Origin of the sequence: Anabaena sp. 90, assembly GCF_000312705.1 — a bacterium.
Taxonomy (GTDB): domain Bacteria; phylum Cyanobacteriota; class Cyanobacteriia; order Cyanobacteriales; family Nostocaceae; genus Dolichospermum; species Dolichospermum lemmermannii.
Window position 1 is genome coordinate 3,970,385 of sequence record NC_019427.1, and the last position, 358,880, is coordinate 4,329,264.

A 358,880-nucleotide genomic window follows, 5' to 3' on the forward strand; every position below is an offset into this window, starting at 1 on the left:
TGATGGGTGTGATGGCAAAATTGACAATTATTCAATTGAGAATGAGAACATAAAAAATAGTCTAAGTATGAATACTGGTACAGCCTTAAAAGAAAATTTGGCTTCTGACCCATCACAACCCATCACACAGGTCGTTGCAGAAGTGTCTAAAACTACTGCTGTAATTGAGGTTGAAGCTACTGTGATGGATGAATCTGTACCATCACAATTACAAGAGTTTCAACAATCAGAAGAACTTGCCAATACTGAGACACAAAAAGCAGAAGAACTTCTTGTACTGAGCGAAGTCGAAGTAATCAATATAGAGGCTGTAATTGCTGAAAGAAACAACAAATTCCCCATCGGTTCTTATGTTTACTACAAGGATTCCAGGTTTAAAGGATTTGGGGACTTAGGAAGCAAAAGACTATGCCAAGTAATTGCACATTTAGATTGGTGTCCAGAACATATTCAAGTTAAAGGTAAAGGCGTTGAAGGAATCGTAGCCTGTGCTGACTGCAAGCCTCTAACCCGGTATGAAGAATTAAAGCTTGGTTTGTCTAGAAAATAGCTTCATTTTTTACCTTCATATTCAATTTTTATTTTTCTTTCCTCCCTCCCATTCCCTACCCCCTATTCACTATTCACTAATAACAACAACAAATATCCATGAAAGAAACTTTTCCAGAATTACTTAGAAGGTTAGCTATCGCTCATCTCCATAAAAAACTCAAACAAGAAAACTTTGTCCTACCAGAGAACCTACAAATCATTCAATTACCAAAGGCATCTTGATGATGAAAAAATGTGTAAATGAAAATGAATTAATGAGGCACAGACAAGAATTAAAAGCTCACTGTCATGAATTAATTGATTTGATATTCCGACACCGCTACGGAATTAAATTACTCTTGTCTGCTAGTAAAGCCTTAGAAATGATTGCTGATTACAAAGCTAATCGTCATGGGAACTACGTTAAAAAATTCCCCCTGACTGTGCAGGATGCAGACACATTACCAACGGTGGTTAAGGAATAGTTTAGAATCAGAGAATACTGATAAATAATTCATACAAAACAATATGAGATTCTTGATTCTTGAGAAACAGAAAACTTGATTTGATATTTAATTTTGTGTCTGAATAATAAATTTGTTCATCATAAACAGACAAAAATATCAAAAAATAGCTAAACTAGTTATAAGACTTCATCTATTATGATATGCAAGAAACAGCGACTCAAGTATTGATTCGTGTCTCTAAAAAATGGTATAGGATTCGGTATTTAGATCCTGATACCAGAAAGAGATTAATGTTATTATCAGAAGAAGAATTTGAAGTAGAACTTCAAGGGCTGCTTAAACCCGCAGCTTGACTTCTTTGATTTCACCATTGGCAACTTTTACGTAATCAACTAATTCTTTATATATTAAGGATTTATCCGCCCAGGGTGTTTCATCCCAAAAATTAATATTGCTACAACAAAACGCAAGAATATCAAATAGTTCGCTGTTGATTTTGTTAACTACCGTTTCTTTTTGTTTGATTTTATTGATCTCTAAAATTGTTTGGTCAATGGCATCTTGAATGATTGGGTTTTTAGGTAAGCGTCTCAGTGCTTTTAGTTGTTCTTGCCTAGCAATCAATTCGGGGCTATCCTGTGTTTCTACATTTGAACTTGTAATTGCATATTCCTTAATTTCCCTGTGCCGTTCTACTAAGGTTTGATCCACTGCTGAAATAATATCTGGTAGATAGGTGCTAATTTTGTTGCTACAAAAATTATTTCCCATGTTTTCATGTTTTTTGCAACGGACTCTATATGTCGAATTTCGTTTCTTACAAAAACATTTATAGCCGCAGTCAGCGCAAATAATCTGCCCCGCTAGTGGGAAAATCTCTGTTTCCTTTTTTTCTCTACCGTAGCTGTATTTAGATTTATTTTCGTCAAGTTTTGCAACTATCCGTTTGAAGATATTTTCACTAATTAAAGGTTGGTGAGTATCTTCATGAATATCCCAATTCTCAGGTTTATTTAAATTGTCTTTGATATTGTAGGCGGTACAGCCTCTCAGTACAGGGTTTAAAAGCCAGTAACGCAGTCCGGCAGCAGTCCACTTGAGATGATAAGTTTGCAGTAAATATTGCGCCGTACTCCTCAATGTAGCCCCATCACCGAGGAAATATTCAATCATCTTGTGAGCGATCGCCCATTTACTAATTCCATTCATCTCAGATAAATCAGGAGCATACTTTTCATCCACGCGACAATACCCAAAAGGTGGACGGGGAGAAGCCTTTTTCTGCTCTCTAAAAAAGTTCATGCCATTTTTGATCCGATTAGCAAGTAGCCTAGATTCAAATTCAGCCAAACCAGCCATCTGATTCACAGAAAACCACCCAAAGGGGGAAGTTGGGTCAACGGGGGCATCCAAAACCGTGAGTTTGACCTTATACTCCTCAAAGATAGCGATCGCTTTGTGAATCCCCACCACGCTGCGTCCTAGTCGGTCAATTCTCGTACAAATGACTTCAGTGATTTTGCCTTGTTTGCACTGAGCAATCATTTTATTAAATTCTTTCCTCTTGTCGCTGCGACCGGACTCAACATCTGAGAAGATGACAATAGCACCAGCCCTTTCTACTCGTGCTGTTTGTTGCTCCAAAGCATTGCCTTCATCCTGTTCACGGGTGGAAACCCTCACATAACCTGCTTTCATGATCATTCCTCATACTGCCCATATTGTTAATATAACTCTACTCGTTTGATGCTTCACTCTAAGGCTCAAACAACCGTTCTTCACTTGGCTGCTGAAAGAGGATCTGTTGAAGACCTAGAACTTCATGAAGTAATGCTCAAAGGTTTCCGCGATGTTAAATGCGTGGAATCCGGTGGTCCAGAACCCGGTGTAGGTTGCGCCGGTCGTGGTATTATCACCGCTATTAACTTCCTAGAAGAAAACGGTGCTTACACAGACTTAGATTTCGTATCTTACGACGTATTGGGTGACGTTGTATGCGGTGGATTTGCTATGCCTATCCGTGAAGATTAAGCTATTTTGTCTAGGGTTTTTGTGAATGCAATTGGTTGGGAATTTTTATTTTTTTATGCCCTATTTTTGCCCTGGGAAATTTTAGAGAAATGGGATTTTTGTGAGGATTTATTCTTTTATTTACCCTATTTTGTCCCTAGCGTCAAGGGGGATACATGATTTTTGATAAATGTGTTACTGATTTTTTACAACAGTTCTAACAGTTGATTACAAATACCCTATCATAATTTTAGCTAATAGCTACTACAACATTGATGGGTATTTGATAACACATGATATCACTCTACTTTTTTGGAAATGTTCTATAAGTTAAGTCCCAACTTCCATTTGGCATGGTGGTAAAGTCTTCTCGACAGTTGCGATTGGAAAACTGACGCAAAATTTCACCGCTGATAAATTGAGTATTCATCACAAATCTTCCTAGATCCAATCGTGAGAAGTTCTGAGCCTCGTACCGACTTTGAACATATTTTGGTAAATCCTGAACCACGAATAGGAGTGTTTCTCTGTTGAGATTGGGTAGATGATCAGCCGTTTTATTCACTAGATTTTCAAGATTATGCCCGTAGTCCTCCTTATTATTTTTATCTTTTTTATTTTTAGGTTTTTTATTTGCCAAAGTTTCTTCATCAAAACCAAAAGTTATTAAAGCACCTTTTAAAAGTAGCTCAGTTGCAATACAACAGTTTTGGATTACGGCGTATTTATTGAATGAGCCTAAAAGTGTTGCTGCTGCTGCTTCAAGCTGCTGTTTTGCCAAATACCACCATTCCACTGTTTTATTTGGCAGGTTCCCCATTTTTTCAACATCATCGAGTCCATACGCAAAATCCATCAGATCGATAACCTGGTCAAAGAATATTAAGCCAGTCTGTTGATCATTAAACAGCCATTGTTTTTGTATATCAGGTACGTCTATTAGAAAATCTACTGGATTAATTGCTGGTAAGCTAGAAAGTGGAATACGTAGCGGAAAGAATACATCTCGAAACATAAATACTCCCATATACATAGGTGGCATTACCAAGTCTGTTAAACGATATAGTTTTTTGTATATCTGATCAACAGCCTTAAATAGGGGATCATAGTCCAGTATGAAATTGCTGCCTGGTTTTAACTTTTGTGCAATTATAAAGTAGGCAGATAGAGGACGTTGAAAGGGTTCTGCCCCTTTTTGAATAAGCTCATCATCTACTTCGATTACAAGTTTCATCAAATCAATTTCTTCTGTCACTTCTGCACTCCGACCAAAAATTTACACTACACATTATAATTGTATATGATGTTGCAAGTAAGTGTTTTCTTACAGTTGCTTCGAGAAATTTGATTATATAGGTGATTTTTGGTCTATCCTATTTGTCAAATTAAAGTTTTTAGTAAACATGAGGATCTTTTGTTATGTCACTTCTAAAGTTGCTACAAACATTCATTTCTGGTACTCATAATCCTGAATTGGATGCGGGACGAATAAAGCATGATAACTTGCCTGAAAGTGAATATTTTCAGGATGAGAAACTTTCAACAGATGAATTAAATAAGGATAAACAGATAACTTTCCAGAGAGGTTATGAGTTGGGGCAGATTTTGAGGGCAGCTATAAAAGAACATTACTCTCCGGCAGAAGAACAGCGAGTTATTGATAGTCTCATGAAAGCGATGGTATACCTTGGTAATAACGCCAGGATATTTCCTGATATGGACTATGAGAATATCTGGTACACAGATTACTATGACCTAATTGAATTAGCGAAAGATATGGGCTTAGGAGATAAAACCTTACCTCACTGGCCTGAAGAGTCAAATCTCTTAAACCGCTATCTAGAACTGACTACTTCTGATCTGCTTCAAATATTTCTTGGTTTTTTAGAAGAAGCTTTGCTTGATGAGTATAAATTTGGCGCAGATTTGGATAGCTGGGTTAGGTACTTGTTAAGAGAAACTTTGAAGTCGAGACAGCGGTTGGCTCGTGAACGACAAAAGCACGATGAAGCTTTCCGTTTTTCCCCTCAAATTCTAAAGACAACTGAGCAGAATAAACGCGATAACAGTAAGATATTTGAACGTTAAAAGCTCTTCCGGTGTTGTGGGTTATCGGAGCGATCGCATTTCCGGTGTGTGGTTTAGTGCGATCGCTTCTACTAAAAACGGTATAATACTTTTATTCTCAAGGATAATACTCATGGAAATCCAAGAACTTAAAGCAATAATCAAAGAAAGCATCCGCGAAGTTTTGCGAGAAGAAAGAATGTTACTTTGTCAAGTCCTCATACCCTATGTAAGTGACGAAGAACAAGAAGAACTAGATGAAATATTTGGTTCACCATCAGATTATCCAGATGAAGAATTAGTTGATATGACAGAGTGGGTAAAACATGGCCATAAAATTTCGTAAGAATGCTATTAAGTTTTTAGAAAAAGCCAATCTTGAAGATACTGAGAAAATTCAGGAAAAAATATCTCAACTTCTACTTTTTGTCGAAGAACAAGCCATTATTCCCTTTACAGAATTTGATATTAAAAAAATGAAAGGAGATTGGGAAGGATTTTATAGATTACGTATTGGTAAAATCAGAATTGTCTTTACAGTTAATACCCAATCTGGTGAAGTTGAAATTTTCACAATTGGTGCAAGAGGAGATGTTTATAAATAAAAGTTTTTAAATTAATAAAGATGTGCATTGTGGGGATGCGATAGCGTTCGCGGTAGCGTCCCGGAGGGAACTAGCGCGACCTAGGAATCATATTTAGTGTGTCCAAGTAAGTGATTTAATGCTTTAATTAGGATTAAGGATATAACTTTGAGAATTGTTATCAATTCAAAGATAAGGAGATAAAGATGCAAATTGCAGTCAAGCCAGATCAAGAAAAATACATTCTTGAAAAACTACAACAAGGTAAATATAAAAGCATTGATGAGTTATTATCTATAGCTTTTCAACTTTTAGAACAACATGATGAAAAAGAAAAACAACTCAGTGAATTAAGACGAAAAATTGCTGAAGGAACAGAACAAATTCGTCAAGGTGAAGTAATAGAAGGTGAATTAGTTTTTCAACAACTACCACAAAAGTTAAAATATGACTAAATTACTACAAAATCACAGTTTTTCAAATGCACATTATTATTCGTAAACGACTAAATGAATTTGCTAAACTTTATCCAGATACAAAAAATGCTCTATCTCAGTGGTATCAATTAATAAAGGAAAATGAATTTATCTCATTTGTAGAACTCCGTCAAATATTTCCATCAGCCGATCAAGTTGGTAAATTGACAGTTTTTAATATTGGTGGTAACAAAGTTAGACTAATTGCAGCAATTCATTATAACCGCCAAAAAATCTATATCCGTGCTGTGCTAACACATTCAGAATATGATGAAGGAAAGTGGAAAGAATAATGCAAACTTTAAACTTTGAAAAAACCATTAATGCTTGGTCATCCATTGCCGAAAATGTCTTTGTTCCTCACACAGAACAGGAATATGAACACTTAGTTGATATACTAGATTCTCTGATAGATCAAGTTGGTGAAGATGAAAACCATCCCCTTGCTTCACTCATGGAAGTCATCGGAGTTTTAATTGAAAACTATGAAAATGAACATATTCCTGAACTAGAGGATATAGATTAACTATTGGGAAGTAATTTTTAATTACTGAATTAACCCCCATTTTGCATCATCCAAACTAACATACCCAAAATTTCTTCCACAGGAGGTAGAGAATAATCCATTAAATCAATAGTAACAAGATCATTTTCCAACTTCAGGAAACGCCATTGTGTACCACTACTAATTACACCATAAATAACACGAAGGGGATTATTTTTAGCAGCATTAAATCTTTGCGCGGCCACCATCTCTGCAATACATTGTCCAAACCCAGTTCTTAAATCAGCCTTTTTTGCTTCAACAATGACAATTACAGGGGCTTCAATTTCTAACACTTCAGGAGAACTACTTAATAGAAAATCGCAAATTCCATTAAGTCCCACTGACTCATCAACTGTAAAATCTTCACCCGAAAATAAGCTAATTTGCCGATTTAAAATTCTTCTGACTTCTAACAAAACTGGGTAAATAATCCCTTCCGAACGGGCTTTTTCACTAGCAGAACCAGCCAGCGGTAAACTTTCTTCAAGATATGCTTTTAGCGTCACAGATGGTTCAATTTTTTCAAGAATAGGAATAAAACGCCCACCTTCCTGAGTTTTTAAACCAAAAGCTTCTTTAACCTTACCAATAGATGTAAATTGACTATAAGACATATCTTGTAACATTCCTAGTTTTATAAAATTACTCTTTGCGCCTCTGCGTCTTTGCGTGAGGCTAACTCTTATCCTAACTCAATTTTCATCAAACTGTGTCCCATCTGCAACCTCAATCTTTCATTGTCAATTCTCAACCTTTCATTTTCCTGTTCCAATCTAATCACCATATCCTGTAAATCTTCCACCTTTGATTTTTTCTTAATCGCTTCCTCAATTGCAACCTTGCGATTTTCTAAACTAAACCACTTTTGATAAATGGATGTGTGCATATTCACAGAATGACCCAAATTATCAGCAGCAGCTTTAATAGGAATCCCCATCAAATGCGCTCGAATTGCCCAAGCATGGCGTAAATCGTAAGGTTGAAAGGGAATCCCCACAAATCTAAACCATCTATCTGTACCATGTCGTACAGCGTTGATTTCTCTACTGGTAATTTTATTTTGGATTTTTGCTTTTAATAGTGCGATCGCTTCGGTATCCGTGGTTAAATTAAAAGTTTCTACCCAACGGGGATATAATGGTAAAGCTTCCCTTTCTCCCGTTTTACATTCTTCATTTACGCGCCATGTATTCATGACATTATCTGATGATAACCACCAATTTAAATCAGGATTAACAAAAATTTCAATGGGTCTTAATCCATAGGTTGCTAACATCCCATAAACCCATCTCCACAATTTCCAATTATTTCTATCTTCCCTAGTTGTTAACTTACTAGAACGATTAATAGCATAATTTTCAAACTTGAGATATTCCTGTTCTATGTCTGCATCAGTGGGTATATCACGTTTACGTTGAGAAATAGCCTTAATTTTTAAATTACTTAATTCTGGAACTTCTAAACCAGAGCATTTACATAAAACCCGAATTACCTTAATTAACTCATTTTTCACACTATCCGAAGATGGGCAAAATTTCACAGCATCAATAAAATTGGCATCTATAGCTAGTTTATCCTTTGGCAAATGTTTGTTAGCAATATAAAAATAACTATTAAAAGTATTATTACTTTTGAGAGTGCGTTTCCTAGTTTGGAAATAGTTGTTTTCAAACTCAGAAACCAACTCAAACATGGTGAGTAACTTAGCTTTAAATCTAGTTTTGCCTAAATATTTATCAGTCCAAATAAATTGTTTTCTGGCAATTAATTTTCCCAACTCATTAGCTTCTTCTTCTGCCGTATTTAACCCATCAAAACTAAAAGGAATACCCAAAGAAATATCATATTGCTTTGTGCTGCTACCGTTTTTATCAATATCACCTGGTTTAATAGGTAAGGTAGTTCTCAACTGTAATGAATTGCCGGATTTTCTGACAGAAACACTCACCCTAGCGGCTCTTAGTCTAGCATTAATTGCCTTTAATTCTGTGGTCAGTTTTGCCGTTAAGTGATTTTCTTGATTTTCTACTGCTTGCATTCTGCCTAAATATCCCCCGTCGGTAATAGCTGTTTGGTGAAAATCGGCAAATGCTTCCTGTGTTCTGTCCATACCCTAGATTTACCCTAATAAAAAAACTGTTCACTCCAGACAATGATTGCGGCAAACATAGTTGAGAATGAACATTTTCCGGCTTTTAAAATTATCTTATTACTCTTTCCCGTGAAGGTAAAGCACAAGAAATCTACATCGTTACATCAGGTGAAATGATGGCGATGTATGCTGCAAACAACATCGCTCGTGGTGTACTTAAATATGCTCACTCCGGTGGAGTTCGTTTAGGTGGTTTGATCTGTAACAGCCGTAACACAGACCGAGAAATCGAATTAATCGAAACCTTGGCAAAACGGTTGAACACCCAAATGATTCACTACGTTCCCCGCGACAACATAGTTCAACACGCTGAATTACGTCGGATGACAGTGAACGAGTATGCGCCTGATAGCAAACAAGCTAACGAATACCGCGCACTAGCTAAGAAGATCATCAACAACAAAAACCTCACCATTCCTACACCTATCGAAATGGAAGAGTTGGAAGAATTGTTGATTGAGTTCGGTATTCTCGAAAGCGAAGAAAACGCTGCAAAAATGCTGGCTAAATAGGCATAATTCGCTACGAAGAAAGAATTTTCTAGTACCAGGAAAAAGGCAGAGAGCAGCACATCAAAAGCTCTCACCTTTGACCAACATTTCCCTATCGCTACAGGGGACTTCATGTCCCCAAACACCTCATCCCTATTTCCGTTCCTTTAGGAGCAAGAGAGATTAACAATGACTTCGACCGACGACAAGAAGATTGTTGAACAAAGAAAAGAACTAGTTAAAGAAGTTCTCAAAGCTTACCCCGAAAAAGCTGCTAAGAAGCGTGAGAAGCATTTAAACGTATTTGAAGAAGGTAAGGCTGATTGTGGTGTTAAATCTAACATCAAATCCTTACCTGGTGTAATGACCGCTCGTGGTTGTGCTTACGCAGGTTCTAAAGGTGTGGTTTGGGGTCCTATCAAGGACATGATCCACATCAGTCACGGTCCCGTAGGTTGCGGTTACTGGTCTTGGTCTGGTCGTCGTAACTACTACTTAGGTACAACAGGTATTGATACCTTTGGTACTATGCACTTCACCTCCGACTTCCAAGAACGCGACATCGTGTTTGGTGGTGACAAGAAACTGACTAAATTAATTGAAGAATTAGATGTATTATTCCCCTTGAATCGTGGGGTTTCTATTCAATCTGAATGTCCTATCGGTTTGATTGGGGATGACATCGAAGCAGTAGCTAGAAAGACATCCAAAACCATCGGTAAGCCAGTTATTCCCGTCCGTTGCGAAGGTTTCCGTGGTGTGTCTCAGTCTTTAGGACACCACATCGCTAACGACATGATTCGTGACTGGGTATTCCCCAAAGCAGATCAAGGTAAGAAAGACGGTACATTGAAGTTTGAAGGCACTCCTTATGACGTAGCCATTATTGGTGACTACAACATCGGTGGTGATGCTTGGGCCAGCCGGATTTTGTTAGAAGAAATCGGTTTGCGCGTTGTTGCTCAATGGTCTGGTGACGGTACAATCAACGAAATGTTGATGACCCCCAACGTGAAGATGAACCTCATCCACTGTTACCGCTCGATGAACTACATCAGCCGTCACATGGAAGAAGCTTATGGTATACCCTGGTTAGAATATAACTTCTTTGGTCCTACCAAAATTGCTGAATCTTTACGCGAAATCGCTTCTAAGTTTGATGCGAAGATCCAAGCAAATGCTGAAAAAGTAATTGCTAAGTACCAACCTACTATGGATGCGATCGTTAGTCAATATCGCCCCCGTTTGGAAGGTAAGACAGTTGCAATGATGGTTGGTGGTTTACGTCCCCGTCACGTTGTTCCCGCTTTCCAAGATTTGGGAATGAAGATGATTGGTACTGGTTATGAGTTCGCTCACAGTGACGACTATAAACGTACTACTCACTACATCGAAAACGGAACTATCGTTTATGACGACGTTACCGCTTACGAATTTGAAGAGTTCATCAAAGCATTGAAGCCAGACTTAGTTGCTTCTGGTGTGAAAGAGAAGTATGTCTTCCAAAAGATGGGTCTTCCTTTCCGTCAAATGCACTCTTGGGATTACTCCGAACTTGATTATGTTGGTGGAAAGGTGCGGTAAATTTAGGTTTTTTGGTTTACTGATTATGAGAGTTTAATTTTTAGACTAAGTGAAATTTATATAGTTTGTGAGTAACATTGTTTGTTAGATACTGAATATAGTATAATTCTGATTCAGTCTGGTTTTGAAATTTGGCTTAAATTTGGCTTAAATCAAGAATGTTAAATGGAAAACTTTTTTATTGGGAATTTTTTTAGACTAAACTGAGTTTAACTTGAAAACCATAGTTTTTTGTAATTATGGTAAATCAACGGATATTGCAAGGGTTTAGCAATGCTCAACCCCTACGAAAGATGTAGTTTTTTACCATTATGTATAATAAGCCAATTAATATCTATTTAGACCTTTAGTGGTTGACAATATCCAATTGTTTAACATATTCCCTAAATACAGGAGATAAATTAAACAAAGTTTTCTCTCTTTCTATTAATGTAAATAAATAGCGTCTATTTAAAGACTGTAAACCATTAATCAAATCTGTAGAAGATAAAGATAAAGCTTGTTTTAAATCTTCTCTTGATATTGCTTCATTAGCTTTACTCATTTTTAAAATAATCTGTTTCTCTATGGATGATACTCGGTTAAATAATTCATTTAATTGAGATTTCATATTTTCTGTTAAGAGTAAATTATTCTCACTGATAAATTCTGAAGTCTTACCTTGAAAAATATTCCTAATCAAATTAGCAATATCTTGTAAATAGACTGGATTACCTTCATATAAATTAATGAGTTTTGACCAGCTTTCCTCATCTTTTAGTTTTTGATTTTTCAAAATATCTGTATTATCTAAACCTTGTAATTCTAAGCATTTAACCGGATACAACTCTTCATCTATGCAAATCATCTCTTGACATTGTTCTTGGCTAATCAAAATCAAATTACTTTGATGTTCAATTTCTGTGATCATGGTTAAAAAGGTTTTATAGTCTTTATATTCAGGTTTATACTTTCCAGCAAGTTGTTCTGGGGTAAATAGTTCTTGGATATTATCAATAATAATTAAACATTTTTGCTGACGGAAAAGATTGAAAAGTTGAGTTAGTTTATTTTCAGTTTGAATAATTTCGGAATTAATCGCTTTAAAAATTTCAGCGATAATGGAATCTAAAGAATCGGATAATTTAATATTTTTCCAGATGATGATATTGAAATTTTGTAAGTTTAGGTCAACAAATCTTTTAATTAAGGTAGTTTTGCCAATTCCGGGTAATCCCACAATGGAAATGAGGCGGGTGTTTTGATTAATTAACCAATGAGATAGGGTTTGTAGTTCTGTTTCGCGTCCGTAAAAATGGGTGATTTTTGGTGCAATTGTTAACTCATGATAAGATTTTTCGTAAGAGTCTTGTTCCCTATCTTTAGAAGAATTTTGAGGATTATTAGAACACCAATTAATATGACTGTTATTAATTAAACTAACTTGCTGTAAGGAATTATTGTATGAATTAGCTAATCTTTCTATAGTCCAACAAAAATTAGATTTATTAATATCTTCACCTAACTGTTCCGATAGAATTTTAAATAACTTACGACTAACATCTCCAATATAGTTTTGACTATTGTATCCCGATTCGTCTGCTATTTGATTGTAAGTTTGACCTTGCCAAAGTCCTTTGAGAATAGCTTTTTCTAAATCGTCTAGATGTTCTCCCGTTTGTTTCTGGACTACTTGATCCACAAATTGTAATAACTCTGTAACATTCATATATTCTAGGCTGGGTAAGTATTACAGCAACAATTATAACTTAATTTCAACCATGAAAATCATACTTTTTCAGTGTTTTTCGGGTTACTGAGTTTATATTTCGTTATATAAATGCGAGAAAAACAGGTTTTTTTGGTGTAGAAAGTTGAAAAGAGAACATTTAGTATAAGAACTAGCTAAAACATAAGTACGGATATAAATTTATGGCTGACAATCAGGGTGTAACCTATGCAGTGGACTTAGTAATGTGTATTGATGGCACAGGTTCAATGGGTCATTTAATTGAAGAGGTGAAATCAACCGCTCTGAAGTTTTATGAGCAGCTAGAAGCCAAAATGAAGGAAAAAACTAAGAAAATTGACCAACTTAGAGCTAAGGTAATTGTATTTCGGGATTATTGGGCAGATTCACCAGAAATTGCGATGCAATGTTCAGAATTTTTTGATTTGCGATCGCAGTCCCCAGATTTTGCTAATTTTATCTCTGGAATTAAGGCTGAAGGTGGTGGAGATGAACCTGAACATGGCTTAGAAGGATTGGGGTTAGCACTTACATCTGACTGGGAAAAAGGGAATTTTAGCAAGCAAAGATATGTTGTAGTTGTTTACACAGATGCCAGCGCCCATAGTTTAGAAAAAGGTGAAAAACCCAGTAACTACCCTGAAAATATCCCAAAAACCTTTGATGAATTGACAGATTATTGGCACGAAATGCCACAAGCAGCTAAACGATTGGTACTATTTGCTCCTGATGCTTCACCTTGGACAGTTGTAAGCAGTTGGGAAAATACAGTTCATTATGTTTCTCAAGCAGGTAATGGATTAGAAAAAGTAGACAAAGATCAAATATTAGATGCGATCGCTAACAGTATATAAGCAATGACAGTTAACTTAATCATGAAAATATGAGTGGTTAAGTTAAATTTCTTAATTAAAATAAAAACTTCAACAAGGACTTTAGTAATGGTTATGACAAAATTTCAGTTCGTAGTAAATTTAGAAGTAGCTGAAAATAAAGGTGAAGATGATAACCTAATCGAATATTTTGAACGAACACAAATTTATTTGATGGGAGTATTTGATGGTTTAGGAGGTCGTTCTGCTGGTTATGGTGGTCAAACTGGAGGACGGATTGCTTCAGAAATAGCATCGAAAATTAGTAAAGAATTTTTCAAACAATGGAATGGTAAGATAACTTCAGAAAATGCTATAGAATTACAAAAAAAAATTTGTCAAGCACTAAAAAAAGCCGCAGATGATAATAATATGCGAACCACTTCATCTCGGCTTAAAGGTTCTTTAATAGAGCATAAACTTTGCACAACAATTGCCTTAGCTAGTATTCCTAAACAACAAACTCAGGATAAAATTTTTGAAGCTAATTTAGCTTGGATGGGAGATTCACGAATTTATTTTCTTAGTCCCACTAAAGGATTACAGCAATTAACTAAGGATGATTTAGTAACTTCCAAAGATGCCTTTGAAATGCTCAGACAAGATCCACCTATGTCCCAATATTTAACTGCTGATATTAATCCCAAATGGCAAATCCATTTTCAGAATTATAGATTTGAAGAAGCTGGCTGTTTTCTAGCTTGTACTGATGGTTGTTTTCAGTATTTTTCTGCTCCTTGGGAGTTTGAAAGATTGCTGCTAGACACACTTTTTAATTCAAAAGGCACTACAAAGGAAACGAATACTTGGGAAGACTTAATTGAGCAAAAATATACTGAAATTAAACAAGATGATGTTTCTTTAATTATTTATGCGGCTGGTTTTAATGTAATAAAACATCTTAAAAAATCTTATCAAGAGCGATTAAAATATCTCCAAAGTAACTTTATTGCTGATACAAATAACTATGATAGCTTAAAAAAGCTATGGGAAAATTATAGAATTGATTATGAATATTATCTACAATTTATTCAAGATATTCCACCTATTTCTCATGTAACTGGTATAGAAGATAAATCTTATATACCAGTTACACCAGTTACTATAGCTATTGCAAATCCAAGTACAAATAACCTGTTTGAACAATTTAACGAATTGTCTAAACAAAAAGCAGATGAAGAAGTTAAAAAGCTTTATGATCGTGCTAACTATTGTTATGAACATTCTCAGTTTCAAGAAGCGCGAAAATTATGTAACCAGGCTTTACAAATAAGACCAGACGAAATTAATCCTAAATATCTATTAGGATTAATTTACTATGAATTAGCAGAAAAAGAGTATAATTATCAAAAGAAAAATCAATTTTTAACTGATGCTGCCTTTCATATTAAAGAAGTTATTAACCGTCCACCAGAAAAGTCAATGGAAATATTTGTAGAAGCATATCAAATTTTAGGTGGAATTTACTATAAATTAAAAGATTGGAGAAAATCGGTTGAATTTTATGAGGACTTTTTTAAATGTGAAGGTTCGGAAAAATATGTAAATTCTACGGATTTTGATCAGCACTTAGAGTTTTTTGTTGCTTCTCTTATTCAATCAAGGGTTGAGCAATGTCAGCCAGCCAATACAGCAATTCAGTTCTGTCTACGTATAATTAATAGTAGTTCAATTTTACCTTATGGCAAAAAACCTTCGATTTACTATTTTATGGCAAGTTTACAAGAAATAAAAGGAGAGTTTAACGCCGCATTAAATAGTCTAGAAATACTCTTGGAATTAGATTTGTATTCAGAGTATCGAATGGAACGAAAAGCAAAGGAAAAACATCAAAATATTTTGAATAAATTAAATAATAGGAGATATTAATCAATGTCTTATAAAACAGGTGATCTAATTGCTGATAAATATTTAGTAACCCGTGAATTTGACAGCGCTAATGGTGGGCAATGTCAATGGGGTTTTGCTGTAAATATAAATGATGGTAATGAGTATTTTGTGAAAAAATTTCTGAGTCCCGTATATCCAGGAGAAAAAGCACCAGGAGGCGAAAAAAGTAAACAAAAGCGTCGTGATCAATGCGATAAATTTGCTAGAAAACAATTACTAATTCAAGAAGCACTATCTGCTTGTGGTTCTGGTGGTTCAGTTGTTGTCACGGTAGACTTTTTTAAATATGGTAATGAAAATGGTGAACATTTTTTTAAAGTTTGTCAAAAAGTAGATACTAGCTCTTTATCAAAAGTCATACATACATTAGAACCAGAAAAGCGTTTATTTGTCATGCTAACAGCGGTAGGAGCGCTTAATATCTTACATTACAATGGCATTGTTCATCTTGATTTGAAACCAGATAATATCCTAATTCAAGAATGGGAAGGAAAACAAATTGCCAAAATTATTGATTTTGATAGCAGTATTATTGAAGGAGAATCAATAGCAGTGGAATTTTTAGTAGGTGATCCAGTATATTATTCACCTGAGTTTGCTAAACATATTTCTACAAATGGAGAAACACCAGCACCAAACAAGAAATCTGATATTTTTTCCTTGGGGTTAATTTTATGTGAATATTGGACCGGTAGTCGTCCATTTTTATCAGGAAGCTATACTTATGCCCATGAAGCAGTTCTAGATGGAAAAAAACTTGAATTACCATTACCACAGAGTAAAAGTAAATTACGGGGAACTATGATTCAAACTCCACTGGATATAGAAGTGCGTCATCTCATAGGAAAAATGTTAATTTTAAGTCCTGAAAAAAGACCTCAAATAACTGAAGTACAGCAACAGATTAAATATCTTTATAATAACGGTACTTTACCTAAAAATAAAGATGCCAAAAATAAGTTAATTATGAATTTTTAACTTCCATGAAAAAAACATACAAATGTAAAAGTTGTGGCTGTGAAGTTGTATCTCTGATGAAACCTTCTGAATGTCAAGTTTGTGGGGGAAGAGAATGGATGATGCTAACTACTACTAAAACCGTTAATTTAGGAGATGAACCAATGGCTATTGATAAAGACTTATTATCTTCATTCAAATTTCGATCAACAATACAGAATTTCTGCCAAACTGTTGGCTGGAATCTTTATAGTATTGATGATACAATAGCTATCCTGAGATTTAATATGGATTCAGGCAGCACACAAACTGTATTTATTATTAAATACGATTCAACTCTTGAATTTTCTTGTCCAAGTAGCTTAAAATTGGATGATATAGATGATATACCGCATAGGTTATCTACGTTACTTCTTAAAAAAAATGCAGGTTATAAATTTGGTTTTTGGTCTATAAAAGAAATAGCAAATAAGCAGATTTTTTCAATTATTCATAACGCAGAAATGAGCTTAATTGATATTAATTATTTCTGTAAAATAGTTGATAGACTAATACAAGAATGCGATGAATTTGAACAAGCAATAGCAAACATAATGAATAGCTAATAATAATTATAGGAGGCGAGGCGATCGCTACCAATTAATGATCTTCAAACTGTTGATCTTTGCAAATTCTTGATCAGCAGTCACTAAGCTTGCTGAATTTTGGATTGTTATTGCAGCAATTACTGCATCAGGTAATTTTAACCGATATTGCTGACGAATTTCGATAATCTTGTCAACTAATACCGGATCACCTGCTGCCAAACCAACAATTTCCACTCGCTGAATAAATTGTTGAAAAAGTTGGAGATCGCTTTGGGTTAGCCCAGAAAAAACCAAAAATTCAATCTGGCTAATAATCGAAATCCCAATCCAATTAGCATTTTGAAGTAATTGAATAAGTTGGGTATTACCTTGTAACAGGGCAATGATCGCATTCGTATCTAGCACATAGCGATTACCATTCATCTCTTAATGTCCTTTGCATCACTACTGCATCTCCTTGCCAATTTAACCGTCCTACCAAATCAGAAAAATCATACTTGAGATTTTGATCTTTAGATGGGACAACTGGATTAATTACCAGCACAATACTTACTTCTCCCGGATCAAGTTGTGTGGGAATGTCAAGATGCAAATGACCTGATGAATCCACTATCGTTGTAAGTTGAAGAACTTCCATTTTGATGTTAATAATTGGATATCAATTTTATTTTAGTCCAAACTCAAGTAACAATCATCATAAATGATAAATAAAATTCTGTAAATCCTAAAATCCTGGATATCCTGATAGCGAAGCGTGGCGTTAGCCATTTCAGACAATTAATGCTACAATAAACAAATAATTACTTGGTATCATATCATGATGATTACTCAAGCACTGGAATTACAACCTAACATCTTAGAAGATATATCAGAAGATATCATTTTCCCCCCCAGTGACCTATATAGTGATGAACCTCCCGTGGAAACAGAACTGCATCTCGAACAAATAATGCTCTTAATAAAATCTCTCAAATGGTTATGGAAAGAGAGAACTGATTTTTATGCTGTTGGAAATCTGAGTATTTACTATAGTCCTCATCAAAAGAAATCAGAAGATGTGAGAGGTCCAGATTTTTTCGTAGTTTTAGGAACAGAACGGAAAACTAGAAAAAGTTGGGTAGTGTGGGAAGAAAATGGTAAATATCCTAACCTGATTGTGGAAATTCTCTCACCAACCACAGCTAAAACTGATAGAGAAACTAAAAAAGAACTTTATCAAGATACTTTCCGCACACCTGAGTATTTTTGGTTTGATCCCTATACTTTAGAATTTGCAGGTTTTTATTTAATACATGGTAAATATCAACCTGTAGAACCGAATGAAAAGGGACATTTATGGAGTCAAGAATTAGGTTTATATTTAGGAATTGTTCAGGGTTTATTAAGGTATTTTACATCTACTGGATCTTTAGTTCCTACACCGGAAGAAAGTGCAGAATTTGAAACCCAAAGAGCAGCAATTGAAACCCAAAGAGCAACAATTGAAGCCCAAAGAGCAACAATTGAAGCCCAAAGAGCAGCAATGTTTGATGAAAAAGCTCAACGGTTAGCAGCAAAGTTGCGAGAATTAAATATTGATCCAGATACAATTTAATTTAGATCCCATTTAGATCCCCGACTTCTCAAAGAAGTCGGGGATCTAGTTTGTGGTAAAATTTCCTAATCAGAGATGAAATCTCTAAACTCACTTCTGCATTTATCTGTTGAGTAGAAAGAAGGAAACGCCTTTTTAGGGATTGAATACTACTAACTATTGGCTCATAAACCTGATAACTATTTTCCAGTTCACTTAGTAAAACTGACCCTTTTTGACTGGCTATAAAATCCAGTAATTCTACTTCTGATGCAGGTAAGATATCTAAACTTTGCTCTAAAAAAGCCGTTAATTCAATATCTAAAAAAGGTTGATCTAGCTGCAAAAATTTATTGGTGTCACCTGCAAATAATTCTTGAATAAGATAACCAATTATTTGTAAATATTGGGGAGTTCCTTGATAAATATTCAGCAATTTTCGATAATTTTCCTCATTTTTCAAGCCAAATTTTTTAAGAATGTTTACACCATCATCATCTAATCCCAATAATTCCAGGGTGAAAACATGACTATGATCATTTTGTGGTTTAGATAATTCACGAATTTCCTCACTACTATTAATAATTAGACAACTTCGATGTTTGGTTGTTGATAATAATTTAAATAGATTCCCGTATTCTTCATATCCTGGTTGATATTTACCTGATACTTGATGCTTTGAAAAAATATAGTTAACATCGTCAATGATAATCAGATAAGAGTGTTTTTCTATGGCTTTTTTAAATTGTGAAAGTTGATGAGGTGAATTATCTGGAATAAGCTGATTATTAAGGTAAATTATCTCTGTGATTAGTTGTGTTAAACTGGGTAGAGATTTTAAACTTTTATAAATAACGAACTCAAAACTTTCTTTGATATGATCAACTAATTTTAAAGCTAAAGCAGTTTTTCCAATACCTTTAATACCCAGTAAAGTTATTAAATTACATTTTCCTTGGAGGATTTTTTGTTGTAGTAATGATAATTCTACTTTCCGTCCATAAAAATCACCGATTTCAGGTGCATCTTTTAAGTCTAAATGAGAGGTTATCTGTTCTTGTTTATGGATAATTTCATCATTTTCTGATGATGGTGCAGATTCTTTAAATATATTACCACTATTGATTTGTATTCCTTTGAAAATATTAGTTGAAGAGAAACTACATTTACCTAAAGTTGACTTGACATTAAATTTATTAACTTTTTTTCCAACTGCTTGAGATAAGGATTTCCACAGTTTACTGGCGCTATCCTTGATGTATTTTTCGCTGTGTTGGTGTTCCTTGGCGATATCTGCGTAAGTTCTACCCTGTAGTGTCCCTTCTAGGATAGCTCTTTGTAAATCATTGAGATGCTGTCCTTGATGCTCAAAGACTTGGTTATCTGCAATTTCAATTATCTCTTCAATATTTAACACTACTCCCCCCCTTCAAGTCAAGACTTTTTGATATTCTATCATGCTTTTAATACGTCTTCTAGCGAAACTACATAGGTAAAAATCATCTGCGCTGGTTGTAAACTTGTTAGCCTGGCGACTGGAAGTCACGGTTACACAGACAAAACCCCCCTTTGCGGGTTTAGTGCAAGAGATAAATTTTTGACTAATGGCATTTGTGAAGATTTTTATGGGTGACATAATATTACGTTTAAAGACTTTTATATTACTTCCACATACCTTTGAGGGCTTTACATCTTCTTTTGGGCATATTAAAGTAAGTATGTTTGATCACTATCGTAATTTATTGTGGGTCGGGTAGTGAATTTCATATTTATCTACATTTAGTCCCAATAAGAATTTGTACGTTATTTAAACGGGGGAATTGACATGAATAAGATCATATCATCTGCGATCGCTGTTTCTGCCATTACTGTATCTACTGTCTTTGGTTTAAGTTTAGTTAATGTTAACTCTTCCAAAGCCGATCTAGAGTCTAAGCGTGAGATAGCACAAGGTTTGGGTCAATCGGGACAACTACCACAAACAGTCGTGTTGCAACTAGACACAAAGTCTCTCAACAATTTAACTTGTGAAATTACTACAATTCCTGCAAACCCATCTTCTTATTCCCAAAGGAGTAAATATGACCGACAGGTTTTTGAGTGTAAAAGTAGATTGAGGTAACAGCACTAACAGGTACTTTAGGATCTAATAACTTTTATTGTCATCAATTAATTACCGTCCAATTAGCCACTTTATTTTGGTGTGATCGCTCATCAATAGAGTTATTCAGATACCCGACTTCTCTAAGAAGTCGGGTATCTAAGCGATGATAAATCACATCCTGAAAATCCTCATATAGCTTGCGCCACGCTATCAGATAAATGCTACAATTAATTAGTAACGACAAACAGTAAACAAAATGGAAAGTAGAATAACTATTCATCCAGATATTTGCAATGGACGACCTATTATTACTAATACTCGAATTTCTGTACAAACAATTATGGAGTTTTTAGGCGCTGGTGATTCAATTGAGGAAATTCTGGAAGAGTACCCCTCTCTACAACGAGAAGATATTTATGCTTGTATTCAATTTGCAGCAAATCCAGAGTTTGGCCAGAAATTGAAATTTTAGTGGCTGATCATCAGTTAATTAATATTTATTTGGATCAGATTGAAGCTTTTAAATAATTAATGTTTGATACTAGAAAGCGATCGCTTAAAATGATAAATCACATCCTGTAAGTTATCAGACAATTGACCACAGCGATCGCTCACCAATTAATCACCGTCAAATTAGCAACCTCATCCTGTAAATCCTGAAATCCTGGAAATCCTGATTCAGACAATTAACCACCGAATACCTCATCCTGTAAATCCTGAAATCCTGGAAATCCTGATATGGCTTGCGCCACGCTACGCTATCAGACAATGTACCACAGCGATCGCTCGAATTAACCACCGAATCCTTCATCCTGGAAATCCTGATTCAGACAATTAATTACCGTCAAATTAACAACCTTATTTTAATGCGATTAGAGTTATTTCATATCCCCGACTTCTCTAAGAAGTCGGGGGTCTATTTCATATTTATTTTGGACTATAGGGCAGAGAAGAATGGTGTAGAATAATACGCAATTTACCATCACCACCTCTAACAAACTGCCAGGTTTTATCTACCGTTGTGACTTTACCTGTTTTATCAGTTATGGAAACATTACCCATAGTGGTAGCAGTATTACCAAGAATAAAAATACCAGCGTTGCGAATTTCCACCTTTCGCCATCCTTTGAGAGCAAAACCAGTATCTTTAGGGAAGGAGGAATCACCACCCACAAAATAAGACAAAGCTCCTTTGTGTGTCGTGCGGAAGGTCTGGTCTCCAGTTGTCAAGGTTGGCTTGAACAACACCAATCCCGATTGATAAGCATATGCTTTATCTATTATATTGTCAGCCAATGCTCTAGCAGCGGCTATCCCCTTTTCATCATAGGTGGTACTGATGGAAACCAGTGCTTCACCCCAGGCTTTTTGAGCAGCCAGCACTTCAGCCTCAGTAATGGATATATTAACTACTGATGTCTTAGAATTTGATGAGGTCGGCTTAGTGGTGGTACTATTAACTTGACCATGAGCCATTGATGGCGCAGTAACCAACAAGGCTATAGTAGCAGCGGTTACAGAAAGATTGGCTTGTAATTGTTTAAAGGGGTTGGTATGCATACTAACAGGAAATATCAAAGGGGAAGTTAAAAAACGTCTCAACAATATTTAACAACCTTGTGCCAACTCAGTCCAATAGTTACTATAAATAGTTACCATAAGTAATCATCTATGCTATTATCTAATGATCTAGGATTAGCCATTTCAATGTGTGTTAATTTTCTGCTTAACGAGTGACAAGGCGGTTGATGAGATATGGGGCTTGTTCTTAAGGTAAGTTCCTTTTGGTCGAGCAATTTTTAGATCGCGTGGATGACGGCAAAAAGCTATGGCAAATGTTTAAGAGATTTGCGATAATTCAGTGAAAGTAATTGACAATTAATGCTACAATAAATCAATAATTACTTGGTATCATACATGATGATTACTCAAGCACTGGAATTACAACCAAACGCCTTAGAAGATATATCAGAAGATATCATTTTTCCACCCAGTGACCTATATAGTGATGAACCTCCCGTGGAAACAGAACTGCATTTACGTCAAATTATTCTTCTTTTCAAATGTTTAGAGTGGTTATGGAAAGACAGAACAGATTTTTACGCTGTCGGAAATCTGAGTATTTACTATAGTCCTCATCAAAAAAAATCAGAAGATGTGAGGGGTCCAGATTTTTTCGTAGTTTTAGGAACAGAACGAAAAACTAGAAAAAGTTGGGTAGTGTGGGAAGAAAATGGCAAATATCCTCATGTCATTGTCGAAATTCTTTCACCAACCACAGCTAAAACTGATAGAGAAACTAAAAAAATACTTTATCAAGATACTTTCCGTACACCTGATTATTTTTGGTTTGATCCTTATACATTGGAATTTGCAGGATTTAATTTAATCAGTGGCAAATATCAACCCTTAGAACCTAACAAAAAAGGACATTTATGGAGTGAAGAATTGGGGTTATATTTGGGGATTCATGAGGGTTTATTAAGATATTTTACATCATCAGGAGTTTTAGTTCCTACACCGGAAGAAAGCGCAGAGATGGAAACAACAAGAGCAGCAATGGCAGCAGAAAAGGCGAAAATATCAAATGAAAAATCCCAAAGGTTAGCCGCAAAATTGAGAGAATTAAATATTGATCCAGATACAATTTAATGAAATCTAAAATCCAATTGTGTTTGTTTTCATTACCCCAACTTTGTATATTAGGAGGATGATTTTATGTTAATTATGACAATTAAAGATGTAGAACAAGTCCAAACCGCTTTTAGTGAAGCTGGTTTAGATTACGATGTTGAATTAACAAACGGGAGAATTTCTATCGTGGGTCCATCGGATATTGTATCTAGTGAAGTTGGTATTCTTTTTAGTCGGCTATTAGCTAATTGGGTTTATCCTCGTCGTTTAGGAAGAGTATTTGATTCTGCTGGTGGTTTCATTTTACCTGATAGCAACCTCACCGCACCAGATGTTTCTTTTGTGCGGGCTGCACGTCTGCGTCAAAGTCCCCGTTATTTTGGCGAACTTGTGCCAGATTTAGTAGTAGAAATTAAATCTCAAAGTGATAGAATTAAACCTTTAGTTACTAAAATTCTCAACTTGATCAAATTAGGTGCTGTGATGGGAATTTTAATTGATCCTGATGAGGAAACTGTTACAGTTTATCGTCATCAAGGTGAACCAACTATTTTAAATAATGGCGATATTTTAACTTTACCAGAACTTTTTCCCGGTTGGGAATTAGCCGTTTCTGAATTATGGCCTCCTATTTTTACTGAAGAAGAAACTCAAAGTTAGTTTGTTTGATCGGATTAGTTTTTCTGTGGAGTTCTTGCATGGGAAAGAGGGGATTTTGCCTGAAGATAGCGGTGTGCGGAGAAACCTCCGCACTAATCCTTGAGTTTATTCGTTGATAGTCACTTTGATCATTTTAACAGGTGTTTTGGGGCGATCGCCTGATCCTGTGGGAGTAGTTTCAATGGCTTTTAATACATCCATCCCTTCAGTAACTCGACCGAAAACAGGATGCTTAGATTGACCAGGTGTAAACCAATCCAGATAGTGATTGTGGACAGTGTTGATGAAAAACTGGCAACTGCCACTATTAGGTCTTCCCGTATTAGCCATAGATAGAGTTCCTGGTTCGTTAGAAAGTTTCCCGTCTTCAGGATGCTCATCTTGAATACACCCATCAGGACCATTACCAGTTCCTGCACGAGGAGAGCTAGGATCTTTACTGTGAGGACAACCAAACTGCACCATGAAGTTTTTAATTACACGGTGGAAATGCAGACCATCATAAAACCCACTTTTAGCCAATTTGATGAAATTTCCCGCCGTTATGGGCATAACATCGGTGAATAGCTCAAGAGTAATCGTACCAAGGGAAGTTTCTAGAGTTGCGGTGGGATTTGCCATGAATATTGAATTACTAATCTTTGTAGTGGGTTGGTTTGTCGCTTCTAGTTTACCTAAAATATTGAAAATAATGTTCACCAAAATCCGCAATTAACCCAAATCCGCATTACCTACTGTCAAATCAACAACCTCCACTCGTATCAAGCTGAGGTTGTTTTTTCGGCATTCTAATCAGGAAAAGCTAAACCAGTTCTCGGATCTCTGATATATAATCCTAGTGTCAAACTCCGCATGACTTCATCCCAAATCGGTATTAATTGCTCTGCTTGATCTGCCCAATAATCAAAGGTAATTAAACATTGAATATTTGAACCCAAACCCACACAAGTCCGAGAAAAAGCTTCTCTGGGTTCAGTTTGAGTGTCAATAAATTTAATTTGACACCACATAATCCGGGCTGTTTGTCGCTTAACAGTAATTACTTCTCCTCTTTCAATCACATCACGGCTATCATCTTCCATGATTTTCTTCAAAGTGTGTTTAAGGGGAAACAGTGTCCAGTCATTCGGGGGTAAATGATTGTAAGATACCTCTAAACAACAATCATCATCAGGTGGTTTTTTGTCCATGAACTTGAAAGATTTTTCTTGTGGTTCAAATACCCAATTTTGGGGAACATTGAAGCGAACCGCACCCCTCCCAGCTACAAAAATTTTATAATCATCAGGTCCTTCCCAGCGATGATCTGGGCTTAATTCTAGGGTTTCTTTAATCCATTGAAGATTGCTTTTTTTCCGCTTTGTCATAATTTTAATAAGGGATTAAATTTTAGGTGACATTAATCTGATTTATTTGGGAAATGTGATTTTATGTTTCTGTTTCCAATCCTACACCATCATAAAGCATTTCTATGGGAAATTCAAATGCAATACTTGAGAAGGTGATTATGTCTCCTATTGTATATTGATAATAAAGCCATAATCTTCCTTCTCCTCGACAATAACGTTCAACGGAGATTTTTTCAGAATCAATCAAGATATATTCTTGTAAACTGGGTATTGTTAAATAATATCTAAATTTTTCCCCTCTATCTCTACCGCTTGTACCAGGAGAAAGAACTTCAATAATTAATTTAGGATTTTGGATAAATTTACGGGCATTGATGTCTTCAGGGTGACAACTGACAATAAGATCAGGATAGAAGTATGGGCTTTTAGGGGTAACTTGCACTTTCACATCTGACACATTGACTCGACAACCACTAGGACGAAGATGAGAATATAGAGGTCTGTAAAGATTTAGAGCAATATCATTATGGGGGATTGTACCACCAGTCATGGCAAAAACTTCACCGTTGATGTATTCATAGCGAATATCCTGGTCAAGTTCCCATGGGAGATATTCCTCAATGGTCATTTTTGCTGGTTGTTGGGGAATGGCTATCATATCATGATTTTTTCAAGTTTGTTTTGATTATAGCAACTGACAAAAAATAGTTCTTAATCAGACACAATAATTGCAGCTAATCGTTCCTCGACTTCACAGATATAATCTGTCAAACCTGTATGAACTCCTCTTTCTCGTAGATGTTTTAATTTTGTCTTTTCCCAACATAGCTTTTCCCGTTCCATATCGTTTCCTGTAAGTTGTTCAACTACTACTTTTACATTTCTGATTCGTTCAGGTTCTTTCTCTGAAGTAGCACGTAATCTGTGAGACTCTATGGAAGGATCAAAACTCAATTTATTTTTAATTTCTTCTAGAATTTGTTTCTCTTGTTGATTAGATGGAATAAAGCCATTTAAAACCCATGCTTCACGTTTTGGATCAGCAGCACCAATGACAATTTCTAATTTCGGCGTTTTATTAATATGTTCTGAACGTGCTTGTTCAATTCCTTCTTTACGTTCCGGTTGATTATCTAAATCACGGATAAATAAAACAGCTTTAATCTGTCGTATTCTTTGCAGAAAACGTACCAAATTAAGAACTTTAATAGATGCTGCTCCATCAGCTTTTAAAGGCACACTCTTACTATGATGACCTATAAATCTAGAATGTTTATATTTTATTTGTGATTTTGCATCATCAATTATTTTTCTAATGTCTCTCCAACAAGAATGTTGTGTTCCTTCCTCTAACCCAGTCCACTGAAAATGATATTGAAGACTATCATCATCTAACCAATCGAATTTTTCTTGTAAAACTCGCTCGGCTAATTTAGTAGCTGTTCTGGCATCTGCACCACTTTCAACTATGACAATAAACTCAATCACAGACTTCTCCTTCTGTTACCCAATCTTCACCTTCAGCATCCCAAAATTCACCAGTTGTCAAGGTTTCCTTTGCCCATTCTACATCAGGATGTTCATCCAAACGTTTAGCAATTGTAAAACCTGATTTACTGTTATTTAATATGTGAACTTGAGAAGGAGCAAGTGCATCAATAATATAAGGGGAATGAGTAGAGAAAATAATTTGCAGGTTGGGATTTTCGGCAATGATTTCTTTAAAAACAGTCATTAACTCTCGTTGTGCTTGAGGATGAAGTCCCTGTTCCACATCATCTAATAAAACTAAATTAGGTTGATTAGGATTCATTAGTACAGTTAATAATCCTAAAGTTAACATTGTTCCTTCGCTAATTGCATGGGCTGGAATACGTTCACCTGTATTCATGTCTAGTACCACCTCTTGTCCTGTCATTTCCTGAGTTTCTTCATAGGAAATAGATTTACCATCTACTTCGATTAAACGTTTGCGAATGACTGGAACTTTTGCTCGTTTTATGCCAACTTTGCGGACATTTGGGACAATTCGACTCAGCTTTTCTTCTATTAATTGAAATTTATCTGGAGCTTCATCACGCAGAAAATCTAAGGTAGGTGCTAATCCTGATCCGTCAAATTCAACTTTTGGCGTAATTTCTTCACTGTAAGCTGGTTTAGCAAGATTACTTGCAACTAATTTTAGGTAAACAGTAGGCTTGAAAAAATTAGATGGTAAAGGTGGATCTTGTGGTGAGTATGAATATGAACCATATAGTTTTTCATTTGTCCAATTACTTTTATTACCATCTATATTCCATGATAATTTTGCAATCCAATTATGAGTATTTTTGTTCTCCAAGCTATAGGAAACTTGGCAATTTTTTTGATTGTCCCAATAACCACTCGCAGTAACAGACATATTTTTTTCGCCAATTGTTGTAATGAATTGAGGTGATCTATCATACTCAAATATTTTTTCAAAGGATGTATCAGAAATCATGCTTAGATAATGCAATGCTTGGAGGACTGTTGTTTTACCGGCACTGTTTTTTCCTACAATTCCATGTAATCGGGAATTATCAAAATTGAATTCTGTTGATTTATGGCTTTTGAAATTATGAAGGATTAGTTTTTCTAGCATATTTTTAATATGTAATTATTTTCTCCAGATAATATCATACTTTAAAAACAACATCGTCTATAAAAAATGGATTAAATAAAACAAAACTAAAATCCTGCTTGTTTTTTCATCATTTTATCATTACCAATGTGTGTTTTAATCTTCATACTTTCCATAGACTGATCTCCTGGTTTATTATGTTCTCAGCAGTTGGGATAAAATTTTTGATGGTTGTTCACGAATTAATGATAGAAATTAGTTTAGAAGGTAGAGGAATTTGTTTTTTACCACTACAATAAACAGTTTCTATCCATAACTCTCGCGCTTCATTAATATTTTCTATTGCTTCTTCTAAATTGTCTCCCTGACTCATACAACCTGGTAAGTCAGGAATAATTACTGTATATCCTCCGTCCTCTTCTGGATAAATAGACATGGGATATTTTAAAGACAGATAATATTCCAAAGATTGATGCTTAAGTTGAGAATTAGTTTTCATCTTGCCAATTTTCCAAGTCTAGTAATCTAATCGTTTCTTCAATATACGATAGCATTTTTTTGGCTAGGTGGTTGAGATAATTATTCATTGACCAGTCATACCACACTTTACAAAAAAAATATTCTTAGTTAACCAAACTTAACTCCGTTTATAAACCATTTCCATCCTCAACTTCTCCACCTCAATCTTCAAGCGTTCATTCTCCATTTTCAACCAACTGTCATTTTGTTTTGATTATAGCAACTACAATTACAACTATTTTGAGTTTATTCAAATGTGCTTTCATGAAAATTTCGCGCTAAGATGCAAAGGAAACAAGAATGCGATCGCTCTCAAAGACTCTAATAGACATCTCCGGTAATTAAATGTGCGTGACTTATAACCCTTGTAGAGACGTTCCATGGAACGTCTCTACAATATTTTTCACCAGATGTCTAATGGAAGTTGATTCTGAAATATCTTTATAGATATTTAATATTCCGTAGTGTTGTAGTGAATGATCAGACATAGTAGAATACTGATAAACTTAGTTTTTACAACATCTGGTCAATGAAAACAATCTTAAATTCTCAGCATCCCCTGATACTTAAGTTGGCTGCAAGTGTTTTAGTGTTTTTATCAGTTTTCATAACTGGTATAAATTCTGAAAGTTTCGCAGCTGCTGAAAAAGTAACTTTTGCAGCCTATGGTGATATGCCTTATTTCGCAAAGTCAGCAGATGGTAGAACTGATGAGCAAGTTTTGATCCAAGATATTGCGCCTAAATTCCGCCAACGTGAAGATATACCCTTTGTAATTCATTTGGGTGATCTTGGTCGTCCCCAGGATACTTGTTATGATACTTGGTTGGAGAAGAATAAGACGTTTTGGAAAAGCGATATAGTTAAACCTGTGTTTTTTACACCAGGAGATAATGATTGGACTGATTGCGATCGGGAAGGTCTAGCTGTTAGAAAATCAGAGTTGGAAAGACTAGACGCAATTAGAAAGGTGTTCTTTAGTCAACCTAAAACTCTCAATCCTGAATGGCGATATGAAGAACAAGCCACTTTACCTGAAAATGAAACTTGGTGGTATAAGGGTGTCCGTTTTGTAACAGAACATATCGTCAGCACTGATAATGGACGCACTGAGATATTTCTTGATGATCCTATCAAAGTTAATCAATTAGTTGATGAACGAGATAAAGAGAATGCTATTTGGCTGAATCATGCTTTTGAAATGGCAAAAGATAGTGATACATCAGCTGTAGTTGTAGCGACTCAATTAGATCCTTTTGCTCCTGATGGTAGTACAGGTGATGTTTTTAGCAGATGTTTAAATAATCATGCGTACAAAGGTTTTTGTGAACAATTGCAGACATTGGCGGCAAATTTAGATAAACCAGTGTTATTAGTTCACGGTGATACCAATGCTTACTGTTTTGATCAACCTTTTCCTGTAGGTAAAACTCCGAAATTATGGCGCTTGAATGCACCTGGTGATTTTAAAGTGATTGATGCTTCTTTCATCTCTTTTGATCCTAGCAATTCTAGCAAACCTTTTGAAGTTACCGGACTGTTATCAGGTAAAGAACCTCCGCAAATCTGTGATTACAGTAGATAATAGGTGATTAATTGATGATGCAATATCTGTTAAAAACACAGCGATCGCACATCATATAATTCTTTTTGGCGTTGCTGATTTAATTTCAGCAACACCAAAAAATGAGATTCTTAACTAACCAAACTTAACTCCGTTTATAAACCATTTCCATTCTCAACTTTTCCACCTCAATCTTCAACCGTTCATTCTCCATTTTCAACCCCGTATTTTCATCCTTAATCAACTCTACCTCATTCCGTTTACTCAAAGCCTGATTAATTGCCAACTTCCGCATATCCAAAGAAAACCAACGTTGATAAGTTTTTGTATGAATCTGCACACTATGACCCAAATTATCTGCCGCAGCCTTAATAGGAACTCCCAAAATATGCGCTCGAATTGCCCAACCATGACGTAAATCATAGGGTTTAAAATCTAAACCAATTTTTCTAAACCACCAACTTACCCTTTGAATTAAAGCCGTGATTTCTGCATGATTATTTTGGTCTTTTTTACTAATTGCTAATGCCAACATTTCCAAATATTTAGGATTTCTTAAATCAAATTCATCTATCCATTCCTTATATAAAGGTAAGGCTTCTCTTTCACCAGTTTTACAATTTTTATCAACCTTCCAAGTTAAATCTATATTTTCATCACTCAACCACCAATGAATATGAGGATTAACAAAAAGCTCACGGGGACGTAAACCAAAAACCGCCAACATTCCATAAGTCCACCGCCAAAGTTGCCAGCTATCTTTCACATCTTGATTAACTTGTTTACCTCGATTATTTAGATATTCATCAAACTTGTAAAATCCCGTAACTATGTCCTTATCTGTAGGTACATTCCGAGAATTACTTTCAGGAACTTTAGAATAATTAGTTAAATTAATCTCAACTTTAAAAAGTTGGCAAAATACAGAAATAGCCCTCACCGCATTATATTTAGCCCATTCCTTATCTATCTTATTAATCGCATTAATCAAAACTTCCCCAATTGCCAAATCATCAGCATTTGTATAACGCTTAATGCGAGAAAAATAATAGAAAAAAGTATGTTCACTTTTAGTAGTGCGTTTATGGGTTTTAAAATATTCATCCTCAAACTTTTCTAATAACTCACCAATAGTTATTAACTCTTGTTTAATTGCTTCATTTCCTAAATATTTATCATTCCAAACAAAACTTTTTCTAGCAATTAACTTACCTAACTCATAAGCTTCTTCTTCCGCAGTTTTCAAACCTAGTAAATTTGCCGGAATATTCAAACTGAGATTATATTGTTTTTTACTTCTTCCAGTTTTATCCTCATCTCCCGGCTTAATAGGTAAAGTTGCCCGTAATTGCAGACATCCATTGGATTCCCGAATTGTTACCCTAGCCTTTGCAGACTTCAACCGCAGATTTACCTGCCCCAATTCCCATAATAGCTCTTCTTTCATTCTTTGCGCCTTTGCTCCTCCGCGCCTTTGCGCGAAACTTAACTCTGAATCTTTCAGACTATATTTAGACTGAAAATAAATGAGTTAACTGCAAACATAGTTTATCCCTGACATTGCTCACTGCACACATAGCGAAGTTAAAAGCTATTAAACCAGCAATATAAATACTCCGGACCTTATCACGGTTACGACGGATTCGCAATCTTCGCTCGTGACATGGATTTAGCTCTGAACAGCCCAACCTGGGGATTAATCGGCGCTCCCTGGAACAAGAAAGCTCAAGCTAAGGCTAAAGCTAAGGCTGCCGTCTAGGGGACAAAAGATAGTCTGGGGTTTTACCCCAGGAGAGTTGGGAAGTCAAGATTCAAAATTAAAAATTTCATTGTTCTGGATTTTGCATTCTGAATTTTGAGGCCCATTCCCGACTCTCCACCGAACGCAAACATAATACACAGCAAGCTTGGAGATATAGAAATGCCTCAAGATCCCAATAAGATTCAGGACCACGTTGAGTTATTCCACCAACCAGAATACCAAGAACTGTTTGAAAACAAAAAACAGTTTGAAAACGGTCACACCCCTGAAGAAGTACAACGAGTTTCCGAATGGACAAAAAGCTGGGAATACCGGGAAAAGAACTTTGAACGGACAGCTTTAACCGTTAACCCAGCTAAGGGTTGTCAACCTTTAGGTGCTATGTTTGCGGCTGTGGGTTTTGAAGGTACTCTTCCCTTTGTTCAAGGTTCTCAAGGTTGTGTAGCTTACTTCCGTACCCACTTAACCCGTCACTACAAAGAACCATTTGCTGGTGTTTCTTCTTCCATGACAGAAGACGCTGCTGTGTTCGGTGGTTTACAAAACATGATTGATGGTTTGGCTAACTCCTACAGCTTGTACAAGCCAAAAATGATCGCTGTTTGCACCACCTGTATGGCAGAAGTTATCGGTGATGACTTACAGTCATTTATCGGTAATGCTAAAGAAGCTGGTTCAGTTCCTCAAGATTTCCCCGTACCTTTTGCTCACACACCTAGCTTCGTTGGTTCTCACATCACTGGTTACGACAACATGATGAAGGGAATTCTTTCTACCTTAACCGTAGGTAAAAAGACAGCCAAGAGCAACGGTAAAATCAACTTTATCCCTGGTTTTGATACCTACGTAGAAAACAACCGCGAAATTAAGCGGATTGCTTCTTTAATGGGTATTGACTACACCTTGTTATCTGACAACAGTGATTATGTTGATTCACCTTGTGATGGTGAATACAATATGTATCCAGGTGGTACTAAGTTGGAAGATGCAGCAGATTCCATCAACGCTAAGGCTACTATTGCTCTTCAAGCTTACTCTACCACCAAGACCCGCGAATACATTGCTAAGGAATGGAATCAAGACGTTAGTGTTGCTCGTCCTTGGGGTATCAAGGGAACTGACGAGTTCTTGATGAAACTCAGCGAAATGACTGGTAAGGCTATTCCTGAAGAGTTAGAAATCGAACGTGGTCGTGCAGTTGACGCAATGACCGACTCCCATGCTTGGTTACATGGTAAGCGTTTCGCTATCTACGGTGATCCTGACTTAGTTTACAGCGTAGTTGGTTTCATGTTGGAAATGGGTGCTGAACCAGTACACATCTTGGTTCACAACACCAATGAAGTATTCGAGAAAGAATTGCAAGCATTGTTAGATTCTAGCGCCTTCGGTAAGTCCGCTAAAATCTGGGGTGGTAAAGACTTGTGGCACTTACGCTCCTTGTTATTCACCGAACCCGTAGACCTATTGATTGGTAACTCCTACGGTAAGTACCTGTGGCGCGATTGTGGTGTACCTTTGGTAAGAATCGGTTATCCTATCATGGACCGTCACCACTACCACCGTTATGCAACTGTTGGTTACAAAGGTATCATCAACTTGTTGAACTGGATCGTTAACACAGTATTTGAAGAAATTGACCGCAGCACCAATGTTGCTGGTAAGACCGACATTTCCTACGACTTAATTCGTTAAGAATGTCTGTAGGGTGGGGTTTCCCCATCCTTAAAAATAGACAAAGGGGATTGGGATATAGGCAATTTACCTAACATCCTATCCCCTATCTCCAGTTCTTAATAATTAAACGCAGATAAACGCAGATAAACGCAGATGAATTAATTTTTTCTCTTTTCTCTTGCAAAACCAAATGTTATGAAAATCCCACCCCTAGAAAATACAGATAAATACATATCTTTTTTGAAAGTTTATCTGTGTAAATATTAAGTTAATCAGATTTTGCAGAAAATCTATAAATCAATCCAAACTAAGTATAAAAACTTGGTTATTTTCGGGGAATTAGAATTATTATATTTAATATATCCTGTGGTAATCCTAAATTATTTGTGAGATATTTCTCACTTATTCTCTATTACAGCAAGTTTCTATGATCTTTTCTGTAGAGACACAAACCCAGAAATAGATAATGCTGTAAATAGTTCCACAAATAATTTTTATTAATTTGCAATATTTTTCTCGAAGTCATCATCTTGATGATTAACTTTAAGCAAGATTTGTCATGGTTGTAAACTCCATCTAGCACAAGAATAAAAATGAAAGTCACCCAAAGCAAAATTAACGAACTTCTGAGTGAATCAGGATGCGAACATAATCAACAGAAACAGGGAGAAAAGAAAAATAAATCTTGTACCCAACAGGCTCAACCAGGTGCGGCTCAAGGTGGTTGTGCCTTTGATGGGGCGATGATTGCTTTAGTTCCTATTACCGATGCTGCTCACTTGGTACATGGTCCCATTGCTTGCGCTGGCAATTCCTGGGGAAGTCGTGGTAGTTTATCTTCTGGACCAATGCTTTATAAGACAGGTTTTACTACCGATGTGGGTGAAAATGATGTCATTTTCGGTGGTGAGAAAAAGCTTTATCAGGCGATTTTAGAAGTTAATGAAAATTACAAACCTGCGGCAGTTTTTGTTTACGCCACCTGCGTTACAGCCTTAATTGGTGATGATATTGATGCAGTTTGTAAGGTAGCAGCCGAAAAAATTGGTACTCCGGTAATTCCTGTGATTGCTCCCGGATTTATTGGCAGTAAAAATTTAGGTAATCGCTTTGGTGGTGAATCTCTACTAGAATATGTAGTGGGAACTGCTGAACCTGAATATACTACCCCTTATGATATTAATTTAATAGGTGAATATAATATTGCTGGGGAAATGTGGGGGGTTTTACCTTTATTTGAAAAGTTAGGAATTCGGGTTTTATCGAAAATTACTGGTGATGCTCGTTATGAAGAAGTGCGTTATGCTCACCGGGCTAAATTAAATGTGATGATCTGCTCACGGGCGTTATTAAATATGGCGCGAAAAATGCAGGAACGTTACGGAATTCCTTACATTGAAGAGTCATTTTATGGAATTAAAGATATTAACCGTTGTCTGCGAACTGTAGCTGCTAAATTAGGTGATGCTGATTTGCAGGAACGCACAGAAAAACTCATTGCTGAAGAAACTGCGGCTTTGGATATTGCTCTTGCTCCCTATCGAGCCAAGTTGAAAGGAAAGCGCGTTGTTCTCTATACTGGTGGTGTGAAAAGTTGGTCAATTATTTCTGCTGCGAAGGATTTGGGAATTGAAGTTGTGGCGACTAGCACGCGCAAAAGTACAGAAGAAGATAAAGCGAAAATCAAAAATTTGTTGGGTAATGATGGCATTATGTTGGAGAAGGGGAACGCCTCCGAACTCCTGAAATTAATTGAAGAAACTAACGCAGATATGCTTATTGCTGGCGGTAGAAATCAATATACTGCTTTGAAAGCGAGAATTCCCTTTTTAGATATTAACCAAGAACGTCATCATCCTTATGCCGGTTATGTGGGCATGGTGGAAATGGCGCGGGAGTTGACTGAGGCTTTATATAGCCCTGTGTGGGAGCAAATTCGTAAGCCTGCTCCTTGGGAGTAATTTAGGTGACAGGTGATGGTAAGGGCGAAGCATTCGGAAAATAATTTTCGAGAAAAACCGATAATTTATCGCTCGAATGCTTCGCCCCTACGACTTCTGACAAATTATTTTGAGATTATAGTTATTATGGCGATCGCAATTATTCCAGAAAAGTCTCTGACTGTAAACCCCCTCAAACAAAGTCAGGCTTTAGGCGCTTCTTTGGCTTTTTTGGGGTTGAAGGGGACTATGCCTTTATTTCATGGTTCTCAGGGTTGTACGGCGTTTGCAAAAGTGGTTTTGGTTCGACATTTTCGGGAAGCAATTCCTCTTGCTACTACTGCAATGACGGAAGTTACTACGATTTTGGGTGGTGAGGAAAATGTGGAACAAGCTATTCTCACCTTGGTGGAAAAGGTACAACCGGAAATTATTGGTTTGTGTACCACTGGTTTAACAGAAACTAGAGGTGATGATATTGAAATGTTTTTGAAAGATATTCGAGAACGTCATCCTGAACTTAATCATTTAGCCATTATTTTTGCTCCCACTCCCGATTTTAAAGGTGCATTACAAGACGGTTTTGCAGTCGCAGTAGAAAGTATTGTTAAAGAAATTCCCAAAGCAGGGGGAATTAAACCAGAACAAATCACAATTTTAGCTGGTGCTGCTCTCACTCCTGGAGATGTCCAAGAAATTCGAGAAATGGTCACAGCTTTTGGTCTAGAACCAATATTTGTACCTGATTTGGGAGCTTCTTTAGATGGACATTTGGAAGATGGTTATACTGCTATAACTGCTAGTGGCACAACTCTCAAACAATTACGTTCCCTTGGTAGTTCGGCGTTTACCTTAGCATTAGGTGAAAGTATGTTGGGGGCGGCGAAAATTTTAGAGGAACGGTTTGGAACTAACTATCAAGTATTCAGAGATTTAACAGGATTAGAACCTGTAGATAAATTTCTGCAAAAGTTATCTTTATTAAGTGGAAATCCCATTCCTGAAAAATATCGCCGTCAACGTCGTCAATTGCAAGATGCAATGTTAGATACTCACTTTTATTTTAGTTCCAAACGAGTATCTTTAGCTTTAGAACCAGATTTGTTGTGGACAATGGTGGGATTTTTGCAATCAATGGGGGCGGAAATTCACAATGCTGTCACCACAACTCGTTCCCCATTACTTGAACTACTTCCTATCAATAATGTCACCATTGGTGATTTAGAGGATTTTGAAAACTTGGCGCAAGGTTCTGATTTATTGATTGGTAATTCTCATGTAAATACCATCTCTAAACGCCTTTCAATTCCGCTCTATCGTTTAGGTATTCCTATCTATGACCGATTAGGAAACGGGCTATTTACCAAAGTAGGCTATCGCGGTACTATCGAACTTCTTTTTGGCATGGGAAACCTATTCATAGAACAAGAAGAATCATCAATGATGCACCAATGGTCATCAGTAATCAACAAATAAAAACTGATCCCATTTCCTTCCAAAGATACGCCAAAAATTGTGATATTTTCTATCTCTGTGTCCTCTGTGCCTCTGTGGTTCGTTCATCTTAATTCAGAATAATTAGTATGACAACCGACCACCAACAACTGACAACTGACAACCAACAAAGGACAAATGAAAGTGAAAATTGCTTTTACGACAACTGACCGAATTCATGTTAATGCTCACTTTGGTTGGGCTAAAGAAATTGATGTTTATGAAATTTCCGACAACGGATATGAATTCATAGAAACCCTCAAATTTGAAGGTGATCTCAAAGAAGATGGTAATGAAGATAAAATTACCCCCAAACTACAAGCACTGAATGATTGCACAATTGTTTATGTTGTCGCTATTGGTGGTAGTGCAGCCGCTCGTTTAATTAAGAAGAGTGTAACCCCAGTTAAGGCTAAATCTGAAGAGGAAAAAATTGAAGATATTCTCAACAAATTAGTCAAAACTCTCAAGGGTAATCCTCCACCTTGGTTACGGAAAGCTTTAGGACAGAAAAAACTTAGTTTTGCTGAAGAACTTGAGAACGAAGCAACATTATGAGTACAAATAATCTAAATGGAACTGGTAACAATTCAGAGGGGGTTTTAACTCCTTTCCATAAATCATTAGTTCAACAAATCCGGGCGCAAGATAGTTATGGTTTTTACCGGAGTTGGACTGATGAATTAATCCTCAAACCCTATATTGTTACTAAACAAAAGAAACGGGAAATTTCCGTAGAAGGTGAAATTGATCCCGCCACTATTTCTCGCATCAATGCCTTTTTTCGGGCTATAGCATCCAGTATTGAAAAGGAAACCGGACTCCTTTCTAATGTGGTTGTGGAATTAGGACATGAGGGTTTTGGCTGGGCTTTAATATTTTCTGGACGCTTATTATTAACTGTAAAAACCTTACGTGATGCCCATCGTTTTGGTTTTGATTCCTTCGAGAAATTGGACGAAGAAGGCGCAAAGTTTGTTGAGAAAGGCATTGATTTAGCCAAGCGTTTTCCCGAAGTTGGAAATCTTTAATTAGAGACTCTCAAAGCCAAAGCAAAAATTCCCTCTATTTATTCCCTCTGTGTCCTCTGTGCCTCTGTGGTTCGTTTATCCAGATAATTAAATATGACCATAGAAGAAATCACGACCAAAATTAAAAAGCTAAATAGCAAAGCAGGTCAAATGAAAATGGATCTGCATGATTTAGCGGAAGGTTTGCCCACAGACTACCACAAACTAATGGATGTTGCTGCGGAAACTTACGAAATCTACTGTCAGTTAGATGGACTCAAGCAACAACTCAAAAAAATGGAGAATTCTAAATGAGTACCAATATTGATGAATTCAAGAAGTTAGTAGATGCAGAAGAATTTTTCATCTTCTTTAATCTGCCCTACGACCAAAAATTTGTAAATGTTAATCGTTTACATATTTTGAAAAAGTTTTCTCAGTTCATGAGTCAAATTGATGATACTTATCCTCAGATAAGTGACGAAGAAAGATTAGAGAAATATTGCACAGCCTTGCAACAAGCTTATCAGGTGTTTATAGAATCTACACCCCATGAACAAAAGCTGTTCAAGGTGTTTAATGATAAGCGAAAAAATGTTGTCACCCTGACAGAAATCACCTCAGATTAGGAGTTAAAAAGTGATCAACCTAACGCCTACCGAATTAGAACGCTATAGTCGCCAAATGATGCTTCCTAATTTTGGCGAATTAGCTCAAAAGCGCCTAAAATCAGCGACTGTTTTAGTGTCAGGTGTGGGTGGATTAGGTGGTACGGCGGCGCTTTACTTAACAGTAGCAGGCGTTGGGCGGCTGATCCTAGTCCGAGGTGGTGATTTGCGGCTGGATGATATGAATCGTCAGGTTTTGATGACTGATGACTGGGTGGGTAAACCCAGAGTATTTAAAGCCCAAGAAACCCTCAAAGCCATCAATCCTGATGTTCAAGTGGATGTAGTTCACGATTACATTACCGCAGAAAATGTGGATGGGTTAGTACAGTCGGCTGATATGGCTTTGGATTGCGCTCATAATTTCACTGAACGCAATTTGTTAAATGAAGCCTGTGTCCGCTGGCGCAAACCCATGGTAGAGGCGGCCATGGACGGTATGGAGGCTTACCTGACCACGATTATTCCCGGTGTCACCCCTTGTTTATCTTGTCTGTTTCCAGAAAAGCCGGATTGGGACCGACGCGGTTTTTCTGTGCTGGGGGCTGTTTCTGGGACCTTGGCCTGTTTGACGGCTTTGGAAGCGGTAAAGCTGATTACTGGTTTTAGTCAACCGCTGTTATCAGAATTACTGACCATTGATTTGAACAGAATGGAATTTGCTAAACGTCGTTCTCACCGCGATCGCAATTGTCCAGTTTGCGGTAATACAGCCCCTTGGAGATATTCCCAATCTCAAACTGCAACGGTATAAAGTACCTCTTTTTTCAAATCCACATTCCAAATCAGAATATTCGCTACAGAATAGGAAACAAAATGACTGTTACTTTAACAGAAAAGGCTGAATTTCGTCTGCGGGCATTTTTAAAAGGTTCTGCAACCGAAGACGCTAAAAAGGGTGTCCGCATCTCGGTTAAAGATGGTGGTTGCAGCGGCTACGAGTATGGCATCGAAATTACCAGTAAGCCCCAACCTGATGATGTCGTATCTCAACAAGGAAATGTGTTGATTTACGTTGATGCTAAAAGTGCGCCGTTATTAGCAGGTGTGGTAGTTGATTTTGTTGAGGGAGTAATGGACAGCGGTTTCAAGTTTTCCAATCCCAATGCAACTGATACCTGCGGTTGTGGCAAGTCTTTTAAAACAGATGATGGTACTCCCACTGGTGTACCTTGCGGCCAATAGTTCAAAGTTCAAAAAATAAGCCTTTCATTTTGAATTTTGAACTCAGCCGGGGAAACTTAACTAACTCAAAAACTCACTTCATTCACGTTTGAGGAGAATTAAAAAATGGCGACCTACCAAGTAAGATTGATCAGCAAAAAAGAAGACTTCGACACCACAATTGAATGTGACGAAGACACCACAATTCTAGATGCAGCAGACGAAGCTGGGATTGAATTACCTTTCTCCTGTCACTCCGGTGCTTGTTCTAGCTGTGTAGGTAAGGTTGTTGAAGGTGAAATCAATCAAGACGATCAATCCTTCCTAGATGATGAGCAAATTGGTAAAGGATTCGCTCTATTATGTGTTACCTATCCTCGTTCTAACTCTACAATCAAAACTCACCAAGAACCTTATCTTGCTTAATACAATATCTGTAGGGGTTTAGCAATGCTAAACCCTTTCATTTTCAACAATGATGGAGGATGTTTATCATCTTTCATCATTTCAATTTTCACCGTTTATTTTTATAATCCAATGTTTACCCCTTTTACTATTATGGGCTGTTCTTTAGAATTGATGAAAGCAGGCGATTGTGGGATAGTTACTATTTGTCAAAGTCAAGATGAGATAATTAGGAAAAAGCTGATATTAATGGGAATTAAAACAGGGAATACCATTACTGTAGAACAGCAATTTCCGACTTTTGTAATTAAATCTGGTGGTTTATCTATGACTATAGATCGGGAAATAGCACGGGCTATTTATGTGCGAGTGATTGAGGGGTGAAAGGATTGATTATTAACTTTTGTTTAAATTGTGATTTTTAGCACCAAAACTCTGTATAGTATTTAATGCAGAATTTAAATTTATAGACTTAAACCTAAGAGGGTGTTTGAAAAGTTATGGTTGATGTATCAAATATTTTTTACCCCACCCTAACCCTCCCCTTGTAAAGGGGAGGGAACTGGATTTTTATTGTTTCCCCCCAAAGCATAGGGGAAAGGGGGGTAGCAATGTGATGAAAATTACGGAATACCACTTTTCAAACATCCTCTAAAGCAAAAGATGTTAAAATACTATAAAGTTAGAGAGATTAAATAATATGAGCTATCAAGATATTATTACCATTGAGCCAGATAAGCGGGGTGGGAAACCTTGTATTCGCCGGATGAGAATCACAGTTTATGATGTTTTAGGTTGGTTAGCATCTGGTATGTCTTATGCAGAGATATTAGAGGATTTTCCCGAATTAACAGAAGACGATATTAGAGCTTGTCTAGAATTTGCTGCTGACCGTGAACATCGTTTAGTTGCTACGGTAGGTGCTGCTTGAAATTGCTTTTTTACCAAAATTTGAGTCGTAAATTAATAACTCGATTAGCAGATATTTTTTCTGATTCTAGTCATGTTCAGCTTCATGATTTAGCAGAAAAAACTGATACTGAAATTTGGGAATTTGCTAAGATAAATGATTTTTGTATAGTTACTCAAGATGTAGATTTTGCAGAGAGAAGCCGTTTGTATGGTTCTCCACCTAAAGTTATATGGTTACGCTGTGGAAATGCACCAACACAAGTAGTTGAATCTCTACTGCGTTCTGGGGTGGAAGCAATTCAAAAATTGCTTGATAATCCCAATCTGGATTGTTTAGAATTGTACTAATTTATTCTATAACTAGCTTAATTTAAAAAAATGTCATCTGGGGTGAGTTGTGGTTCGGTAATGCACCAGTAAGTACAAAAAAGGTGCCTTATGCTATTGATAACACACCCTACAAGGCTATCGCCTAACCGAAATTATTTTTGAAGACACACCCAAGAAAAAGGATCACGCTCGTTTTTGGTGTGTGACTTAGCACCCTGGTTGTATTGAAATCGGCAAACATTATCCATTGAGATAGTTACCAAATCTTCTCTTATACGGCAGCGCCATCCCCAGGCTGTTTCTTCAGCCCTTGCTGATTCTGATCCAGGACCAAACCTATCTTGGCAGTATTTATCAATATCAACGCCACCGAGAACAGTAGCACCATCAATAGTCTCTGCTTGTGCTGTCATCGGAAATAAAACGGAATTAATTGCCAAGACATTTACAAATACTATAATTTTAGAGATTTTCATTTTTGTTGCTCTAAGTCAATTTCACCGTTTTTACTTCTAAACTCTGTTTATGCTGTAATTGCGGCATAACCCACGCCACAATTACTAGCTATTTACAGCATTCCTTTTCCTCTGAGATAACTTAGGGCAACAGCAACAATTTCATTTTCACCAAAGCGACTGCCATGACGTGAATCCGAAGAGTGAAAGCTAACAACATTTCCACTACTGTCAAAACTGCCCATAAAGTGAGGATAATCATCATTTGCAGGGTATTTGCCAGCATCTCGAATCATAACCTTACCTTTATTCGTCACTTTTGCCTCTAGTCCATTACCAACTAATTCCCATCCGCTCATAACTTTACTCCTTGGTTTATTTCCGAAGACTTGTATTATCTCTAACGAAGCTACACCACTTACCTAAACCTGAAAAGCGGAAAAAAGCGGATTGCAAAAAAAAATTACAAACAGACGGAAAAAGTCTGAAATATACGGATAAAGTCTGCTATCATTACTTGTGTCGCGTTACATTTTTAACTATGCAGGTTCACGAACTACTACAACTTGTGGATGAGGCTGTCTATCTCAATACAGGCAAACGTCTCAATGACTTGCAACGTGGAGTTATTGAGGGAACACTAAAGTATCAAAAGTATGCTGATATTGCCGAAAATTGTGGCTGTAGCGCGGGTCATGCAAAGGATGTAGGTTACGAACTTTTAAAAATGTTATCTGATATTTTTGATGAACCAGTTGATAAAAGTAATCTTAAATCAGTTCTAGAACGACAGGGAAATGTGAATATTTCTTTGGGTGATAATAGTAATAATTTATTTGTAAATGGCTGTGTAAATATTAGTTCTAAACAACCTAAAACTAAACCAGATAAAAGTCATGCTGGTAATTCTAAACTAAAGCAAAAAGATCAGAATAAAACTCAGATAGAAAAAATTGATAAATTACGGTATTTTGGCTTAAATGATGAGCAAATTGCAGAGGTATTAGAGTTACCTTTAGAGGTAATTAAACAAGTGGAATCAGATAATTGACCAATAGTAGTGTACATAAAATATTAACGCCATAATAACTGCTTGCCATTTCGACCCATTGCCACAAACTCGAAGAGAGATTATATTTATCCAAATAGGCGGAAAGTCCTGCATCATAGCCGTAAAAATTGGTCAGGGATGTTACCCTAATGATAAAGTTGCCAGAAGATTAATCGCCAACTTTCCCCGTGAGACACTAGGCAATCAGTGAGTATCAATGTTCAAAAAACTACAGAAAACACAAATTTATCTACTTGCGGGCGCTGGACTATGTGCCTTTTTAGCCGGGGCAATGGTGTCAGCCCCCCAAGTTGGCAAAACCGTGAGTCAATGGTTGAACTTGAGTCAGGGTAAGCCGGAAAAACTATCTGAGGCTACCAAAGTTAAGTCAGTTGTATTTTCTCTATTGTCTCAATCTGTACCAGAAAGATTAACAAAACTCACGGAAATTGCTCAAACAGGTAGTTCCCCAGATCGAGAACGCGCCCGTTATTTGCTCTCTTGTGATTACGTAGAAACTTCTCAAGGGAAAAAAGCCCTGAGTTTATTGACAGGACTGGAAAAAGATTATCCTGTATTAGCACCTTATATTTTACTTAAACAAGCCCAGGCTCATGATATTTTGGGCGAAGATAAGCAAGCTTCCGATTTGCGCCGCAGGGTGTTAAAGGAATATGGTAAAGAAGCAGCCGCAGTTAAAGCTATATATGCGATCGCTCAACCAAAATTGTCTGATCAAGCGATCGCTCAATTTCCCTCCCATCCCCTCACTTGGGAAATTATCCGCAAACGCTTAAAAGATAATCCTAATCAGCCTAAGTTACAATTAATCTTAGCTAAATACGCCGCTGACGAACCAGGAATTGTGGGTGTATTAAATCAGTTAATAAAACAGCCACAACTCAAACCCGCAGATTGGGAACTGATTGGTTCAGTCTATTGGGATAACAATGAATTTACCAAAGCTAAAAATGCTTATATTCAAGCACCAAAAACCGCTACCAACCTCTACCGCATCGCCAGAGGATTACAATTAAATAAAGAACAAGATCAAGCCATTGCAGTTTATAAACAACTACTACAAAAGTTTCCCACAGCCAAAGAAACAGCTATAGCCCTATTAAGATTGTCCGACATAGCTAAGGGTAAAGACTCTATTACCTATCTCGACCAAGTAATTAGTCAATTTCCTGACCAAGCACCTCAAGCATTAATTAAAAAAGGGACTTTGCTGGATAGTCTCAAAGATAATCAATCAGCTAACACAACATGGAAATTATTACTAGGTAAATATAGTAGCAGTGATGAAGCCGCTGAATTTCGCTGGAAAATTGCCCAAACTAAAGCTAAAAACAACGACTATCTAGGTGCGTGGCAATGGGCGCAACCAATTACTATTAATAACAAAACTAGTATTTTAGCCCCTAGAGCCGGATTTTGGGTAGGTAAATGGGCAACGACACTAGGCAAGCAACAGGAAGCTATTACTGCTTATAAGTCTGTAATTAGTGAATTTCCTTACTCTTATTATGCCTGGCGTTCTGCGAGTATTTTGGGTTTAAATGTGGGAGATTTTAACAATCTGCGCGTGATGAATCCGGCAATTATCCCCCCGCAACGTCCTGTTCCACCAGCGGGTTCTGAGACTTTTCATGAATTGTATTTGCTGGGGCAAGATCGTGATGCCTGGTTGCAATGGGAAACAGAATTTAAAAATAAAAATCAGCCTAGCGTCGCGGAACAATTTACCGAAGGGTTGATGAAATTAACTAAAGGTGAATATCTCATTGGTATTGACAAAATTGCTAAATTAGAAGACCGAGAAACACCCGCTGAAAAAGCCGAATATGCAGCTTTAAGTCAACAAGCTATTTATTGGCAAGCCCGTTATCCCTTTCCTTATTTTAAAGAAATTGAAAAATGGTCTACTTCCCGGCAACTTAATCCCCTGTTAGTTACGGCTTTAATGCGGCAAGAATCTCGCTTTCAGGCGAAAGTTAAATCCCCCGTTGGTGCAACTGGTTTAATGCAAATTATGCCCAGTACAGGGGCATGGATAGCCCCACAAATCGGTTTAGATTTTAAAAAAATCAATCTAGAAAATCCCAGCGATAACATTATGTTGGGGACTTGGTATTTAGATTATACCCATCAACAGTACGGCAATAATTCCATGTTAGCGATCGCTAGTTATAATGCCGGACCTGGTAACGTTGCCAAATGGTTGCAAACCATCCCTAAACAAGATCCAGATGAGTTTGTGGAAGGAATTCCTTTTGATGAAACTAAAAATTATGTTCGGCAAGTTTTTGGTAATTATTGGAATTATCTGCGACTTTATAACCCAGAAGTTTCTGCTACAGTCAGTAAATACTCGGAAGCACACCCCAAATTACCACCCAATTGATATCTATGATTGCAACTCCCAGCTATAACTATCTTTCCCCCGTCGAATATCTCCAAGGGGAAGAAACCAGCCCTATTAAGCATGAATACAGAGACGGAGAAGTGTACGCAATGGCAGGGGCTAGTAATACTCATGTCATTATTACACTCAATATTGCTTCTCTGCTGAGAAATCATCTGCGTGGCCGTGGCTGTCAAGCTTACATTGCCGATACCAAGGCACATATTGAATCAATTAATACCTATTACTATCCTGATGTCATAGTCAGTTGCGACCAAAAAGATAAAGCCTTTAATAACTTTTTGCGTTATCCCTGTTTAATTATCGAAGTTTTATCTCCCACAACAGAAGCCTTTGATAGAGGTGATAAATTTGCTGACTATCGAAATTTAGAATCACTTCAGGAATATGTGTTGATAAGTCAAACGCGGGTAAATGTCGAAATTTTCCGGCGTAATTCCGAGGGACAGTGGGGATTTTACAGTTATGGACAAGGGGAAAATGTGCATTTAGCAAGTGTAGATTTTCACTGTCCGATAGAAGATGTCTATGAAGATGTGAATTTTGAATCTCCTACTGGAGAAAATTGACCTAACTCCTGACTCCTGCTGTTAAATTTCAACTTTCAGAGGGAACAGAAAAAACTCATGTTTAAAAACATGAGATGGAAATAATGACACTGTTTTTTTTGGGCTACCCATCTTTTAAAAAGAATACTTTCTATTCCCTATTCTCTAGCACCTATTTAAGGATCAATTATCAATTGTTTACCACACCTTTTACAAAATCTAGCATCTGTATCATGAAACGCTAAACCGCACCCTTGACAAACAGTTTCCACCTGATTTGCAGTTTTTACCAATCGTCTAATTAAGTCGCCAATTTGCCACGGAATCAGAGCCACTCCTGTTAAAATCATCAATACTGTTAGTAACCGACCTAATTCAGAAATGGGAATCACATCACCAAATCCCACCGTTGTCATTGTGACAACAGAGAAATAAAAGGCATCTAAAAAAGTATCAAAATTCTGAGGATTAACTGGATGTTCAACTTGATAAATGAAGCCAGAAAAAATAAAAACTATAGCAAATAAAGTAAATAATATTCTGGCAAAAATTACACTATCTTCATTACTAATACTACCAAATAAAAATTTTTTATCAATAAATCTCAGTAAACGGAGAATTCTCACCCAGCGGAATAACCGAATAAAACTAATATCTACCAATCCGATAAAAGATGGCAAAATTGAGATTAAATCAATAATTGCATAAAAACTCAGAATATATTTAATTCTATTTTTTGTACTCCATAAGCGGAGTAAATATTCCCCAGCAAAAATCATTAATATGCAATCATCTAATCCTCTTAACTGCCAGCGAGCTTCTTGAGAGAGATCATAGGTTTCCGCGACAAAAATTCCCGAAGATACTAAAACCAATAAAGCAATAGTTACACTAATTACCTTACCTACAGGAGTTTCTATATCTGTTAAGTAAAACTCTAATTTTTCTCGGTTCATCTCGGTTCAGCACCATCTTTTCAAGAACTCAAAAATTAAAAAATTCTTACCAATGACAAATGACGAATTAAAACCTTAACCCAACTCCACCTTGTAAAGATAAAGCTGTACCACCAGTATTCCGGTAGGCATCAAAAGCAATAATAGCATTACCAAAAATCACAGTATTACTATTAGGAATAACATAATCAATGCCTGGTTGCAAAGCAAAGCTAATTTTATTACCTACAGGAGAAGCTGTATCACCACTAGTTAAGACTAAACCAGCACCTAAATAAACATCAGTTTGCCAGTTGAGAGGGAGGTCATAGGAAACAGTCGGGACTATGGCTGTGTCTTTACCAATTAACGTTTGAGCGCGGAAAGAAATGGGTGTTTCTAGTAACTTGTAACGAAAAGCCAGGACTCCACCCAATTGCGTACCATCTGTCAATCCCACAGTTGGACCAATACCAACATAGCTACCATAAGCTACCTGAGCTTGTACTGGTTGAGAGTTTACAGCTAAACTCAAAACGGTTCCCATTCCCATTACCCCAAGCCAACACTGAAAATGCTTCATTACCCTACTCCTGACACAATCTGTATTTAATATAACTTAGCAATACCTTCGCTAAATTGAAAAAAGCCTTGATTCGTAGGTTGGGTTGAAGCATGAAACCCAACGCATTTGTTGGGTTGCGCCTCATCCCCTCATGCCATTATGGACAACGAGAATGTAGTCCACCTTGAGTACAAATAAATGCCAATTGTTGAGGATCTAAATTTTTAGCTTTAGTAAAATCTACTCCTTTGATTGAGGCATTTTGAGAGCCAATATCAGGTGTTTCCACAAACTGATCTGCGGGATTTTGTTTACCGACAAAGAGGATTGTACCTTGAAAATTTGCTCCGTCCACATTTGCTTTTCGTAAATCAGCCCGACTTAAATCAGCATTTTGCAAATTGGCGTTTTCTAAGTTAGCGGAACGCAAACTAACACCAGTCAGCCGAGTAGCAGTTAAGTTAGCATCGCTGAGATTAGCATAATCTAAATAGGCTTCAGATAAATCTGCACCTTGCCAATCAGTTTTGGTTAAATTTGCATAAGCTAATTGTGTCCCAATAGCAGAAACACGCACTAAACGAGCAGCATATAAATTTGCTTCTGTTAAATTAGCATTGCTTAAATCTGCATTTATCAAGCTGGCATTTTCTAAAATCGCATTTCGTAAATCTGTACCTACTAACTGGGTACTACTGAGATTAGCAGCAAATAAGCGGGTGTAGGATAAGTTGGCTTTGTTGAGATTAGCCCGACTTAAATCACTCCGACTCATGGAAACACGGCTCAAGTTAGTATTACTTAAATTAGCTGCCTTTAACTGGACGTTGTTTAAATCTGCAATCACATCATCGTAAGTATCCCAACGTCCATCTTCACCGACGCTGCGAAAACGGCTACCTTGGAAATTAGCTTGGTTAAGATTTGCCGATTTCAAGACAATTCCTGATAAATCAATGTTGTTTAATACCAGGTTAAATAAGGACTTTCCCCCAGATGCTTGAGAACCTAATTCAGCTTTACTCAAGTCAATATTGTTAATTTTGCCACTATAGACAGCCAGAATTTTATTAATTACCTGCTGAGTCAGAATTAACTGGTTTTGTCTAATGTCCGAATTAGGACTTTTACCCATAGATGCTAGTTCTTCCACGAGAAACTGATTCATCCGGTTTAATTCCGGGATAGCTTTAAAACCAGTATTAGTTAAAGCTTGTTGAATAGTATCCAGGGTTTTGGGGTCTGTTTCCTTGACTAATAAGTCAATTAATAATTTGATGGATTGTTTATCATCTATAGTCCCCAAGGCTAACACTGCTCTTTGTCGATCTTCATTAGTAACACCGCTGCTGGGATTTAGTGCTTTGATGAGTTCGATAAACTTTTGACTATTAGTTTGTTCGCTTCTCCGTTGGCTTTCTTGGGTTTGGATATAGATTTGTGTACCGACTAAAGTTGATAGTACAGCAATCATACTAGTCAGCCCTACCAAAAACAGACTGAGATAAGAATTATTTTTGGGGACTGGAGTGGAACTAGATTTTTGAGTTGCAGCACTATCTACATCAGCTTCGTTTATTGTTGACTGCTCCCCAGGATGACTAACCGTGCTGGTTGCATCTATTGTGTATGTTCCTGCTATTTGATCATGGAAAGAGCGGCGATGCTTTTGGACAGGCCAGCCCTTAGACTCTGCTAGGATCATTAACATCGTTAAAGATGTAAACAGAGCTAAGTTGGGGAAAATAAAGCTGTAACGCCAGAGTAGATAAGCGGCAGAAACTGGTACTGTCCAACGCCCTAATCCTTCTCTAACTATGATTGCACCTAAGCCTGGGGCTGTTCCGGCTTCGTTTACTACTCGCACTCTAAACCACCGTTTGGGAATGGTGCTGCCAGTTTTAGCTAATAAATATAATTGCCAAGCACCGAAGCTGGTGGGTAATAATAGGGCTAATGTCCATAAGATATTAGTCGGCCAAGCGACGTTGCGAATACCGTAACTGACAGGTAATGCGAGGGGTCTAGCGATCGCTTTTTCTGTGACTACGAGAACAGGGTTAAGAGGAACTCGCTGGATCTCACTCCGAGAATTTACATACACGCCCAAAGCATAAGGAACTAAACCACTGACAATAAAGAGGGTGATTTCCACCGTCCAAGCCACAAAACGCCTGGTTGATAATGGTGTAATTTTAGCTTTTTTCGGTTCTTTGGAGCGGCTAGACTGACTACTACTTTTGCCGATCATTGGATTAGCCATTGAATAATTACCTGTGATTTTTTTTACGCCACTATTGGCATGATTAAAATAGGCTATTGCTTATTTTGCCTTTCTATTAGCAATAAAAAATTTGTATCCAAGATACACTAACACTGCCAACATCGCTAGACTCATAACAGAAGCAACTAGAGCAAATACTGTTTGCACCATCCAAACAGTTAACAACATGACAATACCTGTGACTGCCAGCTTTTTAATTGTTGATAAACTATTAAACCAATTTCTGGATCTTTGTAAATACAAGTTCCATTGAGAAAACCCTGTCAGAGGTGTCTGTGCTTCTGGTTGCGGAGGATTAACACTAGCAGATTTAATTTCTGCTGCTAGATTTTGGAGACGACGCTGCAAATCTTCTTCTGGTTGAGAGTTCATAAATTTTTATTGATCATGATCAATGAATTTAACATCGGATTCTGTTTTAGCTAAAAAAAAGAAATATTCAGAAATTATGACTGGTACTCAGGGAAGATGGTAATAGGGCATTGATTTTAGAGGGAAAGTTAGGCAGATTTTTCTGATTTTGGGAAGTTAATTCCGGATATTTTACCGTTGAGTCGAGAACTTTTCTCGCCAAAACAAGCTCTTTAAATATCACCCCACTCCCAACCTCCACCTCGAAGAGCAAGGAGGGGGCTATGATGTAGTTTATTCAAGTGCATACCGCCATATCGCACAATATTTCATCAGAATCAAAAACCGTTGTCATAAGACCTCGCGGTAAGTGGGAAACGAGCGCGTCTTTAGACCTGAGAGGGAAACGGCACGAGGGATTTTAATCCCTGTGGTATGTTAGAATTAAATTGTGAGTAAGAACAAAAAACATCTACGTGTTGAAGCATCCTAGTACGGAGAAATTCCGGCTCATAAGAAACAACGGTTAGGTTTAAGTCCTAACGGCAGTATTGACTTGAAAGAGCGAGTAATGGCAGGTTGTGGAGCGTACCGCGTCTTGGCTTAGTGATGGATTCTAAAAACACTGAAAACCATAAAAGTAAGCGCAATTTCGACGCCTTGATTGGCAGTTGTTTTGAGCGTTTAGGCGGCGTTTGACGGTCGCAGCGAGATTAGATTGAGCTAAACTCTTAATTTAATTCTGTCAGTAGAATCTCAGTGGCTTGGCTCCCTGAGAGTGTCAAAATAGGTCAGGAGTGTGGATTAAATAAAGTGTAAAAGATAGGGTGTGTAAAGCTATGCGACCATGGCTACGCTAAAGCAAAGCCTAATGCACCATTTCCGATCAAATCAGAATTGCAGGTTATTAAATTTGCGTTCCTAAGAGTGCTATAACCCAGTTAATTATCTGCTCATTTAAGACTGAAAAACCCTATGTTAGCAGGCACAATTTTGCAGAATGGAAAATATACCATCCTCCAGGAAATAGGGCGGGGCGGATTTGGTGTTACCTTTAAAGCTATGCACCACTATTTAGGTCAAGAAGTGGTGATGAAAACTATCAATGAGAGGTTGCGACAACATCCCGATTTCCCTAAGTTCCAGCGCCAATTTCAAGATGAAGCTAAAAGATTAGCCGCTTGTGTTCATCCTCATATTGTCCGGGTAAGTGACTTTTTTGAGGAAGATAGTTTACCTTATATGGTGATGGAATACATTCGCGGAGACACCTTATGTGCAGCATTTGTTTTACCAGGAATACCCCTACCGGAAGCTACAGCCATTCATTATATCCGTCAAATAGGCGCGGCATTGCAGGTGGTACATAATAATGGTTTATTGCACCGAGATATTAAACCAGATAATATTATTTTGCGTCAAGGAACGCAGGAAGTAGTGCTAATTGATTTTGGCATTGCTAGAGAATTTAATAACGGAGCAAAACAGACACATACAGGTTTAGTCAGTGAAGGTTATGCACCCATTGAACAGTATCTAACCCAAGCACAACGAACAGCAGCTACAGATGTTTATGGTTTAGCAGCGACTTTATATGCACTGTTAACTGCACAAGTTCCTATACCTGCATTACTGCGAGATCGGGAAAAAATGCCCTCTCCCCGTGAATTACAACCTCATTTGAGTGGGGCTGTTAATCAAGCAGTTAGCCGAGGAATGGCTGTAGAACCTCAGTTTCGTCCGACAACAGTAGCAGAATGGCTGCAACTACTACCGGGAAATGGGCTAAATGTGACATCATCAACTTTAGCGACTCAAGCAGTACAGACTATTAATTTATCGGATTTAAAATCCAAAAATTTCCTCAAAAAAGCTACTCCCCGTCCTATTGCTACACCACCAAAAGTCGCAAATACAGGCAAAAAAGCAGGTGTATCGAAGGGAATTGTGAGCATTAGTATTGCCTTAATTGCCGCTACGGCAGGTTTTAGTATGACGCGGATATTATCAAAACCTAATTTACAATCATCACCTAAACCAGTTATTAAACAATCTACTTCCGAATCTATTCCACCCAAACCTGTCGTGGAAATATCACCATCATCTCCAAATCAAAAAATTCAAAATTCCTCTTTTAATGAATCTGTACCACTGAGAGTCAGGAGAAAACGCAAAAATACTCCTGTTTCCCCAGAACCAACCCCTACTAATAATAGTAGTGATGAAGAAAAAGCCCCTGAGAATAACAACTCTCAGCCCACTCCAACCCCGAATACTACAATTAATAAATCAACACCGGTTGTGACTTCTTCACCATCCTTAATGGATACCCTGCGTGACGCTAAAGAATCCCAGAAAGCTTCTCCACCTCCAGAAAATACTGCACCGGAATCTAATCCCGTAGTCACCCCACCCCAGGAATCTCAACCAGAAAATTCTTCGGCTGTAGTAGTTCCAACTGTAGAAATAAACCAAAATCAAGTGCCGGAAAGTCCGCAGCAAAAGGAAGAAAAACCGCAATAATCATTATTTGCATCAACGGAGAGGGGGGGATTCGAACCCCCGTTGAGTTTCCCCAAAACGCATTTCGAGTGCGTCACCATCAACCACTCGGACACCTCTCCAACATCAACTGTGAAATAAAAACTTCACTAGTAGTTTGTCAAGATAAAAATGATGGACTGTAGTGTGAGCGTCTCGCTCACGCGGGCAAGATACCCGCACTACCAAAAACTCGTCAAAATAAATTTGACAGACTACTAGCATCACCAATAATTATAACACAACCTGTTGAAAATATCAAACTTTGCGTCTTTGCTCCTTTGTACCTACCCTGCGGGATCTCTCTTAGAGATTGCGCGAAACATAAATTCATTTAACTTAATCGTCCATAACGGGCTGTCATCACAGTTTCGGGATGAGATTGATTATATAACCAAGCCCACATTTGATCACCAAAAGAAAAATGCCACCATTCTCTAGGATTGCGTTGAAATCCAGCTTTTAACATTACATCCCGTAATAATTGCCGGTTAGCATTATAGCCTTGATGACTATGAATATAATATTCTGGATGCGATCGCTCGGACATCTCATCAATGGGTGAACCCATATCCACAATTGCCCCAACATCATTGACTAGAGTAATATCCACCGCAGCCCCCGTACTGTGGGGAGGAGGGGTGTTCATATCTAAACTGGGTACAGCCCAAATTTCATAAACCGCCTTCCATACATCTTCCCGTTGCTGGGGTGATAATTCCTTTTCTGTCAAACCCCGTTCTCGCAACGCTTCCCCAAAGCTGTAATCTACCATAAATTGCTGGACAGCCACAGGCCGATAAGCATCGAATATCTGAATAGACCAATGGGGATGTAGTAATTGTAAATGATTTTGCGCCTGAATTAAATTTTCAACAACACTTTGACGCAAGTAATAAGGTGAATTTCCGCCATAATTAGCACCTAACTTTTGATAAGGGTGAGGAGATGCCACCGCAAACAATTCTAGAGGAATCTTAACTAAAGGTTCACCACATTCAATAATGGGGATTTGGTAATAAGGTCGCATTTTAATTGCTAATTTTTAACTCTTTTTTAACGCTGGTGCAATTCTATGTATTTATCAAAAATCTTGATATCATATTTATCAAAAAAGGCTTGACCCAGTAAACCAATTTGAGCTTTAGGCGCAACAGCAACTTTAGGATTATTCACAACCAAACCACCAACACTTACTGATGAAATTGTCCCCGTTTGCAGTTCTATTATACTACCATCGGCAATACTAGCTTTGATTTTTTCTCCAGCCTTGAGTTTGAGGACATTTGCCATTTGTTGAGTGATCAAAATACCACTTGCACCAGTATCAAAAACCATCTCAAAAATCTGATTACCATTAAATCTAACATCTATAATCGGAGTCTTCGCCGCCCGACGTTTAATTGGTATCCGCAAAACAGTTTCTATGGGTTGTTGGACTTTGCACATTTCCCCTAAACTGATCTTTTTCCCAGAGGATGTCACAATGAAACAAAGACCTGGATCATTAGCTTTAGCAACAGATGGCATCGTGACAAAGATTAAGCCCAGTATAATACCAATCCATGTACTGTTAAAAGGCTGCATTTTTTTAGTTATTTTAAATGACTATAAAGTATTATACAACTAAGTAGGTAGACATTAAAAATTATTGTTATGACAAGGGAACAGAGAACTTACAGCGATTTCCAATCATATAAGGTACATCTTAGCCCCCCTCATCGCTTGCGGGGAGGGGTTGGGTTTCGCTATCGCTCAACCCAACCTACATTTCCTTAACTTGTATATCTTCAACAAAGTATCCGTGTAATCCAGTAATCCCTTAAATCCGTGTTCACTCTTCATGTTCACAACAAGATTTTTCTTTCAGATCTGGAACAGGATCATAACCTCCTGGATGAAAAGGATGACAGCGTAAAATCCGCATAATAGCCATCCAGCTACCGCGAAATACCCCAAACTGTTCAATAGCTTGAATCGCATACAGAGAACAAGTAGGTTGAAAGCGACAAGTTGGGGGAAACAGGGGAGAAATAAAGAAGCGATAACCCTTAATTAGCCAAATCAATAATATTTTCATGTCCAAAGCTCATAAAGTAGAATTAAAGTTAAAAATACCTCTATTCCCTCATTGTTTAACACATTCCTCAGCTTAGAAAACCTTTCCCCATTGTCGCTGCAAATTGCCCCCGCTGCGGCTTGGGTAGGATTAATTATCTGCATTGCTTGGGTAGTTAGTCGTTTTACTGATAGTGAACCGGAAATCATTCGTAAAATCGTGCATATTGGCACAGGTAACGTAATTTTAATTGCTTGGTGGTTAGATATTCCCTCTTTTGTGGGAATTACTGCGGCAATTTTTGCGGGTATTATCACCTTGTTATCTTATCAATTCCCTATCCTTCCTGGTATTAATAGTGTCGGTCGTCAAAGTTTGGGAACATTTTTCTACGCTGTGAGTATAGGTGTTTTAGTGGGTATTTTTTGGTATTTACACCAACCCCAATATGCTGTTTTAGGAATTATGACTATGGCTTGGGGAGATGGATTAGCTGCTTTAATTGGGAAACGGTTTGGTAAACATAAATATGTGGTTTTTGGTTCTCAAAAAAGCTGGGAAGGTTCTTTAACAGTGACTTTAATTAGTTATTTTATTTGTGTAACTCTTTTACTGGTTACTCAAGGTAATATTTGGCAAACTTGGATGGTTTCCTTAATTGTCGCCGTAATCGCCACGATTTTAGAAGCCTTTTCTTTTTTGGGCATAGATAATTTAACAGTTCCTATCGGTAGTGCTACCTGTGCTTATCTGTTAAATCAGTTACTCTCTCATTACTGAATAATTCCTGATCTAGCAAAATGATTTTTCTGAAATTAGAGATATCTAAAAACATAGATATTTAATTTTATGTTGAGTAGAAATCCGAATAAATTCATATATTCAGAGTTTTCTGTAAAAACAACAAATATACATTGTGCAGATTTTATGTGAGCTAGGATTAATCTTTTAATAATACTATTCTAGTAATTAAAAACTATTTTGTCTCTACTTTTAGAGGTAAATTTGCAAACTTTATTTTCTACCCGTAGGTTTATGAATTCTTAGGCAACAATGCTTATAGTTGAGTTGTTAGGTGATGGAACACCTAATTACGTAAGTGAGGCTAATAATTGTGTTAAATCAAATCAACGCATCCGATTTGCTTGTTGCTTTATCTGATCAACAACAAGAAATAGTGACTGGTGGGGCTGACTTTGAACTAGCTGCTAGTAACTATGCTAACAAGGGATCGCTCTTAATGGGAACAAGCGTCTCCGGTCCTCAAGGTAGCAGTGCTACTTCCGCAGGTAAGGCTAATACCATTCTAACTGCGGGACAAGATTTCTTAGGTTTAGGTGCAGACCTTCCTGCTGGTGTAGGGGCTTTAGGTCCAGCCGTATTACCAGGCGACGGCGGTGGCCGCGGTGCTGTACCTGCAATTGCCACCCCACTACCCCTACCTCCAGTTGCAAACGCAACTGGAACCGAAGCGATTCTTGCGTAAGTATGGGCTAGTAAGCCTATAAGTTTCCTTCCAAGCAGGACTCAACTAGTACCGCAGAGTGGAATTGAAAATAAACAACTGAAAATCAAAAAAGCAAATTACACCAGCTTTTTAAAGATTTTTAATGGTTAGTTATTTTCGCCGCTCTGCACTGCTAGTCAACAACTTTTTTAAACAACAAAGGGGGTTAGAGGAGATGAGAATAACTTGCTCAACGTAAGTGAGGACTTTGAGAAAGTTTGATTCTTCTCCCCCATTTTCTTCACGCTTAATCCGCGTCGAAGATTTGAGAAAGATAATTCCCACAACTAGGGCATAACCATCTCTACCCCCTCCACTAAATTATAACCGATGATCAAATTAATTTCCACAATGTGAATAGAGAAATTTAATTGTTTTTATTGCTGTCAATTTATTACCTAAGATAGTTACTTTTCGGCTGCATGATAGTAGTAATTTCTATCTTAGGTGAGACTATTTTAGTCCTAATCAAAGGTGTAATCCCGTGAACTCCTTACAGAGTCAAAATAACAATTCTCCCTATAATTTAAATAACTCGACTACAGAGGATTTGCATATACTAGAAGCTAATGAGTTTCTCCCCCATATCGGTAAATGGATTCATATCGGTGGGGGGGTGATGATTAGTATGTTTGTAGTGGCTGTGAGTCTTAGTTCTGTCCTCTATTACAACATCACAGTTAAAGTTCCTGCAACTATCCGACCATTGGGAGAATTACGGTTAGTTGAATCTGGCATGACAGGAACTGTGAAAAGAATTGTCGTTAAAGAAGATCAGCTAGTAAATAAGGGAGAAATAATTGCTTATATTGATGACTCCCAACTGCAATCTCAAAAAAGACAACTGCAAAATACTATCCAGCAAAGTCAATTACAACTTATTCAAATTGATGCTCAAATTAATCAGGTCAATACTCAAATAATTTCTCAAACCAACTTAAATGAGCGGACAATTATAGCTGTACAAGCTGAATTGGCTGGAACTAAGCGCAACTATAACGATCAGCAAATTAAAGCTGGTGCGGAAATGACACAAGCTAAAATAGCGATAAATTTAGCAAATGAGCAACTAGCAAGATTACAAAAAGAAAGGGTGTTAATAGCCACTGTCCAAGAAGCAGAAGCAGCATTAAAACTGGCTACTTTACAGCGCGATCGCTTACAGAGTATAGTTACATCAGGAGCAATATCTCGCAATTTAGTTGAAGAAAAAGAACAAGCTGTTAAATCGGCTCAAGCCAAATTGGAACAAGCTAAATCTAGCACTAAAAATCTCCAAGAAGAAAAAGAACAAGCTGTTAAATTAGCCCAAATAAACTTACAAAAAGCCAAAATTGCCGTTAATCCCAGTAATGCAAATGTGACAATTGCCTTAGAAAAAATTAGGCAGGAAAAAGCCAGAGGTGAAAGCAATTTAGCCGCTTTAAAAAAAGAACGAGAAACATTAATTCAGCAACGGTTAGAATTACAAAAACAACAGATTCGCACTCATCAAGAATTACAACAGTTAGACAATGAGTTAAATAAAAGTGTGATTCGTTCCCCAGCTAATGGCACACTCATGCAGCTCAAACTTCGCAATCCTGGACAGGTTGTCCAACTCAGTGAAGCTCTTGCTCAAATTGCTCCTGTGGATGCTCCTTTAATCATTAAAGCTCAAGTTTCTGCTAAAGATATTGACAAAGTAAAACCTGGTCAAATAGTACAAATGCAGGTTTCAGCTTGTCCCTATCCAGACTATGGAACTCTCAAGGGAACTGTAAAAACAATTGGAGCAGATGTTCTAGCAATTCCCCAAAATAATTCCATTATTAGCACAACCCAGGTAGCTACTTATCAAATAAATATTGAACCACAAAATCTATTTTTAGCAAAAGGAAATCATGTATGTGATCTCAAATCTGGTATGGAAGGACGCGCGGACATTATTTCTCGTCAAGAAACTATCATGCAATTTATTCTCAGAAAAAGTAAATTAATCACCAATTTATAAATAAGGATTGAGGTTTGGTTAAGTAATAGCACAACCCGACAAAAACAGCACAATAGAACAAAGACTTGCATAAAGTTGGGTTTCCTATCGTCAACTCAACCTACTAAACTTTTTTGGATAATTATGTTCAATATCTTTAAAAATCATCAAAATTATCAGTGTACTTTACAGTTAAGTGAAGAAGACTGTGGGGCAGCTTGTTTAGTTTCTATTACCAAGCACTATGGACGCTTTTTAAGCATGATTAAAAGCCGAGAAGCTGTGGGGACTGGACAATTAGGAACAACATTATTAGGTTTAAAACGAGGTTCAGAAAATCTCGGTTTCAATGCTAGAGCGGTCAAAGCTTCTCCAGAAATCATAGACAGAATTACAGAAATTACATTACCTGCAATTATCCATTGGCAAGGCTATCATTGGGTAGTTTTATATGGTAAAAAAGGCAAAAAATACGTTATTGCCGATCCGGCTGTGGGACTTCGTTATCTGACCAAAGAAGAATTAACCAATGCTTGGAATGGCGTAATGCTCTTATTAGAGCCAGATCCAGACCGCTTTTTTGAACAACCCCAAGAACAATCAAAAGGTGGTATCACGCGGTTTTTTTACCGGATTTTACCATTTCGTGGTTTGTTAACTCAGGTTTTAATGATTAATATTGTCCTGGGTTTACTAGCTTTAGGAACTCCTGTTTTAATTCAATTATTGACAGATGATGTTCTCGTGCGTGGAGATGTGCAATTACTCACTGTTGTAGTTTCCGCAGTCGTAGTTATGAGTTTATTTAGTGGAGGTTTACAAGTATTTCAAGCCTTAATGATTTCTCATTTTGGGCAAAGATTACAATTGGGTTTAGTCTTGGAATTTGGTCGTAAACTGCTGCAATTACCTTTAAATTATTATGAATCTCGTCGCAGTGGGGAAATTACTAGCCGACTCCGAGATATTGGCGAAATTAACCAATTAGTATCCCAGATTGTGATTGTTTTACCCAGCCAATTTTTTATTGCTGTGATTTCTTTTTGCTTAATGTTATTTTATAGCTGGCAATTAACAATAGCAGTTTTATTAATTGCTGCTTTTATGACTTTATCAACCTTACCTTTCTTACCAATTCTTCAGCAAAAAACCCGCAGTCTCTTAGTTTTAGGAGCAGAAAATCAAGGTGTTTTAGTCGAAACATTTAAGGGCGCACAGGTAATTAAAACTACAAATGCTGCTCCTCAATTTTGGGATGAATTTCAAAGTCGGTTTGGTCGTCTAGCAAATCTGGCTTTTAGTACGGTTCAAATAGCAATTATCAACGGGACTATTGCTAAAATTATATCTACAATTGGTGGTGTTATCTTGTTAGGATTGGGGAGTATGTTAGTAATTAAAGGCAATTTAAGCATTGGACAAATGTTAGCTTTTAATACTTTGCAAGTCAATGTTTTAGCTTTAATCAACTCATTAGTTGGCTTTGTTGATGAATATTTTCGTTCCCAAACAGCAGTTTCTCGATTATTAGAAGTTATTGATGCGACACCGGAAGTGGTGGGAGGAAGTCAAAAGCCAACTGCACAAATTTCTAGTGTGGCAGATATTAATTGCTCTCATCTTCAATTTCATCACGCAGGTAGAATTGACTTGTTAGATGATTTTTCTCTTCAGCTTCCTGGAGGAAAAACTATTGCTTTAATTGGTAAATCTGGCTGTGGTAAAAGCACTTTAGCTAAATTATTAGCTGGTTTATATGTCCCAGATTCTGGTAATATTCGCATCGGCTTTTTTAATATTCAAGATATTGCTTTAGATTGTTACCGACAGCAAGTAGTTTATGTTCCCCAAGAACCTCATTTTTGGAGTCGGACAATTTTGGAAAACTTCCGTTTGGGTACACCTAATATTTCTTTTGAAGACATAGTTGAAGCTTGTGATATTGCTGATGCAGATGGTTTTATCAGTCAATTACCGAATAAATATCAAACCGTATTAGGGGAGTTTGGTGCAAATCTTTCTGGGGGACAAAGACAAAGATTAGCGATCGCTCGCGGAATTCTCACAAATCCACCTATACTTATTTTAGATGAAGCTACCGCCGGACTAGACCCCATGAGTGAAGCTCATGTTCTAGATCGTCTTTTGGAACATCGTACAGGTAAAACCACAATTTTAATTACCCATCGTCCTAGCGTCATTCATCGTGCTAATTGGATTGTTCTCATCGAAAAAGGTCAAGTACAAATTCAAGGGACTCCGCAGACATTCCTCTCAAAACCCGGAGAGCATTTACAGTTTTTAACTGTATAAATCAATATTGTCAAAGTTTTTATTTTCCTATTCCTTAGAGGATGTTTGAAAAGTGGTATTCCGTAATTTTCATCACATTGCTACCCCCCTTAGTCCCCCCTATGCTTTGGGGGGAAACAATAAAAATCCAGTTCCCTCCCCTTGTAAAGGGGAGGGTTAGGGTGGGGTAAAAAATATTTGATACATCAACCATAACTTTTCAAACACCCTCTTAGCCAAACTTAATTACTGATGTAAGGAGTAATAATATGCTGAAAAATACTCAATTATTTAGATATCTTTCCGATACAGAACAAGAATCTGTAGTTGGTGGGCAAATATTTCCCATGTTAGGTTTATTCAGTGAAGGTAAATTATTCTTCCAAAAAACCGATTTAGAAACTGAAGGAAAAAGTGATTTAAAACTTGCTTCAGGTGACTCTACCTCACAAACTAGCAAATATAAATTATCCCAAATTACTATGGCACTTTCTTTTACTTTTGGGTTAATAACTATTAGTTCTGGTGCTGATAAGTTAAGTAATTTATTTTCATAAAATAGCCAGATTTAAATTTAAATATTTTCTTGTAGGGACAGCTTTATTTTCTGCTCTACATTTTTTTATCTGAGTTAATAAATAACTTTTTTAAAATAAAATAAAGTATATAATTGTCTATTTTGAATTAAATAAATAAATAAATAAAATAAACAAACATAAATTAAAAGAGAGGAATTTATCTAAATATATATAACCTAAGAGCAATTCAAACTCTCAAAACCTGATAACTACAGGATCATTTATTTACGATAATAAATAGTTATAAAATAAGCATGAGTGATCATTAATTTTTAAATTGGTATTTTTGTTTATTTTTAATGATTAAAAAAGTCCAACTCCGCAGTGGGAATTAGACTATAAGTTGATTAACAAGGAACTGAAAACTCGATGAAAATCTATGGTTCATTAAGGTAGGCCAGTAACTCTTACATTGATAGTAGCTGGATAAGTTCTACCACCATAGCGAAACCTACCATTAGTCGTTATTGTTCCTACTTTACCTCCAGATATAAGTTGTTGTTCCTCTGTAGATAAATCAAAAAGTAAATCAGATTGAATCGTATTAACTGACATCACTCTACCTCATTTTTAACACTGATTTAATTAGCATTAGCTGGTTTACCAGCTAACAATTCAAATATAACTATCATGTATGAGAAAATCATGCTTCTAAAGTTAGAGAATATATCTATTTTGCATTGTCATTATAAATATATAATATTAACACTTAATACAGGAATAATATTCACAAAAAACGCGTTTTTTTATGGAATTGACTATAATTTATTTCAGCCTAAAGTATGAGATAGTAATTCATACTTTTAGTTCTTTGATTTCTAACTTCAGGAGAAGTTAATTCTCTCACAATAGATTTATAAATAGAAGATAGGATTGCACACAGATAATACTTTCGTTTATTTAAGTGTGTAAAGTCTAACTATTTATTGAGGCTAACAATCATGTCAAATCAAGTCATTCAATCTGATTTAATTGTTGATTTATCTACAGAAGAACAGGAGATTTTAGCAGGAGGAAACTCTCAGCTATGCCCTGAAAAAGGCGGCAGTAGTCGAAATAAAGGCGGTAAAGATGGTGGGTTTTCCCCATCGGAAAAAAACGAAGATGACAAACCAAATAACGAAAATGATGGGGATGGATCGAAGTATAACTTTTTAATCAACCGTCCTATCTTTTATCGCCCCACTTATAATGTCAAACTCTAATTATTTATCTCTTGTTGCTGATTCCAGAATCCAGAAATAATTTTGAATTCTTAACAAGCGTAGAGTTCAAAAAACCGTCAAAATTATAGTCTAATTTTGCACCTGTTAAGGTATATCAATACCATAGGTGCATTTTATTTATGAATAAACATTATTTATAACAACGAGATTCTATCCTTATATGTATTTAAAAATTAATAGTCCAAAAGAAATAAAAATATCTTCTTTAAGATTCGCTTTATTTATAGCTAAGGGAGAATTAAAATTCTAGAAAACATAGTTATAAATAAAGCAATAGGTTTGCAAAACCTATGTTAAATAAATGAGGCTAATAATCATGTCTACTCAAATGACCACATCTAATTTACTTGTCGAATTATCCACCGAAGAACAGGAATTTTTATCTGGAGGAAGGAAAAGATGTTACAAGAAATGCTATTGGGTTTGTCCGAAATCTGACGATAGAGATAGAGATGGAGATGGAGGTCGTGGTGATAATGAAAATATGAGTGAGGAAGAATGATACAGCTAATCTCATCAACTCGGCAATTATTAAGTAGAGTTTAATAAATATATAGCTCCCTCAAAAATAATCAATTTTTGAGGGAGTTTCTTGTAACAGAGAAATATTAAATATTTATTTATAAATACTATGATAATTTTGATGTATTTATACTTTCAATCATTAAAAATTAATATATAAATCAAAAGATAGAAATTATGATTATTAATTTCCAACTAGGGAATCATTAAAAATATTCAGATAAAGCTTATAAAAGGATTAGGACTGAATCATATCGATCCTATTAAATAACGGAGGCTAATAATCATGTTTAATCAGAATACCAAATTTGAATTATTTGTAGAACTATCCGCAGAAGAACAACAACTTTTATCTGGGGGATGTTACCAATCACCTCCTCCTTCTTGTAAACCTAAAAAACAAAAATGTGGTTGTGACTCCCAAAAATATGATCAATATCCAGCTTCTGAAAGGGATGAGAGCTATCCTGAATCGAACTCTATGCCAAATTGTTAATACTCTTTTTTAGTGGGTAAAGTCTATAGACTGAGCTATTCTTAATAGTCTTAGTTTTCTAACCTTGTAGTTATAGGGTGAGGAGAAATTTTCAGATAACTTGCTTGATATCAAATATCAACAGTATCTTCTGCCAAAATTCGGGCGTAACTTTCTCCTCTCACCTTTTTTTACATGGCACTTTAGAATTGCCATAGCCTATCTATAGTTAGAAAATAAACTTATTTATGTGAACCAAAAGATATAAATTATAAACTGATATTTATAACTATAGAATCATTAAATTAGTGATAAATATCTTTATAAAAGAAGCATGGTTGTCCGAAGCCTAATAAAAAATTAATTGAGGTTAACAATTATTATGTCAAAGCAAAATATTCTATCTCAAAAGATTCCATCTGATTTAGTTGTAGAACTATCCATAGAAGAACAGCAACTTCTATCTGGTAGTGGTGGTCATAGACCTCGTAACTGGAGTCGGGGCTGGGTCTGGGGACGGAGACCCCGCCGTCACTGGTAATAAGTTAGCCTAATTTATTTAGATTTTAATACTCATATAGCTCATTCAAAAATAATCAGTTTTTGAGTGAGTTTTTTTAACAGACAAAAATTAAATATATATACGTCAAACAATGGAAATTCTAATTATTAGTTTATAACTATAGAATGATTACATTGATTGAAAATACCTTTATAAAATAAGCATGGGTGGATAGCACTCAATCAAACAATTGAGGTAAACAGTCATGCCAGGTCAAATTATCTCATCTAAGTTGTTGACAGAATTATCAGCAGAGGAACAGGAAGTTTTAGCTGGCGGATATCGCTGGTGTCGTCGTCCTTACAGACCCTACTACGGCTATGGCCGCCCCTATTATGGTTCTGGTGACGGCAGGGGCAGCCCCTACTATCGCTGCTAAACGAATGAAATCCCATTGTAAGATCAGCTAGTACAGTACAGCGTAAGTAAGATAACCATTAAAAGTCCCTAAAAAGCTTATACAATCTGCTTTTTAATTTTTAATTGTTAATTTTTAATTCCGCCCTGCGGTACTAGTTGCTTATTCTTGAAGGTTGGGGATAGATTGATATTGATCAATAATCCAATCCAGTAAAATAGGATTAACTAAATCAGGAGCTTCATCTTGAGGACAATGTCCCACACCTTCTAAAGGAATAAACTTTTGAACTTGGGGAAAATTGGCTAACTCTTGGCCTAAATCAATAGGTTCCCAAGGGTCAGCCGTTCCCCATAAAATAATTACTGGACAGGATAATCTAGGTAATAAGTCTTCCGGTAAAGGACCACTAGAATAAGCAGTGAACGCCAAAAATACAGCAGCAGCCCCAGGATCTTTTGCTGGTATCATCAAAATGTCAACTAACTCATCTGTCACCGTTTCCCCGTTAGCATAAGCCTGTAAAAGAATCTTTTTAACTGTTTGTGGTTGAGCTAGGCGATTGAAAAAGAAATCACCTATTGGTTTAATCGCCAAGAAATTTTGGAGAATTGGCGTACCAAATCGCTTTAGCCAAGGTAAATTTACGCGTTTACGATCATGTAATAACCGCAAAGAACAGTTAAGCAAAGCAGTTCCCAAAGCCATATCCGGGTTAATTACCGCCGCTTGCATAGCCACAATACAACCAATAGAATTACCTACTAAAAATGCAGGTTCACCCACCACTTCCCGACAAAAATCTGCTACTTGTTGTCCCCAAGTTTCTAGGGTATAACTAATTTTTTCCCCTGGTATGGGTTTAGCTGAACCACCAAAGCCAATTAAATCAATCGCATAAACTCGGCAATTTGCCGCTAAGGCTGGAATGTTTTTGCGCCAATGTAACCATGACGCACCAAAACCATGAATCAAGATCACAGCAGGTCCAGTAGTACCTTGAGTTTGGTAACAAATAGAGAAATCTTGCCAAGTCCAGGTTTTTGGAGAAGTTTTCATGGTAAATGCAATATTAATAAATGAAAGTTTTTGCCGAGCGTCATCACTTAAATTTCCCCTATATGTGGGACTCAACTCAAGATGTTACCCGCAGTTTTGGTGTAATTAGTCCACCTACAGCCTTTTCGATAGATAGCAATGAGATTATTCGCTATCAAGGGCAAATAGATGAACACACCCAAACAGCATCAGCGCAGGGAGTGGATTATTTAGGAAATGCGATTATACTCAAAACGGTTGGGACATGGACTTTTGTAAAATCAGGAAAAACCTAGATTGGTAAGGCTTTAGCATTGCTAAACCCCTACCCGCTTAAATCAAATAATTAAGCCGTGTTGAGTATACTTGTTTATTGCAAGATTAGCAAATACAGCCAGCCCAAACCGAACAAATGGGAACTTTATATAAATAACAGGCAACCTAAATAGAGACAGATAGTCACTGTACTGCTATCTTAAATTGGAGGCAATTGCAACTTTTTTGATAAAGCAGAACTTCATGGGAACGAATTACCGACGGGTTTTACTTAAACTGAGCGGTGAAGCCTTAATGGGCAACTTGGGCTACGGCATTGATCCAGAAGTGGTCGAGGGAATAGCCAAGGAAATAGGAGAGGTGATAGCCACTGGTGTCCAGGTGGCCATCGTTGTTGGTGGTGGCAATATTTTTCGAGGCATTAAAGCAGCATCAGCAGGTATGGATCGGGCAACCGCTGACTATATCGGCATGATTGCCACAGTCATGAACGCCATGACCCTGCAAGATTCCCTAGAACGGATGGGAATTCAGACAAGGGTACAAACCGCCATTGCTATGCAAGAACTAGCAGAACCATACATTCGCCGTCGTGCCATTCGTCACCTTGAAAAAGGACGGGTGGTAATTTTTGGGGCTGGTTCTGGTAATCCCTTTTTTACCACAGATACGACTGCGGCCTTACGAGCAGCAGAAATTGAAGCAGATGTGATTTTTAAAGCTACTAAAGTAGACGGCATTTACGATGCGGACCCCAAACTCCATCCTGAGGCCAAGCGTTTTATTACTCTTACTTACGCCCACGTTTTGGCTAAAGATTTGCGAGTCATGGATAGTACCGCAATTGCTCTATGTAAAGAAAATAATCTCCCTATTTTAGTATTTGACCTAACGGTGCGAGGTAACATCCACCGGGCAGTCATGGGAGAATCCATTGGTACTCTTGTGGGAGGTTCTTGTGAAATTAGCTGAAGCTGAGAGCATGATGCAAAAAACCGTTGAGTCCACTCAACGGGCTTTTAATACAATTCGTACTGGTCGCGCCAATGCGAGTTTATTGGATAAGGTACAAGTGGAGTATTACGGTACACCAACTTCCCTAAAAGCACTGACAAACATTAGCACACCAGATTCTTCAACCATCCTGATTCAGCCCTACGATAAGGGCAGCTTGAATATCATTGAAAAAGCTATCTCTCTGTCGGATGTGGGTTTAACTCCCAGTAACGACGGTAGTGTGATTCGGTTGAATATTCCCCCACTAACTAGCGATCGCCGGAAAGAATTTGTCAAACTTGCGGCTAAGTACGCAGAAGAAGGTCGTGTAGCAATTCGCAATATCCGTCGTGATGCTAACGATTCCATTCGCAAACAGGAAAAAAGTGCCGAAATCTCCGAAGATGAATCACGAGATCAACAAGACAAACTCCAAAAACTGACCAACAAGCATACAGAAAAAATCGACCACTTGCTTGTAGAAAAGGAAAAAGAGATCACCACCGTCTAAGAAAGGCAAGAGGTAAAAGGCAAAAGGCAAGAGGATTGTAATTTTTATTTCTCTTTGCCCCCGCTTTCCCTCTTCCTCTATTCTAGAAGTTAGAAGTCACCGAGTCAGGAGTTCGATAAATGTTTCAATTGTATGATTGGAATGACCAATAGTGAATGTTTTCATAATTTGTTATTATGGGGAATAACACTGAATTACAATTATTTACAGGCATTTTAACGGTTATAATGTCAAAATGCAAATATACTTTTTACACTGAACTAGGCAACTTGCAACGGTTTTGTAGGAAGCATTCTGGGTTCTGGTAATACTTGATTTTCTTGAGTAAGCATCTCAACAAAAGCCTCAATTACTTCCTGACCATTTCTAGCTGCTTCTTCGTAAGTTTTACCATGTGTATGAAACTGTTGCCAGGGAAATTCAGGTAAGTGAACTAAAAAAAGTTGATCCTCTTGTGACCATTGAATTACCATGCTGTAGTGATAAATCATTCTTCACCTTCCTTATTTTCTAGTTCTTCCAGCTTTTTCAGCACCCGCTGAATGTTTTTTTCTAAATATAACGGAGCATCATCTCCATCTTTTTCCGGTATATTTAAAATCATAGTCAACTTCCTTTTTTACTCTTAATTTTGGTGAGAATATTACCCAAATTAGAGTAATATTCTTTGTTTAATATTCTACAAATCTATGGCAACTATTCCTCTATTATTCATGTTCTTATCTTTTTGAAAAGATTCTAAAAAAGTATCATAATAGTTAGCACAAGCTGATGCAGGAAAAATTTCACCTCCATAGATTTTCTTTTGTGACAATCTTTTATTCCTACCAGCATCTAATAAGTTTATATCTAAATTAGATATAATGATCATGCTGTTGTCCTGAAGACGTGCATTCATAATTATTTATTGATTATCTCTCCAATTCTCCAAAGAAAAACCAATTACAGTTTGGATTCTGATAAAATCAGTATCAGCCGAAACTAACGTTAATTGATTACGAATTGCTATTGCTGTTATCCAAAGATCATTTTCATCAAAACCTAATTGAGTGATTTTAGTCGTTTGCCGTTTAGTTTTTTGCTTTGGTCCAAATTTGTTAATTAATCCTGCTTTTATTTGTCCATAAATTTTAGCAGTTACATCATCTACATAATAAATTCTAATATCTGCGATAAATTGCTCAATACGAGTTAAATTTTCTTCCTTATAACTAGAATTTTCTGCCATATAAGTTAGCTCACCTACTGTTATGATAGTAGTAGCTATATCGGTTTCTCCAACTTCCTGTATATAATCCAGAACCGTCTGATTTTTCAGAAAAATTAAACTACAATGATTAGTGTCTAAAAGATACATCACTCAAAAGGATTAATACGATTATTAATTTTCACTTTACCTCTAGTTTCAGAGACTAACTTCAGACATTCTTCCAAGTCGTCTCCTACCCACGTACCAGCATGACGTAAAATTGAACGTCCTGAAGCTGGCTTATAGTTAGTGTTTTCTGATAAACTTGTTTCTTGTTTATATTTAATAAATTCCACAAATTCATCAATAAATTTCAAATTTTCTGGTGAGATAGTTAATAAATTTTGTTCGATTTTTTGTCTTAATTCAAGAGAGTTCATAATTTTGACCTCCTAATTACAATTAATATTTTTTACTTTTATAAATACTGATTGTGATCCTATAGAATTTATAGCATAAATTCGGGTTTCTGAAAACTTTATTGCAAAAATTATTTGTCTGAATCAGGATATCCAGGATTTGAGGATTTACAGGATGTATTTCAGATTTACTACTTGACCAATTGTTTAATCTCCTGCTTTCTCTCCTGACGTTTATTCTCAATTTGAGTTAATATCTCATGTTTAGACTGGTCAAAATTCCTCAATTATTGCTGATTATTTTCAATTATCATTTAATTCCTCATTATAGAAATTTATAGCTTCATCAATAAAACAGGTGTAGAATTGTTGAGGATAATATGGTTCTATAAATGTTTCAATTGCATGATTGGAATGACCAATAGTGAATGTTTTCATAATTTGTTATTATGGGGAATAACATAAAATTAAATAACTATAATTAACTCGGTTGAGCATAATATACACACATTAATAAGCAACTTGGGTTATTATTAGGTGTTTTTTGCTACTTGGGTCGAAAATAAAAAAATCCTTCCTTCAAAAATAACCTACTTCTAAAACATTACTCTCATCTAAACCTTCATTTTTTAACAATTTACGAATATTATTGATAAGGTGCTTAAAAACTTCGACTCTAAATGGATTATTTTTCAAGTATTCGATGTAATAATCTCGATAATCGAGACGGCCTTCATAAGTAGCAAAATTTCCTCTAATATTAGAATTAAGCCTTTTGGCTTTTCTTAAAAGAATCACCTCATCAATATCCGTGGGAGCAGTGCTGATAGGGGACATATCTAACCATTCACATAAAAGAAAATATTTTGCTCCTGGAACTGCGGTTTTTACATCATGTGCAGTTGCACATCCTTCTTGAAACATTGTTTTATCAAGATTAGTCTTACACTCTACAGCAATATAGGACAGATTAGTAATTATACTTTTTTCTTGTGTAAAATCAGGAAAATGAGATGCTTTTAAATATAGTTTTCTAGTAATTGCAAAATCTTGGTTTTTACTTCTGACGCTTAAACCACCTCCTAAAGCTGGAAAAGTTAAACTGGACTCAAAATAAACAGATGAAAATGTCTTAATTGGTCCAATATCTACTGCTAAGTTTTCTATCTCTGGTACGATAACGGGGTTAATTAGATAAGGGAGAAATTCCTCAATTATAGTATTATCTAATTTTAATTGTCCTTTATTTCTATATAAAAAATCATTAGGGCTATCAAAAATAAAATCAACATCTATATAGTTTTTATAATCAATGAGCAACTTTACTAAAACATTTAACATTTCATCGGCTGTAAGTAACGATTTTACAGTTTTTGTTAAATTATTAAGCCATTGGTAATAAATATCAATTGTTTGAGCAACTCTAGGTTTATCATTAACTGGAAGTTTAGAATTATTAAGTAATGCGTTTAGTTTTTCTATATGAGGGTTAGGATACTTTTTCATGAGAATTTAAGTGCAATTTAATGGAAATTATCAATTTTTAATATAGGTGATTTATGAACCAATTTAGCACGTATTTTGGCATCAATTATTTCTTCATAAATATCTCCTTCTGCATTTGGTAAAACTGCTGTTAAAACCTCTGTTGCTACTTCAATCGCAAAATTATCATCTGCTATTTCATAATTGTTGATGGGTAATAAATGTAAAATATCTTCAAAAATTATTTCTCCAAATTTATTTTGAAATTTTCTTTCTTGCAGTAAATCAAGTTCAAACCCAGCACCACCAATAGCCAAAGCCGCAACTAATTTACTATTTTCAAATCTCACACCACGTACACTAGATTCTCTCCCAATAACAATAATTACTCTACCATGTTTACTAATTAACCTACGAATTTCTTTAAGAACATCCAACATATCTAGAGCGTATTGAACAACAGTTAAAAACCTATTTTGACGATGTTTTCTATTTGCACCTATTTCTGATTTAGCTATTTTCAATAAATCCCATCCTAACATCTCCATTACTATACGATTATTTTGATGGTAGTTAAATACATTAATATAAGGAGGAGATGTGATCACAATATCTACACTATTATCTGTCAAAGGAATATAGCGTGCATCCTGATGAATTACCTGGCATAGCTGTGGAGAATAAGGAAGAGATTTGATAATATTTATATGTTTTTTTAATGACTTTTTAAAATCAAGTAAATTTCTTGGTTGTCTTTGCTGGCTATAGTTAATAATGGCATTAATCAGTAAATTGTATAATAGTTCTTCACTACCAGCTTGTTGTAATATTTGAAAAATAAATTTTTCTTCTAGTTCATGCTGCTGTAAATGTTTTTGTTCTTCAGCAAAACAGTAAAAAAATAAATCTCCTGTAAAAGGTAATAAGTTTTCATCAACAATTTTTTCTGCTAACTTAATCAACCTTTCCCGTTCAAGAGTTTTGAGATTTACAAAATGAGCAGTTTTAGCCATTTCTATAGCAGCAGGATTTATATCAGTGCCATAACAAGATAAACCTTGACGTGCTGCTTCAAATAAAGTTGTTCCACTACCTGCAAATGGATCTAAAACTACACTATCAGGATAACTGTAAACCTTTAAAAATAACTCTACTAACTCTGGTGAAAACTGACCTCTCCAGGGTAAAATACTTGTTCTAGTTTTATTTTTTAAGTCCAGTTTTTCTTGGGAAATATATTTTTTATCATAGGAAATCATATTAATTCTATTAAAAATATCAACTATTGAACTTATGGCTGTTGACAATTTTTTATCCTCCAATCTTTTGCAAAAATGTTTTTGATGCAGTATATAGTATACTACACCCTGACCGAACTCTTTACCCTCTGGCGCGAAACTCCATAAAAAAAGCGGGCTAACCGCTTATTAGAAGGTTAACCCGTTTCACTTTGGGAACGCGCTAGAGAAATTGTTACTGCAATACCAACTTAACGTTAGCGTTTTGCAGACCGCGCTGTTTTACTTCAGCCAAAGTCTTGTTAACGGCATATTTTTGATTGATAGAGTTGATCAACTCGGTCTGGTTGTGCTTCTTAGCAACACCCCATAAGTCAGCAATGAGGTCAAAAGAACCGTCACTGTTACGAGACCAACCTAGATCGTACTCGCCTTCCAATACAGCAACGATGTCGGAACGGAGACGCTGACCATTATAACCACGAACATCAGCTTCAGTCTTGACGCTGATACCTAAGTCGCGCAAAGAAGACTTGAGAATTTCGGCATCGGTGATCTTGGTACGCAGAGTGCTAAAGTGAGACATTTGGGTTTCCTCCAATAAGAAGATTGATGAGAAAAACGACAACGGTTCTTTTTCAGCGAAGCCGCATTAATTGGGAACGGCTTTTTTCTATCTGTTAGCCTTGTGACTAACCTTTCCCCCCTGACATTTCAGAGGAAAGCTTTTAAAACTCCATGCGCTGATATTCAGCAACAGAGGAGGCTGCGGGTCTAGCACGCTGTCTGGCCCAGTCTCTTAAAGCTGTGACCTGTTCTTGCATCGTTCGTGACAGCGGCAAAGTAGACTTCAATGCAGCAATAATATCTAATTGGGTGAACTCCCGATCTTGGGCGAAGGCTTCATACATAGCCGCCACTATCGCTTGTTCAATTTCTGCCCCGGAGAAGCCATCGGACATTTTTGCTAGTTGTTCTAGGTCAAATCTAGCAATTTCCTCCCGACGTTTGGTCAGGTGAATACCGAAGATATCCTGACGTTCTTCCGGTGTGGGCAGATCCACAAAGAATATTTCATCAAAGCGACCTTTCCTTAAAAACTCTCCAGGTAGGCGTTCTACGCGGTTAGCAGTCGCCATTACGAAAACTGGAGATTTCTTTTCCTGCATCCAGGTGAGGAAAGAGCCGAAAATTCTGTTTGATGTCCCCCCATCAGAATCGCCAGAACCACCGCTACCCGCAAAGGATTTATCCAATTCGTCAATAAACAGAATCGTGGGGGAAATTGATTCTGCTGTTTTCAGGGCGTTCCGCAGGTTGGCTTCACTTCGACCCACCATTGAGCCGTCGTAGACCCGCCCCATATCTAATCTCAGAATTGGTAAACCCCATAAACGGGAGGTAGTTTTGGCAATGAGTGACTTACCACAACCAGGAACACCGAGAATTAACATTCCTTTTGGTTGGGGCAACCCATACTCTCTCGCTCTTTCTGTAAAGGCGTTGGAGCGTTGGGTGAGCCAGGTTTTTAATTCTTCCAAGCCACCCACAGCATCAATGGTTTCATCTTCTTCGATGTACTCCAAGATACCGTTGCGGCGGATGAGTTGCTTTTTCTCGGATAAGACAATATCAACTTCATTTTCCGTTAATTGCCCAGTTGTTACCTGTGCTTTGCGGTAGACTTTCTCAGCTTCATCTTTAGTTAGACCTAAAGCGGCTCTGAGTAGCTTTTCTCGCGCCTCGGTTGTCAGCCGTCGTCCACGATTTTGCTCTTGATGGGCGGTTAAAACTTTATTTAACTCAGCCATGTCAGGCAATTGAAAATCTAAAACAACAACTTCTTTTTCTAGTTCGATAGGAACTTGTTGCACAGGGGACATTAAGATAATGTTCTTTTGCGTTCCTTTGAAACTAGCGATCGCGTCCCGGAGCGATCTGGTTGTTGCCGGCGCATCAATAAAGGGATGTAAATCTTTAAGAATAAATATACTGGGTTCTTTTTGCCGAATAATCCAATCAATGGCTGCTTCGGGAGAGACAGTATTGTGTTGAGTGGTATTTCGGGGTTGACCGTACTCGACGATACCGTGAGTTACTGTCCAAATATATACTCGTCTTTGGGGTTTTAAATCTTGGGAGACTTTAAAAATTGACTGCTCTGCCCGCTCTTCCTCGGAGGTCACAAGGTAGATTAAAGGGTATTGAGCTTGAATTAAAATATTGAGCTCTTCTTTCATACTATCGACCTACTTGAGACCTTATAGAGACAGTACCGATCAGCGATCGCATGGCGTTAAGCCAGACTATTAATCATCATTAATTCCTATCTAACAAGGAACTAATTCTTCCTCACCCTTGGGATGGGTTTCTTCTTTTTCTCTACCATCAATGGATAGATGGTCTTGTCCAATGATTCCTGGTTGGTTGCCCAAGTTCACGAGTTCACCATCACGCAGTACGAGTGAAGTTTCACAGGTGGGACAGGAATAAATCCGGTGAGTTCGCCCATGAGCAGACGCTTCTATTTCTTCTACTAATTCTGAGTTGGTCAGGTAGAAACTGAGCGCCCGTTCTGCGAGGTCTGACATGGGTTCTGAGTCAACAGCAGAACGAATTTTAAGTCTTCTGTGCAGTTCCGGTGATAAATATAACGTAACCTTTTGCTTAGTTTGCATACAACTTTCTAGTGGTCTTACCCGGGTATGTATACCACCTTATCGGCTCTTTTCTCAGTTGTCAAGATGGTAAAGCGTTTTAACCGCAATTTTGTTACATTTCGTAATATAGCTAGGTTGACTACGTTTTTCTGTCTGATAGCGTAGCGTGGCGCAAGCCATATCAGGATGTCCAGGATTTAGGGATTTTCAGGATTTTTGTGGGGATTTGGATTTTGTCTGGATATATTTCACAAAGCGGTATGTACTCTTTGTGATAATCTGGTGAAAATATTAGACCTCTTGCAAAATTACTTTTATGTTATAGTTGGGGGTTGGCATTTTGGAACTGCTAAATTTAACTCATAGTTATAAATTGCTGCTAGTAAATTACAACGCAGACCATAACGACGACGGCGATTACGATATCTATCACCAAAAATCTTCAAAATTTTCAGGCGGCGATTGACGTGTTCAATGCCAATTCTTGCCTTTGCTAAAACACGATTATAGTCTTTTTCTCAAGTGGAAAGTTCCCTCTTTTTAGGCTTTTTCTTGGGAGTGTAACTGTTGCTATGATAGTGGTTAATTCCTTGATAACCACTATCGTGTAAACCTTGTATTTCTGGATGAAAATGAACCCCACTAGCTTTGAATAAGGCAAAATCATGACAGCGCCCCTTACCAAAAAAAGTACAAATAATTTCTCCTGTTTCTTGATTAATAATCAATTGGCTTTTAAGGGTGTGACGTTTTTTCTTTCCTAAAAAAAATTCCTGTTGTTTTCTTTTTGGACGTTCAATAGGTGTTTCAGTTACATCCATTACCACTACTTCAGGTTGGCTCAAACCACCTGATAGTTTGAAATTCTTTGAGAGTTTTAACCATTTTCTTAAAAGTCTTTCTTCTCACTCCAAAGCGACGCTTAAATGCTCTTGGTTTTAGTTGTTGGATGGATTTATAGTTCATTTTTTCATCACCTCAGATTCTGATAATGACAGAATTTGATTTTATCTTTTTTTGGTGATGTTTTTTATGTCAGACGTTCCGCGATTACAACTATCGCTACAAATACCCCAGGTATCAATCTTTTTAGTTATCTCACCCCATTAAGATTAAAAAAATCAACCATCATAACACAAAATCAATTCTGCAAGAGGTCTAATGAATAGTAATCTCAAAACTGGATTTTTGTTATTCGTCTTAATTCGACAAATATTTTTCAGACGATAACTAGTTTCAATGCCAAATCTTTTTCGATAATCTTGATAGATATAATTTAAATTTGTTTTGACCTTATGAGCAACATAAACAAAGTATTGAACTCCATGCTTTTTATGCTTTCCCTTTCTATATTTACAGACAATCCATAAATCAAATGTGACGAAATCATCTTTGTCTCTTGTAATGGTATACAGCACTTCCCGGTGTTATGAGGTACATATCTAGCGGGCAAGACTTGTACTGAGCTTGTCGATAGCGCAGCGTGGCGTTAGCCATAGTATGCCCGCACTACAAGAGTTTCATGATTCAACTTTGTACCTCATAAGAGCGGAAACCGCTGTAACTTGTCACCAATGTCGCAGGTTAGTGTTTATTGTGGAGCTAATTTATACAACTCTTATGTTTGTACTATCTTTATAGTAATGCTTATACTGTTCATATTAGATAGCTACCAAACTCCATTAGCAATGAGTTCTATCACGCACGCCGCTACTGTTGCTGTACAACGCAATTTAAAACAACTGTTTCCTAATTTGATTAAACGTAATTCAAAAACACCTATCTGTAAATACCTCTAAAACAGCCAATATCACCTTTGCATGACTGTCTGTACCTGAAACTCAAAAGAGAGGCATTACAGGTCAATATAGCGTGAGTAGTTAGCTGATGGCATGATGAAACTACAGAATAAGGTATTTATATAAGGCTATCTTATAGATAAATGTTACTTAATAAGTATTCCTGTTATGCAACTACTATGCAAGTTCCCATCTGTAATGAGATACTGGTAGAGTACAGCCAACTTATGCAAGCTACCAGAAGTATTGAATTCCCGTCATTTTAAAAAGCCCGTGACGAGGATTGAACTCGTGACCTCACCCTTACCAAGGGTGTGCTCTACCACTGAGCCACACGGGCGAAATAGAAGCTAAAAATAAGATTTAAAATGCTGTACATTTGTTTATAGCACAGCATTTATAATTCTTAATTTCTGTAGGATATGGGCCGAGCTGGATTTGAACCAGCGTAGGCGTAAACCAACGGATTTACAGTCCGTCTCCATTAACCACTCGGACATCGACCCGTTTGTGTCCCACGCTTAACTATAATAGCAGTAGTCTCTGGGTTTGGCAAGGGGTTGGAGAAAATATTTTTGGATAAAGTCTGAATCCTTTACTCCAAAGTAGTTTCCGAGATTTACGCGATTAGTTCTCCATTTTTTTGTAGAGAGTACAAGCGGGTTAGAAGTTCAGCTTGGGGGAAAAAATTCTAGCCGATACCGATATAAAGCCACTGGTCGAGAACCTGCGGTAAAATAATCAGGATCTTGGGGGGAAAGGTAGACAGCAGTTACTTGATCTGCGGTAATGGCTGGAGATGGTGTAGAAAGCTTTTGATAGGCTGTGGTTGATTCTACAGTATTCAAATATGGACGATAACTGCCTTTAAATAATTGTTGGAAAACTTCTGTGGTGATGAATTGATTATCTGCTGTTGTTTCTGTGGCGCGATCGCTGATAATAGAAATTAATTGCCGTTCACCCCGCAAAAATGTAATTTGACGATTGGGAGATTGAGGATCTACTTTGGATGATAAAACAGCCTCATTCCCTAAATAAGCTCTGGATAGGTTTAAACTATTAAATTCTCTATCTGCAACTAATATTGATGCTTGCTTTTGGAAGTTAGCAAAAATTTTTAACCCCGAATTAGTTGGTTTAACTTTTATGAATTTAACTAAAAAACTAATTGGTTGATTTAATTGACTACGATTACCTTCAAAGCCTGGTGTCACTATATCCGGTGCTAAAGGTGCGGCTAAATCTACTAATGTGCTGGTAACTTTCCAAGTCCCAGACATCCATTCTGGGTAAACTAAATCTCCTTTGGCTGGTTTGACTGATGTTAATTTTTCCCATTGGGGGAATTTGGCTAAATGTTCTGCTAATTCTCCAGCCTGGGCTTGATTATTTCCTAAGAACAAAAAAAGCATTAAGCAAAAGCTAATAATTATTTTTATCACCATATTCAACAATTAATAACATTTATTTAGTTTAGATCCCCGACTTCTCAAAGAAGTCGGGGATCTAGGGATTTCAAAATTATAAGGTTTCTAGGGCTAAAGGTTGCCAAATTTCCCCATACTTTTCTTTTAAAGTTTGCCAAGCTTCTACTTGTCCTGGTTCGTATTCTCCTGGTTTACCCCATTGCAGAAAGAGGCTTAATGCAGGTTTTTCTTCTGCATCTAAAAACCGAATTGCATAGGTTGTAAAATTCCCTCTTTTAGCTTCACCTGTTTCAAATTTCACTTGTTGAATCATATCCATATTCAAATGAAATTCAAAGCCTTCGGTGTGCATATTCGCATATTTACCTTTTGGTAATTCGGCGTAATATAGCTTTTCTATTTTTCCTCTAGCTTCTAAAACAGCGGCGCTACTGGTGACAATTAGGCGCAAAGTTCCCAAGGTTTCACAAGCTTCTAAAAATTCTTTCAATGTTGTTGTCATCATTTATGTTGAATATGAATTAGTTGACGTGATGGAAAATGAATAAATAACTTCTGGCTATAAAAGTTTATAACATGATTGGACTCAAATTGCTATCATGAATAAATATGATAAGTAGGTCGGCGTTAAAAAATCAATCTATGTAACGAAATATAAATTAACGAATACCTTATAAATAGGGTGTTTCACGGTTTTTACAAAACTAAACATATATCGATTTTATTGGGCCGACTTACTTATGGTAAATTGTTCTCTTGAACATGAGATTTATTTATGAAAATTCAAAGCCTTAAACTCAAACATTTTAAGAAATTTCGAGATCAGGAATTAGATTTTACTGATCCAGAGACAGGTTTAGCACAAGATTTAATTGTTCTCATTGGGATGAATGGGGCTGGAAAAACCAGTATATTACAGGCGATAGCGGCAATACTAGGTACAGCCACAGGAAGATTGAAAAAACCTGCTGATTTAGATTGGCCAGGGTTTAACTATGACTTGCTGGGTAGAAATTGGCGGGGATTTCCATCTCATGTGACTATAAATATACAATTTTCTAAATCAGAACTACAAGCTGTAGGCGAATTTCAACAAAAATTACAAGAAATGGGTCGTGATTTACTTCCTCCTGCCCAAAAGCATCTTGTTACTTTAAAATGGCAAGGAGACGATGTAAAAGCAGATAGCGCGGCTGAATTATTTCAATTTAAAGGACGAGAATATGCTAAACAATTATTTCGTTCTGAAGGGTTTCCAGTGTTTGAAAGAGTGGGTACGGTTTTTTGGTACACAGAACAGAGAACTGCAACTAGTTTAACTCCTGAAGATCCAGAAAACAAATTAGAAATTACAGAGGATCTTCTCCGCGCTCGTCTAGCAAGGTGGCAAACTGTTCATCAAAAGAATGGTAAAAATTTTCGACCTGGACAAAAAGATTTATACGCAGAAATGGAAAGAATTTATCAAGCAGTTTTTCCAGGGCGTGTATTTCAAGGTGTGGAAATACGAGATAATATTGATGAAATTTTTAGTAAAGAGCCTTGGTTTTATCTTTATGATGGTAAAAACTACTATGAAATTTCTGAAATGTCTGGGGGAGAACGTGCTATTTTTCCTATGCTTATAGATTTTATGAGTTGGAATATTCACAATTCAGTTATTTTAATTGATGAAATTGAATTACATTTACATCCACCGATGCAACAGGCATTATTGAGAGCTTTACCGAAATTAGGTAAAAATAATCAGTTTATTATTACAACCCATTCTGATTATGTAGCTCAATTAGTACCTGAGTCATCTATTATCAGAATTGAGGAGTAATTGCATTGTGGGAGTAGTTAATAATAAAGTTATTTTCTGTGAAGGTACGCTCGACAAAGACCTTATTAATCAGCTATTAGGAAATTTATCAAATCAGATCACTATTGTTCCTACTGGTGGAAAGTTTAATTTTTCAAATTTTGTTCCAGGTTATTTATATCAAAATACAAATATTGAAAATAATAAAAATAAGCATGAGAAAAAGGAAAATACCCAAAATTACCTAATTTTTAGGGATCGTGATTTTGATATTGAACCTACTTCAGAAATTAAATTACTACAAATAGATAAACTAAGAAATCGAGCTTTTCTTTCTCATCGTACCTGTATTGAAAATTATTTACTTAATCCTGAACTTATTCATGAATATTGGTCAACACAATATGCAAATAATTTAGAAAATCCTATTTCTAATAATAAGTGGGGTCATAAAGATTCCCCTGGAGTTGATGTTATCACTAAATGGATAGAAGATGCTGCTAGGATTTTGCAAGATTATCAAGCTGTAAGATGGGCTTTGGGTAATTTATGCCAACTTACCGCTAGTAGAAAACAATTAAAAACGAGATGGATTAAAGGTACAATCCCCAATTCTCTAACCTTATCTGACTGCGAAGAAAGGGCTGAGTCTTTAATTAAAGACTTTACAAATACAGTTCAAGAAGTCACAATAGATAAATTTAAAAACAATCTTCATAAATATTTACAACTCTTTGATCAAGAGGAATTTTGGATACAAAAACAATATTTAATTTGGTTTGATGGCAAAGATATTCAAAAGGCAATGGACAAAGTTAGCAAAGATAAAAAACTCCCATATAGATCATATAATAGATCCTATATTTCTATGGATCATTTTTCTAAATGGGCAATTAATCATATTGATATTAATCAATATGATGATTTAATTGAATTAAAAAATAAAATAGAACAGCTATAGGTGGTCAATAACCATTGACTACTAACTACTGACTACTAACTAGTATATAACTAATTTACTACGTTTCGTATTTCTCATACGCAGCAACAATTCGTTGCACTAAAGGATGACGCACCACATCTTTTTGGGAAAATTCGCAAATCGCAATTCCTTCCACGTTTCTGAGAATTTGCAAAGCTACATCTAAACCTGATTTTTGATAATGTGGTAAATCAGTTTGGGTAACATCACCTGTAATCACCATGCGGGAGTTAAAACCCAATCGGGTTAAAACCATTTTCATTTGCGCCGGTGTGGTATTCTGGGCTTCGTCAACGATGATAAAGGCGTTATTTAATGTCCGTCCTCGCATATAAGCTAATGGTGCGACTTCGATGATTTCCCGTTCGATTAAGTTGGGGACTTTTTCGGGGTCTATGAATTCATTAATGGCATCATAAAGAGGACGTAAATAGGGATTGACTTTTTGCTGTAAGTCTCCTGGTAAAAAGCCGAGTTTTTCCCCTGCTTCCACTGCGGGACGGGTTAAAATCAGCCGTTCAAATTGATTACTGAGTAGGGCTTGAACGGCGATAACTACCGCGAGATAGGTTTTTCCTGTTCCCGCAGGACCAATACAAAAGGTTAAATCCCGTCTGCGAAGTGCGTCTATATATTGGCGCTGGTGAAAGGTTTTAGCGCGAATTTCAAAACCTCGGCGAGTTTTGGCGAGGATATCGCGCTGTAGGTCTTGTAATTGGTCTTCTGTATTTGTATCCAGGGCTTGACGGGCTGTGAGAATATCAGCACTAGAGATATTATTACCTTTACTCCACAAATTTTCTAGCGATCGCACTAATCGCTTTACTAATTCTACCTGTTTAGGTGTTCCCGAAATTAATAATTCTTGTCCCCGCAGAACTAAGTTAGCTCCTGTTTGTTGGCATAATAACTTGATATTTGCCTCACCATATCCAGCTAGAGCGATCGCACTGGACATACTAGGCAGTTGAATTATGGAATCATCTGCCATATTATTGCTGAATTGGGTAAAAAGTAGTTGTTAACAAAATTAATATTTTCCGATTAAATGTAAATTGAAAATTATATAATTTTCTGTTAATTAGTATTTGTATGATTGGGAAATGGGCTGACAACATTTGTTAATTCTTGGCTGGTAAATCCGCCATAAAAACGGAATTATTCGCCAAGATTTGACAATGCTGTTGTCCCTGTCTCCATCTTTCCCAGAATTCAATCTGTCACCAACCATTTAAACTAACTAGGAGAGTGCGGCAAAAATCACTAATTATTAAAAACCACTAAAAAGCTTTTGTAATTTGCTTTTTCAATTTTTAATTTTTAATTTTTAATTCCGCCCTGCGGTACTAGCGTAAACGTGGTTTAACAACAGGTTTGGGAATATTGTTCTCTCGTTCTTTCGACTTGGGTGGTAGTATCCGCTCTTCCTGTTCTTCATCAAAAGACACACTTTCCCGACTTTGGGAACTGTTGCCATAAATATCCAGGTATACTGATTGCCCAGCTAGTTCGGCTGCGGCGGCAATTACAGTGCGAATTGCCTGGATATTTCGTCCCCCTCGACCAAACACTTTTTCTTTATCTGTGCTATTAAAAGCAATGCGAACCCAAGCCCGCTTGAGGGTTTGAGACATTTCACAATCAACGCTTAAAGATTCTGGAGATTCTAAAAACGGCTGCACAAGAAACTCTACCAGCCCAACATAATTGGGACTGGTTGCTAGGGATTTCATCTCAAGACTATGATGCGGCTGTTGCACTGACCTGTTCAAAAACGTTAGCTTTTACGAGGATACTACGAACTGTATCGGTAGGTTGAGCGCCTTGTTGTAGACGCTTAATGATACCAGGAATGTTTAATTTTACTTCATCAGTTCTGGGGTTATAAAATCCTAGTTCTTCTAGGGGGCGACCGTCACGACGGGCCAGGTTGTTAATAGCAACAATCCGGTAACTTGCTTCGCGCTTTTTGCCAAATCTTTTTAAACGCAATTTGATCATGTTGAGAACTGTTTCTCCTGTTCCTAGTGAGTGAGTTTGTAACTGATTGATAAGGAAGTGATGGGGATATTATACCCGCCTTCACAACTTCCAACACTGAAATGCTAATTTTAGCACTTTTTAGCCGTGAATGGCTATTAGTTTAGTTGTCAGTTGTCAGTTGTCAGTAAGAAAGATATTCTTTTTGCCCCCTACTCCCGTGGTTTCGGGATAAAACAGTTGTAGTACCTTAACCTTTCCTCCATTACCTGCACTAATTCATTATAAACAATTTTGATAAATTATTGATCAGAGCATATACTACTAGTTTGTTAAGATAAAAATGATGGACTGTAGTGTGAGCGTCTCGCTCACGCGGGCAAGACTTGTACTGAGCTTGTCGAAGTATGCCCGCACTACCAAAAACCCGTCAAAATAAATTTGACAGCTCACGGGGGCAAGACTTGTACTGAGCTTGTCGAAGTATGCCCGCACTACCAAAAACCCGTCAAAATAAATTTGACAGACTACTACGTGCTTACTTCCGCACAGACCAAGAGCGAACTTGACCCAAAGTTACAGGAATTCTGTCACTAACATCAATGGTAAACAAAAACACCTTTTTAGCTCTGCGGCCATTTTCCGGGTCAAAAAACTTTAATTTCACATCCCAACAATCACTATTAATCCGACAGAAAGGACTTTTTTCCACTTCAATACTATCAAGCTGCATCCCTGTAGAAATAGCTTGAGAAAAACTAGAAGCAGCTTGGAAAGCATTAGTTACAGAAAAATTCAACGCTCGATCTTTTGCCAATTGTCCTAAATTTTGCAAATCATAGTATACTCGATTTAAGAAACTACTCAAAGCCTTTCTCATAGCTATTTCTTGGGCTGGTGCAGTTTCTCCCGTAATTACAGTTTGCAAAGCCGCATCTACCAAACTGTTGACTTTCCAGCCATACATTCCCCTAGTATTAGTTAGAGTAATTACAGGCACAACCTGACCAGAAAATAACTCCACAGTTCTATCTGTTAACCTTGCAGGTATACTTACCCGTTCCACAAAATCATCACTGTTTTCTGGTTGAATTTGTCCCTGTAACATCAAAATCAGGGTTTCATAGATATCTGCGGCAAAACCGCTTACAGGTTCTAAAGCATAAATAGGAGTTAATTCTTGGTTGAGAGTCCAAATTAAAGGTTTAGCTTCGGCGGGATTTTCTGATAGATAATTCACCATTTGCTGGCTATCATAGGGATTAGCGGGAATAATTGCCCCGTCCATATTCACTGCTGGCATTAATTGTTTAAAGGAGTCTCTTCTGGCTTCATTACCAAAATCATAACCAATAGTTCCTAAAGCATATACCAATTTAGAAGCTGCACTAGGGGTAATAGAATCAGTTGAGGAATTAATTCCCTGGCTAATAACTAAAGTTTCTCGTTCCCAGTCTCCGACTGGGAATGCCGTCTCCAAGGCTCTGCCTGACGGTATAGTGAGAGGCAGAGCCTCTAATGTAGCATTCCCAGGTAGAACCTGGGAACGAGAGATTCCTGCTCCTCTCTCCTCGTAGGAGAGGGGTTGGGGGTGAGGTTCTTGCACTCCCTTATAGGAGAGGGGTTGGAGGTGAGGTTCTAACCTTTCTCCCGTCAATAATTGAAACGCACCGGGAATATTCAACTTACCTAATAAACAGCGTTCCGGTTCTTCCACTTCTTCGGGGTTACAGGGAATAGCACTATTTAAAATTGCTTCCCGCACTGCTTCGGCGTTGGGTTGTTCTCCTCGTTGCAATTGCAGACTCATTAATAAGGCAGAAATACCTGTGACAATGGGTGCAGCGCAACTAGTCCCTTTTTGTCTAATAGGTTCTTCTGTTCCCGGTTGGGCGCCTAAAATATTTTCACCGTTAGCCATTACCCCTTTATTTTGATATTCTCCCCCATAATTACTAAATTTAAACGGTTGGCCATCATCTCGCATTGCACCCACTGTAATCACACCAGGAAGAATAGAGGGAATACACCAACATTCCCCTTTATCGTTACCACCTGGGGCAACAATTAACATATTATTATCTTGGCATTGTTTCACAGCACGGGCAAATAAATCTGGTGCTACTCCGGTTTGGGTAGGGTGACAAGCAGCGATATGGATAATATTCGCTCCCCATTGCCAAGCGGTATTAACAGCGTGGGTAAGGTTGATAGGGGAAATAAAATCATCATTAGCGAAGGAAATAGGAATATTTAATGCTGTACATAAAGGGGCAATACCAGGGGCTGGTGTACCGTGTTGTCCTAAGATAGTGCTAGAAATGTGAGTAGCATGACCGGATAATTCAATGCGTTGTCTAATAGCTGGAGGGAAAGGTGCAAAAAATGCCTCTCGTTCTTTTTTTGATTCTTCTTTATCGTGGTCGGGGTCGTCTTTTTTGTCTTTTTGTTGTTGGTTAAAATCTAAATATAAATTGAGATAATAATAGTATTCATCGTTAAGTTCAATATCTTCTGACCAGTAGGGTTTAAATTGACTAAATTTTGCCCCTTGAAAACAACTGCGTTCTAAGTCTGCTGCACCATCAAGGATAGCAATTTTAATGCGGGGGTCGCCTTTTGTGCGTGTCCAAATTTGAGAAATTCCGGGGATGTCGGTAAGGTTAGGCATGGTTTTGATTGTGTTGTTGTAATTGATGTTATAATTGTGGGTGAAAAGTCTAATTTTTTATAAAGTTAATGCCAGCTAAAGATGTTTTTCATGATGCTGTTAGGATAGGGTTAGAAAAAGAAGGTTGGGTGATTACAGATGATCCTTTAAGGATAGAAGTCGGTGATGTGGAAATGTATATTGATCTCGGTGCGGAGCAAGTTTTAGCTGCTGGAGAAAAAATAGCGGTGGAAATTAAGAGTTTTATTGGTACATCTAATATTTCATCAAGCCATTGGACAATTTTTTAATTATCATTTGGCATTAGAATAACAACAACCAGAACGAGTTTTATATTTAGCTATTCCTTCAGGAATTTATTACTCTTTCTTTCAATTGCAGTTTATTAAAACAGTTGTTCAGCGTTCCCAACTTAAAATCATGATTTATGATCCAGTTCAGGAGGTAATTGTAGCATGGAAAAACTAGAACAATATCGCAATTATGTCAAACAAGTGATCACAGAATATGCTCAATTAGGTTCAGCTAAAGATGAAATTGAACAACAATTGATTTTTGATAGTTTTGGTGATCATTATCAATTGATGTATGTGGGTTGGAAAAACAGAAGACGGCAGCATGGTTGTGTTTTGCATTTGGATATTAAAGATCAGAAAATTTGGATACAACATGATGGAACTGAAATTGGTATAGCAGATGAGTTAGTTAAATTAGGAGTGCCAAAATCAGATATTGTTTTAGCATTTCATGAACCTTTAGTGCGACAATATACAGATTTTGCTGTTGGTTGATTTTCACATAGATTTTACATCATTTTTGGAAATATTTACATTATGTCATATAGTGATTTTACTCTCAAAAAAGTTAAGCAAACCTTTGGCATAAATACCGTTGAAAATAAAAAGTTTCTGCCAGAAATCCAACCAATTGCTGCTAGTGCAACCCTGACTGATTTTTTAGCAGAAAGTTTGCCATTAGCTATAGCGACGGGAAGTGAAAAAGCTCGTTCTGAATTAATCATTAGTCCGGTTTTACTAGAAGTACGTAAGATTTTAGAAAGAAAAATTAGTCTATTCTCTGGTGCGGATTTTACTGTAGATTCGGCTTTAGGATTGAATGGAGTTTGTGATTTTGTTCTCAGTCTTTCAGCAGAACAGTTAGAAGTTGAAGCACCAGCAGTTATGATTGTGGAAGCTAAAAAATCAGACTTAAATCCGGGTATTGGCCAGTGTATTGCGGAAATGATTGCTGCTCAAAAATTTAATGAAATTAATAATCAACCCATTCCTACAATTTATGGTAGCGTGACTAATGGTACTGTTTGGCGATTTCTACAATTAACCGAACAAACTGTAACAATTGATTTTACAGATTATCCACTTCCTCCTGTTGATGTCATTTTAGGAATTTTAGTTTGGATGGTAACTGCTGCTAACTAGATAATTGTCACCAATAGGGGTTTAGCAATGCTCATAGGTGTCAACTTAGGCTAAAAATGTCTTATCTGTTGGCTGACAAACCCGCCCAGAAATGAATTTACGGGCTAATAGCGAAACTAAACTAAAGTTTACTGAAAATTTTCTGGGTTATTTAGTCATCTTTAGATGACTTTTGCTATGAGACTGGGAATTCATTCCCAGTCGGGCTATTAGGGGTTTAGCAATGCTTATAGGCAACTTAGGCTAAAAATGTCTTATCTGTTGGCTGACAAACCCGCCCAGAAATGAATTTCCGGGCTAATAGCGAAAGTAAACTAAAGTTTACTGAAAATTTTCTGGGTTATTTAGTCATCTTTAGATGACTTTTGCTATGAGACTGGGAATTTATTCCCAGTCGGGCTATTAGGGGTTTAGCAATGCTTATAGGCAACTTAGGCTAAAAATGTCTTATCTGTTGGCTGACAAACCCGCCCAGAAATGAATTTCCGGGCTAATAGCGAAACTAAACTAAAGTTTACTGAAAATTTTCTGGGTTATTTAGTCATCTTTAGATGACTTTTGCTATGAGACTGGGAATTCATTCCCAGTCGGGCTATGGATTTTACGTTAAGTTGACACCAAAAATCCTGGATATCCTGATTCTGACTAACTAGATAATCTACTAATAAAATTCTCATGTTCTGGACTTGCTAAACCCTGCTGCAAAACAGCTAATACTGTACCTAAATCTCCTCCTAATAATGCCATTTTATCTAACCATAAACCGGGGAATATTTGGGAACAAATTATATTATCTGCATTGGGTTGAAGTTGAATATACTCCCCTTGTTGTAACCTAAACCAATCAAATTGATAGTCATAAACTCGCCAGATTAAATATTCTTGGACTTGATTACGACGATAAACTTTGAGTTTTTCATGTAAATCATAGGAAGCACTAGAAGCAGCAATTTCTACTATTAATTCTGGCGCACCTTCTACATAATCATCTTTATTTATTCTTGATTGTCCTCCTGTTTCAATTCTTAATAAAGCATCCGGTTGTGGTTCGTTATCTGTATCTATTAGCACTGTGGCATTATCGGCGAAACCTATGCCCGGTGTAGCTGCTTTATAAACTCCCAGCCAAGTCATAATATAAGCATGGGGTTCTCCATGACTTTTGATTCTTAATGGTGATGCCACGTAAACTACTCCTTCAATTAATTCGGCTTCTTTGAGATTCGGCATGGCATGATAACGCCGTTCAAATTCATGACGGGTTAATTTGTCGCCGTTTTCTAGGGGAGGAATAGTTAAGATGGGAGAAATTGCAGTAGTAGATATCATAAAATTTGCTCGAATTTTGCAGAAAATGAAATTGTCACCAATCAGGATGTCCAGGATTTCAGGATTTACAGGATGTTACATGAGTAATTTTGGTTATGGTAATAAAGGAGTTTTTATTCCCCGTTTGACAGCTTCGGCTAAACCTTCAGATTTTCTTAATTGTCCCATTTGATAAAGGGACATTAAAATTAATAATTCATAACGTTCTCCTGCTGTTAAACCGGTATTTTTTCCTTTAGCTTGTAGTTCTCCCAAGCGTTGATTTTGCACTACATCCATTTTTAAATTAGCTAATTCTAGAACTTCCTCATCGGAAATATCAGGAATGCTTGAATTAATGCTCATTTCTGAGAGATTATCTAAGGTAGGTAATACTATTTCTAGGGTGTCAAGTAAAACGTCTGATATCTCTCGCGCTGTTGCTTCTCCAAGACGCTGGATAGAAGCAGCTAAACTTTCGGGTAAGTTAATAGTTATGGGAATTGTCATAGAAAATACGATGGTTGATTACAATTCTAGTTTAGATGATGTTTGGGATGAATTTCTTTGTTATTTTTTTGTCTGAATCAGGATGTTCAGGATTTCAGGATTTACAGGATGTCATTTAAATTCTGTAGGTTGGGTTGAGGGATGTTACCCAATATTTCGGTGATTTTGTGATTTAATTTTGTTGGGTTGCGCTGTTGCTGAGAGATTAGTTGAAGAATTTATAATAGTAAAGTCTAACATTTTCGATTCTTGTTTTTTCTAACTCTTTTTGGACAGTACCTACCCACATATGAGGTAAAATATCCTGATTTTGATAAAAACTGTGAACTCGTTGGGCTGCATCGTTGAGTTTGAAATAATTAGCTAAATCTTGCTTATTTTTCAGATTATAATAGAGAACTGGATTAGGATTAGCTTTTGAGAAGCCAACTAGAAATGATCCGGTAACTTCTAGAGGGTCTAAAACGAACTTCGGAAAATGTCTCCATACCAAATTTTGGGTTTCTGATTTGGCAAAATCTTCTGCTTGAATTTCGGGATAAAGCTCAATTTCACTGCGACCGTTGAAATAGAAATCAAAACCAACAAGAGAGAGAAACGGACGTACGGAAATCAAATCCTCAGCGTTGCTGGCTAGGGATAAAGCTTGATCTAACTTTTCGGGATAATCTTTGATTCTAATGTGCATTTTTAAACTAGATTCAGCAATATTGCTTCTTAAATCAATCCCCGCAGAAAGAACGGTAACTTTACGAAAATCAAAGTCAGATCCTAAAAACTGCCGCAATAGAGAGTAGTCAACTTGCACACCAACAAGGTTTTCTACTCGATTGAAAAAAGTGAGGGATTGATGAAGATATTTTTGCCATTGTTGTGCCTTATCTTTGAAAAAGAACATAAATCTTGAGGCAATCAATTTGTCTAATTCTATCTTACAAGAAGCTTCAATGCTACAGTCTCCTTCTACATTCATCACAAAGTCTTCAAACAAGGGGAGTGGATAAATAGGCTCAACATCAAAGGCTTGTTGATGATTGCGAATAAACTGTAGTTTTTGTTCTTGAAATCTGTCTTTCTGGGTTACATTAGCTATCATAAACGGCTGGTTTTTATATTGTTGTTAAAAGATATGCCTAGAAAACCTCGAAATTTAAAGTCTGGATATTCTTACCACATTACCATCCGTTGCAATAACCGTGAATTTAAGCTATCACGGCGTGAATGTCGGGAAGTGTTTCTTTATGCGATAAAAAAGGCTTTGGACAAATACAATTTCCAGCTTTATGCTTTGTGCATTATGTCAAATCATGTTCATTATTTGATTGCACCTAAACAGCCAGAAGAGTTACCCAAAATTATGCACTTCCTGAATTGGTACACGGCGATGTGTTTCAATCGGATGTTAAGAAGAACAGGACATTTTTGGGAGAAACGATATTACTGTGATGGATTTCCTGCTTCAGATAGAGACAGAGCATTAAATACTTTACGCTACATTCACGCTAATCCTAAAGCTGCCAAAATGCGCCAGAGTTTTTTCTATGACTTCAGCAATTATGGCAGTTATGAACGCTTAACTGATGATGGTTTAACTCAATGGCATCCGGCTTTTTTACGACTAGGAAACAGCTTAGAAGAATGTGCCAAAAAGTATAAAGGCTTCTGCCAAAAGTATAAACCCAAGGAGAAGACCCCAACCAGATGCTACTGGGGTAGTAAGCTGTTGGCTGGGGTTCATCTCACAAATCAGGGTTCAACCACCAACCCCAAAAAATCCAAGTCCGGTTTTCCGCCACCCCTGTGCCAGGTATCAGAAACCCCCGAACTGACAAGGGTTGTCCGTCAATTCATCCAGGCGAACCGTGCGCCAAGGGATACAGAAACAGACTTTTGATATTTTTTGAGGTGAGTGGTAGAATGGGGTGAGTTACTCCGCGTCGTCGCCCGCAAAAGGAACCGGACTACCCCAAATTTGACTGGTCTGGGCTTGAACCTGACCGCTTTGATCCTTAGCGGTAGAGATGGTTTCGCGTTCTACGGGAGCAACTTGTTGGGGGCGGATGTTCTTCTTAGTCATGGTGTGTTTTTCCTTTTTGTTTGTTCGTTTAACTTCTTCATTATGAAGAAGACTGGTTTGGTGAAGGCGTTAAATTGGCGTTGAAGGGTAATTTAACGAGTTGTGATTCACCAGAAGCTTTATATAAAACCTGTTTCCTTGTAGGAAAGAGGCTTTAAACTCTTTAAATTCTCAAGTTTTTTCCTGTTCCCTCTCCTCTTAGGAGAGGGTTAGGGAGAGGTAGAGTTTTAGTATTAACTAATGTGAATTTTTAAGAATAATCAATGCAACTGCCTACCATGAGACGATAAAAAGTGCAATTACTAATCAGTAGGCTAAGTGAAGCTACCCTGATTCTCATCATACGGACAATTATGATTCAAGGCAAGACCTTATCAATAAAAATTACTTATAATAGATCGGGTTATCGACATTCCTGTTTACTTGATATTTCCGTGAAGCGGAAATCACTATCTCCTCCCGTCAAGTATTTGTAAATACTGATTTTCATCCACAGCACAGAAGAAAATAAACACTTACTAAAACCGTTTTTTTTTTTGACATAAGAAAAAATTATATCAGTTAAAATATGTAAATTGAGTTGACATTTCAGCCGAATAATATGACAATTACTTTTGTGTTTTAGAAGCACAATCGTAATAAAAATGCCATAAAATAGATATTTATGGCGCAAAATAGATATTTAAGCAGATAATTAACAAATTAAATGCCAAAATCTTCAATTAAAACAGAAATACAGGAATTATGGGACTTGACACAGGGTGATTCACAAATATGTGTAGCCGTACTCGACGGATTGGTTGATCAATCTCATAATTGCTTTAATGCAGCAAATTTAACAAGATTGCCAACACTTATCCAGGGAGAAGCTACTGCTAATGGATCTATGTCTGGACATGGAACTCATGTCGCAAGCATCATATTTGGTCAACATAATTCCTCAGAATTACGGGGAATAGCTCCCCAATGTCGAGGGTTAATCGTCCCTATTTTTGGTGACAATAATAGGAAACTTTCCCAACTAGATTTAGCTCGTGCCATAGAACAAGCCGTCAATGCCGGGGCGCATATTATCAATGTCAGTGCTGGACAACTCACTGATAATGGTGAAGCAGAAGGCTGGTTAGATAGGGCTGTGCAACTATGCAAAGATCACAATGTTTTAATTGTGGCTGCTGCTGGTAACGATGGTTGCGAATGTTTGCACGTTCCTGCATCTTTACCCACCGTATTAGCAGTAGGGGCAATGAATGACCAAGGTAAACCCATAGACTTTAGTAACTGGGGGGAAAGCTATCAAAACCAAGGCATTCTTGCACCGGGAGAACACATTTTAGGAGCAAAACCGGGGGGAGGGACACAAAAACTCAGTGGTACTAGCTTTGCTACTCCCATTGTTTCCGGTGTCGCTGCTTTACTCCTAAGTCTGCAAGTTCAGCGTGGTGAAACACCCGACCCCGCTAAGGTGAGAGCGGTTTTATTAGAAACTGCTATACCTTGCACAGATAAGGATACAGACGATATTAGTCGCTGTTTATTAGGTAAATTAAATATTTCTGGTGCATTGGCATATTTTACAGGAGGAACAATGTCCGAAGAATTAGATACAGTAGAAACCGTTGACAGTATTGAAGCTGCTGGTTGCGGTTGTGCAGAGATTACAAATAGTGCTGAACCAGAACCCAACCCGGAAGAATTTATACCCCCTGAATTTTTCCCAGTAGTTCCTGCTGTGACAACTTCCGCACCTTTCACAAATTCATCCAATTCTCAATCTACTACCATGTCAAATCGTACATCTAATTACATTACTGCTAGTCAAGCGCCCAGCGACCTCGCTCAAGTTAACTTAGTGTATGCTTTAGGTACACTGGGTTACGATTTTGGTTCAGAAGCCAGAAGAGACTCTTTTAAACAATTAATGCCGGGAGTACAAATAGACGGAACAGCGATTCCCGCTAACCCTTATGATGCGCGGCAGATGGTAGATTATTTAGGAGATAATCTTTCTGAGGCTAAGTCTTTAATTTGGACATTGAATTTAGAATTAACTCCTGTCTATGCAATTGAACCAGGTGGTGCTTTTGCCAGAGATGTCTATGCTATTTTACAACAATTATTATCAGGACAAATTCAAGCAGAAGACAGCGAGAATTATGTAGAGAGAGTCAGTATTCCCGGTATTTTATCAGGACGCAGTGTGAAACTATTTTCTGGTCAAGTTGTGCCAGTAATTGAAGTTCCCAACACTCGCGGACTTTATGGTTGGAAGGTTAACACCTTAGTTCAGGCTGCTATTCAGACAGTGCAAGCGCAAGCTACAGAAGCCCAAGAAGAGTCTATTCGTCGGACTTTGGGTAGTTTCCTCAGCCGTATTTATTATGATTTACGGAATTTAGGGACAACTTCCCAAGATAGGGCGTTGAATTTTGCCTCTACGAATGCTTTTCAAGCGGCTTCTACCTTTGCGGAAGCTGTGGCTACAGGTATGGAGTTGGATAGTATTACAGTGGAGAAAAGTCCTTTCTGTCGTTTAGATAGCGATTGTTGGGATGTAAAATTGAAGTTCTTTGACCCTGAAAATAGCCGTCGGGCGAAGAAGCTATTCCGGTTTACAATTGATGTGAGTGATATTATTCCTGTTACTTTGGGCGAAGTCCGTTCTTGGTCTACTCCTTATTAATAGTGGTAGGTTGGGTTAAGCAACAGCGCAACCCAACAAAGTCTTTTATCTCGTTATCTCGTTCCCAGTCTCTGACTGGGAATGCGGTTACAGAGGCTCTGACTCTGCTTTAATAGAAGGCAGAGCCTTCTAGAATTCATTCCCATACGGAGTATGGGAACGAGAAATCATGTTGAGTTTTTTAATGTTGGGTAACATACGTCAACCCAACCTACAATCTAAAATTGATTATGAGATTACCCAAACTTTCCCCTCCGGTAAAAAGACCAGATATTATTTATCCTCATCGGTCTGTTGATGTCATTCATGGTAGAGTCGAGGACTTAGTTAGCATTCGTATGGATTTATTACATGGTGCTAATTATAATGACCCCGCTGCATTTCAAAATCGTAGTTATCAGCAAATTAAATCTTCTTGCAGTTGTGTAATTTAGGAGTTATCAATATTATGAGTAAACAAAAGAAAACCCCCGCAAATTCTAGCGAACTAGAACCTAACCCACCAGCAGAAATTGAACGTAAATTATTATCTACTGATTTGGAAGATTATGGTTTTTGGTCACAAGAAATGGCTAAACAAAAAGCCCAACAAACTGAACCTGATAAACCTTTTCGTCGTGGTCGTATTTGGTGTTAATTTTCAGATCCCCGACTTCTTTAAGAAGTCGGGGATCTAGTTTTTTAAACTAAAGAGTCCCAAAACCTTTTTTCTTTTTCTCCTTCTTTTTCTTCGCTGGTGGTGCGCCACCGGGGTAGCCACGCCAGCCGGGTGAAGGACGATTACCACCTGCTGCTAAAGGATTTCCACCGCCAAACATTCCTCCCATACCGGGAATGCCACCCTGTCCCATTTGCTGCATGAGCGATCGCATTTTTTGGAAGTCCGCTACCAGTTTGCTTACATCCGCTTCTCTATACCCAGAACCAGAAGCTATGCGGCGGCGACGACTGGGAGAACTTGATAATAAATCTGGATCACGGCGTTCTTTGCCCGTCATGGAATTGATCATAGCTTCACAGCGTTTTAGCTGGGTTTCTCCCTGCTTTAACTGATCCTCAGAAAGCTTGTTCATGCCCGGAATCATCTTCATAATTCCGCCCAAAGAACCCATGTTTTTCAACAACCGCATTTGCTTGAGAAAGTCAGTAAAATCAAATTTTGCTGACAGGATTTTCTCCTGCATTTGCTCTGCATCTGCCAAATCTATCTCTTCTTGGGCTTTTTCTACTAAAGTAAGAACATCCCCCATGCCCAAAATCCGCGAAGCCATGCGGTCAGGATAAAACGGTTGTAGAGCCTCGACTTTTTCCCCCACACCCACAAATTTAATCGGCGCACCGGAAATTTGCCGCACTGACAACGCCGCACCACCTCGGCTATCCCCATCCATTTTGGTCAGTATTGCCCCAGTAATGCCGATTTGGTTATGGAAGGTGCGAGTCAGATTTGCTGCCTCTTGCCCGGTCATTGCATCCACAACTAACAGGGTTTCATCGGGCTGGACTACTTCTTTGATGCGGGCTAATTCCGCCATCATATCTTCATCTATTTGCAAGCGTCCGGCAGTATCAATAATTACTGTATTTATGCCTTCGGCTCTGGCGCGTTCCACACCTTGACGGGCAATTTCTACGGGGTCTGCTGCAATTCCCAGTTCAAATACGGGGACATCAATTTGCTTACCAAGGGTAATTAATTGGTCAATAGCTGCGGGACGATAGATGTCTGTAGCCACTAATAAGCAACTACGGTCTTGTTTGCGTAAATGCAAAGCTAATTTAGCGGTGGCTGTGGTTTTACCGGTTCCTTGCAAACCAGCCATTAACACAACGGTGGTTTTCCCCGCAACTTCTGCGAGGGGAACATTTTCTTCCCCCATCACCTGCACTAATTCATCATAAACAATTTTGATGAATTGTTGGTCAGGACGTACACCAGCGATAACTTCAGCCCCCTGGGCTTTGGTTTCGACTTCGCTAATAAAATCTTTGACTACCTGGAGGTTAACATCTGCTTCCAATAAAGCCCGACGCACTTCCCGCAAAGCGTCTTGTATATTGGATTGGGAGATTTTATCCTGTCCTCGCAGTTTTTTCCAGGCGGATTCTAAACGGTCAGATAGTGCATCAAACATAATTCAGTTACAACGTAGTTAGTCAGTTGTCAGTTGTCAGTAGGGGCGAAGCATTTGGAAGATAAATTATCGGTCATTGCCAAAAATAGTCCTCCAAATGCTTCGCCCGTACAGTGGTTAGTTGTCAGTAGGGGCGAAGCATTTGCAAGATAAATTATCGGTCATTGCCAAAAATAGTTCTCCAAATGCTTCGCCCGTACAGTTGTCAGTTGTTAAGAACAGATTACCAATGACTAATGACAAATGACAAATCATTAAATAGGTTTAATGACAACAACACCATAAGCATCTGGGGAAAGATAATCTTTTGCAGCTTGGATTAAATCAGTTGCTGCCTGTGCTTGAATATATTGGGGATAATTAAAAGCTGGTTCTAAATCACCAATTAATGACTGATAATAACCATACAACCCAGCGCGATCACTTGGTGTTTCATTCCCAAATATAAACCGATTGGCTACACGTTGTTGAACACGGGCAATTTCTGATTCTTTGACAAATTCTGTTTGTAATGTGCGAAGATGTTGAATAATACCTGCTTCCACAACCGCTAAATTTTCGACATCACATTTAGCAGAAATCGAAAACACACCTTGCAATAAATTACTCATATTACTCACAGAAATTGAAGATACTAATCCCCGTTCTTCCCGTAAATCTCGCACTAATCTAGATGTTCTCCCATGTCCTAAAATTCCTGCTAAAACATCAAGTGCATAAGTTTCATCTAATTCCATCAATCCAGGTACTCGCCACATCATTACTAGTCTGGCTTGTTGAAGAGTTTCATCAACAACTTCCCTGCGGACTATTTCTGTAAATGCAGGTTCAGGAATTGCTGCTATTGATGTTAGTTTGTTGGTTGTTTGTTGATAATTTTTACTAAATTCTTCGGCGATAATTTCTACTAATTCTTCTACTGGTAAATTACCCACAGCGACTGCTGTAATTGACTGAGGTTGATACCAATGAGCATGAAAATCTCGCATTTGTTGCGGTTGAACTTGAGCAACAACTGCTTCTGGTCCAAGTACGGGACGACGATAGGGTAAGGTATCAAAAGCGGTTTCCATGACATGACGAGAAATTCGCCGTCGGGGGTTATCCTCAGAACGTCTAATTTCTTCTAAAACTACTAAACGTTCTCGTTCAAAAGCATCATCAGGAATACTAGGATTACAAACAACATCTATTTGTAAAGGTGCTAATTCGGCAAAATCTTTAGGGGCAGTTGTGGTATAATAGTGTGTATAATCTTGGCTGGTGGCAGCATTAGTGACAGCACCGCGCTCTTCAATCCGGCGCTCAAATTCACCACTAATTAACTTCTGTGTACCCTTAAAAATCATGTGTTCTAAAAAGTGAGCCATGCCATTAATCGCATCTGACTCCATTGCTGAACCGGTTTTGACCCATAAGTTGAGATTCACCGCGTCTATTGGCATTTGTTCGGCAATAATGGTTAAACCATTTGGCAGATGGTGCAGAGTAGGTGCGTTAAGACGCGGAAAATTTAGCAGAGTTGATGTCATTGCTTGTGGTGAGCGAAGAGCTTTGTTACTGCTTCTATCTTACAACTTTCTTGATGGTGTAAACATTGTCAAGACTTTTGAAAGAAGTTAAGAATCTTATTGATTAGTTTTTTCCTTAGTCTCAAACCTCATTTATTTTCTCTATAAATTGTTGTATATAGTAAGTATTATTCCCTGGATTATCCGAAACTAACTTATCATTTATCAAGCCTAATTAATAATTAATTTTAGGACTTACGCAAGACTCATGGAATAACGAACCACAGAGGCACAGAGGTGACGGAGAAATGAGGATTTGAGAGATGTTTTGCGTAAGTCCTAAATTTATTCAAGAATAATTAGGTTGGGACAAATGCCCAACCCACACAATAGAAAAATAAGAAATGTCTCTACACTACTTATTTACTCATTTTGAAAATACTGAAGCACTGATTTGTTGTGCTGGGGAAGGGGAAGGGGAAGATGATAAGAATTTCTCTACCAACAATTGCTGGAAAATGTTGACATCATTTTGCCAATTAGCAATTATTTGTTGTAAGTCTTGTATTCTTTCCGCAACGGTATTTCCGGTGAGAGGATAATTCAAGTTACCAGAGAATAAAATAGCTGGTGTTACCTGTTCCCCAGACTGGACATTTACTTGATTAATAGCTAAATTCAGAACTCCCCGTTTTAAGGGATAACTTAACTCTAATCCAGCATTGACTTTACTTCCTCCAAATTCCTGCCAAGAACCAGGTGATAAAAGATTACTGCATATATATTGATAAGCATCGGCTTCTGATGTAAAACCGACAACTGCTTTGGGGTTAATTCCTACTGCTTGATACTCTACTTGGGATAATTTTTCAACCAATTGTAGTGCAACTGTGGCGAGTTGAATTTCTGCCGGTGTTTTTCCTCCTATCATCTCTAACACATTCAGTCGGTTAGGTTGAACAATGATTCCCACACCGTTTTTATAAACCAACTGAACTAAATTATTATTGTAAACTGGTTGATTTGCTAGTTCCCAGTCTGAAGGAATAATCCCTGTATATTTGACGAAATCTGGGTTGAGAACTGCGGGATTGAGATTTTTCGCTACGAGAGAAATTGCTATTTCTGTGAGTTGTAAACTATTACTCATACACTTCTGGTTATGGCTGAATTGATTAACAGTATAAACACTGTCTAACCTAGTATAAGTGAAAAGTAACGTATTTGTAATTATTTATCTAAATAATCAGTAATCAACCTGAGTATACAGTGCTTATACTTAACAATTGTCCAGATTCTCTACTTCTTGGAGAAGTAGGGAATCTAACTTTTAGCTTTAGAGATTGATTTATTGTAAACTGATAATTAGTAATATTAAGAATTATGACAAATCCTACTCACACAAAAAATCAATCCCGCGTCATCGTCATCGGTGCGGGTATAGGTGGACTTACAGCCGGGGCATTATTAGCCCATAGAGGTTATAACGTCCTTATCCTCGACCAAGCCATAGTTCCCGGTGGTTGCGCTTCCACATTCAAACGTCAGGGATTTACCTTTGATGTTGGTGCGACGCAAGTAGCAGGTTTAGAACCTGGGGGAATTCATCACCGCATTTTCTCAGAATTAAATATAGAATTACCCGCAGCTACACCTTGCGACCCAGCCTGTGCTGTATATCTTCCCGGAGAGTCCACACCCATTAATGTCTGGCGTGATTCGCAAAAATGGCAAGCAGAACGCCAAAAACAGTTTCCCGGAAGTGAACCTTTTTGGCAATTATTAACCACTTTATTTAATGCTAGTTGGGAATTTCAAGGACGTGATCCTGTTTTACCACCCCGGAATTTATGGGATTTAGGACAATTAATCAAAGCAGTGCGTCCGAGTACATTTATTACCGCACCTTTCACTTTATTTACTGTTGGTGATGCTTTGCGATTATGTGGTTTAGGAAATGATCAAAGACTGCGGACATTTTTAGATTTACAACTTAAATTATATTCTCAAGTAAGTGCGGAAGAAACCGCTTTACTTTATGCAGCTACAGCCTTGAGTGTATCCCAATTACCCCAAGGGTTATTTCATCTCCAAGGAAGTATGCAAGTATTGAGCGATCGCTTGGTAGAATCCTTAGAACGAGATAGTGGTAAACTATTGATGCGCCACACGGTCGAAAAAATCGAAGTTGAAAATAACCAAGCTAAAGCGGTAGTTATTAAAAATCAGAAAACAGGGGAAACTTGGACAGAATCAGCAGATCATATCATTGGTAATGTCACCGTTCAGAACTTAGTCCAATTATTAGGAGAAAATGCGCCATCTGGATATAAACAAAGAGTAGAAAAACTCCCACCAGCTTCCGGTGCATTTGTGATTTATTTAGGTGTAGATAAAAGTGCAATTCCTCCTAATTGTCCACCGCATTTACAATTTTTATATGATGTAAATAAACCCATTGGGGAAAATAATTCCTTATTTGTATCTGTAAGTCATGAAGGAGACGGCCGCGCACCATTAGGAAAAGCCACAATTATCGCTTCTTCCTTTGTTGATTTTACGACCTGGTGGGAAACTCAAAATTATGAAGAGTTAAAACAAAAATTCACTCAAGATGCAATTTCTAAACTTTCTGAATATTTCTATTTAAAACCAGAAACTATCATTTATGTAGAAGCAGCCACACCTCGCACTTTTGCTCATTATACAGGCAGAGAAAAGGGAATTGTGGGCGGTATTGGTCAAAGAATTCCTACTTTTGGACCCTTTGGTTTTGCTAATCGGACTCCCATTAATAATTTGTGGTTAGTTGGTGATTCTACACATCCTGGAGAAGGTACAGCAGGTGTAAGTTATTCGGCTTTGACGGTAGTTAGACAAATTCAAGCTCAAGGGTAGAATTATTTTTTTCACGCAGAGGCGCGGAGAACACAGAGAATTATTTTTCAGCTAGTTTAGCAGTAATGAATTTACCAATACTATGGTAGTATTAGATATATTACCCGTAGAAAAATAAACTATGGTAACGACAGCAATATAAGGATTCCTCACTTTGCGCCTTTGCGTGAGGCTATACTCAAAACGGCTTGATTGTTTGATTCTAACCGTAGGGGTTTAGCACTGCTAAACCCCTACACATCTGGGTTCTTTGTCATTTGGCAAAAGTTTAAATCTCACCCGTGTTTAGTATAATTCATACTTAAAATTAGCAAAATTATCCATTAATTAGGACTTCCTGAAGGCTGAGATTCTGGAACTGCTGGTGTTAGTTCAGGTATAGATTCCACAGACGGACTAGGAGGGGATTTGGGAATCATAAGTTGCCGCCAAGTTCTAATTTGTTCTCGAGAGTCAGTGTAAGCACTACTACCACGAGGAATTAACTTGGCTGTATCAATTGCTTTAGCCACATCTACCTCACTTTGAGAACGTGCCATTTCTAACAACTGTTGACTCCACTGGTCAATAGCAATATTCACATCTAAACGTAAACTGTTACGACTAGATACCCGATTTGCCAACTGGATAGCTTCACTTAAAGCCTCTGGTGTGCCAGTAACTGCGACTTGCTTGGCTTTTTGCCAACTGTCTTTAGCGCGAATTTGGTCTTGCCAAGTATCTATAGATGATTGGGCTTCACTTGATAAAGCGCGTCCTGAAGAGGCGATTTTTTGGGCTTCACTAATAGCCGTTGTTAAATTACCACTGTCGGCTAATGCCTTGGCTTGATCTAAATATGGTTGATCTTGAATGCGCTCAATTTTAGCCGTCCATAGCCTCATCTTTTTTCTGGCTTCTGGATATAATGCTCGTCCAGAACGAATTTGATTAAGTTCAGCGATCGCTGTTTGCAATGAGTTAACATCCTCACCGATGGCTATTTGTTCTGCCCGATCTAAATATGGTCTATCTTCAATCGTTTCCACTTGTCCACGCCAACGGCCAATTTCTTGACGGGCTTCTGTCCCACGGGGATTATTCCCAGGAATTAGCTGTACTTCCGAAATAGCTGCTGTTAAATCATTAACCGTGCCTTGACTGGCTAGATTTCGGGCTTTCTCTAACCGAGAAACATCTTCAATTTCTAATTGCCAACGCGCAATTAATTGTTGTGCCTCATTATAAACATCCCTAGAAGCATCTATTTGTTGAGCTTGAGAAATAGCAGTTTCTAACCCAGCCGCAGTCCCAATAAAAGCACTTCTTTGGGCTTCACCCAAAACCATAAAATCATCAACTTCCGCTTGTAATTCAGGAATAGGCGGAATTTGTCGGGCAATTTCCAATGCTGCATCCGCATTTCGCTCTTTCATCTTTGCTTGTGCGAGTGTGAGCATTTTTCGAGCAAATCCTGATATTAACTCTTTGGCTTTTTGATACAGATAACTATCCGGTTTAATCGCCTCAGCTAGTTTAATAGCTTTGAGTAAATTATCTAAATTGCGACTCTTTGCTAAATCTTCTGCTTTGTAAAGTTTATCCCCATCTTCCCGCGCTGTAACAATAATGTTATTTAATTGATCATATTTAGTGCTTGCCCAGTATTTATTATCTACCCGCAGTAATCTAGCTGTGAGCATAAAAGCCGATTGCCAATGTCGTTGACGCAATTCCTTTTCGGCTTCTTGGTAAATTCCTTCAGCCTTTGACCAAATCGTTTGCCATTTTTGAATTTGTTCTTCAACCAGTTCACTAACCTTGACATCAGGAGGAATTTTTCGGGCTGTAGCGATCGCTTCCTCCAAATTCCCTCCTTGGAAACTCTGATCAGCTAATTTTAAAATATCCCGTGACCATTCCTCCAAAAGACGATTAATTTCGCCTCGTAGTGGGTGATTTTCTGGTAATTGCTTGACGAGAGTAATCGCTTGCAGCAAATCATTAATAGTTTGCTTAGAAGCCGCCAACTGAGCGCAGTGTACTCTCACTGACGCACTAGCCAAAGGCCAGAAAATCTGTGGACAATTAGGGGCAGATGGTAACTTAAACAGGATGGATAGAGCGAGAAAACCCATACTTCCAGGAATTAAAGTTAATACTGCTGCCCAAACTACCCAATTTTTAGTCCAACGGGGCAATTTCTCAATTAAAACACTGAGATTAAAAGTAGATTCTGAATTATCATTTATCGCCAAACCTGTGCCATCTGGCTTTTTGCTTTTCTTCATGGACTGAGAATTAGCACCAATTGCAGCAGTATCAGCAGTTTGATTATTTGATATATAGTTGGGTTCAAACCCAATTGGTTCTCCTGCTTGGTCCGAAGACCAATTATCTGGAATATCCCGCTCTGTCATTGCTCACACCACACTAATTGAATAGCGATATGAAAGTAGGTAGATCAATATAGATAATTTTATGTTTGCTATCCTAACTTTCCCATCTAGAAAAACCCATCCAAAAAATTCATCACCCTCATCAATAACATTACTGTTTTTTGGTTTGAGTGTGACTAGTTACATTAACCAGAAATTGCAGATTCTCTTTGCAAATCTCCAATTAACTGGGTTAAATCATCACTACTTGCTTGATAAATATTACCGCAAAACTCACAAGTTGCTTCTGCACCATTATCTTTCACAATCATGTCTTGTAGTTCCGCTTCTCCCAATATTTTCAGCGCCCCTAGCACCCGATCAAAAGAGCAGCCACAATGAAAGCGTAACATCTGAGTTTCCGGAAATATGTTCAATCCCATATCTCCTAACAAATCGTTAAAAATTTCTATCAGTGTTTTACCTGCTTGCAGTAATGGCGTAAACCCGGATAAAGCCGAAACCCGTGATTCTAATGTAGCCACTAACTCCTCATCCCTCGCAGCTTTCGGTAACACCTGTATCAATATTCCTCCGGCAGCCGTCACACCCTGTTCTCCCACAAACACACCCAAAACTAAAGCGGAAGGAGTTTGTTCAGAATTTGCTAAATAGTGAGCAACATCGTCACCTATTTCCCCAGAAACAAGTTCTACCGTACTAGAGTAAGGAAAGCCATGGCCAATATCGCGGACTACATAAAGAAAACCTGTACCCACTGCCCCCCCAACATCTAGTTTACCCTGATCATTGGGAGGCAATTCCACAGAGGGATTACCAACATAGCCCCTCACAGTGCCATCTAAGCCCGCATCTGCCAATATACCACCTAAAAGACCATCGCCCTTAACTCGCACATTTACCCTAGAACCGACCCGTTTCATACTGGAAGCCATCAACAAACCAGCCGCCATACTTCTTCCCAAAGCTGCTGTAGCCACATAAGATAATTTATGGCGTTGTCTAGCCTCTTCTGTTAACCGGGTGGTAATCACGCCTACAGCCTTAATACCACCATCCGCCGCAGTCGCACGAATCAATTGATCTGCCATGAAAAACCTTACAATTCTTTACAAGATGACTTTTATATTCTAAGTTGTTTCGAGTCAGGAGTCAGGAGTCAGGAGTCAGGAGTCAGGAGTCAGGAGTCAGGAGTCAGGAGTCAGGAGTCAGGAGAGGAGGAAGAAAGAAGGAAGAAGGAAGGAAGGAAGAAGGAAGGAAGAAAGAAATTACCCAATTACCAATTACCAATTACCAATTACCAATTACCAATTACCAATTACTATGCTAGGTACATTTCAAAAAAGCCAAATCCGTATTGAAATCGCAGCATCAGCCAATGCCATTCATGACAGTATTTTGCATCCTGCACAACTAAAAAAATGGCTATTGGGGCAAAGTTTCCCCCCAGAAATGCCCACAGAATTACCGTCAGGATTTGAATTTACTACTCACACAGGGCCCATATCCATTCATCATCGAGTAGACGTAGTAAAACCCAATTGTCTGCGCTTACTACTGAGTGGAGGCATTGACGGCTTTCACGAATGGTACTGGGGAGAAGGCTGGATACAATCCCGTTTAGAAGGCATATCCATCCTACCCCTAAACTTAGGACAAACCCTGAGCTTAGTCAGCTTACGCCAATTCTTAACCACAATCAAGTAATTCTTCCATTCTTTGCGCCTTTGCTCCTTTGCGACTTTGCGCGAAAAATACTAATTAACAATTTCAGACACCCATAAAAGCACTACCCCCACCGCCAAAACACACATAATTCCTGTTAACCCCGCGAGGGGTTTTTTATTGATACCTGTCACCCATGCAGAAACTTTATCCGTATAGGTGATTAATCCTGCTGTATCTATAGTAGCGATCGCCCATACCCAACCAGCATGAAGTCCCCAAGCTATCCCTAAATTATGCCCATCAGCTAATCTGGCTAATACCAATACCATACCCATGAGCCATAATCCAGGCAGTTGAGGAAGAGTTTCTGTTTGTTCCCAGACCAAATGTAAGACAGCAAAAATCAAGCTAGAAATAATTGCAGCTAACCAAATTGAATAATTCTGTTCTAATTGAGTGAATATAAAGCCCCGAAATACCAGTTCTTCGATTCCCCCCACAAACAAAGCCACTAGGGAAATTGTCAATAAACTAGATGGTATTAACTTGAGATGAGATTTTTCTAAGTAGCACCAACCAGCGCGAATTTGCCCAAGAAATACGATAGCTAGACTGAAAACACCCAAGCTAAAACCTAGCAATAAAGAAGCGAAAATAGAAACTTCCCCTACTAATCCATAATCAGGGAAAGAACCTAATTTCAACCATTGAAATCCCCAGAGAATTAGGGGTACTAATAAATAGAGAGATACTAATAAAGGAATTTTTTGCTCAGGTTGTAAAGATTTATGTATTTGCCAATTTAAGGTAATGGCTAAAATTGCTACTAATGGCAACCAGCAACCTATCCAAACCATAAAAAAAGCCATGACCAAAAATACTGGTGTATCTTTGATAAACTCCAGCAAAGGATTGGCCGATAACTCTAAAAATGACAGCGCAATAGACATAAAAAACATGACTAACTTCCTGCAACAACAGATTTCTTGATTATTCATCAAGACTCTACTAGAATTTGTGACTAATGGAAGAGGCCAAAACGTTTTTTATGTCTTATGCCACTGAAATTATTTAACTACAGCTACTAATTAGCGGTAGCTTTAGGGATAGATTTTTCAGCATTAAGGGAAAAACCAGCCCTGATAGGTGAAAAAATTTATTCTTCTGCGTCTGATTCATCAGCACCATCATCTGACTGGGTTAATTGTTTGTCACCTTCACCAAGTTGAATTAAGTGAATATGTTTGTAACCTAGTCTAATTTCAAATTCATCACCGGGCTTTAGGTTCATCGCTTTGGTGTAAGTTGCACCAATCACAATTTGACCATTTTGATGAACACTAACCCGGTATGTCGGTTCGCGGCCACGTCCATCTTTTGGTGCTTCTGGGCTGAGGGGAATGCCTCTAGCTGACAATAAAGCATCATAAAAATCTGTTAAATTAACCCGAACTTGGCTATTTTTAGTAACGGTGTAATAACCACATTGCTTTGCTCTTTCCCGACGTGGTAAAGTGGAAAGTTCTTTAACTTTCGCTAGTAATGTTTTTCCAGTTAATGGGGCAGTTGCGGTTTCAGCCATTATGTTCTAATTTTCCTTAATCTCTTCAAATTGATAGCGTAGCATGGCGTTAGCCATTTAAAAATTTTCTTGTGAGTCCAGTATTGAGCAATCAGCGCAACTGGACTTCAGAAATAAACAAAACATGAGGGTGATGGGTGAATTCCTGCTGATATGGAAGCAACGAATGACTCTATCATAGTTATCTATAATAGGTTTCTAAGTCATAGTTACCACAAACATTTATTTCAGTAATTTTACTGCGCTTTTAACCATCATTGGCCATCAGAAATTAAATTATTTTCTCTTTGGGCGCTGTTGTATCGGTGTAACTTCAAGCCACCTTTACAAATCAGGTTAGTTCTACTCCAAAAAAGTCGTAGAGCCAATAAATTACAGGTTTTTCACATTCACCGCCAATCTTACTTGCTTTTGAGTTATCGGCTTGCACCTAATTCTCTTCTTTAGCTGAAGATAGCATAGTATTTGTATGTGGTCTAACGAACATACACCCTTTTATTCTGCCAGTAGAGACATGAATTTTCCAGTCTCTACATTACGAGTAAACTTAGAAGTGTTAGCCGCGCTTATGCGGTTATTGTCTCTAATTTTGTTAGTTCGTAATTTTCTATTAAATACTAGCATGAAATAATAATAGCAAAATATTTTTTGAATTTAAAATTCATATTTCGGTTAAATTTTGATCTCACGCGCTGGAGTTGAGGAGGTAAAATGCAGTAGAGATTTTCCCAAGGCTTCATACTGTCATGAGGAGAATGTCAAGACTTTTATGAAAGTTAATCTAATTCCGACTAGCTTTCTTGGAGTGAATCAGTTAAATTCTAGAGTTTCTATGGCTTCGCTACGCCAGCTATCAGTGACTAGAAACAAAAACCGGGGTGGAAAATCCCCATTATTGATCACCGTCAGATTCAAAGCTCTCGTCAGATTATCTACGTCTGTCTAGGGGAAGAATAAATTTACCACATCTATGGGGTATTTGATAGCCATGAGGAAAGATGTTCACTTGCTTTAACACTTCTATATATTTAAAGATGTAGAATTTTGATAACTAGGGCTTGACGAAAGAAGTATTAAGTGTAAAGGATTAAGGGTGAAGCCTGCGGTCAAGTCAAGCATAAGAGAAAATGTCTGTTTATACTTCATGCTTTGGACTTCATCCCTCCCTAGCTTCATGATTTTGAGGTGGGTAAGGCATAGAAAAGATTTGAACCCAAGATTTGGATTGATAATAATGGAAGTTATTTTTAAGATTACTCGACAACAAGAAAATTCTCATCCTGTTTTCAAATCCTACGTTTTGGAGGTAGAACCAGGGAATACTATCCTGGATTGTCTCAATCAGATTAAGTGGGAACAAGATGGAACTTTAGCATTTCGCAAAAATTGCCGCAATACAATTTGTGGTAGTTGTGCTGTGCGGATTAATGGGCGTTCTGCTTTGGCTTGTAAGGAAAATGTGGGGAGTGAACTGGCTAGACTGGAGAAAATATCATCATTGGCAAATCAGTCTCAGGCTACTCCAGAAATTACAGTTGCACCTTTGGGGAATATGCCTGTAATTAAAGATTTGGTTGTGGATATGAATGGTTTTTGGAATAATTTGCAGAAAGTTGCCCCTTATGTAAGTACAGCAAGTAGACAAGTTCCCGAAAGAGAGTTCTTACAAACGCCTCAAGAGCGATCGCTTCTTGATCAAACAGGCAATTGTATTATGTGTGGGGCTTGTTATTCTGAATGTAATGCTCTGGAAGTCAATCCTGACTTTGTTGGTCCCCATGCCTTAGCTAAAGCCTATCGCATGGTGGCAGATTCCCGCGATAGTAATACAGAAGAACGATTAGAAAACTATAGCGCAGGAACTCAAGGAGTTTGGGGTTGTACTCGTTGTCTTTATTGTGATTCAGTTTGTCCTATGGAAGTTGCCCCATTAGAGCAAATCACCAAAATTAAACAGGAAATTCTGGAACGCAAAGAAGCGAGTGATAGTCGAGCAATTCGTCACCGTAAAGTTTTAGTAGATTTAGTCAAACAAGGTGGTTGGATTGATGAACGTCAATTTGGGATGCAAGTAGTTGGTAATTATTTGCGCGATTTACAAGGATTACTTAGTCTTGCACCTTTAGGTTTAAGAATGCTAGTCAAAGGCAAATTTCCCCTTTCCTTTGAACCATCCCAGGGTACTGAGGAAGTGCGATCGCTCATCGAATCTGTACAAAATACTGATTAATTGATTCTATATTCTGGGCGCACGCCTTGCGCCCCTACTTGACTCTTCATTCTTCCTTTTATCTTTCTTACTTCCTTCTTCTTCTTTCTTTTCTCCTGACTCCTGACTCGGTGACTCCTGACTCCTGACTCGGTGACTCCTGACTCCTCTGACTAACTGGGATCTTGAGGAATATTCAATTTTCGCCCAAAACGGTCATAAACTAAAATATCCCATTGTCCATTATTGCTATATTCAAACGCAATTCTACTACCATCAGCACTAATAGTAGGATTGCGGACTTCTCCTTGGATATCACCAGCTAAATTTCGTAATTGACGCACATCTCGATCATAAAAAACAATTTGTGTTCGTCCTTGACGACTAGCAGCAAAAACAATGAATTTACCATTATCAGATGATGCAGGATGGGAAGCAATCGTATCAAAAGAATTTAAACCTGGTAAATCCACCAAATTCCGAGTCACCGTATCAAACATATATACATCTTGACTGCCTCGGCGATCGCTCGTAAACACCATATATCTCCCCGAAATTTGCGGATTTAACTCCGATGAAAAACTATTAAGACTCCTACCCCCAGAATCAAATGGGTAACTGAGTAAACGCGGATAGCCAAAACACCCAGTTAATAGAGTTGAGCATAAAATTAAAATAATTGATAATTTATAATTCATTTAGAGAACAAGGAACAGAGAACAAAAGCAGAAAGGGTTAATAAACAAACCAATTACCAATCCTGAAAATCCTTAAATCCTGGACATCCTGATTCAGACAAAATAAATTTTAATTGGTATTCACCGTTGCACCATTAGGAATATCTAACTCAATAGTTGGACCCCTATCGAGAACTTCAATATCCCATTGTCCACGACCAGCAGATTCAAACGCAACATAACGCCCGTCAGGACTAATAGTAGGATTTCTCACCCAACCACGAAAGGTGGGAGTCAGAATTTGTGAATTTTGCGAAGCCCGATCATAGAGTGCTACAACTGGTCTACCTTGATCACTGGTAATATAACAAATGTAGCGTCCTGTATAACTCAAACTAGGACTTTCCGCAATTACAGATTGTCGGTTTAAGCCCGGTGTGGGCATAAAACTTTGATTTTCTAAATCGTATACTAACAACTGCTGACGACGAGAACGATTGGAAATAAAAGCCAAAAAACGGCCATTACCACTCATTGCCGGTTGTTCTTCAGTATATCGGCTATTCAGAGAAGTTACTCCCATCGGGATATTATCAGCAGCACAAGATATTAGTAAACTTGTCAGTCCAAAAATTAGGCTCCAATAAATAGACTGTTGGAGCCAGAAGCTAGGTGTAAATGTTTTCACATTACTGTTTTCCGTCGTCCACCCCAAATGTTTTAAATATCGTCATCAAAATCGGAATTATCCGGCTCATTATTGGGCTTATTAATGGGATTGTATGGTACATAATCCGTTGGTATAGCCTCATCATCATCCTGTCTTCTAGGCGGAACTGAGTCTCTGGGAGGACGACGTTTTCTGGGTCTAGGAGTAGGAGCAACATCATCCTCTCGGCTTTCTGGGCGTTGGGGGCGATTATTACCGCTATTACTGTTATTACCGCTATTATTGCGACGTGGTGGTTTTCTTACTTCATCTTGAGAATTTGCACCTTCCCAATCATCAACTTGTCTGGGAGCAGAACCCCAATTTTCATCTGTATTACTCTCGCTGGGACGACCGACTGAACGCCCAGAATTAGGACGACGCTTTCTTTCTCCTGAATCTGGTCTTTCCCTGTTCCGTGGGTTTGGTGAACTGCGTGGAGCTTGATCTTCGTAATAGTCATCACGGGAAGAACGTTCATCTCGACTACCGCGAATTCTCGGACGTTGAGGAGCTTCTTCCTCTTCTTCATAAGGTAGCGGTTCTAAATCTGCATCCATCTCAGCTTGATAATTGCGCCGCTCAGAATAAGAATATTTCCTGCTAACCTCGCGTTCATCGTCCACAATGGGAGTATTGCGTTTAGCTTGTTGAGTAGCGATACTCCGCAGACGAATACTTTCAACCGCAAAAAATACCGTAGAACCTACCAAAAGCAACTGACCAAATTGTAAAATTGGATCAAGTCGCCATCCTTGGAAGACAAGAATAAAGCCGCATAATAAGCCAACCGCTGCAAAAAAGATGTCTTGATCTCTTGACAGTTCTGGCCGGACAGTCCTAAGAAAGTACAGTGCTGCTCCAGCTACAGCCAGGAAAATTCCCAGAATACTGGCTGAGTTCGCTCCAAAATTTACCTGAGCTAAAACACTGGCTGAGTTCAGCCCAAAATTAACCATTGGCGTTTTCCTAATATCAAATCTATATTAACGAGTTACACTTACCATCACTATTTTAACCAGTCATAATATTGTAGAAGAAGAATACTGGAGTTCAGAAGTCCAGGAGAAAGGAGAAGACAATTCTTCCCCAGTCCCCAGTCCCTAGGAATTAAAAACGTTGGATTTTATCTTTTTGGCTAATGAAAATTAGACCAATGGTAGCAGGGATAACGACAATCGCAGTCCCAAAAACCAAACTCCAAAGAAAATTTGCTAAAGAGGGTGTCATAGTTCTCAACCTTTTTTTACACAGTTTATTCTCATTTTAATCCTGGATTACTTTCTTGAAAAGTAGAACAGGATTATCTATCCAACTTGGTATCTACTTGATTGATGATCCCAAGTCAATAACTTTGTTTTTCCATTCTCACAATAAAATGACACCATTTAGTTAAAATTAAAAAAGAATGCGTTACAAAACTTAAAATTTCTCAACTTAGGTCTAAGTTGAGGATGTTCTCACAAATATTAGCTAAACAAAATGACTGGTGTTAACTTGACTACTTGGATTCTTGGCCCCTTTTTGGGAGTGATGACGTTTTTATTTATTTTCCGCATTATTCTGACCTGGTATCCCCAATTCCATCTCAACCGTTTACCTTTTAGTCTGATCGCTTGGCCGACTGAACCCTTCTTAATCCCGTTGCGGAAGTTAGTACAACCTATTGGTGGTGTAGATATTACCCCGATTATCTTAGTAGCGATTTTTAGTTTTATTCGGGAAATTTTACTAGGTCAGCAAGGGTTACTGACCATGTTATATAGGTAATAGGAGTCAGGAGTCAGAAGGAAGGAGTCAGGAGTCAGGAGTCAGGAGTCAGGAGTCAGGAGGAAGAAGGAAGAAGGAAGAAAAAATTTTTCCCCAAACAACTGACAACTAACAACTGACAACTAACAACTGACAACTGACAACTGACAACTGACAACTGACCAATTATTGCATTTTCATATCCTGAACAAAGCTGGTGTAAATATTACCCTGCAAAAATTGGGAGTTTTCCATAATTTTTTGATGAAAGGGAATGGTTGTCGGGACTCCAGTAATGGCACATTCTCTCAATGCGCGTTTCATGCGGGTAATTGCTGTAGCTCGGTCTGGTCCCCAGACAATTAATTTGCCAATCAGGGAGTCGTAATAAGGGGGAATGTTGTAATCCGTGTATACGTGGGAATCAATCCGCACTCCTGGTCCTCCAGGTGGCAGATAACCAGTAATTTTACCGGGGGCTGGGCGAAAATCATGATCTGGATCTTCGGCGTTAATGCGACATTCAATAGAATGTCCTCGAAGAACCACTTCTTTTTGTGTCAGCTTTAGTCTTTCCCCTTGAGCAATGCGAATTTGTTCAACTACTAAATCTATACCAGTAATCATCTCTGTCACTGGATGCTCAACTTGGATGCGGGTATTCATTTCCATGAAATAGAATTTACCGAATTTGTCTAGAAGAAATTCGATAGTTCCAGCACCGCTGTAGTTAATAGACTGGGCAGCTTTAACGGCAGCCTTTCCCATTTTTTGCCGTAAATCTGGATCAAGAGCCGGACTAGGGGCTTCTTCTAGGAGTTTTTGGTTACGACGCTGAATTGAACAATCTCTTTCACCTAAATGGATCACGTTGCCGTAGTTATCCGCTAAAATCTGAAATTCAATGTGCCGGGGACGTTCAATAAATTTTTCTATATAAACGCCTGAATTACCAAAAGCTGCTCCTGCTTCCCCTTGAGCCGCGAGGAATAGTCTCACAAACTCATCTTCGGAGCGGACAAGCCGCATTCCTCTACCACCACCACCGGCGGTAGCTTTAACCATTACAGGATAACCAATTTTTTGAGCGATCGCTAATCCTTCTGCTTCTGATTCTACTAACCCTTCACTACCGGGAACTGTAGGAACACCGGCTTTTTGCATAGTTTCTTTAGCGGTGGACTTATCCCCCATCAGCCTGATAGATTCGGGTGTAGGTCCAATGAAAGCGATATGATGATCCGCACAAATTTCGGCAAATCTGGCATTCTCTGATAAAAAACCATACCCAGGATGAATGGCACCGGCATTGCGCGTTAATGCAGCAGCAATAATATTGGGAATATTCAAATAACTTTTACTGCTGGCAGGTTCACCAATGCAAACGGCTTCATCTGCAAGTTGGACGTGCAGCGCGTTTCTGTCAACAGTGGAGTGAACAGCAACTGTGGCAATTCCCATTTCTTCACAGGCACGGAGAATGCGAAGGGCTATTTCTCCTCGATTGGCAATTAATATTTTATCAAATTTCATTTTCGAGTTGCGATATCAGTACCAGTAGATTGACATTTTCTCCTATCCTGTTGACATAAAGCGGTTGCATTACTGCAAATCGTGACAGGAGATTCCCAAACCTCATTCTTAGCAGACTATTGGATTATCTGGCATCTTTGCTAGACCTCTTAATATGACTTGTGCTGTAACTATATTTCTGTTAGTCTCATACCCATTCAAAAAATATTTGGGAAATATTGGAAAAATATTGTATTTGAGAGATTTTTTTATGTTATACTCTAATCTGTGTTCAAAACCGCGCGGATGTGGCGGAATTGGTATACGCGCACGCTTGAGGTGCGTGTGGGCATAGCCCTTGCGAGTTCGAGTCTCGCCATCCGCATTTTTGAATGTAAATAACCCGCTGTTATGTCAGAAAAATGATTATAGCAGCGGGTTTACATTTTTTAGGGAACAGGGAACAGGGAACAGGGAACAAGAGATGGAAAGAATTTTCCCAATAACCAATGATTGACCAGCTTCTTCTAGTGATGCTGGTTTTTGTGCTATTCATAGAAATATATATAAACTTTTGTAAAGAACATTGACTACTACTTTTAATCCCACAAATGATTTAATCTTACCCAGCGCTTGGCATTGTCTAACTCCCATTTGGCAAGGTGGGGAGGAAGCTATTAAACGCGGGTTACCTCACAGTCAGTTAGCTCCTACTTGGCAATTATTGCTTTTGGGTGATGGTTCTCCGACTCGACACGTCCAACTATTGACGGGTGAACCAACGGAGGTAGATGTAATTGATATGTCAGCAATTGGCATGAATACTGATAATGCACCAACTATGATGCAGATGCTACCGGGCCCAAGAGTGCGCCGACAGGTTTGGGTCAGAACTGCTTCCGGTCAGCGGTTATATTATGCTGCTTCTTGGTGGGAAGCAAGTCATGTAGATGAGTATTTACAAAACAAGTCTTTGCCGATTTGGGCAAGTTTAGCGCGGTTACGAACTGAGTTATATAGAGATGTTCAAGGTATTTATTATGGTAACTCAGAAGCGTTAGAGTCGGGTTTTCAAGAAAAGGGGCCTTTTTGGGGTCGCCATTATTTGTTTTGGCATCATGGACAACCGCTGACTTTGATTTATGAGGTTTTTTCGCCTTTTTTAACTAAATATTTAGGCGCTATGAATTATGAAAGTTAATTTTGCCAATCACTAATCTCCAAAACCAGAGAAAGGTTACATCTACAGCAGTTGCGGAAACTAATAGACTTTTAATGTCAAATTTGTGTCATAATCAACCCTAACTGGGGGGAAAATGACTTTTTGACTAAAGGGTGAGTCTTAACAATAATATTCTCTTGGTGTATCCGTGTATGTTAATTGTCAGAATCAGGATATCCAGGATTTAAGGATTTTCAGGATGAAATTAACATTCTTTTCGTGTGTTTCGGTGTGCTATGTTTCGCGCAAAGTGGCAAAGGAGCAAAGACGCAAAGAAGAAATTAACTGTGAGAATAATAGAAAATTATCAAAATTTTATTATTCAATTACAATTAAACATCCTGTTAATCCTTAAATCGGTGGATATCCTGATTCTGACAAAAATACTATTGTTGTAATTCCCTAATTCTATTCAAAGCATCCTGATAATTTTCATTTTTGTCCTGTTGTTGATATATTTTTGCTGCTTGTTGAAAATCAGATATCGCTTGAAATTTGTCTCCTAAAGTAGCGTATGCGTTTCCCCGGTTATAGTAGGCTTTGGCATAGTTAGGATTAATTTTGAGAGCTTGGTTGAAATCTTGTATCACCGCTTGTTTATCTCCTAAAGTATCACGGGCAACTCCCCGGTTGAGGTAAGCTTCGGCATAGTTAGGATTAATCTTGAGAGCTTGGTTATAATCTTGTATCGCTGCTTGTTTATCTCCTAAAGCATCACGGAGATTTCCTCGGTTGAGGTAGGACACGGCATCGTTAGGATTAATTTTGAGAGCTTGGTTGTAATCCTCTATAGCTCCCTTTTTATCTCCTAAATCATCACGGGCATTTCCCCGGTTACGGTAGGACACGGCATCGTTAGGATTAATTTTGAGAGCTTGGTTGTAATCCTCTATAGCTCCCTTTTTATCTCCTAAATCATCACGGGTAAGTCCCCGGTTGAGGTAAGCTTCGGCATAGTTAGGATTAATTTTGAGAGCTTGGTTATAATCTTGTATCGCTGCTTGTTTATCTCCTAAAGCATCACGAAGATTTCCTCGATTGATGTAGGCATTGGCATCGTTAGGATTAATTTTGAGAACTTGGTTGTAATCTTGTATCGCTGCTTGATTATCTCCTAAATTATAATAAGCCATACCGCGATAGAATAAAGCTTCAGAATTATTAGGAGTAAGGCGAATTACTTCGTCATAAGCTAATATTGCCCCGCGATAATCTCCTATTTCATACTTATCCGCAGCCTGAACTAAGAAATCATCAGCTTTTTGTTTTGTCGTCTTTGGTGGTTCAGATAAACCTTGAGACAGTTGAATTAAAATATTAATAGGAATACCGGAATTTCTTCCAGATTTGACAGTCGCACTAGAGGTATTGATCTTATCAAAATCAATATCAATTTTAAAATTTCGGTTCTCAACCAGAGTTCTTTCAGCGTAACTGGGTTGGTTGATTGTCGCAATTGTCGTTAATGCTGTCAGGGAAGCCAGAGTGACAATTTGCGTCAACCCTATCCACCCTTGACTAAATAACCTTTGTTTCATAACTTTAGGTAATTTTTGTGATATTAATTTGATACTGTTCTTATAATAAATTATATCTAAACGTGAGTAAGTTTGGGCAACTCACGGACTAATTTATATTCAAAACGTCTTAATCGTGTGATTACATAGTAGGGCTTTAGCAGCCCGCCTGGGAATGAATTCCCAGTCTAATAGCAAAAGTCATCTGAAGATGACTAAGAATTGTCTAAATCCTCAGTTTACTTTAGTAAACTTTAGCTATTAGCCCGGAAATTCATTTCTGGGCGGGTGTGGAAGCCAAACAAATAACGCATCCGTAGCTTAAGTTGACACCAATAAGCACTGCTAAACCCCTACACATCTCGGTTTTTAACTAAATATCTGGGCGCTATGAATTATGAAGGTTAATCTTGCCAATGACTAATCTCCAAAACCAGTTAGGATCAAGGAAATCGGAATTTGGAGAGAAGTGTTTATGAATCTGGTTGTACTCCAGAACTGGCTAGATAATGCCTCTTTTGCTGTCTTATTCTGTACGATGTTGGTTTATTGGGTGGGGGCGGCTTTTCCGAGTTTATCGGTGACAGCGGCTTTGGGAACAGCCGGTATGGCGATCGCTAATTTGTGTATGGCGACTTTATTAGGGGCAAGATGGATCGAAGCGGGTTATTTTCCCCTGAGTAATCTCTACGAGTCTTTATTTTTCCTGACTTGGGGAATTACTGCTGTCCATTTAATTGCCGAAAATAGCAGTCGTAGTCGTTTGGTGGGAGTTGTGACTGCACCTGTAGCGATGTGCATTGCTGCTTTTGCTACTCTAACTTTACCATCAAATATGCAGGTATCAGAGCCTTTAGTTCCGGCTTTGAAATCTAATTGGCTGATGATGCACGTCAGTGTCATGATGTTGAGTTATTCCGCTTTGATGGTAGGCGCATTGTTAGCGATCGCATTTTTAATTGTTACTCGCGGCCAAAATATCCAATTACAAGGTAGTTCCTTTGGTAATGGCGGTTATCGGAGTAATGGCTATAAACTACTTAAAGCTGGTGAGTTAGTTACATCTACACCCTCTGCGGAAACTAATGGCTTTTCTCGCGTTGAAAGTAATAACAACGGAACTGGAACTGCGGTTTTGGATTTAGTCACAACCACTCCTATTCAAACCACTGAAATTCTTTCACCTCAACGCCTCAACTTAGCTGAAACCCTCGATAATATCAGCTATCGCATCATTGGTTTGGGATTTCCTCTCCTCACAATTGGGATTATTGCCGGTGGTGTTTGGGCTAATGAAGCCTGGGGTTCTTACTGGAGTTGGGACCCTAAGGAAACTTGGGCGTTAATTACTTGGTTAGTTTTTGCCGCTTATCTGCATTCTAGAATAACTCGCGGTTGGCAAGGTAGAAAACCTGCAATTTTAGCCGCTGCTGGTTTTGTTGTAGTTTGGATTTGTTATCTTGGTGTGAATCTTTTGGGTAAGGGTTTACATTCCTACGGTTGGTTTTTGTAAGTTCATTTTCCCCCTTTTCTTTTGAGAGGGGGGGGTTCGCGCAAAGACGCTAAGGAGCAAAGGCGCAAAGAAAGAACTATAATAATTCATGTTGTTTTATAAATACATAACCAGCCTTTATGCTCCCTAATTTGACGCAATTTGGTATCTCCAGTTTGTTTATGTTTTTCGTTCTTTCGACACGATACCTGATTGTGTCTTCGCTGCTTTATTGGTTACTTTGGGTTCGTCGTCCCCAGTCTTGGGAAGTTCGTCGTCTTCATGATCTGGATAGACGGAAGAGTAAAATGAAAAGCGAAATCAAATGGTCTCTCTTTTCCTGTCTTATTTTTGCTTTACCCAGTGCTTTTATCATGGAAATGATCGCATTAGGACAAACAAAAGTTTATATAAATCCTATCCAATATGGCTGGGTTTATTTGCCAGTAAGTCTGTTTATATATTTATTTATCCACGATACTTATTTTTATTGGACTCATCGCTGGTTACATATTCCTAGCATATATCGCCGCTTTCATAAGGTGCATCACCAATCTATTAACCCTACTCCCTGGACTTCTTTTTCTTTTGATCCCGTTGAGAGTATGATAACGGCAATTATTATTCCTATTTTGGTTTTTATTATTCCTATTCACATTAGTATGATCATTTTATTGCTAACATTAATGACGATATTTGGCGTTGTCAATCATACAGGTTATGAGGTTTATCCCCGTTCCTGGATGCGTGGTTTTTGGGGGAAAAATTGGATTACTCCAACTCACCATACTCTTCATCATCACAAGTTTAATTGTAATTATGGTCTTTATTTTCGGTTTTGGGATCAGTTGATGAATACAGATGTGATGGTGAAAACGCCATTTATTCTGAAGAAAAATAGAAGTAATAACTAATGTGGTATTGTGGTTGAATTTTTATTCAATAAATTCTACATCAACAGATGAACACTGTTCTAAATAATCACAAGTAACAGCTACTAATGAACCAAACAGAAATAGCCTGCTTTAAATTCATATCTTTGATACCTCATTTTTTTAGCAAACATGGAATCAACCGATCTGTATGTGTAGTTTATTATTTCTTTGTTGTGTAATATAAAAATATTTATGCAAAGAATTCGATTAATGAAAGCAAGTTTGTAGGGTGAATCTGATCCACCCCACAATATGCAATTAACGATTAAAAACCTTGCCGATAACCAACGCTCACAGCAGGGGAATTAATGGAACCAATTTCGGTTTCTGTATTATTCTTCTTTGATGTATAGCCAGTCAAACCTACGTATCTAAATTCAACGAAGGCATTACCCTTTTTGACGACTTCATACTGAACACCTACTTTTCCTTGATAAGCAAAAGATGTGCCATAATCAAACCCGTTGAGTCCATTATCTTGATCACTAATAAAACCCAAGCCTATACCAGCGCCAAGGTAGGGACGAAATTTAGACCTAGTAGCAATATCGTAATAACCATTCACAAAGGCGGTAGTTAAATTGATTTTGCCAACTCCTGAAGTGGGTGGATTCTGATTCTGATCATTAGGTACTCCCCCAGCGCTAACGCTTTTTAACTCATCATTGCCAAAAGCACCACTACCAATTTCTAGTTCAGCACGAGCATTTTTCCACTGATAACCACTAGCTATATTCCAATAAGAGCCAGGATATAAGCTCAACTCATTTTCAATCTCATTGGGGATGTTGGCATTCTGCAAAAGTTGGATTGTAGCAGCATCTGTGGCTTTTCCTTTTAGCTTTACATCACTTGGAAAACCCCGACCCACACTTGCACCTAAATAAAAGTAATTACTTGCAGGCAGCTTAGAATCGGTATCACCACTGTTATATGTGGATGCTAGGGTATTGACTGGTTGAGTATTATTAGTGTTTTGATCTACTGAATCAGTCGAGTTAGAATTTTGGGACATTAAGTCGGCCGCTTTCCTAGAAACTTCCTCCGCTTGAGCAGGAGTCGTGACTAAAGTAGCTAATATAGCTAACCCTAAAAAGCACTTGTGTTTATTCATGATGTAGGTAAACCTTAATTTTCAACCTGAAAAACGAAATTATTTTGAGTTAGAGACTGTGTAAAAGTGACCTTAGCTGCGATACCAGTAAAGTCTGTTAAAAGCATTTCTTCCCCCCCAGCTATGTCACAAAATTTGATATTTCTATTCGGTGACATATCTATTAAGCACAAGTATGACATATTTACTTACAGGTGTCAACCCCATAACAGAGATTTAAATTTTCAGATCACGTACTTAACTATCACCTTTGCCTAAGTGATAATAATCACATAGCATAATTGATGTTAAATTACTGTAAAATAGCCACAATCGTGAATATATAACTGATGCAATTAAAATCAAGAATGAATCAACAAGAGTTTGAACGCGTATTCTATAACCTCACAGAAAACCGCAAAAACGTATTGCAGAAAATACTTTCAGGCCATACAGATATGGATATAGCCGAAGCGATGAACATTACAGAAGCATCCGTGAGAAAGTATGTGGAAAGAATATGTTACGAATTTGGACTGAATAATGAACCTGCTGATAGTCGTCGTTACAAACGCTCAGACTTGGTTGGATTGTTTGCTAAATATAAACCAGAGTTATTAACTGATAGTCAATCTAAATGGACAAAAGAACTAGCAAAAACAGAAGATGAAGATCATGAAGATATTACTAAATCTATCTTGTATTTACTATCAGTTCATAAACCCGTTCCAGAGGAATTAAAAAAGGTACTAAGACGCATGAATTTCAGTGAAAAAGAAAAAAAAGAAATTGCTAAATCTCTAAATCAATTAGGACATGAAAGCTACCTGAGTAATGATTTTATAATTGCTGCATCTTATCTAGAATTAGCAGTGGAATTAAATAAAAATCATGGTTCTGCTCACTATAATCTAGGGGCAACTTACGAAAAGTTAGATAATTTAGATGATGCTTGTCATCATTATCAGATTGCAATTAAATATCAAAACCGCGCTGCTGATGCTGCTATTAATAATTTAGCTCGGTTGCAAATTCTCCAAGGAAATAGTGCAGATGCTGTGAAAATTATTGAACCAATTTTGTCAAAGGTGAAAGATGACACAGTTAAAGTTTCATTACACAAAAATCTTGCTTGGGCATATTTTCAGCAAAATTCTTATGAACAAGCACACCAACATTTACTTATTTGTCTGGAATTAGAAAACAATTATGCTCCAGCTTATTGCTTATTAGCACAAGTCCAAGCAGCACAAGGAAATCGGCAAGCTTCTAGAGAATCATGGCGAAATTTTATAGAATTTTATACCCATGATCAAGAACTTAAAAAAGCCCATTGTAAATTACCAGAATTAGAAATTTGTAAGTTGGAAGCGATGAGAATTATTAATTCTCCAGACAAATAATATCCGCTCAATTAATTAGGAGGAACTAGAGGATCATCATCCTCATCTCCTTGATGACTCTGTGTAAACCAAATATTTTGCCCTTGCAGTGATTGTATTGATATTACCTGCAAAATATTATACTGTCTGTTGACGTTAGCAACTTCTGCTAGTGAAATTACTGAATTATCTTGATAAGCCATAACAACCTCTTTTTTGTCCTTACACAATCAAGTATCTCAATATTAGATGTAACTGTAAATACAATTAACTAATCAGTATTTAGCTAATAAAGACTAATAAAACTAATAAAGTTATGGCAAATTAAGATACAATCCAGAACAGGATATCAGGAGAGAACTAGACCATGGATACAAAACAGATAATTAGAGGATTAAAGGATTGGGTAAAGCGTGAAAAAGGCATAGATTTTCATTTAAATGCTTGTCAAGAAGCGATTTTAGAATATTCTTTGCAAAATATCGCCTATGCCAATATGGATAATCTCGGTTATGCTGTTGACACTATCAAAAACAATACGGGTCCTGATCTATTTAAATACCTCAGTCAAGTTACAGATAGAAAAGTTAGCAAAAAGAATTGCTTCTTAACTCTCCCACGACTTTTAGAACATCCTGGTACTGAGGAAGACACAGAAAACAATTTATTACGGATAGATTTACGGGAAGCACCAGTTCCTAAAGATTTCTATGGCCGTGTAGAAGAATTATCTAAGTTAGAAACATGGATAGTTAACGAACACTGTCCTTTGGTGGGGGTTTTTGGTATGGGTGGGATTGGGAAAACACCACTATTAAGAAAGTTTGTGGATAAAGTTAAAGATAAATTTGATTATATTATCTGGAAGAAGCTTGAATATTCCCCTTTTTTAGAAGATTTTTTAACTCATATAGAATCATATTTTTCAGCTAATAATTTAGAAGAAAATCCCCATAAAAAAAATATATCTCAGAGAATTCTTAGCCTAATTTCTTTCTTAAATCAACATCGGTGCTTACTGATTTTTGATAATTGGGAAAAACTAATGGCAACTGATGAAATATCAGAAGATCAGCAAAAAATAAACTATTCTAACTATGGAAAACTTTTAAAATCTGTTGCAACATTAGAACATCAAAGTTGCGTAGTATTTGTCAGTTTACAAACACATCAACAAATGGATATTGTGGACAGATCCAGAGTTAGAGAATTAACATTAACTGGTTTAAATAATCAAGATTCTCAATACATATTGAAGAATTTTAAATTGTCAGAAAAGGGACGAGAAAGACTTATTAAACAATATCAAGGACATCCATCAGCTTTAGAATTTGCTGCTCAACATATTCAAAATAATTATAATGGTGAAATTGATGACTTTCTCAAAGGAACATTTTTTATTCATGATGTCATAACTGATTTATTTGATAAACATATTTCTGGTTTATCAAATATAGAACTCAATATCGTGCGAAAATTAGTTTATGAAACAGAACCAATGTCACTTCCTGAAATTTATCAATTATTTCCCTCTATTTCTCAAGCAAAAATTGGTCAAGCCATAGATAAATTATGTACAGATGGGTTAATTGCAAGGGATGATAGCCAAAGATTACCAACTTTTTGTATTGTGCATCCTTTACTTATTAAATATATTAAAAGACGTTTCCCTGAAAAAGATGACTAAAATGACAAATTTTTCCAGAAAAATCCGTAAATATCCAATTTTAGCTAAATGGTTATTTTTAATAATCTTGATACTTAGTTTTTCTTCCTGGATATATTTGATTTTTAATCCGCAATTATTGATAAATATTTTTTCTCAAAATTGGTGTAAAGATTTTGAGTTAAATGACAATTTATCTTGTGGAGAAGAAAGTCTCTTTACAAAAAATAAATTTCCATTGTTTCAACAAGGTAACTTTAAAAAAGCTGTTGATTTTTTTACTAAACAGAGACTTAATAATCAAAATAATCCAGAAATTTTAATCTACCTCAACAATGCCAAATTGATGCAACAAGGCAAAAAAAGTTACACTATTGCTATTGTTATTCCTATTAATCAGGATGCTAGAGGTATAGCAGAAGCCTTGTTAAGAGGTGCAGCACAATTTCAAGAAGATTTCAACAAAGATCCTAAAAATCCAGGTTTAAAAATTCTGGTTGTTAACGATGAAAATAAACCTGACACAGTTGATAAATTAGCTGAACATCTGCTTTCTAAAAATGATGTAATCGCAGTCATTGGACATTATACATCTGAAGTAACTAAAGCAGCTTTACCTGTTTATCAAAAGAACAAAGTTGTTGTTATTGCTCCTGCTACGGCTGCTAGAAAAAGTCTTTTTTCCGGTAAGAAAGTTTTACCAAACTTCTTATTTCGGACTATCCCCAGTGTGAAACTTCAGATTCCTAAATTAATTGAGCAATTGCAATTATCACAATTAGCTATTAAAGAAAAAGTAGCTGTTTTTTACAATCCAAACAGCACTTTTAGTCAATCTGCTTTTGAAGAATTTCGTAACCAATTAGGTGCAAGTAAGATAATTGAACAAGATATATCTATATCTAAATTTATGCCCCGTAAAATCTTAAATGAAGTTAGGCAGCAAGGGGCAAAAGCACTGATTCTCATTCCTGATGGTAAAGTTAATCATTATAGTTTTAAAAATACTTTAAACCTGATAGATGTCAATGAAGATCAACTGCCAATGGCAGGATACTCGACTCTATATGATGAGACTATACTCTATAAACAGAATGTCAAAAAACTTTTAATAGTCGTTCCTTGGCATCCTTTATCTAGTCCTAATAAAGAGATGATTCAAAGAGCTAAACAACTTTGGGGAACTGCTAACATAGGTGTTCAAACCGGAATATCTTATGATGCTACTTTGGTTTTGACAAAAGCTCTAGAAAAAGTATCTATATCTGCTAGTTTGCCAAACCAAAGATTGGCTATACAGCAGCAATTAAACAATATAAAACAGGTAACAGGAGGAGCTTCAGGAACTATCTCTTTTGATAATGATGGAGATATGATAGAAAACACTTCTCAAATAGTTCGTGTTATCCCTACTAAATGTGCCATATCTGGGGCAATATTTGTCCCAATGAACTATGATTTGACAAAATTAGATTGTCAACAAATGATCAAGAATTCTAAAATAAATAAGTAGTTGATTAACCCAAAAGAGAGAAAGCTATGATTGAACCTGGAGATATTATCCATAATCGTTATCATGTTCTGCAAGAATTAGGAGATGGTGGTTTTGGTAAAACTTTTGAAGTAGAAGATAGGTTAATGAATGATCATAAAGTCATTAAAATTTTAACCCAATCAAGTGATAAAGTCTTGGGACTTTTTAAACAAGAGTTTAATGTATTACAACAATTAAATAATCCGGGAATTCCCCGCGTAGAAGTGGATGCTTACATTAAATTTAAATGTCCTCACACCCCGGAAGCTTTACATGGTTTAGTCATGGAGAAAATTGCTGGACAGGATTTGGGTAAATGGTTGGAACAAAATTACAAAATTCCTAATAGCCAACAAGCTATCGAATGGCTAGAACAATTGACCCTGATTCTATCTCATGTTCATAGTCAGAACTATTTACATCGGGATATTAAGCCAAATAACATAATGTTAAAACCTGATGGTCAATTAGTATTAATTGATTTTGGTATTGTTAAAGAATTTATCCAAAAAATTCAAAAGCAAACTATTCCGGCTACAATAGTGGGATCATTAGGCTATTGTTCACCAGAGCAAGAAGCCGGTAAAGAGGTAGATTATACATCTGATTTTTTCTCCTTAGGGCGGACATTTCTGCACTTACTCACAGGAACTTATCCTGGATACGATAACTTTCAAAGAGATAGACAAACCGGAAAGTTATTATGGCAAGATAAAGCCCCAGAAATTTCTGAAGAATTTAAAGATTTAATTGATTATTTAATGGAGCATGATCCAAAAAATAGACCACAAAATACACAAAAAATTTTGCGGTTCATCCAAAAAATTAAAGCTGGTCAAAAACAAGTTATCCTCCCTATCCCAATTGTTTTCTTCAGCTTTGCTCTCAATTTCGTTTTTCTGACTTTACTAGCTATGGAAGTTACATTAGGTATAGGCTTGAAAGTTCTCTTCGTCGTTGTTCTATGTGTGATTGGCGGGTTTCTCTTTTTACCTTTGATTAAATATCTATTATGACATGGACACCCCTCCACGCCCAAATACATCGGACTATCCGCGCCCGTAATCTATTTGAGCGCAATCAAAAGCTATTAGTCGCAGTATCGGGTGGACAAGATTCCCTATGCTTAATTAAATTACTATTAGATCTACAACCCAAATGGGGATGGAATCTAGCCATAGCCCATTGTGATCATTGTTGGCGCGAAGACTCCCAAGCTAATGCTCATCATGTTAAAAATTTAGCGAAAACTTGGCACACACCTTTCTATTTAGAAATAGCTAATCAACCTGTTAACAGTGAAGCCACAGCCAGAAATTGGCGATATCAGGCCTTAACAAAAATCGCCCAGTCTTATAACTATCAATATATTATTACCGGACATACTGCCAGCGATCGCGCGGAAACTTTACTATACAATTTAATGCGTGGTACTGGTGCTGATGGGTTACAAGCTTTAACTTGGCAACGTCCCCTAACTGACAATATCATGTTAGTGCGTCCATTATTAGAAGTTAACCGTTCCCAAACAGAGCAATTTTGTCAAGAGTTTAATTTACCAATTTGGGAAGATTCCACCAATCAAAATTTACAATATGCGCGAAACCGCATTCGTCAAGAATTAATCCCCTATTTAAAAGCGAATTTCAATCCCCAAGTAGAAGCAAATTTAGCGCAAACAGCCGAACTTCTACAAGCAGAGGTAGAGTATTTGGAACAAACAGCCCATCAGTTGCGGCTAGAAGCCTCAGTACAGGGCGAGAAAGGTAATTTAAAGGTAAACCGCTGTTTATTAAAAAAAGTACCCCTAGCTTTACAACGTCGGGTCATGCGTCAGCTACTTCAAGAAATACTTCCTGATGCCCCTAATTTTGAACACATTGAAAAAATCACAGCCTTAATCACAGCCCCCAATCGTTCCCGAACAGATCCTTTTCCCGGAGATTGGACAGCAATAGTCCAAGGTGACTGGATTTATATATACTCAAAACGGTTGGGACATGGACTTTTGTAAAATCACGAAAAACCTAGATTTGTAGGGGTTTAGCAATGCTAAACCCCTACCCGCTTAAATCAAATAATTAAGCCGTGTTGAGTATAACTTAATCAAAAAAAGAAGGATCTGTATCCGTAGCATCCATTAAGAAAAATGAGCAAATAAGCAACTAGTACAACACGGCATAAATAAACCAACCATTCTAAATCGTTAAAAAGCCTATACTGTCTTCGTTTTGACTTTTGACTTTTGACTTTTGACTTCCGCCCTGCGGTACTAGTTACTTACCCCTGGGAGAGAGTTAGACTCATAAAACTCTGGAGAGTTTGACGCATCTGGGTAACAATCAGAAATTGAGAATTACCACTTGCTTGGACTTGAGTTAAAGATTCAGAAATATTTTGTAATTGATCCCGTAAACCATCAAGAGCATCCTGAATATGTTGCAGAGCTTCTTGATAAAGATTAACTCTCCCCCAGCATTCAGCAGTTGCTATTCGTAAATTTAGTAATTGCTCCTCTAGGGAGTTGACTTCCTGACGCTTTGCTTCTACTTCCTGGGTTTGATGATCAATTGTCTCTTGATCTGCGACGATAGTAGTCAGCATCTCCACCATATCATCCTCTAGCTTCTGGATTTGGGTAGATTTTTGCTGTTTTTGGGCTTCAAGTTGCAAAACCATTGATTCTAAATTACTAGATTCACCCTCACTGACAACCGCAATCCCTTGTCTTTGCCACAATACAACTTGTTTTTGCTGGAGAGTTTTTTGCTGTCCGATCAAATTGCGTCTTTGCCCAACTAGACTTTCGTTTAGCATCTGGCAAAGATCCCGTTCATCAGCTAATTCTAATTCTAAATTTACCCGTTCTCCCCCAGCGGAATGGACAATTTTTTCCTGAAGTTCTTCTATAAATTTTTGCTTGTATTGAAGTTCCTGTTCTTGTTCTTGCACAAAATCAGAATCCCTGTCTAACTTCTCCTGCCAATTTTGCACCATTTGCTCCAATTCCTTCAGAGGCATTTTCTGCAAGGCTGCTACATCAATTCCCCATTTAGGAACTTCAGTTTCAGTGTTAGCTGCCAAATGATGTAGCTTTTGGTAAAACTCCTCCTCCGTTCCTAGCTGCTGTTTGAGTATCGTAGTTAATTCCTGTTTACTATTAACTATTGTTGTTTTCAATTGCACCTGAGTAATTTGTTGTGCTAAGGAATTTTGTACCTTTTGCAATTCATTTTGGCAACCAAACAGCTTTTGCATCAGTTCCTCTCCCTCCTTTTGCTGCTGATTAGCTGAATGACGTTGGATTTCCAACTTTTGCCAATGTAGATTTAAAGCATCCTGTTGCTGATCTGCAAATTCAAAAGCATAATTAAGACTTTCCTTAACTGTGTCAATGGGAGTAGTTTGACTAGATAAGCGATCAAGTAAATCACTCAGGACTCGATTGCGCTCTTGATCTACAGATTTAGACTTTTGATAATTTAAACTTATCTCCTCCAAGCGACTCTGTTCAAATCGCAAATGCTCCCAAGCCCCTTCTAAATCCCGGTGATTACTTTCAACCTCTGTCCGTAATCGATCAATCTCTGTACCAGATGTATCAAATAAATGTTTATGTGTATCTATCCGTTTAGAGTCATGCTCCAATCTTTGTACTTGCTCCCAACGGAATTCCATCTCGGTTTCTCGACGATTCAGTTCCTGAGCCTGGATCATCAGCGACTGTTTCCACTGATCAATTTCCTCTTCTTTGAGTTTAAATTTTTGCACTTGTTGGGAAAAATTCTGCAAAATATTTACCAATGGACGACCTGCATCCTGAATCCGCTGTACTAGACGATTCGGACTCAATTCCACCAGTACCAATGCACGATCATTTAATTTACTTGCTTGATCAGCAATAATTATTTCGTTCGGTATTGGACTCCAATTTTGGTCATTACGTTGACAGGCGATTAGTTTTAGTGCGCTTTTGCCACTACCAAGTAACCCACTCTTCGGTTTTTGTACTTCTGCTAAATACAGCACACCGTCAATCCTTTTGATCTACTTTGTCTCTGTATTGTATAATATAAGAGGGTGTTTGAAAAGTCGGACAAGTTGTCTATTGCCAACTAGTGATTTGTGAGACGATAGCATCAATCCTAAAATTACAAGGTTATGAGATTTGTGCCATGCTGCGGCATTCCACAGTCTTTCGGGTTGTACCAATTATTATTATGCTGACTGGCAAAGATGGACTTATTGATCGTGTTCGTGCCAGGATGGTAGGGGCAACTGATTATCTGACTAAACCTTTACAGATCAAGAATTGCTAATGCTGATAGAGCAATATCTCAATTTAGATTATTGTTCAGGTGTACAAATAGGATAGAAGACTTGCTGATTGGGTGCAAGATGGGCTAAAAGATGTTATCACAAGAATAAAATAGTTGTCTAACCAACTTCCATCTACGGTAAAGTAGTGAAACAATAAACTTAATTTATACAGTTCATCTTTGTCATGAGAGCAAATTATTTTCCTCAAGGGAAAGTCTAAATCAGGAGGTAAATAGACATTTATGAGCACAATTCTAATTGTTGAGGACAGTATCGTCCAAAGAGAGATGATGACAGACCTTCTGAAAGCTAGTGGCTTAGAAGTTACTCATGCAAGCGATGGCGCAGAAGCTTTAGAAGCCATTCACAAAGCACCTCCCGATTTGGTGGTTTTGGATATTGTCATGCCCCGCATGAATGGCTATGAACTCTGTCGGCGCTTAAAATCTGATCCTAAAACCCAAAATGTTCCTGTAGTCATGTGTTCTTCTAAAGGTGAAGAATTCGATCGCTATTGGGGGATGAAACAAGGGGCAGATGCCTATATAGCTAAACCCTTTCAACCAATCGAGTTGGTAGGAACAGTCAAACAACTGCTGCGAGGACAAGGATGAAAATAATATGGTTAACAAACCAGATTTTTTAAATGGAAGTGAGCAAGATCAATTCCGTCCCGAATTACAACTAGAAAGTCCCCAAGGTGAGTTGCATTTGCGGTTTTATCTGCCCTCACGTCAGGAATTTGCATTACAAGCTATGGGAATTCGGGAAGTAATTGAACTTAGTCCTGATCGGATTACACCAATTCCTAATACATCTCCCTTACTTTTAGGAACGCTAAATTTACGGGGACGCTTGATTTGGGTGGCTGATTTGGGGCAATTTCTCGGTGAAACAACCCCATTAAACACGGATTGCTCAGAAATCCCTGTCATTGCCATTGAAGATCAAGATACGATAGTAGGCTTAGGAGTAGAAGAAATTTGTGGGATGGACTGGCTTGATGTACAGTATCTAAAGCCACAAAATAACGTACCAGATGCTATGGCTCCGTTTTTGCGGGGAGAGTGGTTATTTGATACAGAAAAAGAAAAAAAATATTTACGACTACTGGATCAAATAGCAATTTTGCGAAGTGCGCGGTGGGCAGAATGAACTAGGGAGGGAGGATATGGAAGCACGTATAGACAATCAAGAGCTAACTTATGATCGGGCAAGAATAGCTTATGAGCAACAAGACTATGAATTAGCCGCGGTATTAATTGATAAGTTGGTGCAAAATTCACCAACTGACCCTAACTTACATTTGTTAAAGGGACATACATACTATATGTTGCAACAATACGATGTGGCTAAAGATAGCTACCAAAGCGTATTGTATTTAACAAGCGAAGAAGAAGTTATTCGTCTTGTTAATAATTGTATTGCAACTATAGATCAGTATACAGAGCCTTTTAGTGATTATAAATCTCCATTTCATGGTCTGGTGACAACTGGAGAATCTTTGGATTTAGGGATGATGGGGAATTTGCATAGCCGCAGTGTGGAAATGAACTCCTTTGCAGAATATGAACCACCCCTAGATCCTCTAGAACATAATCCGTTCGCAAGTCATCCAGATAGTATGGAATTTGACAGCAATGCCTTAGATGGTGTCATGAGTGATGATCCCTTTGGTGTACCTACCGAATATCTCACCAGTGATCCAATATCAGGTCAATTAGAGTTACCACCTTTTTGGCAAGAAGATATTTCTGGCGGTGATAATCAGGCTGTTATTAATCACAATTTAGCTAATGAAACTTCAGCAATTAGTGATGATTCCAGCAGCTATTCACCTTTTGCAGCAACTAAATTATCCCTTGATTATGACTCTGAAAATCAGACTGAGATATTGATGGGGGAAGATATAGACGACTTAATGGATGATAACTTTGAAGATTTAACCCTCAGCCAAAACGATACATATTTAGAGATTAACGAACAGGCAATCAACAACAATCAAGATCAACCAATATCGGCATCATTTACCAACAATTCTGCGCCACCACAACGGCAGTTTAATTTCAACTCTTCATCAGCAAAAAATAACTTTGATGATGATAGTTTTGACTTAGATGCGTTTGAATCTGCTTTTGGGGCAGAGAATGAAGGAGATTTAGGGGCTGAAACCTTTATTTCCACTAAAGATACTAGTAATATCTCCAGTGGAGGCAGTAATAAGAATAATATAGAGTTTTTAAACGACTTTGATGAATTCGATGATCTCGGTGATAGACCAGGATTTGATCTCACTGAAGATAGCAGTTTTGGCGATGGGGGAATGCTGTCAGAATCTCCAGATAGTCGGGGAAATTCGCTAAATCAATTTGTTGATGACTCATTCAATGATCAAGAAAGCGATGCTTATCAAGATCGCAGTCATCGTGATCAAGAACTATTCACAATTACTGGCGCTCAAGAAGCAGTTCCTGTTTTTACCCAATCAGAGGTGGCGAAGACAGAACCCAATGTAGCCTTTGACCAAGGCCTATTTGGACCCTTTGAAAACGCCTCCCTCGATAAAAAACAATGGTGGATAGCCGGAACTGTCGGCTTAGTATCACTAGTGGGTGTAGCTATTGTGAGCGCGGTGACAATTTCAATTTCACCGGCTCAACAACGGGAATCCGTGAGAAATACAGGTTGGTTAATGGCCTTAGCCGCAGGAGCTACAGGTGCAGCTACCGCTGGGTTTATGAGTAATCTCACTCTCAAACAAATTCGCCGGACTACTAAGGATCTGCAAAGTCAGTTTGATTCTGTCCGTCAAGGCAATATGAATGTGGAAGCAACAGTCTATTCACAAGATGAATTAGGCTATTTAGCCACTGGCTTTAATGATATGGCTAGGGTAATTTTCACAACTACGAATGAAGCCCAACGCAAAGCCATGGAGATGGAAGAAGCTAAAGAAAACCTGCAACGTCAGGTAATTCGCCTTCTGGATGACGTAGAAGGAGCAGCCAGAGGAGATTTGACAGTTCAAGCCGAAGTCACAGCCGACGTACTGGGAGCGGTTGCTGATGCCTTTAACCTGACAATTCAAAATCTCCGGGATATTGTCCAACAGGTAAAAGTGGCGGCACGGGATGTGACCAAAGGTTCAACCAATTCCGAAACTTTTGCTAGAGCCTTATCTGGGGATGCTTTACGACAAGCAGAAGAGTTAGCTGTGACGTTGAATTCCGTCCAGGTCATGACTGATTCCATCCAACGGGTAGCAGAAGCAGCCAAGGAAGCGGAAACTGTAGCCCGTGAAGCCAGTAAAATCGCTCAGAAAGGGGGAGAAGCGGTAGAAAATACGGTGGTAGGGATTTTGGAAATTCGGGAAACAGTCGCAGAAACTAGCCGAAAAGTGAAACGATTGGCGGAATCTTCCCAAGAAATTAACTCTATTGTTGCCATAGTTTCACAAATTGCTTCCCGTACCAATTTGTTAGCTCTTAATGCCAGTATTGAAGCGGCAAGAGCGGGAGAAGCAGGTAGAGGATTCGCTATTGTAGCTGATGAAGTGCGACAGTTGGCAGATCGATCTGCTAAGTCCTTAAAAGAAATTGAGCAAATCGTGATGCAAATTCAAAGCGAAACTAGCTCCGTTATGACAGCTATGGAAGAAGGGACACAACAGGTAATTCATCAAACTAGATTAGCAGAAGAAGCCAAGCGATCGCTAGACAATATTATCCAAGTAGCCGATCATATTGATATTTTGGTAAGATCAATTACCAGTGATACCGTAGAACAAACGGAAACTTCTCGTGCTGTGGCACAAGTAATGCAATCTGTGGAACTAACGGCTCAAGAAACCTCTCAAGAAGCACAGCGGGTTTCTGGAGCATTGCAACATTTAGTGGGAGTATCCCGCGACTTGATTGCCTCCGTGGAACGCTTCCGAGTAGAAACCACTGAATCAAGGTGAAAGGGAATAGGGAACAGGGAATAGGTAATAGGGAACAGGGAATAGGTAATTGGTAATTGGTAATTGGTAATACAGAATCTTACCTCTGGCAACCGACAACTGACAACTGACAACTGACAACTGACAACCGACAACTGACAACTGACAACTAACAACCCTATTTAACTCACTATGCAGCCGGAACAACAACAACGGATTTTAGGTTACTTTCTCGAAGAAGCCAGGGAACACCTAAACACTATTGAACAAGGATTACTGAATCTCCAAAGTACCCTGGAAGATTCAGAAATGATTAATGAAGTCTTCCGTGCAGCCCACTCCATCAAAGGTGGTGCGGCCATGTTGGGTCTGAGTAGTATTCAGCAAACATCCCACCGACTTGAGGATTGCTTCAAGATTCTGAAGGAGCATCCTATTCAAGTAGACCAAAGGTTAGAATCTTTACTACTGAATGTCTGTGATACATTAAAAGCGCTGATAGACAGTCTTGGCAATCCCTTTGGTTTATCAGCAGAAAAAGCTCAAGCTTTGATGCTTAAAACTGAACCAGTCATGCAATGGCTGAATGAGCATATAGAAACACTGTTAAAGCAAGGAAATAATGGAGTAGACAACCTTAATCACAATCATCTCCAACCACCAATATCTGTGATTCCCCAGATCCAGAAATCACCTATAACAACCAGACAAAATCAGGATTGGACAGAGTTTCAAGGGCAGGTATTAGAAATTCTGCGGGAAATGCTGCAACAGTTTAAACAAACTAACTTAGGGCGTTCCCGCGAAAATTTGCAAGAATGCTGCCATCAATTAGTAAAAATTGGTAGAGACTTAAATTTATCAAATTGGTGTAGTTTGTGTGAATCGGCAGCCCTTGCCATATCTAATCCTGATCATAGTTATCTGACTTTAGCCAAAATTATTATTACTGAAATTAAACAGGCTCAAGAATTAGTTCTTCAAAATCAAGATGCAAAAATTGCGATTAGTCAACAGCTAGAAACTCTGTTTCCTCTCCCACAACTCGAGTTATTGGAATTTGAGGAAACTTTATTTACAGACACAACAGAACTAAATTTAGAACCATTAGAATTTGGTAATCTGTTGGACAATAGTCCAGATTTACAATTCCCCTCAGATAATGTTATCACAGAATTAATCTCAGTTTCTAGAGAATCTCACCAGCTTGATCCTGAAAATGAGGCAACTAACACTAATAAGTTAGAAGAATTATTGACATTCACTGAAGACGATGAATTGTCGGTTATAGTTGAAATAACTGAAGCAGAAAATATTGCCCTCTCAGAAATAGCCAGCACCTCTGAAATCAGTTTTGATAATTTGTTATTAGAGGAGGATAAATACGCAAAAGATCAGGCAGATGAAAATGCTAATTCTTCCGCAAAAATTATTCCTACAACCATAAAAACATCAAAAATAAAACCATCAGCACCAGAAAGTTTATCATTAGATAATCTGTTTGTAGAAGTAGCAAAGAATCCACCACCGCTAACAAATGAAATTGATGACTTATTTGGAACATCAGAAATTACAACTAATCTTGCTAATTCAATAGATAATTTAGATAACTTCTGGGATGATCTGGACACAACAGACTCAGAAATTACTACTTCAGTTAATCAAGATATAGCTAAAGAATTAGAGCAAAGTTTATTTAGTGCATCAGTTGAGATTGTTCCCAAAAATCAGCTTTCAGCTACAAATAATAGTTTAGATACAAAAGAGTTTGATCTGATTTCCCAAGCACAAGAACAATCTTTTGATTTATTTTTCACATCAGATACTGATAGCCAGACGCAAACTGAAGATAATTTATTTGGTGATTTTGGAGATGTAACCACAGAACCAGAAACAGATATTTCTGTAGTGGGTGAAACTTCTCCACAATTAGAGTTGGCAAATGGAGAAGAATTTTCATTAGATGAATTTGCGGCAATAGAAGCATTTTTAGATGAACCTGCCAGCGCAACTCTGGTAGAACTATCTTTACTAGATGAATTTGCGGCAATAGAAGCATTTTTGTCCGCATTCCCAGAAGAAAGTACCCGTCAGGAATCTATTCAAGATGAAGATTTTGCAGCATTAGAAGCATTGCTGAGTGAGAATGAAGATAATGGACTAAAGATTAGTTCACAGCCACCAATAATTATTCAACCTACTGTAGTTAAGTCTCAAAATACTTTTTTGCCCCTTCGACAAGCTCAGGACAACCTCTTAGGACTAGAAGATGAATTTAGTGAATTAGAAAACTTGTTAGAACAGGCTGATAAAAAAATATCTAACTCATCAGCAACATCAAGAAAAACTTCTACAAGTAAAATCCCCCGTCCCATGACTCGACGGACGATAAAAGAAGAAAGCATCAAAATTCCAGTTAAACAACTGGATGATATGAGTAACTTGGTTGGGGAGTTGGTGGTAAATCGCAACACCTTAGAGCAGGATCATGAACGTCTACGACAGGCACTAGATAGCCTATTGCTTCAGGTGCAGCACCTCTCCGATGTGGGAATGAGGATGCAGGAATACTACGAGCGATCGCTCGTAGAATCCTCTCTTCTCTCCACTCGCCGCTCTAGAGAATATGATGATTCATCGGACAATTCCCATAATCGTGGGTTCAGCGAAATCGAAATGGATCGATTTACGCCTTTTCATATCCTGGCGCAAGAAATGATTCAGTTCATCGTGCGAGTCCGGGAGTCAGCCAGTGATATTGACTTTATTACCGAAGAAACAGAACAGGTAGCCCGACAGTTACGCCAAGCAACTAACCAGCTACAAGCAGGACTAACAAAAGCCAGAATGGTGACATTTGCCCAAGCTGTTGATCGATTAAGGCGAGGAGTGCGGGATAATGCCATTAGATATGGCAAACAGGTAGAGTTAGTCACAGAAGGTGTTGATACCCTGGTTGACAAGATGATTTTAGATCATCTGACAGATCCTTTGACTCACATGGTCAATAATGCGATCGCCCACGGCATTGAAACCCCAGAAATCCGGCAAGCAGCGGGTAAATCACCCACAGGTATCATTAATATTCGCGCCTTACAACAAGGAAACCAAACCATTATTTCTGTCAGTGACGATGGCGCTGGTATTGATCATCAAAAAGTTAAAAACAAGGCGGTTAAAAAAGGTATCCTGACCCCTGAACAGGCACAAACCATGTCTCGGATAGATGCCTATGAACTTTTATTCCTCCCTAGCTTCAGTACCGCCGATGAAGTAGACGATATCAAAGGCAGGGGTATGGGCATGAACGTCGTCCAAAACGATATCAGCGAAATTCGCGGGACAGTTGGGACTGACTCCACACTAGGTCAAGGAACTAGCTTTACAATTCGTCTGCCACTGACTCTGAGTATTTGTAAAGCCCTATTCTGCATCTGTGATCGCACCAGAATCGCTTTTCCCATGGATGGTGTAGAGGATACTCTAAGTATCACAGCCAAAAACATTCAGCAAGATGCTGAGGGACAATCATTTATTGTCTGGAGAGATATTAACCTCCCCTTCCAACCTTTAAAAGACATCTTAGTTTTTAATCGTCAGCTTACCCGTGGGAACTTCTATGGGACTAAAAAAGATGATGATCTGATTTCTGTAATCATTGTCCGCTCAGGGAATACAATGATTGCTTTACAAATTGATCAAATTCTGAGTCAACAGGAAATTGTAATTAAGCAATTTGAAGGTCCAGCACCTAAACCCAGTGGTATAGCTGGTGCTACAGTTCTTGGCGATGGTATGATTATGCCTATCGCTGACGTATTGGAAATTATTGATATCTTCCAAGGTAAGATTTCTAAACATATCGGTGGAAATTGGCAGCACTCAGGTTTATCCTCAATAGACATCCCACTCGCTGATAAGGTAGAAATAACAGTATTAATTGTTGATGACTCGATCACAGTTAGACAACTTTTATCTCTGACCTTTGCAAAAGCTGGATATCGTGTAGAACAAGCCCGTGATGGACAAGAAGCCTGGGATAAACTTCGTTCCGGTTTACCTTGCGATATCGTTTTCTGTGACATCGAAATGCCTCGTTGTGATGGACTAGAATTTCTCTCACGGATTCAAAAAGATAGTTCTTTTGACCAGCTACCTATTGCTATGCTTACCTCTCGTGGTGCTGATAAACATAGACAAATGGCGCTACAGCTTGGGGCTAGTGGCTACTTTACTAAACCCTATTTAGAAGAAGCACTTTTAGAAGCAGCTTCGCGGATGCTCAAAGGAGAAAAACTCGTAATTGCTTAACCCTTTTTCCTGGATTTCTCGCCAGAGGTATTTTGTCAATAAGATTTAGATGCGTTTCCCCTGCATATATAGCGGGCAAGATGCCCGCACTACATAAGTTTTCTGTTCCCTCTGACTGAATAGCAACTTCAAAAATTCACAATAATTTCACCAAATAGAACGAAAGGCACGGAAGCCACTTGGCAATAGATGCGTGGAGGAAGTGCCAACGGCGTTCGCGGAGCGTGCCGGAGGCTCTATTTATTCGCGGTGACATGATAGAATTAATTAGCAAGTAGGAATAACCATCAGCGCAAAGAAGTGTTTTATTAAGGAGAAACCCCTGATTTATCTCGTCTCGGCATAGCTGTAGCCTGGGTAAACAAGCAATGGTAAATCATGGAGCGTTTAACATTAAAAATTGATGGACTCACAAAAGCAGCAAAAAAAAATCAAAAGTAAGCGCAATTGCAATACCTGTCGTACTGGTAGTTGCCTTGAGCGTCTAGGAGGATAATTGACTATCCTTTTTAAGTAAGCAAGTCTTAAAGAATCTGCGTGTCTTTAGACCGCAGAGTGTCAACGTAACTTCATATTTATGGATATACAACAATTTGCTCAATTAATTATCAACGGTATTGCTGTAGGTAGCATTATCGCCCTAGCAGCAGTTGGACTGACCTTAACCTATGGGATTTTGCGGTTGTCTAATTTTGCCCACGGTGATTTTCTCACTTTGGGAGCTTATTTAACCCTTATGGTCAATGGTATGGGTCTAAATATTTGGCTGTCAATGATTGTGGCTACCTTGGGAACTGTGGGAGGAATGTTACTAGCAGAAAAGTTGCTGTGGTCAAAAATGCGGTCTATCCGTGCTAGTGCGACAACTCTGATTATTATCTCTATCGGTCTGGCTTTATTTCTCCGCAATGGGATTATTTTTCTCTGGGGAGGTAAAAACCAAAATTATAATTTGCCTGTGATTCCGGCTTTAGAATTTGGGACATTAAAAGTACCGCAAAATCAATTATTGGTACTGGGATTAGCGATTCTGGCGATTTTATCGCTTCACTACTTGCTGCAAAATACCAAAATTGGTAAGGCAATGCGGGCAGTAGCTGATGATTTAGATTTAGCTAGAGTTTCTGGTATTAATGTTGATAGAGTAATTTTGTGGACTTGGGTAATTGCTGGGACATTTACTTCTTTAGGTGGCAGTATGTACGGGCTAATTACCGCCGTGCGTCCAAATATGGGTTGGTTTTTGATTTTACCTTTGTTTGCTTCAGTGATTTTGGGCGGAATTGGCAATCCTTACGGAGCGATCGCCGCAGCGTTTATTATTGGTATTGCCCAAGAAGTTAGCACCCCTTGGCTAGGCTCACAGTATAAGCAAGGTGTAGCCCTATTAATCATGATTTTGGTGCTGCTTATTCGCCCCAAGGGTTTATTTAAAGGTACGATTTAAGCAGCACCAGCCTACTTCTAACTAGTCAATGATGTGGAAGTAGTAAGCTGCTACTAAAAAGTTAATAGCTAAAAGTAGCAATGCCCAACCAGTACGGAAAACGTAGGAAGGTTTAGCAGCAGGTTTGCTCTTAGCAGTCATAAGCGGTTCTCCTAATTTAGTGACTTTTTAAGAAATAGCAAACTCACGCGCCAATTTTGCAAATTCTTTAAAAATGTTTTTGTAAGGAATCAGGAGTCAGGAGTCACCGAGTCACCGAGTCACCGAGTCACCGAGTCAGGAGGAAGAAAGAAGTAAATAAAGAAATTTATATCCATGCTCCCCTACTCCCCCTACTCCCCCTCCCCCTACTCCCCCTCCCCCTACTCCCCCTCCCCCTACTCCCCCTCCCCCTACTCCCCTACCCCTATTCCCCCTCCCCCTACTCCCCCTCCCCCTACTCCCCTACCCCTATTCCTCACCGGCGTGATAGGAACTACGAACCAGGGGACCAGAACGGACGTGATTAAATCCCATTTCCTTGGCTATATTGCCCAGTTCGGTAAATTCGGCTGGAGTCCAATATTTTCGGACGGGTAGATGTTCTAAAGAAGGACGCATATACTGGCCAATGGTGAGGCGATCGCATTTTACAGATCGTAAATCCGCCATTGTCTCAATTAATTCCTCTATTGTTTCTCCATGTCCCACCATCACACCTGACTTTGTGGGAATCTGATGATTCAATTCTTTAACTGTCGCTAATACAGCCAAGGAGCGGTCATATTTTGCCCCTCGGCGCACGGTTGGGGTTAACCTGCGGACTGTTTCAACATTATGGTTAAAACAAGCTGGTTGAGCCTGAATAATCATCGCTAGGCTGTGACGTTGAACTTCTGCACCCCCACTACCCCAAAAATCTGATGTCAGGACTTCAATTTGAGTTTCAGGGTTCAGGTGGCGGATAGTTTCCATTGTTTTGACAAAATGACCTGCTCCGCCGTCAGCTAAGTCATCACGAGCTACAGAAGTTAATACCACATACCGCAACCCTAAAAGTTGTACTGATTCTGCCACCTTTTGGGGTTCTTGTTCATCCAAAGCCATTGGGGCATGACCTTTATCTACTTGACAAAAAGCACAGGCGCGAGTGCAAGTTGGACCCATTAATAAAAAAGTTGCCGTTTTTTGGGCGTAGCATTCACCCCGATTTGGACAACGCCCCTCTTCACAAATTGTGTGGATTTGTCGTTGCTTAATGATACGTTGGACAGTAGAGATTTCACTAGCTTTGCCAAGAGGGCGACGCAACCAGCTAGGCATAGTCATAATTTCTGACTTGATATCAACTTGTTGTGGAGAATTCATATAGTAGCGAATAGGGAATAGGGGGAGGAGAAAGTTCAAAAATGTGTAGTTTAGACAAATATGGTACAAATTGATCAAAACGTCAGTAAAAGTTTCATACAACACTTGCATTTTGAGAATTTGTCTTAGAAAATACTCTTCCCCAATCTACATAAATTTGAGATATAGCGAGAGAATTCTTAAAAGCAGTGGGCAACCAGCCATCTAAACATAAAATTTTTAGGAGAGTAATCAGTTGTGGCAAGTAACAAAATTTTAGTTATTGACGACACTACCGTTGTCAGGGTAAAAGTACGGGAAATGTTAGCTCCGGGTAATTTTGAGGTAATTGAGGCAAAGGATGGGTTGGAAGGATACAATCTGATGCGTCAGGAAAAAGTCAGCTTGATCATGCTGGATTTCCTACTGCCGAAAATGAGTGGTTGGGAGGTTTTCCAGAATATTCAAGCTCAACCAGAGTTACGGAAAATTCCCTTGGTGATCATGTCAGGCCGCAAGGAAGAGGTAACGGAAAAATTTGTAGAACCATTTGAATATTTTGAATTTCTGGGTAAACCTTTTGATCAAAAGCAACTCATTGGAGCTATTAAGTCAGCAATGGTGAAGTCGAAAATTCCCCGTTCAGCCTTAAATACACCTCCAGTTAGTTCTGCAAATCAACAACTAGTTCCAGCCACTGCTGCTGCTAATGGTGTAGATTCATCTGCTGACATCAAATTACTAAATGATAAAATTGTCAAGATGCAAGGAGAAATTGACAACTTGAAAAAACAGCTTAATCAAGTGGTGACTTTCATTAAACAGAAAATTAAGTAGTTTTGTCTTTGGTAATAATTCTTGTCATCTGAAATACTTAGTATTAATAACAAGAATAGTCACCTCCAACTTGAAAAAGCTATTATCAGCATTGAGTTTAGGAGCGAGATACTCAGGATGAGATTTCGATCTGTATTCTTTGCGATCAGTTTTATCGCAAGCCTGTCATGGCACATTCAAAATACAACTCAACTTGCAAAAAACAATGAAAGCTCTGTTAAATCTGGGCAAAATTATCTTATTTTTCGACAACGTTCTGCGACAACATCAAAACTGATTTATCTACAGAAAGTAGGGTTTGAGCTAAATTCTGCTATATCTGAATTTTAGCTTAAAAAAGTAGAAGCCCCTCACCTGCCCGATAAGGAAATGAGAGGCTTCTAGCTTCTAAGAGGATGTTTGAAAAGTTTTTAATGTATAAATAAACCCCTCTCCAAACCTCTCCCCGACGCGGGGAGAGGCTTTGAAACCTCCATTCCCTTGTAGGGAAGGGGGGAAGGGGGGTTAGGTTTCTGGAGATTATCGGTTTCATCTAATACTTTTCAAACAACCTCTAAGTTAAACGATAGCAATGTAAGGATTGCCAATAATACCATCACCATTGGCATCTATGCCAAAATTAGTTTCTTGAGTGAAAGCTGCCGCAGAATTTAATCCAAATTGTCCTTCGGAAGAAACGCGATTCCAGCTATTATCCAAATGCCAAATATGCAAGTAGTTTCCAGCAGTATTTTTCCAGAGAACTTGGTTATCCCCATTCACAGTTTCCACTGCTAAAGTTTGCCATCCTGGATAGATATCTGGGAAGATTTGGACTCCACTATTTTGAATAGCAATTGGGGTGGCTGTTCCCACTTGGACAAAGTATTTATTAGCTGTATCTTTGACCAGTTTAGTATTGCCGGTTGATTCAATTGAGGTATAAGGATTGCCAATAATACCATCAGCATTAGCATCTATGCCGAAATTAGTTTCTTGAGTGAAAGCATCAGCAGAATTTAATCCCCAATTTCCCTCAGAAGAAACCCAATTCCAGTTATTATCTAAATGCCAGATATGCAAAAAGTTTCCAGCAGTATTTTTCCAGAGAACTTGATTATCTCCATTAACCGTTTCTGCGGCTATCGTTTGCCATCCTGAACCGTAGATATCTTGGTAGATTTGTTGTCTACCATTTTTGATGGCAGTTGGGTTATTTGTTCCGATTTGGGAAAAGTATTTGTTTGTTGGATCTTTAACTAGTTTAGTATTACTTGCTGCTTCAATGAGAATGTAAGGATTGCTGGCAGGATTACCAATAACGCCATCACTATTAGCATCTATGCCAAAATTAGTTTCCTGGGTGAAAGCATCAGCCGAATTTAATCCAAATTGTCCTTCAGAAGAAACCCAATTCCAGTTACTATTTAAATGCCAAATATGTAAATAGTTTCCAGCAATATTTTTCCAGAGAACTTGATTAACTCCATTGACCGTTTCTGCGGCTAAAGTTTGCCAACCAGCGTAGATATTTTGGTAGATTTGTTGTCCACCATTTTTAATAGCAGTTGGGGTATTTGTTCCGATTTGGGTAAGATTAGGGTATTAGTAGATGTCTGAATGCTGTAGGATGTGTCACAATTGGTAACACTTTTCAGTTAAAGACTATACACGAACAAGTTTGACACAAATACTTACAAGTGTCAAACCCTATATCTATGTAACAAGTTAGGATATTTTTTAAATTGGTATTCACCAATGTCAATACTACTATCAATTTTTAACAGCTTATATTCCCATCAAATATGCAATTAAAATGAAGCTGTATAGAATCAAATTTCAAGAATTATGGTTCTACCGCTCCCATTATGGAAAAGAATATTAATTTAATTTTTGTAGGTTGGGTTGAACGAAGTGAAACCCAACATTGGCGGTAAGATAGTGAGAGTTGTTGGGTTTCCTTGCGTCAACCCAACCTACAATAAATGTTGTTTTACATAAAGGGAACGGTAAAGCCAGAATTATTAACCGCAGATGGACGCAGATAAACGCAGATAAAGACGGATGAATTAATGAATTTTATGATTTTGTGAAGTTTCACATAAGTTTGGTATTATTGCTGTTTAATAATAAAAATGGGTAATTGAATATTGAAGACTAGCTTCATTACCAATTACCCATTACCAATTATTTAGGAATAACTTACAATTCCTGTAACTCCTTATTTGTAATAACACTAGCTTGTGTACTAGCAACTTTTGCTGCTTGTAACATGGGAGTGTTAGTGACAGAATTATTAGCCAAAGTAAACAAGGGATTGGATAAAATTCCAGAGATAGTAGTAGCTATTAAAGTTACTATCAAACCCACTTGTAAAGGTCTCAGTCCTGGTAAATCCCAACGAACTTGGGGATAATTCTTCACCACGTCGGACATTTCTTGGGGTTCTTTGACTACCATCATCTTAACTACGCGAATGTAGTAATAGATGGAAACCACACTGGTAACTAAACCAAGTAAAACTAACCAGTAAAGACCAGCTTGCCAACCTGCCCAAAATAGGTAAATCTTCCCGAAAAATCCGGCTAATGGGGGAATACCACCCAAGGATAACAGGGAGATACTCAAGCCCAGTGTTAAAAGTGGGTCTTTTTGATACAAACCGGAGTATTCGGAAATTTGGTCTGTTCCTGTTCGCAGAGAGAACAATACCACACAGGTAAAGCCGCAGAGGTTCATAAACAGGTATACCAGTAGATAGAAAATCATACTGGAATAGCCGGCATCAGTTCCCGCAATTAAGCCAATCATCACAAACCCAGCTTGGGCAATAGATGAATAAGCTAACATCCGTTTCATGCTAGTTTGGGCTAGGGCGACAACGTTACCCAACACCATACTCAGTACTGCAAGGGCGGTGAAAACAAATCTCCACTCATCTGCCACGATAGGGAAAACGGTGGTTAAGAGGCGGATAGCAAGGGCAAATCCTGCGGCTTTAGAACCAACGGATAAAAAGGCAATAACTGGAGTTGGCGCGCCTTCATAAACGTCCGGTGTCCATTGGTGGAAGGGGGCAGCGGAGATTTTGAAACCAATACCCGCAATTACGAAAACCAGGGCAATTACTAAACCTAGAGATTGACCAACATTTGCTGTGGCGATACCTTGAGCGATCGCAGTTAATTCTGTTTGTCCACCGGATAACCCATACAGCAGGGAGACACCATACAAAAATACCGCTGTACTGGAAGCACCAATTAACAGGTATTTCAACGCTGCTTCATTGGAACGGGGGTCACGTTTTGTATAACCTGTCAACAAATAAGAGGAAATACTCAGGGCTTCTAGGGAGATGAAAATCATCACCAACTCATTAGCACCGGATAAAAACATTCCTCCCAAAGTCGCAGTCATCAAAATGGCAATAAATTCGGCTAAAGGCGTGCCACTTTGTTCGACGTAGCGAATTGACATTAATATTGTTGACATTGCTGACAGGGCGATAATCCCCCGAAAGACAATACTCAGGTCGTCACCATTAAAGCTACCAGTAAAGGCAATGGGGTTAGTAGTATCCCATTGGAAGTATAGAGCAATAATCGCGGCTGTTAAACCGAGGGTAGCTAGATATGCAATCCAGCGCGCAGATGTCCGTCCCAAAATCAAATCAACAATCAAAACCCCCAAGAGGGTAATCATGACGATTCCCTCTGGTAAAATCGTTCCAGCATTTAACTGGGATGCAAAATTAGCAAAATCCATGAGATGTATAGGTTTTAGCGATTAAACATTAGGGATAACACAAGTTTATTCTATCTATACTTCTTGACTAAAATTGCATTGATCTTTCTATCTTTAACAGTTGGAAATTCGTATATTTAATTTTAGCTATCCGCAAATGTACCGCAATAACTCAAAATAAACAGTCGAGTGCATAACTGAACTGTTCAGCGTGGGGCGATTTTCGGGAAAGAGTTAATACCGTAGAGATTAAGCATGGCTTAAAGCACTTTATCTGCCAGCCTTTAAAACTTGTTCGGCTGTCAGTTTGAAATTTGGGAATGTCGGCGAAATAATGGGTTGATTGCCTCGAATCTGCTGAATTTCATACTCTCCTTTCACTAACGTACAAATGGAAAGGGTAGGTTGTTTCGGTTTCCCAATATGTCGAGTCCCACCTAGACCTGCATAATCCGCAATCCAATATTCAGGAATACCTAAAATTGCGTAGTCTTCGACTTTACGCGCATAATCGTTTTGCCAGTTGCTACTAACTACTTCTATCACAAATTTAATAGAACTGCCCAGGGTGAGGATTGATTGATCATGCCAAAGTAGTTCTTTCGCAAGTTCATTGCGGTCAACTACCATAACATCAGGTCGAAATGCTGTTATACCCAAGTTAGAAGGACGTAGTAATCCTCGCTGAAGGACAAACCAATTTAAACATAAGGCATCAATTTGGGCGCAGATTTTTGTGGTGGTAAAAGCTGAAACTTCTTCATGGTAGCCTGTTGGTTCCAAATCAAACACCTCTCCATCAATCAATTCGTAGCGGTTACTGTCACCATAACGGACGATAAAATCGCCAAAACTTAGTAACTGCTGTTGTATTGGTCTTTCGGTTGCAATGGTCATAGGTCAATTTAGCCCCATCAATATCACCACTCTAGCATTTTCGCTAAATCCATCCTTCGCCGTTTTTCAAATTCTCACACTGCTTTCGCTAGTGGCATGAATATTTCAACGGATTCAAATGGTACAGATATTTTGTCTTCTTCTGTCCGTTCAATTAATCCCAGTTCTTCCAGGCGATTTACGTCTGTGTGTACATTTGAATAGTTTCTTTCGGCTGTTTTTGCCAGCGCGTAAATACTGCATGGCTCTATTTTGCTTAAAGTATCAAGCAAATCAAGTCGAGCAGGCGTTAGCTCGCTAAAAAGTGATTTTGCAGATTCAAATGAAAGTCTAAAATTTACTGGCTTTCCAATTTCGGAGTCTTTAATTTGTTGACGAGCGGCTCGGATTGCAGAACCACCCTTGGCTACTTCAATAATTGCTTTCATGATTCACTCCAGGTTTCAATGTCTCTTTCAAAATCGTCAAGCAATTTATCAATGCTTGTGAATTTGTAATCTATTTCGTGTGAGTTTATATGTTTATGATCTCCTTTTCCACGTTCATTGTCATATCTAATTCTACATTTTCCATTCTGCCCGTAAAATAATCTGTATTTGTATTTATGTGTGCTTGGTGGTGTTGGCTCTGGTAATTCCCATATAACAACCTCGACGATTGATCCGTCGTCATGAACTTCTTTTGCTTTGGCGATTAGATTGGCCTTCATATATTGCATTGTAGCAATACATTTAAAGTTTGTCGAGTAGCAATATTATGGGACGAAGGATGGGTAAGCGATACCTTCGGTGAGCGCTCGCGCTATCGCCCTCAACTCAAAACCAAATTATCACAATATTATCCAGTTTAATGATTTGTTATACAGCGATCGCTTGCGTTGCGAAGCACATCACCAATTACCCTTGCGAAGTTAACAAAATAATGAATTAACCTTAACGGAGAGATCGCACTATAATTTTTCCCATTCATCTCTGCTAATATGGGCTTGTTTTAGTATTTTGCTCAATAAACCTATGCTAATGTCCGCCTCATGAGGATTAGGAATCGTGAGTTTGAGTTCTCCCTTAACCAAGTATTGATGTTTACCACCTGAATAAGGACCTTCAAAGCCTGCTTCTTTAAGAAAAATAACCAGTTCCCGCCATTTTATGGCTTTCCAAGCAGGCATCAGGCAACCTCTTGTAGTGAATTTAAGCCCACACCATCAAGCACGGGAAATTGATGACCCAAACGGATTCCCAAGACAACCCAGCCTTCTAAAGCATCTTGCAAGTTCTCTCGACAGGATTCCAGGGTGTTGGCTTGACTCCAAACACCTTCACAATCAGGAATTTCCCCGTAAAAAGTACCGTCTTCTAGCAACTCATAGGTTGCTTTTTGCATGGCTTTGGCAATGTATTCAGTTATCATTACTGTTTGCTCAAACGAATTCCAACTACCTTAATAGTATTACACAAATATAACATTAACTTCTCCATTATGAAAGGCGAACTGCTTGCAGCAGCGCTTCGCGATCGCACTACAGGGTATGTTACAATAACCAGAGTTATTTCTCAAACAAAATGTAATGAGACAAGTTTCAGTTTCAGAAGTAAAGGAAGATTTTGCTTACATTATGGATAGCGCGCAACAAGAACCTATTCTTGTTAAGGAACATGATCGCAATTATGTGGCTATTATTTCGATGAATGATTATGAAGATTTGGTAAAGATTAAAAATCTGCGTTTAAAGAATATATCAGCGGATTTAGGGGCGGAAGCTCAGGCAAATGGACTAACGTTAGAACTGTTAAACGAGATACTTAATAGTGATGCTTAATCGCTATGTTTTGGATGCTAATGTCTTAGTTAGTGCTATTTTATCTCCTAGTTCTACTGCTAATCTAGCTTACCAAAAAGCTCTTGACACTGGCATTTTATTGATTTCAGTTGAAACTTTTGCAGAGTGCGAAAGTGTGATATTTCGTTCTAAGTTTGATCGTTACATTTCTGTAGCACGTCGTCAGAAATTTTTAGCGGAATTTAGGGCAGCCGCCGAGTTAGTCTCGATTCTTGAGTTAATTAATGATTGTCGAGATCCAAAGGATAACAAATATTTAGATGTAGCAATTAATGGTTCGGCAAATGTCTTAATTACAGGTGATCAAGATTTGTTGATTCTTCATCCTTATCGGGGAATATTACCAATTTTAAGTCCGTCGGATTTTCTTAGGGATGATGTTTACTGAAAAGTATCTTTAAAATTTTAACTTTTAGACGGATAAAATATGTAAATCAGCAATAGCAGGATGTGTTAGCGTAGCGTAACGCATAATAATTACTGACAGTTGCGATCGCTATTCCTGTGAGTCGTAATTTTTAGGCGATCGCATCAACATCTATCTTCATAAAAGAGATCGCTATTGCTGTGAGTCGGGATTTTTAGGCGATCACTTTTGGTGAAGTGAAAGGGAAAGTGGCGATCGCACTTCATCAGAGAAAGTGATCACATTAACCCACAATGCAGGTTATCGTTTCCCATCATTGTGTTCCTTAACCCAACCAACAGGATCGGTGATCGCACTTCGGTTTTTTTCATTAAGTGGAAGGCTAAGTTATAAGCATAGTACGCCGCTTCATTTACCAAATAAGGATACAATTCTTGCGTTTCCGTGTAATTAATTACCTCTCCATCAAAGCTAATAAATAGAGGACCTCCTGGGTTAATTGCCACAAAATTCTGAATTTCGGGGTGGATAAAGGCATTCAATTCATTAAAAGAATTAAGAGGAAAATTGACTGTCATCAGCTTTTGATAAACGGTTACAAACTCTGATTGACTCGTCGTTATTCCTGAATTCCAGCGATCAAGATAATTCAAAATTTCATTAATTAGATTTTCAGTCTTTTGAAACAATGAAAAATCCAAAACACCTTGGGCAATTGGCCCCACCTCGATCGCAAAACCCAAGGGAGAAAGAGAATTTAAGAACGAAGTAGGCTGATCCTTTTCAAAGAAGCTACAAATACGGACTTCAGGGTTAATTTGGCTTAGATAAGACGCTAAACTGAGGTTAAAGGGATGGTCGTTGACTAAAATAATAGATAAACCTACGTCCGCCGTCGTCGAGTGAAGATCGAAAATACAATCAACGTTATTTGATGTGATTATCTCCTTTATTTCTTTTGCCCGTTGCTTTTCATAGATAATAGTTTCATCAGAAACAGTCTCTAAGCTCTCAATGTCAAAGCACCGATTTAAATCTTTGTCAATGAATCGAGTGCAGGCTTCTATCGCCTTGAGATTACCGAGAATGGGGGAAGCCGTAAAAGTATTGCGTTCGAGTAAATGTGGCTGTTTCAGAAATTTTTTAATCAGATAAAGACCCGTTAGTTCATTTCCATGAATACCACCGAATATGGCTGGTTGTTTGATTTTTTCAGGAGTTTGAGTCATTGCGCTTACCTTTAGAACGTTAACTAACATCAATGTAAGGTAAGCTATTGTTAATCACAACAGCAAAAATAACATGGTGGGATGTGAAAAAATACTATGAAAATCGAACATCTTGAAAATCTGATAATTTTATCCGAAGAGCTTAATTTTACAAAAGCGGCTGATCGAATTAGTCGTCAAGGTTCTTCAATTGATCAACCTCAATTAAGCAGACAGGTTAGAGCGATTGAAAAAGAGTTGGGTCAGAAAATTGGTTGTGATGATATACCTTTATTTGAAGTAACACCAAGAAACGTACAACTAACAGAAAGAGGCGAAATATTTTTAGAGGCAGTCCGTCTTGCAATTAAATCTATTAATGAGGGAATTTATGGAATCCAGCAAGTTACTCAAGGTGAAAGGGGAAAACTGAAATTAGGAGTAATTGGTGTGATTACTCATAATTTTTTACCTGAAATTTTACAGATTTTTAAACAAAGATATCCAAAACTACAAATAGTTTTAGAAGAAATGGCCCATCCTCAAACTCAGGGGTTGCTAGACTATCAGGTTGATATTGGCTTTACCTATGCTCCTTCAAATTTTCTGTGGAATAAAGATTTGAGTTCTAACATTGTTCTAAAAGAGTCCTTGTTGCTCGTCTTGCCGAAAAAGCATCGTCTTGCTAATGTAGTTGAAATTCAGTTAACAGATATTGCTGAAGAAGATTTTATTCTACCCGCTTCTTCGACGACTCTTGGACTTACAGAGCAAATTAATATTCTTTGTCAACAATCAGGATTTACACCTAAATGTGTACAAACGGCTACTTTTGCATCAACAATTATAAGTTTAGTAGCAGGTGAAGCTGGTATCAGTTTATTACCAGAAAACACTCGATATATTCAAAGAGACGGTGTCGTTTTTCAAGAGATAAAAGAGCTATCTAAACAATTAAATGTGGTGATGTTATGGCGCAGACGTGACAAATCTCCAGTTCTAAAGAATTTTCTTGCTATTATGACAGAAATCGTTAATTCAAGAGGCATTTGAATTTTTCTCTAAAAATTGATCTTTAAGCATTCATACTGCAAATCAAGAAGTCGCTTTCTTTAAGCTGGGACGATTTCGCCACCAAGCGAGTGAGATCGCCGATCTTGTAGGTTGGGTTAAGGAACGCAACCCAATTAGGGGAAATGATAACCTCATTGTGGCTTACTGCGTACCGACTCAAGTTCGATCACCGATCTTGTAGGAGAATTATAACTCTATTTTTGGCTAATTCGTCGAGTTACTGCGATCGCTATTTCTGTGAGTCGTGATTTTTAGGCGATAGCGAACGCATTGCGTCCCGGAGCGAACTAGCGCGACCTAGGAATCGCTTGTTGTGGGGATGAAATTGGATTTATATTTGGGTTAGTATTAAATAAAGAAATCACTCAGCCAGTCATGTAAACGAATCGCTTTGTCTAAAAATTACAAGGACTTGAATAAATATGACAGTTATCTTAGAAAGAATAAAGGATAAAGTTTGGACTGATGAAGAGTTTATGGCTTTAGCTGATGATGGCAATCGTTACGAAATTGTAGATGGAGAGTTGATAAACTTGGGCAATTCAGGCATGGAGCATGGGAATATTGGCATATTCCTCGGTGGGCTAATCGAGATATTTGTAAGGCAGCATAATCTTGGCGTTACTTGCGACTCTAGTACAGCATTTAAAATGAAGGGAGATAATAAGCGGTCGCCCGATATTTCTTTTGTTAGTAAAGAGCGATTGATTGGGCTAAAACGATTACCTAAAGGCTTTTTTGATGGTGCGCCCGATCTAGTTGTTGAGATTATCTCTCCAGGCAACACTTTTGACGAAATTCACAACAAGATTGAAGAATATTTTGAAAGTGGAACTAGACTGCTGTGGGTAATCCATCCTGATGAAAGATATGTGCTGGTTTACCATAGTCCTCAGCCCGATCTCCTATTACGAGGTAATGATATTTTAGATGGAGAAGATATAATTTTAAACTTCAAGGTTGCAGTCAGCGAATTGTTTAGAACTTTGGCGTTCTAAGGGAATTGATTAGTTAGCGATAGCGAACGCATTGCGTCCCGGGGGGAACTAGCGCGACCTAGGAATCGCCAATTTATAGCATTACTTCAGTTAATAGACATCAAATTCTCAAAAGGATGCCGATTTTTCCAGCGGTAAGTATTAAAGTCCCGAAAATCAACAGATAGAATCCGCCCATGCCCCAAATGTTCGGCAAGAATAATCAATGAAGCGTCCGCTAAATCCATTGGTAGAGAACTATATTGATTCATCAATTCACTGATTCTTTTCCCATCTTGAACTTTGAGATCAAAAATCTCAAAAGCACCAATTTCTAAGCTATGAATAAACGTCTGTTGAGCATTTGTGCCTGTACGTTTCAAGAGAATATGACAAGCTTCCGTAATCACACACCATGTTGTCACCAGAGGCTCATCAATCGTATCTAGAACTTCTTGAGCGAGAACATGATAATCATCACGGCGATTGATTAGTGCTATCCAAAAGCCAGAATCAACGATTACCATATTTTTCGTTAAGACTTTCAGTGAGATATTGCTTGTAATTAACCGACAAATCAGAGTCCCCTTCAGCACAACCAATCAGCCCTGATTCTCTAAGGAGTTGCAAAGGTTTTACAGGGGATTCTTGATGTAATTTTTCATAATAAAGATCGATCGCCACTTTCATAATGTCAGACGCACCTTGATTTGTCCGCTGGCGAATGTAATTAAACTTATTAGCGCGATCGCTATCGAGCCTTGCATTAACTCTCATATTTTTGCTTGTCATAACTCTGTATGACAATACTATATACTATAGCTCAAAAAATTCAAAGTTAAGTAGTTCTCAAATAGTTTCCTCATAGGGCGATCGCTAGTAGCCTTACACTTAGCAATCTCCGTCAAACCTTTGGCTTGAGACTTGACACTAGCGATCAGCCAGGGAATAAATTCCCTGTCTAAAAGCTAAAGTCGGTTGAAACCGACTATTTTAGTACAAATAGGATAATTTTTGGTTTTGAGTTAACTAGAGTGCGTTTTAACGCACTTTAGCTTTTAGACCGGAACTTAAGTTCCGGGCGGGAATGTTGCAGCCAAACTCAGACAGTTGTAAAGTTATTGAGTCCCAGAATTCCTGTTAATCCTGTGACTTCAATAATGGCATCATTAGCAACATTAAACCCTGCTGTTGTATCATTAATGGCGACAAATATCTTTTGTCCAAAGCTGAATTGAGCCGCAAAATTAGAGCCAAAGGCTGCGGCTGTTAATTTTGCTCCGATACCTGCGGTATCTAAAGTATTGACTGCGCCCACATCTACAAATCCGGCTCGTGCAGTAGAAACACGGAATAAATCATTACCTGTGGTGGCGTTGAAATCAGTAATCACATCAAAATTAGCTAAGAGAGAATCAGAGAGGTTTTGGTAAACAAACTTATCAGCACCTAAACCACCAGTTAAAGTGTCTTTACCACCTGCACCAGTGAGAAGATCATTATTTGCACCACCGATAAGGATATCGTTACCACTAGTACCTGTTAGAGTCAGACTAGAAGGATTACCGATAGAGCCATCACCATTAGCATCTATGCCAAAGACAGTTTCTTTACCCAAAGCTTCCGCCGAATTTAATCCCCAATTTCCCTCAGAAGAAACCCAATTCCAGTTACTATCTAAACGCCAAATATGTAGATAGTTTCCAGAAACGTTTTTCCAAAGAACTTGATTAACTCCATTGACGGTTTCTGCGGCTAGAGTTTGCCAACCAGCGTAGATATCTTGGTAGATTTGTTGTCCACCGTTTTTGATAGCGGTTGGGGTATTTGTGCCGATTTGGGTAAGGTATTTGTTGGCTGTATCTTGAACTAATTTGGTATTACCTGCTGATTCTATTGCGGTGTAAGGATTACCAATCACACCATCACCATTGGTATCTATGCCAAAGTTAGTTTCTTGAGTTAAAGCTTCCGCCGAATTTAATCCCCAATTTCCCTCAGAAGAAACCCAATTCCAGTTACTATCTAAACGCCAAATATGTAGATAGTTTCCAGAAACGTTTTTCCAAAGAACTTGATTAACTCCATTGACGGTTTCTGCGGCTAGAGTTTGCCAACCAGCGTAGATATCTTGGTAGATTTGTTGTCCACCGTTTTTGATAGCGGTTGGGGTATTTGTGCCGATTTGGGTAAGGTATTTGTTGGCTGTATCTTGAACTAATTTGGTATTACCTGCTGATTCTATTGCGGTGTAAGGATTACCAATCACACCATCACCATTGGTATCTATGCCAAAGTTAGTTTCTTGAGTTAAAGCTTCCGCCGAATTTAATCCCCAATTTCCCTCAGAAGAAACCCAATTCCAGTTACTATCTAAACGCCAAATATGCAGATAGTTTCCAGCAACATTTTTCCAGAGAACTTGATTAACTCCATTAACGGTTTCTGCGGCTAGAGTTTGCCAACCAGCGTAGATATCTTGGTAGATTTGTTGTCCACCATTTTTGATAGCGGTTGGGGTATTTGTGCCGATTTGGGTAAAGTATTTGTTGGCTGTATCTTGAACTAATTTGGTATTACCTGCTGATTCTATTGCGGTGTAAGGATTACCAATAACACCATCACTATTGGTATCTATACCAAAGTTAGTTTCTTGAGTGAAAGCTTCTGCCGAATTTAATCCAAATTGTCCTTCAGAAGAAACCCAATTCCAGTTACTATCTAAACGCCAGATATGCAGATAGTTTCCAGCAACATTTTTCCAGAGAACTTGATTAACTCCATTGACGGTTTCTGCGGCTAAAGTTTGCCAACCAGCGTAGATATTTTGGTAGATTTGTTCTCCACCATTTTTAATAGCAGTTGGGGTATTTGTTCCGATTTGGGTAAAGTATTTGTTGGCTGCATCCTTGACTAAGTAGGTATTACCTGCTGATTCAATTGCGCTGTAAGGATTGCCAATCACACCATCACCATTGGTATCTATACCAAAGTTAGTTTCTTGAGTTAAAGCTTCTGCCGAATTTAATCCCCAATTTCCTTCAGAAGAAACCAAATTCCAGTTATTATCTAAACGCCAAATATGTAAGTAATTACCAGGAATATTTTTCCAGAGAACTTGATTAACTCCATTGACGGTTTCTGCGGCTAGAGTTTGCCATCCTGCGTAGATATCTTGGTAGATTTGTTGTCCACCATTTTTGATAGCAATTGGGGTATTTGTTGCCACTTGGGCAAAGTATTTGTTGGTGGCATCTTTGACTAGTTTGGTGTTTCCTGCTGATTCAATTACAGCTACTGCTAGGGTAGTGCTGGGAGTTAGTGTCAGAGTATAATTGCCCTGACTTCCAGGGGCAGCACCACTACCAGTCATCGGATTATAGTTTCGAGCCTGATCACTGTAACCATTTACCCCGATCTAATATTGACTACCAGAGGTAACTTGTACTTCTAAATAACTGCCTCTGGTATTACTATTCTCATTGTCATTGAAAGCAATTTCAGTGCCATTAGCATCAAAGAAACGTAGGAAAGTGTCAGCACTAAATTCTTCGTAGGTACTCGTGCGAATTTGGACTTTACCACTTGAATTGGCAACGAATCTATAGATGTCGATGTCAGTAGCTCCAATAACAAAGTCGTTATCGCTGCCGATATTGGCAAAAACTGGTGAGCCAATAGTTACAGGCTGGCTCTGAACCAAATCGCTATTAATAGCATCGTTTGAGAGACTTCCGATAACTTGGTTAGTGGATAGTAATCGACTTTTGAAAATGTACTGACCTGTGTCGCCAGGTGAACCACTGCCAAGCATGAAGGGATCGAAGTTGCTATTGCCATATCCTGAAACAGCAACAAAGTAATCTGTATTGGCTTGAATTTGGTATTGTAGCAGGGGATCTACACTATTGGTATCATCATTTTCAGCTAGTAATTTTCCCTGGGCATCAAAGATTGAGAGAACCGTATCAACGGGAGTGGTAAATGAAGTATTTTCGTAGGAATCAATGTCAACTTCTAAAATTCCCGCCGTAGCTGCACGAATTTTCACAAAATCTACATCAAGGTCGCCCACTTGGAAAGATTGGCCTGTTTGCGGATCGGTATCAGCGCCAATAGTTCCTGGTTGTCCGGTAACAGGCAAAGAAATATTAGAGACTGCTTGAGCAATACTGCCATTGCGGTCATTGTTAAGAAACTGGACAGTGAGATTGTATAAACCGCCAGTGCCAGCAGTAGAGCGGTTACTCAAATTTTGGGTATTGTAATTCCGATTAGCATAATCTGAAACTCCAATATAGTAAACGTCTCCTCTGCTTACACCTGCTGCAATAAAGCTATCAGTGGTGTGTCCATGATAATAGGTTCTATCAGTAGGATCTTCAAAAACTAAGTCAGGATAAAGAGAATCAGTAAATTCAGTCCACTTATCAGCATCAAAAGATAGATCATCATCGCTGATAATCAGATCACTTGTGCCTGCAAAAGATAACTGATTGCCATTGGCATCAAACAGCCGCAGGTAGGAATCTACATAACCCGTATCAAAGGGGGTATCAATATCAATGTAGAGCGTACCATTATCAGGAATAATTACCTTGAATAAATCTACATCCCCAGTACCAACAGACTGACCATAGTCAGCACCAATGAAGCCTTCTTTGAAGTCAAAAGGATCTATATCTGTTCCCAGACTAATATCAACGGCATTTTCTAGCAGTCCGTTGAAATCGGTGTTGCCAAGGCCAAACTGAATGGAATAATTCCCAGTGGCTGCGGCTACGCCACTTCCGGCTAGATTCGGATTGTAATTTCCGTTGTTGTAGCCACTAATTCCTGCATAGTAAACGCCTGGATTTAGGGAAACTTCCAGGCGAGAAAAATCTCCTGCACCCCCATCATCATCAAAGGCTAATTCTGTTCCTGATGAATTAAACAGTCGCAGTAGCGTATCAAAATCATTGGCATTGTTGGGATGAGAACCCAGTTCAATAGTCACAGTTCCGGGAACAACAACTTCAAAACGGAATATGTCTACATCTTTATTTCCAACCTGGGTTGTTCCACCATCTGTTCCAATCGAGCCAAGGAGCGCATCCACAGGAGAACCATTTAGGCCTGTTTGTACGAGATAAGCTCCGGTAATGGTTCCGTTAGGATCTCCTGCTCCACCGCCTGGTGGTGGAGGTGCAATTTGCTCAAATCGCCGTTTAATTTCGCTGATGGCGTTATAAATGTTCAGACGACGATAGGAAGTATTAGTATTGGCAACGTTATCGTTCTCGTCATCGCCATCAACAATCTGATCACCTGTCGATCGCAGAATCTCCACAATTTCAGCCGGAGTTAAAACCCTACCTCCAAATTGAACAGCGGCTTCTTGCATGAGCGCAACAGCACCCGCTACGTGAGGAGATGCCATACTAGTTCCTGGCCATCGCTCAAATCCTCCCCCTGGCACAGTGCTTCTGATCATTGCGCCTGGAGCAAAGAGTGTGTCATAGGTGTTATTCGGGTCATCTAGACGCTGACTAAATACGAGAATACGGTCAGCCCCAGGAAGTTGTTGTGCGGATTGACTACCGCCAGGAACATACTGTCCTAAAGATTGATTGTCTTGCCAGACTGCACCAACGTTGAGAGTGCTAGATATCCCTGGAAAGGATACACCAGGGATCTCTTTTTCAGCATAATCATTCCCAGCAGCACTAACAATAGTCACTCCTACATCTTCTAGCCTGTCAATAATGTCGTTTATCTCAGTGATAATACCACCTTTAGATTCGATTTCAGAGTTATTTGTTAGAAAAATTTCTGGTATTCCTAAAGACATATTGACCGCAATGATATTATATTGATTGCGGTTGTTTAGAACCCATTGGAGAGCATTTTTTATGGCACTAAAAGGACCTATAGCACGTAAGCCAATCAGACCAACATCAGGTGCAACCCCAATATTTTCATCTCTAGCACCTACTGTTCCCGCTACATGAGTCCCGTGTTGACCGGAGTCATAGGCGTTGGTTCTACCTTCGACAAAATCAGCAAATGCTCTAAAATTTGGGCTAATTAAGGAATGGCTACGATCTAACCCTGTATCTATTATTGCTACTGAAAAACCACTGCCATCAATTCCCGCAAATTGTGGATCGTTGCGTAAACGAGTCAGTCCAATTAAATCAAAAGCTGGGTTAAATCCTACTGTTGCTTGTTCAATCTCAATTGTCTGTGTATTCAGAGTGATAACAGCACTATCATCTTCTGCTTGTAGCTGTTGCAGTTGAGCATTGCTCAATTCTCGCCCTTGCACCAAAGCTGCAAAAATCGCCCCTTCATCTCCAGCGCTATCGGTTTGATTAATTTGAGCATCTACAAAATGCCCAATTTCCTCTAACAGGGTATCAAGCAAAGTTTCTGGTGTAGCAGTTGCGACAAAATTAGCTGATAAATAAATCTTATTATTACTACTGGCATAAGCCCCATTAGCACCACCAAGAATGTTACTATCAAGAATCTCAATTTGCGGAAGTTGACTAAAATCACCAGATAGCCACTGTAAACGCAGAATTTCCGCACCGCTGCGGTTGTATTGTGTACCAAAAGCAGTATCGAAAACCTGCCAGAAGTTGTCTAAACCAGAAAAAGTGCTGAGTTGGTTGTATGTCAGTGTCAGGGCAGAATTGAGTACAGTATTCATGGATTGAATTATTGATATTAAGATGATGTCTGAAGGCGATAGGATGTGTCACAACTTGCAACACTTTTTAGCTAAAGACTATACACGCACAAGTTTGACACAAATACTTACAAGTGTCAAACCTTATATCTATGCGACAAGTTAGAATATTTTTTTACTTGGTAGTCACCAATGTTAATACTACTATCAATTTTTGACAGCTTATATTCCCTTCAAATATGCAATTCAAAGGTTAGAGTATGTTTGAAAAGTATAATTTATTGCTCAGTACAAGTAACTTATTTGCTTGGCTGAACAAACCCGCCCGGAACTTAAGTTCCGGTCTAAAAGCTAAAGTACGTTAAAACGCACTCTGGTTAACTCAAAATCAAAAAATTATCCTATTCATGCCAAAGTAGTCGGTTTTAACCGACTTTAGCTTTTAGACAGGGAATTTATTCCCTGGCTTGAAGGGACTGACTTCTTCCTGTATAAGTTAATTTTGACACAGCATCTATAAAAAAATGGCAAATTAGAAAAATTAAGCTAATTTTAAATTATTTATTTCCCCAACCTTCAATAACTGTCAGTCTTGTACTATTAAATTCCAGGGATATTTTACAAACTATAGTCGTCAAATATGTACTAGATAAGTTAAAGATGGAAATAACTGACAATTGACTCTCAAAGGTTACTTCTAGCATTCTCAAAAAGATCACTGTACCTGAAGTTGAGAAAGATTTACCCCTGTTGGGTAGTTTGTGTAAGTATACAATCACTGCTGAGGCATGATATTTCATCTTGACATTTCGCAAAAATTAACCCAACTTAACTATTTAGCTGCATAGCTATTATTCTTTTTAAATTTCCATGTCAACTCTTGTTATCGTCGAATCTCCCACAAAAGCTCGTACCATTCGCAACTACCTACCAAAAGACTATGTGGTAGAAGCTTCAATGGGTCATGTCCGTGACCTTCCCCAGTCGGCGAGTGAAATTCCCGCAGCCGTCAAAGGGGAAAAATGGGCGCAGCTTGGGGTCAATGTAGAAGCCGACTTTGAACCGCTTTATGTCGTCCCCAAAGACAAAAAGAAAATTGTCACTCAGCTTAAAGAAGCCCTCAAAGGCGTAACTGAACTGATTTTGGCCACAGACGAAGACCGAGAAGGGGAAAGCATTAGTTGGCATTTATACCAATTGCTCAAGCCGAAAGTGCCGACAAAGCGCATGGTATTTCATGAAATTACCAAGGAAGCTATTCAAAAAGCTTTGAAGGACTGCCGTAATATTGATGAGCAGGTAGTTCGCGCCCAAGAAACCCGAAGAATTTTAGACCGGTTAGTAGGATATACCCTATCGCCGCTGCTGTGGAAAAAAATTGCCTGGGGGTTATCCGCTGGGCGAGTGCAATCTGTAGCAGTACGCTTATTAGTAATTAAAGAACGACAACGCCGGGCTTTCCATGAAGGTACATACTGGGATTTAAAAGCCAGTCTAGAACAGGAAAAAAGTCCCTTTAGCGCGGTTTTAGTGACTCTTGGCGGCACGAAAGTTGCCACAGGCAGCGATTTTGACTCAACCACTGGCAGAATTACCGCCGGGCGTAATGTTGTATTACTCAACGAAGAACAAGCCGAAGCCCTAAAAGCCCGCCTAGAAGGGAAATCTTGGACAGTGGCGGATATGGAAGAACGTCCCGTCACCCGCAAACCAGCGCCACCGTTCACAACTTCCACACTGCAACAAGAATCTAACCGCAAGTTGCGCTTATCGGCACGGGATACGATGCGAGTGGCTCAAAATTTGTATGAGCAAGGGTATATTACCTATATGCGGACAGATTCGGTACATTTATCCGACCAAGCGATTACCGCCGCCCGTGCTTGTGTAGAACAAAAATACGGGAAACAATATCTTAGTCCCCAACCTCGCCAATACACCACTAAATCTAAAGGCGCACAAGAAGCTCACGAAGCCATTCGTCCCGCTGGTAGCAGTTTCCGCACACCCCAAGATACTGGCTTAGGTGGCCGAGAATTTGCTGTTTATGATTTGATTTGGAAGCGCACCGTCGCCTCACAAATGGCTGATTCTCGCCAAACTCAAGTTACTGTGCAAATCCAAGTTGAAGACGCTGGTTTTCGTTCCTCTGGTAAGCGCATAGATTTTCCTGGCTATCTTCGCGCCTATGTCGAAGGTTCGGATGATCCTGAAGCCGCTTTAGAAGACCAAGAAGTAATTCTACCTGCTCTGAAAGTTGGTGATCATCCCAAATGCAATGAACTGGAAGCGGTAGGTCATGAAACCCAACCTCCCGCCCGTTACACCGAAGCAACTTTGGTGAAAACCTTAGAAAGTGAAGGTATTGGTCGTCCTAGTACCTACGCCAGTATTATTGGCACAATCATTGATAAAGATTATGCCCAATTGGTGAATAATGCCCTAATTCCCACTTTCACGGCTTTCGCTGTGACTGATTTACTGGAAAAACATTTTCCAGATATTGTTGACCCTAGTTTTACTTCTAAAATGGAGCAAACCTTGGATGAAATTTCCACGGGTGAAGCTCAATGGCTACCCTACTTAAAGAAATTTTATCTTGGTGAACAAGGTTTAGAAACTTTGGTGAAGGAACGGGAAACCGAAATTGATGCCAGTAAAGCTAGAACTGTAGAATTAGAAAATCTAGATGCTAAAGTCCGCATTGGTAAATATGGTCCTTATATCGAAGTTACCAATGGTGAGGAAGTAATTACCGCTTCTATCCCCAAAAACCTCACCCCGGCTGACCTGAACCCCAAACAGGTGGAAATCCTCCTCAAACAAAAAATTTCCGGACCTGACCAACTCGGTCGTCACCCGGAAACTGGAGAACCAATTTATATCAAACTTGGTACTTATGGTCCTTATGTTCAATTAGGCGATAAAACTGAGGAAAATCCTAAGCCTAAACAAGCTTCTTTACTCAAAGGTGTGACACCAGAAACCGTCACTTTAGATATGGCTGTGGGTTTATTATCTCTCCCCCGTGCTTTGGGAACTCACCCGGAAACTGGTGGCAAAGTCCAAGCTAGTTTAGGAAGATTTGGCCCCTATGTTGTCCATGACCAAGGGAAGGAGGGGAAAGATTACCGTTCTCTAAAATCTACGGATGATGTCTTGACAATTTCCTTGAATCGTGCTTTAGAATTATTGGCAGAACCGAAAAAAGGACGGGCTGCTGCTAAGAGTAAGTCTAAAGAAGCTTTACGCGAGTTGGGTACGCATCCAGAAGATGAGTCACCAGTCAATATCTATGATGGTCCCTATGGTCCTTACATTAAACATGGGAAAACTAATGCCAGTCTTCCTGAAGGTGAATCAGTAGAAAATATCACGCTATCTACAGCTATTGAATTACTTTCAGCCAAAGCATCTACAAAATCTCCCCGCAAAACCACTAAATCAACTACTAAGTCAACTGCTACTAAATCAACTACTACTAGAGGAAAAAAGAAAGACGCAGCAAGTTAGGGGTAGGGAGCAGAGAGCAGGGGAAATTTTTTCTGTTTTCTTCCTCCCAACAACTGACAACCGACAACTGTACGGGCGAAGCATTTGGAGAACTATTTTTGGCAATGACCGATAATTTATCTTCCAAATGCTTCGCCCCTACTGACAACTGACAACTGACAACTGACTCCCAAACTTCTATTCCCTATCACCAATTACCCATTACTAATTAAGGATGTGATAATCTAATAAGTAAGGGAGAACACAAAATTAGAATTTCCTAGTAGGATATATCATACTTATGGAAATGTGTCAACCTTTTTGTAGGCTAAAGGTGTGATAATACGCCAGTTTCTGCGAACCGGTTAAAAAAAAATTGAGGTACTATCTCAGGAGCCGTCAGTTTAATGGATTATATAGAAAAGGTACTGGAAAAGCTGAAAGAATTAGCGCGAAAGTTAATTGATAGCCTGCTCGGTCCAGAGGCTGAACCGGAACCGGAACTGATTCCGATTCCTGTACATGAACGTTCTAGGCGACGACGCTAAAATATTGAAGGTGTGAGAGTTGAATTTGCCAGCTTTAAGTATTCTTGTGCTGCACGGTCCAAATCTAAATTTGCTAGGACTCAGAGAACCGGGAATTTATGGTTCTTTAACTTTGGCAGAAATTAATCGCTTGTTAGAGTCCAAAGCAATGGAACTACAAGCTGAAATATTGCCCGTGCAGTCAAATCATGAAGGGGTTTTAGTAGATGCTATACACGGGGCATTAGGAAAGCATCAGGGGATTGTCATTAATGCTGGGGCTTATACTCATACTAGTGTGGCTTTGCGGGATGCGATCGCTGCCGTTAATTTACCTACTGTCGAAGTACATCTAAGTAATATTTATCGTCGGGAAGATTTCCGCCATCATTCTTATATCGCACCAGTGGTAATTGGCCAAATCAGTGGCTTTGGCGCTCAAAGTTATTTGTTAGGCTTACAAGCACTGGTGTACCATTTAAGGCAGTAATTAGGTGACAGGTGACAGGGAAGAAGAAGTAATTACCAATTACCAATTACCAATCACCGATTAAAAATTATGCGTTATTCTCTTGTGAATCGGGTTAGGGGAACTTTTCTGGGAGCTTTCTTGGGAGAGGGTTTATCTAGCCAGAATAGTTTTAGATTGGGTAAAATTGCGGTTTTGGGGACGGAAAGTTTAATCAGTTTGGGCAGGTTAGATGTAGATGACTGGTTAAAGCGTCAAGAACAAGCAGGTATTGAATTAGAAACAAATATTAATTTCTGGGGACAAATAATTCTCGCTACATTACCAGTGGCGATTTTTTTTCATGACAATACCGATAGAATGCGAGAAAATATTTTAGCCGTGCAAAGGATATTCAATGGGCAAAATGAGCCGATGATCAGAGATGCTAGTTTAATTATAGGATATGCGATCGCTCAATCCCTGAATGAAAAACTTAACCCCCACAGCCTGATTTCGGAAACAGTGAGTTTTTTAGATAAAACATCAACTTTAATACCACAAGAATTAATAAAAGTCAATAATTTATTAAAAAAAGGGGCGGGACTAGAAACAGCACAAAGGGAATTGAGTAGTCCAGAAAAATTAATTAGCAATATTGGTTTAGCTTTTTACTGCTTTGGGAGTACATTAGAAGACTTTCCCCTGACCGTATTAAGAGCTAATCAAAATCACAATTTTGCCAATCAAAATATTACAGGTGCAATTGCTGGAGCATTATCAGGCGCGTATAACAGTACAGTTGGTATACCTGTAAATTGGCAAATTTCTCCGTCAGTCACTAACTCCCCGGCTTGGGGACTTGAGAGTTTTGCCCAAATGTTCACATTAGCCGATACAATGATGGCGGTGTGGTCTGGAGTATATGACTTGAGCGATAATTGCGGCGAATTTGTGGACACAGGATATACTATCTTTGCTGCTCCTCATATTATCCGTAGACGTTGAAATGATCTGATTCAGCAAAGGTCAAATGGGAACTGCTATCACTCCCTAACTTTTTATCCAGCTAGAGTGGCGTTCGCGGTAGCATGGCGGAGACATCAGCCATATTTGGGGTATTTCGCGGAAGGAAAGATGAAAACGCAGCGATTTTTGCAATCCTTGAGCCAGCAACTGAGGCAATGGCAGCGGCAGTATAAAGTGCTATTCCGAAAAGGAAAGTATCAGCATAAACTGCATGGGAATTTTCTAAAAAATCTACTTCTGTATTTATCAGCAAATAGTCATCAAGGAAAACAAGGCAAACAGAGACAGACACAACAATCAACTGTTAAATTAGTTAAGAAAACTCGTGGTATTGATAAATTTATTCTTCTATGGATACATCAAAAACGCTCTTCAATAATTTTGGTATTGGCAATCTTATCACTCACAAGTGTAATGGGACAGGGTTTATATAACCAACCAAGAATGAAAGTTGATAATATTGCTTTACAAACATTTACTGCTCCTTTCACAGATGATGTTGAAGATCAGCAAGAAACAGAACAGAAACGAAAAGATGCTATAGATAAATCTGTGCCTGTTCTCATGATTGATAACCATATAAATGAACAAATTAATGAACAGGTGGAAAAATTTTTAGATACAACTAATGAACTTAGGGATATAGTTGACGGGTTTCCATTTTTTGATCCTGCCGTTTTATCAATTTCTATTCAACGTTATCTTAGGACTTTTCCTGAATCAGAATGGCAAAAGCTGAAAGTAACTTTAGAAAATAATAGAAAACAAAATTTAAAAAAGCAAAATTCAAAATTTTTGTTGTCTCCACAAATATCATCAAATTTTCCGGTATTGCAATTGTCTAAACCTTTTCCTATTTATGGAAAGCAGAGTGATGAAGCTAGTTTTATTCAAGCATTATCAGAACTAGAAGCTTATCAATTTACTGGATCAGAATCTAATTTTTCAGCATTGATTACCAAAATCTCTCAAGTTAGACAAAAATATAATCAAGCAATTGAGAAAGCATCACAAATAGAAACTGGACAACTTAAAAATTTTTATACAGAACCTATTATTTTAGATTTAACTGATGATGATTGGTTAAAAACACAAGATGGAATTCATAAAATTGCCGAGCGAATTCTTGCCCAAGGTATATATGCTGGATTACCTAAAACTATTTTGAATAATGCAGTTAATTTGCAAGTGCAATCATCTGTACCTAGTGAAGCTGAACCCCTAGTAACAAAATTATTATTAGCCGTACTAAAACCAAATATTAAACAAGACGAAGCCCAAACAAAACAACAAGATGAACTGGTAGCTAATCAAATACAATCTGTAATGATCCGGGTGAAAAAAGCAGAGGTAATTGTTAGTAAAGGAGAAAAAATTACTAAATGGAAATTTCAGGTATTAGAACATTATCGCCTGATTGGCCGCCAAGTGAATTGGATGGGTTTAACAATTGTCGGTATGGTTGTTACTGGAGGGATTCAGATTTTTGTCTGGATAGAAAGAAAAAGTCATAACTATTTGCGACAACGCGATCGCCTATTAGTTTTACTTCTTAGCCTCAGTGTTCCTGGAGTATTGGCAATGAGTTTACCCTATACTACTTGGAGTGCTATTGGTTTATTATTAGGCAGTTTCTATGGACCAACTGTAGGGATAACAGTAGTGGGTTTATTGTCGCTGATACTCCCAATTACCACAGATACAAATATTCTGGTATTGTTGGCTGGGGCTATGGGGGGAATGTTAAGTAGTTATGTCGCTCATAGATTGCGATCGCGTGAAGAATTAGCATTATTAGGTGTTGTCTCTGCCTTAACCCAAGGTGGTGTATTCTTACTATTAAAAATCCTCACAGGTGGGGTATTTGGTTCGGGTTGGTATATCTTCCAAGAAGCAGGTTTGTTTGCTGTATCTGGCTTGTCTTGGAGTATTGTGGCTTTGGGTTTAAGTCCTTATTTAGAAACATTATTTGATGTGATTACTCCTATCCGCTTGGCAGAATTAGCTAATCCCAACCGCCCATTATTAAAGCGACTAGCTACGGAAACTCCAGGCACTTTTCAACATACTTTATTAGTGGCAACTCTAGCTGAAGCTGCGGCTAAACAATTGGGATGTAATGTAGAGTTGGTAAGGGCGGGAACTCTATATCATGATATTGGCAAAATGCACGATCCCTTGGGATTTATTGAAAATCAAATTGGCAGTCCCAATAAACATGAAACAGAAATTCAAGATCCTTGGAAAAGTGCCGAATTGATTAAAAAGCACGTGACGGAAGGGGTAGTAATGGCGAAGAAACACAGTTTACCAACGGCAATTCAGGCTTTTATTCCCGAACATCAAGGCACAATGGCGATCGCTTATTTTTATCACCAAGCCCAACAAATAGCCCAAAAAAATCCCCATATCATCCTAGATAAAGCAGATTTTTGTTACGATGGTCCTATCCCCCAATCACGGGAAACAGGAATCGTCATGTTAGCGGATTCTTGTGAAGCCGCATTACGCAGTCTTAAAGATGCAACTCCAGAAAAAGCATTGAATATGCTGAATAATATTCTCAAAGCAAAATGGCAAGATGAACAATTAATAGATTCAGGCTTGACAAGAGAAGAAATGCCAAAAATTGCCCAAATATTTGTGGATGTTTGGCAACAATTTCATCACAAACGCATTGCTTATCCTAAAGCAAAAGTTGGTAATTCGTAATTAAGATCAAGCTGCATAGAATTAGAATTTAAGAATAATCAAACACAGATAAACGCAGATAAACGCAGATAAGGACGGATGAATCACAGCAGATTGCAGATTAATGAGGTACAGGATCTAAATTCAAAGCCAGACAGCAAGCCAGTTTTACTCCTTATTCATTCTTCCTTCTTCCTTCTTCCTTCTTCATTCTGACTCCTGACTCCTGACTCCTGACTCCTGACTCCTTTATTCCTGCTGTATTCATGCTTAACGGTTAAACTAGAGATAGAAAAATGACAATAGGAAGATTATGATGAGCGATCGTGACTATACCTTAATTATTGACAAAAGCGGTAGTATGTCCACACCCGACCAAGCGGGTGGAAGAACTAGATGGAAGATAGCTGAAGAATCTACCATTGCTTTAGCCAGAAAGTGTGAAGAATTTGATCCTGATGGCATTACAGTTTACGTTTTTTCCGGCAGATTTAAACGTTATGAAAATGTTACTGCTGCTAAAGTAGCCCAGATATTTCAGGAAAATGATCCATCAGGTACGACTAACTTAGGAAGTGTACTCCAAGATGCCCTGAATAACTACTTTCAGCGCAAAGCCGCCGGTACAACCAAACTGAATGGAGAAACCATTCTAGTCATTACTGACGGGGAACCAGATGATCGCAAAGCCGTATTTGAAATCATCATCCGTGCTACCCAACAAATGGAAAAAGATGAAGAATTAGGAATTTCCATGATTCAAGTCGGTTCAGATCCTCAAGCTACCAAATTTCTTAAAGCTTTGGATGATCAATTACAAACTGTCGGCGCTAAATTCGATATTTGTGATACCGTAACTTTAGATGATTTAGAAGACATGAGTTTGGCTGATGTTTTAATGAATGCTATCACCGATTAATTAAGAAAAATTACTAGTATCTGGAGAGTTTAGTCATGGAAAATCGTGATTACACCTTGATTATTGATAAAAGCGGTAGCATGGCTACCCTAGATCAAAAAGGTGGGAGAAGTAGATGGGTAGCAGCACAAGAATCAACTTTAGCATTAGCCAGTAAATGTGAACAGTTTGATCCAGATGGTATTACCATTTACTTATTTTCTGGAAAATTTAAACGTTATGATAATGTGACATCTGCCAAAGTAACGCAAATTTTCACAGAAAATGATCCTTCAGGAACAACAGATTTAGCAGGTGTTTTAAAACACGCTACCGATGATTATCTGCAACGCAAAGCCTCCGGGACAACTAAACTCAATGGGGAAACAATTTTAGTAGTTACTGACGGTGAACCAGATGATCGCAAAGCCGTAATGAAGGTAATTATTGAAGCTTCTCGTCGTCTGGATAGAGATGAAGAATTAGCTATTTCCTTTATTCAAGTCGGTAATGATGCTCAAGCTACCCGCTTTTTGAAAATCTTGGATGATGAATTGCAAAGTGCAGGTGCTAAGTTTGATATTTGCGACACTATCACAATGGATGATATGGAAGATATGAGTTTATCAGAAGTTCTCCTCAATGCCATTAATGACTAGCACCGCAAGGCGGAATTAAAAATTAACAATTAAAAATTAAAAAAGCTTGCTGAATATTGCTTTTGACTTTTGACTTCCGCCTTGCGGTACTATTACCGTCGTGAATTAAAAATTAAAAATGATCCCCCAATTTTCACATCAATTCATAATTTGATAAAAAAAGAAGTCGGGGATCTTATATTTTTTAGGAATTACAAATATGGATTCCATTGACAAGCTATTAGCTGAACTCAAAACTGAATATACAGAACCAAAAACCACAGCACCAGAAAATAATTTAACCCCAGTTAAATCGGTTTCACCCACAATAAAATCAGATGTATTCATAGATAAATTGTTATCAGAAGTACAAGCTGATTTGGCTGAAAATAAAACTGCATATATCCAATCCAAACCCACAGAACCACAGAATAATTTACAAACCATTCAATTTGTCCATTTACCTGATACTAAATCTGATGTATTTGTAAATAACTTATTAGCAGATGTACAAGCTGATATTTTGGCAAAAGATGCGGCGGTCGCACTGCAAAAACAAGAAGAATTAACACAGGAGAAAATTCATCAAGAAAAACTTCAAGCTAAACAAAAAGCAGCTTTAGAAAAACCTGCTAAACAATGGTTAGCTAAATTAGATCCATTATCATCAGAAGGATTATGGTTTGAAAGATTTGCTGAAAGTTATCCTCACAAATTAGCAGCCGCAATTGATTATTTACAAACTAATTCCTAAATTTCAATTTACCGCTAATTTCTGGTTTTTGCCTTCACCAAATAGAACGAAAGGCACGGAAGCCACTTGGCAATAGATGCGTGGAGGAAGTGCCAACGGCGTTCGCGGAGCGTGCCGGAGGCTCTATTTATTCGCAACCAAGATTCTCAACCATGATGCGGGTCTTCTATGTAGGGGCTGCTGAATAAACCTAGAACTGAGATATATCAAGAGTTTGAAGGTAAAAAAGGTGAATCAGGTGCAAGGAATAAGGGTTGAAATCAGCAAAAACCTATCACTTGACCAGATTCAAAACTATTCTTCTCTTCTTCTAATTCTTCCTCCTGACCCTTCGACAAGCTCAGGGCATCGCTCCTGACTCCTGACTCCTGACTCCTGACTCCTAGCCCTCACAGACAACTTTTTCAGCACCCCCTATGTATCGTCTAATTGTATCTGCCCAAACCTGACCTGCCGTCGAATAAAAATAACTGTTAGTCCATAGGCTAGGAAGTTTTAATAACTCCGGGAACTCTTTTCTCAATAGATAAGATGACCGACCTTTAAACGCCTTAATAACTTGGTTAATGGCTATATCCGGTTGATGCTCTACAAACAAATGGACATGATCTGGCGCGACTTCTAAAGCCAAAACGTCCCAATCCTTCTCTTGAGCTAAATCATTGATTATTTGTCGAAGACGCTTGGCTATCTCTCCAGATAAAACCTTCCTTCTTCGTTTGGGAATCCAGACTAGATGAACTACAGCGTTGCCTTTAGAATGGTTGCTTGTTCTAAACTCCAAAGTGGTTTTCATGTTGTTTTCTCGTTGCTATTGACAAATAGAATCTAACTCAGTTTCAGTTATATTGGAAAAGTCAAGAAAATAACACAGGTAAAAATAATTGTGTACGGCTGCCAACAGATATTAATTAGCCCGAATAAGGATTTAAAAGCCATATTGGAATATGTTTGTACTGGAGCTAAAAAGCTGACAAATTGCGGTGTTTACTATTCTCGTCAGTTATATTTTAAAACTGGCAAGATACCAAGTAAAGCCGACCTGCATAAACAATTAAGAACTATCCAAAAAAAAACGCCCATTATCAAGCTTTGTACTCGGACACAGCACAACAGATTTTAACTACTGTTGCAGAATCTTTTAAGTCTTACTTTGGACTTTTAAAAGGCATAAAAGAAGGTACGGTAACTCAAAAACCTAAACCACCAAATTACTGTAAAAGTGTAATGTCTATTGCAACCTTTACGGGGCGTTCTTTAAAATTAAAGGACGGAATATTGAGATTCCCTTTAGGTAGTAAGGTAAAAGCGTGGTTTGGAATAGACGCTTTTTATATCCCTATGCCCTCAAATCTGGACTTAATCAAAAGTTTGTTCAAATCCCTACTGCAAAACTAAAAAACCGCATTGCTCAACTGTGTGAACAATACGGTATCAAGTTTGTTGAAACTGAAGAATCCTATACCTCAAAGACATCGTTCCTAGACAATGATTTTCTACCTACATTTGGTGCAAAACCCGAAGGGTGGAAAGAGTCAGGGAAAAGAATTAGCCGGGGTTTGTACTGTTCTCAGGACGGCACAAAAATTAATGCAGATTGCAACGGTGCGGTCAACATAATCAGAAAAGTAGCTGCGATATTTAAGTTTGACTTAATTGGAGTAGGTAGAGGTTGTTTAAGTCAGCCTACGAAAGTTCTTTTATGGACTCTTCAGAAATCCCCGCGTCTTCAGACCGGGGAAGCTTAAACACTAAAATGGTATTTTGTCAGTCACAGTTAGATTCGTTTCCCATGGCACTGACTCTACTTTTGTTTCCCCTTCCCCAGACTCCACTGCCGTTCGTAATGCCGGATATGGAAATAAACTTTTAAATCCAGCCAAACGTTCTCTTGATGCTTCTGGTGCAGTATTCCAAAGACTTTCATAATAGAAAAAAGCTACACCCAGTCCCCGTTGTTGGGCGGCACGAACTTGAGATTGAATCTGTTGAATTGATACGGGTTTAGTTCTTAAACCTGCCATAACACCGATTCCCGCAGGAATTTTTTGTTTTACTTCTTCCATTTCTGGACGGGAAAGCTTGCCAATAAAATGATCTAAATTTTCCTTATAAACTTGCACAATTAACTCATCTACTATGTCTAATCGTACCCAGTTCAACCAATCTTGGAGTTGAAATTTATAGGCATGATTATAGTAATTAGGAGAAACAGAAAAAATCATTTTCGGTTTGATTTGTTTGACTGTTTGATTAAGTCTCACCATGAATTCTGTAATTTTATTTGCCCGCCAATTTACCCATTCTGGGTTTTGAGGATCACTGGGTGGCATTTTTTTAGTTTCTTCTTGATATAAGGCAACCGTATATTTATCGTAACCAAATTCAGAAGGTAAACTGGTATGATCATCAAATTGGATACCATCAAGATCATACTTGTTAGTAAGTTCTACAAGCAAATCGCTAATAAACTGTTGTACTTCTGGATGAAACGGATTTAACCATGAAACCTCACCGCCGGCACTAATAGATGTTTGATTACCATCTTTTTTTTGTGTTAACCATTCTGGTTTATTCATTGCTAATTCTGAACTGGGAGGAGTCATAAACCCAAATTCAAACCAAGGAATTACCAGTAAATTTTGCCGATGAGATTTATTAATTAAATCGGCAAGAATATCATGTCCATCTAAACCTTGAAAGACAAACGGTTGGATTTCTAACCGCTTGGCTACTTCACTAGGATACATGACATAACCAGAATTCCAAACTACGGGATAGATAGTGTTAAAATTGAGTTTTTGGAGTTGTGTGACTGCTTCCTGAACTTTAGTCCTATCTTTAAGAATATCAAGATCATTATTTGTCATCCATACACCACGAATTTCTTGCCGTGATGTTTGGGCTGTTACAGGTGTAAAGGTGTTTCCCCATAAAACTATGAGTAAGGAAATTAAAAACAAGGGCAGAAATGACTTTTTCAGTATTTTCTGAAAACCAAATGAATAGAAATTGAATTTCATTTTAATTTGAAATTATGGCAATGATATAGTATGAGTCAGGAGTCACCGAGTCACCGAGTCACCGAGTCAGGAGTAAAACTGACTTGCTGTATGGCTTTGAATTTAGATTCTGTACCTAATTAATCTGTAATCTGCTATATTTGACGGATTTAATCAAAAGTAGTGCCTGTTCTGAAAATTTTTTTTATGGAATGCAAAAAAATAGGTTTTGAGATTTTATTGATTGACAATGAATTATATCTCGATCTGGTGCAGTTAAACACAAAATTCCAGGTTTATGGCTATGAATCAGGATGCAGAAGATTGCGTCTAACCAGACTGGCGACAACTGTAGCTAATTCCACTGGTTCAATGGGTTTGGGCAAATGTAATTGAAATCCTGCTTGTATGGCTTGCATCCTGTCCTCTACCCTAGCATAAGCTGTCAATGCGGCTGCGGGAATATTTCCGCCTTTGTCAGGGGACAGCGATCGCACTTTACGAATTAATGAATAACCATTTTCCCCTGGCATCCCAATATCACTAATCAAAACATCCGGTGTCCACAGGGTAAGCATTTCCAAAGCTTCTTGGGCTGATGATACTGCTGTAACTTCCGCTTGGCATTCTTGTAGAACTGTAGCAATAAATTCACGGCTATCAACTTCGTCATCTACAACTAATACTTTTAGGCCGTTTAGTATGGGTTTTTAATGGCATTTTATGACGATGATTACCGCAGTTAGAGCATATTTGGGAACTAGGAAAGAACCTATCCACAAGGATTAGTTCACTCCCGAATTTCTCAGTTTTGTACTCTAATTGCATTTTAAATTCATACATCCCACAATCTGCAATTGCACCTGCTAATTTGTGGTTCTTCAAAAATGCCTTAACGTGCAAATCTTCTATCTTAATTATGCTGTGGTTTTTAGCTAGATAGTAGGTTAATTTGTGAATAGAATCCTGGCGAATATTAGAAACTTTGGCGTGTAATTTAGCTAATTTTCTCACAGCTTTTTTACGGTTATTAGAGCCTTTAATTTTCCTGCTCACACTACGCTGTAAACGTTTCATGCGTTTACTCTTATGGCGGTAGGCTTTAGGATTCTCGAATATTTCACCATTACTGCAAACTGCTAACTCCTTTATTCCTACGTCAACGCCAATGGTCGGTCTGTCTGCAAGTATAGGAGGTTTTTCAACTTCGTATTTAACAGAAACAAACCATTTATCAGCCTGTCTAGAAATCACGCAATTATGAGTTGCTGTAATCGGTAAAGGTATGGCTAAACGTACCCAGCCGATTGACGGTAATTTAATTCTTTTCCCATCGTTTTTAATTAACGGTTTCGCCTTAGTCCCTGACTCTAAATAAAAAGAATCGTGCTGTCCTTTTTTCTTGAATCGGGGTTGTTTCGATGTTTTGGAAAAACACCTATCCCATGCTTGGCGTAAGTCAGTTAACGCCTTTTGTGGGATATTTTTGTTAACTTCGTAATACCAAGCGTGTTCAGATTTAACCTCGGCGACTAACTTTTTATGCAAGTCAATCGCTGATGGTAATTTAAGTTTTTCGCCTTCTTTGCGAGTAGCTAAAATATCTATGATTTGAGCATTTGCCCAGTTGTAAGCGTGTCTAGCTACTCCAGATGCTTTACGAAAAGCTGTAACCTGTCCGTTATTTGGAATTAACGCGGTTTTGAATGATAAAAGCATTGATTCGACCTTCAATGTTGGGCTATGATGTCTAGTATATCAGATATATTAGGATTTGGCAATGCCTCGGATTAAATTTAAACCACAAAATCAAGTAGCCTACGATAAATCACCCTTGCAATTTAAGGTTTTACCTGGAGTCAGGGAAAAAATTAAAACCGTCCCTGACACAGCAACAACGGTTGAGGGATTTTGTTGATCAACTTATTGAAGACTTGGACAAACAGTAACATAAGGCTAGTTATGGGTAGAAATTATCAAGCTGTTTCTACCCCCTAAACTTTCTACATGAACAGTACCACCATGCATTTCTGTTAAATGGCGCACAAGTGATAATCCTAATCCGAGTCCACCATAGGATCTAGTGCTGGAACTATCAGCTTGACGAAAACGATCAAAGACATGGGGGAGAAACTCAGCAGTAATGCCAATTCCATTGTCAATTACTTGAATTTGAGCATATTTTCTGGGTTGATCATGATCATTTGACAAATTTGCGGTGCTAATAGCCACTTTATTCAGCCTAATTTCGACGTTACCGCCTTGGGGTGTAAACTTGATGGCATTGGTTAACAAATTCCAGATCACCTGTTGCAAGCGATCGCTATCACCGGATACCATCACAGCAGAGGTTGAATCTGGCAATTCTCCATCATGGGGATCAAAGTGCAAATTAATTTCCTTTGCTTGGGCTGCAAGGGAGACAGTTTCCATAGCTGAATTAATAATAGGAACTAAATTGCAACTTCGAGGATTAAAGGTTAACTTACCTCTAATGATGCGGGATATATCCAACAAATCATCAATTAACTGATTTTGGATTTTCGCATTGCGTTCAATGGTTTCTAGTCCTTGGGCTACCTGATCTTCTGTAAATTTGCGAGTTCTGAGCAAATGAGACCAACCGACTATAGCATTGAGAGGCGATCGCAATTCATGGGACAAAACTGCCAGAAACTCATCCTTCATCTGGTTAGCTTTCTGTAACTGCTCAGTTTGTGTTTGCAAAGAAGTGATCAAATTAGTGCGATCTTTTTCTGCTTGTTTCCGCTCCGTAATATCCAAAAATGCCCCGATACATCCTCCTTACTTTTCCGGAGTTCCTTGAGTGTGGCTTCCCGTTCACTTAAATCCAGGATAAAAGCTGTTGACCTCTCCCGTTTTTCCCCCTTGAGGGCAAAACCAACTAACACAGGAATACGACTACCATCTTTGCGAATATATTCCTTTTGATATGGTGTACAACCACCATCTGCACTAGAATGAGATTCAGCGATCGCTTGTTCATCTAAATATAAAAATTCCGGTGCTGTCAGATGCCTCCAACCTAAATTACCAGCGAGTAAATCTTCCCTTGTATAACCAGTAATTCTCAAAAATTCGTCGTTTGCCTGGTGGATGCCACCATAAATATCACCAGAAATAATACCAATAATGTTAGCATTGACAAAAGTTTGCAGATTCTCATCCTTAATTTTCAATGCCTCTTCAGCACGACGATTTTTATAACTGAGGCGATCAATTGCTATCGCACTTTGCCAAATTAAAATAATAAAAACTATAATTACAACAAACTCAAGAAGGGAAATAGCAAAAGCATAATTATATAACTTCGCTAATTCACCATTAAGTATTAACCAACCCACCACAAAAAGGACAGTTAGTGCTGGCAATAACAAACACACAGCTATCACACCACCATAACCATCATTAGTTATTACCCGCATTAACCACTGTCGAAAACTTGCCCACAGAATCCCCATCACCACTACCATAAATTGTCAATAAGTTGACCGCAATATTAGAGGATGTTTCTAATATTACTTCGTGTTGGAGAAATTTTTAATTTCACCATCAGCACAAAAACCCAAGTCATGATAGAAAATAATTATGATTAAAAAATCTATCTGAGGGAATATTTTATAATTTGTGTTTTTATGGTACTTAACCCCGTGTTGTTAAAAAAATGTAGGTTGGGTTGACCCAGGGAAACCCAACAAAATTCTGAATCAAGTTGAGTCAAGATTCCTCCTGACTCCTAACCTTAGTCTAGTACCGCAGGACGTAAATAAACCAACCATCCTCAATCGTCAAAAAGCTTGCTCAATATTACTTTTGACCTTTGACCTTTGACTTTTGACTTCCGCTTTGCGGTACTAGTCACCATTCCCAAACCGCTTGATTAAATCCTCTGGACGGAGATTAGAAATAAATTCGCGGAAAGCTTCCTGTTCAGCTTCATCAGCATCACGATCTACAGGAATAGAAGCATTAGCCACTACTTCTTCCATGACCCAAATGGGAGTATTTGTGCGGAGTGCAATAGCGATCGCATCACTGGGACGAACATCAATTTCTTTTTTGACATCCCCTTGCTGAAGAATTAACGCAGCATAAAAGGTATCTTTTTGTAAGGTATGAATAATAACTTTATCTAAAGTCATATTCCATGTTTCCAGCATATTCACGATTAGGTCATGGGTTAAAGGTCGGGGGGGCTTTTGATTTTCCATTGCCCCCATAATTGCTCTTGCTTGTTCCTGACCGATGTAAATGGGCAAAGCGCGACGATCTGAACCATCCTTCAGAAGCACAATCGGGCTGCGAGTGATCGCATCTAATGCTATACCAGCGACTTTCATTTCTATCATTGGTTCAGCCTCTAAAGTTCTTTAATCGCTTGGAAATATGTAACAAATAATCCACTTTTTTCCGAATTTAAGAATTAAAAATTAAAAATTAAAAAAGCAAATCAAACCAGCTTTTTAGGAATTTTTAATGGTTAGTTGACTCTTACTGTGGTGTCATAGAAATCAGGTATAAATAAACTAATTTCACACCTTGTTAATAACTCATTTATTGATCCTTCATATTTTATCCTTCATCTTTCTTTTAGCTCCTAATTCAAGTATGCCTGGGGATTGATGTTAATATGTTAATATTCATTTACCAAAACCAGGAAAAAAATAAACTTACGGGCTTTACATTTTTTCCGAGAATTATTAGTTGATTTCCGCCAAAATTAAGCAATAAATAAAATTAGTTTCCCAAAAGCTGTGTTTACAGGATTAATTCAAGGTTTAGGAACCATAAAACCCTTAACAGGAGATTCGTGGCAGATTAATTATCTTAGTCAGCCAGAGATGATCATTCATGACTTGGCCTATGGTGATAGTGTGGCGGTAGATGGCGTGTGTTTGACAGTTGAAGAAATCTTAAAAGATGGATTTATTGCCACCGCTTCACCGGAAACCCTAGGACGCACAACATTAGGCAAAGAAGAAATTCAACAAAGATACGTCAATCTAGAAGCATCACTACGGGTGGGTGGTAAAGTTGGCGGTCATTTTGTTATGGGTCATGTAGATGGAATTGGTCAGTTAATTACATCTGAACAAACTGCTAGTTCCTGGGAAATGACCTTTGTCGCCCCAGAAGCGATCGCTCGTTATATAGTTCCTAAAGGTAGTATTGCTGTCAATGGTATCAGCCTCACCGTAGCTAAATATAAATCAGAATCATCTCAATTTACAGTCGCCGTCATCCCGCTAACATACAGCGAAACCAATCTCAGTCATTTAGTAGCGGGTAGTTGGGTAAATCTAGAAGGAGATATCCTGGGTAAATACGTGGAAAAATTCCTCACCCCTGGCAATAATCACCATCAACAAGCGGAAATTACAACTGCATTCTTAGCAGAAAACGGATATTTGTAAGGAGAAGAGGAGTCAGGAGTCAGGAGTCAGGAGTCAGGAGTCAGGAGTATGGCTAACGCCACGCTTCGCTATCAGGAGTATGGCTAACGCCACGCTTCGCTATCAGGAAGAAGAAGAAGGAAGAAAGAAATTTCTCCCCTGCTCCCCTGCTCCCTGACCACTGACCACTGACCACTGACCACTCCGCCAAATTACCGAGCTTGGGCTGTTTTCGTGCCTTGTGTGCCTTGTGCCAACTGGCTAAGGCCACCTTCTAATTGCACACCTGGGTCAACAGCAACCCATCCATTTTGGGTAAGGTGACGGATTTCAAAGTGCAGGTGAGGTCCTGTAGAGTTACCAGTGCTACCAACTCGACCAATGACAGTTCCAGGCTCTACCCATTGACCAGGTTGAACAAAGATTTCTGACATATGCCCGTAAAGACTTTGTTGAGCCGAACTGTGATTGATTGTTACAGCTAAACCATAACCACCTAACCAGTTAGCTGATTCTACTTGACCTTTAGCCGCTGCTAAAATTGGTGTTCCCGTGGGCGCACCTAAATCTGTACCAGCGTGAAAACGGCGATCGCCCGTGATAGGATGAACACGCCAGCCAAATAAAGACGTAATTGGTGCAGCCATAGACAGAGGGAAGACAATTCCCGAACCACCACCACCACGATAAGCCAGGGTATTAGTATAAGGAACTTGAGGTAATACAGATGCCAGTGAAAAATCATAGGACACCAGACTGGGACGAGGAGCAAGATTACCCTCAATCATCGGTGCTGGTAAACTACCTACTTGGGGAGCAATAGGGATAGAACTCACCTTTGTCGTGCTAAATTCCCTAGGACTGGGGATAAAGCTATTGGCATGATAGGCAGCCTTTGTATGACTGCTGGTGTTAGTTCTGGAAATCCGCCAATTATTTTGAGGTTGACTAATTTTGCTCACACTAGTAGCAACAGCTTCACCAACATTCTCACGTTGATTGCGGGTTGCAGTTATGGCTGTCCTCACTGGGGACACGATTGGTAATTTAGCAGTTTCACTTTTTTTCAGCCAAGTCGGTGATGAATCTTTAGACTTAGCCACGGCAGGAGTTTGGGTAGTTTTAGCACAAGCACTTTGCCCTGGAACTACATTTGCACTACAACCACTAGAACGTTCTGTGACGACTACAGAACTGGGCGGTTCATAGTTATCTGTGGTTGCATTTTTGTAGTCAGTGGGATCAATATAAGCGTTGTTATAATCCTTGAGACTACTTTCTGTATCCTTGACAGTATTTTGCGAATTATTGGTTGTTTGAGCGACTTCTGGGAGTTTTTTAACCAATGGGTCAGGTTCACTAACACTGGCTGTAGGTTGAGTATTTTCACCTTTGGGCTGGGAAATTCTCACACTGGCTGTAGGTTGAGTATTTTCACCTTTGGGCTGGGAAATCCTCACACTAGCTGTAGGTTGAGTATTTTCACCTTTGGGCTGGGAAATTCTCACACTGGCTGTAGGTTGAGTATTTTCACCTTTGGGTTTAGCATCTCTGACAACTTCTGTAGATTCAGCAACACTTTTGCTATTTAGCTTCTTTTTCAGCCTAGCTTGTCGGTCAGAAAAATCCGGCTGTGGCTTGGCTGTTTCAGGAACAATAGTTTCTTTCTGAACTGGATTTGTAACTACTGCTGGTTGGGAATTCTCAATCGTGGGAACAATATTGTCTATTGATGCAGTTTCAGTTTGAGCAGTTACAAATCCGCTACCAAGAAGACTAAAGCTACTTAACAAACAGAGGCTTTGTGCTGGTAGTCTAGAAGCAAAACGTTTACTCGTGCCACCGTAGTAAAAATTTTTATGGGCAGATTTATGGTGCTGCGTCATTTTTTCTCTTGTGTTGTGTGTAATAAGTCTAAAGAAATGATATCATTCCATGCTGGATATACTATCCTATGAAGTGACATTTTTAACAAATTTAATCATTAAACAGAAGCTTGACGATAACCCAAACTGATTGTACCTGGTTGGCAAAAAATTTCTGGTGTTACGGCTGCTTTTGGATCATAAGTTGTCATTTTTAACCGGAGATTACCCTGTGGAGTTACTCCAACTACTGTACCTAAAAGATTATTGACATAAACCTGATCACCCATATTTGTGAGTAGATCAAGATAGCGAGATAAGAGGATGTTTATTCCTTCTACCTGTAGACACTCGATACCGGACTTAATTCCTAGTAAGACTTGTGAGGTAAGCATTTCCAGGTGATGAATCATCTGATAATTTTGGGAATTTTGCCATAATTGCAGATTAATTCCCGTTTCTGGAACTTGATTTGCCCAATTAATGCCAACACCAATCACAGCTTGAGTGATATGTCCTTGATTGACTTTGGTTTCCGTTAAAATGCCTCCTAATTTGCGACCATCTAATACTAAATCATTTGGCCATTTTATGCCGACGGGTATACCACATTTTCGTAATTGCGCTGTAATTCCCCACGCGCTGGCCAAGGTGAGTTGATAACTGCTGGTAGCTTCCATGTTGGGTGTTAATGCCATTGAAAGATATAGACCACCAGTAGAAGATTGCCATTGACGACCCCATTGCCCCCTGCCGGCGGTTTGCTGGGTGGCAATAACTACACAACCTGGTTTTTCTCCTTGGTTGATTAGTTGCCACAGGGTTTGATTTGTGGAAGATAAAGTGTTAAAAATATGTAGAGAGAATGGTAAATCTTGATGCTTATATTCTGCTTTTAAGCTATCTACCAAAAGTTGCCGATTAAATTCCACCACAGTTCACCATTGTTTTAAATCTTTTTTGGCAGTTGTTCAAGTTAGCATTGATTGAAAGTAATTAATTTTCTATTGAGGTTTGGTTAAAGATGCACACTTGGCATTGGCACAATTGGGAAGGTCTACCTTACCTGACTTGTAATCTTCTAGAACCCTGGTCTCATGGTTTCTTTACCCAACGGTTTTGGCCTCGTTTACCTCATGAACTAACTCAGGCACTACAACCAGAGGCTTTAGCTTATCGTTTAAAACAGGTGCATGGCAATACTGTTTTAACTCCCCAGGAGGTTGATGATCATGTCAATGCCAGTGATGATGATTTGGCGTTGGCAGATGGTTTAATTAGTCAGCAACCGTTACAAGCTGTCTGGGTGGCTTCTGCTGATTGTACACCTGTTTTGATTGGAGATGTGAAAACTGGACAGGTGGCGGCTTTACACGCTGGTTGGCGGGGAACAGCGGCGAAAATTGTTCCTGAAGCTATTACCAGAATGCAATCTCACGGTAGCAATTTAGCAGATTTGCGCGTAGCTATGGGTCCGGCTATTGCTGGGGAAGTTTACCAAGTTTCTGTGGAAGTAGCTGCGGAAATTGGCAGTACCATTCTACCACATTATGAACCAGAAAAAATAGTTGCTGCTTTACATAATTTAGCGAATTCACCTTTAATCAAAGATCCAGAACCGGGAAAGGTCTGTTTAGATGTGCGGCGGGTGAATGCTTTGCAATTGGAACAATTAGGAATTAGTTTAGAACAAATTGCGATCGCTCCCTATTGTACTTTCCAAACTCCAGAACATTTCTTTTCTTATCGTCGAGAACGGGAGAAAAAGGTGCAATGGTCAGGAATTGTGAGTACAGGTAAATAATAGCATTATATTACCATGACTTACCAAGATGATCCGGTTGTTGAATTTCAACAACCTATCCCCAAATGATTTCCATATTTAAAATAAATTCTGGCAAAATATCTTCACCTAATAATTCTTGGGGAAATTCTAATATCTCTACTGGTTTACCAAGACGATAAATTTCCACTTGGCGCATTTTTCGATTAATTAACCAACCTAATTTAACTCCATTATTGATATATTCCTGCATTTTTGCTCGCGTTTCCTGCAAACTATCACTAGGTGACATTAATTCTAAAACAAAATCTGGGGCAATTGGGGAAAACTTTTCTTGTTCTGCTGGTGTGAGTGTATCCCATCTTTCTTTTTTAATCCAAGCAACATCAGGAGAACGATTTGCACCATTGGGAAGTTTAAAACAGGTGGAAGAGTCGAAACAAACCCCTAGTTTATATTTACGATTCCAAAACACAAAATCTGCGGCAATTTCCACATTACGTTTTCCTGTTCCTCCTCCTGTTGGTGACATAATCAATATTTCTCCTTTGGCATTGCGTTCAAATTTGACTTCAGGATTTTCTCGACAGAGTTGATAAAATTGCTGATCACTTAATTGGATAATAGGGTTTAAGTTGACGGTGATAGCTGTCATAATAACCTCGTGAGGATGAGATCAACTTTAGATAAATTATAAAATGATATCTGGGAAATTAAATTTTAATCTCTAAGCTTAATTAAAAATTACTACACCGACAATAAACGTATACATGAATTGACACTCCCCGGTCTAAAGACGCGGGGATTCTACATTCACAGACTCGCCGTTAGACGACAGGTTTGCACCCTTACGGGTTCGGCAGTCGCTCATGGGGGAAACCCCCAAGACCGCGCTGCCTCACCAATCGCCCAAGAGGGCAAATCTCCTGTAGCGTAGCTGACCGTATCCCTACCGTAGTTAATCCTAATTTTAGGATATTGATACTGGCATTAATATCTCTGTCTTCCACAAACCCACAATGATGACAATTATGGGTTCTGGTTGATAGGGATTTTTTCACTTTTTGACCACAATTAGCACAATTCTGGGAAGTATTATGAGGAGGAACAGCAACCGTTATCTTCCCATATTTATGCCCAAAATATTCTAACCATTGCCGAAAAGTTGCCCAGCCAGCATCAGAAATTGATTTAGCTAAATGTCGGTTTCTTACCATGCCTTTAATATTTAAGTCTTCGTAAGCTACCAAATCGTTAGATTGGATCACGGAATATGCTAATCTCTTGCAATATTCTTTTCGCTGCCTACTTACTCTTAAATGCTTACGGGCATACCTATTTTTAGCTTTTAAATAGTTCTTGGATTGTGGTTGTTTAGCTTTTTTCTTATCTCTGTCAAACTTCTTGGATTTCTGACGATTAGCCCGACTTAACTGCTTCTCTGATTTTCTATAGAATTGTGGGGCAGGTTCTACATTACCTTTTGAATCGGCAATAAAGTATTTTAAGCCCACATCTAATCCCACTATTTGATTCGTTGGTTGGGATTCAATTCTAATTTTGACATCAATTGCAAATTGAGCATAATATCCATCAGCCCGACGGACTAAACGAACTCGCTTAATTTGTTTGATGTCATAGAAGTTGAGGTCATAAGTACCTTTTAATTTCAGAGTACCTATGCCTTTTTTATCAGAAAAAGTAATTGCTTTTCTGGTTTCAGATAACTTCCAGCCGCTAACCTTATATTCAACTGAGCGGCAATTCTTTTTGAATTTCGGAAATCCCTTTTTACCCTTAACTTTCTTTTTACAATTGTCGTAAAATCGAGCTATTGTACTCCAAGAACGTTCCGCAGCAGATTGTCTTGCCATTGAATTAAGTTCATCCGCAAAAGGAAATTCAGATGCCAAAATCGCGCAATATTTATTGAGATCATATTTCGTCGCACCTTTGTTATCCATCCAATATCTTAAACATTTATTTTGGATGAACTGAGATGCACGAATAGCCTCATCTATTGCGCGATATTGCCTATCTTTTCCTTTGACTTTGAACTCGTAAATTATCATGGTTTCGACCTAAACACCACAAAATTATGCTAACTCATATATTATAATTTTGTCAACGAGAAAAACTTTCTGTGGAGGAAGACAGCCTCTACCTGGCTTTCATCCCTTGCCTAAAGGACAGTTGAGTTTTTCCGCAGTTCGACAAGTGTTACAGTGAGCTTGCCGAACTGCTCACTGACCACCACGCTCCAAAACTCAACTTCAAGGGTTTTCAGCCTAGTCTCTTATAATTAAATTCATATCAATAAAACTTTAAGCTTATAAGCGAGTATATTAGTTTACGCTAAACTATCAGAGGCTTATAAGCGATATTCAAAGTCTGTATTCAAAATGAAAATCTGGTAAGTTATAAGTATAACAGCTTATGATATTCATGGGATAATACTCTGGACATATTTCGCTGAATGAGCCAAAAGCCTATTTGCAAGATATTAGCCACTGGAATTATCACCAAAAGTGTAAAACTAGTGATCTCAGAAACAGAAAACTACAATTTTCAAATTTTTTCTATACTAGTATAAACAAAACATAAGGAGAAATAATCATGACTAATACCCAAACACAAGCTACTGGGGACATTCAAGAAAAAATCCAAGAAGAACTTGAACAAGCCCGCACTGTATGTGATATCTCAGGTAGCAACTCCGCTGAATGTGCTGCTGCTTGGGATGCTGTAGAAGAATTGCAAGCGGAAGCTTCTCACCAGCGTCAAATCAAGCCTAAAAACGCTTTAGAGCAATATTGTGATGCTAACCCAGAAGCAGATGAGTGCCGTCTGTACGAAGATTAGAATCAGCAGTTGTGCTTTTTTCATTAAGTAACAATTTACTGGAATATCAATGGTTTAAACCTCCATTAATTAATGGATTTGAACTAGACGGGGAATAAACTCCCCGTTTTTCGCTTTTGAGAAAAGTCCCCAAACTGAATTTTTCTAGAATAGCTAACGCTATCAAATATCTATTCACAAATTTTCTATTTTTGTTATTGACTTTATGACACAAGTATGGTTTCGCCCTTATGTTTGGATGGATTATAGACTAGCGTTATTATTTACGCTGATTATTCCTTTAATTCTTTCAATTTGGGCATTTGTGCAAAAAGCTGAAGGAATGCAACGCTTATTAATGATTTACTGGCGAGTGGCTAGTTTATTAATTGTTAGTATGTACTTAATGATTGGTAGCTTTGGAGTTAGTTTCATCTCTGCTTTAATGGCGCGGATTCTGATCCCAATTGCGCTATGGTTTTGGGTAGATATCAATGATGAAATTGACTATTATCCCCATAGTCCATTAAAATTAAGTTTTACTTCTTGGCGTTGGGCGACAACAGTTTATTGTAGTTTAGGGGCAATAGCCCTTTTACCCTTCCTAGGTTGTGCTTTTTCAGGAACTGCGATTAAAACTCCTTACTGTAGTGTCTGGTTAGAAGCACCATTAATCTTTAAAGACTATTTTCACCACAATAGCAAACCTGCTTTTCTAGGGTTTTTGGGGATAGTGACTTTAGCAATTTACGTAATTTATTTAAGTTATTTTGTCGCGGTTAAACTCGGTAAACATGGACGTTCCGCTACACATTAAGCAATTGAAAAGTTAGAAAAAATTCTGAACTGTGATTATTCGGATTAATTATCTAAATAAAATTCATCACACAAATCATAGTTCCGACTTGTTTTCCTGATCAATAAATCATCCAAATCAAATTCATCACAAAAATCGTAGTTCCGACCGCTGAATTAATGAATAACTCTGTTGGTAAAAGACTGGAACAATATACAGTCAAAAAATCCCAAGAAGTTCTCATCGTCACTGTCAAAATTGATGATGAACCTGATCAAATTGCTGTGTTTAAAGGCTTTTCTAGTTCTTTGATGCGCCCAACAGCTTATGATCCAGATGTCCCAGTGTTACCAGATAAAGCTACAATTATCGCAATTGACAGAATAGCAAGTCCCTATAATCCTGATTCACCCCGTTATCTTCAACAAGATATTTCTTGGGAAGATATGCAGGTTTTATTATCAAAAATGGGAATTTAGATGAAGAGTGGGTAAGATTTTTTGAATTTTGAATTGTTAATTTTAAATTGTTAATATGTCGCGTTCTGGATACACTTTGCCCGTTTTTGCTTGTGCTGCTGCTGTTGCGGCTTTGCATTGGTTACGCTATCATCAACCCCTGACTGTGACTTCTGTAGATTTGATTACACCTGCTGAAATTGCCGAAATACCCATTGAACAAGTCGCAGGAATATCAGAAAATCAGGCTTTGGCTATGACTCGCAGTGATCCAGGTGATAACCTAGATTTAACAAAGAATACACCGATTTGGGCGATGGTGGCATGGTATGAGGGAGATGGAGAAGCGGTAATTATTCAGGGTGGAGAGGGGATTGGGAAGCAACTCAATGGTGAGGGGAAAGCCGCAATTTATGGTTATGCCCAAAAGTTATTCCAGGAAAATTTACAGCGATTATTAAAACCGACGGAAAAAATCAAGGTAACAATTATTTTACCAGAAGGGCGATCGCTTGCAGTCCGTACTTCTAATTCCGCGTTTGGAGTAGTGGAAGGACTGTCTTTATTAGGAACAACAGGGATTTCTCAACCTTTAAGTACACCAGATCAATTAACAGCTTTTCGTGCTGATTTAGCCGAAAAAGCCAGTCAATTTCCCACTTTGGTCTTTTGTATTGGGGAAAATGGCCTAGATTTAGCCCAAAAACTCGGTATCAACCCCGCACAAATGGTAAAAACTGCGAATTGGTTGGGACCCATGTTAGTCGCTGCTGATGTTTTAGGTGTAAAAGAAATTTTATTATTTGGTTATCACGGTAAATTGATGAAACTAGCGGGGGGAATCTTTCACACTCATCATCATTTAGCTGATGGTCGCCGGGAAATTTTAACTGCCCATTCTGCTATGCTAGGATTAGAGTCTTCCGATATTCAAACCATTTTTCAGAGTCCTACAGCAGAAGCAGCATTAAAACATCTGAGAATTCTCGATAGTAATAGTGGTAGTAATTGGGTAAATCAGGTTTATAGCTCCATTGCAGAAAGCATTGATACCCGTACTCAAGAATATATGAATAGCCATAATGAACAAGGTAAAACCATGATAGCTTGTGGTTCTGTACTTTTTGACCGCGATCGCCAAATTCTCGTAAAAAGTAAAACTGGTTGGATATTACTGGAAAAATTGTGCTAAATTAATAGGAATTATCGTAAGTACCACAAATAAATATTTTTAACTATGATTTGTATAATTAATTTGTTTAGATGATTCATTAATCTGTTATCACCATTAATCACAAAAATCATAAACATCACAGTCCAGACTTCTTATCCTTAACAACACACCCTCCATAGCATGAATACAGCGGTGACTCTACCAACCGAAAAAATACCTCAAACACCAGAAAATTTGGGGAAACTTAAAGGTCAAATAATTGTAATTTTAGACTTTGGATCTCAATATTCTGAATTAATTGCGCGTCGTATCCGCGAAACTCAAGTATATTCAGAAGTTATTTCCTATCGCACCACAGCCGAACAGTTACGCGAAATCAACCCCAAAGGTATCATCCTTTCCGGTGGACCAAATTCCGTATATAGCGACTACGCTCCCCATTGTGACCCAGAAATTTGGAAATTGGGAATACCCGTTCTCGGTGTTTGCTATGGTATGCAACTCATGGTTAATCAACTGGGTGGGGAAGTTATCCAAGCCGAACGGGGTGAATATGGTAAAGCATCTCTATACATAGATGACCCCACAGACTTATTAACTAATGTCGAAGAGGGTGCAACCATGTGGATGAGTCATGGAGATTCAGTCACAAATATGCCTCCTGGCTTTGAGTTACTGGCACATACTGATAATACTCCTTGTGCAGCGATCGCTCACCATGACAAAAAACTCTATGGTGTGCAATTTCACCCCGAAGTCGTCCATTCTCAGGGTGGTATAGCCTTAATTCGCAACTTTGTTTACCATATCTGTGACTGTGAACCAACTTGGACAACAGCCGCTTTTGTCGAAGAATCAATTCAGGAAATTCGCGCCAAGGTAGGAGACAAACGGGTATTATTAGCATTGTCTGGCGGTGTAGACTCTTCAACTCTAGCTTTTCTTCTGTATAAAGCCATTGGTGAGCAGCTAACCTGTGTATTTATTGATCAGGGTTTCATGCGAAAACTAGAACCCGAAAGATTAGTAAAGTTATTTAAAGAACAATTTCATATTCCTGTAGAATATGTTAATGCCCGCGAACGATTTATCTCAGCTATTGCTGGAGTAACTGATCCCGAAGAAAAGCGTCGCCGCATTGGACATGAATTTATCAGTGTTTTTGAGGAGACATCAAGGGATCTTGGGCATTTTGACTACTTAGCTCAAGGGACACTTTATCCAGACGTGATTGAATCTGCTGATACCAACGTTGATCCAAAAAGTGGTGAACGGGTAGCAGTGAAAATTAAAAGTCATCACAATGTGGGTGGTTTACCAAAAGACTTGAGATTTAAACTGGTAGAACCACTGCGAAAACTATTTAAAGATGAAGTTCGCAAAGTTGGGCGTTCCATTGGTTTACCAGAAGAAATTGTCCAACGTCAACCTTTTCCCGGCCCTGGTTTAGCAATTCGTATTTTAGGTGAAGTCACCTCCGAACGCTTGAATATTTTGCGAGACGCTGATTTAATTGTTCGTCAAGAAATTAACCAACGTGGTTTATATAATGAGGTTTGGCAAGCTTTTGCGGTTCTGTTACCAGTTCGTAGCGTTGGGGTGATGGGTGATAAACGCACCTATGCCTATCCTATTGTTTTAAGAATTGTCACTAGCGAAGATGGCATGACCGCAGACTGGGCGCGAATTCCTTACGATATATTAGAAGCAATTTCTACCCGCATTGTCAATGAAGTAAAAGGTGTAAACCGTGTGGTTTATGATATTACCTCTAAGCCACCTGGAACTATTGAGTGGGAATAGGTAATTGGTAATTGGTAATTGGTAATTGGTAATTGGTAATTGGTAATTGGTAATTGGTAATTGGTAATTTAAAAAACTATTACCCATTACCACTAAACTTGAGTTTAAAATTAAGAAGTATTGCATTTCTTTGAAAATATTATGGCTGCAAAAGTAGAAATTTACATTTGGACTACTTGTCCGTTTTGTGTTCGTGCTAAAAGTCTACTGAAAAGTAAAAGTGTTGATTTTATCGAATATAATCTTGATGGAGACGAAATAGCCAGAGATAAAATGTCCCAAAGAGCTAATGGAAAACGCTCCTTACCACAAATTTTTATTAATGATATTCACATTGGTGGTTGTGACGATATCCATACTTTAGACCGTCAAGGTAAATTAGATCAGATGCTAGTTTCTTAAAATATTGTGGATCAGATCCCCGACTTCTTTGCTAAATTTTGCTCGAAGATGACTAAGTTCATTTCAGAAGTCGGGGATCTTTAAGATTCTTTAATATTAAAATTCGTAGATGAAAGAGGTATAAAGGATGAAACTAGCTTTTATTATTGATCCTATCCATCGGCTTGATCCATGTCATGATACCAGTGTTGCTTTGATGGAAGCAGCGCAAATTCTAGGACATGAAATTTGGATAACTCAGGCAAATTTGCTGAGTGTTATTGATGGCAAAGCCTGGGCTTCCTTGCAGCAGGTAGAACTCGTTCCCGTGGAGTTAGTAGAACGACGTTGGTTAGCAGTTAATTCTTGGTTTAAATTAAGTCCTAGCGCCTTTACTGCTTTAGAAACAATGGATGCCGTATTTATGCGGACAGATCCACCTGTTAATGATGCTTATCTTTATGCTACCTATATTCTCGATTATGTTGACCAAAATAAAACTTTGGTAATAAATGATCCGGCTGGGATTCGTAGCGCTAATGAGAAAATGTATGCTCTTCAGTTTAGCGAATGTATTCCCGAAACAATTGTCAGCGCTGACAAGCAAGTTATTCGCCAATTTGTCGCAGCTAAAGAAGCAACAATTCTCAAACCCTTGGGGAATAAAGCTGGGGAAGGCATTTTATTCTTACAATCAGGCGATCGCAATTTTAACTCCATTGTCGAACTTAGCACGCTCCAAGGTCAAGTTCCAGTTATGGTACAAAATTATTTACCCCAAGCCAAGGAGGGAGATAAACGGATTATCTTACTCAATGGTGAACCCATAGGTGCGCTAAATCGTCTTTCTAGTAGTAGTGATTTTCGTAATAATATGGCCACTGGTGGAACAGTGGCTCAAACCACCATTACCCCAAGAGAACAGGAAATTTGTAGCCATTTAGCCGCAAAACTCCGGCAAGATGGCTTAATTTTTGTTGGTATTGACGTAATTGGTGGCTACCTAACAGAAGTTAATGTCACAAGTCCCACAGGTATCCGGGAAATTGACCGTCTCGACGGGACTCACATAGCTCATCAGGTTATTCAATGGGTAGAAGCGAGTAAATAGGCAGGGAGCAGGGGAGAAATTTATTTACTTCCTCCTCCTGATAACTGATAATTTGTATACAGCATCTAGCCTCAACTGAGACTGTGAATTTAATGTGACATACTCTACACACTCACCTGAAAGGGAGTATGGGTTTCTCAGCGACTCTTCTTTGAAGACGTTGACTGAGCTTTAAAGCCCTATGCCCTAGGGTCTTTTGGAGATAGATTTTTGAACTTTTTTAATAGGCTGCTTTTCAGCATTTAATTGAGTTACACCTATTGATTAGAATTATATCAGATACTTGGAGAGAAACCAAGAAAGTGTTCATTCCTCATCGACTAACATTGCTGATTTCGCTAGTTAGTCAAAAAAGTCACTCGCGCCTATTCATCTCATCACTTCCCTATCGGTTAGATGAGAGGCTTCTACTATTTAAGCTAAAATCTCATATTCACAATCAATTAATTTCTTGGTGGTGTCCGTCGTCTTTGCAGAAAATCGGGAATATCCAAAGAGGGTTTTTCTTTTGGTGGTTCTACAGATGGAGTGGGGTTATTAACAGGTTGTTGTAGTGGTGTAGGTCTTCTAGTGGTAGTAGTAGTGGTGGGAATAGGAGTGACAACTCTAGGAGTAACAGTAGTTTGTGCAGATGGAGGTTGGATATCACCTGTAAATCCAGTCGCAATCACAGTAATTCTGACTTCTCCTTGGAGTCTGTCATCAATTACCGCTCCAAAAATAATATTGGCATTAGGATCAACCACTTCATAGATTGTTTCCGCCGCAGCATTAACTTCATGCAGGGTCAGATCACTACCACCAGTAATATTAAATACAACTCCTCTAGCTCCTTCAATAGAACATTCCAATAAAGGTGAAGAAATGGCGGCAATTGCGGCTTCTCTGGCCCTAGATTTACCCGAACTCACACCAATTCCCATCAAAGCTGATCCTGCATCTGCCATCACAGCCCGCACATCAGCAAAGTCAACGTTGACCAATCCAGGAATAGTAATAATATCAGAAATTCCTTGTACACCTTGACGCAACACATCATCAGCATAGCGAAAAGCTTCTTGCACAGGAGTTTGCTCAGGAATGACTTCCAACAGCTTATTATTGGGAATAATAATTAAGGTATCCACCCGACTTTTCAAGCCTTCAATTCCTTGTTCCGCTTGGCTAGTGCGTCTGCGTCCCTCAAAAATAAATGGTCGAGTCACTACACCAACGGTGAGAGCGCCCATTTCCTTGGCTATTTCTGCCACAATTGGGGCTGCACCTGTACCTGTACCACCACCCATACCAGCGGTAATAAATACTAGATCCGCACCTTCTAAAGCTGTGGCAATTTCATCACGAGATTCTTCCGCCGCTTTTTGACCAATAGCCGGATTTCCCCCTGCACCCAAGCCTCTAGTTAGTTTCTGCCCAATTTGCAAGCGACTAGGAGCGCCCGCTAAAGTCAGAGCTTGAGCATCAGTATTAATTGACCAAAACTCAACACCGGATACATCAGACTCAATCATGCGGTTGACAGCATTACCACCACCACCACCCACACCAATTACTTTGATGTTGGCAACACGGCCTGGCACAATTTCACCAATACCGCTATTTTCGAGAGAAATTCTCTTGCCATCTTTACCTTGAGCAAAGTTCATTCCAGAATTATTAAAGGGATTGCTTGAGTTAACTGCCAGAGAAAACCCTGGTTGTCCGGGATTTTGAGAGTTATAGATCAGCCCTTGGTTATTATCAAGTGTCATTGGATTTGTGAAAGGTAGATAAACGACTTTTTGCGGTGTGATTCACCTAAGAGTCAAATAATTGCCAAAATAAATTTTGGCACGCTATTTTATTTTTTTTACTATTCCCTAGCCTACATGATGGCAGGTGAGATGTGGCAATTTGTCCATGAGAGAGGTATAAAACCTCAGTTGCAGAGTCAGATATCCAGCCTGGTGCCTTCTAACTCTTTCTCCTTTGGGATTGTTGATTAGCTGTACAGTTTATGATACTAGCTGCTCATGTTGCTGACTCCCCCCCTATACTTTTTAAGAATAGTTCTAAAAAGTATAGACATTTATTTATCTCATCTTCTTTGTCAGCAGCAGATCACTTCAACAATAGCGTTAACTAAACTCAATACCTTCGCCATTTTTTGCTTTGTTGGGTTAAGCGACAGCGCAACCCAACGCTCATGTTGGGTTTCATCCTTCAACCCAACCTACGAATCAAGGCTTTTTTCAATTTGGCTAAGGTATTGCTAAACTCCTGGGCAGATCCCAGTATAACAACCCTATCTTTGGGCAAAAAGCTGTGATGACTGGTTGATATAAGATATTTAACTGGTTATTAACTGTTTGATAGAGCTTAAGCTTAGTCCTAGTAATAAGTTTTAATAACCTCCTGAATTTTTTTAGAATATTTTTTAGTTATTAATTTTACAACCCTTAGCATGATTTTTTAACTAACGGTTAAAAAATTCTATATCTATATGTATAATATATACCTAATTTACAAAAATATAAAATTAGCAACTCAAGTTACTAATTTAAAAGATTTGCCTATTCAGCTAGACAAAGGCCGAAGGGAGTAGAAAGAAAAAATGTTGAACTTCAACGGATTGGTGTTTTGTGCAGTGGCTCTGATTTCTTCATAACTAAGCCTGGATTTTTTTGATTCATTTGTACTAATGGAACAGCGGGATTTTTGATATCAATGTAATCTATATTACTAGGATTAACTTCATTCGGTAAACGGCGCATTTGTACAAGTGCTTGAATTTGCTCAGGTAATCTATTGCTAGGGCTGCCTAAATGCACAATTCCTAATTCAGTTTTCAAAATTAAATTTGTAGGATCTTGAAAATTAATTTCTGTCACTTTTAGAGAACTGTGACTGATAGCTTCATAAAGTTGAGTCCAGAATGGCTTGTATTGTGCGATCGCACCAATTACTATGAGTCGAGGTAATTTTGCTTTGGGGTTAATGGAGATATACCTTGATAAAGGCATCCACACGCCACTAGCATCCAGTAAACCTAGTTCATTTTGTTGATTAGCCATACCGCTATTTTGCAAACAAGACTTAACCTCAGAAGGCTTACCCGTGAATGAAGGAGTCAGAACACAACTGGTTATCCTTTGATTTTTGGTTATTTGGGCGATCGCTACTGGTACTCGTTCCTGGATTTCAATAATTAAACCAGGAGGTAATAACCGCCGTCTAACCGTAGCTTGGGCAATGTTCGGTTGTTTTCTTAAAGAATCAGCAATTAGGGAAGGTTCAATCCGCCATAAAGACTGGGGAGATGACAACCCCAACAATGAATAAATATCCTTTTGGGTCAAAACTTGACCACCAGATTTGATCACTATTTGCCCCGAATCCTTTAACACCCACATTGGTTGAATTGCTACCCAGAACAAAACCGAGGCCAATCCAGTGACAGCCAGCGTCCGCCAAATAGCCTGAAGAATTTTGAGTTGTCGCTGCCGACGCAATTTTTGGCGGCGTTGAGCTAAATTTGTCCGAGAAACTGATAATATCCCAGCCATTGTTTTCCTCTTGTAAATATCAGTCCAATTTATTCTGGATATTAAATTCGCTTATCTAGCAATTAAATTTAGCTAACATCATGGGTATTATGGAGAAAATTAGCTTTTAACAATAGTACCCAACGCATTGTAAATTCGGTAAAACTTTCCCACCTCATAAATTTACAGAAATATCCGGTAAGAGTAAAGCTCAGTCACTTTAGTGCTGAGATACAAGCGACACGAGCGAATTTACTCTTGATGGTGATGCTTTCACCATCAAATCCAAAAATATTTAATTTGTTAATTTTAAATATTGAACTATTCTGACGAGTTATCAATTTTGAAAACATCATGAGTATAGCTGGTAAGAGCATCCTCATCAGTAACTTCCTCAGACAAATTTACCAATAACGCCTGTACTCGCATTCGGGCAATATAAGGCCAACCGCCCTCAGACTCAATATCTCTGAGCAGCGAGTATAATCTTTGGCGATTATCAGGCAAATTTTCTTGAAACACTCCATCTCGAATTTCTTTGTGCAACTGTTCTAAATGACGTAACAAAGCCAGTAGAGAAATTACATCTCCACCGCAAGTTTGAGCTACATCTTTAACCGCACTAGAAATCGCTTGTAGCTGGCAGGACAAATCCCCAGATGTCCAATTTTGATCATGGTTCATGGAACGTTTTACTCCATAAAACTAATACGATACTGGAAAAGTCCCTAAATTGATCAATAAAAGAGTCAGATATCTTCAGATATAACGGTATGCACTGGAATGAGGAAGAAAAATTAGGTCAAAAGCCACCAGATAGCACTCGAGTTTCAATCCTGGCTCCTTCTTTCTAATTCCTGACTTCTGAATATATATCTTTCTAACTATTCTCAAGTAACAAGAATCCTTGATGGTAAGGTAGAGAAGGCTTTTCCATGATTTGTGCTGGATGACAGCCGAATTTAACCACTAGAGTGCTTTGATTTTGAGTTAAAAAAAATCGTATGATCTGGCTAATTTCCCTATCCAAACACTTTTGATGTATGTACTGACAACACATACATCATCCAGAATGGATGCGGTTCGCTGCTTAGTCTATGGTTTGAATTCCAGGCTCAGAAACGCAATGCGTTTAAGTGCGTTCAGTAAAACAGTTTGACAACTTAGATATTAATTTTTGAGATTGAGGTTAACCATGAGGTATCGCGCTTTAATTGTTGCTTTCTTTGCTCTATGCTTAGGGCTAATCACAGCTTGTAGTGATGCACCTTCTGCAAGCGTCAGTGATGTCCTCACCTACGAACAAATTCGCGGCACAGGGTTGGCTAACAAATGCCCCCAACTGACAGAAACCAGTCGTGGTTCAATTACTGTTGATCCTAATGTGACATACAGCATCAAAGAACTTTGTTTAGAACCAACCAGTTTCTTTGTCAAAGAAGAACCTGCTAACAAACGTCAAAAAGCAGAATTTGTATCTGGTAAAGTTATGACCAGATATACTTCTACCATTGACCAAGTACAAGGTCAGCTAACTAGCAATCCAGATCATAGCTTGACTTTTACGGAAGAAGATGGTCTTGATTTTCAAGCTATCACCGTTAAACTTCCTGGTGGTGAATTAGTACCTTTCTTGTTTACCATCAAAAGCTTGGTTGCACAAACACAACCTAATTTAACTAGCATTAACACATCCACTGACTTTGAAGGAACTTTTAAAGTCCCTTCCTATCGTGGTGCAGCTTTCTTAGATCCTAAAGGTCGTGGTGTTGTTAGTGGCTATGACAATGCTGTAGCTTTACCAGCCGGATCTGATAATGAAGATCTAACTCGTACTAATGTCAAGCGGGCAGAAATCCTCAAAGGTAAAATTTCCTTGCAAGTAGCCAAAGTAGATAGCACTTCTGGTGAAATAGCTGGGACTTTTGAAAGTGAACAACCTTCTGATACCGATTTAGGTGCAGGTGAACCTAAAGAAGTGAAGATTCGTGGTTTATTCTACGGTCGAATTGAGCCTCGCGCCTAAATATTGATACAACCTCATGGGAGTTTAAAATCCATAAGTATTTTGGTAATTTAGTAATCTAATATACCTCCATGAGTTTGGAAATGAACAACAATTCAGCAGTCACGAAAATTTATTTGTGGCAATGCCTTAACCAAGATGCACTCTGCATCTTGGTTTTTTTTGGAAAACTACGGTTGTTTAATTTCCACGTAAATTTACTGATTTAAAATTTTATTTTTTTTTGCTGAAAAGTTGGAGATGAATTTAATTATTTAATTACGTAATATTACTCATTCAATCAAGAGAAGACAGCAGATAAACAAAAATAATCGCAGCCCAAAGCTTGATCCTCATCAACTATTGCCAATTCTCAAGACCTATAAGCAAATCTCATAGTTAATTAGTTAAATTAGGCGCAATCCCGGTTTATTATTAGATTGCTAATTGTATATTTTAAGTTTATGACAGTTGTTTAATAAATTAGGAAGTATACTCAACTAATTTGAGTAAAAAAAATATCAGGACAATCTTGCCATTGCTAATTGTATTGTGCAGAGCATTTACGGCGATTTTGTCTGGACAAGATTTTTCTGTGATGTAGGATTTGCAACCATTCAGCCAAGAGCAGAAATAGTGACTAGTTTTAAAAGCGATTATATACCAAATATACTTGTTCAAGAACCAAAGTGTTATGCCTAATAAAACCACTGACGAAACATCTACTAACAAACTGAAACATGAAAATTCACAGTTGTTGCGAGAGTATCAGCAATCCCGTTCGGAAAGAGTTCGCAATCAACTGGTAAAACTCAATTTTGGACTAGCCAGAAAGGAAGCCCATTATTGGATTAATCAGTGTAATGAGAGCTATGAGGATCTTCTCCAGGTAGCCTGTATGGGCTTAATTAGAGCAATTGAGAAATTTGAACTTTCTAAGGGAAATGCTTTTAGTTCCTATGCGATGCCCTATATTCGTGGTGAAATTCAACATTATTTGCGAGATAAAGGCGTAACTGTGAGAATACCTAGACGGTGGTTAGCACTCCAACAACAAGCTGTTGGGCTTTCCCGTTCTCTGTCCGAGCAATATAATCGCCCACCGACTGATAGCGAATTAGCGGCTGCATTGGCAATTTCTCTGAGTGAATGGCAGGAAATTAAATTAGCATGGATTAACCGCGCTCCGTTGAGTTTGGATGTACCTATCCAAGATGGAGAAGAAGGCTCTACTTGTTTGGGTGAGTTAGTTCCAGATAGGAACTATCGCAGTTTTCAATTAGCCCAAGAAGACAAAATTAGGTTACAACAAGCCCTGACTCAGTTAGAACAGCGGACTCGTGACGTTGTTGAGTTTGTATTTTTCTATGATTTAACCCAAAAACAAGTAGCAGCACATTTAGGCATTAGTGTTGTCACAGTTTCTCGCCAAGTTAAAAAAGGCTTAGATATGTTGAAAAAGATTATGGGGGTGACGGAAGATTAGTTATAGAATAACCCGGTAAGCGTAAAACTCAGTCCCTTTAGGCTGAGATATAAGCAACTCGTGCGACTTAAGTCGCAGTCTTTTCTATAGTTTTTGAGAGCAGCTAATGGGTAAAAATTCGCATATTACAGCTACAGCCGCAGCTATTTTAGCAACCTTGGCACTGACTGGCTGTACGGTGGGTGAACCGCCAACAGCTACTAATACTGCCAGTCCTGCACCAACTCCTAGTCTTCAAGCAACTGCGCCGCAAACGACACAGCCACCATCTTTGGCTCAACCTTTTAATAATCCTCTGATATCTACCAAACCACCAGTGAGTCCTGGGTCAGTTGGTAGTTTGATTCAACCGACAAATGGCACAGAGCGGTTGGGTGTGGTACAGAAAGGACGAACAGACCCCTTTGGGCAAATTGTGGAGAAGATAGGTTCTAGAACTACTAAGCTACCAGGTGAAAAAATTGCAGTTCCTAAATTACCCCCTTTACCTACAGTAACTCAGCAAAAATCAATCAAGACAAAACCATCGCAGATAGCGCAGTTACCCAAAAAATCCCCACAGATAGCTATAAAACCAGTTTTACCGACTGTTTTAGCGGGATCTCTCCCCTCTCCTAAACTCAAAACTGTGTTACCAGTAGCACGACAGCCGGAAACCGCTAGAGCAGTGATTGTGAGTGGTGTAATCTTAATTGGTAAAGTACCTCAAGCAATTGTGAAAGTACCGAATGAGCCAACTAGTAGATATGTAAAACCAGGTCAAAGGCTGGTGAATGGGGTGTTAGTAAAACGGATTGAAATGAGCCAAGGTGCTAATCCTACCGTGATTTTGGAACAGTACGGTATTGAAGTTGCTAAACAAGTAGGGGAAAAACCTTCTAAAACATCTAAACCAGCAACTACAGCTTCTGTGGGTAATGGTATTTCTGTGATTAAGCAAGTTTGAAAATCTTGTGGGAGCAAAGAATAGATATGGTGACACAAGAGAAAATAGAGTTTGCTGGTTTACCCTTGGCTGTATATCGGGAAATAGCAGCGCATCTCCGGCAGGTGGTGGGGGTAGAAGTGGGATTAATACCGCAAACATCCTCAGAGTTTGATTACAACCAAAGTCAAATTTCTGGGTTATGGATTTCATGGACAGCAGCCGCTGATGAGGAAAGTCGGTCAAGGTGCAAGCAGATAGTGGCTTATTATCAAAACCGCTATGAATGTGGATAAAATTCAAGAAGGTAAGTTGCTGGTTAGCTAACAACTAACAACTAACAACTGTACGGGCGAAGCATTTGGAGAACTATTTTTGGCAATGACCGATAATTTATCTTCCAAATGCTTCGCCCCTACTAACAACTGACGACTAAACTTAGGTTAATAGCAGATGGCTGGGTTAAACTGACAAGCAAGTTAATGCAAAATATTAATTGGCTGCTCTTAGGTTTAGGCGTTATTTATAATGGAAAACTGGCAATTTCTGATACAGAAACAGGGAGACCGCACTTGGCGGACTTTAGAGTCGCCAAATTTAACGATTTTAGCGGATAATTACCGAGTTTTGGCTCGTTCTTATCTGAATAATATGGATGTTGATGTGCGAGTGACTTACATATCAACCCAGGAGGTTCCACCGAAACGGCGAATTCTCAAGCGATCGCATCGGACTAATAGTGAAGGATTGATGGCGGTAATTCCTTTTACCTACTTTAAACCAGGGATTTGGGAGTTACGATGCTCTGGAGATATTATGTCAGAGATGCTCGGTAAATCCTGGCAACATACTCTCCTTATCCAAGTATCACCCCCAGAACCTAGTCCCCAGTCTCTAACTCAACTGGCTGAGGAATCTGATCTGGCTTCAAATGCTGATACTCAAGTCAGTATAGTTATGAATCATGGAACTCCAGTCTGGTTTAAGGGGGAAACAACTGAGCAGATTTTACAAAACTTATTAGATTTAGCCTTACCTCAAGATGAACCTTTGCTGGACGAGGAGACTATTGAGAATGCTCCTACTTTACCGCCACCTTTAGCACTGAATTTGAGTTTAGATCAAGATACTTATGTTGCTCGTTGGGGAGACAATTTTATCATTCATGGCGATGTGGAAGTCAATGAAATAGAGAATCTGGAAGATGAGAGATTTGCCATGAATGGTGTGAGTCAGCTACGGCTAGAAATTACCCTGCGATCGCCTTCAGAATCAAGAATCCTTAACCACATAGATCAGCCATTAACAGATCAAGTCTTACCTTTTAGCTTTAGTACCCTGATTGATATTCCCCTTGATTGTGAATCTAAGTTGCTTTTAGCAGAGATTAATTTATATGGTGCATTAGCTGATGTTGGTGAAGTCATACTTTTAGCTAACCATACTTTCACAATTACAGCCGATATCACTGATTTACTAGCACTACAAACTTCTCGGTCGGATTACCGTGACTACTCTTTACCAGAAACTAATCCACCAGTTAAGCCCAAGCCCTCTGTCAAGATTCGGTTAGAACTTTTCAATGTGGCTAAAAGTCCCAAGTTAGCACAGTTTCACATTTTAAAGCCCTCCCCAAACCAACCTTTACCACCCCAAATTAAACCCCTGATATCCTGGCAATTTCTTTCACCACAGTTGCCAAATTTACCTCACAATCCCAGAAGTGAGATTAATACTGATTCGGAAACAGATTCCCTCACAAAAACCCTGGCTATTCACCCAATTGATTTGAAGAAGTTGGTAATTAAACCAGTTAATACTATTTTTCCCTACTTGAAACGATTAAAAGTTAAGCCTGTTCCAGGGAAAACAGCCAATGATCAGTTAAATGTTGAAAAATTAGCAACTTTGCAGAAATCCCCACAGCTACCGACTATAGTGACTTTACCAGCAAAAATACCAGAATTACCAGTAGATAATCTTCCGCAGTCCGATCAGTCTATGATTGATGATACATCCTATGCAGAATTAATAGCAGAGATTGTGGCGGGGGTGACTAAAAGTGAAGAATTAGATTTGGTGGATTCTCAGGAAAATTCTGTAATTATCCAGAGTGAAGAATTAGATTTGGTGGATTCTCAGGAAAATTCTGTAATTATCCAGAGTGAAGGATTAGATTTGGTGGATTCTCAAGAAAATTCCTCTCTTTTGCAACAATGGATAGACAGTCAAGGATACTTATTGACTGAAGCAGTTTTTCAAGAATCCTCAGACAATGATCTTGGGGAAGAAACTCAAACTGTAGATGTGGAAGTGCTGTTAAGTAGGGAAAAAGAAATTCAGGAAGATCCCATTGCTGACAATATTCCCTTAGAAATTAATAAACCGGAAACAGTCAATATACTGAATCCAATACCAACCGAGCCTGGATGGTTATCACAAGAAATAGTTATAGATGATTTGGTTATGGAATGGGATGCGGATAGCTGGAGTGATGAAGCTATAGCAGATCATCATTATTCCCCCCTACCGGAGAATGAAACTGCGGCAGATTTCTCTGGTGTGATGATGGAGTCTTTACCAACTCCCCAATTGTATTTATCAGAGGGTGAACTTGTCGCTGGCACATCTGTAATGGTGCGTGTAAAATTACCTGAAGTTTCATCTTCGGTAGTGGTTAAGTTATGGGTTGAAGATTATCAAACCCGGAGTCTACTAGATAGACCACATATCCTGCCAGATTTGCGTTCTAATGCCTGCGGAGAATGGGAAACAGCGATCTACCTAAAAATTCCTTTTGGCTGCTTAGAAATCCGTTTATCAGCGATCGCTCTCCATCAAACTACTCAGCAGGAAAGTGACAAATTCACTATCATCAAGACAGTAATTCCCCCTAATTTACCCAGGATAGAAATGGATGAAATGTTGGGAATGTAAACAGGTGTGTTAAAAATCTTGATAATTTAGCAAATAAGGGAGGATTTTGCAGTAAGCTCAATTTGAATTGCAGTAAGACTTTACAGGACTTTAATTCTATGTCAAGTTCATTTTTGCCTACTATTTTGGCTTATTCCTCCTTTTTGCCTTCTGTTTTCGTTCCCCTAACTGGCTTGGTTTTACCAGCAGTTATTTTCGCGTTTTTGTTTTCATACATTGAACGCGAAGATATTGCTTAATTAGGGTATGGGTAATTGGTTACTTAATTTTGTCACCAATTATCTATTTGAAAACAAACAAAACCGCCTATCTCATGGAGTTAGGCGGTTTTTATGGCGATTTTTGCAGAAGAAGTTCAAAAATGATAATCAAGCAAAAATCTAGTCTTTTGTATTTCTAATTGCTATCTTCTTCCAGAATAGTAGTTACCAGGTAGGTTAGGACAGAGATTGGTTAAAAAAGTCATCTTACAAAAGACTTTCAAACTTCCTATTCCCTGTTCCCTGTTCCCTGTTCCCTGTTCCCTGCTATAGCATTACATTGAAGAACCAATTCCTGAGTAAGATCCATAAAAGAAAATACCTACAACAGTAATTACACCTAAACCTGCAATCGTAGCGACGACCCACAGGGGAATTCTTCCACTTCCAGACACAGTTTTTTCCTCACTTACAAAAATTGTCAGTTGTCAGTTGTCAGTTGTCAGTTGTCAGTTGTCAGTTGTCAGTTGTCAGTTGTCGGTTGTCGGTTGAGAATATTCTTTCTGTAACTTGTTACCTATTACCTATTACCTATTACCTATCACCTAACTAGCAACTGACGTAAAAAAGTCCAGTTAGTTAAAGAAGTAACTGGAAAATAGAATTCCGAGAACGAAGACTAATAGTAGTCCCAGGTAAAGAGAGGTACGGTTTAATTCAACCGGTTGTTGATTAGGATTAGGCGTTCTTTCCATGATTAACTCCTAGCGTTGAATAAACTGCATTGAGGCGATCGCGCCCAAAAAGAAGACAGTAGGGACAGCTAAGGTATGCACCGCGATCCATCTAACTGTAAAAATGGGATAGGTAACTGGTTGATTGATGTTATTACCGCTAGTCATGATCTCAAATTATTTTCCAATAAAGGTTTCTACTTGTTTTTTTGCTTCAAAACGATTGCTGACAATTGGCACTTCTTGACGGACTTGAGTAAAATACTCATTAGGACGAGGTGTGCCAAATACATCATAAGCCAGTCCAGTGCTGACAAATAACCAACCTGCAACGAATAATGCGGGAATGGTGATGCTGTGAATTACCCAGTAACGAATACTGGTAACAATGTCAGAAAACGGACGTTCTCCAGTGGTACCTGCCATTTATTTCACTCCCTTATCAAAAACTATTATTGAGTTTATAAGAAAATAGGCTGAAAATCCCGGAATTAACCCCTAAAAATTTTTAGGCTTTTTAGGGAATAATTTCTTTTAAGCCGGGGGTGAAAGCCAATTAGAGGCTGTCTTCCTCCAGTGACTTGTGTTATACTAATTGTAACAGGAAAGGTAATCAACCTGTCTAAAAACCTAACTGCCTAACGGTAATCTGTGCCTTGACAATTAAATCTATGCGGTTCTACTGCATTGTTCTAGTTTCCTTCTAGCAGTAGGTAAAAGATTTATAGGGGCTAGACGAATCAGAATTTTGAAACAGGAAAGTTTCATCCTCAACAGGACTTGCAGTCATGCAACTACGGTCGGGCAGACCGAAAGTTAACGCTTGGGGAGAGTCCCACCTCTGACCTAGATAACGCAAGGAGTCTAGTTTAAGTGGTCTCGTTGAACCAAGAATCCCCGTGTCTTTAGACCGGGGAGTGTCAATATCCTACAAAGTTTAGACAGAGTTACAACTTACAACTTTCTTCTGGTGAATACATCCATTATTGGGTGTAATTACGCCGCTGGGGCTGCTGTTGCTGCTGTTTTGGGGTTATATTTCAGTAAAACACCGCGATCGCCAATTATAAAACCTTGATCAGGGCTAAAAAATACAATTTTGTAAAGATTAGCTGCAACTGTCTCCACATCACGGTCTTTTTCCCAAGTTTTACCACCATCGGTGCTGCGAAGTAAATTACCGCTACCACCACCGATCCAAATTTCATCGGGTGTGCGATAAGCTAAATCGAGTAAACCCCAACTCGTGGATAACTCTGGATATTCTACCTCTAACCACTCTTCCGGTTTAGTAGGATCACTAAACTGAATTTGGCCACCTCGTGCTAACAACCACAATTGTCCATCGTTAGTAAAACCCATATTTTCTAAGCGACGGGAACTATTGCGGTTATGGGGTTGCCAAGCATTTTGTCCAGGTTCCCAAGTAGAATAAAAACTGCCTTTAGCAGAAACAGCGATATACTTACCATCAGGCGATCGCTCCAGAGTCCGCACCACACCAACGGCCGCGTCTAAATTAGCTTTCCAATTTTGACCACCATCTGTGGTTTGATAAATCGCTCCGATGTCGGTAGCCATTTCCGCTGTATTCTGACCTATTGCTGTAATGGCAATGGGGCTGCCAGGTAACTTTTCGCTTAAAGCAATCCGTGACCAAGACTTACCCTCATCAGTAGTATGGAGCAATAAAGAAGGTTCTCCAGCAATCCAACCTTCCTGACCAGAAAAACTAACGGAGTTAAAACGATATCTGGGATCATCCAACTCTAATTTTAGCGGTTGCCAAGTATCACCACCATCTTTAGTTTCTAAAAGAGTGGCATTACCACCCACCAAGTAACCATGCTGAGAGTTATTGGCAAAGCTAATATCTAACAACTTCGACTTTGTCGGGACATTAATCACCTGCCAAGGATTGTTGCTTATAGAAGGAACACTACTACACCCTATACAGGCGATAACTACTATTAACGCGGCAACAAAACTTTGCCACTTTTTCAAAATTGATTGCATCAGTATTACTGAGGGTTTCCAGTGGAGGTTTAATGAGATTTTCGCCGAATTGCGGTAAATAAAGATAGCGGTTTTTAATCTAGTCCGTAAAGACTAATAAAAAACAAGAAGCCAAGAGCCAAAGCCCCAAAAATCAAAATGTTCTTTTGAGTTGGTGTCAGGGTATTCACACCCAAACCGTAACCTAAGTTTTCCTTGAAACCAGAGGCAGTACCCGCTGGTCCAATATTCGCAAAAACAGTTTTCTTAGCTACACAAACTGGACAACGCCAATTTGTGGGTAGTTCGGCAAAAAGTGTTCCTGGGGGGACATCACTCTTGTCGTCTCCCTTCTCAGGTTCATAAACGTAACCGCAAGAGCGACACTCATAACGGTCTAACACTGGAGTTTCCATAGCTTGTTCAGCTTGTTCACTCATAGCTCGTAGTCTCGCAGAGGGGAATTTAAATATACGTTACAAATTATGACATAATTGCTGGACTTTTCTATCAACTCCCGGTTCGCTCATTTTTTTTGGAGTTCGAGAAATTGTCGAAAAATAGAAAATCTAGGTTGAGTAATGGTTTTATTGATTTCCGTTCTATAAAACTTACCCAAAATTATCAAGGTCTAGATACATCTGGACACCGATAATTTTGACGTTTACTTCCTGTTTCATAAGAATACCCGGTAAGTGGGAAACGAGCGCGTCCTTAGACCTGAGAGGGAAGCGGCGCGAGCGGTTTCTAACCGCGTCTACACAGGCAAAAGCCACACTATGGCTAACGCCACGCTACGCTATCGGCAAGCTCAGTGACCGCCTACGTGGGTTTCAAATCCTTGATTTTTCGTTAGTCCGCGCAGGCGGACTTTGTCTGTGTAGCCGTGACTTCTAGTCGCCGGGGCTTAAATTGACTCGCCGTAGGCATCATATATATTTAAAGTTTTCTGTCCTCTAAGTCCTATGTGGTAAAACCCCGAAATATCCTACTCAGGTGAGATTTTTTGGAAAAGAAATAAATATCTAACTTTTGGTAGATGTCAAGGGTTTTTATACTTAATATTATCTTTTTGGCAGAATTACTTACAAAAAGCAGTTTAATTTTATGACATCTACACTTGCTAACGGTTTGATTGCTGATGAGTTGTACCTCAACCCAGTCCTAGAACAAGTAGGACTCTATCTGAAAGATTTTGCAATACCTTGTCCATTTAAAAAAATATCCTAACTTGTCGCATAGATATAGAGCTTGACACTTATCAGTATTTGTGTCAAACTTGTGCGTATATAGTCTTTAACTAAAAAGTGTTACAGGTTGTGACACATCCTATCGCCTTCAAACATTATTTTAATACCAATAATTAATTAAATCCATGAATACTGTACTCAATTCTGCTCTGACGCTGACATATAACCAACTCAGCACCTTTGCTGGTTTAGATAATTTCTGGAATCTATTCGATACCGCTTTTGGTACACAATACAACCGCAGCGGTGCGGAAATTCTGCGTTTACAGTGGCTATCTGGTGATTTTGGTCAACTTCCGCAAGTTGAGATTTTAGATAGTAGCATTCTTGGCAATGCCAATGGGGCTTATGCCAGTAGCAATAATAAGATTTATTTATCAGCTAATTTTCTCGCAACTTCTACAGCAGAAGCTATTAGTGCAGTTCTGTTAGAGGAAATTGGGCATTTTATTGATGCTCAAATTAATCTCAGTGATAGTGCTGGAGATGAAGGGGAAAAATTCTCAGCCTTGGTGCAGGGGCAGAATTTAACAACTCAGGAATTAGACAGAATTAACACAGAAAATGATTGGGCAAATATTACTGTAGGAGGTGAACAAGTTGCTGTAGAGCAAAATACACCAATTGTTTTAACAGTGACAACAACCGCAGATCAAAATGATGGTAGTGCTACGGGTGGGTTATCCTTGCGGGATGCGATTTTAATAGCAAATGCTAATACAACCAATGATTACGTTATTGAATTACAAGGAGGACAAACTTATTCATTGATTTATACGACTACGGATATTGACAAAGCATCTTTACGTATTCAAGGAAATGCTACTATTCGAGCGGTAGGGAATCAACCCGCAATTATTGATGGAAGTCAATTAACATATACATCATATTACTATACCTTTGGTAATGACATTTTTAGGGTTCGCGCTCAGGGAAATCTCACTTTAGATAACATTACTGTTACCAAAGCAACTAGCACCGCTATTTATATCGAGTCAAATGCCTCAGTGTTGATGCAAAACAGTACCGTTAGTTATACTTCTGGTCCTTTTTCTTGGGCTTATGAGTGTCCAGGAATTGAAAACAACGGTACTCTTACTCTTCAAAATAGTAGTGTTCATGATAATACAGGAAATGGGATTATTAACTATGGGACAGCGGTTATTCGGGATAGTGATATTTATAATAACAAAGCCCTTGGAGAATTAATCTTTTCAGCAAATGGGGGAGGAATTCTAAACGATGGTTCAGTTGTTCTAGATAATAGTTGGATCTATAATAATCAGGGAGTTTTAGGAAGTGGAATTAGTAATGGGGGATCTTTTACTGGAATTAACAGTGTAATTAAATCCAATAGTGGTAGCAGTGGAATTCTTAATCGTGGTACACTTGATCTGATTAATACAGCTATTGTTTATAATAGTAGTGCTTTCGTGGAAGGGGCTGGACTTAATAATTCAGGTACTGCAAACCTCAACAATACGACAATTAGTAACAATACAATGTCAGGCTTTGAGGGAGGTGGGATTTATAATCACGGTATTTTAAATTTACTTAATAGTACCATTGCTAATAACACAGCTACTAGTGGTGGGGGAATTTATAGTCTTTCAGGCGGACAAATTACCCTTAAAAATACCATTGTTGCTGGTAATAACGCTAATTCTGGAAAAGATATTTATGGATCAGTTACAGGTAATAATAACAATCTAATTGGTAACTTGACGGAAGCAAGTGGAACTGTTGGTACAGGAACAGATATTGTTAATCCTAATCCTGGACTGGGAACATTACAGTACATTGGTAATACCTATATTCATCCCTTACTTGCGGGTAGTCCTGCCATCAATGGGGGCAATAATTCCTTAATTGCTGCTGATACACAAGACCTTGATTCTGATCAGAATACAACTGAAATAATACCATTTGATCAACGTAATTTACTCCGAATTTTCGGAACTACTGTTGATATTGGTGCTGTAGAAATGTCTAACGGAAGTGGCACAAATATTTTGCCAGAAGTTGAGGGAAATAATACTTTTGCAACGGCTCAAGTTATTGCTAATACAAGTTTTAATCGTCAAGTAGTCGCCGATATTCAAGATTTAAACGGCAGTAATATTTCCACAACTTATGATCACGTTAGTATTCTGGGAACAGGAGATGGCACATTTGATTTATATCGGTTTAATGCGCTTGCAAATACTCAGTTAGTTTTCGACATTGACAACAATAATTTTGATACCATACTGCGACTGTGGAATCCCAATAATAACCAATTATTAGCACTTAATGATGATGGTATAGAAACCGGAAATACTGGTAACAGCACAGCATCATTTCTCACCTATAAAACACTAACAACAAGTGATTATGTCATTGGTGTTTATCGCTATTCGTCTTCTGCTTTAACACCTCCAGCAACAGGAGATAGTTACACCCTACATCTTTCGATGTTAAATGATGCTGTTTTTACCCCAATTGAATCAGCAGGCAATACTAAGTTAGTCAAAGATGCAGCCAACAAATACTTTACCCAAGTCGGAACAAATACCCCAATTGCTATTAAAAATGGTGGACAACAAATCTACCAAGATATCTACGGTTCAGGATGGCAAACGATAGCCGCAGAAACTGTCAATGGGGATAATCAAGTTCTTTGGAAAAACGTTTCTGGAAACTATCTGCATATTTGGCATTTAGATAATAACTGGAATTGGGTTTCTTCTCAAGGAAATTGGGGATTAAATTCGGCAGAAGCTTTAACTCAAGAAACTAACTTTGCCATAGATGCTAATGGTGATGGTGTTATTGGCAATCCTTATACCGCAATAGAATCAGCAGGTAACACCAAACTAGTCAAAGATGCCACCAACAAATACTTTACCCAAATCGGAACAAATACCCCAACCGCTATTAAAAATGGTGGACAACAAATCTACGAAAATATCTACGCAGGATGGCAAACGATAGCCGCAGAAACTGTCAATAGCGATAACCAAGTTCTCTGGAAAAACGTTTCTGGAAACTATCTGCATATTTGGCATTTAGATAATAACTGGAATTGGGTTTCTTCTGAAGGAAATTGGGGATTAAATTCGGCAGAAGCTTTAACTCAAGAAACTAACTTTGCCATAGATGCTAATGGTGATGGTGTTATCGGTTACACACCAATTGAATTAGCAGGTAACACCAAACTAGTCAAAGATGCCACCAACAAATACTTTACCCAAATCGGAACAAATACCCCAATTGCTATTAAAAATGGTGGACAACAAATCTACCAAAATATCTACGCTGGTTGGCAAACGATAGCCGCAGAAACTGTCAATGGCGTTAATCAAGTTCTTTGGAAAAACATTTCTGGAAACTATCTGCATATCTGGAGTTTAGATAGTAACTGGAATTGGGTTTCTTCTCAAGGAAATTGGGGATTAAATTCGGCAGAAGCTTTAACTCAAGAAACTAACTTTGCCATAGATGCTAATGGTGATGGTGTTATCGGTTACACACCAATTGAATTAGCAGGTAACACCAAACTAGTCAAAGATGCCACCAACAAATACTTTACCCAAATCGGAACAAATACCCCAATTGCTATTAAAAATGGTGGACAACAAATCTACCAAAATATCTACGCTGGTTGGCAAACGATAGCCGCAGAAACTGTCAATGGCGTTAATCAAGTTCTTTGGAAAAACATTTCTGGAAACTATCTGCATATCTGGAGTTTAGATAGTAACTGGAATTGGGTTTCTTCTCAAGGAAATTGGGGATTAAATTCTGCTGATGCTTTCACCCAAGAAACTAACTTTGGCATAGATGCTAATAGTGATGGTGTGATTGGTAATCCCTCTAGTCTGACTTTGACAGGTACTAGTGGTAATGATTTCCTCGTTGGTGGTGCAAATAATGATATTCTCACTGGTGGGGGTGGTAAAGATACTCTAACTGGTGGTTTAGGAAGTGACAAATTTGTTTACCAAAATCTTACTGATTCTCTCTTAGCTAACTTTGATGTGATTACTGACTTCAACGCCACCACAGGTAATGATTTATTCCGTGTTTCTACCGCACGAGCCGGATTTGTGAATGTGGGCGCAGTTAATACCCTGGATGCTGCTGGTATGGGGGCAAAATTAACAGCCGCAGCCTTTGGGTCAAATTTTGCGGCTCAATTCAGTTTTGGACAAAAAACCTTTGTGGCTATTAATGATGCAACCGCAGGGTTTAATGCTGCTACTGATGCCATTATTGAGGTTACAGGATTAACCGAAACATTGAATGTCAATAATTTTGTGATTGTTTAGAAGATATTCAGCAAGTCAAACTTCCTACTGTTAATTAACCAAAACGGTTGGGACATGGACTTTGACAAAATTACGAAAAACCTAGATTTGTAGGGGTTTAGCAGTGCTAAACCCTTACCCACAGAATCAAATGATTAAGCCGTGTTGAGTATAAATAGTTCGACTTGTTTATAAGTGCTTAGAAAATGAGGTTAATAATCAAAAGGATTCAAATATACTGAGATCACCGACTTTTCTAAAAAGTCAGGGATCTCAATACAAATTCGAGAAAGCCCTAAAAGATATAATGTAAAAGAACATTATCCATATATTGCAGTGAACAGTTATCAGTAAACGCCTGTCAAGCTATAACTCTGATAACTGATAGCTTATTCCCTTACACCATTAGCGGTAGAAAAACATTGTGTTTGTTCTTAGCGGTTACGAGTACCTTCTAGGCTTTTTTCTCCTGTGTAGCCTAGTTCCAGTCCTAGCACTGTCAGCCTCAAAAATTCTTAGACCCACTGGTAACAGTCTAGAAAGACGCACGACTTACGAATGCGGACTAGAACCCATTGGCGGAGCTTGGATTCAGTTCAACATTCGTTACTATATGTTTGCTCTGGTCTTCGTTGTCTTTGACGTAGAAACAGTATTTTTGTATCCTTGGGCAGTTGCATTTAACCGTTTGGGTTTATTGGCATTTATCGAAGCCCTAGTCTTTATTTCGATTCTTATCATCGCCTTAGTTTACGCATGGCGCAAAGGAGCTTTGGAATGGTCTTAAATTCTAATATCATCACCCCAGACAAAGAACAAATCATCAACCCCATTCAACGGCCGACAGTTACCCATGAACTGTCAGAAAACGTCATTTTAACCACCGTTGATGACCTTTACAACTGGGCGCGACTTTCTAGTTTGTGGCCTTTACTGTTTGGTACAGCTTGCTGCTTCATTGAATTTGCGGCATTAATCGGCTCTCGCTTCGACTTTGACCGTTTTGGGTTAATTCCTCGTTGTAGCCCCCGCCAAGCCGATTTAATCATCACTGCGGGAACAATTACCATGAAGATGGCTCCCCAGTTGGTGCGTCTTTATGAACAAATGCCCGAACCCAAGTATGTGATTGCCATGGGTGCTTGTACAATTACCGGGGGAATGTTTAGCGTTGACTCACCTACCGCAGTACGCGGAGTTGATAAGCTGATTCCTGTAGATGTATATTTGCCTGGTTGTCCTCCCCGTCCAGAAGCGATTATTGACGCAATTATTAAACTGCGGAAAAAAATTGCCAACGAGTCTATGCAGGAACGGGATAACATCAAGCAAGTTCACCGCTACTACAGTACAACTCATAATATGAAGCCAGTTCCCGAAATATTAACTGGTAAGTATATGCAGTCAGAAACCCGCTTCAATCCTCCCAAGGAATTGACAGAAGCAATTGGTATGGCTGTACCCCCAGGATTGTTGACAGCAAAGACACAGAAGGAGGAACAAGCGCGTGGCTGAAGAAGAATCCAAACCAGTTCCCGTAGCGGAAGCACCTCTAGTTAAACCCGGTAAAGTTTCCCAATGGTTAGGGTCAAATGGCTTTTTCCATGAGTTTCTAGAACTTGACGCTAACGGAGTAGAAATAATTAAAGTCCCCGCAGATTTTCTACTGCCTATTTCTACAGCTTTGTATGCCTATGGGTTTAATTATCTCCAATTTCAGGGAGGAATTGACTTAGGTGCAGGAGAAGAATTGGTAAGTGTTTATCATTTACTCAAAGTAAGTGATAATGCTGACCGTCCTGAAGAAATCAGGGTGAAAGTGTTTTTACCCAGAGAAAATCCCTCTTTGCCTTCAGTTTACTGGATTTGGAAAACAGCAGACTGGCAAGAACGGGAAAGCTATGATATGTATGGCATCATCTATGAAGGTCATCCTAACTTAAAACGGATTTTGATGCCAGAAGATTGGGTAGGTTGGCCTTTACGTAAAGATTACATCTCACCTGATTTTTACGAGTTACAAAATGCTTATTAAGGATTGCTGGAATTGAGTTTTCAGTAGTGACAATTAACCCCTTTCCAGTTGTGGAGAGGGGTTTAAGTTATAAGTCTTTATTTGTGTAATAGTGAATTATAAATAATTATCCAAGCATCAATTAATGTAATTATAAGTTAAGAATTTTAGGGACTTTCAAGAAATAAGTTATCCTGATTAACGAACCACAGAGGCGCAGAGGACACAGAGGAATAAGGGTTTGAGAGATTTTTGCATTAGGTTGTTGAGTATTTTTTTTATTTGGAAGTCCCTTAGTTATAATAAAAAATATAAATGCTGGTTAATTAAGAGTTAGAGATAGGTAAAATATCATGTTAAAAATACAACCTCCAACCATAATTGATTTTTATCCTTTAATAGCTGCTAAAGATAAGGATGATACAGCAAATTGTCATCAAACGTGCTACAGGTGGAAAGGGTTAAACCCATTACTAAACTTCGTTTGGCAATTAATTATTTTAGTAAAATTTCTAATTTATAAGGATGGTTAAATGAACAATAATAAATGCTGTAATGGCAATAACTGGTTAAACTAGAATTTACAACCTGAATACAGGAAAACCCATCATGATCATTGCTACCCAAGCATACCAAATCACTTGGGAAAAACTACCCGATGATTACATTCTCCCAGATGATCCAGTGGACAACATCTATCAACCAGCCCAAGCCTCTGCCCTGACTGAAAGCCTCCAACTAGCTGGTAAACTTCCCCCCAGTTGCCTCACAACGACTAACTACGGTATCTGTGCCACCGTAAATGGCAAAATTGTCATTAAAGCTCCTGATTGGGCTTATATCCCGGAAATTCGCGGCACTAAAAAAGAAGTCTTTCGTAGTTATACACCCCAACTCCAGGGAGATATTCCAGTTATCGTTATGGAATTTATTTCTGATACAGACGGAACAGAATATTCCATTAAACCAACTTATCCTCCAGGAAAATGGTTTTTCTATGAAAAAATCTTAAAAATACCCAATTACGCTATTTTTGAACCCGATAACGGTAGTTTAGAATTTTACCAGCTAAACTCTAATACAGGTTTGTACACTTTGCAAAATCCTCACGAAAACCAACTTTACTGGATAGAAGAAATGAATCTTTATCTGGGAGTGTGGGAAGGTACAAGAGAAAACCTAACTGGTAAATGGTTAAGATTGTGGGACGAACAGGGAAATTTATTGTTGTGGAGTTCAGAGTTAGTAGAACAAAAACGACAAGAGATAGAACAAGAAAAACAACGCGCAGAACAGGAAACACAGCGTGCTGAAAGACTAGCTGCACAATTAAGAGCATTAGGTATCGAACCAGAAAACTAAAAGTAGGGTGGGACTCGCCCACCTTATAAGAGACTAGGCTGAAAACCCTTGAAGTTGAGTTTTGGAGCGTGGCGGAAAAACTCAACTGTCCTTTAGGCAAGGGATGAAAGCCAGATAGAGGCTTCAGCCTCCACAGAAAGTTTTTCTCGTTGACAAAATTATAATATATGAGTTAGCATAATTTTGTGGTGTTTAGGTCGAAACCATGATAATTTACGAGTTCAAAGTTAAAGGAAAAGATAGGCAGTATCGCGCAATAGATGAGGCTATTCGTGCATCTCAGTTCATCCAAAATAAATGTTTAAGATATTGGATGGATAACAAAGGTGCGACGAAATATGATCTCAATAAATATTGCGCGATTTTGGCATCTGAATTTCCTTTTGCGGATGAACTTAATTCAATGGCAAGACAATCTGCTGCGGAGCGTTCTTGGAGTACAATAGCTCGATTTTACGACAATTGTAAAAAGAAAGTTAAGGGTAAAAAGGGATTTCCAAAATTCAAAAAGAATTGCCGTTCAGTTGAATATAAGGTTAGCGGCTGGAAGTTATCTGAAACCAGAAAAGCAATTACTTTTTCTGATAAAAAAGGTATAGGTACTCTGAAATTAAAAGGTACTTATGATCTTAATTTCTATGACATCAAGCAAATTAAGCGAGTTCGTTTAGTCCGTCGGGCTGATGGATATTATGCTCAATTTGCAATTGATGTCAAGATTAGAATCGAATCTCAACCAACGAATCAAATAGTTGGCTTAGATGTGGGGTTAAAATACTTTATTGCCGATTCAAAAGGTAATGTAGAACCTGCCCCACAATTCTATAGAAAATCAGAGAAACAGTTAAGTCGAGCTAATCGTAAAAAATCTAAGAAGTTTGACAGAGATAAGAAAAAAGCTAAACAACCACAATCTAAGAACTATTTAAAAGCTAAAAATAGGTATGCCCGTAAACATTTAAGAGTAAGTAGGCAGCGAAAAGAATATTGCAAGAGATTAGCATATTCCGTGATCCAGTCTAACGATTTGGTAGCTTATGAAGACTTAAATATTAAAGGCATGGTAAGAAACCGACATTTAGCTAAATCAATTTCTGATGCTGGCTGGGCAACTTTTCGGCAATGGGTAGAATATTTTGGACTCAAATATGGGAAGGCAACAGTTGCTGTTCCTCCCCATAATACTTCTCAAAATTGTGCTAATTGTGGTCAAAAAGTGAAAAAATCCCTATCAACCAGAACCCATAATTGTCATCATTGTGGATTCGTGGAAGATAGAGATATTAATGCCAGTATCAATATCCTAAAATTAGGATTAACTACGGTAGGGCATACCGGAAGCTACGCTACAGGAGATTTGCCCTCTTGGGCGATTGGTGCAAACCTGTCGTCTAATGGCGAGTCAGTGAATGTAGAATCCCCGTGTCTTTAGACCGGGGAGTGTCAAAATTAATTAACTAGCAATAACAGCAATACAATCAATTTCTACCAACACATTTTTAGGTAAACGGGAAACTTCCACACAAGCACGCGCTGGGGCGGTATCTTCGGAAAAATATTTTGCATAAACCGCATTAACAGCGGCAAAATCATTCATATCAGCTAAAAATACCCCAGTTTTTACCACATCTGCAAATGTAGCCCCTGCTTCTGTCAAAATAGCTTCAATATTTCTCATTACCTGTTCTGTTTGCTTAACCACATCTTCGGTGTAGACAACATCACCTAAACGGGGATCTATGGCAATTTGTCCAGCTACAAACAACATTTGTCCAGAAGCGAGAATTGCCTGATTGTAGGGTCCAACTGGTGCAGGTGCTTTATCGGTACGGATTACTTTACGAGTCATAATATTTATCTCTTTTGGCTCTTTTGTTAATGGTGTTTCTGGTTTACCGAATTCTAAATCTGTAGGTGTTTGGTAAACTTCTCCATCTGGCATTATCGCACCTGTCAGGTCAGCATTTTTAAAGGTTGCACCATAGATATTTACGCCGGTTAAATCTGCTCTTTTTAAGTTTGCACCATTGAGATTTGCCTTCATTAAATCTGTTGTTTGCAAATCTGCTTTTTCTAAATTTGTACCTTGTAAAGAGGCTTTTCGGAAGTTTACACTATCTAGGTTTGCTTTGCTCAAGTTGGCATTATCCAAGTTAGCATTACTGAAATTTGCACTTTCTAGATTTGCTTTACTCAAATTAGCATTATCCAAGTTAGCATTACTGAAATTTGCTTTATCTAGGTTTGCTTTACTTAAATTAGCACCACTCAAATCAGCCCCGGTCAAATTTAAATTAGAACCGTTCACTAATTCACTTAAATTAGCGTTTATTAAAGATGCCCTGGTGAGATTTGTACGATCAAGATCCGCTTTACTCAAGTTAGCATCATTCAAATCTGCCCCCGCTAAATTTGCACCTGTTAGGTCAATTTCACTCAAATCTGCACCTTCAAGGTCTACTCCTCTCAGATTGACAGAACGAAAAATTCGTTCCCCAGCGGCGTATTTCTGTAAAAGTTCTTCAGCGTCCATAATGCACCATTGAATACCATGCAAATAGTATAAAACAATGCTTGACGTTAAGGCATAGGTATTGATGGCAATATTGCCTAATGATTAATTATAGTGTTATAATGGCACTACCTAACACCGCATGACAAAAAGAGGAAAATCAAGAGAAAATGAAAGCATAGAAATACTAAGCATTGCCATTATGCCTGAAGGAAAAAGACTAAACATATATTTCACTGATGAAGATGATTTAAAGCTTTATGCAGAAATATCAACAGCAGCGAAAAACGAAAAACGCTCAATGAGCCAAATGATAAAAATACTTGTCAGTGATGCCATAGCGAAGCGCCAACACCAAAAACAATAAAAACTAACATGACTACAGAACAAAGACTTGACCGCGTGGAAACTGAATTTGCTACCATTCGTCAACTACTGATCTCAGCCGCTACCTATGCTGAATCAGCTAATCGGCGGATTGATGAGTTAGGTGCAAAACAAGACCGCACTCAAATCATGTTGGATGAGTTAGGTGCAAAACAAGACCGTTCCCAAATCATGTTGGATGAGTTAGGTGCAAAACAAGACCGTTCCCAAATCATGTTGAATGAGTTAGGCATAAAACAAGACTGCACTCAATCACAACTTGACCAGTTAGGAATGCAAGTTGACCAATTATCAAGCAGAGTTGATGAGTTTATCTTTCATACTCAGCGCCTATTTAACAAAGCAGGTGGTGAGATAGAAGAAACAAAGGCAAGAACTGAAAGATTAGAAGCAATAATGTTAAAACTTGATCGAAACTATGAAGAGCAAAAATCGCAGTTTCAGGAGTATCAACTGACAACTAATGCAGCATTGGAACGAATTGACCGAGTTTTAGATTATCTATTGAGACAGTCAGGAAATTAAACAGCTTGGGTTTAGCATTGTGCTTTACCTCTACAGATTTCTTCTCTCTTCTTCTCTTACTTTGCGCCTTTGCTCCTTAGCGTCTTTGCGCGAAACCATTCCAATCTCCTACCCCAACCTCGGACGAATCCCATAATTTCTATACTGCCAATAATCCCGCAAAATCCGGTCATGATCAAAACACAAATTACCTGGAACACACCAAGGCTCAAAAATACCCAACCCCTTAGCATCATCACCCGCTAAAGGCTCACCCGTAGCTGTTGCTAAAAATACAATACTAATCGTATGTTTACGAGGATCACGACTGGGATCAGAATATACTAATAACTGTTCTATTAACTCTACTTTTAAGCCTATTTCTTCTTCTGCTTCCCTAATTGCTGCCTTTTCCACCGATTCACCATAATCAACAAAACCACCGGGTAACGCCCAGCCTAAAGGTTCATTATGTCTTTCAATCAGGATAATGGGGCGATGAGGTCTATCAATTAATTCAATAATAATATCAACGGTGGGTACAGGATTTCTGTAAGTCATGATTCGGTTATGGTAGGGATTATAGATCCCCGACTTCTTTGAGAAGTCGGGGATCTGAGTTAATCTTCTCATAAGACCTCGCGGTAAGCGGGAAACGAGCGCGGCTTGGCTCCCAACAGAGGGAAGCGGCACGAGGGATTTTAATCCCTGTGGTATGTTAGAATTAAATTGTGAGTAAGAACAAAAAACATCTACGTGTTGAAGCATCCTAGTACGGAGAAATTCCGGCTCATAAGAAACAACGGTTAGGTTTAAGTCCTAATGGCAGTATTGACAAGAAAGAGCGAGTAATGGCAGGTTGTGGAGCGTACCGCGTCTTGGCTTAGTGATGGATTCTAAAAACACTGAAAACCATAAAAGTAAGCGCAATTTCGACACCTTGATTGGCAGTTGTTTTGAGCGTTTAGGCGGCGTTTGACGGTCGCAGCGAGATTAGATTGAGCTAAACTCTTAATTTAATTCTGTCAGTAGAATCTCAGTGGCTTGGCTCCCTGAGAGTGTCAATTCTTCACGAATCACAACAGTCAAGACTAACTATGCCATGATAAATTCAATGCGTGATTTATAAAAATATATTTCAGGTTAAATATGCCTTTTCCTAGATCCAGTGGTATTTTACTTCATCCTAGTTCTTTTCCCAGTCGGTTTGGTATTGGGGATTTGGGTTTGGAAGCTTATCGGTTTATTGATTTTCTCAAACATAGTCATCAGCAATATTGGCAAGTTTTACCTCTAGGTCCGACTGGTTACGGTAATTCCCCTTATATGTGCTACTCCGCAATGGCGGGAAATTACTTTTTGATTAGTCCCGAAAAGTTGCTAGATGAGGGTTTGTTAATTCCAGAAGATTTGGCTGATTTACCAGATTTTTCTGTAAATAAAGTAGATTTTAACGAAGTTATCCCTATTAAGGTTAATCTACTCATTAAAGCTTGTGAGGATTTTAAAACTAAAGCAAATTCAACTCAAAAAGCAGCTTTTGCTAAGTTTTGTGCTGATAAAGGCTATTGGTTAAATAATTACGCGCTATTTATGGCGATTAAAGATGCCCAAAAGGGTAAAAGCTGGCATAATTGGCAACCGGAATTAGCAAAGCGTGAACCAGCAGCTTTAGCAAAAATTACACAAGAGTTAAAAGAGGAGATTTTTTATTACAAGTTTGTTCAATATGAGTTCTTCCGGCAGTGGTCAGAACTGAAAAAATATGCTAACGAAAATGGGATAGAGATTATTGGTGATATTCCCATTTACGTAGCCCATGATAGTGCTGATGTGTGGGCTAATCCTGAGATTTTTGCTTTAGATGAAGAAACGGGAGAAGTGGCTTTAATGGCGGGAGTTCCACCCGACTACTTTAGCTCTACTGGTCAATTATGGGGAAATCCGGTTTATAACTGGGAAGAATTGCAAAAACAAGATTTCAAATGGTGGATATTACGCTTTGAGGCGATGCTGGATTACGTGGATATAATTCGCATTGATCATTTCCGGGGTTTTGAGGCTTATTGGGCTGTTCCCCAGGGAGAAACTACTGCCATGAATGGCGAATGGATTGAAGCGCCTGGAGTGGCTTTATTTGAGGCAATTAGAAAGCGTTTGGGTAAGTTACCTGTTTTGGCGGAGGATTTGGGAATTATTACGCCAGAAGTGGAGGCACTGCGAGATCAGTTTGAGTTTCCAGGGATGAAGGTGTTACAGTTTGCCTTTGGTTCTGATCCCGGAAATCCATTTTTACCTTTTAATTACACTCGTAATGCTGTAGTTTATACAGGTACTCACGACAACGATACGACTGTAGGCTGGTTTAACACGGGAAATGATTATGAAAAGCAAAATTTATTGTTGTATTTGGGTTGTATAAGTCCTGATGGTATACACTGGGACTTAATTAGATTAGCTTTAAGTTCGATCGCTAATCAAGCGATTATACCTTTGCAGGATGTATTAGGTTTGGGAACTGAAGCCCGGATGAATTTTCCTAGTACAGCGGAGGGAAATTGGGAGTGGCGTTACCAACCAGGTGTATTAACGCCAGATTTAAGCGATCGCTTAAAAACTCTCACTCTCCGTTACGGACGCGCTAGTAGAGAAAAGTAGGGGAAGTGGGGGAAGTGGGGGAAGTGGGGGAAGTAGGGGAAGTAGGGGAAGTAGGGGGAGTAGGGGAGAAATTTTCTTCCTTCTGACAACTGACAACTGACCACTGACCCCTATGAGTTTGGTTTAGCAGCGATCTTGATTTCTTGAGTTTTCCCAAGTTCTCCCATTTCCTTTGCTTCCTGCTGATTCACGCTCATTAACACACCACCAGCATTATCAGTTTTTACTGTCAGTTGGTCAGTGGCGGTCCAAGTGCGACTAGAACCTTGTGGTAAAACTCCCTCAAAGGCGGTTTTACCATCTGTAACCACACTAATCCAAGATGAGGTTTTTAAAGTCACACCAATTTGTACGGATTGATGCTCTTTCTTGCTGAGTAATGTATTACTAGCTGTTTCTTGCCCTTTTGACTGCCCTGCTGTATTTGGTTGAATTTGGCGGTTATTTGCCTGCAAAGTGGCATTATTCAACAACTGGGATAAACTGTTCACAGAACAGAAAATTAACCCAATATAAAGCAGGTAAAGATGAATAGGACGTAATTGAGGAACAGCTTGTGCTTTCCAATGGGATTTAACACCCACTGATTGAGAACCAATGGGGAAATGACTGGCAAATTCTGCTCCCCGAAATCCTAAAGCGTCTGCAAACTGTCTAATTAAGCCTTGAATATAAATTGGTTCTGGTAAGTCGCTTAAATTACCTTCTTCAATTGCTTGCAAAAGTCGTCGAGGAATTCTAGTTAATCCGACTAACTCATCCAGAGTTAAACCTTTTTCTTGCCGTAGTGAAGCTAGTTGTGAGCCAAGTTGTCCTAACTTTTCGGCTTGATGTTCCTTGATAGAAGGTTTGATTGGCTGTTCATCCTTCTTTCTGAACCATTTCATGTTTTTCCTTTACTCCTTAACTCGGCTTTGTCTGAATCGTTGTGCGAATTATCTGCTTATTTAAAAAACTCATCTCATCTTCACTAAGATGACGATATTTACCAGATGGCAAAAATGCTGTTGTTGACGTTTTTAATTGAATTAAACCAATAGCCGTACGATGTAGCTTGATAACTGGATATCCCAATTGTTCAGCTATGCGGCGAATTTGACGGTTTCTTCCTTCCTGTAAAACGATCTCTAAACAGCTTTTATCAATATAAGTTTCAATTAAGCGCACCTGAGCAGGTCTTGTGATTCTTCCTTCCAGAACTATACCCTGACTCCACTTTTTGAGAACTGTTGCTGGGGGATGGCCTTGAACAACAACACGATAGGTCTTAGTAATACTATGACTGGGATGGGTAAGTCCATAGGTAAGTTCCCCATCATTGGTTAAAATCAAGGCTCCTGTGGAGTCTACATCCAAACGGCCTACCGGGTGAATACCCCATCCGGTTCTTAACTCTGACGGTAGCAGATCCAAAACGGTTGGTCTTCCTTGAGGATCATGGCAAGTAGAGACAATTCCGGCTGGTTTATGCAGTAATAAACAGATTTTGGATGGTCGCTGTTCTGCCAGCACAGGTTGACCATCAATAGAGATTTTGTCTTGAGAGGGATCGACTTTTTGACCTAAATGTGCTAATACCCCGTTAACACATACTCGTGATTGCCTCATCATTTCTTCGGCTTCACGTCGTGAGGCGATACCCCATTGAGCTAGAATTTTTTGTAACCGTTCCTCCATGTTTAAATTGTGATTTTCTTGCTGAATATTTTTATACTACTAATGTTTGCACTTTGTTGTTAACAAACTTCCATGCTAAAGTTAAGAACTGTTTAAGATGCTCAATAATTGGGCATATTTACATTGATGTAACCGTCGAAAAATGACAGAACCAAGTTCCCCAAATCCAAATAATAGCAGAGTCAGGATCATTACAAAAGTTTTAACATCAGCGATTAAGCTCTGGTTAAGAAGCCAATTAAATCAAGTATCTCATTTAGAGGTACAGATAGAAGCAAGCGATCGCCAATTACTTTCTGGTTACATTCCTGGAGTATCAATTTCCGCTAGTAATGCAGTGTATCAAGGTCTTCGTGTTACACAAATCGAACTTGAGGCAGAAAAAATCCAACTGAATGTTGCTGCAATATTAAAAGGACAACCTTTGCAATTATCAGCAATAGTCCCTGTGGTTGGTAAGCTGATTATCACCGCACAGGATCTTAATAACTCTCTTTCCTCTCCATTATTATTAACTGCTATAAATGATGGACTGATTCCACTATTAGCAGAATACAGCCTAAATTACCCGTTTATTACTTGGGAAAAAATCACCCTTGACAACCAGGTATTGATCCTACACGGTATCCCCATTTCTGAAACAGAAGGGGCATTTTTCAATATTCATTTAGGCTTAGAACTACGCAATGGTCAAGAACTGCAATTAACGCAGGTTCAGGTCAAGACCGATCAAGAGGTGCTTTTGGAAAGGAATTCTCCTTATATGATAAACCTGGGAACAGATGTTGATATCGAAAAAATTTCTCTGCTGCCAGAACAATTAACTTGTTATGGACGTATTAATATTAACCCATAACTATTAAAAAATCAAAACTCAATATTCCCTGAATTTACTTTAAATTGTATGGCTATTGTGAGTGACATGAGCAAGTTGAGATTAAATCTTATCTTAGTTCCTATTACAGCGTTTTTTCTAATAAAGGTAAAAGTAATGTAACGAAATAATACACTAGAGGAGCAGTGAAAATATAGCTATCGGTGCGATCTAAAATCCCTCCATGACCAGGGATCAATTGTCCCGAATCCTTGACACCAGCATCACGTTTCAGTAAGGATTCTGTTAAGTCACCCAATAAACTAGCAATACCAATAATTAGACCTAATGTGACACCAGTGATTAACCAATGGGGAAAATGGAGAAGGTAAGCTCCTACCATAGCAACAGCGACACTGGCAGTAATGCCAAAAACAGCACCTTCTACAGTTTTTTTGGGACTAATATCTGATAATCGCGTTTTCCCGAAGAACTTACCAAACGTATAAGCACCAATATCAGCAGCCCAAATACATAAGAATGTGAGGATAGTCGCGGTTAAACCCGCGGGGAAGGCAGTTAAATTGCCTTGTCCAATATCTTGCCAATTAGATGGCCAATAACCACCTAAAGGTAAATTACTGCTAATAGCATGATCAATTCCTCGTAAGCGGACCCAGTAACTTGGTAAGTAACCGACATAAAACAAACCCATAATAGAAGCGGAAATATCCGCAATGGTGGCTAATTTGGGTTGAAATAGTAAATAAAAACAAATAAGTGTCCCGGCTATGGGCATAATTGCATCAGCTAAACTACCATTCAGGGTACAAATTGCCAGTAGAACTTGACTAACAATCATAGTAGTTTTGACTGAGGGTGTGATGCCGCGAGAACGGACCAAATTAAAATATTCTTGTTGACCTAAAAATACGACAATAGCGATCGCTATCGTAAAATACCAACCCCCTAAGAGGGTTGCAGATAGCGCCATGATAATCGCAATAATTCCACTAATAATTCGAGGCCAGGGCATAGGATAATATTGGGGATTTTAGATTTGGGATTTTGGATGCAACCCAAAACCGAAAACCGAAGGAATTTAATCTAATTTTTCACCACTAAGAATGAAAATGGGATCGGCTGCTACAAAGGTTTGAGAATAGCCCCGTGTTTCTAAGCGATTTACCGCTGACTGGACAACTTCAATATTCCTAACTCTCAACTGAGAAAAGCTTTGAGAAATAGCATACAGACTTTCTAGACTAGCAGCAGTAGCGACTACTCGGCCAGATGTTGGTAAATATTGCCATGCAGCTTGGACAATTTCCTGTATGGCTTTTCCACCTTCAATGCAGATCCGATCAGGTAGTAACTTGATTTGATCTAAGCATTCTGGGGCGCTACCTTCAATTACTTCGACGTTTTTGACTTCAAAGCGATCGCAGTTGCGTCTAATTAGGTTCGCAACATCCTCATCTCTTTCGATAGCAATCACTCGTCCGTGGGGACACAATAAGCTCACCTCTATAGGAATTGTACCTGTTCCTGCGCCAATATCCCACAATACCGAATTCGCTTCTAGTCGCAGTTGGGAAATTATCAGCAATCTTAATTCTCGCTGACTGAGGGGAATACCTGGTAAATTCTCAAATAATTCGTCGGGAATACCTGGGGTAATATAAGGCCAAAGTGGGGAAGGCATAAGCAATTAAAAATTAACAATTAAAATTTAACAATTGGGAAAGGGGAAGATAATTTTGGTAGTTATGCTCATCAATGACATCAGGAAACTGCAATGATGAATAGGGAAATATTAGCTAATCGCTATGAAGTTCAACAACAGCTAGGCAAAAAAGCCGGGAGAAGGACTTTTTTAGCTACTGACTTAGTAACTGGAAAATCGGTAATTGTCAAGTTACTTGCTTTTAGTAATGATTTTGAATGGGATGATCTCAAATTATTTGAGAGAGAAGCTCAAACTTTAAAATCTTTATCACATCCCCATATTCCTGCATACTTAGACTATTTTGAGGTCAATTCCCCTACATATAAAGGATTTGCCCTGGTTCAGACTTATATTTCAGCCCAAACCCTAGAACAATATTTACAAGCTGGGAGGAAATTTACAGAAATTGAAGTTAAAGAAATTGCTAAAGCAGTTTTAGAGATCCTTAAATACTTGCATGAGTTAAATCCACCTGTTGTCCACCGTGATATTAAGCCTAGCAATATTTTATTAGGAGAGCGCTCTGGCAATAGTGTCGGTTTAGTTTATTTAATAGATTTTGGTTCAGTTCAGACAGTCCTAGCAGCAGAAGCAGGGACAAGAACTGTTGTGGGGACTTATGGTTATATGCCACAGGAACAGTTTGGAGGGCGTACTGTTCCCGCTTCTGACCTTTATAGTTTAGGTGCAACCCTAATTTATTTGGTGACAGGGACTAACCCAGCAGATTTACCCCAAAAGGATTTTCGCATTCAATTTCAGCAAGTTGCTAATCTTAGTCCCAATTTCGCTAAGTGGTTGGAGCAAATTACAGAACCCAGTTTAGAAAAGCGGTTTTCTACTGCAACCCAAGCACTCAGAGATTTAAAGCAGCCACAATATGCTGATACGTTTGCTTTAACTGTTGGTAAACCAGCGGGTAGTAAAATTCAATTAACCAAAAATGAAGAGATTTTAGAAATTATTATTCCTCCGGTTGGCTTGCAATGTTTAATGGTATTTGGAGGTTTTTTTGCCATAGCCTGGAATTCTTTTACCTTATTTTGGACTATTGGTGTTTTGTCTGCTCCCTTTCCTACTAATATACTCTTTGCCTTATTTTCATTACCTTTTTGGGGCGCAGGATTTTCGATGATCTATGGTACATTGTACAGTTTATTTGGTAGTACCAAAATACATATAGATTCCCAACAAATTTCTGTGAATTACCAGTTAGGGAAATGGACAATCCCCCGTCGTCGTTCATTTTCTAGAGAAAATATTGATAAATTAGTTTATACACCGAGATATTTTACTAAAGACTCAGATGGAGATAAAACTCAAGTCCCTGCAAAATTGGTAATTTGGGCAGGAGTCGCAAAATTTGAGTTTGATGTTAATACTTTCACCATCAAATCTGAAGCAGAATTAGAATGGTTAGCGAGGGAATTAAGTGATTGGTTAGGGATAGAAATCACCAGTCCTTAGTTTTTAGGGGTTTAGCAATGCTAAACTCAACCCCATTAAAAAAATCCCCCACCTTACGGCAGGGGATTTTTAATTACCTAAAACTAGTAGTCAGGATCAACCGAACTTACCAGCAGTAGAAGCAATGAGGAACGCTGCGTAGGTGAGGATGTAGCCAACAGTGAAGTGAGCTAAACCAACCACGCGAGCTTGAACAATGGAGAGAGCAACGGGCTTGTCCTTCCAGCGAACCAAGTTAGCTAAAGGAGTACGTTCGTGCGCCCAAACCAAGGTTTCAATTAACTCTTGCCAGTAACCTCTCCAAGAGATGAGGAACATGAAACCAGTAGCCCAGACGAGGTGTCCAAAGAGGAACATCCAAGCCCAAACAGACAGGTTATTCATGCCGTAGGGGTTGTAACCGTTAATCAACTGAGCAGAGTTAGCCCAGAGGTAATCACGGAACCAGCCCATCAGGTAGGTAGAGTTTTCGTTGAACTGAGCAACGTTACCTTGCCAAATACCTAGATGTTTCCAGTGCCAGTAGAAGGTTACCCAACCAATGGTATTCAACATCCAGAACATAGACAGGTAGAAAGAGTCCCATGCGGAGATATCGCAAGTACCGCCACGGCCGGGACCGTCGCAGGGGAACGCATAACCGAAGTCCTTTTTATCGGGCATCAGTTTAGAACCACGAGCATCCAAAGCACCCTTAACGAGTACCAAGGTAGTGGTGTGGATAGCCAAAGCGAAAGCGTGGTGAACCAAGAAATCGCCAGGTCCAATGGTCAAGAACAAGGAATTTGTGCCAGAGTTGATGGCATCTAACCAGCCAGACAACCAAACGTTACCAGCATTGGGGTAAGCGGTGTAAGCAATACTGTCGGGGTTAGACAACAGTACATTCAAGCCATACAGAGCTTTACCTTGGGCAGCTTGGATGAATTGAGCAAATACTGGCTCAATCAAGATTTGTTTTTCAGGAGTACCGAAGGCCACAACTACGTCGTTGTGAACATATAAACCCAGGGTGTGGAAACCCAAGAAGAGAGATACCCAGCTAAGGTGGGAGATGATCGCTTCTTTGTGTTGTAACATCCGGTCAAGGACGTTACCTTTGTTTTGTTCAGGATCGTAGTCACGAACCCAGAAAATTGCTGCGTGAGCAAAAGCACCAACCATCAAGAAACCAGCGATGTACTGGTGGTGGGTGTACAGTGCTGCCTGTGTGGTGTAATCCTTAGCGATGAACGCATAAGGAGGCAGAGCGTACATATGCTGCGCTACCAAAGAACAGATAGTTCCCAAAGATGCCAAAGCTAATGACAACTGGAAGTGCAGGGAGTTGTTGATGGTGTCGTAAAGACCTTGGTGGGGCAGGTTGAACTGACCTTCGCTCTTGCTACCGGGAACTAAACCAGATTTGGAGTTCAGCATTTCTTTGATGCTGTGACCAATTCCGAAGTTAGTCCGGTACATATGACCAGCGATGATGAACAAAACTGCGATCGCCAAGTGGTGGTGAGCCATGTCAGTCAACCACAAGGATTCTGTTTGGGGGTGGAAACCGCCCAAGAAGGTGAGAATCGCAGTCCCAGCACCAGTGGAAGTACCAAATAACTGGCCAGCGGTGTCAGGGTTTTGAGCGTAAACGCCCCAGTTACCTGTGAAGAAAGGAGTTAAACCTTCTGGATGGGGAGCTACAGTCAAGAAGTTATCCCAGCCGACGTGGATACCACGAGATTCAGGAATAGCAACGTGAACCAAGTGACCTGCCCAAGCGAGAGAACTAACACCGAATAAAGCCGATAAGTGGTGGTTTAGACGGGGTTCAGCACTCTTGAACCAAGAGAGGCTAGGACGGAACTTGGGTTGTAAATGTAACCAACCAGCAAACAGGAACAATGCTGCTAACAGGAGCAAACCAACAGAACCAGTATATAGTTCTGTGTTTGTCCGCATCCCGATGGTGTACCACCAGTGATAAACACCGGAGTAAGCAATGTTTACAGGGTTGCTTGCACCAGCTTGGGTGAAAGCTTCAATTGCAGGCTGACCGAAGTGAGGGTCCCAAATTGCATGGGCAATGGGACGGACGTGCAGGGGATCTTTAATCCACTGTTCAAAGTTACCTTGCCAGGCCACGTGGAACAGGAGGCTGGATGCCCACAGGAAGATGATTGCCAAATGACCGAAGTGCGTAGCGAAAATCTTTTGGTAAAGATTCTCTTCCGTCATGCCATCGTGGCTTTCAAAATCGTTGCCTGTAGCGATCGCATACCAAATCCGACGAGTAGTCGGGTCCTGTGCGAGATCCTGGCTAAATTTTGGAAATTTTGTTGCCATAGGTGTGATCTGTCCTCTGACCTTTAGCCATTATTTGTCAGCAAAATTTTAGATTTTAGATTCTGGATTTTGGATTAAATCTCAAATCCAAAATCCCTACGGGTTCGGCAGTCGCTCATGGGGGAAACCCCCAAGACCGCGCTGCCTCACCAAAATTCCACTGATTCTTATCCTACTGAAAGGATGTGTGCGTGGAAGAATGCCCAAGTGGTAGCAATTCCTCCTAATAGGTAGTGAGCCACACCTACAGCCCGACCTTGAGTGATGCTCAGTGCGCGAGGCTGAATTGTTGGGGCTACTTTCAGTTTATTGTGCGCCCAAACAATGGACTCAATTAATTCTTGCCAGTAGCCACGACCACTGAACAGGAACATTAAGCTGAACGCCCAAATGAAGTGAGCGCCTAAGAACATGAGTCCGTAAGCGGATAACTCAGTTCCGTAGGAGTTAATTACTTGTGTAGCTTGCGCCCACAAGAAGTCACGTAACCAACCGTTGATGGTGATAGCACTTTCTGCAAAGTTGCCACCAGTAATGTGATTTACTGTGCCATCTGCATCTACTGTTCCCCAGACATCAGATTGCATCTTCCAGCTAAAGTGGAAAATTACAATTGATAAGGAGTTATACATCCAGAAGAGTCCGAGGAAGATGTGATCCCAACCGGAAACTTGGCAAGTACCGCCACGACCTGGACCATCGCAAGGGAATCTGAAGCCTAAGTTAGCCTTGTCTGGAATCAGACGAGAACTGCGGGCATACAATACACCTTTGAGCAAGATCAGAACAGTAACGTGAATTGTGAATGCGTGGATGTGGTGAACCATGAAGTCCGCTGTACCCAAAGCAATGGGCATCATTGCGACCTTACCGCCTACAGCTACCAATCCGCCACCAAAAGCATGACTAACTACTTGAAGAGCGTTAGGTGCTGTGTTGCCGGGAGCTAATGTGTGCAGGTTTTGCACCCATTGAGCAAATACTGGTTGCAATTGAATTGCACTGTCGGAGAACATATCCTGGGGACGACCCAAGGCACGCATGGTGTCATTGTGAATGTATAAACCAAAGCTATGGAAGCCTAAGAATATAGATACCCAGTTGAGGTGAGAAATGATAGCGTCACGGTGACGAATCACGCGATCCAATACGTTGTTTTGGTTAACAACAGGATCGTAGTCCCGCACCATGAAGATGGCTGCGTGAGCAGCGCCACCAACAATCAAGAAACCACCGATCCAAATATGGTGAGTGAAGATACACAATTGTGTTGCGTAATCAGTTGCCAAGTAAGGATAGGGAGGCATCGCGTACATATGATGGGCGATGATGATTGTCAAGGAACCCAAGAAAGCTAGGTTAGTAGCTAATTGAGCGTGCCAAGAAGTGGTGAGGTTTTCGTAAAGACCTTTGTGACCTTCGCCAGTGAAAGGACCTTTATGAGCTTCTAGAATATCTTTGATGTTGTGACCGATACCCCAGTTGGTACGGTACATATGACCAGCAACGATGAACAGTACAGCGATCGCTAGGTGGTGATGAGAAATATCAGTCATCCACAAGCCGCCTGTAACTGGGTTTAAACCGCCCTTAAATGTGAGGATATCCGCGTAAGCGCCCCAATTTAAGGTGAAGAAAGGTGTTAAACCACTAGCGAAACCAGGATATAGTTCTGCCATTTTTGCTGTATTAAACAGCAATTCATGAGGCAATGGAATGTCCTTAGCTGCTACACCTGCATCTAACAGATTGTTGATTGGTGCAGAAACGTGAATTAAGTGACCAGCCCATCCTAAAGAACCACAGCCTAACAACACTGATAAGTGATGATTCAGCATTGACTCCACATTTTGGAACCATTCCAATTTAGGAGCGCGTTTGTGGTAGTGGAACCAGCCAGCAAATAAGAACAAGCCTGCTAATACCAAGCCGCCAATTGCAGTTACATATAGCTGGAAGGAGCTAGTGATACCCCAGCCACGCCATACTTGGAACAAGCCAGATGTGATTTGAATGCCGCGGAAACCGCCGCCCATATCACCATTTAAAATGTCTTGACCAACAATAGACCAAACAGTTTGAGCGCTAGGCTTAATGCCTAACGGGTCAGCCAGCCAAGCTTCGTAGTTAGAGAACTTAGCACCGTGGAACAACATCCCGCTCAACCAGATTGTTACTACAGCCAAATGTCCGAAGTGAGCGGCGAATATCTTGCGGGAGATGTCTTCTAAATCGCTTGTATGTGTATCAAAATCATGGGCGAGGGCATGGAGATCCCAAATCCAGGTTGTGGTTTTTGGGCCTCTCGATAAGGATCTGTCGAAATGTCCTGGCTTTGCCCATTTTTCAAATGAGGTAGGAACCGGATCATTGTCAACGATCACTCTTGCTTTTTTTTCCTCTCGCTCCGGAGGACTAATCGTCATTCGACCTCCTCTCTATAAGGAATTGGGAATCATGAATACCACCTAGAATAACACAGTCGCTGTTTTCAGATTGCTCTTGTCCAGCGATGCGGTTGCCGTGTGGAAAAGAAAAGTTGTTTCTGTTGAATTATAGAGTCAGAACTTGCACATTGTTATAGACCTGTTAACAATAATTAAACATAGCCAAGTTTATGGTCTAATTTACGTTACCAGTTCCTATACATTGTTCAAATGTCAATAGACTCTTCATTTAATTTACAAAGAACAACAATTTGCAAAACTGATGATTTATACGGAAATCGGCTTAAACCCTTGCTGTTTAGCTACTTTTACCCAAAATTAGCGGTCTATAAGCAAATTATTTTCCCGGGATTAAGTCAAAAAAATCACTTATTTGGTATTTTAATCAAAGAAAAGTAAGTAGATTTATAACTTTGGTCATAGATTTATGCTCTTAATCCATAGTCCATGAGTCATAATTTGCGCCACAATGATTGCGTCAATTGTTAAAAACTATTAAGGAATAAAAACATGAACACTGGGTGCAGAAAATTTTTTGAGTTACTTTTCTCAAATAGATTCCCAATTATTAAATGGGTTGTCACATTAGTGCTAGTTGTAAATTTGAGTAGTTGCGCTGAAGCAGCAAATAGTCAGGAAATATCTATCAATCCCTTCATGAAAGCGTCCCCAGCTTCAGAAATTTCTGGGACATTTTCCGAAACCGCACCACCAAATGTTATCCAAGCATTGCGTCCCAGTTTGGAGGGTTATCAACCCCAAGTCAGCATCCTCAGTCCCCAGGTAGATGAAATTCTTCAAGACAATATAGTTAAAGTAAAGTTACAAGTTAAGGACTTACCGATATTTAAAGACCCTCAATGGCAACTTGGACCTCATTTGCACCTAATTTTAGACAATCAGCCCTATATAGCTGTTTACGATGTAAATCAGCCGGTGGTATTGTCAGACTTATCCCCTGGTACGCATACTCTTCGCGTTTTTGCTTCTCGTCCGTGGCATGAAAGTTTTAAAAATGAAGGTGCTTATACTCAAACCACATTTCACGTCTTGACGAAAACCGAGGAAAACAACCCAGATTCTAAATTACCGTTACTTACTTATAGTCGTCCCAATGGTGGTTATGGTGCAGAACCCATTATGCTGGATTTTTACCTAACTAATGCACCATTGCATAGTCTCGCTGAAACTAATCCTGAAGATACAATGAGCAATTGGCGCATTCGGAGTACAGTTAATGGTGAAAGCTTTATTCTTGATCGTTGGCAACCTATTTATCTCAAAGGGTTTAAACCTGGTAAAACTTGGGTAAAACTGGAATTCCTCGATAATCAAGGACAACCTGTGAAAAATGCCTTTAATACCAGTATCAGATTAATTAATTATCAACCCAATGGTCAAGATACTTTATCCAAAATTGTCAGAGGGGAATTGACAGCAGATGAAGTCCGTGGCATTGTAGACCCAACTTATACTGCTAAAATTCCAGCTACTGAGGCTACACCAACTCCAGCAACGAAAGTAGAGAAACAGCCAATTCCTGAAGTTAAAGTTCCTGAAGTTAAAGTTCCTGAAGTTACACCAACTCCAGCAACGAAAGTAGAGAAACAGCCAATTCCTGAAGTTAAAGTTCCTGAATTTACACCAACTCCAGCAACGAAAGTAGAGAAACAACCAGTTCCCGAAGTTAAAATTCCTGAAGTTAAATCAACTCCCGTTGCGTCTCCCCCAGTAGCAGCAGAAGCAAAAGTCACGGAAACAGAGGAATCAAATTTACCTACCCAGACAATGGAAAATCCTAAATCTCAATTTCAAGAGTAATTAACTAAAAATACTCAGTTGCAAACTTTGAGATAAAGTTTCCATTAGTGCCAAACCAGCTACAGGATTACCTACAATGTCTAAAGCAGGACTGTAGCTGGCGATCGCTCCCTGATTTGGTATGATGGCCACAAGTCCACCACCAATACCTGACTTTATTGGTAAACCAATTTTCACAGCATACTCAGCGGAAGCTTCATATAAACCGCAAGTTAACATCACCGCATTCACAATTTGACGGTGTTGATTTTTGATCACCTCGCTTTTGCAAGCTAATACTTTTCCTAACTTCGCTAAATCTTCCACTGTCCCAGATATACAACATATTTGCTCATAAACATCAAGAGATAATTCAATATTATTTAAATGTCCAGCTTCGTAGAGATAGTTAGTAATATCTATATTTGTCTGAGAACTACTAGCACGGACTGAAGCTAGAATATTTGCATCTATATATAATTGAGTATCTGCTAATTTATTTAACCATTCACAAAACAATTGTGTACATTCATTTCCATCTTTTCCTGGCAACTTATCAGCGAGAGTAATAGCACCACTATTAATCATGGGGTTGCGAGGATATCCATTATCTGCTATTAATTGCACTAAAGAATTAAAAGGCGCGTCCGAGGATTTAACCCCAACCCATTGCAAAACCTGTTTTACTCCGTAATATTCGAGCAGGTATAGTAGAGAAAATGGCTTTATCACACTCATAAATGGAAATACACAAGCTGTATCTCCTAAACTGTAATTTTCTCCTGGTTCGCAACTTATATGAACAGCAAAACGGTTAGGATTAACAATAGCTAATTGAGGAATGCGTTCAATAACTTTTCCCTGTGCTGCTTGGGTTTTTGATTGTTCTACCCAGCTAGATAAATTATGTATATTAATGCTTTTTATTCCTAGCACAAGCCGAAACCTCAAATTAAAACATAATCTGGATTATATCTTAATGAGTATTTACTCTAACCTTTCATGTAACTAATTTTAAATAAAAAGCCGAAAATTTACGTGATATTAGCAATTACGGGTAATTGGTAAAAGGCAATAAAAAGATAAATGTTCCCTGTTCCCTGTTCCCTGTTCCCTGTTCTTAGGTAAGATAGACTGATTAACAACCAAGTTGTCGGAAAAGATAAATTGGTTTATTTCCCTAATAACAAGGTTTTTAACAGTACATGAACAAAAGATTTATTTTAACTTTAATTTCTAGCCCCGTATTGTTCACATCCATGTTATCTATGGTGATGATGGCTAGACCTGCTCATGCTAGTCAAACAATTGACGCTACTGGGACTCATCTATCTTGCGTCATGTCTCCCCATTCTGCAACTCCGAAAAAGGTATGTATACAGGTAAGTAATACTTCTCCTGCTGTTGCAAAAGAACCCATGCAAATAGCACAAGTAGATACAAATAATCCCAAAGAACTAGAATTTTCTGATGCTGAAAGTGATTTAGCTATCAAGCTATTTGGCTGTGATTGCCCTGTTTGTATCAATGCTGCTCGGCAATTGAATGGTTCAGCGCCTTTACCAGTATAGAAGGAAAGGGCAAACAGCAGGAAGCGGGGGAAGAATTTTCTTCTTCTTCTTTCTTCTTTCTAAACTCCTGACTCCTGACTCCTATTCCCTAATAATACTTCTCGAATTATTTCCGTTGGTACTTCGTCGGTAACTTTGACTGCACCAATTTGGGTTGGTAATACAAAGCGGACTTTACCAGATTTAACTTTTTTGTCCAATTGCAAAGCATCAATAAGAGCTTCAATATCTAAATCTGCGGGTATTTGGGTGGGTAAACCTGCTTTCTTGATTAAGGCGTTTTGACGTTCTGCGTCTGCTTGTGACCAAAGTTCTGATTTTACAGCAATGTCTCCCGCTGCTACCATACCAATACCGACAGCTTCACCATGTTTGAATAAACGGTATTCGGTGAGGCTTTCTACTGCATGACCGATAGTATGACCATAATTTAAAATTGCTCTGATTCCAGATTCTTTTTCATCTTTGCCGACAACATCTGCCTTTGCTTGACAGGAATGAGTTAATATGCTGTTTATCAGGTCGGATTTTACATAGCGGAGTTGATCAAGGTGTTTGCTTGCTGTTAGTTGAGTAAACAGTTCGGTGTCCCAAATGATCCCGTATTTGATCACCTCTGCCATTCCTGCTCGAAATTCCCGTGCTGGAAGGGTTTTTAAGACTTCTGGGTCAATTAAAACTAGACTGGGTTGATGAAATGCACCAATCAAGTTTTTACCGTGGGGATGATTTACGCCGGTTTTGCCACCAATAGCTGAATCTACCATTGCTAAGAGACTGGTAGGAACTTGCACGACATTGATGCCTCTGAGCCATGTAGCGGCAGCAAAGCCTGTCATATCACCAATTACCCCTCCTCCCAAGGCAACCATTGTTGAGGAGCGTTCTAGGCGATTTTCCAGGGCGATGTCGTAGAGTTTTTGAATGGAGTTGAGGGTTTTATAGCGTTCACCGGGGGGGAGGTTGTAGCTGACAACTTCAAAACCGGCATTTTGCAAGGATGCGATCGCTCTTTCGCCATAGTATTTAAATATCATGGGGTTGGAAACTAGCAATACTTTTTTACTTAGTTTCAAACTCGCCATTTGTTCACCTAGTTGATCTAAACTCCCAGGTGCAATGGTAATATCATAAGATTTTTCTGGTATATCTACTTTAATTACAGAACTCATAAAAATACCCGGTAAGTGGGAAACTCAGACACTTCAGTGCTGAGAGGGAAACGACTCGTGCGGTTTTAACCGCCTTGAATATTTTTTCATTACCGCCTTGGAGTTGGTAAATTCGGTGTACTTTTGTAATGTACTTTCAACGGGACAATTACCGATTCAAATTTCCCAACTCTGTACGCATAATGTGTTGCTCCGAAGAGCCTCCCATTTCTGGGGTAATGTTAGCTTCGTCAATGTTTTAAGAGCTTTTTAGACTTGCAACACTGTTTCAGTGACTTTAAAACTGTTTAATTGCAAATGACAGAGCAGGGAACTAGCTACGCATTCCAGGGTGTCGTGACTCAAAAAACGTAGTCAGTTAAGACTTAGACTGGTCAGTACAGCTTGCAATTTCTTACAAGCTCAGTCCCTTTAGGGCTGAGTTACTGACTCCCTAACCCTAATATAATCACTCGTCTGGGTATTTTACCCCAAGTTGACAACCTCTTTTCTATTCCCTGTTCCCTTTCATAATTATTGATGATTGAATAGAAATAAGTAACTAATCTGGAGCAAAACAAATGGCTGTAGTTGAATATATTGTCTTTCTAGGCGTGTTTATGGGTGTAGCTGTAGGCCTATTATTTGGTCTACGCGGAGCTAAGATAATCTAACCCTACAATTAGACGCTAATTAAACCCACTTTATGTGGGTTTAGGTATCGGTTTCAATCAGATTATCAAATGTCTATTTACTACTTTGCTGTTTGATTGCAAGTTTTCACCACTTCAATCTCTAACTCAAGTATCCGAGCAACTTTTTCTACAGTTAGTCCCTCATTTAATAAACCAATTCTCAATTATCAGATCCTCAAAATCCTGAAAATCTGCCACATTATTTGTTACTAAAATCAAGTCATTGCAGAAGGCAATACTGGCAATTTGTCCATCAATAAAAGCAGGTGTTTTACCAATTTTCGATAATCTAGCTCTTTCCTGTGCGTGCCATTTTGCAGCTTTGAGATCATAATCAAACACAGGCAAATCTAACACAGAATCTTGAATGTATTTCCATAAAGAATCCTTGCGTTTAGATGCTGGTAAACGCCAACAGCCATAAAGGATTTCATGAACAACAAGACTTGCTACTGCTACTTCTGAACGATAGCGATTTAATTGATCTAAAACCTGAGTATTGGGAATTGGCCGACTCGGTTCTGAGATAATATTAGAGTCTAGTAAAAAGCGAACTGTCATAAATCAATCTCGCGTCCTGGACTACGATCTCTAAGATCTGCAAAATCTTCATCTGTAAATTCAATTCCTTCTCTTTCAATTGTTTCTCGAAACCTTAAAACCCCTTCCCAAAAGCTATCTCCTTTATTCTGTAATGGTTTTTCCTGTACTTGTTCTTTTATTTGTGACAGTTTATGTTTGAGAAATTGAATAAAATCTAAAACTTCTTGTTGTTTATCGGTTGGTAACTCTCGCAGATTTTCTAAAACTGCTTGTTCAATGGTCATTGTTTCACCTCTACTACTAGGCTATAATTCTATTGTAAATGACATCAGCATTAATTTTTATTTTCTCCTCCATTGTTGATATCAATTCCTAATATTGCAAATTGTTGATTTATCCAATCTGTAGCTGTTGCTTCATCGGTTTCAATGGCTTTTTCTACTCCTATTTTAGCAATTTCTAGAAGTTGTTTGGATTTTTGTTTTAAATCAAAACTTTCCAGAAATGAGAGAAATCTTTTTAATTAATCATTTGCCATTCACGAGCATCTACAAATAAGGATAAATGTTTAACATTGGTAGTAGCAACAATTACTTGATCTCCATTTAATTCTTCTATTTTTGCTTGTGCTGCTAAAATAACATCACCATCAAGAGATTTAGGATCAGCAGTTGGTTTTCCTGTGTTTCTAATTTCTGCCCAAAATTGTGCTGCTAAAAGCATGGTAGCAGTAGTAATAGGCAAGTAAGTAATCGCTTGCTTGAGTTGATCTAAACGTTTAATTCCTTTTGTTTTTCCCGCTCTTAACAGTTCTCGTCTTACTTCATAATCAGCAATTTCTGGTAAAATTATTTGATAACTTTTTAAGGGTAATTCATCTAACCATTCTTTACACTCCTGACAATTAGAATTAGAACTTTTAGGATTTGTTACCATTCCTAAAATATTTGTATCGAGGAAAATCAATTTATTCATATAAATTCAGCTTAATCTTAAAAAGGATTATCATCAATTTCTTGTTTTTGCCGCAAATATTCCCAAGTTTCCGTTTGTTCTTCTTGTTCTCCTTCTTCTAACCACTCTTTGGTTAATTCTTTGAGTAATTGATGTTGTTGATTTAAAATTTGTTGTTGTGCGTCTATTTCTAGGTGAGAATGGTGAAAAATCTCAGGTTTAAAAGTAACACTTTCTCGAAATACTCGCATCATTTGTAGTAAATTCGGCCAGTATTCTTTAGGTGTTGCTTGAATTTCTCGTAAAATTTCTATGAGATGATTTTCTTTGGTAGTGTTACTTAATTCTGGTTTATTGATTAAATCGGATTGAGACATAATTATTTATTCCTCATAATGTTGATAAAGCGTAATTAGGGGGTGCTGAAAAAGTTGTCTGTGAGGGCTAGGAGTCAGGAGTCAGGAGTCAGGAGTCAGGAGTCAGGAGGAAGAATTAGAAGAAGAGAAGAATAGTATTGAATCTGGTCAAGTGATAGGTTTTTGCTGATTTCAACCCTTATTCCTTGCACCTGATTCACCTTTTTTACCTTCAAACTCTTGATATATCTCAGTTCTAGGTTTATTCAGCAGCCCCTAATTAGTCATGGGAATCCTATCTTTATATTATGACAAAATTTGCCGTGATAGTAAGCTGTTAAATTGATCAGGGAAAATATATATAAATATTATACAACAGGAAATTAACTGATGATGCTTTTGATATCAATTCCTAATATTGCCAATTGCTGATTTATCCAATCTGTAGCTGTTGCTTCATCGGTTTCAATGGCTTTTTCTACTCCTATTTTAGCAATTTCTAGGAGTTGTTTGGATTTTTACTTTAAATCAAAACTTTCGAGCAATTTTGAACTAATATGGGTAACTAAATATTAGGCAGTGAGTTAATAATCTCTACAGCCTTAATTGCTGAAGTGTCTGGCTGAAAACCAAGATGTGAGTTGAGAAGCTTTAAAGGGTCTTTATTAAATTGAGGACAAGCTTCAATACGAGCGAAGATATCTATAATAATTTCCTGATAATCTTCAATTAACACAGGAAGATGACCCTTATGTGCTGAAATATCAAAAGTAAATTCTTCCTCGGAGTCATAAAAAAAGTTGCAGCCATTTGCATCTTTTCCTACCCATCCAACAAGATCGCTGAACTTTCTCCAGATACTTTGATTGAATATACCATCAGGCTTGCCACCAACGCTTAAATAAATTTCTTTTTGGATGCTGAATCCAAATTTACCATTGCTATGTTCTACCCACAATTTGTCAATTTTGTAGAGGTCTGTGCATGGAAAATCTTTTACGTCTTCCTTGGTCAATTGATCCTCCTGAGTTTTACCTACAGCATTGAGCATAAGTTTATAAGTCAGATAATTAGCATTTTCCCAAGCATCTTCCCATTTACTTTCTGATAATAGTTCAGTGAGTTCTCTATAGTCTATGCCTTCTAAGCTAATACTATCTGCATGAGGTGGTTGTTGAGGAGTTTTGGTGAGTGATTTAGGCTGAGTTATTATAGACTGTGACTCTGGTTCTCTTCCAGTAATAGCCAAAATCAGTTTGTTCATTGAGTTAAGTTCTTCTTTACGAAAATCACAATAATGAAAGTCTTTAAATTCTGGATAACTGTTTTTTACGGTATTTATTATTCCCTCTACTGTGTTGCGTAGGATAACTAAGCCTGTTTGAATTTCAGAGTTTTTTGGCAAAACTTCTTTTAAAAAGAAATCAATTTCTTCGTGTTGTATTGGTCCTGTACCATTATTACTAATAAAGACAAGGAAAGCTTTAACTTCACTAATATGATCTTGGAGTTGTTTTTTCCATTTTTTAAATGCTATTAAGTTATCCTCATCATAAAACGTTTTGATTCCTTGACTTTGCAAACTGCTTTTAATTTTTCCTACCTCTGGCTTGTCTTGGCTATTGTGGCAAATAAAAACATCATATTTTTCCATTTTATTCCTCCACACCTGCAATAGTCGCCAACGCCTTTGCATACTGTTCCAAACCATCTCGTAAAGCAGCCAACTCACTTCGCAACTTTGATTCTTCTGACCAACTCACCTCATGTTCCTTGGGACTCACCCCCAGAGGTCGTCTTGCTTCCCAAGCCTGTAACACAGGATGCCATTTAGCCAAAAATGGTCTTAACCCATTATTCAGCACCGCAATAGCAATACCCCCGACTGAGTTTTTAGAAGCACCTACATCAGGTCCAGCAGCTTTGAGAACTTCACGGGTAGTTCCGAATAAACTATACAGAGAGTTCAAGGCTTCCCGCACTAACCCCTGGTCAACTTCTAAAGACTGGACAGCAATACGCGTTACCAGTTCCACATATAACGACCAAGCGGCTTTTCGTTCCGTTGTGTCAGCTTCCCATTCCGCAGAACCTATACCAAAGGGAAGACTAATAGATACTTTTTTTAATTTTGCGGGATCATGCTTGGGCATAAAAAGCAACGTTAATAAAATCAGTAATTTGTTAAGGGACTTCCAAATAAAAAATACTCAACCACCTAACACAAAAATCTCTCAAACCCTTATTCCTCTGTGTCCTCTGCGCCTCTGTGGTTCGTTAATCAGGATAATTTATTTCTTGGAAGTCCCTAAATCTAATTATATTGTCTTTTTAGGCATCCTAGCCCTAAAATTTGGAATAAAGACCAAATATTCTGGCAATTACCACCCAGGGCTATTTCGTTCTAGATACAACCCGCAACCCACTTTATTATTAATAAGAAATTGTTTAATTAAATCAATTCTAAACTGACCCTATCTTCACCATAATTAGCGACTAAAACAAACAACTTCAACCATCGAGAACCCAGTAAAATTTCCTGTATTTCATCTCCAGCAAATACAGGAATTTCCCACTCTTGACCATCTATAATTACCCTACCATGATAAACATCAAAATCAGTTTCTCCTTGAGCAGTTCTTAATTTATTTTGTCTTAAAAAAGGCCAATCAAGACTTTGTACATCTTGTTTATTCATGGCTAAAAATTCAGTAAATCCTGTATCTAACATTGTTTCTACAGGAAAACTGAAATTATCCCCACCAATTAAATCAATTTCAAAATAAACTTGTCCATTTTCTCCAAATCTGCCCTCTATCTTATGCTGCCACTAACTCCCGTTTCATTAATGCCATAAATATGATGAATAACATGAGGATACTTTTCTCTGGCCATTTTACTGGCTACTTCCTTATCTTGATCAATAAAATAATCACCGCTGTCAGGTTCAATAGCAATATACCAACCAGAATATTTATCTAATATTTCTGGTTTTAAACGCTCAAAAATTACCCAACAACGATCAGAAAATGCCTTTCTTCTAGCTCTATCTTCAGCTTTTTGTTCATCAGTCCACTGAATTTCGGGAAATACTCGACCACGACGGACAACTCTTTGGGGTGTGGATTGTGTCATCTTCATCACTTGCTTAAAATTCATCCTAAATTCTAGCATATTCGAGTCCTCTCCCAGTCAGGGAGAGGTAATTTTCAATTGTTATATCATCGCTGGAGTTGGTGTTTTTTCCTGCTTTTGGAAGGGGGGACGCATTTCCAAACCTAGCAAGTTCAACATTTCTCTATCTGCATCATAATCAGGACAGGGAGTAGTCACCGTCAACATTTTATTATCATCGCTGGAGAAGATGGAATTTGCACCAGCCATGAAGCATAAAGCCTGTTCTACTTGGGAAAGTCTCGCCCTACCTGCACTCAAACGCACGTCAGATTTAGGCATAATAATTCTAGCAGTCGCAATCATCCGCACTACATCCCAAATAGGCACATCTGGTTGATTTTCTAAAGGTGTACCGGGAACTTGAGAAAGAATATTGATGGGTACAGATTCGGGGTGAGGCTGTAAATTTGAGAGAGTATGTAACATTCCGACTCTATCGCTAATATTTTCCCCTAAACCGAGAATACCGCCCGAACATACGGTAACATTAGTTTGGCGAACATTGGCAATTGTATTTAGGCGATCGCTATAAGTTCGAGTCGTAATCACTGTGCTGTAGTATTCCTCAGAAGTGTCGAGATTATGGTTATAAGCATATAATCCCGCATCCTCTAACCGCTTGGCTTGGTTTTCGGTCAACATTCCCAAGGTACAGCATACCTCTAAACCCATGTCGGTTACGTCCTTGACCATATCCAGGACTTCCTCAAATTGGGAATTATCCCGAACTTCTCGCCAAGCAGCACCCATACAAACGCGACTTATACCGCTTTCTTTAGCTGTTTTGGCAATATTTATCACCGTTTCTTTTTCTAACAGTGCTTCGGGTTTTACCTCGGTTTTGTAACGGGAAGATTGAGCGCAGTAACCGCAATCTTCTGGACAAGCACCGGTTTTAATAGAGATAAGCTTACAAACTTGTATTTGTTGCGGTTGATGATATTGACGATGCACTGTAGCAGCTTGATAAATTAGCTCTAGAAATGGTGTATTATATATTGTCAATATCTCTGTTGGTTGCCAATTGTAGCGTATTCCCACCGTAATTATCCTTTTTGCAGTCTTTTGGTTTAATGTTCAAATTAGTATAGCTGATACAAAATATTTAAATTTGAGGATATGACATCAGAGCCACCAATTCTGACAAGCGATCGCCTAATATTAAGAATGGCAGTGATGGAGGATATTCCCTACATACTCAAATATTTTACGGAAAATAAAGAATATCTTACGCCATTTTATCCTCAATGGGATGAAAATTTTTTTACTGACGATTATTGGGAGTATCAAGTAGAAACGAGTTTCTGGGAATTTGTGAACAACTATTCATTAAAACTATTTATTTATCGGAAACACCAGCCTAGAAAAGTTATGGGAACAGCTAATTTTAGCAACTTTATCTATAGTGCTGCTCAATTTTGTCAATTAGGATACAGTTTAGCAGAATCAGCACAAGGTTATGGTTACATGACAGAAGCCTTGTCTATTTCCACTAAGTATGTTTTTCAAGAATTAAATCTGCACCGCATTATGGCTAATTATATGCCCCATAATCGCCGCAGTGGTAATGTTCTTAAAAGGGCTGGTTTTGTAGTTGAAGGATATGCTAGAGACTATTTAATGATTAATGGTAAATGGGAAGATCATATTTTTACAAGTTTGACAAATTCCCACTGGCGACCAAATTTATAGTATTTTAGATCCCCGACTTCTTGGAGAAGTCGGGGATCTGAAGATAATTATGGGAAAATAAATTATGTCAATATATAATAATCGCGTGGCTATTTTGGCGACAATGCACAATAAAGAAAAAGTAATTTCTCCTTTATTGAAAGAACATTTAGGAATTAATTTGATAGTTCCTCAAGGCTTAAATACTGATGTTTTTGGAACTTTTACTAGAGAAATTAAACGTCCAGATACACAAATTATTACTGCTAGGTTAAAAGCTAAAAAAGCCTTGGAAATGGATGATGAAAAAATAGCCATCGCTAGTGAAGGAAGTTTTGCACCTCATCCCCTAATTCCCTATATTTATGCTAACCGAGAAATCATTATTTTTCTGGATCAAGAAAATGATTTAGAAATTATTGGTGAATTATTTTCCATAGAAACTAATTTTAATCATCAAACTATATCTAGTTTAGAAGAAGCTGAAGAATTTGCTCAAAAAGTTGGTTTTCCTGAACATGGTTTAGTAATTTCATTTGCTAATATATCCACAGGAAAAACAGAATCTATTAAAGGTATTACCAGCCAAGAAAACCTAATCAATTCAGTAGAAACTGCCATAAAAAACACAAATGGTAAATTTCATATAGAAACAGATATGAGAGCAATGTATAATCCTACGAGGATGAAAAATATTGCCTTTGCTACTCAAGACTTAATTAATAAAATTAATAGTTTATGTCCCCAATGTAATACTCCTGGTTTTATGATTAATCAAAAAATCCCTGGACTACCTTGTGAACTTTGTCATCAGCCAACTTCATTAATTAAAGCAGTAATTTTTCAATGTCAAAAATGCGGTTTTACCCAACAACAATTATTTCCTAACAATCAAGAATTTGCTGATCCTAGTTTATGTGAATATTGTAATCCTTAGAGCCTGGATTTTTTGAAGAAGTCGGGGATCTATTTTTTATTTATCATTCTCAAGAAGATATATTATTTTTATAAGCTCGTGATAGCGCAGCGTGACGTTAGCCATTTTTGACAATTTAACTAGCAACTTACGTTAAATTAGCAAGATGGTGAGCTTTTTTGTCTATCATTAAATAAATATCAATTAAGCCTAATTATAATGACTCTGGATGAAACTCTCAATCATACTCATGCTACTAATCCCTTACTTACCCTCAACTATGAACCAGCCCTAGAATCTCTAGGTAATGACTACTATGATCAAGTTGTAGCCGAGGAATTTCCCCAACTTATGTTACGCTGGCGCAATGACGCACTACTGCCACGCTTAGGAGTTGCGCCCCAAGTAGTTAAAGACGAAGATTTTATTAACGCTTTTGGTAAATTTGAGGGAAGAGAACCGCTGTTAGCACTACGTTATCACGGTTATCAATTTGGACAATATAACCCCCAATTAGGTGACGGTAGAGGCTTTCTCTATGGACAAGTGCGGGGTATTGATGGGGAATTATACGATTTTGGCACAAAAGGTTCGGGAAGAACCCCCTACTCTCGCGGTGGTGACGGAATGCTAACACTTAAAGGAGGAGTGCGGGAAGTTCTCGCCGCTGAAGCACTTCATAGTTTAGGTGTTCGTACTTCTCGGTGTCTGAGTATGATTGAAACGGGTTTGGGTTTGTGGCGCGGTGATGAACCTTCTCCAACTCGTTCTTCTGTCATGATTCGCATGAGTAAATCTCATATCCGTTTTGGTACTTTTGAACGATTAAACTATTTCAAACGACATGATTTAACTCAAAAACTGTTAGATCATGTAATTGAACAGTATTACCCGCATTTGCAAGCTGAAAATGATAAATATGCTTTATTTTATGCCGAATTAGTGCAGCGTGTTGCTGAATTAGTAGCCCAATGGATGGCAGCGGGTTTTTGTCATGCGGTTTTGAATACTGATAATATGTCAATTACCGGGGAAAGTTTTGACTATGGACCCTATGCCTTTATTCCTACTTACGATCTCCAATTTACGGCGGCATATTTCGATTATTATAAACGTTATTGTTACAGTCAACAACCAGGGATTTGCAAATTAAATTTAGAGCTTTTGCAAGAACCTTTAAAGGCGATAATTCACCAAGGTGATTTGGATATTGCTTTATCCAAGTTTGCTGAATATTACCAGGCTGAATATCGAGCTTTGATGTTGAAAAAATTGGGTTTTGAAGATTTACAATTAGCGGAAGCTGATGAATTTTTGCGGTTAACTATTACCTTTTTACATGATAGTCAAGTTGGTTATCATCAATTCTTTGCTGATATAGCTGCTACCTTTTCTAGTAAATGGCGAGATGATCCAGCTTTTGTGATGAATGGTTCTGAAATTAGCCCCGCATTAGGAAAATCACCCACTTTTGATAATTGGTGTTTCCTCTATCATAAAATTCTCAATCATTTTGATCCTGAACAAATGGATAAAATTCACCAAACTTTGATTGAAGCTAATCCCAAAACAGCTTTATTAAGACCTGTGATTGAGTCTGTTTGGGAACGAATCACTGAAGATGATAATTGGCAACCTTTTTATGATTTAGTGGAAACACTGCAAACAGGAAAGTAGTTTGTCAGTAGGGGCGGGGTTTCCTCGCCCATGAGTCAGGAAATTCGCCTTTTTAATCGCAAGTATTTAACAGGAAATAATATGATAAACAAAAAACTAATTGACTATACAATTATTTTACGCCCCGATGATAATGGAACATTTGTTGCTTACGTTCCAGCAATTAAAGGATGTCATGCGTGGGGAAAAACCCATGAAGAAGCTCGTTCAGAGTTAAACCATGTTTTTGAAATGATATCAGCAGAATATTTAGAGGCTGGTAAATCCTTACCTAATGATATTGAGGTAACTATTGCTTATGCCAGCTAAAGCCAAAACTTTAGAAAAAGTTGCCAAAAAATTAGGCTTTGAGAAAATTCGTCAAAAAGGTAGTCATGCTCGCTGGAAGCATCCCGATGGTCGCGCAACAACTATTCCTATTCATGGAAATGCTGAAATCGGCGGTTGGCTATTCCAGGAAATTCTTAACCAATTAGAAATCACAGAAGATGAATTTAATAATCTTAGATAGTTTTTCTGATTTTCCCAAAACTATGATCACTATTAATTTCAATTACTAAATCAACAGATGATGATTGAATTAAGGGATTAATGAATAATTCTGGATGTAAAGAACGCCAAAAATAATTTACAAATTCTTCTATTTCTGCGTCACTCATTCCTGATTTACCAGCAGCAATCATTTGTCTTTCTGCTTGCTTGCGCCATGCTAAAGAATAACGGTAATCTGTGGGATAAAGAACTATTAAACTATCTAATCTTTCCCACAGTGGTAAATAATCTTTTAGCTGATTATTCATATCAGAGGCAAATTGTTTATCTACGTCTGTAAGAATAGGTGGTGGTGGAGTTAATAACACTTTAGGAGGAATTGGTTTTACGCCCACAAACCAGCCTTCAAACAGAACAATATCTATAGGATTTGTGATAACTTCAGGAGTAGTGCGATCGCCTGCACCCCCATGAGCAGATTTATCAAATCTAGGAACTATCACAGGACTCTTGCCTTGGTGAATCTGATCGAGTACAATTAAAGCTAGGTGAATATCGTGGGTTCCGGGCGGACCGCGCCAAACTAACCGGGAATCTTGCTGTAATAAAGCCAAACGCTCGCTATAAGTTTTGTACAAGTCATCCAAAGACAAACTTAACGTCCGATATCCTAACTGCTGGAGAATCAAACCCAGTATCTGGGACATTGTAGTTTTACCAGTTCCTTGTGCGCCTAAAATTCCCTGGACAAAAGGTTTCCCTAACTGTTGACGTTGTGCTGCAATTTGGATTCCCAAGGGTAGCCATAAATCCCACAATACCTGTAACACTTCTGGGGGTTGAATTTTTAGGGTAGTTTGACAAAATTGACTAAAATTAGGGAAAACTAACTTCAGTAAATCCCCTCTCTTTTGGATAACTTCAGCCACATTATCAGAAGTAATATTAAACACCTTAGCTCGCAAAGGATCTGCCAATGCTGCGGCTTGTGCTGACACTTGCCAAGATGTGTCCGTTGTTAAAATTTGACTCAACCATTCACTACTCATAAAATCACGAACCCAGTTTTAACGCTTCTAGAAATAGACTGTAGATAAAACCAACCTTGAGATAGTTGAGTATTTCTACCCAAAATGCTTGGCGAACAAAAAAACTCCGACTGTAAAATATTCTACTGGTAATTTCGGTCAGTAGCACTAAAAATCCAGCAACCACAATGTCTAATTCTGCCTTTTGTCCAGCGGTTGTTGATACTGCTGATCCCAAAAAAAAGCCAAACAAAAAACTAATTAGTATTAGCGATAACCGCCGCCAAGGATTCAGAAACCATTCACTCAAGCTACTGAAAATTGTTTCTAATAGGTTGTTCAAGCGAGTATTTTGCATGGGAATAGGGAACAGAAAAAGTCGTTTTGACTTGATGAAACTGGATAATTTATTTTGGAGAACCTAAGTAAACCACTCTAATTACGGTTGGGGATCATTTGTAACCATCGGGTTTAGCTTACAAAAAATCTTATTTCTAAAGCTATATCATTATGAAAAACTTCCTTGATCGGTATGGTAACTTCATTATCAGTCTTTCTGCCTTAGGATTCATGGGGATCATGACAGGATGCTTAGATATGCGGATATCTTTTCAGTCTACAAATCCAGAAACAACCCCATCTATGATGACAAATAGTGGTAAAAATGGGGATGAAATTAACTTAGATAGTACACCAAGTGACTCAGTAGAATCAAGTCCGCAAAAAAATCAGTCCACAGTTGTAGCCTATCAGGTTAACTCTGATAGTAAAAACAAGGCTGCTGGATTGCTTCGCATTAGCAACAAAACTACTCAACCTGTCCGTCTAGCATTGTTAGCTAGACAATCATCCCTCAAAAGTGCGACTGCGAATAAATCTAAATCTGATATTCCGGCTCATTGGGATTTTGCTCCTGAAGAAGGAAGTGAGAGCGGGTTAGTTTTATCTTTACCTCAAGCTAATTTAAGACTTGAGAAAGGTGATATTTTGGTGGCTTTTGCTCAAGATGGTTCTCGACGTTATTGGGGTCCCTATGTTGTGGGAGAAACTTCCTCTCCCCAATGGAATCCGCAAACTCAAGAATGGCAGTTAGTGTTACAAAATAGGTGATATTGGAGAATTCAGGAGTCAGGAGTTCAGGAGTCAGGAGTCAGGAGTTCAGGAGTCAGGAGTCAGGAGTCAGGAGTTCAGGAGTTCAGGAGTTCAGGAGGAAGAAGGAAGGAGTTCAGGAGGAAGAAGGAAGGAGTTCAGGAGTTTTTTTGAATTGTAAACTATTGTGTATTGGCAGGACGCGATTTCAGTGTCTTTAAGTATGAATTCATGAGTATAAAATTGAGTGTTTCTTGGCAAGTGGTGGATAAGTGGTTGAATAATTTAGAACAGCGTCCAGTCCTAGCTGTGGCTGTTTCGTCCCTGTGGTTATTGGTAATTGGTTGGATAGCTTTTGGCTGGAATTTGGGTAATGTAGGCTTAATTGATGAGACTGAACCGCTGTTTGCGGAAGCTTCCCGACAAATGCTGGTAACTGGTGATTGGATTACGCCGTTTTTTAATGGTGAAACTCGCTTTGATAAACCTGCTTTAATTTATTGGTGTCAAGCGATCGCTTACTCTATTATGGGAGTAAATGAATGGGCTGTGCGTATCCCTTCAGCATTCGCAGCAATGGGCGTAATTGCTTTGGCATTTTACACTGTGCAGTGGTACTTTGCCAAAAAAGATGAATTAGAACAAGTTACTAATTTGCCTAGACGTTACTTTACAGCCGCCATTGCCGCTGCTTTAATGGCACTCAACGCAGAAATGATTGTTTGGGGCAGAGCCGGGGTTTCTGATATGTTACTCAACGGCTGTATAGGTTCAACTTTATTATGTTTTTTCCTGGGATATGCTCAGAATAATTCCCCAATCGTCACTGCTAATTGGCGACTTCCCAATAAATGGTATTTAGCCAGTTATGTCTTAATTGCTGGGGCAATATTAACTAAAGGTCCTGTAGGCATTGTCTTACCAGGACTAATTATGATTGCTTTTGCCTTGTATGTGGGGAAATTTTGGGAACTATGGCGAGAAATGCAGCCGATTTTAGGAATGGCGATAGTTTTAGTTATCTCACTTCCTTGGTATGTTTTGGTAACTTGGCGCAACGGCTGGAATTTTATTAATGCCTTTTTTATCTATCACAATATAGACCGTTTTACCGAAGTTGTTAATGGCCATTCAGCCCCTTGGTATTTTTACTTTTTAGTCGTTTTGTTGGGCTTTGCACCATATTCAGTGTACATCCCTGCGGCTCTAGTTAGAGTAAATCTTTTGCAGCGATCGCACTGGTTAAAGCAAGAACGCTCTCAACAATTAGGTTTATTTGTCTGTTTATGGTTTTTGGGTGTATTTGGATTTTTCACAATTTCTGTTACCAAATTACCCAGTTATGTATTACCCTTAATGCCAGCAGCAGCTATTCTTGTGGCATTATTTTGGAGTGATCTTTTCCCCAATTCACAAACTCCGACTCCTCCCAAATTTTTACGCATCAGTGCTTGGGTAAACGTAGCTTTTCTAACAGTTATTTCCATTGCCCTCTTTAATCTTACCCAAATTGCTGGGACTGATCCTGCTGCTCCTGAATTATATGTACAAATGGAGAAATCAGGAATCCTCAAATTTGCGGGAATAATTTGGTTACTATCTACAGTTACTTCGGCTATCTTAATATTAAGTCACCGTTATCAACAGATAATTACAATTAATTTATTAGGATTTATAGCCTTTATTGCTATTTCCTTAATGCCTGCTGTTTTGATTATGGACCAACAGCGTCAACTACCTCTGAGAGAATTATCAGCCCTAATTGTTGAATCAAAACAACCCAATGAAGAATTAATTATGGTTGGGTTCAAAAAACCTACCGTGACTTTCTACACGCACAAAAACGTTAATTACATTAAATTTTCTCAACAAGCTCTTGAATATATTCAAAAGCAATCATCACAAGAAAACAGACCACCATCATTGTTAATCTTAGTTGAACAGGGAAAATTTCAGGAAATGGACTTACCACCTGATACTTACAAAAACTTAGCCACCAAAGGCGCTTATCATCTCATTCGCATTCCTTTGAAAACAGCTAAACGAGATAACTTGTCTTAAACTATGATTTTTTTGATTGATGTGATTTATGTGATGATTGATTATTGTGAGGATTATTTCCATCATCATAATCAAATGAATCAAATAAATCAAATAAATCAAATAAATCATAGTCTAATTTGCTAAAGATTGATTAATCTGAATTAATAGTTCCTCCATTGAAATCGAACGGGGTAATATCTGGGTAGCAATTCCCCGAACCGCAGTTTCTACAGAAGATGTATATCGTTGTTTCCGAGATTTTGTTACATTTCCATAATTGGGTTCATTGAATTTCTGGTCAAGTACCAAAATTGGCGGCAAATTAAATGGTAAATTCCCTAATGATTCAAGAGCTTTTTGTACTTCCTTATTCATTGCCGTCTCGTTCAAGCAAATCAAAAGTAAATCAACACTTTGATGACTGACTTGTTGGACAACTTCCGACCAACAACCGGCAATAGAAGCTCTAAAACCAGCAGTTTGTAAGTATTGAATTAAAGCTTGAAACCACTCATATCCTCGATTAATTTGCTCATCTTCAAAATTAATAAAAGAACTTTTGACTGACTGATAATCTTTAAGTGGTTTGCGTTTTACCGTGGATAAATCACTCAGCATACTTATATCTACAACTAAAATATTTATTGGACAACAAATACCAGCAGCAATTTGTAATACAGATGCTAAAGCATCTTGTTGATAATTTTGATGATTATTTTTCTGTGTTAAGGGACTTAAACAAGGAAATACAGACAATCCTGGTATTTGGGAAGCAGCTAAAGTAGTCGCAACATCACAAGTTACCAATGGTAAAGTTGCCAATCTTTGATGTTTTGTTAATTGTTCTAAATAAGTGCGAGCAGTAGAAATTTCCATATCTAGTAAAATTACATCAAACTGCCAAACTCGCGCTAATAAATCTGCTTGATCTAAATCATCTACTTCAATAACTCGATGTTCTCGCAGAGAAGGGTAGAGATTAATAGTCTCTATTTCCGGATTTACTAACCTGAGAATTCGCAAAGGAATATTTTGAGAATTGATCTGATGATTTTCCATCACTGAATTCTTAAATTCAGTTGTTGTTGATATTTTTTCTAACAATGATGCCAATGCTTGATGCTTAATTGGTAAACTCAAAAAACTATCAGCCTGTTTATTAAATGCTTGTTCCTTTTCGGCCGCTGTGGCTGTGACAATAACATGAATATGACGAGTTAAAACATCAGATTTTAGTAAAGTCATCACATCCCAACCAGAAAGTAAAGGTAGTAAAGGATTTAAAAATATTGCCTTTGGTTGCAAACGTCGAGCTTTTTCTAGTGCCTCTGTTCCTGATCTAGCAATAACAACACGATAACCTAAACCTTTAAGTTGTTCAGTTAATTCTTCAATATATTGAGCTACTGCTTCCACTACTAACACCAGTCTTTGGGAAGAACTATTGAGGTTTTGAGGAGAAGAATTGATGATATTGCCTATTTCCCTCTTGGTCGCTATGTCTTCAGACTCATTAAAACTGGCTTTTGGTGGACTTGGAGGTAAAAGCAAAGTAAACTGACTCCCTTTCCCCTCACGAGATAAGAAACTGACATCTCCACCATGTAAACGAGCCAAAGCTCTAGTTAATACTAATCCTAAACCCGTTCCTTCAAACTGACGAGTGAGTGGGTTTTCTAATTGCTGGAATTTTTGAAAGATTAAATGTTGTTGTTGTTCAGGAATTCCAATCCCTGTATCCCAAATAGTAAAGGCAATCCAGCCTTCCCAACGGCTAACCCGTAAACCAATTTCCCCAGATATTTCCGTGAATTTAAAGGCATTAGAAAGTAAATGTACTAACATCTGTCGCAAGCGTAATTCATCTGCTACCATTTCTTCTAAACCTGGTTCAATTACTAGGCTAAATTGGTGATTAGAATTAGATAAATTTTGATTTTCTGCTGGGGATGATTGTTTAGTTTTGTGAGTTTGATAATGAATGTTTTTAACGTCTGAGAAAGCCCGTTCACATACTACTTGAATTTGTACCGGGGTGAGGGTAAGTTCCATCTGTCCCGTTTCCATTCGCGTTAAATCTAAAATATCATTCACCACACTCATCAAATGTCTACCACTTTGATGAATTAATCCAGCATAACGAGCTTGACGCTCATTTAATTGTCCCAACTGTTGATCTACCAGAAGGCGAGATAGTCCTAAAACTGCTGTTAACGGTGTTTTTAATTCATGACTAATGCAAGCTAAAAATTCATCTTTTAAGCGATTGAGTTGAATCAAATCGGCATTTTTTGCTGCCAACTCTTTGCAAAGTTGTTGTTGTTCAGTTACATCTGTGGCTAATATTAACCATAGTTCTTCTGAATTTTCTGGTAATTCTGACTCCGAAACCCAAATTTTTAACTCGTTACTATCTAAAGGAATTTTTGCAAATTCCCAAACTCGTTCCTGACCAGTTTTAATTTCCACCACACAAGTACAAATACCCAATTTCTTATCGAAAACACAGTGGTTAGAACCGTCATTTATAGGCAGAGATGGTTCTTGCAAAAAAGGGAGAGCTGATGGTGAGTCAGGAGAAAAAACTGTCGGTGAGATACTGTGTTTCTGCGTCGTGAAAGTATCGGTTCTCTGATTTTCTTGAGAATTGGTATAAATATATTTTGGAGTAAGTATAGTCTCTACCTGTTTTCTAATGCCTTCAGGATCTTTTGATGTTCCTAGTTGTTGCCACCAAGGGAGGTTTTGCATAACTACTTCGCCTTGACCAGTTTGTAACATCATTGGCCAGGGCAATCTAGCTAATAAGTGGACTATAGACTTGTGTATTTTTGGCTGGTATTTATTGGCTGTATCTTTGATGTTTTTTTGGTGTGGAGAAGTTTTGGTGTTTGTCACATATTTGTGACTTTCTTCTGCTTTGGTTAAATTAATGGAAATTTTCTTCTGAGCTAACAATATTAATAGGCTTAAAGTATTTAGGATTCCTAAATATTTACCATCTGAATCAACTAGCGCCCAATCTAAGTTACTTTTTTGTTGTGCTTCTTGATGTTTGAGAAATAAACTAAATTTTTCCAGATTTGCTGCGGCTGGTATGGTCTGTATTGGCGCTATGAGGGATTTATCCACCTGTGAGAGTGGTTGTTGCAAATGCAAATTTAAGAGGTGGTTATCAGCATCCGCGGCTAAGAATTGTGGCAGTAATCGAGCAGAATACAATACACCAATTGGGCATTGTTGGGAATTAACTATTACCAAGCGATCGCACTGTTCTTCGACAAAAATATCCAGCACTGCTGCCAGAGTATTCGTTTGCCAGCACATTGGTACAGTTACTATAAATTCATCAAGTGGGTACTGTAGCATTAAAATAAGTCCTCGGTGGTCTTTCTGCTTGTGATCAACTTCAGCATTACCATCAGCACTTGGTTTAGATAGTTTTCAAGCCTGAAGCAATATCCTCCAGGAATATTGAAAATGGGCGACGCTATCAGCGATTCTGGTGACAATTGACAGACCTCTTCAAACTAGCTATTTAGCTATAGCTTGTGGTCACACTCCGTCATGGACATACATTGTCTCGAAGTCAATCACTAATAATTTTTACCCTTGTGATCCAATATGTGAGTTTCTACCCGGAGCAAGTAACCATATTTACCAGAAAAGCTACTGGTGTTGGAAATCATCATTTTCTATGGTGACAACTACAACAATAATTATGGCTCCAAAGATTCGCTTTAGAACCTTGAGGAATTATAATGATTTAAAATGCGACAATTCTTTAAGTTCGTTTAAGTATCTTATCAATAAGTGAAATAATGTCATCTATCTGCCGTCGGATATCCTCATACACATTATCCATTAGCCATGACTCTCTCTCAATGCAATGAGCCATCAAAGAATTTATCAGTTATACTACTTAGCCTTGTTATGTATAATTGATTGCGTGACAGTGTATTGCACTTTCAAAAATTCATGATCTATAAATAGTAGATGTTATTACCTATATTGCTTTTACAAACAAATATAAAACAAATTCTCGATAGACCATTTGTAGAAGAGAGGCACAAAAGTTTAATTGTTCAAATATGGAACTTCCTTGAGAAATTAATCACTCAATGTTACTGGCAACCTATACTTTGTCAAATACACTATTTGCCCCATTGTCAGCCACAAAACCCAGATCAAAAAGATAATTATTTCCTTGCAGTTAGCCAGGAAAAAAAGACACAAAATTTTCAGGACATGGCTGCTATCGAAAAACAGGAAATTTTAAATTCACTTAAATCAGATTACCGTCAAATAATTATCAATTATTTTATCAGTGACAAAACACTACCAGAAAAACTTGATAAATTTGTTAATACCCTATTTTATACAGGTATTCCCATACCACAAATTATAGAAATGCACATGGAAGTCATTGATGAATTTTCTAAGCAATTAAGGATGGAAGGCAGAAGTGATGAAACATTGCTCGATTACCGTTTAACCTTAATAGATATTTTGGCACATCTTTGTGAAATTTATCGCTGTTCTGTTGCTAAAATTCCGTTGAATATTCCAAAGTAGAACTTGCATTTGCATTCATGATGAATTAATGCTTGATTGTGTATGTAAAGAATACGGCTTTTGGTCTTTCACCTCTATGTTTTTAGGAGTTTATATTGTATGAATGAAGCTAAAAAAACCTATGTTCTCAAGCTATATGTAGCAGGAAATACCCCTAATTCAATGCGGGCTTTAAAAACCCTCAAAAATATCTTAGAAGAAGAATTTAAAGGAGTTTATGCTTTAAAAGTAATTGATGTCCTGAAAAACCCCCAGTTGGCCGAAGAGGATAAAATACTCGCCACACCAACACTATCAAAAATTCTGCCCCCACCTGTGCGAAAAATTATTGGTGATTTAACAGATAGAGAAAGAGTATTAATTGGGTTGGATCTGCTGTATGAAGAATTGAGTGAAGAATATGGGAAAGAATAACACAAAATGCAGGAGGCAAGAGTAAAGCCGTGGTGTTAGCCATTCTTTGATGAAAATTCGGGAATTTTTTTACCTGCAATTTGGTATATTTATTTAGTTATTAAAAATAATTAAAAACTTTCTTGATTTTAAGAACCTGGGTTGAATATCCATATTAGACAAACCATGAATAAAAAAGAGCAACCTGAACCCAAAAAAATACCTATTGGTGTCGAAAAAATTCGCACGATGATCGAGGGCTTTGACGATATCAGTCATGGCGGTTTACCTGTTGGTAGAACTACTTTAGTTAGTGGAACTTCAGGAACTGGCAAAACTTTATTATCACTGCAATTTCTTTATAATGGCATCACTTACTTCGACGAACCAGGAGTATTTGTCACATTTGAAGAATCACCCAGTGACATTATTAAAAATGCCCATATTTTTGATTGGAATTTACAAGGTTTAATTGATGAAGGTAAATTATTTATTCTCGACGCATCTCCTGATCCTGAAGGTCAAGATATCGTAGGTAATTTTGATTTATCAGCCCTAATTGAACGTTTACAATATGCCATTCGTAAATATAAAGCTAAACGGGTTTCCATTGATTCCATGACCGCCATATTTCAACAATATGAAGCGATAGGAGTAGTCCGGCGAGAAATTTTTCGGTTAGTAGCACGGCTGAAATTATTGAATGTCACCACCATCATTACCACTGAACGGGGTGAAGAATATGGACCAGTAGCATCTTTTGGAGTTGAAGAATTTGTTTCTGATAATGTAATAATTGCTCGTAACGTCTTAGAAGGAGAACGTCGCCGCCGAACTATTGAAATCCTCAAGTTACGGGGAACAACTCACATGAAAGGCGAATATCCCTTCACAATTACCAATGAAGGAGTCAATATATTCCCCTTGGGAGCAATGCGTTTAACACAACGATCTTCTAATGTGCGCGTATCTTCTGGAGTGAAAATTCTTGATGAAATGTGTGGTGGTGGTTTCTTTAAAGATTCGATTATTTTAGCCACAGGAGCTACAGGAACTGGGAAAACTTTATTAGTGAGTAAGTTTATTCAAGATGGCTGTGTTAATGGTGAACGAGCCATATTATTTGCTTATGAAGAATCTCGCGCCCAACTTTCCCGGAATGCTTCTTCCTGGGGAATTGATTTTGAAGAATTAGAACATCAAGGATTACTGAAAATCATTTGTACCTATCCTGAATCCACTGGTTTAGAAGATCACTTACAAATTATTAAATCAGAAATCTCCCATTTCAAACCTGCTCGCATTGCCATTGATTCACTTTCCGCAATGGCTAGAGGCGTTAGTAATAATGCTTTTCGTCAGTTTGTAATTGGGGTGACAGGTTATGCTAAACAAGAAGAAATTACTGGTTTCTTTACCAATACTACAGATCAATTCCTGGGTTCTAATTCCATTACTGACTCCCACATTTCTACGATTACAGACACAATTTTGATGTTACAATATGTAGAAATTCGGGGAGAAATGTCACGGGCAATTAACGTATTTAAAATGCGCGGCTCGTGGCACGATAAGGGAATTCGTGAATATAATATTACGGCAGATGGTCCTGATATTAAAGATTCATTCCGTAACTATGAGCGAATTATTAGTGGTGCGCCTAACCGCGTTACTATAAACGAAAAAGCAGAACTTTCTCGGATTGTCAAACGTTTTGAAGACAAACCGAGTTCAGATGTTTAACACAGGGTATAGTCCGATATTTCTGCCTAAATCTCTAGATCGTGCTATATTTTGTGGTGAAGACAAGTATTCTGCCGCTAAATTAATATTTTTTGTGTGAGGGGATGCGGTGAAAGGACAGCAATTATTCCATTGTTTCTTACCTGGTGTGACAGCAGCAGTATTAACAACTCAGCCCGCTTGGGCTAATGTTATTCAAGTAAGTCAGTTACAGCTAACGTCTTCTCCTAGTGTGTTAATTTCTACTAATAGTGGGAATCCATTCACAGACAATAGCCTACAGCCCAAAAGTAACATTAAAAGTAACCCAGGATTATTACCTGCTAATTATTTCAGTCAAGGTAGTATCCAGCCTATCGGCAACCACAGTCTACCTGTAGTTGTTGCTGACAATTATCTCAGCATTGACGGAGAAAAAATTTCTAAACAAGATCACAGTAGATTTGTCGGTTTTTCTGATTTATCAAATAATAATTTTCTGGCTGTTAGTAATCCACAATCAAGTAATTTAAGTAACTCTGATCAGCAAGGTGATGTAGAGGTAGCAAAGTTACTAAAATCTGGCAATTGTCCACAGTCTCAGCCCAAGAGTCAAGCGGCTTTACTACTTGCTTCTAACACCTGCTTACCTCAAAATACTGATACTTGGATAGCACAAACAACTGTTCCTACTACTTCAGAAACCAGTACACCTCCGGCGGAGAATGTAAAGCCTACACCTCCGACCGTGGAGAATGTACAACCTACACCTAGTCAGCCCGTAGATTTTCCTAATGTTCCTAACGATTTGAATCCTAGTCCTAATCCGCTGCTATATCCGACCCAAGCAGAGGAAGTGAAGGTTCAAGGAACTCAGCCAATTAGTTTGTCACAGGCGCTGGAACTCGCTAAACGGAATAATAATGATTTACAAGTGTCCGTACTACAACTGCAACGGAGTAAATCAGTTCTCCGCGAGGCGCAAGCCGCTTTCCTACCCAGTGTAGATTTGAATGCGAATGTTGAGAATAGTCGCACTGTTAGCGATACATTGCGTGTTAAAGGACAACAGGATGCTGGATTATCGGTAGATGATGCTTCTTCTACTACGGCGTTTACTGGTACAGGACAGATAAGATATGATCTTTATACTTCTGGTAGACGTAATGGGGCTATTAAAGAAGCTCAGGAACGGATACGTAAGCAGGAGTTGGATGTGGAAAGGCAATCTGAGCAAATTCGGCTAGATGTATCTAAGGCATATTATGACTTGCAACAAGCTGATGAAAATGTGAGAATTTCCCAGTCAGCTGTAAATAATGCCCAGGCTAGTTTGAAAGATGCAGTGGCTTTAGAACGGGCTGGTGTGGGGACTCGTTTCGATGTGTTGCGATCGCAGGTAAATTTAGCTAACTCCCAACAGGACTTAACTAGTGCCTTTTCTCAACAACAAATTGCCCGCCGTAAGTTAGCACCACTGTTGAATTTGCCCCAGTCAGTGAGTATTACTGCGTCCGATCCTGTCAAATTGGCAGGTTTATGGCAACAGCCACTAGAACAAAGTATCGTTTTGGCTTATCAAAATCGTCCTGAACTACAACAAACTTTAGCAGATCGGAATATTAGTGAGGCTCAAAGAAAACAGGCTTTAGCATCTCTAGGTCCCCAGGTAAGTTTACTCGGTCAGTATAACTTATTCGATCAATTTGATGATGGAACAAGCGTGGTTGATGGTTATTCTGTGAGATTGCAGGCTAGTCTCAATTTATATGATGGGGGAGCAGCAAAAGCCAGAGCAGCCCAATCTAAGACCAATATTGCGATCGCCGAAACTCAGTTTTCTGAACAGCGCAACCAAATCCGCTTTCAAGTAGAACAAGCATATTCTACCCAAGCATCAAATTTGGAAAATGTACAAACTTCTAATGTGGCTTTAGAACAAGCTAAAGAGTCTTTGCGGTTAGCGCGGTTGAGATTCCAAGCCGGTGTCGGGACTCAAACTGATGTAATTAACGCATTAAATGACCTCACCCGTTCTGAAGGTAATCGCGTCAAAGCCATCTTGGATTACAACCGTGCTTTAACAGAATTACAAAGATATGTTACATCCAGGGGTTTAAATCAATTACAGAACTCAGGAGTCAAGTAAGAGGTGATGGGTAAATGGGTCAACTTAAAGCCAGCCAGGGAATAAATTCCCTGTCTAAAAGCTAAAGTCGGTTAAAACCGACTATTCTAACATTCAGAGTGCGTTTTAACGCACTTTAGCTTTTAGACCGGAACTTAAGTTCCGGGCGGGTTTGTCAGCCAACAAATAAGCCATTTTTAGCCTAATTTGACACCAATGAAGCTCTTGCTTTACCCCTACCCGCAAAATCAAATAATTAAGCCGTGTTGAGTATACCTATCACTATTCCCAATGTTGTAAAATAGTTTTCAAACCCCGGTCTAGTCAAAAACTCATGACTAAAGTTACATCACAAGAGATTGCAAAATTTCGTTCTCATTTGGTAGATGATCCTCAAGCAATGGAAGCATTAGACTTGATAGAGGATTGCGATGGAGATTTAGAAGATGCGGTAATGACTCTGGCTATTCGGGCTGGACAAGAACCAGAACAAACTAATTCCGATTGGTTAGATGCTTTAGCCAAAAAATGGCGAGCGGCAATTTGTGAACAAGAATATCGAGAAGACTTGTTAAATGGGTCAATTCAAGAGATGATAGTACATCTAAGGACAATACCGAGTTTTCCCAAAAGTCTGGCTACACCCGTTTTAATTTATATTCTTAAACAAGGTGTGAATAATTTTTGTGAGCCTTTGGATTTGCTAAAGTCACATTAATCCTGAATTTTAAAATTGATGAATTATCTTGTTGCTGTATTATCAGATCGCATCCAAGCCGAAGCCGCTGATTTAGCTTTAGAAAGAGAAGGCATAAATGGCACTATTCTCGGTAGAGGATACAAAAGTGCTGATGAGTTTGGTTTAATTGACCCCAAAGAACAAGCAAAAAAACAAGTAAAATTAATGGCGATTTGGTTAGTACCATTTGGCTTTTTTGCTGGTTTTACCTTCAGTCTCATCACTGGTTTAGATACCTTCGCTTGGGCTGGGGAAATCGGAAATCATGTGGTAGGCGGCATCTTGGGCGCTGGTAGCGGTGCCATGGGTAGTGTGTTTGTAGGTGGTGGCGTGGGTTTATTTGAGGGTGGTGGTGATGCTTTACCCTATCGCAATCGTTTAGATGCAGGTAAGTATTTAATTGTGGTGCAAGGTTCGGAAAATCTGACTCGTCAAGCTACTCGTATTTTACGCCAGTTTGAACCAGAAAATATTCAAGGTTATGCGGAAACTAATTAATTGGTAATTGGTAATTGGTAATTGGTAATTGGTAATTGGGTAATTTTTTTCTTCTTTCTTCTTTCTTCCTCCTGACTCCTGACTCCTGACTCCTGACTCCTGACTCCTGACTCCTAAAAATTCATGCTACCTAGAGAAGAACTTTTAAAAGGTGTTGAAAACCGCGATACTGTCGCCCGTGTAATTGATCAAGCAGATCAGGCTATAAAGACGTGGGAAGTGGTATTTACAGATTTTTTGTCTCCGCCGGAGTTGGCGGAAATTCAACGGGTATTTAGCCGCTTGACGGAGGTGCATTCGGTAGCTTGGGGTGGATATCCACAGGCGGAAAGACAAAGGTTAGCGATCGCTCGTGCTGATTTACCATTAGATCAGTCTGAAGTGGCAATTGTGGCTTTAGATATTGCTGGTAATTTCTTGTTTGATACCGCAAATCACCGAGATTTTTTAGGCGCAATGCTGGGAACAGGAATTGTGCGGGAAAAAACGGGAGATGTAATTGTATTGGGAGAAAGAGGGGCGCAGGTGATTGTTGTCCCTGAATTAGTAGAATTTTTAGAGATGAGTTTGCAACAGGTGCGTTCTGTGCCAGTGAAAACTCGACGCATTGAGATTAATGAGTTAAAAATCCGTGAACCTAAGAAGAAGGAAATGACGACTGTGGAAGCTTCTTTGCGGTTAGATGCGGTGGCTTCGGCTGGGTTTGGGATGTCCCGGAGTAAAATGGTGGATTTGATTGACTCTAATGATGTGCGTGTCAATTGGAAGGAAGTCACTCAAGCCAGTTCCCATGTTAAAACAGGGGATTTAATCGCTATTCGGGGGAAAGGGCGATTGGAAGTTGGGGAAATTGCGGTGACGAAAAAGGATCGCTATCGGGTGCAGTTGACTAGATATATGTAGGATAAAATTTTGGTTTTAGGGATTGACAGATTATGTTTTATATGATAGATTGTTGATCTGTGTTGATTACGGACGGTTAGCTCAGGTGGTTAGAGTACATCGTTGACATCGATGGGGTCGTTGGTTCGAGTCCAATACCGTCCATATTTTTATCTGTAAGTTGTTCGCTAAAGTTTTGTGATTTCAAGTTTGAGATTGCCACAACGGCAAGGTGATGGTTGAAAAATAGGTGCAATTAGTTCAAATTTAGAATTAGATTACCAAAAAATCGGGTTTAAGTGAAAAATAAAATTTACATTATTACCCACAAATCAAAAAAACAATAACATAAAAACCCTATTTAGTCGGTTTTAACCGACTTTAGCTATTAGACAGGGAATTTATTCCCTGGCTAAATAACTCATCTCATCATCAGAAAAATATTTATTGGCATGGATAACATTCTTCTTCTATCCATTCAAATGCTCTTAACTTTTCTGGCGTTACTGTATTTAGAATATCTTGATCAGATTCGTAAATTTCTTTATTTTCTTCAAAAGAATCATCTTCATCATCATAATATGTTTGGGTGCTAACTGAATTATTTTGTCCACTACGCCAAAGAGATACAAAAAATCCTGAAACATTACCAAAACCTTGTAATAGCGAAGAATAGACAATTTCGCGATTTTCATCAGCTAATTCTTGAAAACAACTATTATAGAAAGTATAAAAATTATTTTCTATATCTGTATCTTCTTGAATTAAGTCTATATACTTAATTAATTGTTGTTTATTAAATGCCTCAATTCCTATTCCTAAACTATCAGCTATCTCTTTGTATTCAATCTCCCAACACTCATCTGCTGCTAAACACCAGAAGTCTCTGTAAATACCAGCAAGTGATAAAAAGTATATCAATTTTTCAGGACGTTCTATTTCATTACAGTAGGTTGTCAATCCAGATGTAGTTAAAATTTCCCAAGCATCTTTAGCCCATTTTAATTCTGATAAATTATCAATCCATAAATCAAAAACTTGATCTGCTGCTGACTCAACTTCGTTCCATGTAATAATTTTCGTGCTACTTTCCATATTCTTTATCCAATTTATTTAATGCACTAATCCAAACCGATAACTATTAAACCTACGCTGCCAACAATTCCGTAAACGCCAACAAATCATCCACCTCATCATTAGAAAAAAACCTATCAACGGCATTTTTCCCAAACTTAGCCAAAGCCCCCTCATACAAATCAGCCACTTCTAACCTCCGCTTTTGTAAAAACACACTTTGCATAGCCTTTAAAAAATTAACCTGATTCGCATTATACTGGTGTTTGGCAATAAAATTCTCAAACTGACGCTTTACCACATCCTCATAATCAGGTACAGCATCCTTTAGTACATTCTTCTTTGCAGAGTATTACTGTGTTTGTATTTGACTATACAGTAATAGTCTAGTATGCTTTTTAGCACAAGTGTCGAATCCTGCAATAAAACTTTACAATCTTTGCGTTTTACCCAGGTAAAATCCATTGTCTATTGAGAATAGAGTCATTAATTGATCAAATTTGGTATCACCAATACCAATTCACAACTTGGACACAATCCTCAAAATGTTAACATTCAACACTTCTGGCTTTTTAGCTTTAGCCAGCTAGGGTAATGTAACAAATCATAACTAATAATTGGTGTTTTCTCTTTAATTAGGAGGAGTAATTATAATTTTTATATTTTCTTCATGATTACTCAAAACTACCAAAAATATTCAAAAAATCATACTTACGAGAGATTTATTCGTAACTAAAGTAGTTTTTTTACATAAAAAGTGATAATTCCAATACTTCTCTCTAAAATCAAACAATGTATATTATCCACATCTAGCACAGTAGGAAACATCAAGGCAGAAACAAGGTAACGGTAAAAGGTAAATTTACTTCTTTTTACCCTTGTCGTGTCAGAACTTCATCTTGATGTTTCTCTTTTTTTTAATAATTTGTAAATTGTTGTTTTTTTAACCTCTTATTAAGTATTTTTAAATATAAAGCTTTATATGGCAAGCTTATAACTAGATTGGTTATGGATTTTAAAAATGTCGCTGTTAGAAATCAAGTTACCGATTCATGAAACTTTTCAAAGTACAGTTCAGGGAGAAGGATACTGGACTGGTTGCTTAGTAGACTTTATTCGCTTATCAGGTTGTCCAGTCGGTTGTCCCTGGTGCGATACTGGTTATGCTGACCCAGGAGCGAATTTACCACGAGTAGAACGTCCCATAGCTGAACTTCTAGCGGAAATCAAATCTCCCAGAGTGGTAATATCTGGCGGAGAACCATTCATTCACAAGCATTTACCTGACTTAGTTCAAGCTTTATTAGCCGCGGACAAACGAGTTAACATTGAAACATCAGGCTCTTTTTGGCAAGCAGTTTCCCCAGCAGCTTGGATTACTCTATCTCCCAAAGAACATATTAACCCTAAATACCCAGTAAAAAGTCAGTTTTGGAGTCGAGCTAACGAAGTTAAGATAGTCATAGAGACTGGTGGAGAAATTGATTTTTACCAAGAACATCTATCTACTCACCCTAATTTGCTTGTCTACTTACAACCTGAGTGGAACAGTTCGTCGAAATCAATCCCACTGATTTTGCAGATATTACAACAAAAACCTGATTATAAACTATCCTTACAAACACACAAGTATATCGGGGTACAATGACCAATCATCAGTGGCTACTGGCTAAAGAATTCCGCTTTGAAGCAGCACATAAATTACCTTACCATGATGGTAAATGCTCCAGGCTGCATGGACATAGTTGGCGTGGAGTTGTTTATGTAGCTGGTGATACCTTAATAACAAAAGGTGCTAAACAGGGTATGGTAATGGACTATTCAGATATTAAAAAATATCTCAAACCCTTGCTTGAGAATTATTTAGATCACTATTATTTAAATGAATCTATGGGTTTGGAATCACCAACCAGCGAAGCAATTGCTGCTTGGATTTATGAAAAATTAGAACAAGCAGGATTAGCGGGATTAACAGCAGTGAGAATTGATGAAACTTGCACTTCTATCTGTTTGTATTCCAAAACCCGCATATCTGGTTGGTTGAATTCTGGTGAAAGTTTGAATTTACTGCAATCTCGTCAAAATGATGATGGTGTCAAAATCATCTAAACTGGAATTTTTACTCCTGCGCTCCAGCTTGTTTTAATATTGTCCAAATACTGCGATAATTATTGAATTCTGCAATCATTAAAGCAGTATAACCACCCTGATTTTTCAAATCAACATCCGCTCCAGCTTGTAGTAACATTACCACGGCTTGACTATAACCTTCCACTACAGCCCACATTAAAGCAGTTACGCCAGCCGAGTTTTGCAAATTCACATTTGCTCCTTGTGCTAATAACAATTGGCATATTTCAGGATAGTTTGCAGCTATGGCTTTGACTAAGGCTGTTTTACCATCATCTGCTAATTTATTAATATCTGCACCATTCTCAAGTAATAGTTTCACAGTTGAGAAATGCCCTTTGGATACTGCTAAGGTAAGAGCAACTTCTCCAAAGTTTTTCTTTTCCATATCTGCCCCCGCGCCCAGTAAAACGGCTACTATTTGACTATATCCCTGGAATGCTGCTATCAATAAAGGTGTATCTCCCAGATGGTTTCTAATTTGCACATCTGCCCCTCGTTGAAGTAATATTTTGACCACATCTATATATTCTTCCACAACCGCAAGATGTAAGGCTGTTTCACCTTCTTTATCTTGATGATTAATTTCCGCACCTGCGTCTAATAAAGCGGTGATAATAGCAGTATTTCCTGTTGCTGCGGCTGCTAATAGTGCTGTTCCATGATCAACATTTTTGATATTGACATCAGCCCCAGATGACAGCAATGCTTGTACTATTTCTAAATAACTTAAATCTGCCGCAATTATTAATCCTGTATCACCTTCTGAATCTTGGCTATTGACAATATTGCTATTTTGTGATAATGCTTTAACAACTGCTGGATGTTTGTGTTTTATTGCCAGTTTTAAGGCGGTATCATTATCTTTGTCGGTAATGCTGATATCAGCACCAGCCGCTAATAAAATTTGCACAATCTCCAGATAACCTTTCAGTGCTGCTATCATTAATGCGGTACTACCATCATCATTGGTAGCATTGACATTTGCCCCTTTAGAGACTAACAATTTGACAACATCTATTTGATTAGCACTAGCAGCCAGCATTAATGCTGTTAAACTATAGGTTTTTCTAGTTAAGTTAATGTTAGCATCGGCATCCAAGAGCGATCGCACAATTTCTGTATAACCCAAATTCGCCGCAAACATCAATGCTGTAGTCCCATTTTCATCGCTAACATCCACTTTAGCACCAGCGGACAGCAGTGCAAATACTCCTTGAATATCACCAGTTTTCACAGCCTTCAGCAACGAGGTATTTTTATTTTCTATCATTGGTTATGTCCTGTTTGGGTAGATGTGACTGATTCCAACTCCAGATTACACTTTGGTAAGATTGAAAAATTTCTACGTAAGAAAAATAAATGTATGCTAAGTTTTATGAAGATTTAATAACCGGAAGTAAAAAATATGGCTTTTGAACTGACTCCAACAATCAGATTCTGGTTGAACTTTGCTCACCCAGTTACTATGTGGGTATTATTAGCACTTTCCTTGTATGCTGCATATTTAGGATTACAAGTACAGCGTACCAGAAATGCTCAGGGAGAAGAAAAGAAAGAACTAATTAAAGGGCGTTACACCATCAAACACCACCAAATTGGTTCTATTATGTTAGCTCTGATGGTAGCCGGTTCCATTGGTGGTATGGCTGTTACCTACATTAATAATGGTAAGTTGTTTGTCGGACCGCATCTATTAGCTGGATTAAGTATGACGGGTTTAATTGCTTTTTCTGCATCCCTATCTCCTTTCATGCAAAAAGGCGCAAATTGGGCGCGGATAACTCATATATTGTTAAATTTTGCTATTTTGGGGCTTTTCATCTGGCAAGCCCTCTCTGGTGTCGAAATTATCCAAAGAATTCTCACGAAAGCGTAGATTGTTAGTTGTCAGTTGTTTGTTCCCTGTTCCCTGTTCCCTGTTCCCTGTTCCCTGTTCCCTGTTCCCTGTTCCCTATTTCTTCTGTTTCTTTTGAGGAAAAGGTATATCCAAGGATTGATAAAAGTCTTTTTGTACCTTGTGTGTGAGACGATGGGAAACCTGACGGACAATTTGATTAAGGATGCGATCGCCTGTAGACTGAATTAAAGAATAGGGTAATCGCTGAATAAATCTGGGAAACTGCAACTCAACAACCAAATCCAACTCCCATTCCACCCGTGTAACCCCATCTAAATCACCTATCAATTGTGTTGATGATTTGTAATCCACCTCATAACCAGGTGCTTGATAATCAGGTACAGGAATAGTCCGAATGTGGAATTGACGATTTTGGGGGTTTAGCAACTCCAAGCCAATCTTTGGTTCTACTTCGTAACCAAAAGCACCAAATTTACCCACCGCTAGAGCATAACTATTTTCCCCTAGCGGGAGTACCTTCATGGGTTCTGCACAACGGCCAAACCAGGAAGCATGAGTATTAAAATACTCCTCAACCTGCTCCACAGGTGCATACATTTCCATACTATCTTGATAATTGCCATAAAATTTAGTTGGAGTTGGATGATCTTTTTTAAAACCAGTATCATCTGCTACTTTCCAAGATTGATATTCACTATTGTTTGTCACCATAAATTTATTTTTTGTATATTTTGAAGTTTGTCTATATTCATCATTCCCAATTGAGGGAAGTTTTTTCCCATTAAAATCCAATTTTTACGAAAATCTCAACAATTTGCCATTAACTTCACATAAAATAAATCAACAAGGCAGATTTATATGTATCTACTTAGCATTCCTAATTGACTAACTAGAAAATATCTAGCTTTTTATGACTTTCTTGATAATCGTCATCCAATAGTTGATATTGTAACTAAATAAGCCAATAGGTGATCATAGCAATATTACTGAAGTTTTTAATTTTTCCGAAAGCAAAGTGTAAGTTTTTGTAATTAGTCAAGAGAAGAAATTGAGAGGAGTTGAATTCTGAAAAGCTTTGAACCTAAAGGTGTAGAAAAACTCATTGCTCCCATAGCCTCACTTTTGGGCTTTGTGTACCTATTTCAGTGGTATATTTTTGGAGATATACAATTATCTCCCGAACCCGTATTTACTAGAAAACAGCCTCCCCTAGTCATGAAAGGTGGAGATCCTTATATTCGGGCATTAATGCGAACCATATCTGCCAGCGAAGCTAGTGGTAATCGTCCTTATTCTCTCTTGTATGGTGGTGAACAAATTAATGATCTCAGCCATCATCCTCAAAAATGTGTCACCATCATCACAGGACCGAATACAGGTAATTGTTCCACAGCCGCAGGTAGATATCAAATTATTAATACTACGTGGGATCAAATTGCCCCTCGTTATCACCCAAAACCCGCAAAGATGATGCTTTGGACTAATTATAGCTTTGAAGCAGAGTATCAAGATGTAGTAGTTTACCGTTGGTTGAATGATGCAAAAGTTTGGGGTGTAAATATTCCTAAGCTATTACAGCAACAAAAATTAAATGACGTTTTGCGGAAACTTTCTCCCACATGGACAAGTTTGGGGTACGGGATAGAAAATAATTCTGTTAGTAGTTCCTTACCCAAGATTTATCAGCAAATCTTAACAGAAGAATTAAAGCAAAATCCCGAAATCAAAAGGACAAAATCGGAAAATTAGATCAATCTACAAGAATTTTATTCTTCGCTGTTGCTGATACAGGCATAAATACCTTTGATTGAATAGGTTTTAGCACTTGCAACCCATTTAAATTTTGCAAACAATCTAAAGCTGCTTCCCGAATCATTACTTCTTTTTCCTGACTCAGTAGCAGTTGTAAACATTCCCCGATATCTTGTTGTATTGCCGTATCAACTCGCTGACGGGTAATCAGTTTATTGAGTTGACGTATGGAAAGTAAACGTTTTAAAGAATCCTTTTCCGTTAAATTATTTAACAATTGATCAAGATAATCTTCTTCTCGATTTCCTTGAAAACTGAATATTTGCCACACCAGCAAAATTAAAGTTAATAGCGTTCCCATTCCTTGCACAATAGCACCAGCCGCCAACCAATGACTAGGAGCATCAACCCAAATTGCCGAAGCCATATAAGTTATCACAGTCGCAATCCCACCACTAGCAACAGAATAAGCTAACCGACTGTTAGTGCTACTCATTAACTTGCGTATTTCTAGCCAGCGCAATTGCCAATTCCATTTTTGCACTGAGTAAGTAAATACCATGCTCCCAATGCCAACAATAACAGCTAATAGTAATTGCCAACTCCACAGCAGCATAGCCACAATAATTGTTAACAATCCCAGCAAAACACCAGGTTCATAAAAATGTTTAAAAATCTGCTGTTTTTGGCTTGCTGTCTTAATTTCTGAAATTTGATTGATGAATTGTTTCCAAGACGACGAAGCCTGTGCCACAGTATTTACCCACTTAATTACAAAATTATAAATGTATTGTTTTTACTAATTTTGAGGATGAAATCAGGAGAATTTCACCCTTAAATATAATGCTATTTATCCTGTAATCGAATATCAATTACAGACGCATTGAAGTTATAGTTAAAACCTTCCAATTCAAAAGGCATTCCAATTTTCACTTTGCTATTACCAAGAACAGGCCCATCTTTAGTGACTGTAGCTTGTCCTTCTAAAGTCAAGAGAAAATCTGTACTAAAGTTAATTTTTCTAGGATCTGGTAATTCTTTCACAGAACCATCTGGTTGACCAATTGTCAGTGTTCTCTCTAACTGCTCAACCGATTTAATCCCAATTTGACCATAGGGTTGATTACGGATAATCACATTAGTTTTACCACCTTTTGTGAATCCTTCTTTAACTAACTGTTGAGGATTACGAACATTGAGTCCACGTACCAACAAATCTACCTCAATGGGTACTGTTTTCGCACCCACTTGAGCCACAGAACCAGAAGTACCAGGGAAAATAAAGATACCCACTATCACTAGCAAAATTACTAATGCAGCCCCTAAATCTAATAGGTTAATTTTACCGAACAAGCGACCTTTAGAATCTAAAATAGCCATAATCAGGTTTGGATAAGTTGCAGTTAAGTTTTCAGCTAAGTAATTGATTGTACCGTCAAGTTTTTTCAAATGATCCACAATCTTGATCACTGAATCAGAATTGACAGAAACTAGACATTATGGTTATGCGACAGTTTATCATGATTGCAGGAGATTCAGTGTCATAGTAGCAGTAAGTTATTTGAATTGACTATTTGCCCTATCTGGAGTTGAAAATGCAACTTAGTAAACTGAAAATTCGTCCTCTAATTTTAAGTTCTCACACCAATCTCATATAACTCGATTATGATTAACTCGCAAGGAATTTGGACAAATTATCGTTTGTGGCAGCGGCGCTGTTTGTATCCGTTCATTTCTGTAAGCGTTGCTTTAACTGTGTGCCTGAGTACACAATTATCAAGTAAAGCTATAGGTTTTAGCGATCTGATCCGTATAGTCCCACAAGTAACCCAGATATTTAATCTATCTAATATATCCGATCGCCAGGAAGTTGATCTTGGGCAGCAAATAAATCAAGAAATACAGCAAGAAGTCAGAATTTCTCGTAATTCACAACTAAACAGCTATGTTGAACAAATCGGTAGACGTTTAGCAGCTAATAGCACTCGTCCAAATATTCCCTATACTTTTCAAGTAGTCGAAGATCCTGCTGTTAATGCCTTTGCAACTGCCGGTGGTTTTATTTATGTGAATACAGGTTTGTTAAAAACAGCAGACAATGAAGCCGAATTTGCCAGTGTATTAGCTCATGAAATGGGACATATCGAAGGCAAACATTTAATTAAACAAATGCGACAACAAGCTATAGCCAGTGGTGTAGCTACCGTATCCGGTTTAGATAAAAGCAAGGCAGTAGGAATTGGCGTGCAACTCGCCCTTAATCTTCCCCGCAGTCGCCAAGACGAATTTGATGCTGATAAAAGAGGATTAGCAAACATAACCCGCACTGGTTATGCTCAGTCAGCAATGGTTTCTTTTATGAAAAAGCTACAAAGAAGTAGCTCCGTACCTACATTTTTAAGTACACATCCAGGGGCGAGCGATCGCGTAATCTCCCTGCAAAATCAGATTAAAAATCAACCAAGTAGTCAAAATCATGGTTTAGATAATCCGGTATATCAAAGCAAAATGAGAGCATTTTTGCCATAATTATGCTCGTTTTCTATGACGGCGGCTACCTGCGAACTCTTGTGGCTGAACAATTGTCATCACCTCTTCCCAAGCCACAGTCCGCACAGCCCTACTGAACACATTGGCCTGATAAACCAACTTATTCGTAATATCCAGCCCCGTCAACCAACCACTACGGGGATGATAAGCGCCAGTATCAATATCTAACCAGCCCTGGCCCTGTGCCAAATTACCAGGAGCCACACCAGGTAAAGTAAAAGTTATAGTATGACCAACTATAATCAACTTATCTGCAAAATATGGTTTCTCTATCCGATGAAACTCATCCCTAATCCAGCATAATTCTTCCGCCGTCTGTTCTTGGACACTCTTTTCTGGATCAACACCTGCATGAGTTAACCAAAAATCTCCCAAATCTAAATATGTGGGCAAACTCTCAAACCAATCCAGATGTTGTTTAGGAATTGTTGCAGATTGGTAACTAGCAATAGTAGCCTGTCCTCCACTGTATAACCACGTTTGCATATTTGTGGACGAAGTATTCTTACCAGTCATGATATTTAATAACATCTGCTCATGATTACCTAGCAAACAAGGGTAATCATTTTCTTTAACAAACTCAACTACTTGGGCGCTTTTTGGACCACGATCAATTAAGTCTCCCAAAAAATATACTTGATCCTCTGATGTAGGCGCTATTTTTGCCAACAGCAACATCAAACATTCATAGTGTCCATGCACATCACCAATAACAACCCTGCGTTGACTAATTTCGCTCATTTGCTTCTAGCTTAAATGAATTAGCTGAATATTTCGACTAAACTTTGATTGGTCTAATTTTCGTTTAAAAGGTCAAGAAAACTTGACTAAGTTATGATTTCTTTAATAATTATGTAGACATTTGGTTAACTTGCCAAGTTCCCATATAAATAATTACTAACACCCAAGACTCCTATCATACACAAATTTTCATGCTTAAGTAGGCTCGTTCTCGGTAACAAAATATAACAAGCATCAGTTTTGGTTGAGTCGAGGGGGAATATTATTTCCCGCCCCTCTCAGTTAGATCCGTGCGTACCCGTTTCCGTGTACACGGCTCCCGATGTTCTTAGCTTTCGCTTTTGCTCTTATGAATATAATCGTGGCAACTTTCGTGAATAGCTAGAAGGTTTTTAGTTTTCCAGTTTTGGTGGTTTCCATCTATATGATGTAAATGTACCTTCTCGTCACTGAGCATTTTTAACCCACAATGACCACATTTATGGTTTTGCCGTTTGAGGGCTTTAGAGGTATGATTGTCATAGAGCTTGCTGTTACGCTCGCTCCAGTAGCTCAAATCTCCGTCGTAGGGTGATTTCTCTCCTTTGACATTGATGTGTTTATGTTCGGAATAAGGAACTGATGGAAACGCCTTATCTAGTAATTTCTTGCTAGTGTAGCGGTTTTGCTTGGTTTCCTTATTGAATACCTTGAATGCTCTTGTTTCGATGTGGTATAGCGAGTTACGCGACCCGTCCATCTTGCAGAAGCGGTGGTAATTCCTCCAGCCTCTAACTACAGGGGCTAATTTCTCAGCCTTTGTGGTAGCACCATAATTCGAGTTGTTGACGATGAATTTTACTTTCTTGCGAAAAGTTTTATAATTGTCCACTGATGGGACGCATCTGAACTTTCCGTTTTTCTGGACTTTAAAGTGCCAGCCGAGGAAATCGAACCCATCTGTCGCGGCGGTTAGCTTTGTCTTTTTCTCACTGACTTTCATTCCCCGTTCTGCTAGGAACTGACTGATTTTGTCAAGTATTTCTGTGGCATCGTCTTGGGGTCTGAGTATTATCACCATGTCATCCGCATAACGGATTGTTGGTTCAACAATACTCTCCTTTGAGGTTTTGTCTGTAATTCTGTAGTTAGACATCGCATGATATCTATGAATACTTTCAATCCCATTCAAAGCGATGTTAGCTAAAAGTGGACTTACCACACCCCCTTGAGGTGTTCCTTGTTCGGGAAATTCTGGATTAACTCCGGCTTTGAGACAGCGGAATATTCCCTGTTTTATGCTATAAGGAGCTATGAGTTTATCCATGATGGCGGTGTGATTTATCCGGTCGAAACATTTTTCGATATCGAGTTCTATAACCCTTTTATCTATTCCGTTGGCTTTTGAGTTTAGATTATTGAACAAGACTTTCTGTGCGTCATGGGCTGAACGTCCTGTCCTAAAACCGTAGCTCCTGGCGTGGAAAGTTGCCTCGTGGGCTGGTTCTAATGCGTATTTAACAAGGCATTGATACGCCCTATCTGCAATAGTGGGGACTTTGAGAATCCGGGTTTTGCCGTCCTTTTTAGGGATGGGTATTTCACGTAATCCCTGGTGTTTCCAGTCGTTACATTCGGTTTTGAGCTTTTCACTCAATTGAAACCTTTGTTCAAATGTGAGCGCGGTTTTCCCGTCTATTCCTGCGGTCTTTTTCCCAGTATTTAGCTGTGTTACTTGACGGATAGCCAGTAATCTCGCTGCGGTTGATTTCAGAATCAGCTTTTGTAGGGACTTTGCTTTACGCTTGTCTCCAACTTGAACCGCTTTATACACGCGCTTTTGTAGGCGGAATAAGTTACGGCGGAATTTCTTCCAGGGTAACGTCTTCCAAGATTCACTAGAGTTGTCTCTGTGTCTAATCATGCTCTGCTCCAGTCTGTGTATTCTGAACACCTCAGACCAATTACGGTCTGTCCTACCCGAATTGAGGGAGTTCCGCTGCTCGTCCAGCCTACTTAGGGAACGAATCCGCCCTTAGACCCTCAACCCGTTTTTATTCGTTCCCTCGGTTGATTGTTCGTTCCGTTAGGTGTAGCCAATTCAACTGCCGGATTCCCTAGACTCTTGCCGATACTAGCTTAAACGTTCGGCGGGAATTAACTCCAATGAAGTCAGGTGTTGTTGTTGTGTCCTGCTTAGATGTAAGTTGCTTTTTTTAGGCTCTGTTTCACCATGGGAACTCCCCGTTAGCACCAGTGTCACCCCACAACGGATGTCTGATTGCGCCCAGTTAAGAGCTTCGACCTCCCGAAACCGAGTCGGGTCATCGTGGGCAGGTAGGGATTCATACCTGAGTCTGGTAGATGGGACTTTCACCCATATCAGACCGAGAGTTCAACCTTTTTCCATGATTGGATTGGGTTGGTTAGCTTATGTACGGGCTGGATACCGTGATTCAACTAACAACGAATCGCACTAATCTTCATCTTGCAATAACCACAAACCACTATAAGTCATTCCCGAATCATCTGGTTGCACCAATAAAAAATGCAATCCCTGACTTAGCTGTTTTCGCTCTTGATATAACTTCCCAGCAGCAGTAACTTCCTCATCTGTAAAAGTCGCCAAAACCCACCTATCTAGCAAACCAGCTTCTAATACCAACCCATCAGGCGCACCACCAATATAGTTTAATGATACAGGATTACTTTCCTTTAACCACTGCGCTAAACGCATAGATTTTCGTCCACCGTAAATCACTACACCAGGGATAGGTACTGTTGAAGCTAAACCCAGATTAATTGGTTTGAGAAAATCTGGTATTTGCAAAAAAGGAATTGGTCGTTCTGTAAACTCATCCACAATATCACCAGATGGAATCGTCGCAAACCGCCATTCTTCCCCCCAGAGATTTTCCGGTAATGGTAATGGAGGTAGTTTATCTACAATTACAGGATATTGTTTCGCTGTTAACCACTGTTTTAACGCTAAAGTTCTCCGAGTAGCTTCAACATAAATACCTAGATTATTTCCCGCAGTTGTGATTAAACTTAAAGACTGAGGACGAAATACTTGAATTACATCTGGTAACTTTTCCTGACCAGCTAATTGTAATTGTTGGGCGACCCAAGTAGAATTAGCCTGGGATTGGGGACAACTGGCTGTAAATTCAAAACTGCGAGTTGGATCACAGACTAATAATTCCCATAATATTTGCTCTTCAACATTTTGTAGCGGAATACGATAAAAATCAGCTTGCCAAATCAGACTCATTCCCTACTCCATAAAAATTAAATAACTCAAAACCGAATTTAGCAAGTTTACTTTTTAACTAAATTCCTGGCAAATTCTATCGCTGCTTCTACTGTAGAAATTTTCCCCTCAGCTTGAGCAACACCAACCTCCATTAATAATTCACCTATCAATGGTGAAGCGGGAATGTTTAACGCCATCATCATGTCTTTACCATTGAGTAAAGGAATAGGATGAGCAACTGCATCGTTTTTGTCAAGATAACGCTTGATTAAAGGTTCATAAGTAACAAACATACTTTCTTCAAACATTCCCTTAGCTACAATATCATTTGCTAAAGCTAATACCAAGACAGCCGGAAATAAACTTCCCATTTCCCGAAACAAAAAATACTGTTTTCGCAAAGGCATCTTTACCGCTTTTATTTCCGAAAATAGTCTTAATCCCGTTGTCACAGCCCGAATTTCTGCCCGACTATAGGTAAGTTCCTGTAATTCGATTTCGGCAATTTCTGGCTTTGAGTCAACCAGACAAGCAAGTTTAGCAGTAGCTAACCAAGAAGTTTTCACAGTCTCCCGTACATAATTTGCTAATTCTTCTCCTAGTTGTTGCCAATTTTCACTAATTAAAGTATAAGCTTGATCAACAGCAGTTAACTTAATAAAACTTTCCTCAGTCGCGTTTTTAAAGAAACTAGTCAAAACACCATCTTTCCAAGCAGCATTTAGCCAAAATGTCCCTTGAGAATTTGCCAACAAATAACCAATTTCTACCCGTACTCGTTCCGCTGCCACTTGATTAATACTTTTTGCTAAACTGCGAATTGTCTCTTGAGTAGCTGGTTCAATAGTAAAACCAAGTTGGGCAGCTTGACGATAAGCCCGCATTAACCGCAAAGGATCATTTTGCAGATTTACAGGTGATATCATTCTTAATAGACTAGATTCTATATCCTTAAATCCTTCCAGAGGATCAATAATTTCTTGAGTATGGGGATTATAAGCGATCGCATTAATAGTAAAATCCCTTCTATGCAAATCCGTAATTAAACTTTCTCCCTCCTGTTGAGCAAAATCAGCCGTAGCATGAGGAAACACCACACGGGCAATTTGTCTTTCGGCATCAAGTAACACAAAACCAGCTTGATAACGTTGAGCAATCTTTCTCGCTACCTTCACCGCATCCGCTGGGATAATAAAATCTAAATCCACATATTCCCGCACCCTACCCAAAATCGCATCACGCACCGCACCACCCACCATATAAACAGGTTGTGGCAAATATTCCAGACTAAAAGGCCAATTTTTGGCAGCGAGACGAGAAACAACTAATTCATCCATGATCATAAAAATCAACCTAGTAACCAATGCCGATTATTTTGCATTAAGCTACATTAACTATAAAGCTTCCCAAAGTTGGTTCTATTATGTGTATTTGCGTGAATTGCCACTATGTAGACCGCTGCGTCACCTACAACGCCGTAGAAACCCAGCACCAACAGCCACACCTGACAGAAACACCAGATTTTGACCCCAACGAACCCTCCATCAACGTCAATATTCGCACACAAGGCGAAATCATTGAAATGGAATGGGACGTTGTTGGTTGTCTCAGCTTCAAATCAGAAATAGGTAAATGGTCCAAATTACGTCCAGGTGAATTAGTCCCGACATAACTGAGAGTAGTTTCTGAAATGTTGCTGAATATTCACACTCGAAATCAGCAACACCAATTCTTATTCATGTTTTCCCCTCCAATCCTTAATTCTGCTGTATTATTTATCAGAAAAATATATTTGCATTTACCTTGACAAAGATAATTAAACATCTCTCACCGGATAAATACGCCTTAGCATTGCATACCACCACACCAGAACTCGGTTTAGCAATTAGCAACTTTACAGATTATCCCCAATCTCAAGTTTGGAACTTAGGACGTGACTTATCCAGTCATATCCATAAATACCTAATTGAAGTGATTAAACCACGAACCTGGGCAGACCTAGAATTTATCGCCGTAGCCCAAGGTCCTGGTGGTTTTACAGGAACTCGCATCGGAGTTGTCACCGCGCGGACACTAGCACAACAGCTAAACATTCCAGTATTTACAGTTTCCACCCTAGCCGCATTAGCTTGGCAAGCCCATAAAGCCCAAAAAAATTGCCAACAGCCAATAATTGCCGTAGAAATGCCAGCACAGAGGGGACAAGTTTTTGGTGCTGTTTATCAACCCAACCCTGATAATTCTGGCATTACTGCTCTATTACCAGATACAGTATTCACCCCAACCGCATGGCAAGAAACCCTAGCAGTCCAATCTTCTGAGCATACAAGTTATCAATTAATTTCCGCCACATCCCAGTTAGCAGCCACCGTTAACAGTATTTTGGAATTAGCATATTTAGATTGGCAGCACGGTAAAAATCCCCATTGGTCTGAGGCTCTTCCTTATTATGGACAACATCCTGTAGATATTTGATGATTATCGAAATCCTCCTAATCCTTACCAAATAAAGCTTATAGCTAAAAATAAGCATTAAATTTCCCCTCCCAAAAAAATATTTTCCCAACCCCCTTGACAGGAAAAGGAAGGATTGCTATATTAGTTAAGTGCCGGGGAGATAAAACAACTCACGGCAACTGAACCGAGAAAAAATAATACTTTGAAAGAATAGATTAAACCAATCCTCGTCGTCAAGATAATTTAAAGAGGATTCGAGATTTTAATTAATTTCGGAGCCAACAAACTCGAAAGAAACAAAATGGAGAGTTTGATCCTGGCTCAGGATGAACGCTGGCGGTATGCTTAACACATGCAAGTCGAACGGAATCTTTAGGGATTTAGTGGCGGACGGGTGAGTAACGCGTAAGAATCTACCTTCAGGTTGGGGACAACCACTGGAAACGGTGGCTAATACCGAATGTGCCGAGAGGTGAAAGGCTTGCTGCCTGAAGAAGAGCTTGCGTCTGATTAGCTAGTTGGTGGGGTAAGAGCCTACCAAGGCGACGATCAGTAGCTGGTCTGAGAGGATGATCAGCCACACTGGGACTGAGACACGGCCCAGACTCCTACGGGAGGCAGCAGTGGGGAATTTTCCGCAATGGGCGAAAGCCTGACGGAGCAATACCGCGTGAGGGAGGAAGGCTCTTGGGTTGTAAACCTCTTTTCTCAGGGAAGAAAAAAATGACGGTACCTGAGGAATAAGCATCGGCTAACTCCGTGCCAGCAGCCGCGGTAATACGGAGGATGCAAGCGTTATCCGGAATGATTGGGCGTAAAGGGTCCGCAGGTGGCATTGTATGTCTGCTGTTAAAGAGTTTGGCTCAACCAAATCAAAGCAGTGGAAACTACAAAGCTAGAGTATGGTCGGGGCAGAGGGAATTCCTGGTGTAGCGGTGAAATGCGTAGATATCAGGAAGAACACCGGTGGCGAAGGCGCTCTGCTAGGCCAAAACTGACACTGAGGGACGAAAGCTAGGGGAGCGAATGGGATTAGATACCCCAGTAGTCCTAGCCGTAAACGATGGATACTAGGTGTAGCTCGTATCGACCCGAGCTGTACCGTAGCTAACGCGTTAAGTATCCCGCCTGGGGAGTACGCAGGCAACTGTGAAACTCAAAGGAATTGACGGGGGCCCGCACAAGCGGTGGAGTATGTGGTTTAATTCGATGCAACGCGAAGAACCTTACCAAGGCTTGACATGTCACGAATCCCGGCGAAAATTGGGAGTGCCTTAGGGAGCGTGAACACAGGTGGTGCATGGCTGTCGTCAGCTCGTGTCGTGAGATGTTGGGTTAAGTCCCGCAACGAGCGCAACCCTCGTTTTTAGTTGCCAGCATTAAGTTGGGCACTCTAGAGAGACTGCCGGTGACAAACCGGAGGAAGGTGGGGATGACGTCAAGTCAGCATGCCCCTTACGTCTTGGGCTACACACGTACTACAATGCTCCGGACAAAGGGCAGCTACACAGCGATGTGATGCGAATCTCATAAACCGGAGCTCAGTTCAGATCGAAGGCTGCAACTCGCCTTCGTGAAGGAGGAATCGCTAGTAATTGCAGGTCAGCATACTGCAGTGAATTCGTTCCCGGGCCTTGTACACACCGCCCGTCACACCATGGAAGTTGGTCACGCCCGAAGTCGTTACCCCAACCTTTTGGAGGGGGATGCCTAAGGTAGGACTGATGACTGGGGTGAAGTCGTAACAAGGTAGCCGTACCGGAAGGTGTGGCTGGATCACCTCCTTTTAGGGAGACCTAATCCATTTAGAATTTCGACAGCAATGAAAATTGCTAATAGAGCCTAAATTGGTCTAACCTAGGTCGGTCGAGATTGGGATAAATCTTTCAAAGTATTATTTGCCTTAGTTTAAAAACACAAATCAAAGTCAGCACCTAACAATAATAGTTAGACTGCTGGGTTAAATTCCAGCCAGAACCTTGAAAACTGCATAAGAGAACGAGAATTAGCAGGCGGACACAGACATGAACTTGTTTCGTGAAAGCAGACAAAAAGAAATGTGGTCAAGTTAATAAGGGCTAATGGTGGATACCTAGGCACACAGAGGCGATGAAGGACGTGGTTACCGACGAAATGTTCCGGGGAGTTGGAAGCAAACTTTGAGCCGGAAATGTCCGAATGGGGCAACCCTATGTACTACCTGTTGAATATATAGACAGGAAAGAGCCAACCCAGCGAACTGAAACATCTTAGTAGCTGGAGGAAGAGAAATCAAACTAGAGATTCCCTCAGTAGTGGTGAGCGAAAGGGGAAGAGCCTAAACCAGAGGATTTATCTTCTGGGGTCGTGGGACAGCGAGATCGAATCTAGAGACTAAACGAAACAGCTAAATACTGTACCAGAGGGGGTGAAAGTCCCGTAGTTGAAAGTCAAAGGATAGTAGCTGAATCCCGAGTAGCATGGAGCACGAGGAATTCCATGTGAATCAGCGAGGACCACCTCGTAAGGCTAAATACTACTGTGTGACCGATAGTGAACAAGTACCGCGAGGGAAAGGTGAAAAGAACCCCGGAAGGGGAGTGAAATAGAACATGAAACCATAAGCTTACAAGCAGTGGGAGTCCGATTTAACGGATGACCGCGTGCCTGTTGAAGAATGAGCCGGCGACTTATAGGCACTGGTAGGTTAAAGCGAGAATGCTGGAGCCAAAGGGAAACCGAGTCTGAACAGGGCGATAAATCAGTGTTTATAGACCCGAACCCTGGTGATCTAACCATGTCCAGGATGAAGCTTGGGTAACACCAAGTGGAGGTCCGAACCGACTGATGTTGAAAAATCAGCGGATGAGGTGTGGTTAGGGGTGAAATACCAATCGAACCAGGAGCTAGCTGGTTCTCCCCGAAATGTGTTGAGGCGCAGCGGTAATGGTTAAATTTGGGGGGTAAAGCACTGTTTCGGTGCGGGCTGGGAGACCGGTACCAAATCGAGACAAACTCAGAATACCCAGAAGAAGACATTGCCAGTGAGACAGTGGGGGATAAGCTTCATTGTCAAGAGGGAAACAGCCCAGACCACCAGCTAAGGTCCCCAAATCATCGCTAAGTGATAAAGGAGGTGAGATTGCCTAGACAACTAGGAGGTTTGCCTAGAAGCAGCCACCCTTGAAAGAGTGCGTAATAGCTCACTAGTCAAGCGATCTTGCGCCGAAAATGAACGGGGCTAAGCGATGTACCGAAGCTGTGGGATTGATATTAAATTATTAATCGGTAGGGGAGCGTTCCGTCGTAGGTTGAAGCAGTAGCGGCGAGCAGCTGTGGACGAAACGGAAGTGAGAATGTCGGCTTGAGTAGCGCAAATGTATGTGAGAATCATACACCCCGAAACCCTAAGGGTTCCAGAGCCAGGTTCGTCCACTCTGGGTTAGTCGGGACCTAAGGCGAGGCCGAAGGGCGTAGTCGATGGACAAAGTGTCAATAGTCACTTACTGTTCTGTGGGAGCATAGAGAGGGACGCATAAGAGATAGCCATACCCTGATTGGTTTGGGAGGAGTTTACGAACTCCGAGTGGTGAAAGATAGTGCCAAGAAAAGCTCGCTATGTGATGAAGATAGAACACCCGTACCCGAAACCGACACAGGTAGGGAGGTTGAGAATACCAAGGGGCGCGAGATAACTCTCTCTAAGGAACTCGGCAAAATGGCCCCGTAACTTCGGGAGAAGGGGTGCCCACCTCAGACGTGGGTCGCAGTGAAGAGATCCAGGCGACTGTTTACCAAAAACACAGGTCTCCGCCAACTCGCAAGAGGACGTATGGGGGCTGACGCCTGCCCAGTGCCGGAAGGTTAAGGAAGCTGGTCAGCGAAAGTAAAGCTGGCGACTGAAGCCCCGGTGAACGGCGGCCGTAACTATAACGGTCCTAAGGTAGCGAAATTCCTTGTCGGGTAAGTTCCGACCCGCACGAAAGGCGTAACGATCTGGATGGTGTCTCAGAGAGAGACTCGGCGAAATAGGAATGTCTGTGAAGATACGGACTGCCTGCACCTGGACAGAAAGACCCTATGAAGCTTTACTGTAGCCTGGAATTGTGTTCGGGCTTCGCTTGCGCAGGATAGGTGGGAAGCGGTGAACTATTCCTTTTGGGGAATAGGGAGCTAACGGTGAGATACCACTCTGGCGAAGCTAGAATTCTAACCCACGACCGTCAGCCGGTTGGGGAACAGTTTCAGGTGGGCAGTTTGACTGGGGCGGTCGCCTCCTAAAAAGTAACGGAGGCGCGCAAAGGTTCCCTCAGCACGCTTGGAAACCGTGCGACGAGTGTAAAAGCAAAAGGGAGCTTGACTGCAAGACTGACAAGTCGAGCAGGTACGAAAGTAGGCTTTAGTGATCCGACGGCGCAGAGTGGAATGGCCGTCGCTCAACGGATAAAAGTTACTCTAGGGATAACAGGCTGATCTCCCCCAAGAGTCCACATCGACGGGGAGGTTTGGCACCTCGATGTCGGCTCATCGCAACCTGGGGCGGAAGTACGTCCCAAGGGTTGGGCTGTTCGCCCATTAAAGCGGTACGTGAGCTGGGTTCAGAACGTCGTGAGACAGTTCGGTCCATATCCGGTGCAGGCGCAAGAGTATTGAGAGGAGTCCTCCTTAGTACGAGAGGACCGGGAGGAACGCACCGCTGGTGTACCAGTTATTGTACCAACAGTAAACGCTGGGTAGCCAAGTGCGGAGAGGATAACCGCTGAAAGCATCTAAGTGGGAAGCCCACCTCAAGATGAGTACTCTCACTACAATTTGTAGGTAAGGTCACGGGCAGAACACCCGTTAATAGGCTCTAAGTGGAAGTGCAGTAATGTATGAAGCTGAGGGGTACTAATAGACCGAGGGCTTGACCTCTATTCAATTAAAAATTGATAATTAAAAATTAAAAATGAAGGTTTTTGGTGGTTAATTATCACTGCTGATTCTCGTTCTTTTTGCAGTCTTCAGGGTTGTGAATACCCTAAGTTAAAAATCGGTAATTAATTTTTAATTCTGAATTTTTAATTTTTAATTGTTTCCTGGTGTCTATGGCGCGGTGGAACCACACTGATCCCTTCCCGAACTCAGAGGTGAAACGCTGCTGCGGCGACGATAGTTGAGGGGTAGCCCTCCGTGAAAATAGCTCGATGCCAGGTTTATTATTTACAAAAAACTCTCTCTTTAGTTGACTATCGAGGGAGTTTATTTTTGGCGTTTTTTCTAGGAGTTAAAGTCTAGCCCTTTCAAGGTGACTAACGGAAATACGTTGTTTCATTACTACCATCTTGAATCTTTCGGTCATATTTTCGGTTTTGCGAAGCTTAAAACAACCAATTGTCGTTCCAAATTTCACCATCTTGAAAGGGCTAGCTTGAAAGGGCTAGGGTTAAAGTCCAACTACGAACTCAGTCTGAATTAAATATGTTTTGATAAGTTCATTTATTTGAAAACAAGATTTTTGTTGTGTAATTAAACAGCGATCGCTTAATTTTTCGGCGTTGCTGATTAAGGGTATGAATTTTAGTCTCACGCAAAGGCGCAGAGACGCACTGAGGTTTGAGTTTTAAAGGTTCAATTTGGGAATTTCATACCTCAATTCAGCAACGCCAATTTTTCTAATCCATTAATTACTTCATTTAAAGATAAAGATGATTGTTTAAATATATCACTTGTAGATAAAGATGTTTCATTATTTGCTAATATCATTAATATCTTTTTTTCCCTAGTTGAAAGTTGATTAATAATTAGATTAAATTCCTGTTGCATATTATCTGTCAGAAAAGTTTCAGTATTTTCTAATATCAGCGATGGATCACGATTAAGTAAATTTTCGATCACGTTGACAATTTGCTTGAACCATAAAGGATGAGATTGATAAATCTGAATAAGTTTTTCTATTAAATATCTCCGAAAAAGAATAACCGTATGGCATATAAATTAGGTGTTTCATTGGAAGAAGTACAATAAATTCGTAGGGTAATTAACCCTTTTTTAGCACTACCTGAAAGCCATAATTGAGCAAGCGATCGCTATTGTCTATATCTAAATGATAAGAAAAAGTTGGATAGGGTTTTAGAATGATGTTGTAAACTCGTTCCCAGCCGGAGTCTGGGAACGAGAAGGGAGAATGAATGAGAGGAAGGTGAGGCAAAGACGATTGTCAACCAGTCAACTCCTGTAGATTATACTCCAGAGCAAGGTTTTCAGTTACAAAAGATGGGGTTAGTTGATCTAAAAGGTGATCAAGCGAGTCTGTCTTGCGAGTTATTCCTTGAGTATTTTTTGTCTATTTTACCTATTTAACGTGTAACTGAGTGAAACGCGATTTTGTGAGGTACTAAAACCAAAAAAAGGAAATAGGCTAATTTAGGATAAAATGACAACGGAAAAACCTCCCGCACCTCCACCCCATAAAAATCATCAAACCTTGATAAATCAAAGATCATAAATCTTGAGTACAACATTAATATTAATATAGATAGAAAATTTACCATCTGCTATAATTAAAATATTGGCTAAAAGTCAAAATGATTCATAATTAATAATTCCCAATTCATAAAACTGTAAAAAAGATCACAAATTAACTTCCTGACTTTAGCTATTTCTAATGCTTATCTTTTTGGTTTCTCTGCATACAGTTTAAACAACCAGAAAAGACACAAAAAGGAAAATCATGACCAAATCCTATGCCACAATTGATGGTAATGAAGCCGTTGCCCGTGTAGCTTACAAACTAAATGAAGTCATTGCCATTTATCCTATCACCCCATCTTCAAATATGGGTGAATGGGCTGATGCTTGGATGTCAGAAAATAAACCCAATTTATGGGGAACAGTTCCCAGTGTCACCCAAATGCAAAGCGAAGGAGGGGCTGCTGCTGCTGTCCATGGGGCATTACAAACGGGGGCATTAAGTACAACTTTCACCGCTTCTCAGGGATTATTATTAATGATTCCTAACTTGTACAAAATTGCCGGAGAATTAACCAGTTTCGTACTTCATGTTTCTGCTCGTTCTTTAGCTACCCATGCGTTATCTATTTTCGGTGATCATAGTGATGTCATGGCTGCAAGAGCGACTGGTTTCGCTTTTTTATGTTCCGCTTCTGTACAGGAAAGTCATGATTTTGCACTGATTTCTCATGCAGCAACATTAGAAGCAAGAGTACCATTTATGCACTTTTTTGATGGATTTAGAACTTCCCATGAAGTGCAGAAAGTTGAGTTATTAGCAGATGAAGATTTACAATCTTTCATTCCCCAATCTTTAGTATTTGCACATCGTCAACGGTGTTTAACTCCAGACAAACCAGTATTACGAGGAACAGCACAAAATCCTGATGTTTATTTCCAATCTCGTGAAGGTGCAAATCCTTATTATGATAGTTGTGCTGATATTGTCCAAAAAATTATGGACAAATTTGCAGAACGCACAGGCAGATATTACAAACTTTATGAATATCATGGAAGCACTGACGCAGAAAGAGTAATTGTGATTATGGGTTCTGGTTGTGAAACTGTTCATGAAACAGTGGATTATCTCAACAACCAAGGGGAAAAAGTCGGAGTTATCAAAGTGCGGCTTTTCCGTCCTTTTGATGTTTCCAGATTTATAGAAGCATTACCAAATAGTGTTAAATCTATTGCCGTTCTTGATAGAACCAAAGAAGCCGGAAGTGCAGGAGAACCTTTATATTTAGATGTGGTGACAGCTATTTATGAAGGCTGGAAAAAAACCACATTCCCAAAAATTGTTGGGGGAAGATATGGACTGTCTTCTAAAGAATTTACTCCCGCAATGGTGAAGAGTGTATTTGATAATCTCACTCAAATTAAACCCAAAAATCATTTCACAATTGGGATTAATGATGATGTCACTTTCACTTCTTTGAATTTTGACCCTAATTTCTCCACAGAACCAGATCATGTAGTTCGCGCCATGTTCTATGGTTTGGGTTCAGATGGTACAGTTGGTGCAAATAAGAACTCCATCAAAATCATCGGTGAGGGAACAGAAAATAACGCCCAAGGTTACTTTGTTTATGATTCCAAAAAATCCGGTTCAATGACAGTTTCTCATCTGCGTTTTGGTGCTGGAAAAATTCGCTCAACTTACCTCATAGACAAAGCTAATTTTATCGGTTGTCACCATTGGGGATTTGTGGAAAGTATTGATATTTTAAAAGCGGCTGCACCCGGAGCGACTTTGCTGTTAAATAGTCCTTATGATGCTGATCATGTTTGGGAAAATCTACCTTCAAAAGTCCAACAGCAAATTATTGACAAGAACCTGAAAGTTTATACTATTAATGCTAGTCAAGTGGCAAAAGATAGTGGTATGGGACACAGAATTAACACTATCATGCAGGTGTGTTTCTTTGCCTTAGCGGGAGTATTACCAGAAAAAGCAGCAATTGCTAAAATCAAACAAGCCATAGAAAAAACCTATGGTAAAAAAGGCGCAGAAGTTGTCAAGATGAATTTGAAAGCCGTAGACAACACTCTAGAAAATCTCCATGAAGTCGGTAATAGGTCATTGGTAAGAGGTAATAGGGAAGAAACGCAATTAGCAATTACCAAACCCAAATTTATCGAGAATGTTCTTAGCAAAATCATGGTCTGGGAAGGTGATGATTTACCTGTGAGTGCTTTACCTGCTGACGGAACTTTCCCCAGTGGCACTGCAAAATGGGAAAAACGCAACGTTGCAGAAGAAATACCCGTTTGGGATGGTGATGTCTGCGTTCAATGTGGTAAATGTGTGATGGTTTGTCCTCATGCGGCTATTCGCGCTAAAACTTATCAACCCAGTGAGTTAGTCAACGCACCGATAACTTTTAAATCCACTAACAGCAAAGACAAGAACTTTGCTAACCAGAAATTCACCATTCAGGTAGCGCCAGAAGACTGTACAGGCTGTGAAATTTGTGTTAGCGTCTGTCCTGCCAAAAACAAGGCAGAACCCACCCGCAAGGCGATTAATATGAGTCCGCAATTACCGTTGCGGGAACAAGAACGGGAAAATTGGAATTTCTTTTTGAATTTACCAAATCCTGACCGGAAAACTTTGAAAGTAAACCAAATTCGTCAACAACAATTACAAGAACCGTTGTTTGAATTTTCTGGTGCTTGTGCTGGTTGTGGAGAAACACCCTACCTTAAATTATTAACACAATTGTTTGGCGATCGCTCACTCGTTGCCAACGCCACTGGTTGTTCTTCCATTTACGGGGGAAATCTCCCCACAACTCCTTGGAGTCAAAATGCTGAGGGAAGAGGTCCGGCCTGGTCCAATAGTTTATTTGAAGATAACGCCGAATTCGGTTTTGGTTATCGTTTATCTATAGACAAACAAGCGGAATTTGCAGGCGAATTATTGTCACAATTAAGTAGTGAAATTGGTGATAATTTAGTTAATGCTATTCTGAAATCTGAACAAAAAACCGAAGCTGATATTTGGGATCAACGGGAAAGAATCGTCATTCTCAAACATAAACTCCAAGAAATTTTAAACGCAGATGAACACAGATACACGCAGATAAATGAAAAAAATATCCGCGTTAATCCGCGTTTATCTGCGTTCAAAAATCTTCAATCCCTCGCTGATTATTTAGTTAAGAAAAGTGTGTGGATAGTTGGGGGTGATGGTTGGGCGTATGATATAGATTTTGGTGGGATTGATCATGTGATTTCTACAGGCAAAAATGTGAATATTTTGGTCATGGATACAGAAGTTTATTCTAACACTGGCGGACAATCTTCCAAAGCCACACCAAAAGCCGCAGTTGCTAAATATGCGACTGGTGGAAAACCTGCACCTAAGAAAGATTTGGGTTTAATGGCCATGACTTATGGTAATGTTTATGTGGCGAGTGTGGCGTTAGGTGCAAAAGATGAACATACACTCAAAGCATTTTTAGAAGCGGAAGCTTTTGATGGGCCATCAATCATAATTGCTTACAGTCATTGTATTGCTCATGGTATTGATATGACCAAAGGTTTACATCAGCAAAAGGCTCTAGTAGACTCAGGAAGATGGTTGTTATATCGCTATAATCCGGCATTACAATCACAGGGGAAAAATCCCTTACAATTGGATATGAAAGCACCTTCTGAATCGGTGGAAAAGTCAATGTATCAGGAGAACCGATTCAAGATGTTGACGAAGAGTAAACCAGAGGTTGCCAAGTTGTTGCTAGAACAAGCGCAAGCAGAAGTTAATGCAAGATGGGAAATGTATCAATATTTGGCTAATAGGTAATTTAATTTAGATCCCCGACTTCTTAGAGAAGTCGGGGATCTTGCTATTCACGATTTGGGAAAAATTATTTATTCGATTTTTAAATGCGAGTCCTTCTTTTTCGACTTTGGATTATCTCTAATCAAAATAATGAAAGTTGACCTTCTTTTTTTAATGTCCAACTATTTTCTCCTATTCGTTCTCCAATATCTTCTAATACGCTCAAAATAGTTTGATTTTCTGGGGTAGTTCCATTTTTTAAAAGCGGTAATAGATGCAAAACTATTTCATCAAAACTTGGCTTTTTCTTTTCTCGTTCCATTCTGCGTAAATAACTAATCAAATAGTATTTAATTCTCAATTTTACATCAATATGTGACTTGAATTTCGTGTCTTTTTTCAGAGTAAATAGTTCTGTTTTTTCGTCATATTCAAAATTATCAATTAAAATTGGTGTTAAATCTGAATACTGTTTTTTTAACAAGTCTAAAAAACCTAATTCTAAGCCTTTAATAATGAGTTCATCATTAATTTGTTCCAGGCTTGCACCATCATTTTTTGCAATAATTCCTTCAATAGTCTGAATGACAATTTCTGCAATATCCATCCCTAAATTGGCTTTCATGATGGCTTTAGGACTGCGAACTTTACGAAAATTAATGATTAGTTGTCCTGACAAAACTGTAAAAGGATTTTGTCTTTTCTTAAAACTTGTTTGTCCGTTTTTTTGCGGTACTGCACCAACATATTCAAAACCACAACTTTCCGCAGTGTCAATAATTAAATGCCAAAATTCAGGATCTTTATGAGCAAATACAAATGATAACCAACGATCAAACTTTAGCACTCGATACATTTCTTTGATACTTTCGGCTATTAATTTGTTATTGTAATGTTTTACTACGAACTATATTTGTTTCTGTATACCCAAGTGCTTTTAAAATAGGAAGAATAATTACTTCTCTAACACTATCTTCTTTGAAATCTGGGTTTTCTTGTAGTGTCTGAAAGTTTAAATTACCAAAAAGATTATCCATTTTTTCTTTTTCCTTATCAAATTTTTAGATTAAAGCATTTTTAACCGCATCATGGCAAGTATTCATAGCTATAATATTATACTAAACCAAAAATTCATTATACATCAAACTTAATAGTTAAAAAATTAATTTCAAAATCTGACAAAATCTATTCCTCAGAAATTAACACTGGAGAAATGAACAGACATCAGATAACTAAAAATGCTACAATGTATAACATCCCTGAATATCATTTACATTTTGGTGGAGTATTGTAGGGTGTGTTAGCAATCGCGTAACGCACCTACGTATCTTTCCAAGAATTAAACCGGATTCCTATATGACAATCAATTAAGATTATTTTATGTTTAGTTAAAATTCATGTAATTAAATTATTTAATAATAAATTAACTTACTACTTTAATAAAGCATTTATAACAAAAATAATGATTTAAACTCACAAAAACCGTAGAGTTGCAGAGTATGCGCCCTCAATTCCATCAGCACAAATCAATAATTAAATAATGACATTATCCAACATCGCCAGTAATAATAGATGTTAGTAAAAAATCACATATTGATTACCAGCAAATATGAAACGTCGTGACTTTATAAATTGGGTAGGATTAGGTTGTTTAGCGAGTTCCTTACCTGTCGCAATTGCAGCCTGTTCTCCCGAAACGAGTACATCTGCTAATGCTGCCACGAAAGGCTGGCAAAAAGTGGGTACTGTAGCACAATTAGACAAAACTGGGCAACTATTAGTAGAAAATTCAACCATTGGCGCAGTATTAGTAGTTGGCACATCTAAAGCCGCAAAAAATCTGATTGCTGTTAATCCTACCTGTACTCATCAAGGTTGTAGCATCGACTGGAACGCAAAACAAGGTAAATTTGTCTGTCCCTGTCATGGTGCAAAATTTGCTCCTGATGGTAAAGCACAAGAAGGTCCTGCTAAAAAACCGCTGAAAACTTACCAAGCTAAAATTGAAGGTGGTTCTATCTTAGTTAAAGCAACTTGACAATCTCCAGGCTGTCATCATACAGCAGATTTTGCTCTAATGAGGTACAAACTTGAATTATGAAACTCTTGTAGTGCGGGCATCTTGCCCGCTGGATATGTACCTCATAGCAGGAATCAGGACGAAAGAGGCAGAGGGAAATAATTTTCTGACTTTATTCCCTATTCCTTGCTATATCAGTTGTTATACAACGCATCAATTCAGTATGCACAAGTATTTTTGCTAATGTGATTATGTAAATTAAATGCTGGACAACAAATTAAATTAAATTAAAATTATACAGATAACCCGTTAAATTAATAAGAGTTATTCATTTATACTTAGGTTCTATTAAAATGCGTCTAGAGCAGTTGCAAGCCTTTTTGGCGATCATTCAAACAGGTAGCTTTCAACAAGCAGCTAAACAATGTGGTGTGACTCAATCAACTATTAGTCGGCAAATTCAGGCATTAGAAGCAGATTTGGGCATAGAATTATTTCATCGCAGCACCCATGCCAAATTAACCTTAGGAGGTGAACGCTTACTTCCTCGTGTGCATAAAATCTGCCAGGAATGGGAATCCGCTACACAGGAATTAACAGATTTAATGGGGGGAAAGCAACCAGAACTATGTATTGCAGCAATTCATTCAGTCTGTGCTTCTTACCTACCACCAGTGTTACAAAAATTTTGTCATCATTATCCAGAGGTGCAATTGCGAGTCACATCATTAGGAAGCGATCGCTCTCTGAAAGTCCTCAAAGATGGTTTAGTAGACTTAGCAATTGTAATGCACAATCGCTTTTTAATCACCGGCAAAGAAATGGCCGTAGAATTGCTATATGAAGAACCCATAGAAGTCCTCATCGCAGCAAATCATCCCCTATCTGAATATGAATCTATCCCCTGGTTAGAGTTAATTCGTTATCCCCAAGTGGTATTTAAAGATGGTTATGGAATGCAACGTCTGATTCAAGATAAATTTGAACAGATGAAAGCTACACTCAAAGCAGCTTTAGAAGTAAATACCCTGGATGCCTTTCGGGGAGTAGTTCGTCAAGGAGAACTCATTGCCTTACTTCCCCAATCAGCATTAATAGAAGCCAGACATGATCCCACCCTGGCAGTTCGTCCCCTAGCCGAAAATAGTAATTTAGCTGATAATTCTAGTTTAACTCGTCGGGTAGTGATGGTAACAACCCAAGATCGTCTCCACATTCCCCCTATTCAATATTTTTGGCAACTTGTCAAAGATAATATTCCGGAAATAAAAAATTAAAAATAAACTATTACCTTTTTCCACTGACAACTGACAACTAACAACTAACAAATGACTAATAAATTTAGAGAATTTATTCAAAAAGTAGGTAGTGGAACTCACACATCAGATAATTTAACCCGTGCTGAAGCCGCTACTGCAACAAAAATGATGTTATTAGGTGAAGCCACACCAGCGCAAATTGGCGCATTTTTAATTGCTCACCGCATTAAACGTCCCACAGGTGAAGAATTAGCAGGGATGTTAGACAGTTACTATGAAATCGGACCCAAATTGCTACCAATAGCCCAACCTGTGATAGTTTTGGGTGTACCCTATGATGGCAGAACCCGCACTGCACCAATTAATATAATTACGGCTTTATTATTAGCTGCTGCGGGACAACCTGTAATTATGCACGGAGGAGATCGCTTACCGACAAAATATGGTTTACCTTTAATCGAGATTTGGCAAGGTTTAGGAATAGATTGGACTGGTTTATCACTCGAACAAACCCAGCAGGTTTTTGAACAAACAGGAATCGGTTTTATTTACACACCTAAGCATTTTCCTTTAAATCAAACTTTGTGGGAATACCGTGAGCAATTGGGGAAACGTCCACCGTTAGCCACAATGGAGTTGATTTGGTGTCCATATACGAGTGATGCTCACATTATTGCCGGTTTTGTTCATCCACCCACAGAAGGAATGTTTCAGACTGCTTTGGGATTACGTGGGGTGAATAAATACACTTTTATCAAGGGTTTAGAGGGTAGTTGTGACTTACCACGCGATCGCACAGCCATTATCGGCTTATCTTCATCAAACCCAGAAGTATTAACCCGGCTACAACTCGCACCCCGTGAATATGGCTTTATCACTAAAAACGTTCCCCTCACAACCACAGAAGAACTCATTAAGGAAATGCAGGGGATTTTAACGGGAAAAACCAGCGAACTAAGCCAAACAGCCCTATGGAATGGTGGTTTTTATCTATGGCGCACTGGTATTTGTTCAGATATGCAAACTGGTATAGACACAGCCACTGAACTAATCAGCAGTGGTGTATTAGCAGCTAAACTGCAACAAATTAATACTTTGCTGCAAAGATTTTAATCGGTAATTGGTGATAAAGTTTTTGTTCTCACCCTATTTATCCTGTTTATCCTTTAATCCTGGACATCCTGATTCAGACAAAAGCTTACCACTGAGAAGACTGAAGTTGATAATTTTTAACCGTAGATTCTACAAGAATTGGAACTAACTGCACAGCACAGGCTTTTAATTCCGGTTGCAGGGAATCAGGACAAGCTTCTGAATGGGTAAGAGCGTTAGCTTCTGCATCATCTGCCCACAGTTTACCCCAGTGCATAGGGACAAAGACAGTACCGGGAGAAATAGCTTTTGTAACTTTAGCTGGAAACTTAGTTGTACCACGACGCGATCGCACCTCTAACCACTGATTATCAATAATACCCAAAGTAGCAGCATCACGGGGATGAATCTCAATAAACGGTTGCGGGTGCAGTTTGCGAATTTTCTCAATTCTGCCGGTGCGTGTTTGTGTATGCCAATGACCATATAATCTACCAGTAGTTAATATAAAAGGATAATTCTCATCCGGTGGTTCAGCAAGTCCTTTAGAATAATATGCACCAAACTTAGCGCGTCCATCAGGTGTATGAAATCGCAAATTAGTATATAGACGTTTAGTTCCTGAATTACTACCCTGTGCATAAGGCCAATGGGTTGGACCTTGTGCGGCTAAAAACCCATGACTTAAACCCGACATATCACAAGGACGCTGACGAGTTAATTGGACAAATTCCTGATAAACTTCTGCCGAATTTTGGAAATTAAACTTATCATTAAAACCTAATCTTCTTCCCACTTCTGCGAAAATTTCCCAATCAGGTTTTGCTTCTCTGGGTGGTTCACGAAAAGCCGAACATAGAGTGACCATTCTTTCCGAATTCGTCATAATCCCAGTTTTTTCACCCCACTGTGCCGCAGGTAACAAAACATGAGCATAAGCTGATGTTTCCGTAGGGTAATAAGCATCTTGATAGATAGTAAAAGGAGATTTTAATAACGCCTTTTTAGTTCTTTCTAAATCTGGCATACTCACAGCCGGATTAGTGGCAGCAATCCACAATAAACCCACATTTCCAGTTTCTAAACCAGTGATCATTTCCCAAGCAGTTAAACCAGGAACAGGGGAAATTTGTCCTCTTTCCAAACCCCAAAAATCCTCAACTTCTGCGCGATGTTGGGCATTTTTTACCAACCGATAACCCGGTAATAAATGGGCTAACCCTCCCGCTTCTCTGCCACCCATAGCATTAGGTTGACCAGTCAAAGAAAAAGGACCAGCACCAGGTTTACCGATTTGTCCCGTCATTAAATGTAAATTAATAATAGTTCTAACTTTAGCCGTACCTTCTGAAGATTGATTAACACCCATTGACCATAAAGAAAGTACAGATTTTGATTTTCCCCAATATTTAGCAGCAGTTTCTAAATCTTCAATACTAATACCACAACGACTCGCCACTACCTCCGGCGAATAATGCCGAATTACCTCAGCATAAGCCGGAAAATTGCTAGTACAATCATCAATAAAAGCTAGATCAACATAATTCCATTTCATTAATAAATGGGCAATACCATTTAACAAATCAATATCTGTACCTGGACGAATAGCTAAATGTAAATCGGCTGCTTCGGCTGTGGGAGTCCGCCGAGGGTCAACCACAACCATTTTAACATGGCGATTTTTTTTATGATATTTTGCTAACTTATTAAAAATAATGGGATGACATTCTGCTGTATTTGTACCAATTAAAAAAGCACAATCAGTTAATTCTAAATCATCGTAACAGCAAGGAGGACCATCAGCACCAAAACTTTGAATATACCCAGATACCGCACTAGACATACACAACCGGGAATTAGCATCGAAATTATTAGTTCCTAAACAACCTTTAAGTAACTTTTGAGCAATATAATAATCTTCTGTTTGAAATTGTCCAGAACCATACATACAGATAGAATCTGTGGCTTGATTCAATCTCAATGTTTGAATCCGGTGGGTAATAATATCAAAAGCTTCATTCCAACTCACACGCCGAAATTCTGCATCTAAAGAATCGCGCACCATGGGATAATGTAATCTACTTTTATCCAAAGATTCAGCAATAGTTGCACCTTTAACACATACCATTCCTTGACTAGAAGGATGGGATTTATCACCCCTAACTCGCCAAATAGGAATTCCTTCACTATCTCGATTTGTGGCTTTTCCATGTTGGGCTGGTGGAGAAACTTCTAAACCGCAACCAACACCGCAATAAGGACAAAGTGTTTTGGTAAATTCTGTCATAATATTTGCAGGTTTAAAAAGTTATTTCGCGCAATCTCTCTTAGAGATCCCGCAGGGTAGACGCTAAGGAGCAAAGTTATGATAAACGAACCACAGAGGCACAGAGGACACAGAGATAATTTCATAAGAGGAGAAATATTTTTAATTTCTAGTTTTTATTTTCTTACCTTTGCGCCTTTGCGTGAGATAATTATTCTTCTATTAAAACAGATTGATGATTAATTATTTCTCCTTCATTTTCATTATCAGATGCAAATGAATTTTTTGGTTCTTTGAGGAAGAATCCACACATAAAGGCGCAAATCATGGCGGCTATTCCCATGGTGGCAAATAGGGTTGATGGGTCTGTTAAACTATAGATTGTTAGATAAACTACGCCGCCAAAGTTGCCGTAAGCACCGACGTTTCCGGCTATTTGTCCGGTTGCTTCTTTTTTGATTAATGGCACTATTCCGTAAGTTGCACCACAACCAGCTTGAGCAAAGTAAGCCGCAAACATGGTGACAGCAATTGCGAGGGGGATAGGCCAATCTTTGTTAATGAAATGTGCCATTAAATAACCTATTGCAATCCCCGCAGAAACTATTGTCATTGTCCATTTACGCGAACCTAATTTATCGGAAATTAAACCACCACTGGGACGAGAAACTAGGTTAAGAAAGGGATAAATGGAGGCAATCATGCCGGCGACAATATGTTCTAAACCAAAGGTTTTTTCAAAGAATGCCGGGAGCATGGAAACGGCTGCAAGTTCTGAACCAAAGTTGGTAATGTAGGTAAATTCTAATAATGCTACTTGACCGAATTGATAACGTTGATTTGCTGGGTAGGTTTTTTTTCCTGTTAGTAATTCGTGATTGACTTGATATGCTTGGTAAGTTTGGTAAGCAAATAATCCTGCTAATACAATCCAAACTATATACATTTGGCTAAGTGTGAGGAAATGAATTTTCTTTTGTTCTAGTCTCCAAGCTAATAAACCCAATGCGAATATTAAACCAAGGTTGGAAACAATCAACGCCCAAAAGCTTTTAATAGAAGTTACTTCTAATGAGCCATTTTTCTTGGGTTTTTGATAAACTTTACCGCTGGGTGTATCTTGAACGCTTTTAAAGTAGAATAATCCGTAAATTGCAGTGACAATTCCTGTTAAGGCAATTGTTAATCTCCAGTTAGAACCGCTACCACCTAAAAAGCTGGTTGCAATTGCAATTGTTGGTAATGCAAATTCTGCTCCAAATGCTCCAAAGTTACCCCAACCGCCATAAATACCCTGGGCAATTCCCATTTCTTTGGGAGGAAACCATTCGGCTACCATGCGGATTCCTACCACAAATCCAGAACCGACTATTCCCATTAATAAGCGACTAATAACTAGTTGGTTAAAGTCTTGGGCTAATGCTGTTGCTAAACAAGGAACAACTGCAAACATTAATAAGAGGGAATAGGTAATTCTTGGCCCGAATTTATCCAATAACATCCCAATAATTAGACGGGCCGGAATTGTTAATGCTAGGTTACAAATTCCTAATGTTTTAATTTGTTCAGGAAGTAAATGTAATTCTTTTCCAATTGTGGTAGCGAAGGGGGCAAAGTTAAACCAACAAACAAAGGTTAGGAAAAATGCAAACCATGTCTGATGTAGTATGCGATAGCGGCCTTGGAATGAAAATAATCCTTTTAACATTTCTTTTCTCGCTAAATAATTGAATTTCTGAAAAATTGGATATAAAAATCCAAGGACAATTATGAAATTGCCTAAATTGATGATTTATCAAACGCGGATAAACGCAGATAAACGCGGATGATTTTATGTCTAGTTATTGAGGTTAAATTATTGCTGGTTCTCGCAATTTTGCCCCAAATTTGGTAATTAGTATTTCTTTCAATATGGGTTGTAAGTCTTCGCAGGGAATACTTTTTTGCACACAAGTTCCTAAATGTGCGTCTTTCCCCACTGTTCCACCCATGTAAATGTCTACACCTTCCAACATTTTGCCATTTTTACGCACTTTAGTTCCCATTAAGCCAATATCGGCTACTTGGGGCTGTCCACAGGAGTTAGGGCATCCTGTCCAATGAATTCGCACAGGACGTGATAAAGTTAGTTCAGATTCCAATGATTTAATCATTGCTAAGGCGCGATTTTTGGTTTCTATTAAGGCAAAGTTGCAAAATTGTGCGCCTGTACATGATACTAGCGATCGCATTAATAAGCCAGGATTAACTGAAAATTTCTCTAATACTGATTCTGTGAAAAATGTTGTTAAACTGGAATCGGGAATATTCGGGATAATGACATTTTGTTCTACGGTAAACCGGATTTCTCCGCTTCCGTAAACTTCCGCTAATCTGGCAATTTCCAACATATCATCAGCAGACAATCTGCCGACGGGAATATTTAAACCTGCGTAGTTAAATCCAGGTTGTTTTTGTTTATATATGCCCACATGATCCCGTTTTTCCCAGTCAATTTCATCTTTTGCTGCTGCGGGTAATAATGATTTTCCAACTCGCTTTTCTACTTCAGCACGGAATTTTTCTATCCCCCATTCATCAAGTAACCACATTAATCGGGCTTTTAGTCTATTTGCACGTAAGCCATGATCTCGGAAAATCTCGACAATGACTTTGCATAATGATACAACTTCGGCGGGAGATACCCAAACATTGAGAGGAATAGCAGCTTCACAACGTTTTGCCGAAAATAAGCCGCCGACAATGACGTTAAACCCAAAGATTGGTACTTCGTTTTCATTTCTCCAAAAAGCGGGAATAAAGGCTAAATCGTTAATTTCTGCATGAACGGAATTATCTCTTCCTCCAGTAATTGCAATATTAAATTTGCGGGGAAGATTGCTAAATTCTGGATTACCTTCACCGTTGTTAGTCAGCATATCCTGGATTTGCTGCACTAATTCTCTGGTATCATAAAACTCATCTGCATCTAAACCAGCTACAGGATCACCTGTAATATTACGGACGTTATCCATCCCTGATTGGATAGTAGTCAATCCGACTTTGTGAAATTTATTAAAGATATCGGGGATATCTTCAAAGTTGATCCCGCGTAGTTGTATATTCTGTCTAGTGGTAATATCGGCGCTGCCATTTTCACCGTAACGCTGTACCACTTCTGCTAAAACTGACAATTGACTGCTGTTGAGAATACCGTTAGGTAGACGCATTCGCATCATGAATTTACCGGGAGTGACTGGACGGAAAAATACACCTAACCATTTTAGGCGATGGTTGAGGTCGTTTTCGTCCATTGCTTCCCAACCAATTTGGGCAAAATTTTCTATTTCGTTTTTAACTACGAGTCCGTCTTTTTCGGCTTTGAATTTCTCGAATTTATTGAGTTTATCTGTGGTAGTTGCTGTTTCTATCATTATGCTTTTTTTGGGGAAACAGGACTGAATTAACTGTGTATCCGTGTTCTTATCGGTTCTGTACTTGCCACTTTGGGGAAATAACTGATAGTAGTTTCCTGGTTGGTGGTGTAACAGTTTCGATATTGTTACGTTAGTGTGATTTTTCATAACAGTTCGTATAGTAGGTTACTAAATTTGAGTAATTATGCAAAAATTGGATATATTGATTGCGGTTTTTGCATAATTAATGGAAGATTGTTTTTAATAGATATGTTTATACAGATAAAAGCGGCAATAATTGTTTTGTCACTGGTAAATAACAATCACCTTGCTAAGTTTGATAGCAAAGTTTATTTTTGTAAAATTAGGTAGTTTGTTTGTGAGAATTGCTATATTATAATCTTGTGTTAATACCAAGATATTGAAATTAAAAAAAACCATGATAGATCCCGTAATCAACAGTTTTGTTCAGGAATATTTGCAAGATTATGAGCTAGAATCGAAAGATGATCCTACAGATTTTGAACGATTCGCTAATTATTGTGTCTTTTCGTCTTCTAATCGAACAGGAGACGAATTTGATATTACTAAAGTTCATACTGGACAACCGAGTGATACAGGATTAGATGGTATTGGTATTTTAATTGATGATATTTTAGTTAATTCTAAAGATGATGCAGAAAATATAATTGGAGATAATAAAAATAGAAGTTTTGAATTAAAATTTATTTTCATACAAGCTAAGTTAAAAAACAGTTTTGAACTTACTGTTGTAGAGAGAACAATGAGTGCAATTAAAGATTTTTTTTGCAGATTATCGAGATAAAAAACCTTTCTATTCAAGAAGTCAGAAAGTTCAGGAAAAGGCAAACTTAGCATCACATTTACTGAAAACATATATTAAAAATATACGGAAACGTCCAGAATGTAAGATTTACTATATCAGTATTTCTCACAAAGATGCTGAGTCTAAAATCAAAAATAAACAATTAAGATTGTTGAAAGAGTTAGAAGAGGAATTGACATTTTTATCTAGTATTAATTTTTCTTTTTGGGGATATAAAGATATTGAAAAGTTATATAGACAAACTCAACTTCAAGTTGAGACTACTATTAAAGTTAATAATTCCTTTGATTTGGAAGTTCCTGGAGTAGAGAAAGCATATATAACAACAATGTCTTTTTCTGAATTTAGGAAAATAATTTTGCGTGAAGATGAAGATAAAAGCATCAGAGATTTTATTTTTTATGATAATGTTAGAGGTTTTTTAGGAGAAGAAAATAGAATTAATGAAGGCATAAAACAAACTCTTGAATCTGACGATAAAATTTATCTTTTTCCTATTTTAAATAATGGAGTTACTATTATTACTCAAGAGTTACACATAGTCAAAGATAAAACATATAGATTAGTTGACTATCAAATTGTTAATGGTTGTCAAACTAGTCATGTACTGAATATTTGTAAAAATGTATCTAACATAGATGATACAATTATTCTTGTTAAAATAATAGAAACAGATAACGATAATATTAGAAATGAAATTATTAAGGCGACTAATTCTCAAACAGAGGTTCAGAAAGAATTACTAGCTGCTTTATCTGATTTTAATAAAAAATTAGATGAATATTATGAGATTCAGAAATCAGGACATCAGAAGCCACTTTATTATGAAAGAAGACCCGGACAATTTCTGCGCCAAGATGTTATTAAAAATAGAATTATTAAAATTAGACCTCAGATTAAAACTTTCACTGCAATGTTTTTGGATGAACCTCATAATTTTAGCTATTTTGATAAAAAATTAATTGATAGAATTGGAAATGATATTTTTGCTAATTCTCATTATCCAATCCCTTATTACACAAGTTCATGGGCATTTTATCAACTTAACTATTTATACAAAAAATTGAAAATATATGTAAATCTGAATTATGAAAAAAAAGATACATCAACTAAAGTTAAATATTATCTACTAATGATTTTTAAATATATTGTTAGTGATAGTGATTGTCCTAGTTGTAAAAATAAGAAAGATATAGAAAAATATTGTGAAACAATTATTAGTATTCTTAATGATATTGAAAAATGTGAAGAAATATTTATCCAAACCAATGATAAATTTAATACTCTAGCCCAACAATATTATCAAAAATCTAATAACTCAGATTTTATTGATTATGAAAAAATTTGTAAACAACAAGCTTTTACTGATTTTATTTTGTCAGAACTAAATGCTACCAATAAAAATCTTCCAAGAATTCGACAAAACCATATAAATAGTAAGCAACTATTGCTTCCCCTGGAGAACTAGTTAATCATATGAGATATATCTGACACAATCTATTACTCGGATATTAACACTGGAGTAATAAACAGACATCACAAAACTAAAAAATGCTATAATGTGCAACACCAGAAAATTTACAGAGTCATTTGCTATAATTGTACTTAAGAATAGTTATGTGAGGTAAGTTACTATGATTACAAAACAAATGATTCAAGAGAAACTAAAAAATTTAACAGAAGAACAACTTAATCAAGTTTATGGAATTATTGAACAGTTAAGCGATTCAGAAAATGCTGTTAAAAAACCTAGTCTCATGTCCAAATTACGAAAGATTAAAATTGATGCTCCTGAAGATTTCTCGATTCAAGTGAGTGTTAGTTTAGGGAGAGATACAAGTGAGGGATAAAATTTTTGTTGATACGCTGTTTATTGTAGCCTTAATAAACAAACGGGATCAATATCATCTCAAAGCTTTAGAATTAGCTCAAAAATTTGAAAATTATCCTTTGATAACCACTGATGCAATTTTATTAGAAGTTGGTAATGCTTTATCGAGTAATTATAAAAGTGAAGCAGTTGAATTAATGGAAACTTTTTTAAATTCTGATGAAGTAGAAGTTATCCGGTTAAATCCTGAATTATTTGAAGAGGCATTAAATTTATACAAACAACATCAAGATAAATCATGGGGTTTAGTTGATTGTGTTTCTTTTGTGGTAATGAAACAAAATAAAGTTACTCAAGCTTTAACTTTTGATAAGCATTTTATTCAAGCTGGGTTTCAAGCATTAATGAGATAATAAAGATTGTCCTAAACTAACATTATTAACAGGTTTTACAATAATCCAGTCATAAGTTTTGACTTCTTTTGCTCCTGGTATTGAATCTCCCCATTGTGTTAATTCTTGAAAAACGGCTGATGATATGATAATTTATCCATAAAGTTGTTCTACTAATTGGATTTTTCCCTATAGCTGATAGATTAGTAATACAGCGGTTTCCGCTCTTATGAGGTACAAAGTTGAATCACGAAACTCTTGTAGTGCGGGCATCTTGCCCGCTAGATATGTACCTCATAACACCGGGAAGTGCTGTAGGTGAAGTATTGCTAACTATGATCATAAATTTTAGATAATTCCCAAGTTTTTTAAATCAACATCTAAATCAGTTTCATCATAATGAATATTAATGTTTCTAATGATAGTGATTTATTGAGAGTTGAAGAATTAAGTTTAGAGAATTGGTAACAGGAAGATGGCAGTTTTGGGCGATTTCACGTTTCTGTACACATTTTGGCGATTTCCCGCCCACCTCTTAGGCGGTTATATTAATTAATACTTAAAATAAGTCCTTCACGAGCTAGTAATGCTTTAGGGAATACTGACTGAATTTCAGTTTGAACATGATCAAGAAAATCATCATCATCAGAATGATGATAGGAGATTACTAACCGTTTTACTCCAGCTTTCTGAGCCACTAGGAGTAGGAATCAAACCACGTACAAGAATCGCACCTGAAATAGATCAGATTCACCAGCAAGAGTAGGACTTAGTTGTTCAGGAGCATAAATTTGAGAATCGGACAACTCAAAATTTAACATTTTATTGAAAATTAGAGCTTACTGAGCAGATCATCATAATGTCGCACTTCTAATAACTGGTTTTTTTCACCCACAATTACAACAGTCGGAGAGTAACATTTTAACTCTTCTATAGTAAACTGCCCGTAAGTCATGATAATCAAGCGATCGCCAACTACACCTAAACGTGCGGCTGCTCCATTTAATTCAATCGCTCCTGAATTAGCGGGAGCAGGTATGGCATAAGTAATAAAACGCTCACCATTAGCAATATTCACTACTTGTACCTGCTCATAGAGGAATATACCAGCTTTTTTCAGGAGAACCTCGTCAATGCTGATACTACCCACATAGTTAATATTTGCTGCTGTGAGCGTACAGTTATGAATTTTTGCCGACAAGAGAGTGCGCTGCATTTGAGTTTAAATTTTTTTTGCAACCAGTAAGATAGTTGGGAATTAGACTCAGTAAGTGATTACTGATGATTCCACAATTATCGGTTTAGTGGGTAATGAGTAATTCACATTACCATCACCCATAATCTATTATGCTTTAGCTTTAGCTGCTTGAATGAACTTTTCCACCAAGGGAGCTACCTTATCCACATCCTGCCAACCGAGAATTTGCGTGACCTTTTTTTCCAAATTTTTATAACTACGGAAAAATTCAGCAATTTCTTCTAGTCGGTGAGGGGATATGTCTTTGAGAGACTTTACATGAGCATAGCGCGGATCTTTATCGGGAACACAAAGAATTTTTTCATCACGATCGCCACCATCAATCATTTCCAAATAACCAACTGGTCTAGCCGCAATCACGCAACCGGGAAATGTTGGTTCATCCATCATTACCATACCATCTAACGGATCGCCATCATCAGCTAAGGTATTAGGGATAAAACCATAATCATAAGGATACTTGACCGAAGAATAGAGAACCCGATCTAAAGCAAATGCTTGTAAATCCTTATCGTATTCGTATTTATTTTTACTTCCGCCAGCAATTTCAATCAGGACATTAATTACACCTGGCTTTGGTTGGGCAGGAATCAAAGATAAATCCACAACAAAACTCCTTTACTAAAAGTGAATAAGCGGTAGCAGCCATTTTCGCTCCCAGTGTAAGATTCTAAGGCATTGTGGATCTCTTCCCCCAGATTCCTGCTAAAAATCTTGGCGAATTTCACAAATGATCAAAAAAAAGCAGAGAAAAAAACTCCCTGCCCATTATCCTCTGCTTTGACTCCTAAATTCTGCTGTATATTTTAATCTCCGGGAATAGATAGGTTATAGCTTAAGGATGGCTGATTGTTTTCAACATTTACTGAAGAATAGTGGGCGATGATAAATACTGGTAAAGTGAGGGTGATCAAAGCGATCACTGTTCCCACAATGTCTGCCAAACGTTGGGAATATGTATCGGAAGAATGGGCAGACTGGCTATTTAAATTCATACAAGGTTGCAATTAATCAGAATCACGAGTGGGTTGACTCCCTGGAAAAGAGGGTCTACACCATTCTAACTATTTTTTTACTATAAACCGTAATGTCAGGGATAACTGACATTTTTGATCCTTCAGAAATTCCGTAGGGGCGCAGGTCTTGCGTCCAATTAGATTAGTCCCTGCGCCCAAGATTATGCAGCCACTTTTTGTCCTGTAGTTGATTCTTCAGGTTGTGGTGACTCTTGTTTTTCTTGATTTCCTTGTTCTGAATCACTGCTGGGTTGAACTATTTGGAGGTGAATATTATTCACTTGATTAATAAATAGTTCTATTGCCTGACTTACTCTTTGTTGTTGTTTACCTTCTTCGGAAATATCATAACAACGATAGGCTGGGCTAATTCCCAAAATAAACTTTTCCTGTTCAGCTTCTAATAATTCAACGGCTTTGTTAGCAGCCATCCAATTTTTTTCAAAAGGAAATGAGGTAACGATACTAGCAACAATGGAAGCAACGGCTGGGCAAATAACAGGCAGCCATTTTAACCAGCTTTGTCCTGCTTCTAATTTATCCACCAACACTAAAATTGGTGTGACACCTGACAAAATAACGGTAGAAATTTGCAAAACATAGTAAAGAGTTCTGGCGAGATTTCGAGAACTTTTATAATCATCAATCAACTCTTGACAATATTCTAAAGCTTTAGCTCGTGCTGGTAAAACTGTATTATAGTCCAATGTAGTGCCATTGCTTAATAGAGAGGTATAGAGTTCAGCTTTTTTGGAAAGCTCAGTTTTTTGTGATTCCTTTTGAGCATTCTTCACAGATTGTCTATTGAAGATAAACAAACCAAGAGCAACAGTTAAAGCAACGGATGCAGCAGTTATATATTGTTGATCACTAGAACCAACATAAATGATGAAAATTGATGTGATAGCAACTGCGGCTAATAAATAATCAATCAACTTGAAAAAAAACAGCATATTTTTTCCTGGTGTGGTTATTGTCGGAATGTTGAATTGATGATTGGAAACCCCGTTGTAAAAATATTTTCACAACCAAAGATCTATATTACACGAAAGTAACATTATTGACAAGTTGCCAGGACTAGCAATATTTTTCGGAAAAAAGGTTAAGATCCGGATTTTCCAGTTGTTTTCAAGGATACGCTCAAAGATTGATGGAATAAGGATTGTAGGCAGGTATGATGGGAAGCGGTAACACATCAAAACCCGTACCCAATAAAAATGTTGCCTATGCTACCTGTATTTTATCAGACATATTTAGAGACACAATTTAGCCCTAGCGAAAGTTTATTTCTAAATATAATAATTACTGTATTACAGTCAATTCAAAATATAGGTTTATGGTAAGTGTGGTATGGGAGAACAGAAGTTTTCCCGTATATTTTGAATTATTACCAAAATTAGGGAGTAGTAATTTTGATGAACAAAAGAAAATATTATCCCATATTTTACCGATATTTGATATTTATAAAATATGTGTATTAGGAGATAGAGAATTCTGTTCTGTTGTCTTGGCAAACTGTTTCAGGGAAAGGGAAGTATATTTCTGTCTTCGATTGAAGAATAATCACTTTGTAGAAATAAAAAAAGATATTTATGTGCAATTAAAAACTTTGGGATTATCTCCAGGTGTTTCTTTATTTTTACAAGGTATTGAAGTCACAAAAACTCATGGGTTTGATAATTTCAATATCGCTGGTAAATGGAAAGGTAAAGTTAAGGGAATAGCCCCAAAAGAACCGTGGTTTATTTTAACAAATTTAGATACTATCGCCGAGGCTATTTCAGCTTACAAGAAAAGATTTTGTATTGAAGAAATGTTTAGAGACTTTAAAAAAGGAGGTTATTGTTTAGAAGGTACTCAAGTTAGAGGCAATCGACTAATCTCTTTGGTTATATTAATAGCTATCGCCTACACTAGTGCTACTATTGAAGGACGGCAAATTAAGCGCCAAGGGTTGCAAAAATACGTTGGTCGCGTTAAAGAATTTGGCAGATATGAACGTCGTCATAGTACTTTTTATATTGGATTTTATGGTACAGCTTGGGTTGATTTTGATACAAGTTGCTGGGACTCGGTTTTAGATTTATTGAGACTTATTCCTAATAAGCGCAAGTACTATCAACGGGGTCTAAGGGCTATAGAGCTTATTCTACCTACATCCTAGCTTCATTGTCGCCCCGTCAGACCATTACCTTGAACTAAAGTAAGTTGACTATTAGATAATTCTTTCAATCTTTTTGCTAATTGAACTCCAATTAATGGCTCATTTTTGAGGACTTTAACCAAAAAATCGTTGCGTTCTGCTTCTGGTAAAGTGGGAATTAATGCTTCTAAAGATGTAAATTCTGCCTGTGTAGAATTACTAGCTGTAGCTGCTACTGTAATTAGGGCTTGCTGAATAAGTATCCAAAGCGAACCTAGATGCCACACAGTGCGAAAAATGGTGGTTTGGGAGATTGGTTTCCAAATTCACCCCCTGATTTTCCATAGAAATGCAAGGATTTTGAGGCTCTAAATGCCATAGCCTTGCACTTTTTTGTTCCCAAAATCAGCAAAACCCTTATTTAGAGGCGGTTCTAGCTTTACTCAGCAAGCCCTACTTAACCAGCTTTTTGTTGATGTGTGACAGTTAGGGTGCGGAATGTGGGCTACAAACCCATCTTCCGCACCCTAAACTGTCACACAACGAAAAATGGTCGTTGGTGGATTTGGGATTAGCGAACTGCTTGCAGCAGCGCTTCGCTATCGCCACATAAAATTTCGACCTTTTTGTATAAAAATCATCCTTTAATATATTAAAAAGTCCGAAATTACCGATTGTGACACCGGGGGGTGCGGAATGTGGGTACAAATACCACCCTTGACAATTTCCCCTTTTCCTTAACTTGTCACCAATGCCCAAAGAAAGAACATGATCTTTCTTGTCGGGATTAGCGCCCAAGAAAGCAAAGTAAACAGGTACGCCCGTATTACCTAAAGCACCATCCACAGTACCATTAGCAATCAAATAGGGAGCATAAATCTTACCACCAGCAAACACACCTTGAGTACCAGCCCCATGGTCATTCATTATTACACCATGCAACTGACTATTACGGATAGCGGCTTGATCATAACCAGCATCACCAGGACGGAACAAAGTACCAGTTAAACCATCCTTCACAGTTCCTTGAGTATCCTCAACCTCATAGAAACCAATAGTATTATCATAAGCCGCCTCACTAGCAACCACAGGGAACAAAGCCTGAATTTCTTTACCATTGAAATCTCGCAAATCAACAACTTCCATACCTGATTGTCGTTGCAAATCAGCACCCAAAGGCACAGGTTCATTAGTAGTTTCCACCGTTAATACTAAATCCTTTTGAGCATCACCCAATTGGTCTTGGAAACTCAATTGCAACTTACCAGCAGCCAGTTCATTAATATCCAAAATCTTGGAACTGCTGCTATTAAACGGAGAACCCAATAACACCCGATTCAACAAACTAGAATCAGCCTTCACCGCATCCAAACTAGTATCCTGCAACAACACAGCACCCAGATATTGACTTTGGAAACCATCAATAATTTTCGTGGGGTCAGCAATGAAATTATCAGGAATTACAGAGAAGATAATTTCAGCACGTTGGAGTAAAGCATTGAGATAACCATTTTGACCTGGTAATAAACCATTCACAGCACCTTGTTCATTGTCATAAGCCACAAAAGCAACTTCATGAATGACTTGTTTCTCTAGATGCTTACTATTCAGAGAGAATTTGAGCTTCTGATTATTTAACTGTCCTTGCAATTTCAAAACATTGTTTTGGTTGTTAAAGACTACTGCTGATTTAACAGAAACATTAACTGAAGCTGAATCTGTACCGCCCTTACCATCATTAACTTGATAGGTGAATTTATCTATTCCCGTGAAATTGCTGTTGGCAGTATAGATAATAAAATCATCAGTTTTGTCATTAGGTGTGCCATTATCATTAATTTGCACTTGCCCATGACTGGGAGTAGAAACAATGCTCAAAGTTAAAGAATTATTATCTAAATCTTTGTCATTGTTGAGAACATCAATATTAACTGCTGTGTTAGTTGTAGTTTGGGCGTTGTCATCTTCAGCAATGGGGATACTATTTAAATTGTTGGTATTGATACCCAAAGGTGCAGTAGTCTGTAATCCCAATTCTTTAGATAATTCATTTTTCTGACGGGGTAACAGGTCGGTATTGAAATTACGGGCATAAATTTCGCTATAGTTACCCACCTCTTTAATCATCTTCACTACAAAGTCATTGGGTAAACCAAGAGATGTACCGATATTTCCTCGCAGTCCTAAGAATGCCTGAATTTCTATTGATGAGTTATTTTCCTTGAGGTCATCGGTATTATCAGCAATGAATTGATCAATATTTTCAGAGGTAATGCCATATTCTTCCGCTTGTTTTAAGGCATTTGTTACCCAGCGCACTACATCAGACCAATCTGATTGATTTTCATCAACAATTAGGGCTAAAGGCTCTTTAGTGAAATTATCTCTGATAATTTGATGTTCTTCGGGATGGGGTAGGGAAGAAATTCTACCTGCTAGTAAGGAAACATCATTAAAAACAGCATCTACTTGTTTGCTGTCGTAAGCAGCATACATCTCACTGCTGCTGCTATAAATGACGGGATTGATCTTGACATCAAAGACCTTGAGGGCATCTTCTAGGTTTTGTAAGGCTGTAGTTCCTGCAACTACACCAATTGTGCGACCGTTGAGCAGAGGTAAAGCAGTAATACCACTATCTAATCGTGTCAAAAGTCCCTGTTCGGTGTAGAGATAAATGGGACTGTAGTCAACACCCAATTTGGCATCACGCATCAGGTTTTGGGTATATGCACCAGCAGAAACATCGACTTTACCATTAGCAGTATTAGCAAAACCATCGTTAAATTGCTGAGACACAAATTCAATCTTGCTGGCATCGCCAAATACTGCTACTGCGATCGCTCGACCTAAGTCAATATCAAAACCTTGGTAAGTACCATCATTGTTCTTCTCAACAAAACCTGGGAATGTAGAGCTTTCTGGGATACCAAATTTGAGAACTCCGCGCTGTTGAATCTCTGTGAGCAAATTGCGTTGATCATTATTAATTAATTGGATATCTTGGGTGACACCAGAGAAGGGTGGAGAATACATTAATCCATTGTCTGTCCACAGAAGATTGCGATCGCGCTCTAATTTAGAGAAATGACGTTGATAAATTTCCCCATAGTTACCAACTGCCTCGATGATTTGCACGACAAAATCATTGCGGATATTTAATGCTTTTCCTAGTTCATCTTGCAAACCTAAGAAGCGACGAATCGCCGGTGAAGCATCATTCTTGGTATCAGTATCAGTATTCTCGGCAATAATTTGGCCAATGTTTTGGGAAGTAATACCAAATTCTTCTGCTTGAATGGTGGCATAAGTCACCCAACGGACCACATCTGCCCATTCTGATTCATTTTCTGGCAATACCAAAGAAATGGGTTCTTGAGAAAATTCTACGTCGAGGATGCGGTTTTGAGCTATGGCATCACCTAAACGATTGTAAATTAATGCCCTGTCTGTAGAAATAGCAGCTATCTCGCCATTCTGATATGCCGCAAATAATTCATCTGTTGTTTTAAATTCTTTGGGTGTGAAGTTAATTCCCTGGGGTGTTAACAGGTTTTGCAGATTACCTAATGCATTGGTATCACTGACGACACCAATAATCAACCCGTTCAAATCTGAGGCATTTTTGATCGTGCTATCGGCTTTAACTGCGATCGCTTGGTAATCATAGAGATATGTAGGCCCAAAATCTACATTCAGTTTAGCATCCCGATCAAGATTTTGGCTGACTCTCCGCGTAGTTAAATCTAAAGTTTGGTTAGCCACCTGTGTGAAGCCATCGTCAAAAGAAGTTGTAACTAATTTGATTTTGCTCTCATCACCAAACAAGGCAACTGCTATGGCTTTCACAAATTCTAGGTCAAAACCCAAGGTGGTAGCATAACTGTTTGATGTTCCAAAGGTGATGTAACCACGTTCTAAAACTTTGTCTAGTAAGGATTTATTACTAGTATCTGTAGATTCTGGTATGGAATTAGCAGCAGTAACACCAGTATTTATAGTCTTTAAGGGTTCTGTTGCTGCTTTAACTTGCGGTGTTACTTCTGGTATGGCTTGAGGTGCATCAACAATCTGAATAATTTCACTCAGGTTCGGGAAGAATGAGTAAGTTGCCCCATTATTTTGGATCAGTGCCAGATTCTTACCTTGGAAATCTAAGATGCCACTGAGGAAAGTAAAATCATTGAGGTCATTAACACCAAAGCCACTCTGGGAAATTTGGATTTTATCACCTTGATTGGGATTGAAATCTAATAGAGTATCAAATCCATCATTAGCAGAATTGAGGAAGAAGACATCTGCACCTTGACCACCATTGAGGATATCATCACCCAAGCCACCAATTAAGATATCATGACCTTCACCACCAACTAACCAATCGTTATCTTCATTACCGACCAGGGTATCATTACCGCTTTGTCCTTCTATTTGGTCATTACCTGCATTACCTTCCAGATAGTCATTGTCCACCCCACCTTTGAGGATGTCGATCCCTGCACCACCTTGGAGACTATCTTCGCCAACACTACCTTCAAGAATGTCGTTTCCGTCCCCACCATTGAGGCTATCATCCCCATAATTGCCTTCTAGAAGATCATTACCTGCACCACCAATCAAGGTATCGTTGTCTTTACCACCACGCAACAGATCATCACCTGCTTGACCATCGAGGATATCACTACCATAATCACCCTCTAGGCGGTCATTGCCGGCTGCACCTGTCAAAGTATCATCAGCAAAAGTACCAAGCTTAACAATGGCTGTAACTGGGTTATTAACTACACCTTGATCATCATCTGCAATTTCAATTAATCCAACTGTGCCTGTGGGGTCAATGGTATAACCTTCACCTACTGATTTCAGTCTTAGGGCAATGGTTTCTAAGGGTTCATCAATGGTATCGTTGAGGGCTGTAACTTTAATGGTGGCACTGCTTTGACCAGGAGCAATATACAGTTCACCAATGTTATCTGCGGATACGTCTAGTTGATAGTCTTGGTTGAGAGTCGCAGTTCCGGTGAGGGAGTAGAAGACGGTTAAACCTTGGTTGGGTGCAGGTTGGTTGAGTTCAATAGTGAATTCTACTGAGTTGGTACTGTTTTCAGCTATTTCTTTGTTAACTGTAACTACGCGAATCCGACGGTTGCCAAAGGCCGCGATGTCTGCATCCACGAAGGTGTTACTCTTCTGGAGAGTAGTTTGAAACTCTTGCTCAACCGCTGCTGATGTTTTCTGACCTTGAGCCAATTCTGTTACCAACTTGGCACTATCACCCTGTACCAACCGTTTCATTGAAGCTATAGCTGGCAACACTTCAGCGAGAGTTCTCTTAGTAGCGATTTGGGCAATTTGAGATAAATATTCGTTACCTTGGACGACTATTTGCGCTACTGTATCTAACTGTTGTTCTGTAGCTGTAAGATTTCTTTCTGTAATCAGGAAGCTAAAGAAGGGTTTAAGGTCAGTTTCTTTAGTGAAATCTAAACCTGTCTGGGTTTGTGCGGAACGTTGTTGGAGGAACTTAGCGAGTCCAGCGATCGCATCTAGTAAATTATTAGGATTAGCTTGTCCCTCTGGTGTAGCAGTTTGCAACCCATCCAATAATGCTCTACCTTGATTGAGCAATGCCTGAATCTGTACATGAGTTAAGTAAACTTTTAAGCCATTTGCTGAGTTTTCACCTACAGCTTTGAGAGGATCAAAGGTTTCTAAATTAACTGCTAAATTTAGCCCTAATTGCTGTTTAACTAAAGTATTCGCTTCATCTCGGTCTAATCCACCTTGTACCAGCTTTGCCTGTAAGCTGGTAAGGGGAGTAATAATTGTTGCACCAGGTAGAGCAATTAACGCCCCTGATGGTAAGCCACTGGAAGTATCAAAACCTCCTAAACCCAGCAGTTGTCCTTCATTGATATCTATTTGTCCATTGTTGTTTTTATCCAGTTCTACAGGCAAATCAAGATTAAATTGACCATATTCATCCGTAATGGATTTAATTTCTTCTTCATCCCACTGATTATTAAAGTTGACATCAAAGAATATCGTTGCACCAGCAATATAGCTTTGAGACAGTGCGCCACTAGCACTAAATCCACTTGCGCCCAAGGAGAATTTCGCTAAATTAAAGCGGGCAAATTCTTTTTGCCATACTGTACCTACGATGGCGACGCTGACTTTAGCATCGAGGAAAGCATCAATATTTCCATTCAGGTCAAATAATTGTAATGGGTTGTTGATCCGAGAAATAATCTCAGAACCGCGAATCTTGCCATCGCTAGTACCATTATTTTCGCCAACATCATTGAAGCCTAGACCAACTTTCCCCTGAATGCCACCGCGCATAAAAGCACTAGCAAAACCAACATCTAATCCTAATCCTGCTGCAATAGTGGCATTCAAAACTAACTCATCAATATCTTGTCCTTGAGCATTCCAATCACCGACGTAAAAACCATCAAAGATTCGATAAATATCTTTAAAGGCAAAGTCTTTGTCTTTCCATTGATTGACACCATAGCTATCAAATCCAACCAGCAAATTAGTTTTAGCACTAAACTCACCACTTAGCTGACCTGCTATTGGCCCCCAAATGGGGAAGTTTTTAGACATTGCAAAGTTAAAGTCGAGGTCGGGAACATCATAAATTACCAAATCTGTAGTTTTACCCAAGAGCAAATCAATTGCTTTCATGGGGTTAGTAAGGACAGGGAACTGTAAACCTTCAATATTTTTCAGCTTGCTTAGGAAACCACTGGCAGGTTTACCACTACTTTTTTGTTCCGCTTGTTTGATTGGGTCTATGGTGCTATTGGTTGTTTGTAATGCCGAGGTATTGCCGTTGTTATTTGTTTCGACTTTATTGGCTGCATCTTTCGCATCTTTACTGGCAGCTTTAAAGCCGCTTAATGTATAACTGCCCAAATCAATAATAATTGGTTGATTGGCAGGCATCTTACTTAATTCAGTAATCAATCCAACAATATCACCAACTGCCTTAATGAATTTTTGTGATGTTTCTATTTTGGCTTTCTGGTCAGCAGGGGCTAATTTTTTAGCGATTTCTAACAGGGTAACTTTCCCATCTCTGTTATCGTCAAATCCACTTAATCTCAGTGTAGTAAAGAGTTTCGTATCGCTATTGAGTAGTTGAATAACAGGTTTCAGAGGCTCAATTATTTCGTTGACTTCTTTGATAATAGGTCCAATCAAGTTACTTATGAACGAGCCTAAGTCAATAGCTATATTATTCAGCTTGATATTTGCCCCGGTTTTTGATGCTTCCTGTTGATTGCCGTAGTTAAATACGGGGAAGTTAGCGGCTAAATCGAAACTAAAGGCAGGGAAGGCAGGATTACCTTCGATACTGGTTTTGGTTGTGAGTCCCAGATTAGCTCCACCAGTCAATTGATATTCCACTAAATCAAAGAAACCTTGTTTGGCCTTTCCTTTGCCTTGTTTGAGCAGATCAATTAAATCTAAGGCACTTAACCGTCCACCATCATCAATACCTTTAAATGTCCACTTACCATTACTGTAAGTTAAACCTAATTCTAAACCACTAATTGTTCCAGAGAGGTTAATTTCTTTACCAGAAGTACCTGTTTTGGTAATGCTGAGTTGGGCGTTATCTAGTTTGATATCAGGGATATATTTGGTAATTATCTCTGGTAACCCAAGACTGTTGATAGGAACTATGGTTTTGAGATCGAGACTTTGCGGTGCACTGAAGAGGAGGCGATCGCTACCAACAAATAAGTTAACAGTTGGTAAATATGTGCTGATATTGCTGGGTAATCCCAAAGCTGTAGCTAGTGTATTTAACTCAACCTCACTGCTAGCAAATTGATATTGAGTAGTGCCTTGACCAAAGTTACTTAAAGTTAAACTGGTGTTTTTTAAGGTTAACTCAGGAATCGTGGTAAAGATGCTATTTAATCCGGGGATAGCATTGATTACCTGCTCCAATTTGATGGTATCGGCACTAAATTGGAATTTGTCGTTGCTTAGTGATAAGTTAACTGGACCAAAGGCAGTCAATATTTCCTCAACTGGTTTAGAAATGGTAGTGGGTAGAATTGATCCAGCTTTATTAGTTAACCAATTTGCTAATTGTTCTGTGGGCAATTTGTCGGCTTTAAAGCTAAAGCTAGCATCTTTCCAAGTTCCAGGAGTACCACTAGCTGTTACTTCCGGTTTGGTAATCGTGACACTGGGGTTAGTAATCGGTAAATCTAAGCCATTAAAGGATAGATTATTGATGCCGGGAATTTTCCGTAAAACATCAGCTAAATCTAAAACCCCTTGGTAGGTAATTTGAACTGTGTTTTTGCCTAGTTGCAGGTCAATACGTCGTGCTAATTCTAGTAAATCATCAACTACATTGAGGACACTTTGAGGCAGTTGGGAAGTAGCTTGTTTGGTTAGCCAATTTATTAATTCTTCCTTCGGTAAATGATCTGCTGCAAAGGTATAATTGGCTTTGCTGATTCCTTTATCTAAGTCATAGATAGTGAGGATGGGATTAGTGATTGGTAGGGCTAAACCAGTGGTTTGTAATTCAGATAAACCAGGAATTTTTTGAATGACTTTGGCAGCGTCTAACGTACCTGCATAACTAATTTGTAGTTTGTTGTTTTTGAACAGGACATCAAAATCAGCCGCAGTATCTATCAGGGCAGTAACTAAATCTTTGATGGATGTAGGTAAGGCATCTTTCGCCGCATCTATTAACCATTTCTTCAAGCCATCTTTATTCAGTTTTTCGCCAGTAAAGCTAAAGTCTATAGGTTGTCCTGTAACTTTTGTGAGGGTGATCGCTGGATTGATAACTGATAGTGTACCAGCAGGGGGTAAAGGGACATCTTTGACCCTGGAATTTTTTGCAGAATGCTCAATATATCCAAACTGCCGTTATAAAGAACTTGAATGTCATTTTTATCAATTAAGACATTCACGTCTTCAACTACACCAGTGATACCTTCGATGATATTTGTGGCAACTTCTGGTAGGGAATTTACCACTTTCTTAGTTAACCAATCTTTTAACTGCTTAACAGGTAGCTTATCTGCTTTAAAGCTAAAGTCGGCATTTCTACCAGGATTAAGAATGGTGATACTGGGATTTTGAACATTTAGGGTTAAATCGGAGACATTGAAGCTATCTGAATCACCACGAATACCCTTAATAATATCCATCAGGTTCAAATTTCCCTGATACATGACCTGCAACTGACTGTCACCAAAGCGCACATCCAGGTTTTGTCCGATGTTAGCTAAGGTGTTAAATATCGATAGCAGTTCGCTGGGTATAAGGGCTTTTGCTTGGTCTTTTAACCAGTTAATTAATTGTTCTTTGGGTAATTGAGCAGCAGCAAAGCTATAGCTGGCATTTTTACCTGGGTTGGTGATGGTGAGACTAGGGTTAAGAACTGGTAAATCTAAACTTTGAATTGGTAGTTCATTAACTCCAGGAATTTCCTTGAGGACATTACTTAAATTCACTGTTCCTTGGAAGGAAAGTTGAATTTGATTTGTACCAATTTCTAAGTCAATGCCTTGAGCGATCGCACTCAAGCTACCGAGAATTTTCGCTACATCTGCGGGCAGTAATTCTGTAGCTTTTTCTTTTGCCCACTTTGCTAATTCTTCTTTGGGTAAGCGATCGCTCTTTAATAGATACTGTGTCTTGAGTCCTGTACCTGGTTTGGGATTAATAATGGTAATGCTGGGATTGGTGACAGGTAAGTTCAACCCTTTGAAGAAACTAACATCTTGCAGTCCAGGAATTAAACCAATTACTTGGGCAATATCCAAATTACCGTTATAGGCAATTTGCATTTGTCCATTACCCAAAGTAAAGTTGACATCCTTGGCTATGTTCAGTAATTTATCCAGAACACCTTTCACCTCAGCAGGTAAGATATCGGTGGTGGTATTCTTCGCCCAGTTAATTAAATCTTGGGTAGGTAGTTTATCAGCCGCAAATACATAATCAAATGTGGCCAGAGTTGCACCTGCGGCTTTACCTTTATTAATCAAAGTAAAGCTGGGATTAGTAACATTGAGTTTTAATCCATTCAGAGGTAATTCTTTCACTCCTGGGATCAAACTCGCTATCTTCATTAAATCCACATCACCCCGGTAGTTAACTTGGATGATACCCTGACCAAAGATCACATCTAAATTTTCTGACAGATTATTAAAGACTGACTTAACTTCTGTCGGTATTTGACTGCTGATTAAATCGAGTAATTCCTGTTTTGGTAACTTGTCAGCCGCAAAGCTAAAGCTGGCATTTTTCCCAGGGTTAAGGATGGTGAGACTGGGATTAATAATATTCAGTGGTTGGGTAGTCGCAGGTAGTAAGTCTTTGACTCCTGGAATCAACCCCAGCACTTTCACCAAATCAACAGCACCATTATAGGTAAGTTGAATTTGGTTATTACCTACAACTACATCTAACTGTTGTGCTTGGGCTGTGATAGTATCGAGAACCGATTGTACATCAGTGGGTAATTGCTGTTTAATCCAAGTAACAAGTTGTGTTTTTGGTAACTCGTCTGCGGCGAAACTGTAGCTGGCATTTTTGCCAGGATTAGTAATTGCCAAACGGGGGTTAAGAACGGGTAATTGCAGATTATTGACAGGTAGTTCTTTTAATCCGGGAATTTCTTTGATAATCGTCGCTAAATCCAGTGCGCCTTGATAGTTGAACTGCACTTGATTACTACCCAACTGCACATCCATCTTATCTGCTACAGCTAGGAGTGAATCAACAATACTCCGTACTTCCGCAGGTAATTGGTTTTTAATTTCTGTTCCTAACCATTCAGTTAATTCTTGTTTGGGTAAACTTTCCGCGGATAAGCTAAAGGTGCGAGTTTTGCCGGTGCGTGTAACTGTAAAACTGGGGTTGAGAATAGGTAATGTGAGATTGTTGGGGGTGAAACTTTCTAACCCTGGAATTGTTTTCAGTGCTTTAGCTAAATCCACTGTTCCCAAATAGGTGATTTGGGTTTGTGCATCTCCTACCACTAAATCAATTTGGGCAATTTCATTGAGGAGTCCAGTTAAGAAATTCTGAACACTAGCATCAGAGACATAGGTTTTTACCTGTTCGGTTAACCATGTCTTCACCTGATTCATGGGGAGATTATCTACCCCAAAACTTAAACTGGGTGTTTGTTTGGGATTGGTGATGGTAATGCTAGGGTTAGTGAGAGTGAGATTTAAGCCTTTGAGGGGTGATAAGAAATCTCCTAGTTGAGTGCCGATTTGATCAATGATAGTTTTGAGGTTTAAATCACCCAAGTAACCTATTTGAATTTGGTTATTGCCAAATTTCAGGTCAATATTTTGCACTATATCCAGTGCTTTTTGCAGAAATGATTGAACATCGGCAGGTAATTGTTGGAGAAGGGTAGTTTTTACCCAGTTGACTAATTCAGCTTTGGGTAAACTATCACTGCTAAATGTGTAGTCAATATTTTTGAGATTCTTAGTACCCAAATTGCTTAATGTCAAACGGGGATTAGCCACAGGTAAAGCTAAACTATCTAGGTTTGGTAATTCTTGAATACCGGGAATTACCTTGACAATTTTGGCTAAATCAATATTGCCTTTATAACCTAGTTGTAATTGGCGATCGCTAAATAATACATCTACCTGTTGAGCAGCATTAGAAACGGTATTTAAGATTGATTTCACATTATCCGGTAACTGTTGCACCAACCAATCAATTAATTCTTGTTTCGGCAGGTTATCAACAACAAAGCTGTAATCAATATCTTGACTATTAGGGTTAATAATTGTCAGTTTAGGATTAGTGACAGGTAACTTCAGTGTATCCAGTGGCAAATCTTGAATTCCCGGTATTTGTTTGAGTATTGCCCCTAATTCTAAATTACCCAAATAAGCAACTTGAATTTGATTTTTACCCAGTTTCAAGTCAACATTTTCTGCAACTTGCAATAAATTATCTAAAACGTTTCTTACTTCTTGAGGTAACAGTGATACAGCTTTTTCCCTCAACCATTTAGTTAATTCGTCTTTGGGCAATCTGTCAACACTGAAGACATAATCAATATTGTTAACACCTTGATCCAAATTGATCAATGTCAAGCTGGGATTGGTAACAGGTAAATTCAACCCATCTAAGGGTAAATCACTCAAACCAGGAATGAATTTAATAAAGCTATCTAATTGCAAATCACCTTTATAAGTAATTTGCATTTGTTTTTTACCCAGAACCAAATCCACCCGATCTAATCCTGAATTCAACAACTGAGTTAAAATCGTTTGAGCTTCTAGCGGTAATAAAGATTTCGCCTGATTTCCTAGCCAATCAAGAATTTGACGTTTTGGTAAACTATCCGCAGCAAAGGCATAATCAGGATTGGCAGATTTAGGATTAGTAATTGTTAAGCGGGGATCATTAACATTTAAAGTTAATCCTGTCAACGGTAAACTGTTGACACCTGGAATTTCCTTGATGATAGTTGCTAAATCTAAATTACCTTGATACGCAACCTCAATTTGGTTTTCACCCAATACCAAATCAACTTTGTCTGTCAGTGCTAAGAGTTTATTTAAAACATTTTGCACTTCTTCTGGTAATAGGACTGTACCTTGCTTAGTTACCCAATCTGCCAGTTGTTGTTTAGGCAAACTTTCCGCTACAAAAGCGTAATTTGCACTCTTACTTTGAGGATTGGTAATGGTAATACTGGGATTTTTAACAGGTAAGCTCAAATCATCTAAAGGTAATTCGTTAATACCGGGAATTTCCTTAATGACTGTAGCAATATCTAAATCACCTTTAGCAGTAATTTGGATTTGTTCTTTACCTAATACCAAATCAACATTTGCTGTCAGCGCCAAGAATTTATTGAAAATATCTTGCACTTGTGTAGGCAGCAATGTTTTGGCTTGGTTAGATAACCAACTTACTAACTGCGCTTTCGGCAAATTTGCGGCTGTAAAGCTATAGTTCGCACTCTTACTACCAGGATTAGTAATAGTAATGCTGGGTTTTTCCACAGGTAAAGTTAACCCATTCAAAGGTAAATCTTTAATACCTGGAATTACTCCTCTTAACTGAGCTATATCTAAACTACCTTGATAGGTAACTTGGATTTGGTTTGAAGCTAAGACCACATCCAAATTTTGTCCGAATTTTAGCAGTTCATTGAGAACAGTTTGTACTTCTGCGGGTAATAAATTTTTACCTTTATTTGCTAACCAAGTGACTAATTCTGCCTTGGGTAAACTGTCAGCAGCAAAGCTATAATCAGCATTTTCTAAACCAGGATTGGTAATTGTTAATCTGGGTTTGGTAACAGGTAATTTCAACTCATCCAGTGGTAAATCTTTCACACCTGGAACTACGGTTCTCAGTTTTGCAACATCTATTGTTCCTGCATAAGTAATTTGCAGTTGTTTGTCATTCAAGCCAATGTCAATCTGTGTTGCATCTTTGAGGAGGGTTTGCAATGCAACTTTCACTTCTGGAGAAGCATTTTTCAGAACCGCAATTAGCTGTTGATTGATTGCAGAGACATCTGTATCTGGCTTCCCTAACCAAGTTCTGATGGTTTGTGCAGAGATGTTGCTAAAAGTAGAAGTTAACGGTGCAGTGGCTAGAATTGTTTGTAAATTCTGGTTATACTGTACAGTTTTTTCTCCTACTGTTTCCGTCAGGGTTTTGTCAGCTACAGGAATTTGTTCAATATCCTGACCGGGGACTGTAGTGCTAGGTGCTTCAGGTAATGTAGCTTGAGAATCGGTCAGAGGTTGGATAGCCTCTTTTTCCGTTGGTACAGAGGGTAAGGTTTGGGTTTGGGGAATTGTTATCTGATCAGCAGGAGTAGTTTCCACTTGAGATGCAGCCACATCAATGGTTGTAACTGCTGGGGTTGCTTCTTGGAGGTTATTCTTACCTGCTTGTGGGTCTTTGAGTTTGATGTTAAAGGAAATCCCTAATTTGGTGGGATTTTTGGGATCATCAGCAAAGTCTACTTGCAAGAAGCCAAGATTACCCTTACCTTTGAAATCGTCTAAATCGAGGCTAACATCTGCATTAAATTTTGTTTTCTCTGGATCAAGATAAAAACCGAGTAGTTTATTGATACCAAAGCCCAAGCTAACATCATATTTAAAGTCACCTGTGAGTTGTCCTTGGGTGTCAAAACCAATACCTAGTGCTGGCACACCTAAATCACTGGATAAATCCAATTTAAACAGGTTGTACTCTTTACGCAAGTTAACTGCAAAGTAGACATCGGTATCTGTCATTTTGGTAGTGACATTTACCCCTGTCGCACCTAAAGCTGATAAAGCATCTGTGAGAATCTTCTCTAGCTTCGTGGAAGTAAGTTGATCTCCTTCTAGTTGATTTATTTGCTTACTGACAAGATTACCTAAATCTGCCATTAAGGTGGGAGAACGACCTTCTAACGAGCCGATGATGGGCAATTCCAAATTGTTAATTGTGGATTGCAGGGTATCCAAACCTGCTTTTATCCCTTCATTGGTTTGGGTTTTATCTAATACCCGATCAGCTAAACCTACGATTTGATCTGCTACTGGCAGATTGTTGTAGTTGGGGTCACGACTGGTAATTTGATATTGAATGCTGGCTTCATGGGGCTGACTGGGATTGGTATCATCTTCGACAATCCCATCATCAATGGCTTGGATATTGACAGTTTGCAGCTGATACCAGTTGTCTGGTTGGAAAGTTAAGGTAATGAAGTCAGCCGGTCTAATGATCTTCTTTGTAGGATCTTTAGGATCAATATCAACATTAATAAACCTTAGCTGTTTTTTCTTGTTATTGTCTTTATCAACAATGAATGTATTACTGGTTAAGGTTAAGGTGACTGGTGCTGAAGGTTCACTCAGTAAGGAAAGTTCATATTGGGAATAGCGAATTTCGTCTTTGTCATTGGTTTTAAAAGGATCATCCTCAATGGCTACTGCACGATTACCACCAGTGACAATTCTAATGCCAGGAACATCATTGTCAATGATATTCAGGCTAGATGACTTAGAATCACCTAATTTATAGCCATCACCGGGTAGTAACTCAACGGTGACAGTTTCTGATGGGAAACGGGCAATAGAATTAGCTGTAATTTGATTAGCTATGGACGAGTCAACTTCTACCTGAATCTGTCCTTTGTAATTGAGAACGTTATTATCAATAGGATTGTTTACAGTTGTAACTGTCCATATCGCCCCATTCTGTAAAGTACCATTAATGCCGTTAATACCCTGAATTTGTGTTGTTGTTCCTGGTTGGTTAAAATTACTGGTATTAGCACTGAAGTAAACTTTCAAATCAGTTTCTTGATCTGTAAGAAAACGGTTGATGTTTTCCTTAATTTGTTGGTGGCTACGTACTGTGTCCCAAACCCTTAATTCAGCAATATCACCGTTGAAATACTTTTCATTTGACCAATTACTTTGGGCGATAAAGTTCTTGCTACGAGATATATTTTGAGCGATGTTTTGCCCAGCTTCTGATTTAACTAACTCACCATTAATGTAAAGAGAAGCATTACCTTTACCATCATTAACTCCAGCAACATGAATCCATTCTCCAGTAGGTATCTGACTATCTGAGGTGACTTCTGTATAGCTTGAGCCATTATATGTTTCTAAGCGTAATCTACCTGTAGCACCGTCAAAGTTCAAAATGATATTATCGCTGCCTTGGCCATTACCAAAGTCAATAATACGGGCGCGAACATTACCAGTGTTACTTTGAGGATGTTGATTAACTCTCACCCAGGCTTCAACGGTAAAGTCACCACCCATTGTCAGACTAGGTAGAGAAACATAGTCATTATTACCATCAAAGCTAAACCACCCTTGTCCAAATTGATCAATTCGACCTGGGGTTTTAACTGAACCTGTTTTTTGACCAGCCAATTCAACAATACTGGCTGTAGGTACATCAATTATATTCTTCTGTTCCAGAGTAAAATCAGCTAACTGAAGCTCAATTCCTCCATTGTTTTTGGTAATATTGAGACGATAATAACGATAGGGTTGTGGATTATTGACTGTAAAAGCTTGCTGTTCAAACCGATTAGCAAATTTAATATTTGCCCGTGTATCTAGTGGGACAAAATTTTGACCATCATTTGACCCTTGTAATGTCCAATCAACCGGATCTCGACCAGAGAAATCATTAGCTGAGGTAATGTAATATTTGCTTACAAGAGTAGGATTATTAACAAATTCGTACTGAATCCAACCTGAATTATTACTAATTAACCATTTCGTTTGTGAGTTTTTATCAGCAGCACTTTCCTTTTGTTCTCCATTGGGAGAACTTAAACTAGAAGCAGTAATGAGAATATTATCACTGGCTACTACGCCTTTAGCTGAGACATCTAAAGTTAAGGTGGTTTTACCGTTGTTAGTAGTGCCGGGAGTAACTTTATTAATGGTAAAAGTTAGGTCTTCAATTCTCTTGTCATCAATGGGAACAATTGGTAATAAAACTTGATTACCAAATACCCGCACTTTGCTCGTATTAATAGATTGGTAATCTGCGTTTAAAGTTGCAGTGCCACCAACGATACGATAGTTAACTTCAATACCTGTATTATCTGGAGGCAGGTTATTGGAATCACGATCTAATTCAATGATGAAATAGCCCGGTGTAGAGTAAATTTCTGCTCCGGCTTTGCCTGGAATAATTCTAGCAGTGGGAACATCGTTATCTTTGATGATAACTTCTAAGGGTTTGAAGAAAATATCGTTGGTGGTTTTCCACTGCACACCGTTTTGGAATACGCCATTGTGGTTATTTCCACTACTGTCAAAAATTTGGTTAGGCGTTGCTTGTTGGGAAGCGGAATTGTAATACAACTTCAATCCCGGCTCATTACCCACCAGGGATTTGTTCTTGTTCATATTGGCTTGAATCTGCTCTTGTGTGCGAGCAGCATTCCAAATTCTTACTTCGCTGATTTGTCCAGCAAATTGCCGTCCTGTTGCTTCGGCATTCTCACCAATCAATACATCATAATTATTTGTAGGAAGAGTCCGACTAACTTGAACTTGATTATCCAGTTGTCCATCAATGTAGAGAGATAATGCTGCACCATCATATACTCCTGCCACATGATGTAATTTACCATCATTGACATTAGTTATGCCTCCTACCACATTTGTTGTATTCCCACCACCAATCGCAAATTCTAAACTATTGGTATTGTTGTTGCGAGCTAACCGCCAACTACTATCACCTTTAGTAACAATAGATTGCCAGTTTTTGTTGAACTGATCAACTTTGATCCAGGCTTCAACGGTGATAACATCTGTGAAATCAAAATCCGATTCTCGATCTACTTTAATGTAGTCATCAATGCCATCGAATTGCAAGAAGGAGTTAACAGTGGTGCTTAGGCTGTTATATTTTGGATCTTCACCACTGACTTGGAATGCGATTAAACTCTTTTGCAGATATTCTACTTTGTTATCATCAACCGCAGTAATTTGAATTGTTTGCGGTGTATTCCAGTTTTGTGGATCGAAGGTGATGCTGTGAGTATCCCCTGGGTTTTTACCTAAGAAGTAAAATTCTTCATTACCAGGAGTCATCGTGACTACAACTTTACCTACAGGTTGACTATTCAGCTTAATACTAAAAGCGTCTCCTGCGCCTTCTGTTGTACTCGATAGGGGCGTAACTGTGAATCCTTGTGTGTCGTTATCATCATTGTTAGCGATGACTAATTGATCTTTAACGTAAAGATTAAATTCCGCTAATTGAAGTTCATTTGCACCGCCATTAGCTAGAATATTCAGCCGATAGTAACTGTAGGATTTACCGTTATCAAAGGTAAAGGTTTGAGTTTCAAAGCGATTATTAAATTTAACTCCAGACTGCCGATCTAGAACTTCAAAGTTTTCGCCATCGTTTGAGCCAAGTAATTCCCAATTGATGGGATCTCGCTGTGGAAAATCGTTAGCTGAAGTTAGGGAGTAACTATTAACAACTGCTGCACTATCTAAAAATTTAGCTTGCAGCCAACCTTGCTTGTTAAAAATTAACCATTTAGTAGCAGAATCGTTGTCAAAAGCTTTCTCTTTTTGTTCAGTTGTTGGAGAATTGGGATCGGAAACAGAAAGTTGATTGTTCGCTTTCCCTAGTTCAATTAATCTGTCAGTAATTCCTAAACTAACTTGATAATCATTGGTGTCATTGTAAGTGGGATCTTGGCTGCGGACACGATTAGTAATTGCATAACGAACTTGCCCATCAGCAACGCTATCATTTTGAGGAACAACCGAGAAGCTTTGGGGTTGATTCCAATTATCTGGTGTGAAATTCAGGACAATTTCTGAGTCGGTGATGGTAGTTGTATTGCGTGTTGTTGTTAATATTCCTTCACCGGGGTTGCTGCTAAAAAAGTATAATTGAACCTTATCTGTCGGTTTGCTGGTCAGTTGAGCGGTAAAGGTAAGAGGAGTATTACTGTTTTCCTGGGTTGAGAATTGTAAACTGCTGATGGGTTGCCCTTGGGCATTTTTCAACAAAATACCAGCTTTTTCATTATCCTGAATAGTAATAGTTTTCTGGACATTCTCTGGTTGCTCGGTATCAACTCGATAACCTTGTCTTTGATTTAATCTGATGTTGATAGTTTCGTTGCTTTCTTTGATTTGATCGCCAAAAGAGTTAATGGTAATTTCGGCGGTGGTTTGTCCTTCAGGAATGATAATAACTTGTTCTTGATATTGTAGTTTGCCATCAGCTGCACCAATTACCGCATCTAAATCACCATCACTATTAACATCGGCAAAAACAGACGCACTGTTAGCTTGTACTTTCCAAGTGTTGCTGGGCGAGTTGGCATTATCTAAGGTAAAAGCAGGTGTGGTGGCATTACCTGTGTTGCGATAGAAAGATATAGTACCATCTTTGCGTCCTACAAATAGGTCAAGGTCGCCATCGTTATCGGCATCTATAATATTGGGATTGCTGTTGTCACCGATATCAATATTATTGAAGGGGTTGCTAGTGCCTGTTTGGGCTGAGAAAGTGGGTTGTTTTGGTGTACCCGTGTTTTTGTAGTATTTGATTGTGCCATCGGCTGCACCAATAACTGCATCTAAGTCACCATCTTTATCCAAATCAGCAAAGTTGGGAGTGCTATTATCACCTACATCAATACCGTCAAAAGGATTATTTGTACTGGTGCGTAGTCCAAATTTGATTCCTGTACTATCAGTAATATTTTCGTAGTAGGATATCTTACCTGCACTATTGCCAATAATGATATCTAAATCCCCATCTTTATCCAAATCAGCAAAGGTTGGAGTGCCGTTATTGCCGATATCAATGCTGTTGAAGGGGTTTTTGCTTCCTGTTTGTTCAATGAAGAAAGGAAGTCCCGGAGAACCAATATTCTCATAAAACTTCACAGTACGATCAGCATTACCCAAGGCAAGATCCAAATCGCCATCTTTATCCAAGTCGGCAAAGCTGGGAGTGCTAAAGTTGCCAATATCAATCTGATCGAAGGGATTTGCAGTGCCAGTTTGTGACTGGAAGATATTAGTGTTAACTATGAAATCTTGGTTCAAGGTTGCAGTGCTACCATCTACAGAGAAGGAGACTGTCAAACCACCTTGAGGTGCTGGTCTATCGAGTGTAATTTGTACTTTTTGTGAACCGCCTTCTTCAGCAATAGTAGCATTGTTTCCTGAGAATTTTGCTACTGGTAAAGTTGGATCAGGACGAGTTATATCTGATGAATTAATAGCAGTATTACTGTCAATGTTTTGATTGGTAACAGTAATATTTTGTTGTAAGTTAGTGTTGTTGTAGTTAGAATCTGCGCTGCTTGGTGTTGCTTGAATCTGATAAGTGATATTACTATCAACTAAAGTATCAGCCTTACCAACAACAGTAATTATTTGATATTGATCCCAATTATCAGGTGTGAACACAATTGGAGATATAGTTCCACCTTGATAAAGTTTTAATTCACCTTCGGTTGTATTTAAACCTGTAAAACTAACAGTTACATCGCTACTGGGTTTACTTTGCAAACGAATGGCAAAACTTTCTCCATCTCCGTTTTCAGATGTTTGCAAAGGACGGAAACTAGAGGCAATAATGGGGGTAGGTTGACCTTGTGCGTTTAAGTTCTGTAAATTAAAGCTGACATTAGCTATTTCTAATCCAGCAATATTGCTATCAATGATTTGCAGGGCTTTGCTTTGATTATTGCTATCAATTGTGTAGCCGTTACCAGAATTTAAGGAAATAGTAAGATTTTCCTTTTGTTCTTTAATAGAGTCACTAACTGGAAAAATAGGTAATATAGCAACAGTTTCACCTTTGGGAATGATAATTCTGTGATAGAGATTAAATTCCGCTAATTGTAGTTCGTTGGCTCCATTATTGCTGGTAATATTCAGGCGATAATATTGATAAGCCTTAGTGTTGTTGATTGCAAAAGTTTTAGTTTCAAAGCGGTTAGTAAATTTAATTCCTGATTGTTGGTCTATTTTTTCAAAGGTGATACCATCGGTTGAACCTAATAGTTCCCAACTTTGTGGATCTCTACTAGGTAAATCATTCGCTGAGGTAATGATGTAGCTATTAAAAATAGCTGCATTATTATTTGGTAATTGATATTGAATCCATGCAGATTTAGCAGAAATCAGCCATTTGGTATTGGTATTGTTATCAAAGGCTTTTTCTTTTTCTTCACCTACCGGAGAAACCAAACTGGAACTGGAAGCGGAAATTTGTCCATTAGCTGGTCTGGTATTAACTGTACTTAAATTCCCTGTATAGTCACTGCCTAAAGTTGCAGTCCCACTGACAGTATAGCTAACTGTTAAATCTTCTTTGGCAGCATGACTTAGTTGTAGTCTAAATTGACCAGGTTTATCACTATTTTCAGTAATACTGCTATCAGCCAACAAACTCAATCTAGGTGTACCTAAATCTTGAAGTTGCGCTCCCTCCGTTACCTTGTTTTGTAAAGGTATCTGCGTAGTAACAGGAACAGAAATGTTCAATTTAGTATAATTACCATCTGTACTGCTAACACTTGCTGTCAGATTAAAGTCGGAATTAACACCATTGAGTGTAATCGTTTGCCACTGATCCCAAGGATTAACAATTGGTGAATTTGGATCTGGTGCATTTGAATTAGGTATAACATTGACTGACAGCTTATATTTACCAGAATTTTGGCTGCTATTATTTATTCTGGTTAAACCGTAATCTACACTATAATAAGCGACACCAATGTAGTAAGTATCGTCAGATGTAATTGTATATTCAATTGAGGGATCGGTTGATCTGCCAGGATCATCATCTTTTTCAGTGACAATTACACCTTGGGAATTAAAAAGTTTTAATCTAGAATCTAAATTAGATATTATGGGATTCGTAGACCTAGCATCTACACGAATGCTAATTGTATCACCTTTTCTGAGGGCAATTTTAAATAAATCAACATCAGTTTTGGAATAATCGCTACTAATTTCACCATCAAAAGTGAACGCCGTTGTTGTAATCGCAATAGCTTTTTCTGATGTATCATTAGGTTCAATTGTACCTGTTGAACCTTCCGTTAAACTCCTACTTCCTGAAATTAATGAGGAGCCTTTGGAAGCTTGATATTGAAATTGAATCTGATTATAATCTAAATTCCCAGAAGTGGGTTGATTGAATTGAACAGTAACATCTTTAGTAGGTTGACTGCCCAATTTTACTTTAAAAACTGATTTGCCATCCCTGATTACCAAGGGATTATTCGTGTTAACTAATTGGTCATTTTGGTCAACAATGAATACTTGCGATTGATAAAGACCACTATCTTCTATAGTGATATCGGCAGTAATGTTGTTAACAATCTGACCATTTTGTTTTAACCGGAAATTGGAAATATCTTTATTATTAGTGACATCCAGATCAAAATAATAGGGTTGAATGTCTATTCTTAAATTTTCCGCGTTTTCTTTAATGGCATCTGGTAATGCCATAAAGTAAATTCTAATTTTATTTTGGTCAACTACTGTATTACCGGGAATCTTTAACTCTTCAATTTGGGGGATGATAATCCCATTTTGTTGGGTATCGGGTTTAAAGGAAACTTTGCGATATTGGGAATTGAGATAATCAACTCCTTTGGTCTTTGTCGGTCAAAAATAAGTTTAAATTCGGCATTCTTGCCTCTGTCTTCTGACCCATTTGTGAGGTTTTCAATGCCAATAATTGGTTCATCATCTATAATTGGAACATCAAGACTATAGCCGCTTTGATATTGTACTCCTGGAATAATTTCTATGCGGAGGTTTTCGTTTGATTCAGCTATATCATCATCCGCAATATTGATGGTAATAACTTTCTCTTTCTCAGTCGGAGTTAAGGTTAATTGTCCAAGATTGGGATCTGAGAAATCATCAGTTGATGCACCGTTAAGAGGAAGTAGTCTATAAAAAACATTAATTCCACCTGCTGGGATAGTTGATGATGTGCCAATTTTAAATTGTGCTTTTCCATCTCCATCTTGTTCAGAAGCTCCTGTAAAAAACGAAATGTATATGTTAGGTCTATCAGTGTAAGGAATTAGACTGGTTGTTGGAATAAAACTTTTGGAAATAATTTCATTAGTTTTGTTATCGTTTGTCCAAGCTTGCCAGAGTAATTTGGCTTTGGCACCGCCACTATTTTCAAAATATTCCAAAGTAATTGGAACTACGTTTCCTTTTGAGAACGTCCTAATGTATCCACCGTCTTGGGATCTAGATCCATCTGACCAACGGTCAATATCGTAATTTGAAGAGTTATTAATCCGCAGCCTGACTCCATCATCAGTCTCTGCAGAAAATACATAACTTCCAGTTTCTGGAATGACAATACTACCTGTCCAACGCACGCTAAAGTTATTACTGTTAACTTTATTGTTGGGGCTACCATCACCCCAATCAAAATTAATAGCAGAATCAACTTGTGTATAAACTGGATCACCAGACAAGTCGCGGTTATTAAAATATTCCCCTTTTAACCCATACCCTAAATCATTTGGACCAGTAGCGGTACTACTCGCTAGGGGAATTAAGTAATTATTAGGAATATAGGCTTTACTACTTCCTGGTGGTTGCCATTGTAAATTTACAGCAGCACTAGCATCCCAATCAAAATAATCCATTTGGATGGCATACCATTTTCCCCCTTCTAAATAGATAGAAGCTGAATTTTCCTTATCTAACCCACTTTTATTCCATTCCTGAATAAGCCGCCTATTGTTGACCCAGAGACGAACGCCATCATCAGAATTTTCGTAAAATTTATAATCTCCCGTGCTGGAAGCATACACATATCCTGTCCAGCGGACAATAAAATTATCTTGGTTTACGTTGGAGTTTGGTGGTGATCCCGTTCCCCAATCTTCACGAATCAAACCTGCGCTATTGCTGGTGGTACTTCTTGCAGACCATTGTTTTACTTCTGTTCTTTCAACTCCGTTTCCCTCTTTGGTGTTATTACCAATAAAATACTCTACTATCAGAGGCAAAATACCTGCATAAGCTTGTTGTCCTTCCGAGGAAATAGCAATCCCAGATTCAATATTTCCAGTGGCAAATTCTAAATCCCAATCTCCGCCTAACAGTGCATTACCTGTAATATCTACGGAGGCGGCAACATCTGCTCCTGTGAATATACTTAAATCCCTTAAAAACTCCTGACCCTGACCAAAACCGACACTACAGCCAAACAGTAAAATATCTGCTTCTGCTGTTAATGCCTTACGCCATTGTTCTAATTGCTCACGATAGGCTTGGATACTGTCGCGGTTTAGCCGAGTTCTTCCCAGTTGAATTTCTCCCTCACCACCATGAGAGATAATTTGCACGCTAGTAATATTTTGTCGATTCTTAAGAGTATTGGTGATTTGCTCTATTCCGTCTTGGTCTGCGTTGATGAGCAAAAATTCTGTATCGGGCTGAACTTGTTTGAGCAGATTTTGATAGTTAGCAACCTGAGCATTAACAAAAACAATGGTGGTGGTGGGTGTGTTTGTTATCATTTTTCTTGTAGTCTTAGCTTTTTTTAGTAATATTAATGAACCGATAGGATTCCTACTTGATTTTTGTAACTATACGTAAGGTAGGTATTGCCCAGCAAAACTCGGCTACGATGGGCATCGCCCACCCTTCACTACTTACTATTTTTCAGGAATCATTTAGGATTGCTATAAGTAGGTAAACAAAATAAAAATGAGGGGTATTGCGTTTTGTAAAATGGCTGAAACTTAATCAGAATCTCGCATTGAGACAACTTTACATACCGTTATATACCTTTAAATTTTTCTGTTCACCTACTTAGTTAAGCTTTCAGGACATTTTCCCAACGGTTAATAGTGGCATAGGTCACGCATAGATAAGCCCCAAACTGTTCCTGGGTAAGTCCAGTGACCAGGTGAAATTCCCGAATTAGCCCCCCAATTTCGGTTTTTTTGACCAGCAATGGTCTTTTCAACATCTGGTTCATGATAACATCAGACTTTATCTCTTAATTACAGTTTATTGATTATTTGTTTATAATACTTATTTTTGTCCCTAAAGTCTAATTCTTAACCGTTTTTAGTATACCTAATTGTTAAAATCATAAATTTTACTTGACCGTCAATGTAGTTTACCTGTGCTACTTTTTGAAGTGCGGAATGTGGGTTATATTATTAAAATCAAGCTACACAAAGGCTTATCAATTTCTGTTTGTACAAAAAACAAAACCCCCTCTAAATGAATAGAAGGGGCATTGTTGTTAAATAATAAACCTGGCATCGAGCTATTTTCACGGAGGGCTACCCCTCAACTATCGTCGCCGCAGCAGCGTTTCACCTCTGAGTTCGGGAAGGGATCAGTGTGGTTCCACCGCGCCATAGACACCAGGAAACAATTAAAAATTAAAAATTCAGAATTAAAAATTAATTACCGATTTTTAACTTAGGGTATTCACAACCCTGAAGACTGCAAAAAGAACGAGAATCAACAGTGATAATTAACCACCAAAAACCTTCATTTTTAATTTTTAATTATCAATTTTTAATTGAATAGAGGTCAAGCCCTCGGTCTATTAGTACCCCTCAGCTTCATACATTACTGCACTTCCACTTAGAGCCTATTAACGGGTGTTCTGCCCGTGACCTTACCTACAAATTGTAGTGAGAGTACTCATCTTGAGGTGGGCTTCCCACTTAGATGCTTTCAGCGGTTATCCTCTCCGCACTTGGCTACCCAGCGTTTACTGTTGGTACAATAACTGGTACACCAGCGGTGCGTTCCTCCCGGTCCTCTCGTACTAAGGAGGACTCCTCTCAATACTCTTGCGCCTGCACCGGATATGGACCGAACTGTCTCACGACGTTCTGAACCCAGCTCACGTACCGCTTTAATGGGCGAACAGCCCAACCCTTGGGACGTACTTCCGCCCCAGGTTGCGATGAGCCGACATCGAGGTGCCAAACCTCCCCGTCGATGTGGACTCTTGGGGGAGATCAGCCTGTTATCCCTAGAGTAACTTTTATCCGTTGAGCGACGGCCATTCCACTCTGCGCCGTCGGATCACTAAAGCCTACTTTCGTACCTGCTCGACTTGTCAGTCTTGCAGTCAAGCTCCCTTTTGCTTTTACACTCGTCGCACGGTTTCCAAGCGTGCTGAGGGAACCTTTGCGCGCCTCCGTTACTTTTTAGGAGGCGACCGCCCCAGTCAAACTGCCCACCTGAAACTGTTCCCCAACCGGCTTACGGTCGTGGGTTAGAATTCTAGCTTCGCCAGAGTGGTATCTCACCGTTAGCTCCCTATTCCCCAAAAGGAATAGTTCACCGCTTCCCACCTATCCTGCGCAAGCGAAGCCCGAACACAATTCCAGGCTACAGTAAAGCTTCATAGGGTCTTTCTGTCCAGGTGCAGGCAGTCCGTATCTTCACAGACATTCCTATTTCGCCGAGTCTCTCTCTGAGACACCATCCAGATCGTTACGCCTTTCGTGCGGGTCGGAACTTACCCGACAAGGAATTTCGCTACCTTAGGACCGTTATAGTTACGGCCGCCGTTCACCGGGGCTTCAGTCGCCAGCTTTACTTTCGCTGACCAGCTTCCTTAACCTTCCGGCACTGGGCAGGCGTCAGCCCCCATACGTCCTCTTGCGAGTTGGCGGAGACCTGTGTTTTTGGTAAACAGTCGCCTGGATCTCTTCACTGCGACCCACGTCTGAGGTGGGCACCCCTTCTCCCGAAGTTACGGGGCCATTTTGCCGAGTTCCTTAGAGAGAGTTATCTCGCGCCCCTTGGTATTCTCAACCTCCCTACCTGTGTCGGTTTCGGGTACGGGTGTTCTATCTTCATCACATAGCGAGCTTTTCTTGGCACTATCCTTCACCACTCGGAGTTCGTAAACTCCTCCCAAACCAATCAGGGTATGGCTATCTTTGATGCGTCCCTCTCTATGCTCCCACAGAACAGTAAGTGACTATTGACACTTTGTCCATCGACTACGCCCTTCGGCCTCGCCTTAGGTCCCGACTAACCCAGAGTGGACGAACCTGGCTCTGGAACCCTTAGGGTTTCGGGGTGTATGATTCTCACATACATTTGCGCTACTCAAGCCGACATTCTCACTTCCGTTTCGTCCACAGCTGCTCGCCGCTACTGCTTCAACCTACGACGGAACGCTCCCCTACCGATTAATAATTTAATATCAATCCCACAGCTTCGGTACATCGCTTAGCCCCGTTCATTTTCGGCGCAAGATCGCTTGACTAGTGAGCTATTACGCACTCTTTCAAGGGTGGCTGCTTCTAGGCAAACCTCCTAGTTGTCTAGGCAATCTCACCTCCTTTATCACTTAGCGATGATTTGGGGACCTTAGCTGGTGGTCTGGGCTGTTTCCCTCTTGACAATGAAGCTTATCCCCCACTGTCTCACTGGCAATGTCTTCTTCTGGGTATTCTGAGTTTGTCTCGATTTGGTACCGGTCTCCCAGCCCGCACCGAAACAGTGCTTTACCCCCCAAATTTAACCATTACCGCTGCGCCTCAACACATTTCGGGGAGAACCAGCTAGCTCCTGGTTCGATTGGTATTTCACCCCTAACCACACCTCATCCGCTGATTTTTCAACATCAGTCGGTTCGGACCTCCACTTGGTGTTACCCAAGCTTCATCCTGGACATGGTTAGATCACCAGGGTTCGGGTCTATAAACACTGATTTATCGCCCTGTTCAGACTCGGTTTCCCTTTGGCTCCAGCATTCTCGCTTTAACCTACCAGTGCCTATAAGTCGCCGGCTCATTCTTCAACAGGCACGCGGTCATCCGTTAAATCGGACTCCCACTGCTTGTAAGCTTATGGTTTCATGTTCTATTTCACTCCCCTTCCGGGGTTCTTTTCACCTTTCCCTCGCGGTACTTGTTCACTATCGGTCACACAGTAGTATTTAGCCTTACGAGGTGGTCCTCGCTGATTCACATGGAATTCCTCGTGCTCCATGCTACTCGGGATTCAGCTACTATCCTTTGACTTTCAACTACGGGACTTTCACCCCCTCTGGTACAGTATTTAGCTGTTTCGTTTAGTCTCTAGATTCGATCTCGCTGTCCCACGACCCCAGAAGATAAATCCTCTGGTTTAGGCTCTTCCCCTTTCGCTCACCACTACTGAGGGAATCTCTAGTTTGATTTCTCTTCCTCCAGCTACTAAGATGTTTCAGTTCGCTGGGTTGGCTCTTTCCTGTCTATATATTCAACAGGTAGTACATAGGGTTGCCCCATTCGGACATTTCCGGCTCAAAGTTTGCTTCCAACTCCCCGGAACATTTCGTCGGTAACCACGTCCTTCATCGCCTCTGTGTGCCTAGGTATCCACCATTAGCCCTTATTAACTTGACCACATTTCTTTTTGTCTGCTTTCACGAAACAAGTTCATGTCTGTGTCCGCCTGCTAATTCTCGTTCTCTTATGCAGTTTTCAAGGTTCTGGCTGGAATTTAACCCAGCAGTCAAAAACTATCATTAATAGTTTCAGTTGCTGTTTTTTTCCAAATGTGGAGGTTAGCGGACTCGAACCGCTGACATCCTGCTTGCAAAGCAGGCGCTCTACCAACTGAGCTAAACCCCCAAAAACAATTAAAAATTGATAATTAAAAATTAAAAGCAAAGATATTCTGCATTTTTAATTCTTAATTTTGCATTTTTAATTGGTTCAGGTGGGCCATCCTGGACTCGAACCAGGGACCTCACCCTTATCAGGGGTGCGCTCTAACCACCTGAGCTAATAGCCCTTATCGAACCAAATCATAGTTTGAAAGCTTTACTTCAAGTCTGCGACCGACCTAGGTTAGACCAATTTAGGCTCTATTAGCAATTTTCATTGCTCTGGAAATTCTAAATGGATTAGGTCTCCCTAAAAGGAGGTGATCCAGCCACACCTTCCGGTACGGCTACCTTGTTACGACTTCACCCCAGTCATCAGTCCTACCTTAGGCATCCCCCTCCAAAAGGTTGGGGTAACGACTTCGGGCGTGACCAACTTCCATGGTGTGACGGGCGGTGTGTACAAGGCCCGGGAACGAATTCACTGCAGTATGCTGACCTGCAATTACTAGCGATTCCTCCTTCACGAAGGCGAGTTGCAGCCTTCGATCTGAACTGAGCTCCGGTTTATGAGATTCGCATCACATCGCTGTGTAGCTGCCCTTTGTCCGGAGCATTGTAGTACGTGTGTAGCCCAAGACGTAAGGGGCATGCTGACTTGACGTCATCCCCACCTTCCTCCGGTTTGTCACCGGCAGTCTCTCTAGAGTGCCCAACTTAATGCTGGCAACTAAAAACGAGGGTTGCGCTCGTTGCGGGACTTAACCCAACATCTCACGACACGAGCTGACGACAGCCATGCACCACCTGTGTTCACGCTCCCTAAGGCACTCCCAACTTTCGCCGGGATTCGTGACATGTCAAGCCTTGGTAAGGTTCTTCGCGTTGCATCGAATTAAACCACATACTCCACCGCTTGTGCGGGCCCCCGTCAATTCCTTTGAGTTTCACAGTTGCCTGCGTACTCCCCAGGCGGGATACTTAACGCGTTAGCTACGGTACAGCTCGGGTCGATACGAGCTACACCTAGTATCCATCGTTTACGGCTAGGACTACTGGGGTATCTAATCCCATTCGCTCCCCTAGCTTTCGTCCCTCAGTGTCAGTTTTGGCCTAGCAGAGCGCCTTCGCCACCGGTGTTCTTCCTGATATCTACGCATTTCACCGCTACACCAGGAATTCCCTCTGCCCCGACCATACTCTAGCTTTGTAGTTTCCACTGCTTTGATCTGGTTGAGCCAGACTCTTTAACAGCAGACATACAATGCCACCTGCGGACCCTTTACGCCCAATCATTCCGGATAACGCTTGCATCCTCCGTATTACCGCGGCTGCTGGCACGGAGTTAGCCGATGCTTATTCCTCAGGTACCGTCATTTTTTTCTTCCCTGAGAAAAGAGGTTTACAACCCAAGAGCCTTCCTCCCTCACGCGGTATTGCTCCGTCAGGCTTTCGCCCATTGCGGAAAATTCCCCACTGCTGCCTCCCGTAGGAGTCTGGGCCGTGTCTCAGTCCCAGTGTGGCTGATCATCCTCTCAGACCAGCTACTGATCGTCGCCTTGGTGCGCCTTTACCACACCAACTAGCTAATCAGACGCAAGCTCTTCTTCAGGCAGCAAGCCTTTCACCTCTCGGCACATTCGGTATTAGCCACCGTTTCCAGTGGTTGTCCCCAACCTGAAGGTAGATTCTTACGCGTTACTCACCCGTCCGCCACTAAATCCCTAAAGATTCCGTTCGACTTGCATGTGTTAAGCATACCGCCAGCGTTCATCCTGAGCCAGGATCAAACTCTCCATTTTGGTTCGTCTGTAGCTCTTTCTTAACCGTTTTTACAACCACGGTCAGGTTATTTTCTTTTTCTGACGCAGGGTACTTGTTGTATTCTGGCTTTCAAACTATAATATTTTCAAGGTTCGGTGCGACTTAGGCGCGGCGTTTGTTTCGCTTCGCTTCAGGCACTTATTTAATATATCGAACCTGCTTTGGTTTGTCAACTACTTTTTCAAACTATTTTGGAATTTGTTTTTTCGTTCTGTCTGAAATCCTTGTGAGGCAAGGGTTGTGAGTGTTAAAATCCTGAATTTTCTGCCCTGTTAGTGGTGTTTTTGATTGGGCTGAGTTGGTGGAGTTCCACGTCTGGGGTTTTTCGATTCATTAGAGAAGGGGTAGAAACAGCTTGATAATTTCTACCCATAACTAGCCTTATGTTACTGTTTGTCCAAGTCTTCAATAAGTTGATCAACAAATTCCCTTAACCGTTGCTGCTGTGTTAGGGACGGTTTTAATTTTTTCTCAACACCTTAAACTGCAAAGGTGATTTATCGTACGCTACCTGATTTTGTGGTTTAAATTTAATCCGAGGCATTGCCAAATCCTAATATGTCTGATATACTAGATATCATAGCACAACATTGAAGGTCGAGTCAATGCTTTTATCATTCAAAACTGCACTAATTCCAAATAACCGACAGATTACAGCTTTTCGCAAGGCTTCTGGAGTCGCTAGACACGCTTACAACTGGGCAAATGCTCAAATCAAGGATATTTTAGCTGCTCAAAAAGAAGGCGAAAAACTTAAATTACCATCAGCGATTGACTTGCATAAAAAGTTAGTTGCTGAGGTAAAATCTGAGCATATTTGGTATTACGAAGTTAATAAAAATATCCCTCAGAAGGCGTTAGCTGATTTACGCCAGGCTTGGGATAGGTGTTTTGTAAAAAACATCAAAACAACCACGATTCAAGAAAAAAGGACAACACGATTCTTTCTATTTAGAATCAGGAACTAAGGCGAAACCAGCGATTAAAAATGATGGTAAAAGAATTAAATTACCGTCAATTGGCTGGGTACGTTTAGCAGAACCTTTACCGATTACAGTAACTCATAATTGCGTGATTTCTAGACAGGCTGATAAATGGTTTATTTCTGTTAAATACGAAGTTGAAAAACCTCCTATACTTGCAGACAGACCGACCATTGGTGTTGACATTGGTATCAAAGAATTAGCAGTTTGCAGTAATGGTGAAGTATTCGAGAATCCTAAAGCCTACCGCCATAAGAGTAAACGCATGAAACGTTTACAGCGTAGTGTGAGCAGGAAAATTAAAGGCTCTAATAACCGTAAAAAAGCTGTGAGAAAATTGGCTAAATTACACGCCAAAGTTTCTAATATTCGCCAGGATTCTATTCACAAATTAACCTACTATCTAGCTAAAAACCACAGCATAATTAAGATAGAAGATTTGCACGTTAAGGCATTTTTGAAGAACCACAAATTAGCAGGTGCAATTGCAGATTGTGGGATGTATGAATTTAAAAGGCAATTAGAGTACAAAACTGAGAAATTCGGGAGTGAACTAATCCTTGTGGATAGGTTCTTTCCTAGTTCCCAAATATGCTCTAACTGCGGTAATCATCGTCATAAAATGCCATTAAAAAACCGCGTTTATATTTGTCCTGATTGTGGCTATAAAGCTGACAGGGACTTAAATGCAGCGCGTAATATTGACCGATGGTTTGTGGATATTTTTATCCCTGTAGCGTAGCGGTTCCTTTTAGGAACTACGGTCAGAAACGGTAAGTTCTACCGAGATTGCCTGTGGAGCGGAAAAACCTCTTAGAAGCCATTCTAAGACCGTGATGAAGCAGGAAGTAAACACTAAGGTTATCGCTGTCCAGATGTGTCTAGACTTTGGTGATTTTGGGTAAGTTTTATAGAACGGAAGACAATTATTGATAGTGTTGAGTGGATATAGATATTAGAAGATAATATGAAGAGTTCAGTGGCTGTACTACCACCGTTTTTGGTGCTGGATCAATTGTTGCAAAGTTGGTTGTTGGAAGATATTGGTAGAGGAGATCGCACTACTCAATCTTTATTATCCCCAAATTCCGCGAGAGGACAAGCTAAGTGGATAGCTAAAGCACCTGGGATAATTGCGGGTTTACCAGTTGCGGCTAGGGTGTTTAAGCTTTTAAATAATGAGGTTGATTTTATCAGTTTGACTGATGAGGGTACACCATCTGAACCGGGACAGGTGATAGCAGAAATCAATGGTTCTCTGGATACGCTGTTGATGGGGGAACGGGTGGCGTTGAATTTGGTGATGCGGTTAAGTGGAATTGCGAGTTTGACTAATATATATGTGAAAAAAATAGCTGACTTACCTGCTCAGTTGGTGGATACGCGCAAAACTACTCCAGGGTTGAGGATTTTGGAGAAGTACGCTAGTGCTTTGGGTGGGGCGATGAATCACCGCATGGGTTTGGATGATGCGGTGATGATTAAGGATAATCATATTGTTGCTGCTGGAGGAATTGGGGAGGCTGTTACCCGCATTCGTTCTCATGTTCCTTATCCTCTGACTATTGAGGTGGAAACGGAAAATTTAGCTCAGGTGCGGGAAGCGTTACAGCACAAAGTTGATATTATTATGTTGGATAATATGTCTTTGTCTATGATGAGTGAAGCTGTATTATTGATTCGTGAAGAAGATAGTCGGGTGAAGATTGAGGCTTCGGGAAATGTAACCTTGGAGACTGTTCGCGCTGTGGCGGAAACTGGTGTTGATTATATTTCTACTAGTGCGCCTATTACTCAGTCCAAATGGTTGGATTTGAGTATGAGAATGGTAAACTGTCTGATAGCGTAGCGTGGCGCAAGCCATATCAGGATATCCACCGATTAAAGGATTAACAGGATGAGAAATTTACCAATTACCAATTACCAGGCTCAATTAGATGACTAGCAACTTGAGTTAATAGAGGAACTGGGAAATTCTCTCTACAGCAGTTTCTAAGATTTCTGGTTTTTGTACTAATGCAAAGCGAACGTATCCTTCACCGAATTGACCGAAGCCGACTCCTGGCGAAGCTGCTACACCTGTTTGTTTAACTAATTCGGTGCAGAATTCTATGGAATTATGACTCCATTGTGGGGGTAGTTTTGCCCAAATGTACATTGTGGCTTGGGGTGTGGGAACGTTCCAACCAATACGGTGTAAGGCTTTGATGAAGGTGTCGCGGCGTTGACGAAAAGTATCAACGGCAGATTTTACACCATCTTGGGGTCCGGTGAGGGCAGCGATCGCTCCGTTCAAAATTCCCAAATATTGGTTAAAATCAACGGTGGCTTTGATTTGCTTTAAGGCTTGAATTAATTGCGGATTCCCAATTGCATAACCAATGCGGAAGCCACCCATATTATAAGACTTAGACAGGGTAAAGAATTCAATGGAGACGCTTTTTTCGGGGTCTGCTTGCAATATTGAGGGAACAAGAGATTTTGAAGTTTGGGTTTCTGCTGCGAAAACTAAGTCTACGTAGGGGAAATCGTGAACGAGGACTATATTATGTTGTTGACAAAAGGCTACGGCTTCTTGAAAGAAGGATAACGGGGCGATCGCACTGGTAGGATTATGGGGATAGCTTAATACCATTAACCGCGACTGGGCTAAAATGTTGGCGGGAATATCACTAAAAACTGGTAAAAAATTATTTTCTGGTTTTATTGGCATGGTGTAAATTTGACCACTAGCCAAGTATACTCCCCCGGCATGGGAAGGATAACCAGGATCTAATAATAAAGCAAAATCGCCGGGATTAAGCACGGCTAAAGGCAAATGGGCTGTCCCTTCTTGAGAACCAATCAGGGGTAAAACTTCTGTTTCTGGGTCAACTGGGATACCGAATTTTTGCTCGTACCACTGGGCTGCGGCTTGACGGAAATTTTGAGTACCACGAAATAATAAGTAGCCATGAGTGCTAGGATCATAGAGAGATTGGGCGATCGCTTCTATGACGTGATTCTCGGCTGGTAAATCTGAAGAACCCAAGGACAAATCAATTAATTCTCTTCCAGCAGCCAAAGCAATGGTCTTGGCTGTGTCCATATCCGCAAATACATTAGATTTTAAAGGTTGTAACCGGGTGGCAAATTGCATTTTAATTATTAGTCATTGGTCATTAGTCATGAGTGAGTGATCAGAAACTATGGAGTTTTGATCACTGACGGGTAACTAATTATTATTTAAATGCTGATCTAAAAAACTGAGTAATTTATTTTTACTAATTACTCCTTCAGTAGATTCTAATACTGTTTCTCCTCTTAGTAACCTAAGAGCGGGAAGACCTTCTACCCGATATTCCTTGACAGCGACTGGATTGGGATCAGCTTCTATCTTAACAATTTTTAAGCGATCGCCATAAGTTGTTGCAGCCAAGTTAATCAGTGGTGACATCAATTGACAAGGACCACACCAGGAAGCCCAAAAATAGACCAATACAGGCTGCTCGGCTTTTAATACTTCTGTTTCAAACTCAGCATCAGTGATAGTGATTATACACTTGTTCATTATAATCTCCATTAGGCGGTATTGATCAAAGTTGACACACAGAATAGAGAATACTTTATCCCAATCTGTTCCCACTTCACTATTTATAGCAGGCAGAGGGAAATGTTTATTTCGTTTTACTCAAAAATCAGAAAGTACAAACTATATAGATTTGAAAAATGATTGTGAGACAACAGAGGATTTCTCACCTATGCCTACTTGCTTATAATTGTCAACTAGATAATACTTAAAAAATTCTGTTATTTTATCAGGCAAATATTATTACAGCATATTGCAGGTTAATAAAGGACAAAGCTTAGTGATAAAGCTATATGGCTCTAGGGGTTGAGTAATGCTGTAATGTCAGTATTTATAAAAATATTTTCAATGCTTATTGCAAATAGTTGACAAAAACAGCGATAAAGATTTATGCTATTTTTTGTCATTAACTACGCCAATTTAATACCTTAATCAAAATCACTAGTCGTGAAAACTCTTGACTAGTAAGCTTTTTATTGAGGATAAGTGAGTATTGTCGTGACAAAAGAACCAATAAGCATTTGGAAAAATTATTTTGTTAATGCTAAATAGTGTCAAAATAAGCCTTGGAGAAAATTTACTAATAGCTAAACTACAAGCTTATTCACAATTTTTGGCAACTAAATGCGATTACTTTAATTTATCCGAGAGGAGGATTACTTAAATGATGAAAGAAGAATATACCGACTTAGTCAACACAGAGTTTCCTAGACAGCTAGATATCGCCAAAATCAGCGTTTATGGCTTAAGTATTCTTTCAGCAGCATTGTTTCTTTCTCTGCCTTTTTTTAACATCTTCAATCCTAGTCCGTGGCAAAGATGGATAGGTACAGTACATGGCTTCGGTTCTTTACTATCCACAGTAGTTGCAGTGTATACAGGACATTTAGCCTTTCCCTTGCTGCGGGGAGGGAGTAAAATTTTACCGCAGATGCGGACTTTGACATTTTGGTCAACAGCGATCGCATTTTTAGGTATTGCCACAGGCAACTTAGCATATATGCGCTACCGAGCTAATATAGAATTTGGTGGCGCTCGTGCGTGGTTAATAGAAAATACACCATTAGGACAATACATATTAATGGAATATCACGAATTTACCGTGTTATTTACATTGCCAATAGGTGTAGCTTGTACGTTGATTTTGTGGCAATATGGCGACTCAATTTTAGAAAAAGAAAATCGCCCAGTTTTAACAGCAACTTGTGTGGCTTTAATGGGAATGATGTTTTTTGCAATGGGTGGACTAGTCACCGGACTTAGTATTGCAAAACTTCATACTTTGTAAGTTTTTCAATGTTAACTATTAACCAATAAAAATCAGAAAATGACTAAAGATCTATCACGGGCATCTGAATTTAAAACAGAGCCTATCTATGGCAAAATTTGGAGTTCATTGAAAAGATTTCCTGGTGTTTTAGCTAAAGGAGCAAACAAGCCGCCTGCAACTTCTGGTCCTGCCGCCGCAGCATTAATTAGTGGAGGAATAGGATGTTTTACGATGATGGTGGCACATCATTTATCAGACACATCTAAACAGCGAGAAAAAATACTTAAAGACCTTGGTGGTTGGATACCCGGAAGCCATAATCCTAGTAAACTTTGGGGAAACATTGGCAGCTATGCCGGCAAAGAAACTATGTTGCTGATTGGTTGGCTGGTCAGTTGGGTGATTCTTTACTTTTTGTGGAAAGACAAACAAATTAAATCTAAAACCATCTTTTTCTGGATATTTTTCCTATTTGTTGCGGCTACAGCTATGAGTTGGCATCCCCTGTTTCCATATTTACCTTTGCATTAAAGATTGAGGAATTTAAAAATGCTACAAACGCCAAGAGACGTTCTTGAAAAAAGAATGCACAAGTATGTTTTTGGTTTAGTAGGAGTGTTTCTTTTGTTTGCAATTACCTTACCGATTGCTTGTTTAAGAGTAAAGCAAGATAAAAGACTTATTAACTACAACTTCCATTTAAAGTCTTTAACTTTGGAAGGTAAATTAGTTGAACCCTCTAGTCCATCACAAGAGACTCAGCCACAGAAGCATTAAAAAATGAAAAAACTACAAAAATCAAGAGACCCACCAAGCGGTTTAAACTCTTGATTTGGTAACCACAAGATTTTGTTGTTGGTTTATAATCCGTTAAATATTGTCAAATATCTGGAACATATTTGCATTCATATTTTGACCCCAGAATTTTGCTTCAGTTGAGCGATGGCACTTCGTGCTGGCTAAGGGCGATATCACTTCGCTGATTGCTTGTGGACTGGGTAATATTTTCATGGGCATTTACCATACCAATTTTTAGGAAATTTTCTCAATGATATTCAACGCAAATGACACATCTTCTCTGCTTCCAGGCAGCACCGCCTTTCCAATAGGTAATTTATCCGACCCATTATTACCCCTAAATCCCCCACCCCTCGGCTCTGCTGCCCCTATCTATGGCACAGGGGCGGATGATGTGATCAATGCCGTAAGCAAAGTTGTCGTCTACGCTGGTGATGGCAACAACGTCGTTCTCACGGGCAACTACAGTGATGTGATTTATGCTGGCTCTGGTCGGGACATTATTGATGCAGGCAAAGGCAACAACTTCATTTCTGCGGGAGAAGGAGTAAACCTGATCACCACTGGGTTGGGTAATGATGTCATCTACTCCGGTGCGAGTAGTGATTTTATTGATGGGGGTGCTGGGAATAATGTCATCTTTGCAGGGGAAGGCAACAACCGCATCCTGACGGGTAAAGGCAACGACACAATTTATGCCGGGGCAGGGAACGACACGATCTACTCTGGTAAAGGCAACGACACAATTTATGCCGGGGCAGGCAACAATGTGATCAACGCAGGTACTGGGAATGACTCGGTGTACCTCGGCAGCACCGGCAAAGACAAGCTAATCCTGGAAGGCGGCACAGGTTCCGTCGCTGTGTGGGGGTTCAATACCACGTCCGACAAAGTGCGGTTGGGGGAAAGCTTACTGGGTAAATCCCTCAGCTTTACCAGCAGCAATGGCGACACCTTGGTGTATGCGGGTAATGATCTTCTCGCAACGCTCAAAGGAGTGGCATCTGGATCTCAGGCTTTGGTGGACAACGGACCACTCTACCGTTACGCAGCAACTGATTTGGGTTCTCTCAGTACCAACCCTAATGGTTCAGTTAACGTAGCTTCGATTAACGACTTAGGACAAATCGCCGGACGCTTTGACACAGGCGCAACTTTCACCAATACAAACGCCACCACGGGTGTAGTAAATACTAACAACCTCGTGCGTCAAGGCTTCATCTGGGAAAATGGCGTGCAAACTGCCATAACCAGCACTGGATTGAAAAATGGTCAGTCTGATTTCGGTGCAGCAAATGGCGAAACAGTCACCCTGCTCACCCCCAATGTTAACACCATTAGCGATCGCGGTGTAATCCTGGGAACGGCTGATGAAGTGCGACAACCGAATCCTCTAGCCACGGACCGCGCCCTAGTTTGGGAAAAGAACGGCAGTAGCTACAACCTGACAATCAACGACTTTGGGGGCGTGGAGAGCTACTTCTTGGACATCAACAACAGGAACCTCATCTCTGGTCGTAATATTGAAGCATCAGGTTACGACAACCCGCTTTACTGGGAAAATGGCGTGGTAACTGCCTTGACAGATCTGTCCGTGAGCGGCGACGGCGGCACAGCCCGTGGAGTCAACGGTAATGGTCAAATCGTCGGATATGTGGACAGCGACCGAGTTTTGGATGGATCTGCCAAGAACACCGCCATTGTGTGGAATAAAGATGCCAACGGTGTATATCAACTCACTGATTTAGGCACTTTTGGTGGAGACCAAGCTACCTTGCGAGATATCAACAACGCGGGTCAGATTATTGGTTCTTCAACTAGTGGTAGTGGCAGCACCGCGACTAGTACGCCATTCTTGCTCCAAGCAGATGGTACATTCACTGCGATCGGTAGCTTAGGCGGTAACACTGGTTCTGTTAACGGAATCAATGAATTTGGTCAAGTCGTAGGGGCTTCTCAAATCGCCGCAGCTACAAATCATGCCTATGTTTGGAGCGGCGGTGTGCTGTCTGACTTGAACAACTTGCTGACCACACCGCTTACCTATAACGGTGCGACTGTAACTTTGACAAGTGCCACTAGCGTTAACAACTTCGGACAAATCGTGGCGACTGGAACCTATACTTACGTGGATAACTCAACTGCAACTCCAACCACCAAAACAGGGACTCGATCCTACGTGCTGAATGTTGCTTAGTAGTATTTAGGAAGTCACCAGAATTAAAAGGGGTCTGACTCCCGATGGGAACAGTAAATAGGAAAAACTGTTCCCTAATTTATCAATAATTTAGCAATTACCTTATCATTAACTGTGGTAGCTTAGATGTTACCGTGAAAATTTGGCGATCGCATAGATTATAGATATTGAAATTAAGCCTTTTTCAGATATTTACAATTATCCTTTTGACAGCAGTTTTCATATATATGAAAAATCCCACACAAATCAGATGTGTGGGATTAACTGGATTAAATTATCTGTAAAAACTACAGATTATCCAATTGTTTGCGTAGAGCCTCTAATTCAGCATCAACTGGTTGAGCAGGTTTAGTTGTACTGGTTGGTTGTGCTGGAGTTGCGGTGCTGGGTTGTTCTGGGGTGAGTAGTTTTGGTTCGGGTGCAGGTGCGAGCGATGCTTTCATTGCAGCTAATTCATCATCAACATCACTACCAGATTCCAAACGTGCAAATTGGTTTTCTAAATCTGAACCTACTAATTCTGCGGTAGACTGAGCGCGAGATTCTTGAAGCAACACTTTTTCTTCCATGCGCTCAAAAGCGGACATGGCACTGCTGGTACTCATCCCACTCACCATATTTCCCAATTGTTCTTGGGCTTTGGCCGCAGTAATCCTGGCTTTGAGCATTTCTTTCTTGGTTTTGGCTTCAGAAATTTTGCTCTCTAACTGGATTAAATTCTTTTTGAGACCTTCAACTTGAACAGTTTGCTGATCTAGACTAGTTTTTAAAGCCGTAGCAGTATCAGTGTAAGTTTTCTTCCGCTCTAATGCTTGACGTGCTAGGTTTTCATCACCTTTTTGGAGAGCAAGTTGGGCGTTGCGTTGCCACTTATTAATTTCATTTTGTCCCTCATTATACTGCTTCTCTGTACGTTTTTGGGCAGCGATCGCTTGCGCTACCCCTTGACGCAACTTCACCATGTCCTCTTGCATTTCCAAGAGGGCTTGTTCCAGCATTTTTTCTGGATCTTCGGCTTTACTGACTAAATCGTTGAGGTTAGCACCAACTACTCGTTTAAGGCGATCAAATAATCCCATAAATTTATTTTTCCTTTAGAGGTTTACGCTCTTGGTTAGATAGTTAGCTTTTCTACTATATTAATAGCTACCCATGCCAATGTAGTCTTTCCAGTCTGGATTACTATCTTTTTTTCTATTCTGAATCATGAACCTATCAATTAGCTATATTAACCAAGCAAACTTATTATTCGGGTGTTTTGGGTAAATTATGATCTGGTTGCGGATTTTCTCCTTGATTTAGCATATAAGTTTTCATTGCTGCCAGTTCTGTATCAATATCATGATCAGAATCTAAGGATGCAAATCTTTTTTCTAGATCATCACCACCCAGTGTACTAGCAACTTCTGATTGTGCTTCTATCTGTAAAACTTTTTCCTCCATTCGTTCTAATGCACCTAAACTAGATGTGGCAGAAGCACCAGTTAGCATTTCCTGAAGCCGATAAGAAGCTTCGGCCGAACGTGCGCGAGCGATATACATATCTTTTTTGGTTTTCACTTCAGCCAGTTTTAACTCTAGAGTCCGCATATCTTGCTTTAATTTGGCGACTACATCTTTTTGATGTTGAATTTGACTGGTTAAGGTTGTAGCGGTTTCTTGGTAAAATTTGCGTTTGCTGAGGGCTTCCCGTGCGAGAGACTCATTGCCTTGCTGGAGGGCTAATTGGGCGCGACGATACCATTCCTCAGATTGGGATTCTCCTGCGGCTGCTTGGCGTTCTGTGCGCTTTTGGGTGGCGATCGCTTGAGCTACCCCTTGACGCAATTGTACCAAATTCTCCTGCATTTCCATGAAAGCTTTTTCCAGAATTTTTTCTGGATCTTCTGCATTGCTGACTAAACTATTGAAATTAGCGCGAATCACCCGCAGAATACGGTTAATAACTTCCATATTGGCTCTACCGAATGAGTATGAATTAGCCAGACTTCGCCCCGCTTCGCTAACACGCAAAGGCGCAAAAGCGCAAAGGTAAGAGTTTTCGGAATTAAAATTAAGTAAATTTCATTCCTGAATTCAGCAATACCAAGGTTTTTTTATTATGGCTCTTGTAACCGTCCTTTGATCCCTTTTGCTTCTAGTTCTTGCAATTTCCGCTTAATCTCATCCTTGGTTTTCAATGCACCTAAATAAATAAATTTTTGATTGGGTGATAAATAAGCATCAGGAACTACTTGCTTTGCTGCTGTTAAAGCTTTGTCGCCTTGATTATCAGCAATAATATAATAGTAGCCGTTAGTTGACAGTTTCACATCTTCTGTAAGGGGTGATGCGGTGGCTGTAGGCTTTGGTAGAGGTGTGGAAAGAGTAGGAAGAGGGGAAAGAGTGGGTAATGGAGTTATAGGAGTTATAGGAGTTATGGGGGGTTGAATAGCTAGGGGAGTGGGGACGATTTGGGGAGTAGGTTTAATCTTTGGTGTTAAATCTACGATATCTTGAGGATTTCTGATTTGTCGAAATTCTTGGGTAGCTAAATTAGGATATTTGGCTATGGGAGTGATTTTGGGTTCGCTAGTTGGTTGAGAATTATTTTCTATTACTTCAGTATTTACCGCAATTGGTGATGAATTATTGTTTGGTAAGTTACTGAAATTAAATTTAGGCAAAGTTTTGGGATTTAAGACTACATAACCTAAAGTTAAAGTTGCTAACAATAGCAATAGCATTGAACCAATTTCCAGAGGGGATAGCACACTGTCACGGGATTTGGGAGAATTAGGAGTTTGAGTTTGTGGTGCTTCGGCAGTCAAACTCCGTAATAATGCTTCACTAGATTCTAAATAATCATCTGGTTGTTTAGGAGTATCGTTTGTGGTGAGGAGGGTTTGGTTTTCAACAGATTGAATTTTGGTGGGAACTATACTACTGCTAGATTTTTCTAAGTTTGGAGGGGTGGAGGTTTCTTCTATTTCGGAAATAGCAAACTCTTGGGGAAAATTAATTGCTTCAGTCTCTCTCGTCAACAACGGATTTTCTGGGGGAGTGGCTATGGGAGGAACTGCTGGTAGTTGAATATCTGTTAACAAGGCTGTTTTTTTATTTCTTGTGTAACTTTCTACACTGCTTAATGGTTGTTGTCTGGCGTTTTTGCGTGTCCGTCGGTATCTGGTTAATTCTTGATCTAATTGTACTTCTAAACTAGCCAGTGCTGTAGTCAGAGCAGGGTTTAAGACTGGTGTTTGTGAAGAATCTATAAGAGGATTTTGATTCATTGTTTAAGATGGAGTTAGGGTAGATGATTAAATTAATTTTCAATATAGTAGCGAAAATTGTTTGCCAGTATTCAGCTATTTTACTTAACTTACTGGTTAGAAGTATAGCTGAGAAAATGCTGCTGTTGCCTATTCCCTAACTAGTAAATTCAGGTGTACTGTATTCAATTTGCACAATTTTGACAGGCAAGACTTAGGCGTGAGCGATTTGTAGAATGCTGCCCGTCCTACAATAGTTAAAATAGTAAAACTACTAACAAAATATGTCTTTTAAGTCAATTGATCAGGTTTTAGGGAATATTCAACGTTCACCACAATGGCAAGCACAGGTATTTCCACGGTTGCTGAAGTGTTGGGTGGAAGTTGTGGGGACTGCGGTTGCTGCTCAAACTCGTCCTTTGTCAGTTCAACGTGATGTAGTGTGGGTAGCAACTTCTAGTGCTGCTTGGGCGCAAAATTTGACCTTTGGACGGAAAACTATATTGATGAAATTAAATGATAAGCTGTCCACCTCTTTGGTGGATATTCGTTTTTCGACAGCAGAGTGGAAAAATTCCTCAACGACGGGAACAGAACCAACTGTTTCGGCATCTGAACATCCTAGTTATGTAGTTGATGATTTAACTACTGAGAAGTTAGTTATATCTAGTCTTGACAATGCTTTGGGTGTTTTTGAGAATTGGGCGAAGAAGATGCAAGAGCGATCGCATCATCTCCCTTTATGTCCCCAATGTCAATGTCCCACTCCACCGGGTGAACTAGAACGCTGGGATGTTTGTTCTCTCTGCTGCACTAAGCTGTTAGGGTAGAAAATAAGCCCTGAATTAAAAATATTGAACTATTATAAATCATTGAGTAAAGTAGATGCTAAGGATGAATTTTAAATCCATCTAAAGTCAGGTTTTTCCAAGATGAGCAAATCTAAAATAAAACTTTTAACCTTGATCCCCATTACGTTTCAGACAAAAACAAGTGTGTGAACACTTCAATAATCATTTACAAATATAACAAGAATCTAAAGACATCATAAAGTTTGTTTATCGCTAATAATCGCTAGAACCTATATCCAATAATGAGTTTTCGCCTTTCATGCCTATTTTGATGAAGAAGCAAGATATATAAGTGTGATAACTAGTCCTACGGTATTGAAGATGAAGGCACATGAAACTAATTAAGCGTTTAACATCTACCTGTCGTTATTGTCGTTATTACCAACCACAGGGTCGTCGTGGTGGTATGTGTGAAAAGTTGAGCGCACCAGTTCAAGGGGTTTGGAAGGCCTGTCCTTTCGCCTTAGCAGCTTTTGCACCTGCTTGGGAAACGTTAGAAGAAGCTTGGAGTTTACCAGTAGCCAGACCTATTTTTTCGGCTGCTCAAACTCTTCCGACCGATTTGGATCATCTTACAGTAGCCTCTGTTGAAGATATCCCTACTTCCGCTGCACAAGAAGTAAAAAATCAGAGCGTACTAATTTAACTACCTATTATTACGGTCATCAATTTTCCTTCTACCTTAATAAAATTTGACTGGCAATTTGTTAGATCTTCGGAAATCGCACCTTCCACAACAGGTGCGATTTTGGTATATTTCAAAATCTCAAACTTTGCGCCTTTGCTCCTTTGTGCCTTTGCGCGAAAGATAATTCATACAGCCATTATGCAACGGCGAATAAATTTAAGGCAACCAGGGAAAATCCCGAAAGTTAGGGGGACGTTTTTCTAAAAATGCTTGTTTTCCTTCTGCTCCTTCTTCTGTCATGTAATAAAGGAGAGTAGCGTTACCGGAGAGTTCTTGTAAACCAGCTTGTCCGTCGCAGTCGGCGTTAAATGCTGATTTGAGACAACGAATGGCTATGGGACTTTTTTCTAAGACTTCTTGCGCCCATTTTATGCCTTCTGTTTCTAGTTGTTCTATGGGGACGACTGTATTAACTAAGCCCATTTCTAAGGCTGCTTGGGCGTTATATTGACGGCAGAGAAACCAGATTTCTCGCGCTTTTTTTTGCCCTACTATCCGTGCTAAATAACTTGCACCAAAACCACCGTCAAAACTGCCTACTTTGGGGCCTGTTTGCCCAAAAATGGCGTTATCAGCAGCAATGGTTAAGTCACAAATTAAATGAAGAACATGACCTCCGCCAATAGCATAACCCGCGACTAGGGCAATTACGACTTTCGGCATGGAACGAATCAGGCGTTGCAAGTCGAGGACGTTTAAACGGGGGATTCCAGCATCATCTACATATCCTGCTTGTCCCCGCACACTTTGATCTCCACCTGAACAAAAGGCGTATTTACCGTCTGTGTGGGGTCCTGCACCAGTAAATAAAACTACGCCAATGGTGGTATCTTCTTTGGCATCCCAAAAGGCTTCGTATAGTTCAAATACGGTTTTGGGACGGAATGCGTTCCGTTTGTGGGGACGGTTGATGGTGATTTTGGCGATACCGTCGGTTTTTTGGTAGATGATGTCTTCGTAGGTTTTGACGGTTTTCCAATCGGTTTCTATCATGGATAATCTGCGATGCTGTGCTTGAGAATTTTATCTGTTTAACACTATCTACCCCTTAATGCAATAGATAATTGTCTTAATCTTTCGCTGACTTCTAAATTAGATTCTTGTGATTTTAAATTGTTTGGTATTTCTGCCAATAAAAGTGGATTTCCTTGTAACCATTCATTCATCGCTACCCCTGTCTAGTGAAATCTTTGCTGGGCAATATTTTCAGGCTTTTATTTCTCTAAATTTTTAATTCCTAAATTTGTTTTAATATCTGCAAAATGTGGGTTAGATGTCAGAATTTGTGTCATAATCAATCCTAAACGCATTCTGAGTACAGGGTGAGTCTAATGATAGGCACGATTATAGACAAGCGTTATCACATTATTCAAAGTCTGGGACAAGGTGGATTTGGGACTACCTTTTTAGCAGAAGACACCAAGCGACCGGGAAATCCTTTTTGTGTTGTTAAGCAGTTTACACCAGCCAGTACAGATCCAGCTACTTTAACAATACTTAAAAGGCTTTTTGACCAAGAAGCAGTAACGTTAGAAATGTTAGGCAAGCATGACCAAATTCCCCAACTTTTAGCCCACATAGAAGAATATCATAAATTTTATATAGTTCAGGAATATATAAAAGGTAATGATTTAAGTGATGAATTAACATTAGGTCAAAAAATGAGTGAATCTGATGTTATTCAACTCCTAATAGAAATTTTAGAAGTATTAGAATTTGTTCATAAATACAAAGTTATTCACCGAGATATTAAACCAGATAATATCCGTCGTCGTCATTTAGATAATAAAATTTTCCTGATTGATTTTGGTGCAGTTAAAGAAGTTCGTACACAGCTAGTTAATAAACAGGGACAAATTACTTCTACTGTAATTATTGGGACTCCTGGTTATATGCCACTTGAACAACAAAGAGGTAAACCACAATTGAGTAGTGATGTTTATGCAGTGGGAATAATTGCTATTCAAGCACTCACTGGTTTATTACCTGATAAATTAGAAGAAGATATAAAGACGGGGGAAATTATTTGGCGTAAATATGTAAATGTTAGTTCCAAACTAGCCACAGTTTTAGATAAAATGGTAAGTTATGATTTTCGTAAGCGTCACCCTACAGCAAAGGAAGCATTACAAGCAGTTAAAAGCTTAGTTAACAAGCAGAAGATCCCCGACTTCTTAAAGAAGTCGGGGATCTATTATGGACTGCTAGGAATTACAATAGTTATTGGCTTAATTATTTTCTTTATTACTAAAAAAGATGATTGGAATGGATATGAAAATTCTAAATATGGAATCACAATCAAATATCCAAAAACCTGGGAAAGACAAGATTTAGAAAACCCAATTACAGCCGAAGTTGTGACTTTTATCTCTCCTAAACAAAATGATAAAGATAATTTTCAAGAAAAGGTGACAATTAGCGTTGATAAGTTTTCTGGCAGATTAGATGATTGGCAAAAATCCAGTATTCAGGAAATTAATAATACTGTATCAGGTGCAAAGATTGTTGATAAAAGTGTAACGAATTTGGCAAATAAAGAAGCTAGTAAATTGGTGTTTACGGGTAAAAATGGTAAAGATATTTTAAAGAATATGCAGGTTGTGACTTTAAAAGGTGATCAGGCTTATACGATTACTTATACTGCGAAAATAGATGATTATGATCAGTTTGTGGAAACAGCAAACAAGATGATTAATTCATTGGAAATTAATTAATTGTCAGAATCAGGATATCCAGGATTTAAGGATTTTCAAGATGTTATTAAAATTCTTTTCGTGTATCCGTGTATGTTAATTGTCTGAATCAGGATGTCCAGGATTAAAGGATTTTCAGGATGTTATTTTTTGTTTTATATATGGGATTTTGAGAATGTTTATTGTGTTTGAATCCTGATTCAGACAGTAAATATGATAATCTTCGCTAAACTCCTATAGCATATTCTGTATGTTTCCTGACATTAACAGGATGAAAAGCTAAAACTATTTGATTTTTGGGAATACCAGCATTGACAAGTTCATTTGTAATACCATCTTCTGTACCATCTCTTTGAATCCAGACTAGATTATTGATAATATCAATATGAATTAAACAGCCATGTACTCTCTGTTTATTTTCCCAACCAATTGTTAGTAGTAAGTAACTGTTTTCAGATTTATCAATAATTAGTTCTCTTTCTAATTCTCCATAAGCATAAGGTAGTGCGGCATATTCTTTTAATATCTTTTCGATAATTTGGCGATAATTAGTTAAGGTATCCATTTGAGAATTATCTCCTGTTCAGAATCAAAGACAAGTAAACAAAGACGTTGATTTTCTAATAATATCTTACCAACTGGTTCTTGAAACAATTCTGAATATGTTTCTTGCCGAATAGCAAGATATAAACTTGCGGATATTAAAAAAAGAAATTAGGACGGTCTTGACGAGAGGGAATTTCTAAAGAATAATCTTCTTCAATACAGATTTGCTGAAGTTCGTTAAAAGCATCAGCTAAAGTTTTTGTTTGTTTATCTTGTACTAAAGTTTCTTGAGGATAATCTAGAGAAATTTGAGATTGTTTTAAAAAATGTTCAGTTTCTTGAAGTGAGGCAAATTTTAGTAATTGTTGAACTTGCACAGAAGTCATGATTCTATTTTTATAAGCTTCTACTGCTAAAGTTTCTAAGAGTTTTTGTGGTACGTCTTGCCAGTTTTGTTGTAGTTGGTTGCCAATATCTTCAGGAATTTCGATAGTAATTTGCATATTTTTGTCTTTTTTTCAGAATTAGGATTTGTTTAATTATACATGATATTTTTTGTCAGAATCAGTATTTCCGGTTACTGAGCGAAGTCGAAGTACAGGATTTGAGGATTTTCGGGATGAAAATAATATTCTTTTCGTGTGTTCCTGTGTGTTATGTTTCGCGCAAAGTGGCAAAGGAGCAAAGACGCAAAGAAGAAAGTAACTGTGAGAATAATAGAAAATTATCAAAATCTTATCATTCAATTACAATCAAACATCCTGTAAATCCTTTAATCCTGGACATCCTGATTCAGACATTCTTTACCCCTTTGCTTGAGATAATTATGAATTAGTTAAGCTTCATTGCTGCTGAATCTTTGTAATATTTTCCAAAGTCATTTGATATGCTCCTAGATTTCCTTGTTGCTGAAAGAGGTTTGCAGCTTGCTGTAAGTCACTAATTGCTCCTTGCTTATCTCCCAATGCCAAACGGGCATTTCCCCGGTTGTAGTAGGGTTCGGCTAATTTAGGATTAATGTTAATAGCTTGGTTAAAATCTGTTATTGCACCCTGCTTGTCTCCCAATGCAGAACGAGCATTTCCCCTATTGTTGTAGGCTAAGGCATAGTTAGGATTAATCTTAATAGCTTGGTTATAATCCTGTATGGCAGCTTGTTTATCTCCTAAAGCAGAACGGGTAGCACCTCTGTTGTTATAGGCTTGGGCATCGTTAGGATTAATCTTAATAGCTTGGTTATAATCCTGTATGGCAGCTTGTTTATCTCCTAAATTAGAACGGGCAAGTCCCCGGTTGTAGTAGGCATAGTCATCGTTAGGATTAATTTTGATAGCTTGGTTAAAATCTGCTATTGCCCCTTGTTTATCTCCTGAATCATAACGGGCAAGTCCCCGGTTGATGTAGGCATAGGCATAGTTAGGATTAATTTTGAGAGCTTGGTTGTAATCTTGTATCGCCCCTTGTTTATCTCCTGAATCAGAACGGGCAAGTCCCCGGTTGATGTAGGCTTCGGCATAGTTAGGATTAATTTTGAGAGCTTGGTTGTAATCTTGTATCGCCCCTTGTTTATCTCCTAATTCAGAACGGACACCTCCCCGGTTGTAGTAGGCTAGAGCATCGTTAGGATTAATTTTGAGAGCTTGGTTGTAATCTTGTATGGCAGCTTGCTTATCTCCTAATTCAGAACGGACACCTCCCCGGTTGTAGTAGGCTAGAGCATCGTTAGGATTAAAATTGAGAGCTTGGTTAAAATCTGCTATTGCTCCTTGCTTATCTCCTAAATTAGAGCGAATACCTCCTCTATTTGAGTAAGCTTCGGCAAAGCTAGGATTCAGCCTAATTGCTTCATTGTAAGCTATTATTGCCCCTTGATTATCTCCTTTGTTTTGCTTATCCACACCCTGAATAAAGAAGTCGTCAGCTTTCGGTGCTGTGACTATTCTCTCTGGCGGTGGAGTCACACCCACATCTACCCCAGATTTAGCTGATAGTCGCAAAAAAGTATTAATAGGAATCCCCAAATTAAAACCTGATTTAATATAAGCAACTTCAGGATTAATCTTTGAAGTTGCTATCTCTGCTTCTGATACATCTCCTTTTCCATGAACTCCTATTAATTCCCCTTGCTCATTAAACACAGGTCCACCACTCATCCCTGGTAAGGTAATATTGCTATACACCAAGGCATAGCCATCTTTAAGTGGTCTGGAAGCGTTTGCGGTAATCTTCCCATCAGTGAAATTGTAAATTGAACTGGAAATAGAAGCAGCTTTGGCTTTTGGGAATCCTGCTACATAAGCTATTGTTCCTTCAGAAGATTGATCAGAATTGCCGATTTTAGCAACTGGATAATTATTGCTGCTAGTAAATTGGAAAGTAGCTAAATCTACTCCTGGTAGAGGTTTAACAGTGCTGTAGTTGAGTTGGTAGCGTTTACCATCTGGAGTGACTATTTCAGCTTTATTTTTACTAGTGACAACATGAGCAGCAGTGAGAACAGTGTAAGTGTTGCCTGAACGCTTAACAATTACCCCTGAACCGGGAGCAGAACTATCAATTAAAACAGTGATTTGTTTGGCAATTTTCGCTACTTGACCTGATGATAGTGCGAAGGCTACTTGCGTTTGTACCAGTGCGATTGATACCCCTATCAGCACTGCTGGAAATGTGTATTTATAATTCATTTATTTTTTCTCCTCTTTCAAAATCTGGGATAATAAACTTGGTGCAGTATGAAAACCAGCCCGCCTCAGAATGAATTCTGAGTCTAATAGCAAAAGTCGTCTAAAGACGACTGAAGAAAAATTTATAGTCCGTTTTAACGGACTTTAGTTATTAGCCCTGAACTTGAGTTCGGGGCGGTTTATTTTTATAACGAAATCCGAATTAGATATCTCGAATTTATCCATCATTTGCACAACCCTATCTATCGGTATAGCCCAACTTAAACGCACAATTTGCTGATGTAAATTCTCCTCTACTTGCGAACCATCAACAAACACAGAGGGAGCATCCCATAAAGGATAAGCGTGCATCCCATTTACACCTACAACCTCACCCTGTTTATTCAATAAAGCACCGCCACTCATTCCCTTTTCCAAATGATTTGTATATCCCACCTGATAACCAGCTTCTAAGGCTTTTGATAACACCAAAGATACCTTACCACCAATAAATACAAAGCTGATTTTTTCGCTTTCTTCCTCCATAGGAAACCCGGCAATAAATACCTGATCTCCTATTTTGGGAACAGTACCCAAATTTGCAACAGAATAGATTTTTTTAATAGTCGAAAATTGCAATATTGCTAAATCATAATTCTGAAAATTTACATTTTTTTGTACATCTGCTTGATAGATTTCCCCATCTGGTGTTTGAATACGATAAGGGGGGTTATCTGCTCGTAAAACATGGGCATTTGTTAATACTGTATAAACTGAATTTTGTTTATTTAGTAATATTCCTGAACCCAAAAAATCTGTTGATAATATCTTGACAGTAATAGCCGCCGCTTTTTCCTGCAACTGTGCCACTGATAATGGAATTGGCGGTTTTGTCATGCTAGTTTCTTGATCAGAAATACTAACACTTACTGCTGAACTTGAAAGCAACATTGACAAACCGCCAATACAGGCGACAAATTTTAATATCCGCCAAGTCATGTTAATTTAATCCGGTTCAACAGTGGCATTATCGAGGTAAAGCTGGAAATCAATATTAATAGTGTCACCTGCACTTTCATTGAGTGTATTACCAGCAGCCAAACCCCGACGGTCTAAGAGTCTGCGGAGAGTAGCACTGGGATTAACTCCACGTTTGAGGGTAAATAATAAATTATTACTTGTACAAGCAGTATTTTGGCTAGTACCAGCACAAACAACTGGTTCACCTCTGAGCGTCCCAGTGGTGATATTTTTCAGAGTACCGTTGTCATTACTCCTTTGAAATCTGCGCGATACTTCGTCACAACGACGTTGAGCAGTCCAAGGTGGTGGAAAGTAAGCATTAGAAGTCCAGCGAACTATTGTTACTTTTCTACTATCTTGAGTACGGACAAAGGTAACAGGTATACCTTTACTTTTGCCACAGTAAAAGGTCTCACCTTTAGCGTGGCTGGGTTGGTTGGTAGTCGCAATTGTCGTTAATGCTGTCAAGGAAGCGAGAATAACAATTTGTGTCACCCCTATCAACACTTGACTAAATAACCTTTGTTTCATAACTTTAGGTAATTTTTGCGATATTAATTTAATACTCTTCTTATAATAAATTATATGTAAACATGAGCAAGTTTGGGCAACTCACGGACTAATTTATATTCAAAACGTCTTAATCGTGTGATTCCATAGTAGGGGTTTAGCAGTACCAAACCCCTACAAATCTAGGTTTTTCCTAATCTTGTAAAAGTTAATTTCCCAAGCGTGTTTAGTATATAGTAGAAAATAGAGTTATATTAATTATTCATTTTCATTAACTTGTGTAAAATTCACCTGTTCATATAAGTCACTCAAAGCAATCTGAAAATCTATTGTTTCTAATGTCAAAATATCCGATCCAGACTGTAATTCTGTGAATATCCATTTACTATCGTCGGTTTTCACATATTGCATAACATGATATTGATATTGATTAATTAAAATATATTCTTTAAATTCAGGGATAGAACGATAGTACATGAATTTATCACTTTGGTCATAATTGCTAGTTGATTTAGATAAAACTTCAGCAATTAACAAAGGATTCATGACAGTAGTTGTATTTGCACCTGTGTAAATAGGTTCTCCTTGAATTACCATGATATCAGGGTATGTATGCTGACGATAACGCGGTATCCACAAACGCACATCACCAATATACACATCATAATTTTGCTTCTTTAACCCAAATTTCAGATAAGCATAAAAGTTACCTGCTATTTTATTATGATTTGTTGTTCCTCCAGTCATAGGGATAATTTCTCCGTCTCGGTATTCGCTTTTATATTCTGCTTTTTCTTCTAGTTCTAAATATTCTTCTGGAGTGTAATACCGTGTTTGTGTTTGCATAATATCAACAGAGAGTTAATTATTGTGATATTAGTAATATTCTATCATACACTAATGTTATACTCGTGTAAGTTCATTTTTGTTAATGTTCATGAAATTTCCTCTAAAAATATAACAAAATATCTAAATAACTTAATGATGAGGTAAAGACAATGGTAACAGTATCAATTAAAGATGAATACATCGAAGTTTTATCTGCATTAGGATATTTACAAGAATCAATGAATTTGGCTCTTAAACAATATTTCTATTTCTCCTCCCTCTGTGTTCTCTGTGCCTCTGTGGTTCGTTTATTTATTTAAATTATTTTTTAGAAATCATAGATTAACTTTTTCCACAAAAAAAGGTGAGCTTTTAAAGCCCACCCCACAAAATCAGAAAATATCCTGCAATAATTAACCTAACAAAGCCTTAGCTTTAGCTAAAACATTATCCACAGTAAAGCCAAACTTCTCCAAACAAATACCACCAGGAGCAGAAGCACCAAAAGTATCAATACTTACAGTGTCGCCTTCGCTACCGATGTATTTGTGCCAGCCGAAACTACTAGCAGCTTCTACAGATAGACGCTTAGTAACAGCTTTAGGAAGAACAGATTCTTTGTAAGCTGCATCTTGTGTGTCAAACAAGGTTGAAGAAGGCATAGAAACAACGCGAACCTTCTTACCGACCGCAGTTAATTTTTCCGCTGCACTAACGCAGAGACTGACTTCTGAACCAGTACCAATCAAGATGATATCTGGTGTACCTTCAGAATCAACAATTGTATACGCACCCTTAGCAACACCTGCAATGGATGTACCTGCCAAGTTAGGAACATTTTGACGAGTAAAAGCCAATAAGGTAGAAGCTTTTGCTTTAGACTTCTCAATTGCGACTTTGTAACCACCGGATGTTTCATTGCCGTCAGCGGGACGAATTACGGTTAAATCAGGAATAGCCCGCAAAGAAGCAAGGGTTTCAATGGGTTGGTGAGTAGGACCATCTTCACCTTGGCCAATGGAGTCGTGAGTCATGACCCAAATTGAACCAGCTTCGGAAAGAGCAGCCAAACGAATAGCAGCCCGCATATAATCTGTAAAGATTAGGAAAGTTGCACCGTAAGGAATCAAACCTGAGTTGTGCAACGCCATACCGTTACAGATTGCACCCATGGCGTGTTCCCGCACGCCGAAGTGAATGTTGCGATTAGCGAAATGTCCTTTTTGGAAATCACCAGCGCCTTTGAGTTCGGTGAGGTTGGAGTGGGTTAAGTCAGCAGAACCACCAATTAACTCAGGTAAAACAGCCCCTAGTTTGTTGAGGCAGTTTTCTGAGTGTTTACGGGTAGGTAATGCTTTATCTTCTGGTGTATAGGTAGGTAATACTTGATCCCAACCTTCTGGTAATTTGCCGCTAATGAAACGGTCAAATTCAGCCGCTTCTTGGGGGTATTTAGCTTTGTAACCAGCATAAACTGTGTTCCATGCGGATTCGTAACCAGCACCGCGTTCTACTGCTTTGCGAGTATGATTAAGGGCATCTTCAGGAACTACAAAAGCGTCATATTCCCAACCTAAATTTTTGCGGGTAGCGATGGTTTCTTCTGGTCCCAAAGCCGCACCGTGAATACCAGCGGTATCTTGTTTGTTAGGAGAACCATAACCAATGGTGGTTGTCACCTTAATCATGGTGGGTTTGTCGGTGACAGCTTTTGCGGCTTCAATGGCTTGGGCAATTCCGGCTAAATCGGTGTTACCGTCTTTAACGTGGATAACGTGCCAACCGTAAGATTCAAAGCGTTTGGAAACATCTTCAGTGAAAGCTACATCTGTAGAACCATCAATAGAGATGTGGTTGTCGTCATAAAGAGCAATGAGTTTACCTAATCCCCAGTGTCCGGCAATAGAAGCAGCTTCACCGGAAATACCTTCCATGTTGCAACCATCACCAAGAATTACGTAGGTGTAGTGGTCAACAATTGTGGCATCGGGTTTGTTAAACTTAGCAGCTAGGTGTGCTTCGGCTACTGCTAAACCCACTGCATTGGCAATTCCTTGTCCCAAAGGTCCAGTTGTAACTTCTACACCGGCTGTGACAAAGTTTTCGGGGTGGCCTGGGGTCTTAGCACCCCATTGACGAAATTGCTTGATGTCGTCTATGGTAACGCTATCGTAGCCTGTTAGGTACAGTAGGGCATACTGCAACATTGAACCATGACCTGCGGACAAAACAAAGCGATCGCGGTTGAACCACTGGGGATTTTTGGGGTTATAGCGCATGAAGCTATCCCAAAGCACAAAAGCCATTGGAGCCGCGCCCATCGGTAGTCCTGGGTGTCCTGATTTAGATTTTTCTATGGCATCTACAGCCAAAAAGCGGATCGAATTAATACAAAGTTCTTGGATGGATTGGGTTGCAACAGCCATAATCTCTTTATTGTTAACGACGGGTTAGGACTCTTTTTAGCTTTTTCTTGCTGGGGTCATTATAAAGTGATCCCACTTTCTTCATCATCTCATTCCCAATTGTCAATGGACAAGGGGGATATTCTGAGTTCTTGGTGATGAATAAAGCCGATAATTTGGTTATCCTAAACTAACTGTTCAGTTAGGAATGATCTCTATCATACTTGCCACAGGTTCACTTCTTTAAAAGCTAACCACTAGCAAAATTATTTGGGGATCAATAATACAAGTCGTGGTAATGGGTGATTAGGTTATTAACGTCACCTGTCACCTAATACCTGACTAGGAAGTATCTTTAGGGATTAAATTTCTTGAAGGCTAGGGTAACATTATGACCACCAAAGCCAAAGGAATTAGATAGAGCTACCTCTACTACTTGAGCGCGACTGGTATGGGGGACATAATCTAGATCACATTCTGGATCAAGATTTTCGATGTTGATGGTGGGGGGAATTTGATCATGAGCGATCGCTAAAATTGTCGCTACAGCTTCAATCCCACCAGAACCGCCTAACAGGTGTCCTGTCATGGATTTAGTAGAACTGATGGCTACTTTATACGCATGATCTCCCAAAGCTTTCTTAATCGCCGCGGTTTCATTCACATCATTAGCTGATGTACTAGTTCCATGAGCATTGATGTAACTAACCATTTCCGGTGTCAGTGACGCATCTTTTAAAGCTAACTCAATCGCTCTGGCTGCACCTAAACCACCGGGAACAGGAGAAGTCATGTGATAAGCATCACAGGTCATCCCATAACCAACAATTTCCCCATAAATCCTTGCGCCCCGGCTGAGGGCGTGTTCTAATTCTTCGAGAATTAAAATTCCTGCTCCTTCACCCATGACAAAGCCATCACGATCACGATCAAAAGGACGACAAGCATGAGCCGGATCATCATTGCGGGTGGACAGGGCGCGAGCAGATGCAAATCCTGCCACTGACAGGGGTGTAACTGCGGCTTCACAGCCACCGCAAATCATGGCTGTGGCATAGCCGCCTTGAATCTGACGAAAAGCATCGCCGATAGAATTAGAACCAGCCGCACAAGCTGTTACAGAGCAGGAATTTGGACCTTTTGCCCCAGTATGAATTGCTGTTAATCCTGCTGCCATATTGGCGATCATCATGGGAATCATGAAGGGACTACAACGACTAGGACCTTTATTATGATCTAAGTAAATGGTTTGTTGGTCTTCTAAAACTTTAATTCCACCAATTCCCGAACCGATAATTACACCAACTTGTTCAGCGTTGAGATCATCAATTACTAAACCTGAATCAGCAACAGCTTGTTTAGCTGCTGATACACCCAATTGGGCAAACCGATCCATCCGCTTGGCTTCTTTGCGATCTAAGTAAGTGTGTGGATCAAAGTTCTTGACTTCACCCGCAATGCGGCAACTATGTTTAGAAGCATCAAAGGCGGTGATATAGTCAATTCCATTCCGTCCGCTTAATAATCCTTCCCAATATTCGGCTGGTGTGTTACCAATAGGTGTAATCGCGCCCACACCTGTTACAACAACGCGGTTACGTTTATAGTCTATCATGATTGCATTAAATATGGCGAAAAAGCAGCAGGGGGAAACAATTAAGAGGGCTGAGTTCCGAGTTAAGTATTCTTAGTTAAGACTATACTGTTTGCTCAATATTATGGACTTTTGGGGCTTTTTTTGAAGTCAAACTTACAGTTTAGACACTTAACACTCATCTAAGGACGGGTTTATCCAGTTAATTTGTATACTCTTAAAGTATTTGTTTAAACCCGTCAATGCTGAATCAAAATTTGCCTATGGAGATGCAGTAGCGTGACTAGAGATATAATCCACAGTGTCTTGAACAGTTTTAATTTTTTCAGCCGCTTCATCAGGAATGTCGATATCAAATTCTTCTTCCAAAGCCATAACTAACTCCACTGTATCTAGGGAATCAGCCCCTAAATCATCAACAAAATTGGCTTCTAGTGTAACCGTATCCGCATCCTCTATGCTAAGTTGCTCAACGATAATTTTTTTAACTTTTTCAAAAGTTGCTGCTTGGCTCATAAATAAAAGTCCTTAACAAGTTGCTATGATTTGCTCTAAATGAACAAAGTTTTTTTTGGGCATATACATCTTATCGGAAAGGGTGAACCTGAGTATAGGTTCTATCATTAAAACTGAGGATTAAAGATGAAGGAGATCCTGGAAATGAGAGATAAAGGTTTAATAACCACAGTAACCACCCAATTAATCAATCCTCATCACCTCTAAACAATAAACCAACTATACTTTTATGCTATCTAAACCGCTAAAATACGCTTACTATCCAGGCTGTGTAGCTCAAGGGGCTTGTAGGGAACTGTATATATCAACTCAATCTCTCACTCAAGCCTTGGGTATTGAATTGGTTGAACTGAAAAAAGCCTCTTGCTGTGGTTCAGGCACATTTAAAGAAGATTCTCAACTACTAGAAGATACCGTTAATGCCAGAAATATCGCGTTAGCAGAATCATTAAATCTCCCTTTACTTACCCATTGCAGCACTTGTCAAGGTGTTATTGGTCATGTTGATGAACGATTAAAAGAATGTCAATCAACAAATCCTGATTACGTGAATAAGGTTAATGGTTTATTAGAAAAAGAAGGCTGTTCTCCTTATCGGGGGAGTACAGAAGTTAAACATCTTCTTTATGCTTTAGTCACAGATTATGGTTTAGAGGAAATTACTCAGCGTGTTACCAAGAAATTAAGTGGATTAAAATGTGCAGCTTTCTATGGCTGTTATCTGCTTCGCGCTCAGAAATCCATGCCCTATGATGATCCTTTTAAACCCGAAGCAATGGAAAATGTATTTCGGGCAGTAGGGGCGACACCTGTATATTATCGTGGCAGAACTCAATGCTGTGGTTGGCCTTTATCTAGCTATGCGACAACCGAATCTTTCCAAATGGCGGGAAATCACATCCAAGAAGCTTTAAATAATGGTGCTGATTGTATTGTCACACCATGTCCTTTGTGTCATTTGAATTTAGATTCTCGTCAACCAGAGGTAGAAAAAGTAATTGGGGAAAAGTTAGGTTTACCGATTTTACACTTACCCCAGTTAATTGCTTTAGCTTTAGGTGTCAGTCCCAAAGAATTGGGTTTAGACAGACATATTGTGTCTACAAAACCCATTTTAGAAAAATTAGGTTGGTAAAATATCACCGAGAATTTAGGAGAATTTAGATCCCCGACTTCTTAGAGAAGTCGGGGATCTGTGGATCACTCATTTTTACCAATCACCGATTTTTGATATTCTTCCTCACTAATTAAATCATGATTATTTTCCACACGATCTAAAAATACTAATCCTTCTAGATGATCATATTCATGTTGAAAAATTCTGGCAACAAAATCCGTTAATTCTTGTTTTTGTAAATTGCCATAACGGTCTGTATACTCAACTTCAATTGTTTGATATCTAGGGACTAAACCCCTAATTCCAGGAACACTTAAACAACCTTCCCAACCTTTAACCATTTCCGAAGAATGGGCAATAATTCGGGGGTTGATCATTGCTGTTGGTGGCATTTCTGGTGCGTGGGGATATCTGGCATTAGGACGGGAAGCAACGATAAATAAACGGTAGGATGCTGCTATTTGTGGTGCAGCAATTCCCACCCCATTAGCTTGAGCAACTGAGGTAATTAGTTCATCAATCAGGTTTTGAATTTTCTCATCTTGAATATTCTCAACCGCAGCAGCTTTTTGTCGTAATATCGGATTACCTAATTTAATGATTGGTGCTAATTCATTCATTATGTTTCAAATCTATTTTTTTTAATTCCTGTTTCCATCCTGTTCATCCTTTAATCGGTGGACATCCTGATTCTGACAGTTTCTAAGGAATTTTATTGCTTGTTAACTGGTAAAGGTGCAGGTTTAACTAAAAATTGAGAAACTTTACCATTACGATCTACTTGCACTTGGAGAGGAATACCGATTTTACTATTTTCTACTATTCTTTGCACCTCATCAACTTTCAAAACTGGTTGATTATTAATACTCTTTATAACATCTCCTGGACGCAATCCAGAAACCGCTGCGGGTGAATTAGCAACAATCCTGATTAAGAGGATTCCTTCATTTGCAGATAAATTTATTTTCTCGCCAAATCTGGCAATGATTTTTTCCTTAACTTCAGGTGTGAGTGTGACCATTTGTATGCCTAAATAGGGATGATCAACTCTACCTTTAGCAATTATTTCCTCAGCAATTTTTTGGGCAGTATTAATAGGAATAGCAAATCCTAAACCTTGAGCGCCTTGAATAATTGCTGTATTCATCCCAATGACTTCACCACGGTAATTTAGTAATGGTCCACCAGAATTACCAGGGTTAATTGCTGCATCTGTTTGCAGATAATCAACACGCTTATCACTTGCACCGATATCACTACTAGAACGATCTGTGGCGCTGATAATTCCAGAGGTGACAGTATTATTTAAACCCAAGGGATTACCAATAGCGATAACGGCTTCTCCTGGTTGCAAAGTATCCGACTTACCTAAAGCTAGGGTGGGTAAGTTATTAGCTTCAATTTGAATTACAGCCACATCTGTTACGGCATCTTCACCTAATACCTTACCTTTAAAAGTCCGGCCATCTTTGAGAGTAACTGTAACTAAATCAGCACCGTCGACAACGTGGGAATTAGTTAAAATTTGCCCAGATGAATTAATGATAAATCCCGAACCGCTACCTCTTTCTACTCTTTCTCTTTGTTGAGAAGGGATTCTATTGCCAAAAAAGCCGCGAAAAAAGGGATCAGAAAATTCGTCTGGTGCTTGAGTGGTAACGGTTCTCGTTGAATCAATGCGAACAACTGCACCTCCTACTTTTTGTACGACTTTGACAACAAAGTTAGGATCTCCAGAAGCGGAAAAAATCGCGGGAGGAGCAATTTCTGTGGTGGGTGTAGTAGTTTTTTGTGATTGAGCATGACTAGGTTCTATTTCTGAGGTGATTTTCTTGAGACTGGTACAACCTCCCAGCATGAAAACTGCTACACCACAGACTGCAATCCATTTTTTCCCTTTATTTTCCAAGTTTTGGCGTAAAAATCTAGTATTAATATTTCTAGCTGCTAGGTTATAATTATTGATCTTCATCATGTGATTATTGCTCCGTATTCGTTAGTAGTGCTAGGATACTGGCTACCCCTGGTTTTTATCAGGATAATTATATAGCCTCCTATTTGATTT

At 38.8% G+C, this 358,880-nt stretch carries 330 protein-coding genes, 7 tRNA genes, 6 rRNA genes and 10 pseudogenes (1 of these 353 cut by a window edge); 178 read left to right on the forward strand and 175 right to left on the reverse strand.

The window, feature by feature from the left end; translation table 11 throughout:
- The 4 genes from ANA_RS23730 to ANA_RS26700 all read left to right on the forward strand — a co-directional run.
- Nucleotides 1-550: the end of a DNA primase family protein gene (locus ANA_RS23730; protein ID WP_015081293.1), read on the forward strand. Its footprint begins 2,624 nt before the window's first position; 550 of the gene's 3,174 nt are visible here — the last part of the coding sequence; its start codon lies beyond the left edge, outside the window; the stop codon is at nt 548-550.
- Between the two features lie 98 nt (nt 551-648).
- A complete protein-coding gene (locus ANA_RS28300; RefSeq protein ID WP_256380186.1) occupies nt 649-774 on the forward strand; it encodes a hypothetical protein in 126 nt (41 codons plus the stop codon).
- Entirely contained in the window at nt 774-1,016 is a 243-nt protein-coding gene (locus ANA_RS17225) for a hypothetical protein (RefSeq protein WP_015081294.1), read from the forward strand. The genes ANA_RS28300 and ANA_RS17225 overlap by 1 nt, the downstream gene beginning before the upstream one ends.
- A gap of 182 nt (nt 1,017-1,198) precedes the next feature.
- The gene (locus ANA_RS26700) at nt 1,199-1,351 is read left to right on the forward strand and encodes a hypothetical protein (RefSeq protein WP_158310551.1); all 153 of its coding nucleotides are present in this window, start codon (nt 1,199-1,201) and stop codon (nt 1,349-1,351) included.
- Here the strand turns inward: ANA_RS26700 and xisF are convergent.
- A complete protein-coding gene (gene xisF / locus ANA_RS17230; protein WP_148279077.1) occupies nt 1,335-2,696 on the reverse strand; it encodes a fdxN element excision recombinase XisF in 1,362 nt (453 codons plus the stop codon). The genes ANA_RS26700 and xisF overlap by 17 nt on opposite strands.
- Nucleotides 2,697-2,729: 33 nt before the next feature.
- Between xisF and nifH (ANA_RS17235) the strand changes: the two are divergent.
- Nucleotides 2,730-3,023 (forward strand): annotated as a pseudogene (nifH, locus tag ANA_RS17235) (nitrogenase reductase); the annotation flags it as partial.
- Nucleotides 3,024-3,312: 289 nt separating this feature from the next.
- Here the strand turns inward: nifH (ANA_RS17235) and ANA_RS17240 are convergent.
- Nucleotides 3,313-4,263: a hypothetical protein gene (locus ANA_RS17240; RefSeq protein ID WP_148279078.1), complete on the reverse strand. Its 951-nt coding sequence runs from the start codon at nt 4,261-4,263 to the stop codon at nt 3,313-3,315.
- A gap of 164 nt (nt 4,264-4,427) precedes the next feature.
- Here ANA_RS17240 and ANA_RS17245 point away from each other — a divergent pair, with 164 nt between their 5' ends.
- The 6 genes from ANA_RS17245 (at nt 4,428) to ANA_RS17270 (ending at nt 6,661) form a co-directional block, all read left to right on the forward strand.
- Nucleotides 4,428-5,096 carry a hypothetical protein gene (locus ANA_RS17245; protein ID WP_015081297.1) on the forward strand — a complete coding sequence of 223 codons (669 nt, stop codon included), beginning with the start codon at nt 4,428-4,430 and terminating at the stop codon, nt 5,094-5,096.
- Nucleotides 5,086-5,421 carry a hypothetical protein gene (locus ANA_RS27820; RefSeq protein WP_235081886.1) on the forward strand — a complete coding sequence of 112 codons (336 nt, stop codon included), beginning with the start codon at nt 5,086-5,088 and terminating at the stop codon, nt 5,419-5,421. Before ANA_RS17245 ends, ANA_RS27820 begins: the two co-directional genes overlap by 11 nt.
- Nucleotides 5,402-5,680, forward strand: coding sequence for a type II toxin-antitoxin system RelE family toxin (locus ANA_RS17255; protein ID WP_015081299.1), 279 nt, complete (start codon nt 5,402-5,404; stop codon nt 5,678-5,680). The genes ANA_RS27820 and ANA_RS17255 overlap by 20 nt, the downstream gene beginning before the upstream one ends.
- 185 nt (nt 5,681-5,865) lie before the next feature.
- On the forward strand, nt 5,866-6,114 hold the full coding sequence (locus ANA_RS17260; protein ID WP_015081300.1) for a type II toxin-antitoxin system ParD family antitoxin: 249 nt from the start codon (nt 5,866-5,868) through the stop codon (nt 6,112-6,114).
- Between the two features lie 26 nt (nt 6,115-6,140).
- On the forward strand, nt 6,141-6,428 hold the full coding sequence (locus ANA_RS17265) for a type II toxin-antitoxin system HigB family toxin (RefSeq protein WP_015081301.1): 288 nt from the start codon (nt 6,141-6,143) through the stop codon (nt 6,426-6,428).
- The gene (locus ANA_RS17270; RefSeq protein ID WP_015081302.1) at nt 6,428-6,661 is read left to right on the forward strand and encodes a hypothetical protein; all 234 of its coding nucleotides are present in this window, start codon (nt 6,428-6,430) and stop codon (nt 6,659-6,661) included. The genes ANA_RS17265 and ANA_RS17270 overlap by 1 nt, the downstream gene beginning before the upstream one ends.
- A 29-nt stretch (nt 6,662-6,690) precedes the next feature.
- On the opposite strand, the gene ANA_RS17275 is transcribed toward ANA_RS17270, so the two are convergent.
- Together ANA_RS17275 and ANA_RS17280 are read right to left on the reverse strand one after the other, a co-directional pair.
- Nucleotides 6,691-7,296 carry a hypothetical protein gene (locus ANA_RS17275; protein WP_015081303.1) on the reverse strand — a complete coding sequence of 202 codons (606 nt, stop codon included), beginning with the start codon at nt 7,294-7,296 and terminating at the stop codon, nt 6,691-6,693.
- A gap of 68 nt (nt 7,297-7,364) precedes the next feature.
- Nucleotides 7,365-8,792 (reverse strand): site-specific integrase, encoded by a 1,428-nt coding sequence (locus ANA_RS17280; protein WP_015081304.1) that lies wholly within the window; start codon nt 8,790-8,792, stop codon nt 7,365-7,367.
- A 110-nt stretch (nt 8,793-8,902) separates the two neighbouring features.
- Between ANA_RS17280 and nifH (ANA_RS17285) the strand changes: the two are divergent.
- Both nifH (ANA_RS17285) and nifD read left to right on the forward strand, forming a co-directional pair.
- Nucleotides 8,903-9,346: pseudogene (nifH, locus tag ANA_RS17285) on the forward strand (nitrogenase reductase); the annotation flags it as partial.
- Nucleotides 9,347-9,514: 168 nt separating this feature from the next.
- Nucleotides 9,515-10,909 (forward strand): nitrogenase molybdenum-iron protein alpha chain, encoded by a 1,395-nt coding sequence (gene nifD / locus ANA_RS17290; RefSeq protein ID WP_051155216.1) that lies wholly within the window; start codon nt 9,515-9,517, stop codon nt 10,907-10,909.
- Nucleotides 10,910-11,255: 346 nt separating this feature from the next.
- On the opposite strand, the gene ANA_RS17295 is transcribed toward nifD, so the two are convergent.
- Nucleotides 11,256-12,617 (reverse strand): AAA family ATPase, encoded by a 1,362-nt coding sequence (locus tag ANA_RS17295; RefSeq protein ID WP_015081306.1) that lies wholly within the window; start codon nt 12,615-12,617, stop codon nt 11,256-11,258.
- A gap of 203 nt (nt 12,618-12,820) precedes the next feature.
- Between ANA_RS17295 and ANA_RS17300 the strand changes: the two genes are divergently transcribed.
- Genes ANA_RS17300 through ANA_RS17315 form a run of 4 tightly spaced genes read left to right on the forward strand, consistent with a single transcriptional unit; the run spans nt 12,821 to nt 16,962 of the window.
- Nucleotides 12,821-13,492: a VWA domain-containing protein gene (locus tag ANA_RS17300; RefSeq protein ID WP_015081307.1), complete on the forward strand. Its 672-nt coding sequence runs from the start codon at nt 12,821-12,823 to the stop codon at nt 13,490-13,492.
- A gap of 33 nt (nt 13,493-13,525) precedes the next feature.
- A complete protein-coding gene (locus tag ANA_RS17305; RefSeq protein ID WP_200863831.1) occupies nt 13,526-15,379 on the forward strand; it encodes a protein phosphatase 2C domain-containing protein in 1,854 nt (617 codons plus the stop codon).
- A gap of 3 nt (nt 15,380-15,382) precedes the next feature.
- The gene (locus tag ANA_RS17310) at nt 15,383-16,378 is read left to right on the forward strand and encodes a serine/threonine protein kinase (protein WP_015081309.1); all 996 of its coding nucleotides are present in this window, start codon (nt 15,383-15,385) and stop codon (nt 16,376-16,378) included.
- 5 nt (nt 16,379-16,383) lie between these two features.
- On the forward strand, nt 16,384-16,962 hold the full coding sequence (locus ANA_RS17315; protein WP_015081310.1) for a hypothetical protein: 579 nt from the start codon (nt 16,384-16,386) through the stop codon (nt 16,960-16,962).
- A 27-nt stretch (nt 16,963-16,989) separates the two neighbouring features.
- On the opposite strand, the gene ANA_RS17320 is transcribed toward ANA_RS17315, so the two are convergent.
- The gene (locus ANA_RS17320; RefSeq protein WP_015081311.1) at nt 16,990-17,367 is read right to left on the reverse strand and encodes a type II toxin-antitoxin system VapC family toxin; all 378 of its coding nucleotides are present in this window, start codon (nt 17,365-17,367) and stop codon (nt 16,990-16,992) included.
- Nucleotides 17,357-17,581, reverse strand: coding sequence for a hypothetical protein (locus ANA_RS17325; protein WP_015081312.1), 225 nt, complete (start codon nt 17,579-17,581; stop codon nt 17,357-17,359). The genes ANA_RS17320 and ANA_RS17325 overlap by 11 nt, the downstream gene beginning before the upstream one ends.
- 180 nt (nt 17,582-17,761) lie before the next feature.
- On the opposite strand from ANA_RS17325, the gene ANA_RS17330 reads away from it, so the two are divergent.
- Complete coding sequence (locus ANA_RS17330; protein WP_015081313.1) at nt 17,762-18,538, forward strand: Uma2 family endonuclease; 777 nt, start codon at nt 17,762-17,764, stop codon at nt 18,536-18,538.
- A 28-nt stretch (nt 18,539-18,566) separates the two neighbouring features.
- Here the strand turns inward: ANA_RS17330 and ANA_RS17335 are convergent, their stop codons facing one another.
- A complete protein-coding gene (locus ANA_RS17335) occupies nt 18,567-19,934 on the reverse strand; it encodes an NB-ARC domain-containing protein (RefSeq protein ID WP_015081314.1) in 1,368 nt (455 codons plus the stop codon).
- Nucleotides 19,935-20,342: 408 nt separating this feature from the next.
- On the opposite strand from ANA_RS17335, the gene ANA_RS17340 reads away from it, so the two are divergent.
- Entirely contained in the window at nt 20,343-20,639 is a 297-nt protein-coding gene (locus ANA_RS17340) for a hypothetical protein (protein WP_041458125.1), read from the forward strand.
- A 238-nt stretch (nt 20,640-20,877) separates the two neighbouring features.
- The gene (locus ANA_RS17345; RefSeq protein WP_015081315.1) at nt 20,878-21,093 is read left to right on the forward strand and encodes a DUF433 domain-containing protein; all 216 of its coding nucleotides are present in this window, start codon (nt 20,878-20,880) and stop codon (nt 21,091-21,093) included.
- 455 nt (nt 21,094-21,548) lie between these two features.
- Here the strand turns inward: ANA_RS17345 and ANA_RS17350 are convergent, their stop codons facing one another.
- Nucleotides 21,549-22,181, reverse strand: coding sequence for a hypothetical protein (locus ANA_RS17350; RefSeq protein WP_015081316.1), 633 nt, complete (start codon nt 22,179-22,181; stop codon nt 21,549-21,551).
- 357 nt (nt 22,182-22,538) lie between these two features.
- Between ANA_RS17350 and ANA_RS17355 the strand changes: the two genes are divergently transcribed.
- Together ANA_RS17355 and ANA_RS17360 are read left to right on the forward strand one after the other, a co-directional pair.
- Nucleotides 22,539-23,273 carry a Uma2 family endonuclease gene (locus ANA_RS17355; protein WP_015081317.1) on the forward strand — a complete coding sequence of 245 codons (735 nt, stop codon included), beginning with the start codon at nt 22,539-22,541 and terminating at the stop codon, nt 23,271-23,273.
- A 66-nt stretch (nt 23,274-23,339) separates the two neighbouring features.
- On the forward strand, nt 23,340-23,915 hold the full coding sequence (locus tag ANA_RS17360) for a Uma2 family endonuclease (RefSeq protein WP_015081318.1): 576 nt from the start codon (nt 23,340-23,342) through the stop codon (nt 23,913-23,915).
- A gap of 105 nt (nt 23,916-24,020) precedes the next feature.
- Here ANA_RS17360 and ANA_RS17365 read toward each other — a convergent pair whose 3' ends face one another.
- The 6 genes from ANA_RS17365 to ANA_RS17390 all read right to left on the reverse strand — a co-directional run bounded on the left by ANA_RS17365 (nt 24,021) and on the right by ANA_RS17390 (nt 28,365).
- Nucleotides 24,021-24,614, reverse strand: coding sequence for a peptidylprolyl isomerase (locus ANA_RS17365; protein WP_235082056.1), 594 nt, complete (start codon nt 24,612-24,614; stop codon nt 24,021-24,023).
- Nucleotides 24,615-24,703: 89 nt separating this feature from the next.
- On the reverse strand, nt 24,704-25,282 hold the full coding sequence (locus ANA_RS17370) for a hypothetical protein (protein ID WP_015081320.1): 579 nt from the start codon (nt 25,280-25,282) through the stop codon (nt 24,704-24,706).
- Nucleotides 25,283-25,343: 61 nt separating this feature from the next.
- Nucleotides 25,344-25,922: a Uma2 family endonuclease gene (locus ANA_RS17375; RefSeq protein WP_015081321.1), complete on the reverse strand. Its 579-nt coding sequence runs from the start codon at nt 25,920-25,922 to the stop codon at nt 25,344-25,346.
- Nucleotides 25,923-25,975: 53 nt separating this feature from the next.
- Nucleotides 25,976-26,752: a hypothetical protein gene (locus ANA_RS17380; protein WP_015081322.1), complete on the reverse strand. Its 777-nt coding sequence runs from the start codon at nt 26,750-26,752 to the stop codon at nt 25,976-25,978.
- Entirely contained in the window at nt 26,745-27,887 is a 1,143-nt protein-coding gene (locus tag ANA_RS17385; RefSeq protein ID WP_015081323.1) for an AAA family ATPase, read from the reverse strand. Before ANA_RS17385 ends, ANA_RS17380 begins: the two co-directional genes overlap by 8 nt.
- 214 nt (nt 27,888-28,101) lie before the next feature.
- The gene (locus ANA_RS17390) at nt 28,102-28,365 is read right to left on the reverse strand and encodes a type II toxin-antitoxin system HicB family antitoxin (RefSeq protein WP_015081324.1); all 264 of its coding nucleotides are present in this window, start codon (nt 28,363-28,365) and stop codon (nt 28,102-28,104) included.
- 549 nt (nt 28,366-28,914) lie between these two features.
- On the opposite strand from ANA_RS17390, the gene ANA_RS17395 reads away from it, so the two are divergent.
- Entirely contained in the window at nt 28,915-29,970 is a 1,056-nt protein-coding gene (locus ANA_RS17395; protein ID WP_015081325.1) for a metallophosphoesterase, read from the forward strand.
- A gap of 124 nt (nt 29,971-30,094) precedes the next feature.
- Here ANA_RS17395 and ANA_RS17400 read toward each other — a convergent pair whose 3' ends face one another.
- A complete protein-coding gene (locus ANA_RS17400) occupies nt 30,095-31,396 on the reverse strand; it encodes a site-specific integrase (RefSeq protein ID WP_015081326.1) in 1,302 nt (433 codons plus the stop codon).
- A 159-nt stretch (nt 31,397-31,555) separates the two neighbouring features.
- On the opposite strand from ANA_RS17400, the pseudogene ANA_RS28595 reads away from it, so the two are divergent.
- From ANA_RS28595 to ANA_RS17465, 14 genes and pseudogenes are all read left to right on the forward strand, one after another.
- Nucleotides 31,556-31,708, forward strand: a pseudogene (locus ANA_RS28595) (nitrogenase molybdenum-iron protein alpha chain); the annotation flags it as partial.
- A 162-nt stretch (nt 31,709-31,870) separates the two neighbouring features.
- Complete coding sequence (gene nifK / locus ANA_RS17405) at nt 31,871-33,406, forward strand: nitrogenase molybdenum-iron protein subunit beta (RefSeq protein WP_015081327.1); 1,536 nt, start codon at nt 31,871-31,873, stop codon at nt 33,404-33,406.
- A gap of 575 nt (nt 33,407-33,981) precedes the next feature.
- The gene (gene nifE / locus ANA_RS17410) at nt 33,982-35,349 is read left to right on the forward strand and encodes a nitrogenase iron-molybdenum cofactor biosynthesis protein NifE (protein ID WP_015081328.1); all 1,368 of its coding nucleotides are present in this window, start codon (nt 33,982-33,984) and stop codon (nt 35,347-35,349) included.
- Between the two features lie 126 nt (nt 35,350-35,475).
- Nucleotides 35,476-36,804: a nitrogenase iron-molybdenum cofactor biosynthesis protein NifN gene (nifN, locus tag ANA_RS17415; RefSeq protein WP_041458126.1), complete on the forward strand. Its 1,329-nt coding sequence runs from the start codon at nt 35,476-35,478 to the stop codon at nt 36,802-36,804.
- Nucleotides 36,805-36,960: 156 nt separating this feature from the next.
- A complete protein-coding gene (gene nifX / locus ANA_RS17420) occupies nt 36,961-37,380 on the forward strand; it encodes a nitrogen fixation protein NifX (RefSeq protein WP_015081330.1) in 420 nt (139 codons plus the stop codon).
- Nucleotides 37,377-37,853: a NifX-associated nitrogen fixation protein gene (locus ANA_RS17425; RefSeq protein WP_015081331.1), complete on the forward strand. Its 477-nt coding sequence runs from the start codon at nt 37,377-37,379 to the stop codon at nt 37,851-37,853. The genes nifX and ANA_RS17425 overlap by 4 nt, the downstream gene beginning before the upstream one ends.
- Before the next feature lie 93 nt (nt 37,854-37,946).
- Nucleotides 37,947-38,147, forward strand: coding sequence for a CCE_0567 family metalloprotein (locus tag ANA_RS17430; RefSeq protein ID WP_015081332.1), 201 nt, complete (start codon nt 37,947-37,949; stop codon nt 38,145-38,147).
- Complete coding sequence (nifW, locus tag ANA_RS17435) at nt 38,144-38,461, forward strand: nitrogenase-stabilizing/protective protein NifW (protein WP_015081333.1); 318 nt, start codon at nt 38,144-38,146, stop codon at nt 38,459-38,461. The genes ANA_RS17430 and nifW overlap by 4 nt, the downstream gene beginning before the upstream one ends.
- Nucleotides 38,462-38,471: 10 nt before the next feature.
- Entirely contained in the window at nt 38,472-39,254 is a 783-nt protein-coding gene (locus ANA_RS17440) for a HesA/MoeB/ThiF family protein (protein ID WP_015081334.1), read from the forward strand.
- Nucleotides 39,255-39,316: 62 nt separating this feature from the next.
- Nucleotides 39,317-39,685, forward strand: coding sequence for a HesB/IscA family protein (locus tag ANA_RS17445; protein ID WP_015081335.1), 369 nt, complete (start codon nt 39,317-39,319; stop codon nt 39,683-39,685).
- 105 nt (nt 39,686-39,790) lie between these two features.
- A complete protein-coding gene (locus tag ANA_RS17450) occupies nt 39,791-40,090 on the forward strand; it encodes a 2Fe-2S iron-sulfur cluster-binding protein (protein ID WP_015081336.1) in 300 nt (99 codons plus the stop codon).
- A gap of 24 nt (nt 40,091-40,114) precedes the next feature.
- Nucleotides 40,115-40,453, forward strand: a complete 339-nt coding sequence (locus ANA_RS17455; RefSeq protein ID WP_015081337.1) for a ferrous iron transport protein A — start codon at nt 40,115-40,117, stop codon at nt 40,451-40,453.
- Nucleotides 40,454-40,769: 316 nt separating this feature from the next.
- Nucleotides 40,770-41,000, forward strand: a complete 231-nt coding sequence (locus ANA_RS17460; RefSeq protein ID WP_015081338.1) for a DUF433 domain-containing protein — start codon at nt 40,770-40,772, stop codon at nt 40,998-41,000.
- Nucleotides 41,001-41,002: 2 nt separating this feature from the next.
- Complete coding sequence (locus ANA_RS17465) at nt 41,003-41,329, forward strand: DUF5615 family PIN-like protein (protein WP_256380187.1); 327 nt, start codon at nt 41,003-41,005, stop codon at nt 41,327-41,329.
- A gap of 134 nt (nt 41,330-41,463) precedes the next feature.
- On the opposite strand, the gene ANA_RS17470 is transcribed toward ANA_RS17465, so the two are convergent.
- Together ANA_RS17470 and ANA_RS17475 are read right to left on the reverse strand one after the other, a co-directional pair.
- Nucleotides 41,464-41,787, reverse strand: a complete 324-nt coding sequence (locus ANA_RS17470) for a hypothetical protein (protein WP_015081340.1) — start codon at nt 41,785-41,787, stop codon at nt 41,464-41,466.
- A 92-nt stretch (nt 41,788-41,879) separates the two neighbouring features.
- Nucleotides 41,880-42,125, reverse strand: coding sequence for a hypothetical protein (locus tag ANA_RS17475; protein WP_015081341.1), 246 nt, complete (start codon nt 42,123-42,125; stop codon nt 41,880-41,882).
- Nucleotides 42,126-42,307: 182 nt separating this feature from the next.
- Here ANA_RS17475 and ANA_RS17480 point away from each other — a divergent pair, with 182 nt between their 5' ends.
- The 3 genes from ANA_RS17480 to ANA_RS17490 all read left to right on the forward strand — a co-directional run bounded on the left by ANA_RS17480 (nt 42,308) and on the right by ANA_RS17490 (nt 45,814).
- Entirely contained in the window at nt 42,308-42,817 is a 510-nt protein-coding gene (locus ANA_RS17480) for a hypothetical protein (RefSeq protein WP_015081342.1), read from the forward strand.
- Nucleotides 42,818-43,034: 217 nt separating this feature from the next.
- Nucleotides 43,035-45,224 carry a lytic transglycosylase domain-containing protein gene (locus ANA_RS17485; protein WP_015081343.1) on the forward strand — a complete coding sequence of 730 codons (2,190 nt, stop codon included), beginning with the start codon at nt 43,035-43,037 and terminating at the stop codon, nt 45,222-45,224.
- Nucleotides 45,225-45,229: 5 nt separating this feature from the next.
- Nucleotides 45,230-45,814 (forward strand): Uma2 family endonuclease, encoded by a 585-nt coding sequence (locus tag ANA_RS17490; protein WP_015081344.1) that lies wholly within the window; start codon nt 45,230-45,232, stop codon nt 45,812-45,814.
- A 155-nt stretch (nt 45,815-45,969) separates the two neighbouring features.
- Here ANA_RS17490 and ANA_RS17495 read toward each other — a convergent pair whose 3' ends face one another.
- The 4 genes from ANA_RS17495 to ANA_RS17510 form a co-directional block, all read right to left on the reverse strand.
- The gene (locus tag ANA_RS17495; RefSeq protein ID WP_015081345.1) at nt 45,970-46,749 is read right to left on the reverse strand and encodes an ion transporter; all 780 of its coding nucleotides are present in this window, start codon (nt 46,747-46,749) and stop codon (nt 45,970-45,972) included.
- Between the two features lie 67 nt (nt 46,750-46,816).
- Complete coding sequence (locus ANA_RS17500; protein WP_015081346.1) at nt 46,817-47,311, reverse strand: hypothetical protein; 495 nt, start codon at nt 47,309-47,311, stop codon at nt 46,817-46,819.
- Between the two features lie 139 nt (nt 47,312-47,450).
- Entirely contained in the window at nt 47,451-49,556 is a 2,106-nt protein-coding gene (locus ANA_RS17505; RefSeq protein ID WP_015081347.1) for a pentapeptide repeat-containing protein, read from the reverse strand.
- Nucleotides 49,557-49,616: 60 nt separating this feature from the next.
- On the reverse strand, nt 49,617-49,949 hold the full coding sequence (locus ANA_RS17510) for a hypothetical protein (protein ID WP_015081348.1): 333 nt from the start codon (nt 49,947-49,949) through the stop codon (nt 49,617-49,619).
- 954 nt (nt 49,950-50,903) lie between these two features.
- On the opposite strand from ANA_RS17510, the gene ANA_RS17515 reads away from it, so the two are divergent.
- Nucleotides 50,904-52,451, forward strand: coding sequence for a protein kinase domain-containing protein (locus ANA_RS17515; protein WP_015081350.1), 1,548 nt, complete (start codon nt 50,904-50,906; stop codon nt 52,449-52,451).
- A 16-nt stretch (nt 52,452-52,467) separates the two neighbouring features.
- On the opposite strand, the gene ANA_RS17520 is transcribed toward ANA_RS17515, so the two are convergent.
- The 4 genes from ANA_RS17520 to yidD form a co-directional block, all read right to left on the reverse strand.
- Nucleotides 52,468-52,552, reverse strand: a tRNA-Ser gene (locus ANA_RS17520).
- Nucleotides 52,553-52,803: 251 nt separating this feature from the next.
- Nucleotides 52,804-53,499, reverse strand: coding sequence for a M15 family metallopeptidase (locus ANA_RS17525; protein ID WP_015081351.1), 696 nt, complete (start codon nt 53,497-53,499; stop codon nt 52,804-52,806).
- Between the two features lie 26 nt (nt 53,500-53,525).
- Nucleotides 53,526-54,056 (reverse strand): retropepsin-like aspartic protease family protein, encoded by a 531-nt coding sequence (locus tag ANA_RS17530; protein ID WP_015081352.1) that lies wholly within the window; start codon nt 54,054-54,056, stop codon nt 53,526-53,528.
- A gap of 247 nt (nt 54,057-54,303) precedes the next feature.
- A complete protein-coding gene (gene yidD, locus ANA_RS17535; RefSeq protein WP_015081353.1) occupies nt 54,304-54,549 on the reverse strand; it encodes a membrane protein insertion efficiency factor YidD in 246 nt (81 codons plus the stop codon).
- Between the two features lie 51 nt (nt 54,550-54,600).
- On the opposite strand from yidD, the gene ANA_RS17540 reads away from it, so the two are divergent.
- The 5 genes from ANA_RS17540 (at nt 54,601) to ANA_RS17560 (ending at nt 60,856) form a co-directional block, all read left to right on the forward strand.
- Nucleotides 54,601-55,308, forward strand: a complete 708-nt coding sequence (locus tag ANA_RS17540; protein WP_015081354.1) for a diacylglycerol/polyprenol kinase family protein — start codon at nt 54,601-54,603, stop codon at nt 55,306-55,308.
- Nucleotides 55,309-55,642: 334 nt separating this feature from the next.
- Nucleotides 55,643-56,014 carry a CTB family bacteriocin gene (locus tag ANA_RS17545; RefSeq protein ID WP_015081355.1) on the forward strand — a complete coding sequence of 124 codons (372 nt, stop codon included), beginning with the start codon at nt 55,643-55,645 and terminating at the stop codon, nt 56,012-56,014.
- Between the two features lie 505 nt (nt 56,015-56,519).
- Nucleotides 56,520-58,028: an HlyD family efflux transporter periplasmic adaptor subunit gene (locus ANA_RS17550; protein WP_015081356.1), complete on the forward strand. Its 1,509-nt coding sequence runs from the start codon at nt 56,520-56,522 to the stop codon at nt 58,026-58,028.
- Nucleotides 58,029-58,151: 123 nt separating this feature from the next.
- The gene (locus tag ANA_RS17555; RefSeq protein ID WP_015081357.1) at nt 58,152-60,320 is read left to right on the forward strand and encodes a peptidase domain-containing ABC transporter; all 2,169 of its coding nucleotides are present in this window, start codon (nt 58,152-58,154) and stop codon (nt 60,318-60,320) included.
- Nucleotides 60,321-60,568: 248 nt separating this feature from the next.
- Complete coding sequence (locus ANA_RS17560; RefSeq protein ID WP_015081358.1) at nt 60,569-60,856, forward strand: hypothetical protein; 288 nt, start codon at nt 60,569-60,571, stop codon at nt 60,854-60,856.
- A 408-nt stretch (nt 60,857-61,264) separates the two neighbouring features.
- On the opposite strand, the gene ANA_RS26705 is transcribed toward ANA_RS17560, so the two are convergent.
- Entirely contained in the window at nt 61,265-61,432 is a 168-nt protein-coding gene (locus ANA_RS26705) for a hypothetical protein (protein ID WP_158310552.1), read from the reverse strand.
- Nucleotides 61,433-61,818: 386 nt separating this feature from the next.
- Here ANA_RS26705 and ANA_RS17565 point away from each other — a divergent pair, with 386 nt between their 5' ends.
- The 5 genes from ANA_RS17565 (at nt 61,819) to ANA_RS26715 (ending at nt 64,041) form a co-directional block, all read left to right on the forward strand.
- Nucleotides 61,819-62,082, forward strand: coding sequence for a hypothetical protein (locus ANA_RS17565; RefSeq protein ID WP_015081359.1), 264 nt, complete (start codon nt 61,819-61,821; stop codon nt 62,080-62,082).
- Between the two features lie 337 nt (nt 62,083-62,419).
- Entirely contained in the window at nt 62,420-62,605 is a 186-nt protein-coding gene (locus ANA_RS17570) for a hypothetical protein (protein ID WP_041458128.1), read from the forward strand.
- A 306-nt stretch (nt 62,606-62,911) separates the two neighbouring features.
- On the forward strand, nt 62,912-63,121 hold the full coding sequence (locus ANA_RS17575) for a hypothetical protein (protein ID WP_015081361.1): 210 nt from the start codon (nt 62,912-62,914) through the stop codon (nt 63,119-63,121).
- A 361-nt stretch (nt 63,122-63,482) separates the two neighbouring features.
- The gene (locus ANA_RS26710) at nt 63,483-63,641 is read left to right on the forward strand and encodes a hypothetical protein (RefSeq protein ID WP_015081362.1); all 159 of its coding nucleotides are present in this window, start codon (nt 63,483-63,485) and stop codon (nt 63,639-63,641) included.
- A 226-nt stretch (nt 63,642-63,867) separates the two neighbouring features.
- Nucleotides 63,868-64,041 carry a hypothetical protein gene (locus ANA_RS26715; protein WP_015081363.1) on the forward strand — a complete coding sequence of 58 codons (174 nt, stop codon included), beginning with the start codon at nt 63,868-63,870 and terminating at the stop codon, nt 64,039-64,041.
- A 141-nt stretch (nt 64,042-64,182) separates the two neighbouring features.
- Here the strand turns inward: ANA_RS26715 and ANA_RS17580 are convergent, their stop codons facing one another.
- Nucleotides 64,183-65,079 carry an alpha/beta fold hydrolase gene (locus ANA_RS17580; protein WP_015081364.1) on the reverse strand — a complete coding sequence of 299 codons (897 nt, stop codon included), beginning with the start codon at nt 65,077-65,079 and terminating at the stop codon, nt 64,183-64,185.
- Nucleotides 65,080-65,099: 20 nt separating this feature from the next.
- Here ANA_RS17580 and ANA_RS17585 point away from each other — a divergent pair, with 20 nt between their 5' ends.
- The 3 genes from ANA_RS17585 (at nt 65,100) to frr (ending at nt 66,841) form a co-directional block, all read left to right on the forward strand.
- On the forward strand, nt 65,100-65,354 hold the full coding sequence (locus ANA_RS17585) for a redoxin domain-containing protein (RefSeq protein ID WP_041458129.1): 255 nt from the start codon (nt 65,100-65,102) through the stop codon (nt 65,352-65,354).
- A gap of 223 nt (nt 65,355-65,577) precedes the next feature.
- Nucleotides 65,578-66,306 (forward strand): UMP kinase, encoded by a 729-nt coding sequence (pyrH, locus tag ANA_RS17590; RefSeq protein ID WP_015081365.1) that lies wholly within the window; start codon nt 65,578-65,580, stop codon nt 66,304-66,306.
- Nucleotides 66,293-66,841 (forward strand): ribosome recycling factor, encoded by a 549-nt coding sequence (gene frr / locus ANA_RS17595; protein ID WP_015081366.1) that lies wholly within the window; start codon nt 66,293-66,295, stop codon nt 66,839-66,841. The genes pyrH and frr overlap by 14 nt, the downstream gene beginning before the upstream one ends.
- A 260-nt stretch (nt 66,842-67,101) precedes the next feature.
- Here frr and ANA_RS17600 read toward each other — a convergent pair whose 3' ends face one another.
- From ANA_RS17600 to ANA_RS17670, 15 genes and pseudogenes are all read right to left on the reverse strand, one after another.
- Nucleotides 67,102-67,332 (reverse strand): type II toxin-antitoxin system HicB family antitoxin, encoded by a 231-nt coding sequence (locus ANA_RS17600; RefSeq protein ID WP_015081367.1) that lies wholly within the window; start codon nt 67,330-67,332, stop codon nt 67,102-67,104.
- Nucleotides 67,333-67,520: 188 nt separating this feature from the next.
- Entirely contained in the window at nt 67,521-67,739 is a 219-nt protein-coding gene (locus ANA_RS17605) for a hypothetical protein (RefSeq protein ID WP_015081369.1), read from the reverse strand.
- Between the two features lie 6 nt (nt 67,740-67,745).
- The gene (locus ANA_RS17610) at nt 67,746-68,198 is read right to left on the reverse strand and encodes a type II toxin-antitoxin system VapC family toxin (RefSeq protein ID WP_015081370.1); all 453 of its coding nucleotides are present in this window, start codon (nt 68,196-68,198) and stop codon (nt 67,746-67,748) included.
- Nucleotides 68,198-68,470 carry a hypothetical protein gene (locus tag ANA_RS17615; RefSeq protein ID WP_015081371.1) on the reverse strand — a complete coding sequence of 91 codons (273 nt, stop codon included), beginning with the start codon at nt 68,468-68,470 and terminating at the stop codon, nt 68,198-68,200. The genes ANA_RS17610 and ANA_RS17615 overlap by 1 nt, the downstream gene beginning before the upstream one ends.
- Nucleotides 68,471-68,752: 282 nt before the next feature.
- Nucleotides 68,753-68,887, reverse strand: coding sequence for a hypothetical protein (locus ANA_RS28305; RefSeq protein ID WP_015081372.1), 135 nt, complete (start codon nt 68,885-68,887; stop codon nt 68,753-68,755).
- A gap of 141 nt (nt 68,888-69,028) precedes the next feature.
- Complete coding sequence (locus tag ANA_RS17620) at nt 69,029-69,955, reverse strand: Bpu10I family restriction endonuclease (RefSeq protein WP_015081373.1); 927 nt, start codon at nt 69,953-69,955, stop codon at nt 69,029-69,031.
- A 17-nt stretch (nt 69,956-69,972) separates the two neighbouring features.
- Nucleotides 69,973-71,256, reverse strand: coding sequence for a DNA methyltransferase (locus ANA_RS17625; RefSeq protein ID WP_148279079.1), 1,284 nt, complete (start codon nt 71,254-71,256; stop codon nt 69,973-69,975).
- Nucleotides 71,257-71,407: 151 nt separating this feature from the next.
- Complete coding sequence (locus ANA_RS17630; protein ID WP_015081375.1) at nt 71,408-71,758, reverse strand: DUF1257 domain-containing protein; 351 nt, start codon at nt 71,756-71,758, stop codon at nt 71,408-71,410.
- A gap of 142 nt (nt 71,759-71,900) precedes the next feature.
- Nucleotides 71,901-73,412, reverse strand: coding sequence for a stress-responsive protein Ycf46 (locus ANA_RS17635; protein WP_015081376.1), 1,512 nt, complete (start codon nt 73,410-73,412; stop codon nt 71,901-71,903).
- Between the two features lie 90 nt (nt 73,413-73,502).
- Complete coding sequence (locus ANA_RS17640) at nt 73,503-73,850, reverse strand: hypothetical protein (protein ID WP_015081377.1); 348 nt, start codon at nt 73,848-73,850, stop codon at nt 73,503-73,505.
- Between the two features lie 296 nt (nt 73,851-74,146).
- A pseudogene (locus ANA_RS17645) lies at nt 74,147-74,798 on the reverse strand (transposase family protein).
- A gap of 1,101 nt (nt 74,799-75,899) precedes the next feature.
- A tRNA-Thr gene (locus tag ANA_RS17655) sits at nt 75,900-75,971 on the reverse strand.
- Nucleotides 75,972-76,054: 83 nt separating this feature from the next.
- A tRNA-Tyr gene (locus tag ANA_RS17660) sits at nt 76,055-76,137 on the reverse strand.
- Nucleotides 76,138-76,302: 165 nt separating this feature from the next.
- Complete coding sequence (locus ANA_RS17665; RefSeq protein ID WP_015081378.1) at nt 76,303-77,079, reverse strand: DUF6816 family protein; 777 nt, start codon at nt 77,077-77,079, stop codon at nt 76,303-76,305.
- Nucleotides 77,080-77,155: 76 nt separating this feature from the next.
- Complete coding sequence (locus tag ANA_RS17670; protein WP_015081379.1) at nt 77,156-77,563, reverse strand: ChuX/HutX family heme-like substrate-binding protein; 408 nt, start codon at nt 77,561-77,563, stop codon at nt 77,156-77,158.
- A gap of 273 nt (nt 77,564-77,836) precedes the next feature.
- Between ANA_RS17670 and ANA_RS17675 the strand changes: the two genes are divergently transcribed.
- Nucleotides 77,837-78,886: an AAA family ATPase gene (locus ANA_RS17675; RefSeq protein ID WP_015081380.1), complete on the forward strand. Its 1,050-nt coding sequence runs from the start codon at nt 77,837-77,839 to the stop codon at nt 78,884-78,886.
- 7 nt (nt 78,887-78,893) lie between these two features.
- Entirely contained in the window at nt 78,894-79,826 is a 933-nt protein-coding gene (locus ANA_RS17680) for a hypothetical protein (RefSeq protein WP_015081381.1), read from the forward strand.
- A gap of 58 nt (nt 79,827-79,884) precedes the next feature.
- Here the strand turns inward: ANA_RS17680 and ANA_RS17685 are convergent, their stop codons facing one another.
- The 4 genes from ANA_RS17685 to ANA_RS17700 form a co-directional block, all read right to left on the reverse strand.
- Nucleotides 79,885-80,838 (reverse strand): PhoH family protein, encoded by a 954-nt coding sequence (locus ANA_RS17685; protein WP_015081382.1) that lies wholly within the window; start codon nt 80,836-80,838, stop codon nt 79,885-79,887.
- A 355-nt stretch (nt 80,839-81,193) separates the two neighbouring features.
- Complete coding sequence (locus ANA_RS17690; RefSeq protein WP_015081383.1) at nt 81,194-81,580, reverse strand: KH domain-containing protein; 387 nt, start codon at nt 81,578-81,580, stop codon at nt 81,194-81,196.
- Nucleotides 81,581-81,587: 7 nt separating this feature from the next.
- Nucleotides 81,588-81,848, reverse strand: coding sequence for a 30S ribosomal protein S16 (rpsP, locus tag ANA_RS17695; RefSeq protein WP_015081384.1), 261 nt, complete (start codon nt 81,846-81,848; stop codon nt 81,588-81,590).
- Between the two features lie 517 nt (nt 81,849-82,365).
- Entirely contained in the window at nt 82,366-84,498 is a 2,133-nt protein-coding gene (locus tag ANA_RS17700) for a S8 family peptidase (protein WP_015081385.1), read from the reverse strand.
- Between the two features lie 68 nt (nt 84,499-84,566).
- On the opposite strand from ANA_RS17700, the pseudogene ANA_RS17705 reads away from it, so the two are divergent.
- The 3 genes and pseudogenes from ANA_RS17705 to ANA_RS17715 all read left to right on the forward strand — a co-directional run bounded on the left by ANA_RS17705 (nt 84,567) and on the right by ANA_RS17715 (nt 85,937).
- Nucleotides 84,567-84,966 (forward strand): annotated as a pseudogene (locus ANA_RS17705) (XisH family protein).
- The gene (locus tag ANA_RS17710) at nt 84,954-85,289 is read left to right on the forward strand and encodes a XisI protein (RefSeq protein ID WP_015081386.1); all 336 of its coding nucleotides are present in this window, start codon (nt 84,954-84,956) and stop codon (nt 85,287-85,289) included. The pseudogene ANA_RS17705 and the gene ANA_RS17710 overlap by 13 nt, the downstream one beginning before the upstream one ends.
- A gap of 42 nt (nt 85,290-85,331) precedes the next feature.
- Nucleotides 85,332-85,937: a hypothetical protein gene (locus tag ANA_RS17715; protein ID WP_015081387.1), complete on the forward strand. Its 606-nt coding sequence runs from the start codon at nt 85,332-85,334 to the stop codon at nt 85,935-85,937.
- A gap of 645 nt (nt 85,938-86,582) precedes the next feature.
- Here the strand turns inward: ANA_RS17715 and ANA_RS17720 are convergent.
- The 3 genes from ANA_RS17720 to ANA_RS17730 all read right to left on the reverse strand — a co-directional run bounded on the left by ANA_RS17720 (nt 86,583) and on the right by ANA_RS17730 (nt 88,851).
- Nucleotides 86,583-87,266: a Uma2 family endonuclease gene (locus tag ANA_RS17720; protein WP_015081388.1), complete on the reverse strand. Its 684-nt coding sequence runs from the start codon at nt 87,264-87,266 to the stop codon at nt 86,583-86,585.
- A 93-nt stretch (nt 87,267-87,359) separates the two neighbouring features.
- Nucleotides 87,360-87,755, reverse strand: a complete 396-nt coding sequence (locus ANA_RS17725; protein ID WP_015081389.1) for a hypothetical protein — start codon at nt 87,753-87,755, stop codon at nt 87,360-87,362.
- A 205-nt stretch (nt 87,756-87,960) separates the two neighbouring features.
- Complete coding sequence (locus ANA_RS17730; RefSeq protein WP_015081390.1) at nt 87,961-88,851, reverse strand: DUF5838 family protein; 891 nt, start codon at nt 88,849-88,851, stop codon at nt 87,961-87,963.
- A 33-nt stretch (nt 88,852-88,884) separates the two neighbouring features.
- Between ANA_RS17730 and ANA_RS17735 the strand changes: the two genes are divergently transcribed.
- The gene (locus ANA_RS17735) at nt 88,885-89,649 is read left to right on the forward strand and encodes a transposase (RefSeq protein ID WP_015081391.1); all 765 of its coding nucleotides are present in this window, start codon (nt 88,885-88,887) and stop codon (nt 89,647-89,649) included.
- Nucleotides 89,650-89,682: 33 nt separating this feature from the next.
- Here the strand turns inward: ANA_RS17735 and ANA_RS24870 are convergent, their stop codons facing one another.
- Nucleotides 89,683-89,832 (reverse strand): anacyclamide/piricyclamide family prenylated cyclic peptide, encoded by a 150-nt coding sequence (locus ANA_RS24870; protein WP_015081392.1) that lies wholly within the window; start codon nt 89,830-89,832, stop codon nt 89,683-89,685.
- A 706-nt stretch (nt 89,833-90,538) separates the two neighbouring features.
- Between ANA_RS24870 and ANA_RS17740 the strand changes: the two genes are divergently transcribed.
- From ANA_RS17740 to ANA_RS17750, 3 genes are all read left to right on the forward strand, one after another.
- On the forward strand, nt 90,539-92,515 hold the full coding sequence (locus ANA_RS17740) for a S8 family peptidase (RefSeq protein ID WP_015081393.1): 1,977 nt from the start codon (nt 90,539-90,541) through the stop codon (nt 92,513-92,515).
- A 230-nt stretch (nt 92,516-92,745) separates the two neighbouring features.
- Entirely contained in the window at nt 92,746-92,949 is a 204-nt protein-coding gene (locus ANA_RS17745; protein WP_015081394.1) for a cyanobactin biosynthesis system PatB/AcyB/McaB family protein, read from the forward strand.
- Between the two features lie 14 nt (nt 92,950-92,963).
- Entirely contained in the window at nt 92,964-93,152 is a 189-nt protein-coding gene (locus tag ANA_RS17750; protein WP_015081395.1) for a cyanobactin biosynthesis PatC/TenC/TruC family protein, read from the forward strand.
- A 49-nt stretch (nt 93,153-93,201) separates the two neighbouring features.
- Here ANA_RS17750 and ffh read toward each other — a convergent pair whose 3' ends face one another.
- Nucleotides 93,202-94,650 carry a signal recognition particle protein gene (ffh, locus tag ANA_RS17755; RefSeq protein WP_015081396.1) on the reverse strand — a complete coding sequence of 483 codons (1,449 nt, stop codon included), beginning with the start codon at nt 94,648-94,650 and terminating at the stop codon, nt 93,202-93,204.
- 121 nt (nt 94,651-94,771) lie between these two features.
- Between ffh and ANA_RS28310 the strand changes: the two genes are divergently transcribed.
- Complete coding sequence (locus tag ANA_RS28310) at nt 94,772-94,897, forward strand: hypothetical protein (protein ID WP_256380188.1); 126 nt, start codon at nt 94,772-94,774, stop codon at nt 94,895-94,897.
- A 7-nt stretch (nt 94,898-94,904) separates the two neighbouring features.
- Here ANA_RS28310 and ANA_RS17760 read toward each other — a convergent pair whose 3' ends face one another.
- Together ANA_RS17760 and ANA_RS17765 are read right to left on the reverse strand one after the other, a co-directional pair.
- Nucleotides 94,905-96,182 (reverse strand): M16 family metallopeptidase, encoded by a 1,278-nt coding sequence (locus ANA_RS17760; RefSeq protein WP_015081397.1) that lies wholly within the window; start codon nt 96,180-96,182, stop codon nt 94,905-94,907.
- 406 nt (nt 96,183-96,588) lie between these two features.
- Nucleotides 96,589-97,311, reverse strand: a complete 723-nt coding sequence (locus ANA_RS17765; RefSeq protein ID WP_015081398.1) for a hypothetical protein — start codon at nt 97,309-97,311, stop codon at nt 96,589-96,591.
- 233 nt (nt 97,312-97,544) lie between these two features.
- Here ANA_RS17765 and crtD point away from each other — a divergent pair, with 233 nt between their 5' ends.
- Nucleotides 97,545-99,059 (forward strand): C-3',4' desaturase CrtD, encoded by a 1,515-nt coding sequence (gene crtD, locus ANA_RS17770; protein WP_015081399.1) that lies wholly within the window; start codon nt 97,545-97,547, stop codon nt 99,057-99,059.
- Between the two features lie 323 nt (nt 99,060-99,382).
- Here the strand turns inward: crtD and ANA_RS17775 are convergent, their stop codons facing one another.
- The gene (locus tag ANA_RS17775; protein ID WP_015081400.1) at nt 99,383-101,458 is read right to left on the reverse strand and encodes a hypothetical protein; all 2,076 of its coding nucleotides are present in this window, start codon (nt 101,456-101,458) and stop codon (nt 99,383-99,385) included.
- Between the two features lie 164 nt (nt 101,459-101,622).
- Entirely contained in the window at nt 101,623-102,528 is a 906-nt protein-coding gene (gene hslO / locus ANA_RS17780; protein ID WP_015081401.1) for an Hsp33 family molecular chaperone HslO, read from the reverse strand.
- A gap of 44 nt (nt 102,529-102,572) precedes the next feature.
- Here hslO and ANA_RS26140 point away from each other — a divergent pair, with 44 nt between their 5' ends.
- On the forward strand, nt 102,573-102,767 hold the full coding sequence (locus ANA_RS26140; RefSeq protein WP_148279080.1) for a hypothetical protein: 195 nt from the start codon (nt 102,573-102,575) through the stop codon (nt 102,765-102,767).
- Nucleotides 102,761-103,144 carry a hypothetical protein gene (locus tag ANA_RS17785; protein WP_015081402.1) on the forward strand — a complete coding sequence of 128 codons (384 nt, stop codon included), beginning with the start codon at nt 102,761-102,763 and terminating at the stop codon, nt 103,142-103,144. Before ANA_RS26140 ends, ANA_RS17785 begins: the two co-directional genes overlap by 7 nt.
- A 50-nt stretch (nt 103,145-103,194) precedes the next feature.
- Here the strand turns inward: ANA_RS17785 and ANA_RS17790 are convergent, their stop codons facing one another.
- Together ANA_RS17790 and ANA_RS17795 are read right to left on the reverse strand one after the other, a co-directional pair.
- The gene (locus ANA_RS17790) at nt 103,195-104,064 is read right to left on the reverse strand and encodes a CPBP family intramembrane glutamic endopeptidase (protein WP_015081403.1); all 870 of its coding nucleotides are present in this window, start codon (nt 104,062-104,064) and stop codon (nt 103,195-103,197) included.
- A 197-nt stretch (nt 104,065-104,261) separates the two neighbouring features.
- Nucleotides 104,262-104,687: an AbrB family transcriptional regulator gene (locus ANA_RS17795; protein WP_015081404.1), complete on the reverse strand. Its 426-nt coding sequence runs from the start codon at nt 104,685-104,687 to the stop codon at nt 104,262-104,264.
- A 1,234-nt stretch (nt 104,688-105,921) separates the two neighbouring features.
- Here ANA_RS17795 and ANA_RS17800 point away from each other — a divergent pair.
- Entirely contained in the window at nt 105,922-106,917 is a 996-nt protein-coding gene (locus ANA_RS17800; protein WP_174782876.1) for a succinate dehydrogenase/fumarate reductase iron-sulfur subunit, read from the forward strand.
- 152 nt (nt 106,918-107,069) lie between these two features.
- Here the strand turns inward: ANA_RS17800 and ANA_RS17805 are convergent, their stop codons facing one another.
- From ANA_RS17805 to psbX, 4 genes are all read right to left on the reverse strand, one after another.
- Nucleotides 107,070-107,594, reverse strand: a complete 525-nt coding sequence (locus ANA_RS17805) for a TolB family protein (protein WP_015081407.1) — start codon at nt 107,592-107,594, stop codon at nt 107,070-107,072.
- A 109-nt stretch (nt 107,595-107,703) separates the two neighbouring features.
- On the reverse strand, nt 107,704-108,261 hold the full coding sequence (locus ANA_RS17810) for a TolB family protein (protein WP_015081408.1): 558 nt from the start codon (nt 108,259-108,261) through the stop codon (nt 107,704-107,706).
- Nucleotides 108,262-108,293: 32 nt separating this feature from the next.
- Entirely contained in the window at nt 108,294-109,241 is a 948-nt protein-coding gene (locus ANA_RS17815) for a Ycf66 family protein (protein ID WP_015081409.1), read from the reverse strand.
- A gap of 151 nt (nt 109,242-109,392) precedes the next feature.
- Nucleotides 109,393-109,512, reverse strand: a complete 120-nt coding sequence (gene psbX, locus ANA_RS17820) for a photosystem II reaction center X protein (RefSeq protein WP_015081410.1) — start codon at nt 109,510-109,512, stop codon at nt 109,393-109,395.
- 252 nt (nt 109,513-109,764) lie between these two features.
- On the opposite strand from psbX, the gene ANA_RS17825 reads away from it, so the two are divergent.
- Nucleotides 109,765-110,052, forward strand: a complete 288-nt coding sequence (locus ANA_RS17825) for a YggT family protein (RefSeq protein WP_015081411.1) — start codon at nt 109,765-109,767, stop codon at nt 110,050-110,052.
- A gap of 165 nt (nt 110,053-110,217) precedes the next feature.
- Here ANA_RS17825 and accC read toward each other — a convergent pair whose 3' ends face one another.
- Nucleotides 110,218-111,564 (reverse strand): acetyl-CoA carboxylase biotin carboxylase subunit, encoded by a 1,347-nt coding sequence (gene accC, locus ANA_RS17830; protein WP_015081412.1) that lies wholly within the window; start codon nt 111,562-111,564, stop codon nt 110,218-110,220.
- Nucleotides 111,565-111,845: 281 nt separating this feature from the next.
- Here accC and ANA_RS17835 point away from each other — a divergent pair.
- Together ANA_RS17835 and ANA_RS17840 are read left to right on the forward strand one after the other, a co-directional pair.
- A tRNA-Leu gene (locus tag ANA_RS17835) sits at nt 111,846-111,928 on the forward strand.
- A gap of 201 nt (nt 111,929-112,129) precedes the next feature.
- On the forward strand, nt 112,130-112,744 hold the full coding sequence (locus tag ANA_RS17840; RefSeq protein WP_015081413.1) for a chorismate lyase: 615 nt from the start codon (nt 112,130-112,132) through the stop codon (nt 112,742-112,744).
- A gap of 407 nt (nt 112,745-113,151) precedes the next feature.
- On the opposite strand, the gene ANA_RS17845 is transcribed toward ANA_RS17840, so the two are convergent.
- A complete protein-coding gene (locus tag ANA_RS17845; RefSeq protein ID WP_015081415.1) occupies nt 113,152-114,303 on the reverse strand; it encodes a tetratricopeptide repeat protein in 1,152 nt (383 codons plus the stop codon).
- Nucleotides 114,304-114,757: 454 nt separating this feature from the next.
- Between ANA_RS17845 and ccsB the strand changes: the two genes are divergently transcribed.
- Both ccsB and ANA_RS17855 read left to right on the forward strand, forming a co-directional pair.
- Nucleotides 114,758-115,795, forward strand: a complete 1,038-nt coding sequence (ccsB, locus tag ANA_RS17850; RefSeq protein WP_015081416.1) for a c-type cytochrome biogenesis protein CcsB — start codon at nt 114,758-114,760, stop codon at nt 115,793-115,795.
- Nucleotides 115,796-115,989: 194 nt separating this feature from the next.
- A complete protein-coding gene (locus ANA_RS17855) occupies nt 115,990-116,688 on the forward strand; it encodes a sterol desaturase family protein (RefSeq protein ID WP_235081893.1) in 699 nt (232 codons plus the stop codon).
- A gap of 286 nt (nt 116,689-116,974) precedes the next feature.
- On the opposite strand, the gene ANA_RS17860 is transcribed toward ANA_RS17855, so the two are convergent.
- Complete coding sequence (locus tag ANA_RS17860; protein WP_015081418.1) at nt 116,975-117,823, reverse strand: acyloxyacyl hydrolase; 849 nt, start codon at nt 117,821-117,823, stop codon at nt 116,975-116,977.
- A gap of 329 nt (nt 117,824-118,152) precedes the next feature.
- Between ANA_RS17860 and ANA_RS17865 the strand changes: the two genes are divergently transcribed.
- Nucleotides 118,153-119,205: a LuxR C-terminal-related transcriptional regulator gene (locus tag ANA_RS17865; RefSeq protein ID WP_015081420.1), complete on the forward strand. Its 1,053-nt coding sequence runs from the start codon at nt 118,153-118,155 to the stop codon at nt 119,203-119,205.
- Nucleotides 119,206-119,216: 11 nt separating this feature from the next.
- On the opposite strand, the gene ANA_RS26720 is transcribed toward ANA_RS17865, so the two are convergent.
- Entirely contained in the window at nt 119,217-119,387 is a 171-nt protein-coding gene (locus ANA_RS26720; RefSeq protein WP_158310553.1) for a hypothetical protein, read from the reverse strand.
- A gap of 164 nt (nt 119,388-119,551) precedes the next feature.
- Here ANA_RS26720 and ANA_RS17870 point away from each other — a divergent pair, with 164 nt between their 5' ends.
- From ANA_RS17870 to tilS, 4 genes are read left to right on the forward strand one after another with little or no spacing between them, the layout of a single operon-like run.
- On the forward strand, nt 119,552-120,871 hold the full coding sequence (locus ANA_RS17870) for an NB-ARC domain-containing protein (RefSeq protein ID WP_015081421.1): 1,320 nt from the start codon (nt 119,552-119,554) through the stop codon (nt 120,869-120,871).
- Nucleotides 120,864-122,363: an ABC transporter substrate-binding protein gene (locus ANA_RS17875; protein ID WP_041458133.1), complete on the forward strand. Its 1,500-nt coding sequence runs from the start codon at nt 120,864-120,866 to the stop codon at nt 122,361-122,363. Before ANA_RS17870 ends, ANA_RS17875 begins: the two co-directional genes overlap by 8 nt.
- Before the next feature lie 26 nt (nt 122,364-122,389).
- Nucleotides 122,390-123,400: a serine/threonine protein kinase gene (locus ANA_RS17880; protein ID WP_015081423.1), complete on the forward strand. Its 1,011-nt coding sequence runs from the start codon at nt 122,390-122,392 to the stop codon at nt 123,398-123,400.
- On the forward strand, nt 123,397-124,398 hold the full coding sequence (gene tilS, locus ANA_RS17885; protein WP_015081424.1) for a tRNA lysidine(34) synthetase TilS: 1,002 nt from the start codon (nt 123,397-123,399) through the stop codon (nt 124,396-124,398). Before ANA_RS17880 ends, tilS begins: the two co-directional genes overlap by 4 nt.
- Nucleotides 124,399-124,664: 266 nt before the next feature.
- On the opposite strand, the gene hmpF is transcribed toward tilS, so the two are convergent.
- On the reverse strand, nt 124,665-126,413 hold the full coding sequence (gene hmpF / locus ANA_RS17890) for a pilus motility taxis protein HmpF (RefSeq protein ID WP_015081425.1): 1,749 nt from the start codon (nt 126,411-126,413) through the stop codon (nt 124,665-124,667).
- Between the two features lie 122 nt (nt 126,414-126,535).
- Between hmpF and ANA_RS24880 the strand changes: the two are divergent.
- From ANA_RS24880 to ANA_RS17905, 4 genes and pseudogenes are all read left to right on the forward strand, one after another.
- Nucleotides 126,536-126,759 (forward strand): annotated as a pseudogene (locus ANA_RS24880) (response regulator); the annotation flags it as partial.
- 187 nt (nt 126,760-126,946) lie between these two features.
- On the forward strand, nt 126,947-127,318 hold the full coding sequence (locus ANA_RS17895; protein WP_015081426.1) for a response regulator transcription factor: 372 nt from the start codon (nt 126,947-126,949) through the stop codon (nt 127,316-127,318).
- 7 nt (nt 127,319-127,325) lie between these two features.
- Entirely contained in the window at nt 127,326-127,859 is a 534-nt protein-coding gene (locus tag ANA_RS17900; RefSeq protein WP_015081427.1) for a chemotaxis protein CheW, read from the forward strand.
- A gap of 16 nt (nt 127,860-127,875) precedes the next feature.
- The gene (locus ANA_RS17905; RefSeq protein WP_015081428.1) at nt 127,876-130,665 is read left to right on the forward strand and encodes a methyl-accepting chemotaxis protein; all 2,790 of its coding nucleotides are present in this window, start codon (nt 127,876-127,878) and stop codon (nt 130,663-130,665) included.
- Here the strand turns inward: ANA_RS17905 and ANA_RS26145 are convergent.
- Entirely contained in the window at nt 130,657-130,806 is a 150-nt protein-coding gene (locus ANA_RS26145) for a hypothetical protein (RefSeq protein ID WP_174783505.1), read from the reverse strand. The two genes, ANA_RS17905 and ANA_RS26145, sit on opposite strands and share 9 nt — an antisense overlap.
- A 30-nt stretch (nt 130,807-130,836) precedes the next feature.
- Between ANA_RS26145 and ANA_RS17910 the strand changes: the two genes are divergently transcribed.
- Nucleotides 130,837-134,955, forward strand: a complete 4,119-nt coding sequence (locus ANA_RS17910) for a hybrid sensor histidine kinase/response regulator (protein WP_015081429.1) — start codon at nt 130,837-130,839, stop codon at nt 134,953-134,955.
- A gap of 577 nt (nt 134,956-135,532) precedes the next feature.
- On the forward strand, nt 135,533-136,402 hold the full coding sequence (locus ANA_RS17915) for a branched-chain amino acid ABC transporter permease (RefSeq protein ID WP_015081430.1): 870 nt from the start codon (nt 135,533-135,535) through the stop codon (nt 136,400-136,402).
- A gap of 21 nt (nt 136,403-136,423) precedes the next feature.
- Here the strand turns inward: ANA_RS17915 and psaX are convergent, their stop codons facing one another.
- Both psaX and lipA read right to left on the reverse strand, forming a co-directional pair.
- Nucleotides 136,424-136,543, reverse strand: a complete 120-nt coding sequence (gene psaX / locus ANA_RS17920) for a photosystem I protein PsaX (RefSeq protein ID WP_015081431.1) — start codon at nt 136,541-136,543, stop codon at nt 136,424-136,426.
- A gap of 309 nt (nt 136,544-136,852) precedes the next feature.
- Nucleotides 136,853-137,749: a lipoyl synthase gene (gene lipA / locus ANA_RS17925; protein WP_015081432.1), complete on the reverse strand. Its 897-nt coding sequence runs from the start codon at nt 137,747-137,749 to the stop codon at nt 136,853-136,855.
- Nucleotides 137,750-137,986: 237 nt separating this feature from the next.
- On the opposite strand from lipA, the gene ANA_RS17930 reads away from it, so the two are divergent.
- Nucleotides 137,987-138,565 (forward strand): response regulator, encoded by a 579-nt coding sequence (locus tag ANA_RS17930; protein WP_015081433.1) that lies wholly within the window; start codon nt 137,987-137,989, stop codon nt 138,563-138,565.
- 558 nt (nt 138,566-139,123) lie between these two features.
- Here ANA_RS17930 and ANA_RS24885 read toward each other — a convergent pair.
- The 5 genes from ANA_RS24885 to ANA_RS17960 form a co-directional block, all read right to left on the reverse strand.
- Nucleotides 139,124-140,131: a tryptophan-rich domain-containing protein gene (locus ANA_RS24885; RefSeq protein WP_015081434.1), complete on the reverse strand. Its 1,008-nt coding sequence runs from the start codon at nt 140,129-140,131 to the stop codon at nt 139,124-139,126.
- 615 nt (nt 140,132-140,746) lie between these two features.
- Nucleotides 140,747-142,309: an NAD(P)H-quinone oxidoreductase subunit N gene (locus tag ANA_RS17945; protein ID WP_015081435.1), complete on the reverse strand. Its 1,563-nt coding sequence runs from the start codon at nt 142,307-142,309 to the stop codon at nt 140,747-140,749.
- Nucleotides 142,310-142,558: 249 nt separating this feature from the next.
- Nucleotides 142,559-143,185 carry a Uma2 family endonuclease gene (locus ANA_RS17950; RefSeq protein ID WP_015081436.1) on the reverse strand — a complete coding sequence of 209 codons (627 nt, stop codon included), beginning with the start codon at nt 143,183-143,185 and terminating at the stop codon, nt 142,559-142,561.
- 74 nt (nt 143,186-143,259) lie between these two features.
- Nucleotides 143,260-143,613 (reverse strand): HVO_A0114 family putative DNA-binding protein, encoded by a 354-nt coding sequence (locus ANA_RS17955; RefSeq protein WP_015081437.1) that lies wholly within the window; start codon nt 143,611-143,613, stop codon nt 143,260-143,262.
- Nucleotides 143,610-143,894, reverse strand: coding sequence for a toxin-antitoxin system TumE family protein (locus ANA_RS17960; protein WP_235081894.1), 285 nt, complete (start codon nt 143,892-143,894; stop codon nt 143,610-143,612). Before ANA_RS17960 ends, ANA_RS17955 begins: the two co-directional genes overlap by 4 nt.
- Nucleotides 143,895-143,973: 79 nt before the next feature.
- Between ANA_RS17960 and ANA_RS28315 the strand changes: the two genes are divergently transcribed.
- The gene (locus tag ANA_RS28315) at nt 143,974-144,099 is read left to right on the forward strand and encodes a hypothetical protein (RefSeq protein ID WP_256370300.1); all 126 of its coding nucleotides are present in this window, start codon (nt 143,974-143,976) and stop codon (nt 144,097-144,099) included.
- A gap of 35 nt (nt 144,100-144,134) precedes the next feature.
- Here ANA_RS28315 and ANA_RS17965 read toward each other — a convergent pair whose 3' ends face one another.
- Both ANA_RS17965 and ANA_RS17970 read right to left on the reverse strand, forming a co-directional pair.
- Nucleotides 144,135-144,353, reverse strand: a complete 219-nt coding sequence (locus ANA_RS17965; RefSeq protein WP_015081439.1) for a type II toxin-antitoxin system HicA family toxin — start codon at nt 144,351-144,353, stop codon at nt 144,135-144,137.
- Nucleotides 144,353-144,595 carry a type II toxin-antitoxin system HicB family antitoxin gene (locus ANA_RS17970; RefSeq protein WP_015081440.1) on the reverse strand — a complete coding sequence of 81 codons (243 nt, stop codon included), beginning with the start codon at nt 144,593-144,595 and terminating at the stop codon, nt 144,353-144,355. Before ANA_RS17970 ends, ANA_RS17965 begins: the two co-directional genes overlap by 1 nt.
- A 157-nt stretch (nt 144,596-144,752) precedes the next feature.
- Here ANA_RS17970 and ANA_RS17975 point away from each other — a divergent pair, with 157 nt between their 5' ends.
- The gene (locus tag ANA_RS17975) at nt 144,753-145,004 is read left to right on the forward strand and encodes a type II toxin-antitoxin system Phd/YefM family antitoxin (protein ID WP_015081441.1); all 252 of its coding nucleotides are present in this window, start codon (nt 144,753-144,755) and stop codon (nt 145,002-145,004) included.
- Nucleotides 144,997-145,413: a putative toxin-antitoxin system toxin component, PIN family gene (locus ANA_RS17980; RefSeq protein ID WP_015081442.1), complete on the forward strand. Its 417-nt coding sequence runs from the start codon at nt 144,997-144,999 to the stop codon at nt 145,411-145,413. The genes ANA_RS17975 and ANA_RS17980 overlap by 8 nt, the downstream gene beginning before the upstream one ends.
- A 257-nt stretch (nt 145,414-145,670) precedes the next feature.
- Here the strand turns inward: ANA_RS17980 and ANA_RS17985 are convergent, their stop codons facing one another.
- On the reverse strand, nt 145,671-146,621 hold the full coding sequence (locus ANA_RS17985) for an aspartoacylase (RefSeq protein WP_015081443.1): 951 nt from the start codon (nt 146,619-146,621) through the stop codon (nt 145,671-145,673).
- A 96-nt stretch (nt 146,622-146,717) separates the two neighbouring features.
- On the opposite strand from ANA_RS17985, the gene ANA_RS17990 reads away from it, so the two are divergent.
- Together ANA_RS17990 and ANA_RS17995 are read left to right on the forward strand one after the other, a co-directional pair.
- Complete coding sequence (locus tag ANA_RS17990) at nt 146,718-147,653, forward strand: LysR family transcriptional regulator (RefSeq protein ID WP_015081444.1); 936 nt, start codon at nt 146,718-146,720, stop codon at nt 147,651-147,653.
- 443 nt (nt 147,654-148,096) lie between these two features.
- The gene (locus ANA_RS17995) at nt 148,097-148,672 is read left to right on the forward strand and encodes a Uma2 family endonuclease (RefSeq protein WP_015081445.1); all 576 of its coding nucleotides are present in this window, start codon (nt 148,097-148,099) and stop codon (nt 148,670-148,672) included.
- A gap of 86 nt (nt 148,673-148,758) precedes the next feature.
- On the opposite strand, the gene ANA_RS18000 is transcribed toward ANA_RS17995, so the two are convergent.
- The 4 genes from ANA_RS18000 to ANA_RS18010 all read right to left on the reverse strand — a co-directional run bounded on the left by ANA_RS18000 (nt 148,759) and on the right by ANA_RS18010 (nt 155,348).
- On the reverse strand, nt 148,759-149,178 hold the full coding sequence (locus ANA_RS18000) for a type II toxin-antitoxin system VapC family toxin (RefSeq protein ID WP_015081446.1): 420 nt from the start codon (nt 149,176-149,178) through the stop codon (nt 148,759-148,761).
- Complete coding sequence (locus ANA_RS18005) at nt 149,165-149,428, reverse strand: hypothetical protein (RefSeq protein ID WP_015081447.1); 264 nt, start codon at nt 149,426-149,428, stop codon at nt 149,165-149,167. The genes ANA_RS18000 and ANA_RS18005 overlap by 14 nt, the downstream gene beginning before the upstream one ends.
- A gap of 325 nt (nt 149,429-149,753) precedes the next feature.
- Complete coding sequence (locus tag ANA_RS23735) at nt 149,754-152,024, reverse strand: bluetail domain-containing putative surface protein (protein ID WP_051155219.1); 2,271 nt, start codon at nt 152,022-152,024, stop codon at nt 149,754-149,756.
- Between the two features lie 45 nt (nt 152,025-152,069).
- Complete coding sequence (locus ANA_RS18010) at nt 152,070-155,348, reverse strand: S8 family serine peptidase (protein WP_051155220.1); 3,279 nt, start codon at nt 155,346-155,348, stop codon at nt 152,070-152,072.
- An 849-nt stretch (nt 155,349-156,197) separates the two neighbouring features.
- Between ANA_RS18010 and topA the strand changes: the two genes are divergently transcribed.
- Nucleotides 156,198-158,840: a type I DNA topoisomerase gene (gene topA, locus ANA_RS18015; RefSeq protein WP_015081448.1), complete on the forward strand. Its 2,643-nt coding sequence runs from the start codon at nt 156,198-156,200 to the stop codon at nt 158,838-158,840.
- On the opposite strand, the gene ANA_RS24890 is transcribed toward topA, so the two are convergent.
- The gene (locus tag ANA_RS24890; RefSeq protein WP_083881484.1) at nt 158,809-158,988 is read right to left on the reverse strand and encodes a hypothetical protein; all 180 of its coding nucleotides are present in this window, start codon (nt 158,986-158,988) and stop codon (nt 158,809-158,811) included. The genes topA and ANA_RS24890 overlap by 32 nt on opposite strands.
- Before the next feature lie 238 nt (nt 158,989-159,226).
- Here ANA_RS24890 and ANA_RS27825 point away from each other — a divergent pair, with 238 nt between their 5' ends.
- From ANA_RS27825 to ANA_RS18050, 7 genes are all read left to right on the forward strand, one after another.
- The gene (locus tag ANA_RS27825; RefSeq protein ID WP_015081449.1) at nt 159,227-159,367 is read left to right on the forward strand and encodes a hypothetical protein; all 141 of its coding nucleotides are present in this window, start codon (nt 159,227-159,229) and stop codon (nt 159,365-159,367) included.
- A 25-nt stretch (nt 159,368-159,392) separates the two neighbouring features.
- Nucleotides 159,393-159,836 (forward strand): type II 3-dehydroquinate dehydratase, encoded by a 444-nt coding sequence (aroQ, locus tag ANA_RS18025; RefSeq protein ID WP_041458136.1) that lies wholly within the window; start codon nt 159,393-159,395, stop codon nt 159,834-159,836.
- A 69-nt stretch (nt 159,837-159,905) separates the two neighbouring features.
- Nucleotides 159,906-160,802 (forward strand): ADP-ribosylglycohydrolase family protein, encoded by an 897-nt coding sequence (locus ANA_RS18030; protein WP_015081451.1) that lies wholly within the window; start codon nt 159,906-159,908, stop codon nt 160,800-160,802.
- 129 nt (nt 160,803-160,931) lie between these two features.
- A complete protein-coding gene (locus ANA_RS18035; protein ID WP_015081452.1) occupies nt 160,932-163,535 on the forward strand; it encodes an HD family phosphohydrolase in 2,604 nt (867 codons plus the stop codon).
- 292 nt (nt 163,536-163,827) lie between these two features.
- Complete coding sequence (locus ANA_RS18040; RefSeq protein WP_015081453.1) at nt 163,828-164,433, forward strand: vWA domain-containing protein; 606 nt, start codon at nt 163,828-163,830, stop codon at nt 164,431-164,433.
- A gap of 35 nt (nt 164,434-164,468) precedes the next feature.
- Entirely contained in the window at nt 164,469-165,071 is a 603-nt protein-coding gene (locus ANA_RS18045) for a vWA domain-containing protein (RefSeq protein ID WP_015081454.1), read from the forward strand.
- 199 nt (nt 165,072-165,270) lie between these two features.
- A complete protein-coding gene (locus ANA_RS18050) occupies nt 165,271-165,804 on the forward strand; it encodes a salt stress protein, Slr1339 family (RefSeq protein ID WP_015081455.1) in 534 nt (177 codons plus the stop codon).
- A 382-nt stretch (nt 165,805-166,186) separates the two neighbouring features.
- Here the strand turns inward: ANA_RS18050 and tnpA are convergent, their stop codons facing one another.
- Nucleotides 166,187-166,600, reverse strand: coding sequence for an IS200/IS605 family transposase (gene tnpA / locus ANA_RS18055; RefSeq protein WP_015081456.1), 414 nt, complete (start codon nt 166,598-166,600; stop codon nt 166,187-166,189).
- 514 nt (nt 166,601-167,114) lie between these two features.
- Here tnpA and ANA_RS27830 point away from each other — a divergent pair.
- A complete protein-coding gene (locus ANA_RS27830) occupies nt 167,115-167,552 on the forward strand; it encodes a transposase (protein ID WP_235081899.1) in 438 nt (145 codons plus the stop codon).
- 3 nt (nt 167,553-167,555) lie between these two features.
- On the opposite strand, the gene ANA_RS18065 is transcribed toward ANA_RS27830, so the two are convergent.
- The 3 genes and pseudogenes from ANA_RS18065 to ANA_RS18075 form a co-directional block, all read right to left on the reverse strand.
- Nucleotides 167,556-168,827 (reverse strand): glycoside hydrolase family 10 protein, encoded by a 1,272-nt coding sequence (locus ANA_RS18065; protein ID WP_015081457.1) that lies wholly within the window; start codon nt 168,825-168,827, stop codon nt 167,556-167,558.
- A 281-nt stretch (nt 168,828-169,108) separates the two neighbouring features.
- Nucleotides 169,109-169,513: pseudogene (locus tag ANA_RS18070) on the reverse strand (response regulator); the annotation flags it as partial.
- On the reverse strand, nt 169,476-170,525 hold the full coding sequence (locus ANA_RS18075; protein ID WP_083881486.1) for an RNA-guided endonuclease InsQ/TnpB family protein: 1,050 nt from the start codon (nt 170,523-170,525) through the stop codon (nt 169,476-169,478). The gene ANA_RS18075 and the pseudogene ANA_RS18070, both read right to left, overlap by 38 nt.
- Before the next feature lie 61 nt (nt 170,526-170,586).
- Here ANA_RS18075 and ANA_RS26875 point away from each other — a divergent pair, with 61 nt between their 5' ends.
- Nucleotides 170,587-170,724 carry a hypothetical protein gene (locus ANA_RS26875; RefSeq protein ID WP_162471200.1) on the forward strand — a complete coding sequence of 46 codons (138 nt, stop codon included), beginning with the start codon at nt 170,587-170,589 and terminating at the stop codon, nt 170,722-170,724.
- A gap of 38 nt (nt 170,725-170,762) precedes the next feature.
- Here the strand turns inward: ANA_RS26875 and ANA_RS27835 are convergent, their stop codons facing one another.
- The 3 genes from ANA_RS27835 to ANA_RS18090 all read right to left on the reverse strand — a co-directional run bounded on the left by ANA_RS27835 (nt 170,763) and on the right by ANA_RS18090 (nt 173,176).
- On the reverse strand, nt 170,763-171,590 hold the full coding sequence (locus tag ANA_RS27835; RefSeq protein WP_051155221.1) for a sensor histidine kinase: 828 nt from the start codon (nt 171,588-171,590) through the stop codon (nt 170,763-170,765).
- Nucleotides 171,542-172,300 (reverse strand): PAS domain S-box protein, encoded by a 759-nt coding sequence (locus ANA_RS27840; protein WP_235081901.1) that lies wholly within the window; start codon nt 172,298-172,300, stop codon nt 171,542-171,544. The genes ANA_RS27835 and ANA_RS27840 overlap by 49 nt, the downstream gene beginning before the upstream one ends.
- A gap of 381 nt (nt 172,301-172,681) precedes the next feature.
- Entirely contained in the window at nt 172,682-173,176 is a 495-nt protein-coding gene (locus ANA_RS18090) for a bifunctional nuclease family protein (protein ID WP_015081458.1), read from the reverse strand.
- A gap of 405 nt (nt 173,177-173,581) precedes the next feature.
- Here ANA_RS18090 and ANA_RS18095 point away from each other — a divergent pair, with 405 nt between their 5' ends.
- Nucleotides 173,582-174,241: a riboflavin synthase gene (locus ANA_RS18095; RefSeq protein WP_015081459.1), complete on the forward strand. Its 660-nt coding sequence runs from the start codon at nt 173,582-173,584 to the stop codon at nt 174,239-174,241.
- Nucleotides 174,242-174,432: 191 nt separating this feature from the next.
- Here ANA_RS18095 and ANA_RS18100 read toward each other — a convergent pair whose 3' ends face one another.
- Nucleotides 174,433-176,106, reverse strand: coding sequence for a peptidoglycan DD-metalloendopeptidase family protein (locus ANA_RS18100; protein ID WP_015081460.1), 1,674 nt, complete (start codon nt 176,104-176,106; stop codon nt 174,433-174,435).
- A gap of 98 nt (nt 176,107-176,204) precedes the next feature.
- A complete protein-coding gene (locus ANA_RS18105; protein ID WP_041458139.1) occupies nt 176,205-177,017 on the reverse strand; it encodes a biotin--[acetyl-CoA-carboxylase] ligase in 813 nt (270 codons plus the stop codon).
- A 92-nt stretch (nt 177,018-177,109) separates the two neighbouring features.
- Between ANA_RS18105 and pgeF the strand changes: the two genes are divergently transcribed.
- A complete protein-coding gene (gene pgeF, locus ANA_RS18110) occupies nt 177,110-177,889 on the forward strand; it encodes a peptidoglycan editing factor PgeF (protein WP_015081462.1) in 780 nt (259 codons plus the stop codon).
- A gap of 55 nt (nt 177,890-177,944) precedes the next feature.
- On the opposite strand, the gene ANA_RS18115 is transcribed toward pgeF, so the two are convergent.
- Both ANA_RS18115 and ANA_RS18120 read right to left on the reverse strand, forming a co-directional pair.
- Nucleotides 177,945-178,523 carry a Uma2 family endonuclease gene (locus tag ANA_RS18115; RefSeq protein ID WP_015081463.1) on the reverse strand — a complete coding sequence of 193 codons (579 nt, stop codon included), beginning with the start codon at nt 178,521-178,523 and terminating at the stop codon, nt 177,945-177,947.
- A 193-nt stretch (nt 178,524-178,716) separates the two neighbouring features.
- On the reverse strand, nt 178,717-179,940 hold the full coding sequence (locus tag ANA_RS18120; RefSeq protein WP_015081464.1) for an RNA-guided endonuclease InsQ/TnpB family protein: 1,224 nt from the start codon (nt 179,938-179,940) through the stop codon (nt 178,717-178,719).
- 544 nt (nt 179,941-180,484) lie between these two features.
- On the opposite strand from ANA_RS18120, the gene ANA_RS18125 reads away from it, so the two are divergent.
- The 7 genes from ANA_RS18125 to gshB all read left to right on the forward strand — a co-directional run bounded on the left by ANA_RS18125 (nt 180,485) and on the right by gshB (nt 186,432).
- Nucleotides 180,485-180,730: a Calvin cycle protein CP12 gene (locus tag ANA_RS18125; RefSeq protein WP_015081465.1), complete on the forward strand. Its 246-nt coding sequence runs from the start codon at nt 180,485-180,487 to the stop codon at nt 180,728-180,730.
- Between the two features lie 205 nt (nt 180,731-180,935).
- A complete protein-coding gene (locus tag ANA_RS18130) occupies nt 180,936-181,526 on the forward strand; it encodes a DUF3177 family protein (protein ID WP_015081466.1) in 591 nt (196 codons plus the stop codon).
- Nucleotides 181,527-181,684: 158 nt separating this feature from the next.
- Nucleotides 181,685-181,984: a DUF7734 family protein gene (locus tag ANA_RS18135; protein WP_015081467.1), complete on the forward strand. Its 300-nt coding sequence runs from the start codon at nt 181,685-181,687 to the stop codon at nt 181,982-181,984.
- Nucleotides 181,985-182,039: 55 nt separating this feature from the next.
- Nucleotides 182,040-183,155: a cobalt-precorrin-5B (C(1))-methyltransferase CbiD gene (gene cbiD, locus ANA_RS18140; protein WP_015081468.1), complete on the forward strand. Its 1,116-nt coding sequence runs from the start codon at nt 182,040-182,042 to the stop codon at nt 183,153-183,155.
- Between the two features lie 162 nt (nt 183,156-183,317).
- Nucleotides 183,318-184,940 carry a glutamine-hydrolyzing GMP synthase gene (gene guaA / locus ANA_RS18145; protein ID WP_015081469.1) on the forward strand — a complete coding sequence of 541 codons (1,623 nt, stop codon included), beginning with the start codon at nt 183,318-183,320 and terminating at the stop codon, nt 184,938-184,940.
- A 141-nt stretch (nt 184,941-185,081) separates the two neighbouring features.
- Nucleotides 185,082-185,342 (forward strand): glutaredoxin 3, encoded by a 261-nt coding sequence (grxC, locus tag ANA_RS18150; RefSeq protein ID WP_015081470.1) that lies wholly within the window; start codon nt 185,082-185,084, stop codon nt 185,340-185,342.
- Between the two features lie 127 nt (nt 185,343-185,469).
- Nucleotides 185,470-186,432 carry a glutathione synthase gene (gene gshB / locus ANA_RS18155; protein ID WP_015081471.1) on the forward strand — a complete coding sequence of 321 codons (963 nt, stop codon included), beginning with the start codon at nt 185,470-185,472 and terminating at the stop codon, nt 186,430-186,432.
- A gap of 443 nt (nt 186,433-186,875) precedes the next feature.
- Here the strand turns inward: gshB and ftsZ are convergent, their stop codons facing one another.
- The 3 genes from ftsZ to ANA_RS18170 form a co-directional block, all read right to left on the reverse strand.
- Nucleotides 186,876-188,183: a cell division protein FtsZ gene (gene ftsZ / locus ANA_RS18160; protein ID WP_015081472.1), complete on the reverse strand. Its 1,308-nt coding sequence runs from the start codon at nt 188,181-188,183 to the stop codon at nt 186,876-186,878.
- Nucleotides 188,184-189,035: 852 nt separating this feature from the next.
- The gene (locus ANA_RS18165; RefSeq protein WP_015081473.1) at nt 189,036-189,977 is read right to left on the reverse strand and encodes a cell division protein FtsQ/DivIB; all 942 of its coding nucleotides are present in this window, start codon (nt 189,975-189,977) and stop codon (nt 189,036-189,038) included.
- A gap of 300 nt (nt 189,978-190,277) precedes the next feature.
- Nucleotides 190,278-190,640 carry a hypothetical protein gene (locus ANA_RS18170; RefSeq protein ID WP_015081474.1) on the reverse strand — a complete coding sequence of 121 codons (363 nt, stop codon included), beginning with the start codon at nt 190,638-190,640 and terminating at the stop codon, nt 190,278-190,280.
- A gap of 511 nt (nt 190,641-191,151) precedes the next feature.
- Here ANA_RS18170 and ANA_RS18175 point away from each other — a divergent pair.
- The 6 genes from ANA_RS18175 to psaI all read left to right on the forward strand — a co-directional run bounded on the left by ANA_RS18175 (nt 191,152) and on the right by psaI (nt 197,548).
- The gene (locus ANA_RS18175) at nt 191,152-191,982 is read left to right on the forward strand and encodes a photosystem II manganese-stabilizing polypeptide (RefSeq protein WP_015081475.1); all 831 of its coding nucleotides are present in this window, start codon (nt 191,152-191,154) and stop codon (nt 191,980-191,982) included.
- 673 nt (nt 191,983-192,655) lie between these two features.
- Nucleotides 192,656-193,447 carry an RNA polymerase sigma factor SigF gene (locus ANA_RS18180; RefSeq protein ID WP_041458140.1) on the forward strand — a complete coding sequence of 264 codons (792 nt, stop codon included), beginning with the start codon at nt 192,656-192,658 and terminating at the stop codon, nt 193,445-193,447.
- 106 nt (nt 193,448-193,553) lie between these two features.
- Complete coding sequence (locus tag ANA_RS18185; RefSeq protein WP_015081477.1) at nt 193,554-194,393, forward strand: hypothetical protein; 840 nt, start codon at nt 193,554-193,556, stop codon at nt 194,391-194,393.
- 26 nt (nt 194,394-194,419) lie between these two features.
- Nucleotides 194,420-194,668, forward strand: coding sequence for a hypothetical protein (locus ANA_RS18190; protein ID WP_015081478.1), 249 nt, complete (start codon nt 194,420-194,422; stop codon nt 194,666-194,668).
- A gap of 232 nt (nt 194,669-194,900) precedes the next feature.
- Nucleotides 194,901-197,309 carry a hypothetical protein gene (locus ANA_RS18195; RefSeq protein WP_015081479.1) on the forward strand — a complete coding sequence of 803 codons (2,409 nt, stop codon included), beginning with the start codon at nt 194,901-194,903 and terminating at the stop codon, nt 197,307-197,309.
- Nucleotides 197,310-197,407: 98 nt separating this feature from the next.
- Nucleotides 197,408-197,548, forward strand: coding sequence for a photosystem I reaction center subunit VIII (gene psaI, locus ANA_RS24910; protein ID WP_015081480.1), 141 nt, complete (start codon nt 197,408-197,410; stop codon nt 197,546-197,548).
- Between the two features lie 296 nt (nt 197,549-197,844).
- Here the strand turns inward: psaI and ANA_RS24915 are convergent, their stop codons facing one another.
- From ANA_RS24915 to ANA_RS18210, 6 genes are all read right to left on the reverse strand, one after another.
- The gene (locus ANA_RS24915) at nt 197,845-197,964 is read right to left on the reverse strand and encodes a photosystem II reaction center protein J (protein WP_015081481.1); all 120 of its coding nucleotides are present in this window, start codon (nt 197,962-197,964) and stop codon (nt 197,845-197,847) included.
- Nucleotides 197,965-198,144: 180 nt separating this feature from the next.
- Nucleotides 198,145-198,264 carry a photosystem II reaction center protein L gene (locus tag ANA_RS24920; RefSeq protein WP_015081482.1) on the reverse strand — a complete coding sequence of 40 codons (120 nt, stop codon included), beginning with the start codon at nt 198,262-198,264 and terminating at the stop codon, nt 198,145-198,147.
- A 9-nt stretch (nt 198,265-198,273) separates the two neighbouring features.
- Nucleotides 198,274-198,411, reverse strand: coding sequence for a cytochrome b559 subunit beta (gene psbF / locus ANA_RS24925; protein WP_010997987.1), 138 nt, complete (start codon nt 198,409-198,411; stop codon nt 198,274-198,276).
- A gap of 9 nt (nt 198,412-198,420) precedes the next feature.
- Nucleotides 198,421-198,669 carry a cytochrome b559 subunit alpha gene (gene psbE / locus ANA_RS18200; protein ID WP_015081483.1) on the reverse strand — a complete coding sequence of 83 codons (249 nt, stop codon included), beginning with the start codon at nt 198,667-198,669 and terminating at the stop codon, nt 198,421-198,423.
- A 570-nt stretch (nt 198,670-199,239) separates the two neighbouring features.
- Nucleotides 199,240-200,259, reverse strand: a complete 1,020-nt coding sequence (locus tag ANA_RS18205; RefSeq protein WP_015081484.1) for a photosynthesis system II assembly factor Ycf48 — start codon at nt 200,257-200,259, stop codon at nt 199,240-199,242.
- A gap of 74 nt (nt 200,260-200,333) precedes the next feature.
- Nucleotides 200,334-200,678, reverse strand: a complete 345-nt coding sequence (locus ANA_RS18210) for a rubredoxin (protein ID WP_015081485.1) — start codon at nt 200,676-200,678, stop codon at nt 200,334-200,336.
- A gap of 667 nt (nt 200,679-201,345) precedes the next feature.
- Here ANA_RS18210 and ANA_RS28320 point away from each other — a divergent pair.
- The 7 genes from ANA_RS28320 to ANA_RS18245 all read left to right on the forward strand — a co-directional run bounded on the left by ANA_RS28320 (nt 201,346) and on the right by ANA_RS18245 (nt 210,585).
- A complete protein-coding gene (locus ANA_RS28320) occupies nt 201,346-201,468 on the forward strand; it encodes a hypothetical protein (RefSeq protein ID WP_256369494.1) in 123 nt (40 codons plus the stop codon).
- Nucleotides 201,469-201,613: 145 nt separating this feature from the next.
- Nucleotides 201,614-205,798: a bluetail domain-containing putative surface protein gene (locus ANA_RS27160; protein ID WP_015081486.1), complete on the forward strand. Its 4,185-nt coding sequence runs from the start codon at nt 201,614-201,616 to the stop codon at nt 205,796-205,798.
- A gap of 403 nt (nt 205,799-206,201) precedes the next feature.
- Entirely contained in the window at nt 206,202-206,564 is a 363-nt protein-coding gene (locus ANA_RS18220) for an NAD(P)H-quinone oxidoreductase subunit 3 (RefSeq protein ID WP_015081487.1), read from the forward strand.
- Nucleotides 206,555-207,292 carry an NADH dehydrogenase subunit K gene (locus tag ANA_RS18225; protein WP_015081488.1) on the forward strand — a complete coding sequence of 246 codons (738 nt, stop codon included), beginning with the start codon at nt 206,555-206,557 and terminating at the stop codon, nt 207,290-207,292. The genes ANA_RS18220 and ANA_RS18225 overlap by 10 nt, the downstream gene beginning before the upstream one ends.
- Entirely contained in the window at nt 207,285-207,812 is a 528-nt protein-coding gene (locus ANA_RS18230) for an NAD(P)H-quinone oxidoreductase subunit J (protein WP_015081489.1), read from the forward strand. Before ANA_RS18225 ends, ANA_RS18230 begins: the two co-directional genes overlap by 8 nt.
- A 588-nt stretch (nt 207,813-208,400) precedes the next feature.
- Nucleotides 208,401-209,153, forward strand: coding sequence for a Uma2 family endonuclease (locus ANA_RS18240; RefSeq protein ID WP_015081490.1), 753 nt, complete (start codon nt 208,401-208,403; stop codon nt 209,151-209,153).
- A 205-nt stretch (nt 209,154-209,358) separates the two neighbouring features.
- Entirely contained in the window at nt 209,359-210,585 is a 1,227-nt protein-coding gene (locus ANA_RS18245) for an RNA-guided endonuclease InsQ/TnpB family protein (RefSeq protein ID WP_015081491.1), read from the forward strand.
- A gap of 21 nt (nt 210,586-210,606) precedes the next feature.
- On the opposite strand, the gene ANA_RS28415 is transcribed toward ANA_RS18245, so the two are convergent.
- Entirely contained in the window at nt 210,607-211,686 is a 1,080-nt protein-coding gene (locus tag ANA_RS28415) for a Rid family detoxifying hydrolase (protein ID WP_015081492.1), read from the reverse strand.
- 121 nt (nt 211,687-211,807) lie between these two features.
- On the opposite strand from ANA_RS28415, the gene ANA_RS18255 reads away from it, so the two are divergent.
- Together ANA_RS18255 and ANA_RS18260 are read left to right on the forward strand one after the other, a co-directional pair.
- The gene (locus ANA_RS18255; protein ID WP_041458142.1) at nt 211,808-212,032 is read left to right on the forward strand and encodes a ribbon-helix-helix domain-containing protein; all 225 of its coding nucleotides are present in this window, start codon (nt 211,808-211,810) and stop codon (nt 212,030-212,032) included.
- Nucleotides 212,033-212,040: 8 nt separating this feature from the next.
- Nucleotides 212,041-212,577: a hypothetical protein gene (locus ANA_RS18260; protein ID WP_015081493.1), complete on the forward strand. Its 537-nt coding sequence runs from the start codon at nt 212,041-212,043 to the stop codon at nt 212,575-212,577.
- A 108-nt stretch (nt 212,578-212,685) separates the two neighbouring features.
- On the opposite strand, the gene ANA_RS18265 is transcribed toward ANA_RS18260, so the two are convergent.
- Nucleotides 212,686-213,117, reverse strand: coding sequence for an NUDIX domain-containing protein (locus tag ANA_RS18265; protein WP_015081494.1), 432 nt, complete (start codon nt 213,115-213,117; stop codon nt 212,686-212,688).
- Nucleotides 213,118-213,705: 588 nt separating this feature from the next.
- On the opposite strand from ANA_RS18265, the gene malQ reads away from it, so the two are divergent.
- Nucleotides 213,706-215,214, forward strand: a complete 1,509-nt coding sequence (gene malQ, locus ANA_RS18270; RefSeq protein ID WP_015081495.1) for a 4-alpha-glucanotransferase — start codon at nt 213,706-213,708, stop codon at nt 215,212-215,214.
- 110 nt (nt 215,215-215,324) lie between these two features.
- Here the strand turns inward: malQ and ANA_RS18275 are convergent, their stop codons facing one another.
- Nucleotides 215,325-216,101, reverse strand: a complete 777-nt coding sequence (locus ANA_RS18275) for a helix-turn-helix domain-containing protein (protein ID WP_015081496.1) — start codon at nt 216,099-216,101, stop codon at nt 215,325-215,327.
- Between the two features lie 16 nt (nt 216,102-216,117).
- Nucleotides 216,118-216,891 (reverse strand): pseudouridine synthase, encoded by a 774-nt coding sequence (locus ANA_RS18280; RefSeq protein WP_015081497.1) that lies wholly within the window; start codon nt 216,889-216,891, stop codon nt 216,118-216,120.
- 142 nt (nt 216,892-217,033) lie between these two features.
- Here ANA_RS18280 and ANA_RS18285 point away from each other — a divergent pair, with 142 nt between their 5' ends.
- A complete protein-coding gene (locus ANA_RS18285; RefSeq protein WP_015081498.1) occupies nt 217,034-217,747 on the forward strand; it encodes an LmeA family phospholipid-binding protein in 714 nt (237 codons plus the stop codon).
- A gap of 103 nt (nt 217,748-217,850) precedes the next feature.
- On the opposite strand, the gene ANA_RS18290 is transcribed toward ANA_RS18285, so the two are convergent.
- Together ANA_RS18290 and cbiT are read right to left on the reverse strand one after the other, a co-directional pair.
- A complete protein-coding gene (locus tag ANA_RS18290) occupies nt 217,851-218,741 on the reverse strand; it encodes a phosphatidate cytidylyltransferase (RefSeq protein ID WP_015081499.1) in 891 nt (296 codons plus the stop codon).
- A gap of 66 nt (nt 218,742-218,807) precedes the next feature.
- Complete coding sequence (cbiT, locus tag ANA_RS18295; protein WP_015081500.1) at nt 218,808-219,410, reverse strand: precorrin-6Y C5,15-methyltransferase subunit CbiT; 603 nt, start codon at nt 219,408-219,410, stop codon at nt 218,808-218,810.
- Between the two features lie 93 nt (nt 219,411-219,503).
- On the opposite strand from cbiT, the gene ANA_RS18300 reads away from it, so the two are divergent.
- Nucleotides 219,504-220,901: a serine/threonine protein kinase gene (locus tag ANA_RS18300; RefSeq protein ID WP_015081501.1), complete on the forward strand. Its 1,398-nt coding sequence runs from the start codon at nt 219,504-219,506 to the stop codon at nt 220,899-220,901.
- 96 nt (nt 220,902-220,997) lie between these two features.
- On the opposite strand, the gene psaB is transcribed toward ANA_RS18300, so the two are convergent.
- Together psaB and psaA are read right to left on the reverse strand one after the other, a co-directional pair.
- Nucleotides 220,998-223,229 carry a photosystem I core protein PsaB gene (gene psaB, locus ANA_RS18305; RefSeq protein ID WP_015081502.1) on the reverse strand — a complete coding sequence of 744 codons (2,232 nt, stop codon included), beginning with the start codon at nt 223,227-223,229 and terminating at the stop codon, nt 220,998-221,000.
- A 167-nt stretch (nt 223,230-223,396) separates the two neighbouring features.
- Nucleotides 223,397-225,655 carry a photosystem I core protein PsaA gene (gene psaA, locus ANA_RS18310; RefSeq protein ID WP_015081503.1) on the reverse strand — a complete coding sequence of 753 codons (2,259 nt, stop codon included), beginning with the start codon at nt 225,653-225,655 and terminating at the stop codon, nt 223,397-223,399.
- A 531-nt stretch (nt 225,656-226,186) separates the two neighbouring features.
- On the opposite strand from psaA, the gene ANA_RS18320 reads away from it, so the two are divergent.
- On the forward strand, nt 226,187-227,497 hold the full coding sequence (locus ANA_RS18320; RefSeq protein ID WP_015081505.1) for a hypothetical protein: 1,311 nt from the start codon (nt 226,187-226,189) through the stop codon (nt 227,495-227,497).
- On the opposite strand, the gene glsA is transcribed toward ANA_RS18320, so the two are convergent.
- On the reverse strand, nt 227,498-228,412 hold the full coding sequence (gene glsA, locus ANA_RS18325; protein ID WP_015081506.1) for a glutaminase A: 915 nt from the start codon (nt 228,410-228,412) through the stop codon (nt 227,498-227,500).
- 269 nt (nt 228,413-228,681) lie between these two features.
- On the opposite strand from glsA, the gene ANA_RS18330 reads away from it, so the two are divergent.
- Complete coding sequence (locus ANA_RS18330) at nt 228,682-229,047, forward strand: hypothetical protein (RefSeq protein ID WP_015081507.1); 366 nt, start codon at nt 228,682-228,684, stop codon at nt 229,045-229,047.
- Nucleotides 229,048-229,106: 59 nt separating this feature from the next.
- Here the strand turns inward: ANA_RS18330 and aroB are convergent, their stop codons facing one another.
- The gene (gene aroB / locus ANA_RS18335) at nt 229,107-230,219 is read right to left on the reverse strand and encodes a 3-dehydroquinate synthase (RefSeq protein WP_015081508.1); all 1,113 of its coding nucleotides are present in this window, start codon (nt 230,217-230,219) and stop codon (nt 229,107-229,109) included.
- 560 nt (nt 230,220-230,779) lie between these two features.
- Between aroB and petL the strand changes: the two genes are divergently transcribed.
- Complete coding sequence (gene petL / locus ANA_RS24935) at nt 230,780-230,872, forward strand: cytochrome b6-f complex subunit PetL (RefSeq protein ID WP_039203706.1); 93 nt, start codon at nt 230,780-230,782, stop codon at nt 230,870-230,872.
- A 162-nt stretch (nt 230,873-231,034) separates the two neighbouring features.
- Here petL and ANA_RS18340 read toward each other — a convergent pair whose 3' ends face one another.
- The 9 genes from ANA_RS18340 to bioB form a co-directional block, all read right to left on the reverse strand.
- Entirely contained in the window at nt 231,035-231,454 is a 420-nt protein-coding gene (locus ANA_RS18340; RefSeq protein ID WP_015081509.1) for a type II toxin-antitoxin system VapC family toxin, read from the reverse strand.
- Nucleotides 231,451-231,720, reverse strand: a complete 270-nt coding sequence (locus tag ANA_RS18345; RefSeq protein ID WP_015081510.1) for a DUF2281 domain-containing protein — start codon at nt 231,718-231,720, stop codon at nt 231,451-231,453. The genes ANA_RS18340 and ANA_RS18345 overlap by 4 nt, the downstream gene beginning before the upstream one ends.
- A gap of 235 nt (nt 231,721-231,955) precedes the next feature.
- Nucleotides 231,956-232,411 carry a type II toxin-antitoxin system VapC family toxin gene (locus tag ANA_RS18350; protein ID WP_015081511.1) on the reverse strand — a complete coding sequence of 152 codons (456 nt, stop codon included), beginning with the start codon at nt 232,409-232,411 and terminating at the stop codon, nt 231,956-231,958.
- 17 nt (nt 232,412-232,428) lie between these two features.
- Nucleotides 232,429-232,767: a hypothetical protein gene (locus ANA_RS18355; protein ID WP_015081512.1), complete on the reverse strand. Its 339-nt coding sequence runs from the start codon at nt 232,765-232,767 to the stop codon at nt 232,429-232,431.
- A 544-nt stretch (nt 232,768-233,311) separates the two neighbouring features.
- On the reverse strand, nt 233,312-234,400 hold the full coding sequence (locus tag ANA_RS18360) for a GUN4 domain-containing protein (RefSeq protein WP_015081513.1): 1,089 nt from the start codon (nt 234,398-234,400) through the stop codon (nt 233,312-233,314).
- Nucleotide 234,401: 1 nt separating this feature from the next.
- Nucleotides 234,402-234,899, reverse strand: a complete 498-nt coding sequence (locus ANA_RS18365; protein ID WP_015081514.1) for a hypothetical protein — start codon at nt 234,897-234,899, stop codon at nt 234,402-234,404.
- A 299-nt stretch (nt 234,900-235,198) separates the two neighbouring features.
- Entirely contained in the window at nt 235,199-235,564 is a 366-nt protein-coding gene (locus ANA_RS18370; protein ID WP_015081515.1) for a hypothetical protein, read from the reverse strand.
- Nucleotides 235,561-235,881, reverse strand: coding sequence for a hypothetical protein (locus tag ANA_RS18375; protein ID WP_015081516.1), 321 nt, complete (start codon nt 235,879-235,881; stop codon nt 235,561-235,563). Before ANA_RS18375 ends, ANA_RS18370 begins: the two co-directional genes overlap by 4 nt.
- Nucleotides 235,882-235,962: 81 nt before the next feature.
- Nucleotides 235,963-236,964 (reverse strand): biotin synthase BioB, encoded by a 1,002-nt coding sequence (bioB, locus tag ANA_RS18380; protein WP_015081517.1) that lies wholly within the window; start codon nt 236,962-236,964, stop codon nt 235,963-235,965.
- 78 nt (nt 236,965-237,042) lie between these two features.
- Here bioB and ANA_RS18385 point away from each other — a divergent pair, with 78 nt between their 5' ends.
- From ANA_RS18385 to ANA_RS18405, 5 genes are all read left to right on the forward strand, one after another.
- Complete coding sequence (locus ANA_RS18385; protein ID WP_015081518.1) at nt 237,043-237,615, forward strand: GNAT family N-acetyltransferase; 573 nt, start codon at nt 237,043-237,045, stop codon at nt 237,613-237,615.
- A gap of 64 nt (nt 237,616-237,679) precedes the next feature.
- Complete coding sequence (locus ANA_RS18390) at nt 237,680-238,531, forward strand: DUF6671 family protein (protein ID WP_015081519.1); 852 nt, start codon at nt 237,680-237,682, stop codon at nt 238,529-238,531.
- A 198-nt stretch (nt 238,532-238,729) separates the two neighbouring features.
- The gene (locus ANA_RS18395) at nt 238,730-240,187 is read left to right on the forward strand and encodes a protein adenylyltransferase SelO (RefSeq protein WP_015081520.1); all 1,458 of its coding nucleotides are present in this window, start codon (nt 238,730-238,732) and stop codon (nt 240,185-240,187) included.
- Nucleotides 240,188-240,268: 81 nt separating this feature from the next.
- Nucleotides 240,269-240,496, forward strand: coding sequence for a type II toxin-antitoxin system HicB family antitoxin (locus tag ANA_RS18400; protein WP_015081521.1), 228 nt, complete (start codon nt 240,269-240,271; stop codon nt 240,494-240,496).
- Nucleotides 240,486-240,698: a type II toxin-antitoxin system HicA family toxin gene (locus tag ANA_RS18405; RefSeq protein ID WP_015081522.1), complete on the forward strand. Its 213-nt coding sequence runs from the start codon at nt 240,486-240,488 to the stop codon at nt 240,696-240,698. The genes ANA_RS18400 and ANA_RS18405 overlap by 11 nt, the downstream gene beginning before the upstream one ends.
- Here ANA_RS18405 and ANA_RS18410 read toward each other — a convergent pair.
- Both ANA_RS18410 and ANA_RS18415 read right to left on the reverse strand, forming a co-directional pair.
- Nucleotides 240,691-241,728: a uridine kinase gene (locus ANA_RS18410; RefSeq protein ID WP_015081523.1), complete on the reverse strand. Its 1,038-nt coding sequence runs from the start codon at nt 241,726-241,728 to the stop codon at nt 240,691-240,693. The genes ANA_RS18405 and ANA_RS18410 overlap by 8 nt on opposite strands.
- Before the next feature lie 4 nt (nt 241,729-241,732).
- Nucleotides 241,733-242,065: a DUF565 domain-containing protein gene (locus tag ANA_RS18415; RefSeq protein ID WP_015081524.1), complete on the reverse strand. Its 333-nt coding sequence runs from the start codon at nt 242,063-242,065 to the stop codon at nt 241,733-241,735.
- 152 nt (nt 242,066-242,217) lie between these two features.
- Between ANA_RS18415 and ANA_RS18420 the strand changes: the two genes are divergently transcribed.
- From ANA_RS18420 to ANA_RS18425, 3 genes are read left to right on the forward strand one after another with little or no spacing between them, the layout of a single operon-like run.
- Nucleotides 242,218-242,817 carry a hypothetical protein gene (locus ANA_RS18420; RefSeq protein ID WP_015081525.1) on the forward strand — a complete coding sequence of 200 codons (600 nt, stop codon included), beginning with the start codon at nt 242,218-242,220 and terminating at the stop codon, nt 242,815-242,817.
- Between the two features lie 2 nt (nt 242,818-242,819).
- Nucleotides 242,820-243,017 (forward strand): hypothetical protein, encoded by a 198-nt coding sequence (locus tag ANA_RS26170; protein ID WP_158310554.1) that lies wholly within the window; start codon nt 242,820-242,822, stop codon nt 243,015-243,017.
- A gap of 10 nt (nt 243,018-243,027) precedes the next feature.
- Nucleotides 243,028-244,857, forward strand: a complete 1,830-nt coding sequence (locus tag ANA_RS18425; protein ID WP_015081526.1) for an ArnT family glycosyltransferase — start codon at nt 243,028-243,030, stop codon at nt 244,855-244,857.
- A gap of 114 nt (nt 244,858-244,971) precedes the next feature.
- Here ANA_RS18425 and ANA_RS18430 read toward each other — a convergent pair whose 3' ends face one another.
- On the reverse strand, nt 244,972-248,208 hold the full coding sequence (locus ANA_RS18430; protein WP_015081527.1) for an ATP-binding protein: 3,237 nt from the start codon (nt 248,206-248,208) through the stop codon (nt 244,972-244,974).
- A 627-nt stretch (nt 248,209-248,835) separates the two neighbouring features.
- On the opposite strand from ANA_RS18430, the gene ANA_RS18435 reads away from it, so the two are divergent.
- The 8 genes from ANA_RS18435 to ANA_RS18470 all read left to right on the forward strand — a co-directional run bounded on the left by ANA_RS18435 (nt 248,836) and on the right by ANA_RS18470 (nt 255,941).
- The gene (locus ANA_RS18435; RefSeq protein ID WP_015081528.1) at nt 248,836-249,414 is read left to right on the forward strand and encodes a circadian clock protein KaiA; all 579 of its coding nucleotides are present in this window, start codon (nt 248,836-248,838) and stop codon (nt 249,412-249,414) included.
- A 99-nt stretch (nt 249,415-249,513) separates the two neighbouring features.
- Nucleotides 249,514-249,828, forward strand: coding sequence for a circadian clock protein KaiB (gene kaiB / locus ANA_RS18440; RefSeq protein WP_015081529.1), 315 nt, complete (start codon nt 249,514-249,516; stop codon nt 249,826-249,828).
- A 165-nt stretch (nt 249,829-249,993) separates the two neighbouring features.
- Nucleotides 249,994-251,550: a circadian clock protein KaiC gene (gene kaiC, locus ANA_RS18445; protein WP_015081530.1), complete on the forward strand. Its 1,557-nt coding sequence runs from the start codon at nt 249,994-249,996 to the stop codon at nt 251,548-251,550.
- Nucleotides 251,551-251,659: 109 nt separating this feature from the next.
- The gene (locus ANA_RS18450; RefSeq protein ID WP_015081531.1) at nt 251,660-253,678 is read left to right on the forward strand and encodes a TolC family protein; all 2,019 of its coding nucleotides are present in this window, start codon (nt 251,660-251,662) and stop codon (nt 253,676-253,678) included.
- 313 nt (nt 253,679-253,991) lie between these two features.
- A complete protein-coding gene (locus tag ANA_RS18455; protein WP_015081532.1) occupies nt 253,992-254,375 on the forward strand; it encodes a hypothetical protein in 384 nt (127 codons plus the stop codon).
- Nucleotides 254,376-254,393: 18 nt separating this feature from the next.
- On the forward strand, nt 254,394-254,894 hold the full coding sequence (locus ANA_RS18460; RefSeq protein ID WP_015081533.1) for a hypothetical protein: 501 nt from the start codon (nt 254,394-254,396) through the stop codon (nt 254,892-254,894).
- A 123-nt stretch (nt 254,895-255,017) separates the two neighbouring features.
- Nucleotides 255,018-255,797 carry a photosystem II S4 domain protein gene (locus ANA_RS18465; protein WP_015081534.1) on the forward strand — a complete coding sequence of 260 codons (780 nt, stop codon included), beginning with the start codon at nt 255,018-255,020 and terminating at the stop codon, nt 255,795-255,797.
- 70 nt (nt 255,798-255,867) lie between these two features.
- Nucleotides 255,868-255,941, forward strand: a tRNA-Val gene (locus ANA_RS18470).
- A 279-nt stretch (nt 255,942-256,220) separates the two neighbouring features.
- Here ANA_RS18470 and ANA_RS18475 read toward each other — a convergent pair.
- Both ANA_RS18475 and ANA_RS18480 read right to left on the reverse strand, forming a co-directional pair.
- Complete coding sequence (locus tag ANA_RS18475) at nt 256,221-256,871, reverse strand: hypothetical protein (RefSeq protein ID WP_015081535.1); 651 nt, start codon at nt 256,869-256,871, stop codon at nt 256,221-256,223.
- Between the two features lie 52 nt (nt 256,872-256,923).
- Nucleotides 256,924-257,160 (reverse strand): annotated as a pseudogene (locus ANA_RS18480) (type I restriction-modification enzyme R subunit C-terminal domain-containing protein); the annotation flags it as partial.
- 711 nt (nt 257,161-257,871) lie between these two features.
- Here ANA_RS18480 and ANA_RS18485 point away from each other — a divergent pair.
- A complete protein-coding gene (locus ANA_RS18485; protein ID WP_015081536.1) occupies nt 257,872-258,498 on the forward strand; it encodes a 7-carboxy-7-deazaguanine synthase QueE in 627 nt (208 codons plus the stop codon).
- Complete coding sequence (gene queD, locus ANA_RS18490) at nt 258,495-258,959, forward strand: 6-carboxytetrahydropterin synthase QueD (RefSeq protein ID WP_015081537.1); 465 nt, start codon at nt 258,495-258,497, stop codon at nt 258,957-258,959. Before ANA_RS18485 ends, queD begins: the two co-directional genes overlap by 4 nt.
- A gap of 10 nt (nt 258,960-258,969) precedes the next feature.
- Here queD and ANA_RS18495 read toward each other — a convergent pair whose 3' ends face one another.
- The gene (locus tag ANA_RS18495) at nt 258,970-260,253 is read right to left on the reverse strand and encodes an ankyrin repeat domain-containing protein (RefSeq protein WP_015081538.1); all 1,284 of its coding nucleotides are present in this window, start codon (nt 260,251-260,253) and stop codon (nt 258,970-258,972) included.
- Nucleotides 260,254-260,388: 135 nt separating this feature from the next.
- Between ANA_RS18495 and ANA_RS18500 the strand changes: the two genes are divergently transcribed.
- The gene (locus ANA_RS18500; protein ID WP_015081539.1) at nt 260,389-260,859 is read left to right on the forward strand and encodes a DUF4079 domain-containing protein; all 471 of its coding nucleotides are present in this window, start codon (nt 260,389-260,391) and stop codon (nt 260,857-260,859) included.
- Between the two features lie 75 nt (nt 260,860-260,934).
- Here ANA_RS18500 and ANA_RS18505 read toward each other — a convergent pair whose 3' ends face one another.
- The gene (locus ANA_RS18505; RefSeq protein ID WP_015081540.1) at nt 260,935-261,552 is read right to left on the reverse strand and encodes a DUF1997 domain-containing protein; all 618 of its coding nucleotides are present in this window, start codon (nt 261,550-261,552) and stop codon (nt 260,935-260,937) included.
- A gap of 351 nt (nt 261,553-261,903) precedes the next feature.
- Here ANA_RS18505 and ANA_RS18510 point away from each other — a divergent pair, with 351 nt between their 5' ends.
- Nucleotides 261,904-262,590, forward strand: a complete 687-nt coding sequence (locus ANA_RS18510; RefSeq protein ID WP_015081541.1) for a glycoside hydrolase family 24 protein — start codon at nt 261,904-261,906, stop codon at nt 262,588-262,590.
- Between the two features lies 1 nt (nt 262,591).
- On the opposite strand, the gene ANA_RS18515 is transcribed toward ANA_RS18510, so the two are convergent.
- Together ANA_RS18515 and ANA_RS18520 are read right to left on the reverse strand one after the other, a co-directional pair.
- Nucleotides 262,592-263,347, reverse strand: a complete 756-nt coding sequence (locus ANA_RS18515; protein ID WP_015081542.1) for an armadillo-type fold-containing protein — start codon at nt 263,345-263,347, stop codon at nt 262,592-262,594.
- Between the two features lie 92 nt (nt 263,348-263,439).
- Nucleotides 263,440-263,973 carry a DUF4330 domain-containing protein gene (locus ANA_RS18520; protein WP_015081543.1) on the reverse strand — a complete coding sequence of 178 codons (534 nt, stop codon included), beginning with the start codon at nt 263,971-263,973 and terminating at the stop codon, nt 263,440-263,442.
- Between the two features lie 285 nt (nt 263,974-264,258).
- On the opposite strand from ANA_RS18520, the gene ANA_RS18525 reads away from it, so the two are divergent.
- Nucleotides 264,259-265,122 (forward strand): M48 family metallopeptidase, encoded by an 864-nt coding sequence (locus ANA_RS18525; RefSeq protein WP_015081544.1) that lies wholly within the window; start codon nt 264,259-264,261, stop codon nt 265,120-265,122.
- Here ANA_RS18525 and ANA_RS18530 read toward each other — a convergent pair whose 3' ends face one another.
- The 5 genes from ANA_RS18530 to ANA_RS18545 all read right to left on the reverse strand — a co-directional run bounded on the left by ANA_RS18530 (nt 265,123) and on the right by ANA_RS18545 (nt 270,456).
- Entirely contained in the window at nt 265,123-265,884 is a 762-nt protein-coding gene (locus ANA_RS18530; protein ID WP_015081545.1) for a metallophosphoesterase family protein, read from the reverse strand.
- A gap of 328 nt (nt 265,885-266,212) precedes the next feature.
- Complete coding sequence (locus tag ANA_RS18535; RefSeq protein ID WP_015081546.1) at nt 266,213-267,787, reverse strand: group II intron reverse transcriptase/maturase; 1,575 nt, start codon at nt 267,785-267,787, stop codon at nt 266,213-266,215.
- 210 nt (nt 267,788-267,997) lie between these two features.
- A complete protein-coding gene (locus tag ANA_RS26175; protein ID WP_148279086.1) occupies nt 267,998-268,240 on the reverse strand; it encodes a hypothetical protein in 243 nt (80 codons plus the stop codon).
- A 99-nt stretch (nt 268,241-268,339) separates the two neighbouring features.
- Nucleotides 268,340-269,137: a Tab2/Atab2 family RNA-binding protein gene (locus ANA_RS18540; protein ID WP_015081547.1), complete on the reverse strand. Its 798-nt coding sequence runs from the start codon at nt 269,135-269,137 to the stop codon at nt 268,340-268,342.
- A gap of 47 nt (nt 269,138-269,184) precedes the next feature.
- Nucleotides 269,185-270,456, reverse strand: a complete 1,272-nt coding sequence (locus ANA_RS18545) for a CCA tRNA nucleotidyltransferase (protein ID WP_041458547.1) — start codon at nt 270,454-270,456, stop codon at nt 269,185-269,187.
- A gap of 86 nt (nt 270,457-270,542) precedes the next feature.
- Between ANA_RS18545 and ANA_RS18550 the strand changes: the two genes are divergently transcribed.
- The 5 genes from ANA_RS18550 to rrf (ANA_RS18570) all read left to right on the forward strand — a co-directional run bounded on the left by ANA_RS18550 (nt 270,543) and on the right by rrf (ANA_RS18570) (nt 276,750).
- Nucleotides 270,543-270,791, forward strand: a complete 249-nt coding sequence (locus tag ANA_RS18550) for a Ycf34 family protein (RefSeq protein WP_015081549.1) — start codon at nt 270,543-270,545, stop codon at nt 270,789-270,791.
- Nucleotides 270,792-270,922: 131 nt separating this feature from the next.
- Nucleotides 270,923-271,594 carry a tRNA (adenosine(37)-N6)-threonylcarbamoyltransferase complex dimerization subunit type 1 TsaB gene (gene tsaB / locus ANA_RS18555; protein ID WP_015081550.1) on the forward strand — a complete coding sequence of 224 codons (672 nt, stop codon included), beginning with the start codon at nt 270,923-270,925 and terminating at the stop codon, nt 271,592-271,594.
- Nucleotides 271,595-271,874: 280 nt separating this feature from the next.
- A 16S ribosomal RNA gene (locus ANA_RS18560) occupies nt 271,875-273,363 on the forward strand.
- 274 nt (nt 273,364-273,637) lie between these two features.
- Nucleotides 273,638-276,469, forward strand: a 23S ribosomal RNA gene (locus ANA_RS18565).
- 163 nt (nt 276,470-276,632) lie between these two features.
- Nucleotides 276,633-276,750: ribosomal RNA gene (gene rrf, locus ANA_RS18570) — 5S ribosomal RNA — on the forward strand.
- A 436-nt stretch (nt 276,751-277,186) separates the two neighbouring features.
- Here rrf (ANA_RS18570) and ANA_RS18575 read toward each other — a convergent pair.
- Nucleotides 277,187-277,432 (reverse strand): hypothetical protein, encoded by a 246-nt coding sequence (locus tag ANA_RS18575; RefSeq protein ID WP_015081551.1) that lies wholly within the window; start codon nt 277,430-277,432, stop codon nt 277,187-277,189.
- Between the two features lie 318 nt (nt 277,433-277,750).
- Here ANA_RS18575 and ANA_RS28600 point away from each other — a divergent pair, with 318 nt between their 5' ends.
- A complete protein-coding gene (locus ANA_RS28600) occupies nt 277,751-277,897 on the forward strand; it encodes an AAA-like domain-containing protein (protein WP_083881489.1) in 147 nt (48 codons plus the stop codon).
- Between the two features lie 370 nt (nt 277,898-278,267).
- A complete protein-coding gene (gene nifJ / locus ANA_RS18580; protein ID WP_015081553.1) occupies nt 278,268-281,855 on the forward strand; it encodes a pyruvate:ferredoxin (flavodoxin) oxidoreductase in 3,588 nt (1,195 codons plus the stop codon).
- A gap of 121 nt (nt 281,856-281,976) precedes the next feature.
- On the opposite strand, the gene ANA_RS18585 is transcribed toward nifJ, so the two are convergent.
- Nucleotides 281,977-282,681, reverse strand: a complete 705-nt coding sequence (locus ANA_RS18585) for a hypothetical protein (protein ID WP_200863832.1) — start codon at nt 282,679-282,681, stop codon at nt 281,977-281,979.
- Nucleotides 282,682-282,718: 37 nt separating this feature from the next.
- Complete coding sequence (locus ANA_RS26180) at nt 282,719-282,871, reverse strand: type I restriction enzyme HsdR N-terminal domain-containing protein (RefSeq protein ID WP_148279087.1); 153 nt, start codon at nt 282,869-282,871, stop codon at nt 282,719-282,721.
- Nucleotides 282,872-283,443: 572 nt separating this feature from the next.
- Here ANA_RS26180 and ANA_RS18590 point away from each other — a divergent pair.
- From ANA_RS18590 to ANA_RS18600, 3 genes are all read left to right on the forward strand, one after another.
- A complete protein-coding gene (locus ANA_RS18590; protein WP_015081554.1) occupies nt 283,444-283,872 on the forward strand; it encodes a QcrA and Rieske domain-containing protein in 429 nt (142 codons plus the stop codon).
- Nucleotides 283,873-284,207: 335 nt separating this feature from the next.
- Nucleotides 284,208-285,131, forward strand: a complete 924-nt coding sequence (locus ANA_RS18595; RefSeq protein ID WP_015081555.1) for a LysR family transcriptional regulator — start codon at nt 284,208-284,210, stop codon at nt 285,129-285,131.
- A 51-nt stretch (nt 285,132-285,182) separates the two neighbouring features.
- Nucleotides 285,183-286,226: an anthranilate phosphoribosyltransferase family protein gene (locus tag ANA_RS18600; protein WP_015081556.1), complete on the forward strand. Its 1,044-nt coding sequence runs from the start codon at nt 285,183-285,185 to the stop codon at nt 286,224-286,226.
- 85 nt (nt 286,227-286,311) lie between these two features.
- Here ANA_RS18600 and ANA_RS18605 read toward each other — a convergent pair whose 3' ends face one another.
- From ANA_RS18605 to ANA_RS18615, 3 genes are all read right to left on the reverse strand, one after another.
- The gene (locus ANA_RS18605) at nt 286,312-288,492 is read right to left on the reverse strand and encodes a molybdopterin oxidoreductase family protein (protein ID WP_015081557.1); all 2,181 of its coding nucleotides are present in this window, start codon (nt 288,490-288,492) and stop codon (nt 286,312-286,314) included.
- 190 nt (nt 288,493-288,682) lie between these two features.
- The gene (locus tag ANA_RS18610) at nt 288,683-290,179 is read right to left on the reverse strand and encodes a NarK family nitrate/nitrite MFS transporter (protein WP_015081558.1); all 1,497 of its coding nucleotides are present in this window, start codon (nt 290,177-290,179) and stop codon (nt 288,683-288,685) included.
- A 142-nt stretch (nt 290,180-290,321) separates the two neighbouring features.
- Nucleotides 290,322-291,884, reverse strand: a complete 1,563-nt coding sequence (locus tag ANA_RS18615; protein ID WP_015081559.1) for a ferredoxin--nitrite reductase — start codon at nt 291,882-291,884, stop codon at nt 290,322-290,324.
- Nucleotides 291,885-292,305: 421 nt separating this feature from the next.
- On the opposite strand from ANA_RS18615, the gene ANA_RS18620 reads away from it, so the two are divergent.
- The 4 genes from ANA_RS18620 to ANA_RS18635 all read left to right on the forward strand — a co-directional run bounded on the left by ANA_RS18620 (nt 292,306) and on the right by ANA_RS18635 (nt 294,957).
- A complete protein-coding gene (locus ANA_RS18620; protein WP_041458147.1) occupies nt 292,306-292,692 on the forward strand; it encodes a hypothetical protein in 387 nt (128 codons plus the stop codon).
- On the forward strand, nt 292,655-294,181 hold the full coding sequence (locus ANA_RS18625) for an AIPR family protein (RefSeq protein WP_051155223.1): 1,527 nt from the start codon (nt 292,655-292,657) through the stop codon (nt 294,179-294,181). Before ANA_RS18620 ends, ANA_RS18625 begins: the two co-directional genes overlap by 38 nt.
- Nucleotides 294,182-294,347: 166 nt before the next feature.
- Nucleotides 294,348-294,563, forward strand: coding sequence for a hypothetical protein (locus ANA_RS18630; RefSeq protein WP_015081560.1), 216 nt, complete (start codon nt 294,348-294,350; stop codon nt 294,561-294,563).
- The gene (locus tag ANA_RS18635; RefSeq protein WP_015081561.1) at nt 294,553-294,957 is read left to right on the forward strand and encodes a type II toxin-antitoxin system VapC family toxin; all 405 of its coding nucleotides are present in this window, start codon (nt 294,553-294,555) and stop codon (nt 294,955-294,957) included. The genes ANA_RS18630 and ANA_RS18635 overlap by 11 nt, the downstream gene beginning before the upstream one ends.
- A 527-nt stretch (nt 294,958-295,484) precedes the next feature.
- On the opposite strand, the gene ANA_RS26185 is transcribed toward ANA_RS18635, so the two are convergent.
- The 5 genes from ANA_RS26185 to ANA_RS18655 all read right to left on the reverse strand — a co-directional run bounded on the left by ANA_RS26185 (nt 295,485) and on the right by ANA_RS18655 (nt 298,163).
- On the reverse strand, nt 295,485-295,634 hold the full coding sequence (locus ANA_RS26185; protein WP_371260363.1) for a hypothetical protein: 150 nt from the start codon (nt 295,632-295,634) through the stop codon (nt 295,485-295,487).
- Nucleotides 295,635-295,768: 134 nt separating this feature from the next.
- The gene (gene panD, locus ANA_RS18640; protein ID WP_015081562.1) at nt 295,769-296,152 is read right to left on the reverse strand and encodes an aspartate 1-decarboxylase; all 384 of its coding nucleotides are present in this window, start codon (nt 296,150-296,152) and stop codon (nt 295,769-295,771) included.
- A gap of 129 nt (nt 296,153-296,281) precedes the next feature.
- Nucleotides 296,282-296,800: an inorganic diphosphatase gene (locus tag ANA_RS18645; RefSeq protein WP_015081563.1), complete on the reverse strand. Its 519-nt coding sequence runs from the start codon at nt 296,798-296,800 to the stop codon at nt 296,282-296,284.
- A 200-nt stretch (nt 296,801-297,000) separates the two neighbouring features.
- Entirely contained in the window at nt 297,001-297,189 is a 189-nt protein-coding gene (locus ANA_RS18650) for a hypothetical protein (RefSeq protein ID WP_041458148.1), read from the reverse strand.
- A 182-nt stretch (nt 297,190-297,371) separates the two neighbouring features.
- Nucleotides 297,372-298,163 (reverse strand): DUF4231 domain-containing protein, encoded by a 792-nt coding sequence (locus tag ANA_RS18655; RefSeq protein ID WP_015081564.1) that lies wholly within the window; start codon nt 298,161-298,163, stop codon nt 297,372-297,374.
- Between the two features lie 380 nt (nt 298,164-298,543).
- Between ANA_RS18655 and ANA_RS18660 the strand changes: the two are divergent.
- A pseudogene (locus ANA_RS18660) lies at nt 298,544-299,374 on the forward strand (IS4 family transposase); the annotation flags it as partial.
- 2 nt (nt 299,375-299,376) lie between these two features.
- Here ANA_RS18660 and ANA_RS18665 read toward each other — a convergent pair.
- The 10 genes from ANA_RS18665 to ANA_RS18710 all read right to left on the reverse strand — a co-directional run bounded on the left by ANA_RS18665 (nt 299,377) and on the right by ANA_RS18710 (nt 329,292).
- Nucleotides 299,377-299,640 (reverse strand): hypothetical protein, encoded by a 264-nt coding sequence (locus ANA_RS18665; RefSeq protein ID WP_041458150.1) that lies wholly within the window; start codon nt 299,638-299,640, stop codon nt 299,377-299,379.
- A gap of 199 nt (nt 299,641-299,839) precedes the next feature.
- Nucleotides 299,840-308,095 carry a transporter substrate-binding domain-containing protein gene (locus ANA_RS18670; RefSeq protein ID WP_015081565.1) on the reverse strand — a complete coding sequence of 2,752 codons (8,256 nt, stop codon included), beginning with the start codon at nt 308,093-308,095 and terminating at the stop codon, nt 299,840-299,842.
- 38 nt (nt 308,096-308,133) lie between these two features.
- Nucleotides 308,134-321,378, reverse strand: a complete 13,245-nt coding sequence (locus ANA_RS18675; protein ID WP_015081566.1) for a LamG-like jellyroll fold domain-containing protein — start codon at nt 321,376-321,378, stop codon at nt 308,134-308,136.
- A 50-nt stretch (nt 321,379-321,428) separates the two neighbouring features.
- Entirely contained in the window at nt 321,429-323,426 is a 1,998-nt protein-coding gene (locus ANA_RS18680) for a DUF4347 domain-containing protein (RefSeq protein ID WP_015081567.1), read from the reverse strand.
- A gap of 299 nt (nt 323,427-323,725) precedes the next feature.
- Nucleotides 323,726-323,881 carry a helix-turn-helix domain-containing protein gene (locus ANA_RS18685; RefSeq protein WP_148279088.1) on the reverse strand — a complete coding sequence of 52 codons (156 nt, stop codon included), beginning with the start codon at nt 323,879-323,881 and terminating at the stop codon, nt 323,726-323,728.
- A gap of 293 nt (nt 323,882-324,174) precedes the next feature.
- Nucleotides 324,175-324,292, reverse strand: a 5S ribosomal RNA gene (gene rrf / locus ANA_RS18690).
- Between the two features lie 163 nt (nt 324,293-324,455).
- Nucleotides 324,456-327,287: ribosomal RNA gene (locus tag ANA_RS18695) — 23S ribosomal RNA — on the reverse strand.
- 155 nt (nt 327,288-327,442) lie between these two features.
- A tRNA-Ala gene (locus tag ANA_RS18700) sits at nt 327,443-327,515 on the reverse strand.
- A gap of 89 nt (nt 327,516-327,604) precedes the next feature.
- A tRNA-Ile gene (locus tag ANA_RS18705) sits at nt 327,605-327,678 on the reverse strand.
- Nucleotides 327,679-327,803: 125 nt separating this feature from the next.
- A 16S ribosomal RNA gene (locus ANA_RS18710) occupies nt 327,804-329,292 on the reverse strand.
- Nucleotides 329,293-329,919: 627 nt separating this feature from the next.
- Between ANA_RS18710 and ANA_RS27845 the strand changes: the two genes are divergently transcribed.
- The 3 genes and pseudogenes from ANA_RS27845 to nadC all read left to right on the forward strand — a co-directional run bounded on the left by ANA_RS27845 (nt 329,920) and on the right by nadC (nt 332,146).
- Complete coding sequence (locus ANA_RS27845) at nt 329,920-330,282, forward strand: helix-turn-helix domain-containing protein (protein ID WP_235081904.1); 363 nt, start codon at nt 329,920-329,922, stop codon at nt 330,280-330,282.
- Nucleotides 330,281-331,039 (forward strand): annotated as a pseudogene (locus tag ANA_RS18715) (RNA-guided endonuclease InsQ/TnpB family protein); the annotation flags it as partial. The gene ANA_RS27845 and the pseudogene ANA_RS18715, both read left to right, overlap by 2 nt.
- 225 nt (nt 331,040-331,264) lie before the next feature.
- Nucleotides 331,265-332,146 (forward strand): carboxylating nicotinate-nucleotide diphosphorylase, encoded by an 882-nt coding sequence (gene nadC / locus ANA_RS18720; protein WP_015081569.1) that lies wholly within the window; start codon nt 331,265-331,267, stop codon nt 332,144-332,146.
- A gap of 105 nt (nt 332,147-332,251) precedes the next feature.
- Here nadC and ANA_RS18725 read toward each other — a convergent pair whose 3' ends face one another.
- Together ANA_RS18725 and ANA_RS18730 are read right to left on the reverse strand one after the other, a co-directional pair.
- The gene (locus ANA_RS18725; RefSeq protein WP_041458151.1) at nt 332,252-333,436 is read right to left on the reverse strand and encodes an LL-diaminopimelate aminotransferase; all 1,185 of its coding nucleotides are present in this window, start codon (nt 333,434-333,436) and stop codon (nt 332,252-332,254) included.
- Nucleotides 333,437-333,511: 75 nt separating this feature from the next.
- Complete coding sequence (locus ANA_RS18730) at nt 333,512-333,847, reverse strand: thioredoxin family protein (protein WP_041458152.1); 336 nt, start codon at nt 333,845-333,847, stop codon at nt 333,512-333,514.
- A gap of 682 nt (nt 333,848-334,529) precedes the next feature.
- On the opposite strand from ANA_RS18730, the gene ANA_RS18735 reads away from it, so the two are divergent.
- From ANA_RS18735 to ANA_RS23740, 4 genes are all read left to right on the forward strand, one after another.
- Nucleotides 334,530-335,153: a hypothetical protein gene (locus tag ANA_RS18735; RefSeq protein ID WP_015081572.1), complete on the forward strand. Its 624-nt coding sequence runs from the start codon at nt 334,530-334,532 to the stop codon at nt 335,151-335,153.
- Nucleotides 335,154-335,192: 39 nt separating this feature from the next.
- A complete protein-coding gene (locus ANA_RS18740; protein ID WP_015081573.1) occupies nt 335,193-335,666 on the forward strand; it encodes a hypothetical protein in 474 nt (157 codons plus the stop codon).
- A gap of 18 nt (nt 335,667-335,684) precedes the next feature.
- Nucleotides 335,685-335,912, forward strand: coding sequence for a hypothetical protein (locus ANA_RS18745; RefSeq protein ID WP_015081574.1), 228 nt, complete (start codon nt 335,685-335,687; stop codon nt 335,910-335,912).
- Between the two features lie 271 nt (nt 335,913-336,183).
- Nucleotides 336,184-338,130 carry a serralysin-like metalloprotease gene (locus ANA_RS23740; protein WP_015081575.1) on the forward strand — a complete coding sequence of 649 codons (1,947 nt, stop codon included), beginning with the start codon at nt 336,184-336,186 and terminating at the stop codon, nt 338,128-338,130.
- Nucleotides 338,131-338,417: 287 nt separating this feature from the next.
- Here ANA_RS23740 and ANA_RS18760 read toward each other — a convergent pair whose 3' ends face one another.
- The 3 genes from ANA_RS18760 to ANA_RS18770 form a co-directional block, all read right to left on the reverse strand.
- Nucleotides 338,418-339,209, reverse strand: a complete 792-nt coding sequence (locus ANA_RS18760) for a PspA/IM30 family protein (protein ID WP_015081576.1) — start codon at nt 339,207-339,209, stop codon at nt 338,418-338,420.
- A gap of 166 nt (nt 339,210-339,375) precedes the next feature.
- A complete protein-coding gene (locus tag ANA_RS18765; RefSeq protein ID WP_015081577.1) occupies nt 339,376-340,083 on the reverse strand; it encodes a PspA/IM30 family protein in 708 nt (235 codons plus the stop codon).
- 146 nt (nt 340,084-340,229) lie between these two features.
- A complete protein-coding gene (locus ANA_RS18770; protein ID WP_015081578.1) occupies nt 340,230-341,402 on the reverse strand; it encodes a hypothetical protein in 1,173 nt (390 codons plus the stop codon).
- A 263-nt stretch (nt 341,403-341,665) separates the two neighbouring features.
- Here ANA_RS18770 and ANA_RS18775 point away from each other — a divergent pair, with 263 nt between their 5' ends.
- Complete coding sequence (locus tag ANA_RS18775) at nt 341,666-342,211, forward strand: DUF721 domain-containing protein (RefSeq protein ID WP_015081579.1); 546 nt, start codon at nt 341,666-341,668, stop codon at nt 342,209-342,211.
- A 352-nt stretch (nt 342,212-342,563) separates the two neighbouring features.
- Nucleotides 342,564-342,878 carry a hypothetical protein gene (locus ANA_RS18780; protein WP_015081580.1) on the forward strand — a complete coding sequence of 105 codons (315 nt, stop codon included), beginning with the start codon at nt 342,564-342,566 and terminating at the stop codon, nt 342,876-342,878.
- Nucleotides 342,879-343,076: 198 nt separating this feature from the next.
- On the opposite strand, the gene menB is transcribed toward ANA_RS18780, so the two are convergent.
- Nucleotides 343,077-343,913, reverse strand: a complete 837-nt coding sequence (menB, locus tag ANA_RS18785) for a 1,4-dihydroxy-2-naphthoyl-CoA synthase (protein WP_015081581.1) — start codon at nt 343,911-343,913, stop codon at nt 343,077-343,079.
- Nucleotides 343,914-344,251: 338 nt separating this feature from the next.
- On the opposite strand from menB, the gene ANA_RS18790 reads away from it, so the two are divergent.
- Entirely contained in the window at nt 344,252-345,634 is a 1,383-nt protein-coding gene (locus ANA_RS18790; protein ID WP_015081583.1) for a serine/threonine-protein kinase, read from the forward strand.
- Between the two features lie 205 nt (nt 345,635-345,839).
- Here the strand turns inward: ANA_RS18790 and ANA_RS18795 are convergent, their stop codons facing one another.
- From ANA_RS18795 to ANA_RS18820, 7 genes are all read right to left on the reverse strand, one after another.
- On the reverse strand, nt 345,840-346,178 hold the full coding sequence (locus ANA_RS18795) for a XisI protein (protein ID WP_015081584.1): 339 nt from the start codon (nt 346,176-346,178) through the stop codon (nt 345,840-345,842).
- Nucleotides 346,166-346,315 carry an element excision factor XisH family protein gene (locus ANA_RS28605; RefSeq protein ID WP_080683837.1) on the reverse strand — a complete coding sequence of 50 codons (150 nt, stop codon included), beginning with the start codon at nt 346,313-346,315 and terminating at the stop codon, nt 346,166-346,168. The genes ANA_RS18795 and ANA_RS28605 overlap by 13 nt, the downstream gene beginning before the upstream one ends.
- Entirely contained in the window at nt 346,315-346,662 is a 348-nt protein-coding gene (locus tag ANA_RS18800; protein ID WP_015081585.1) for a UPF0175 family protein, read from the reverse strand. The genes ANA_RS28605 and ANA_RS18800 overlap by 1 nt, the downstream gene beginning before the upstream one ends.
- A gap of 339 nt (nt 346,663-347,001) precedes the next feature.
- Nucleotides 347,002-348,843 (reverse strand): serine protease, encoded by a 1,842-nt coding sequence (locus tag ANA_RS18805; protein ID WP_015081586.1) that lies wholly within the window; start codon nt 348,841-348,843, stop codon nt 347,002-347,004.
- 144 nt (nt 348,844-348,987) lie between these two features.
- Nucleotides 348,988-349,821 (reverse strand): S1 family peptidase, encoded by an 834-nt coding sequence (locus tag ANA_RS18810; RefSeq protein ID WP_015081587.1) that lies wholly within the window; start codon nt 349,819-349,821, stop codon nt 348,988-348,990.
- A gap of 6 nt (nt 349,822-349,827) precedes the next feature.
- Nucleotides 349,828-350,376 carry a COP23 domain-containing protein gene (locus tag ANA_RS18815; RefSeq protein ID WP_015081588.1) on the reverse strand — a complete coding sequence of 183 codons (549 nt, stop codon included), beginning with the start codon at nt 350,374-350,376 and terminating at the stop codon, nt 349,828-349,830.
- A 237-nt stretch (nt 350,377-350,613) separates the two neighbouring features.
- Entirely contained in the window at nt 350,614-351,201 is a 588-nt protein-coding gene (locus ANA_RS18820; protein ID WP_015081589.1) for a Uma2 family endonuclease, read from the reverse strand.
- Between the two features lie 152 nt (nt 351,202-351,353).
- Here ANA_RS18820 and ANA_RS26725 point away from each other — a divergent pair, with 152 nt between their 5' ends.
- Nucleotides 351,354-351,503, forward strand: a complete 150-nt coding sequence (locus ANA_RS26725; RefSeq protein ID WP_158310555.1) for a hypothetical protein — start codon at nt 351,354-351,356, stop codon at nt 351,501-351,503.
- A 93-nt stretch (nt 351,504-351,596) separates the two neighbouring features.
- Here ANA_RS26725 and tkt read toward each other — a convergent pair whose 3' ends face one another.
- The 3 genes from tkt to acpP form a co-directional block, all read right to left on the reverse strand.
- A complete protein-coding gene (gene tkt / locus ANA_RS18825; RefSeq protein ID WP_015081590.1) occupies nt 351,597-353,609 on the reverse strand; it encodes a transketolase in 2,013 nt (670 codons plus the stop codon).
- A gap of 334 nt (nt 353,610-353,943) precedes the next feature.
- Complete coding sequence (fabF, locus tag ANA_RS18830; RefSeq protein WP_015081591.1) at nt 353,944-355,203, reverse strand: beta-ketoacyl-ACP synthase II; 1,260 nt, start codon at nt 355,201-355,203, stop codon at nt 353,944-353,946.
- Between the two features lie 240 nt (nt 355,204-355,443).
- On the reverse strand, nt 355,444-355,698 hold the full coding sequence (gene acpP, locus ANA_RS18835) for an acyl carrier protein (RefSeq protein WP_015081592.1): 255 nt from the start codon (nt 355,696-355,698) through the stop codon (nt 355,444-355,446).
- Nucleotides 355,699-355,927: 229 nt separating this feature from the next.
- Between acpP and ANA_RS18840 the strand changes: the two genes are divergently transcribed.
- Nucleotides 355,928-356,833, forward strand: a complete 906-nt coding sequence (locus ANA_RS18840; protein WP_015081593.1) for a CoB--CoM heterodisulfide reductase iron-sulfur subunit B family protein — start codon at nt 355,928-355,930, stop codon at nt 356,831-356,833.
- Nucleotides 356,834-356,898: 65 nt separating this feature from the next.
- Here the strand turns inward: ANA_RS18840 and def are convergent, their stop codons facing one another.
- Nucleotides 356,899-357,435 (reverse strand): peptide deformylase, encoded by a 537-nt coding sequence (gene def, locus ANA_RS18845; RefSeq protein ID WP_015081594.1) that lies wholly within the window; start codon nt 357,433-357,435, stop codon nt 356,899-356,901.
- A gap of 92 nt (nt 357,436-357,527) precedes the next feature.
- On the reverse strand, nt 357,528-358,790 hold the full coding sequence (locus tag ANA_RS18850) for an HhoA/HhoB/HtrA family serine endopeptidase (RefSeq protein WP_015081595.1): 1,263 nt from the start codon (nt 358,788-358,790) through the stop codon (nt 357,528-357,530).
- Between the last annotated feature and the right edge of the window lie 90 nt (nt 358,791-358,880).

Excerpts from the sequence above, each read along its gene's own strand:
- ANA_RS28300 (WP_256380186.1), top strand. The coding sequence starts at position 649 with ATGAAAGAAACTTTTCCAGAATTACTTAGAAGGTTAGCTATCGCTCAT.
- ANA_RS17225 (WP_015081294.1), top strand. The coding sequence starts at position 774 with ATGATGAAAAAATGTGTAAATGAAAATGAATTAATGAGGCACAGACAA.
- ANA_RS26700 (WP_158310551.1), top strand. The coding sequence starts at position 1,199 with ATGCAAGAAACAGCGACTCAAGTATTGATTCGTGTCTCTAAAAAATGG.
- xisF (WP_148279077.1), bottom strand. The coding sequence starts at position 2,696 with ATGAAAGCAGGTTATGTGAGGGTTTCCACCCGTGAACAGGATGAAGGC.
- ANA_RS17245 (WP_015081297.1), top strand. The coding sequence starts at position 4,428 with ATGTCACTTCTAAAGTTGCTACAAACATTCATTTCTGGTACTCATAAT.
- ANA_RS17255 (WP_015081299.1), top strand. The coding sequence starts at position 5,402 with ATGGCCATAAAATTTCGTAAGAATGCTATTAAGTTTTTAGAAAAAGCC.
- ANA_RS17260 (WP_015081300.1), top strand. The coding sequence starts at position 5,866 with ATGCAAATTGCAGTCAAGCCAGATCAAGAAAAATACATTCTTGAAAAA.
- ANA_RS17265 (WP_015081301.1), top strand. The coding sequence starts at position 6,141 with ATGCACATTATTATTCGTAAACGACTAAATGAATTTGCTAAACTTTAT.
- ANA_RS17270 (WP_015081302.1), top strand. The coding sequence starts at position 6,428 with ATGCAAACTTTAAACTTTGAAAAAACCATTAATGCTTGGTCATCCATT.
- ANA_RS17275 (WP_015081303.1), bottom strand. The coding sequence starts at position 7,296 with ATGTCTTATAGTCAATTTACATCTATTGGTAAGGTTAAAGAAGCTTTT.
- ANA_RS17280 (WP_015081304.1), bottom strand. The coding sequence starts at position 8,792 with ATGGACAGAACACAGGAAGCATTTGCCGATTTTCACCAAACAGCTATT.
- nifD (WP_051155216.1), top strand. The coding sequence starts at position 9,515 with ATGACTTCGACCGACGACAAGAAGATTGTTGAACAAAGAAAAGAACTA.
- ANA_RS17295 (WP_015081306.1), bottom strand. The coding sequence starts at position 12,617 with ATGAATGTTACAGAGTTATTACAATTTGTGGATCAAGTAGTCCAGAAA.
- ANA_RS17300 (WP_015081307.1), top strand. The coding sequence starts at position 12,821 with ATGGCTGACAATCAGGGTGTAACCTATGCAGTGGACTTAGTAATGTGT.
- ANA_RS17310 (WP_015081309.1), top strand. The coding sequence starts at position 15,383 with ATGTCTTATAAAACAGGTGATCTAATTGCTGATAAATATTTAGTAACC.
- ANA_RS17315 (WP_015081310.1), top strand. The coding sequence starts at position 16,384 with ATGAAAAAAACATACAAATGTAAAAGTTGTGGCTGTGAAGTTGTATCT.
- ANA_RS17320 (WP_015081311.1), bottom strand. The coding sequence starts at position 17,367 with ATGAATGGTAATCGCTATGTGCTAGATACGAATGCGATCATTGCCCTG.
- ANA_RS17325 (WP_015081312.1), bottom strand. The coding sequence starts at position 17,581 with ATGGAAGTTCTTCAACTTACAACGATAGTGGATTCATCAGGTCATTTG.
- ANA_RS17330 (WP_015081313.1), top strand. The coding sequence starts at position 17,762 with ATGATGATTACTCAAGCACTGGAATTACAACCTAACATCTTAGAAGAT.
- ANA_RS17340 (WP_041458125.1), top strand. The coding sequence starts at position 20,343 with ATGAATAAGATCATATCATCTGCGATCGCTGTTTCTGCCATTACTGTA.
- ANA_RS17345 (WP_015081315.1), top strand. The coding sequence starts at position 20,878 with ATGGAAAGTAGAATAACTATTCATCCAGATATTTGCAATGGACGACCT.
- ANA_RS17350 (WP_015081316.1), bottom strand. The coding sequence starts at position 22,181 with ATGCATACCAACCCCTTTAAACAATTACAAGCCAATCTTTCTGTAACC.
- ANA_RS17355 (WP_015081317.1), top strand. The coding sequence starts at position 22,539 with ATGATGATTACTCAAGCACTGGAATTACAACCAAACGCCTTAGAAGAT.
- ANA_RS17360 (WP_015081318.1), top strand. The coding sequence starts at position 23,340 with ATGTTAATTATGACAATTAAAGATGTAGAACAAGTCCAAACCGCTTTT.
- ANA_RS17370 (WP_015081320.1), bottom strand. The coding sequence starts at position 25,282 with ATGACAAAGCGGAAAAAAAGCAATCTTCAATGGATTAAAGAAACCCTA.
- ANA_RS17375 (WP_015081321.1), bottom strand. The coding sequence starts at position 25,922 with ATGATAGCCATTCCCCAACAACCAGCAAAAATGACCATTGAGGAATAT.
- ANA_RS17385 (WP_015081323.1), bottom strand. The coding sequence starts at position 27,887 with ATGCTAGAAAAACTAATCCTTCATAATTTCAAAAGCCATAAATCAACA.
- ANA_RS17390 (WP_015081324.1), bottom strand. The coding sequence starts at position 28,365 with ATGAAAACTAATTCTCAACTTAAGCATCAATCTTTGGAATATTATCTG.
- ANA_RS17395 (WP_015081325.1), top strand. The coding sequence starts at position 28,915 with ATGAAAACAATCTTAAATTCTCAGCATCCCCTGATACTTAAGTTGGCT.
- ANA_RS17400 (WP_015081326.1), bottom strand. The coding sequence starts at position 31,396 with ATGAAAGAAGAGCTATTATGGGAATTGGGGCAGGTAAATCTGCGGTTG.
- nifK (WP_015081327.1), top strand. The coding sequence starts at position 31,871 with ATGCCTCAAGATCCCAATAAGATTCAGGACCACGTTGAGTTATTCCAC.
- nifE (WP_015081328.1), top strand. The coding sequence starts at position 33,982 with ATGAAAGTCACCCAAAGCAAAATTAACGAACTTCTGAGTGAATCAGGA.
- nifN (WP_041458126.1), top strand. The coding sequence starts at position 35,476 with ATGGCGATCGCAATTATTCCAGAAAAGTCTCTGACTGTAAACCCCCTC.
- nifX (WP_015081330.1), top strand. The coding sequence starts at position 36,961 with ATGAAAGTGAAAATTGCTTTTACGACAACTGACCGAATTCATGTTAAT.
- ANA_RS17425 (WP_015081331.1), top strand. The coding sequence starts at position 37,377 with ATGAGTACAAATAATCTAAATGGAACTGGTAACAATTCAGAGGGGGTT.
- ANA_RS17430 (WP_015081332.1), top strand. The coding sequence starts at position 37,947 with ATGACCATAGAAGAAATCACGACCAAAATTAAAAAGCTAAATAGCAAA.
- nifW (WP_015081333.1), top strand. The coding sequence starts at position 38,144 with ATGAGTACCAATATTGATGAATTCAAGAAGTTAGTAGATGCAGAAGAA.
- ANA_RS17445 (WP_015081335.1), top strand. The coding sequence starts at position 39,317 with ATGACTGTTACTTTAACAGAAAAGGCTGAATTTCGTCTGCGGGCATTT.
- ANA_RS17450 (WP_015081336.1), top strand. The coding sequence starts at position 39,791 with ATGGCGACCTACCAAGTAAGATTGATCAGCAAAAAAGAAGACTTCGAC.
- ANA_RS17455 (WP_015081337.1), top strand. The coding sequence starts at position 40,115 with ATGCTAAACCCTTTCATTTTCAACAATGATGGAGGATGTTTATCATCT.
- ANA_RS17460 (WP_015081338.1), top strand. The coding sequence starts at position 40,770 with ATGAGCTATCAAGATATTATTACCATTGAGCCAGATAAGCGGGGTGGG.
- ANA_RS17470 (WP_015081340.1), bottom strand. The coding sequence starts at position 41,787 with ATGAAAATCTCTAAAATTATAGTATTTGTAAATGTCTTGGCAATTAAT.
- ANA_RS17475 (WP_015081341.1), bottom strand. The coding sequence starts at position 42,125 with ATGAGCGGATGGGAATTAGTTGGTAATGGACTAGAGGCAAAAGTGACG.
- ANA_RS17480 (WP_015081342.1), top strand. The coding sequence starts at position 42,308 with ATGCAGGTTCACGAACTACTACAACTTGTGGATGAGGCTGTCTATCTC.
- ANA_RS17485 (WP_015081343.1), top strand. The coding sequence starts at position 43,035 with ATGTTCAAAAAACTACAGAAAACACAAATTTATCTACTTGCGGGCGCT.
- ANA_RS17490 (WP_015081344.1), top strand. The coding sequence starts at position 45,230 with ATGATTGCAACTCCCAGCTATAACTATCTTTCCCCCGTCGAATATCTC.
- ANA_RS17495 (WP_015081345.1), bottom strand. The coding sequence starts at position 46,749 with ATGAACCGAGAAAAATTAGAGTTTTACTTAACAGATATAGAAACTCCT.
- ANA_RS17500 (WP_015081346.1), bottom strand. The coding sequence starts at position 47,311 with ATGAAGCATTTTCAGTGTTGGCTTGGGGTAATGGGAATGGGAACCGTT.
- ANA_RS17505 (WP_015081347.1), bottom strand. The coding sequence starts at position 49,556 with ATGGCTAATCCAATGATCGGCAAAAGTAGTAGTCAGTCTAGCCGCTCC.
- ANA_RS17510 (WP_015081348.1), bottom strand. The coding sequence starts at position 49,949 with ATGAACTCTCAACCAGAAGAAGATTTGCAGCGTCGTCTCCAAAATCTA.
- ANA_RS17515 (WP_015081350.1), top strand. The coding sequence starts at position 50,904 with ATGTTAGCAGGCACAATTTTGCAGAATGGAAAATATACCATCCTCCAG.
- ANA_RS17525 (WP_015081351.1), bottom strand. The coding sequence starts at position 53,499 with ATGCGACCTTATTACCAAATCCCCATTATTGAATGTGGTGAACCTTTA.
- ANA_RS17530 (WP_015081352.1), bottom strand. The coding sequence starts at position 54,056 with ATGCAGCCTTTTAACAGTACATGGATTGGTATTATACTGGGCTTAATC.
- yidD (WP_015081353.1), bottom strand. The coding sequence starts at position 54,549 with ATGAAAATATTATTGATTTGGCTAATTAAGGGTTATCGCTTCTTTATT.
- ANA_RS17555 (WP_015081357.1), top strand. The coding sequence starts at position 58,152 with ATGTTCAATATCTTTAAAAATCATCAAAATTATCAGTGTACTTTACAG.
- ANA_RS17560 (WP_015081358.1), top strand. The coding sequence starts at position 60,569 with ATGCTGAAAAATACTCAATTATTTAGATATCTTTCCGATACAGAACAA.
- ANA_RS26705 (WP_158310552.1), bottom strand. The coding sequence starts at position 61,432 with ATGTCAGTTAATACGATTCAATCTGATTTACTTTTTGATTTATCTACA.
- ANA_RS17565 (WP_015081359.1), top strand. The coding sequence starts at position 61,819 with ATGTCAAATCAAGTCATTCAATCTGATTTAATTGTTGATTTATCTACA.
- ANA_RS17570 (WP_041458128.1), top strand. The coding sequence starts at position 62,420 with ATGTCTACTCAAATGACCACATCTAATTTACTTGTCGAATTATCCACC.
- ANA_RS17575 (WP_015081361.1), top strand. The coding sequence starts at position 62,912 with ATGTTTAATCAGAATACCAAATTTGAATTATTTGTAGAACTATCCGCA.
- ANA_RS26710 (WP_015081362.1), top strand. The coding sequence starts at position 63,483 with ATGTCAAAGCAAAATATTCTATCTCAAAAGATTCCATCTGATTTAGTT.
- ANA_RS26715 (WP_015081363.1), top strand. The coding sequence starts at position 63,868 with ATGCCAGGTCAAATTATCTCATCTAAGTTGTTGACAGAATTATCAGCA.
- ANA_RS17580 (WP_015081364.1), bottom strand. The coding sequence starts at position 65,079 with ATGAAAACTTCTCCAAAAACCTGGACTTGGCAAGATTTCTCTATTTGT.
- ANA_RS17585 (WP_041458129.1), top strand. The coding sequence starts at position 65,100 with ATGAAAGTTTTTGCCGAGCGTCATCACTTAAATTTCCCCTATATGTGG.
- pyrH (WP_015081365.1), top strand. The coding sequence starts at position 65,578 with ATGGGAACGAATTACCGACGGGTTTTACTTAAACTGAGCGGTGAAGCC.
- ANA_RS17600 (WP_015081367.1), bottom strand. The coding sequence starts at position 67,332 with ATGATTTATCACTACAGCATGGTAATTCAATGGTCACAAGAGGATCAA.
- ANA_RS17605 (WP_015081369.1), bottom strand. The coding sequence starts at position 67,739 with ATGAATGCACGTCTTCAGGACAACAGCATGATCATTATATCTAATTTA.
- ANA_RS17610 (WP_015081370.1), bottom strand. The coding sequence starts at position 68,198 with ATGTATCTTTTAGACACTAATCATTGTAGTTTAATTTTTCTGAAAAAT.
- ANA_RS17615 (WP_015081371.1), bottom strand. The coding sequence starts at position 68,470 with ATGAACTCTCTTGAATTAAGACAAAAAATCGAACAAAATTTATTAACT.
- ANA_RS28305 (WP_015081372.1), bottom strand. The coding sequence starts at position 68,887 with ATGAAAACATTCACTATTGGTCATTCCAATCATGCAATTGAAACATTT.
- ANA_RS17620 (WP_015081373.1), bottom strand. The coding sequence starts at position 69,955 with ATGAAAAAGTATCCTAACCCTCATATAGAAAAACTAAACGCATTACTT.
- ANA_RS17630 (WP_015081375.1), bottom strand. The coding sequence starts at position 71,758 with ATGTCTCACTTTAGCACTCTGCGTACCAAGATCACCGATGCCGAAATT.
- ANA_RS17635 (WP_015081376.1), bottom strand. The coding sequence starts at position 73,412 with ATGAAAGAAGAGCTCAATATTTTAATTCAAGCTCAATACCCTTTAATC.
- ANA_RS17640 (WP_015081377.1), bottom strand. The coding sequence starts at position 73,850 with ATGCAAACTAAGCAAAAGGTTACGTTATATTTATCACCGGAACTGCAC.
- ANA_RS17665 (WP_015081378.1), bottom strand. The coding sequence starts at position 77,079 with ATGGTGATAAAAATAATTATTAGCTTTTGCTTAATGCTTTTTTTGTTC.
- ANA_RS17670 (WP_015081379.1), bottom strand. The coding sequence starts at position 77,563 with ATGACAACAACATTGAAAGAATTTTTAGAAGCTTGTGAAACCTTGGGA.
- ANA_RS17675 (WP_015081380.1), top strand. The coding sequence starts at position 77,837 with ATGAAAATTCAAAGCCTTAAACTCAAACATTTTAAGAAATTTCGAGAT.
- ANA_RS17685 (WP_015081382.1), bottom strand. The coding sequence starts at position 80,838 with ATGGCAGATGATTCCATAATTCAACTGCCTAGTATGTCCAGTGCGATC.
- ANA_RS17690 (WP_015081383.1), bottom strand. The coding sequence starts at position 81,580 with ATGAAATCCCTAGCAACCAGTCCCAATTATGTTGGGCTGGTAGAGTTT.
- rpsP (WP_015081384.1), bottom strand. The coding sequence starts at position 81,848 with ATGATCAAATTGCGTTTAAAAAGATTTGGCAAAAAGCGCGAAGCAAGT.
- ANA_RS17700 (WP_015081385.1), bottom strand. The coding sequence starts at position 84,498 with ATGCCTAACCTTACCGACATCCCCGGAATTTCTCAAATTTGGACACGC.
- ANA_RS17710 (WP_015081386.1), top strand. The coding sequence starts at position 84,954 with ATGGAAAAACTAGAACAATATCGCAATTATGTCAAACAAGTGATCACA.
- ANA_RS17715 (WP_015081387.1), top strand. The coding sequence starts at position 85,332 with ATGTCATATAGTGATTTTACTCTCAAAAAAGTTAAGCAAACCTTTGGC.
- ANA_RS17720 (WP_015081388.1), bottom strand. The coding sequence starts at position 87,266 with ATGATATCTACTACTGCAATTTCTCCCATCTTAACTATTCCTCCCCTA.
- ANA_RS17725 (WP_015081389.1), bottom strand. The coding sequence starts at position 87,755 with ATGACAATTCCCATAACTATTAACTTACCCGAAAGTTTAGCTGCTTCT.
- ANA_RS17730 (WP_015081390.1), bottom strand. The coding sequence starts at position 88,851 with ATGATAGCTAATGTAACCCAGAAAGACAGATTTCAAGAACAAAAACTA.
- ANA_RS17735 (WP_015081391.1), top strand. The coding sequence starts at position 88,885 with ATGCCTAGAAAACCTCGAAATTTAAAGTCTGGATATTCTTACCACATT.
- ANA_RS24870 (WP_015081392.1), bottom strand. The coding sequence starts at position 89,832 with ATGACTAAGAAGAACATCCGCCCCCAACAAGTTGCTCCCGTAGAACGC.
- ANA_RS17740 (WP_015081393.1), top strand. The coding sequence starts at position 90,539 with ATGCCAAAATCTTCAATTAAAACAGAAATACAGGAATTATGGGACTTG.
- ANA_RS17745 (WP_015081394.1), top strand. The coding sequence starts at position 92,746 with ATGAGATTACCCAAACTTTCCCCTCCGGTAAAAAGACCAGATATTATT.
- ANA_RS17750 (WP_015081395.1), top strand. The coding sequence starts at position 92,964 with ATGAGTAAACAAAAGAAAACCCCCGCAAATTCTAGCGAACTAGAACCT.
- ffh (WP_015081396.1), bottom strand. The coding sequence starts at position 94,650 with ATGTTTGATGCACTATCTGACCGTTTAGAATCCGCCTGGAAAAAACTG.
- ANA_RS17760 (WP_015081397.1), bottom strand. The coding sequence starts at position 96,182 with ATGACATCAACTCTGCTAAATTTTCCGCGTCTTAACGCACCTACTCTG.
- ANA_RS17765 (WP_015081398.1), bottom strand. The coding sequence starts at position 97,311 with ATGAGTAATAGTTTACAACTCACAGAAATAGCAATTTCTCTCGTAGCG.
- crtD (WP_015081399.1), top strand. The coding sequence starts at position 97,545 with ATGACAAATCCTACTCACACAAAAAATCAATCCCGCGTCATCGTCATC.
- ANA_RS17775 (WP_015081400.1), bottom strand. The coding sequence starts at position 101,458 with ATGACAGAGCGGGATATTCCAGATAATTGGTCTTCGGACCAAGCAGGA.
- hslO (WP_015081401.1), bottom strand. The coding sequence starts at position 102,528 with ATGGCAGATCAATTGATTCGTGCGACTGCGGCGGATGGTGGTATTAAG.
- ANA_RS17785 (WP_015081402.1), top strand. The coding sequence starts at position 102,761 with ATGCTAGGTACATTTCAAAAAAGCCAAATCCGTATTGAAATCGCAGCA.
- ANA_RS17790 (WP_015081403.1), bottom strand. The coding sequence starts at position 104,064 with ATGTTTTTTATGTCTATTGCGCTGTCATTTTTAGAGTTATCGGCCAAT.
- ANA_RS17795 (WP_015081404.1), bottom strand. The coding sequence starts at position 104,687 with ATGGCTGAAACCGCAACTGCCCCATTAACTGGAAAAACATTACTAGCG.
- ANA_RS17800 (WP_174782876.1), top strand. The coding sequence starts at position 105,922 with ATGGAAGTTATTTTTAAGATTACTCGACAACAAGAAAATTCTCATCCT.
- ANA_RS17805 (WP_015081407.1), bottom strand. The coding sequence starts at position 107,594 with ATGAATTATAAATTATCAATTATTTTAATTTTATGCTCAACTCTATTA.
- ANA_RS17815 (WP_015081409.1), bottom strand. The coding sequence starts at position 109,241 with ATGGTTAATTTTGGGCTGAACTCAGCCAGTGTTTTAGCTCAGGTAAAT.
- psbX (WP_015081410.1), bottom strand. The coding sequence starts at position 109,512 with ATGACACCCTCTTTAGCAAATTTTCTTTGGAGTTTGGTTTTTGGGACT.
- ANA_RS17825 (WP_015081411.1), top strand. The coding sequence starts at position 109,765 with ATGACTGGTGTTAACTTGACTACTTGGATTCTTGGCCCCTTTTTGGGA.
- accC (WP_015081412.1), bottom strand. The coding sequence starts at position 111,564 with ATGAAATTTGATAAAATATTAATTGCCAATCGAGGAGAAATAGCCCTT.
- ANA_RS17845 (WP_015081415.1), bottom strand. The coding sequence starts at position 114,303 with ATGAAACAAAGGTTATTTAGTCAAGGGTGGATAGGGTTGACGCAAATT.
- ccsB (WP_015081416.1), top strand. The coding sequence starts at position 114,758 with ATGAATCTGGTTGTACTCCAGAACTGGCTAGATAATGCCTCTTTTGCT.
- ANA_RS17860 (WP_015081418.1), bottom strand. The coding sequence starts at position 117,823 with ATGAATAAACACAAGTGCTTTTTAGGGTTAGCTATATTAGCTACTTTA.
- ANA_RS17865 (WP_015081420.1), top strand. The coding sequence starts at position 118,153 with ATGCAATTAAAATCAAGAATGAATCAACAAGAGTTTGAACGCGTATTC.
- ANA_RS26720 (WP_158310553.1), bottom strand. The coding sequence starts at position 119,387 with ATGGCTTATCAAGATAATTCAGTAATTTCACTAGCAGAAGTTGCTAAC.
- ANA_RS17870 (WP_015081421.1), top strand. The coding sequence starts at position 119,552 with ATGGATACAAAACAGATAATTAGAGGATTAAAGGATTGGGTAAAGCGT.
- ANA_RS17875 (WP_041458133.1), top strand. The coding sequence starts at position 120,864 with ATGACTAAAATGACAAATTTTTCCAGAAAAATCCGTAAATATCCAATT.
- ANA_RS17880 (WP_015081423.1), top strand. The coding sequence starts at position 122,390 with ATGATTGAACCTGGAGATATTATCCATAATCGTTATCATGTTCTGCAA.
- tilS (WP_015081424.1), top strand. The coding sequence starts at position 123,397 with ATGACATGGACACCCCTCCACGCCCAAATACATCGGACTATCCGCGCC.
- ANA_RS17895 (WP_015081426.1), top strand. The coding sequence starts at position 126,947 with ATGAGCACAATTCTAATTGTTGAGGACAGTATCGTCCAAAGAGAGATG.
- ANA_RS17900 (WP_015081427.1), top strand. The coding sequence starts at position 127,326 with ATGGTTAACAAACCAGATTTTTTAAATGGAAGTGAGCAAGATCAATTC.
- ANA_RS17905 (WP_015081428.1), top strand. The coding sequence starts at position 127,876 with ATGGAAGCACGTATAGACAATCAAGAGCTAACTTATGATCGGGCAAGA.
- ANA_RS17910 (WP_015081429.1), top strand. The coding sequence starts at position 130,837 with ATGCAGCCGGAACAACAACAACGGATTTTAGGTTACTTTCTCGAAGAA.
- ANA_RS17915 (WP_015081430.1), top strand. The coding sequence starts at position 135,533 with ATGGATATACAACAATTTGCTCAATTAATTATCAACGGTATTGCTGTA.
- psaX (WP_015081431.1), bottom strand. The coding sequence starts at position 136,543 with ATGACTGCTAAGAGCAAACCTGCTGCTAAACCTTCCTACGTTTTCCGT.
- lipA (WP_015081432.1), bottom strand. The coding sequence starts at position 137,749 with ATGAATTCTCCACAACAAGTTGATATCAAGTCAGAAATTATGACTATG.
- ANA_RS17945 (WP_015081435.1), bottom strand. The coding sequence starts at position 142,309 with ATGGATTTTGCTAATTTTGCATCCCAGTTAAATGCTGGAACGATTTTA.
- ANA_RS17950 (WP_015081436.1), bottom strand. The coding sequence starts at position 143,185 with ATGACCATTGCAACCGAAAGACCAATACAACAGCAGTTACTAAGTTTT.
- ANA_RS17955 (WP_015081437.1), bottom strand. The coding sequence starts at position 143,613 with ATGAAAGCAATTATTGAAGTAGCCAAGGGTGGTTCTGCAATCCGAGCC.
- ANA_RS17960 (WP_235081894.1), bottom strand. The coding sequence starts at position 143,894 with ATGAAGGCCAATCTAATCGCCAAAGCAAAAGAAGTTCATGACGACGGA.
- ANA_RS17965 (WP_015081439.1), bottom strand. The coding sequence starts at position 144,353 with ATGCCTGCTTGGAAAGCCATAAAATGGCGGGAACTGGTTATTTTTCTT.
- ANA_RS17970 (WP_015081440.1), bottom strand. The coding sequence starts at position 144,595 with ATGATAACTGAATACATTGCCAAAGCCATGCAAAAAGCAACCTATGAG.
- ANA_RS17975 (WP_015081441.1), top strand. The coding sequence starts at position 144,753 with ATGAGACAAGTTTCAGTTTCAGAAGTAAAGGAAGATTTTGCTTACATT.
- ANA_RS17980 (WP_015081442.1), top strand. The coding sequence starts at position 144,997 with ATGCTTAATCGCTATGTTTTGGATGCTAATGTCTTAGTTAGTGCTATT.
- ANA_RS17985 (WP_015081443.1), bottom strand. The coding sequence starts at position 146,621 with ATGACTCAAACTCCTGAAAAAATCAAACAACCAGCCATATTCGGTGGT.
- ANA_RS17990 (WP_015081444.1), top strand. The coding sequence starts at position 146,718 with ATGAAAATCGAACATCTTGAAAATCTGATAATTTTATCCGAAGAGCTT.
- ANA_RS17995 (WP_015081445.1), top strand. The coding sequence starts at position 148,097 with ATGACAGTTATCTTAGAAAGAATAAAGGATAAAGTTTGGACTGATGAA.
- ANA_RS18000 (WP_015081446.1), bottom strand. The coding sequence starts at position 149,178 with ATGGTAATCGTTGATTCTGGCTTTTGGATAGCACTAATCAATCGCCGT.
- ANA_RS18005 (WP_015081447.1), bottom strand. The coding sequence starts at position 149,428 with ATGAGAGTTAATGCAAGGCTCGATAGCGATCGCGCTAATAAGTTTAAT.
- ANA_RS23735 (WP_051155219.1), bottom strand. The coding sequence starts at position 152,024 with ATGACTGGTAGTGGTGCTGCCCCTGGAAGTCAGGGCAATTATACTCTG.
- ANA_RS18010 (WP_051155220.1), bottom strand. The coding sequence starts at position 155,348 with ATGAATACTGTACTCAATTCTGCCCTGACACTGACATACAACCAACTC.
- topA (WP_015081448.1), top strand. The coding sequence starts at position 156,198 with ATGTCAACTCTTGTTATCGTCGAATCTCCCACAAAAGCTCGTACCATT.
- ANA_RS27825 (WP_015081449.1), top strand. The coding sequence starts at position 159,227 with ATGGATTATATAGAAAAGGTACTGGAAAAGCTGAAAGAATTAGCGCGA.
- ANA_RS18030 (WP_015081451.1), top strand. The coding sequence starts at position 159,906 with ATGCGTTATTCTCTTGTGAATCGGGTTAGGGGAACTTTTCTGGGAGCT.
- ANA_RS18035 (WP_015081452.1), top strand. The coding sequence starts at position 160,932 with ATGAAAACGCAGCGATTTTTGCAATCCTTGAGCCAGCAACTGAGGCAA.
- ANA_RS18040 (WP_015081453.1), top strand. The coding sequence starts at position 163,828 with ATGATGAGCGATCGTGACTATACCTTAATTATTGACAAAAGCGGTAGT.
- ANA_RS18045 (WP_015081454.1), top strand. The coding sequence starts at position 164,469 with ATGGAAAATCGTGATTACACCTTGATTATTGATAAAAGCGGTAGCATG.
- ANA_RS18050 (WP_015081455.1), top strand. The coding sequence starts at position 165,271 with ATGGATTCCATTGACAAGCTATTAGCTGAACTCAAAACTGAATATACA.
- tnpA (WP_015081456.1), bottom strand. The coding sequence starts at position 166,600 with ATGAAAACCACTTTGGAGTTTAGAACAAGCAACCATTCTAAAGGCAAC.
- ANA_RS18065 (WP_015081457.1), bottom strand. The coding sequence starts at position 168,827 with ATGAAATTCAATTTCTATTCATTTGGTTTTCAGAAAATACTGAAAAAG.
- ANA_RS18075 (WP_083881486.1), bottom strand. The coding sequence starts at position 170,525 with ATGCTTTTATCATTCAAAACCGCGTTAATTCCAAATAACGGACAGGTT.
- ANA_RS26875 (WP_162471200.1), top strand. The coding sequence starts at position 170,587 with ATGCCTCGGATTAAATTTAAACCACAAAATCAAGTAGCCTACGATAAA.
- ANA_RS27840 (WP_235081901.1), bottom strand. The coding sequence starts at position 172,300 with ATGGTAGTGGTGATGGGGATTCTGTGGGCAAGTTTTCGACAGTGGTTA.
- ANA_RS18090 (WP_015081458.1), bottom strand. The coding sequence starts at position 173,176 with ATGATAGAAATGAAAGTCGCTGGTATAGCATTAGATGCGATCACTCGC.
- ANA_RS18100 (WP_015081460.1), bottom strand. The coding sequence starts at position 176,106 with ATGACGCAGCACCATAAATCTGCCCATAAAAATTTTTACTACGGTGGC.
- pgeF (WP_015081462.1), top strand. The coding sequence starts at position 177,110 with ATGCACACTTGGCATTGGCACAATTGGGAAGGTCTACCTTACCTGACT.
- ANA_RS18115 (WP_015081463.1), bottom strand. The coding sequence starts at position 178,523 with ATGACAGCTATCACCGTCAACTTAAACCCTATTATCCAATTAAGTGAT.
- ANA_RS18120 (WP_015081464.1), bottom strand. The coding sequence starts at position 179,940 with ATGATAATTTACGAGTTCAAAGTCAAAGGAAAAGATAGGCAATATCGC.
- ANA_RS18125 (WP_015081465.1), top strand. The coding sequence starts at position 180,485 with ATGACTAATACCCAAACACAAGCTACTGGGGACATTCAAGAAAAAATC.
- ANA_RS18130 (WP_015081466.1), top strand. The coding sequence starts at position 180,936 with ATGACACAAGTATGGTTTCGCCCTTATGTTTGGATGGATTATAGACTA.
- ANA_RS18135 (WP_015081467.1), top strand. The coding sequence starts at position 181,685 with ATGAATAACTCTGTTGGTAAAAGACTGGAACAATATACAGTCAAAAAA.
- cbiD (WP_015081468.1), top strand. The coding sequence starts at position 182,040 with ATGTCGCGTTCTGGATACACTTTGCCCGTTTTTGCTTGTGCTGCTGCT.
- guaA (WP_015081469.1), top strand. The coding sequence starts at position 183,318 with ATGAATACAGCGGTGACTCTACCAACCGAAAAAATACCTCAAACACCA.
- grxC (WP_015081470.1), top strand. The coding sequence starts at position 185,082 with ATGGCTGCAAAAGTAGAAATTTACATTTGGACTACTTGTCCGTTTTGT.
- gshB (WP_015081471.1), top strand. The coding sequence starts at position 185,470 with ATGAAACTAGCTTTTATTATTGATCCTATCCATCGGCTTGATCCATGT.
- ftsZ (WP_015081472.1), bottom strand. The coding sequence starts at position 188,183 with ATGACACTTGATAATAACCAAGGGCTGATCTATAACTCTCAAAATCCC.
- ANA_RS18165 (WP_015081473.1), bottom strand. The coding sequence starts at position 189,977 with ATGGCTGGGATATTATCAGTTTCTCGGACAAATTTAGCTCAACGCCGC.
- ANA_RS18170 (WP_015081474.1), bottom strand. The coding sequence starts at position 190,640 with ATGAACCATGATCAAAATTGGACATCTGGGGATTTGTCCTGCCAGCTA.
- ANA_RS18175 (WP_015081475.1), top strand. The coding sequence starts at position 191,152 with ATGAGGTATCGCGCTTTAATTGTTGCTTTCTTTGCTCTATGCTTAGGG.
- ANA_RS18180 (WP_041458140.1), top strand. The coding sequence starts at position 192,656 with ATGCCTAATAAAACCACTGACGAAACATCTACTAACAAACTGAAACAT.
- ANA_RS18185 (WP_015081477.1), top strand. The coding sequence starts at position 193,554 with ATGGGTAAAAATTCGCATATTACAGCTACAGCCGCAGCTATTTTAGCA.
- ANA_RS18190 (WP_015081478.1), top strand. The coding sequence starts at position 194,420 with ATGGTGACACAAGAGAAAATAGAGTTTGCTGGTTTACCCTTGGCTGTA.
- ANA_RS18195 (WP_015081479.1), top strand. The coding sequence starts at position 194,901 with ATGGAAAACTGGCAATTTCTGATACAGAAACAGGGAGACCGCACTTGG.
- psaI (WP_015081480.1), top strand. The coding sequence starts at position 197,408 with ATGTCAAGTTCATTTTTGCCTACTATTTTGGCTTATTCCTCCTTTTTG.
- ANA_RS24920 (WP_015081482.1), bottom strand. The coding sequence starts at position 198,264 with ATGGAAAGAACGCCTAATCCTAATCAACAACCGGTTGAATTAAACCGT.
- psbF (WP_010997987.1), bottom strand. The coding sequence starts at position 198,411 with ATGACTAGCGGTAATAACATCAATCAACCAGTTACCTATCCCATTTTT.
- psbE (WP_015081483.1), bottom strand. The coding sequence starts at position 198,669 with ATGGCAGGTACCACTGGAGAACGTCCGTTTTCTGACATTGTTACCAGT.
- ANA_RS18205 (WP_015081484.1), bottom strand. The coding sequence starts at position 200,259 with ATGCAATCAATTTTGAAAAAGTGGCAAAGTTTTGTTGCCGCGTTAATA.
- ANA_RS18210 (WP_015081485.1), bottom strand. The coding sequence starts at position 200,678 with ATGAGTGAACAAGCTGAACAAGCTATGGAAACTCCAGTGTTAGACCGT.
- ANA_RS28320 (WP_256369494.1), top strand. The coding sequence starts at position 201,346 with ATGACATCTACACTTGCTAACGGTTTGATTGCTGATGAGTTGTACCTC.
- ANA_RS27160 (WP_015081486.1), top strand. The coding sequence starts at position 201,614 with ATGAATACTGTACTCAATTCTGCTCTGACGCTGACATATAACCAACTC.
- ANA_RS18225 (WP_015081488.1), top strand. The coding sequence starts at position 206,555 with ATGGTCTTAAATTCTAATATCATCACCCCAGACAAAGAACAAATCATC.
- ANA_RS18240 (WP_015081490.1), top strand. The coding sequence starts at position 208,401 with ATGATCATTGCTACCCAAGCATACCAAATCACTTGGGAAAAACTACCC.
- ANA_RS18245 (WP_015081491.1), top strand. The coding sequence starts at position 209,359 with ATGATAATTTACGAGTTCAAAGTTAAAGGAAAAGATAGGCAGTATCGC.
- ANA_RS28415 (WP_015081492.1), bottom strand. The coding sequence starts at position 211,686 with ATGGACGCTGAAGAACTTTTACAGAAATACGCCGCTGGGGAACGAATT.
- ANA_RS18255 (WP_041458142.1), top strand. The coding sequence starts at position 211,808 with ATGACAAAAAGAGGAAAATCAAGAGAAAATGAAAGCATAGAAATACTA.
- ANA_RS18260 (WP_015081493.1), top strand. The coding sequence starts at position 212,041 with ATGACTACAGAACAAAGACTTGACCGCGTGGAAACTGAATTTGCTACC.
- ANA_RS18265 (WP_015081494.1), bottom strand. The coding sequence starts at position 213,117 with ATGACTTACAGAAATCCTGTACCCACCGTTGATATTATTATTGAATTA.
- malQ (WP_015081495.1), top strand. The coding sequence starts at position 213,706 with ATGCCTTTTCCTAGATCCAGTGGTATTTTACTTCATCCTAGTTCTTTT.
- ANA_RS18275 (WP_015081496.1), bottom strand. The coding sequence starts at position 216,101 with ATGAAATGGTTCAGAAAGAAGGATGAACAGCCAATCAAACCTTCTATC.
- ANA_RS18280 (WP_015081497.1), bottom strand. The coding sequence starts at position 216,891 with ATGGAGGAACGGTTACAAAAAATTCTAGCTCAATGGGGTATCGCCTCA.
- ANA_RS18285 (WP_015081498.1), top strand. The coding sequence starts at position 217,034 with ATGACAGAACCAAGTTCCCCAAATCCAAATAATAGCAGAGTCAGGATC.
- ANA_RS18290 (WP_015081499.1), bottom strand. The coding sequence starts at position 218,741 with ATGCCCTGGCCTCGAATTATTAGTGGAATTATTGCGATTATCATGGCG.
- cbiT (WP_015081500.1), bottom strand. The coding sequence starts at position 219,410 with ATGCCTTCCCCACTTTGGCCTTATATTACCCCAGGTATTCCCGACGAA.
- ANA_RS18300 (WP_015081501.1), top strand. The coding sequence starts at position 219,504 with ATGATGAATAGGGAAATATTAGCTAATCGCTATGAAGTTCAACAACAG.
- psaB (WP_015081502.1), bottom strand. The coding sequence starts at position 223,229 with ATGGCAACAAAATTTCCAAAATTTAGCCAGGATCTCGCACAGGACCCG.
- psaA (WP_015081503.1), bottom strand. The coding sequence starts at position 225,655 with ATGACGATTAGTCCTCCGGAGCGAGAGGAAAAAAAAGCAAGAGTGATC.
- ANA_RS18320 (WP_015081505.1), top strand. The coding sequence starts at position 226,187 with ATGAACACTGGGTGCAGAAAATTTTTTGAGTTACTTTTCTCAAATAGA.
- ANA_RS18330 (WP_015081507.1), top strand. The coding sequence starts at position 228,682 with ATGAACAAAAGATTTATTTTAACTTTAATTTCTAGCCCCGTATTGTTC.
- aroB (WP_015081508.1), bottom strand. The coding sequence starts at position 230,219 with ATGAGTTCTGTAATTAAAGTAGATATACCAGAAAAATCTTATGATATT.
- petL (WP_039203706.1), top strand. The coding sequence starts at position 230,780 with ATGGCTGTAGTTGAATATATTGTCTTTCTAGGCGTGTTTATGGGTGTA.
- ANA_RS18340 (WP_015081509.1), bottom strand. The coding sequence starts at position 231,454 with ATGACAGTTCGCTTTTTACTAGACTCTAATATTATCTCAGAACCGAGT.
- ANA_RS18345 (WP_015081510.1), bottom strand. The coding sequence starts at position 231,720 with ATGACCATTGAACAAGCAGTTTTAGAAAATCTGCGAGAGTTACCAACC.
- ANA_RS18350 (WP_015081511.1), bottom strand. The coding sequence starts at position 232,411 with ATGAATAAATTGATTTTCCTCGATACAAATATTTTAGGAATGGTAACA.
- ANA_RS18355 (WP_015081512.1), bottom strand. The coding sequence starts at position 232,767 with ATGTCTCAATCCGATTTAATCAATAAACCAGAATTAAGTAACACTACC.
- ANA_RS18360 (WP_015081513.1), bottom strand. The coding sequence starts at position 234,400 with ATGGAAAAATATGATGTTTTTATTTGCCACAATAGCCAAGACAAGCCA.
- ANA_RS18365 (WP_015081514.1), bottom strand. The coding sequence starts at position 234,899 with ATGCCCAAGCATGATCCCGCAAAATTAAAAAAAGTATCTATTAGTCTT.
- ANA_RS18375 (WP_015081516.1), bottom strand. The coding sequence starts at position 235,881 with ATGACACAATCCACACCCCAAAGAGTTGTCCGTCGTGGTCGAGTATTT.
- ANA_RS18385 (WP_015081518.1), top strand. The coding sequence starts at position 237,043 with ATGACATCAGAGCCACCAATTCTGACAAGCGATCGCCTAATATTAAGA.
- ANA_RS18390 (WP_015081519.1), top strand. The coding sequence starts at position 237,680 with ATGTCAATATATAATAATCGCGTGGCTATTTTGGCGACAATGCACAAT.
- ANA_RS18395 (WP_015081520.1), top strand. The coding sequence starts at position 238,730 with ATGACTCTGGATGAAACTCTCAATCATACTCATGCTACTAATCCCTTA.
- ANA_RS18400 (WP_015081521.1), top strand. The coding sequence starts at position 240,269 with ATGATAAACAAAAAACTAATTGACTATACAATTATTTTACGCCCCGAT.
- ANA_RS18405 (WP_015081522.1), top strand. The coding sequence starts at position 240,486 with ATGCCAGCTAAAGCCAAAACTTTAGAAAAAGTTGCCAAAAAATTAGGC.
- ANA_RS18410 (WP_015081523.1), bottom strand. The coding sequence starts at position 241,728 with ATGAGTAGTGAATGGTTGAGTCAAATTTTAACAACGGACACATCTTGG.
- ANA_RS18415 (WP_015081524.1), bottom strand. The coding sequence starts at position 242,065 with ATGCAAAATACTCGCTTGAACAACCTATTAGAAACAATTTTCAGTAGC.
- ANA_RS18420 (WP_015081525.1), top strand. The coding sequence starts at position 242,218 with ATGAAAAACTTCCTTGATCGGTATGGTAACTTCATTATCAGTCTTTCT.
- ANA_RS18425 (WP_015081526.1), top strand. The coding sequence starts at position 243,028 with ATGAGTATAAAATTGAGTGTTTCTTGGCAAGTGGTGGATAAGTGGTTG.
- ANA_RS18430 (WP_015081527.1), bottom strand. The coding sequence starts at position 248,208 with ATGCTACAGTACCCACTTGATGAATTTATAGTAACTGTACCAATGTGC.
- ANA_RS18435 (WP_015081528.1), top strand. The coding sequence starts at position 248,836 with ATGTTATTACCTATATTGCTTTTACAAACAAATATAAAACAAATTCTC.
- kaiB (WP_015081529.1), top strand. The coding sequence starts at position 249,514 with ATGAATGAAGCTAAAAAAACCTATGTTCTCAAGCTATATGTAGCAGGA.
- kaiC (WP_015081530.1), top strand. The coding sequence starts at position 249,994 with ATGAATAAAAAAGAGCAACCTGAACCCAAAAAAATACCTATTGGTGTC.
- ANA_RS18455 (WP_015081532.1), top strand. The coding sequence starts at position 253,992 with ATGACTAAAGTTACATCACAAGAGATTGCAAAATTTCGTTCTCATTTG.
- ANA_RS18460 (WP_015081533.1), top strand. The coding sequence starts at position 254,394 with ATGAATTATCTTGTTGCTGTATTATCAGATCGCATCCAAGCCGAAGCC.
- ANA_RS18465 (WP_015081534.1), top strand. The coding sequence starts at position 255,018 with ATGCTACCTAGAGAAGAACTTTTAAAAGGTGTTGAAAACCGCGATACT.
- ANA_RS18475 (WP_015081535.1), bottom strand. The coding sequence starts at position 256,871 with ATGGAAAGTAGCACGAAAATTATTACATGGAACGAAGTTGAGTCAGCA.
- ANA_RS18485 (WP_015081536.1), top strand. The coding sequence starts at position 257,872 with ATGTCGCTGTTAGAAATCAAGTTACCGATTCATGAAACTTTTCAAAGT.
- queD (WP_015081537.1), top strand. The coding sequence starts at position 258,495 with ATGACCAATCATCAGTGGCTACTGGCTAAAGAATTCCGCTTTGAAGCA.
- ANA_RS18495 (WP_015081538.1), bottom strand. The coding sequence starts at position 260,253 with ATGATAGAAAATAAAAATACCTCGTTGCTGAAGGCTGTGAAAACTGGT.
- ANA_RS18500 (WP_015081539.1), top strand. The coding sequence starts at position 260,389 with ATGGCTTTTGAACTGACTCCAACAATCAGATTCTGGTTGAACTTTGCT.
- ANA_RS18505 (WP_015081540.1), bottom strand. The coding sequence starts at position 261,552 with ATGGTGACAAACAATAGTGAATATCAATCTTGGAAAGTAGCAGATGAT.
- ANA_RS18520 (WP_015081543.1), bottom strand. The coding sequence starts at position 263,973 with ATGGCTATTTTAGATTCTAAAGGTCGCTTGTTCGGTAAAATTAACCTA.
- ANA_RS18525 (WP_015081544.1), top strand. The coding sequence starts at position 264,259 with ATGATTAACTCGCAAGGAATTTGGACAAATTATCGTTTGTGGCAGCGG.
- ANA_RS18530 (WP_015081545.1), bottom strand. The coding sequence starts at position 265,884 with ATGAGCGAAATTAGTCAACGCAGGGTTGTTATTGGTGATGTGCATGGA.
- ANA_RS18535 (WP_015081546.1), bottom strand. The coding sequence starts at position 267,787 with ATGATTAGACACAGAGACAACTCTAGTGAATCTTGGAAGACGTTACCC.
- ANA_RS18540 (WP_015081547.1), bottom strand. The coding sequence starts at position 269,137 with ATGAGTCTGATTTGGCAAGCTGATTTTTATCGTATTCCGCTACAAAAT.
- ANA_RS18545 (WP_041458547.1), bottom strand. The coding sequence starts at position 270,456 with ATGGATGAATTAGTTGTTTCTCGTCTCGCTGCCAAAAATTGGCCTTTT.
- ANA_RS18550 (WP_015081549.1), top strand. The coding sequence starts at position 270,543 with ATGTGTATTTGCGTGAATTGCCACTATGTAGACCGCTGCGTCACCTAC.
- nifJ (WP_015081553.1), top strand. The coding sequence starts at position 278,268 with ATGACCAAATCCTATGCCACAATTGATGGTAATGAAGCCGTTGCCCGT.
- ANA_RS26180 (WP_148279087.1), bottom strand. The coding sequence starts at position 282,871 with ATGGATAATCTTTTTGGTAATTTAAACTTTCAGACACTACAAGAAAAC.
- ANA_RS18590 (WP_015081554.1), top strand. The coding sequence starts at position 283,444 with ATGAAACGTCGTGACTTTATAAATTGGGTAGGATTAGGTTGTTTAGCG.
- ANA_RS18595 (WP_015081555.1), top strand. The coding sequence starts at position 284,208 with ATGCGTCTAGAGCAGTTGCAAGCCTTTTTGGCGATCATTCAAACAGGT.
- ANA_RS18600 (WP_015081556.1), top strand. The coding sequence starts at position 285,183 with ATGACTAATAAATTTAGAGAATTTATTCAAAAAGTAGGTAGTGGAACT.
- ANA_RS18605 (WP_015081557.1), bottom strand. The coding sequence starts at position 288,492 with ATGACAGAATTTACCAAAACACTTTGTCCTTATTGCGGTGTTGGTTGC.
- ANA_RS18610 (WP_015081558.1), bottom strand. The coding sequence starts at position 290,179 with ATGTTAAAAGGATTATTTTCATTCCAAGGCCGCTATCGCATACTACAT.
- ANA_RS18615 (WP_015081559.1), bottom strand. The coding sequence starts at position 291,884 with ATGATAGAAACAGCAACTACCACAGATAAACTCAATAAATTCGAGAAA.
- ANA_RS18620 (WP_041458147.1), top strand. The coding sequence starts at position 292,306 with ATGATAGATCCCGTAATCAACAGTTTTGTTCAGGAATATTTGCAAGAT.
- ANA_RS18630 (WP_015081560.1), top strand. The coding sequence starts at position 294,348 with ATGATTACAAAACAAATGATTCAAGAGAAACTAAAAAATTTAACAGAA.
- panD (WP_015081562.1), bottom strand. The coding sequence starts at position 296,152 with ATGCAGCGCACTCTCTTGTCGGCAAAAATTCATAACTGTACGCTCACA.
- ANA_RS18650 (WP_041458148.1), bottom strand. The coding sequence starts at position 297,189 with ATGAATTTAAATAGCCAGTCTGCCCATTCTTCCGATACATATTCCCAA.
- ANA_RS18655 (WP_015081564.1), bottom strand. The coding sequence starts at position 298,163 with ATGCTGTTTTTTTTCAAGTTGATTGATTATTTATTAGCCGCAGTTGCT.
- ANA_RS18675 (WP_015081566.1), bottom strand. The coding sequence starts at position 321,378 with ATGGCATTACCAGATGCCATTAAAGAAAACGCGGAAAATTTAAGAATA.
- ANA_RS18680 (WP_015081567.1), bottom strand. The coding sequence starts at position 323,426 with ATGATAACAAACACACCCACCACCACCATTGTTTTTGTTAATGCTCAG.
- ANA_RS18685 (WP_148279088.1), bottom strand. The coding sequence starts at position 323,881 with ATGTTGAAAAGACCATTGCTGGTCAAAAAAACCGAAATTGGGGGGCTA.
- ANA_RS27845 (WP_235081904.1), top strand. The coding sequence starts at position 329,920 with ATGCTTTTATCATTCAAAACTGCACTAATTCCAAATAACCGACAGATT.
- nadC (WP_015081569.1), top strand. The coding sequence starts at position 331,265 with ATGAAGAGTTCAGTGGCTGTACTACCACCGTTTTTGGTGCTGGATCAA.
- ANA_RS18725 (WP_041458151.1), bottom strand. The coding sequence starts at position 333,436 with ATGCAATTTGCCACCCGGTTACAACCTTTAAAATCTAATGTATTTGCG.
- ANA_RS18730 (WP_041458152.1), bottom strand. The coding sequence starts at position 333,847 with ATGAACAAGTGTATAATCACTATCACTGATGCTGAGTTTGAAACAGAA.
- ANA_RS18735 (WP_015081572.1), top strand. The coding sequence starts at position 334,530 with ATGATGAAAGAAGAATATACCGACTTAGTCAACACAGAGTTTCCTAGA.
- ANA_RS18740 (WP_015081573.1), top strand. The coding sequence starts at position 335,193 with ATGACTAAAGATCTATCACGGGCATCTGAATTTAAAACAGAGCCTATC.
- ANA_RS18745 (WP_015081574.1), top strand. The coding sequence starts at position 335,685 with ATGCTACAAACGCCAAGAGACGTTCTTGAAAAAAGAATGCACAAGTAT.
- ANA_RS23740 (WP_015081575.1), top strand. The coding sequence starts at position 336,184 with ATGATATTCAACGCAAATGACACATCTTCTCTGCTTCCAGGCAGCACC.
- ANA_RS18760 (WP_015081576.1), bottom strand. The coding sequence starts at position 339,209 with ATGGGATTATTTGATCGCCTTAAACGAGTAGTTGGTGCTAACCTCAAC.
- ANA_RS18765 (WP_015081577.1), bottom strand. The coding sequence starts at position 340,083 with ATGGAAGTTATTAACCGTATTCTGCGGGTGATTCGCGCTAATTTCAAT.
- ANA_RS18770 (WP_015081578.1), bottom strand. The coding sequence starts at position 341,402 with ATGAATCAAAATCCTCTTATAGATTCTTCACAAACACCAGTCTTAAAC.
- ANA_RS18775 (WP_015081579.1), top strand. The coding sequence starts at position 341,666 with ATGTCTTTTAAGTCAATTGATCAGGTTTTAGGGAATATTCAACGTTCA.
- ANA_RS18780 (WP_015081580.1), top strand. The coding sequence starts at position 342,564 with ATGAAACTAATTAAGCGTTTAACATCTACCTGTCGTTATTGTCGTTAT.
- menB (WP_015081581.1), bottom strand. The coding sequence starts at position 343,913 with ATGATAGAAACCGATTGGAAAACCGTCAAAACCTACGAAGACATCATC.
- ANA_RS18790 (WP_015081583.1), top strand. The coding sequence starts at position 344,252 with ATGATAGGCACGATTATAGACAAGCGTTATCACATTATTCAAAGTCTG.
- ANA_RS18795 (WP_015081584.1), bottom strand. The coding sequence starts at position 346,178 with ATGGATACCTTAACTAATTATCGCCAAATTATCGAAAAGATATTAAAA.
- ANA_RS18800 (WP_015081585.1), bottom strand. The coding sequence starts at position 346,662 with ATGCAAATTACTATCGAAATTCCTGAAGATATTGGCAACCAACTACAA.
- ANA_RS18805 (WP_015081586.1), bottom strand. The coding sequence starts at position 348,843 with ATGAATTATAAATACACATTTCCAGCAGTGCTGATAGGGGTATCAATC.
- ANA_RS18810 (WP_015081587.1), bottom strand. The coding sequence starts at position 349,821 with ATGACTTGGCGGATATTAAAATTTGTCGCCTGTATTGGCGGTTTGTCA.
- ANA_RS18815 (WP_015081588.1), bottom strand. The coding sequence starts at position 350,376 with ATGAAACAAAGGTTATTTAGTCAAGTGTTGATAGGGGTGACACAAATT.
- ANA_RS18820 (WP_015081589.1), bottom strand. The coding sequence starts at position 351,201 with ATGCAAACACAAACACGGTATTACACTCCAGAAGAATATTTAGAACTA.
- ANA_RS26725 (WP_158310555.1), top strand. The coding sequence starts at position 351,354 with ATGGTAACAGTATCAATTAAAGATGAATACATCGAAGTTTTATCTGCA.
- tkt (WP_015081590.1), bottom strand. The coding sequence starts at position 353,609 with ATGGCTGTTGCAACCCAATCCATCCAAGAACTTTGTATTAATTCGATC.
- fabF (WP_015081591.1), bottom strand. The coding sequence starts at position 355,203 with ATGATAGACTATAAACGTAACCGCGTTGTTGTAACAGGTGTGGGCGCG.
- acpP (WP_015081592.1), bottom strand. The coding sequence starts at position 355,698 with ATGAGCCAAGCAGCAACTTTTGAAAAAGTTAAAAAAATTATCGTTGAG.
- ANA_RS18840 (WP_015081593.1), top strand. The coding sequence starts at position 355,928 with ATGCTATCTAAACCGCTAAAATACGCTTACTATCCAGGCTGTGTAGCT.
- def (WP_015081594.1), bottom strand. The coding sequence starts at position 357,435 with ATGAATGAATTAGCACCAATCATTAAATTAGGTAATCCGATATTACGA.
- ANA_RS18850 (WP_015081595.1), bottom strand. The coding sequence starts at position 358,790 with ATGATGAAGATCAATAATTATAACCTAGCAGCTAGAAATATTAATACT.